The organism is Azoarcus sp. Soil_N_20, assembly GCF_057656155.1.
In genome coordinates this window covers 55,179-516,551 of record NZ_JBDGKX010000001.1, presented here as the reverse complement: position 1 = coordinate 516,551, position 461,373 = coordinate 55,179, and the positions used below count along the sequence as shown (strand labels likewise).

Annotated in this window: 421 protein-coding genes, 5 tRNA genes, 1 other RNA gene, 3 pseudogenes and 4 riboswitches (2 of these 434 running past the window's edge); of the genes and pseudogenes, 232 read left to right on the top strand and 198 right to left on the bottom strand. The window is 65.5% G+C overall.

Annotated elements, in window-relative coordinates; all coding sequences use genetic code 11:
• The 6 genes from AC3A35_RS02455 to AC3A35_RS02430 all read left to right on the top strand — a co-directional run.
• Positions 1–20 carry the 3' end of a glutamate-5-semialdehyde dehydrogenase gene (locus AC3A35_RS02455; protein WP_487434285.1) on the top strand. It extends 1,258 nt beyond the left edge of the window, so only the last 20 of its 1,278 coding nucleotides appear in the window; its start codon lies beyond the left edge, outside the window; the stop codon is at positions 18–20.
• A 119-nt stretch (positions 21–139) separates the two neighbouring features.
• Positions 140–727 carry a chalcone isomerase family protein gene (locus AC3A35_RS02450; RefSeq protein WP_487434284.1) on the top strand — a complete coding sequence of 196 codons (588 nt, stop codon included), beginning with the start codon at positions 140–142 and terminating at the stop codon, positions 725–727.
• A gap of 8 nt (positions 728–735) precedes the next feature.
• Positions 736–1,218, top strand: a complete 483-nt coding sequence (locus tag AC3A35_RS02445) for a methylated-DNA--[protein]-cysteine S-methyltransferase (protein WP_487434283.1) — start codon at positions 736–738, stop codon at positions 1,216–1,218.
• Positions 1,215–2,132 carry a site-specific tyrosine recombinase XerD gene (xerD, locus tag AC3A35_RS02440; RefSeq protein ID WP_487434282.1) on the top strand — a complete coding sequence of 306 codons (918 nt, stop codon included), beginning with the start codon at positions 1,215–1,217 and terminating at the stop codon, positions 2,130–2,132. The genes AC3A35_RS02445 and xerD overlap by 4 nt, the downstream gene beginning before the upstream one ends.
• Positions 2,133–2,218: 86 nt before the next feature.
• Entirely contained in the window at positions 2,219–2,707 is a 489-nt protein-coding gene (gene ybaK, locus AC3A35_RS02435; RefSeq protein ID WP_487434281.1) for a Cys-tRNA(Pro) deacylase, read from the top strand.
• A 168-nt stretch (positions 2,708–2,875) separates the two neighbouring features.
• Complete coding sequence (locus AC3A35_RS02430; RefSeq protein WP_487434280.1) at positions 2,876–3,253, top strand: H-NS histone family protein; 378 nt, start codon at positions 2,876–2,878, stop codon at positions 3,251–3,253.
• 48 nt (positions 3,254–3,301) lie between these two features.
• Here the strand turns inward: AC3A35_RS02430 and AC3A35_RS02425 are convergent, their stop codons facing one another.
• Positions 3,302–3,679, bottom strand: coding sequence for a dihydroneopterin aldolase (locus AC3A35_RS02425; RefSeq protein WP_487434279.1), 378 nt, complete (start codon positions 3,677–3,679; stop codon positions 3,302–3,304).
• 115 nt (positions 3,680–3,794) lie between these two features.
• On the opposite strand from AC3A35_RS02425, the gene plsY reads away from it, so the two are divergent.
• A complete protein-coding gene (gene plsY, locus AC3A35_RS02420) occupies positions 3,795–4,388 on the top strand; it encodes a glycerol-3-phosphate 1-O-acyltransferase PlsY (protein WP_487434277.1) in 594 nt (197 codons plus the stop codon).
• Between the two features lie 11 nt (positions 4,389–4,399).
• Here the strand turns inward: plsY and tsaD are convergent, their stop codons facing one another.
• Entirely contained in the window at positions 4,400–5,428 is a 1,029-nt protein-coding gene (tsaD, locus tag AC3A35_RS02415; RefSeq protein WP_487434275.1) for a tRNA (adenosine(37)-N6)-threonylcarbamoyltransferase complex transferase subunit TsaD, read from the bottom strand.
• Positions 5,429–5,575: 147 nt separating this feature from the next.
• Here tsaD and rpsU point away from each other — a divergent pair, with 147 nt between their 5' ends.
• The 4 genes from rpsU (at position 5,576) to AC3A35_RS02395 (ending at position 9,824) form a co-directional block, all read left to right on the top strand.
• The gene (rpsU, locus tag AC3A35_RS02410) at positions 5,576–5,788 is read left to right on the top strand and encodes a 30S ribosomal protein S21 (RefSeq protein ID WP_487434705.1); all 213 of its coding nucleotides are present in this window, start codon (positions 5,576–5,578) and stop codon (positions 5,786–5,788) included.
• Between the two features lie 83 nt (positions 5,789–5,871).
• Positions 5,872–7,683: a DNA primase gene (gene dnaG / locus AC3A35_RS02405; protein WP_487434274.1), complete on the top strand. Its 1,812-nt coding sequence runs from the start codon at positions 5,872–5,874 to the stop codon at positions 7,681–7,683.
• A gap of 50 nt (positions 7,684–7,733) precedes the next feature.
• Complete coding sequence (rpoD, locus tag AC3A35_RS02400; RefSeq protein WP_487434272.1) at positions 7,734–9,710, top strand: RNA polymerase sigma factor RpoD; 1,977 nt, start codon at positions 7,734–7,736, stop codon at positions 9,708–9,710.
• 38 nt (positions 9,711–9,748) lie between these two features.
• Positions 9,749–9,824, top strand: a tRNA-Ile gene (locus tag AC3A35_RS02395).
• Positions 9,825–9,948: 124 nt separating this feature from the next.
• On the opposite strand, the gene AC3A35_RS02390 is transcribed toward AC3A35_RS02395, so the two are convergent.
• Together AC3A35_RS02390 and AC3A35_RS02385 are read right to left on the bottom strand one after the other, a co-directional pair.
• The gene (locus AC3A35_RS02390) at positions 9,949–10,740 is read right to left on the bottom strand and encodes a hypothetical protein (RefSeq protein ID WP_487434270.1); all 792 of its coding nucleotides are present in this window, start codon (positions 10,738–10,740) and stop codon (positions 9,949–9,951) included.
• A gap of 174 nt (positions 10,741–10,914) precedes the next feature.
• The gene (locus tag AC3A35_RS02385; RefSeq protein ID WP_487434269.1) at positions 10,915–14,136 is read right to left on the bottom strand and encodes a bifunctional diguanylate cyclase/phosphodiesterase; all 3,222 of its coding nucleotides are present in this window, start codon (positions 14,134–14,136) and stop codon (positions 10,915–10,917) included.
• 187 nt (positions 14,137–14,323) lie between these two features.
• Between AC3A35_RS02385 and thiL the strand changes: the two genes are divergently transcribed.
• The 13 genes from thiL (at position 14,324) to AC3A35_RS02320 (ending at position 26,806) form a co-directional block, all read left to right on the top strand.
• Positions 14,324–15,283, top strand: coding sequence for a thiamine-phosphate kinase (gene thiL, locus AC3A35_RS02380; protein WP_487434268.1), 960 nt, complete (start codon positions 14,324–14,326; stop codon positions 15,281–15,283).
• Complete coding sequence (locus AC3A35_RS02375; RefSeq protein WP_487434266.1) at positions 15,267–15,767, top strand: phosphatidylglycerophosphatase A family protein; 501 nt, start codon at positions 15,267–15,269, stop codon at positions 15,765–15,767. Before thiL ends, AC3A35_RS02375 begins: the two co-directional genes overlap by 17 nt.
• 2 nt (positions 15,768–15,769) lie before the next feature.
• Positions 15,770–16,288 carry a CinA family protein gene (locus AC3A35_RS02370; protein WP_487434264.1) on the top strand — a complete coding sequence of 173 codons (519 nt, stop codon included), beginning with the start codon at positions 15,770–15,772 and terminating at the stop codon, positions 16,286–16,288.
• Between the two features lie 28 nt (positions 16,289–16,316).
• Positions 16,317–17,351, top strand: a complete 1,035-nt coding sequence (gene recA, locus AC3A35_RS02365) for a recombinase RecA (RefSeq protein WP_487434263.1) — start codon at positions 16,317–16,319, stop codon at positions 17,349–17,351.
• A 29-nt stretch (positions 17,352–17,380) separates the two neighbouring features.
• Positions 17,381–17,830 (top strand): recombination regulator RecX, encoded by a 450-nt coding sequence (recX, locus tag AC3A35_RS02360; protein ID WP_487434262.1) that lies wholly within the window; start codon positions 17,381–17,383, stop codon positions 17,828–17,830.
• Positions 17,817–18,539: an LPS export ABC transporter ATP-binding protein gene (gene lptB / locus AC3A35_RS02355; RefSeq protein ID WP_487434260.1), complete on the top strand. Its 723-nt coding sequence runs from the start codon at positions 17,817–17,819 to the stop codon at positions 18,537–18,539. Before recX ends, lptB begins: the two co-directional genes overlap by 14 nt.
• A 26-nt stretch (positions 18,540–18,565) precedes the next feature.
• Positions 18,566–20,020, top strand: a complete 1,455-nt coding sequence (locus AC3A35_RS02350) for an RNA polymerase factor sigma-54 (protein ID WP_487434259.1) — start codon at positions 18,566–18,568, stop codon at positions 20,018–20,020.
• Positions 20,021–20,037: 17 nt separating this feature from the next.
• Positions 20,038–20,361, top strand: coding sequence for a ribosome hibernation-promoting factor, HPF/YfiA family (gene hpf / locus AC3A35_RS02345; protein ID WP_487434258.1), 324 nt, complete (start codon positions 20,038–20,040; stop codon positions 20,359–20,361).
• Between the two features lie 136 nt (positions 20,362–20,497).
• The gene (gene ptsN / locus AC3A35_RS02340) at positions 20,498–20,983 is read left to right on the top strand and encodes a PTS IIA-like nitrogen regulatory protein PtsN (protein ID WP_487434256.1); all 486 of its coding nucleotides are present in this window, start codon (positions 20,498–20,500) and stop codon (positions 20,981–20,983) included.
• Positions 20,952–21,899, top strand: a complete 948-nt coding sequence (gene hprK, locus AC3A35_RS02335) for an HPr(Ser) kinase/phosphatase (protein WP_487434255.1) — start codon at positions 20,952–20,954, stop codon at positions 21,897–21,899. The genes ptsN and hprK overlap by 32 nt, the downstream gene beginning before the upstream one ends.
• A 124-nt stretch (positions 21,900–22,023) precedes the next feature.
• Positions 22,024–23,550, top strand: a complete 1,527-nt coding sequence (gene ilvA, locus AC3A35_RS02330) for a threonine ammonia-lyase, biosynthetic (RefSeq protein WP_487434253.1) — start codon at positions 22,024–22,026, stop codon at positions 23,548–23,550.
• Between the two features lie 134 nt (positions 23,551–23,684).
• The gene (locus AC3A35_RS02325) at positions 23,685–24,506 is read left to right on the top strand and encodes an ABC transporter substrate-binding protein (RefSeq protein WP_487434252.1); all 822 of its coding nucleotides are present in this window, start codon (positions 23,685–23,687) and stop codon (positions 24,504–24,506) included.
• A gap of 11 nt (positions 24,507–24,517) precedes the next feature.
• A complete protein-coding gene (locus AC3A35_RS02320) occupies positions 24,518–26,806 on the top strand; it encodes a sensor domain-containing diguanylate cyclase (protein WP_487434251.1) in 2,289 nt (762 codons plus the stop codon).
• 46 nt (positions 26,807–26,852) lie between these two features.
• Here AC3A35_RS02320 and AC3A35_RS02315 read toward each other — a convergent pair whose 3' ends face one another.
• Positions 26,853–27,452 carry a 5-formyltetrahydrofolate cyclo-ligase gene (locus AC3A35_RS02315; protein WP_487434249.1) on the bottom strand — a complete coding sequence of 200 codons (600 nt, stop codon included), beginning with the start codon at positions 27,450–27,452 and terminating at the stop codon, positions 26,853–26,855.
• A gap of 40 nt (positions 27,453–27,492) precedes the next feature.
• Between AC3A35_RS02315 and AC3A35_RS02310 the strand changes: the two genes are divergently transcribed.
• The 4 genes from AC3A35_RS02310 to AC3A35_RS02295 are packed head-to-tail and all read left to right on the top strand — an operon-like array spanning position 27,493 to position 32,332.
• The gene (locus AC3A35_RS02310) at positions 27,493–29,415 is read left to right on the top strand and encodes a lytic transglycosylase domain-containing protein (protein WP_487434247.1); all 1,923 of its coding nucleotides are present in this window, start codon (positions 27,493–27,495) and stop codon (positions 29,413–29,415) included.
• Between the two features lie 58 nt (positions 29,416–29,473).
• Positions 29,474–30,430 carry a complex I NDUFA9 subunit family protein gene (locus AC3A35_RS02305; RefSeq protein ID WP_487434245.1) on the top strand — a complete coding sequence of 319 codons (957 nt, stop codon included), beginning with the start codon at positions 29,474–29,476 and terminating at the stop codon, positions 30,428–30,430.
• A gap of 25 nt (positions 30,431–30,455) precedes the next feature.
• Entirely contained in the window at positions 30,456–31,100 is a 645-nt protein-coding gene (locus AC3A35_RS02300; protein WP_487434244.1) for a glutathione S-transferase family protein, read from the top strand.
• Complete coding sequence (locus AC3A35_RS02295; RefSeq protein WP_487434243.1) at positions 31,100–32,332, top strand: multifunctional CCA addition/repair protein; 1,233 nt, start codon at positions 31,100–31,102, stop codon at positions 32,330–32,332. The genes AC3A35_RS02300 and AC3A35_RS02295 overlap by 1 nt, the downstream gene beginning before the upstream one ends.
• 18 nt (positions 32,333–32,350) lie before the next feature.
• Here AC3A35_RS02295 and AC3A35_RS02290 read toward each other — a convergent pair whose 3' ends face one another.
• Positions 32,351–32,548 carry a DUF2905 domain-containing protein gene (locus AC3A35_RS02290; RefSeq protein ID WP_487434242.1) on the bottom strand — a complete coding sequence of 66 codons (198 nt, stop codon included), beginning with the start codon at positions 32,546–32,548 and terminating at the stop codon, positions 32,351–32,353.
• Positions 32,549–32,621: 73 nt separating this feature from the next.
• On the opposite strand from AC3A35_RS02290, the gene AC3A35_RS02285 reads away from it, so the two are divergent.
• The 3 genes from AC3A35_RS02285 (at position 32,622) to AC3A35_RS02275 (ending at position 34,472) form a co-directional block, all read left to right on the top strand.
• Positions 32,622–33,242: a glutathione S-transferase family protein gene (locus tag AC3A35_RS02285; RefSeq protein ID WP_487434241.1), complete on the top strand. Its 621-nt coding sequence runs from the start codon at positions 32,622–32,624 to the stop codon at positions 33,240–33,242.
• Entirely contained in the window at positions 33,239–34,045 is an 807-nt protein-coding gene (locus tag AC3A35_RS02280; RefSeq protein WP_487434240.1) for an alpha/beta hydrolase, read from the top strand. Before AC3A35_RS02285 ends, AC3A35_RS02280 begins: the two co-directional genes overlap by 4 nt.
• Before the next feature lie 220 nt (positions 34,046–34,265).
• Positions 34,266–34,472 carry a hypothetical protein gene (locus AC3A35_RS02275; RefSeq protein WP_487434238.1) on the top strand — a complete coding sequence of 69 codons (207 nt, stop codon included), beginning with the start codon at positions 34,266–34,268 and terminating at the stop codon, positions 34,470–34,472.
• Positions 34,473–34,514: 42 nt separating this feature from the next.
• On the opposite strand, the gene AC3A35_RS02270 is transcribed toward AC3A35_RS02275, so the two are convergent.
• On the bottom strand, positions 34,515–35,693 hold the full coding sequence (locus AC3A35_RS02270) for a class I SAM-dependent methyltransferase (protein ID WP_487434237.1): 1,179 nt from the start codon (positions 35,691–35,693) through the stop codon (positions 34,515–34,517).
• 114 nt (positions 35,694–35,807) lie between these two features.
• Here AC3A35_RS02270 and AC3A35_RS02265 point away from each other — a divergent pair, with 114 nt between their 5' ends.
• The 3 genes from AC3A35_RS02265 (at position 35,808) to AC3A35_RS02255 (ending at position 38,505) form a co-directional block, all read left to right on the top strand.
• Entirely contained in the window at positions 35,808–36,557 is a 750-nt protein-coding gene (locus tag AC3A35_RS02265) for a pteridine reductase (protein ID WP_487434235.1), read from the top strand.
• A 66-nt stretch (positions 36,558–36,623) separates the two neighbouring features.
• The gene (ttcA, locus tag AC3A35_RS02260) at positions 36,624–37,532 is read left to right on the top strand and encodes a tRNA 2-thiocytidine(32) synthetase TtcA (protein WP_487434234.1); all 909 of its coding nucleotides are present in this window, start codon (positions 36,624–36,626) and stop codon (positions 37,530–37,532) included.
• Positions 37,533–37,596: 64 nt separating this feature from the next.
• A complete protein-coding gene (locus AC3A35_RS02255) occupies positions 37,597–38,505 on the top strand; it encodes an FHA domain-containing protein (RefSeq protein WP_487434233.1) in 909 nt (302 codons plus the stop codon).
• A 150-nt stretch (positions 38,506–38,655) separates the two neighbouring features.
• Here the strand turns inward: AC3A35_RS02255 and AC3A35_RS02250 are convergent, their stop codons facing one another.
• On the bottom strand, positions 38,656–39,039 hold the full coding sequence (locus AC3A35_RS02250) for a PsiF family protein (RefSeq protein WP_487434231.1): 384 nt from the start codon (positions 39,037–39,039) through the stop codon (positions 38,656–38,658).
• Positions 39,040–39,175: 136 nt separating this feature from the next.
• On the opposite strand from AC3A35_RS02250, the gene AC3A35_RS02245 reads away from it, so the two are divergent.
• From AC3A35_RS02245 to AC3A35_RS02235, 3 genes are all read left to right on the top strand, one after another.
• Positions 39,176–39,577, top strand: a complete 402-nt coding sequence (locus tag AC3A35_RS02245) for a YqaA family protein (protein WP_487434230.1) — start codon at positions 39,176–39,178, stop codon at positions 39,575–39,577.
• 48 nt (positions 39,578–39,625) lie between these two features.
• Positions 39,626–39,979, top strand: a complete 354-nt coding sequence (locus AC3A35_RS02240) for a RidA family protein (protein WP_487434704.1) — start codon at positions 39,626–39,628, stop codon at positions 39,977–39,979.
• 166 nt (positions 39,980–40,145) lie between these two features.
• Positions 40,146–44,015, top strand: coding sequence for a DUF3683 domain-containing protein (locus AC3A35_RS02235; protein ID WP_487434229.1), 3,870 nt, complete (start codon positions 40,146–40,148; stop codon positions 44,013–44,015).
• Between the two features lie 31 nt (positions 44,016–44,046).
• Here AC3A35_RS02235 and AC3A35_RS02230 read toward each other — a convergent pair whose 3' ends face one another.
• From AC3A35_RS02230 to pyrE, 4 genes are read right to left on the bottom strand one after another with little or no spacing between them, the layout of a single operon-like run.
• Positions 44,047–44,829, bottom strand: a complete 783-nt coding sequence (locus AC3A35_RS02230) for an NAD-dependent deacylase (protein WP_487434228.1) — start codon at positions 44,827–44,829, stop codon at positions 44,047–44,049.
• A complete protein-coding gene (locus AC3A35_RS02225; protein WP_487434227.1) occupies positions 44,826–46,901 on the bottom strand; it encodes a molybdopterin-containing oxidoreductase family protein in 2,076 nt (691 codons plus the stop codon). The genes AC3A35_RS02230 and AC3A35_RS02225 overlap by 4 nt, the downstream gene beginning before the upstream one ends.
• A 37-nt stretch (positions 46,902–46,938) precedes the next feature.
• A complete protein-coding gene (locus AC3A35_RS02220) occupies positions 46,939–47,526 on the bottom strand; it encodes a hypothetical protein (RefSeq protein ID WP_487434226.1) in 588 nt (195 codons plus the stop codon).
• Between the two features lie 25 nt (positions 47,527–47,551).
• Positions 47,552–48,199, bottom strand: a complete 648-nt coding sequence (gene pyrE, locus AC3A35_RS02215) for an orotate phosphoribosyltransferase (protein WP_487434224.1) — start codon at positions 48,197–48,199, stop codon at positions 47,552–47,554.
• Positions 48,200–48,241: 42 nt separating this feature from the next.
• Between pyrE and AC3A35_RS02210 the strand changes: the two genes are divergently transcribed.
• On the top strand, positions 48,242–49,024 hold the full coding sequence (locus AC3A35_RS02210) for an exodeoxyribonuclease III (RefSeq protein ID WP_487434223.1): 783 nt from the start codon (positions 48,242–48,244) through the stop codon (positions 49,022–49,024).
• 33 nt (positions 49,025–49,057) lie between these two features.
• Here the strand turns inward: AC3A35_RS02210 and rquA are convergent, their stop codons facing one another.
• A complete protein-coding gene (gene rquA, locus AC3A35_RS02205; protein ID WP_487434221.1) occupies positions 49,058–49,750 on the bottom strand; it encodes a rhodoquinone biosynthesis methyltransferase RquA in 693 nt (230 codons plus the stop codon).
• A 339-nt stretch (positions 49,751–50,089) separates the two neighbouring features.
• Here rquA and AC3A35_RS02200 point away from each other — a divergent pair, with 339 nt between their 5' ends.
• Genes AC3A35_RS02200 through AC3A35_RS02190 form a run of 3 tightly spaced genes read left to right on the top strand, consistent with a single transcriptional unit; the run spans position 50,090 to position 51,162 of the window.
• Entirely contained in the window at positions 50,090–50,401 is a 312-nt protein-coding gene (locus tag AC3A35_RS02200; protein WP_487434219.1) for an ElaB/YgaM/YqjD family protein, read from the top strand.
• A gap of 9 nt (positions 50,402–50,410) precedes the next feature.
• Entirely contained in the window at positions 50,411–50,794 is a 384-nt protein-coding gene (locus AC3A35_RS02195) for a phage holin family protein (RefSeq protein ID WP_487434218.1), read from the top strand.
• Entirely contained in the window at positions 50,791–51,162 is a 372-nt protein-coding gene (locus tag AC3A35_RS02190) for a YqjK-like family protein (protein WP_487434217.1), read from the top strand. The genes AC3A35_RS02195 and AC3A35_RS02190 overlap by 4 nt, the downstream gene beginning before the upstream one ends.
• 18 nt (positions 51,163–51,180) lie before the next feature.
• Here the strand turns inward: AC3A35_RS02190 and AC3A35_RS02185 are convergent, their stop codons facing one another.
• Together AC3A35_RS02185 and upp are read right to left on the bottom strand one after the other, a co-directional pair.
• Positions 51,181–52,428 carry a uracil-xanthine permease family protein gene (locus AC3A35_RS02185; protein ID WP_487434215.1) on the bottom strand — a complete coding sequence of 416 codons (1,248 nt, stop codon included), beginning with the start codon at positions 52,426–52,428 and terminating at the stop codon, positions 51,181–51,183.
• Between the two features lie 109 nt (positions 52,429–52,537).
• The gene (gene upp / locus AC3A35_RS02180) at positions 52,538–53,170 is read right to left on the bottom strand and encodes a uracil phosphoribosyltransferase (protein ID WP_487434213.1); all 633 of its coding nucleotides are present in this window, start codon (positions 53,168–53,170) and stop codon (positions 52,538–52,540) included.
• 135 nt (positions 53,171–53,305) lie between these two features.
• Between upp and AC3A35_RS02175 the strand changes: the two genes are divergently transcribed.
• Positions 53,306–53,857, top strand: coding sequence for a hypoxanthine-guanine phosphoribosyltransferase (locus AC3A35_RS02175; protein ID WP_487434212.1), 552 nt, complete (start codon positions 53,306–53,308; stop codon positions 53,855–53,857).
• Positions 53,858–53,868: 11 nt separating this feature from the next.
• Positions 53,869–54,204 (top strand): DUF1840 domain-containing protein, encoded by a 336-nt coding sequence (locus tag AC3A35_RS02170; protein ID WP_487434210.1) that lies wholly within the window; start codon positions 53,869–53,871, stop codon positions 54,202–54,204.
• Between the two features lie 37 nt (positions 54,205–54,241).
• Here AC3A35_RS02170 and AC3A35_RS02165 read toward each other — a convergent pair whose 3' ends face one another.
• From AC3A35_RS02165 to polA, 16 genes are all read right to left on the bottom strand, one after another.
• Positions 54,242–55,978: a carbamoyltransferase family protein gene (locus tag AC3A35_RS02165; protein ID WP_487434209.1), complete on the bottom strand. Its 1,737-nt coding sequence runs from the start codon at positions 55,976–55,978 to the stop codon at positions 54,242–54,244.
• A 160-nt stretch (positions 55,979–56,138) separates the two neighbouring features.
• Positions 56,139–57,974 carry a polysaccharide biosynthesis protein gene (locus AC3A35_RS02160; protein WP_487434207.1) on the bottom strand — a complete coding sequence of 612 codons (1,836 nt, stop codon included), beginning with the start codon at positions 57,972–57,974 and terminating at the stop codon, positions 56,139–56,141.
• A 10-nt stretch (positions 57,975–57,984) separates the two neighbouring features.
• Positions 57,985–59,160 carry a DegT/DnrJ/EryC1/StrS family aminotransferase gene (locus AC3A35_RS02155; protein ID WP_487434205.1) on the bottom strand — a complete coding sequence of 392 codons (1,176 nt, stop codon included), beginning with the start codon at positions 59,158–59,160 and terminating at the stop codon, positions 57,985–57,987.
• Between the two features lie 3 nt (positions 59,161–59,163).
• Positions 59,164–59,823, bottom strand: a complete 660-nt coding sequence (locus AC3A35_RS02150) for an acetyltransferase (protein ID WP_487434204.1) — start codon at positions 59,821–59,823, stop codon at positions 59,164–59,166.
• On the bottom strand, positions 59,820–60,428 hold the full coding sequence (locus AC3A35_RS02145) for a sugar transferase (protein ID WP_487434203.1): 609 nt from the start codon (positions 60,426–60,428) through the stop codon (positions 59,820–59,822). Before AC3A35_RS02145 ends, AC3A35_RS02150 begins: the two co-directional genes overlap by 4 nt.
• Positions 60,425–61,540 (bottom strand): glycosyltransferase family 4 protein, encoded by a 1,116-nt coding sequence (locus AC3A35_RS02140; protein WP_487434202.1) that lies wholly within the window; start codon positions 61,538–61,540, stop codon positions 60,425–60,427. The genes AC3A35_RS02145 and AC3A35_RS02140 overlap by 4 nt, the downstream gene beginning before the upstream one ends.
• A gap of 113 nt (positions 61,541–61,653) precedes the next feature.
• Positions 61,654–62,784: a non-hydrolyzing UDP-N-acetylglucosamine 2-epimerase gene (wecB, locus tag AC3A35_RS02135; protein WP_487434201.1), complete on the bottom strand. Its 1,131-nt coding sequence runs from the start codon at positions 62,782–62,784 to the stop codon at positions 61,654–61,656.
• On the bottom strand, positions 62,777–63,787 hold the full coding sequence (locus tag AC3A35_RS02130; protein ID WP_487434200.1) for a polysaccharide biosynthesis protein: 1,011 nt from the start codon (positions 63,785–63,787) through the stop codon (positions 62,777–62,779). Before AC3A35_RS02130 ends, wecB begins: the two co-directional genes overlap by 8 nt.
• A gap of 109 nt (positions 63,788–63,896) precedes the next feature.
• Positions 63,897–64,772 carry a dTDP-4-dehydrorhamnose reductase family protein gene (locus AC3A35_RS02125; protein WP_487434199.1) on the bottom strand — a complete coding sequence of 292 codons (876 nt, stop codon included), beginning with the start codon at positions 64,770–64,772 and terminating at the stop codon, positions 63,897–63,899.
• Between the two features lie 166 nt (positions 64,773–64,938).
• Positions 64,939–66,438: a murein biosynthesis integral membrane protein MurJ gene (murJ, locus tag AC3A35_RS02120; protein WP_487434197.1), complete on the bottom strand. Its 1,500-nt coding sequence runs from the start codon at positions 66,436–66,438 to the stop codon at positions 64,939–64,941.
• Entirely contained in the window at positions 66,435–67,778 is a 1,344-nt protein-coding gene (locus AC3A35_RS02115; protein WP_487434195.1) for a hypothetical protein, read from the bottom strand. Before AC3A35_RS02115 ends, murJ begins: the two co-directional genes overlap by 4 nt.
• Positions 67,775–68,296 carry an acyltransferase gene (locus tag AC3A35_RS02110; protein WP_487434193.1) on the bottom strand — a complete coding sequence of 174 codons (522 nt, stop codon included), beginning with the start codon at positions 68,294–68,296 and terminating at the stop codon, positions 67,775–67,777. The genes AC3A35_RS02115 and AC3A35_RS02110 overlap by 4 nt, the downstream gene beginning before the upstream one ends.
• 16 nt (positions 68,297–68,312) lie before the next feature.
• On the bottom strand, positions 68,313–69,506 hold the full coding sequence (locus tag AC3A35_RS02105; RefSeq protein WP_487434192.1) for a glycosyltransferase: 1,194 nt from the start codon (positions 69,504–69,506) through the stop codon (positions 68,313–68,315).
• A gap of 106 nt (positions 69,507–69,612) precedes the next feature.
• Positions 69,613–70,635 carry an NAD-dependent epimerase/dehydratase family protein gene (locus tag AC3A35_RS02100; RefSeq protein ID WP_487434190.1) on the bottom strand — a complete coding sequence of 341 codons (1,023 nt, stop codon included), beginning with the start codon at positions 70,633–70,635 and terminating at the stop codon, positions 69,613–69,615.
• Positions 70,636–70,962: 327 nt separating this feature from the next.
• Positions 70,963–71,793, bottom strand: a complete 831-nt coding sequence (locus AC3A35_RS02095) for a Wzz/FepE/Etk N-terminal domain-containing protein (RefSeq protein ID WP_487434188.1) — start codon at positions 71,791–71,793, stop codon at positions 70,963–70,965.
• Between the two features lie 181 nt (positions 71,794–71,974).
• Positions 71,975–74,713, bottom strand: a complete 2,739-nt coding sequence (gene polA, locus AC3A35_RS02090; protein WP_487434187.1) for a DNA polymerase I — start codon at positions 74,711–74,713, stop codon at positions 71,975–71,977.
• A 92-nt stretch (positions 74,714–74,805) separates the two neighbouring features.
• Between polA and AC3A35_RS02085 the strand changes: the two genes are divergently transcribed.
• The 15 genes from AC3A35_RS02085 (at position 74,806) to AC3A35_RS02015 (ending at position 86,110) form a co-directional block, all read left to right on the top strand.
• A complete protein-coding gene (locus AC3A35_RS02085) occupies positions 74,806–75,531 on the top strand; it encodes an LOG family protein (RefSeq protein ID WP_487434186.1) in 726 nt (241 codons plus the stop codon).
• Between the two features lie 236 nt (positions 75,532–75,767).
• Positions 75,768–76,091 (top strand): DUF2782 domain-containing protein, encoded by a 324-nt coding sequence (locus AC3A35_RS02080; RefSeq protein ID WP_487434185.1) that lies wholly within the window; start codon positions 75,768–75,770, stop codon positions 76,089–76,091.
• The gene (locus AC3A35_RS02075; protein ID WP_487434183.1) at positions 76,070–76,654 is read left to right on the top strand and encodes a DNA-deoxyinosine glycosylase; all 585 of its coding nucleotides are present in this window, start codon (positions 76,070–76,072) and stop codon (positions 76,652–76,654) included. The genes AC3A35_RS02080 and AC3A35_RS02075 overlap by 22 nt, the downstream gene beginning before the upstream one ends.
• A gap of 25 nt (positions 76,655–76,679) precedes the next feature.
• A complete protein-coding gene (locus tag AC3A35_RS02070) occupies positions 76,680–77,624 on the top strand; it encodes a homoserine kinase (protein ID WP_487434182.1) in 945 nt (314 codons plus the stop codon).
• A 75-nt stretch (positions 77,625–77,699) separates the two neighbouring features.
• On the top strand, positions 77,700–78,476 hold the full coding sequence (locus AC3A35_RS02065; RefSeq protein ID WP_487434181.1) for a BPSS1780 family membrane protein: 777 nt from the start codon (positions 77,700–77,702) through the stop codon (positions 78,474–78,476).
• A 7-nt stretch (positions 78,477–78,483) separates the two neighbouring features.
• Positions 78,484–79,254 (top strand): BPSS1780 family membrane protein, encoded by a 771-nt coding sequence (locus AC3A35_RS02060; RefSeq protein ID WP_487434180.1) that lies wholly within the window; start codon positions 78,484–78,486, stop codon positions 79,252–79,254.
• Positions 79,235–79,930, top strand: coding sequence for a nicotinate-nucleotide adenylyltransferase (gene nadD / locus AC3A35_RS02055; protein WP_487434178.1), 696 nt, complete (start codon positions 79,235–79,237; stop codon positions 79,928–79,930). The genes AC3A35_RS02060 and nadD overlap by 20 nt, the downstream gene beginning before the upstream one ends.
• Positions 79,927–80,298 carry a ribosome silencing factor gene (rsfS, locus tag AC3A35_RS02050; protein WP_487434176.1) on the top strand — a complete coding sequence of 124 codons (372 nt, stop codon included), beginning with the start codon at positions 79,927–79,929 and terminating at the stop codon, positions 80,296–80,298. The genes nadD and rsfS overlap by 4 nt, the downstream gene beginning before the upstream one ends.
• Before the next feature lies 1 nt (position 80,299).
• Positions 80,300–80,770, top strand: coding sequence for a 23S rRNA (pseudouridine(1915)-N(3))-methyltransferase RlmH (gene rlmH / locus AC3A35_RS02045; protein ID WP_487434174.1), 471 nt, complete (start codon positions 80,300–80,302; stop codon positions 80,768–80,770).
• Positions 80,771–80,792: 22 nt separating this feature from the next.
• Positions 80,793–81,413 carry a Maf family protein gene (locus tag AC3A35_RS02040; protein ID WP_487434172.1) on the top strand — a complete coding sequence of 207 codons (621 nt, stop codon included), beginning with the start codon at positions 80,793–80,795 and terminating at the stop codon, positions 81,411–81,413.
• A 135-nt stretch (positions 81,414–81,548) separates the two neighbouring features.
• On the top strand, positions 81,549–83,003 hold the full coding sequence (gene rng, locus AC3A35_RS02035) for a ribonuclease G (RefSeq protein WP_487434171.1): 1,455 nt from the start codon (positions 81,549–81,551) through the stop codon (positions 83,001–83,003).
• Positions 83,004–83,031: 28 nt separating this feature from the next.
• A complete protein-coding gene (locus tag AC3A35_RS02030; RefSeq protein WP_487434703.1) occupies positions 83,032–83,976 on the top strand; it encodes a UbiA family prenyltransferase in 945 nt (314 codons plus the stop codon).
• 55 nt (positions 83,977–84,031) lie between these two features.
• On the top strand, positions 84,032–84,631 hold the full coding sequence (ruvA, locus tag AC3A35_RS02025; protein WP_487434170.1) for a Holliday junction branch migration protein RuvA: 600 nt from the start codon (positions 84,032–84,034) through the stop codon (positions 84,629–84,631).
• A 44-nt stretch (positions 84,632–84,675) separates the two neighbouring features.
• Entirely contained in the window at positions 84,676–85,734 is a 1,059-nt protein-coding gene (ruvB, locus tag AC3A35_RS02020) for a Holliday junction branch migration DNA helicase RuvB (RefSeq protein ID WP_487434168.1), read from the top strand.
• A 22-nt stretch (positions 85,735–85,756) separates the two neighbouring features.
• Positions 85,757–86,110 carry a hypothetical protein gene (locus tag AC3A35_RS02015; protein WP_487434167.1) on the top strand — a complete coding sequence of 118 codons (354 nt, stop codon included), beginning with the start codon at positions 85,757–85,759 and terminating at the stop codon, positions 86,108–86,110.
• 24 nt (positions 86,111–86,134) lie between these two features.
• Here AC3A35_RS02015 and AC3A35_RS02010 read toward each other — a convergent pair whose 3' ends face one another.
• The 5 genes from AC3A35_RS02010 to dapF all read right to left on the bottom strand — a co-directional run bounded on the left by AC3A35_RS02010 (position 86,135) and on the right by dapF (position 90,491).
• Positions 86,135–87,325: a class I SAM-dependent rRNA methyltransferase gene (locus AC3A35_RS02010; protein WP_487434166.1), complete on the bottom strand. Its 1,191-nt coding sequence runs from the start codon at positions 87,323–87,325 to the stop codon at positions 86,135–86,137.
• Positions 87,326–87,396: 71 nt separating this feature from the next.
• Positions 87,397–87,876 (bottom strand): hypothetical protein, encoded by a 480-nt coding sequence (locus AC3A35_RS02005; protein ID WP_487434164.1) that lies wholly within the window; start codon positions 87,874–87,876, stop codon positions 87,397–87,399.
• Positions 87,877–88,041: 165 nt separating this feature from the next.
• Positions 88,042–88,950, bottom strand: a complete 909-nt coding sequence (locus AC3A35_RS02000) for a tyrosine recombinase XerC (RefSeq protein WP_487434163.1) — start codon at positions 88,948–88,950, stop codon at positions 88,042–88,044.
• A gap of 5 nt (positions 88,951–88,955) precedes the next feature.
• On the bottom strand, positions 88,956–89,609 hold the full coding sequence (locus AC3A35_RS01995; RefSeq protein ID WP_487434162.1) for a DUF484 family protein: 654 nt from the start codon (positions 89,607–89,609) through the stop codon (positions 88,956–88,958).
• Positions 89,610–89,657: 48 nt separating this feature from the next.
• Entirely contained in the window at positions 89,658–90,491 is an 834-nt protein-coding gene (gene dapF / locus AC3A35_RS01990; protein ID WP_487434161.1) for a diaminopimelate epimerase, read from the bottom strand.
• A 91-nt stretch (positions 90,492–90,582) separates the two neighbouring features.
• Between dapF and AC3A35_RS01985 the strand changes: the two genes are divergently transcribed.
• Entirely contained in the window at positions 90,583–90,843 is a 261-nt protein-coding gene (locus AC3A35_RS01985) for a hypothetical protein (RefSeq protein ID WP_487434160.1), read from the top strand.
• Here AC3A35_RS01985 and AC3A35_RS01980 read toward each other — a convergent pair.
• Both AC3A35_RS01980 and AC3A35_RS01975 read right to left on the bottom strand, forming a co-directional pair.
• Positions 90,837–91,715: a lysophospholipid acyltransferase family protein gene (locus tag AC3A35_RS01980; RefSeq protein ID WP_487434159.1), complete on the bottom strand. Its 879-nt coding sequence runs from the start codon at positions 91,713–91,715 to the stop codon at positions 90,837–90,839. The two genes, AC3A35_RS01985 and AC3A35_RS01980, sit on opposite strands and share 7 nt — an antisense overlap.
• Positions 91,712–92,578, bottom strand: a complete 867-nt coding sequence (locus tag AC3A35_RS01975; RefSeq protein WP_487434157.1) for a lysophospholipid acyltransferase family protein — start codon at positions 92,576–92,578, stop codon at positions 91,712–91,714. The genes AC3A35_RS01980 and AC3A35_RS01975 overlap by 4 nt, the downstream gene beginning before the upstream one ends.
• Positions 92,579–92,798: 220 nt before the next feature.
• Here AC3A35_RS01975 and metK point away from each other — a divergent pair, with 220 nt between their 5' ends.
• Both metK and AC3A35_RS01965 read left to right on the top strand, forming a co-directional pair.
• Positions 92,799–93,965, top strand: a complete 1,167-nt coding sequence (metK, locus tag AC3A35_RS01970; protein WP_487434156.1) for a methionine adenosyltransferase — start codon at positions 92,799–92,801, stop codon at positions 93,963–93,965.
• Positions 93,966–94,100: 135 nt separating this feature from the next.
• Complete coding sequence (locus tag AC3A35_RS01965; RefSeq protein ID WP_487434154.1) at positions 94,101–95,186, top strand: calcium/sodium antiporter; 1,086 nt, start codon at positions 94,101–94,103, stop codon at positions 95,184–95,186.
• Between the two features lie 4 nt (positions 95,187–95,190).
• Here the strand turns inward: AC3A35_RS01965 and AC3A35_RS01960 are convergent, their stop codons facing one another.
• Positions 95,191–95,760, bottom strand: coding sequence for a hypothetical protein (locus AC3A35_RS01960; protein WP_487434153.1), 570 nt, complete (start codon positions 95,758–95,760; stop codon positions 95,191–95,193).
• A gap of 147 nt (positions 95,761–95,907) precedes the next feature.
• A riboswitch (S-adenosyl-L-homocysteine riboswitch) is annotated at positions 95,908–95,972 on the top strand.
• 75 nt (positions 95,973–96,047) lie between these two features.
• On the opposite strand from AC3A35_RS01960, the gene ahcY reads away from it, so the two are divergent.
• The 3 genes from ahcY to metF all read left to right on the top strand — a co-directional run bounded on the left by ahcY (position 96,048) and on the right by metF (position 99,240).
• Complete coding sequence (ahcY, locus tag AC3A35_RS01955; protein ID WP_487434152.1) at positions 96,048–97,475, top strand: adenosylhomocysteinase; 1,428 nt, start codon at positions 96,048–96,050, stop codon at positions 97,473–97,475.
• 117 nt (positions 97,476–97,592) lie between these two features.
• Positions 97,593–98,420: a TlyA family RNA methyltransferase gene (locus AC3A35_RS01950; RefSeq protein WP_487434151.1), complete on the top strand. Its 828-nt coding sequence runs from the start codon at positions 97,593–97,595 to the stop codon at positions 98,418–98,420.
• The gene (gene metF, locus AC3A35_RS01945; protein WP_487434149.1) at positions 98,407–99,240 is read left to right on the top strand and encodes a methylenetetrahydrofolate reductase [NAD(P)H]; all 834 of its coding nucleotides are present in this window, start codon (positions 98,407–98,409) and stop codon (positions 99,238–99,240) included. The genes AC3A35_RS01950 and metF overlap by 14 nt, the downstream gene beginning before the upstream one ends.
• A gap of 52 nt (positions 99,241–99,292) precedes the next feature.
• Here the strand turns inward: metF and AC3A35_RS01940 are convergent, their stop codons facing one another.
• The gene (locus AC3A35_RS01940; protein WP_487434148.1) at positions 99,293–100,204 is read right to left on the bottom strand and encodes a DMT family transporter; all 912 of its coding nucleotides are present in this window, start codon (positions 100,202–100,204) and stop codon (positions 99,293–99,295) included.
• 169 nt (positions 100,205–100,373) lie between these two features.
• Between AC3A35_RS01940 and AC3A35_RS01935 the strand changes: the two genes are divergently transcribed.
• Positions 100,374–102,308: a DUF1631 family protein gene (locus AC3A35_RS01935; RefSeq protein WP_487434147.1), complete on the top strand. Its 1,935-nt coding sequence runs from the start codon at positions 100,374–100,376 to the stop codon at positions 102,306–102,308.
• A 26-nt stretch (positions 102,309–102,334) separates the two neighbouring features.
• On the opposite strand, the gene AC3A35_RS01930 is transcribed toward AC3A35_RS01935, so the two are convergent.
• Complete coding sequence (locus AC3A35_RS01930) at positions 102,335–103,849, bottom strand: helicase HerA-like domain-containing protein (RefSeq protein ID WP_487434146.1); 1,515 nt, start codon at positions 103,847–103,849, stop codon at positions 102,335–102,337.
• 150 nt (positions 103,850–103,999) lie between these two features.
• On the opposite strand from AC3A35_RS01930, the gene AC3A35_RS01925 reads away from it, so the two are divergent.
• The 5 genes from AC3A35_RS01925 (at position 104,000) to AC3A35_RS01905 (ending at position 106,796) form a co-directional block, all read left to right on the top strand.
• Complete coding sequence (locus tag AC3A35_RS01925; protein ID WP_487434145.1) at positions 104,000–104,725, top strand: YebC/PmpR family DNA-binding transcriptional regulator; 726 nt, start codon at positions 104,000–104,002, stop codon at positions 104,723–104,725.
• Between the two features lie 77 nt (positions 104,726–104,802).
• Positions 104,803–105,684 carry a DMT family transporter gene (locus AC3A35_RS01920; RefSeq protein ID WP_487434143.1) on the top strand — a complete coding sequence of 294 codons (882 nt, stop codon included), beginning with the start codon at positions 104,803–104,805 and terminating at the stop codon, positions 105,682–105,684.
• Between the two features lie 37 nt (positions 105,685–105,721).
• Positions 105,722–106,039 carry a heavy metal-binding domain-containing protein gene (locus tag AC3A35_RS01915; RefSeq protein WP_487434141.1) on the top strand — a complete coding sequence of 106 codons (318 nt, stop codon included), beginning with the start codon at positions 105,722–105,724 and terminating at the stop codon, positions 106,037–106,039.
• Positions 106,036–106,638 carry a crossover junction endodeoxyribonuclease RuvC gene (gene ruvC / locus AC3A35_RS01910; protein WP_487434140.1) on the top strand — a complete coding sequence of 201 codons (603 nt, stop codon included), beginning with the start codon at positions 106,036–106,038 and terminating at the stop codon, positions 106,636–106,638. The genes AC3A35_RS01915 and ruvC overlap by 4 nt, the downstream gene beginning before the upstream one ends.
• 82 nt (positions 106,639–106,720) lie before the next feature.
• Positions 106,721–106,796: transfer RNA gene (locus AC3A35_RS01905), tRNA-Lys, on the top strand.
• Positions 106,797–107,003: 207 nt separating this feature from the next.
• Here the strand turns inward: AC3A35_RS01905 and AC3A35_RS01900 are convergent.
• Entirely contained in the window at positions 107,004–107,195 is a 192-nt protein-coding gene (locus AC3A35_RS01900; RefSeq protein ID WP_487434139.1) for a hypothetical protein, read from the bottom strand.
• A gap of 600 nt (positions 107,196–107,795) precedes the next feature.
• Between AC3A35_RS01900 and AC3A35_RS01895 the strand changes: the two genes are divergently transcribed.
• Complete coding sequence (locus AC3A35_RS01895) at positions 107,796–108,071, top strand: hypothetical protein (protein ID WP_487434138.1); 276 nt, start codon at positions 107,796–107,798, stop codon at positions 108,069–108,071.
• Here AC3A35_RS01895 and AC3A35_RS01890 read toward each other — a convergent pair.
• From AC3A35_RS01890 to AC3A35_RS01875, 4 genes and pseudogenes are all read right to left on the bottom strand, one after another.
• A complete protein-coding gene (locus AC3A35_RS01890) occupies positions 108,032–108,424 on the bottom strand; it encodes a hypothetical protein (RefSeq protein ID WP_487434137.1) in 393 nt (130 codons plus the stop codon). The genes AC3A35_RS01895 and AC3A35_RS01890 overlap by 40 nt on opposite strands.
• Entirely contained in the window at positions 108,370–109,425 is a 1,056-nt protein-coding gene (locus tag AC3A35_RS01885; protein WP_487434135.1) for a hypothetical protein, read from the bottom strand. Before AC3A35_RS01885 ends, AC3A35_RS01890 begins: the two co-directional genes overlap by 55 nt.
• 807 nt (positions 109,426–110,232) lie before the next feature.
• Entirely contained in the window at positions 110,233–111,102 is an 870-nt protein-coding gene (locus AC3A35_RS01880; RefSeq protein ID WP_487434134.1) for an AraC family transcriptional regulator, read from the bottom strand.
• Positions 111,103–111,202: 100 nt separating this feature from the next.
• Positions 111,203–112,099, bottom strand: a pseudogene (locus AC3A35_RS01875) (IS3 family transposase); the annotation flags it as partial.
• A gap of 278 nt (positions 112,100–112,377) precedes the next feature.
• Between AC3A35_RS01875 and AC3A35_RS01870 the strand changes: the two are divergent.
• The 8 genes from AC3A35_RS01870 to AC3A35_RS01835 all read left to right on the top strand — a co-directional run bounded on the left by AC3A35_RS01870 (position 112,378) and on the right by AC3A35_RS01835 (position 118,866).
• Complete coding sequence (locus AC3A35_RS01870) at positions 112,378–112,749, top strand: tautomerase family protein (RefSeq protein WP_487434133.1); 372 nt, start codon at positions 112,378–112,380, stop codon at positions 112,747–112,749.
• A 137-nt stretch (positions 112,750–112,886) separates the two neighbouring features.
• Positions 112,887–114,269: an MFS transporter gene (locus AC3A35_RS01865; RefSeq protein WP_487434132.1), complete on the top strand. Its 1,383-nt coding sequence runs from the start codon at positions 112,887–112,889 to the stop codon at positions 114,267–114,269.
• A gap of 130 nt (positions 114,270–114,399) precedes the next feature.
• Positions 114,400–115,152 carry an SDR family oxidoreductase gene (locus AC3A35_RS01860; RefSeq protein ID WP_487434131.1) on the top strand — a complete coding sequence of 251 codons (753 nt, stop codon included), beginning with the start codon at positions 114,400–114,402 and terminating at the stop codon, positions 115,150–115,152.
• Between the two features lie 11 nt (positions 115,153–115,163).
• The gene (locus AC3A35_RS01855; RefSeq protein WP_487434129.1) at positions 115,164–115,292 is read left to right on the top strand and encodes a hypothetical protein; all 129 of its coding nucleotides are present in this window, start codon (positions 115,164–115,166) and stop codon (positions 115,290–115,292) included.
• A 503-nt stretch (positions 115,293–115,795) separates the two neighbouring features.
• Positions 115,796–116,167, top strand: coding sequence for a tautomerase family protein (locus tag AC3A35_RS01850; protein WP_487434128.1), 372 nt, complete (start codon positions 115,796–115,798; stop codon positions 116,165–116,167).
• Positions 116,168–116,350: 183 nt separating this feature from the next.
• On the top strand, positions 116,351–117,304 hold the full coding sequence (gene kce, locus AC3A35_RS01845) for a 3,5-dioxohexanoate:acetyl-CoA acetone transferase (RefSeq protein WP_487434126.1): 954 nt from the start codon (positions 116,351–116,353) through the stop codon (positions 117,302–117,304).
• Between the two features lie 253 nt (positions 117,305–117,557).
• Complete coding sequence (locus AC3A35_RS01840; protein WP_487434124.1) at positions 117,558–118,220, top strand: CoA transferase subunit A; 663 nt, start codon at positions 117,558–117,560, stop codon at positions 118,218–118,220.
• Positions 118,213–118,866 carry a 3-oxoacid CoA-transferase subunit B gene (locus tag AC3A35_RS01835; RefSeq protein WP_487434122.1) on the top strand — a complete coding sequence of 218 codons (654 nt, stop codon included), beginning with the start codon at positions 118,213–118,215 and terminating at the stop codon, positions 118,864–118,866. Before AC3A35_RS01840 ends, AC3A35_RS01835 begins: the two co-directional genes overlap by 8 nt.
• A gap of 1,010 nt (positions 118,867–119,876) precedes the next feature.
• Here the strand turns inward: AC3A35_RS01835 and AC3A35_RS01830 are convergent.
• Genes AC3A35_RS01830 through AC3A35_RS01815 form a run of 4 tightly spaced genes read right to left on the bottom strand, consistent with a single transcriptional unit; the run spans position 119,877 to position 124,655 of the window.
• Positions 119,877–121,247, bottom strand: coding sequence for an FAD-dependent oxidoreductase (locus AC3A35_RS01830; RefSeq protein WP_487434121.1), 1,371 nt, complete (start codon positions 121,245–121,247; stop codon positions 119,877–119,879).
• Position 121,248: 1 nt separating this feature from the next.
• A complete protein-coding gene (locus AC3A35_RS01825; RefSeq protein ID WP_487434120.1) occupies positions 121,249–121,554 on the bottom strand; it encodes a 4Fe-4S dicluster domain-containing protein in 306 nt (101 codons plus the stop codon).
• Positions 121,555–121,590: 36 nt separating this feature from the next.
• Complete coding sequence (locus tag AC3A35_RS01820; protein ID WP_487434119.1) at positions 121,591–123,732, bottom strand: molybdopterin-containing oxidoreductase family protein; 2,142 nt, start codon at positions 123,730–123,732, stop codon at positions 121,591–121,593.
• Between the two features lie 32 nt (positions 123,733–123,764).
• The gene (locus tag AC3A35_RS01815; RefSeq protein WP_487434118.1) at positions 123,765–124,655 is read right to left on the bottom strand and encodes a transporter; all 891 of its coding nucleotides are present in this window, start codon (positions 124,653–124,655) and stop codon (positions 123,765–123,767) included.
• A gap of 291 nt (positions 124,656–124,946) precedes the next feature.
• On the opposite strand from AC3A35_RS01815, the gene AC3A35_RS01810 reads away from it, so the two are divergent.
• On the top strand, positions 124,947–126,005 hold the full coding sequence (locus AC3A35_RS01810) for an AraC-like ligand-binding domain-containing protein (protein ID WP_487434116.1): 1,059 nt from the start codon (positions 124,947–124,949) through the stop codon (positions 126,003–126,005).
• 134 nt (positions 126,006–126,139) lie between these two features.
• On the opposite strand, the gene AC3A35_RS01805 is transcribed toward AC3A35_RS01810, so the two are convergent.
• From AC3A35_RS01805 to AC3A35_RS01780, 6 genes are all read right to left on the bottom strand, one after another.
• On the bottom strand, positions 126,140–127,831 hold the full coding sequence (locus AC3A35_RS01805) for an AMP-binding protein (RefSeq protein ID WP_487434115.1): 1,692 nt from the start codon (positions 127,829–127,831) through the stop codon (positions 126,140–126,142).
• A gap of 104 nt (positions 127,832–127,935) precedes the next feature.
• Complete coding sequence (locus AC3A35_RS01800) at positions 127,936–129,444, bottom strand: aldehyde dehydrogenase family protein (protein ID WP_487434113.1); 1,509 nt, start codon at positions 129,442–129,444, stop codon at positions 127,936–127,938.
• A 40-nt stretch (positions 129,445–129,484) separates the two neighbouring features.
• On the bottom strand, positions 129,485–131,335 hold the full coding sequence (locus AC3A35_RS01795; protein WP_487434112.1) for a DUF1302 family protein: 1,851 nt from the start codon (positions 131,333–131,335) through the stop codon (positions 129,485–129,487).
• 23 nt (positions 131,336–131,358) lie between these two features.
• A complete protein-coding gene (locus tag AC3A35_RS01790; RefSeq protein ID WP_487434111.1) occupies positions 131,359–132,306 on the bottom strand; it encodes a WD40/YVTN/BNR-like repeat-containing protein in 948 nt (315 codons plus the stop codon).
• A 98-nt stretch (positions 132,307–132,404) separates the two neighbouring features.
• Positions 132,405–133,775 (bottom strand): DUF1329 domain-containing protein, encoded by a 1,371-nt coding sequence (locus AC3A35_RS01785; protein WP_487434110.1) that lies wholly within the window; start codon positions 133,773–133,775, stop codon positions 132,405–132,407.
• Positions 133,776–133,833: 58 nt separating this feature from the next.
• Complete coding sequence (locus AC3A35_RS01780; protein WP_487434109.1) at positions 133,834–136,296, bottom strand: efflux RND transporter permease subunit; 2,463 nt, start codon at positions 136,294–136,296, stop codon at positions 133,834–133,836.
• Between the two features lie 676 nt (positions 136,297–136,972).
• On the opposite strand from AC3A35_RS01780, the gene pdxR reads away from it, so the two are divergent.
• Complete coding sequence (gene pdxR, locus AC3A35_RS01775; RefSeq protein WP_487434108.1) at positions 136,973–138,469, top strand: MocR-like pyridoxine biosynthesis transcription factor PdxR; 1,497 nt, start codon at positions 136,973–136,975, stop codon at positions 138,467–138,469.
• Positions 138,470–138,562: 93 nt separating this feature from the next.
• Here the strand turns inward: pdxR and AC3A35_RS01770 are convergent, their stop codons facing one another.
• From AC3A35_RS01770 to AC3A35_RS01755, 4 genes and pseudogenes are all read right to left on the bottom strand, one after another.
• On the bottom strand, positions 138,563–139,429 hold the full coding sequence (locus AC3A35_RS01770) for a cupin domain-containing protein (protein ID WP_487434107.1): 867 nt from the start codon (positions 139,427–139,429) through the stop codon (positions 138,563–138,565).
• A gap of 22 nt (positions 139,430–139,451) precedes the next feature.
• Positions 139,452–140,234, bottom strand: coding sequence for a type II toxin-antitoxin system PemK/MazF family toxin (locus AC3A35_RS01765; RefSeq protein WP_487434106.1), 783 nt, complete (start codon positions 140,232–140,234; stop codon positions 139,452–139,454).
• Between the two features lie 209 nt (positions 140,235–140,443).
• Positions 140,444–141,082, bottom strand: a complete 639-nt coding sequence (locus AC3A35_RS01760) for a 3-oxoacid CoA-transferase subunit B (RefSeq protein WP_487434702.1) — start codon at positions 141,080–141,082, stop codon at positions 140,444–140,446.
• A gap of 161 nt (positions 141,083–141,243) precedes the next feature.
• Positions 141,244–141,495: pseudogene (locus AC3A35_RS01755) on the bottom strand (CoA-transferase); the annotation flags it as partial.
• Here AC3A35_RS01755 and AC3A35_RS01750 point away from each other — a divergent pair.
• Positions 141,437–141,877, top strand: coding sequence for a hypothetical protein (locus tag AC3A35_RS01750; RefSeq protein WP_487434727.1), 441 nt, complete (start codon positions 141,437–141,439; stop codon positions 141,875–141,877). The pseudogene AC3A35_RS01755 and the gene AC3A35_RS01750 sit on opposite strands and share 59 nt — an antisense overlap.
• Here AC3A35_RS01750 and AC3A35_RS01745 read toward each other — a convergent pair.
• From AC3A35_RS01745 to AC3A35_RS01675, 15 genes are all read right to left on the bottom strand, one after another.
• On the bottom strand, positions 141,848–142,420 hold the full coding sequence (locus AC3A35_RS01745) for a hypothetical protein (protein WP_487434105.1): 573 nt from the start codon (positions 142,418–142,420) through the stop codon (positions 141,848–141,850). The two genes, AC3A35_RS01750 and AC3A35_RS01745, sit on opposite strands and share 30 nt — an antisense overlap.
• A 50-nt stretch (positions 142,421–142,470) precedes the next feature.
• Entirely contained in the window at positions 142,471–142,707 is a 237-nt protein-coding gene (locus tag AC3A35_RS01740) for a hypothetical protein (RefSeq protein ID WP_487434103.1), read from the bottom strand.
• 1 nt (position 142,708) lies between these two features.
• Positions 142,709–143,152 carry a DUF5681 domain-containing protein gene (locus AC3A35_RS01735; RefSeq protein ID WP_487434102.1) on the bottom strand — a complete coding sequence of 148 codons (444 nt, stop codon included), beginning with the start codon at positions 143,150–143,152 and terminating at the stop codon, positions 142,709–142,711.
• A 119-nt stretch (positions 143,153–143,271) separates the two neighbouring features.
• The gene (locus AC3A35_RS01730) at positions 143,272–143,598 is read right to left on the bottom strand and encodes a hypothetical protein (RefSeq protein ID WP_487434101.1); all 327 of its coding nucleotides are present in this window, start codon (positions 143,596–143,598) and stop codon (positions 143,272–143,274) included.
• Entirely contained in the window at positions 143,595–145,082 is a 1,488-nt protein-coding gene (locus AC3A35_RS01725) for a DUF3631 domain-containing protein (protein WP_487434099.1), read from the bottom strand. The genes AC3A35_RS01730 and AC3A35_RS01725 overlap by 4 nt, the downstream gene beginning before the upstream one ends.
• Complete coding sequence (locus AC3A35_RS01720) at positions 145,066–145,674, bottom strand: hypothetical protein (RefSeq protein WP_487434098.1); 609 nt, start codon at positions 145,672–145,674, stop codon at positions 145,066–145,068. The genes AC3A35_RS01725 and AC3A35_RS01720 overlap by 17 nt, the downstream gene beginning before the upstream one ends.
• The gene (locus tag AC3A35_RS01715; protein ID WP_487434097.1) at positions 145,671–145,907 is read right to left on the bottom strand and encodes a hypothetical protein; all 237 of its coding nucleotides are present in this window, start codon (positions 145,905–145,907) and stop codon (positions 145,671–145,673) included. The genes AC3A35_RS01720 and AC3A35_RS01715 overlap by 4 nt, the downstream gene beginning before the upstream one ends.
• 223 nt (positions 145,908–146,130) lie before the next feature.
• Entirely contained in the window at positions 146,131–146,949 is an 819-nt protein-coding gene (locus AC3A35_RS01710; RefSeq protein ID WP_487434096.1) for a hypothetical protein, read from the bottom strand.
• 89 nt (positions 146,950–147,038) lie between these two features.
• Positions 147,039–147,317 (bottom strand): helix-turn-helix domain-containing protein, encoded by a 279-nt coding sequence (locus tag AC3A35_RS01705; protein WP_487434095.1) that lies wholly within the window; start codon positions 147,315–147,317, stop codon positions 147,039–147,041.
• Complete coding sequence (locus AC3A35_RS01700) at positions 147,314–147,439, bottom strand: hypothetical protein (protein ID WP_487434093.1); 126 nt, start codon at positions 147,437–147,439, stop codon at positions 147,314–147,316. The genes AC3A35_RS01705 and AC3A35_RS01700 overlap by 4 nt, the downstream gene beginning before the upstream one ends.
• Before the next feature lie 239 nt (positions 147,440–147,678).
• Complete coding sequence (locus AC3A35_RS01695) at positions 147,679–149,055, bottom strand: tyrosine-type recombinase/integrase (RefSeq protein ID WP_487434092.1); 1,377 nt, start codon at positions 149,053–149,055, stop codon at positions 147,679–147,681.
• A 264-nt stretch (positions 149,056–149,319) separates the two neighbouring features.
• A complete protein-coding gene (locus AC3A35_RS01690; protein WP_487434090.1) occupies positions 149,320–149,982 on the bottom strand; it encodes a hypothetical protein in 663 nt (220 codons plus the stop codon).
• Positions 149,979–151,247, bottom strand: a complete 1,269-nt coding sequence (locus tag AC3A35_RS01685) for a sialidase family protein (RefSeq protein ID WP_487434088.1) — start codon at positions 151,245–151,247, stop codon at positions 149,979–149,981. Before AC3A35_RS01685 ends, AC3A35_RS01690 begins: the two co-directional genes overlap by 4 nt.
• The gene (locus AC3A35_RS01680; RefSeq protein ID WP_487434087.1) at positions 151,244–152,869 is read right to left on the bottom strand and encodes an ArnT family glycosyltransferase; all 1,626 of its coding nucleotides are present in this window, start codon (positions 152,867–152,869) and stop codon (positions 151,244–151,246) included. The genes AC3A35_RS01685 and AC3A35_RS01680 overlap by 4 nt, the downstream gene beginning before the upstream one ends.
• A 2-nt stretch (positions 152,870–152,871) precedes the next feature.
• The gene (locus tag AC3A35_RS01675) at positions 152,872–153,879 is read right to left on the bottom strand and encodes an NAD-dependent epimerase (protein WP_487434086.1); all 1,008 of its coding nucleotides are present in this window, start codon (positions 153,877–153,879) and stop codon (positions 152,872–152,874) included.
• A 117-nt stretch (positions 153,880–153,996) separates the two neighbouring features.
• On the opposite strand from AC3A35_RS01675, the gene waaA reads away from it, so the two are divergent.
• On the top strand, positions 153,997–155,256 hold the full coding sequence (gene waaA / locus AC3A35_RS01670; RefSeq protein WP_487434701.1) for a lipid IV(A) 3-deoxy-D-manno-octulosonic acid transferase: 1,260 nt from the start codon (positions 153,997–153,999) through the stop codon (positions 155,254–155,256).
• A 28-nt stretch (positions 155,257–155,284) separates the two neighbouring features.
• Here the strand turns inward: waaA and AC3A35_RS01665 are convergent, their stop codons facing one another.
• The 4 genes from AC3A35_RS01665 to AC3A35_RS01650 all read right to left on the bottom strand — a co-directional run bounded on the left by AC3A35_RS01665 (position 155,285) and on the right by AC3A35_RS01650 (position 159,729).
• Positions 155,285–156,652, bottom strand: coding sequence for a sigma-54-dependent transcriptional regulator (locus AC3A35_RS01665; protein ID WP_487434085.1), 1,368 nt, complete (start codon positions 156,650–156,652; stop codon positions 155,285–155,287).
• Positions 156,649–158,205: a sensor histidine kinase gene (locus tag AC3A35_RS01660; RefSeq protein WP_487434084.1), complete on the bottom strand. Its 1,557-nt coding sequence runs from the start codon at positions 158,203–158,205 to the stop codon at positions 156,649–156,651. The genes AC3A35_RS01665 and AC3A35_RS01660 overlap by 4 nt, the downstream gene beginning before the upstream one ends.
• 2 nt (positions 158,206–158,207) lie before the next feature.
• Positions 158,208–158,444, bottom strand: a complete 237-nt coding sequence (locus AC3A35_RS01655) for a PP0621 family protein (protein WP_487434083.1) — start codon at positions 158,442–158,444, stop codon at positions 158,208–158,210.
• A gap of 121 nt (positions 158,445–158,565) precedes the next feature.
• Positions 158,566–159,729: a pyridoxal phosphate-dependent aminotransferase gene (locus AC3A35_RS01650; RefSeq protein ID WP_487434082.1), complete on the bottom strand. Its 1,164-nt coding sequence runs from the start codon at positions 159,727–159,729 to the stop codon at positions 158,566–158,568.
• Positions 159,730–160,077: 348 nt separating this feature from the next.
• Here AC3A35_RS01650 and mtnA point away from each other — a divergent pair, with 348 nt between their 5' ends.
• From mtnA to AC3A35_RS01635, 3 genes are read left to right on the top strand one after another with little or no spacing between them, the layout of a single operon-like run.
• Entirely contained in the window at positions 160,078–161,148 is a 1,071-nt protein-coding gene (mtnA, locus tag AC3A35_RS01645; RefSeq protein WP_487434700.1) for an S-methyl-5-thioribose-1-phosphate isomerase, read from the top strand.
• Positions 161,145–161,804 carry a class II aldolase/adducin family protein gene (locus AC3A35_RS01640; RefSeq protein ID WP_487434080.1) on the top strand — a complete coding sequence of 220 codons (660 nt, stop codon included), beginning with the start codon at positions 161,145–161,147 and terminating at the stop codon, positions 161,802–161,804. The genes mtnA and AC3A35_RS01640 overlap by 4 nt, the downstream gene beginning before the upstream one ends.
• 7 nt (positions 161,805–161,811) lie before the next feature.
• Positions 161,812–164,241, top strand: a complete 2,430-nt coding sequence (locus tag AC3A35_RS01635) for a putative bifunctional diguanylate cyclase/phosphodiesterase (protein ID WP_487434079.1) — start codon at positions 161,812–161,814, stop codon at positions 164,239–164,241.
• An 18-nt stretch (positions 164,242–164,259) separates the two neighbouring features.
• Here AC3A35_RS01635 and AC3A35_RS01630 read toward each other — a convergent pair whose 3' ends face one another.
• Both AC3A35_RS01630 and AC3A35_RS01625 read right to left on the bottom strand, forming a co-directional pair.
• Entirely contained in the window at positions 164,260–165,141 is an 882-nt protein-coding gene (locus AC3A35_RS01630) for an NAD(P)-dependent oxidoreductase (protein WP_487434078.1), read from the bottom strand.
• Positions 165,138–166,019: an NAD(P)-dependent oxidoreductase gene (locus tag AC3A35_RS01625; RefSeq protein WP_487434077.1), complete on the bottom strand. Its 882-nt coding sequence runs from the start codon at positions 166,017–166,019 to the stop codon at positions 165,138–165,140. The genes AC3A35_RS01630 and AC3A35_RS01625 overlap by 4 nt, the downstream gene beginning before the upstream one ends.
• A gap of 107 nt (positions 166,020–166,126) precedes the next feature.
• Here AC3A35_RS01625 and ybiB point away from each other — a divergent pair, with 107 nt between their 5' ends.
• From ybiB to thiC, 3 genes are all read left to right on the top strand, one after another.
• The gene (gene ybiB, locus AC3A35_RS01620) at positions 166,127–167,044 is read left to right on the top strand and encodes a DNA-binding protein YbiB (RefSeq protein ID WP_487434076.1); all 918 of its coding nucleotides are present in this window, start codon (positions 166,127–166,129) and stop codon (positions 167,042–167,044) included.
• 87 nt (positions 167,045–167,131) lie between these two features.
• A riboswitch (TPP riboswitch) is annotated at positions 167,132–167,231 on the top strand.
• Entirely contained in the window at positions 167,224–168,078 is an 855-nt protein-coding gene (thiD, locus tag AC3A35_RS01615; protein ID WP_487434075.1) for a bifunctional hydroxymethylpyrimidine kinase/phosphomethylpyrimidine kinase, read from the top strand. Its footprint overlaps the riboswitch before it by 8 nt.
• A 110-nt stretch (positions 168,079–168,188) precedes the next feature.
• A complete protein-coding gene (thiC, locus tag AC3A35_RS01610; protein WP_487434073.1) occupies positions 168,189–170,105 on the top strand; it encodes a phosphomethylpyrimidine synthase ThiC in 1,917 nt (638 codons plus the stop codon).
• A gap of 181 nt (positions 170,106–170,286) precedes the next feature.
• Here the strand turns inward: thiC and AC3A35_RS01605 are convergent, their stop codons facing one another.
• From AC3A35_RS01605 to AC3A35_RS01555, 11 genes are all read right to left on the bottom strand, one after another.
• Complete coding sequence (locus tag AC3A35_RS01605; RefSeq protein WP_487434072.1) at positions 170,287–172,317, bottom strand: sigma-54-dependent Fis family transcriptional regulator; 2,031 nt, start codon at positions 172,315–172,317, stop codon at positions 170,287–170,289.
• Between the two features lie 447 nt (positions 172,318–172,764).
• On the bottom strand, positions 172,765–173,412 hold the full coding sequence (locus AC3A35_RS01600; RefSeq protein WP_487434070.1) for a CoA transferase subunit B: 648 nt from the start codon (positions 173,410–173,412) through the stop codon (positions 172,765–172,767).
• A gap of 2 nt (positions 173,413–173,414) precedes the next feature.
• Positions 173,415–174,113, bottom strand: a complete 699-nt coding sequence (locus tag AC3A35_RS01595) for a CoA transferase subunit A (protein ID WP_487434069.1) — start codon at positions 174,111–174,113, stop codon at positions 173,415–173,417.
• 35 nt (positions 174,114–174,148) lie between these two features.
• The gene (locus tag AC3A35_RS01590; RefSeq protein ID WP_487434068.1) at positions 174,149–176,137 is read right to left on the bottom strand and encodes an AMP-binding protein; all 1,989 of its coding nucleotides are present in this window, start codon (positions 176,135–176,137) and stop codon (positions 174,149–174,151) included.
• A 320-nt stretch (positions 176,138–176,457) separates the two neighbouring features.
• A complete protein-coding gene (locus tag AC3A35_RS01585) occupies positions 176,458–177,783 on the bottom strand; it encodes a DUF1329 domain-containing protein (protein WP_487434067.1) in 1,326 nt (441 codons plus the stop codon).
• A gap of 17 nt (positions 177,784–177,800) precedes the next feature.
• Positions 177,801–179,369, bottom strand: a complete 1,569-nt coding sequence (locus tag AC3A35_RS01580; RefSeq protein WP_487434066.1) for a DUF1302 family protein — start codon at positions 179,367–179,369, stop codon at positions 177,801–177,803.
• Positions 179,370–179,463: 94 nt separating this feature from the next.
• Entirely contained in the window at positions 179,464–181,836 is a 2,373-nt protein-coding gene (locus AC3A35_RS01575; protein ID WP_487434065.1) for an efflux RND transporter permease subunit, read from the bottom strand.
• Positions 181,837–181,846: 10 nt separating this feature from the next.
• A complete protein-coding gene (locus tag AC3A35_RS01570) occupies positions 181,847–182,815 on the bottom strand; it encodes a WD40/YVTN/BNR-like repeat-containing protein (RefSeq protein ID WP_487434064.1) in 969 nt (322 codons plus the stop codon).
• A 251-nt stretch (positions 182,816–183,066) separates the two neighbouring features.
• On the bottom strand, positions 183,067–183,573 hold the full coding sequence (locus AC3A35_RS01565; protein ID WP_487434063.1) for an acetone carboxylase subunit gamma: 507 nt from the start codon (positions 183,571–183,573) through the stop codon (positions 183,067–183,069).
• A 38-nt stretch (positions 183,574–183,611) separates the two neighbouring features.
• Positions 183,612–185,936 (bottom strand): hydantoinase B/oxoprolinase family protein, encoded by a 2,325-nt coding sequence (locus AC3A35_RS01560; protein WP_487434062.1) that lies wholly within the window; start codon positions 185,934–185,936, stop codon positions 183,612–183,614.
• An 11-nt stretch (positions 185,937–185,947) separates the two neighbouring features.
• Positions 185,948–188,095 carry a hydantoinase/oxoprolinase family protein gene (locus tag AC3A35_RS01555; protein ID WP_487434061.1) on the bottom strand — a complete coding sequence of 716 codons (2,148 nt, stop codon included), beginning with the start codon at positions 188,093–188,095 and terminating at the stop codon, positions 185,948–185,950.
• Between the two features lie 459 nt (positions 188,096–188,554).
• Between AC3A35_RS01555 and AC3A35_RS01550 the strand changes: the two genes are divergently transcribed.
• Complete coding sequence (locus tag AC3A35_RS01550) at positions 188,555–191,827, top strand: DEAD/DEAH box helicase (protein ID WP_487434060.1); 3,273 nt, start codon at positions 188,555–188,557, stop codon at positions 191,825–191,827.
• A 63-nt stretch (positions 191,828–191,890) separates the two neighbouring features.
• Here the strand turns inward: AC3A35_RS01550 and AC3A35_RS01545 are convergent, their stop codons facing one another.
• Together AC3A35_RS01545 and AC3A35_RS01540 are read right to left on the bottom strand one after the other, a co-directional pair.
• Entirely contained in the window at positions 191,891–192,556 is a 666-nt protein-coding gene (locus tag AC3A35_RS01545; protein ID WP_487434059.1) for a YiaD family glycine zipper/OmpA-like lipoprotein, read from the bottom strand.
• 198 nt (positions 192,557–192,754) lie between these two features.
• On the bottom strand, positions 192,755–194,077 hold the full coding sequence (locus tag AC3A35_RS01540) for a mechanosensitive ion channel family protein (RefSeq protein ID WP_487434058.1): 1,323 nt from the start codon (positions 194,075–194,077) through the stop codon (positions 192,755–192,757).
• A gap of 271 nt (positions 194,078–194,348) precedes the next feature.
• Here AC3A35_RS01540 and AC3A35_RS01535 point away from each other — a divergent pair, with 271 nt between their 5' ends.
• From AC3A35_RS01535 to AC3A35_RS01510, 6 genes are all read left to right on the top strand, one after another.
• Positions 194,349–196,079, top strand: a complete 1,731-nt coding sequence (locus AC3A35_RS01535; protein ID WP_487434057.1) for a glutamine--tRNA ligase/YqeY domain fusion protein — start codon at positions 194,349–194,351, stop codon at positions 196,077–196,079.
• Positions 196,080–196,379: 300 nt separating this feature from the next.
• Positions 196,380–197,528: an efflux RND transporter periplasmic adaptor subunit gene (locus AC3A35_RS01530; protein WP_487434055.1), complete on the top strand. Its 1,149-nt coding sequence runs from the start codon at positions 196,380–196,382 to the stop codon at positions 197,526–197,528.
• Between the two features lie 11 nt (positions 197,529–197,539).
• On the top strand, positions 197,540–198,235 hold the full coding sequence (locus tag AC3A35_RS01525; RefSeq protein WP_487434054.1) for an ABC transporter ATP-binding protein: 696 nt from the start codon (positions 197,540–197,542) through the stop codon (positions 198,233–198,235).
• Positions 198,232–199,440, top strand: coding sequence for an ABC transporter permease (locus AC3A35_RS01520; protein ID WP_487434052.1), 1,209 nt, complete (start codon positions 198,232–198,234; stop codon positions 199,438–199,440). The genes AC3A35_RS01525 and AC3A35_RS01520 overlap by 4 nt, the downstream gene beginning before the upstream one ends.
• Positions 199,441–199,446: 6 nt before the next feature.
• Positions 199,447–200,646, top strand: coding sequence for an ABC transporter permease (locus AC3A35_RS01515; RefSeq protein WP_487434051.1), 1,200 nt, complete (start codon positions 199,447–199,449; stop codon positions 200,644–200,646).
• 342 nt (positions 200,647–200,988) lie between these two features.
• Positions 200,989–201,204 (top strand): hypothetical protein, encoded by a 216-nt coding sequence (locus tag AC3A35_RS01510; protein WP_487434050.1) that lies wholly within the window; start codon positions 200,989–200,991, stop codon positions 201,202–201,204.
• A gap of 27 nt (positions 201,205–201,231) precedes the next feature.
• Here AC3A35_RS01510 and AC3A35_RS01505 read toward each other — a convergent pair whose 3' ends face one another.
• Positions 201,232–202,194, bottom strand: coding sequence for a TerC family protein (locus AC3A35_RS01505; protein ID WP_487434049.1), 963 nt, complete (start codon positions 202,192–202,194; stop codon positions 201,232–201,234).
• Positions 202,195–202,806: 612 nt separating this feature from the next.
• Here AC3A35_RS01505 and AC3A35_RS01500 point away from each other — a divergent pair.
• Together AC3A35_RS01500 and AC3A35_RS01495 are read left to right on the top strand one after the other, a co-directional pair.
• On the top strand, positions 202,807–204,171 hold the full coding sequence (locus AC3A35_RS01500; protein ID WP_487434048.1) for a hemolysin family protein: 1,365 nt from the start codon (positions 202,807–202,809) through the stop codon (positions 204,169–204,171).
• Positions 204,172–204,179: 8 nt separating this feature from the next.
• A complete protein-coding gene (locus tag AC3A35_RS01495) occupies positions 204,180–205,307 on the top strand; it encodes an AI-2E family transporter (RefSeq protein ID WP_487434047.1) in 1,128 nt (375 codons plus the stop codon).
• A gap of 102 nt (positions 205,308–205,409) precedes the next feature.
• Here AC3A35_RS01495 and AC3A35_RS01490 read toward each other — a convergent pair whose 3' ends face one another.
• From AC3A35_RS01490 to AC3A35_RS01475, 4 genes are all read right to left on the bottom strand, one after another.
• A complete protein-coding gene (locus tag AC3A35_RS01490; protein WP_487434046.1) occupies positions 205,410–206,591 on the bottom strand; it encodes a pseudouridine synthase in 1,182 nt (393 codons plus the stop codon).
• 362 nt (positions 206,592–206,953) lie between these two features.
• On the bottom strand, positions 206,954–208,240 hold the full coding sequence (locus AC3A35_RS01485) for a TRAP transporter large permease (protein ID WP_487434045.1): 1,287 nt from the start codon (positions 208,238–208,240) through the stop codon (positions 206,954–206,956).
• A gap of 15 nt (positions 208,241–208,255) precedes the next feature.
• Complete coding sequence (locus AC3A35_RS01480) at positions 208,256–208,960, bottom strand: TRAP transporter small permease (protein ID WP_487434044.1); 705 nt, start codon at positions 208,958–208,960, stop codon at positions 208,256–208,258.
• Positions 208,961–209,027: 67 nt separating this feature from the next.
• Positions 209,028–210,032 (bottom strand): TRAP transporter substrate-binding protein, encoded by a 1,005-nt coding sequence (locus AC3A35_RS01475; RefSeq protein WP_487434042.1) that lies wholly within the window; start codon positions 210,030–210,032, stop codon positions 209,028–209,030.
• 237 nt (positions 210,033–210,269) lie between these two features.
• Here AC3A35_RS01475 and AC3A35_RS01470 point away from each other — a divergent pair, with 237 nt between their 5' ends.
• Positions 210,270–212,258 carry a sensor histidine kinase gene (locus tag AC3A35_RS01470; protein WP_487434041.1) on the top strand — a complete coding sequence of 663 codons (1,989 nt, stop codon included), beginning with the start codon at positions 210,270–210,272 and terminating at the stop codon, positions 212,256–212,258.
• Complete coding sequence (locus AC3A35_RS01465) at positions 212,255–212,860, top strand: response regulator transcription factor (protein ID WP_487434039.1); 606 nt, start codon at positions 212,255–212,257, stop codon at positions 212,858–212,860. The genes AC3A35_RS01470 and AC3A35_RS01465 overlap by 4 nt, the downstream gene beginning before the upstream one ends.
• Here the strand turns inward: AC3A35_RS01465 and tilS are convergent.
• The 4 genes from tilS to AC3A35_RS01445 form a co-directional block, all read right to left on the bottom strand.
• Positions 212,850–214,187: a tRNA lysidine(34) synthetase TilS gene (tilS, locus tag AC3A35_RS01460; protein ID WP_487434038.1), complete on the bottom strand. Its 1,338-nt coding sequence runs from the start codon at positions 214,185–214,187 to the stop codon at positions 212,850–212,852. The two genes, AC3A35_RS01465 and tilS, sit on opposite strands and share 11 nt — an antisense overlap.
• Before the next feature lie 13 nt (positions 214,188–214,200).
• Positions 214,201–215,166, bottom strand: a complete 966-nt coding sequence (locus tag AC3A35_RS01455) for an acetyl-CoA carboxylase carboxyltransferase subunit alpha (RefSeq protein WP_487434037.1) — start codon at positions 215,164–215,166, stop codon at positions 214,201–214,203.
• A 134-nt stretch (positions 215,167–215,300) separates the two neighbouring features.
• The gene (locus AC3A35_RS01450; RefSeq protein WP_487434036.1) at positions 215,301–215,966 is read right to left on the bottom strand and encodes a Bax inhibitor-1/YccA family protein; all 666 of its coding nucleotides are present in this window, start codon (positions 215,964–215,966) and stop codon (positions 215,301–215,303) included.
• Positions 215,967–216,032: 66 nt separating this feature from the next.
• Entirely contained in the window at positions 216,033–216,386 is a 354-nt protein-coding gene (locus AC3A35_RS01445; protein ID WP_487434035.1) for an HPF/RaiA family ribosome-associated protein, read from the bottom strand.
• A 129-nt stretch (positions 216,387–216,515) separates the two neighbouring features.
• Between AC3A35_RS01445 and nhaR the strand changes: the two genes are divergently transcribed.
• Entirely contained in the window at positions 216,516–217,421 is a 906-nt protein-coding gene (nhaR, locus tag AC3A35_RS01440; protein WP_487434034.1) for a transcriptional activator NhaR, read from the top strand.
• 134 nt (positions 217,422–217,555) lie between these two features.
• On the opposite strand, the gene AC3A35_RS01435 is transcribed toward nhaR, so the two are convergent.
• Positions 217,556–217,642 (bottom strand) — tRNA-Leu (locus AC3A35_RS01435).
• Between the two features lie 60 nt (positions 217,643–217,702).
• Between AC3A35_RS01435 and queA the strand changes: the two genes are divergently transcribed.
• From queA to secF, 5 genes are all read left to right on the top strand, one after another.
• The gene (gene queA, locus AC3A35_RS01430; protein ID WP_487434033.1) at positions 217,703–218,737 is read left to right on the top strand and encodes a tRNA preQ1(34) S-adenosylmethionine ribosyltransferase-isomerase QueA; all 1,035 of its coding nucleotides are present in this window, start codon (positions 217,703–217,705) and stop codon (positions 218,735–218,737) included.
• Positions 218,727–219,851: a tRNA guanosine(34) transglycosylase Tgt gene (gene tgt / locus AC3A35_RS01425; RefSeq protein WP_487434032.1), complete on the top strand. Its 1,125-nt coding sequence runs from the start codon at positions 218,727–218,729 to the stop codon at positions 219,849–219,851. Before queA ends, tgt begins: the two co-directional genes overlap by 11 nt.
• A 65-nt stretch (positions 219,852–219,916) precedes the next feature.
• Complete coding sequence (gene yajC / locus AC3A35_RS01420; protein WP_487434031.1) at positions 219,917–220,243, top strand: preprotein translocase subunit YajC; 327 nt, start codon at positions 219,917–219,919, stop codon at positions 220,241–220,243.
• A gap of 154 nt (positions 220,244–220,397) precedes the next feature.
• Complete coding sequence (secD, locus tag AC3A35_RS01415; protein WP_487434029.1) at positions 220,398–222,263, top strand: protein translocase subunit SecD; 1,866 nt, start codon at positions 220,398–220,400, stop codon at positions 222,261–222,263.
• Between the two features lie 23 nt (positions 222,264–222,286).
• Positions 222,287–223,219 (top strand): protein translocase subunit SecF, encoded by a 933-nt coding sequence (gene secF / locus AC3A35_RS01410; protein WP_487434028.1) that lies wholly within the window; start codon positions 222,287–222,289, stop codon positions 223,217–223,219.
• A gap of 83 nt (positions 223,220–223,302) precedes the next feature.
• Here the strand turns inward: secF and AC3A35_RS01405 are convergent, their stop codons facing one another.
• Positions 223,303–223,620, bottom strand: a complete 318-nt coding sequence (locus tag AC3A35_RS01405; protein WP_487434026.1) for a DUF2322 family protein — start codon at positions 223,618–223,620, stop codon at positions 223,303–223,305.
• 150 nt (positions 223,621–223,770) lie between these two features.
• The gene (gene purB, locus AC3A35_RS01400) at positions 223,771–225,138 is read right to left on the bottom strand and encodes an adenylosuccinate lyase (protein WP_487434025.1); all 1,368 of its coding nucleotides are present in this window, start codon (positions 225,136–225,138) and stop codon (positions 223,771–223,773) included.
• A gap of 144 nt (positions 225,139–225,282) precedes the next feature.
• Here purB and apaG point away from each other — a divergent pair, with 144 nt between their 5' ends.
• Both apaG and AC3A35_RS01390 read left to right on the top strand, forming a co-directional pair.
• Complete coding sequence (apaG, locus tag AC3A35_RS01395) at positions 225,283–225,666, top strand: Co2+/Mg2+ efflux protein ApaG (protein ID WP_487434024.1); 384 nt, start codon at positions 225,283–225,285, stop codon at positions 225,664–225,666.
• Positions 225,667–225,819: 153 nt separating this feature from the next.
• Positions 225,820–227,982, top strand: a complete 2,163-nt coding sequence (locus AC3A35_RS01390) for a DUF1631 family protein (protein WP_487434023.1) — start codon at positions 225,820–225,822, stop codon at positions 227,980–227,982.
• Positions 227,983–228,270: 288 nt separating this feature from the next.
• Here the strand turns inward: AC3A35_RS01390 and argJ are convergent, their stop codons facing one another.
• Positions 228,271–229,509: a bifunctional glutamate N-acetyltransferase/amino-acid acetyltransferase ArgJ gene (gene argJ, locus AC3A35_RS01385; RefSeq protein ID WP_487434022.1), complete on the bottom strand. Its 1,239-nt coding sequence runs from the start codon at positions 229,507–229,509 to the stop codon at positions 228,271–228,273.
• A 20-nt stretch (positions 229,510–229,529) separates the two neighbouring features.
• Positions 229,530–232,259 (bottom strand): preprotein translocase subunit SecA, encoded by a 2,730-nt coding sequence (gene secA, locus AC3A35_RS01380; RefSeq protein ID WP_487434020.1) that lies wholly within the window; start codon positions 232,257–232,259, stop codon positions 229,530–229,532.
• A 93-nt stretch (positions 232,260–232,352) separates the two neighbouring features.
• On the opposite strand from secA, the gene AC3A35_RS01375 reads away from it, so the two are divergent.
• Entirely contained in the window at positions 232,353–232,787 is a 435-nt protein-coding gene (locus AC3A35_RS01375; protein WP_487434019.1) for a DciA family protein, read from the top strand.
• 27 nt (positions 232,788–232,814) lie between these two features.
• On the opposite strand, the gene AC3A35_RS01370 is transcribed toward AC3A35_RS01375, so the two are convergent.
• The 21 genes from AC3A35_RS01370 to rsmI form a co-directional block, all read right to left on the bottom strand.
• The gene (locus AC3A35_RS01370; protein WP_487434018.1) at positions 232,815–233,003 is read right to left on the bottom strand and encodes a hypothetical protein; all 189 of its coding nucleotides are present in this window, start codon (positions 233,001–233,003) and stop codon (positions 232,815–232,817) included.
• A gap of 9 nt (positions 233,004–233,012) precedes the next feature.
• Entirely contained in the window at positions 233,013–233,936 is a 924-nt protein-coding gene (lpxC, locus tag AC3A35_RS01365) for a UDP-3-O-acyl-N-acetylglucosamine deacetylase (RefSeq protein WP_487434017.1), read from the bottom strand.
• A gap of 146 nt (positions 233,937–234,082) precedes the next feature.
• Positions 234,083–235,222: a cell division protein FtsZ gene (gene ftsZ / locus AC3A35_RS01360; protein WP_487434015.1), complete on the bottom strand. Its 1,140-nt coding sequence runs from the start codon at positions 235,220–235,222 to the stop codon at positions 234,083–234,085.
• Positions 235,223–235,363: 141 nt separating this feature from the next.
• On the bottom strand, positions 235,364–236,593 hold the full coding sequence (gene ftsA, locus AC3A35_RS01355; protein ID WP_487434014.1) for a cell division protein FtsA: 1,230 nt from the start codon (positions 236,591–236,593) through the stop codon (positions 235,364–235,366).
• Complete coding sequence (locus tag AC3A35_RS01350; protein ID WP_487434013.1) at positions 236,590–237,438, bottom strand: cell division protein FtsQ/DivIB; 849 nt, start codon at positions 237,436–237,438, stop codon at positions 236,590–236,592. The genes ftsA and AC3A35_RS01350 overlap by 4 nt, the downstream gene beginning before the upstream one ends.
• Complete coding sequence (locus AC3A35_RS01345; protein ID WP_487434011.1) at positions 237,431–238,345, bottom strand: D-alanine--D-alanine ligase; 915 nt, start codon at positions 238,343–238,345, stop codon at positions 237,431–237,433. The genes AC3A35_RS01350 and AC3A35_RS01345 overlap by 8 nt, the downstream gene beginning before the upstream one ends.
• Positions 238,342–239,742 carry a UDP-N-acetylmuramate--L-alanine ligase gene (murC, locus tag AC3A35_RS01340; protein WP_487434010.1) on the bottom strand — a complete coding sequence of 467 codons (1,401 nt, stop codon included), beginning with the start codon at positions 239,740–239,742 and terminating at the stop codon, positions 238,342–238,344. Before murC ends, AC3A35_RS01345 begins: the two co-directional genes overlap by 4 nt.
• Positions 239,739–240,809: an undecaprenyldiphospho-muramoylpentapeptide beta-N-acetylglucosaminyltransferase gene (gene murG / locus AC3A35_RS01335; protein WP_487434009.1), complete on the bottom strand. Its 1,071-nt coding sequence runs from the start codon at positions 240,807–240,809 to the stop codon at positions 239,739–239,741. Before murG ends, murC begins: the two co-directional genes overlap by 4 nt.
• Positions 240,806–242,038, bottom strand: coding sequence for a putative lipid II flippase FtsW (ftsW, locus tag AC3A35_RS01330; protein WP_487434007.1), 1,233 nt, complete (start codon positions 242,036–242,038; stop codon positions 240,806–240,808). The genes murG and ftsW overlap by 4 nt, the downstream gene beginning before the upstream one ends.
• Positions 242,035–243,435 carry a UDP-N-acetylmuramoyl-L-alanine--D-glutamate ligase gene (gene murD, locus AC3A35_RS01325; protein WP_487434699.1) on the bottom strand — a complete coding sequence of 467 codons (1,401 nt, stop codon included), beginning with the start codon at positions 243,433–243,435 and terminating at the stop codon, positions 242,035–242,037. The genes ftsW and murD overlap by 4 nt, the downstream gene beginning before the upstream one ends.
• Positions 243,435–244,523 (bottom strand): phospho-N-acetylmuramoyl-pentapeptide-transferase, encoded by a 1,089-nt coding sequence (gene mraY, locus AC3A35_RS01320; RefSeq protein WP_487434006.1) that lies wholly within the window; start codon positions 244,521–244,523, stop codon positions 243,435–243,437. The genes murD and mraY overlap by 1 nt, the downstream gene beginning before the upstream one ends.
• Before the next feature lies 1 nt (position 244,524).
• A complete protein-coding gene (locus AC3A35_RS01315; protein ID WP_487434005.1) occupies positions 244,525–245,937 on the bottom strand; it encodes a UDP-N-acetylmuramoyl-tripeptide--D-alanyl-D-alanine ligase in 1,413 nt (470 codons plus the stop codon).
• Positions 245,934–247,382: a UDP-N-acetylmuramoyl-L-alanyl-D-glutamate--2,6-diaminopimelate ligase gene (locus AC3A35_RS01310; RefSeq protein ID WP_487434698.1), complete on the bottom strand. Its 1,449-nt coding sequence runs from the start codon at positions 247,380–247,382 to the stop codon at positions 245,934–245,936. Before AC3A35_RS01310 ends, AC3A35_RS01315 begins: the two co-directional genes overlap by 4 nt.
• Positions 247,383–247,429: 47 nt before the next feature.
• Positions 247,430–249,193, bottom strand: a complete 1,764-nt coding sequence (locus tag AC3A35_RS01305) for a peptidoglycan D,D-transpeptidase FtsI family protein (protein WP_487434004.1) — start codon at positions 249,191–249,193, stop codon at positions 247,430–247,432.
• Positions 249,190–249,456, bottom strand: a complete 267-nt coding sequence (gene ftsL, locus AC3A35_RS01300; protein ID WP_487434003.1) for a cell division protein FtsL — start codon at positions 249,454–249,456, stop codon at positions 249,190–249,192. The genes AC3A35_RS01305 and ftsL overlap by 4 nt, the downstream gene beginning before the upstream one ends.
• Positions 249,453–250,391: a 16S rRNA (cytosine(1402)-N(4))-methyltransferase RsmH gene (gene rsmH, locus AC3A35_RS01295; RefSeq protein WP_487434001.1), complete on the bottom strand. Its 939-nt coding sequence runs from the start codon at positions 250,389–250,391 to the stop codon at positions 249,453–249,455. Before rsmH ends, ftsL begins: the two co-directional genes overlap by 4 nt.
• Positions 250,388–250,831, bottom strand: coding sequence for a division/cell wall cluster transcriptional repressor MraZ (mraZ, locus tag AC3A35_RS01290; RefSeq protein ID WP_487434000.1), 444 nt, complete (start codon positions 250,829–250,831; stop codon positions 250,388–250,390). Before mraZ ends, rsmH begins: the two co-directional genes overlap by 4 nt.
• Before the next feature lie 340 nt (positions 250,832–251,171).
• Positions 251,172–251,599: RNase P RNA component class A (rnpB, locus tag AC3A35_RS01285), an RNA gene on the bottom strand.
• Between the two features lie 26 nt (positions 251,600–251,625).
• The gene (locus tag AC3A35_RS01280) at positions 251,626–252,063 is read right to left on the bottom strand and encodes a hypothetical protein (RefSeq protein ID WP_487433999.1); all 438 of its coding nucleotides are present in this window, start codon (positions 252,061–252,063) and stop codon (positions 251,626–251,628) included.
• Positions 252,063–253,100, bottom strand: a complete 1,038-nt coding sequence (pyrC, locus tag AC3A35_RS01275; protein WP_487433998.1) for a dihydroorotase — start codon at positions 253,098–253,100, stop codon at positions 252,063–252,065. Before pyrC ends, AC3A35_RS01280 begins: the two co-directional genes overlap by 1 nt.
• Positions 253,101–253,160: 60 nt before the next feature.
• On the bottom strand, positions 253,161–254,027 hold the full coding sequence (gene rsmI / locus AC3A35_RS01270; RefSeq protein ID WP_487433997.1) for a 16S rRNA (cytidine(1402)-2'-O)-methyltransferase: 867 nt from the start codon (positions 254,025–254,027) through the stop codon (positions 253,161–253,163).
• Here rsmI and AC3A35_RS01265 point away from each other — a divergent pair.
• The 3 genes from AC3A35_RS01265 to AC3A35_RS01255 all read left to right on the top strand — a co-directional run bounded on the left by AC3A35_RS01265 (position 254,026) and on the right by AC3A35_RS01255 (position 255,810).
• On the top strand, positions 254,026–254,439 hold the full coding sequence (locus tag AC3A35_RS01265; RefSeq protein WP_487433996.1) for a YraN family protein: 414 nt from the start codon (positions 254,026–254,028) through the stop codon (positions 254,437–254,439). The two genes, rsmI and AC3A35_RS01265, sit on opposite strands and share 2 nt — an antisense overlap.
• A gap of 130 nt (positions 254,440–254,569) precedes the next feature.
• The gene (locus tag AC3A35_RS01260; protein ID WP_487433995.1) at positions 254,570–255,163 is read left to right on the top strand and encodes a phosphoheptose isomerase; all 594 of its coding nucleotides are present in this window, start codon (positions 254,570–254,572) and stop codon (positions 255,161–255,163) included.
• Entirely contained in the window at positions 255,163–255,810 is a 648-nt protein-coding gene (locus tag AC3A35_RS01255; protein WP_487433994.1) for a BON domain-containing protein, read from the top strand. The genes AC3A35_RS01260 and AC3A35_RS01255 overlap by 1 nt, the downstream gene beginning before the upstream one ends.
• A gap of 35 nt (positions 255,811–255,845) precedes the next feature.
• On the opposite strand, the gene mpl is transcribed toward AC3A35_RS01255, so the two are convergent.
• On the bottom strand, positions 255,846–257,195 hold the full coding sequence (gene mpl / locus AC3A35_RS01250; RefSeq protein ID WP_487433992.1) for a UDP-N-acetylmuramate:L-alanyl-gamma-D-glutamyl-meso-diaminopimelate ligase: 1,350 nt from the start codon (positions 257,193–257,195) through the stop codon (positions 255,846–255,848).
• Between the two features lie 88 nt (positions 257,196–257,283).
• On the opposite strand from mpl, the gene AC3A35_RS01245 reads away from it, so the two are divergent.
• The 8 genes from AC3A35_RS01245 (at position 257,284) to AC3A35_RS01210 (ending at position 263,704) form a co-directional block, all read left to right on the top strand.
• Positions 257,284–257,886, top strand: coding sequence for a hypothetical protein (locus AC3A35_RS01245; protein WP_487433991.1), 603 nt, complete (start codon positions 257,284–257,286; stop codon positions 257,884–257,886).
• Positions 257,887–257,890: 4 nt separating this feature from the next.
• A complete protein-coding gene (locus AC3A35_RS01240; RefSeq protein WP_487433990.1) occupies positions 257,891–258,442 on the top strand; it encodes a TlpA family protein disulfide reductase in 552 nt (183 codons plus the stop codon).
• A 54-nt stretch (positions 258,443–258,496) separates the two neighbouring features.
• Positions 258,497–258,994, top strand: coding sequence for a type II 3-dehydroquinate dehydratase (aroQ, locus tag AC3A35_RS01235; RefSeq protein WP_487433989.1), 498 nt, complete (start codon positions 258,497–258,499; stop codon positions 258,992–258,994).
• A gap of 51 nt (positions 258,995–259,045) precedes the next feature.
• Entirely contained in the window at positions 259,046–259,495 is a 450-nt protein-coding gene (gene accB, locus AC3A35_RS01230; RefSeq protein WP_487433988.1) for an acetyl-CoA carboxylase biotin carboxyl carrier protein, read from the top strand.
• A 5-nt stretch (positions 259,496–259,500) separates the two neighbouring features.
• The gene (accC, locus tag AC3A35_RS01225) at positions 259,501–260,862 is read left to right on the top strand and encodes an acetyl-CoA carboxylase biotin carboxylase subunit (RefSeq protein ID WP_487433987.1); all 1,362 of its coding nucleotides are present in this window, start codon (positions 259,501–259,503) and stop codon (positions 260,860–260,862) included.
• Positions 260,863–260,872: 10 nt separating this feature from the next.
• Positions 260,873–261,757 (top strand): 50S ribosomal protein L11 methyltransferase, encoded by an 885-nt coding sequence (gene prmA / locus AC3A35_RS01220; protein WP_487433986.1) that lies wholly within the window; start codon positions 260,873–260,875, stop codon positions 261,755–261,757.
• 10 nt (positions 261,758–261,767) lie between these two features.
• The gene (locus AC3A35_RS01215; RefSeq protein ID WP_487433985.1) at positions 261,768–263,219 is read left to right on the top strand and encodes a DUF3426 domain-containing protein; all 1,452 of its coding nucleotides are present in this window, start codon (positions 261,768–261,770) and stop codon (positions 263,217–263,219) included.
• An 89-nt stretch (positions 263,220–263,308) separates the two neighbouring features.
• On the top strand, positions 263,309–263,704 hold the full coding sequence (locus AC3A35_RS01210) for a diacylglycerol kinase (protein WP_487433984.1): 396 nt from the start codon (positions 263,309–263,311) through the stop codon (positions 263,702–263,704).
• A 1-nt stretch (position 263,705) separates the two neighbouring features.
• On the opposite strand, the pseudogene AC3A35_RS01205 reads toward AC3A35_RS01210, so the two are convergent.
• From AC3A35_RS01205 to AC3A35_RS01195, 3 genes and pseudogenes are all read right to left on the bottom strand, one after another.
• Positions 263,706–263,897, bottom strand: a pseudogene (locus AC3A35_RS01205) (outer membrane lipoprotein); the annotation flags it as partial.
• Between the two features lie 44 nt (positions 263,898–263,941).
• Positions 263,942–264,880: a carbohydrate kinase family protein gene (locus AC3A35_RS01200; protein ID WP_487433983.1), complete on the bottom strand. Its 939-nt coding sequence runs from the start codon at positions 264,878–264,880 to the stop codon at positions 263,942–263,944.
• A 135-nt stretch (positions 264,881–265,015) separates the two neighbouring features.
• Positions 265,016–266,242, bottom strand: a complete 1,227-nt coding sequence (locus AC3A35_RS01195) for a glycosyltransferase family 4 protein (RefSeq protein WP_487433982.1) — start codon at positions 266,240–266,242, stop codon at positions 265,016–265,018.
• A gap of 227 nt (positions 266,243–266,469) precedes the next feature.
• Here AC3A35_RS01195 and AC3A35_RS01190 point away from each other — a divergent pair, with 227 nt between their 5' ends.
• The 12 genes from AC3A35_RS01190 (at position 266,470) to AC3A35_RS01135 (ending at position 276,894) form a co-directional block, all read left to right on the top strand.
• Entirely contained in the window at positions 266,470–267,153 is a 684-nt protein-coding gene (locus AC3A35_RS01190) for a YceH family protein (RefSeq protein ID WP_487433981.1), read from the top strand.
• Positions 267,154–267,164: 11 nt separating this feature from the next.
• Positions 267,165–267,965, top strand: a complete 801-nt coding sequence (lgt, locus tag AC3A35_RS01185; RefSeq protein WP_487433980.1) for a prolipoprotein diacylglyceryl transferase — start codon at positions 267,165–267,167, stop codon at positions 267,963–267,965.
• Between the two features lie 90 nt (positions 267,966–268,055).
• Positions 268,056–269,438, top strand: a complete 1,383-nt coding sequence (locus AC3A35_RS01180; RefSeq protein WP_487434697.1) for a malonyl-CoA decarboxylase — start codon at positions 268,056–268,058, stop codon at positions 269,436–269,438.
• A 22-nt stretch (positions 269,439–269,460) separates the two neighbouring features.
• Positions 269,461–271,908, top strand: coding sequence for an EAL domain-containing protein (locus AC3A35_RS01175; protein WP_487433979.1), 2,448 nt, complete (start codon positions 269,461–269,463; stop codon positions 271,906–271,908).
• Complete coding sequence (locus AC3A35_RS01170) at positions 271,905–273,092, top strand: hypothetical protein (protein ID WP_487433978.1); 1,188 nt, start codon at positions 271,905–271,907, stop codon at positions 273,090–273,092. Before AC3A35_RS01175 ends, AC3A35_RS01170 begins: the two co-directional genes overlap by 4 nt.
• Positions 273,079–273,531 (top strand): hypothetical protein, encoded by a 453-nt coding sequence (locus AC3A35_RS01165; protein ID WP_487433977.1) that lies wholly within the window; start codon positions 273,079–273,081, stop codon positions 273,529–273,531. The genes AC3A35_RS01170 and AC3A35_RS01165 overlap by 14 nt, the downstream gene beginning before the upstream one ends.
• Positions 273,532–273,719: 188 nt before the next feature.
• A complete protein-coding gene (gene hemP / locus AC3A35_RS01160) occupies positions 273,720–273,833 on the top strand; it encodes a hemin uptake protein HemP (RefSeq protein ID WP_487433976.1) in 114 nt (37 codons plus the stop codon).
• Between the two features lie 40 nt (positions 273,834–273,873).
• Positions 273,874–274,113 (top strand): (2Fe-2S)-binding protein, encoded by a 240-nt coding sequence (locus AC3A35_RS01155; RefSeq protein WP_487433975.1) that lies wholly within the window; start codon positions 273,874–273,876, stop codon positions 274,111–274,113.
• Complete coding sequence (gene bfr, locus AC3A35_RS01150) at positions 274,110–274,589, top strand: bacterioferritin (RefSeq protein WP_487433974.1); 480 nt, start codon at positions 274,110–274,112, stop codon at positions 274,587–274,589. The genes AC3A35_RS01155 and bfr overlap by 4 nt, the downstream gene beginning before the upstream one ends.
• Positions 274,590–275,006: 417 nt before the next feature.
• A complete protein-coding gene (locus AC3A35_RS01145; protein ID WP_487433973.1) occupies positions 275,007–275,726 on the top strand; it encodes an energy transducer TonB in 720 nt (239 codons plus the stop codon).
• A 2-nt stretch (positions 275,727–275,728) separates the two neighbouring features.
• Positions 275,729–276,478 (top strand): MotA/TolQ/ExbB proton channel family protein, encoded by a 750-nt coding sequence (locus AC3A35_RS01140; RefSeq protein WP_487433972.1) that lies wholly within the window; start codon positions 275,729–275,731, stop codon positions 276,476–276,478.
• Positions 276,478–276,894: an ExbD/TolR family protein gene (locus AC3A35_RS01135; RefSeq protein WP_487434696.1), complete on the top strand. Its 417-nt coding sequence runs from the start codon at positions 276,478–276,480 to the stop codon at positions 276,892–276,894. Before AC3A35_RS01140 ends, AC3A35_RS01135 begins: the two co-directional genes overlap by 1 nt.
• A gap of 85 nt (positions 276,895–276,979) precedes the next feature.
• Here AC3A35_RS01135 and AC3A35_RS01130 read toward each other — a convergent pair whose 3' ends face one another.
• Positions 276,980–277,978 (bottom strand): cytochrome-c peroxidase, encoded by a 999-nt coding sequence (locus AC3A35_RS01130; protein WP_487433971.1) that lies wholly within the window; start codon positions 277,976–277,978, stop codon positions 276,980–276,982.
• A 297-nt stretch (positions 277,979–278,275) separates the two neighbouring features.
• On the opposite strand from AC3A35_RS01130, the gene AC3A35_RS01125 reads away from it, so the two are divergent.
• From AC3A35_RS01125 to AC3A35_RS01060, 14 genes are all read left to right on the top strand, one after another.
• Positions 278,276–279,439, top strand: a complete 1,164-nt coding sequence (locus tag AC3A35_RS01125; protein ID WP_487433970.1) for an imelysin family protein — start codon at positions 278,276–278,278, stop codon at positions 279,437–279,439.
• A 74-nt stretch (positions 279,440–279,513) separates the two neighbouring features.
• Positions 279,514–280,932: a di-heme oxidoreductase family protein gene (locus AC3A35_RS01120; protein ID WP_487433969.1), complete on the top strand. Its 1,419-nt coding sequence runs from the start codon at positions 279,514–279,516 to the stop codon at positions 280,930–280,932.
• Positions 280,929–281,987 (top strand): imelysin family protein, encoded by a 1,059-nt coding sequence (locus AC3A35_RS01115; RefSeq protein ID WP_487433968.1) that lies wholly within the window; start codon positions 280,929–280,931, stop codon positions 281,985–281,987. The genes AC3A35_RS01120 and AC3A35_RS01115 overlap by 4 nt, the downstream gene beginning before the upstream one ends.
• A gap of 5 nt (positions 281,988–281,992) precedes the next feature.
• Entirely contained in the window at positions 281,993–283,060 is a 1,068-nt protein-coding gene (locus AC3A35_RS01110) for a DUF1513 domain-containing protein (RefSeq protein WP_487433967.1), read from the top strand.
• Between the two features lie 131 nt (positions 283,061–283,191).
• The gene (locus AC3A35_RS01105; protein WP_487433966.1) at positions 283,192–284,484 is read left to right on the top strand and encodes an efflux RND transporter periplasmic adaptor subunit; all 1,293 of its coding nucleotides are present in this window, start codon (positions 283,192–283,194) and stop codon (positions 284,482–284,484) included.
• Positions 284,481–286,451 carry a MacB family efflux pump subunit gene (locus tag AC3A35_RS01100; protein WP_487433965.1) on the top strand — a complete coding sequence of 657 codons (1,971 nt, stop codon included), beginning with the start codon at positions 284,481–284,483 and terminating at the stop codon, positions 286,449–286,451. The genes AC3A35_RS01105 and AC3A35_RS01100 overlap by 4 nt, the downstream gene beginning before the upstream one ends.
• A 4-nt stretch (positions 286,452–286,455) precedes the next feature.
• Positions 286,456–287,889 (top strand): efflux transporter outer membrane subunit, encoded by a 1,434-nt coding sequence (locus AC3A35_RS01095; RefSeq protein WP_487433964.1) that lies wholly within the window; start codon positions 286,456–286,458, stop codon positions 287,887–287,889.
• Positions 287,890–287,900: 11 nt separating this feature from the next.
• Positions 287,901–289,004 (top strand): alpha-hydroxy acid oxidase, encoded by a 1,104-nt coding sequence (locus AC3A35_RS01090; RefSeq protein ID WP_487433963.1) that lies wholly within the window; start codon positions 287,901–287,903, stop codon positions 289,002–289,004.
• Positions 289,005–289,234: 230 nt separating this feature from the next.
• The gene (locus AC3A35_RS01085; protein WP_487433962.1) at positions 289,235–289,927 is read left to right on the top strand and encodes a PepSY-associated TM helix domain-containing protein; all 693 of its coding nucleotides are present in this window, start codon (positions 289,235–289,237) and stop codon (positions 289,925–289,927) included.
• Positions 289,928–289,957: 30 nt separating this feature from the next.
• Positions 289,958–290,470, top strand: coding sequence for a DUF2271 domain-containing protein (locus tag AC3A35_RS01080; RefSeq protein WP_487433961.1), 513 nt, complete (start codon positions 289,958–289,960; stop codon positions 290,468–290,470).
• A gap of 27 nt (positions 290,471–290,497) precedes the next feature.
• Positions 290,498–291,301, top strand: a complete 804-nt coding sequence (locus AC3A35_RS01075; protein WP_487433960.1) for a DUF4198 domain-containing protein — start codon at positions 290,498–290,500, stop codon at positions 291,299–291,301.
• 26 nt (positions 291,302–291,327) lie between these two features.
• Positions 291,328–292,707 carry a sulfite reductase subunit alpha gene (locus AC3A35_RS01070; protein WP_487433959.1) on the top strand — a complete coding sequence of 460 codons (1,380 nt, stop codon included), beginning with the start codon at positions 291,328–291,330 and terminating at the stop codon, positions 292,705–292,707.
• A 312-nt stretch (positions 292,708–293,019) separates the two neighbouring features.
• Positions 293,020–295,311, top strand: coding sequence for a catecholate siderophore receptor Fiu (locus AC3A35_RS01065; protein WP_487433958.1), 2,292 nt, complete (start codon positions 293,020–293,022; stop codon positions 295,309–295,311).
• Between the two features lie 68 nt (positions 295,312–295,379).
• Positions 295,380–296,060: a Fe2+-dependent dioxygenase gene (locus tag AC3A35_RS01060; protein ID WP_487433957.1), complete on the top strand. Its 681-nt coding sequence runs from the start codon at positions 295,380–295,382 to the stop codon at positions 296,058–296,060.
• Positions 296,061–296,117: 57 nt separating this feature from the next.
• On the opposite strand, the gene AC3A35_RS01055 is transcribed toward AC3A35_RS01060, so the two are convergent.
• From AC3A35_RS01055 to AC3A35_RS01045, 3 genes are all read right to left on the bottom strand, one after another.
• Complete coding sequence (locus tag AC3A35_RS01055) at positions 296,118–296,417, bottom strand: hypothetical protein (RefSeq protein WP_487433956.1); 300 nt, start codon at positions 296,415–296,417, stop codon at positions 296,118–296,120.
• Positions 296,414–297,025 (bottom strand): 30S ribosomal protein S4, encoded by a 612-nt coding sequence (gene rpsD / locus AC3A35_RS01050; protein ID WP_487433955.1) that lies wholly within the window; start codon positions 297,023–297,025, stop codon positions 296,414–296,416. The genes AC3A35_RS01055 and rpsD overlap by 4 nt, the downstream gene beginning before the upstream one ends.
• 126 nt (positions 297,026–297,151) lie before the next feature.
• Positions 297,152–297,361 (bottom strand): hypothetical protein, encoded by a 210-nt coding sequence (locus AC3A35_RS01045; protein ID WP_487433954.1) that lies wholly within the window; start codon positions 297,359–297,361, stop codon positions 297,152–297,154.
• Positions 297,362–297,600: 239 nt separating this feature from the next.
• On the opposite strand from AC3A35_RS01045, the gene AC3A35_RS01040 reads away from it, so the two are divergent.
• The 6 genes from AC3A35_RS01040 to AC3A35_RS01015 all read left to right on the top strand — a co-directional run bounded on the left by AC3A35_RS01040 (position 297,601) and on the right by AC3A35_RS01015 (position 306,264).
• Complete coding sequence (locus AC3A35_RS01040) at positions 297,601–298,122, top strand: sigma-70 family RNA polymerase sigma factor (protein WP_487433953.1); 522 nt, start codon at positions 297,601–297,603, stop codon at positions 298,120–298,122.
• Between the two features lie 67 nt (positions 298,123–298,189).
• A complete protein-coding gene (locus tag AC3A35_RS01035) occupies positions 298,190–299,356 on the top strand; it encodes a FecR family protein (RefSeq protein WP_487433952.1) in 1,167 nt (388 codons plus the stop codon).
• Positions 299,357–299,486: 130 nt separating this feature from the next.
• Positions 299,487–301,856: a TonB-dependent receptor gene (locus tag AC3A35_RS01030; protein ID WP_487433951.1), complete on the top strand. Its 2,370-nt coding sequence runs from the start codon at positions 299,487–299,489 to the stop codon at positions 301,854–301,856.
• Between the two features lie 188 nt (positions 301,857–302,044).
• Positions 302,045–302,557 carry a sigma-70 family RNA polymerase sigma factor gene (locus AC3A35_RS01025; RefSeq protein ID WP_487433950.1) on the top strand — a complete coding sequence of 171 codons (513 nt, stop codon included), beginning with the start codon at positions 302,045–302,047 and terminating at the stop codon, positions 302,555–302,557.
• Between the two features lie 103 nt (positions 302,558–302,660).
• Positions 302,661–303,638, top strand: coding sequence for a FecR domain-containing protein (locus tag AC3A35_RS01020; RefSeq protein WP_487433949.1), 978 nt, complete (start codon positions 302,661–302,663; stop codon positions 303,636–303,638).
• Positions 303,639–303,900: 262 nt separating this feature from the next.
• Entirely contained in the window at positions 303,901–306,264 is a 2,364-nt protein-coding gene (locus AC3A35_RS01015; RefSeq protein ID WP_487433948.1) for a TonB-dependent receptor, read from the top strand.
• A 239-nt stretch (positions 306,265–306,503) separates the two neighbouring features.
• Here the strand turns inward: AC3A35_RS01015 and AC3A35_RS01010 are convergent, their stop codons facing one another.
• From AC3A35_RS01010 to AC3A35_RS00985, 6 genes are all read right to left on the bottom strand, one after another.
• A complete protein-coding gene (locus AC3A35_RS01010; RefSeq protein ID WP_487433947.1) occupies positions 306,504–306,818 on the bottom strand; it encodes a type II toxin-antitoxin system RelE/ParE family toxin in 315 nt (104 codons plus the stop codon).
• Positions 306,815–307,081, bottom strand: a complete 267-nt coding sequence (locus AC3A35_RS01005; protein WP_487433946.1) for a ribbon-helix-helix domain-containing protein — start codon at positions 307,079–307,081, stop codon at positions 306,815–306,817. Before AC3A35_RS01005 ends, AC3A35_RS01010 begins: the two co-directional genes overlap by 4 nt.
• Before the next feature lie 287 nt (positions 307,082–307,368).
• Complete coding sequence (locus AC3A35_RS01000) at positions 307,369–307,539, bottom strand: hypothetical protein (RefSeq protein WP_487433945.1); 171 nt, start codon at positions 307,537–307,539, stop codon at positions 307,369–307,371.
• Positions 307,540–307,598: 59 nt separating this feature from the next.
• Positions 307,599–308,522, bottom strand: a complete 924-nt coding sequence (locus AC3A35_RS00995) for a diguanylate cyclase (protein WP_487433943.1) — start codon at positions 308,520–308,522, stop codon at positions 307,599–307,601.
• Positions 308,519–315,358 (bottom strand): response regulator, encoded by a 6,840-nt coding sequence (locus AC3A35_RS00990; protein WP_487433942.1) that lies wholly within the window; start codon positions 315,356–315,358, stop codon positions 308,519–308,521. Before AC3A35_RS00990 ends, AC3A35_RS00995 begins: the two co-directional genes overlap by 4 nt.
• Before the next feature lie 49 nt (positions 315,359–315,407).
• A complete protein-coding gene (locus tag AC3A35_RS00985) occupies positions 315,408–317,657 on the bottom strand; it encodes an NHL repeat-containing protein (protein WP_487433941.1) in 2,250 nt (749 codons plus the stop codon).
• 256 nt (positions 317,658–317,913) lie between these two features.
• On the opposite strand from AC3A35_RS00985, the gene AC3A35_RS00980 reads away from it, so the two are divergent.
• From AC3A35_RS00980 to AC3A35_RS00970, 3 genes are all read left to right on the top strand, one after another.
• The gene (locus AC3A35_RS00980; protein WP_487433940.1) at positions 317,914–319,320 is read left to right on the top strand and encodes an exonuclease domain-containing protein; all 1,407 of its coding nucleotides are present in this window, start codon (positions 317,914–317,916) and stop codon (positions 319,318–319,320) included.
• A gap of 229 nt (positions 319,321–319,549) precedes the next feature.
• Positions 319,550–323,428 carry a DUF3427 domain-containing protein gene (locus AC3A35_RS00975; RefSeq protein WP_487433939.1) on the top strand — a complete coding sequence of 1,293 codons (3,879 nt, stop codon included), beginning with the start codon at positions 319,550–319,552 and terminating at the stop codon, positions 323,426–323,428.
• Between the two features lie 475 nt (positions 323,429–323,903).
• On the top strand, positions 323,904–325,049 hold the full coding sequence (locus AC3A35_RS00970) for a DNA cytosine methyltransferase (protein ID WP_487433938.1): 1,146 nt from the start codon (positions 323,904–323,906) through the stop codon (positions 325,047–325,049).
• On the opposite strand, the gene AC3A35_RS00965 is transcribed toward AC3A35_RS00970, so the two are convergent.
• The 4 genes from AC3A35_RS00965 to AC3A35_RS00950 form a co-directional block, all read right to left on the bottom strand.
• On the bottom strand, positions 325,020–325,454 hold the full coding sequence (locus AC3A35_RS00965) for a very short patch repair endonuclease (protein WP_487433936.1): 435 nt from the start codon (positions 325,452–325,454) through the stop codon (positions 325,020–325,022). The two genes, AC3A35_RS00970 and AC3A35_RS00965, sit on opposite strands and share 30 nt — an antisense overlap.
• A gap of 48 nt (positions 325,455–325,502) precedes the next feature.
• Positions 325,503–326,513 carry an O-methyltransferase gene (locus AC3A35_RS00960; protein WP_487433935.1) on the bottom strand — a complete coding sequence of 337 codons (1,011 nt, stop codon included), beginning with the start codon at positions 326,511–326,513 and terminating at the stop codon, positions 325,503–325,505.
• A complete protein-coding gene (locus AC3A35_RS00955; RefSeq protein ID WP_487433933.1) occupies positions 326,510–327,916 on the bottom strand; it encodes an ATP-binding protein in 1,407 nt (468 codons plus the stop codon). Before AC3A35_RS00955 ends, AC3A35_RS00960 begins: the two co-directional genes overlap by 4 nt.
• Positions 327,917–328,196: 280 nt before the next feature.
• The gene (locus tag AC3A35_RS00950; protein WP_487433932.1) at positions 328,197–329,117 is read right to left on the bottom strand and encodes a restriction endonuclease; all 921 of its coding nucleotides are present in this window, start codon (positions 329,115–329,117) and stop codon (positions 328,197–328,199) included.
• A gap of 454 nt (positions 329,118–329,571) precedes the next feature.
• Between AC3A35_RS00950 and AC3A35_RS00945 the strand changes: the two genes are divergently transcribed.
• Together AC3A35_RS00945 and AC3A35_RS00940 are read left to right on the top strand one after the other, a co-directional pair.
• Entirely contained in the window at positions 329,572–331,752 is a 2,181-nt protein-coding gene (locus AC3A35_RS00945; protein WP_487433931.1) for a nickel-binding protein, read from the top strand.
• 266 nt (positions 331,753–332,018) lie between these two features.
• Positions 332,019–332,525, top strand: coding sequence for an aspartyl protease family protein (locus AC3A35_RS00940; protein WP_487433930.1), 507 nt, complete (start codon positions 332,019–332,021; stop codon positions 332,523–332,525).
• Positions 332,526–332,622: 97 nt separating this feature from the next.
• On the opposite strand, the gene AC3A35_RS00935 is transcribed toward AC3A35_RS00940, so the two are convergent.
• Complete coding sequence (locus tag AC3A35_RS00935; protein ID WP_487433929.1) at positions 332,623–333,324, bottom strand: PRC-barrel domain-containing protein; 702 nt, start codon at positions 333,322–333,324, stop codon at positions 332,623–332,625.
• A gap of 272 nt (positions 333,325–333,596) precedes the next feature.
• Here AC3A35_RS00935 and AC3A35_RS00930 point away from each other — a divergent pair, with 272 nt between their 5' ends.
• The 4 genes from AC3A35_RS00930 (at position 333,597) to AC3A35_RS00915 (ending at position 336,434) form a co-directional block, all read left to right on the top strand.
• Positions 333,597–333,902, top strand: coding sequence for a hypothetical protein (locus AC3A35_RS00930; protein WP_487433928.1), 306 nt, complete (start codon positions 333,597–333,599; stop codon positions 333,900–333,902).
• Between the two features lie 10 nt (positions 333,903–333,912).
• Positions 333,913–335,499: a PepSY-associated TM helix domain-containing protein gene (locus AC3A35_RS00925; RefSeq protein ID WP_487433927.1), complete on the top strand. Its 1,587-nt coding sequence runs from the start codon at positions 333,913–333,915 to the stop codon at positions 335,497–335,499.
• Positions 335,496–335,849 carry a hypothetical protein gene (locus tag AC3A35_RS00920; protein WP_487433926.1) on the top strand — a complete coding sequence of 118 codons (354 nt, stop codon included), beginning with the start codon at positions 335,496–335,498 and terminating at the stop codon, positions 335,847–335,849. Before AC3A35_RS00925 ends, AC3A35_RS00920 begins: the two co-directional genes overlap by 4 nt.
• Positions 335,850–335,936: 87 nt before the next feature.
• On the top strand, positions 335,937–336,434 hold the full coding sequence (locus tag AC3A35_RS00915) for a DUF3016 domain-containing protein (RefSeq protein WP_487433924.1): 498 nt from the start codon (positions 335,937–335,939) through the stop codon (positions 336,432–336,434).
• 78 nt (positions 336,435–336,512) lie between these two features.
• Here the strand turns inward: AC3A35_RS00915 and AC3A35_RS00910 are convergent, their stop codons facing one another.
• Positions 336,513–336,839: an AzlD domain-containing protein gene (locus AC3A35_RS00910; RefSeq protein WP_487433923.1), complete on the bottom strand. Its 327-nt coding sequence runs from the start codon at positions 336,837–336,839 to the stop codon at positions 336,513–336,515.
• Entirely contained in the window at positions 336,836–337,540 is a 705-nt protein-coding gene (locus AC3A35_RS00905; protein WP_487433922.1) for an AzlC family ABC transporter permease, read from the bottom strand. The genes AC3A35_RS00910 and AC3A35_RS00905 overlap by 4 nt, the downstream gene beginning before the upstream one ends.
• Positions 337,541–337,730: 190 nt before the next feature.
• Between AC3A35_RS00905 and AC3A35_RS00900 the strand changes: the two genes are divergently transcribed.
• Positions 337,731–338,132, top strand: coding sequence for an RNA-binding S4 domain-containing protein (locus AC3A35_RS00900; RefSeq protein ID WP_487434695.1), 402 nt, complete (start codon positions 337,731–337,733; stop codon positions 338,130–338,132).
• A 51-nt stretch (positions 338,133–338,183) separates the two neighbouring features.
• Positions 338,184–340,118: a sensor domain-containing diguanylate cyclase gene (locus AC3A35_RS00895; RefSeq protein ID WP_487433921.1), complete on the top strand. Its 1,935-nt coding sequence runs from the start codon at positions 338,184–338,186 to the stop codon at positions 340,116–340,118.
• Between the two features lie 6 nt (positions 340,119–340,124).
• On the opposite strand, the gene AC3A35_RS00890 is transcribed toward AC3A35_RS00895, so the two are convergent.
• The 4 genes from AC3A35_RS00890 to AC3A35_RS00875 all read right to left on the bottom strand — a co-directional run bounded on the left by AC3A35_RS00890 (position 340,125) and on the right by AC3A35_RS00875 (position 344,175).
• Positions 340,125–341,000 carry an AEC family transporter gene (locus AC3A35_RS00890; RefSeq protein WP_487434694.1) on the bottom strand — a complete coding sequence of 292 codons (876 nt, stop codon included), beginning with the start codon at positions 340,998–341,000 and terminating at the stop codon, positions 340,125–340,127.
• 14 nt (positions 341,001–341,014) lie between these two features.
• Positions 341,015–342,346: an ATP-dependent protease ATPase subunit HslU gene (gene hslU / locus AC3A35_RS00885; protein ID WP_487433920.1), complete on the bottom strand. Its 1,332-nt coding sequence runs from the start codon at positions 342,344–342,346 to the stop codon at positions 341,015–341,017.
• Positions 342,347–342,367: 21 nt separating this feature from the next.
• Positions 342,368–342,904 (bottom strand): ATP-dependent protease subunit HslV, encoded by a 537-nt coding sequence (gene hslV / locus AC3A35_RS00880; RefSeq protein WP_487433919.1) that lies wholly within the window; start codon positions 342,902–342,904, stop codon positions 342,368–342,370.
• Between the two features lie 95 nt (positions 342,905–342,999).
• A complete protein-coding gene (locus AC3A35_RS00875; RefSeq protein ID WP_487433918.1) occupies positions 343,000–344,175 on the bottom strand; it encodes an STAS domain-containing protein in 1,176 nt (391 codons plus the stop codon).
• A 213-nt stretch (positions 344,176–344,388) separates the two neighbouring features.
• Here AC3A35_RS00875 and ybgC point away from each other — a divergent pair, with 213 nt between their 5' ends.
• From ybgC to AC3A35_RS00825, 10 genes are all read left to right on the top strand, one after another.
• Positions 344,389–344,835, top strand: a complete 447-nt coding sequence (gene ybgC, locus AC3A35_RS00870; protein WP_487433917.1) for a tol-pal system-associated acyl-CoA thioesterase — start codon at positions 344,389–344,391, stop codon at positions 344,833–344,835.
• Entirely contained in the window at positions 344,832–345,506 is a 675-nt protein-coding gene (tolQ, locus tag AC3A35_RS00865; RefSeq protein ID WP_487433916.1) for a protein TolQ, read from the top strand. The genes ybgC and tolQ overlap by 4 nt, the downstream gene beginning before the upstream one ends.
• Before the next feature lie 18 nt (positions 345,507–345,524).
• Positions 345,525–345,938, top strand: a complete 414-nt coding sequence (locus AC3A35_RS00860) for an ExbD/TolR family protein (RefSeq protein ID WP_487433915.1) — start codon at positions 345,525–345,527, stop codon at positions 345,936–345,938.
• A complete protein-coding gene (locus AC3A35_RS00855; protein ID WP_487433913.1) occupies positions 345,935–346,813 on the top strand; it encodes an energy transducer TonB in 879 nt (292 codons plus the stop codon). The genes AC3A35_RS00860 and AC3A35_RS00855 overlap by 4 nt, the downstream gene beginning before the upstream one ends.
• A 45-nt stretch (positions 346,814–346,858) precedes the next feature.
• The gene (tolB, locus tag AC3A35_RS00850; RefSeq protein WP_487434693.1) at positions 346,859–348,139 is read left to right on the top strand and encodes a Tol-Pal system beta propeller repeat protein TolB; all 1,281 of its coding nucleotides are present in this window, start codon (positions 346,859–346,861) and stop codon (positions 348,137–348,139) included.
• A 48-nt stretch (positions 348,140–348,187) separates the two neighbouring features.
• The gene (gene pal / locus AC3A35_RS00845) at positions 348,188–348,709 is read left to right on the top strand and encodes a peptidoglycan-associated lipoprotein Pal (RefSeq protein ID WP_487433912.1); all 522 of its coding nucleotides are present in this window, start codon (positions 348,188–348,190) and stop codon (positions 348,707–348,709) included.
• Complete coding sequence (ybgF, locus tag AC3A35_RS00840; protein WP_487433910.1) at positions 348,709–349,422, top strand: tol-pal system protein YbgF; 714 nt, start codon at positions 348,709–348,711, stop codon at positions 349,420–349,422. The genes pal and ybgF overlap by 1 nt, the downstream gene beginning before the upstream one ends.
• A gap of 3 nt (positions 349,423–349,425) precedes the next feature.
• A complete protein-coding gene (gene queE / locus AC3A35_RS00835; protein WP_487433909.1) occupies positions 349,426–350,094 on the top strand; it encodes a 7-carboxy-7-deazaguanine synthase QueE in 669 nt (222 codons plus the stop codon).
• A 63-nt stretch (positions 350,095–350,157) separates the two neighbouring features.
• The gene (gene queC, locus AC3A35_RS00830; protein ID WP_487433908.1) at positions 350,158–350,850 is read left to right on the top strand and encodes a 7-cyano-7-deazaguanine synthase QueC; all 693 of its coding nucleotides are present in this window, start codon (positions 350,158–350,160) and stop codon (positions 350,848–350,850) included.
• Between the two features lie 43 nt (positions 350,851–350,893).
• Positions 350,894–352,000, top strand: coding sequence for a YeeE/YedE family protein (locus AC3A35_RS00825; protein ID WP_487433907.1), 1,107 nt, complete (start codon positions 350,894–350,896; stop codon positions 351,998–352,000).
• A gap of 83 nt (positions 352,001–352,083) precedes the next feature.
• On the opposite strand, the gene AC3A35_RS00820 is transcribed toward AC3A35_RS00825, so the two are convergent.
• Positions 352,084–354,123, bottom strand: coding sequence for a thioredoxin domain-containing protein (locus tag AC3A35_RS00820; RefSeq protein ID WP_487433906.1), 2,040 nt, complete (start codon positions 354,121–354,123; stop codon positions 352,084–352,086).
• 290 nt (positions 354,124–354,413) lie between these two features.
• Positions 354,414–354,624: riboswitch (cobalamin riboswitch) on the top strand.
• Between the two features lie 140 nt (positions 354,625–354,764).
• Here AC3A35_RS00820 and AC3A35_RS00815 point away from each other — a divergent pair.
• From AC3A35_RS00815 to AC3A35_RS00775, 9 genes are all read left to right on the top strand, one after another.
• Positions 354,765–357,635 (top strand): ribonucleoside-diphosphate reductase subunit alpha, encoded by a 2,871-nt coding sequence (locus AC3A35_RS00815; protein WP_487433905.1) that lies wholly within the window; start codon positions 354,765–354,767, stop codon positions 357,633–357,635.
• Positions 357,632–358,807 (top strand): ribonucleotide-diphosphate reductase subunit beta, encoded by a 1,176-nt coding sequence (locus AC3A35_RS00810; protein ID WP_487433904.1) that lies wholly within the window; start codon positions 357,632–357,634, stop codon positions 358,805–358,807. The genes AC3A35_RS00815 and AC3A35_RS00810 overlap by 4 nt, the downstream gene beginning before the upstream one ends.
• 248 nt (positions 358,808–359,055) lie before the next feature.
• Positions 359,056–359,994 (top strand): MBL fold metallo-hydrolase, encoded by a 939-nt coding sequence (locus tag AC3A35_RS00805; protein ID WP_487433903.1) that lies wholly within the window; start codon positions 359,056–359,058, stop codon positions 359,992–359,994.
• A gap of 132 nt (positions 359,995–360,126) precedes the next feature.
• Positions 360,127–360,202 (top strand) — tRNA-Lys (locus tag AC3A35_RS00800).
• 414 nt (positions 360,203–360,616) lie between these two features.
• Entirely contained in the window at positions 360,617–360,871 is a 255-nt protein-coding gene (infA, locus tag AC3A35_RS00795; RefSeq protein WP_487433902.1) for a translation initiation factor IF-1, read from the top strand.
• A 65-nt stretch (positions 360,872–360,936) separates the two neighbouring features.
• Positions 360,937–361,380, top strand: coding sequence for a YaiI/YqxD family protein (locus AC3A35_RS00790; protein WP_487433901.1), 444 nt, complete (start codon positions 360,937–360,939; stop codon positions 361,378–361,380).
• 138 nt (positions 361,381–361,518) lie between these two features.
• The gene (locus AC3A35_RS00785) at positions 361,519–362,568 is read left to right on the top strand and encodes an ABC transporter substrate-binding protein (protein WP_487433899.1); all 1,050 of its coding nucleotides are present in this window, start codon (positions 361,519–361,521) and stop codon (positions 362,566–362,568) included.
• Positions 362,565–364,271 (top strand): diguanylate cyclase domain-containing protein, encoded by a 1,707-nt coding sequence (locus AC3A35_RS00780; RefSeq protein WP_487433897.1) that lies wholly within the window; start codon positions 362,565–362,567, stop codon positions 364,269–364,271. The genes AC3A35_RS00785 and AC3A35_RS00780 overlap by 4 nt, the downstream gene beginning before the upstream one ends.
• A gap of 271 nt (positions 364,272–364,542) precedes the next feature.
• A complete protein-coding gene (locus AC3A35_RS00775; protein WP_487433896.1) occupies positions 364,543–368,124 on the top strand; it encodes an EAL domain-containing protein in 3,582 nt (1,193 codons plus the stop codon).
• A 15-nt stretch (positions 368,125–368,139) separates the two neighbouring features.
• Here the strand turns inward: AC3A35_RS00775 and AC3A35_RS00770 are convergent, their stop codons facing one another.
• Positions 368,140–368,637, bottom strand: coding sequence for an OmpA family protein (locus AC3A35_RS00770; protein WP_487433895.1), 498 nt, complete (start codon positions 368,635–368,637; stop codon positions 368,140–368,142).
• A 205-nt stretch (positions 368,638–368,842) separates the two neighbouring features.
• Between AC3A35_RS00770 and lysM the strand changes: the two genes are divergently transcribed.
• The 7 genes from lysM to AC3A35_RS00735 all read left to right on the top strand — a co-directional run bounded on the left by lysM (position 368,843) and on the right by AC3A35_RS00735 (position 373,576).
• Positions 368,843–369,346 (top strand): peptidoglycan-binding protein LysM, encoded by a 504-nt coding sequence (gene lysM, locus AC3A35_RS00765; RefSeq protein WP_487433894.1) that lies wholly within the window; start codon positions 368,843–368,845, stop codon positions 369,344–369,346.
• A gap of 148 nt (positions 369,347–369,494) precedes the next feature.
• Positions 369,495–369,932 (top strand): acyl-CoA thioesterase, encoded by a 438-nt coding sequence (locus AC3A35_RS00760; protein ID WP_487433893.1) that lies wholly within the window; start codon positions 369,495–369,497, stop codon positions 369,930–369,932.
• A 1-nt stretch (position 369,933) separates the two neighbouring features.
• On the top strand, positions 369,934–371,226 hold the full coding sequence (locus AC3A35_RS00755) for a TIGR03862 family flavoprotein (RefSeq protein ID WP_487433892.1): 1,293 nt from the start codon (positions 369,934–369,936) through the stop codon (positions 371,224–371,226).
• Positions 371,227–371,298: 72 nt separating this feature from the next.
• Positions 371,299–371,556 (top strand): nitrate/nitrite transporter NrtS, encoded by a 258-nt coding sequence (gene nrtS, locus AC3A35_RS00750; RefSeq protein ID WP_487433891.1) that lies wholly within the window; start codon positions 371,299–371,301, stop codon positions 371,554–371,556.
• A gap of 2 nt (positions 371,557–371,558) precedes the next feature.
• Positions 371,559–372,194, top strand: coding sequence for a sigma-70 family RNA polymerase sigma factor (locus AC3A35_RS00745; RefSeq protein ID WP_487433890.1), 636 nt, complete (start codon positions 371,559–371,561; stop codon positions 372,192–372,194).
• A complete protein-coding gene (locus AC3A35_RS00740) occupies positions 372,188–372,430 on the top strand; it encodes a zf-HC2 domain-containing protein (RefSeq protein WP_487433888.1) in 243 nt (80 codons plus the stop codon). Before AC3A35_RS00745 ends, AC3A35_RS00740 begins: the two co-directional genes overlap by 7 nt.
• Positions 372,431–372,526: 96 nt before the next feature.
• Positions 372,527–373,576 (top strand): methyltransferase domain-containing protein, encoded by a 1,050-nt coding sequence (locus AC3A35_RS00735; RefSeq protein WP_487433887.1) that lies wholly within the window; start codon positions 372,527–372,529, stop codon positions 373,574–373,576.
• 34 nt (positions 373,577–373,610) lie between these two features.
• Here AC3A35_RS00735 and AC3A35_RS00730 read toward each other — a convergent pair whose 3' ends face one another.
• From AC3A35_RS00730 to AC3A35_RS00715, 4 genes are all read right to left on the bottom strand, one after another.
• Positions 373,611–374,303 carry a haloacid dehalogenase type II gene (locus tag AC3A35_RS00730; protein WP_487433886.1) on the bottom strand — a complete coding sequence of 231 codons (693 nt, stop codon included), beginning with the start codon at positions 374,301–374,303 and terminating at the stop codon, positions 373,611–373,613.
• Positions 374,304–374,546: 243 nt separating this feature from the next.
• Positions 374,547–375,458 (bottom strand): HD domain-containing phosphohydrolase, encoded by a 912-nt coding sequence (locus AC3A35_RS00725; RefSeq protein WP_487433885.1) that lies wholly within the window; start codon positions 375,456–375,458, stop codon positions 374,547–374,549.
• 28 nt (positions 375,459–375,486) lie between these two features.
• Positions 375,487–376,143, bottom strand: coding sequence for a glycosyltransferase (locus tag AC3A35_RS00720; RefSeq protein WP_487433884.1), 657 nt, complete (start codon positions 376,141–376,143; stop codon positions 375,487–375,489).
• A gap of 12 nt (positions 376,144–376,155) precedes the next feature.
• On the bottom strand, positions 376,156–376,533 hold the full coding sequence (locus tag AC3A35_RS00715; RefSeq protein ID WP_487433883.1) for a hypothetical protein: 378 nt from the start codon (positions 376,531–376,533) through the stop codon (positions 376,156–376,158).
• A 303-nt stretch (positions 376,534–376,836) separates the two neighbouring features.
• On the opposite strand from AC3A35_RS00715, the gene AC3A35_RS00710 reads away from it, so the two are divergent.
• Entirely contained in the window at positions 376,837–377,709 is an 873-nt protein-coding gene (locus AC3A35_RS00710; protein ID WP_487433882.1) for a sterol desaturase family protein, read from the top strand.
• A 60-nt stretch (positions 377,710–377,769) separates the two neighbouring features.
• Here AC3A35_RS00710 and AC3A35_RS00705 read toward each other — a convergent pair whose 3' ends face one another.
• Positions 377,770–378,972 carry an ammonium transporter gene (locus AC3A35_RS00705; RefSeq protein WP_487433881.1) on the bottom strand — a complete coding sequence of 401 codons (1,203 nt, stop codon included), beginning with the start codon at positions 378,970–378,972 and terminating at the stop codon, positions 377,770–377,772.
• A 314-nt stretch (positions 378,973–379,286) separates the two neighbouring features.
• Here AC3A35_RS00705 and trhP point away from each other — a divergent pair, with 314 nt between their 5' ends.
• On the top strand, positions 379,287–380,663 hold the full coding sequence (trhP, locus tag AC3A35_RS00700; protein WP_487433880.1) for a prephenate-dependent tRNA uridine(34) hydroxylase TrhP: 1,377 nt from the start codon (positions 379,287–379,289) through the stop codon (positions 380,661–380,663).
• Positions 380,664–380,686: 23 nt separating this feature from the next.
• Here the strand turns inward: trhP and AC3A35_RS00695 are convergent, their stop codons facing one another.
• Positions 380,687–381,241: a DUF3592 domain-containing protein gene (locus AC3A35_RS00695; RefSeq protein ID WP_487433879.1), complete on the bottom strand. Its 555-nt coding sequence runs from the start codon at positions 381,239–381,241 to the stop codon at positions 380,687–380,689.
• A gap of 159 nt (positions 381,242–381,400) precedes the next feature.
• On the opposite strand from AC3A35_RS00695, the gene AC3A35_RS00690 reads away from it, so the two are divergent.
• Positions 381,401–381,916, top strand: a complete 516-nt coding sequence (locus tag AC3A35_RS00690) for an N-acetyltransferase family protein (RefSeq protein ID WP_487433878.1) — start codon at positions 381,401–381,403, stop codon at positions 381,914–381,916.
• A 127-nt stretch (positions 381,917–382,043) separates the two neighbouring features.
• On the top strand, positions 382,044–383,669 hold the full coding sequence (locus AC3A35_RS00685) for an ABC-F family ATPase (RefSeq protein ID WP_487433877.1): 1,626 nt from the start codon (positions 382,044–382,046) through the stop codon (positions 383,667–383,669).
• A 22-nt stretch (positions 383,670–383,691) separates the two neighbouring features.
• Here the strand turns inward: AC3A35_RS00685 and AC3A35_RS00680 are convergent, their stop codons facing one another.
• Both AC3A35_RS00680 and AC3A35_RS00675 read right to left on the bottom strand, forming a co-directional pair.
• A complete protein-coding gene (locus tag AC3A35_RS00680; RefSeq protein ID WP_487433876.1) occupies positions 383,692–384,090 on the bottom strand; it encodes a response regulator in 399 nt (132 codons plus the stop codon).
• 148 nt (positions 384,091–384,238) lie between these two features.
• Positions 384,239–384,385 carry a hypothetical protein gene (locus AC3A35_RS00675; RefSeq protein ID WP_487433875.1) on the bottom strand — a complete coding sequence of 49 codons (147 nt, stop codon included), beginning with the start codon at positions 384,383–384,385 and terminating at the stop codon, positions 384,239–384,241.
• Between the two features lie 379 nt (positions 384,386–384,764).
• On the opposite strand from AC3A35_RS00675, the gene AC3A35_RS00670 reads away from it, so the two are divergent.
• Positions 384,765–385,076, top strand: coding sequence for a BON domain-containing protein (locus AC3A35_RS00670; RefSeq protein WP_487433873.1), 312 nt, complete (start codon positions 384,765–384,767; stop codon positions 385,074–385,076).
• A 268-nt stretch (positions 385,077–385,344) separates the two neighbouring features.
• Positions 385,345–386,712 carry a CHASE3 domain-containing protein gene (locus AC3A35_RS00665; RefSeq protein WP_487433872.1) on the top strand — a complete coding sequence of 456 codons (1,368 nt, stop codon included), beginning with the start codon at positions 385,345–385,347 and terminating at the stop codon, positions 386,710–386,712.
• A gap of 57 nt (positions 386,713–386,769) precedes the next feature.
• Here AC3A35_RS00665 and AC3A35_RS00660 read toward each other — a convergent pair whose 3' ends face one another.
• The 3 genes from AC3A35_RS00660 to AC3A35_RS00650 all read right to left on the bottom strand — a co-directional run bounded on the left by AC3A35_RS00660 (position 386,770) and on the right by AC3A35_RS00650 (position 388,146).
• Complete coding sequence (locus AC3A35_RS00660) at positions 386,770–387,405, bottom strand: response regulator (protein ID WP_487433871.1); 636 nt, start codon at positions 387,403–387,405, stop codon at positions 386,770–386,772.
• Positions 387,406–387,520: 115 nt separating this feature from the next.
• Entirely contained in the window at positions 387,521–387,685 is a 165-nt protein-coding gene (locus AC3A35_RS00655; RefSeq protein ID WP_487433870.1) for a DUF1328 domain-containing protein, read from the bottom strand.
• A gap of 107 nt (positions 387,686–387,792) precedes the next feature.
• Positions 387,793–388,146, bottom strand: a complete 354-nt coding sequence (locus AC3A35_RS00650; protein WP_487433869.1) for a response regulator — start codon at positions 388,144–388,146, stop codon at positions 387,793–387,795.
• A gap of 417 nt (positions 388,147–388,563) precedes the next feature.
• Here AC3A35_RS00650 and AC3A35_RS00645 point away from each other — a divergent pair, with 417 nt between their 5' ends.
• Positions 388,564–389,298, top strand: coding sequence for a Crp/Fnr family transcriptional regulator (locus AC3A35_RS00645; protein WP_487433868.1), 735 nt, complete (start codon positions 388,564–388,566; stop codon positions 389,296–389,298).
• 129 nt (positions 389,299–389,427) lie between these two features.
• On the opposite strand, the gene AC3A35_RS00640 is transcribed toward AC3A35_RS00645, so the two are convergent.
• Positions 389,428–391,980 carry a sensor domain-containing protein gene (locus tag AC3A35_RS00640; RefSeq protein WP_487433867.1) on the bottom strand — a complete coding sequence of 851 codons (2,553 nt, stop codon included), beginning with the start codon at positions 391,978–391,980 and terminating at the stop codon, positions 389,428–389,430.
• A 4-nt stretch (positions 391,981–391,984) separates the two neighbouring features.
• The gene (locus AC3A35_RS00635; RefSeq protein WP_487433866.1) at positions 391,985–393,022 is read right to left on the bottom strand and encodes a PAS domain-containing protein; all 1,038 of its coding nucleotides are present in this window, start codon (positions 393,020–393,022) and stop codon (positions 391,985–391,987) included.
• A 357-nt stretch (positions 393,023–393,379) separates the two neighbouring features.
• On the opposite strand from AC3A35_RS00635, the gene AC3A35_RS00630 reads away from it, so the two are divergent.
• From AC3A35_RS00630 to AC3A35_RS00605, 6 genes are read left to right on the top strand one after another with little or no spacing between them, the layout of a single operon-like run.
• Positions 393,380–393,763: a PTS sugar transporter subunit IIA gene (locus AC3A35_RS00630; RefSeq protein ID WP_487433864.1), complete on the top strand. Its 384-nt coding sequence runs from the start codon at positions 393,380–393,382 to the stop codon at positions 393,761–393,763.
• Between the two features lie 45 nt (positions 393,764–393,808).
• A complete protein-coding gene (locus AC3A35_RS00625; protein ID WP_487433863.1) occupies positions 393,809–394,078 on the top strand; it encodes an HPr family phosphocarrier protein in 270 nt (89 codons plus the stop codon).
• A 4-nt stretch (positions 394,079–394,082) separates the two neighbouring features.
• Positions 394,083–395,807, top strand: a complete 1,725-nt coding sequence (gene ptsP, locus AC3A35_RS00620) for a phosphoenolpyruvate--protein phosphotransferase (RefSeq protein ID WP_487433862.1) — start codon at positions 394,083–394,085, stop codon at positions 395,805–395,807.
• Between the two features lie 5 nt (positions 395,808–395,812).
• Positions 395,813–397,114: a cobyrinic acid a,c-diamide synthase CobB gene (locus AC3A35_RS00615; RefSeq protein ID WP_487434692.1), complete on the top strand. Its 1,302-nt coding sequence runs from the start codon at positions 395,813–395,815 to the stop codon at positions 397,112–397,114.
• Positions 397,111–397,344, top strand: a complete 234-nt coding sequence (locus AC3A35_RS00610) for a hypothetical protein (protein WP_487433861.1) — start codon at positions 397,111–397,113, stop codon at positions 397,342–397,344. The genes AC3A35_RS00615 and AC3A35_RS00610 overlap by 4 nt, the downstream gene beginning before the upstream one ends.
• A 23-nt stretch (positions 397,345–397,367) precedes the next feature.
• Entirely contained in the window at positions 397,368–398,597 is a 1,230-nt protein-coding gene (locus AC3A35_RS00605) for an MFS transporter (protein WP_487433860.1), read from the top strand.
• Positions 398,598–398,604: 7 nt separating this feature from the next.
• Here AC3A35_RS00605 and AC3A35_RS00600 read toward each other — a convergent pair whose 3' ends face one another.
• From AC3A35_RS00600 to AC3A35_RS00590, 3 genes are read right to left on the bottom strand one after another with little or no spacing between them, the layout of a single operon-like run.
• Complete coding sequence (locus tag AC3A35_RS00600) at positions 398,605–399,339, bottom strand: substrate-binding periplasmic protein (protein ID WP_487433859.1); 735 nt, start codon at positions 399,337–399,339, stop codon at positions 398,605–398,607.
• Positions 399,340–399,358: 19 nt separating this feature from the next.
• Complete coding sequence (locus AC3A35_RS00595; protein ID WP_487433858.1) at positions 399,359–400,708, bottom strand: GGDEF domain-containing protein; 1,350 nt, start codon at positions 400,706–400,708, stop codon at positions 399,359–399,361.
• A gap of 1 nt (position 400,709) precedes the next feature.
• Positions 400,710–401,480, bottom strand: a complete 771-nt coding sequence (locus AC3A35_RS00590; RefSeq protein WP_487433856.1) for a substrate-binding periplasmic protein — start codon at positions 401,478–401,480, stop codon at positions 400,710–400,712.
• Between the two features lie 452 nt (positions 401,481–401,932).
• On the opposite strand from AC3A35_RS00590, the gene AC3A35_RS00585 reads away from it, so the two are divergent.
• Positions 401,933–404,074, top strand: coding sequence for a carboxy terminal-processing peptidase (locus AC3A35_RS00585; protein ID WP_487433855.1), 2,142 nt, complete (start codon positions 401,933–401,935; stop codon positions 404,072–404,074).
• 73 nt (positions 404,075–404,147) lie between these two features.
• Here the strand turns inward: AC3A35_RS00585 and AC3A35_RS00580 are convergent.
• From AC3A35_RS00580 to AC3A35_RS00545, 8 genes are all read right to left on the bottom strand, one after another.
• Positions 404,148–404,221: transfer RNA gene (locus AC3A35_RS00580), tRNA-Gly, on the bottom strand.
• Between the two features lie 170 nt (positions 404,222–404,391).
• A complete protein-coding gene (gene cobA, locus AC3A35_RS00575; RefSeq protein ID WP_487433854.1) occupies positions 404,392–405,237 on the bottom strand; it encodes a uroporphyrinogen-III C-methyltransferase in 846 nt (281 codons plus the stop codon).
• A 1-nt stretch (position 405,238) separates the two neighbouring features.
• Positions 405,239–405,847 (bottom strand): cob(I)yrinic acid a,c-diamide adenosyltransferase, encoded by a 609-nt coding sequence (cobO, locus tag AC3A35_RS00570; RefSeq protein ID WP_487433853.1) that lies wholly within the window; start codon positions 405,845–405,847, stop codon positions 405,239–405,241.
• Between the two features lie 81 nt (positions 405,848–405,928).
• The gene (locus tag AC3A35_RS00565; protein WP_487433852.1) at positions 405,929–406,732 is read right to left on the bottom strand and encodes an ABC transporter substrate-binding protein; all 804 of its coding nucleotides are present in this window, start codon (positions 406,730–406,732) and stop codon (positions 405,929–405,931) included.
• A gap of 4 nt (positions 406,733–406,736) precedes the next feature.
• Positions 406,737–407,537: an ABC transporter ATP-binding protein gene (locus AC3A35_RS00560; protein WP_487433851.1), complete on the bottom strand. Its 801-nt coding sequence runs from the start codon at positions 407,535–407,537 to the stop codon at positions 406,737–406,739.
• A gap of 1 nt (position 407,538) precedes the next feature.
• Complete coding sequence (locus AC3A35_RS00555; protein WP_487433850.1) at positions 407,539–408,519, bottom strand: FecCD family ABC transporter permease; 981 nt, start codon at positions 408,517–408,519, stop codon at positions 407,539–407,541.
• Between the two features lie 30 nt (positions 408,520–408,549).
• A complete protein-coding gene (locus AC3A35_RS00550) occupies positions 408,550–410,433 on the bottom strand; it encodes a TonB-dependent receptor domain-containing protein (protein WP_487433849.1) in 1,884 nt (627 codons plus the stop codon).
• Positions 410,434–410,443: 10 nt separating this feature from the next.
• Positions 410,444–412,252 carry a TonB-dependent receptor domain-containing protein gene (locus AC3A35_RS00545; protein ID WP_487433848.1) on the bottom strand — a complete coding sequence of 603 codons (1,809 nt, stop codon included), beginning with the start codon at positions 412,250–412,252 and terminating at the stop codon, positions 410,444–410,446.
• 128 nt (positions 412,253–412,380) lie between these two features.
• Positions 412,381–412,617: riboswitch (cobalamin riboswitch) on the bottom strand.
• 66 nt (positions 412,618–412,683) lie between these two features.
• Here AC3A35_RS00545 and cobU point away from each other — a divergent pair.
• From cobU to AC3A35_RS00460, 17 genes are all read left to right on the top strand, one after another.
• Positions 412,684–413,232, top strand: coding sequence for a bifunctional adenosylcobinamide kinase/adenosylcobinamide-phosphate guanylyltransferase (gene cobU, locus AC3A35_RS00540; protein ID WP_487433847.1), 549 nt, complete (start codon positions 412,684–412,686; stop codon positions 413,230–413,232).
• Positions 413,233–413,286: 54 nt separating this feature from the next.
• The gene (gene cobT, locus AC3A35_RS00535) at positions 413,287–414,333 is read left to right on the top strand and encodes a nicotinate-nucleotide--dimethylbenzimidazole phosphoribosyltransferase (RefSeq protein ID WP_487433845.1); all 1,047 of its coding nucleotides are present in this window, start codon (positions 413,287–413,289) and stop codon (positions 414,331–414,333) included.
• A 7-nt stretch (positions 414,334–414,340) separates the two neighbouring features.
• Positions 414,341–415,111, top strand: a complete 771-nt coding sequence (locus AC3A35_RS00530) for an adenosylcobinamide-GDP ribazoletransferase (RefSeq protein WP_487433844.1) — start codon at positions 414,341–414,343, stop codon at positions 415,109–415,111.
• Positions 415,096–415,647: an alpha-ribazole phosphatase gene (gene cobC, locus AC3A35_RS00525; RefSeq protein WP_487433842.1), complete on the top strand. Its 552-nt coding sequence runs from the start codon at positions 415,096–415,098 to the stop codon at positions 415,645–415,647. Before AC3A35_RS00530 ends, cobC begins: the two co-directional genes overlap by 16 nt.
• 168 nt (positions 415,648–415,815) lie before the next feature.
• Positions 415,816–416,766 carry a D-glycero-beta-D-manno-heptose-7-phosphate kinase gene (rfaE1, locus tag AC3A35_RS00520; protein ID WP_487433841.1) on the top strand — a complete coding sequence of 317 codons (951 nt, stop codon included), beginning with the start codon at positions 415,816–415,818 and terminating at the stop codon, positions 416,764–416,766.
• Positions 416,767–416,783: 17 nt separating this feature from the next.
• A complete protein-coding gene (gene rfaD, locus AC3A35_RS00515) occupies positions 416,784–417,746 on the top strand; it encodes an ADP-glyceromanno-heptose 6-epimerase (protein ID WP_487433840.1) in 963 nt (320 codons plus the stop codon).
• A 19-nt stretch (positions 417,747–417,765) separates the two neighbouring features.
• Positions 417,766–418,803: a lipopolysaccharide heptosyltransferase II gene (gene waaF, locus AC3A35_RS00510; RefSeq protein ID WP_487433839.1), complete on the top strand. Its 1,038-nt coding sequence runs from the start codon at positions 417,766–417,768 to the stop codon at positions 418,801–418,803.
• Between the two features lie 7 nt (positions 418,804–418,810).
• Complete coding sequence (gene waaC, locus AC3A35_RS00505; protein ID WP_487433838.1) at positions 418,811–419,938, top strand: lipopolysaccharide heptosyltransferase I; 1,128 nt, start codon at positions 418,811–418,813, stop codon at positions 419,936–419,938.
• A complete protein-coding gene (locus AC3A35_RS00500) occupies positions 419,938–421,071 on the top strand; it encodes a glycosyltransferase family 4 protein (protein WP_487433837.1) in 1,134 nt (377 codons plus the stop codon). The genes waaC and AC3A35_RS00500 overlap by 1 nt, the downstream gene beginning before the upstream one ends.
• Positions 421,068–421,907: a lipopolysaccharide core heptose(I) kinase RfaP gene (gene rfaP, locus AC3A35_RS00495; protein ID WP_487433836.1), complete on the top strand. Its 840-nt coding sequence runs from the start codon at positions 421,068–421,070 to the stop codon at positions 421,905–421,907. Before AC3A35_RS00500 ends, rfaP begins: the two co-directional genes overlap by 4 nt.
• Entirely contained in the window at positions 421,904–422,653 is a 750-nt protein-coding gene (locus AC3A35_RS00490; RefSeq protein WP_487433835.1) for a lipopolysaccharide kinase InaA family protein, read from the top strand. Before rfaP ends, AC3A35_RS00490 begins: the two co-directional genes overlap by 4 nt.
• A gap of 7 nt (positions 422,654–422,660) precedes the next feature.
• A complete protein-coding gene (locus tag AC3A35_RS00485; protein WP_487433833.1) occupies positions 422,661–423,440 on the top strand; it encodes a lipopolysaccharide kinase InaA family protein in 780 nt (259 codons plus the stop codon).
• 50 nt (positions 423,441–423,490) lie between these two features.
• Positions 423,491–424,909, top strand: coding sequence for a lipopolysaccharide kinase InaA family protein (locus AC3A35_RS00480; RefSeq protein ID WP_487433832.1), 1,419 nt, complete (start codon positions 423,491–423,493; stop codon positions 424,907–424,909).
• 207 nt (positions 424,910–425,116) lie between these two features.
• Positions 425,117–427,186, top strand: coding sequence for an LTA synthase family protein (locus tag AC3A35_RS00475; protein ID WP_487433831.1), 2,070 nt, complete (start codon positions 425,117–425,119; stop codon positions 427,184–427,186).
• A gap of 80 nt (positions 427,187–427,266) precedes the next feature.
• On the top strand, positions 427,267–427,809 hold the full coding sequence (locus tag AC3A35_RS00470) for a toluene tolerance protein (protein WP_487433830.1): 543 nt from the start codon (positions 427,267–427,269) through the stop codon (positions 427,807–427,809).
• On the top strand, positions 427,806–429,032 hold the full coding sequence (locus tag AC3A35_RS00465) for an O-antigen ligase family protein (RefSeq protein ID WP_487433829.1): 1,227 nt from the start codon (positions 427,806–427,808) through the stop codon (positions 429,030–429,032). Before AC3A35_RS00470 ends, AC3A35_RS00465 begins: the two co-directional genes overlap by 4 nt.
• A complete protein-coding gene (locus tag AC3A35_RS00460) occupies positions 429,022–429,690 on the top strand; it encodes a CatB-related O-acetyltransferase (protein ID WP_487433828.1) in 669 nt (222 codons plus the stop codon). The genes AC3A35_RS00465 and AC3A35_RS00460 overlap by 11 nt, the downstream gene beginning before the upstream one ends.
• A gap of 30 nt (positions 429,691–429,720) precedes the next feature.
• On the opposite strand, the gene AC3A35_RS00455 is transcribed toward AC3A35_RS00460, so the two are convergent.
• Genes AC3A35_RS00455 through AC3A35_RS00440 form a run of 4 tightly spaced genes read right to left on the bottom strand, consistent with a single transcriptional unit; the run spans position 429,721 to position 433,773 of the window.
• Positions 429,721–430,608 carry a glycosyltransferase gene (locus AC3A35_RS00455; RefSeq protein WP_487433827.1) on the bottom strand — a complete coding sequence of 296 codons (888 nt, stop codon included), beginning with the start codon at positions 430,606–430,608 and terminating at the stop codon, positions 429,721–429,723.
• Entirely contained in the window at positions 430,605–431,762 is a 1,158-nt protein-coding gene (locus AC3A35_RS00450; protein ID WP_487433826.1) for a glycosyltransferase, read from the bottom strand. Before AC3A35_RS00450 ends, AC3A35_RS00455 begins: the two co-directional genes overlap by 4 nt.
• Positions 431,759–432,649 (bottom strand): DUF6625 family protein, encoded by an 891-nt coding sequence (locus tag AC3A35_RS00445; protein WP_487433825.1) that lies wholly within the window; start codon positions 432,647–432,649, stop codon positions 431,759–431,761. Before AC3A35_RS00445 ends, AC3A35_RS00450 begins: the two co-directional genes overlap by 4 nt.
• Positions 432,646–433,773: a glycosyltransferase gene (locus AC3A35_RS00440; RefSeq protein WP_487433824.1), complete on the bottom strand. Its 1,128-nt coding sequence runs from the start codon at positions 433,771–433,773 to the stop codon at positions 432,646–432,648. Before AC3A35_RS00440 ends, AC3A35_RS00445 begins: the two co-directional genes overlap by 4 nt.
• Before the next feature lie 224 nt (positions 433,774–433,997).
• Here AC3A35_RS00440 and AC3A35_RS00435 point away from each other — a divergent pair, with 224 nt between their 5' ends.
• A complete protein-coding gene (locus tag AC3A35_RS00435) occupies positions 433,998–434,669 on the top strand; it encodes a glycosyltransferase family 25 protein (RefSeq protein WP_487433823.1) in 672 nt (223 codons plus the stop codon).
• Positions 434,670–434,678: 9 nt separating this feature from the next.
• On the opposite strand, the gene msbA is transcribed toward AC3A35_RS00435, so the two are convergent.
• Entirely contained in the window at positions 434,679–436,466 is a 1,788-nt protein-coding gene (msbA, locus tag AC3A35_RS00430) for a lipid A export permease/ATP-binding protein MsbA (protein WP_487433822.1), read from the bottom strand.
• 242 nt (positions 436,467–436,708) lie between these two features.
• Complete coding sequence (locus AC3A35_RS00425; RefSeq protein WP_487433820.1) at positions 436,709–437,752, bottom strand: porin; 1,044 nt, start codon at positions 437,750–437,752, stop codon at positions 436,709–436,711.
• A 655-nt stretch (positions 437,753–438,407) separates the two neighbouring features.
• Here AC3A35_RS00425 and AC3A35_RS00420 point away from each other — a divergent pair.
• Both AC3A35_RS00420 and hypF read left to right on the top strand, forming a co-directional pair.
• Positions 438,408–439,574, top strand: a complete 1,167-nt coding sequence (locus AC3A35_RS00420) for a hypothetical protein (RefSeq protein WP_487433819.1) — start codon at positions 438,408–438,410, stop codon at positions 439,572–439,574.
• Positions 439,571–441,949 carry a carbamoyltransferase HypF gene (gene hypF, locus AC3A35_RS00415; RefSeq protein WP_487433818.1) on the top strand — a complete coding sequence of 793 codons (2,379 nt, stop codon included), beginning with the start codon at positions 439,571–439,573 and terminating at the stop codon, positions 441,947–441,949. Before AC3A35_RS00420 ends, hypF begins: the two co-directional genes overlap by 4 nt.
• Before the next feature lie 31 nt (positions 441,950–441,980).
• Here the strand turns inward: hypF and AC3A35_RS00410 are convergent, their stop codons facing one another.
• Positions 441,981–442,478, bottom strand: a complete 498-nt coding sequence (locus AC3A35_RS00410) for a flavin reductase family protein (protein ID WP_487433817.1) — start codon at positions 442,476–442,478, stop codon at positions 441,981–441,983.
• Positions 442,479–442,622: 144 nt separating this feature from the next.
• Here AC3A35_RS00410 and mutY point away from each other — a divergent pair, with 144 nt between their 5' ends.
• A complete protein-coding gene (mutY, locus tag AC3A35_RS00405; RefSeq protein ID WP_487433816.1) occupies positions 442,623–443,675 on the top strand; it encodes an A/G-specific adenine glycosylase in 1,053 nt (350 codons plus the stop codon).
• Positions 443,676–443,749: 74 nt separating this feature from the next.
• Positions 443,750–444,190 carry a thioredoxin TrxC gene (gene trxC, locus AC3A35_RS00400; RefSeq protein ID WP_487433815.1) on the top strand — a complete coding sequence of 147 codons (441 nt, stop codon included), beginning with the start codon at positions 443,750–443,752 and terminating at the stop codon, positions 444,188–444,190.
• Positions 444,191–444,219: 29 nt separating this feature from the next.
• Here trxC and AC3A35_RS00395 read toward each other — a convergent pair whose 3' ends face one another.
• The 7 genes from AC3A35_RS00395 to AC3A35_RS00365 all read right to left on the bottom strand — a co-directional run bounded on the left by AC3A35_RS00395 (position 444,220) and on the right by AC3A35_RS00365 (position 450,535).
• Positions 444,220–444,807 (bottom strand): NADPH-dependent FMN reductase, encoded by a 588-nt coding sequence (locus tag AC3A35_RS00395; protein ID WP_487433814.1) that lies wholly within the window; start codon positions 444,805–444,807, stop codon positions 444,220–444,222.
• A gap of 91 nt (positions 444,808–444,898) precedes the next feature.
• Positions 444,899–445,495, bottom strand: coding sequence for an LON peptidase substrate-binding domain-containing protein (locus AC3A35_RS00390; RefSeq protein WP_487433813.1), 597 nt, complete (start codon positions 445,493–445,495; stop codon positions 444,899–444,901).
• Positions 445,492–446,118, bottom strand: coding sequence for a flavin prenyltransferase UbiX (locus tag AC3A35_RS00385; RefSeq protein ID WP_487433812.1), 627 nt, complete (start codon positions 446,116–446,118; stop codon positions 445,492–445,494). The genes AC3A35_RS00390 and AC3A35_RS00385 overlap by 4 nt, the downstream gene beginning before the upstream one ends.
• A gap of 40 nt (positions 446,119–446,158) precedes the next feature.
• Positions 446,159–447,319: an ABC transporter substrate-binding protein gene (locus tag AC3A35_RS00380; protein ID WP_487433811.1), complete on the bottom strand. Its 1,161-nt coding sequence runs from the start codon at positions 447,317–447,319 to the stop codon at positions 446,159–446,161.
• Positions 447,320–447,467: 148 nt separating this feature from the next.
• Positions 447,468–448,400: a branched-chain amino acid ABC transporter permease gene (locus AC3A35_RS00375; protein WP_487433810.1), complete on the bottom strand. Its 933-nt coding sequence runs from the start codon at positions 448,398–448,400 to the stop codon at positions 447,468–447,470.
• Complete coding sequence (locus AC3A35_RS00370; protein WP_487434691.1) at positions 448,397–449,266, bottom strand: branched-chain amino acid ABC transporter permease; 870 nt, start codon at positions 449,264–449,266, stop codon at positions 448,397–448,399. Before AC3A35_RS00370 ends, AC3A35_RS00375 begins: the two co-directional genes overlap by 4 nt.
• A gap of 294 nt (positions 449,267–449,560) precedes the next feature.
• Positions 449,561–450,535 (bottom strand): NAD(P)H-dependent flavin oxidoreductase, encoded by a 975-nt coding sequence (locus AC3A35_RS00365; protein ID WP_487433808.1) that lies wholly within the window; start codon positions 450,533–450,535, stop codon positions 449,561–449,563.
• A 149-nt stretch (positions 450,536–450,684) separates the two neighbouring features.
• Here AC3A35_RS00365 and AC3A35_RS00360 point away from each other — a divergent pair, with 149 nt between their 5' ends.
• Together AC3A35_RS00360 and mscL are read left to right on the top strand one after the other, a co-directional pair.
• Complete coding sequence (locus AC3A35_RS00360; RefSeq protein WP_487433807.1) at positions 450,685–451,305, top strand: trimeric intracellular cation channel family protein; 621 nt, start codon at positions 450,685–450,687, stop codon at positions 451,303–451,305.
• 110 nt (positions 451,306–451,415) lie between these two features.
• Positions 451,416–451,841: a large conductance mechanosensitive channel protein MscL gene (gene mscL / locus AC3A35_RS00355; RefSeq protein ID WP_487433806.1), complete on the top strand. Its 426-nt coding sequence runs from the start codon at positions 451,416–451,418 to the stop codon at positions 451,839–451,841.
• Positions 451,842–451,905: 64 nt separating this feature from the next.
• On the opposite strand, the gene AC3A35_RS00350 is transcribed toward mscL, so the two are convergent.
• Together AC3A35_RS00350 and AC3A35_RS00345 are read right to left on the bottom strand one after the other, a co-directional pair.
• Positions 451,906–452,550: an MBL fold metallo-hydrolase gene (locus AC3A35_RS00350; protein WP_487433805.1), complete on the bottom strand. Its 645-nt coding sequence runs from the start codon at positions 452,548–452,550 to the stop codon at positions 451,906–451,908.
• Between the two features lie 97 nt (positions 452,551–452,647).
• The gene (locus AC3A35_RS00345) at positions 452,648–453,472 is read right to left on the bottom strand and encodes an ABC transporter substrate-binding protein (protein WP_487433803.1); all 825 of its coding nucleotides are present in this window, start codon (positions 453,470–453,472) and stop codon (positions 452,648–452,650) included.
• A gap of 99 nt (positions 453,473–453,571) precedes the next feature.
• On the opposite strand from AC3A35_RS00345, the gene AC3A35_RS00340 reads away from it, so the two are divergent.
• Complete coding sequence (locus tag AC3A35_RS00340; RefSeq protein WP_487433802.1) at positions 453,572–454,669, top strand: substrate-binding domain-containing protein; 1,098 nt, start codon at positions 453,572–453,574, stop codon at positions 454,667–454,669.
• Between the two features lie 7 nt (positions 454,670–454,676).
• Here AC3A35_RS00340 and AC3A35_RS00335 read toward each other — a convergent pair whose 3' ends face one another.
• Positions 454,677–455,483: a sulfite exporter TauE/SafE family protein gene (locus AC3A35_RS00335; RefSeq protein WP_487433801.1), complete on the bottom strand. Its 807-nt coding sequence runs from the start codon at positions 455,481–455,483 to the stop codon at positions 454,677–454,679.
• A gap of 280 nt (positions 455,484–455,763) precedes the next feature.
• Between AC3A35_RS00335 and AC3A35_RS00330 the strand changes: the two genes are divergently transcribed.
• Positions 455,764–456,960, top strand: a complete 1,197-nt coding sequence (locus AC3A35_RS00330; RefSeq protein WP_487433800.1) for a DUF4118 domain-containing protein — start codon at positions 455,764–455,766, stop codon at positions 456,958–456,960.
• Positions 456,957–457,655: a response regulator gene (locus AC3A35_RS00325; protein ID WP_487433799.1), complete on the top strand. Its 699-nt coding sequence runs from the start codon at positions 456,957–456,959 to the stop codon at positions 457,653–457,655. Before AC3A35_RS00330 ends, AC3A35_RS00325 begins: the two co-directional genes overlap by 4 nt.
• A gap of 8 nt (positions 457,656–457,663) precedes the next feature.
• On the opposite strand, the gene AC3A35_RS00320 is transcribed toward AC3A35_RS00325, so the two are convergent.
• A complete protein-coding gene (locus AC3A35_RS00320; protein WP_487433798.1) occupies positions 457,664–459,121 on the bottom strand; it encodes a TrkH family potassium uptake protein in 1,458 nt (485 codons plus the stop codon).
• A gap of 250 nt (positions 459,122–459,371) precedes the next feature.
• On the opposite strand from AC3A35_RS00320, the gene AC3A35_RS00315 reads away from it, so the two are divergent.
• Positions 459,372–460,328: a TAXI family TRAP transporter solute-binding subunit gene (locus tag AC3A35_RS00315; protein WP_487433796.1), complete on the top strand. Its 957-nt coding sequence runs from the start codon at positions 459,372–459,374 to the stop codon at positions 460,326–460,328.
• 76 nt (positions 460,329–460,404) lie between these two features.
• On the top strand, positions 460,405–461,373 hold the 5' portion of the coding sequence (locus AC3A35_RS00310; RefSeq protein ID WP_487433795.1) for a TRAP transporter permease. It continues 1,077 nt past the right edge of the window; only the first 969 of its 2,046 coding nucleotides appear in the window; it begins with the start codon at positions 460,405–460,407; the stop codon falls past the right edge of the window.

The following is a 461,373-nucleotide window of genomic DNA, read 5'->3' as shown; positions in this document are numbered from 1 at the left end:
ATGGCGAGGTCCGTCGCTAGACAAGGCAGCACGCCGTCGGACTCCTGGCCGGTTTTCCGACCCCTCAGCATTGAAACGCCCGTCACCGAACGGGCGTTTCAGACGATGGGCACCAAATGGGTGCCTCAAAGGAGACAGCATGCAGCGCCAGCTTCGCCACTTCACCCTCGCAATACTGTTCGCCCTCTGCACGCTGAATGCGCATGCGGGCACCGAAGTCGCCGGTGTCCGCTTCGAAGACCACAGCTCGGTCGCAGGTGAGGCGCTTGTGCTCAATGGCGCCGGGGTGCGCACCCGCCTCATGTTCAAGGTGTATGCAATGGGCCTCTACCTGCCCGCAGCGTCGAGCAGCGATGAAACTGTCATCGCCAGGGGTGGCCCGAAGCAGATTCGCATCGTCCTTCTCCGCGACCTTGAAGCAAAGCAGTTCGCCGACGCGCTCGGCGAAGGGCTTGAGAAGAACCACACGACCGAACAGCTGACGGCGTTGAGGCCCTCGATCGACACCTTGCGCGCCGCACTCCTGCAAACACGGGACGCACCTTCAGGCACCCGGGTCCTGCTCGAATCGCTACCGAATGGGCGGACACGCCTGACCATCAACGAGCAGCAGCGCGGCGAGGAGATTTCGGATTCGGCCTTCTTTCCGGCCCTGCTGCGGGTCTGGCTCGGCAAAAACCCTGTCGATGCAGACCTGAAGAAGCGCCTGCTCGGTGCGCCGACCTAGGCGGCTCGATGAAGAACATCCATGTCGCCCCCTCGTTCGATGTCGTACTCGATCTGCCGTTTGGAAAGTTCGGTATTCTGATCGTGGGACAGAGGGTCAGCGAGTTGGCCTTCCTGCCGTCCGAAACACCGGCGCGACCGCCCGCAACCGCATTGGCCGCAGCGATATCCAGCCGTGTCGTCGAATGGATTGCCGCCCCCTACCAGATCCTCGAGTTACCCCTCGCCGAGCGCGGCACCCCCTTCCAGCGCCGCGTATGGCAAGCACTCTGTGCGATTCCGGCGGGCGAAGTACGGACCTACGGCCAACTCGCCAACGCGCTCGATACCGCCCCGCGTGCGCTTGGTCAGGCTTGCGGCGCCAATCCGTTTCCGCTCGCGGTACCCTGCCATCGTGCGGTGGGCGCAACGGGAATCGGCGGATTTGCCCACGCTTCGGACGGCTACCAGATCGCGGCCAAACGCTGGCTGCTGGCCAACGAGGCTCGATGAGCGGCGTCGCCACCGCGCTGCCGGAATCCCTGCGCAGCGAACTGGATGGCTTTACCGATACGCTGTGGCTCGAGCACGGGCTCGCGCGCAACACCCTGTCGGGCTACCGCAGCGACCTCGCGCTGTTCGGGCTATGGCTGATCGAACGGGGGCTAGCCTTGCGTAGCGCCGACGGCGCCGACCTGGCGGCCTATCTCGCCGAATTCAGCAAACGCGCCCGCCCGGCCAGCCAGCGTCGCCTGCTGTCGGCCTGGCGGCGCTACTACCGTCATCTGCTCGCCAACGGCGGAATCAATTCGGACCCGACCCTGCAGCTCGACCCCCCGCTGCCGACCCACCGCTTCCCGAAGACCCTATCCGAGGCCGAAGTCGAGGCGCTACTCGCCGTCCCCGACGTCGATACTCCGCTCGGCTTGCGGGACCGATGCATGCTCGAAGTGCTCTACGCCAGCGGGCTGCGGGCCTCCGAACTGACCGAGCTCAAACTGTTCGCGGTCAGCCTCAATGAAGGCGTGGTGAGAATAATGGGCAAAGGCAGCAAGGAGAGACTCGTACCGCTGGGCGAGATCGCTGCCGACTGGATCACGCGCTACCTTGGTGAAGCGCGACCTGCATTGCTGGCGGGCCGGACGAGCGACGCAATTTTCGTGACCCGTCGGGGCACCGGCATGACAAGACAGATGTTCTGGCGGATCATCAAGCAATATGCGGTCGGCGCCGGCATTCCAGCCGCCCGGATATCGCCTCATACCGTGCGACATGCATTTGCCACCCATCTTCTGAATCATGGTGCAGACCTGCGCGTGGTCCAGATGCTGCTCGGACACGCCGATATATCGACGACCCAGATCTATACCCATGTCGCCCGCGAACGCCTCCGGAAGCTTCATCAGACCCATCATCCGCGCGGCTGAAAATTGACCGCTGCGGGCAACCATCCCATGCCCGCGCCGATCCAGCTGGCAGTTGCGGAATCACTTTCTCATCGGGAATACGGATCATGAACAAGACCGGAAGAAATGCGCCGGAAACACCTGCAACCCGATTCTTGCGCCAACACGGCGTTGCCCACTCCAATCACGTGTACGACTACGAAGAACATGGCGGAACCGAAGTCTCGGCGCGCGAATTGAATGTGGACGAACACGCGGTGATCAAGACCCTGATCATGGAGGATGAAAACGCTCAACCGATGATTGTGCTGATGCATGGCAACCACAAGGTTTCTACCAAGGAACTGGCGCGGCAAACCGGTCGCAAGCGGATCGAGCCATGCCGGCCCGACGTCGCCAATCGCCATTCCGGTTACCTGGTGGGCGGCACATCGCCATTCGGAACCAGAAAGAAAATGCCGATATTCCTTGAAAGAACCGTGCTCGACCTCCCGCTGATTTATATCAATGGCGGCCGAAGGGGCTATCTGGTCGGACTTCACCCGCACGATCTGTTGCGCGTGTTGCAGCCGACCCTGGTTCAGGTCGCCAACTGAAAATCCGGAGCATGCCCGGGAAACCCTGCCCCCGTCACCCGGCACAATGAGCCGACAAAAAAACGTTTTATATCAAGACCCGTTTGCTGTCAGAATACGCAGTGCGAAATAGAACCGTCGCAATAACGGACATCTCCACACACAAATTCGTTTAAACACGGAGCAAGCATGGAACTGGGTACGCTGACACTGACTGAATTACGCCGACTGCAAACCAAAGTCGAAACCGAAATCAAACGCCGCAGCGACACGGCTCGCCGCGACCTGATCAAGCGCATGCAAAAGATGGCGGCCGAGCAGGGCTTGTCGCTGGACGAGGTGCTGGGAAGCAGATCGACCGCCAGTGAGAAATCCGGTGCCAAGCCGCCCAGGGCGGCAAAGGCAAAGAAGCCGGCCAAGCCCGCCAAGGTCAGTGTGATCAAATACCGTAATCCGGCAAACTCGGATCAGGGCTGGAGCGGCCGCGGACGCAAACCGCAATGGGCGCTCGACTGGCTTGCCCAGGGAAAATCGCTCGATGAACTCGCGGCATCGGCGAACCCCTGAAAAAAAGCCCGGCAGTGCCGGGCTTTGTACTTCTGCTCCATATCCGTTTCAGCCGGTGACGTCCGGAGGGTGTACACCTTCCTTTCCGCGTTGAATGAACACACCGACCCGCCGCACCCCTTTCATCACCCCGATCTTGGCAATGCGTATCTTCACCCAGGGCGCACCGAACTCCTCAACCAGCAGATTCACGACAAACTCGCCCAGGGTCTCGATCAGGTTGAAATGACGCTCGGACAACTCCTTCCGGATGCGCTCGATCACCTCGGCGTAATTGATCGTGTCGGCAATCTGGTCACGCTCCGCAGCCGAATCCGGCACGCCGAAGGTAAGGTTAAGTTCGACCGTCTGCGGCGCAATCTGTTCGCGTGGGTAGATACCGACCCACGCCTGAACCCGCAACTCTTCGATGAAGATGAAATCCATGTCGGTTCCCGATTAGAATCGCCGCAATTCTAGCCGTATGCTACGGCTACTTGCGCACAATGTGTGGCGCGAACGAACCACAAGGCCATCTGGTATCAGAGGCCGCGGAGAAATGATGTCGGTACTGCTTCTGCTGGCCGCGGCCTACCTGCTCGGGTCGATTCCGTTTGCCGTAGTCTCCAGCCGTCTGTTCGGGCTGCAGGACCCGCGTACTTACGGGTCGGGCAATCCGGGCGCAACCAATGTGCTGCGCAGCGGCAGCAAGGGCGCTGCAGTGGTGACGCTGCTCGGCGACTGCCTCAAGGGCTGGCTCGCGGTGTGGGCCGCCACCCGACTCGGATTTGGTGCCGCCGAAGCTGCGCTGGCAGGACTCGCCGCATTTCTTGGCCACGTGTTTACCATCTTCCTTCGTTTCAACGGCGGCAAGGGTGTCGCCACCGCACTCGGCGTACTTGCGGGGATTGACTGGCGCATCGCAGTGGCCAGCCTCGGCGTGTGGCTGCTGGTCGCCGTCGTCAGCCGCTATTCGTCTGCGGCCGCACTGGCCGCCGCGCTCGCTGCTCCGGTGGCGGGCTTCATGTTTCTGGGCGGGGATCCGGTCATCGCCGTACTGCTGGTCATAAGTGCGGTATTGATCTGGCGCCATGCGGCCAACATCCAGCGCCTGCTGGCCGGCACCGAAGGCCGGATCGGCGGCAAGAAGAGCTGACCGGCCGGCACTCAGGACCCGGCCGGCGGACGCAACTCGGCGAGCGGCCAGCGCGGACGAATCCGGATGCCCGACGCGCGCGGAGGACGTTCTCCCGCCGCCAGACGCAAGGCGCCGGCAAAGGCAATCATCGCCCCATTGTCCGTGCACAGCGCGGGCTCGGGATAGAACACGCGCGCGCCCCTGCGCCGCGTCACCTCATCGAGCCTGACCCGCAGCAGCCGATTGGCGCCCACCCCCCCGGCAACGACCAGGGCCTTGAGCCCAGTCTGCTTCAGCGCCGCAATCGACTTCGCACACAGCACCTCGACCACGGCCTCCTGGAAGTCCGCTGCCAGGTCGGCAGCCCGCGCCGGCTGCCAGCCCGGAGCAGACACCACATTGAGCACCGCGGTCTTGAGTCCGCTGAAACTGAAATCGAGGTCGCCGGAATGCAACATGGGCCGCGGCAGCTTGAAGCTTCCTGCCACCCCCTGGCCGGCCAGCGCGGCCAGTTGCGGCCCACCGGGGTAGCCCAGTCCAAGCAGCTTCGCGGTCTTGTCGAATGCTTCGCCGGCGGCGTCGTCAAGCGACTCGCCGAGCAAGATATAGGCGCCGACCCCGGTCACTGCCATCAGCTGCGTATGTCCACCCGAGACCAGCAAGGCGACAAACGGAAAGACGGGAGGCTCGGCAGCAAGCAGCGGCGAAAGCAGATGCCCTTCCAGGTGATGCACCGGCAGTGCGGGAATGCCGGCCGCCATCGCCATCGATTCGGCCACGCTCGCGCCGACCAGCAGGGCACCGGCCAGCCCGGGACCGGCCGTGTAGGCGATCGCGTCGAGCGCCTCGACGCCCAGGCCCGCATCGTTCAGGGTCTGCCGTACCAGCAGCGGCAGCCGGCGGATGTGGTCGCGCGAGGCCAGTTCGGGGACCACGCCGCCGTACACCGCGTGCAGATCGATCTGCGAGTGCAGGCTCTGCGCCCGCAAGCCCGCGTCGGTGTCGTAGATTGCCACTCCCGTTTCGTCACAGGATGTCTCGATGCCAAGTACCTTCATGCGCTGCTTCCCCGCTCTTTGAGGAGCGCATTTTACCTGCTGGCCGGGGGTTTCCAGGCGATGGCATGGTTCGCAATGCTTGCCATGGTCTGTCGACTCGGCTATATTCGCGATCTTTCTGCCCCCAGACACACAAGGAAGTACGCAATGCCGGGTATTCGCGTCAAGGAAAACGAGCCGTTTGAAGTTGCCATCCGCCGCTTCAAGCGCACTATCGAAAAGACCGGTGTGCTGACCGAGCTGCGCTCGCGCGAGTTTTACGAGAAGCCCACCGCCGAGCGCAAGCGCAAGCTGGCCGCCGCGGTGAAGCGCAATCACAAGCGCCTGCGCAGCCAGACGCTGCCGCCGAAGATGTACTGATTACGCACCGGTCTTTCCGGCTGCCTGCACGCCGGGCGGAGATCCGTTGGATCTCCGCCCGGCGTGACATTTTTTGAAGCTCGATGATCCCACAGTCTTTCGTTCAGGATCTGCTTGCGCGCGTCGACATCATCGACGTCATCGAGCGCCATCTGCCGCTCAAGAAGAGCGGCGCGAACTATTTCGCCTGCTGCCCCTTCCACGGCGAAAAATCCGCATCGTTTTCGGTCAGCCCGACCAAGCAGTTCTATCACTGCTTCGGCTGCGGCGTACACGGCAGCGCCATCGGCTTCCTGATGGAGTACAGCGGCCTGAGCTTCGTCGAGGCCGTCAAGGAACTCGCCGGACATGCCGGCATGCAGGTCCCCGACGATGGCAAACCGGGCCGCGCAGCGCATGACGACACCACCGAAAAACTGGTCGAAGCGATGTCTTCGGCCGCGCGCTTCTACCGCGACCAACTCAAGCACGCCCCCGATGCCGTCGATTATCTGAAGCGTCGCGGACTGTCGGGCGAGATCGCCGCACGCTTCGGGATCGGCTTCGCTCCGGACGAATGGCAGGCCCTGCAGCGCATCTTCCCAGACTACCAGAGCAAGCACCTCGCCGAAGCCGGCCTGGTCATCGACAACGACCAGGGGCGCCGCTACGACCGCTTCCGACACCGGATCATGTTCCCCATCCACGACCGGCGCGGACGCATCATTGCGTTCGGCGGGCGTGTGCTCGACGGCGGCGAACCCAAGTATCTGAACTCACCCGAGACCCCGCTGTTCGAGAAGGGCCGCGAACTCTACGGTCTCTTCCTGGCGCAGAAGGCCATCCGCGATGCCAGCTACGCACTCGTGGTCGAAGGCTACATGGATGTGGTGGCACTCGCCCAGTTCGGCGTGGAAAACACCGTTGCCACGCTGGGTACGGCAACCACGCCCCATCACATCAACACCCTGCTGCGCCACACCGAACGCATCGTTTTCTGTTTCGACGGTGATAGCGCAGGCCGACGGGCAGCCTGGCGCGCGCTCGAGAACGCCCTCGAGGCCCTGCGTGACGACACCACGCTGGCCTTCCTGTTTCTTCCCGCCGAGCACGACCCCGACTCCTTCGTCCGCAGCGAGGGCGCCGACGCCTTTCGCAAGGCAGCAGGCAATGCCATGCCCTTGGCCAGCGTACTGCTTCAGGAACTCAAGGAGCGCTGCGAGCTCGACACCGCTGAAGGACGCGCCCGCCTGATTCACGAAGCACGGCCGCTGGTAATCCGCATTGCCGCCCCCATGCTGCGCCTGCAGGTGATCAAGGCAATCGCCGAGGCCAGCGAGATGACCCAGACCGAGGTCGAGCAGGCCTTCGGCATCAAGCCGGCCAGCCCCCCTCGCCCCGCCTTCAACAATCAGGACTTCAAACGCGCCCCGCGCACCGCGCCACCGGCACGCTCCCAGGGCCGGCGCAAGCCGCCGTCGGCGATCAGCACGCTGCTGCGCCTGGTGCTGCAGCATCCAGCCTGGGCCGCCCGTCTGCCGGTCGACCTGATCCCCGCCGAAAGTGCCGAAGGCCGCGCCATGATCGCCATCGTCGACCTCGTCAGCCTTGGCGAACCGATCCCGGCAGGCGGGCTTGGCGCCCTCATCGAGCGCTTCCGCGACACCCCGCACGGCGAAACATTGTCTCGCCTTGGCGCCGAACTGGTCGACACCGAGTTCGACGAGGCCATCGTGGAGACCTTGTTCGAGGACACATTGCGCAAGCTGCAAGGGGACGCGGTCAGCCGTGAGATCACCGAACTGCTCGACCAATCGAGGCTCGGCTCGCTGTCGCCAGCCGACCGACACCGGCTCGGAGAATTGCTGGTGGAGAAGCGGAACTTGGCCGCTTCGAGCAAAGTCTCAGATTTATAGTATAATTTTTGGTTTACCCATTCATTTTCCGCCCCGATTCGAGGAGTGCCATGGCACGCGAAAAAGCCAAGGATGCGCGCAAGGACGGCCCAAAAGGTCGAGCCTCAAAGGCCAGCAAGGCCGCACTGGTCGTCGAAAGCCCGGAAATTGCTCCGCTCGACGCCGAGGTGCGCCGCACCCGGCTGAAGACCCTGATCACGCTCGGCAAGGAGCGCGGCTATCTCACCTACGCCGAGATCAGCGACCACCTTCCTGACGACGTCGCCGATGCCGAGCAGATCGAAGGCATCATCGCCACCTTCAACAACATGGGCATCCAGGTCTACGACGCGGCCCCCGCCGCCGAAGACCTCCTGATGTCCGACAGCGTCGCCACCACGGTGGATGAGGATGTCGCCGAAGAAGAGGCCGAGCAAGCCCTGTCCACGGTCGACTCCGAATTCGGACGCACGACCGACCCGGTGCGCATGTACATGCGGGAAATGGGCACGGTCGAACTGCTCACCCGCGAAGGCGAAATCGAGATCGCCAAGCGTATCGAGGACGGACTCAAGCACATGGTGCAGGCCATCTCCGCCTGCCCGACCACGATCGCGGAGATGCTCGGCATCGCCGACAAGGTCACGCGCGACGAGATGCGTGTCGACGAGATCGTGGACGCCGTGATCGACCCGAACGCCGAGGCTGACGAGGCCGCGCTTGCCGCCGCAGCCGAAGAAACCGTTGAGGCGGAAGTCGAGACCGAGTCCGACGACGAGGATGCCGAGGACGACGCCGACAGCGAGGGCGCCGCCAACGCGGCCTCGCTGCTGCAGCTCAAGACCGACGCGCTGGCCCGCTTCGCCGTGATCCGCGATCACTACGAAAGGATGATGGACGCGCTGGCGAAGAAGGGCTCGCAGGACAAGGCCTACCTCAAGTTCCAGCAGCAGATTTCCGAAGAACTGCTCAACATCCGCTTCACCGCCAAGTCGATCGAACGCCTGTGCGACACCGTCCGTCACATGGTCGAGCAGGTCCGCGGCCACGAGCGCCACATCCTGCAGTTGTGTGTCGACCGTGCCGGCATGCCGCGCCAGCACTTCATCAAGATCTTCCCCGGCCACGAAACCGACATCGACTGGCTCAAGAACGAGATCTCCTCGGGCAAGGGGTATGTCGACGGCCTGATGCGCGTCCATCCCGCCGTGCTCGAAGAACAGCAAAAGCTGCTCGACCTGCAGGCCCGGATCGGCATTCCGCTCAAGGAGCTCAAGGACATCAATCGCCAGATGTCCACCGGCGAAGCCAAGATGCGCCGCGCCAAGCGCGAGATGACCGAGGCCAACCTGCGCCTGGTGATCTCGATCGCCAAGAAGTACACCAACCGCGGACTGCAGTTCCTCGACCTCATACAGGAAGGCAACATCGGCCTGATGAAGGCCGTCGACAAGTTCGAATACCGTCGCGGCTACAAATTCTCCACCTACGCCACCTGGTGGATCCGGCAGGCCATCACGCGTTCGATCGCCGACCAGGCGCGCACCATCCGCATCCCGGTGCACATGATCGAGACGATCAACAAGATGAACCGCATCAGCCGCCAGATCCTGCAGGAAACCGGCTCCGAGCCCGATCCCGCAACGCTGGCCGAGAAAATGGAGATGCCCGAGGAGAAGATCCGCAAGATCATGAAGATCTCCAAGGAGCCGATCTCGATGGAAACGCCGATTGGCGACGACGACGACTCACACCTCGGCGACTTCATCGAGGACACCGCCACCCTAGCCCCGGCCGAGGCGGCGATGTACTCCGGCCTGCGCGATGCAACCGGTGAAGTACTCGACTCGCTCACCCCGCGTGAAGCCAAGGTCTTGCGCATGCGGTTCGGCATCGAGATGAACACCGACCACACGCTGGAAGAGGTCGGCAAGCAGTTCGACGTCACCCGCGAGCGCATCCGCCAGATCGAAGCCAAGGCCCTGCGCAAGCTGCGCCACCCGAGCCGCTCCGAGAAGCTGCGCAGCTTCCTCGACAGCGACGCATAAGGTCCCTGCCCGGGCAACGTCCGTTGCCGGGCCACGGCGGGCCTTTAGCTCAATGGTTAGAGCAGAGGACTCATAATCCTTTGGTTGCGGGTTCGAGTCCCGCAGGGCCCACCACCTGCTTCATACAAAGCGCCAACTCTTCGGGGTTGGCGTTTTTCTTCGGTCGGTAGGTATCCCTGCCGCACCGCCCAAGGCCCCCATCCGGCTCGAATGGAAGCCTCCCGGCCTGCTTCGGCCATCATCCCCGACCAGCGGCAACCCCGTCACTTTGCGCCGAAGCGTGCCCCGACCGCCCTCGCAGCACCCGGAGCATCGGCACCACCCCGGCGGCGGCGATCACGTGCTTCAGGGCATGTCCGGCCACTTGGCCACCGGACGAGACCCACACCCCGGCGTCAAAGACCTCGAACCCCTTTGCTGCCGCGTACGCCACCAGCAACCACCCCCAGGGCAATCGGATCATCCCCGGAACGGACGCACGCCGGACCCAGAGCAGCAGGACCGCAAGGCCGCCGAACTGGGCGAGGACATACATCCGCAGGTCGTGGGTCAGTACCCACACGAGCACCGATCCGGTTGCAAGGGCGAACCACCCCAGCAACCACCTGATGCCGGCCGAAGCGCCCAAGCGCTCGCAGGCGGCGGCACCCACCGCGCCGGCGAACGCCACCGCCATGGGAAGACGGTCGGCCACCAAGGTCTCGTCGGACGGAGACAAGTGGTACCAGACACTGCCGAATCCGGTCAGAATCAGCCCGCCAAAGAACACCGCGAGCGGCACACGCTGCGGGAACGGGGCGGCCGGACAGAGCGCAACGCCGGCCAGACCGGCCAGCGTGAACAGCAGGCTCGTCAGCACGTCGGCCGCATTCGGCACCATCAATGGTCCAAGCGACAGCCCGCGCGTGTCGGCGAGCGCGTGGTACGCCTGCGGTTGCGCAATCGGGGGCACGAGCAGGAGGAGTCCGGCGCACACGGCCAGCAGGATGAGCGCGCGCCGCTCCGCGCTCCCCCGGTTCAGTTTGGGCATGAACGGGGCCTGCAGCACTTCGATCGCCCTCGCAGACGATCGCGACCACCGGGTCCCTTGCTGCTGTCCATCGGACCGGACATGACTTTGATCCTCGCGTAGCCTGCTAGGAAGTGTAGCCACAACGACCGGATTTTCACGACGGCAACGGAACCCGCCGCGCGAGGAAAGCCGTCAGGCCGGCGATGACGCCAGCCGGAAGTCCTCCGCTGCGACCGGGCGCCCGAGCAGGTAGCCCTGCAACTCGTCGCAGCCGAGTTCGGCGAGCTGGCGCTGCTGCGACGGCAGTTCGACCCCCTCGGCGATCACCCGCATACCGAGGCTGTGCGCCATCGCCACGATCGCACTCACGATCGACACCGCACGACTGCCGGCCAGCATGGCACGTACGAAGGATTGATCCACCTTGAGGGTATCGATCGGAAAGCGTTGAAGGTAGGCAAAGCTCGAGTAACCGGTGCCGAAATCATCCAGTGCAACGGCAACGCCGAGTTGCTTGAGTCCATTGAGGATCTCTTCAGCCTGTTCCACATTCCCCATCAGCATGCTTTCGGTGATCTCGAGTTCGAGCATCGAGGGCGCGAGGCCGGTCTCTTCAAGGATGGCGGCAACCCGTGCGGGAAAATCGACTGAACGGAACTGGCGGACCGACACATTCACCGCGACCCGCAGCGACGCGCCGGTCGATTGCCAGGCCAGCGCCTGGCGACAGGCCGCGCCCAGCACCCACTCGCCGATCGCCTCGATCAAGCCGAGCTCCTCGGCCAGCGGAATGAAGCGATCGGGGGCGATCTGTCCGAGTTCCGGGTGCGTCCAGCGCAACAGCGCTTCGGCCCCGATGACCCGGCCGGTCGCGGACACTACCTGCGGCTGATACGCCACATGAAACTCGTTGCGCGCCAGCGCCTGGCGCAATGCGTGCTCGAGCATCAGCCGGTCCTGCACCCGCTCGTTCATCTCCGGCGTGAAGAAGCGGATAGTGTCGCGGCCGGCTTCCTTCGCCTGATACATGGCGATGTCGGCATGTTTGAGCAGGGTTTCGTCATCTTCGCCGTCCTGGGGGTACAGGCTGACGCCCATGCTGGCGGTAACGAAGAACTGGCGCGCGTCGATGGCGATCGGCGCCAGCAGGGCTTGCTGCACGCGCTGGAGCACGGCAAACGCCTGATCCTGGCCCTCGAGATCGGGTAGCAGAATGACGAACTCGTCTCCACCCTGACGCGCGGCGGTATCGCCATCGCGCAGCACACTTTGCAGTCGGCGGGCGACCTCGCACAGCAAGCGGTCGCCGGTGCGGTGCCCGAGGTTGTCATTGATGCGCTTGAAGTGATCGAGATCGAGGTAGGCGACCGCCAGGACTCGTCGATGACGGTGTGCGCCGATGATCGCCTGATCGAGGCGGTCGTCAAGCAGCGAACGGTTCGGCAGACCAGTGAGCAGATCGAAGCGCGCCTGGTGCTCGATCTGGCGCAGGTAGAGGGTCCGCTCGGTGACATCCTTGATCACCAGCACCACGCATTCGGCCCCATCGTCCATTACGGGCGCAACCTCGCACTCGGACCAGAAGGCCTCGCCATCGGGGCGCAATCCCTTGAGCTCCAGCACCGACACCCGACGCGCGGCGAACGCACGCTCGAGCGCATTGACCAGCTCGGCATCGAGCACCCCGAACGCGTCGGACGATCTGCCGAGCAAAGCCGCCACCGAGACCCCAAGTATCGTTGCAGCGGCCGGATTCGCATCGCGAATCCGGTAGCGCCCGTCTTCCGCGCGCAGGATCAGCACCCCGTCGCGGGTTGCCTCGATCGCCCGCTGTCGCAGCCGCAGGGCAGCTTCCGCAACGTCGCGCGCATGAGCCGTACGCAGGCTCATCATCCCGTAGCCGAGGTCCTCGGCCAACTCCCGGAGCAGGGCCACGCCCGCCTGATCGAGGTCCGCCACGCGGGCGCCACCGATGGTCAGCACCCCCAACGCCCGCCCGCCATCGACCAGCGGAAACGCGATCAAGGCCTGACAACCGGCCTGCAGCGCCGCGCCACGCAGGGCGGGCGGGCAATCGCCGGTCGAGGTGAAATGAATCGTACGGCGCGTTTCAAGGGCGAGCCGACCCGGCGCCAGCGCAGCGTCACCCGTGGCCGCGAGCAAGCCCAGCAGCCGGTCTGCCGCACCGGCGGCGGCAACCCTGACCAGCCTGCCGTTGTCATCGAGCGCGTCGATGAATGCCAGTCTGAATCCGCCGTCCCGCACCAGCACATCACACACGCCGTCGACCAGCACCGGTTCGTTGCCGGAATGCACCAGGGTTTCGTTGCCCCGGCTCAAGGTACGCAGGGTTCGCTGCAGGCGTAACATCGGCCGCATGACCATCCGCCCGATCACGAAGTTCAGGCCAAGCATCAACAACAACGCCATCAGCGCGGCCGACACCCCCACGGCATAGCGCAACTGCGCCGCGCTGCGGCCGAACTCGTCCTTGTAGCCACTGGCGCCGATCACCCAACCCAACGCGGCACTGTGCGTGACCGCCACGATCTTGGCGCGTGGCTCGGCCTCCCCGGACGTGGCATCTTGCCAGTCATAATCCAGGATACCCTCGCGACGGGCGAGCATGCCGGTAACGAGGTCGCGTGCGGAAGCATCCGGCGGAACGAAAGGCACATCGCCCTGCTGCCGGGGATGCGCGATGAAATGGCCGTAGTCCGGCCCCGGATTGGTGTCGATCACGTACAGATAGCCGCTCTCGCCGATCACGAACTCGCGTAAACGCGTGCGCAGGGGTTGCAGTGCGCGCGTCAGATCCATCCCGACCATCATCAGCCCGAGCAGCGACCCGAATGCATCGCGCGCCGGCAGGAGTTCGACGAGATAGGAGCGCTCACCGATCGCCATCGGTCCCTGCCAGCGCTGTCCCGCCTCAAGCACACTCAAGGTGCTGTGGTTCAGCAACAGCACCGGCGCCGACTCGTCGTCTTCCGGGCGGGTGGACGCCAGGAGGCGGAAGCGCGGGCCGTCGCGGACAAGCAGCGCCGCCAGCGTACCCTGACCGTCGTTACCAAAGTGCGCCAGCGCGGCACTGCGCGCACTCACCGGCGCCCCGTTGACCTCCAGCCCGGGAAGCCCGTCGCGCGACGGCGCCGAAGAGTAGGCGCCGGCAAACTGCAGCGCCATGGCGTCGGCCAGCAGGGAGAGGCCCGTTCCGAGCGCTGCATATTGGGTCTCGGCGAGATCGCGGGCGAGTCTGCTCACGCTGCGCAAATGTCCTTCGGCCTCGGCACGGGTCTGCCGCTCAAGATAGACATCTCCGAGCAGCAACGCGGGCAGCATGACCAGCGCGACGATCACGATCACGATCGTCAGCAGGCGGGTCCTGAGGCCCTCCCCAGAGCTGTTGGCCAACTCGACTCCTTCACTGACATTTTTTTCGCCATATTACCCACTTTGGGCTGCCATTACCCGCAAGCATCAAGGCGACTTCCGCTTCGGCGTGCGCGGCACCGCGGACATGGGCCGGCCGACGCACCATCCGGCCGTCGAGTACGGTAAGCTCCAGCGCCCGTTCATACCTTCGATCACGCCACCACGCATGCCTTCCGAGTTCGAGCTGATTCGTCGTCACTTCACCCGCCCCGCCGCCCATACCGACCTGGCGGTGGGCGACGACGCCGCGCTGATGCGCCTGCAGCCGGGCATGCAGCTCGTCGTGTCGACCGACCTGCTGGTGGCCGGCACCCATTTCTTCGTCGACACCGACCCGGCCGATCTCGGCTGGAAGACGCTCGCGGTCAACCTCTCCGACCTTGCCGCGATGGGCGCCGTGCCGCGCTGGGCACTGCTCGGCCTCGCGCTCCCGGAGGTCGAGGACAATTGGCTCGCCGCCTTTGCCGACGGGCTGTTCGAATGCGCCTCACGCCATGGGGTCGATCTGGTCGGCGGCGACACCACCCGCGGGCCGCTGACCGTGAGCGTCACCATCCTCGGTGAAGTCCCGTCGGGACAGGCGATTACCCGCACCGGTGGGCAGGCGGGAGAGGACCTGTGGATTTCCGGGCAACCCGGTCTGGCCGCCCTCGGCCTCGCGGCGCTGCGTCATAAGTGCACCCTGAATCCGCCCGGGTTGGCGCGTTCCATCCACGCCCTGCAACACCCCACGCCGCGCGTCGAGCTCGGCTTAGCCCTGCGCGGCATTGTCAGCGCAATGCTCGACGTATCGGATGGCCTCGTCGGCGACCTCGGCCACCTTGTCGAGCGCTCCGGTTGCGGCGCGACGATCGAACTCGCGGCCCTGCCGCTGACCGAACTGCTCGCCACCGGAGCGGACGAGGCGCTTGCGCGGCGCAGCCTGCTTGGCGGTGGCGATGACTACGAACTGCTGTTTTCCGCCCGCCTCGACCAGCGCGACAAACTGCATCAACTGTCGCGCACTCTGAACCTGCCGCTGACCCGCATCGGCCACCTCACTGCCGATCACCGCCAAGTGATGCTGCGCGAGACCGACGGTCGCCTCCTGTCCCCGCTCGTTTCCGGATATGACCACTTTGCCTGAGCTTCGCCCGACCACCCGGCTGCTCCTGAGCCATCCAGCCCACTTCATTTCGCTCGGTTTCGGTTCGGGCCTGTCACCCAAGGCACCGGGGACGGCAGGCACCTTGCTCGCCTGGCTGCTCTACCCCCTGATCCGGACGCCCCTGTCCGAGGGCGTCTTTCTCGCCCTGCTCGTGGCCCTGTTCATCGCTGGCGTGCTCGCTGCCGAGCGCACCGGGCGCGCACTGGGCGCCTCCGACCATGGCGCGATCGTGTGGGACGAGATGGTGGCGATGTGGCTGGTGCTGGCCTTCACCCCTGCCACCCTCGCCTGGCAGGCGGTGGCGGTCGCTTTGTTCCGCCTGTTCGACATTACCAAGCCAGCACCGATCCGCTGGGCCGACAGCCACGTCAAGGGCGGGTTCGGAGTGATGCTCGACGACCTCCTTGCCGCGGCCTACAGTCTGCTGGCCCTGGCCGTACTGGTCAGCGTTTTCGGAGCCTGAGCATGGACGTCGAACTCGAACAACTGTCGCGTCGGGTAGGCGGCGCGCTCGCGCAGCGGGGCTGGATGTTGGGCACCGCAGAATCCTGCACCGGCGGCTGGATTGCCGAGGTGGTGACCGCAACCGCGGGTAGCTCGGCCTGGTTCGACCGCGGCTTCGTCACCTACTCCAACGCGGCCAAGGTCGACATGCTGGGGGTCAGCGAGCGGACCCTCGCCAGCTGCGGCGCCGTGAGCGAGGACACCGTGGCGGAGATGGTGCGTGGGGCGCTGGCCCGCAGCACCGCGCAGGTTGCAGTCGCAGTGTCCGGCGTCGCCGGGCCCGGCGGCGGCAGCGCGGCCAGACCGGTCGGGATGGTCTGTTTCGGCTGGAGCCTGCGCGACCACGCGGCATCGACCGCCACGCGTCATTTCAGTGGCGACCGCGAGTCCGTGCGCAGGCAAACGGTGATCGCGGCACTCGAGGAAGTGATCCGCCTCACCGAGGGCGGTGGCAGCATCTCAGCAATCTCTGTGCCATAATTCGCATCTCACTCAGGAAGGACGACTCATGGACGACAACAAGGCCAAGGCGCTTGCCGCCGCGCTCTCGCAAATCGAGAAGCAGTTCGGCAAGGGCTCGATCATGCGGATGGGCGACGGCAGCATCGAACGCGACATCCAGACCGTTTCCACCGGCTCGCTCGGGCTGGACATCGCGCTCGGCCTCGGTGGCCTGCCGCGCGGCCGGGTGGTAGAAATCTACGGCCCGGAGTCGTCCGGCAAGACCACGCTGACCCTGCAGGTCATCGCCGAAATGCAGAAGCTCGGTGGCACCGCCGCATTCATCGACGCCGAACACGCACTCGACGTCGGTTACGCCGAAAAGCTCGGGGTCAACATCGAAGACCTGCTGATCTCCCAGCCCGATACCGGCGAACAGGCCCTCGAGATCTCCGACATGCTGGTGCGTTCGGGTGGGGTCGATATCGTGGTCATCGACTCGGTCGCCGCGCTCACCCCCAAGGCCGAAATCGAAGGCGAGATGGGCGACCAGCTACCCGGCCTGCAGGCTCGCCTGATGTCGCAGGCGCTGCGCAAGCTCACCGCCAACATCAAGCGCACCAACACCCTGGTGATCTTCATCAACCAGATCCGGATGAAGATCGGGGTGATGTTCGGCAGCCCCGAAACCACCACCGGCGGCAATGCGCTCAAGTTCTACGCTTCGGTGCGCCTCGACATCCGCCGTACCGGCGCGATCAAGAAGGGCGACGAGGTGGTCGGCTCCGAAACCCGGGTCAAGGTGGTCAAGAACAAGGTCGCACCGCCGTTCAAGGAAGCGCACTTCGACATCCTTTACGGAGAAGGTATCTCGCGTGAGGGCGAAATCATCGACCTGGGCGTGACCCACAAGATCGTCGACAAGTCCGGTGCGTGGTACGCCTACAACGGGGACAAGATCGGCCAGGGCAAGGACAACTCGCGCGAATTCCTGCGGGCCAATCCGGCGCTCGCCCGCGAGATCGAGAACAAGGTCCGTGCGGCAGTCGGGCTCGGCGACATGGCGGCGATCGCCGCTGCGCCGATCGCGTCCGAAGCCTGAGGCAAGGCAGCGCGCTGCGGGCGGACAGGATGGGCGAGCCGACTCTGCGCGAGCGCGCACTGCGCCATCTTGCCCGCCGCGATCACTCGCGCGCCGAACTTGCGCGCAAACTGTCGGCATACGGCAGCGCAGAAGAGATCGAGGCCGTGCTGGCACGCATCAGTGAGCTTGAGCTACAGTCCGACGCCCGCTTCGCCGAGGCTTGGGTACGCAGCAAGGCCGCCCGCTTTGGCGGCACCCGGCTGCGCAGCGAGCTGATCCGGCGCGGCGTCGACAAGGCCTTGATCGACGAAACCATCGCGACCGAATGTGTGGAATCCGAACTCGACCGCGCGCGCGCGGTGTGGCAGTCTAGGTTCCATACTTCACCTGCCGACAGCCGCGAATGGGCGCGGCAGGCGCGCTTCCTGCAAACCCGTGGCTTTGCCACTGACGTGATCTGCAAACTGCTGAAAGAAAACCCTGATGAGTCTGCTTAAGGTCACTGGCCTGCAAAAGCGCTACAAGACACGCACCGTGGTGCACGACGTGTCCTTCGAGGTCGGCTCGGGCGAGGTCGTCGGCCTGCTCGGCCCGAACGGCGCGGGCAAGACCACCTGTTTCTACATGATCGTCGGCCTGGTACGGGCCGATGGTGGCGAGATCGCGCTCGACAGCACGGTCCTCACCCATCTTCCGATTCACGCCCGCGCCCGCCTCGGTCTGTCCTATCTGCCCCAGGAGATGAGCGTTTTCCGCAAGCTCACGGTTGCCGAGAACATTCGCGCCGTGCTCGAACTGCAGGGATTCGATGACATCAAGATCGACACCCGGCTCGAGGAGTTGCTCGACGAACTCGGCATCAGCCACCTGCGCGACAACACCGCGATCTCGCTCTCCGGCGGCGAGCGCAGACGCTGCGAGATCGCTCGTGCGCTGGCCACCGACCCGCGCCTGATCCTGCTCGACGAACCCTTTGCCGGGGTCGACCCGATCGCCGTCATCGACATCCAGAAGATCATCCGCTTTCTCAAGGAACGCAACATCGGCGTGCTGATCACCGACCACAACGTGCGCGAAACCCTGGGCATCTGCGACCGCGCCACCATCATTACCGAAGGCAGGGTGCTTGCCAGTGGTCAGCCGCGTGACATCATCGCCAACGAGCAGGTCCGCCGGGTGTACCTCGGCGAGCATTTCCGGCTCTAGGCCCGGCCTTCGATCGATTCTGCACAATGAAACCCACACTTCAGCTCAAGCTCTCACAGCACCTGACGCTCACCCCCCAGTTGCAGCAATCGATCAAGTTGCTGCAACTGTCGACGCTCGAACTGAACCAGGAGATCGAACGCTTTTTGCTGGAAAACCCGATGCTCGAGCGCGAGGACGGTGACGGCAGCGACTTTGCGCCCGCCGCGCTGGGCACCACCCCGTCATCGACCGCCGCCGACACGCCTGCAGAAAGCGGCGAGAAGACTGCCGAAAGTGAGCCCCGGACCGAAAACGAGACGGCAGACTTCGACGAAGGCATGGATTGGTCCGGTACCGGCAGCGGCGCGAGCAGCAAGAGCGACGATGACGAGGACACCGATTTCCAGGAGTTCCAGGCCGCGGGGACCTCGCTGCGCGACTACCTCGACCAGCAGGTCGCACTGTCGCCGCTGTCGGACCGCGACCGCCTGTTGGTGCGCTTCATCATCGAAGCCCTGGACGCCGACGGCTACCTGCACCAGGAACTCGAGGAGCTGCTCGAACTGCTGCCGCCCGAACTCGATATCGATCTCGACGACCTCGCCATCGCCCTGCGCCATGTCCAGCAGCTCGAACCGGCCGGCATCGGCGCGCGCACGCCGCAGGAATGCCTCGGCCTGCAGGTTCGGGCGATGCCGCCATCGCCGTGCAGGGACCTCGCACTGGTGATCGTCGAGCAGCATCTCGAGCTGCTCGCCGAACGCAATTTCGCCAAGCTCAAACGCCTCACCGACTGCGACGACGATGCCCTGCGTGCGGCCCACGCCCTGATCTGCCGGCTCGACCCCCATCCGGGTTCGCAGCACTCCAGCGAAGAGACCCGCTACGTGCTGCCGGACGTCGTGGTACGCAAGATCCGCAACCGGTGGACGGTGTCGCTCAATGCCGAGGCCATGCCACGCCTGCGGATCAACCAGCTCTACGCCAGCCTGCTGCAACAGAACCGCGGCCAGGGCGGCGGCCTTACCGGACAGCTGCAGGAAGCACGCTGGCTGATCAAGAACGTCCAGCAGCGTTTCGACACCATCCTGCGGGTCTCTCAAGCCATCGTTGACCAGCAACGGCAGTTCTTCGATCATGGAGAGGTGGCCATGCGGCCACTGACGCTTCGGGAGATCGCCGACCAACTCGAGCTACACGAATCCACCGTATCTCGTGTGACCACCCAGAAGTACATGGCCACCCCGCGCGGCGTATTCGAACTCAAGTATTTTTTTGGCAGTCACGTCGCCACCGATACCGGTGGAGCGGCTTCCTCAACGGCGATTCGCGCGCTGATTCGCCAGTTGATCGATGCCGAAGACAGGAAGAGACCCCTGTCCGACGCCAAGATTGCCGATCTGTTGGGCCAGCAGGGTATCGTGGTCGCGCGGCGCACTATCGCCAAATACCGCGAATCGCTCAATATCCCGCCGGTCAGCCTGCGCAAATCGATTTGATAACAAGAGGAGTTGCCATGAATCTCAACATCACCGGACACCACGTCGAAGTGACCCCGGCCATCCGCGAGTACGTTTCTGGAAAGCTCGACCGGGTCATCCGTCACTTCGACAACGTTACCAGCGTGAGCGTGATTCTTTCTGTCGAGAAGCTGGACCAGAAGGCCGAAGTCACCGTCCACGTGCGCGGCAAGGACATCCACGTCGAGACCACCGACGCCGACCTTTATGCTGCCATCGACGCGATGACCGACAAGCTCGACCGCCAGGTCATCAAGTACAAGCAGAAGAGCAACGACCATCATCACGACTCGCACAAGCACCAGATTCCCGAAGCGTGACATTTTCACTAGGCCTTTCGGTCTAGGGTGCAGTTATAATCCGCGCGGTTGCACAACGCGGTCCGGCTGCACCCGGACCAAACCAGCCCTTCCTGCGTTGTCGCTGCTCCGGCGGCACAGCGCGAGTCCCTAGCGCATGAGCCTCATTGCCCAACTCCTGCCACTTTCGAACGTGGTTGCCGACCTCGACGCCAGCAGCAAGAAGCGCGTTTTCGAGCAGGCCGGCCTGCTGTTCGAGAACAATCAGGGCGTCGCCCGCAGCATGGTGTTCGACAGCCTGTTTGCCCGTGAACGCCTCGGGTCCACCGGTCTCGGGCAGGGCATCGCCATTCCGCATGGCCGCATCAAGGGGTTGAAGGAGGCCGCCGGCGCCTTCATGCGCCTGTCGACCCCGGTCCAGTTCGATGCGCCCGACGGTCGTCCGGTCAACCTGCTGTTCGTGCTGCTGGTGCCGGAACAGGCCAATGAAACGCACCTGCAGTTGTTGTCGGAGCTGGCGCAGATGTTCAGCGACCGCAGCTTCCGCGAGCAACTGCTCGACGCACCGGACGCCGCCGCACTGCACGCCCTGTTTACCCATTGGGGAACCGATGCGGCAAACGACCGTCGCGCAACTGTATAAAGACCACCGGATACGCCTGGCGCTGACCCACGTCAGCGGCAGTCTGGACGGCGTGCTCTCGGTCGCGGAAGAGCGGATCTGGCCAGCCGACCTCATCGGCCACCTCAATTTGATACACCCGACCCGGCTCCAGGTTCTTGGCGCGGCTGAACTTGCCTGGGCGCAGCGTCAGTCGCGCGACAAGGTCGCCCACCATCTGAATGGCATCCTGTCGGCGCGACCACCCGCGATCATCGTGGCCGATGGCTGCGACGCGCCCAACATCGTGCTCGGGGTGTGCGAGGCACACAATGTCGCGCTCTTTACCACGCCCCAGCCCTCGGCCGGTGTCATCGACCAGTTGCGGCTGTACCTGTCTCGCCAGCTGGCCGAGAAAGTGTCGCTGCACGGCGTATTCATGGATGTGCTCGGCCTCGGCGTGTTCATCACCGGCAATTCCGGCGCTGGCAAATCCGAGCTCGCACTGGAGCTGATCTCTCGCGGCCACGGGCTGGTTGCCGACGATATCACCGAGTTTTCGCGGATCGCGCCGACCGTGCTCGAAGGGCGTTGCCCGGAACTGCTGCAGGACTTCATCGAGGTTCGCGGGCTGGGCATTCTCAACATCCGCACGATTTTCGGCGAGACCGCCTGCCGGCGAAAAATGCGTTTGCGCCTGATCTGCCATCTCGAACGTCGCCAACCTGGCCAGGACGACCCGACGCGCTTGCCCGCGCAACGGGAACAGCAGGACATCCTCGGCGTCGGCGTCCCCCGGGTGACGCTGCCGGTTGCAGCCGGCCGCAACCTCGCCGTCTTGCTCGAGGCGGCCGTTCGCTCGACCATCCTGCAATTGCGCGGGGTGGACTCGATGCAGGAATTCATCGAGCGCCAGAGCCTGCTGATGCAGGCCGGCGAGCGCAACCGCGCACCCTAGTTCCGATCCCGCGCGCGTTCCACCCGCGCTGCGGGCCTCCATTCCCGCGCCGCCCTTGCCGCAGCGCCGCATCGACTGCTACGCTCGCGGTCTTTCCCGCCGTCTTACTCGCAAAGCAAACGCCATGACCGCCCCCAGCACGGATTACCTGGAACGCATCCTCAACGCCCAGGTGTACGACGTCGCCGTCGAAACTCCGCTCGACCTCGCAAGCAATCTCTCGGCCCGCATTCACAACCAGGTCTACTTCAAGCGCGAGGACATGCAGCCGGTGTTCAGCTTCAAACTGCGCGGGGCCTACAACAAGATGGTCAGACTGTCGCCACAGGCGCTCAAGCGCGGGGTCATCTGCGCCTCGGCCGGCAACCACGCCCAGGGCGTGGCGCTGTCGGCAGAGAAGCTCGGCGTGCGCGCGGTGATCGTGATGCCGAGCACCACCCCACAGATCAAGATCGAAGCGGTCAAAGCGCGCGGCGGCGAAGTGGTGCTCGCAGGAGAATCCTATTCCGACGCCTACGCCCACGCACTCGAGCTGGAGAAGACCGAGAAGCTCACCTTCGTCCACCCCTTCGACGATCCGGACGTGATCGCCGGCCAGGGCACCATCGGCATGGAGATCCTGCGCGCTCACGCCAAGCCCATCCATGCAATCTTCTGCGCGGTGGGCGGTGGCGGCCTGATCGCCGGCATCGCCGCCTACGTCAAGCGTGTGCGCCCGGAAACCCTCATCATTGGTGTCGAATCCGAAGGCGCCGACGCGATGACACAATCGCTCGCGTGCGGCGAGCGCGTCGTGCTCGAGCAGGTGGGGCTGTTCGCCGACGGCACCGCGGTCAAGCAGGTCGGCAGCGAAACCTTCCGCCTGTGCCAGCAATACGTCGACGAAATGATCGTCGTCGACAACGATGCAATCTGCGCGGCGATCAAGGACGTCTTCGAGGACACCCGCTCCATCCTCGAACCGTCGGGCGCGCTGGCCCTGGCCGGCGCCAAGGAGTACGCGCGTCGGCACAAACTGCGCGACAAGCACCTGGTGGCGATCGCCTCGGGCGCCAACATGAACTTCGACCGCCTGCGCTTCGTCGCCGAGCGCGCCGAACTGGGCGAACAGCGCGAAGCCGTGCTCGCGGTGACCATTCCCGAAAAGCCGGGCTCGTTCCGCAAGTTCTGCGGCCTGCTCGGCAACCGCAACATCACCGAGTTCAACTACCGCTACGCCGATGCCGACAAGGCGCACATCTTCGTCGGCGTCTCCGTGCACAATCGCAACGAAGCCATCCGTCTGGTCGAACTGCTCGAGCGCCATGACCTGCCCGCCGTCGACCTGACCGACGACGAACTGGCCAAAACCCACGTTCGCTATATGGTCGGCGGCCACGCGCCGCAGGCCGAGAACGAAGTGGTGTATCGCTTTACCTTTCCCGAGCGCCCGGGCGCGCTGATGAATTTCCTGTCCAACCTGCGCTCGGACTGGAACATCAGCCTGTTCCACTACCGCAACCATGGCGCCGACTATGGTCGCGTGCTGGTCGGCATGCAGGTCCCCGACGGAGACAAGGCGGCTTTCGGCGAGTTCCTGCAGCGGCTCGGCTACGAATTCGTCGACGAAACCGCCAACCCCGCGTATCGGATGTTCCTTGGCCGGACGTGACGTACGCGCTTGAGCCGCTATTTCTTTTGTAATATAAGCAGGACATCCCGCAGAGCCGCAGACCTGCCATGGACCAGCGATCGCGGCCGCATCCCCAAAAGTCATTCGCCCGACCTTTCTTGAGGAACGCTTCCATGCGCCCCGTCTTCCGTTTCAGCAGACTGTCACTGGGGGTGCTCCTGGGTGCCATGCTGGCAGGGGGCGTCCCCACTGAAGTCGGGGCCGAACCGGTGAGCCGTATCGATCGCATCGTCGCCAGCCAGCACCTGCGGGTCTGCGTCTGGCCGGATTATTACGGTATCTCGCTGCGCGACCCGAGGACCCTCGAGTTGCGCGGCATCGATGTCGATCTGGCGCAGGAACTGGGGAAGGACCTGGGTGCAAGGGTCGAGTTCGTCGACAGCAGCTTCGCCCGCCTGTTCGACGACGTCCTCGGCAACCGTTGCGACGTGGCGATGTTCGCGATCGGGATCACCGCGGCGCGCGCCGAAAAACTGCGCTTCACCTCGCCGCACCTGGCCAGCGACATCTACGCGATCACCACCCGCAGCAACCGCCGGATCAAGCAGTGGGACGACATCGACCAGCCGGGGATCGTGGTCGCGGTCGCCAAGGGCACGCTGCACGAGCCGGTCATGCGGGACAAACTGCGCCATGCCAAACTGTCGATCCTGGCCTCCCCGCATGCGCGCGAGCAGGAAGTTGAATCGGGGCGGGCCGACGTATTCATGACCGACTTTCCCTACAGTCGCCGCATGCTGGACAACGTGGACTGGGCGCGTCTGATCTCGCCCGGCTCCACCTATCACGTCACGCCCTATGCCTGGGCGATCGCCCCCGGCGACGAGCGCTGGCACCAGCGTCTCGAAACCTTCGTCAGGGCGATCAAGCAGGACGGCCGTCTGCTCGAGGCGGCCCGGCGCCATGGACTGGAACGGATCGTCGTTTCCCGCTGAGCACCGTGGCCATGAACCCACGACGCCGTCGACGGCTAGCCGATGTCGGATTCTTCGCCCTGCTCTGCCTGATCGTAGTGCTGACCTGGGCCGGGCTGTCCTATCATTCGAGCCGGCTGCAGGAGCAGGTACGCGAGACCAGACAACAGATCGCGCAACGCGACGTCAGGCACCTCAATGCCTACCTCGGCCAGCTCCTGCACAACATCGATCTGGGCCTCAAATCCCTGCTCGATACCGATCATGACAGCGTTTCGACGGCGACCTGGACAGTCCAGCTCGACCGTGCCCTGCACAACGCTCCGTATCTGCGTTCGATCTCGGTTGTGGACGAACACGGCAGGATCATTGCCAGCACCACGGCCGACAACATCGGCATTTCACCCGACCTGACCGACTACCTGCCCCACACCCGCAGCATCACCGAAATCTTGCGTATCGGCTCGGCCCATGCCGGTCGCGACCTCGCTACCGGGACGCCGCTTACCGATCCACGCACGCTGACTCCCGAGCTCGGTTTCATCCCGGTCATTCGCGGCCTCACGCGCGACGAAGGCGGCTCGCTGATGCTGCTGGCAACGCTGAACATGGATTATCTGCTGCGCATCCTCGGCGATTTTCACACCAGCCCATCGGACCGCATCAGCCTCATCCGCCAGGACGGATCACGTCTGCTCGACACCGCAACCATCGACGAAGCCCAGCTACGCGTCGAGCAGGCACTGGTCAGCCGCTGGCGGGCCGGCGAATACAGCACCATCGACACCGCCGAAGATGCCGGCGAGCCCCGGCTACTTGCAAGTTCGATGCTCAACACGCGCCTGCCGATTGCAGTGGCAAGCTTCGCCGACCTCGACCAGGCGCTCGCCGACGCCAGGGCCGAGAGCCACCGCCAGGCCGTTATCGTTCTGCCGCTGATGGCGCTCGGCATCGGCGGCGTGCTGACCGGCTATATCCTGTTCCGCCGTGCCGGGTTGCACGAGCGGGCCTTGCGCCGCCAGACCGAGGCCCGCCAGCGGCTCCTCGAGAGCGCGCTCAACGCCAGTGCCACCGCGGTCGTCATCACCCGCACGGATGCGAGCATCGAGTGGGTCAATCCCGCCTTTGGAGCATTGACCGGTTTCAGCATTGCCGACGCGCTCGGCCGCAAACCGAAGGATCTGGTGAACTCCGGGCAGCAGACGCCGGCCTATTACGAGGCCTTGTGGCGGACCATTCTGCAGGGCGACGTGTGGAGAGGCGAACTGGTCAACCGGCGCAAGGACGGCAGTCTCTACGACGAGGCCCTTACGATCACCCCCATTCGCGACCTGGACGGGCATATCACCCACTTCGTCGCGGTCAAGGAGGAGATCACCGCGCGCAAGGCCGCCCAGGCAGAGCTCGAGGGCGCGCACGCACGCCTGCAGACGGTGGTCGACAGCTTCCCGGGTGCCGTGGTCATGGAGGATACCGAGGGCAGCATCACCCTGCTCAACCACCGTGTATTCGAGCTGCTCGGCATTCCCCGCGGCGACCGCTACGGGGTCGGCGAACCGATGGAAGAACTCACCTTCGCGGCGAGCGCCCAGACCGCCGATGACAGCGGTTTCATCGCCCGTCTCGCCGCGCTCAGGGCGCAGGGCACGCCGACTTTCGGCGAGGAGATCCAGCTCAAGGATGGGCGCTGGCTCGAGCGTGATTTCCTGCCCATCCGCAGCGGCGACCGCCTATTGGGCTATCTGCGCATCTATCGCGACGTCACACCGCGCAAGGAGCATGAGCAGGAGCTGCACCATCTGGCCACCACCGACCCGCTGACCGGCGCCCACAACCGTCGCGCCTTCGTCGATGCGCTTGCGCTGGAGCTGGCGCGGACGCAGCGCTACGCCACCCGTTCCGCGGTCCTGATGTTCGATCTCGATCACTTCAAGCGCATCAACGACCAGCATGGCCACGCTGCGGGGGATCTCGTGCTCATGCATGTCGTGGAGCTGGTCAACGCCGGACTCCGTGACACCGACTCGCTCGGCCGGCTGGGAGGCGAGGAGTTCGGCATCCTCCTCCCGGAAACCGATATGGCGAGTGCGCTGGAAATCGGAGAACGCCTGCGTGCCCTCATTGAAGCCAGCACGTCCGCGATCGACGGCAAGCTGCTTCGGGTCACGGTGAGCATTGGCGTCGCGGCACTCGACAGCGCAGATCCGGACACCGACAGCGTACTGGCCAAGGCCGACCACGCCATGTACCTGGCCAAGAACGGTGGTCGCAACCGGGTGGAGAGTGTCTGCACCTCATCGCCAGCGGTGACCGCCGACTGACCCTCCGCCCGCTGCGGGGCGGCCTGCATGGTATCGCGTCGGGCAATCAGTCTTCGGTGCGCGCAGCACATCCCGCTTCGGTCACCAGCCAGTCCATCGGCCGATCATGCGCCTGCGGCAACACGGTCGGAACGCGGCCGATCTCGAAGCCGACCCCGACCGCGACCATTGGCAGCGCGGCCAGGGTGCGGTCGAAATACCCACCGCCATAGCCGAGACGAAAGCCCGCCGCATCGAACGCGTTGAGCGGCACCAGCACCAGCTCCGGAACCACGGCGGCACCGGACGCAGGGTGGGGAATGCCGAACCGGTCGGTCTCCATCGCGTGGCCGGGCGCCCACTCGCGGAAGCTCATCGGCTGATCCCTCGCCACCACCACCGGCAAGGCCGCACGCCGGCCAGGCGCGGCAGTCAGCCAGCGCCCCACCCACGCGCGCAAATCCGGCTCGGCGCGGTAGGGCCAGCAGAACGCGATCGAGTCCGGCGCCAGACGGCCGAGCAGGGACTCCAGATGGCGCTCGATCTGGCGGGTGAGTGCGTCGCGCACCGGCTCGGGCATGGTCTGTCTTGCGGCCAGGGCACGCTCGCGGATCACGCGACGGTGGGCTTGTATTTCGGCGGAAAGGGCGGGGAAACTGGCGGTCACTGTGATATGGTGAATCGATCTGAAAGGGGGATGGTAAGGGATGTACAAGGCTTCATGGGGCTTGCTCCTGGTGGCATGCCTGGCATGCGTTACGAGTGCATTCGCACAATCGGACGATTCACGTTTTCTTGCGGCGCGCGACGCGATTCGTAGCGGCGACCGCATTACCCTCGAACGACTCGCCCTCCAGCCCGACGATCACCCGCTCGACCCGTACGTGCGCTACTGGCTGTTGTTCAACAAGCTGGCACGGCCGGAGGCACCGCCCAGTGTCGAACTGGCCGATTTTCTCGTCCAGGAAGCCGGGTCCATGCTTGCCGAGCGTCTGCGTGCCGATTGGCTCCGCCGACTGGCAAAGGATGGTGACTGGGCCGGATTCCGCCAACTTTACCCCGATCTGCAGACCCCCGACAGCGAGTTGCGCTGCCTGGACTGGACCGCCCGCCTGATGAGTGGCGACCGCGAACCCCTGGCCGAAGTTGCCGCTCGGTGGGCCAGCTTGAGCGACGCCCATGGCGCGTGCGACATCGTGCTGGGCGCCGCGGTGGGCAGCGGTGCGGTCGGCACCGAGGAGGTGTGGTGGCGCTTCCGCCGACAGGTCGATAGCCGCAATCCCAGTAGCGCCCGCAACACGCTCGAGTGGCTGAACGAGGCAAACCCCGCCGCCTTCGACCAGGCCATTCGCAGCCCCGCCCAGTATATCGATCGCCTGCCGTCCAATTTCGCCGTCAGCCGCGCCGGCCGTGAGCTCGCGGTGGCGGCCCTCGTGCGCCTCGCCCGCGACGACCAGGCAGGCGCCCATACCCGCCTGATCCGACTCCAGGATCGCCTGGAGAACGCCGAGCGGGCACACGTGTTCGCCGCCCTTGCGCACCGCGCGGCGCAGGCCCAGAGCACTGACGCCAACGCCTTGTTCCGTGCCGCCGGGGACACCGCGATGAGTGCGGAGCAACGCGCCTGGCGCATCCGTGCCGCCCTCCGCAGCAGCGACTGGAAAGCCGTGCTCGCGGCGATCGAAAGCCTGCCCGACAATGAACAGCACCTACCCGAATGGATCTACTGGCGTGCCCGCGCGCTGACCATGAGCGGCGATCGCGGTGCCGAGGCTGCGACCCTGTACGCCCGGATCGCGGGCGAACCCCATTTCTACGGCATCCTTGCGGGAGAGGAGCTGGGCCGTCCGTTCGCGCCTCCCGCACCGGCGCCGGCGCCCACTGCCACGCAAGTCCTCGCCGCCGCCGAAGACCCTGGCCTGCGTCGCGCCCTGGCGCTGTTCCGCCTCGACATGCGGATCGAGGGCGTGCGCGAGTGGAACTGGTCGCTGCGCGGCCAGGACGAAGGCTTCCGCCTCGCCGCGGCCCGGCTGGCGCTGAAGCACGACATCTACGACCGCGCGATCAACACCGCCGAGCTGGCGAGTCCGAATGGCGCCTTCGACCTGCGCTTCCTCACCCCCTACCGCGAGCTGATCGAGCCCCAAGTGCGCAATCAGCAGCTCGACATGAGCTGGGTCTATGGCCTGATGCGCCAAGAGAGCCGCTTCGTCGTGCCGGCGCGCTCGAGCTCCGGTGCGCAGGGCCTGATGCAGGTCATGCCGGCGACCGGCAAGTGGGTGGCGGGCAAGATCGGCATGAGCGGCTACCATCGGGGCCTGCTTGCGGAACCCGACACCAACGTCCGCCTCGGCACCGGCTACATGCGTCTGATTCTGGAGGACCTCGACAATCATCCGGTACTGGCCAGCGCCGGTTATAACGCCGGCCCCGGTCGGGCGAAACGCTGGCGCGACGCGCGCCCGCTCGAAGGTGCAATCTATGCCGAAACCATCCCCTTCGACGAAACCCGCGACTATGTAAAGAAGGTCATGGCCAATACCGTAATCTACGCGACGCTCCTCGACCAGCAGCCGCAGTCACTCAAAACCCGACTCGGAACCATCGCGGCGCGCCCGGACGGGCGATAATCCGCATGCACCGGGTCCATACCCATCAAGCATTTGCCGTAAAGGAGCAAGCTCAACAATGAATCCGCAACGTGTCGTCCTGATCGGCGGCTCCGGCTTTGTCGGCAGCGCCATCGCCAACCGTCTCGCCGAGGCGGGCGTCGGCGTCGTGATTCCCACCCGCCGCCGCAGCCGCGCCGGCGCGGTGCTGCTATTGCCCAACGCCGAGGTGGTCGAAGCCGATTGCCACGACGAAGCCACCCTTGCCCGCCTGCTCGCCGGCGCCGATGCCGTGGTCAATCTGGTCGGTGTGCTCCATTCCCGCACCGGCGCGCCCTTCGGTCCGGATTTCGCCCGTGCCCATGTCGAACTGCCGACCCGGATCGTCGCCGCCTGCAAGGGCGCCGGCGTACCGCGCCTGATCCACATCAGTGCGCTCGGCGCCGATGCCGACGGCCCCTCCGAATACCAGCGTTCGAAGGCGGCAGGCGAGACAGCCGTCCGGGCCGCAGCGCCCGAAGTCGCATGGACCATCCTGCGGCCGTCGGTCGTGTTCGGGCGCAACGACCGCTTCCTGAACCTTTTTGCGAAACTGGCCGGCGTCTTCCCCGTCCTGCCCCTGGGCGGCGCCGGTGCCCGCTTTCAGCCCGTCTATGTCGAAGACGTGGCCGAAGTGGTGTGGCGTTGCCTGACCGACCCTGCCACCGGCGGTCAGACCCTGGAAGTGGCCGGCCCCACGGTCTACACCCTGCGTCAGCTGGTGGAATACGTGTCGGCCCTGGTCGGCCATCCGCGCCCGATCGTTGCACTTCCCGAGGGCTTGGCCATGCTCCAGGCCCGGCTGATGGAACTCGCCCCTCAGCCCCTGATGAGCCGCGACAACGTACGCTCGATGCGTGCCGACAACGTCGCCAGCGGCGCGCCACTGCCTTTCGGCATGACCCCGACCGCGATCGAGGCGGTGGTGCCGCAATGGCTGGGCGACACTGCGCAGCGCGCCAACTACAATCCCTTCCGCCGCCACGCGCGGCGCTAACCTCCTCCTACTGACGGAGTCTGCGATGAAACTGATCATCGGCAACAAGAATTACTCGTCCTGGTCTTTGCGCGCATGGTTGTCCGCCCGCGCCGGCGGCTTCACCTTCGAGGAGATCCGCATCCCGCTGTTCATCCCGGGTAGCCGCGAGAAAATCCTGTCGCACTCGCCCTCGGGCAAGGTGCCCTGCCTCATCGATCATGGCCTCGTGGTCTGGGATTCGCTGGCGATTGGCGAGTACCTGGCCGAAAAGGCGCCCCAATTGCTTCCTGCGGATGTCGCGGCGCGTGCCGTCGCCCGCGCGGTGACCGCCGAGATGCACTCGGGCTTCGCCAACCTGCGTCAGCACATGAGCATGAACATCCGCAAGGACTACGCCGGCCATGGTCACACGCCGGAAGTAGACGCGGAGATCGCCCGCATCATCGCAATCTGGAACGATTGCCGCACCCGCTTCGGTGCCGGCGGTCCCTACCTGTTCGGCACGTTCACCACCGCGGACGCCGCCTTCGCGCCGGTCTGTTTCCGCTTCCGGACCTACGGCGTGAAGCCGGATGGCGCCGCGGGTGACTACCTTGCGGCCATGCTTGCCAATCCGCATATGCAGGAGTGGGAAACCACCGCCCGCGCCGAGACCGAGTCGATCCGCTCAGAGGATCTCTACGACTGATGCGCGCGTTTGTAGTCGGCGGCGCGGTACGCGACGCGCTGCTCGGCCTGCCGGTCAAGGATCGCGACTGGGTGGTGGTCGGTGAAACCCCGGAGGCCATGGTCGCCCGGGGGTTTCGACCGGTGGGCAGGGACTTTCCAGTGTTCCTCCATCCGCAGACGCAGGAGGAATACGCCCTCGCCCGCACCGAGCGCAAGAGCGGCCATGGCTACACCGGCTTCGTGTGCCACGCCTCACCCGAGGTCACGCTCGAGGAGGATCTGCAGCGTCGTGACCTGACCATCAACGCCATCGCCCGCGCGGCCGATGGCCAGTTGATCGACCCCTATGGCGGCGTGGCCGATCTCGAGGCACGCGTCTTTCGCCACGTCAGCCCGGCCTTTGCCGAAGATCCGGTACGCATCCTGCGCGTGGCACGCTTTGCCGCGCGCTTCGATGCGTTCGGGGTGGCACCGGAAACCCTAGCCCTGATGCGCGCCATGGTCGACAACGGCGAAGTCGACCACCTGGTGCCCGAGCGGGTGTGGCAGGAGCTTGCGCGCGGTCTGATGGAGACGACGCCGTCGCGCATGATCCGTGTGCTGCGCGACTGTGGCGCCCTGCAGCGCATCCTGCCCGAGATCGATCGCCTGTTCGGCATCCCGCAACCGGAAAAACACCATCCCGAGATCGACACCGGCGAGCATGTGCTGATGGTGATCGACCACGCCGCCCGTACCGGCCAGCCCTTGGCGGTGCGCTGGGCCTGTTTGCTGCACGATCTCGGCAAGGGCACCACCCGGGCCGAGATCCTGCCCCACCATTACGGCCACGAAGCACGCAGCGAGCGCATGGCCCGCAAGCTGTCCGAGCGACTCAAGGCGCCCACCGAGTGCCGTGAACTGGCGGAGATGGTTGCGCGCGAACACGGCATCCTAGGGCAGATCGGCATCCTGCGCCCGGAAACCGTGGTCAAGGTGCTGGAACGCTGCGACGTGCTGCGCCGTCCGGAACGCTTCGGCCTGATGCTCGATGCCGCCGCCTGCGATTACCACGGCCGCGGCGGAACACGCCCGAGTGCATGGGCACCGGGCGAGCAGTGGCGCGCTGCGCAGGATGCGATCCGCCGGATCGACGCCGGCGCCATCGCTCGCGCCTGTGCCGACAAGGGCCGGATCCCGGCGCAACTACACGCCGCGCGCGTGGCCGCCGTCAAGTCGCTGCGCGCCGCGGCGGATCGGTCTGGCGTGTGAGCCCCCGAACAGGCACCATCAGAGCAGGCGGAAAATCAGCCAGGCAAACAGGGAGAGCAGCACGGTGGTGGTAAAGGGGAAGTGATAAGCTCTGCCACGAAAGCGAAGCAATACGTCGCCGGGCAATCGCCCCAGGCGCATCTTCTGGATGATGCCGGGCCGCATCAGGCCGGTGATCAGCACAACCAGCACGATCACCACGATCCACTTCAGCATAGCCACTCCGCACCTAGAGTCCGGGATTAGACCCTTCAGGGGCGAACACCGCAACCAACAGAGCGAACAGGACATGATCACCCTCTACACCTGGAGCACGCCGAACGGTCGCAAGGCCTCGATCACGCTCGAGGAACTCGGCCTGGCATACGAGGTAAAGCCGATCGATATCACCCGCAAGGCCCAGTTTGCCCCCGAGTTCCTGGCGCTGAACCCGAACCACAAGATTCCGGTCATTGTCGACAGCGACGGGCCGGACGGCAAGCCGATCACCATCATCGAATCCGGCGCGATCCTGCTCTATCTTGCCGACAAGACCGGCCGCCTGCTTTCCGCCGACCCGCGCGAGCGCTGCGAGACCCACCAGTGGCTGATGTTCCAGATGGGCAGCGTCGGCCCGATGCTCGGTCAGGCCCACCACTTCCTGCGCTTTGCGCCGGAAGTCATTCCCTACGCGATCGATCGCTACTCGAAAGAGGCGGCGCGCATCTACGGCGTGCTCAACACCCGGCTCAGCGGCCGCGACTGGCTGGCCGGCAGCGCGTACTCGATCGCCGACATCGCAACCTACCCCTGGCTTGCCCGCCACGAGTGGCAAGGCATCGATCTTGCCCGCTACCCGGAGGTGAAGCGCTGGTTCGACGCCATTGCCGCCCGTCCGGCGGTGCAGCGCGGCATGGAGATTCCCCGGTGAACAAATCCCGCTTCGGCGACCTTGAAGTTCTCTGCCACGCCCCGACCCACCGCGCTCCCCGCCCGGCGCCCCTGTTGTTCATTCACGGTGCCTACACCGGCGCCTGGTGCTGGGAAGAGCACTTTCTGCCCTGGTTCGCCGAGCAAGGCTGGATGGCCTATGCCGTATCCCTGTCCGGCCATGGCAAGAGTCGCAACCATGACCACCTCGACGCGTTGTCGATCGACGACTACGTCCGCGACATCACCGAAGTCATCGCCCGCCTGCCCGCGGCGCCGGTGCTGATCGGGCATTCGATGGGCGGCATGGTGGTGCAGAAATATCTGGAACGCGTCAGCGCACCCGCCGCCGTCCTGCTGTCGTCGGTACCACCGCAGGGGCTGATGGGTTCGGCGATCGGGCTGATGTTCAAGAAGCCTCACCTGCTCGCCGACCTGAACCGGATCATGGGCGGCGGCGAGGCGGAGCTCGACAGTCTGCGCGAAGCGCTGTTTCATCAGCCGCTCGACGATGACCAGCTGCGCCGCTACTACAAGCTCAGCCAACCCGAATCGCATCGCGCGATCTGGGACATGACGCTGTTCAACCTCCCGCAACCAGGCCGCATGCACGACGTACCGATGCTGATTCTCGGCACCAGTCATGACCAGCTCATTCCACCGGACCAGGTGCACATGACCGCCACGACCTACGGACTGCGCGCAGAGATTTTCGATGGCCTCGGCCACGGCATGATGCTCGAGAACGGCTGGAAGCGGGTCGCGACCCGGATCGCCGGGTGGTTGCGGGAACATGACCTGTGATCGGCGGCGCGGCCCGGGCCTGCCTTGGTGCAAAAAAACCACATAGCGTGCGATTTTTCCTCGTCAGTCACCGCGCGTCTTGTCATGATCAAAACAAAGGTGTGATCCGCACACCTTGAACGCAGCACCGTCGGTCCCCATCTTGCATTCAAGTCCGGTCGACAGCGGCCGTTAATGAAACAGGAAGCCGGGATTTCCGGCACATGTTGCGGAGGCCATCATGGTGATCGTCATGGATATGCAATCCGGCAGAGAACTCCGGGAACCCGAGGCGTACGACGAGGAAGTGCTCAACGCCAGCTGGCTGCCCCGGCCCGAAGTCGCGCTGCAGCTGCAGCAGATCGACTTGCATCGCGAGTCCGAACACATGCCGCCACCGGAAGACGTCGACGCCTTCCTGAAAGCCGTGTATCGCAATCAGGAGTAAGCCCTCGGCACATGATGGGCGCGCAGCGCTCCGGGGTACGCCTTACAGGGTGTGCAGGCGGTCGCCGCGCGTGAAGCCCAGCAGCGGCTCTTCGATGCCGCGTCCGATCGCCAGCACCTTGAACAACTCTCCCATCTCCTGCGGTGTTGTCAGACGCTGTGCAGCGCGCGCCGCACGCACGTAATCGGCACCGGTCTCCGGTCCGCGCCGCGCAAGGCATTCGAGCACCCCGCAGTTGAACAGAAAGTGTGCCTGGCTGGTGTAGCCGAGGACGTCCAGTCCGGCGTCGAACGCCGCCTCGGCCATCGCGGTGAAATCGACGAATTCGGTAATGTCATTGAGCCCCGGCCACAGGAACGGATCGGCGTGCGCATGGTGGCGGTAGTAGCACAGCAGCGTGCCGCTGGAACGCGAGGGCAAATAGAATTCTGCACGCGGGTAACCATAGTCGATCAACAGCATGGCACCATGGCGCAGGCGATCGGCCCACGACGCAATCCACGCCCGGCCCGCCAGGTTGATCTCGGTCACATACTCGCCTTCGTCCGGCGCGGGCAGGGCCAGCTCCCGAGCAGCTTCCAGCACCGCGCCTTGCGCTGGCACATCGCCCCAACGGAAGACCGCAGTACTCGGGTCCTCCGCGCCGGCGAGTACCACACCACGCTCGAACAAGCCCTCCGCACGCGATACGATCAGATGCACCGGCATCACGTCCACCACCTCGTTGGCAATGACCGCGCCGGAATAGGTCTCCGGCAGGGTGTCCAGCCAGTCCACCCGTGCCGCCAGATGCGGCACCTGCCGGGCCAGCGTGTCGAACTGGCGCTCGCGCAGCTCGGCAGAAAGTTCGAGAATGCCGTAACGCTGCGGCACGCTGCCACGACGTTCGAGTTCGAGCAGCAAGTCGGCGGCGAGCAGGCCGGTGCCCGCGCCGACCTCGATGACCTGGTGGGCGCTGAGCCGCATGACCTGCTCGACCTGACTCGCCAGGGCCTGGCCGAACAAGGGCGTCAGTTCCGGCGCGGTGATGAAATCACCGCCGGGGCCGAACTTTCTGGCGCCTCCGCTGTAATACCCCAGCCCGGGCGCGTACAGTGCGAGCTCCATGTAGCGCGAGAATGGCACCCACCCCCCGGCCGCCCTGATTTCGGTACCAATCAGGGCGACGAGGCGGGCGCATTGTTCGAGCGCATCGGCAGACGGCTGGGGCAAGGAGGGCATGTTGGGTGCACAAGACTGGAGGACGCGGCATTGTAGCCGAGCCATCCCGGCCTGCCCGCAGACTCGTCCGCAACCGTCCATAACCCAGTGATCCAACCGACCATACACCGCATCATGACCGATCCCGTATCCGCACCCGTCATCCTGGTCACCGGCGCAGCTCGCCGGGTGGGCGCCGCGATTTCGCTCGAGCTCCACGCCTGCGGCGCACGCGTTGCGCTGCACTACCGACACAGCCGCACCGAGGCCGAGGCCCTGACCGCCCGGCTCAATGCCACCCGACCCGGCTCGGCCTTTGCCGTCGGCGGCGATCTGGGTGTCGACGGCGTTCCCGAGGCAATTGCCGACACCACCCTCGCCCACTTCGGCAGGATCGACGGTCTGGTCAATAACGCGTCGAGCTTCTTTCCGACCCCGCTCGGCACCATCGACGCGGCGGCCTGGGCCGACCTCACCGGCTCCAACCTCAAGGGCCCGCTGTTTCTGACCCAGGCCCTGGCACCGGCCCTCAGGGAGTCGCGCGGCGCCGTGGTCAACATCGTCGACATCCACGGCGAACGCCCCCTGCGCCACTACGCGCTGTACTGTGCAGCGAAGGCCGGACTTGCCGGGCTGACGCGGGCACTTGCACTGGAGATGGCGCCCGAGGTCAGGGTAAACGGCGTTGCTCCCGGTCCGATCGAGTGGCCCGAGGACGGCCAGTTCGCGCGCGCCGAGCGCGAGCAGATCATCCGCCACACCCTGCTGCAGCGCGAAGGCAGTCCGACCGATGTCGCACGCACGGTGCGCTTCCTGTTGTTCGACGCCCCCTATATCACCGGTCAGATCCTGGCCGTGGACGGTGGCCGCAGTTCGCACCTCTGAGCGCCGCCGGGCACTCGGGTGGGGCCACGGGTATAATCGGCCAAGACTTTACCGCCGAGCTCCACCGTGAACACTGCAACCGAACCTGCCGCCGAACCCGGCGAGCATCGCCATTCCAATACTTTCCTGCGCCTCAAGAAGAAGCTGGAACGCAGTGTCGGTGAGGCGATCGGCGATTACAACATGATCAGCGACGGTGACACGGTCATGGTCTGTGTTTCCGGCGGAAAAGACTCCTACACACTGCTGTCCTGCCTGCTGGCACTACGTGAGCGGGCACCGGTCGATTTCCGCATCGTTGCGATGAACCTCGACCAGAAGCAACCCGGCTTTCCCGATCATGTCCTGCCCGCGTACTTCGAGTCGGTTGGGGTCGAATACCGTATCGTCACCGAAGATACCTACTCCATCGTCAAAGACAAGATCCCCGAAGGCAAGACAACCTGCTCGCTGTGTTCGCGCCTGCGCCGGGGCATCATCTACCGCACCGCGAAGGAGATCGGTGCCACCCGAATCGCACTCGGCCACCACCGAGACGACATGCTGGAAACACTGTTCCTGAACATGTTCTTCGGCGGCAAGATCAAGGCCATGCCCCCCAAACTGGTCAGCGACGACGGCAATCACGTCGTTATCCGCCCGCTGGCCTACTGCACGGAGAGCGACATCGTCCGCTTTGCCCGCACGATGGATTTTCCGATCATTCCGTGTAACCTCTGCGGCTCGCAGGAAAATGCCCAGCGCAAACAGATAAAGGGCATGCTCCAGAACTGGGCACGCGACTTCCCCGGCCGTATCGAGTCATTGGCCACGTCGCTCAAGAACGTGGTGCCATCGCATCTGGCAGACCAGAAACTGTTCGACTTCGTCGGCGTAGACCGCAACACGATACTGGACGAAGGTGATATCGCGTTCGACCGTCAACCGCTTTCCGGGCCTGCCGCCGGCATTATCAGGTTGTTTCCCGGCCAGTAAATTATCCCCGAGTCATTGGACAACAACACTTGCATCGGCTGATGTGTTTGATCATCATTGCAGCGTGATCAGCGATCTGCCGCCGGTCCGCCACTGCTTGCGCCCCACTATGTCCGATCGTAAAAATCTCTGCGTGCTCGTGGCCGACGTCATCGGTGGTGAGCGACTGGTTTCGCCTCTCGGCGCGACCGAAGCCGCGCATGCCGTCGAGCGCTGCATGAATCGCATCGACCGTGCGGTCGGCGGCAACAGCGGCAACATCATCGCGCGGACACCGGACTCCATTGTGGCGACATTCGAGCGCTGCGACTCCGGCATCGTCGCCTCTTGCGAAATGCTCGACCGGATACTGAGCCTCCCACCGCTCGGTGGCACCCAGCTCAGGGTGCGGATCGGCATCCATTACGGCCTCGTCGAATCGGGTACGGATGGCGACGGGGTGGAAGGTGCCCGGCGTCTGCTGCAAACCTGCAAACCCGGTCAAGCCTTGGCCAGCGGGACGGCCGTCATGCTGCTCACGCCGTCCGCAAGGCACTTTGCCGGCGCAGAGGCGTTTCAGTCGGACGCCCAGCGTGGACTGGACTGGCCGGCGTTCGCGATCGGCCACCGGGTCGGACAGGTGACCTCACTTCCGCCTACGGCCAGAATCTCACAGCGCCTGCGCCTGCGTCATCAGCAGGAAGTGATGTTTGTCGAGGAGCATCGTCCCATCGTGCTGATCGGTCGCGAGCTGGGTAACGACGTCGTCATCATCGACCCGCGCGCCTCTCGTCAGCACGCCCGTATCGAGCGCCGCCGGGAAGGCTTCGTGCTGATCGATCAAAGTACCAACGGCTGCTATGTCTCGCTTGACGGCGACGACGAGCGCTGCATCAAGGCCGAAGAACTGCCCCTGACCGGATCGGGGCGACTGGGCTGCGGCTTCTCGTCCGGCGAAATCGAACGCGACCTGGTTTTCTTCGATATCGTCTGACCCCCTTGCCAGCCGGTACGGCCTCCCGCGGAGGCCATCCGGGGCGCCCGGACCAGGGTCTGTCCGTCATTCCCGCGCAGGCGCGGATTGCTCGCCCGGATTGGGCGTCCACCTGCACGGGAACAACGAAGCGAAGGGCCGGCAGGCCGATCAGCCTTTCAGGCACTCGCTGATGAAGCTCTTGCGCTCCGCCCCCTTTAGGGCCTTTTCGGTTGCCGCGCGATTGCACTCCTTCATCCGATCCTGCGGAGCCGGACTGAGCGCGCCAGAGTCGGCTACCGGCGCCACCTGAGTCGGGGTATCGCCTTTTGCCTTCTCCCCGGCCGATGCCGTGGTCGCCGCGGGCGACGGCGTGTGCTTGCCTTTCAGGCAGGTGCTCATGAACTGTTTGCGCTCCTCACCCTTCAGCATCTTCTCCTTCGCCTCCTGACTGCAGCGCTTCATCCGCTCATGCTGGGGGTTCGCCCATGCGTCGGCGGGAGCAAGCGCGCCCAGCAGGAGTGCAGCAGCAAGTGACAACATCATGTTTTTCATCACACATCCCCTATTTAAAATGACAAATGGAAAAGCGTAACAATTCTGCATTTGTCATATTCGAACGTCAACTGCCAACCACCCGAAAGTGCAAAAATGCACTCGACTCAGACAGTCGAGCAGGTAGCATGGAGGCGTGATCGACGTCGCCGGCGCCACCATGGGGGCGCTCTTCCTCTCCGCCTTTCTGTCTGCGACGCTGCTGCCCGGTGGTTCGGAGCTGGTGCTCGCCAGCACGCTTGCGCTCCAGCCCGACCGTGCCGTGCTTGCGCTGGTACTGGCGACGCTGGGCAACACCCTCGGCGGCATGACCACCTATGCAATCGCCCGCCTGCTGCCGCGCAAGGAGTTGCCGCCCCGACTCGACCTGGTGCGCCGCTACGGCAGTGTCAGCCTGTTGTTGTCGTGGGTTCCGCTGATCGGCGATGCGCTGTGTGCCGCAGCAGGCGCACTGCGCCTGCCATGGACGACCTGCCTGTGGTGGATGGCGACCGGGAAGGGTGCGCGTTATCTTGCAATCGTATGGGCGATGCAGTGAGCCGGGGCGCTATACTTGTGCGCCCGTGATTTCATCTCAGCCATGCCCATGCAAGCAATCCAGCGCAACGGCACCACAGCACGTTATTCCGACTCCGTGGTCCATAACGGCGTGGTCTATCTCGTCGACGTACCCGCCTCCACCGACGGCGACATTACGACCCAGACCCGCGAGGTCCTTGCCAGCCTCGCACATCAGCTGCAGGCAGTCGGAAGCAGCACCGGCCGCATCCTGATGACCACCATCTACCTCACCGACCTTGCCGACTACGACGGCATGAATGCAGTCTGGGACGCGTGGTTGCCTGCTGGCACGGCGCCTGCGCGGGCCTGCGTGCAGATTGCCGGACTGGCCAAGCCCGGGTGGCGAGTCGAGATTGCCCTGACCGCTGCGCTCGGCTGAACGACGTCCGCACCCGACCAGGAACCCTCTGGCGCGCGTCCGCGTCCACTCCCTGAGGCGAAGCCGGATAGCCCACACTTCGCGTAAGGTATTGATTTTTTCTGCATGTTGCACTGCGGTTCGTTAAAATCGCAGGTTCCCCTGCAGCAGCCAACCCGGTGCACCGATGACCCAACGCCTGCGAGAAATTCCGTATAACTACACCTCGTTCTCCGACCGCGAGATCGTAATCCGCTTGCTCGGCGAGGAGGCCTGGTCGGTGCTCGACGAGTTGCGCGCCGAACGGGTGACCGGGCGCTCGGCGCGGATGCTGTACGAGGTGCTCGGCGACATCTGGGTGGTCCGGCGCAACCCCTATCTGGAAGACGACCTGCTCACCAGCCGCGAACGCCGCGAAGCGCTGATCAACGCACTCAACCACCGCGTCAACGAGGTCGAGAAGCGACGCCAGGGCAATGACCGCGTCGCCCTGCTGATCGGCCGCGCACGGGAGGCCGTCGCCGACTTCGAGCGCTGGTTCGACGACAGCGCGCGCAAGCGCAAGGCCGTGCTCAAAACGCTGTCGCGCCACACCCGCCGCGACAATATCTGCTTCGACGGCCACGCCCGGGTGTCGCACGTCACCGACGCCACCGACTGGCGCGTCGAGTACCCCTTCGTCGTGCTCTACCCCGACACCGAAGAGGAAATGGCGCCGCTGGTGCGTGCCTGCATCGAGCTCGGCATGACCATCATCCCGCGTGGCGGCGGCACCGGTTATACCGGCGGCGCGGTGCCGCTGGACGCCAATTCGGTGGTGATCAACACCGAGAAGCTGATCAGCATCGGCGCGGTCGAGGACATGGTCCTGCCCGACGCCGACGGCAAGCCGATGGCCTCACCCTACGCCACCATCCGCACCGGCGCCGGTGTGGTGACCGAGCGCGTATCGGAAGCCGCGAGCGCGGCCGGGCGTGTGTTCGCGGTTGACCCCACCTCCGCCAGCGCCTCCTGTGTCGGCGGCAACATCGCGATGAACGCCGGCGGCAAGAAGGCCGTGCTGTGGGGCACCGCGCTCGACAATCTGGCGTGGTGGAAGATGGTCACCCCCGATGGCAACTGGCTCGAGGTCGAGCGCCTCGACCACAATTTCGGCAAGATCCACGAGCAGCACATCGCGCGCTTCCGCCTGCGCCGCTTCGACGGCATCAACTACAGGCCGCTGGGCGAGGAGATCCTGTCCATGCCGGGAGCCCATTGCCGCAAGGACGGGCTGGGCAAGGACGTCACCGACAAGTTCCTCGGCGGCATCCCCGGCGTGCAGAAGGAAGGCACTGACGGCCTGATCGTGGCATCGCGCTGGGTACTGCACAAGATGCCGCCGGTCACCCGTACCGTCTGTCTCGAGTTCTTCGGCCAGGTGCGCGAGGCCGTGCCGGCGATCGTCGAGATCACCGACTATTTCAAGCCGGGGGGGGCGGGCAGCACCGCCGGCGTGTTGCTGGCCGGTCTCGAGCATCTCGACGAACGCTACGTCAAGGCAGTCGGCTATACCACCAAGGCCAAGCGTCATGGCCGCCCGAAAATGGTGTTGATCGGCGACATCGTCGGCTTTGACGAGAACGCGGTCATGGCGGCCGCCTCGGACGTGGTGCGGATGACCAACACCCGCGGCGCCGAGGGTTTCATCGCGGTCTCGGCGGAACAGCGCAAGCGTTTCTGGCTGGAGCGTTCGCGCACCGCCGCGATCTCGCGCCACACCAATGCGTTCAAGGTGAACGAGGACGTGGTCATCCCATTGCCGCGGATGGGCGACTACTGCGACGGCATCGAGCGTCTGAACATCGAGCTGTCGACGCGCAACAAGCTCGATCTGTGCGCCGCGCTCACCGAGTGTCTCGACAGCGAACTTCCGCTGGACCAGGGCGATGCCGGCATCGACACGGACGAGCTGATCGGTGACCGCCGTCAGGCTGCGCTCGACTACGTCGCGGCGGTTCGCAGGCGTTGGCAATGGCTGCTGGACAATCTCGATCTGCCGCTGGCCGAGGCCGAAACGCAGTTTGCCGAGTACGGTATCCAGGCCGGCGAACTGAGTAACCGCGCCGCCGACCCGCGTCTCTTCCACCGCCTGCAGGATTACTCCATCCGCATTTCGTGGAAGGCCGAGCTGAAGCCGCGACTGGACAAGATCTTCGACGGCGTGGTGTTCCAGCCGGTGCGGGAAAAGCTCGCCGCCCTGCACAAGCAGGTGTTGCGCGGGCGGGTGTTCATTGCCCTGCACATGCATGCCGGCGACGGCAATGTGCACACCAACATCCCGGTCAACTCCGACAACTACGAGATGCTGCAGACCGCCAACCGCGCGGTCGACCGCATCATGGCGCTCGCGCGCTCGCTCGACGGCGTGATCTCCGGCGAGCACGGCATCGGCATCACCAAGCTCGATTACCTCACCGACGCCGAGATGGCGAGCTTCTGGGACTACAAGGCGAGGATCGACCCCGAGGGCCGCTTCAACCGCGGCAAGCTGATGAAGGGCGGCAATCTCGACAACGCCTATACCCCCAGTTTCAACCTGATGGGCCATGAATCCCTGATCATGGAGCAGACCGAGATCGGCGACATCGCGCACGACATCAAGGACTGTCTGCGCTGCGGCAAATGCAAGCCGGTATGCTCGACCCACGTGCCGCGCGCCAACCTGTTGTACAGCCCGCGCAACAAGATCCTCAGCACCTCGCTGCTGATCGAGGCCATGCTCTACGAGGAGCAGACCCGGCGCGGGGTGTCGCTCGCGCACTGGGCGGAGTTCGAGGACGTCGCCGATCACTGCACCATCTGCCACAAGTGCGAGAAGCCGTGCCCGGTGGACATCGACTTCGGCGACGTGTCGATCAAGATGCGCAACCTGCTTCGCAAGCAGGGCAAGAAGTCGTTCAATCCGGGCAAGGCGGCGGCGATGGCCTTCCTGACCATCAAGGACCCGGCCACGATCAAGCTGATGCGTACCGGGATGATCGAGTGGGGCTACAAGGCCCAGCGCCTGGCTCACGACCTCGGCAAGAAGCTCGGCCTGGTGCAGGCGCAGGTGAAGGCGCCGCCGGCCACGCTGGGCAAGGCGCCGCTCAAGGCCCAGGTGATCCACTTCATCAACAAGCCGATGCCCGGCAACCTGCCGAAGAAGACCAGCCGCGCGCTGCTCGACATCGAGGACGACAAGGTCATTCCGGTCATCCGCGATCCGCGCAAGGCCAATGGCGAATCTGAGGCAGTGTTCTACTTCCCGGGCTGCGGGTCGGAGCGGCTGTTCAGCCAGGTCGGCCTGGCGACCCAGGCAATGCTCTACCACGTCGGCGCCCAGACCGTGCTGCCACCCGGCTATCTGTGCTGCGGCTACCCGCAGACCGCCGCCGGCGAAGAGGACAAGGGCCAGAAGATCACCACCGACAACCGGGTGCTGTTCCACCGCGTGGCCAACACGCTGAACTACCTCGACATCAAGACCGTGATCGTGTCCTGTGGCACCTGCATGGATCAGCTGCAGAAGTACGAGTTCGACCGGATCTTCCCGGGCTGCCGCCTGCTCGACATCCACGAGTACCTGATGGAGAAGGGGGTGAAGCTCGAAGGCGTGCACGGCGTGAACTACATGTATCACGAGCCCTGTCACACCCCGATGAAGGTGCATTCCGGGATCAAGGTGGCCAACGCGCTGATGGGGACGCGGGTGGACCTGTCCGACCGCTGCTGCGGCGAATCGGGCACGCTCGCGGTGGCACGCCCGGACATCTCGACCCAGGTCCGCTTCCGCAAACAGGAGGAGATCGAGAAAGGGGTGGCGAAGATGCAGGAAGCATTGCCCGACGCACCTACCAAGATCCTCACCTCGTGCCCGAGCTGTCTGCAGGGCCTGTCGCGCTATGCCAACGACGCCGGCGGGGTGGAGCCGGACTACATCGTGGTCGAACTCGCCAAGCACCTGCTGGGCGAGAACTGGCTCCCGGACTATGTCGGCAAGGCCAACAATGGCGGGATCGAGCGCGTCTTGCTGTGAACACTCGCCGGTGTGGGTGCCGACCGCACCCTCAGCCCGGCGGGTGCAGCCTTCCCCACAGGCGCTTCATCGCCTCGGCCGCCCCCACGCGCAAGCGATAGTCGACGAGCCGGCTCACCTCGGTTTCGCCGGGATTGATCTCGACTGCCGGAATTCCGTTCTGCTGTGCCCACCACACCGGCCCGGCGATATACGGAAAGGCGCTGGTGGTGCCGATCGAGACCACCACATCGACGCCGGTTTCGAGCACGTGCGCGAGCCGGTCGATGCCCTTCTGCGGCAGCATCTCGCCGAACAGCACCACATCCGGGCGCAGCACGCCGCCACACACCGGGCACGCCGGCGGGAGCGACAGGCCGGCGAAGTCCTGCACACTGCGCTGGTGGGGGCATTCGGTGCAGCGCAGATGGTGCACGGTGCCGTGAATCTGGATCACCTTCTGCGAGCCTGCCATGCGGTGCAGGCCGTCAACGTTCTGGGTCAGCACCCAGACGCCCGGCTTCTCGCGCTCCAGTTCGGCGATCAGCCGGTGCGCGGCGTTGGGCTCCGCACCTCGGCAATTGGATTCGATCTCCGCGAGGTAGCGCCAGGCGATGTCGGGACGGCGCTCCATCATCGCGCCCGACAATGCCTCCTCGATGGTCAGCCCCTCGGTCGTCAATCGCTCATGGTACAGCCCGCCGATGCCGCGATAGGTGGGGAGCCCCGAGTCGGCCGAAATCCCCGCTCCGGTAATGAACAGAATCCGTTCGGCACCGGCAAGGAGGGTGGCAACCGCGTCGAAATCGGATTCCATGGCCGAAGCGGTGCTCATAGCGGTGAGACCTCGACCAGGCAATCGTAGAAAATCGGCCCGCCGCCCATGTCGGTGAGGGCAGAGGACGTCACTGCGTTGGCGTTCTCGCCATCGCCGGAGAGCTTTTGCCACCACACCGACGGGCTCACCACCACGCCGCAACGTATCCCGTCGGTGACCACGGCACGGCCATGAAAGGCGCCGCGATCGTTGTGGATGCGGACCCGGTCACCGTCTGCAATCCCGCGCTTGGCCGCATCCTGCGGATGGATCTCGAGCTTCGGCTCCCCCTCCTGCGCGACGAAGCGCGGCAGGTGGCTGAAACTGGTGTTGAGGAAGTTGCGCGCCGGCGGCGTGATCAGTGCCAGCGGGTAACGCGCGGCGAGCGCGGGATTGCTCGACACCGACTCCGCGGGCGCATGCCAGGCCGGCAGCGGATCGAGTCCGCGCCGCGCCAGCATCTCGGAATGAAACTCGCACCTGCCCGACGGCGTGCGAAAGCCGCCGCTGGCAAAGGGCACATACGGACGCGGCAGGTTGAGCCGGACCCAGCCTTGCGCCGCCAGTTTTTCCGGTGTCACCCCGCGTGCACGTTCATCGGTGCGCTTGAATGCAGCCGCGGCCAGCACCTCGTCCGAATCGGCGAACGCGGAATCGGTGAAGCCCATCCGGGCCGCGAGCAGGCGGAACACCTCGGTGTTCGCCTTGGCCTCCCCCAACGGGGCGATCGCGGGTTGATTGTTCACCACGTAGAAGTGGCCGTAGGTGCCGTGCACATCACGATGTTCGAGCTGGCTGGTCGCCGGCAGCACGATGTCGGCGTAGTCGGCGGTATCGGTCTGGAACAGTTCGTGCACCACGCAGAACAGGTCCTCGCGCGCGAACCCGGCGCGAACCTCGTTGCTGTTGGGCGCAACCGCCACCGGGTTCGCGTTGTACACGTAGATCGCGCGGATCGGCGGATCGGCGGCGTTGAGCAGCGCATCGCCGATGGTCGACATGTTGATCGTGCGTGGCGGGAAACGCTGGGGATCGGGATAGAGATCGGGCCGCGACAACGCCTGTGCATCGGTGGGGAAGTTCCCCGATGCGGACAGCAAGGCGCCACCGGCCGCATGGCGCCAGGCGCCGGTCAGGGCCGGCAGGCAGGCGATGTTGCGCACCGCCATGCCGCCACCCGCACAGCGGTTCAGGCCGTAGTTGAGACGGATCAACGAGGGGCTGGCCGCACCATATTCGCGCGCCAGCAGGCGGATGCTCTCCGCCGTCAGCCCGGTCAGCGGCGCGGCCCATTCAGGGGTAAATGCACGGACCCGCTCGACCAGCGCGTCGAAACCCAGGGTGTATTGAGCGATATAGTCGTGATCGAGCAGATCCTCGGCGATCAGAACCTGCATCATCGCCAACGCCAGTGCGCCATCGGTACCGGGCAAGGGGGCGATGTGGTGATGGCACTTCGCCGCGGTTTCGGTGCGGCGCGGATCGATGCAGATGAGCCGCGCGCCGCGCCGCTTGGCCTCCTGCAGATAGCGCCAGCCGTGCAGGTTGGACACCACCGGATTGGCGCCCCAGATCAGGATGAGCTTTGCATCCACGACCGCCTCGGGATCGGTGCCGATCGACGCACCAACCGTCGCCTTCCAGCCCATGGCGCCGGCCGACGCGCAGATCGTGCGGTCGAGCAACGACGCCCCGAGGCGATGGAAAAAGCGCCGGTCCATGCTCTCGCCCTGCACCAGACCCATCGTGCCGGCATAGCTGTAGGGCAGGATCGCACGCGGATCGTCGTTCGCGATCGCGCCGAATCGTGCCGCGATGATGTCCAGCGCTTCGTCCCAGCTGATGCGTTCGAAGCGCCCCTCGCCCTTCCGGCCAACCCGTTTCATCGGGTGCAGCAGGCGCTGCTCCGAGTACACCCGTTCGAGGTAATGCGACACCTTGGTGCACAACGCACCGTTGGTGAACGGCATCGCGTCCGCTCCGCGGACGCGCACCGCCCTGCCCTGCTCGACGGTGATCTCCATCGCACAGGTATCGGGGCAATCGTGTGGACAGGCAGCCTTGACCACCTGCGATTCGATGGGCGTCATCCGGCTCTCCGCGCAAACAGGCGGCCCGCTGGAGCGCTCAGCGCCGGCGGGCCGCCGGAACCGTCAGTTCCAGGTAACGACGGTGGTCTTCGTCAAAGCGCAGCCGAACGGCCTCGCGCTCGCGCTTCTTCACATCGATGATCGAGCGCTGCGCCGTGATCTCGCCATCGATGTTGCGAAGGTCGTCAGCAAGATCGGGAGGCAGCGGCTGCCCGCGATGCGCTTCGGCCTCCTGCGCGAGCTTCTCCCTGCGCGCCAGCAACTCGGTCTCACGCACGCGAAGATCGTCTATCGTGCGGTCCGCCTCGGCGAGCGCGCGCTCGCGGCGAACTTCGATTTCTGCCGCACTGGGATAGGTCTCGAGCAGGGCCTGGTCGAGACGCTTCTTCTTGAGCACGGCAGCCTCCGCCGCCTTGCGCTGGCGAATCGCCTCGTCGCGTCGTTCGATCTCCTCGGCCGTCAGCGGTGCCGGCACGTGCCGTCGTACGATGCCGAGCGGACTGATCTCGCGGTACGCGCGCCCGTAGCATTCGGTCGGAAAAATATCTCCGCACATCTGCTGGCCGTTCGCATCGCAACAATAGATCGTTCGGCCGTTGGTCTGTGCAGCGGCACCGAGCGGCATCGCCAACGCGAGCAGCAGTGCAAGTTCAGCGAGACGAGCTGATGCCATAGGTTTCCCGGTAAGCCTTGACTGCATCGAGGTTGGCGGCAAGCTCGGGGCTGTCGGCCAGATAGCCGATCAAGTCCTCGAGCGTGGCGACGGCAATCACGGGGATGCCGAAACTCTCACGCACTTCCTGAACCGCCGACAGCGCACCCTTGCCACGCTCCATACGATCGAGCGCAATCACCACGCCGGCCGGTGTTGCCCCGGCGGAGCGGATGATCTCGACCGATTCGCGCACCGATGTCCCGGCCGAAATCACGTCATCGAGGATCAGCACCCTGCCGGCCAGCGGCGCGCCGATCAGGGTACCACCCTCACCGTGGTCCTTGGCCTCCTTGCGATTGAAGGCAAACGGCAGGCCGATCCCGTCTTCGGCCAGCCGGATCGCGGTGCCGGCAACCAGCGGAATCCCCTTGTAGGCGGGGCCGAACAACATGTCGAACCCGACCCCGGCGTTGCGGATGGCGTGCGCGTAGTAGCCGCACAGGGCGCGGAACGACACCCCGTCATCGAACAGACCGGCATTAAAGAAATAGGGCGAGTTACGACCTGCCTTGGTGATGAACGACCCGAACCGCAGTACACCCTTGTCGCAGGCGAGCGCGATGAATTCCCGGCTAAAATCCACGATTACTTTTCCCTGCACCGCAATAGGACTGGAACCCCGCCCATGTTACGCATCATCTCCGCCAACCTCAACGGCATCCGCTCGGCCACCACAAAAGGTTTCCTCGACTGGCTCGGACAACAGCATGCCGACGTCGTCTGCGTGCAGGAACTCAAGGCTCAGGCCACCGATCTGAGCGATGCCATGCGCAACCCCGCCGGACTCCAGGGCTGGTTCCATCACGCGGAGAAAAAGGGATACAGCGGCGTCGGCATCTACAGCCGTCGCGCCCCCGATCGGGTCGTGGTGGGCCTGGGCATTCCCGACATCGACGCCGAAGGCCGCTACCTCGAACTCGACTTCGGCAAGCTGTCGGTCATCTCGCTCTACCTGCCGTCCGGTTCCAGTTCGGACGAACGTCAGCAGGCCAAGTTCAGCTTCATGGAACGCTTCTTCTCCCATCTTGCCGCATTGCGCGCCTGCGGCCGCGAGGTGGTGATCTGTGGCGACTGGAACATCGCCCACAAGGAGATCGATCTCAAGAACTGGCGAAGCAACCAGAAAAACTCCGGTTTCCTCCCCGAAGAGCGGACCTGGCTCACCCGCGTGTTCGACGAACAGGGTTGGATCGATGTCTATCGCCGCCTGCATCCCGAGGCCACCGGTGACTGCTACACGTGGTGGTCCAACCGTGGCCAGGCGTGGGCGAAGAACGTAGGCTGGCGGATCGACTACCAGCTCGCGACCCCCGGCATCGCCGCAACGGCGCAGACCGCCGCGATCTACAAGGAGCAGCGCTTCAGCGACCACGCACCGCTGATGATCGACTACGCGTGGGATGTTTGAATCGCCATGAAACCCCGCTTTCCCGCACGCGGGTCAGCGCCGCCGGGTCGCAACCAGAAGCTGGTACAGCCCGCCAAAGCGGGTTTCCTTACGCCACTCGAATGATGCGGCCTCGTCGGCGAGACTCTCGATCGGGGTATCGAGCAGCGACGACGCATAAGGCTCGAGCCAGCGGAACACCAGCGTCATCACCGGCGCAAGCGGATGCAGGCGCTGCGACCGATGGTAGTCGACGAACACTGCACGCCCGCCGGGTCGAACCGCCGCGAGCAGATTGGCAACGATCCGCCGGCGCTCGGCGTCGGGGACTTCGTGCAGCAAGAAAAAGCAGCACACGCCGTCGTACTGCGTATCGAGCGGCTTCACGAGGTCGGCGACGCGCGCGCCGCCCTGCGGCAGGTCGGCAAACTTGCGCCGCACGTTGGCCACCTGGATCGGGGCAACATCAACCACTTCGAGTTGCCCGTGCACACCCACCCGGCGCGCCAGCATCGCCGAAAAATCGCCATAAACGCACGCCGCCTGCAGCACCCGCTCTCCGGCCACGAACTGCGCAACCGCCCAACGCATCAGACGTCCGGCATTGCCCCAAAGAATTGCCGACACCACGGGCGCCCGATCAAGCCACGGCAATGTGCGCGGGTTGAGGTAGGCCCAGGTGTAGGTGCGACGGAGATAATCGGGCAGGGTATTGGGACGTAGGGCAGCGTCGGTGGATTTGCTCATCGCGGGCATCCCGAAGTCATCATGTGGCGTTGCCCGACTATACGCCACCTGCGGCACCGCACGGCTTGAAGTTCGACCATGGCGTGGTATCCGAGCCGCGCTCGTGCCCGTAGCCACGGCGCGTGCCGATGGCGGCTGCGCGCCCCCCTTCATCGATGGCGTTGATTCCGACCCGGTTGAAAATGGTTCGCCGACAGCGAATTTCTGCCGCGCATGTAAGGAAAAATCCGCCCTCGAAGTCGCAATTGCGGGTGGATTTGCCATCGCTTCCGAATGAGATTAGCGTAAACACATACAAACGCACTGGCGCCACCGTCATCACACGCAAGGAGACAGCAAATGTTCGACACCACCACCCACTCGACGGACAAACTTGTGTCCGACCTCAAGGTCGTTGTTTCCGATGCCGAGGAATTGCTCAAGCTCACCGCTGGCCAGGCTGGCGACAAACTGGCCGACGTGCGCGTTCGCCTCACCGACCGCCTTGCCGTCGCCAAGGACCGGATCGCCGACGCCGAAGCGGCGGTCCTTGAAAAAACCAAGAAGGCTGCGCACGCCACCGATGACTATGTACACGCTCACCCCTGGGAGTCGGTCGGCGTGGCCGCCGGTGTCGCCTTCCTGCTCGGCCTGCTGGCCGGTCGTCGGTAAGCGCGCGCAGTGAGCGAAGCGCGAAGGCCGCGCCTGGCCGACAGCCTGCGCGGTTTTCTGGACCATGGCTTGCAGACCGCGCAGACGCGGCTGGAGTTGCTCGCGGTCGAGGTGCAGGAAGAGAAACTGCGCCTCACCGGACTGCTCTTCAACCTGCTGATGTGCGCCCTGCTGCTTGCATTCGGCCTTGTGTTCCTGCTGGTGTTCCTGACCGTGCTGTTCTGGGAAGAACACCGTCTGCTGGCACTGGGCATCGCCACTGCAATCTGTATCGGCGGCGCCGTGCTGACCGGGAGTAACGCGGCCCGCGAATTCAAACGCGGATCGCGCCTGTTCGCCGCCAGTCTCGCCGAACTCGCCCGCGACCGCGCCGCATTGCGGAAAGAGGAATGAATCCCCGGCTGGTCGAATTCGCACTGCGGAAACAGCGCCTGCAGATCGACGCGGCGCGCCAGCGCGACGACACGATGCATCGGCTCGCAGGTTTCGAGTCGGCGCTCGACACCGTCGACCGGATTCGTGATGGCTTCGCCTGGGCGCGGGAACACGCCCCATTGCTGTCGGTCGCCGCGCTGGTACTGGTCGCCAGCCGGCCTCGACTCGCACTGCGCCTGGCCAACCGGGCGTGGATCGGCTGGCTGGTCTTTCGTCGCTTTCGCGGCAGTTCCGGGGCAAAGGCCGGCCTGCTTGCCCTGCCCTTGGCGCGCCGGCTTGCCGAACGCATCGTCGGGCGTGTCGCCGGGCGCTTTGCCCGCCGGTAGCACCCGGCAGCGTGGACCTCAGTCCACCGGCCTTTGCTTCGGCAGCAACAGATTCAGCAGAATCGCCGCCACCCCGCACAGACTCACCCCCTGCAGGCTGAAGCCGTCGAGGTTCAGCGCCAGGCCGCCGATACCGAACACCAGCACGGCCGACACGATCACCAGATTGCGCGGATCGTCGAGGTTGGTACGGTCGGCAATCAGCGTCTTGAGGCCGATGCTGGCCACCGAACCGAACAGCAGCATCATGATGCCGCCCATCACCGGCACCGGAACCGACTGCAGCAAGGCATTGAACTTGCCGAAAAAGGCCATCACGATGGCAAAGACCGCCGCCCAGGTCATGACTTTCGGGTTGTAGCTCCTGGTCAGGATCACCGCGCCGGTCACTTCGGAATACGTCGTCACCGGCGGCCCGCCTATCAGGCCGGCAAACAGCACACCGAGTCCATCACCGGCCAGGGTGCGATGCAGACCCGGCTTGTCGGTGTAATCCTTGCCGGTCACCCCGCCGATTGCGACCACGTCGCCCACATGCTCGATCGCCGGCGCCAGCGCCACCGGCAGCATGAACAGGATCGCCGCCCACTCGATAGTCGGGGCGACGAATTCCGGTACGGCAATCCACGGGGCGGCCGCGATCCGGCTGAAATCGACCAGACCGAGCAAGGCAGCGACCGCGTAACCGACGCCCACCCCGATCAGGATTGGCACCAGCTTCAGGAAACCCCGCGCAAAAACGGCCGCCACCACCGTTGCGCCGAACGACACCGCAGCCACGACCATCGCCGTACCATAAGGCACCAACTCGATCTTGCCGTCCCCGCTGCGTCCCATCGCCATATTGACCGCCACCGCCGCCAGCGACAGGCCGATGATCATGATGATCGGCCCGATCACCACCGGCGGCATGAAGCGATGCACGATCTCCGCGCCGTGGCGCCACACCAGCGCCGAGAACAGGAAATACACCAGTGACACGCAGGCCAGCGCGCCCATCGTCGCCGACAACCCCCAGGTCTGCATGCTGAAGATGATCGGGGCGATGAAGGCAAAGCTGGAACCGAGGAAGATCGGCACCTGCCGACCGGTCACCAGCTGGAACAGCAATGTCCCGACCCCGGCACCGAGCAGGGCCATGCTCGGATTGAGGCCGGTGAGCAGGGGCACCAGCACCAACGCACCGAACGCCACGAACAGGATCTGGGCACCGGAAACCGCCTGCCGCCAAAGCGGGTCGGCAGATTCGATCGGGAGTTCACGCATCGCTATTCTCCTGTCGCCACCGGCATCCCGGCGGCCAGCATTGTCAAAATCCCGGCCCGGCGCGCGGGGTCGGCTCCGCGGCCGGAAGCCCGTACCCGCCCGACCGTGCTCAGTTGTGCTTGGTCCCGAAAATCTTGTCGCCCGCGTCACCCAACCCGGGAATGATGTAGCCGTGCGCGTTGAGGTGGCTATCGATGCTCGCGGTGTAGATATCGACCTCCGGATGACGCTCGGCCATCAACGCGATGCCCTCGGGCGCGGCCACCAGCACCAGCGCCCGCACCTGTCCGCAGCCGTTGCGCTTGAGCATGTCGACCGTCGCCGCCAGCGAGCCCCCGGTGGCCAGCATCGGATCGATGATCAGCGCCATGCGTTCACCGAGATGACCGACGAACTTCTCGAAATAAGGCGCGGGCAGCAGGGTCTCCTCGTCGCGGGCGATGCCCACCACGCTCACCTTGGCGCTCGGGATCATGTCCAGCACGCCGTCCAGCATGCCCAGCCCGGCGCGCAGGATCGGCACCACGGTAACCTTCTTGCCCTTGATCTGATCGATCTCCACCGGCCCGGCCCAGCCTTCGATGGTGACGGTTTCGAGCGGAAAGTCCTTGCACGCCTCGTAGGCCAGCAGGCGTGCGAGTTCGGCAGTGAGTTCGCGGAACTTCTTGGTACTGATATTGGCTTCACGCATCAACCCGATCTTGTGACGGACAAGCGGGTGGTCGATCTGATGTATGGGCATGGACGCTCCTCGGCACGGGGTTCGGCGCAGTTTACCGTTTCGACGTGACGCGCGTTCAGGCCGAGTGCCGTTAGTGCGATAAAATCCCGTCATAGGCGCTCCCTGCCACGACCATTCCGGGAAATCCACATCGCCATGAACATCGATGAAATTCGACGCGCACGGGAAGAGGCCGATTGCCTCGCCGACGAAACGGCCGTGGAGGCAGCGCTCGAGCACATGGCTACGGCAATCACCGCCCGCCTCGCCGACAGCAATCCGCTGGTCTATACCGTGATGAACGGCGGGCTGATCCTCGCCGGGCGGATTCTGCCGCGGCTGCCGTTCCCGCTCGAAGTCGCGTACCTGCACGCCACCCGCTACGGGCATGCCATCCACGGTTCGCTGCTCGACTGGCGCGTGCGGCCCACCCAGGATCTGCGCAACCGGACGGTGCTGGTGCTCGACGACATCCTCGACGAAGGCCACACGCTCAAGGCCATCATCGACTACCTCAAGACCGAAGGCGCAAAGGAAGTGCTCTCCGCGGTGCTGGTGCACAAGCAGCACGACCGCAAGGCCTATCCCGGCATGCGCGCAGACTTCACCGGCCTCGATATCGCCGACCGCTTTCTTTTCGGCTGCGGAATGGATTATCAGGGGTACTGGCGCAACGCGCCAGGCATCTACGCGGTCAAAGGCCTTTAAGGAGGGACACCATGCTGATCACTTTCAAATCCGACACCAGTGCCGACGTCATCATGCTGGGCGATGCCGGCAAACAGCTCATCGCCGCACTCGGCAAGGATCCGCAGGACGCCACCGGCATCGTCACCGTGGCCCAGCTCCCCGACGCCATCGCCCGCCTGCGTGCCGCGATCGAGGAAGACCGCGCGCGCCAGGCGCAGCCGACTGAAGAAGACGAAGCGGCGGAGCGCGAAGCCGGCCGCAGCGGCATGGCCGCCCCGGTCAGCCTCGCCCAGCGCGCCTGGCCCCTGCTCGACATGCTCGAGCGCGCGCAGCGCGAGGCGGTACCGGTGACGTGGGGCGTGTAGCCCGGCCGACACGACGGCAGCGGCCCGGGCGGGCCGATCAGACGCGCGGCTTTACCACCAGCACATCCTCCATCACCAGATACTCGAGATCGGAGCCGAAGAACATGTTCAGCGCGTCGGTCGGCGAGCAGATCATCGGCTCGCCGCGTCGGTTGAGCGAGGTGTTGAGCGCCACCCCGTTGCCGGTCAGCTTCTCGAGTTCGACCATCAGATCGTAGTAGCGCGGGTTGTACTCGCGCTTCAACACCTGCGCGCGCGCGGTGCCGTCCTCGTGCACCACTTCGGGCACACGCGTCTTCCACTCCTCCGCCACCTCGAAGGTGAAGGTCATGAACGGCGACGGATGATCGGTCTGCAGCATCTGCGGCCCGACGGTATCGAGCATGCTCGGGCAGAACGGCCGCCAGCGCTCGCGGAACTTGATCTGCTCATTGATGCGGTCGGCCACTCCCGGCGCACTCGGGCAGCCGAGGATCGAGCGTCCGCCCAGTGCACGCGGACCGAACTCCATCCGCCCCTGGAACCACGCCACCGGATTACCGTCGGCCAGCAGTTGCGCAACGTGTTGCGGCACGTTGTCGATTCGCTGTCCGGTCGGCTTGGCCGGATGGCGCGCGCACGCCGCGATCACGTCCTCGTTGCTGTAACACGGCCCGAGATACACATGCTCCATCTTCTCGACCGGCACGCCGCGCTGCACCGACACGTAGGACGCCGCTCCCACCGCCGTCCCGGAGTCGCCCGAAGCCGGCTGCACGAAGAGCTCCTTCACCTCCGACCGCGCGATGATTTTCTGGTTGAGCTTGACGTTGAGCGCCCCGCCACCGGCAAAAGCGAGCCGGCCGGTTTCGCGCAGGATGTCGCCGAGGTAGAAATCCATCATCTGCAGCGCCAGATCCTCGAACAGCTTCTGCATGCTCGCGGCGTAATGGATGTAGGGCTCGTCGGCAACGTCGCCGGCGCGCATCGGCCCGAGCCAGTCGATGAGCTTGGGCGAGAAGTAATAGCCCTTGCCGTTTTCCTTGTAACGCCGGAACCCGATCACGTTGGCGTACTCGGTATCGACCACCAGCTCGCCGTTCTCGAACTTCGCCAGGCGCGAAAAATCGTACTTCAGGGCATCGCCATAGGGCGCCATGCCCATCACCTTGTACTCGCCATCGAGCATCTCGAAGCCGAGGTATTCGGTGATCGCGCCGTACAGCCCACCGAGCGAATCGGGATCGTAGAACTCCTTGATCTTGTGGATCCTGCCGTTCTCGCCCCAGCCGAAGAAGGTGGTCGCGTACTCGCCCTTGCCGTCGATGCCCATGATCGCGGTCTTCTCGGTGAAGCCCGAGCAGTGATACGCACTCGAAGCATGCGCCAGGTGATGCTCGACCGGCACGATCTCGACCTTCTTCAGATCGAACCCGAGCTGCAGCAGACACCACTCGATGCGGCGCTTGTAGCGGTAGTAGCGCCGATTGCCCAGCAGAATCGCATCCAGCGCGCGATCGGGTGCGTACCAGTAGCGCTTGGCGTATTGCCAGCGCGCCGTCTCCAGGATGCTGATCGGCGCGAACGGAATCGCCACCACCTGCACATCCTTCGGCTTCAGGCCCGCGAATTCGAGACAGAACTTGGCAGCCTCGTAGGGCATGCGGTTCTTGGCGTGCTTGTCGCGGACAAAGCGCTCTTCTTCGGCCGCGGCGACGAGCTTGCCGTCGACATAGAGAGCGGCGGAGGGGTCGTGGGTCAGTGCGCCGGAAAGGCCGAGTATGGTCAATGCCACTATGAAACCTCAAGGGGAAAGCCAGGCCGGCAGGGGCCGGACCAATCAGGATCGCGAATTATACCCGCAGCCCTCACGACGCCTGATCATCAGGTCGATCCGGACCGCCCGCCGCATTTCAGTCGAGCCGAAGTCGAGCACGCGCCGGGCCGCGGATCCGTCAATGTCTCGCCGGCTCATACTCCGGCACCCAGCGCTGCAGCCCGGCACGCACCTGCTCATCCGACACCGGACCGGGCTGCGACAACCACTGGCGCAGCTCCTCCAGGAAGCAGCCATTCACCGGGCGCGACCGCGCAATGCGCAGTTTGGGATGCGGGGTCTTGCAGGTCGCCTCGGAATCGGCCAACAGCTCCTCATAAAGCTTCTCGCCGGGTCGCAGCCCGCTGAAGTCGATGCGGATCTCATCCTCGCTGTAGCCCGACAGGCGGATCATGTTGCGCGCCAGATCGACGATCTTCACCGGTTCGCCCATGTCGAGCACGAACACTTCGCCGCCATGCCCCATCGCAGCAGCCTGCAACACCAGTTGCGCGGCTTCCGGAATGGACATGAAGTAGCGGTTGATGTCCGGATGAGTCACCGTCACCGGGCCACCGCGGGCAATCTGCTCGGCAAATTTCGGAATCACGCTGCCGGTACTGCCCAGCACATTGCCAAATCGCACCATCTCGAACTGCGTGTGGCGGCCATCCGGGTCGCCCAGGGCCTCGCACACCATCTCGGCCAGGCGCTTGGTGGCGCCCATTACGTTGGTGGGGTTGACCGCCTTGTCGGTGGAAATCAGCACGAAGCGCTCGGCGCCGTGACGCTGCGCATGCACAGCCACCTGCAAGGTGCCCAGCACATTGTTGCGTACGGCCTGCCACGCATTGCCCACTTCCATCAATGGCACATGTTTGTAGGCCGCGGCATGGAACACCAGTTGCGGCGCACAGGCGGCGAAGACTTCGTCCAACCGCTGCGCATCCTTCACATCGCCGGCGAGAGGCACGACCTGCACTTCCGGACGATGTTGCGCGAACCACTGCTCGATGTTGTAAAGCGCAAACTCGCTGGACTCGAACAGCACCAGGCGCGCCGGGGAAAAGCGTGCCAACTGGCGGCAGAGCTCGCTGCCAATCGACCCGCCCGCCCCGGTAATCAGTACCGTCTTGCCGGTGATCATTGCATGCACATGCTCGGTATCGATACGTACCGGCTCACGGCCGAGCAGGTCTTCGATGGCCACCGGACGCATCGCGTTGATCGCCACCCGGCCGCTCATCAGTTCATCCAGTGCCGGCACGGTGAAAGCGTGCGCACCTGCACGCACCGCCATATCGGCCGCACGCCGCAGCGAATCGGCCGCGGCCGAGGGCATGGCGAGAATCACATGTTGTGCCTTGTAGTCGCTCAACACCTGAGGCAGCAGATCGATGGAGCCGATCACCGGCTTGCCGAAGAGCTCCAGACCCCATTTTGCGGGGTTGTCATCCACCAGTGCCACCACGCGCCAGTCCGGGCTGCGCTCGAGTTCGCGCACCAACATCGCACCACCGGTGCCGGCGCCCACCACAACCACCGGCTTGCCGGTGGCCATCAGCCCACCATAAAGCCGGTGCTCCTTCCACATCCGCCAGGCGGCACGGCCGCCGCCCATCACCATCAGCAGCAACAGCGGATACAGCACCAGCATCGAACGGGGAATCGCAGGACCATTTGTTCTGTCCAACGCAAGGATTGCGACCAACCCAAGCGACGATACGCCTACCGCCTTCAACACCCGCTTGAGATCCGGCAGGCTGGCGAAAATCCACATTCCTCGGTAGAGACCCGCCCATCGGCAGGCAAGGGCGTGGACCACCACCAGCAAGCCCAGGCCGAGGAACACCTTGTCGTTGTAGCCGGAAGGCCAGGTGAAGTTGAAGCGAATGAAAAACCCGCCGACCCAAGCGACCATAACGGCGGTAAGGTCAAACAGAAAAACAAGAGCGGTACGGGCAGTTGTCGTCATGAGAAAAGCATTATCCAGCCGCACGCTGCATGACCTGGCTCAGCGCTTCGCAAGTTCTGCGGATATCCCTGTCGGTCAGACCAGGGTGCACGAGGAACATCAGGCTTGTTTCACCAAGCTCCCTGGCGACGGTCAAACCGGGCTCAGGCCGCCAGCCGGTCCCATCGAAGGCTTTCTCGCGATAGACCTCCGAACACGACCCCGCATAGCACGGGACGCCGAGCGCATTGATCTCCTGCAGAATGCGGTCGCGACTCCAGCCCGAATTCAGCGCTGTCGGCTCGACGAACACGTAGCATTTGTAAGCGGCGTGCTCGATCTCGGCAGGAATCACCGGTACTCTCAACGCAGGCAATGCCCGTGCGACGTTCCAGAGCGCGTTTGCATGCACGCTACGCTCCGCGTGCCATGCCGGCATCCGCCGCAGCTGGATGCGGCCGATCACCCCTTGTGTTTCCATCATCCTCCAGTTGGTGCCGAAGCTTTCGTGCAGCCAACGGAATCCTGGCGGATGATCGCGCTCGTACACGGCATCCCAACTCTTGCCATGGTCCTTGAACGACCACATCTTCGACCACAGCTCACGGTCGTTGGTAGTGACCATGCCACCCTCGCCGCCGGTACTCATGATCTTGTCCTGACAGAAAGACCATGCCCCCGCATGCCCGATCGAACCCACTGGCCGGCCCTTGTAGCGTGCACCGTGTGCCTGGGCACAGTCCTCGACCACGAACAGACCTTCTTCCTCGGCCAACGCCATGATCGGGTCCATGTCGCACGGCCAGCCCGCCAGATGCACACAGATCACCGCCTTGGTACGCGGGGTAAGCACTGCCCGAACGGTATCGGCCGTGATGTTCTGCGAGTCACGGTCGACATCGGCGAACACTGGCGCCGCACCGGCATTGACGATGCAGGACACCGAGGCGAGAAAGGTGCGAGGTGTCACAATGACCTCATCACCCGGCCCGACGCCAAGCGCCTTCAGCGCGACGTCCAGCGCCACCGTACCATTCGCCACTGCGACTGCGTATTCAGTGCTCGCCCAGACTGCAAATTCCTTCTCGAACTGGCGGCACTCCTGGCCAGTCCAGTAGTTGACCCGGTTGGAAAGGATCACGTCACGAACAGCGTTCGCTTCCTCTTCCGTGAAACTCGGCCAGGGGGCAAAAGGTGTATTAAGCACAGGTTATTCCTTGTTCATCCGCTTCGCCGGGTTACCAACCACGGTAACGCCCGGCGGCACATCCTTCGTCACTACGGCGCCCATACCGACCACCGCACCGCGGCCGATCACCAGCGGCTGCCCTGGCCGGCCCTGCTTGATGATTGCCCCGGTTCCGATGTAGGCATGGTCCTCAATCACAATATTTCCGTTGCACTTTACGCCCGGCGCAAAGGTCACGTAATCACCGATCGCGCAATCATGCTCGACATAGCTGTAGAGATTGGCATGGAAGTGGCGCCCGATGCGGCTATTGGAGGCAAGCGTCACAAATGGGCAAAGAATGGCACCTTCGCCCAATTGCACCTCGTCCATCACCACCACGTTGGTGGCACTCACCGTCCACGGCTGCACGCCATCGGCCCGGCAATGGGCAGCAAGTCTTTCACGAATGACGCTGTTTGCGATGGCGAGTACCGCATAGCGTTCAGTGGCCTCGGCTGCAAGGAAAGCCGCATAGCGCATTACACGCTGGCCGTTCACAATGGCCGTTTCAACCTTGTCATCCACGAATACCAGTCGGTCGGCGGGAATACCCTGGTCACGCAACTGCTCACGCGCCAGCGGCATTACCCCGCGGCCACAGCCGCTTGCACCATACACGGCATATAAGGCCGAACTCACGGCTTCCCCCTCTCGGTGGACCCCGTAAACTTCGGCATCGTCGCCTCGCCCTCCGCACTGATCCCTTCGCGCACCAGCACCCGCTTCACCGTCATGAACAAGATTCTCAGGTCCAACCAGAACGACTGGTTATCGACATACCACACGTCCAGGCGGAATCTTTCCTCCCAGCTCAGCGCATTGCGGCCATTCACCTGCGCCCAGCCCGTCACACCGGGGCGCAGCTCGTGGCGGCGAGACTGTTCGGGGCTATAGAGCGGCAGATATTCCATCAACAACGGCCGTGGCCCGACCAGGCTCATGTCACCCTTGAGCACGTTCCACAGTTCCGGCAGCTCATCCAGGCTCGACGCTCGCAGGAAGCTGCCGAATCCTGTCATACGTTCCGAGTCCGGGAGCGGATTGCCCTTGGCATCGGTGGCGTCGCGCATCGTGCGAAACTTGATCATCTGGAAGGGCTTAGCGTTCAGACCAGGACGGGTCTGGCAGAACAGGACAGGCGAACCGAGTTTGCGGTAGACCCTCCAGGCAACAATGGCGATCACCGGCAAAAGAACGACCAGCGCTGCAGCCGAGGCCAGAATATCGAAAAAGCGTTTTATCATTCAAGACCCATTTCGCGCAACATGACTGCGTTAACTTTATGTACATCGTATTTTTCCTCGGCGACCGCGCGTGCGCGTCGCCCCATCCGGCTCATGAGTGCAGGTTCGTCGATGAAACGCTGCATGGCAGCCTCCAGTCCATCCACCGATTTGACTGGCACCAAGAACCCGTTGTCGCCGTCCACTACCGTCTCTCGGCAACCAGGCGCGTCGGTAGTAATTATCGCCCGGCCCATCGCCATCGCCTCAAGCACGGTACGCGGCGTACCTTCACGGTAACTTGGGAGGACGTATACATTGCATTCAGCAATTGCCGGTCGGACGTCCGTGAGCCGTCCGTAAAACTGCACCGTTCTATCCTTCACCCAGGCATCGAGCTCATCCTGCCGAATCGAATCAGGATTGCCGTCGATCCATCCGACCAGCCCAAACGTAACCTCCGGGTTCCGACGCCTGACTCGGCGAGCTGCCTCGATATACTCACGGATCCCCTTGTCTCCCAGAAGTCTCGCCACAAGCAGGAACCGTGTCCCCGGCGGCAACGGCGCAGGCGCATAAGCGGCAAGCTCCACACCCGAACCATTTACCACACAGGAGGGCACACTCGTGGGCAATAGCCCCCGACGGCGAAACACCGCCTCATCGTCAGGGTTCTGAAAAAACGCCTTGTGCGTATGGCGCAGCGCCGTCGCGTATAGCCACTGGACAACAGAACGCAAGCTGCCACGCTCGTTATTCCCTTGAAATGCATACCCCAAACCGGTGATCAATGCATAGCGGCACGGCACACCCGCCAGCCAGGCGGCCAACGAGCCATAGATGACCGGCTTGATCGTATAGCCCAATACCCGCTGAGGGCGAATACGTCGCATGAGCTGTACCAAATGCAGAATCAGTCGCAAATCGGACACCGGGTTTGTGCCTGTGCGGCGCAACGGGATCTCGTGCACCGTGACCCCTTGCTGCTCGAGGCGGTGCCGCAAAGGACTCGACGAAGGAAGGTCAGGGGCGGCAACATGCACCGCCAGTCGCTTCGCAAGCAAAGCGTCGATGAGTGCGCCGCGGAATTGCAGAATCGAGTCGGGAAAACCTGCGATGAGAAGAAAGGTCATTGTTGTTCTTGGTGGGCAATGCCGGTGCAAGTGCGCCGACGAATTCGGGCCCAATTCCGGCCCATACATTCCGTCATCTGGAACTTTGTTCACAGCAAACACCCGACTGTAGCCTACCCCATCTTTCTCCATACCGTGCGATTCACATAGTCCACATAGCTCAAGACCACGCGCACAACCTGAATCGACACCGGACCGCCCATGTAGTCCGCTACGATTGGAACCACCTGACGGGTGCGATCATGCTGACTCGTGACGACTTTGACTGCCTCAAGCACGCGGTCGGCCTTCAGCCCGCTCATGATCAACGTGCCTTCGTCCATGCCCTCGGGCCGCTCATGTGCATTGCGAATCGTGATAGCAGGCAAGTTAAGCAGAGACGCCTCCTCCGTGATTGTTCCGCTATCTGACAAGACGCAAAAGGCGGACATCTGCAGCTTGATATAGTCCAGAAGACCAAAGGGTTTCATGAACTCGATCAGCGGATGGTCCAACGGGACGCCGAGGGCCTCAAGCCGCTTCCGAGTACGCGGATGGGTCGAAACGATGATCCGGTACTTATAGCGGTCTGCCAGGGCATTCAAGGTATCGAGCAGATCCTTGAGATTCTCGGGGCTATCCACGTTCTCCTCGCGGTGAGCGCTGACAACAAAGAACCTCCCCTCATCCAACGACATACGCGCCACGACATCGGACTCCCGAATCTTCGGCAAGTAATGGTTCAGCACTTCCCCCATATGGGAACCGGTCTTGATGATTGTCTCCGGACGAATTCCCTCTGCGATCAGGTACCGACGCGCGTGTTCGGTCAATACCATATTGATGTCACTGAGATGATCGAGCACTTTGCGGTTGAGCTCTTCGGGAACGCGCTGATCGAAACAACGGTTACCAGCCTCCATATGGAAGACCGGGATCTTCCGCCGTTTCGCAGCAATTACCGCGAGACAGGTGTTCGTATCGCCGTAAAGAAGAACGGCATCGGGCTTTTCCATCTCGAACACCGTATCGGACTTGCTGATGACCTCGGCAATTGTCTGCGCGGCAGTTTCACCGGCGGCACCCAGGAAGTGATCCGGCTTACGAATCTCCAGGTCCTCGAAGAAGACCTGGTTGAGCTCGTAATCGTAATTCTGACCGGAATGAACGAGGACGTGGTCAACCTGTCTATCCAGCTCGGCAATGACTCGACTCATTTTGATCAGCTCGGGGCGAGTACCTACCAGCGTCATTACCTTAAGCATTGAGAACCTCACGAATATAGTCCAACTTCAGGAGCACCTCCTTCACGCCCTCGACGTCGAGGCGCTCCGTATTGTGCGAGGTGTAATCATCGAGTTCCGAAATATGTTGCTCACCCTCGACGAAGAACTTCTTGTAGTTGAGGTCTCGATTATCCGCAGGAATTCGGTAATAACGGTCCATGTCTTCCGCCTTGGCCATTTCCTCTCGGGAAATCAGCGATTCATACAGTTTCTCGCCGTGCCGTGTACCAATGATCTTTACGGGGTTGTCGCGGGCAAGCAACTCCCTGAGTGCTTGAGCAAGATCTGCCACCGTCGAAGCGGGCGCCTTCTGTACGAAAATGTCGCCCTGCTCTGCATGCTCGAACGCATGTAACACCAGGTCAACAGAATCCTCAAGCGACATAAGAAAACGGGTCATGTTCGGATCAGTGACGGTCAGCGGCTCCCCGCCCTTGAGCTGGTTTATAAAAAGCGGAATCACCGAACCACGTGAAGCCATGACATTGCCGTATCTCGTCGCACAGATAACCGGGCCTCCCTCTGGAATCATCCGTGATTTGGCGACCATTAACTTCTCCGCCATCGCCTTGGATATTCCCATGGCATTGATCGGGTATACGGCCTTATCCGTACTGAGCACGACAACACGTTTGACGCCCGTGGCAATTGCTGCATTCAATACATTCTCCGTGCCGATGACATTGGTGCGTACTGCCTCCATCGGGTAGAACTCACACGAAGGCACCTGCTTCAGAGCTGCAGCATGAAAAATGTAGTCAACACCGACCATGGCCTGGGAGATGCTGCTGTAGTCCCGTACATCACCGATATAGAACTTGACCTTGTCGTTAGCGAGCGCTATCCGCATATCCTCCTGCTTCTTCTCATCGCGGCTGAAGATGCGTATTTCGCGTACTCCCGTGTCCAGAAAGCGCTTGAGCACGGTATTTCCAAAAGAGCCCGTGCCCCCGGTAATCATCAAGATCTTATTGTCAAACATACAGAATTCCTCAAATAATCATCCAATGCCGGAGAACAGCTTTCGCACCCACGCTGGTGGCGTCTGCCGGACGAGCGAAAGATCTTCACGACCAGCGGCGGCACTTCGACTACCGGGCCGCTCTCCCGATCCGTCCGTCAAACATTTTCTCGATCAACTTCGGCCAAGCCGGTGCAACATAACCGGTCGCCTGACCGAAACGCGTGCAATCAAGGGAGCGATCGATTACAACGCGCTCGTCCGGCACAATGGTGATTGCCTTTCCATACTGGTCGGCGATCAAGCGCAACAACTCCAGCTTGGCAATGGGGGCTGCGCCCACGTGATACAGCCCATGGAGTTCCGGACGCGTGAGCACGCGGTCCCGGATGACAGAAGCCAGCTCGACCGTTGGCAGCCCTGAAAATATCGCTTTGGTATAACCTTTCACTTCACCAGTCTGTGAAAGAAACCAATCCACCAGTGCAACGTTTGAATTGAGCTCATGCCCGATGATCGACGTTCTAAGGGTGACCGCATGATCCAGATCATGAAGCTCACCGATGAACTTCGACTTGCCGTACAGGTCCCCGGCATCGGAAGGATCGCGTTCGGTGTACAACCCCTTCCGTCCCGAAAAAACACAATCCGTACTGACGTGTATCATTCGGATACCGGCCAGCCCGCAGAGTCTGCCAAGGCGGTGCGGGAACATCGCATTTACAGGCAGTGTGGAAAGTGGATCCTGAGCATCGGCCAGTTGTTTGATCAGCCCGATGCAGTTAATGACCACATCGGGGCGCACTGTATCCAGCACCCGTACCAGCGCGTCCAGATCCAACGCATCGACGCCCACCAGCAAGCGGGGGCGTTGCTCGTCACTGAAATACTGAAGAGCGGAGGGGCTGCGAAGCGTCCCCCAGACCTCGTTAGCCGCCTCCTGGGCGAGAACATCAATCATCGCATTGCCCAACATCCCGGAGGCCCCAAGGACTAATACACGCATTACGCTACCCCTCAAGTTTCGTAAACTGATACAAGCATCAAGATATAGCCACCAGGCTGTGCCAAAGGGAGAACCCCGACGGCCGGACCAAAACGAATTCCATTCGTAATCCTCTTAAGCCACGCCTTGAAAACGCCCCAACCGAGGCACCAGGAGGCCACCATATTCACGCTGTTCGTCTACGCAGCAGGGCGGCAACCACCTGCACCTCCTTCATTCGAAACACCGAAAGACAAACGACGTAGACGAGAGCAAAAGGAGGGAATAGAAGCAACCAGTACTCGGGAAAGACGCCATGAAGCCAACCAAGTACCAGGTAGGCGACGAATCCACCAATGCAGCACAAGGCCATTACTTTCAAACCGGGCACAAGCAAGTTAAAGCCAATTCTGCGCTGAACCAACAAGGTCATAACAACGCCGTTCAGCGCACTGGAAACCACTACAGAAGCGGCCAAACCAACCAGACCATGCTCTTGATAGAGCAGATAACTCAGCGCGAAGTTGATGGCTAACGCCGCCAGGGACAACAGCACGGGCATCAACGTATTACCGTGCGAGAAGAACACCCGATTCATGATATCTCGAACCAAGCAGAAAGGAAGCGCGAGCAATGCCACGGAAAAAACAGAGGCAACCTTTACAACATCGTCGCCTGAAAACTTTCCGCGCTGAAACAGAATCGATACAATCTCCGCAGAATAGAAGCTCATATAGATTACAGCCGGGACCGAACATATGACGACCAACCGAACGCAATCGTTCAGATATCTGAACAACTCGGTCTGATCGGTCCGCACCGCGACGACAGCGATACGCGGAAAAAGCGAAGCGGTCAGAAAAACCAGAAACACCGAAAGGAATATCATACTCAATTTACTTGAGTACCCAAATACTGAAATTGCTCCGATACCAAGCTTCGTCGCAAAATAGATTCCCACAAATCCGTTCAGCTGCTCGACATAGAAGGAGACGGCGGCCGGGAGAAACAGAAGAATGAACTTCTTATCGGCGAAGAACAGAAAGGCGGCTCTGGTTTTGAACGAGAAGGTCTTTCTAGAAATAGAATAGTTGACGAGCAGCAATCCAAACCACGCCAGAACCCCAAGCAACAAGACCTTGTCGAAATCGGCGGCCAAACTGAACGAGAACAGGCCCAGACAAAAAACAACATTATTGACGATAGGTACGGCATAAGAAGGAACGACAACCTTGTTGACGGTCTGGATAGCATTGAAGAAGGAAACCAGACTCGAGAGTGCAAAGGTCAAAGCCATGATGGACAGATAGTTGACGGCAAGCTCCTTGACTCGTCCATCAACCGCCCCCGAGAACAGGTCCACCAACCACGGTGCCGCACTAAAAACACCAATGGCCACGCAAACGGACACGGAGAAGAAGAAGAACATTGCGGCCGAAAGATCCCTGTCGACCCGCTGAGGTGTGTCATTCACTATCAGTCGCGAGTAGAGGGGAATCACGAGCACGGGAATCGCCGAGTGAATGGCCATGTACAACACGGAAGAAATCGAGTTCGAAAGGAAATAGGCGTCGGTGATGGTCGAGACGCCATGGTAGAACGTGATCAGGACATCCTTGATGAATCCGCTCAGCTTGCCCAGTAGAATGAGCGTGAAGATGAGAATCAGACTCCAGTGTCTGCTCATTCCGTTTCCTCGGGGCAACCGGAATCCGGACGCCCGGGCAAGCGCTGGTGCAACAGGTTAGGCGATAAGACCCAGCCGGCGAACAGCACCGCCAGCACAATCACGCCCGCCAAACTGTGCATGAGCTGGTTGTTGGCGTAGCTGAATATCAACCCCAAAGACAAGTAGATGAACAAAGGGCCAGCAAACGGATTGCTGGCCTTGATCGCTTGCAACCAGAGTCTTGCGTACGCGAACGACAGCAGGGGCGCAAGAAACAGGACACCGACGAAGGAAATATCCGAGGCCAGCCAAGCAAACAGCGAATGCCACTTATCGAACCCCCATCCGTACACCAGTCCCACCCGATACGGATAAGTGTGCTCGAGAATGGAACCATCCGCGGAGAGTGCTATTTCCACGATTCGGCCCAACGAGTACGAGTTACCGACAAAATAAGTCCATTCAAACGGCAGCGTCAAACTTAGATACAGTCCATACAGTCCATTGGTAAAATATCCAAGGAAGACGCCCAGCGCCAGTGCGTAGTCGGAACTCACCAGACTCACCACCAGGGAGCTGTCGTCCCAGCTAATCAACGGGTGGCTCTTCTCGTATATATTATCGAGCCCGATACCGGCTGCCATGTACCTTTGGCGAAGAATCTCCACAAACATCAAGAACACGGAAGCCACGACCACTGAAGCAATACCCAACGTCCGCATCCTGATCTTCCGCCCGCGAGCTGCGAAGTTGATCGCCATGCAGAAGAAGGCGAATATCACCACATCGCCCAGATATTTCTGCTTACCCGCACCGACGACATTGACCACGAGATACGTTGTTACCACGAACAGGAAGGCATACCTGGCAAACTTTCCCATTACTTTGAAGTAGTAGAACGAGAATAGAAGGACGAGAGCGACCAGCGCCTGGTCAAATATATTAAGGATGTAGAAGAAATCGATATGTGCCTGTCCACGCTCGTATCCCTCATACCCTTTGACGTAGTTGTCACCAATAGTGTCAAGACCAATTTCGCCACCCGAGGCAAGAAAAGAATACCCCTGCCCTACGGAACTGATCACACCAAGAATTAGAACCACGCTGACAAACCACCGAACCTTCCGAAAGGATGCGGCACGTTCTTCAAAATCAGTCGCGTGCTGTCGATAGTTTCCACGTGCACCCGCGATGTAACCCAGCGCGAACAGAGAGACCCATGCCGTAATGAACGACATCAGGACGATGTAATCGAGATTGCTGTACTCGATGGGCCCAACGAACAGACTTGTCAGAACAAAGAAAGAGTATCCGACATATACATTCAGCGGGAGGTATCGATAACTCAGAATTCTCATCTTCTATTGAAGATCTTCTTGTACGCCAGGACCTTTTCCCGACCGGTCAAATGGCCAATCCTCAAAGACCTTTTCTCTGCGCGTCGCAGGAAGTCTTCCGTCGTGCTCACGATCCTTGCCGGATTGCCGGCGACGATGGAACCGTCAGGCACACTTCTGGTGACAACTGAGTGGGCACCGACAATGCAGTTGTTTCCAATAACCACGTTCGGAAGAATCACGACTCCTTTACCTATGAATACATTGTCGCCCACTCGAATCTCTCCCGCCAATTCAAGATCGGGAATATCCTTTCGGAAAGGCAGCGTCGAGCCATCATGGCAAACGAAACTCGCACCAACGCTGATATAGACATTGTCACCCAAAGTGACCAGGTAGGGCTCGGCACTGAACATGGCATAACTTGAGCCGTATATCGTCACGCGACCCTGCAATTCAACGCCAATCCTTCTTGCATAAGAAACCGGGTATAGCGCGGCATGCAGCATATTGAGAGGAGCCGTGAAGACCTTCAGCAATCGTCGAACCTTCACTTCACACCCCCACGTCAGCCAGAAAAACGGAAACCTTGGCCGTGTAGTTTCTATAGTCGAATGTCCGCGAGCGGTAGGTCCGCTGCTTGAGAGCATCGATCTCGGATCGTGAAATGGCCATCACCTTCCTGACCAGATCAAGTTCGTCGCCCCGCGCGGCAAGAAATAGCCCTTCGCTCGGGGCATGATTCTCAAGACTTGGCATCTTGTTTGAAACCACCGGGGTTCCACAACTGATCGACTCGGCCAACTTCGACGGGAATCCAGCCAACGTCACCCGGGTTTCGTCACGAAAGAATATGCTGAAATCACATTCTGAGATGCGCTTCAACACCACTTCGTTGGGCTGTCTACCCCGAAAGACCATGTGCTGAGCCAACTCCTGGAGCATTCCTGCATGTTCGGGAAAGACATGCAGATAGTCTGCAGACTCGATTCCATAAATTTCGAAGCGGAAATCTTGTCCTGCCGTGTAGAGTTGATGGAAAACCTCGATACAGACATCGAGACGCTCTTTGAGATTGCTACGCGTCCTGTTTATCCGACCAGCGTCAAAAGGTGACCCAACATAGATAAAGCGTTTCGGCAATGCGTTATCCCTGGGCAAAGGTGGTTGAAATCGATCGGCATCGAATAGGGTCGGAAGCTCGACTGTTACCTTGCCCATACGGCTATAGAAGTCTGTCAGATACTTGCTGGTGGTAATGACCCCATCGGAGAGTCGATGAACGACATACATGCGCAGCGCGGTATCGATCGATTTAACGACGCGGTAGACTGGACTTCCACCACTTGCGTCATACCATTCAGTGGCATCCGACATCACCTTTATGCCGAAGCGATGGCACAGGAGTTTCATGCGCCACTGAGCCACGGCCGGATAGTTGTAGCAAATCACGCCGACGACCTTGGCGAGACGGTTCATCTGACAGAAATCGAGGATCGTGGTCAGGCCCAAAATATACTTCAACCATGCGCGACCTCCTACCGGGTAGGACACACTCCAACATTCGAAGCCGAGAAAATCGCGCCGCACGAGATCCGTGCCAGAGGATCGAGCACTGTCGACTCCGACGAACACGACCTCGTAGCCGAGCTCCCGCATGATCTTTCCATTCGCCAGAACACGGTGGGCGGCAGCGTTTCTGTCCGGCAGTTCGAAACCGCCGATGTAGATTATCGTCCCTTTGCTCATGTTCAGCCGACAGCTTTCATACTAGACGGCGGCCGACCGGTATGAGCGGCGGATTCTTGCGCGAAAATCGGCTTCAATGGCGCTTGGTTCGAATCTGCCTGAAAACTCATTTGAAGAATCCGATGTACCAAGGCATCGCACAGCGAATGCCGTCCTGAATGGCAAAGCCCGGGGCGTAACCAAGATGTTGTTCAGCTTTGCTGATATCTGCCTGAGAGTGGCGAACATCGCCGCCACGGAAGTCGCGGTAGATTGCCTTCTTTTGGTAGACGATACCATTCGCCGCAAGCGTCTCTTTAAGGCAGGAGAACAGCTTGTTCAGGCTGGTTCTATCGCCCACTGCCACGTTATAGACCTGATTCTTCGCGTCGGAAGTGGCAGTCGCAGCAAGCAGGTTGGCTTGAACGGCATTGTCGACAAAGCAGAAGTCGCGACTGGTTTCTCCATCCCCGTTGATGAACAGGTCTTCTTCATTGATCATGGCTGCGGTCCACTTCGGAATCACCGCAGCGTAGGCGCCACCGGGGTCCTGCCGCTTGCCAAAGACGTTGAAGTAACGGAGCCCAATAGTGTTGAAGTCGTAACATCTGGCGAACACTTCCGCGTACAACTCGTTGACATACTTGGTCACCGCATAGGGAGATAACGGCTTGCCGATCACATCCTCCACCTTGGGTAGCCCCGGGTGATCGCCATAGGTGGAGCTGCTGGCGGCGTAGGTGAAACTTTGAACCTTGGCATCACGTGCAGCGACCAACATGTTGAGGAAGCCGTCGATGTTTGTACCATTGGTCAGGATCGGATCGTTGATAGAGCGTGGAACCGATCCGAGTGCGGCCTGGTGAAGGACATGATCGATACCGTTGCAGGCCTTGCGACAGTCGTCAAGATTACGGATGTCACCCGGATTGAAGGTGAAGCGTGTCCATTGTTCGGGCGTAACCAGTGCCTGTACCTCGTCGAGGTTGCGTTGGTGGCCGGTGGCGAAGTTGTCGAGACCAACAACTCGTTGATCGAGCCTGAGCAGGGTCTCAAGCAGATTGGAGCCGATGAATCCCGCCACTCCGGTGATGAGCCAGGTGCGAGGTTCGATACGGAGAGTATCCCGCAGGGATTTATATGCAGTCATTGATACAGGCGAAAGTTGGAAACATGACGTCGTGCGATGCCGTGATGGCGCCGCGCTCGAAACGGAGGAGATCGAAACCCGGTAGGTGCTCTGCGCTCACGCGCCAGTGGATGACGCCCTGCCAGTGCAGATGGGTCAAACTTCGCATGGACGAAGTGCGCTACTTGTTGCCGGACGCCCTCCAAGCCGCCGGCGCACATCTTTGAGCGGCGGGCAACGGGTGCGGAACACTCGTTGAACATGGGCGAGCAGTCGCTTAACAAGGCCTGCGCACGCGCACGTCGTCGCTGCGATGGATGGTGGCGCCGACGATGCCGCTCATGGGAATCAGCTCGCCGTAGCAGGACGGTTTTTGCGCGCGTTGGAGACGAACTCCACGATGAAAGCGAGGATCGCGCCCCCCATCAGTCCGAGAATGACGGACAGGGTGAGGATCATCGCTTTCTTCGGCTTGGCCGCCTCGGTCGGCGCGGCAATTTCGCCTATCAGCTCGGTGGGCTGGGTAAGCGGCGGTGTAAGCCTCTGCATCAGTCCAGGTTTCTCGGCGTCGAGTTCGTTCATCGCCGTCGAAATGCGACCGCGCTCCAGCATGATCAGAGACGCCTGCACCGGATCACGCGGCGCGAGTTGTGCCAGCATGGCGGTCGCGTCGTCGTACTGCTGCTGAAACGCTTGGCGCTGCTTATCGAGATTCTGCAGGCGCTCGGACAGAAACTGAACATTCTGTCTGTAGTTCTCGGCGTGCGTTTTCTGAATATCCTCGAATACCCGACTCAGCAAGTCGGCTGCATCCTGGGGATGATCGCCCTCCGTCGTCAGCTCAATCGTTGCGGAGGTTCCTTTCTGCGCCGTTGCTCTGACCAGAAAGGGACGTTCGCGTTTCACGCCATCCGCAACGTTTTCGCCAAATTGTGCGAGCAGGCGCGACGACAGTACCTCCGGGGGCTCGAAAAGACCGGTGCCCGCGACCTGTCCGATACGAACCTTCACGCTCGCGGTGAAGACCGGGGACTTGAGGAAGGCGAACGCCAAACCGGCGCATACGCACAGCACCACACTGAAGAAAATCCATGTCTTGCGCCGCACTAGGATGTCCCATAGCTCGATCAGACTGATCTCGTCGTCCGGGGATACTCGTTGCGGCTGGCTGTGCGGCATGGTTGGCGTCGGATGCGTGGCAAACGCGCATTATCGCACTACTAGGGCATAGATTAATGCTCTCAGAACATCCTGCAACGCAATATCCGGATCGGCGCTGAACCCGATGCACTCGTCGACGTATCGCAAAATGCCTGCACGCGCACCGCACACGCCTTGAACCGTAGACCGCCAAGGACGATCAGTGCGCTTCGTCCCAGTTGTCCCCCGCCCCCACCTCCACCAGCAGCGGCACTGCCAGTTCGGCCACGCCGCCCATCAGTTTCGGCAGCTCCGCGCGGATGGTGTCGAGCTCGCCGTTCGGCACCTCCAGCACCAGTTCGTCATGGACCTGAAGCACCAAGCGCGAGTTCAGGCCCGAGCCCGCCAGCCAGCCATGCACCGCGATCATCGATTTCTTGATCAGGTCGGCCGCGGTGCCCTGCATCGGCGCGTTGATCGCCGCCCGCTCTGCAGCCTGGCGGCGACCCACCTGCTGGGCGCGGATGTCGGGCAGGTGCAGGCGGCGGCCGAAGATGGTCTCGACGTAGCCCTTGTCCTTGGCCTCGGCCTTGGTGCGCTCCATGTAGTCGGCCACGCCCGGGTAGCGGGCGAAGTAACGGTCGATCCAGGCTTGCGCTGCACCGCGTTCGATGCCCAGGTTCTTGGCCAGGCCATGGGCGCTCATGCCGTAGATGAGACCGAAATTAATCACCTTGGCGTAGCGGCGCTGCTCGCTGCTGACTTCGGCCGGACTGACCCCGAACACCTCGGCGGCAGTGGCGCGATGCACGTCCTCGCCCTGGGCGAAAGCTTCGAGCAGACGGGCGTCGCCTGACAGGTGGGCCATGATCCGCAGCTCGATCTGCGAGTAGTCGGCGGAGACAATGAGGTGAGCACGCGGGGCGATGAAGGCGGCGCGGATGCGGCGGCCTTCGGCGGTACGGATCGGGATGTTCTGCAGGTTGGGCTCGGAGCTGGCCAGCCGGCCGGTGACCGCGGTGGCCTGCGAGAAGCTGGTGTGCACCCGGCCGGTGTGCGGATTGACCATGCGCGGCAGCTTGTCGGCGTAGGTGCTCTTGAGCTTGGCCAGGCCGCGGTGTTCGAGCAGCAGCTTGGGGAGCGGGTAGTCCTCGGCGAGCTGCTGCAGCACCTCTTCGTCGGTGGAAGGCTGGCCGGTGGCGGTCTTCTTGACCGCCGGCAGGCCGAGCTTGCCGAACAGGATCTCGCCGAGCTGCTTGGGCGAACCGAGATTGAAGGGTTGGCCCGCCAGTTCGTGGGCCTCACGCTCGAGCCCCACCAGCCGGCGGCCGAGTTCCTCGCCGTGCTGCGCGAGCAGGAAGGGGTCGATGAGGACGCCGGTACGCTCCATGTCGAGCAGCACCGACAGCGTCGGCAACTCGATCTCGCGATAGAGCGCTTCGAGCCGTGGCGCGGCCTCGACCTGCGGCCACAGCTTGCGATGCAGGCGCAGGGTGATGTCGGCATCTTCTGCCGCATACTCGGTGGCACGGTCGATCGCGACCTCGTCGAAACAGATCTGCTTGGCACCCTTGCCGCAGACCTCGGTGTACGGAATGGTGGTGAGGCCGAGGTGGCGCTTGGCGAGCGAATCCATGTCGTGGCTGCGGTCGCTTTCCAGCACGTAGGACTGGAGCAGGGTGTCGTGGGCGATCCCGCCCAGGTCGATGCCATGGTTGAGCAGCACGTGGGCGTCGTACTTGAGGTTCTGGCCGACCTTGGCGTGGGCCGCGGACTCCAGCCAGGGCTTGAGCTTTGCCAGCACATCCTGCAACGGCAACTGCTCGGGCGCATCGGCGCCGCGGTGGGCGAGCGGCAGATAGGCAGCCTCGCCTTGCACCGTCGAGAACGACATCCCGACCAGCTTCGCCGCCATCGGGTCGAGGCTGGTGGTTTCGGTGTCGAAGGCGCTGAGTTCGGCGGCATTGAGCTTCGCCAGCCAGCGCTCGAACGCCGCCCAGTCGAGGATGGCCTCGTAGTCGGTGCGGTGCGCGCCCGGAGCGGTCGGTTCATCGTCGCCTGCGACTGCGATCGGGCCAGGCTGGCCCGCGCCGGAGGACGCTCCTCCGGCCGCCCCATCCGCGAGATCCTTCAGCCAGCCGCGGAACTCGAAACGCTCGTACAGCGCCTTCAGCGCCACCTTGTCGTCGTCGCGCGCGGGAAGGTCTTCGAGTTCCAGCGGCAGCTCGAGATCGGTCATCACCGTCACCAGGCGCTTGCCCAGAGGAAGGAAGTCCAGATGCTTGCGCAGATTCTCGCCCACCTTGCCGCCCACCTTGTCGGCATTGGCCACCAGATTGTCGAGGGTACCGTACTCGGCGAGCCACTTCACCGCGGTCTTGGGGCCGCACTTTTCGACCCCGGGCACGTTGTCCACCGTGTCGCCAACGAGCGCAAGGTAGTCGACGATACGCTCCGGCGGCACGCCGAATTTGGCCGTGACGCCGGCCTCGTCGAGCACTTCCTCGCTCATCGTGTTGACCCAGCGCACGCCGGCACGCACCAGCTGGGTGAGATCCTTGTCGCCGGTCGAGATCACCACCTCCCAGCCACGCTCGGCGGCCTGCCGGGTAAGGGTGCCGATGACATCGTCGGCCTCCACCCCGTCGACCAACAGCAGCGGCCAGCCCTCTGCCTTCACCGCCTCATGCAGCGGTTCGATCTGCACGCGAAGATCGTCGGGCATCGGCGGCCGGTGCGATTTGTAGTCGGGATACCAGTCGTCGCGAAACGTCTTGCCCTTGGCATCGAACACGCACGCACGGTATTCCGCCTTGTAGTCGCTCTCGAGCCGACGTAGCATCGACAGCACCCCCCGGATCGCGCCCGTCGGCTCGCCCTTCGTGGTACGGAGATCGGGAAGCGCATGAAAGGCGCGGTAGAGATAGCTGGAACCATCGACGAGCAACAGGGTGGGCATCCGGGGAGATCCTTGCGGGAAACCTTGGCACAGCGCCACGCTCGAACACGTGTGGGCGCGCCAAATAGACGAACAAGATAAGAAGAGACATCATGACCGCGAAAGACAAGCTCTCCCGCAGCGTGCCCGACATCACCGCGCCACGGTTCAATGCGCGTGAGTCATGGCGTGTCTTCGGAATTATGGCAGAGTTCGTCGAGGCGACCGAACGGCTCAAGGCCATCCGCCCGGCGGTGTCGATTTTCGGCAGCGCCCGGATTCCACCCGACCACAGCTATTACGTGCTTGCCGAGAAGATCGCGCGCCTGCTGTCGGACGCCGGCTTCTCGGTCATCTCGGGCGGCGGCCCGGGGATCATGGAAGCCGCCAACAAGGGGGCCTATTTCGGCAAGAGTCCGTCGATCGGGCTCAACATCCAGCTGCCGATGGAGCAGCAGGCCAACCCCTACCAGGACATTTCGCAGACCTTCCAGCATTTTTTTGCACGCAAGTTCATGTTCGTGCGATTTGCCACCGCCTACGTGGTGATGCCCGGCGGATTCGGCACGCTCGACGAGTTGCTCGAGGCCATGACCCTGATCCAGACTCACAAGAGCCGCAAGATTCCGATCATCCTGGTTCATGCACCGTTCTGGAAAGGCTTGCTCGACTGGTTCCGCGACCAGCTGGTCGCCGAACGCATGATCAACCCCGAAGACCTCGACCTGATCCAGATCATCGAGCGGCCGGAGGACGTGGTCGAAGCGATCTTCAAGCACTACGAGACCCGGGGCTTCATGCCCCTGCCGGAAGAACACGAGCTGATGCTCAATCTTTGAGCGGTCGGATGCATTCCGGCCACGCGGGGCGCGCGCCCCCCAATGGCGGACGAGTGCACTCGTAAGACGGCTTCAGGCCGTCGTCTCTTACCGACGTGAGCACCGGCGGCCGACGGGAGTCCGCCCTGTGGCGGCGATCCGGCGATCGCCCCGCGCGACCCCGAACCCGGCCCGCCTCCTTTCCCCGTCGGCATGCAGGCCGGGTGATAGAATCGATGCAACTGAAGGAGAACATCATGCGCCGTACCCTGATCGCCCTGCTGCTGGCCGTTTCGATGCCGGTGCTGGCCCAGCAGCCACCCGGCCTCGAGCCGATTCCCGAGCCGCCCCCGCCCCCGCCCGGCATGACCGACGTCGAGGAACCGGAGGTCACCATCGTCAAGCGCGGCGAGGACACGGTCACCGAGTACCGCATCCGCGGCAAGCTCTACATGGTCAAGGTCACGCCGCCGCATGGGGTGCCCTACTATCTGATCGACAAGGAAGGCAGCGGCCAGATGGTGCGCGACGACACCGCACCGACCCTGGCGGTACCGATGTGGGTGATCAAGTCCTGGTGAGCGCCGGCCCGGCGGTCTGCAGCTTCAAACCCGTGTACCGCGAGGATGCACGGGTTCTTGTTCTCGGCAGCATGCCCGGCGCCGCCTCGCTCGCGGCCGCGCAGTATTACGCTCACCCGCGCAACGCATTCTGGCCGATCATGGGCGCGCTGTTCGATGCCGGCCCGGAGCACCCCTATCCGGTGCGTCTCGGTCGCCTGCTCGACGTGGGCATCGCGCTATGGGACGTGATTGGCCGTTGCCGGCGAACCGGTAGCCTGGACAGCGCCATCGACGCCGATAGCGTCGAGCCCAACGATCTGTCCGGCCTGTTCGCCGCCTGCCCCCGACTGACCCATGTGTTTTTCAACGGCGGCGCGGCCGAGACGGCGTTCCGGCGGCATGTCCGCATTGCAGGGGCCGCCGCCGGGGCGGCTGGCCCCACGGGCCACGGACATGCGCTGACCCTCGTGCGCCTTCCGTCCACCAGCCCCGCGCACGCCGCGCGCAGTTTTGCCGACAAGCTCGCCGCCTGGCAGGCCGTGCGCACCGCGGTGCGCGCAACGACCACCGCAGCGGTCTGAACGTTTTCCGTCTCCTGGAGTTTTCATGTCCGTCTTCACCCCCGTCCCCGAGTCCGTACTGTCAAACTGGCTGAAGAATTACGCCATTGGACGGTTGGTCGAGCTCAAGGGCATCTCTGCCGGGGTGCAGAACAGCAACTTTTTTGTCACCACCACACTCGGCCGCTACGTACTGACCCTGTTCGAAGGCATCGCCCGCGCCGAACTGCCCTACTACCTCCATCTCATGGCCCATCTGGCCCGCCACGGCCTGCCGGTCCCGGCACCGATCGCCGACTGCGACAACGAATACCTCGGCACCCTGGAAGGCAAACCGGCAGTGCTGGTAATGCGGCTGCAGGGCACGTCGATCATGGCCCCGGCCGAGGCCCACTGCGCCCGCGTCGGCGCCATGCTCGCCGGCCTGCATCTGGCCGGCCGGTCCTATGGCCGTCGCCAGCCCAACCCGCGTGGTCCGCAGTGGCGCGAGCAGGCTGCGACGCGTGTGCGCGCCCACCTGCCGGCCGACGAGTGCGCGCTGCTCGACGCGGAAATGTCCTTCCAGGCCGGTATCGCGACCGACTCCCTGCCCGCAGGCGCGGTGCATGCCGATCTGTTCCGCGACAACGTGCTGTGGGATGGCGAGCATATCGGCGGGGTGATCGACTTCTACTTCGCCGGATACGATGCCCTGCTGTTCGATGTTGCCGTCACCGTCAACGACTGGTGCGCGCTCCCCGGCGGCGAACTCGACCCGGCACGCACCGCCGCCCTGCTCACCGCTTACCATGCCGAACGCGCCTTCAGCGCGGCCGAGCGCACCGCCTGGCCGGCAATGCTGCGTGCGGCAGCGTTGCGCTTCTGGCTGTCGCGGGCGGTCGATTTTTACCTGCCGCGCGAAGGCGAGTTGGTGTCGGTAAAGAACCCCGACGAATACCGTGACATCCTGCAGCAACGTATCGCGTATTCTCCCGGCTTGCCCGTGGTTTGAACTCGCCTCCCCGATCGGCTAGCATCGGACCGCCCAACCTGATGCCGCTGCAATGCGGCATGCCCTGCCCGCTCAATGCCCGCTACTCCGCCCCCTGCCCATCACTACCATCCACTGCCCACGCCCGGAACGGTCACGCCCGCGCACGCGTTGCAGTGGCTGGCCGCGGGGTGGCGCCTGTTCATAGGCAACCCGGGGGTGTGGCTGGCGCAGACCCTGATCTTCATCGTCGTCCTGTCCGCCCTCGGCTTCGTCCCTTTCATCGGCTGGGCCGCTGCACCGGTCGCGCTGCCGGTGCTGGTCGGCGGCATGGTGGCCGGGGCCAATGCGCAGGCCGCGGGCGAACGCCTGCGGGTGGACCACCTGTTCGACGGCCTCCGCCTGCACGCCGCCAACCTGCTGCTGGTGGGCGGATTCCATTTGTTCGGCGCACTGATCGCCGCCATGATTGCGGCGGCAATCGGCGGCAGCGCGGTACTCACCGGCATGCTGGTGGGCGCTTTCGCCGGCATGGGTCTGGCCGCCGGCGGGGTGATGTTCGGCGTACTGGTGTTCACCGTGCTGTGGGGCCTGCTGATGATGGCACTCTGGTTCGCCCCGGCGCTGGTCATGCTCCAGGACGTGGCGCCGCTCGACGCCATGAAGCTCTCTGCCCGCGCCTGTTTCCACAACCTGCTCACCTTCATCGTGTTCGCCGCCATGCTCTATGTGCTGGTATGGGTGGCGATGCTGCCGGCCGGGCTCGGGGTGTTCGTGCTCGTGCCGGTGCTGGCCGGCGCGCTGCAGGCAGCCTGGCGTGATACCTTCTCGCCCCAACTGGCACTTCCGCCCCCGGTCGACCTTACCGAATAGACACTTCATGCAAGCCAATCAACTACCCATGCAACGCGGCTGGGGCTGGCTGCGCGACGGCCTGACGCTGTGGTGGCGCAGCCCTGCGCTGCTCAGCTTTCTGGCCTTCGGCTATCTGCTGGTGTTGCTGGTGATCAGTATCTTCCCCTTGATCGGGCAGCCGATCGCATCGCTGCTGATGCCGGTCCTGTCGGTCGGCGTGCTCAATGGCTGCCGTGCCATCGACGACGGCCGCAAAGTCGGGCCGGAGGTGCTGTTTTCCGGCTTCAAGAGCAATGTCCAGAGTCTGGTTACGATCGGCGGCATTTACCTCATCGCCAGCCTGCTGGTACTGGTGCTCACTTCGCTCGTCGATGGCGGCGGCCTGCTCACGGCGATGACCGGCGGCAAGATCGACGAGGACACCGCGATCGATCCGTCCTTCACCGCGGCGCTGCTGCTCGCCATCGTCCTGTCCACCCCGGTGGTGATGGCTTACTGGTTTGCCCCGCTGCTCGCCGGCTGGTGGAAAATCACTGCACCGAAGGCCATGTTCTTCAGCTTCTTCGCCTGCCTGCGCAACTGGCGTCCGTTTCTTGCCTACGTGATCGGGTTGATCATTTTCGGTGCCATCCTGCCCGGGATCGTCATCGGCGTGGTCGGACTGATCTCGCCCACCCTTGCGACCGTCCTGTCGGTGCCGCTGCCATTGATCCTGATCCCGATCGTGTTTGCGAGCTTCTACACCACCGCGCGCGATGTGTTCGGCTTACCCGAAGATGCCGTCAGCATCCTGTAATCCGGCCACAAACGGGCCGCTCGGTGTGCTCGGCGGCACCTTCGACCCGATCCACCTCGGCCATCTTCGCCTGGCGGAGGAGGCGTGCGCTGCGCTCGGCCTCGCGCGCGTCAGGTTGATTCCGGCCGGCCAGCCCCCCCATCGGGGCGAACCGGGCTCGACCGCGGAAGACCGCCTGGCGATGGCGCGGCTTGCCATTGCCGGCAACCCGCATCTCGAGGTCGACGATGGCGAGGTGCGCGCGCAGCAGAAGAGCTACACCGTCCTCACCCTCGAACGCCTGCGTGGGGAAATCGGCGCCCACCGTCCGCTCGTGCTGATCCTCGGCGCCGACGCCTTTGAGGGCCTGCCAGGCTGGCACCGCTGGCAGGAGCTGCTCGGGCTCGCACACATCGCGGTGGCCAACCGCCCCGGTCACGCCCCCCACGGCCGTCGCTGGACAAGCACCCTGTCGCCCGCACTCGACGACGCCTGCCGCGACCGCCAGATCACCGATCCGGCCCTGTTGCGCGGCCGCAGCGCCGGCTTCGTGATTCCGTTCGACATGACGCCACTGGCCATCTCGGCTTCACTCATCCGCGATCTGGTCCGTACCGGCACCAGTCCGCGCTATTTGCTGCCCGATTCCGTTCTCGACTATATTGGGTTGCATCACCTCTACGAAAACCACGAATGAACACATCCAAGCTGGAAAAAATCGTCGTCGCCGCACTGGAAGACATCAAGGCGCGCGACATCGAAGTGATCAACACCACCAAGCTCACCGCCCAGTTCGAACGCATCGTCGTCGCCAGCGGCGAATCCAACCGGCAGACCCGGGCGCTGGCGCGCCATGTGCAGGACAAGGTCAAGGAGGCCGGCGGCGCGGTGATCGGGATCGAAGGCGAGGACACCGGCGAATGGGTGCTGGTCGATCTGGGCGACGTCGTCGTCCACATCATGCAGCCCGCCATCCGCAGCCACTACAACCTCGAGGAACTGTGGACCACCACCCCCGCATCCCGGCGCAAGGCGGCCGAAGCCGCACGCGGCGCCGGAGAGTGAATTGAAGCTGTTCGTCGTTGCCGTCGGTCACCGCATGCCCGCCTGGGTGGAAGCCGGTTTCGACGAGTTCGCCCGACGCATGCCGCGCGAACTGCCGCTGCAACTGCTCGAGGTCAAGGCCGAGCCACGGACCTCGGGCAAAACGGTCGAGGCGATGATGGCGGCCGAAGCCGGTCGCATCGAAGCCGTACTGCCGCCGCGCTGCCGCCGCGTCATCCTCGACGAGCGCGGTACCGACCTGAGCAGCGTGGCCCTCGCCCGCCGCCTGGAAGAGTGGCAGGCCGAGGGGCAGGATGTCGCCCTGATCGTCGGCGGGCCGGACGGGTTGTCGCCCGGGTTCAAGGCCGGCGCCAGCGAGGCGGTGCGCCTGTCCAGCCTGACCCTGCCCCACGCCCTCGTTCGCCCCCTGCTCGCGGAGGCAATCTATCGGGCCTGGAGCATTACCAAAAACCACCCCTACCACCGCGAATGAGCGGTCTCCCCGGAACAGCGCAATGTCTGCCATTCAGCCCCGCATCTACCTCGCCTCCAAGAGCCCGCGTCGCCGCGACCTGTTGCGCCAGATCGGCGTGCAGTTCGACGTGCTGACCTTTCGTGGCGGCGAGCGTGGCGAGGACGCCGACGTGGACGAAACCCCGGTGGACGGGGAGGACGTCGCGCGCTATGTCGAACGCCTCGCACTGACCAAGGCCGAAGCCGGCGTACGCCGGATCCTGTGGCGCAAGCTGCCGCGCCAGCCGGTGCTGGCCGCCGACACCACGCTCGAGGTCGACGGCGAGATCGTCGGCAAGCCGCGCGATGCCGACGACGCCCGCACCATCCTGCAGCGCCTGTCGGGGCGCAAACACCGGGTACTGACCGCGGTCGCAATCAGTGACGGCACGCGCACCCGCTGTCGCGTATCGAGCAGCGAAGTCAGCTTTCGCGCGCTCACCGAGGACGACATCCGGCGCTACATCGTTTCCGGCGAGCCGATGGACAAGGCCGGGGCCTACGGCATCCAGGGCCGGGCAGCGATGTTCGTCGACGAGATCCGCGGCAGCTACTCCGGAATCATGGGCCTGCCCTTGTTCGAAACTGCGCAACTACTGGAGGTCTTCGGCTACTCTCTGTAGCGCGGGAGGCGGGCTCCGCACCCGCCTGCGCGCCGTCCGCGGCCGACTCCGCAAACCGGTTCCTGGCCGATGAGCCATGCGCAATGACAGCGGTCCGCGCTGTCATTGCGCATTTCCCATTGCGTTGGATCCATCATGAGCATCGAATTCCTGATCAACTTCACCCCGCAGGAGACGCGGGTTGCGATCGTCGAACAGGGTGTCGTGCAGGAACTGCACGTCGAGCGCACCTCCAGCCGCGGCATCGTCGGCAATGTCTACCTGGGCAAGGTCGTCCGTGTGCTGCCCGGGATGCAGTCGGCCTTCATCGAAATCGGTCTCGAGCGTACCGCCTTCCTCCATGTGGCCGATATCTGGAGCGATCGCCAGCACGGCGAGGTGGCGAAGCCGATCGAGAAGATTCTGGCCGAGGGCCAGAACCTGTTGGTGCAGGTCCTGAAGGACCCGCTCGGCACCAAGGGCGCCCGGCTGTCCACCCAGGTCAGTCTGGCGGGGCGCCTGCTCGTCTATCTGCCGCAGGAAAAGCACATCGGCATCTCGCAGCGTATCGAGGACGAATCCGAGCGCGAACTGCTGCGCGAGCGCCTGACCCGGCTGGTGCCCGACGACGAGCCCGGCGGCTTCATCGTCCGCACCATGGCCGAATCCGCCACCGACGAGGAACTCGCCGCCGACATCGCCTACCTGCGCAAGCTGTGGCGCGAGATCGGCAACACCACCGTCGGCGCCTTTCCGCCGCGCCTGCTGCACGAGGATCTCGGCCTCGGCCAGCGTACCCTGCGCGACCTGGCCAACGACGAGACCACGCGTATCCGCGTCGATTCGCGGGAGAACTTCCAGAAGCTCACCGCCTTCGCCGCCGAATACACCCCCAAGGTATTGCCACTGCTCGAGCACTACACCGGCGAGCGGCCACTGTTCGACCTGTTCAACGTCGAAGAGGAGATCCAGAAGGCGCTCGCCCGCCGCGTCGATCTCAAGTCGGGCGGCTACCTGATCATCGACCAGACCGAGGCGATGACCACGGTGGATGTGAACACCGGCGGCTTCGTCGGCGCACGCAATTTCGACGACACCATTTTCAAGACCAACCTCGAAGCGACCCAGACCATCGCCCGCCAGCTGCGCCTGCGCAACCTCGGCGGTATCATCATCATCGACTTTATCGACATGGAAAACACCGAACACCGCGAGATGGTGCTCGACGAATTCCGCAAGGCGCTGGCCCGCGATCACACCAAGATGAGCATCAACGGCTTCACCGCGCTGGGGCTGGTGGAGATGACCCGCAAGCGCACCCGCGAATCGCTCGCCCACCTGCTGTGCGAAACCTGCCCCACCTGCGGTGGCCGCGGCGAGGTCAAGACCGCGCGCACGGTGTGCTACGAGATCCTGCGCGAGCTGCTGCGCGAGGCCCGCCAGTTCAATGCCCGGGAATTCCGCGTGCTCGCCGCCCCGAACGTGATCGATCTGTTCCTCGACGAGGAGAGCCAGTCGCTGGCGATGCTCTCCGACTTCATCGGCAAGAAGGTCTCGCTCCACCCGGAAGCGAGCTACAACCAGGAACAATTCGATATCGTGCTGCTTTGACTCCGTGAACCGCGACGCCCCGACCACGATGGCTCCGGCAGAACCCGGCCCCGGCCGCCACCGCAATCCGCTGGCGTGCTATTTTGCCGCCACCCGCCCCGCCTTCCTGTCAGTGACGCTGGTGGCCTGCCTGATCGGGCTCGCGACCGCGCATGGCAGCGGGGTGGCGGTCGACGTCCTCACCGCGGCGGTCACCGTGCTGTTCGCCCTGGTCGCGCACGCCGGCGGCAACGTGATCAACGATTACCACGATGCCGTCAGCGGTGCCGACGCCGCCAACACGCAGCGGATCTTCCCGTTTACCGGCGGCAGCCGCTTCATCCAGAACGGCGTGCTGAGCAAGCGTCAGACCGCTGTGTTCGGCTATGCCATGCTCGCGGCGGTCATCCCCGCCGGCCTGTGGCTGAGCTGGCACAGCGGCCCCGGGCTGCTCGCGATCGGCCTCGCCGGATTGTTTGCCGGCTGGGCCTACTCCGCGCCGCCGCTGGCCCTGGTCAGCCGCGGTCTGGGCGAGGCGGTCATCGCCGTCGGCTGGCTGCTGGTGGTGGTCGGGACCGATTATGTACAACGCGGCAGCTTCAGCGTGGTGCCGCTTGCAGCCGGCGGGTCGTACGCGCTGCTGGTGGCCAACCTGCTGTTCATCAACCAGTTCCCCGACCACCGCGGCGATGCTGCCGCGGGAAAACGGACGCTGGTGGTACGGCTCGGCCCCGAGGTGGCGAAATGGGGTTACCTGCTGATCGCCATCGTCGCGTATGGATGGCTGGTCTCGATGGTGACCCTCTACCTGCTCCCGCAACATGCAGCAGCCGCCGCCATCACCTTGGTGTTGTCCTTCCCCGCCGCACGCGAGCTGATCGCGGACGCGAGCGCACCGGCCGAACTGGCCACGCCGATCAAGCGCACCATTCTCGCCGCCAACTTGCACGGCCTGCTCCTCGCCGCCGGCCTCGCTTTCGGGCGCTGGCCGTGAACAAGACCGACCGACCGCCTTCTCCCGTCACTTCCCACTTGCAGGCACCCCTCTCATGATCGGACGCATCACCGGCATCCTGCTGGAAAAGAATCCGCCCCAGATCCTGATCGATGCCAACGGCGTCGGTTACGAGCTCGACGTGCCGATGAGCACCTTCTACAACCTGCCCGCCACCGGCGAGCGGCTCAGCCTGCACACCCATTTTGCGGTGCGCGAGGACGGCCACTTCCTGTACGGCTTTGCCACCAACGAAGAGCGCACCGCGTTCCGCCAGTTGCTCAAGGTCTCCGGCATCGGCGCGCGAATGGCGCTCGCCGTGCTGTCGGGGCTGTCGGTCAGCGATCTCGCCCAGGCCATCGCGCTGCAGGAAGCCGGCCGTCTGGTGAAGATTCCCGGCATCGGCAAAAAGACGGCCGAACGTCTGCTGCTCGAACTGCGCGACAAACTGGGCAAGGCCCTGCCCCAGACCAGCGGCATCCGTCTCGCCACCGCCGCCGGCATCGTGCCGGACGCGAAGAGCGACATCCTCAATGCATTGCTGGCGCTCGGCTACAACGAGCGCGAGGCCCTCGGTGCGATGAAGGGCCTGGCCGAGGAGGTCGGGGTTTCCGACGGCATCCGCGCGGCCCTCAAGCTGCTGTCGAAGGCCTGAGCATTGCCCCGGACAGTCTGTCGCCAAGCCGCTAAACTCACGCCATGATCGAAACCGACAAGCTCCATGCCGCCGGCCCCGACCGGCTGATCTCCGCACACCCGACCGACCGTCAGGAGGACGCGGTCGAGCGCGCCCTGCGCCCCAAGCGGCTGGCGGAATATGTAGGCCAGGTGAAGATCCGCGAGCAGCTCGAGATCTTCATCGAGGCCGCCCGCAACCGCAAGGAGGCCCTCGACCACGTCCTGCTGTTCGGTCCGCCCGGGCTGGGCAAGACCACGCTGGCGCACATCGTGGCCGCCGAAATGGGGGTCAATCTGCGCCAGACCTCGGGGCCGGTGCTCGAACGTGCCGGCGATCTCGCCGCGCTGCTGACCAACCTCGAGCCGCACGACGTGCTGTTCATCGACGAGATCCACCGCCTGTCACCGGTGGTGGAGGAGATCCTCTACCCCGCGCTGGAGGATTTCCAGATCGACATCATGATCGGTGAGGGGCCGGCCGCGCGTTCGGTCAAGCTCGATCTGCCACCCTTCACCCTGGTCGGCGCGACCACCCGGGCGGGCATGCTGACCAATCCGCTGCGCGACCGCTTCGGTATCGTGTCGCGACTCGAGTTCTATACCGCGGACGAGCTGGCCTATATCGTCGGGCGCTCGGCACGCTTGCTCAACGTCAGCATCGACGATGCCGGCGCGCTCGAGATCGCCCGCCGCGCGCGCGGCACGCCGCGCATCGCCAACCGCCTGCTGCGCCGGGTGCGCGACTACGCCGAGGTGAAGGCGGGCGGCAAGATCACCAACGCGGTCGCCGATGCGGCGCTGGTCATGCTCGACGTCGACGTGCTCGGGCTCGACCTGATGGACCGCAAGCTGCTGTCTGCAATGCTGGAGAAGTTCGGTGGCGGCCCGGTGGGGCTGGACAACATCGCCGCGGCCATCGGCGAATCCTCGGACACCATCGAGGACGTGATCGAGCCCTATCTGATCCAGCAGGGCTACCTGCAGCGCACCCCGCGCGGACGCATGGCCTCGCACTCGATCTGGCAGCATTTCGGACTGGCCTCGCCAAGGGCGGGGGCGAGCGACCTGTTCGGACAATAGGCGCCGATCGCGGCGGCGACCGATGCGCACCTTTCAGGTTCTGATGCTCACCCTGTGCCTCGTTGGGGGCCTGCACCTGGTGCTGCAGGCGCCCGAGTTCTTCATGCCCGCCCGCGGCGATCCCGCGCTCGGTCGCCAGTTCGATGCCCTCGCCTCGCGCATGCTCGGCGGCGGTTTGCTCGCCACCGCCGCGCTGGCGCTGATCTTCCTGCGCCATCACTACTATTCGCTCGAACGCCATCTGCCAGCGCCGCGCGTGCAGCGCCTTTATTTCGCCCTGGTCGTGGTGGCGCTCGGACTGATCACGCTGGCATTCAATCTGGCCGAACCCGGCCCCAATCCCGAGCACGCCCCGGCGCGACAACGCGCGCAGTAAACGTCGCCCCGGGCGTCGGCCGACTCAGCCGATCTGCACCGCCAGCCCCTTCAGGTACTCGCCTTCGGGCACCGCCAGCCCCACCGGATGGTCCGGCGCAGCGGACAAGCGGTGCAGGATGCGCGCATCCACTCCGGCATCGCTCGCCGCGCTGGCAACGATCTTCTGGAACATCTCGAGGCCGATGCCGCCCGAGCACGAGTAGGTCATCAGGATTCCGCCCGGAGCGAGCAGGCGGAAGCCGAACAGATTGATGTCCTTGTAGGCCCGCGATGCGCGCTCGGCATGGGCGGCAGACGGCGCGAACTTGGGCGGATCGAGAATGATCAGATCGAAGCTGCGCTCTTCGGCACGCAGCGCACGCAGCGCTTCGAACACGTCGTCCTCGCGCCACTCGGCACGGGCGGCATCGAGTTGCGGATTGTGGTCGAGATTGCGCGCCGCGGCCGCCAGCGCCGGCCCCGAGGAATCGATCGACAACACGCTGGTCGCGCCGCCCGCCAATGCCTGCAGCGAGAACCCGCCGGTGTAGCAGAAGCAGTTGAGCACCCGACGCCCACGGGCAAGCTCGCCGGTGAGCCTGCGATTGTCGCGCTGGTCGAGATAGAAGCCGGTCTTGTGACCGCCCACCACGTCGACCTCCATGCGCACCCCGTTTTCGCTGATCAGCAGCGTCCCGTCGGGCAACTCGCCGAAGGCGCAACCGGTGCGTGGCTCCAGCCCCTCGAGGCGGCGCACATCGGAGTCGGAGCGCTCATACACCGCGGCGCATCCGGTCGCCTGCACCAGGCCGGCCACGATCGCGTCGCGCCACTTCTCGGCACCGGCACTGGTGAGCTGAAGCACCACCACCGCGCCGTAACGGTCGGCGATCACCCCCGGCAACCCGTCCGACTCGCCATGGATGAGGCGCTGGCCGTCCTGCGCGGCGAGCATCGGATGGGTGGCGCGTCGGGCAACCGACTCGCCGACCCGGCGCTTGAAGAAGGCATGGTCGATCGCGGTATCGCCGTCGAAACACCACACCCGGGCCCGGATCTGCGACTCGGGCGACCAGGCCGCACGCGCCAGCACCTCACCGTTGGCCGCGACCACGTCGACGGTGTCCCCCGGACGCGCCCTGCCCTCGAGGCGCTCGACCGAACCGGCAAAGATCCACGGGTGACGGCGCAGAACGGTACGTTCCCTACCGGGAGTCAGGTGCAGGCGAGCCATGAGGAGAGAGTCCGGCAAAAGGGCGCCAAGTTTAGCCGCTCCTTGCGCCTGTGTGCCAGAACCGGGCGCAATCAGCCCTCGAGCACCCGCCGGGCACGGTCGGCGGTTTCGATCAGGTCGACGAGTTCACGCGAACTGAGCAATCCGCCGAAGTGGCGAAGCGCATCCGAAGACACATAGAGATGGCCATTGCTGCGCCGCGACACCCAGCCCAGTTCGACCAGCCGCACGATCTTGCGCCGCACCGTCTCCCGCGGCAGGCCGGTGGCCGCCGCAATCGAATAGGCATTGCAGGGCTTGAGCAGGCATTTCTCGTCATCGTCGACGCTGTCCACCGCGCCGATGTTATGCAGCGCAATCTCGCCCAACAGGATGGGCAGAAGGATGTCGCGGTCGAACTCCTCGAACCAGCGCCGCAAATGCCGGATTTCATGCCTCGCGAGCAACAGCGCAACATCCCTGAGGATGCGCTTGCGCTCGGCTGACAACACCGCGGCCTGCTCTGCATCGGCGGCAGAGGTGTTATTGGTGGAGTTGTACTCTGCTGACATTGATGCCCTGCCTCGGCGGCCCCGGCTCACGCAGGACACACGACAGACAAATGATTGTTGTGGAGGCGCGCAGCATAGCCGAAACCCACGGTATTTCAGTATTTCGCGATACCCATAATGGGGAGTGGCGCGCGCCGCCGATTCACCGCCTCGCCGGGCAATTGCTCACTTCTTCGCCCGCGGATGCGCCGCATCGTAGACCTTCGCGAGATGCTGGAAGTCAAGGTGAGTATAGACCTGTGTGCTGCGGATGCTGGCATGCCCCAGCAGCTCCTGCACTGCCCGCAGATCGCCGCTCGACTGCAGGACATGGCTGGCAAAGCTGTGACGCAGCATGTGCGGATGTACATGGAGGCCCAGTCCGGTCGCCCGGGCACGCACCGCAAGCCGGCTGCGCACCGCACCCTGGCTCATCGGATTACCGACACGGGTCACGAACAGGGCCGTGCTCATGGCCGCCCCGGGAACCTGTGCGCGCACGGCCAGCCACGCCCGAATCGCCTCCAGCGCCTTGCTGCCGACCGGTACCGTGCGCGTCTTGCCGCGCTTGCCGCGTACCGTGACCATTCCCTCGACCAGATCCAGCCCGCCCCCGACTTCGAGGGCGGTGAGTTCCGCCAGCCGCAGTCCGGAGGAGTAGAACAGCTCGAACATCGCGAGGTCGCGCACCTCGAGCAAGCTCTCCGTCGCGCCGTCGAGCAGCAGTCCGGCCTGATCCGGGGACAATACCCGCGGCAGGTTGGCGGGCGATTTCGGCGCGCGTATGCCATCGACCGGATTGTGCCGCAGGCCGTGGTGACGGATCAGCCACCGATAAAGACCGCGCCAGGCCGACAGGCAGCGCGCGATCGAGCGTCCGCCCAGGCCCTCTCCATGCATACGGCCGACGAAACGGCGGAGCTCGGTCGCCGTCAGCGTGGCCGGATCGCGCCCATCGGCGAGCCGCTGCAGTCGTTGCAGATCGCGGCGGTAGTTCTCCAGCGTCAGCGCCGCCGCGCGGCGCTGGGTCGCCAGCCAGTCGAGATAGCCATCCATCCAGACCGGCACGCTGTCTGCTGCGGGCACGGCGGGCATGAGCCTCAACCGATTTCGCCGAGCAATGCCGCCGCGGCCAAGTCGCCGATACGGCCGAGGTAAAGGGTGCCCATCTCCGGATAGAAGCGTTCGGGTTCCTCGCTGCCCAGGGCCAACAGGCCGATCACCTGGGCCTGGCGGCGCAGCGGCATCAGCGCCACCGAGCGCACGTGCGGCGCCGACTCGCCGAACCAGCCGAGCACCTCGATATTGCCCGGCGCGCCGCAGTACGGATGGCGCAGGTCGCCGGCAAACAGCCGCACGCCCTCGCCGACCGGCGCAAAGTCCTCCTCGCTGCGCGCCAGCACGCTGTTCCAGATCCGCAGCGCCACGTGAGGCACGGAAAAATCCTCCTGCATGCTGGAGAACAGTGCGTGGCGCACGCCCTCATAGCCGTGGGCTTCGAGCAGCGCGAGCGCGAAACGGTGCACCTTCTCGCTGATCTCGTCGTTCTCCTCACCGAAGCGAATCAGCTCGGCGAGCTTGAGTTCGAGCTGGCGGATCTTGTCGCGCAGCGCATGGAGCTGACGCTCGGCGAGCGAGATCGCCTGTCCGCCATGCTGAGGGTGCGGGACGGTGAGTTCGGTAAACAGTTCGCCGTGATCGGACAGAAAACTGGGGTGGTCGCGCAGATAGCGGGCGACATCATCGGCATTCATCGGCTATGGCTCCTGGCGGGCGTGGGCCCGGTTGAATGGCATTCAGTATCAGGCGAGATCGATCTCGCCCTCGAACACGGTGACCGCCGGACCGGTCATCAGCACCGGCGCTCCCGGACCGGCCCAGGCGATCTCGAGCTCGCCGCCGCGGGTTTCCACCCGTACCGGCGAGGCGACCAGCTCGCGCAGGATGGAGGCCACCACCGCGGCGCAGGCGCCGGTACCGCAGGCCAGCGTCTCGCCGGTGCCGCGCTCGAACACCCGCAGGCGGATGCGATGCGCGTCCATCACCTGTACGAAGCCGGCATTGACCCGTGCCGGGAAACGCGGATGACGCTCGATCAGCGCACCCTGCCGTTCGACCGGCGCGGCATCGACATCGGCCACGATCTGCACCGCATGCGGATTGCCCATCGACACCGCGGTAATCGCCAGCGTTTCGCCGGCCACATCGAGCGGCTGGACGACGGCCGCGGAATCCGACACGAACGGCACGTCCGCCGGGGCCAGCACCGGCACGCCCATGTCGACCGTCACCAGGCCGTCGTCGCGCAGGCGTGGCGCGATGATGCCGGAGCGGGTCTCGACCCGGATATCGGCCTTGGCGGTGAGCTGCTTGTCGTGCACGAAGCGCACGAAGCAGCGCGCGCCATTGCCGCACTGCTCGACCTCGCCGCCATCGGCATTGAAGATCCGGTAGCGGAAGTCGACGCCGGGCTGGGTGGGCGGCTCGACCACCAGCAACTGGTCGCAACCGATCCCGAAGTGGCGGTCGGCGACCGCGCGCACGCGCGCCGGAGTCAGGTCCACCGGTTCGCGGGTGGCGTCGATCACGACGAAATCGTTGCCGAGGCCGTGCATCTTGGTAAAGCGCAGTTTCATGGGAGCTCGCTGCAATGCGGAAAACGTGCCCGGATTCTCCCCCAGCGCCCGGGTATCGTCCAGCACGCTGCATCGTGCGAGAATCCGGGCCATGAACACGACCAACGCTGCCGCCCGCCGCGGACTGCCGCTTGCCACCTGGCTGCTCGGCATCCCCGGCATCGCCTGCCTGGTCGCCGGCCTGATCCTGATCGTCGGCGATCCGGGTAACCTGCATCCGATCCTGGCGGAAGCCGGCACCGGCATCGTGCTTGTCGTATCGGCCATTGCGCTGCTCGGCAGCGCCGCGTTTGCGCTGGTGTTGCAGCGCCTCGCCGCGGCCGACCCCGACCCCGACCGCCACGGTCAATAGGGCCGCGCCTCGCCCTCGGGTCTGGTCTTGAAGCGGCGGTGCACCCAGTAGTACTGCTCCGGCATGGTACGCACGATCGACTCGATCCATGCATTCATGCGCCGGGTGTCGGCCTCGACATCGGCGGTCGGGAAGTCCGCCCACGGCTCGCCGATGTCGACCACGTAACCCGCGCCACCGGGCAACATTCTCGTCACGCACGGCAGCACCGCCGCCCCCGCCACCCTCGCCAGCCGCGACAGTCCGGTGATGGTGGCCGCCGGCACGCCGAAGAAAGGCACGAAGATCGCATCCTTGCGCCCGTAATCCATGTCCGGCAGGTAATAGAAAGGGCGTCCGGACTTCATCGCCTTCACCGTTCCACGCACCCCGTCCTGGCGGGCCAGCAACAACTGATCGCCGAAACGGCTGCGACCGTGAAACAGCCAGCGGTCGAGCACCGGGTTCTTCTTCTGCTTCGCGTAGATGCTGACCACATCGAAGCTCATCGTCACCCGCGTGCCGCCCATATCGAGCCCGACAAAATGGGGCGCCAGCAGGATCACCGGCGTACCCGCGGCCTGCAGGGCGTGCACCCGGTCCGCACCGTCGATGCGCACCAGGCGCTCGAGCCGTTCGCGGCTTCCCCACCATAGCAGGCCGCGCTCCAGCAGGCTGCGGCCCACGCAGCGGAAATGCCGACGGGCCAGCCGTCGCCATTGCGCCACCGTCAGCTCCGGAAAGCACAGCCGCAGATTGGTCATCACCACCCGGCGGCGCGGCAGCGCGAACACGTACAGCACCATCCCGAGCGCCTGTCCGAGCGGAGCGAGCACGGTCAGCGGCAGCCAGTGCAGCAGCCAGAATACGGCCACGCCGATACGACTGGTCACGCCTCACGCTCCACACCCGCCAGCCGCACGGCGCGCGGCTTCTTGTATCGGTTGTAGCCCCACATGTACTGCCCCGGACACTGCAGGATCATGCGCTCGAGCTCGCGGTTCATGGTTGCACAACGGGCCTCGATATCGCCGACCAGCGGCTCGCTCGGCGCAAACAGCCGGAACACGAATCCTCGTCCGTGCGGCAGGCGCTCGGCCCAGCAATAGATCACATGCACGTTCCTGACCTCCGCCAGCCGCGCCGCCAGCGTCATCGTCCATGCCGGGCGGCCGAAGAAGTCGATCCACGCCCCCTCGCCCGCCCCCGGAACCTGATCGGGCAACATGCCGATGGCCTCACGATTGCGCAGGGTCTTGACCAGGGTGCGCACCCCCGCCAGGTCGGCCGGCGCGGTTCGCATCCGACCGCGCACCCGCCCCGCCTGCATCAGCGGTTCGAGCGCGGCGTTTCGCGGTGGGCGATAGAGCACGGTGATGGGCGCATGGGACGCATAGTACTGTGCGGTGATCTCGAAACACCCCAGATGGGGGGTCATGAACAGGATGCCCGCACCTTCCCGGTGTGCGGCCTCGGCGAGCTCCCAGCCCTCGACCCGAACCACCTTCGCCACCACCTCGTCCGCCGGTCTCAGCCACAGCCATGGCAACTCCAGGGCCTGCTTGCCGGCTTCCTCGATGGCCATGCGCAACAATGCCCGGTCGGCCCCGCCCACGGCCTGGGCCAGATGACGGCGCAGGCGGCGGCGATAGCCCGGCGACAGGCCATAAACGAACCAGCCCGCCCAGCCCCCCAGGCGATGCAGCCAGGAAAGCGGGAAGCGGGCAAGCAGCCTGAACAGAAATTTGAGGAACACGGTCAACTTTGATCGGTCTTGCCCCCCGGAGGGGTTTGACCTGAAAGAATCGAAGCCTATAATTGTGCCTCAGCCGCCGAGTTAACTCGACAACTTGCAGGGCGGCCTTCACCGCACACGTGATCCATAAATACTGCTAAAGCGTCGGCTGCTCGATGAAATCCCCGGAGCTGGCCGCAACGCCAAAGCAACGGGGATTTTTGTTTTTCTGGAGCAGAACATGACCAAAGAATTTCTCTTCACCTCGGAATCCGTTTCCGAAGGCCATCCCGACAAGGTCGCCGACCAGGTTTCCGACGGCGTGCTCGACGATATCCTGGCGGCAGACCCGCATGCACGGGTTGCCTGCGAGACCCTGGTGTCCACCGGTCTCATTGTGATCTCGGGCGAAATCACCACCAGTGCCCACCCCAATTACCGCCAGATTGCGCAGGATGTGGTGCGCCGTATCGGCTACGACAGCTCCGACATCGGTTTCGACTACAAGTCGTGCGCCATTCTTACCGCGATCAACCGTCAGTCACCCGATATTGCGCAGGGCGTGAATGAAGGCGAAGGACTCGACCTCGACCAGGGCGCCGGCGACCAGGGACTGATGTTCGGCTACGCCTGCAACGAAACCCCCAGCCTGATGCCGCTGCCGATCTACTACGCCCACCGCATCATGCAGCGCCAGGCCGAAGTGCGTAAGGACGGCCGCCTGCCATGGCTGCGCCCGGACGCCAAGAGCCAGCTCACGGTGAAGTATGTCGACGGCAAGCCGGTGGCGATCGACACCGTGGTGGTGTCCACCCAGCACAGCCCCGACGTGTCCCACGCGCAGCTTTCCGAAGCGGTGATCGAAGAGGTGATCAAGCCGGTATTGCCGAAGGAACTGCTGCAGGGCGAGGTGCGCTATCTGATCAATCCGACCGGCCGCTTCGTCATCGGCGGCCCGCACGGCGACTGCGGCCTGACCGGACGCAAGATCATCGTCGACACCTATGGCGGTGCCGCCCACCACGGCGGCGGTGCGTTTTCGGGCAAGGATCCGTCCAAGGTCGACCGCTCGGCCGCCTATGCCGGTCGTTATGTGGCCAAGAACATCGTCGCCGCGGGACTTGCCGACCGCTGCGAAGTGCAGGTCGCCTATGCGATCGGGGTCGCCAAGCCGGTGTCACTGATGGTGAGCACCTTCGGCACCGGCCGGATCAGCGACGACCGGATCGTGGATCTGATCCGTGCCCACTTCGACCTGCGCCCCAAGGCCATCATCCAGACCCTGAACCTGCTCCGCCCGATCTACTCCAAGACCGCAGCCTACGGTCACTTCGGCCGCGACGAACCGGAGTTCACCTGGGAACAGACCGACAAGGCCGCCGCGCTGCGCGCCGACGCCGGACTCTGACCCCGTACGGGCGTCGGCAAGGGCCCGGCGCCCGGCGTATCGACCGGCTTCCCCGCGTGCAGCGGGGAACCAGCGCGGCTCATCGAACTCATAGCACGCTGAATCCGCATTCCACTTTCTTGTGCCGTTCTCCCCATGCTCCAGCAAGCCCTGTTGTTCGCCCTCGGTCTGATCACCCTCGTCATCGGCGCCGAAGGACTGGTCCGCGGCGCATCCCGCCTCGCGGTCTCGTTCGGAATCGCGCCGCTGGTGGTCGGCCTCACCGTGGTCGCATTCGGCACCAGCGCGCCGGAAATGGCGGTATCGGTCGGCTCCGCGCTCAATGGCAACCCGGACATTGCGATCGGCAACGTCGTCGGCAGCAATATCGCCAACGTCCTGCTGATTCTCGGCATTGCAGCCATCATTGCACCGTTGCTGGTCGCCGAACAGATCATCCGCCAGGAGATTCCGATCATGATCGGCGCCTCGGTGCTGCTCGTGGTGATGGCGCTCGACGGCTCGATCGGCCGGCTGGAGGCCTTCGCGCTGGTCATGCTGGTGATCGCCTACACCGTCTTCCTGATACGGCAATCGCGCACCGCATCGAAGGCGATCGAGGATGAGTTCGCCAGCGAGATCCCCACCTCGACCTGGGACCGCCACTGGGCCACACAGACGCTGTTGGTGATCGCGGGATTGGGGATGCTGGTGCTCGGTGCCGACTGGCTGGTCAGTGCGGCAGTCTCGTTTGCGCGCGCGTTCGGCGTCAGCGATCTGGTGATCGGCCTGACCGTGGTGGCAATCGGCACCTCGATGCCGGAGATCGCGACCTCCATCGTCGCCGCATTGCGCGGTCAGCGCGACATTGCGGTCGGCAATGTGGTGGGCAGCAACGTGTTCAACATCTGCGCGGTGCTCGGCGTGACCGGCCTGATCGCGCCGGGCGGCTTGCCGGTCTCGGAGGCCGCACGCAATTTCGATCTGTGGGTGATGCTTGCAGTGGCCTTCGCCTGCCTGCCGATCCTGATCACCGGCCGCGAGATTGCACGCTGGGAAGGCGGCATTTTCCTTGCCTACTACGCGGCCTATACCGCCTGGCTGGTACTGGCCGCGCAGCAACACGCCGGCCTGCAGGCATACTCGGGCGTGATGCTCGGGTATGTGATGCCGCTGACCGTGATCACCCTGGTGGTCAGCATCGTCCGCCACAACGGCAAGGTGGCCGGCAAGCCCGAGTAGACGCCTACTGGAAGCTGGACGCCTTCTCTCCGACCCCCTGCAGGGGGCCGAGCGGGTTGCGGTTGACGCTGACCTCCCTGATTTCCGGCTGCCCCGACCACTGCTTGAACACGACCTTGTCGTCGACCAGTACCAGCAGCGCCTTGAAGCGCCAACCGGTCATCGACGTCTCCCGGCGAAAATTGAGGAAATCGGCCCAGAATCCGCCCACCCGGTTCCGCTTGATCCGCGTCTCCTCGAGCTGATACCCCACGCAGCGGTCCTGGGCCATCATGCAGGCACGGATCCCGGCCGGCAACTCGACACCCGGGACCATGCTGTCCTTGGGCAGCGCGGAGTTCACGATCTCCGAGTAGTTCAGAATCTGGACATTGGGGGTCGATGCCGGGTCGAACCCCAGGCGATGAACGGCGTCACGGTCCGATTCCCCGGGACGGACCGCGTCATAGGCGGATTTCACCTCCTTGAAGTCGCGCCACGGCGAGACGGTTTTCTGATCAGCCTTCGGCAGCAGGCTGGAGCAAGACCCAAGCAGGAGAGCCAGGAGTGCGATCGCGCCGATGCTCTTTTTCATATTCCCCCCTCGTGTTGATGCACCACCAAAAGATTTGATTATTGATTCGATTATTCGACCATTTTGACCGTCGTCACCGTGACGCCGTTCGCAGCCTTCCCCCTTTACTTACGGCTGACGGCATCCGCAAGTAAAGATATAATTCCGATTACCGAGGAGCGCTGCAAGATTCTGTCCCAGGCTCGGTCACTTTGGAACTGCGCTCACCTTTACCCGTGCCGGGCACGGGGTGATCAGGTGAGCCCACCGCACCACCCCTTCCCGGCCACTCGTTCAAGGAAACCGACATGAACTCTGTGGCTGACAGTACCTTTACCGACTACGTGATTGCCGACCTGGCGCTGGCCGCCTGGGGACGCAAGGAAATCCGCATCGCCGAAACCGAGATGCCCGGCCTGATGGCGATCCGCGAGGAATACGCCGCCAGCCAGCCCCTGAAAGGCGCACGCATCACCGGTTCGCTGCATATGACGATCCAGACCGCGGTGCTGATCGAGACCCTCACCGCGCTCGGCGCCGAAGTGCGCTGGGCCTCGTGCAACATCTTCTCGACCCAGGACCACGCCGCCGCCGCGATCGCCGCACAGAGCATCCCGGTGTTCGCGGTCAAGGGCGAGTCGCTGACCGACTACTGGGATTACACCCACCGCATTTTCGAATGGCCGTCCACGGGAAGCGGGGACGTCTACTCGAACATGATCCTCGACGACGGCGGCGACGCGACCCTGCTGCTGCACCTGGGTGCCCGTGCCGAGAACGACATCTCGGTGCTGGCCAAGCCGGGCTCCGAAGAGGAAACCATCCTGTTCGCCGCGATCAAGGCCAAGCTCGCCGTCGATCCGGCCTGGTACTCCACCCGGCTCGCACAGATCAGGGGCGTGACCGAGGAGACCACCACCGGCGTGCATCGCCTGTATCAGATGCACCAGCGCGGCGAGCTCAAGTTCCCGGCGATCAACGTCAACGACTCGGTCACCAAGTCCAAGTTCGACAACCTCTACGGCTGCCGCGAATCGCTGGTCGATGGCATCAAGCGCGCCACAGACGTGATGATCGCCGGCAAGGTCGCGGTGGTGGCCGGCTACGGCGACGTGGGCAAGGGCTCCGCCCAGGCCCTGCGCGCACTGTCGGCCCAGGTCTGGATCACCGAGATCGACCCGATCTGCGCGCTGCAGGCGGCGATGGAAGGTTATCGCGTGGTGACCATGGAATATGCCGCCGACAAGGCCGACATCTTCGTCACCACCACCGGCAACTTCCACGTCATCACCCACGATCACATGGCGGCAATGAAGGACCAGGCCATCGTGTGCAACATCGGCCACTTCGACAACGAGATCGACGTCGCCTCGCTCGAACGGTACGAGTGGGACGAGATCAAGCCGCAGGTCGACCACGTCATCTTCCCCGATGGCAAGCGCATCATCCTGCTGGCCAAGGGTCGGCTGGTGAACCTCGGGTGTGGCACCGGCCATCCGTCCTACGTGATGAGCTCGTCCTTCGCCAACCAGACCATCGCCCAGATCGAGCTGTACTCGCGTACCGCCGACTATCCGGTGGGCGTGTACACGCTGCCCAAGCACCTGGACGAGAAGGTCGCCCGCCTGCAGCTGAAGAAGCTCAACGCCCAGCTCTCCGTGCTGCGCCCCGAGCAGGCAGCCTATATCGGCGTCCCGGTCGAAGGCCCGTACAAGGCCGAGCACTATCGCTATTGATCGAAGGCTCGGGGTGGACTTCCGCGGCAATCCGGTTCAGACCGTGCAGCGGAAGCCCAGTGGCGGACTGGTGGATATCACGTTCGCCGGCCGCCTTCCCGAGCCGACCCGCCACCGATGAAATCCTTCCATCGCCGCAGCAGTCGTCCAGCCCCCGAGCGTCCGGCCACACCGCCGATGGCGCATCGGGTCATGCCGCGTGCCGACCAGTTGCTGGTGCAGCAGGGCCTTGCACCGTCGCGCACCGCTGCGCGCGTGCTGATCGAGGCCGGGCGGGTCAGCTCGGACAGTGGCCCGGTCACCAAACCGGCGCAGGAGCTGCCCGAATCGGCGGTGCTTGCGGTCGTCCCCGACGAAGCCGACCGCTTCGTGTCGCGTGGCGGCCTCAAGCTCGCCGGGGCATTGCGTGTCAGCGGCCTGCAGGTGAATGGGCGGATCTGCCTCGACGTCGGCCAATCCACCGGCGGCTTTTCCGATTGCCTGCTCCAGGCCGGAGCGGCCGGGGTCGTCGGAGTGGAAGTCGGCCACGGCCAGATTCATCCGCGCCTGGCCTCCGATCCGCGTTGCATCACCCTCGAAGGCATCAACGCACGCCATCTGCTTGCGAGCGATCTGGGCACGCACTATCCGCCTGCCGGATTCGATCTGATCGTGTGCGACGCGAGCTTCATCTCGCTGACCCTGCTCCTGCCGCAGTGGCCCGCCCTGTTGGCCGCGAACGGCGACATCCTGGCGCTGGTCAAGCCCCAGTTCGAGGTCGGCGCCAAGGGGCTGGCGAAAGGCGGTATCGTGCGCGACACCTCGCTTTACGCCGATGTGGAAGCCAAACTCAGGGCCGCCGCCGCAGCCTGCGGACTGAAGGTGCACGACTGGTTCGACTCGCCGATCACCGGCACCGACGGCAACCGCGAATTCTTTACCTGGATGCGACATGCACAACACTGAACTCTCGATTGAATTCTTTCCGCCGCAAACCGCGGAAGGCGCCGAAAAACTGCGCACGGTGCGCGCCAAACTGGCCGAACTGAAACCGGCGTTCTTCTCCGTCACCTTTGGCGCGGGCGGCTCGACGCGCGAGCGCACCTTCGCCACGGTCAAGGAGATCGCCGCCAGCGGCAGCGAAGCGGCACCGCACCTGTCCTGCATCGGCTCGACCCGTGAAGGCATCCGCGCGATCCTGCAGGAGTACGCCGACGCCGGCATCCGCCGCATCGTCGCGCTGCGCGGCGATCTGCCGTCCGGGGTGGGCGATGCGGGCGAATTCCGCTACGCCAACGAGCTGGTCGAGTTCATCCGCGCCGAAACCGGCCACCGCTTCCGCCTCGAAGTGGCCGCCTATCCGGAATGGCACCCGCAGGCACGCAGCCCGCAGGACGACCTCATCGCCTTCAAGCGCAAGGCGGATGCCGGCGCCGACTCGGCGATCACCCAGTATTTCTACAATCTCGATGCCTATCTGCACTTCGTCGACTCGGTGCGGGCGATGGGCATCACGATCCCGATCGTGCCGGGCATCATGCCGATTGTGAGCTTCTCCAAGCTCGCCCGCTTCTCCGACGCCTGCGGGGCCGAGATCCCGCGCTGGATGCGCAGGAAACTCGAGGCCTACGGCGACGACGCCGAGTCGATTCGTGCGTTCGGGCTGGATGTGGTCACCGCCATGTGCGACAAGCTCCTGGCCGTCGGCGTGCCCGGACTGCACTTCTACAGCATGAACCAGGCCGGGCTCACGACCGAGATCTGCAAGCGCCTCAAGCTGGCGTGAACGACCGCGGGCGTCCATGCCTCGTGCATCAGGCACGGACGCCCGGACGCCATCAGCGACGACTTACCGTCCCCTTGGGACCTGCCATCACCAGCACACCGGCGATCACCATCGCGGTTCCGGCCATCTGCGCCAGCCCGATCGCCTCGCCCAGCATCACCCAGCCGAGGAAGAGCGTGATCACCGGCCCGAGCGTACCGGTCAGCGACACCGTACCGGCACCGAGCCGGCGGATCGCCTCCGACACCAGCCACACCGGCGCCACGGTGCTGAACACGGCCATCGCGAGCGACAGCCCATAGACCGGCCACGGCTGTATCAGCGCCTCGAGCGGGCGCATCAGGCCGAACTGCGCGAGGCTGAAGGCGCACGCAAACGACGACGCGAAGGCCGTCACCCGCGCCGAGCCGAGGCGACCGACGACCTGTCCGTTGCCCATCAGGTAGAGCGCATAGCTCACCGCACTGCCGAACACCAGCAGACAGCCGGTCAGCACGTCGACCGCTTCGCCGGCGACCTTCAGGTCATGCCCCACCGCCAGTCCGATCCCGAGATAGGACAGGGCGAGCGCTCCCAGCATGCGGCGCGAGATCGGCTTGCCGAGGAACAGGGCGGACACGACGATGACGATGGTCGGATAAAGGAACAGGATCAGCCGCTCGAGTGCGGCGGAAATGTAGGCGAGACCGAGGAAGTCGAGATAACTCGCAAGGTAGTAGCCGAACAGTCCCAGCCCCGCCATCCACCACCAATCGCGGCCCGACAGCGGGGTGGCGGCCAAGCGCGAGGCCAGCCCCCCCATCGCCAGGAAGAACGGCAGCGACAGGGCCATGCGCAGCGCGAGCAGCGTTTCCGCATCGACCCCGTGACGGTAGGCCAGCTTCACCAGGATCGCCTTGAACGAAAAACCCACCGCGCCGCACACCGCAAACACCAACCCGACGCCAGCCGACGGCTGCTTCATCACCAGCACTCCTCTATGCGAGGCGGAATTAAGCCAGTTCAATGTCCGCTACACAATCCGCAGTTTCCAGCGCAATCCAGACCCTGTGGAGGCGCCGGTCGGACCACGTCCCATGACGGGCCGTCGCGCCTGGCCTACACTGCAACGAGTTCAACCGTTCACGACCGTCATGACCGCTTCACCGGAGACCAAGGACGCAAGCCTGATCCAGGTGCTCAGGGAAGCGTTCCTGAACGAGTTTGAAGCCGTCATCGCCCCGGCGCAGCCCGCGCTGCTCCAAGCGGTGCGCGACGCTGCCGGCAAGCATCACGACGTCCTCGCCGGCCTCGAGAACCGCATGGGGTTCGAGCAGGCCAGTGGGCTCACCGCGTCGCGGATCAGTCTCGTACACGAGGACGACCTCGTCTTCACGCTCGAACTCATCGATCTCGCGCGCAAGCTGCGGGAGCGCTGTGGCGCAGAGCTTGCGGCCTTGCATGGGGGCTATGCGATCCTGCTCGTCCGCAGCGACCTCGCGCCGGACATGGTGCCGATCGGCCCGGAGACCGTGTGCCAGGCGCTGCGCGTGCTGGCCGAAGCTCAAGACCTGTCCTCCGCGCAGCGGAGCCAGATGATCGACGATCTTGCCTCGCCACTGGCCGACGGACTCGCGCACTGCTATGCGCAACTGAATTCAAAGCTGGTTGAAGCCGGCGTGCAACCTCATCAACCCGCACGCCCACGACGCGCCCAGCCGCTTGCCCCCGTTGCCGCCGCGGCGCCGGCTCCGGCCGAAGATCCCGCAGCGGCCTTGCAACAGCAGTTGTCGATGCGACGGCCCGACCACGGAACCACACCGACGACGCTCGACCCGACCTTGGCGGCAGCCATTGTCGGCCAGATCAGGGAGTGGCTGGTGCGCCGCCAGGGGATCGACGGCGCAGACGTCCCCCTGTCGGGAAGCGACCTGGCGCATCTGCTGCCCGCCGAGCTTGCCGGCGCCGTGGACACGGTGGAGCAGGTATTCACCCTGATCGCGACCCACCCCGACCTCCCGGCCCGGATCAAGCCCGTGCTGGCCGGGCTGAAAGGCCCGCTGTTGCTGCAGGTGCTGGACCAGCCGCAAACAATCGGCGATCCAGCCCAGCCGGCCCGCCAATTGATCGATGGCATCGCTACCCTCGGCATGCGCCTGCCCGCTGACCGCCGTGGCGACGGGGCCTATGAAGCGCTCGTTGCCATCGTCTCCGGCGTGCAGCACGATCCGCCTCCGGACGAAAAGCGGTTCGCCCGTGCGCTGCACCAGCTGCAGGGACTTGCCACCTCGCACGCTGCGAACAGTGAGCAGAAAACGTCACCGTTCATCGACGACGCGATCCGCCTCGACCGGCGCGAACATGCCCTGGATGTCGCCTCGCGTGCGCTCGCCCGCATGATCGAACCCGGGACGCCGGCGCCCATTCACGACTTTCTGTGGACCTGGTGGGTGCAGGTGCTCGCCCGCACCCTTTATCGGCTCGGCGACAAGCACCCGCGCTGGCGCGAACAGCTCACTGCCACCCACCAGCTCGTCCTCAGCGGCCGGCGCATCCACGCGCCCCAGGAAAGAACCCGACGGATGGAGATGCTGCCGCCCTTGATCGAGCAGTTGCGCACGGGTCTTGCCGGGGTGGGCATGGATACGCAGGCCTGCGAACGTGCGCTGGCTGCCTGCATGGACCTGCACGCAGCCATCCTGGGCGGCAAGCCCACACCGGAACCTGCCCGGCCCGGCGCCGATCCGCTTCCCGGCCGCAGTGTCGATCCGGCAACCGGACTGGGCCTGCTCGGCATCGGCCTGGTCTTGCGCGAAGCAGGCAGGACAGCCACCGAGCCACTGCCCCTGACGACCGACTCCCTGCTCGAGATCAGCCTGCCCGGCAACGAGGCGATCCGGGCGGGCGTGAGCTGGATCGGACCGCAACACCAGGTCGCGCTGCTCTACTGCCACACCGATGACCAGGTGCTCGCCGCCAGCCTCAAGGCGCTTGGCCGCCTGGTCGCGGCGAAACAGGCACGCCTGCTACACGACCGGAACATCGTCGGGCAGGCAGCGACCCAGCTGTTACGCCACGCCGGCGCCTGATCGGCCCCACGCCCCGGCCGGGCGACTCAGCGTTTGCCGCGACCCAGCAGCGACCCCAGCAGGCCGCGCACGATCTGCCGCCCGATGCCGCTGCCGATCGTTCGCGTCACCGTCTTGGCCGCGATCTGCACCAGGCCGTCGCGCCGCCCGCCGCGCGGACCGGTCGAACCGAACAGGATGTCGTTGAGCCCGCCCCCGGCGGAGTCCGGCGCCGCGGTGCCGGACGCCCCCGCCGCACGCTCGCCGGCCAACTCGGCGCGAGCCGCCGCCTGGGCACGCAGCAGTTCGTAAGCCGACTCGCGATCGACCGCCTTTTCGTAGTGCCCGAACAGCACCGAAGCGCGGATCGCCGCATCGCGTTCCTGCGCGCTCATCGGCCCGAGGCGTGAAACCGGCGCCACCACGAAGGCGCGCTCGACCACTTCGGGCCGCCCCTTGTCGTCGAGGAAGGACACCAGCGCCTCACCCACCCCCAGCTCGGTGATTGCGGTCGCCGCGTTGAAGGCCGGGTTCGCACGCATGGTGTCGGCCGCCGTCTTCACTGCCTTCTGGTCGCGCGGGGTGAAGGCGCGCAGCGCATGCTGGACCCGGTTGCCGAGCTGGCCGAGCACGGTTTCGGGCACGTCGAGCGGGTTCTGGGTCACGAAATATACCCCCACCCCCTTGGAGCGGATCAGCCGCACCACCTGTTCGACCTTCTCGATCAGTGCCTTGGGCGCATCGGCAAACAGCAGGTGGGCCTCGTCGAAGAAGAACACCAGCTTGGGCTTGTCCATGTCGCCGACCTCCGGCAGCTGTTCGAACAGCTCGGCCAGCATCCATAGCAGGAAGGTCGAATAGAGTTTGGGCGAGTGGTAGAGCTTGTCGGCCGCGAGCACGTTGATCACGCCTCGACCGGCGGCATCGGTCTGCATCAGGTCGTTGATGTCGAGCATCGGCTCACCGAAGAACACATCGCCGCCCTGCTCTTCCAGCGCCAGCAGGTTGCGCTGGATGGCGCCGATGGAGGCCGCCGACACATTGCCGTATTCGGTGGTGAAGGTCTTCGCGTTTTCGCCCACGTGCTGCACCATGGTGCGCAGGTCTTTGAGGTCGAGCAGCAGCAGACCGTTATCGTCGGCAACCTTGAACACCAGTTGCAGCACGCCGGCCTGGGTGTCATTGAGATTGAGCAGACGCGAGAGCAGCAAGGGCCCCATATCGGAGATCGTGGCCCGTACCGGGTGTCCGCCGCTACCGAACACGTCCCAGAATACGGTGGTATTGGCCCGTGGCTCGAAATCCTCGATGCCGATCGCCGCCAGGCGCTGCATCAGCTTTTCGGATTTGACGCCGGCCGCGCCGATCCCGGACAGGTCGCCCTTCACGTCGGCCATGAATACCGGCACGCCGATGGCGGCAAACGCCTCCGCCATCTTCTGCAGGGTGACCGTCTTTCCGGTGCCGGTGGCACCGGTGATCAGCCCGTGCCGGTTGGCCAGGCGCGGCAGCAGGTTGATGTCCTTGTCTTGGGTGCGGGCGATCAGAAGTGGCTCTGCCATGCGAGTCTCCGGCAAGGTTGCGAATTGGAATATGCGACCCCGATCTTAACCCGAGCACCCGCTCGTGCGCGCCTGCGGGCAGCAGTCGCGGGCGCCGCGGCTGTATAATGCGCGCACTTTTCAATCGCACACGCTGCGCCAGGGGTTCGTATGGCTGGTCACTCGAAATGGGCCAATATCCAGCATCGCAAGGGTCGTCAGGACGCCAAGCGAGGCAAGGTTTTCACCAAACTGATCAAGGAAATCACCGTCGCCGCCCGCATGGGCGGAGGTGACGTCGGCGCCAACCCGCGCCTGCGCCTCGCCATCGACAAGGCCAAGGGCGAATCGATGCCCAAGGACAACATCGACAATGCGATCAAGCGCGGCACCGGCCAGCTCGAAGGCGTGACCTACGAGGAAGCCCGCTACGAGGGCTATGGCATCGGCGGCGCGGCGGTCATCGTCGACTGCCTGACGGACAACAAGATCCGCACCGTGGCCGACGTGCGCCATGCCTTCTCCAAGTACGGTGGCAACATGGGCACCGACGGCTGTGTGGCCTTCCAGTTCAAGCACTGCGGGCAGCTGATGTTCGCCCCCGGCACCGACGAGGACGCGCTGATGGAAGCCGCGCTCGAGGCCGGCGCCGAAGACGTGATCACCAATGACGACGGCTCGATCGAAGTCATAACCGGGCCGTGGGAATTCACCGCGGTGAAGGAAACGCTCGAGAGCGCCGGGTTCACCGCCGAGTTCGGTGAAGTGACCATGAAAGCCCAGAACGAAACCGAGCTTTCCGGTGACGACGCGGCACGCATGCAGAAGCTGCTCGATGCACTCGAATCGCTCGATGACGTGCAGGACGTCTATACGTCCGCGATGCTGGACGAATAGACGCCGCCTCCGGCACCACCCCATTCCGGGCGGCGCGCTGCGTCGCCCGTTTCTTTTTGGCGGACTCGCCCACGCTCATGACCACCCCGTCGCTTGCCCAACGCATCATGCCCTTGCTGTTCGTCGTACTGTGGAGCACCGGCTTCATCGGCGCCAAGTTCGGCCTTCCCTATGCCGAGCCGCTGAGCTTTCTGGCCACCCGCTATGTGCTGGTGATCATGCTGATGGTGATGCTTGCCCTGGCCATGCGCGCGCCGTGGCCGAACAGCCCGAGCGCGGCAATGCACATCGCCGTCACCGGCGTGCTGGTCCAGGCGCTATACCTCGGCGGCGTGTTCGTGGCGATACATCGCGGTCTGCCGGCGGGGGTCACGGCCCTGGTGGTCGGCATGCAGCCGCTGCTCACCGCTCTCGGCGCCGGAATGCTGCTCGGCGAACGGGTCAGCATCCAGCAGTGGGGCGGGCTCGCACTCGGTTTCTTCGGCGTCACCCTGGTGGTGAGCAACAAGATCGCGGTCGAGGGCGTCGCGCCGGACGACCTCGGCACCATGCTGGCTCCGGCCCTGGTCGCGCTGATCGGCATCACCGCCGGCACGCTTTACCAGAAACGCTTCTGCCCGCGCTTCGACCTGCGCACAGGATCGGTCATCCAGTTCGTCCCCACCCTGATCCTCACCGCGCTGATGGCAAGCCGGACGGAGACCATGGAGATCACCTGGAGCGGAGAATTCATCTTTGCGCTGCTGTGGCTGGTGGTGGTGCTGTCGCTCGGCGCGATCAGCCTGCTCAACCTGCTGATCCGCAGCGGCAGTGCGGTCAACGTCGCCAGCCTGTTCTACCTGACCCCGCCCACCACCGCACTGATTGCGTGGGCGATGTTCGGCGAGACCCTCACCGGCCTGGCACTGGCGGGCATGATCGTTGCCGTCGCCGGCGTATGGCTGGCGCGCAAGGCCTGATAGCATCCGCATACGACACAACCAGCGGAGTAGCTCCATGCAGATGTCCACCACCCCCACCCTCGAAGGCCACCCGATCCAGCGTTACTTCGGTGTCGTCACCGGCGAGGCGATCATCGGCGCCAACATCTTCAAGGACCTGTTCGCCTCGATCCGCAACATCGTCGGCGGCCGCGCCGGCGCCTACGAGCGTGCGCTGGCCGATGCGCGCGAGCTGGCGATGGAAGAGATGGCCGAACAGGCCGCCAAGCTCGGTGCCAACGCCGTGGTCGGCATCGACATCGACTATGAAGTGCTGGGCAAGGACAACGGTATGCTGATGGTCTGCGTCAGCGGAACGGCGGTCGTCGTTTGAGCGAGCTGCGCCTGACCGGCATCGCCTCGCGCACCGTCGTCACCCGGGTCCTCGGCCTCGACCCCGGGCTGAGGATCACCGGCTTCGGCCTCATCGACGTGCTCGGCAACCAGTTGCGCTACGTCGCCAGCGGCTGCATCAAGACCCGCGACGGAGAACTCCCCGGCCGTCTCAAGACGCTGCTCGACGGCGTGCGCGAAGTCATCGGGACCTATGCGCCGGACATGGTCGCGGTGGAAAAGGTGTTCGTCAATGTCAATCCCCAGTCCACGCTGCTGCTGGGCCAGGCCCGCGGTGCGGTGATCTGCGGCGCGGTTTCGTGCGACTTGCCGGTGGCCGAATACACCGCGCTGCAGGTCAAGCAAGCGGTCGTCGGTCACGGCAAGGCGGCCAAGGAACAGGTCCAGCACATGGTCCAGCGCCTGCTCGCGCTCGACGCCCCGCCTGGCGCCGACGCCGCCGACGCGCTCGCCTGCGCGATTTGCCATGCACACGGCAGCCAGGGCATCGGCGCGATCACAGGCATTGGCACCCGTCGCCGCGGTGGCCGCATGCAGGCCCCCGATCTGAATACATCCGGCAAGAAACCTGCCCCATAAAAACTTGCACTTCCCGCCTTGATTGGCTATTATGCGCGCCTCTCGACGGAATACATCTCCGGCGACAGTAGCACAACGGCATGGGGGTATAGCTCAGTTGGTAGAGCAGCTGACTCTTAATCAGTAGGTCGTAGGTTCGAATCCTACTGCCCCCACCAAGAATTCAAGCACTTAGGCCAACTCTTCGGGGTTGGCTTTTTGCTTTTTGGTCGTTGGGTAGGAATTGGGTAGGAATAGAAAAAAGTCCAGCGGTCCCGTCAGCAGGTACGGCGACAATCCGTTGCGTTCGGCAGACACAAGAACGGCGTGCGGCCGGGCTGTCCTGAGTTGTTCACGTCATTGCGCAATGGACGCCTCGCTGCCGTCTATCGCTGGCGACGCGCTTCCGGGCCATGCAGTACCGCGCGGCACTGCTCGCTCAGGTCGGCACCGACTTGCGCATTGCTTTCGTTCATCGGTACACGGTCATGCACATGACCTCCACGGGCGTAGTCGGCCAGGTTGAACGGGCGCTGGGCCATCGGCTCCGAGCCGTTGAAGTTCAACAGCTCGTGCAATACACTTTAAATGCCTCCTTGGTGCGACGAGCCAGACCGCCCGGGCGCTTCGGCGCCAGCACTGGATACTCGGGTGCCGAGGAGGTTTTCTTTTGTCGCGACGCTGTATAGACGTTGCGTCACGGGTACGGCGTCCTTCTTCCAGTTGACCGCGTCGGCGCACACTATAAGAGCCTCGTGCGGGTGAACCAGCGTTGGGCAATTCCCGCCCACTGTCTCGTACCCCATCGGGCCTTGCATCAGTGCCCCCTTGGCGCGAGATGCCTTTGCCGCTACAGTCATGCATCCCCGCCATCGTTCTTGGACGTAGGCTCAAGGGTCTCGGCCATCGAGATTGCATTGCGCGTGGCGGGGTGCCTCCCTCACTAAGGCGAGCGCTTGTCGTGCCATTCCCAACCTTCCACCTCGCCTTCGGCGCATTGCCCAAGGCCACGCTCGGCGACCGATTCTCGTTCGTCGCCTTCGCGCTCTCCCAGGTGCTGATGGACATCGAGCCGGCCTGAAGCTCTACGGGGTGCTCGACTGGCCGCTGCACGGGCCCACGCACACCTGGCCGGGGTCGTTCGTCATTGCGGCCGCCGCGATTCTTCTCTACCTCGCGTGGCGGCGCTCGTCGAGCGCATCGGGCGCGCCTCGACGAAGGTGGTGGTCGGCTCGGTGCACTTCGGCACCCTCAGCCACATCGCGCTCGACGCGATGATGCACGCCGACATGGCGGTCGCGCTGATCGCGCTCTATCCGCACGGGATCGGCAGCAATCCGGGCACCTTCTCGGAGCACCTCAGCACGCTCGCCTTGATGCTCTCACCCTTTGTCTGGCTGCTTCGCCGGAAGCTTCACCAGCTCATCCGCGAAGAGCGCCTTCCACGCTTCTGAAAACGTCGCGGGGTCGGCGCCCGCCTGCGCCTCCTCGCGCAACCGGGCCTCGAGCGCGGCTCGTCCTCAAGCTTGCGCAGCGCCATCTCGATCGCCTCGCGGGCGAACTCGGACACGCTGCGCACACCGTCCTTGAGTTCGGGCACGTAGCGCTTCACGGTCTGCCACGCGAGCCCGGCCGCCGCTTCCTGCAGCGACGCTTCGATCGCCGCGCGCGCCTGCTCGTAGAGCTTGATCCCGATGTCGTCGAGGCCGAAGCAGGTGCGCAGTTCGGGCTTCGACCAGATGCGCCCGGTGGTCACGTCGCTCCCGGCGAGGGTGCCCGCGACGAGTGCGTCGGCGACCTTGCGCAAGGCTTTGGCGTTGCGGTTGCCGTGCACCACGCGGTTGAACGCCTTGCCCAACTGATAGAAGCTCGGCAGCAGGTCGGGCGCACCGCCATCCGGGCGAGATCGTTTTCGTACTCGGTCGCCATCTGGAAGATGCGCCGGAAGTCCGCGTCGGTGCTCGCCTTGTGGAGCTGGGTCGAGATCGTCTTGTGGAGCCAGTTGAACTTGGTGGCCGAAGGCGACTTGACCGCGTCGAACAGCGACTGCACGACGCTCTTCGCCTGCTCGCCCCGCGGCGCCGTGTAGTCGGCCAGGTTGAACGGGCGCTGGGTCATCGGATTGTTGTCGCGGCGGCCAGCCGGTATATTGGTGTCGTCTCCGTTGTCTGCCGGGCTGCCACCCTTGCGGTGTCCCGTATGCGCGGAGGCCAAGAACCCGGCTCCCATGTCGCTCCGGGACAGTGTAGGGGCGTCGTGTGTAGGGGCGTGCGCATCATTGCCGGCCGCGCTCGCACCCGGGTTCACCTTCCATCCGTCCGGCCCGGCGGCCTGATCCTGGCGCTGGGCCATCGGTCCGTACTCCGACCCGCGGCGAATCTCGTGTGCAGTGAGTTGCGTCTTGCGCCCTGTCGCGACTTCCAATACGGTAAAAAGCGCCCCGGAGTCGCTTCGGACGTTAGGGCCTAGGGTATCTGCCACAGAAATTGCATTGCGCCCGCCGGGGTATTTCCGCATCGAGTCCAGCGCTACCTGCCGCTGCCCGCCCGGCTCGCCCCACATGACGCGCGCCAGGCTGCCCGCCACCAGATTCGCGAGTTCGATCTTGTTGATCTGGCGCCCGAGCTCCATCTTCAAGAGGAAGCGATTGACCGCCGCCAGCGGATCGCGCCACAGGCTCGACTTGTGGCCGGCGGCGGCCTCGCCCACCTTGGCGATGACCTCGTGCATGAAGCGGTCGTCGCCGATCGCGGCGGCGTGGTCGGTGTCGTAGCCCTGGCCGGCGAACTCTGGGTAGTTGTCGATCACCCCCCGCCCACGCCGCGGCGATGTCGTTCTTGCCGTCGCGGGCCAGCGCGGCCACCCGTGTTCCTTGCAATTGAAGTCGAAAACTCCGCTCCAGCGTCCATGCGGGCTCACCGCCCGCCTTGATCGACGCCTTACAAAATTAAAGTCGAAAACGAGACCGAGCAAGCCCCCCATGCTGTCAAGTGGCTGCGAAATATAGTCGAAAACGCATACATTCCGCGACCGCAGCACCTAGCCGATCGACCCGCCACACCTACGACGGCCGACCGAAGCACACGCAGACTTCCGCTTACGACCCTCAAGAGTCGTTCAGGTTTTGTCAGCCAACGACAGCAATGCAGCGGATCCTGCCGGTCGACCTCGATCTTTGTACTCGCGGTTTCGGCTGCATTCCGGTCATCGCCGCGCAGTGAAGTCGACGCCGGCCCTAAGGTGGAAACGGCTCCTCCGTTGATGTCCCGCGAAGTGGTGTAAGTCGTGTGCCGCTCGCTGCGCAGCAAAGCGTGTAGGGCGTAGCCCGAGCGGCTTTCCGCGCAGCGGCGACTCCGTTCTGGGTGGCGATCGTGAAGTCCGGCGTGGACAGCGCCTCCATTCCTGCGGCCGGTGCTTGTGTCGAGAATCAAGGTCACGCGCCACCTGTTTGCATGGCGAGCAGCACTTGGGCCGTCTCATCGTGGGGGACCGTCCTCCTCCCCGCCAAGCATCGAAGCATCGCTCGTCAGGCGCGCCGGCTCCCGAACTGGTCACCTGATCCGGATTTCCAGGAACGACATCAAGCTAGCAATTAATAGCTAGGCCGCGTGACCATCAGCGCATCGCAGCCCTGCGGAAATCGGACGGCGTCACGCCGGTCGCCTTCTTGAATGCGGTGCTGAAGTGTTGAGCGTGGCTGAAGCCGCAATCCAGCGCGACTTCAGTTGCGGTGCGACGGGGATCCAAGAGGAACTCCTTGGCCCGCTCGAGACGCAGACCGTACACAAAGCGCAGGGGTGTCAGTCCGGCACTTTCCCGAAAAGCCCGGATGAAATGCCGGGGACTGACACCGGCAACTTGGGCCAAGCCCGCGATCGTGAACGGCCTCGACAAGTCGGCCTCGATGTAGTCGATAACGCGCCGCAAGCTGCCAGGTGCGAGACCACCGCACGGGCGAACGGTGGCTGCTTGGCTGCCGTCGACGCGCGCCAGTAGGGCGAGTGCCTGCATTGCCCAGCCCTCGGCGAACAACCCGTAAAGGCTGTCTGCATTGCCCGCCTCACGGCAAAGCACCGAAAGGCCACGTTGCAGATCTTCGTTGCCGAAGGCAATCAGCGGCCGATCGAAGTGGCAGCCGGCGTCGGACGCAACGGTCGGGTCGAGGAAAACCACTGTGTAGTCGAAGGACGGGGCGACGTCGAACTCGCCTTCGACTGAAGTCGAGGCTGGGAACAGCGCAAGGCTTGTTCCTTGTCTTATTCCCGAGTGGATGCGGCGGCCGTCGACGTCCAGATGCAACTCTTTGAGGCCGTTCCGAAACCAAAACAGCGCGAGCCGCGGTTGACGAAAACGCCAAGAGATGGGCCCGGCCGATCGGCGCACGAGGACTTCAAGATGTGTGGTGCGTGAGTCGACAATGGTGCCGGAGACGAGTTCGCCCCCAACCTCGCGATATTCCGCTTGTGAGTCTAGCTGATCATGCATCGCTTACTCCGCTTCGACCTTGCGTCCGGCTCGCTCATTGTGCGCCTTGGAATGTGTATGCGGCCCACAGAATATAGACAAGCTGAATCGCCCCGGGTTTCGACGGCTCGATGCCCGGGTCTGCCAGTCGCTCGCTGTAGCGGATCGAGACGTACTGCGAGCCACGATCACTATGATGGATCAAGGCGTTGCGTTCCGGCTGCCGAGCCCATAAGGCTTGCTCTAGCGCGTCGAAGACGAATTCAGCATGCACGGACCGACTGACGCGCCAACCCGCGATGCAGCGGGCGAAGATGTCGATGACGAAGGCCACGTACACGAAGCCCTGCCAGGTCGAGACATCGGTGAAGCCGGAGACCCAGAGCTGGTTCGGACGCTGCGCGGCGAACTGCCGATTGACGCGATCGAGGGGACAAGGTGCAGCACAGTCCGGCCGGGTGGTCCGTACGGCCTTGCCACGCATGACGCCACGCAGCCCTTTGGCCCGCATCAGCCGTTCGACGGTGCGGCGGGCGACCTCGATGTCCTCGCGTTGCAGCTGCCGCCACACCTTGCGCGCCCCATACACCCGCAGGTTGGCCTGCCAGGCCCGCTCGATGTGCCCCTCCAGCACCTCGTCACGGCGGGATCGCGCACAGCGCAAGGCCGAATTACGCCGGTGCGCCACCGTGCGTCGATAGGCCGACGGGGCGAGCTACGCCTGCGCGAAATACGCGCAGGCTAGGCGCAGGATCGCGTTGGCCCTCATCAACTCGCGCACCTCGCGCTCGAGCTCCCTGATGCGTTGCTGTTCGGCGCTCGTGAGCTCCTCGCGCTGGCCCGTGTCGCGCTCATGCTGGCGAACCCATCGGCGCAGTGTTTCCGCCGTGCAGCCAATCTTTGCCGCGATCGAGACGATCGCCGCCCACCGGGATTCGTACTGGTCCTTGGCCTCGAACACCATGCGCACAGAGCGCTCGACGACCTCGGGGGAGAATTTCACTGATTTCTTCTTTATGGCTCCATCTTCTCAAGAGTTGGAGCCTCCGCGAAACCCGGGGCGATTCAAGCCGCTCACTGGCCCTCGAATCATGTCGTCGAGCACCCGATCGGCTTCGATATGTGCCTTGCGCTCCATCTCAAATCCGTCGGCAAAGTCTTTGACGCACACGCAAGCCGTCTCGGCCAGAAATTCATGTCATGGCACTTTCAAGCAAGGGTGGCGCCGCGTTGCAATCACCAACGCCGACGTTCCGAGAGACTAGGGCCTCGGTAACCCATCTCACGGAGACACACATGCCCGTCATTGTTTGCGAATGCAAGGTCGGAATCGCATCCGGCGTCAAGGCCAGGATCGCCACCGAGATCACGAGCGCGATCAGGGAGGTCATCCTTTCGCCGCTCGACCTGATCAGCGTCGTATTCCATGAAGCCACGCCCGAGAACACCTACCGTTCGGGAGAGCCTACTTCCGAAACGCTGATCTTCTGCCACATACGTGATGGGCGCAGCGACGGCGCCGTGCTGTCGCTGGCCAAGAAGGTGAGCTCGATTTGGAGCGCGTGCACGGGGGCATCCGAGGACGAAGTCGAGGTTCTCGTCGCACTGTACCCCGCCAAATACGTCGTGCGCGGCGGCGAACGCCTGCCCGAGGCTCCTCGCGTGTGAGGTGGTGCGGCCTCCCCGGACCACGGGGAGCGCCTTTGCCCATGCAAGGGGGCGTTGACCGTCAGGTCTCGACCCCTGATGTGGTTACGTGCGCCCGCTTGCTGGACCTCAGACCGAAGACAAAAGGAGACAAGTCAATGAAGTCAACCCGCCCTGAGCTGGCGACAGCACATTCAAGCGCGCACCGGATAGATGTTCACAAACTGGCCGACGAGGCCAAGTTCAACAGCTTTCACGGGTCCGTGCTGATCTGGTGTTTCGTGATTCTGGTGCTCGACGGCTACGACCTCGCGGTCGCCGGCATCGCGCTTCCGTCGATCATGAAGGCGATGAATGTCGAGGCCGCGACTGCGGGCTTCATGGCCAGTTCGGCGCTGTTCGGCATGATGTTCGGTGCGATCGCGCTCGGCGCGCTGGCCGACAAGATCGGCCGCCGCTGGGCGATCGCGATCTGCGTGTTCCTGTTCAGCGTCTTCACCGCGGCCGCCGGGTTCACCAACGACCCGATCACCTTCAGCGTGATGCGCTTCGTCGCCGGGCTCGGCATCGGCGGCGCGATCCCGACTGCGGCCGCGCAGATGACCGAATACTCACCGAAGAAGGTGCGCAGCGTGATGGTCACGCTGATGTGCTGCGGCTACGCGGCCGGCAGCATCCTCGCCGCGCTGCTCGGCAAGCAGTTCATCGAGACCTACGGCTGGCAATCGGTGTTCATCGCCGCGGGCGCCCCAGTGGTGCTGATCCCGTTCATCCTGAAGTACATGCCTGAGTCGCTGCCGTTCCTGATCAAGCAGCACGACGACACTCATCTGCGCGAAGTGGTCCGGAAGATCCGGCCGGACATGCGGCTCGAGCCGCACGAGGAGTTCCTCGTTCCGGCCGAGGACAAGGCCGATGGTCCGACCGTAAGCAGGCTGTTCCTGGACGGCCGCGGCTTCAGCTCGGTGATGTTCTGGGTCGCCTTCATGACCTGCCTGTTCATGCTCTATGCGCTCAGTTCGTGGCTGGTCAAGCTGATGGGCATGGCCGGCTACAGCCTCGGTTCCGCACTGAACTTCCTGCTCGCCTACAACGCCGGTGCAGTCGTCGGCGCCGTCGGTGGCGGATGGCTCGCCGACAAGCTGAACATCAAATGGGTGACGAGCGCATTCTTCGCGGTCGCCGCGGTCTCGCTGACGCTGCTCGGCTACGGCGCGCAGCCACTGTTCCTGATCGTTGCCGTTGTCGGCGCGTCGACGCTGGGCACGCAGATCCTGCTGTACGCGTATGCCGGGCAGTTCTACCCGACGTCGATCCGTTCGACGGGACTCGGCTTTGCCTCGGGGGTCGGGCGCATCGGCGCGATCGCGGCGCCGATCGTGATCGGGCTGCTGGTCTCGATGAAGCTGCCGCTGGTGCAGAACTTCCTCACCATTGCAATGGCGGCGGTGATCGGCGGTGTCGCGGTCGCTTTGATCAAACACAAGTCGTCGGCCCCTTCGCAAGGCCACGACGCGAGCGCGGTTGGGCAGCGGCCTTGATGCTCGACCAGTTGCGAGCGTACGAGTTGATCGAGAGCCCTACTCGCCGACCTGCCCTATGGGAGCGGCACGGCAGCGGGCCGGCGCTGATGACTCGCGTTTCATCTGACAACCAACCAGGGAGACTTCCATGTCACGCAAACTTGAAGGCAAGATCGCAATTGTTACCGGTGGATCCACCGGAATCGGGCTCGCTACGGCTAAGCGGTTCGCTAGCGAAGGAGCGCATGTCATCGTCACCGGTCGCCGACAGGCCGAACTCGACGCCGCGGTGTCCGAGATCGGTAGCGCTACCAGCATCCGGGTCGACTCATCGAACATGGCCGACCTGGACACGCTGTTCGATCGGGTGAGATCGGAAATGGGGCGGATCGACGTATTGTTCGTCAACGCCGGCGGCGGCTCGCTGCTGCCGCTCGGGAAAATCACTGAGGAGCAGTATGACGACACCTTTGGCTGTAACGTCAAGGGCGTACTGTTTACCGTACAGAAGGCTTTGCCATTGCTGGCGGACGGCGCATCAGTGATCTTGACTGGCTCCACCGCCGCCAGCGGCGGCACCGAGGCATTTAGTGTCTACGCCGCCTCAAAGGCCGCCGTACGCTCTTTCGCCCGCAACTGGATTCTCGATCTCAAGGGTCGCGGCATCCGGGTCAACACGCTCAGCCCCGGACCCACCAAGACGCCAGGCTTCTTTGGTCTGGCCGGCCCCGACGCCGCACGGCAGCAGGGAATGCTCGATGCCCTGGCCTCGCGGATCCCAATGGGCCGCGTCGGCGATCCGGACGAAATTGCCAAGGCGGCAGTCTTTCTGGCCTCCGACGATTCGAGCTTTGTCAACGGTATCGAACTGTTCGTCGACGGCGGTAAGGCCCAGATCTGAGCATCGCAGCATTGGAAGAGGAAGACTGGCTGAAAGCCAGACTGCACTTGGCAATCGCGGGTCTGGCGCCGACGACGGGGCACTTGGTGCGTCTGGACGACGACGAGTTTGCCCATCTGCTGGCTTTCCGCTCCACCTGAACAGGCATGCTGAGATCGTCACCTATGTTCGTGTTGGCGTGTTGACGCGATCAGACTTATCGAGCGGGATCGGCGGATCGGCTCGCCGAAGTTGAGCGGCTATCGCCGCACCGCCGGACGCGTGTCCATGCGCAGGCAGAAAAACGCCGTCGACAGCGCGGTCCCGCGCACAGGTAAGCGAGAGACCCCCGGCCGCATACAGCGGCCCACCGGCCACGAGCAGCGAGCGTTGGCCGATGCGCGGCGCCCAAACGTCCCGCGCGATGGCCACCAGCACCCTGTGAACGCGCGATCTCGCACGTGCCAAAACGCGTGAGCTCTGTTTGGGGCACTACATAAGTCGCACGGGTTGGGCCGGCCCACCAATAGCGAGCTTGGCCTGGACCGGCGGCACGACGCCATGTCGTGGCACTTCCAAGCAAGTGGTGGCGCCGCGTTGCAATCACCAACGCCGACGTTCCGAGAGACTAGGGCCTCGGTAACCCATCTCACGGAGACACAACATGCCCATCATTGTTTGCGAATGCAAGGTCGGAATCGAAGCGAGCGTCAAGGCCAAGATCGCCAGCGAGCTCACGAGCGCGATCAGGGAGGTCATCCTCTCGCCGCTCGACTTGATCAGCGTCGTATTCCATGAATCGACGCCCGAGAACACCTACCGTTCAGGAGAGCCCACTTCTGAAACGCTGATCTTCTGCCACATACGTGATGGGCGCAGCGATGGCGCCGTGCTGTCGCTGGCCAAAAAGGTGAGCTCGATCTGGAGCGCGTGCACCGGGGCACCGGAGGACGAAATCGAGGTTCTCGTCGCACTGTATCCGGCCAAATACGTCGTGCGCGGCGGCGAACGCCTGCCCGAGGCTCCTCGCGTGTGAGGGTGGTGCAGCCATCGCGATCGCACTGAAGGTGTCTAGCCGGGTGTGCGTCATGGGCCACGGCAGCGTGGTCTTCGAGGGCACCCTTCAGCAAGTGGCAGCCGATGAAAAGCTGCTCTCCGAATGGCTGGCAGTCTGAGCGCCGGCAACTGCCGTCCCACCCCTTCAATTTCGAGAGTCACCATGGACAAGACCCAGGACAAAGTCATCATTACCTGCGCCGTGACCGGCGCCATCCACACGCCGACCATGTCGTCGTACCTGCCGCTGACGCCGGACCAGATCGCCGAGCAGTCGATCGAAGCCGCCCAAGCCGGCGCAGCCATCCTGCACCTGCATGCACGTAACCCGTCGGACGGGCAACCGACGCCGGACCCGGCGATCTTCGAGCAGTTCGTGCCTCGCATCGCCGCCGCGACCGATGCGGTGATCAACATCACGACCGGCGGAAGCACCCGGATGACGATGCAAGAGCGCCTCGCCTATCCGCTGCAGGCCAAGCCGGAGATGTGCTCGCTGAACATGGGGTCGATGAACTTCTCGATCCACCAGGCGGCGCGCAAGATCAAGGACTGGCGCTACGACTGGGAGAAGCCCTACGTCGAGGGGATGGAAGACCTCATCTTCCGCAACACGTTCAAGGACATCAAGTACATCCTGCAAACGCTGGGCGAAGGATGCGGCACGCGCTTCGAGTTCGAGTGCTACGACGTCGGTCATCTCTACAACCTTGCCTACTTCCTTGACGAAGGTCTGGTCAAGGGGCCGCTGTTCATCCAGAGCATCTACGGCATCCTGGGCGGCATGGGGCCGGACCCCGAGAACCTGGTGATGATGCGCACCACCGCGGATCGTCTTTTCGGGCGCGAAAACTATCGGTTCTCGGTGCTGGGCGCCGGCCGGCACCAGATGTCGCTGCTGACGATGGGCGCCGTGATGGGCGGCAATGTCCGCGTCGGGCTCGAGGACAGCCTCTATCTCGGCAAAGGCCAGGTGGCCAGGTCCAGTGCAGAGCAGGTCCGCAAGATCAAGCGAATCCTGGAGGAACTGTCTCTGGAAGTGGCCAGCCCCGCCGAAGCTCGCGCGATGCTCGGCCTGAAGGGCAAGGACGCCGTCGGCTTCGGGACGGCGTCATGACCCAACTCAAGGGCTACGCCGTGGAGGACCTTCGCGTCGGAATGAGCGCATCGTTCTCCCTGGACCGGCGGCGCGTCACAGCCGGCCATTCGGTCGTGATCACTGGACCGGCTCATCGACGAACGTCACACCGGCATAAGGGCGGGACAGGGCTCGCGGAATGGACACCGGCACAAGCTGAAACCGTCCACAACGAGCTCGCGTCAAATCTGATCAAGATGACGGCTCGCTGCGAGCGCCAAGGAGGTCGATCGTGGCCAAGACATTCAAGGTGAGCGACGCCATAGAAAGCATTCCGGACGGAGCGACCCTGATGATCGGCGGCTTCATGGCCGTCGGCTCCCCCAGGCGCCTGATCGATGAACTGGTGCGGCAAGGCAAGAAGGGTCTGACGGTGATCGCCAACGACACCGCACGTCCTGGGTTTGGCATCGGCAAGCTGATTTCGGCGCGGCTGGTGCGGCGCGTCGTGACGAGTCACATCGGTACCAACCCCGAGACGCAGCGGCAGATGCTGGACGGGCAACTCGATGTCCAACTGGCGCCCCAAGGAACGCTCGCCGAACGGATTCGCGCCGGAGGCTACGGGCTGGGTGGTGTGTTGACACCCACAGGCGTCGGGACACTGGTGGAGCGAGGCAAGCGCACTTTGGAGATCGACGGTCGCTTGTTCCTCCTCGAGATGCCGTTGCGAGCAGACTTCGCGCTCATCAATGCCCGACGTGCGGATCACATCGGTAACCTCACGTACGCCATGACGGCGCGCAATTTCAACCCGCTCATGGCAATGGCGGCGGACACGGTCATCGCGGAGTCGCAGGAGATCGTGCCGGTCGGCGTCATCGCGCCGGACGATGTCATGACGCCCGCAGTGCTGGTGGATCGTCTCGTGGCGAAGGAGCGCGTGCATGGATGACAAGACACTGATCGCGAAGCGCGTGGCCAGGGAGCTACGCCCCGGTTATCTGGTGAACCTGGGGATCGGGCTTCCGACCCTGGTAGCCTCATTGGTGCCGCGGGACGCCAACATCTTCTTCCAGTCCGAGAACGGCATCGTCGGTATGCAGGCGACTCCTGAAGAGGGACTCGAAGCGGAGGACCTGACCGATGCCGGCGGGAGTCCGATCAGCGCACTGCCTGGGGCGGCAACATTCGACAGCGCCATGTCATTCGGGCTGATACGCGGCGGGCACCTCGACGTGACCGTGCTCGGAGGGCTGCAGGTCGACCGCAAGGGCCGCCTTGCGAACTGGATGGTGCCGGGCAGCATGGTGCCGGGCATGGGCGGCGCGATGGATCTTGTCACCGGCGCGCGTCGCGTGATCGTGGCAATGACGCACACCGCCAAGGGGCGGCCGAAAATCGTAGACGTCTGCACGTTGCCTTTGACTTCGGAGCGTCGCGTGGACCTGATCGTGACGGAACTCGCCGTGATCGAGCCGTCCGCCGGCGGTCTCATCCTGAGGGAGCTGGCTCCTGGCGTCGACATCGACACCGTGCAACGAGCGACCGATACTCGGCTGCTGGTTCCCGAGCATGTGCCTTGCATGGCGTTTCACTGAACTTCTAATCCGGTCAGACTTTGGTGCAGGCCTTCAGCACCGCGCCGAACGGTGGAGGGGTGCCAACGGTCGACAAGACGAGGATTCAGATAGCGCTTTGGATGAGGGCGTCCTCCACGGCAGCGGGCCGTCGAGAGACCCCGTGCTGTCCCCTGACCACCGCGAACGACGACCCCACACGGAAAGACTTCTTCGCGACAGTGAGACTGGGGGGGCTGGACGGCGGCTGCGCGTCGGGACTTCCAGTTCACCGCCTACCAGAACAGCCGCGGGCCGGTTCCAGGTCGCGGGGCCATGGACAGTGGTCCCCCTGACCTTTGCTGAAGGACCGGTTCGCGAGGTGCAGCGGACAGCCGTCCCAAGGAACGGTCAAAGTCCGGTGTCGGCAATTGCTGTCATTCGGCGGCGAGCCTTGACCGGCGGCACTCAGTCTGTTCCTGACGTTCAGTCGGCAAAGTCGAACGGCGGCTGTTGGCCGGTGGCCGACCGGCGCCATCCTACCCTCACTGACCGCTCCGCCCGCAAAGCTGCCGCTCAGGCGCCCACATCGCGTTGGCGCAACGAACGGCAGCTTCCACTGCGTCGGGTGTTGCGGCGAATGGCCGGACTGAAAAAGGCACTGAAAGCGATGGGAACCTCGTGGGCTCTTTCTGTCGAGACAAGGCAACAGATCCTGGCCCTGTCCATGGGCGATCACTCTGCGGTCAGCATCGCCGAGACTCGTCTTGCCGACTATCTGGAAGCGACAGGAGCCATCTTGCTTAGGGCTCAGGACCGCGTATCGGTTGCTGAACTCGTCAGACGGTACTTCGACCATCTTGCGCCGTTTGCAGATAAGGAAACAAAAAAACATGAGTTTCCGGCCGGCACCCGCTCAGCGCCCGGACGCGAGCCTCCGGACCGCGGCACTCCCGGACCGCTCCAGGAAGGCGCGCGTTGCCGCGCTGGCCTGAGGTGTGGTCTGCAGCTTCGTGGGTTGTCGTCTCCTGTGGTGCTGTGGGCGGGTGTTTCTAGGCCGCATGCGTGGCGCACTCACCTTCGAGGTGGGCGAGCATTTCCGTCACGGTGCACAGCTTGTCGCGCGGCCGCCCTGCGGGCCGACCCCGCTCGCGCTCGATCGCGTCGAGCCGATCCCAATCGGCCAGCGACACGTAACGCAGGCCGCGGCCGAACAGGCGCTCGGGCAGCTCCGCACGCGCCGCTTTCGGCGGCCCCAGCGCGGCAAGCAAGCTGTCGACGGTTTCCGTGGCATCGGCACGGTTGGTGCCGATCACCCCGCTCGGTCCGCGCCGGTACCAGCCGGTCACGAACATGCCCGCCATTGGCGTTCCGTCGCTCGCGACGACCTGACCGGCACGATTGGGGACGCTTGCGCTGCGCGGGTCGAAGGGCACGCCGGGGATCGCGGTGCCCCTGAAACCGATCGCGGAAACCAGCAGGCCGCAGGGGAGCGCGACGGTTTCGCCGGTCGCTACCGCCCGCTGCGCGAACGGCTCGCCTTCCAGGCGGTTACGCATCAGTTCCAGGCGCTCGCAATTGTGCGATCCGCGCACCCGGGTGGGGTTCAGCAGAAAACGGATCTCGATGGAAGCCCGCGCCGCGCGTCGTTCGCCCTCCGTCAGCCCACGCAACATGCGCAGGTTCCTGTCGGGTGCCGGATTGGCCCCGGCGTCGAGTTCCGCGCGGCACGCCGCGCCGATTTCCAGTTCGGCCGGCACCACCTCGACCGCGATGTCGGCGAGTCCGGTCAGCTCGCGCAACTCCTTCGGCGTGAAGCTTGCCTGCACCGGGCCCCGCCTGCCGATCAGCCGGACCCGGCGGATGCGGCTGTCGGCGAGCGCGTCGAGCGCATGCGCCGCGATGTCGGTGCGCGCGAGCGCGTCCACCGGCAGCGCCAGGATCCGGCAGATGTCGAGCGCGACGTTGCCGTGGCCGAAGACCACCGCCTCCTCGCACGACAGATCCGGCTGCAGCGCCGTGAAGTCGGGATGGCCGTTGTACCAGCCGACGAAGGCCCGCGCGCCGAAGCAGTTGCCCAGTTCCGCGCCCGGGATGTCCAGCGGCCGCTCGCCCTGGGCGCCGCAGGCGAGCACCACCGCATCGTAGGCGGCGCGCAGCTCGGGCACCTGCACGTCGTGCCCGATGGTGACGTTGCCGAAGAAGCGCAGCCCGGGCAACGCGGCAATGCCGGCGAGCACCTCGGCGGTCGACTTGAGCTTCGGATGATCGAGTGCGACGCCGTAGCGGACCAGCCCGAAGGGCGCCGGCAGCCGTTCAAAAACATCGATCCGGCAGGCCGGCAGCGCACGCTTGAGCGCCTCGGCGGCGAACAGTCCGCTCGGCCCGCTGCCGACGATCGCGAAGCGGTGGATCGTATCCATCTCACACCCCCAGCGCCTGGCGGCGGGTGTCGGCGCCCGGCAGCGGTGCCTGGCGCTCGCCGATCACCGGCAGCCGGCCGGCGGCCTCCCGGTTGCGGGCGATCCACGCATCGCCCTCGGCGTCGAGGTCGAACGCGTCGGCAATCGCGTGGACCGGGCAGGCGGACACGCAGGCGCCACAGTCGATGCACACCTCCGGGTCGATGTAGAGCCGCTCACTGTCGGCGTGAAAGCAGCGCACCGGACACACGGTGACGCATTCGGTGAATCGGCACAGATGGCAGTTGTCGGTAACGACGTGCGGCATGATGGCCTCCTGATTTGAAGGACGCTCGCGGCAGCATCAGGTCGGATCGACCGGACGGACCTCGACGCGGGTGTTGGAAAAGGCGGGTGCGCGGCCGAGGTCGGTGAAGGCGGCGGGATTGGCTGCGTTGACGCCCGCACCGCCGGCGCTTTGCGGCCAATACCCCATCGGCGCGCGGACGACGCCGGGCGGCACGTCCTCACCGACCTCGGCGAGCGCATCGAAGCTGCCGCTGGCGCTTGCCACGCGCACCGCCATACCGTCGGCGATGCCGCGCGCGGCGGCGTCGGCGGGATGAATCGCAACGCGTTGCGGGCCGGAATGGCGCAATTGGCGATCGAAGTTGGCGTAGCCCGAGTTGAGAAAGGCGTGGCTCTTGGGCGACAGCAGCACCAGCGGATGCGCGGCATCGGGCTCGAGCCATTCCGGTCGCCAGCACGGCAGCGGATCGACCGGGCTCCCGTCCTGGAACTCATTGGAGCCCTGGCGGAACACCGGCAGCACGAAATTGCCCCCCGCTGCCATCGATGCCTTCAGCTCGACCTTCCCTGATGGGGTCGGGAATCCGCCCTCGGCGTGCGGCGCATAGGCCTCGGCCGGTGGCAGCGACAGCCGCGCATAGCCGTCGCGGCGCAGACGCTCCAGGGTGACGCCGGCCATCGCCGGATGCGACCAGTCGTAGGCCAGATCGACGAGTTGCTCGTCCGACAGGCGGAAGCAGTCATCATCGAAGCCCATGGCCCGGGCAAGCCGGCGAAAGAGCTCGGTATTGGACACCGCCTCGCCCAGCGGCGGGATCCACGGCTGGTTGTAGCTCAGATACAGATGGCCCCACGAGAACATGATGTCGAGCTGTTCGGCCTGGGTCGTGGCCGGCAGCACGATGTCGGCGTAGCGGGCGGTGTCGGTGATGAACTGCTCGCTGACAACGGTGAACAGGTCCTCGCGGGCGAGCCCCTCGCGGATGCGCTGCTGCTCGCCCGCGACGACCATCGGGTTTGCGTTGTAGACGAACAGCGAGCGGATCGGCGGATCGAGTTCGAGCGCCCCGGTCAGTGCCCGGCCCAACAGCCACTGATTGAGCACCCGCGTCCCCGGTCGGATCAGGTCGGGCCGCGACAGCGCGTCCCACTGCACCGGAAAGGCCCACAACGGCAGCTGCAGGATGCCGCCGCCGGGCCGCCGCCACGCCCCCACCAGGGCCGGCAGACAGGATAGCGCGCGCACCGCCTGGCCGCCGCCGCGATGGCGCTCCAGCGCCACGCCGATGCGGATCGCCGAGGGCTGGCTGCGCGCGTACTCTCGTGCGAGCAGGCGAATGTCCTCGGCCGCGATGCCGGTCCATTCGGCGACGCGCTCGGGTGGGTATTCCTTCGCCCGCTCGGCCAGTTCGGCGAAGCCGGTGGTGAAGCGCTCCACGTAATCCGCGTCGATCAGGCCTTCGGCGACGATGACGTGGATCAGGCCGAGGGCGAGCGCCGCGTCGGTGCCGGGCCGCATCCGGACGTGCCAGTCGGCCGCGCGCGCGGTGCGCGAAACCGCCGGATCCACCACCACGATTCTCGCCCCGCGCTGCTGCGCGTCGGCGATGATCGGCCACAGGTGCACGTTGGTGCTCATCGGGTTGGTCGCCCACAGGATGATGAAGCGGGCGTGGCGCAGGCTCTCCGGGTCCATCCCGGCGGTCGGGCCCAGGGTCATGATGTAGCCGGTGCACGCGCCGGAGTCGCAGAAGGTGCGCTCGGAAATCGTCGCGCCCAGACGGTTGAAGAACGGGTCGCCGACCGAGAGCCCGTTGAGCGTGCCCTGGGTCCCGAGGTAGCTGTAGGGCAGGATCGCCTGCGGTCCGGACTCGGCGATGATCCCGTCCCAGCGCCGGCGAATCTCGTCCAGCGCCTCGGACCAGCTGATCCGGACGAAACGTCCTTCGCCTTTCGCCCCCACCCGGCGCAGCGGGTGGAGCACCCGGTTGGCGCTGTGCACGCGCTCCTCATAGTGGTTCACCTTCACGCACAGCCGCCCCGCCGTATATGGGTGGTCCGGATTGCCCGCCACCGAGAGCACCCGCCCGTCGCGCACCTTGGCCACGATCGAGCAGGTGTCCGGACAGTCCTGTGGGCAGGCGCCGAGCACGGTCCGGGTTTCGGCGGAGCTCGTTTCGTTGCGATCTTCGTTCATCGTCTTTCTCCTTGATCGGGCCGGCCTGGGTGTCAGAAGACGTAGGCCAGGCGCAGGTTCAGCCGCAGCTTTTCGGCGGGTCCGTTGTGCACGTCGAGGTCGCGCCCGAGCTGCACCTGTACCTGTGTGCTGGGGGTCACGAAGCTGGTGAAACTCAGGCGCATGTATCGGGTGCGCAGCGCGTCGTCGGACGACACGCCGTCCACCCTGGTCTCGCCGCCCCTGACCATGCCCAGCGAAAGCCCGACATGGGTGGCCGGTGAAAAGTGGTAGCGCAGATGGGCCTGACCCTCGTAACGCACCGCCTGCTCGAGCCGCGCACTGGTCGGGCCGAAGTCGTCGTTGTCGCCGTGGAAGGTTGCGTCGCCGACCAGGTCCACCGCCCAGCGCGTGCCGAAGTGCTTCACGTAGGCCATTTGCAGGATCGCCCGGTAGCGGTTTTCGCCCAGGTTCAACGCGTCGTCGCGGTCGTAACGGCCGGTGGGCAGGATCAGATAGGGCGACACCGCGAACACGTCCCGGGCCTCGTTGAGCGCGATCTTGAGCGGCGCAGTGAGGATGAGGTCGCCGACGCCCGAGGCGCTGCCGAGGGCGTCCGCCGTACCGTGCCCCTCGACCCGGCCGAAGGGCAGCAGGAACTGCGGATCGACATAGGCGTTCTCGGACAGTTGCACGACGTGCAGCAGACGGAAGATGCCGACCGTCGGGCGCAGCTCGAAATCGTCGGCAACGCGCCGACCGTCGCGATACAGCTTGTCGGTCTCGGCAAACTGCAGATACTGGACCGCGATCGTCGCGCCGGCAGGATAGGCCTCGTAATCCCCCGGTGCGACCTCCAGGGCCGACGCGGACGAAGTGGCCAGGACGAGCGCCGCGCTGAGCCCGCAGCGCAGCTTCTTCAGGGGTCGTTCGAACTTTTCCATCACGGTTCCTCGTTTGGGTTTGGAAGTCGGGGTGGGCCGAAGCGCTGCCACCATGGCCGACGTCGAGGCGTTCGGCGCCTTGTCTCCGGCTTGCGAATCCAGTTTCCGACCAGGACGCATCGACTGCTTTGCCGAAACGGACCGATTGCTTGCCTGCGACGGCAGGAAGGCGGAGGCGGCGTGCGACTTGATCGCAACGGCCCTGCGCTTGTCTCAGGCGGCCCGGTTGACGTCAGGGAACATCAATCCGAAGATGAGCGCACGCGATCCCCCAACCGCCCAAGATGTGCGATGGATCTACGACTCTTGCTGCCACCCGATACGCCGGCCGAAAGGCCCCCGGCCAAGTCCCTCGTCCGGGTCGTGCAGGAGGAAGTCGGCGGCTTCGACGCCGATCCGCTGGATTACTGGCGCGAAGTCATCCTGCGCAATTTCGCCGACGTCGAGGTGCGCGCCGCCGACCGCAGCGAATTCCACGGCCGGGTACAGGCCTGCCATTCCGACGCCGGCCGGCTGTCGCTGATCGTTGCCGCAGAGCAGAGCGTGCAACGCCGCTACCGCGAACCGCGGACCGCGTACGAGGACGTGTTCTTCGTGGTGCTGATGAACCAGGGCACGCAGGCGATGGAGCAGGGCGGCCGCGCGGTGCTGCTCGAGCCGGGCGACATCGCGATGTACGACGCTACGCGACCCCATCGGCTGGCATTCGGCGAAAACTGGTCCGAGGTGGTACTGAGCGTTCCGCGCGCACTGCTGCAGGCCCAGATCGCCCGGACCGAGCTCTGCACCGCACGCAAACTCACTTCGACCTCACCGCTGGGCTGCATGCTGGCCGACGCAATCCGGAGCTGGGTGAGCCAGCTCACCCGGGTTCAGGACGACACGATGCCGGTGCTGATGCGCCACGCCTCGGCGCTGCTCGGCCTCGCGTTCGCCGCCGAGGGCTTCGTTCCACCCGAAACGAAATCCCGCCTGGCCGCGCTCGAGCGGATCAAGTCCTTCGTCGGGCACCACCTGTCGAATCCTTCCCTCGGCAGCCAGTTCGTCGCCGAGGGCACCGGGCTGTCCCCACGCTATATCAACCGCCTGTTCGAGAGCGAATGCACCTCGCTGATGCGCTACGTGCTCGACGCCCGCCTGGCCCGTTGCCGCCTCGAGCTGGAAGATCCCCGCTTCGCTGCGCTCGGCATCACCGAGGTGGCGATGCGCTGGGGCTTCAACAATCTCTCCCACTTCAGCCGGACCTTCCACGAACGCTACGGGATGTCGCCGAGCGCCTGGAAATCCTGCGGCGAAGGCGCTTGCAGAAGCGGGCACGTCCCCCGATCCGGAACCATGGCGCTCGGATGACGCTCGACGTCGGCAGCAGCGTTGGAACTGACCCCATCGACTGCTCCGGCAAATCCACGCCCTCGGGTACGCGGCCTTGATCGGCTGCATCGGCCGGCACAAACTGCTCGCCGAAACGGCGCTGGAACTTCAGCTTAACCCTTCAGTTCGGGGAAGTCCTCCTCGAAGAACTCCAGCTCGCCGCGGGCCGACGGGCTGCGCCCCTCCTCGGCCTTGCGCAGCTCCACGCGGCGGATTTTGCCCGAAATGGTCTTGGGCAGATCGGCAAAGGCCAGGCGGCGAATGCGTTTGTACGGTGCCAGGCGCTCGCGGGTGAAGGCGAAGATGTCCCTGGCCAGCTCCTTGCTCGGCGCGTGGCCTGCGACCAGGATAACGAAGGCCTTGGGCACTGCCAGACGCACCGGGTCCGGACTCGGCACCACCGCGGCTTCGGCCACCGCCGGGTGCTCGATCAGCACGCTCTCGAGTTCGAACGGGCTGATGCGGTAGTCGGAGGCCTTGAACACGTCGTCGGCGCGGCCCACGTAGGTGATGTAGCCATCCTCGTCGATGCTGACGACGTCGCCGGTGCGGTAGTGCCCGTCCCGCATGACCTGGGCGGTCTTCTCCGGGTCACCGGCGTAGCCCACCATCAGGCCGATCGGGCGGTGCTCGCCAAGCACCAGCGAGGCCTCACCCTCGGTGCTCGCGTTGCTGTCGGCATCGAGCAGGGCGACCTTGTAGCCGGGCAGCGGTCGGCCCATGGAGCCGGGCTTGAGTGGCTGATCGGGTGTGTTGCCGATCTGCGCGGTGGTCTCGGTCTGGCCGAAACCGTCGCGGATGGTGATGCCCCAGGCCTTCCTCACCTGGTCGATGACCTCGGGATTCAACGGTTCGCCGGCGCTGATCAATTCGCGCAGCTTGGTCCTCACCACCGCAAGATCCTGCTGGATCAGCATGCGCCACACGGTGGGGGGCGCGCACAGCGTGGTGACCTCGTACCTCACCAGCACTTCGAGCAGCGCCTTCGCATCGAAGCGGCTGTAGTTGTACAGGAACACGCAGGCGCCGGCATTCCATGGCGCGAAGAAGCAGCTCCACGCGTGCTTGGCCCAGCCCGGCGACGAGATGTTCATGTGGCGATCGTCGGGCTTGAGGCCGATCCAGTACATCGTCGACAGGTGGCCGATGGGGTAGGACTGGTGGGTGTGCAGCACCAGCTTGGGCCTGGAAGTAGTGCCCGAGGTGAAGTAGAGCAGCAGCGGGTCGTCGACGCGGGTCACGCCGTCCGGGGTAAACTGGTCGGGTTCGGCCGTGGCCTCCTCGAAGGCCTTCCAGCCCGCCGGCGCGCCGCCCACGGCGATGCGGTCACAGCTGCCGGACAGGCTCTCAAACTTGTCGGTGTGGGCCGTGCCGCACACCACATGCTTGACCTGGCCGCGCTCGACACGGTCGACCAGATCGTCGGGCGTGAGCAAGGTGGTCGCAGGGATTACCACTGCGCCGAGCTTGATCGCGGCAAGCATGGTTTCCCACAGCGGCACTTCGTTGCCGAGCATGATCAGGATGCGCTCGCCGCGCCTGACGCCCTGCTTGCGCAGCCAGTTGGCAACACGGTTCGAACGTGCCGACATCTCGGCGAAGGACAGCTTCGACTCGCTGCCGCCCTCGTCGATGATCCACAGCGCGGGGTTGTCGTTACCCTTTGCCATCGCGTCGAAGTAGTCCAGCGCCCAGTTGAATTCCTTGAGCTTCGGCCACTTGAATCCGGCGTAGGCGGTGGCGTAGTTGCTGCGGTACTGAAGCAGGAAGTCGCGTGCGGTGATGAATTCAGATACGTCGGTCATGAATTCCTCCTCAGTGCTTGGCGATACCAGTCGAATAACGGAAAATGGAGCATCGCACCGTGTCGGCCATGCTCGCCAGCCTTGTGTCCCTGCAGGAGATCGCCTCAGACGGCAATATAGACCGATTTCTGCTCGAGATAGCCGTCAAGCGCGGCCCGGCCCATCTCCTTGCCGAATCCCGATTGCTTGTAGCCGCCGAATGGCATCGCCGGATCGAGCAGATTGTGGGAATTGACCCAGACGGTGCCGGCCTTGATCCTCGGGATCAAGCGGTGAACGCGGGACAAATCGTTCGACCAGATACTGGCGCCGAGGCCATACGGGGTGTCGTTCGCCCAACGGACAACCTGGTCGAGATCGTCGTAGGGCATCGCAACGATCACCGGCCCGAAAATCTCTTCCTGAACGACGCGCGACTTCTGGTCCACCTTGCTCAACACGGTCGGCTTCACGAAGTAGCCGACGTCTGTAGCCCTCCCACCGCCCGCCACCACCTCGGCACCCTCCTGCCGGCCGATATCGATATAGCCGCACACCCGATCCATCTGCTCGCGTGAAACCAGCGGCCCGATCTGGTTGGCGGCATCGAGCCCGTGGCCGATCTTCAGCGCATTGGCCTGATCGGCGAGATCGGCGACGACGCGATCGAAGACCTTTTTGTGCGCATACAGGCGCGATCCCGCGCAACAGACCTGCCCCTGATTGAAGTAGATCGCCTGCGCCGCGCCCGCCGCCGCGAGTTGTGGATCGCAGTCCTCGAGAACGATCACCGGCGACTTCCCGCCCAGTTCCAGCGTCACGCGGGCCATGTTGTCCATCGCCGCCTTGCCGATCAACTTGCCCACTTCGGTCGAGCCGGTGAAGGTGATCTTGTTGACCTCCGGATGCTGGATCAGCGCAGCTCCGGCACCAGGCCCATCCCCGGTGACGATATTCACCACCCCCTCGGGAAAACCGGCTTGCTGGATCAGTTCGCCGAGAAACAGTACAGACAGTGGCGTCTGCTCGGCCGGCTTGAGGACGACCGTGCAACCGGTGGCCAGCGCCGGGGCAAGCTTCCAGACCGCGAGCAGCAAGGGAAAATTCCACGCAACGATCGCGGCCACCACCCCCACCGGCTCGCGTCGCGTGTAGCTGACGAGTTCATTGTTCGGAAGGAAGGGGATGGAGACATCGACGGTGCTGCCCTCGATCTTGGTTGCCCAGCCGGCCATGTAACGCATGTAGTTGACTGCCAGCCCCACGTCCACCGCGTGGGCAATCGCTGCGGACTTGCCGTTGTCGATCGACTCGATTTCAGCCAGGGCCTGTCCGTTCTGCTCCATCAGATCTGCCAGCCGGAGCATCAGGCGTTCACGCTCGACCGGCTTGGCCCGGCTCCACGGGCCGCTTTCAAAAGCCCGCTGTGCGGCCTTGACCGCCGCCTCGATGTCTTCACGGCCGGCTGCCGGCACGCTGGCGATCGGCTGCTCGGTCGCGGGGTTGACGACGTCCAGTGTTCCGCCTGCACGTGCCTCGACCCAGCGCCCGTCGATCAGCATGGCGTGGCTACTGCGCGACAGGAACTCCTGGGTACGCGCCTGCAGTGTTTGAGCGAACTCGGCTCGATTCATGGTGCTTCCTTGTTGTTCAGGTTGAATGGCTAGAACGCGTTCAGAACTGATAGGTCAGGCGCGCAAAGAACTCGTTGTTGTGCTGCATCCCGTCGACAAAGTCGCGGTACTTGCCCTTGTGCTGCGAGTACACGGCGTTGTAGTAGAGGTCGGCAAGGATCGACTTCGAAGGCTTCCACTTCACGCCCGGCTGCAGGTACCAGCCCCCCTTCAGGTCGGTGAGCACTGCAAGGTCGAAGCGGAATTCAAGCGTCGGCGAAGGCTGCTGGATTGCAAGTGCCACTGCATTGAAACCGCCCGACTGGCCGCGCGGTGCCGCGCCCGGCGCATTGTCCACACCGCCCAGGTAGCGCCCGAACAGATCGCTCTGCGACTTGTGCAGCCACTGCGTGACGAAGTAGGTCGCCGGGAAGGCGCTGCTGAACTTGTGATACTTCTCGAATATCAGTGCAAACTGATATTCATCCTTGCGGATGTAGTCGCCCAGCGTCGGGTTGGTGAAATACTTGTTCGGCGTGTAGGAGAACTCGAAACGGCCAATCAGCTGGTCGAGCAGCGAGTCGGGCTCGCCCTCGAAGACGTGGTTGATGCCGCCGCCCACCACCGTCTCGCGCTTGTACTCGCGCTGAAGCCAGCCACGCAGCGGGCCCGCCACGCCAGGTGTGAAGAAGGTGTCGAGAACGCACTGGGCCGCGGCCTTGCTGCCGACACGGAAATTGCCATATTCCGCGCGCGACGCACCACAGGCCGTCGCGAGCCCCACGAGGCCATAGGGATCGCCGGCGGTGGTGATGAAGTTCATCGAGGTCGCGACGGCCTCGATGCCGTCGAGCCGCGAGTTCGACGCGCCGTGGAACCACTCCGCGGAGCTGTAGACGCCGGTCGGATTGACTGCGAAGGCCGAGCCGGGCAGCGCACCGTCCCCCTTGGCCGCGCTCCACTTGTACACACCATCCGGGTTGATCCGGCTGATGAGGAAGCCTTGGTAGCCGAAGCCGCCGACCTCTCCTTTGACGCGAAAGCCCGCATTCAGCTTGTTCTTGACGTCGTCGTAGCCAGGCTTCTGGTCGACCGTAAACTGGCTTTGGATCAGGTTGTACGAAGTGTTTGGATTCGGTACCAGGGTCGGAGCGAAGCGCTGCACGAAGGCGTCGATCTCCATCTTCTCGCTGACGCGATAGTTGCCGCGCACACCGAGCGCCGAGCGCCGCGTGTCCGAGTACTCCTCGGCGGCCACGCCGAACAGGTGGCCGCGCAGATCCAGGCCGTTGGGTTGGTCGGCCACGCGGAAAAACAGCGCCTCGCCCCAGGCGATCTGCTGGTTGCCCGCACGGATCCATAGCGGCCCGTCGTTGTAGTCGAGATAGGCTGCCGGCAGATCCACCAGTGCGCGTTTGCCGGCCCAGGCAAGCGGTCCGCCTGCGCCACCGCCGAACTGTTGACGGAAGCTCTCGCCGGAGCGGAAATTGCCCGAGCCGGTCCCGGTGCCGCCGACGCTGCGGTTCCCGTAGGCATCGTCCACATGCGCGGTCTCGTCGAGGATGCCGCGCAGCTTGATCGTCGCTTTCCACGACTCGCTGAGTTGGCCGTCGAGATTGAGCTCCAGCCGTGTCGCCAACCAGTTGATGTGCTCCTTTTTGGCGTAGGCTGCTGGGCGCGTCAGGGTGGGCGACAGCGCGGCCGCGACGCCATGGTTGGTATAGCTCACGCCGTTGTCGGACATGCCATTCTGGTTGTTGAGATTCTGGTCGCGAGTGGTCTTGACCGCCAGTTCCTGCCGGACCAGGCCGGAGACGGACCACTCGGCAGCCTGCGCCGCACCGGAGAGCGCCACCACTGTCGCTGCAGCGACCACCTGCCGCGGCGAGATCTTCGTCTGAGTTTTCTTCATTGTGTCGTTTCCGAATCTTGGGTTCATAGATCAAGCTCCAGGATCGATCCGCCCGCACCTACCGCGATCAGCCGCTGCGGACCGTTCTCCCCGCCACGCGATACCAGCGCTTGGTAGGATGCATTGCGCACGAACCTGGAATTCACGGCATTCCACGACGCTCCACCGTCGCGACTCACCGTCAAGACGTTGATGCCACTGGCCAGCACGTCCCCCTCGGGGGTGGCGAATACACTGGTCAGGATCGCCTGCGTTCCGGTCGTGTGCGCCTTCCAGGTCGCACCATCGTCACGGCTGCTCAGCAGCGCGCCGCTCTGCCCGACGGCATAGAGCCGGCCGCCGTCAACTACCGCAAGGCCGAACAAGGAGCGCTCGCCCTTGTGCAGGGCCTTCCATTGCCTGCCGTCCGAGCTGCGCAGCACCAATTCGAACTCGCCGACCGCGGTCACGACACCGCCATCGGACACATGGACGCTGTACAGATGCGGCTCCATGCCATCCTCGGTGAAACCGGTCCAATCGACAGCCTGTGTCGTCCAGGTCCGGCCCCAGTCAGATGAGCGCAGCAGCGTGCCGAACGCCCCGACGGCATAGGCGACGCCATGGCGGTTCATCGCCACCAACAACAGGCGGGTCTGGACAGGTGAGGGCGTGGCCTGCCAGCCTTTGCAGTCCTCGGATACGTAGATCAGTCCGGTTTGTCCGACCGCGACGCAATGTCCCTCGCGCATCGCTACCGACAACAGTGCAAGGTGGTTCATCGGGAAGGCCTGAGGCTCCCAGCTTGCGCCACCGTCGGCGGTGGCGAGCACGCTGCCGAAGGCGCCGACCGCGATACCGTGCCGCCCCTCGAAGGCGACGTCGTACAGCGCATCGTGCGGCGTACCCGCCCGGACCTGACGCACGCTTACGGCATCGGTGCCCGCAAGCACATCGGCCGCCCCGGCAGGCACCGGCAGCAGCCAAGCCAAGGCCGCCAGCATCGCCGCCGACGCAGCACCCTTGAGCGCACGGCGCGGCCGGCCCCTCCGGACGGCACACCGCCCTTTTTTGCAGGAGGCAGGCATGATCAGGCCCCCAGGCGCTGCAGCGCCTGCTCGGTCATGAACTTCTCGATCATGCCCGGGTTGTCGTAACTCGACTGGTAGCCCCCGGCGATGCTCTTGGCCTGGACAAAGCGCGTCATGCGGCCGTCCTGCAGGTTGTGCACCGTCACGGCGGTCCAGGACCAGTTGGTCTTTCCGCTCGCATCCAGGATTTTCTTGTTGCCCTTCTCGTACATGCCGTAATGCATCTCGCAGGCCTTGTAGAGCTCGCCGCGCCGGTCGTAGCTCACGAACGCCACGAACATGTGGTTGCGCACGTCGATCCACACGCGCTTCTTGCCGACCGGCGCCCGTGGGTAGCCGGTGGGCTCCGCTTCGAAAACCACGACGTCGGGGCACAGCTCCATATTGGTCTCGAGGAAAGTTTCACCCTTCGGACCGCCGTGTACCGGATGCTCCCAGTTCGGATGGTCGCCGTTCCAGTTCTCCGACACAGCGGCGAGAAACGGGCCGCGACCGACGACCTTGTAGTTGCCCCAGGTCAACATCGGATCGCCGGCACCCCAAGCGTCAGTCAGGAACAGATTCATCCCGGCTACCAGCGGCTCGAAGCGTTGGTTGGTCGGGAACTTGCGCACGCGTTTGAAGGCCGGCAGGTAGCCCACCAGTTCAGGGAACTTGCGCTGGTCGTAGTGCCAGGTGCTCAGGTAGCCGGTGCCCTTGACGTCCACCGGCGAGGTGAAGAACACCGACTGCAGGCGCAGCTTGTCCTCCAGGCCCGGAAAGGTCTTGCCGTCGGCACGCGCCAGCGTGTTTTCTTCCACCCAGACAAAGTCGTACTGGTAGCTCAGCGACCCGTCTGGCGAAATCTCATGGTCACGGATGGCATAGAACGAATTGTCGTGGCGTCCCCAACACAAGGTAATGTTGGCCGCCAGTTCCAAACCCGTCTTCGCGTCCGGAAACGGAGTGCCACCGATCCACGGCTTGCCGTCGAGGGTCACGACATTGCCATCCTGATCCAGGCGCGCCTTGCCTTGATTCCTCAGCGTTGCCTCGAAATACCGGTGTGGATGCATCCGTGTGACATCGCGTGTCGTCGGCACGATACGGATCCTGCGACCCATGGTCTTGACCTGCAGGTAGGCACCCGGATCGAGAAGTTCCTTCACGATGTCGACGTTGTCGGCGGTGATCACGTCACCGGTCTTGATCTTGCCCTTCGTATAGGCATCGATCGACATCAGCTCATCGGGATAGGCCTTGGAAATGTCGGCCGAGCGGGCGAGCAGCGGCCAGAGCGGCCCGAGCACGCCGGCGGCGACAATGCCCTTGGCTGCCTGCTCCAGGAAGAAGCGGCGGCTGTAATCGTGGTCATACTTTCTAATGTGCATGGTTGTCTCCTCCTTCGTTGGCGGGTGCGATGCAGACCTCGCGGGTCTTCGATAGGGTTCAGGCGGGCACGGCCACTGGAGCCTCCTTCTCCAGCGTCTCCATCGCCGGGGACTGCTTCTCCGGGCGCTTCGTCTCCAGGGATTCGGACAGGGCCGACATGTCGCTGCGCAGGAACCTGGGCTTGACGAGGTAAACCAGCAGTGGCAGCAGCACCAGCGCGAGCAGCATGTTGATGAGCATCAGCGCAACCAGCAGCAGCCCGGTGTCGGACAGGAACTTCAGTTCCGACAGGAAGTACCAGGGCACCAGGCCGATGGTCATCAGCGACGCAGTGAAGAAGATCGCCTTGCCGCAGGTGAGCAGCGCGGTGCTGATCGCCTCGCCGAGGTCACGGTTCGCGGCCTGGTACTCCTCGCAGATGCGGGTCAGCAGATAGATGCCGTAGTCGATGCCCACGCCGATGCCGATTGCCAGGATGGGAAGCGAATTGACGTCAAGACCGACGCCGGCGAGCGACATCGCGGCCGTGAGCATCGCGTTTGCGAGATTCACCGGGATCAGCAGCAGGATGCCCGCAACGATGGAACGGTAGGCCAGCGAACAGCCGATCAGAATCACCAGGTTGAGCGCCAGCAAGATGCGGCTCTCGTAGTGCACCACCGTGTCGTTGATCGATTGTTGCAGCGCAATCGCGCCCGAGGCGAGCCGAATCTGGAAGTTCGGGTGCTCGGCCCTGACCTGGGCAACACAGGCGCGGGCCTGGGCCAGCGCGCTGTCGACCGTCGCCTGCCTGTTGTCCGCGTACCAGAGCGAGACCGTGGCATTCCTCTGCTCGAAGTCGGTCACGTGCAGGAAGACCTTGGCGTTGGTGCCCGCCATCAGCCCAGTCAGGGCGGCCACGGCCGAGGCGTCGTCGTTGTCCAGCGGTGCCCACTTCGGATTGCCACCGCTGAAGACGCGGTTGGCCTCCGGCGCCATGTCGGCGAAGGAGAGCGTGGCGGTTGGCTGATTCGGGCCGCTTTCCAGACAGTGCTGGAGGTCGCGCATCGTCACCAGCGTGTCGCTCTGGCCGATGATGCGCGCGCCGTCCTTGCCCTCGAAGATCACCTCCATGGTCATGGACCCCGGGAAATGCTGGTTGATCTCACGCACCGCGAGATTGAACTTCGAGTCATGGTGCAGCAGGTTCGTCCCCTCGACCGGATTGCCAACCTGCACGCGCAGCATCAGGAAGATCGACGCGACCCCGAGCGCAAGGAACACAAACGCCGTATAGGAGGCATTGCGGCCATGCGACAACGCCGCAAAGCCGCCGAGCGCACGCCGGATGCCGCGCTGCAGCGGGCCGCTGTGCTGGTCGGTGCCGAGCAGGTTCTCGACGTTGCCCGGCCGCGGCATCAGGCTCAGCAGAATGGGCGTGAGGAAGACGCTGCATGGGACGAGATTCAGCGCCCACAGGCCGGTGAAGAGCGCGAAGCGCTCCATGGCGGGAATCGGTGCCAGCGCCACCAACAGCAGCCCGGCCACGTCGGTGAAAATGCCCAGCGTGCCCGGATAGACCAGCGACACCAGCGACAGCTCGGCCGCCGCGTCCTTCGGGTGGCCGTCGTGCAGCAGCTCGAAATAGCGCTCGGTGGCCTGGACGCAGTGGCTGAAGCAGCGCGCGATCAGCAGCAGCGGCACCACCATCAGCAACGGCTCGACCGGCAACCCCATCCAGCCGACCAGGCCGAACCCCCAGATCGCCGACACCGCACTGACCAGCACCGGCACCAGGATGCCAGAGACATTTCGCATGTGAAAAGCCAGCACGCCGAACATCAGCACCAGCGTGATCGCGAAGATCGCCAGCGTATTTTCGCCGAAGGCATAGATCCATCCGGTCATCATCGGGAAGCCGGCGGCGTGAATCTCGTGACTGCCGTCAGTCTCCTTCTCAACGATGGCCTGCACCGCCTCGAAAACCCTGCCGTAGTCGATCGACCGCTCGATGAAGGTCGCGTTGACGATCGTCGCCCTGCCGTCCGGGGACACCAGAAAGGTGTTGGCGCCGGGCGATTCGTCGACGCGGCGGCGGATCTCGGCGAGTTGTTCCGGCGTGGTCGGCAGTTCGTCGTCCATGATCGGATTCGAGAAGATCCCGTCGGGCGTCACCACCGTATAGCGCGCCTTCGGGGTCGCAATCGACAGGATCTGGTCGTGGTCAACGCCGGGCGCCAGGTCGATGTCGCGCGAGATCCGCCAGATCTTTTCGAGCGTATCGGCCTGGAACACGTCCTTCCCGTCCGTGCGCTTGATCATCAGCGTCACTGTCAGCGGATTGCCGAAATTCGGGTGATCCTTATAGACCTGGACGAAGGGATGATCCTTCGGGAAGAGGTCCGAGAAAACCGTCTTCACTTCTACACGAGTCAAGCCGACCGCGAAGAACGCGGTGATCACGCCCATCGCGAGCAGGATCGCCCAGCGGTTACCGAGCGCGAATCTCGCGAGCTTGCGCCGGAGGTCAGTCTTTTCCATCAGTCACCTGGAGAGTTTTGTTCAATGATCGATACGGAAGATGCACGAGGGTCTAATTGAAATCCTCGAACCGGGGCGAACTCAGTCCGCCCAACACTTCAGCTTGGTCGGCCCACAGACGCAGCAACAGCTCACGGGCCGGCATGAATCCGGGAATACCATCGGGGGGGCGACGCACGTCGCTAAAGACGCACTCGCTCTTCCCGCAGTCATTCGAATCTGATGATCGAACGTCCTGCCTGCTCGAAAAAATTGCCATCGCCGCCTCCTTATTCAATTCACGAACATTCTAGGATCGCGTTCCTTTGAAATATGGAGCCAAAGATTGCCGCTCTGAGAGAACCAAAGTTGGCTGCGAACGGAACGAGGACGCGCCTCACGGTCCGCGGGGAAGCTCCGAAGAACCGTAGCGAGCAGTCGATGGAAAGGCGCAACGAGTGTATAACTGTCGCCATATCAGATAGATAGACGCCATCATTGCAACGCCGTAGTTGCCAGACAAGGTGGTCTTACGGCAGTGCAGCAGGCTATTCAGAGCTTCCCCTGAGGCAGGGACAGCAAAGCCTATAATCTATTCAGACCAACAAGGTCCCACGGTTTTCCGGCAACCGTCCGGATGGTTGCAAGATCCAGAAGTCGATCACTCGCCCGGAGCGAGTCTATTTCGAGCACGTTTATGCACTTGCCAATTTCGGTTGATTCAAAGCGCGAGAAGGACCTGGTGACACAAATCTGTGAGGAGATCGCTCTTCTCGTAAAACACCGGAAACTGAGCATTGGAGATACGATTCCGCCGTCGCGAGAATTGAGCCAACAACTCGGGGTCTCCAGGAATACCGTTATTGCCGCCTATGAAAAGCTCGCCATGGACGGCTATGTCCGCGCTGATGGCCGCCACGGCACGAAGATCTGCGACCAGCCGGAGCGACGCCTGGAAGGCGCGCGCGACAAACTGTTCTCCTCCGACCCGGGAAACGTTCAGGCGCTCGCATCCGGGGCTCAGATGGCCTTGCGAGCTCATTCCTCGCTCTTCGATCCGATTCGCAGTCGATTGCAGTATGATTTTCGAGTTGGATTGCCGGATGCCTCGCTATTTCCACATGAAATTTGGATGCGCAGTATCAAAGCCAGGTTGGGGAGTGCAGGCAAAGGATTTGTTTCCTACCCGGATCCGTCCGGTCACCCGGAACTTCGCCACCAGATCGTCGACCTAGTCCGATTGACTCGCGGAATCAACTGCTCTGCCGATCAGGTCATCGTCACGGCAGGGATTCAGGAAGGCCTGAATGTCGCCGCCAGATTGCTGGTGGAAGCGGGCGACACCGTTGCAATGGAGGATCCCACTTATTCCAGTGCAGCTGCGATCTTCAAGGCACACGGTGCTCAACTGCTGCCTCTACCGGTGAACGAGGATGTCGATTGGCCGCCCGCACACACCGGGCTCGACGCCGCTCCAAAGGCCATCTATGTCACGCCGTCGCACCAGTTCCCGATGGGGGCGACGATGCCGCTGAAGAATCGGCTGGCATTATTGTCCTGGGCGAAAGCGTCGGCCGCATACATTCTGGAAGATGACTACGACAGCGATTTTCGCTACCGCGGCTCGCCTCTTCTTGCGCTCGCAAGTTTGGATGACAGCGAACGAGTTATGTATTTTGGAACTTTCAGCAAATCGATGGGAGCGGGGATCCGTCTGGCCTATATGGTGGTCCCTCCGACCTTGGTAACTGCAGCCAGAGCGGTCAAGGGGTTGTTGAATCACGGGAGATCCTGGCTGGAGCAAGCCGCCATGGCTGATTTCATTGCAGGCGGCCACTTCGACAAGCATATCCGGCAGGTTCGCCAGATATACGGAAAGCGATGCGCCCTTCTCGCCGCGCTTCTGAATGAAGCCGTTCCGGATGGCACCATCCGCGGCGAAGACGGAGGGATGCACTTATCCTGGATTCTTCCCCCGGGCATGAATTTCGCGACGGCCTTGCAGCGGAGTCTGCTGGCAGAAGATGTCGGAATATATACTCTTCCAGATGGTCCGGCCTACCTGGCCAACCCCAATGATCTCGCCGAACGCGTCATCCTGCTCGGCTATGCCTGCCTTGACGAACGATCCATTCGGGCCGGAGTGGGACGAATCAGACAATGTATAAACAACTTGCGCATACAAGGAAAATAGCGCTTGGCCATAGCCGCGTTCGGCAAAAAAACACCGGCTGCGCAGGCGGCCGGTGCCAAGGGAGACATGCGATCAGGGACTTCCGCGAACTTGTCAGTTCGGCAGTTGATCCCGCGTGATGACCCATAGCTTCTTGCTGAAAGGACCTTTCGATGTCCAGGTTACATGCATCCCGGAAGACAAGCCGATCACATCCCCTGCCCTGAATGAATGCTTCGTGCCGGTCTCCGTTTCGACCACCTCGACTTCCCCCTCCAAGAGGAGAATCGTCTCGTCGCCCAAGGTTCCCGTATAGGGCGTGATCAGAGTGCCATCCTTGTCTACATTACTTCCCGGAATACCTTTTCCGGAGCGCCAGATGCCGCTCATCATCGTCCCGGTTGAGCCACCTTCCCGAATGAAGAACAGTTCGCCCGCGACCAGAGGCCCCTCCTTCGGCTCGATGAAATGGTAAGCGGCCCAGTCCGGGGGGTTGTCGTTGATATTGGTAATGAGCAAATCGGTCGGCGGATTCGGCGTCGCCTCGGAGCCGTTGAAGATGCACCAGTACTTTTTGAAGTATGGTCGATCGATATCCCATGTAACTTCCAACCCTTTCGGAGTACTGATGACCGACCCGGGCGAAACGCGATAGCTTCGTCCGGTTGAGTTCACGGTCAGCGTCGCGGTCCCCTCGATAACCACAGCCGTCTCATCGCCAAGCGGCGCCGAATAGAACACGCGATGCGACCCGTCGCTCGCAGCGCCCGGAGACGTAGTCCCGGTGCGCCAGAACCCCGCCATCAAAGTACCGGACACACCGTGGGCCCGGATAACCGCTATCTCACCGTGGACCTGCGGCCCCATGCTCGGCTCGACCCACTCGAACGGCACCCATTGATCCGGCGATAAATCCGGGCTTCCTCCGTGCACTTTGCGCACGGCGAAAACTGCGTTTGCATAGCCATCATTGCTACCCATCTCACTTCTCCTAGTGAATACGTTAGAGCTCGACATCCTTATACAGGGCCATGCTGGAAGGGGTCTCCGCGGTGACCGGAAAATGGAATCCGCATTCACCGCAGGCCTGGGCAAGCCTTTCCTGCTCACGCGCCAGATCGTATTGCCCGTCCTCTGCCGTCCCGCAGCATGGGCAAACCCGAATGAGCCTGGTGTTCTTGAGTTCGAAATTGGTGATGATGTCCTCCATGATGGCGCCGGTTCGCACCGCCCACTGCTTTGCATGTTTGTGGTACGTATTCATGTGCCAGTCTTTCAAGGCCTCAAAGCTGGTCCAGAAACTGACTTCGTTGAACCATTGCGGATCCTCGGCGTGAACCCACCACGTCAAATGCATGAATCCGGGAACATCCTTCAGATGCTGACGCACTTCGCTGAATACAAGCTTGAACTTCTCGTAGCCATCCGGACTCGAGAATCGAACTCTCTGCATGCTTAGATAAATCGCCATGGCCGCCTCCTTGGTAAGGTCACGGTTAATTCTAGGACGTCGGTCCTTTGAAGCATGGAACCAAAGACAGCTGCTCTGACAGAGCCAAAGTTGGAACAGGCACTCACGCCGGGGAGGGCCCACAAGTGCCGCGGTGTCAATCATCGGCAGGCCAATGACCAGCGAGGTGCGTTCGTTGAAGGCGCCGGGCGACAGCACCAGAACGTGATGTCGGTCGCGCATCTCCCGTCCGGCCTGTGGATTGCAGTCGATCCAGAACCGGTGCAATGGGCGCGGACGCAATGCGGTGCGCTGCTTCCGGCTGCCCCTCTTCATCTCGGCCTGAGCCTACTCCTTCCCGCTGGCGGCGGTGACGATCGCGACCTTCGAGATGGGCGTGCGGACCGGGGCTGTCTTCTACGCGGTGCTGGCGTGGCTGCTGCTCAGCGCGGTGGTGGCCGTGCTCGCATACAAGACCCTGCTCACGGCCCGCGCGCCGGAGCGTGAGGCCACATCCGGCAGCGAGTGCGGCACACGGCCAGGCCTCAGCCGTCGCAGGACCGCATCTCCGGCGCCAGCCGCCATGCCGCCGTGTCGCGCAGCGCGAACGCGCACCCGGTCTTCGCCCGCACCTCGTCCACGGTGACGCCCGGCTGCAGTTCGACCAGGGTGAGGCCGCCGCCCTTGTTCACCAGGAACACGCACAGCTCGGTGATGATCATGTCGACCACGCCCTTGCCGGTCAGCGGCAGCCGGCACTGCGGCAGGATCTTGGGCGAACCGTCGCGGGCGGTGTGCTCCATCAGCACGATCACGCGGCCGACGCCGGAGACCAGGTCCATCGCGCCGCCGGGGCCCTTGACCATCTTGCCCGGCATCATCCAGTTGGCCAGGTCGCCGTCCTGCGACACCTCCAGGCCACCGAGGATGGAGAGGTCGACGTGCCCGCCGCGGATCATCGCGAACGAGTCCGCGCTGGAGAAGAAGCTGCTCCCGGGCAGGCTGGTGATGGTCTGCTTGCCGGCGTTGATCAGGTCGGCATCCAGCGCCTCGGGCGGCGGGAAGGGGCCGATGCCGAGCAGGCCGTTCTCCGATTGCAGCGTGACCTGCATGCCGTCGGGGATGTAGTTGGCGACCAGGGTCGGGATGCCGATGCCCAGGTTGACGTAGTAGCCGTCGCGCAGCTCCTGCGCCGCGCCATGCGCCCGCGCAGCGGGTCGTGCTTGCCCGCGGCGGGACCGCCCGCGGTGGTGCGGAACTCGATCCGCTTCTGGTAGCGCGCCCCCTGGATGATCCGGTCCACATAGATGCCCGGGGTATGGATCTGGTCGGGGTCGAGCTCGCCCGGCTCGACCAGCTCCTCGACTTCGGCCACCGTCACCCGGCCGCAGGTGGCGATCATCGGGTTGAAGTTGCGCGCGGTCTTGCGAAACACCAGGTTGCCCGCACGATCGCCTTTCCATGCCTTGACGATGGCCAGGTCGGCACGGATGGCCGGCTCGAGCACGTAGCCGCGGCCATCGAAACTGCGCGTCTCCTTGACCGAGTTCACGGGGCCTGAGCAGCTCAGCGAGGAGACGGCCGAGACGCTGGACATCGTCGTGCACGCCTTGGGCGCACTTGAGCTTCACGAGGTAACGTCGCGCATGGCGCGGCTCATCAGTCACGGGCCGCCTCAGGTGTGGATTCCGGCCGCGAAACTGATGTTCGCATGGCTTGCGCGACGGCACGCCATGGCCGGCTACGACGGCACCGCGCTCGCGATGCACCTGGCGCTGTTCGAGGCCTTTGCCGAGGAGGTCGGGGGCGGCGCTGGCAGTGGCGGCCGCTTGGCCGCCACTGCCCGCCGCTTAGCGCGTTGGCGGCTCACGGCAAGGTACGTCCTGGTCTTCATGCTGCTCGCCACCTTCGATGCCACCAGGAAGGCGTCGGTACCACGATCAGCGGCTTCAGGCTCGCCCGCCGACGTCTCCACGTAGCTCTCCTGCCGCGTGTGGGTCAGCCAAGCCTGGCCTCATCCGGCCCGAATGCAAGATCCTTCGAGCCGGCCAGCGCCCGGTCAGACCGCGCGCTTCGGCCAGACGCTGTAGGCCGGTGCGCCCGCCCACCTGCACGAACAGCCGGTTCAGCGCCTGGGTGATGTCGGCGCCGTAGAAGCGGCGGGCCGCCATATGGCCCTTGACCTCGTGCAGAATGGTCGCCTCGAGATCCGCGGGCGACTCATGAGCATCGGCGACCAGATATACCACCTTGTCACTCAACACGCCTTTGGGGCGCTCGTCGGCGCCGTAGTCGCGGGCTACCTGATCGCGCACCGCTTGCGGCAGCGCCGCATGCGTCGACACGAGGCCCAGATCCACATTCCAGACTTTCTCCGCGGTCGGTCGCACCGGGGCGACGACCCCGGCCGCGTCGTCCAGACGGATTGGCTCGAAATCCACCCCCTGCCCCGGCGCTTGCCGAAGGACTGAGGGGTCGTCGGTCGCACCGGTGTCGGCCTTCGGATCGATCAGATCCACCACCGGCTTGCTCGTTCGCGAACCCGGCACGGCATGGCCCGCGGATTCCGTGTTCACCGGCGCAACATGGTGAGGTACGCCGCGAACAGATCCCCCTCGGGTCGAGTGTAGTTCGGATCCGGGCGGATCATCATGGCATAGCAGAACTTCGGAAAGGATCCGAACTCGGCGACTGCCTGCTCGAGCGTGTAGCCGACGGAGGCGCAGGTCTTCTCCGGCGTACAGGTCGGTTCGGGACGCTGGTCGGTCCTGGCCGCCTCAAGGCGGGCCACGCGCGAATGGAGTCTCATGTCATTGATCCTTCGATTGGTCAGGGTTTTCAAGCGCAGCGATACGTGCGGCCAGCTGCTCGGTCTCGAGCGCGCGGCGGCGCGTCTCGAGCATGCTTGCCAAGGTTGAACCCTCGCTCGGCATGAGAGCACCTGTCGCGACGGCCTGAATGACCCGCTGCTGCGCTTGGGATACGCCCGCTGCGGTGGCGGTGTCAGGCAACCACGGAAGATGCACGGGCCGCTCCTTCGCCACCGGTACGAGTCGGTCCAGAATCAAGCGGACCGCGGTCATATCGCCCGCTTTCGCAGCATCGATCGCAATGCGCGTAATGTTTTCGGCATCGCCTTCCATCAGCGCGAGCACTGCGCGGGTCGTCCTGTTGAGTGCCCCCTTCGGCCTGCCCTTCGGGTTGCCGCTCTGGCCGGGCTTCCAGGCGGCCGGCGGCGTCTTTTGCGTACTCATACCCGTTGTTCTCCTTGTGTTGTTTCACTGTGGTCGGTGCGCGGAGCCTGTTTCGGTGGATACGAAGGTGAATACCGCCGCTGTCTATGCCGGCCCCCTGCGCGTCGGGTTGCGGGTGCTTACCGCATCGCTTCCCATGTGCGACACGACTCACCTTTGTCATCGGGTAGTTGTCGGAGTGGGTGGCCTGCGCCGTAAGCGTACGGCAGATCGTCGCGGCCGCTGCAGTATCCCTCAGCCATGCCAGGGCGAGCCAAGTGCCGGCATGTGGCGCAGCCCTGCAGCGGTTTCGCGAACAACGCCAGAATCACCAATTTGTGCTCAGCGATTACCGGCGCCCACTCCCGAACAGTTGCGGCATCACCGCGCAGCAATATTGCGCCGACCTCCGCAATGATCGTCAGGCCGGCACGGCTCGCTTGGGTCACGATGTCCTGCGCACTCATATCCGCATCTCCACTTCGCCCGGAACATGCGCTTCTCCCGCAACACCGCCACAACCCTCTGCCGGCGCGGGTATTGCCGTTGCGGCAGTGCTGTGCGTGACGGCTGGTGGCGCCACGTCCACAACGGTTGATCCCTGTCCTGGCGGGGTTTGTGGCGGTGTTGCGGGAGACATGGGGTCTACGGTCAAGTACCGGGCAAAGGCGTCGTCGAAGTCTCCACGCTCGTATCCCCTCAGCGTTGTTCCACCGATCCGGACGGTCTTGGGGGTGATCTTGAATTCCTTCAGCAGCTTGGCAATATGCTTCGATGTGATCGGCTTGTCACGGTAGTAGGTCGCCCAGGATTTCTCATCATCGCTGCACAGTGCCTCGATCAACCGCTCGGTCCCGATACGGTCGACGTGCATCTCGTCGAAGATGTCGCGGATGTCCTCAAGCAATTCCTGGCTGGCGGATTTCGCATCGTCTGCAGCGCCAGACAGGGCAACTGCCGACTTACGCGCAAGTTCGGGCCACCGGCCACCAGCGACATTGGCAATGGCTAGAAGGGGCTCCCAGTTGTCTGCGGCGCGGTCGTTAAGTATTTCGGGAAGCGCGGGACGCTGACCGCGGATCGCTCCGAGGTTGTCCCTGACAAAGCGGACAATTCGCTGTGACAGGCGTTCAAAGTCACACGGGTCTGCATGCCGCAATTTCTCTGCGCTCTCGCCGGGTAGTTTGCGGCGCAGCTCGATGATGATGGATCGATCATGCAAGGTTGTAGATTGACGGCCAATGGTGGCGATGGCTTTCGCGCCCCATGTCGAGAATCTTCTCGGGTCGAAACCCTCGCCCACCGTACGGATTACATACGCCGTCGCGCGGGTGTGCCCACTGTTAATGATGCCGTTCAGCTCGGGCGAAGCCTTCAAGAAAGTATCGCCCTCGTCAATCAACAAGGTGGGCCCCCATGCCTCGATGCTGCGAAACAGTGCAGCTGCGGTGATGTTCGCCGCCGGCAGTGTGCGATACGACAAACGATGGATGAGCTCCAGTGCGGTCGTTTTTCCGCATCGCTTCTCGGGAGACTTCAGCAGCAGGATGGGCGCTACCTGTGCTGCCTCGATGCCGTGCGTGAAGATGATCCACAGAGCCATCGCAGTGGCGGCGTGCTTCGGCAGAACGAGGAATCGACGGATGATTGCAACCATGTCGTCGAGCAGTTCCTCACCGCTCACCTTTTCAGCCCAGGGCGTGACGTCCGGAAACAGCACTGCATTGCCTGCTGCGTCGTCGGCGGCCGGCCGCCGACCCTTCACCAACTCGTCGAGGATCGACGTTCTGACGCCGATCTGTTTCGCAGCATCGGTGCGTCGTTTCTCATACTCCATAAGCGGCAGCGCGGCTAGTTCGGCCAGCAGCTCGTCATTGTCCTGTGGTGCCTTTTCGAGCTGCTTCTCGGCCTCCTCGTCGAGAAAGGATGCGCCTCTATCGAACTCGGCCATAACGCCCCCCCGCCATATCGACCGCCGATTGGATCCGCACCATCGCCCGCATCAGGCGATCATGGTCGGCCTCACTCAAGGGCGTGCCACGACGCAAGGCGCCTGCAGCGGCCGCAACGACGAGCGCCTCGAAAGCGATTGCGCGCAACACATCGGCCGCGGGAAACGGATGCCGCTCGGGTCTGGCGTAATCGGCCGCTCGTTCGGGGAACAGTGCCGTCCAGTCCATGTTCAAGGCGTCGAGAATTTCCTCAGTACTCGATCCGCCAAAGTCATGCATCAGGATGCGGCCATCATCGAGTTGGCGGATGGTCATGCTCGGGTTTTTGTCGCGGCGGGTCGGGCAGCTTGCGACCCAGCGTCCGGGGCCGGTCTGCTTGACGCGCTCCAGGCCGGACAGCAGAGCGTCAAGCTTGGCGGGGGCGCTATAATTGTTGTTCGTGGTGCAATTCCGACGGGCCGATTCCTTGGCGCGGGCGGCCCGTTTGTTTTGCGCTGCATAGATCGGTGCAGGAAGCTCGTCGGCTGCGGTAAAATCTGCATGGTCTTCTTCGCTCTCGATGGTCTTACGGATGGGTGCGAAGTTTTTCATGCTGCCACCTGCTCGCCACGCGCAAGTGCATCGATCTCGTCGGCGGGCCACAAAAGGAATCGGTTACGGGCTTTGACGGGAATCACCGAAAAGTAATGCCCGTCACGGCACAGTGCGGCGCGCAGCGTTTGCGGACGGACATGCAGGGCAGATGCCGCCTGCTCGGTTGAGAGGGTGCAGGCGGCAGCGGGAGCGTCATTGCGCCATGCGGTAGGGATGGTTGCTGCGTGCATTCGCGGGTTTCCTTTTCAGAAAACCACCGTCGAAGCCATGCTTAATTGCTTGGTTATTCAACGTTGGCGAAAGCCATTTAACTCATGGGAAAAGCGGGAAACATGTGATGGCGCCAAAACTCAAAAAGGCCTGAAACCTAGCAATAACGCTGGTTTCAGGCCTTTTCAGCCTTGCAATGTGAAAGAAGATTAGTGGGATTCCCAGTTTTCCCACTTTTCCCGGCTATCTCTTTCGCCGCCATCTGTTGCCTTGCAGTGCTTCCCGAAGCACAGTGTTCCCCGACACCGGACCACGCGAGCCCTTAATATCCCTTTTGCGCATTTCCGTCGATACGCGGTTTGCGATATCTTTCAGGCCGCCCCAGGCGCCGGCCTTCGCGTCATTCGAATCGAGTTCGTCTGCAATGGCGCGGGCTATCTCTTGCCACGTGATTGGCGTGGCAGAGCCCTCGGTTTGTTCTTCCTTCTCCGTACTCGACCTTTGTGCGGAACTTTGAGTGGTTGGCATCAGCAACGCTTCAAGCTCGTGTCTGCGTTGCCGTGCTCGCTCACGGAAATTGCCTTGGTCGGGATCGTCTCCGCCCTCAGTCTCGATGCGATCCAATATCGGTCCCACTCTGCTCAACAGGTGGAGTAGGGCGGCTTGGAACTGCGGAGACTCTTCGAGGGCGGAAAGCGCCTGCCGGTCGTCCTTCAACCATTGGCGAACATCCCGCTCCCTTTCGGCGGAAATCTGGCTCTGCAGCTCGGCATCCAGTCGAGCCACTTTACGTCGCCACGAATCATGTGTTCTCCACAGCGCTGCATGCGGGCCTACCAGATCAGCTTGTTGACCAACCAGCAACTGCCGCAGCCACGCAAACGGGTCGCTGATCTCGGCCGAGATTTCATGAGCACGAATCGGCGGTAGCCCGTCATCCTGAATGCCGTCGAGCCAATCCGTATCGGACGGTATCGCCTCGTACATGTCGGCCAACTGTTCGGTTTCTTCGTCCAAGTCCTCCTGCCACTCGGCGGGCGGTTGCTTCTTTGGCAGAATCATTCTGTGCGCTCCATCAGATAAAGGGGCCGCGCCACCGGGTGATGGTGTCCCGGTATTCTCCCCGTCGGGATAGGCGCGACATTGCTCGCTCAGCCGGTCAGTGCTTCGATGACGGCAGCCGGATTGCGCTCGATGACGTTCAGCAGCACCAAGGCGGGGCCGTGTGGCGTGCGGTCGCCTCGCTTCCAGTGGCGAAGCGTTGCGGTCGAGAAACCGAAGCGGGCGGCGAACTGCTCCTGCGTCATGCCGCGGAGGGCCTTCACATCCACCGGGCGCAGCCGGTGAATACGGGGTTCCGGCGGGCGCCATTCGGCGCGCTCGATGGCTTCCAGTAGTCCGCGCTTGATGCTCTCGAATGCAGTGCTCATGTCCGCTTTCCTCTCCACGCTTTGACGAGTAGCACGACTAAGCCCGCCAGTTCGTTACGTTCGGCCTTGCTCAGATTGGCGGGGTCGCCCTTGGCAAACAGCGTCAGCAGATACAGCGGCATTGCCGCGTCGTGAAAGTAGTGATGACCCGCACGCCACCGCGCTAACCTGCCTCCTGCGCCGCCAGCGCAGATTGCGCACGCCTCCCGTGCCTTCCATGAAGCGGCCGTCCTTCGGGTGCTACCTCAAGGTAGCGGATAATGTCCTTCTGCCTCGGTCAGCAGCTTGTCGGCGGTTCAGGTGTACTCGGCGAGTTTCGGCGACGGTCAGGACGGTTCGGAGTGTAATCCGCTGGAAAAGTTCAGGCATTACGCAGAGCCACCACGTTCGCGGCCTGCTGCTCGTTCTTCTCGATAGCGGCAATCTTGGCCTCCCATGCCACCAGCGCGGCGCGCTTCTCGTCGGTGTAGGCGTACCGGTCGTAATGGACTGCCTGCACTCCACTGATGCCGTGACTCAACAGTTGGGCGCGGGTGTCCTTGCTGATACCCATGCTGGCAATCATCGTTTCGCAAGTGCGGCGGATATCTCGCAGGCAGAAGGGTTCGCCCTTCATGCTGGTGCTTATCTCCGTAGTGCGCTTGCCCGGCGTCGTTTCGGTCATCGCCACCGTGCCATGCTTAGAGAATAACCACTTGCTGCCCACGTCACCCGGCATCTCGCCAACGTCGGCGGCGCGCTTCTGCTCGCGCTCTTTGACGCGGGCCACTAGACCGGCGACAAGCGCGGCGGCTCTCGGTGCAAGTGGCAACAAGTGTTCGCGGGGGGTTTTACGCTTGCCCTTGCCATCCCACAGTCGAAGGATTGCGGTATCCGGGTTGTAATCGCTCACCTTGGCGCGAAGCAGTTGGGCCATGCGCTGCCCACCGGCGAGCAGAGCGAGGCGCAACGCCTTGTCGGGCAGTTCGCCGCCGAGGGCAAGCACGTAAGCGCGCAGCTCGTTGGCGCTCAGGGTTCGATTGCGGGCCCGCACGGCGATTGCCGGGATGGCATCCACAGGATTGTGATCGATGCCGAAGGGAATCAGGTCGGCCGGCATGGCCGAGTCGAACGGCGCGCGCTTGGCGCAGTTGAACGCGGCGGACAGGTACGAGCGCAGCACGCCGGCCATGCGTTCCTTTCCGGCCTCACGCACCTTGCGCACGATTGCGGCGACTTCACGCGGCGTGACGTCGCGGGCCGGCTTGTCGGCGAGCTCGGCCTGCGTCTCGAACACATGGCACTTGAACGCGGAACGGGCCTCCGCGGCGCTCTTGGCCTTACCTTGGGCCTCCATGTGGGCCACGTAAGCGTTGCACAGCGCCCGCAGGGTGTAACGCTGTCGGCGCTCCTCCTCGGCCTTGGAGGCCTCGCGTGCGGCCACCCTGGCAGCCTCCCCGGCGGCGCGCGCCTCCTCTTGCTGGCGCAGCACTTCGCGAGGATCTTTGCCTTCATCAACCCATGCTTGATACACGCGCGCCGTGCGTTTGGCGGCCTGCAGCCCTTCGGCATTCGCCTCGCCGAGCGCTATCCGGATCTCGCGATAGTTCAACGTCGAGACGAACATGAACACCTTGGAGACGCCACCGCGGGCCGGGCGTGCCCTGACGGCAAGGTGCGTTTCTGTGTCGCGCAGCCACTCCTCGCGAGCGGGCTTGTAGTTCGTCACGCGGTTCTCTGTCAGGCGTTCCCGCGGCATGGCCGACTCATTTGGGTAGGAATTGGGTAGGAATAAACTGCATTCTACCGCATTCATCGACATGCATGTAATTTAGCTAACGTAAGTTTTTCAACAGCTTACTTAAATATATGCATACCGATCAACGCCGAAAGCCGGGGTGACTATTGACTCTTAATCAGTAGGTCGTAGGTTCGAATCCTACTGCCCCCACCAAGGAATAAATGCAAAAGGCCAATCCTTCGGGATTGGCCTTTTGCATTTATTCCTGCCCACTTTACCGGGCTATCTCCCGTTTCCGGTGCGATGGTCGGTGGGCGGATTCGCCGGCACGGATGAATTCGCCGTCGACCTCGCCGCTGTCGGCCTGCGTCTGGCGCGATTCGCCGACTTCAGCGCGGTCACGATCAAGGCCACCAGCGCACCGAGCGCCAGCAGCGGATCGATCAGATAGTCCCACAGATTGGGCGAGGCCAGCAGGTGCAGACGCCACGCCGGCAGGGCGAGCACGACGGCGAGCGCGAGCACGCGCTTACCGGCCAGCCAGGCCATCAGCGCGGCAACGCCGGCGAGCACGGGCAGGGTGGCGCCGCCATAGCCCCATGCATAGGGGTCGACCGGCCCCAAGCCGAGTGCCGGCGGATAGAACAGCACACCGACCACGCACGCCAGGGCAGCGATCGACACCCGCTCGCCGCGCGCGAACAGCCCGCGTTGCGCTGCTCGCGCGATGAACAGCACGGCCACCACCACCAGGGTCGCCACCGACAGCCCGGCGAACAACCCCCGCAGCACACCGATCAGACTGATGCCGGCCACCGGAATACTGATCGCGACGACAACCGCAGCCAGCACCGCAGCCGCACGTCGCGGGCGGCCACCGAGCCCCGGCACGCACAGCGCCAGAGCCAGTGCCCAGGCCAGCGTATCCGCCACGAGCGCGATCACAGCCGCGCCTCCAGCCAGGCACGGTTAAAGCTCAGGTGGCGCACGAAGGAGCGGTTCCAGGTGTAGACCAGATGAAAGTCGCCATTGCCCGCACGAATCAGGTGCGGATAGTCGTATTGCCAGCTGCACAGGTCGCCCCCACCACACAGGTTGCGCTCGGCATTGGCCGCAATCGCAGTGCGTGCCGGTCCCGGCCCGAGCGCATCGAGATCGCCCGCCAGCAGCGGACGAAAGCCGTCGATCTCGAGTTCGTGGCCGAGCAGCACCTGACGGTCCTCGAAGCGATGGATCACCCGCCAGTGGCGGCCCTCGTCCGCGCTGACCAGTAGCGACAGGCGCAGGCGCTGGTCCTCGGTATCGTTGGCCACCGCGATCAGGCGACCGTCTTCCAGGCGTACCGCGGCCAGTGCCGAATTCGGATTGGGCAGGTCGGTGGATTGCGGAGTGCTCCAGCTACGGCCACCGTCCTGCGTTGCGCTGCGCCAGGCACGCGGCGGGCTTTCGGTGGCGTCGCGCATCAATGCCACTGCGCGCTGCGCATCCTGTACCAGCACCACCGGCTGCAGCGTGCGGTGACCGTGATCCATGCGGACCTTGCGTCGCACCTCGCCGGTCTCCGACAGCACCAGCAACTCGGCAAACTTGCCCGCCAACTCGTGATAGACCGGCATTCCGATCTCGCCGTTGTCGAAGAACACCGGTGCGCCCTTGACCAGCGTACTGAGATTGATGAAGGGCGAGGTCACCAGGCGGGTGGCCGGCAACCAGCTACGGCCCAGATCGGGCGAACGCAGCAGGTTGAGATGGCTCGTGGCCCAGCCGCCCATGGTCACGCTGACGTAGATCACCCACAGCTCGCCACGCGGGGTGACGAAGGCCACCGGATTGCCCATCTTGCGCACCAGCAGGCCGAGGTCGCGCGAGCTTTGCGCGGGCGAGGCGATCGCCTGCTGTGCGCCCCATGCCGCCGCACCGGGGTCGCGAAACGCGGCATAGATCTGCACCTCGGTGCCACCTTCGCGCTCACCACCGAACCAGGTGGCGAACAGCCGTCCGTCGGGCAGCGCGGCAATCGATGCCGCGTGCACCCGCGGCGGTTCGGCGGCATTCACGATCGCACTGCTCAGTACGGCTGTGGCACTGCCGGCCGAGGGGGACGGCGGCAGCGCGAAACCCGCCGCCGGAGCCGGGCCCAGGTCCGGCCACACGGTCCAGGCGGTGGCGAGGACAATCAGGCTGCCCCCGAGCCAGCGTAGTGCGTTCATTGTCCGACCTTGAGCAGGAAATACGACGTCAGCGTTTCAGGGCGGTGCGCCGGATCGAGGAAACGGCCATTCAACCGGGTAACGCGAAAATCCGGATTGCTCGCCAGTACCTCGGCGTGCAGCCCGGCGGCCTCGACCGCCTCGCGCCCGCGCGCCGACGTGTAGACCACCACCGGGGATGCCATGGAGCGAAGCTCGGCCACGCTCAGGGTCGGGGTCAGCCGCGCGGTGGTGAAATCGAAGCTGCCCGCGCGCCCAAGACCTTCGAGATAGAACACGGTAGCGGGCTCGACGCCAAGGTGCTTGACCGCATCGCCCAGCATGTTGCCGGCCTGATAGCGCAGCAACTGCGGATAGAAGTTGAAATTGAGCAGAAAGTTGAACACCGCGGCCACCGCCAGTGAGGCCATCACGACGCGCGCACCGCCTTGCCGCCGGCTCGCCAGCGCCACGCCGGCCAGCGCGAGCACCACGGCACCGCCCGCCACCCCGACACTGCTCAGCGGAAACGCCCAGCCGTTGATCGCCACCGCCAGCACCACCAGGAGCGCGATGGCGGCGCCCTGCACGATCCACAGCGCCCGCGTGGCCGGGCGCTCGATGCGCGGCGCCAGCCAGCCAGCGAGCAGGATGGAGAACAGCGGCAGCAGGATGTTGAGATAGTGCGGGAGCTTGAACTGCGAACTGGAGATGATTGCGAACAGGACCACGATGGTACCGAAGGTCAACACCTCTTCGCCGGCCTGCAACCGCAGCCCGCCACCGATCACGCGACCACCATGGACCGCCAGCGCCCACAGGGTCAGCAGCGACCACGGCAGGAAGGCCCACAGGAAGGTATGGAAGAAGAACAGCGGATCCTCGGCCCCGGCATTACCGAAACGCTCGCCGGCGAGCCGCTCGAAATTCTGCGACCACAGGATGAACTTCACCCCGTCGGCGCCGAACTGGTGGTGGTAGGCAAACAGCACCGGCGCGGCAAAGGCCAGCACGATCGGGGGCAATGCCAGCCAGCGTGGATCGAACAGGCGCGCCCAGTCGCGGCGGTACAGCAGATGGACGAAGATCGCGATCGCCGGCATCGCCACCCCGATCATGCCCTTGGTCGAAAAACCCAGCGCCAGACCGAGTCCGGCCAGCACCAGGTTGCGCCAGCGCCCGGCGGCGACGAACGCGGCCAGCTGCCAGATCGAGAAGATGATCGCCCCGGTGAGCAGCGCATCCATCCGCACGTCGTTGTTGGCGATCACGAAGGCGAGCGCGCTGGCGAGGATCAGCCCGGCCAGACGGCCGACCTCGGCCGAGTGCAGCAGGCGACCGAGTTGCGCCGTGGAATACACCGCCAACACCGAGAACAGCAGCGAGGGCAGCTTGTAGGCGAAGGGGGTGACGCCGAACAACTTGAACGCGGCCGCCGTCAGCCAGAACAGCAGATGCGGCTTGTCGAGGTAGTCCTGCCCCTGGGTGACCAGTTGCAGCCAGTCACCCGACAGGTACATGTGCAGCGCGATGCCGGCGTGATGCGCGGAATCGTTGTTCATCAGCGGCACCAGCGCCCCGCCGACATACCCCACCAGCAACAGCAGATAGCAGGTCAGCGTGCTGCGCGCGTCCAGCCGCACGCTCAGGCTCCGTAGTAGGCGCGATACCAGGCGACGAAACGACCCACTCCGTCGGCAACGCTGGTGGCCGGCGCGAAGCCGGTCCACGCGTTGAGCTCGTCGGTGTCGGCATAGGTGGCAGGCACGTCGCCATCCTGCAGCGGCATGAAGTTCTTCTCCGCGGTCTTGCCCAGCGCGGCTTCGATCGCCTCGACGAAACCCATCAGCTCCACCGGATTGTTGTTGCCGATGTTGAACACCCTGAACGGCGCCTTGCTGCGACCGGGATCGGGCCGGTCGGCATTGAAGGCGGGATCGGACTCGGCCACGTGATCGAGGGTGCGGATCACGCCCTCGACGATGTCGTCCACATAGGTGAAGTCGCGCTTCATCCTGCCGTGGTTGAACACGTTGATCGGCTTGCCTTCGAGGATGGCCTTGGTGAACAGGAACAGCGCCATGTCCGGCCGGCCCCAGGGTCCATACACGGTGAAGAAGCGCAGACCGGTGGTGGGCAGCTCGTAAAGGTGGCTGTAGGTATGCGCCATCAGTTCGTTGGCTTTCTTGGTGGCAGCGTAGATGCTCACCGGATGATCCACGCTGTCGTGTTCGGAGAACGGCATCTTGGTGTTGCCACCGTACACGCTGGAACTCGACGCATAGACCAGGTGCTCCACCCGGGAATGGCGGCAGCCCTCGAGGATGTTCATGAAGCCGACCACGTTACTGTCGATGTAGGCGTGCGGATTCTCCAGCGAGTAGCGCACCCCGGCCTGGGCGGCGAGGTGGATCACACGGTCGAACCTCTCCTCGGCGAACAGGCGCTCGATGCCGGCGCGGTCGGCCACGTCCATCTTCACGAAACGGAAGGCCGGATGCGGCGTGAGCCGGGCCAGACGGCTGTCCTTCAGGCGCGGATCGTAGTAGTCGTTGAGGTTGTCGAGGCCGACCACTTCATCGCCCCGGGCGAGCAGGCGTTCGGAAGTGTGCATGCCGATGAAGCCGGCGGCGCCGGTGACGAGGATTTTCATGGGGAACAGGATGCCGGAGTCGAAAAGTGACGCGGATTATCTCACGAGCCTCATGACGGTTGCCCGCCGATCATGTCACGCCCTTATACTTTCGCGGTTCCGTTTCCGTCGGCCCCGATGCTTCATCGCCTGCCTTACTCCCTGCTCTGGTTGTTCGCACTGCCTTTCGTCCTGCTGCGCCTGCTGTGGCGGGCGCGCCATCAGCCGGCCTATCTGCGGAATGTGCGCGAACGCTTCGGCAGCTACGCGATCCGCGCCCCCGGGCCGGTGCTCTGGGTTCATGCGGTGTCGGTGGGTGAAACCCGTGCGGCCGAGCCGCTGATCCGCGCCTTGCTGGAGCGCTGGCCCGAGCATACCGTGGTGCTGACCCACATGACCCCGACCGGACGGGCCACGTCGAAAGCCCTGTTCGGCGACGAGTCGCGCGTGTTGCGGGTGTATCTGCCGTATGACTTCGGTTTCCTCGCCGGCCGTTTCCTGCGCCACTTCCACCCCTCCTTCGGGGTCATCATGGAAACCGAACTGTGGCCCAATCTGCTCGCCCGGTGTCGCCGACACCGGATCCCGGTGCTGCTGGCCAATGCCCGCTTGTCGGAGCGTTCGGCCCGCCGCTACGCCCGGGTGCCGGCATTGACCGGGCTGACCCTCGGCGCATTGAGCGCCATCGGCGCGCAGACCGCCGCGGACGCCGCCCGCCTGTCCGCCCTCGGTGCGCGGCGGGTCAGTATCACCGGCAACATCAAGTTCGACATTGCCCCGCCCGAGAACGCCGTGGTGCTGGGCGCGAGCTTTCGTGCACTTTGTGGCGCCCGCCCGGTGATTCTTGCCGCCAGCACCCGCGAGGGCGAAGAGGCACTGCTGATCGCGGCGTTCGGCCGGCGGGCACCGGACGACGTGCTGCTGGTGCTGGTGCCACGTCACCCGCAACGCTTCGATGAGGTCGCCGCCCTCGTCGAGCGCGCCGGCCTCAAACTGCAGCGGCGCAGCGACAATCGGCCGGTCGCCGCCGACACCCGGGTCTGGCTCGGCGACTCGATGGGTGAGATGTTCGCCTACTATGCCGCTGCCGATGTGGCCCTGATCGGCGGCAGCTGGCTGCCGTTCGGCGGCCAGAACCTGATCGAGGCCTGCGCCGTAGGCACCCCGGTGCTGGTCGGGCCGCACACTTACAACTTCCAGCTGGTGGTGGAGCAGGCGATCGCAAGCGGTGCCGCGCACGGACAGGAAACCGTCGACCAGGGCATGCGTTGCGCGCTCGCCCTGCTCGACGACCGGCCCCGCCGCGAAACGATGGCACAGGCCGGGCTCGACTTTGCCGCCACCAACCGCGGCGCCACCGAACGCACGATCGGCCTGCTCGCGGAACTGTCCCCCTGAAAATCCGCGGGATCGGCTGCCACGAGGGTCAGTCCATCCCCCACTTCTGCAGCCGATAGCGCAGCTGACGCAGGGTCATGCCGAGATTGCGCGCCGCCGCCGAGCGGTTCCAGCGGGTCTCGTCGAGGGCGCGCAGCACGCGGATGCGCTCGTCGTCCGAATCCGCCTCCGGGTCGTCGTCGGCCGCCAGCAGTGCCAGCTGGGAATGGGTGAGCCCTTCGGAAGGATGAAGGTCGATGTCGCCCGCGGTGATCTCGTCCCCGTCGCAAAGCGCACATGCGCGCTCGAGCAGGTTCTCCAGCTCGCGTACATTGCCGGGGAAAGCATGCTGCTGCAGGGCCGCGACTGCCGCCGAAGACAGGCGACGCAGCGGTCCGCCCTCGCGCTCGGCCAGTTTCGCCAGCACATGGGTCGCAAGCTCCGGAATGTCCTCCGGGCGCTCGCGCAGCGGCGGCACCCGCAGGGTGATGACGTTGATGCGGAAATACAGGTCCTGGCGAAAACGATTTTCGGTGACCAGCTGGGCAAGATCGCGATGCGATGCCGACAGGATGCGGACATCGACCGCCTCCTCGGCCTGTGCGCCCACCGGCCGTACCGCGCGCTCCTGAATCGCGCGCAGCAACTTCACCTGCATCGCCAGCGGCAGTTCGCCGACCTCATCGAGAAACAGCGTTCCGCCGTTCGCCGCCTGGAACAGCCCCTCCTTGTCGGCCGAGGCCCCGGTGAAGCTCCCCTTGCGATGACCGAAGAACTCGCTCTCCATCAGATCGGGCGAGATCGCGCCGCAGTTCACCGGCACGAACGGCCCGCCGGCGCGTGCACCGAGCCCGTGGATCAGGCGGGCGATGACTTCCTTGCCGGTGCCCGATTCACCGTGGATGAAGACCGGCGCCTGGTTGCGCGCCAGTTTCTCGATCTGGACCCGCAACTGGGCCAGCGCCGGGGAACTGCCGATCAGCTGACGGTCCCCGGGGCTGGCTGCCTGGGCAGCCGAGGGACTCAGCAGCTTGAGCGCATGGGTGACGAGCTCGCGCAAGGCCTGCAACTCGACCGGTTTGGTGACGAAGTCGAAGGCGCCGAGCTTGAGGGCCCGGATCGCCGTTTCGATGCTGCCGAACGCGGTGATCATCGCCACCGGCAGGCCGGGCTGATGGCGCTGGATGTGTTCGATGAGTTCCAGCCCGTCGCCGTCGGGCAGACGCATGTCGGTCAGGCACAGCCGATAGCGGCGGCTGTCGAGCATGGTCCGCGCCTCGGCCACCGAGCCGGCCGCGTCGCAGGCCAGCCCCATGCGCAGCAGCGACAGTTCGAGCAACTCGCGGATGTCCTCCTCATCATCCACCACCAGCACATCGGCACGGGTAGCTCGGGTGCGACGATCAGTACCATTCATGGGCGACTCCGTCCGGTCAGCACGAAATGGGCGCCAGGCCCGTCGGGCAGCAGTTCGAGGGTGGCGTCGTTGGCCTCGGCCAGTTCCCGGGCAATATACAGGCCGAGCCCGGTGCCTCTGGCGTGCGTGGTGAAGAAGGGCTCAAACAGATGCGCGCGGACGTTGTCGTCGACACCGGGGCCGTCGTCCTTGACATGCATCCGCACGCGCTCGCCGGCAACGGCGTCGGCAGTGATGCTGACCGATCCCGGGCGGCCGCTGCCGTGAAGGCGCGCGTTGGACACCAGGTTGTCGAGAATCTGGTGCAGATGGGCGCGGTCGATCGCCAGCGTCAGCGCGGGGTCGATATCGACCACATAGATCGCGCGCTCGGCACCGTTGCGCAGGCCCTGCGCGTCCACCACTTCGGTGACGAACCTGGCCAGCGGCAGGGCCTCGGGCAACGCATGCTCGCGCCGTCCGAGTGCCAGCACATCGCGGATCATGCGCTCGATCCGCTGCGCATTGTCGTGGATGATGCGGGCCAGCCGCGCCTGCATGTCGCCGCGCTTTTCCTCCTTGAGCAGTTCGGCGGCCTGGGTGACCGCCGACAGGGGATTGCGGATCTCATGGGCCATGCTCGCCGTGAGCCGGCCGAGCGCGGCGAGCTTGTGCTGCTGCATCTGGCGCTGGATGTCCTCGAAGTCGGTCAGGTAGATCAGCACATCGCCCACCGCGACACTGTCGCCGTCGGCCCCCACCACCCTGCATCGCAGCAGGCGACGGGCCGGCCCCAGGCGCATCAGCCGGCCATCGGCCCCGCCGCACTGCTCCCGGCAGTCGGCGAACGCCGGATCGATGTCGGCCAGCGCCAGTCCTTCCATCCCCTGCAGACCGAGCAATGCAAGGGCCTGCGGATTGGCATGACGCACGCTGCCCTCCGGCCCGAGCACGATCACGCCATCGCGCATGTCGCGGATGATGCGCTCGTTGACGGCCTGCTGCTTGACCAGCGCCTCCCCCCGTTCCTCGGCCAGCGACGCATTGGTCTTCGCGCGCAGTGCCAGCAGGCGGGCGACCAGCGCAATGCCGAAGAACGCCATGCAGGTGATGCCGACCTGCAGAAAGTCCCCCGGTGTGCCATCGACGATGTAGCGCCAGCCGTTCTCCGCCAACACCGCGACCGTGGTGAATGCGGCGAGGAACAGCACCATCCGCCCTTCCGCGACCAGGCCCGCCCCGGCCAGCACGATCATCATCAGCACCGGCATGCCGCTGCGGTAACCGCCGCTGGCCCACATGATCGCGGTCAGCATGAGGATGTCGATGACAACCTGGAGCGACACCAGCCGATCGAAGCCGAGACGCCGTGTCGCGTCCGGAAAGCCAAGGGCAAGAATGGCCGCGAGGTAGGCGAAGGAGGCGGCGACAAAGACGCCCGGGTGTTCGCTACCGAGATTGAGCTCGCGCCCGGCAACCACGAAAAGGCCGGCCACGACGAGGCGGAACAGATTGAAGTAGCGCAGCGACTCGCTGCGCGAAGGGTCCACGCCGGCGTGCACGGACGAGTGCAAGATCAGTCTCCCTTGCCGGCGTCACCCAGGCTGCGATGCGCCGCGCAGCAGAAGAAATGACGGTCGTCGCGCACGCCCTCGCTTTCGGGAACGTGCACGCCGCAGTGGGCACAGGCGAGCATGCGCTCCGGCCCGGCCACCGGTTTCGGTCTGCGACCGCCGCCGCGGGCCTTTTTCAGGGCGCGGCGCAGCCACCAGATGCCACCCAGTACCAGCAGAAAGATCAGCAGATTGCGCACGATGAGGAGGACATGAAGAAGGGGACAAGGCCGGAGTCTACCACGTGCGATTGCTCGCTCCGGCCCGATGCCGGCAGCGCCCGACCCGAGGCCTCCGTTCGCACCTGTACCGCCGGGGCGCTCAGCGCTGCAGCCGGATCAGGCGTTCGCAGGCGGCGTCCAGCGTGTCCTCGTTCTTGGCGAAACAGAAACGGATCACGCCGTCGTCGCGGCCATCGGCAAGAAAGGCCGAGACCGGAATCGCCGCGACCCCGACCGTACGCGTCAGCCACTCGCAGAACGTGACGTCGGGCAGCGCCGAGATCGACCGATAGCGGGCAAGCTGAAAATAGGTACCCCGTGACGGCAGCAACTCGAAGCGCGAGCCCGCAAGTGCCGCGCGAAAATGGTCGCGCTTGCCCTGGTAGAAGGCGGCCAGCTGCAGATGGCGCCCGGCATCGGCCATGTAGTCGGCGAGTGCGAGCTGCACCGGCGTATTCACCGTGAACACGTTGAACTGATGCACCTTGCGGAACTCGGTCATCAATTCGCGCGGCGCCACCACATAACCGACCTTCCAGCCGGTGATGTGGTAGGTCTTGCCGAAACTCGACACCACGACGCTGCGCGCAGCCAGCTCCGGGTGCGCCGCGCAGCTCTGATGGCTCGCGCCGTCGAACACGATGTGCTCATAGACTTCGTCCGACACCACGATGATGCCGGTGTCGCGGGTGAGCGCCGCGAGGCGCGCCAGATCGTCCGCCGACCACACCGTCGCCGTCGGGTTGTGCGGCGAGTTGATCATGATCATGCGCGTGCGCGGTCCGATCGCCGCCGCCACGGCTGCCCAGTCGGGACGATACCCGGGGGCCGCAAGTTGCATCCGGACCACGGTGCCGCCGGCCAGCTCGATCGCCGGACCGTAGGCGTCATAGACCGGCTCGAACACGATCACCTCGTCTCCGGCACGGACGAAGGCGGTCACCGCGGTGAACAGGGCCTGGGTCGCCCCCGCGGTGATCGTGACCTCATGTTCGACGTCATAGGCGGTCCCATACAGGGCCTCGACCTTGCCCACCACCGCCTCGCGCAGCGGCAGGCATCCCGCCATCGGTGCGTACTGGTTGAACCCGGCGCGCATCCAGTGCGTCACGCGCTCGAACAGGATGTCCTCCGCATTGAAGTCGGGAAAGCCCTGGGACAGGTTGATTGCGTCGCACTCGTGGGCGAGCCGCGACATCACGGTGAAGATGGTCGTGCCGACGGCAGGCAGGCGGGACTCGATCGGAGCAGGGAAACGGGGCATGGCGGCAGCAAGACGGGAGGGGAAGCCGCATTCTCGCAGAGCCCGGCGCAATGGCAAGGGGCGCCGGCGGAGCACCCGCGCAGCATGGACGATGCGGGCAGCCGGACACCCCCCGTCGCAGGCACCCCACCACGGCCCCGACTATCACTTTGGCAACATCCGGGCAAATCCGGAAAACCGCGCCGCCGCGTCATCAGAGCACACGTCGCCACGGCCCGACAGACTTGCGGACAAAGCCAAGGACTGGCACATTCCGAGCTTCAACTTGCCGAAGAGAGCAGGAGACGGGGACAGGACGGCACGCGGGCAGAAATCACCGCGCTCCGGATCATGACCCCCATCCACACCATGTTTGTACAACCCGTTCCGACGCTGTGCCGTGATGGCGACAGCGTGTTGATCCTCGACCAGACCGCCCTCCCCTGGCGCCGGGAACAGCGCCGCCTGTACACGCTCGACGACGTGGCGCATGCCATTCGCTCGATGCAGGTGCGCGGCGCACCGCTGATCGGCGCGACCGCGGCCTATGGCGTGGCGCTTGCCCTGACCCGGGATGGTGGTGGCGATCCCGGCCTCGACCACGCCCTCGCGACCCTGGCGGCGACCCGCCCCACGGCGGTCAATCTGCACTGGGCACTGGACCGCATGGCCGCCGTGCTGCGTCCGCTGGCCGCCGCCGAGCGCAGCACCGCCGCATGGCGGGAGGCGGCGGCGATCTGCGCCGACGATGCGGCCACCTGCGATGCCATCGGCCGCCACGGCCTCGAACTGCTGCATAGCCTGCGTGCGGACGACCGGCGCCCGATCCGGATCATGACCCACTGCAATGCCGGCTGGCTGGCCACCCTCGGCGCCGGCACCGCGCTCGCACCGGTCTATGCGGCGCAGGCGGCCGGCGTGGCGGTTGAAATCCTGGTCAGCGAAACCCGTCCGCGCAACCAGGGCCTGCTGACCGCCTGGGAACTGCGCGAAGCCGGCATCCCCCACACCCTGATCGCCGACAACGCGGCCGGCCTGCTGCTGGCGCGCGGAGAGGTGGATGTGGTGATTACCGGCGCCGACCGGATTGCCGCAAACGGCGACACCGCAAACAAGATCGGGACTTATCTCAAGGCGCTCGCCGCACGCGAGGCCGGGGTGCCGTTCTATGTCGCCGCGCCGCGCTCCACGCTGGATTTCGCCTGCCCGGACGGCCATTCGATTCCGATCGAGGACCGCGGCGCGGACGAGGTGTGCACGGCGTCCGGAGTGGACGCGGCGGGCACGCTCATCCGGGTCCGGCTCTGCCCGCCCGATGCGCGCGCCGCCAATCCGGCATTCGACGTCACCCCTTCCCGGCTGATCGCGGCCATCATCACCGAGCGCGGGGTGTTTGCACCGGGCGAACTGGGCCGGGCCTACCGCGGAGCGGACACATGAGCATTACCGAAACCACCCTGCGCGAGGACCTGTTCGCCACCGCCCGCGATATGAGCCGGGTCGGGCTCAACGTCGGTACCTCGGGCAATGCCAGCGTGCGTCACGGCGACGGTTTTCTGATCACCCCCAGCGGCCTGGCCGCGGACACCTGCTCCGCGGCCGATATGGTCCTCGTGGACCGCGACGGCGGCTATCGCAGTGCATTGGCACCCTCCTCCGAATGGCAGCTGCATCGCGACATCTATGCCGCCCGCCCGGACGCCGGAGCCATTCTCCACGCCCATTCGCCCTTTGCCGTCGCACTTGCCTGCCAGCGCATCGCCATCCCGCCTTTCCATTACATGATCGCCCGCTTCGGCGGCACCAGCGTGCGTTGCGCACCCTATGCGACCTTCGGCACCCAGGCGCTGTCCGACGCGGCGGTGGGCGCACTGAGCGGACGCAGCGCCTGTCTGCTGGCCAATCACGGCATGGTGGTGTTCGGTCGTGATCTGGCCCATGCGCTGGCGCAGGCCATCGAGCTCGAAACCCTGTGCGAGCAGTACTGGCGCACCCGTCAGCTCGGCGAACCGGTGCTGCTGTCCGATGCCGAGATGGCCGAGGTCATCGAACGCTTCCGCTGGTACGGCCGGCCGCGCGACCCCGGGCACGAATGACGAAGCCATGTCCACCACTCCCCTGCCCTGCGCACTGGTGGCGCCGGGCATGAAGCGTCCTCCCCTGGGCTCGCTGCTCGGCATGCTCGCGCCGGTCGCGCTGCCGCTCGCGGTTTTTGTCGCGCTGTGGTCCGGGATCGCCCTGCTGGAGCGCGATGCACGCGAGGCCGAGCAGAGCAGGAACGTGGCGCGCTTCCAGCAGACCGCCGCACTGCAGGTCGAGCGTATCCGGCGCGAGCTGGAGACGCTCGATACCGCCGATCCCGACCCGCGTCGGCTGGCCGCCCGTCTGCTCGGCAAACGACGCGACGCACGGGACGTCAGCATCGAGATCCTCGATCTCGGCGGCGCCCACCCGCAGCCGGTCTACCGCGACCCCGACCTGCGTCCCGCCACCCTGATGTATGTCGAGCGGATTGCGTTCGACGAGCAGCGCTGGCTGGTCGAAGTCTCTCCCTTGCCCGGCCACTACCTGCCGTCGCCCGGCGCCCAGGTCGAGATGCTGACCTGGGCCGGTCCGTTGATCGGGCTCCTCGGTGCGCTGCTCGTGATATTGCTGCAATCGCGCAGCCGCAGCGTACGGCGCCAGGTGCTGCTGCAGACCGCCGCGCTCGAACGGATGAATCATCAGCTCGAACGCGGCAACCTCGCACTGCAGGAAGAGATCGAACGACGTGCCGGGTCAGAGCGCACCCTGCGTCAGGCCGCCGCCCTGCAACGGGCGATTCTGGAGGGCTCGGAATATGCGATCGTGGCCACCGACATCGATGGCCTGATCGAGCTGTTCAATCCGGCGGCGGAACGGATCTTCGGCTGGTCCTCCGCCGAGATGATCGGCCGCGCCACGCCGATGCTGCTCTATCCGGACGAAGAACTCGCGCGGCTCGCCAGCCGCAACGGTCCCGGTTTTCCTGGGCTGGTCGGTGAGGCTCGCCACGGACAGGCGGTCGGTCCGTACGAGTTCACCCTGCGCCGCAAGGACGGAAGCCAGTTTCCCGCCAGCCTGTCGATCTCGCCGCTGAGCGGCGAGGATGGCGTGATCCGCGGCTACCTCGGCATCGCCACCGATATCGGTCAGCAGAAGGCGGCCGAGTCCCGCATCCGCTTTCTCGCCCACTACGACGCCCTCACCGAACTGCCCAACCGCAGTCACCTGCTGCTGAAACTGAGCGAGGCACAGGAGCGCTGCCAGCGGCTCGGCGAGCGGCTCGCGGTGCTGTTCCTCGACCTCGACCGCTTCAAGTACGTCAATGATTCGCTCGGCCATCACGCCGGCGACCAGCTGTTGCAAGCCGTGTCCAAGCGTTTCATGAGCTGCGTGCGGATCGAGGATACGGTGGCCCGTACCGGGGGTGACGAGTTCGTCATCCTGCTGCCCTCGCTGCCCGACCGCGACCGCGTCGTCGAACTGGCGGAAAGAGTGCTGGCGGCCCTGCGCGAGCCCTTCGACATCCGCGGCCAGCGCCTGACGATCTCGCCCAGCATCGGCATCGCGCTCTACCCCGAGGATGGCATCGATGGCGAAGCCCTGATCAAGCACGCCGATGCGGCGATGTATCAGGCAAAGGAAGAAGGACGCAATGCCTACCGCTTCTACGACAGCCAGCTGTCGCACCACGTCTCGGAGCGGCTGGTGATCGAGAACGAACTGCGCCTCGCGCTCGAGCATGCCGAGTTCGTCCTCCACTACCAGCCCCAGCTCGATGTCGCCAGTGGCGAGATCACCGGCATGGAGGCCCTGCTGCGCTGGCAGCATCCGGAGCGAGGCCTGGTGCCGCCCGACCGCTTCATTCCGATTGCCGAGGACAGCGGCCTGATCGTGCCGCTCGGGGCCTGGGTGCTGCGCGCGGCCTGTGCACAGGCACGGGCGTGGCGCGATGCCGGGCTGATCGATGTGGTGATGGCGGTCAATCTTTCGGCCCGCCAGTTCGACCAGCACGATCTGCCGCAACTGATCGCCAGCGTGCTCGACGGCAGCGGGCTGCCGCCGGACCGCCTCGAGCTGGAACTGACCGAGAGTCTGGTGATGCGCGACCCCGAACGCAGTTCCGAGGCGCTGGCCCGGTGCAAGGCACTCGGATTGAAGATCGCGGTGGACGATTTCGGCACCGGTTACTCCAGCCTTGCCTATCTGCGCCGCTTCCCGATCGATCGCCTGAAGATCGACCGCTCCTTCATCAAGGACATCGTCGACGAACCCGACGACGCCGCGATTGCCCAGACCATCATCGCCATGGCCCACAGCCTGCGCCTCAGCGTCGTCGCCGAGGGCGTCGAGGACGAAGCCCAGCTGCGCCTGCTGCGCAGCTGGAAGTGCGACATGTTCCAGGGCTTCCTGTCGAGCCGACCGCTCCCCGGCGAGCAGATCACCGCCCTGCTGCAGGGCATGAAGGCCGCACGCCTGACCGAATTGCTGCCCCCCACCGGAATCTTCTGAACGGACGGCGGCAACCACTCACTCCGCCGCGGCCTTCGACCCGGTCTCCAGCACCCGCAGCAGGCTGCTCGTATCGTCCGCCCCCCATCCGCACGCAATCAGCGCATTGAGCTGCTGTCCGACCTGGGCGGCGATCGGCAGGGGCACGCCGAGGCGACAGGCCTCGTGCATCAGGATGCCGAAGTCCTTGTGATGCAGGCGGGCCTCGATGCCGGCGGCAAAGTCGCGCGCCACCATGCGCGCGCCGAACAGCTCCAGCACCCGTGATGCGGCGGAGCCACCCATCAGCGCGTCGCGTACGGCGGCGAGGTCCACGCCATGGGCGCGGGCGAGATGCATGGCCTCGGCGCAGGCCTGGATCGCGGACACCATGATCATCTGGTTGCACGCCTTGGCCACCTGCCCCGCTCCCGCGGGACCGACGTGCACGATGCGCTTGCCCAGCACTTCGAGCAGCGGCCGGACCCGTGCCAGCACGTCGGCCTCGCCACCGGTCATGATCGCCAGCGTGGCATCACGCGCGGCCTGTTCGCCCCCGGACACCGGCGCATCGAGCCAGCCGACGCCCCGTTCGGCGTGATGCGCCGCCACGCTGCGCGCGGTATCCGGCGCGATCGTGCTCATATCGACATGAATCGCGCCGGGGGCAAAACCTGCGGCCAGGCCCTGTGGTCCGCGCACCAGCGCATCGACATCGGCGCTGGTGGTGATGATGCTGATCACCACCTCGCTGCGCGCCGCCAGTTCGGCCGGGGTGGCACACACCACGGCTCCCGCCGCGGCGAGCGGGGCCGCGCTCGGCGCACGGCGTGCCCACACCGCCAGATCGTGGCCGGCGCTGAGCAGATGGCGGGCCATCGGTGCACCCATCGCGCCGAGGCCGACGAAGCCGACCCTCATTCGCCGTCTCCCCCGCTCATGCGCTCGAGCAGCTTGAGCATCGCAACCGAGTCGTCCTCGCCCAACCCGCTGCCGACCATGGCATTGAACATCTGCGCAGTGGCGGCCGACGACGGCAGCGCGAGGCCGAGCCGATGCGCCTCTTCCATCACGATGCGCATGTCCTTCTGGTGCATCCAGGCCTTGAAGCCGGGCCGGAAGTTGCGGTCGAGCATGCGCTGGCCATGGTTCTCGAGGATGCGCGAATAGGCGAATCCGCCGAGCAGCGCCTCGCGCACCTTGCCCGCATCGACCCCGCTGCGGGTGGCGAAGTTGAGCGCCTCGGCCACCGCGGCCACGCCGACCCCGGTCAGGATCTGGTTGCAGGCCTTGGCCACCTGGCCGGCACCGGAATCGCCGATGCGGGTGACCGACTTGCCCATGGCCTCGAGCATGGGCTTCACCTGCTCGAAGGCCGCCGCATCGCCGCCGGTCATGATGGTCAGCGAACCGGCGATCGCGCCCACCTCGCCGCCGGACACCGGCGCATCGAGCAGGGTCACGCCGCGCGCCTGCAGGTCGAGCGCGATGCGCTGCGCAGCGGCCGGCGCAATCGTGCTCATATCCACATGGATGTGCCCCGCAGCCGCACCGGCGGCCACGCCATCGGCACCGAGTGTCACTTGTTCGACGTCCGGGGCATCGGCGACCATGCTGATCGTGATCCGCGCCCGGGCCGCAAGTTCGGCCGCCGAGGCGCAGTCTCCGGCACCCGCCGCCATCAGGGGCTGCATCGATTCGCGGCGCCGGCTCCAGACGTGCACGGTGTGCCCCGCCTTGATCAGGTTCAGCGCCATGGGGCGGCCCATCAGGCCAAGTCCGATGAATCCGACTTCCATTGGGTTCTAGCTCCGTCAGTAATGGGTTCGGGAAAAGGGATTGGGGAAAAACGGGAAGGAACATCACCGTGCTACCGCAAACCCATCGGGCAGCGGATAATTCGGCAATGAACTACGCCCCCATCATCAAGGAAATCGGCCGCGGCGCCAAGGGCGCCCGCTCCCTCGACCGCACTCAGGCGACCGCCGCGTTCGCCGCCATGCTCGACGGCACGGCGCCCGATCTCGAACTCGGCGCGATCCTGATCGCACTGCGGATCAAGAGCGAATCGCTCGACGAGCTGCTCGGCTTCAAGCAGGCGATGGACACCCTGGGCGCCCGGGTGCAGGCCCCTGCCGGCCCGCGCACCGTGGTGCTGCCGACCTACAATGGCGCCCGTCGCCAGCCCAATCTGATGCCGCTGGTCGCCATGCTGCTGGCGCGCGAAGGGGTGCCGGTGCTGATCCAGGGCCGGCACGATTTCGAGACCCGGGTGAGCCCGTTCGAACTGCTCGCCGCGCTCGACCTCCATCCCGCCGCGACGGCGGACGAAGCGGCCGCACAGCTGGCCGGACGCAGACTGGCCTGCATCGCGGTGTCGGCCTTGCTGCCCGGCCTCGACCGCCTGCTTGCCTTGCGCCTGCGCATGGGGGTGCGCAGCAGCGCCCATACCCTGGCCAAGCTGCTCGACCCCTGCCCCGGGCGCAGTGTGCGCGTGGTGGCGGTCACCCATCCGGAGTATCTCGAGCGCATGGACGAGTTCCTGCGCGCCGATGGCGGCCGGGCGATGCTGCTGCGCGGCACCGAAGGCGAGATCTACGCCAACCCGCGCCGCTGTCCGGAGATGAAGGTCTATGCCGAGGGCGAATGCCATGTCGCCGTGCCCGGCGAGGAAGGCGGCGCGCCACCGCTGGCGGGTCTGCCCGACAGTTCGTCGATCGCCGAGAACGTCGCCGTGATCCATGCAATGCTCGCCGGCGGGCAGCCGATCCCGGCGCCGATCCGGGCCCAGGTCGACGCGCTCGCCGCACTCGCCCGCTCCTGAGGCGCCCCGCCACGGACACCGACCGGGCGCGCCAATACCCCTACCATCAGCGTGCTTGTCACGCTCGCCGGCATCCAGTATCGTCCATCCTGCCGTTGGGGGTGCCCGCGCATTTGGTGCGGGCTGAGAGAGACCCTTCGAACCTGACCCGGCTCATACCGGCGTAGGGAAACGCGATCATGCTGCCATCTTCCGTCCGTACCAGTTCCATTCCCAATGTGGTCACCATCGCCGGCGTCGATCCGTCGGGCGGTGCCGGCGTCCTTGCCGACCTCAAGACCTTCTCCGCACTCGGGGCCTACGGTTGCGGCGTGATCGCCGCACTCACCGCGCAGAACACGCAGGGCGTGGCCGGCGTACATGTCCCGCCCACCGACTTTCTGCGCCTGCAGATCGACACCCTGTTCGCCGACGTCAAGCTCCATGCGACCAAGATCGGCATGCTCGGCAGCGCCGACGTCACCACTGCCGTGGCCGAGCGCCTCGCCCACTGGAAGGCGGAAAATGTGGTCCTCGACCCGGTCATGGTGGCCAAGAGCGGCGACACCCTGCTGGCGAAGAGCGCCATTTCGATGATGCGTGAGGCGCTGTTTCCGCAGGCCTTCATGATCACCCCCAACCTGCCCGAGGCCGGCGTCCTGCTCGGGCAGCGCGGCCCCGACACGGTGAAGGAGATGTACCGCGCCGCCGAGCGTCTGCGCGAACTGCTGCCGCTGTCGAGCGAGCGCTGGGTGCTGCTCAAGGGCGGCCACCTGCCGGGCAACGAGTTGATCGACCTGCTGTTCGACGGCGACCGCATGATCGAACTGCCCGCGCCCCGCATCGAAACCAAGAACACCCACGGCACCGGGTGCACGCTGTCCTCGGCCGTCGCCGCCCTGCTGCCGCAACACGCCGGCGGCTTTCGTCCGGTGGAAGCAGCGGTGCGTCAGGCGCGCCAGTGGCTGCTCGGCGCAATCGCCCATTCCAATGCGCTCGCGGTCGGCCACGGCCATGGGCCGGTGCACCATTTTCACGCGCTGTGGCCGAAATGAAGGCGACACCGCATTTCCCGCAGAGCGGGCTTCAGCCCGCCGTTTGTGCCGATTCGGACCGCCTTTGATTGGCCGGTACAGACTCAACCCGACCCCCCCGGAGACAACCCATGAACGCCACCGAGAAATTCATCGCCGCGACCGCCCATGTCGACGCGGCCGCGATTGCCCCCCTGCCCAATTCACGCAAGGTCTACGTCGAGGGCTCGCGCCCCGACATCCGCGTGCCGATGCGCGAGATCAGCCAGAGCGACACCCCGGCCTCGTTCGGGGCCGAGCCCAATCCGCCGATCACGGTGTATGACTGTTCCGGCCCCTACAGCGACCCGGCGGCGAAGATCGACATCCGCTCCGGCCTGACCGCGCTGCGCCAGCGCTGGATCGAGGAGCGCGGCGACACCGAAGTGCTGCCCGACCTGTCCTCCGAATTCGGCCGCAACCGCGCCGCCGACCCGAAACTCGACGAACTGCGCTTCCCCGGCCTGCACCGCAAGCCGCGCCGTGCCATCGCCGGGGCCAATGTCAGCCAGATGCACTACGCCCGCCGCGGCATCGTCACCCCCGAGATGGAGTTCGTCGCCATCCGCGAGAACCTGCGGCGCAAGGAATACCTCGAATCGCTCAAGGCTGCCGGCCCCACCGGCGAGAAGATGGCGGCGATGATGCTGCGCCAGCACCCGGGGCAGAACTTCGGCGCCAGCATCCCGGCCGAGATCACCCCCGAGTTCGTGCGCGACGAAGTGGCCCGCGGCCGCGCCATCATCCCCAACAACATCAACCACCCCGAATCCGAGCCGATGATCATCGGCCGCAACTTCCTGGTGAAGATCAACGCCAACATCGGCAACTCGGCGCTCGGCTCCTCGATCAGCGAGGAAGTCGACAAGATGACCTGGTCGATCCGCTGGGGCGGCGACACGGTGATGGATTTGTCCACCGGCAAGAACATCCACGAAACCCGCGAGTGGATCATCCGCAACAGCCCGGTGCCGATCGGCACGGTGCCGATCTACCAGGCGCTGGAGAAGGTCGACGGCAAGGCCGAGGACCTGACCTGGGAGATCTTCCGCGACACCCTGATCGAACAGGCCGAACAGGGCGTGGACTACTTCACCATCCACGCCGGCGTGCTGCTGCGCTACGTGCCGCTGACCGCCAATCGCATGACCGGCATCGTCTCGCGCGGCGGCTCGATCATGGCCAAGTGGTGCCTCGCGCATCACAAGGAGAGCTTCCTCTACACCCACTTCGAAGAGATCTGCGAAATCATGAAGGCCTACGACGTGGCCTTCAGCCTCGGCGACGGCCTGCGTCCGGGCTCGATCTACGACGCCAACGACGAAGCCCAGCTCGGCGAACTGAAGACCCTGGGCGAGCTCACCAGCATCGCGTGGAAGCACGACGTGCAGGTGATGATCGAGGGCCCCGGCCATGTGCCGCTGCACATGATCAAGGAGAACATGGACCTGCAGCTCGAGCAGTGCCACGAGGCGCCGTTCTACACCCTCGGGCCGCTGACCACCGATATCGCGCCGGGCTACGACCACATCACCAGCGGCATCGGCGCCGCCACCATCGGCTGGTACGGCACCGCGATGCTGTGCTACGTGACCCCCAAGGAGCACCTCGGCCTGCCCAACAAGCAGGACGTCAAGGAAGGGATCATCACCTACAAGCTCGCCGCCCACGCCGCCGACCTCGCCAAGGGCCACCCGGGCGCGCAAATCCGCGACAACGCCTTGAGCAAGGCACGCTTCGAGTTCCGCTGGGAAGACCAGTTCAACCTCGGGCTGGACCCGGACAAGGCCAAGGAATTCCACGACGAGACCCTGCCCAAGGACTCGGCCAAGGTCGCCCACTTCTGCTCGATGTGCGGCCCGCACTTCTGCTCGATGAAGATCACCCAGGACGTGCGCGACTACGCTGCAGCACAGGGCCTGAGCGAGATCGACGCACTGAAGAAGGGCATGGAGGTGAAGGCGGTGGAGTTCGTCAAGGGCGGTGCCGAGGTCTATCGGAACGTGTAAGCGCCCTTGACTGCCATGTTGGTACAACGGGCCGCTGTCGCGGCCCGTTGTGTTTTCGCCTGCCGGAACAGCTTGCGCAAGCCTGCTCCGTCCCAGCGCCAATTCGGTGATTCGCGGCGACGCGACGGACCACGGCACCGCCGTACGTGGTCTCACTCACGCGCGCAGCCACCTCAGGCCATCAGGCCGATATCGTCGGCGTCGCCTCGCGTACCCGCGCGATGTCGCGCTCCAGCCCGTACTGCCTGACCTTCTGGTACAGCGTGCTCTTGGCGATGTCGAGCTCGCGCGCGGCCTGGGTGAGATTGCCGCGGGTGGCGGCGATTGCGCGCCGGATCAGCTCGGCTTCGCCTTTCGCCATGCTGTGCACATCCAGCGCCGCAGAGGGGAGCCGCGGCTCGGCGTCCAATTCACCGGCGAGTTCGGGCGGCAACGCTTCGGGGCCGAGGACCTCGCCTTCGCTCATCAACAGCATGCTCTCGATGACGTTGCGCAGTTCGCGCACATTACCCGGCCACGCGTAGCCTTCCAGTGCGGCAAGCAAGTCATCCTCCAGCCGGCGCGGGCCGATGCCGTGGCGCTCGCGGAAGTGGTCGACGAAGTGGCGGGCGAGCACGCGCACATCGCCGGGGCGGTCGCGCAAGGCCGGAATGCGGATCGAGGTGACCGCCACCCGGTAGTAGAAGTCCATGCGGAAGCGGCCGTCGGCGACCTCCTTGCGCAGATCGCGGTGGGTGGCGGCGACGAGGCGGAAGTCGACCTTGCGCGCCACGTTCTCGCCCAGGCGGTAGATCTCGCCCTGCTCCAGCACCCGCAGCAGGTGGGGTTGAAGATCGAGCGGCATCTCGCCGATTTCGTCGAGGAACAGGGTGCCGCCGTTGGCCGCCTCGATCTTGCCGACCAGGCCGCCGCGACGCGCCCCGGTGAAGGCACCGTCGACATAGCCGAACAGTTCGCTCGCCAGCAGTTCGCGCGACAGGCCGCCGCAGTTGAGCGCGACATACGGGCCGTCGCGGAAGGGACTGGCCTGGTGGATGCCCTGCGCGAATTCCTCCTTGCCGACGCCGGTTTCGCCCAGCAACAGCACCGGCACCCGCGAGCGTGCGAGTTGGTCGGCCTTGCGCACGGCCTCGCGCAGGCCGGTATCGGCGGTGACGATGGAGGCGAAGCCCGCAGGCAGGCTCGCCCGCGCTTCGGCACCGGCGGCTGCGTCGCGCGCCAGCGCTCGCTCCGGCTCGCCCACGCTGGCGCGCCCGAGGCGGGGCAGCGGCATGATCAACAGGGTGCCGAGACGCTCGCCCCGGCTCGACACCGGCACCAGCCATTCGGGCCGCAGCCAGGCCGGCAGTCGCGGCGGTTCGACGTCGACCGCGAGCCCCGGAATGCGCCGCGGCGCGGTGAGATCGAGTTCGGCACCGAAGGCGGCGATCGCCGCCTGCGCATTCTCGTTGGCCTTGATCGGGTAACCGCGGCGATCGAACAGGACCACCCCGTCGGTGCCCCCCGACCACTGCGGCAACGCGGCCTCGAGCAGCCGGTAGCGCCACTCCATTTCACGTATGGTCAGGCGGTTCTCGATCCGGCTGGCGGTGGTGACGACCAGCGCCAGACTCTGCCGGTTGTAGGTCTCGGACAAACCGGACACATCGACCACACCCAGGATCTCACCGTCGTGCGGATGGCGGATCACCGTGGCCGAACAGGTCCAGCGCTTGATTCCGGCGCAGTAGTGTTCGGCGGAGTGGATCTGCACCGGCTGGCCGACGGCGAGCGCGGTGCCGATCGCGTTGGTACCGCAGATCCGCTCGCTCCACGCCACCCCCGGCACCAGGTGGATCGATTCGGCCGAGCCCAGCGTCGGATTGTCGCCTTCCATGGTGAGGATGGTGGAACTGGTGTCGGCAAGCGCCATCACGGTGCCGGTCTCGGCCAGGAAATCGCGCGCGCAGGCCATGATCGGGGCACCGGCCTCGAGCAGTTCGCCATGACGGCTCTTGAGCGACATCAGCGTGGTTTCGCCCACCGGCTCGGGGGCGCTGCGCTTGTCCGGGTCGACGTTGTGCTGCTGGCAGCGCTGCCACGAGCCGTCGACCAGGCTGCGCAAGGCATCCGACGGTCGTCCGCTGCCATCCAGAAAACGCTCCCAGGCCGCCATCACCGCCGCGTCGTTGCCGGGATCGGAAAACATCTGCCCATCGGGCATCCGTGTCATCGTGTCTCCTCGTCGGGTGCACTTCGCGGCGGACCGCTATTGGCGCGGCCGGTTGAACGAGGTTCTGTGGATTCTGCCCGCGAAGGCCCTGGCTAAATGTCTTGTAGGTGATCGGCTCTCCGGCCAATGGGGAAACCGCGAAATCGAAAGCCCTTGCGGTCGTCTAAAATATAGCAAATCCAATGCCACGACGGCCAGGAGAATACCGAGGGGAACGCGCAGTGCCGGTCGCCCGACGCATGACGGCCTGACACTGGACGTGGCAATCGTACGACCGTCCGGTTTCCGTACGTTCGCCACCGGACGGCGACCGGAAATCGAACGTTCACCTACCCGCGCAGCCGTCCGCCGTGAAGCGTCGGGGACGGATGCTCGCTGGCGCACGATCGGAAAAGCGCGGCCGACAAGGCCCGCTCGACGGCTACCCCCGTTCCGTGCGCGACGGTCTCAGCCGAGCGCAGCCTCCTCGACTTCGACCCGGGCGGCGGTTCGCGCCACGACCTCGTCGATACTGACCCCCGGCGCGGTTTCGCGCAGGCGCAGGCCGTGCGCGGTGACGTCCAGCACGCACAGATCGGTGATCACGCGGTTCACCACCCCCGCACCGGTCAGCGGCAACTCACAGCGAGGCAGGATCTTGGCCTCGCCGCTCTTGCTGCAATGCTCCATCAGCACCACGACACGACGCACGCCGGCCACCAGGTCCATGGCCCCGCCCATGCCCTTCACGAGCTTGCCCGGAATCATCCAGTTCGCCAGATCGCCGTGCTCGCTCACCTGCATCGCGCCGAGGATCGCCAGATCGATGTGCCCGCCGCGGATCATCGCGAACGAGTCTGCGCTACTGAAGATGCTGCTGCCGGCGAGCGTGGTCACGGTCTGCTTGCCGGCGTTGATCAGGTCGGAGTCGACCTCGGCCTCGGTCGGAAACGGGCCGATGCCGAGCAGGCCGTTTTCCGACTGCAGCCAGACGTCCATGCCAGCCGGGATGTGGTTCGCGACCAGCGTCGGCATGCCGATGCCGAGGTTCACGTAGTATCCGTCGCGCAGCTCCTGCGCCGCGCGCCGAGCCATTTCATTGCGTGTCCAAGCCATGTTTATCCCTGCCTCACGGTGCGTTGTTCGATATGTCGGGTCGGGTGCGGATTGACGACGATGCGCTGAACGAAGACCCCGGGGGTGTGGATGTGATCGGGATCGAGAACGCCATTGTCGACCAGCTCTTCGACCTCGGCGACGGTGATGCGCCCGGCCGTCGCGACCACCGGATTGAAGTTGCGCGCGGTCTTGCGATAGACGAGGTTACCGGCCCGATCCGCCTTCCATGCCTTGACGAGCGCAAGGTCGGCAGTCAGCGCATGTTCGAGCAGGTAGCGGCAGCCGTCGATGTCGCGCTCTTCCTTGCCCTCGGCCACCAGCGTCCCGACCCCGGTCCGGGTATAGAAGGCCGGGATGCCGGCGCCACCGGCACGCAGCTTCTCGGCCAGCGTGCCCTGCGGGGTCAGCTCGACTTCGAGCTCGCCCGCCAGCAGCTGGCGCTCGAATTCCGCGTTCTCGCCCACATACGACGAAATCATTTTTCGGATCTGCCGGGTCTCGAGGAGGAGCCCGAGACCGACGCCATCGACACCGGCGTTATTGCTGATCACGGTGAGATCGTTCACCCGCGCATCGCGCAGACCGTGGATCAGCATCTCCGGAATGCCGCACAGCCCGAAGCCGCCGACGGCAACCGTGTGTCCATCCCGCACGATGTCGCCCAGCGCGGCACGGGCGTCCGGATATATCTTCCTCATAGCGTTTCTCTCCATGTTGATGTCATCACCCTGTTTCACGTCACCACCCCGCTCGCCGAGTCTTCCGCGGCCGTCCGCAGCGTACGCAGCGCATCGATCGCGACCGGATTCTCGATCGCGGACAGATCCCCGAGGCCAGTACCGAGATAGGCGCTGCGCATTACCCTCCGCACCGTCTTGCCGTTGCGCGTTTTCGGGATTGCAGTTACGCGGTGCACGCGCGCCGGGCGCAAGGGCTTGCCGAGCTGGCGGCCGACGTGGTCGACGAGCTCCGCTTCCCACGCCTGCCACGCCTGCTGCGCGAGCGCCGCGCGATCGCTGACGGTGACGAAGCACACCACCGTCTCGCCCTTGAGCGCGTCGGGGACGCCCACCGCCACTGCCTCGACCACCAGAGGGTGCGACACCAGCGCCGACTCGAAGTCGGCAAGACCGACGCGCTTGCCGGCGATCTTGATCGTGTCGTCGCTGCGTCCGTGTACGAACCAGTAGCCTTCCGCATCCACGCACGCCCAGTCGCCGTGCACCCACACATCCGGCCACACCGACCAGTAGGCCTCGCGATAGCGCTCCGCATCACGCCAGAAGCCGTGCGTCATGCCCGGCCACGGCTGACGGATCGCGAGCTCGCCTACGCTGCCGCGCACCGGCTGTCCATCGCTGTCGAGCACCGCCACCGCCATGCCGGGAATCGGCCCGGAGAAGGCGCACGCCTTTTGCGGCAGGCCGGGAAAGCACGCGAGAATGCCCCCGCCGATCTCGGTCCCCCCCGAATAGTTGATGATGGGGCGGCGCGATTGGCCGACCTGCTCGAACAGCCACAGCCACGGCGCCTCGTTCCACGCCTCCCCGGTGGAGCCGAACACACGCAAGGTGTCGAGCGCGCCCGACGCGGGCAGGCTCGCCTCGTTCGCCATCAGCAGCCGCACCAGGGTCGGCGACAGACCGAAATGCGTGACCCCGTGACGCTCGACCACCTGCCACAGCCGCCCCGCATCGGGGTAGTCCGGCGTGCCCTCGTACAACACCAGCGTCGCCCCCAGCATCAGCCCGCCGTAGACCATCCACGGCCCCATCAGCCAGCCCATGTCGGTGATCCACATCAGCGTATCGTCCGCGTGCAGGTCGAAGGCCATCTGCAGATCCTGCGCCGCCTTCACCGGAAAGCCGGCGTGGGTGTGAACGACGCCCTTCGGCTTGCCGGTGGTGCCAGACGTGTAGATCAGCATCAGCGTCTGGTCAGCCGGAAAGGCCACGCGGGGGCAAGCGGATGAGGGCTCGGGCAGCTTACGGTAGTCGACCTCGACGCAAGTCGCGTCCGCCGCGTCATCCGCGGAACATGGGCCCACGCCCAGGTGGTCTACCACCACGAGCTGGCGCAGCGAAGGACAGACCCTCGCGGCGGCACGGGCGTCGTCGAGCATGCGCACGCGCTTGCCGCGGCGGTAGTAACCGTTGGCGCACACCAGCACGCGTGCTTCGCAGTCGGCCACGCGCTGCGCCACCGCGTCGGCGCCATAGCCGGAGAAGAACGGGATGAAGATGGCGCCGATGCGCGTGGCCGCGAGCATCGTCACCGCAGCTTCGGGGACCATCGGCAGGTACAGCGCGATCCGGTCGCCCTCGCCCACACCGAGCGCACGCAAGCCGCCGGCGACACGCTCCACCTCCACGGCAAGCTCGGCGTAGCTGAGGGTGCGCAGCTCACCCCGGTCGCCCTCCCAGCGGATGGCGATCCTGGTCGGCGTGGCGCGGGCGTGTTTGCCGACGAGGTTATCGACCAGGTCGACGCGGCCCCCGACAAACCACTTCGGCCACATCACGCCATCGGCGAGATCGAGGGTCTGGTGGTAGGGCGTCACCCACTCGAAACCGATCGCGTCGAGCACCTGGTCCCAGAAGCGTGCGGGTTCGCGCGCCGCGCACTCCCTCAGGTCGTCGAGACCACGGTAGTCATGGCGCGCGATGAAGCGCGCCAACTGTGTGTTGCGCCATTCACAGTCACTGGGCGTATGGATGTTCATGTCGGAGTTGCCCCCTGTCGTCGTTGTCGATACCGCGCACAGTGCAGCGCCCCGGACCCGGCCCGCTCGCCGGAAAAGTGTCCGCCCCGAACGAACCAGGGCGGACCAAGCCGTGGAGAGCGGTGGGTCCGGTAGCTAACGCGGCGAGGTGGAGGCCTAGGAGCTGTCGGACTTGAGGCTGATCGACTGCGCCAGTGGGAGAAACGGTCCATATCCGCCCGTTTTCTCGTTGCATAGAATGACTAAGCACCTCAAAAACGGCGGAATCTGTCCTCGTTTTCCCACTCGGCTCGCTACGATCGCTCAAGTCCGACACCCTCCTAGCGCCCCGCCCCGGTGGCGACTTCCTCGAGGATGTTCAGCGAGACGTCCGACTCCTTCACCCCTTTCGGGTTGGATTTCATGTTGGACGACCAGTTGGTGGCGTGGCCGCGCTTGACGTCGATGATGTGGCCCACCACCGGCATCACCGCCTTGTAGCCGTCGTCGCCGGTGTCCGGACGGTTCTGGAAGATGAACATCTTCCAGAACTCACCCTTGCGGTCGAGCGCGTACCCCAGGTAGGGACGGGGGAAGTCGACCTCGATGTAGGCCACCTTCTTGCTGTACGGATGCTGCGGCGGCGGCGTGCCCTCGACGACGTACACCTCGCGCGGCTCCCACTCGATGTCCTTGGCCGGATTGAAGTACGGCGGCTCGCTCATGCCGATGCGCGGATACTCCTTCTCGATCGACTTGCCGGTCTGGCTGTTGTCGACGCTCATCTCGGGACTGTGGGCAATGGCGAGGATCCAGCGCTTCTCGATCAGCTTGTTCTCGGTGTACTTCGTCGGCCAGGCATCCCAGATATCCCAATCGTCATAGAGCTGGTCGGTACCGCCGATCGGGTCCATCCACGCCCCGCCCGACAGGCGCCGGGTGCGCCGTACCGACTTGAGATAGGCGTAGGCGTCGTCCGGCTTCGCCGAGTCGGCCTGGTTGTAGCGCACCGAGAAGGTGCCCACGCCGCGGATCTCCTGTGGACTGGTGGCGACGAAGTAGGTCTTCTGCGCGATGTCGCCGTCGCCGACCGAGATCGGCCCACCATCGAGGCGCCCTTCCATGTAATAACGGCGCGACTGGAAACGCTGCACGCGCTCGAAGCCTGTCTTCGCGTCGAGAAACACCCAGGCGATGTCGCGCAGATCCATGGTTGCGCCATAGGTCGCCGCGCGCAGGTTCCAGATCACCTTGTCGCCGGCGTGCGGGTCATCGAGCTTGATCGACTCGGGCGGGAACAGCATGCCGGCCTTCCACCCGCTCACGGTGCGGTCGGCGGGATTGAACTTGACGTCCTTCGACCAGTTCCGCGTCGCCTCGACGTACTTCGGGTCCATCTCGATCTTCTTCGAGTGGGCAATCTTGATCGTCAGATCGTAATTATTGATCATCCACTCGAGCTTTTCCGGGACCATGCTCGCGATGGTCTTGCCCTCGAAGGTGTCGTCCTTGACGCTCGCGTAGTTGTCTTTGGTGATGATGAAACCGGCGTCGAGCTCCTTGGCCTGCGCGCCTTGCACTGCCAGCAGCAGCATCAGGCCGAGGGCGCCGCCGGCACCGAAGCGCCGCGCCGGGGGGCGGGCAGGGGTTTGGGAATGCACTTGCATGATGGTCTCCTCCTTGTTTAGAACTGCCGGGTCAAGCGAAAAACGAGCTGGCTGGCGTTATCGAAATAGCCGAACAGCTGCGAGGACTGCCCGCTGAACGCCTGCTTGCTGGACTTGTTGCCGGTCCAGAAAATGTCGGCCTCGATCTTCGCCAGCCACTGGTCCGGAAGCGTCAAGGACACGCTGGGAATCGCGAAGCCGCCGCCGTGGGTGAGGTCGAAACCGATCGCGAACCCGGGATTGATGGTGTCGTTGCTGTAGTTCAGCGTCGTGAATGCGGTCAGGATGGTGTTGTGCTCGGTAAGCCGCGTTCCGTACGCAAACAGGCGCACGAGGTCGTCCGACTCCTTGAAGTTGAGCACCTGGGTGTTGAACAGCTGAATCGACGAGAACGACGGCCGCGAGGTGCCCAGCAGCCCTTCGAAGCTGAGGTTCTTGTCGATGCGCAGCATCGTCGTCAGCGTGTCCTTCTTCTTCACCCCGCCCAGACCGATCCCGACATTGCCCGGAACGTTCGGTGCAAGGAACGCACCGGTGCCGATGTTGTACGGCTGGTCCTCGGTGTAGGCCACCTCCGCGCTGAGCACGGCGTCGAGCGTTGCGCTGTAGCCGCTCACGGTCATGCCGTAGACGTCGATTCGGGGATGAATGAGATCGAACACCGAGCCGCTCGGCGCCTTCTTGAAGGGCTTGAACGCGGAGTTCGCCACCGGGTCGGCCGAAAAGGTCGTCAGCCAGGCAAACGAATAGCTCAGGCCGTAGGCCTCGCCCGACCAGCGCACACCGCCGGTGACGTCGCGGTAGTCGCCGTCCGGATGGTCACAGTCCTTGTCGGTCACCGCGGTGAGGTCGAAGCCGCGATAGGGCTGGAAGAACCAGCGTCCGCCCTGGATATCGTAGGTGTTGCCGATATCCTCGCAGCGATCGACGCCCGGGCGCACGTAGGCCGCCAGCATGCCGTCGAGCTCGGGGACGCGGATCTTGGTGGAGATCAGGGTCAACGGTTTGCGCCACTCCTCGTTCTCGCCCTCGAAGAACAGACGCCAGGACAGGTCGTAGCCATGCACCAGGTCCATGGCGTGGAAGAAGTCGGATTCGCCCCACACCAGTTGCTGCTTGCCCGCCTTCACCGTCACCCGCTCGCCGAGCGGCAACTCGGCCCAGAATTCGCGGATTTCGCCATTGTTGTAATTGTCGAGAATGCTGCTGGCATCGCCCCCGGTGGTGCCGTTGGTCCTGCGCAGGCGCTCGAGATCGTTCAGGTAGCTGGTCTTGTACTCGCGATCGACGCGACCGATCGCCTTCCACTTCACCGGCCCGGTGCGCGCATCGGCATCGAGCAGCAGCGAGCCGCGCACCATCGACAGTTTCCCCTTGCTCTTCTCGTCGATCGCCTTGAGTTCAGGCTGGTTCTCGAGGTTCATCGACACCCAGCCGCGCGCATAGCCGGACAGGTTGAAGCTGAAATCGTCGGCCCACGAGCCCTCGTCCCCGGCGGCCTGCGCCGGACTCCACGCGGCCCCCGAGATCGCGGCCGCCAGCGCGACAGCGGTCGCCCTGATTCTTGAAACTCCCTTGCACTTCATCTCCTCACTCCTTTGTGGTTTTTGACTGCACTTCTCACTGCACGGAAGGGTTCGGTGGCGCGCGCTTGTGCTGCGCTACGCACGCAGATCGGCTTCAGCCGACCATCACCGGCTCGGCCTGTTCGATTGGACGGCGCTTGCTGCCGACGATGAATTCCGGCCGGAACACATAGACCAGGGCGGGCATGATGAAGAGCGCGCTGAAGGCCGAGATGAACAGCCACAGGGCGATCAGCACCCCCATGTCGGCCTGCAGCCGCAGCGATGAGAAGTGCCACAGCACGACGCTGGTGATCAGCGTCGTCGCCGTGATCAGCACGCCCTTGCCCGGCCCCATCAGCGCATTGACGATGGCGCGCTCGACGTTGGGCGAGCGGTGCAGGTTCTCGCGGATGCCATCGACGATATAGAAGGTGTAATCGACGCCGAGGCCGATACCCAAGGCCACCACCGGCAAGGTGTTGATGTTCATGCCGATGCCCTGCCACGCCATATAGCTGAAGGTGATGGTGTTGGAGAGCAGCACCGGGATCATGAAGAACACACCGGCGACCGTGGACCGGTAGGTCACCGTGCAGCACACCACCAGCACCAGCAGCGCGAGCGCGATGGCCTCGATCTGGCCGGCCAGGATCACCTCATTGACCGCGGCGAGCACGCCCACGAGACCGCCGGCGAGCAGGTATTCGGCGTCCGCGATCGGGTGCTGGGCAACGTAGTCACGCACCCGTGCGATCGCGGTGCGGATGGTCTCGCCCTGGTGGTCGCGGAAGAACAGCGTCACCGCGCCATTGCTCGCGTCGGCATCGGCGTAGCGGTCCATGTCGCCCGGGTCGGAGCCGGAGACGAACATGTACATCAACTCGGCGTTCTCGTCGCCGCTTTGCCCCAGCTCCTGGTACATCGGGTTGCCTTCGCGCAGCACGCGCTTGACCTGCGGCAGGATGTCGGCGAGCGAAATGCTGCCGCCGACCTCCGGCTGGGCCTCCATGTATTTCTGGAAGCGCGTCATGCTCGACAGCACCTCGGGTTCGCGCAGCGCCCCCGGCTTCCCGGCGACGACGACGAACATGCGGTCCGAGCCCTGGAACTGGCGGTTGATCTCTTCGGCATCGCGGTTGTAGCTCGAATCCGGCCACAGGATCGGCGAGCCCGGGTTGGCGTCGCCGACCTTGAGGTTGAACGCGTACAGGCCGGACGCGACGAAGGCCGCGGCCGCAGCGCCGAGCACCGCATAACGCCAGCGCGTGGTGACGATCGCCGAGCACACACCGAGGATGCGCATCAGCACCGGGTTGATGTTGATCGGATGAATGTAGCGCTGGCGTGCGCCGAACCAGGACAGCATCACGGGGGTGAGGACGAGCGCACTGACCAGGATCGTCAGCACCCACACGGTGCCGATGAGGGAAATCTTCTGCAGCAGAGGGATCGGCGTGAGCGCGACCACCAGCACGCAGCCGGCATCGGCGACGATCGCCAGCATGCTGGGCTTGAACAGGTTTCGTGCGCTTGCCCGCGCGGCGGCTTCGGCGCTCGCCACGCCGTGGCCGGTCTCGTCATCGAAACGGGCGATGAGCTGTACCGAGTTCGAGATCGCCTGCGCGGTGATCAGGAAGGCCACCACGACCACCAGCGGGTCGAGGTGAAAGCCCATCAGCCGCGCCGCGCCGAGCGCCCAGATCGCGCTCACCGTGCCCGCGAGCAGCGGCAGGATGGTGCCGTGCCAGGTACGGGTAATGAGGCACAGCAGCACGACCAGCGCAGCCACCGCGGCAAAGAAGATGGTGAGGGTCTCGTGCAGGTAGTGATTGACCCAGCCATAGAGCACCGGCTCGCCGACGATGCGCACCTGCACGCCATCGCCGCTGGCCGCTTCCACCAACGCCATCAGCTGATTGAAGGCGCGCGTGTAGTCCATGCTGCCGTCGTTGAAGTCGACGGTGACCAGCGTCGCCTTCAGATCGGCCGACACATAGGGGCCGTACACCAGCGGATTATTGAGCACCGACGCCTTCAGCGCGGCGAGCTCGGCGTTGTCGCGCGGCAGCTCGGGCCACATCAGCGGACGCGACTCGACCCCCTCGGTCGAGGCACGCACCTCCTTGATCTTCTTCGATGCCAAGGAAATGATCTGGTAGGTATCGACGCCTTCGACCTGCTGCAGGTCGACGGTCAGCTTCTGCACCTTCGCCAGCACCGCCTGGTTAAAGATGTCACCGTGCTCGACCTCGAGCATGACGCTGACCATGTTCGAGCCACCGAAGGTCTGCTTGAAGCGCTGGTTCACCGCAACGTAGGGATGGTCGCGCGGCAACAGGTCGCTGAAGATCGTCTTCACTTCGATCTGGCTCGCCTGATAGCCCATCGCCAGCGTGACCAGCGCTACCGCGGCAACCACCAGCGCGCGGAAACGGATGAGGAAGGCAAAGGTGCGATCGACCTTGCCGAATGTCGTGTTTTTCATCCTCGTCCCCTTACATCCGCTGGCGGCCGGCGACGCTCAGCGCGCCGTTGTCGTCGAGCACCGCGAGATTGCTGCCGGCAAGGAAGTAGCGCGTACCGGCGCGCGCAATCTGGGTGCGCCACGAGACGTCGCCTGCGGCAACCCGGCCGAGCTCCCATTGTTCCGCCGCTGCGTCGGTCGTGGCCATGACGCCCTTGTCGCCGACGACAAGCCAGCGGTGGTCATCCCAGGTCACGGTGTAGAGGTGCTCGCGGGTAAAGACCGGCACCTGCCGCCACGAAACGCCACCGTCGGCAGTGACCAGCAAGGTGCCGGCAAGACCCACGGCAACGCCGTGCTCGGCGTCGCGGAAGGCGACGCTCATCAGGCTCACCGTGTTCGGCGTCGCCACCGTCTGCCAGGTCGCGCCGCCGTCGGTGGTCCGCATCAGCGTACCGAATTCACCCACCAGCCAACCCGCGTTGCCGACGAAGGTGATGTCGTTCCACGCGCGATCTTCCTCGGGAAGTACGCGCGACCAGGTCGCGCCGCGGTCGGTCGAGCGCAGCACGGCGCCGAACTCCCCCACGGCCCACGCCGTCTCGCCGGCGATGCGGACGCGAAACAGCTTGTTCGGGTTGTCGGTGGCGGGAATCTCGGCGCGCGTCCAGCTGCGGCCGGCGTCATTGGTCACGATCACCACATCGTCATTGCCGACGGCCATCGCGTGGTCACTGTCCCACGCCGCGATGCCCTGCAGATTGACTTCGGTGTTCGAGGCCTGGCGTACCCAGGAGTCGCCACCGTCCTCGCTGCGGACGATCTTGCCGCCGGCGCCCACAGCCCACACCACATGCGTGTCAGGCGCGGCGACTCCGTAAAATGTGTCACGGCGCTCGATCGCCGGCGGTTCGACCTTCTGCACCACGGCTTCGGCCTTGACGAACAGGCCGGCGTAAAGGAGCCCGCCAACGATCATCAAGGGGGCAGACGAAGTCATCAAAGTCACGACGCCACGGGCGCCGCCTCCATACTTTCTCAACCGACGCAGCATCACGATCTCCTTCACGCCCCGGAACGGCGCAAGTCTCATTTTTTGGATAGCCGAAGCCCTGCAGGGCATTCGCCTTGCATGGCTCATTGCGGTAACAGGGGGAGAGCCAGGCGGAAGCACAGCGCGGCCCCGGCCGGCGCTTCCCAAGCGGAAGCGCCGGCTCGCAGCCGCCGGGCGCTCCGCCCGGCCAGGGCGACTCAGTCCGCGCGCTCGGGAACCGGCAGGCCGACCCACTCGGTGTAGAAGGCCTCGATGTCCGGCTCGAAGTCGTGGATCACCGGGTACCATGGCGTCGGCGCCTCGACGTCGTGCATCGTGCCGCAGCTCGGGCAGTAGTACTCGCGATACACCTGCCACTGGGTATCCGGCGCCATCAGCTTCGGATACACCTCGGTCATCGCCTCTTCGGTGTCGCGCACATAGATGGCTGCGTGCAGCTTCCAGTTCTCGCGGTAGTCGCAGAACTCGTGGCCGCAGTCGCACTTGATGAGCCACTTCTTGCTGGTGGCCGACTGCACGATGTACATGTGCGGACCGAGCGGCAGGACGATGCGGTCCTTGAACGTCACTTTCTTCTGCAGGGCTGCGACGTACTGCTCGAAGCGGCTGTTGTCCTTGGGCATCGACAGCATGCGGAAGGTGGTTTCCCAATCCAGCGAGCCCTCGACCAGGTGGGAAACCTGCTCATTCGTGTATTTCGACATTGTTTGCTCCTTGATTCAGCGATTCGTTTGAACGGGTTTCACTCTTCGACCTGAACCACGGTCCTGACGTCGGGCATGAGCGAGAGGTCCATGCGGTGCTTCGAACCGTAGGTCGGCACCCCCAGCTCTTCCTCCAGCAGCTGCCATTCCGCCGGCAGGCTCCAGAAATCCTTGAACTGACGGGTGAACTTCTCCGACAGCGCGAAGCTGGTGGCGAACATGTGCTGTACCTGCACCGACGCGTGCTTGTTGAGGATGCGCTGGCGCTCCTCCTTCATCCACTCAGCGGTCGGCAAGGCACGGGCCAGCCGTTCCTTGCGCATCTCTGCGCGCCGCGCCGCGGTCTTCGCCGCATCGACGGCGAACACCCCCTTGGCATCCTGCGTGAACACCGCGCCATAGACCTTCTGCGCATACTCCGGCAGCAGGAACTTCTGGTTGAGGTCGTTCTCGATCGCCTTGGGTTCGCGATCGATCGGATCGCCGAACCCGGGGCCGCCGCGCAGGTAGTTCAGGTACAGGTCGTGGTTGTCGTAGCAGTCCTCGGTGGTCATGCACTGCTTGTCCCGCTTGACCACCGCGGTCGCATCGATGTGGCGCTCGTAGTCGGGCCGCGACGGATCGAGGTCACCGCCCAGGGGCAGGGAATCGCCGACGACAATGCGCTGTTCCAGGCCGGTCTTGTGCGCCTCGAAGCGGTAGCCGGTGGCCGAGGGATAGCCGCCCATCATGCCCCAGTCGCTGTTCATGAAGCCGTTGCCCATGAAGAACATGGTCCAGTCCTGGGCGTTCCATACCATGCGCAGGGTCTCGAAACCGCAGCCGCCGCGATACTTGCCGTAGCCCCCCGAGTTGGCCTTGACGTTGCGCCCGAGGTACAGCAGGGGCTCGGCCATCTCCCAGATCTCGATGTCGCCCATGTCGCCTTCCGGGTTCCAGATCGCGGCGGCGTGGTTCAGACCATCCTTGACCGCGCACGCGCCGGTGCCGCAGCTCGAGGCTTCGAAACTATTCACCGCGTGGATCTCGCCATCCTGGTTGATGCCGCCTCCCTGCAGCCAGTTGGAGGTGTTGGCGTTGCCGGCGTTGACCTCTTCGAGATAGCCGCGGCTGAAGTAGGACTGGCTCAGCCCGCGCCACAGCGCCGCCCAGCCGGAGACCAGGAAGTGCCAGGCATAGGCGTGCCCGGTGCGGCGGTCGTCCGGGTTGCACCAGGTGCCCTTGGGCAGGCGGAACTCGGTGGCGTAGTACGCGCCGTCGTTGATGCGCTGGGTCGGCACCAGGGTCTGGCACATCATCACCCAGATGCCCGAGGTGAAGGCCACCTGGTGGGCGTTGAAGGTATGCCAGCCCCACCGGCTCGCGCCTTCGAAGTCCAGCCGCCATTTTCCGTCGGGCCGGATCGTCATCTCGCACGGCGAGTGCATAATCGAGTCGAGCTTGGCGAAGGCGTTGGAGACCTGAACGTCCTCGTGCTTGAACGGCACATCGACGAAGGACACCTTGCGGTAGGTACCCGGCAGGGTCATCGCCTTGATCCGGCTCATCAGGCCACGGCGCCCTTCCTCGATGACCTCGAAGGCGAACTTCTCGTAGGCCTCGATGCCGTCGGCGCGGATCACCTCCTCGACCAGCTCGCGGATCATGTGGCAGCCGGCGATGCGGGTCTTCTCGTCTAGGATCCAGTACTTGGGCGTGCGCACCGAGCGCTGCGACTCATGCAGCCAGTCGCGCAGCGGCTCGTCGTTGATGCCGGTCTTGCGGCAGGTGATCATGTAGCCGTCGCCGAAGCGCTGGGTCTGACCGGTGGACATCGAGCCCGGCGTGACCGCGCCGGTGTCGATCACGTGGGTCACGCCGCCGACCCAGCCGATCAGCCGGCCTTCCCAGAAGATCGGGACGATGGTGGCGATGTCGCACGGGTGCACGTTACCGATGGCGCAGTCGTTGGTCGTGAACATGTCACCGGGATTGATGCCGGGATTGCCTTCCCAGTTGTTCTCGATCATGTACTTGATCGCCGCGCCCATGGTGCCGACGTGGATGATGATGCCGGTGGAGGTCAGCACGCAGTCGCCGGCGGCGTTGTACAGGGTGAAGCAGAGTTCGCCCTCCTGCTCGACGATGGGACTGGCGGCGATCTTCTTGGCGGTTTCGCGGGCATGCACCAGGCCGCCGCGCAGCTTGGAGAACAGCTTCTCGTAGCCGATCGGATCGCTGTCGCGCAGTTCCAGCTTCTCCAGTCCGTTGTAGTGGCCGGAGGCCTGGGTGCGCTCGATGATGCCGTCGCGGAACTGCTTCAGCGTCTGACCGTTCTTGAGCAGATCGGCAAACCCGATTTCCTTGTCACTCATCATATTCATGGTGTGTCTCCTTATTTCACTTCTTTCAGGTGGAACAGGCGGTGCTTGTCGATCGTGGTTTCGAAGCCGTCGGGCACGACGAAGGTTGTGGCGTCGGACTCGATGATCGCGGGCCCGACGATGTGGTTGCCGGCCTTGAGCGACTCCATCCTCCACAGCGAGGCCTGCACCCAGCGCTTGTGGCGATAGAAGGGGCGCGTGCCGAGGTAGGCTTCCTTCGGCGGCGTGGGACCGGCATCCGCGTCTTCCGGCAGCACCGGCTTCTGGGTCACGACCATGCCGCGCAGAATCGCGCCAGTGACCGAGAAGCCCAGTTCCGGCGAACGCGCGGAGTTGGCATAGACGCGGCCGTAAGTGGTCTCGAAGGCATCGATGATCCGGTTCCAGTCGACCGCGGTGGCCGCGGTCGACACCGGCGAGACGATCTCGAGGTCGTTGAGCTGGCCCATGTACTGCATCTTGTAGCCGGGGATCAGCAACACGTCCTCGGGCTTGTAGCCGTTGATCACGAACTCGTCGATGACCTTGACCGCCAGTTCGCTCCATGCTTCCTGCAGGCTGACGCAGGCCGCCGCCTTCTGCGCGTCGCTGGCGAACTGCGCCACCCCCAGGTCCACCGACTTGTCGTAGCGATACTCGAAGTCGGCGCAGGCGCAGCCGAAGGCCGAGAAGCCGGCCGCCCAGGCGGGCACCACGACGTCCTTGAAGCCGACGCCCTCGGTGTAGCCATAGGTGTGCACCGGGCCGGCGCCGCCATAGGAGAAGCAGGTGAACTCGGCCGGGTTGTAGCCCTTGGCGCTGATGTTGGCGCGCAGGTACTCGGACAGGGTGAGATCGAGCAGCTCGATCACCCCGGCCGCGGCATCTTCCACCGACAGGCCCAGCGGGTCGGCGATCTGCACCTTGATGTGATCGCGCGCGCGCTGCACGTCGAGCTTGATCGCGCCGCCGAGGAAGTTGTCCGGGTTGAGGTAGCCGAGCACCACGTGGCAGTCGGACACCGACACCGTATCCAGCCCGCTTTCCGGCCAGCAGGTGCCGACACGGTAGCCGGCGCTGTCGGGACCGAGCTTGATCGACTTGCTGTACGGGTCGAGGCGCACGAAGCTGCCCGCGCCCGCGCCCACCGAATCCATCGCCACCAGCGGCAGCGACAGCACCAGACGGGCCATGTCTGGATCCGACTTGATCGCGAAACTGCCCTTGGTGATCAGCGCCACGTCGAAGCTGGTGCCACCGATGTCGGAGCAGGCGATGTTCTCGTCGCCCAGGTACTCGCCGAGCAGCTTGGAGCCGATGACGCCGCCGATCGGGCCGGAGACGATGGTGCGCGCCAGCTCCTTGGCCTTCCAGCTGATGGTGCCGCCGTGGGTGGCCATCACCCGCAGGTCGAACTTGGCGCCATGCTTCTTGAACCGGTCGCTGACCTTCTTCAGCGTCTGGCGCGAGGGCTCGGCGCCGTAGGCCTCGAGGATGGTGGTGTTCATCCGGTGGCTTTCCTTGCGCGACGGGTAGTAGTCCACCGAGGCAAAGACGGGGATGTCCACCTTCAGCTTCTGCAGCTCCTCCCTGGCGATGTCGCGCGCGCGCTGCTCGCTGACTTCGTTCTTGTGCGACTGCAGCAGGCAGATGACGATGGCCTGGGAGCCGGCCTCCACCAGCTCGCGCGTGGCCTGGCGCACCTCGTCCTCGCGCAGCGGGATGACGACCTTGCCCTGGACGTCGGTGCGCTCGGTCACGCCGCGGGTGCGCGACACCGGCACCAGCGGCTCGTCGTAGCGGTGGGTGTTGAGGTGGATGCGGTCTTCCAGGGCATAGCCGAGGTAGCTCTGCAGCGCCCGGCCCATCGAGTGGATCTGCTCGAAGCCGCGGTTGCAGATCAGGCCGACGTCGAGCCCCTTGCGCATCAGGATGCGGTTGAGCATCGCGGTGCCGGAGTAGACGCAGGTCGCCAGCTCCGGATAGACGTCGTCCACGGTCCGGTTCCAGTGCGCCAGCGCATCTTCGGACGAGTTGAAGATGGCCAGGGATTCATCCCCCGGGTTGCTCTGGGCCTTGCCCACCACGAAACGTCCGTCGGCACGGACGAAGAAAGTGTCGGTCATCGTGCCACCGGCATCGATGCCCATCACCTGTACGGTTGAGTCCTGAACTTCCATGTTTATCTCCGTTCCTTCTGGTTGGATGAGTGCCGTATGGCGGCCCCATCCAATCCAATGCAGCGCGTGTGCCCACTCCGGCCTGGCGCGGCGCAGCACCCGCACGAAGCCTGTAAACCGCGACCTCGGCACGTTTCATCGCTGCATCGCAACATCGGGAACGAAAACAGGAAGCGGCCGGAAACGGGATGACCGTGCGGAAATCGAACGTTCGCGCCGGTTCGCGGCCCTGCCGCCGCCGGCGGGTCGCGCGCGGCAGGGAACGGCCTGCGCACGTTGCCTGTCGGCGCTCGCCACCAAAGGGTCGAATCGGACGTTCAGAGGAGCCGCCCTGCCATTTGCAGCCGCGCCCTCACGGGGCTTTGCCATTTCCGGGTACACTTCCGCTCTTTGCCGCATCCTCACGCGCCCCTTGCCCAACGTCTCCGTCCTTTCGCCCTGTCCAGTGAAAACTGCCGCATGAACGTGTTCGATACCTGTTCGGAATCCGACATCCGTACCTGGCTCGGCCAGCACGAGCTGGAGAAAGGCCGGCACTATGTCCGGGCGACCAGCGAGCTGCTGCTCGAGGGCGACACGCTGTCGGCCAAGGTGCAGGGCACTGCCCGCCATCCGTACAAGGTCACCATCCGGATCAATGCCCATCCATGGGCGGGTCGGGCACTGCTGTCGACGTGCAGTTGTCCGGTCGGCGCAAACTGCAAACATGCGGCGGCCACCCTGCTGGCATGGATGGAGCGACGGCAGGACCCCAACCGTCCGCGGGATCAGGTGCTGGCCTGGGTGGAGGCGTTCCGCGAAGCGGTGGCACAGCCGGCGGTCAAGCCGGCGCGGGTGCCCTCCGCCACCCATGCCCTGCACTACCTGATCCGCTTCCATGCCGAGAGCCGCCAGTACGCGGTGAGCTGCTTCAAGGTCCGGATCGACCGCCAGGGCCAGGTCAGGGGTTCGGAAGCATGGAGTAATTTCGAGCGTGCGCTCGACGCGCCGCCGTCTTTCATCGACGACCTCGACCTCGATATCCTGCGCCTGCTGTGGGCACACCGTCCGCGCGGGCTGTATTACGAAACCGCCCTGCCGCTGGCAGGACGCAATTCGCAGACCCTGCTCGAACATCTGCTGACGAGCGGCCGGACCCACTTCGACGATCTGATGAGTCCGGCGCTCGAAGCCGGCGACGCCCGCCCCGGCCGGCTGGAGTGGCTGACCACCACCGACGGCCGCCGCGCCCCCGCCCTGCGCATCACCCCGCCGGCCGACCTGGTGATGCCGCTGGTACCGCCGTGGTATGTCGACCGCAAGAGCCATCACGCCGGCCCGATTACGCTCGACGCCCCGCCGGAACAGGTCGTCCGCCTGCTGTGGCTACCGCCGCTCACCCCGGCCGAGGCGGCACTGGTCGCCGACACGCTGCAGGAAGTGGCGCCCGCGCTCCCCGGCCCCACCACCAGCGACGCACCGGCGGTGAAGGTCGGCGGACCGGCCATCCCCGTGCTGCGGGTCGGTTCGCTGGCCGTATTCGGGGTGAATTTCCGCAACTACCCGCGTTATGGGGTGGAGGTGTTCGACTACGCCACGCTCGCCTTCCGTTACGGCAGCCTGACCATCGACGCCAACGACACCGCGCTCTTCCATGCACTCGAGGATGGCCGCACTGCACGGCTGGAGCGCGACGCCCAGGCCGAGGCCGCCGCCGCCCGCCGCCTCACCCGCGCGGGCCTGGCCAAGGTGCCGCAAGGCAGGATACAGGCCGGCTACGACACCCTCCCGGGCCATATCCTGGGCCTGTCCGCCGAGGACGACTGGGCGCACTTCACCGTGACCGAGGTCCCCGCCCTGCGCGAAGAGGGCTGGGTGGTGGAGATGCCCGCCGACTTCCGCCATCACGCAATCGATGTCGATACGCTGGTGCTCGACGTGGACGAGACTGACAACGGCTGGCTCGACATCTCGCCCGGCATCGAGGTCGATGGCCGGCCGATCGCACTGGCGCCGCTGCTCACCGAGTTGTTCGCGCAGGACGGGCGCTGGCTGTCCGGCGGTCTGGATCTGATCGGCGACAACGAATCCATCTTCCTGCACCACGAACAACTCGGCCGCCTGCGCATTCCCGCGCGCCGCCTGAAGCCGTTGGTGCGGGCACTGGTCGACCTGTTCGACAATCCCGACCAGCACCTGCGGGTGTCGCGCCTCGACGCCACCCGGCTCGCCGACCTCGAACTGCCCGGCCGCGGCGCATCCGCGCTCGCCGCGCTGGCGGTGAAAATGCGCAACGCCGAAGGCATCCGGAGCGTGAAGCCGCCGCGCGGCTTCAAGGTCGAACTGCGTCCCTATCAGCTCGAGGGCCTGGCGTGGCTGCAGCATCTGGTGCGCCACGATCTGGCGGGCATCCTGGCCGACGACATGGGACTGGGCAAGACCGCACAGGCACTCGCCCACCTGCTGACCGAGAAGCAGGCCGGCCGTCTCGACAAACCTGCCCTGGTGATCCTGCCCACCTCGCTGGTGTTCAACTGGCAGGCCGAGGCCGAGCGCTTTGCGCCCCGCCTCAAGGTCATGAATCTGCACGGTACCGACCGTCACGCCCGCTTCGACGAACTCGATGGCGTGGACGTCGCACTGACCACCTACCCCTTGCTGTGGCGCGACGCCGAGGCGCTGCAGGCGCGTGAGTGGAGCCTGCTGATCCTGGACGAGGCGCAGACGGTCAAGAACGTGGCCAGCAAGGGCGCACAGGTCATCCGCCAGATCAAGGCCCGCCATCGGCTCGGGCTGACCGGAACGCCGCTGGAGAACCACCTCGGCGAACTGTGGGCACAGTTCGACTTTCTGTTGCCGGGCTTTCTCGGCGACCAGAAGCAATTCACCCGGACCTGGCGCACCCCGATCGAGAAGCACGGCGACACCGTGCGCCGCGACCTGCTTGCCGCCCGCCTCAAGCCCTTCATCCTGCGCCGGCGCAAGGAAGACGTGGCCACCGAGCTGCCCCCGAAAACCATCATCGTGCGCAGCGTCGCGCTCGAAGGCGGCCAGCGCGACCTGTACGAGACCGTGCGCGCCGCGATGGACGAGAAGATCCGCGCCGAGGTCGCCAGCCGGGGCTTTGCGCGCAGCCAGATCGTGATTCTCGACGCGCTGCTCAAACTCCGTCAGGTGTGCTGCGACCCGCGCCTGCTCAAGTCGCCCGCTGCATTGCGGGTGAAAGAGCGCGCCAAGCTCGACATGCTGATGGACATGCTGCCGGAACTGATCGACGAAGGGCGGCGGATCCTGGTGTTCTCGCAGTTCACCCAGATGCTGGCGCTGATCGCCGCCGAACTGGACGCGATGCAGATCGGCTGGGTCAGCCTGACCGGCGACACCCGCGACCGCCGCATTCCGGTGGAGGACTTCCAGAAGGGCCGCGCGCCGGTGTTCCTGATCAGCCTCAAGGCGGGCGGCGTGGGGCTCAACCTGACCGCCGCCGACACCGTGATCCACTATGATCCGTGGTGGAACCCCGCAGCCGAGAACCAGGCCACTGACCGCGCCCACCGCATCGGCCAGGACAAGCCGGTATTCGTGTTCAAGCTGATCTGCGCCGGCAGTATCGAGGAGCGCATCCTGTCGCTGCAGGACAAGAAGGCGGCACTGGCGGCCGGGGTATTGTCGGAAGACGCCAATGCGCTGGCCAAGTTCGGCGAGTCGGACATCGCGGCGCTGCTGGCGCCGCTGCCGAAGGTCAAGGGATAGGCAAGCGGCCGGGCGTCCTCGCCCGCACGGAAGGGCCAGCGGCCCTCCCGGCGGGTGCGGGGCTCAACGTGCCGCGGCGGGTTCGGCGATGAAGATTTCCACCCGCCGGTTCATCGCACGTCCGCTCGCGCTGCCGTTGTCGGCAACGGGTTCGCGCGCACCGCGGCCATCGATGCTGATGCGGCCGCCGGACACCCCACGGGCGACCAGGTAGTCGCGCGTCGCCGCGGCCCGGTTCACCGAAAGCGGATTGTTGACCGCATCGGAGCCGGTGCTGTCGGTATGACCGATGATACTCACGGTGGTCACCGTGTGCTGGTTCAGGCTGCCCGCCAGGCGATCGAGCACCGGGCGCATGTTGGGCTTGATGTCGTAACGACCGGTATCGAACGAGATGTCGCTGGGAATATCGAGCTTGAGCTGGTTATCGGCGGTCTGGCTCACGCCGACACCGGTGCCCTGGGTCGCCTGCTCCATCGCCGCACGCTGCTCCTGCATGCGTTGCGACCACAGATAGCCGCCGCCGGCGCCGAGCGCGGCGCCCGCTGCGGCGCCGATCGCAGTCGCCTCGCCGCGATTGCTCTTGCCCGACGTGGCCGCCCCCAGCACGGCCCCGGCCACCGCACCGATGGCCGCACCCGTTCCGGTATCGCGCTGAGTTTCATTCATGTTCGCGCAGCCGCCGAGTGCAAGCGTGATGGCACTCAGGGACACAATTATTCTTTTCATGGCAAAACCCTCCGTTTATCTTGAGATACAGCAAAACCATTGTCCCGCGGAGCAGACAGTCGTTTCCAGTTTCGAGTGCAACAATGCGTATCGGTTCGCGGACCCGACAAAAGCGCACGGCGCGCGGCGGCACTCGAGGCGCGCAACGCATTGAAGGCGGGGAAGCCCGGTCAGGTCGCCGCGCTCGAACCGTGGCCCTCAATCGTCCAGCGGGGCGCCGGCGAGTTGCTGCCCAGGGTTTCGGCGGCGCTCGTCCGCGTTCGTCGGCAGCGCAACGGGGACCGCCAGGCTCGTCCCCAGCGCCCGCATGTCGGCGCCGCTCGGATGCTGGAACACGCGCAGTCCGAACTCGGGCAGGATCGCCAGCAGATGGTCGAGGATGTCCGACTGGATGCTCTCGTAGGCCAGCCATGCGGTGGTGTTGGTGAAACAGTACAGCTCCAGCGGCAGGCCGTCCGAGGTGGGCGCGAGCTGCCGGACCATCAGCGTCATCTGCTGGTGGATCCCCGGATGCCGGCGCAGGTAGCGCTCGACGTAGGCGCGAAAGGTGCCGATGTTGGTGACCCGGCGGCGATTGACGATATCGCGCTCGCCGCCGCGCAGGCTCGCATTCCAGGCGTCGAGCTCCGCCTCCTTGGCCGCAAGGTAGCCATCGAGCAGGGCAAAGCGGTCGAGCCGGTGGCGCTCGTCGTCGCTCAGGAAACGGATGCTGTGCTGGTCGATATAAAGACTGCGCTTGATGCGGCGACCGCCGGACTCCTGCATTCCACGCCAGTTGCGAAAGGGATCGGAGATCATCCGCTTGGTCGGGATGGTGGTGATGGTCTTGTCCCAGTTCTGCACCTTGACCGTGTGCAACGCAATATCGATGACGTCGCCATCGGCATTGAGCTGCGGCATCTCGATCCAGTCACCGACCCTGACCATGTCGTTCGAGCTGAGCTGGACGCTGGCGACCAGCGACAGCAGCGTGTCCTGAAAGATCAGCAGCAGCACTGCAGCCATGGCCCCGAGGCCGGAGAGCAGAATCAGCGGCGAGCGGTCGATCAGACTGGCGACGACCAGAATGGTGGCGACCACGTAGATCACGATCTTGACCACCTGCACATAGCCCTTGATCGGCCGCAGATGGGCATTGGGTCGGCGCAGGTAGAGCGCATTGGCCAGATTGAGCGCATCGCCCAGCGCCAGGGCCACGGTCAGCACGATGAAGGCGGTGCTCACATTCTCGACCACCACCACCACCGCCGCAGGCAGATCGGGGACGGCCTTGATGCCGAGCGTGATCACCAGTGCAGGAATCACGTTGGCGAGCCGGGAAACCATGGCCAGCGGGGTGAGTTCCCGGTTCGCTTCGAGCACGGTGGCGCGGACCAGCCGGCGCAAGCCGCGCAACAGGACGTGGCGCGTCACCCAGTTCGACAACCACGCCAGCACGACGAGTACCAACAGGGCGGTCACGGTGTAACTGAGCGGATGCCGTTCCAGCCAGCCGACAATCAGGGCAAGTTGTTCATTCATGCAGTGTTCCTTGACGCGCCGAGATCATCGCCGCACGGTCGTTGTCGAGAACATCTTAACCCGATGCGTCGCACCGACCGACCGTGCCGCACTCCACGGCGCTCGCGGCGTGGGTCCGGATCGCCGATCCCGGTAGGGCGGGCGCGGGCGGGTGCGCCGCTCCGCCACCCACAAGGTGAGCCGGTGGACGCAGGGCATCGGCTACAATTTGCCCCAAACCTGAACCCAACCCGGCGCACACTGCGCCGCAAACCCGGATCCGCCCTACCTGATGAAGCCGAACGACACCAAGTCCGCCCCCGCTGCAGCAAGCAGTTTCGTCCGTAACCTGATCGACGAGGACAACCGCAACGGCAAATGGGCCGGCCGCGTGGAAACCCGCTTCCCGCCGGAGCCCAATGGCTACCTGCACTATGGTCACGCCAAGTCGATCTGCCTGAATTTCGGCCTGGCCGAAGCCTACGACGGCGTCTGCCACTTGCGTTTCGACGACACCAACCCGGAGAAGGAAGAACAGGAGTACGTCGATTCGATCATCGAGGCGGTGCAGTGGCTCGGTTTCGACTGGGGCGAGCACCTGTACTTCGCCTCCGACTACTTCGACATCATGTATGCGTGCGCAGTCTCACTGATCAAGGCCGGCAAGGCCTATGTGGACTCGCTGTCCGCCGACGAGATGCGTGCGCTGCGCGGCACCCTGACCGAGCCGGGCAAGGACAGCCCGTATCGCACCCGCAGCACCGTCGAGAACCTGGAGTTGTTCACCCGCATGCGTGCCGGTGAGTTTGCCGAAGGCAGCCATATCCTGCGCGCCAAGGTCGACATGGCGAGCCCCAACATCAACCTGCGCGACCCGGCGATCTACCGCATCCGCCACGCCACCCACCACCGCACCGGCGACAACTGGTGCATTTACCCGATGTACACGTTCGCCCATCCGATCGAGGACGCGATCGAGAGCATCACCCATTCGATCTGCACGCTCGAGTTCGAGGATCAGCGCCCGTTCTACGACTGGCTGCTGGACGCACTCGCCAGCGCCGGCCATTTTCCGCGCCCGCTGCCGCAGCAGATCGAATTCGCCCGTCTCAACCTCACCTACGTGGTCCTGTCCAAGCGCAAGCTGGTGCAACTGGTCGACGAGGGCCATGTCGAGGGCTGGGACGATCCGCGCCTGCCGACGCTGATCGGAGCACGCCGGCGCGGCTTCACCGCCGCCGGCTTCCGCCGCTTTGCCGACCGCATCGGGGTCTCCAAGTCCGACGGCTGGATCGACATGAGCGTGCTCGAGGAGTGCATGCGCGACGACCTCAACGAAGCCGCCGAGCGCCGGGTCGCCGTGCTCGACCCGCTCAAGCTCGTGCTCACCAACTACGCCGTCGGCCACGCCGAGCTGTGCCATGCCCCGAACCACCCGCTCAAACCCGAGCTGGGCAAGCGCGAGATGCCCTTCGGACGCGAATTGTGGATCGAGCGCGAGGATTTCATGGAAGAACCGGTCAAGGGCTTCCACCGCCTCTATCCCGGCAACACCGTGCGCCTGCGCTACGGCTACGTGGTCAAATGCACCGGCTGCGAGAAAGATGCCGACGGCAAGGTGGTCGCGGTACTGGCCGAGTACATGCCCGATTCGCGCTCTGGCACCCCCGGCGCCGACAACTACAAGGTCAAGGGCAACCTGCACTGGGTTTCGGCGACCCACGGCTACAAGGCCGAAGTGCGCCTCTACGACCGGCTGTTCGCCCATCCGCACCCTGGCCAGCGCCGCGAGGGGGACGTCGAAGGGGTCGAGCGCAATTTCCTCGACGACATCAACCCGGACTCCCGGCGCGTCGTCACCGCCTGGCTGGAGCCCGCACTGCGCAGCGCCAGGGCCGAAGACCGCTTCCAGTTCGAGCGCCACGGCTATTTCGTCGCCGACCGTCGCGACTCGATCGACGGTGCGCCGGTGTTCAACCGCACCGTCACCTTGAAGGACTCGTGGACGAAGAGCGGCAAGTAGCTAGGAGGCTGTCGGGCTTGAGCGATCGTCACGACCCGAGTGGGAAAGCGAGGACAGACTCGGCCGTTCTTGAGGCGCATAGTCATTCCATGCAACGAAAAAACGGGCGGATATGGACCGCTTCTCCCACTGGCGCAGTAGATCAGCCTCAAGTCCGACAGCCTCCTAGGGCCCGCCCGGGGGGCCCGGCGCGGCGGGCGTCCCGAGGGCGCCCGAAAGCCCGGGCCGTTCTCCGGCGGATCTGCGCCATGGCGGCGGTCGGGGGCGGCGCCATCAGCCAACACTGATAAACTTGTCGCCATGACACTTGCCCGCCGCCTGCTTCCTGTTGTCATCGTCCTTGCGCTGCTGGCTGCAGCCGGCTGGTGGTTCACCCGACCCACGCCGATTGCGGTGGCAATGCATGAAGTCGGCCGGGGCAGAGTGGAAGCGAGTATCGCCAACACCCGCGCCGGCGAAGTCGAGGCGTGTCAGCGCACCAGGATGTCCACCATCGTCGGCGGTCGAATCGACGACCTGCTGGTGAAGGAAGGCGACCGGGTGGTGGCCGGACAGGTGCTGATGCGGCTGTGGAATCAGGATCTCGAGGCGCGCCTCGCGGTAAACCGCGCCCAGCTCGTCACCGCCGGCCGTCGCGTGCAGGAAGCCTGCACCGTCGCTGCCAACGCCGAGCGCGCGGCCGAACGTCAGGCCGCGCTGGTCAAACGCGGCTTCGTTTCGGCCAACACCGAAGAACAGGCCCGTACCGAAGCCCGTGCGCGCCGCGCGAGCTGTGAATCCGCGCGCGCCGACGTGGCCACGGCAGAGGCGCAGATCGCCGCCACCGCCACCGACCGCCAGCGCACCGTGCTGGTTGCCCCCTTCGCCGGTACCGTGGCGAAGATCACCGGCGAGCTCGGCGAGTACTCCACGCCGTCGCCGCCGGGCGTGCCGACACCGCCGGCAATCGACCTGATCGACGACTCCTGCCTCTACGTCAAGGCCCCGATGGACGAGATCGACACGCCTCGAATCCGGCCTGGCCTGCCGGTGCGGATCAGTCTCGAGGCCCTACCGGGGAAGATCTTCGCGGGCACGGTCAAACGCATCGCGCCCTACATCACGGTGGTGGAAAAACAGGCGCGCACGGTCGAGGTCGAGGTCGAGTTCGACCACCCGGACGAGGCGCGCGGCCTGCTCGTGGGCTACAGCGCCGACGTGGAGATCGTGCTCGATACCCGCGACGACACCCTGCGCATTCCGACCGCAGCGATCCGCGAAGGCAACCGGGTGCTGGTGCCGGATGTCGACGGCGTGCTCACCGAACGCACGCTCAAGACTGGGCTCGCCAACTGGGAGCAGACCGAGGTGCTCGAGGGCCTTGTCGCCGGCGAGCGCATCGTGACCTCGCTCGAGCGCGAAGGGGTGAAGGTGGGTGCGCGGGTCGTCGCCGACGGCGCGGCGCGCTGAGCGGGGCGGCGATGGCGCAGATCGAACTGGACGGGATCGAGCGCATCTTCACCCTCGGCGACAGCCAGGTGCATGCGCTGAATGCGGTATCGCTCACCATCGAGGCCGGCGAATACGTGGCGGTGATGGGGCCCTCGGGCTCGGGCAAATCCACGCTGCTCAACCTGCTCGGCCTGCTCGACCGTCCGAATGCCGGCCACTACCGGCTCGAGGGCCGCGACGTCACCACGCTGTCGGCCGACGAGCAGGCTGCGGTGCGGCGCAGCCGGATCGGGTTCGTGTTCCAGAGCTTTCATCTGGTGCCACGCCTGACCGCGGCCGAGAACATTGCCCTGCCGCTGATGCTGGCGGGCATGCCGGTGGCCGAACGAACCGACCGGGTCGATCGCGCGCTGAAGGATTTCGGCCTCGTGGAGCGAGCCACTCACCGTCCGGACGAGTTGTCGGGCGGCCAGCGTCAGCGGGTGGCGATTGCACGTGCCACGATCATGCAGCCGGCGATGCTGCTGGCCGACGAGCCGACTGGCAACCTCGACCGCCATACCGGACAGGAAGTCACTTCGCTGCTCGAAGCCCTCAATGCGGGGGGCATGACGCTGATCGTGGTCACCCACGACCCGGTGATGGGGGGACGGGCGCGGCGCCGCCTGATGATGGAGGACGGCGCGCTCAGCCAGGATGTGCGGGGTGAGGCGGCGCTGCAATGACACCGGCCGACACCCTTCGCTTTGCCGCTCGCGCCGCGCTCGGCTATCCGTTGCGCACCGGCTTGATGGTGCTGGCCATGGCGATCGGGGTGGCGGCGGTGGTGGTGCTGACCGCGCTCGGTGACGGTGCGCGGCGCTACGTGGTGGGGGAGTTCGCCTCGCTCGGCGCCAACCTGATCATCGTGCTGCCGGGACGCAACGAGACCGGTGGCGTCACCGCCGGCAGTTTCATCACCAGCACGCCGCGCGACCTCACGGTGGACGATGCCGCGGCGCTGTTGCGCGCGCCCCTGGTGAGCCGCATGGCGCCACTGTCGGTGGGCAACTCGGAGATTGCGGTCGGCGGCAAGCTGCGCGAGGTGATGGTGCTCGGCACCAGCGCCGACTATGTCGACATCCGCCACTTCAGTATTGCCCAGGGCCGCTTCCTGCCGCGCGAGGATCTCGGCCGCGCGGGCGCGGTGGCGGTGATCGGCGACAAGCTCCGCCGCGAGCTGTTCGGCGGCGAGGCCGCGGTCGGGCGCATGGTGCGGGTCGGCGACACCCGGCTGCGGGTGATCGGCGTGATGGCCCCGGCCGGTCAGGGACTGGGGATGAGCAACGACGAACTGGTCATCGTGCCGGTGGCCACCGCGCAGAACATGTTCAACACCAACACCCTGTTCCGGATCATGGTCGAGGTCCGTAGTCGCGAGGCCCTCGGCCCGGCGCAGCAGGAGCTCGAGGAGCTGCTGCGCGCACGCCGCGAAGGCGAACTCGACGTGACCCTGATCACCCAGGATGCGGTCCTCGGCACCTTCGACCGCATCCTCGGCGCGCTCACCCTGGGGGTGGCCGGCATTGCCGCGATCAGCCTCGCTGTCGCCGGTATCCTGGTGATGAACGTGATGCTGGTGGCAGTGACCCAGCGTACCGGCGAGATCGGCCTGCTCAAGGCGCTCGGCGCCACCGGCCGCGACATCCGCCTGGCCTTCCTGACCGAAGCCGCGCTGCTGTCGATCGGCGGTGCGCTGGTCGGCTACGGGCTTGGTCACGTGGGCGCCTGGGGCATCCGGCTGGCCTATCCGGTGTTGCCGGCGTGGCCGCCGGATTGGGCGGTGGCGGCAGGACTGGGCACCGCCCTCGTCACCGGCCTGCTGTTCGGCGTGCTCCCGGCACGGCGGGCCGCGCAGCTCGACCCGGTTCAGGCGCTGGCAAAGCGCTAGGCCATCATGCTCTGGCGCGACTTCCTCCAGCTCTCCCTGCGCGCGCTCACCGCCCACCGCCTGCGCAGTTTCCTGACGCTGCTCGGGATCGGGGTCGGGATCGCCGCGGTGATCCTGCTGACCTCGATCGGCGAAGGCCTGCACCAGTTCGTGCTGAAGGAGTTCACCCAGTTCGGCACCAACATCATCAAGGTCACCCCGGGCCTGCAGGGCACGCGTGGCGGCCCGCCCGGCCTGCCCTCGACCACCCGCGAACTCACCCTGGAGGACGCCGCGGCGCTCGAGCGCGCGCCCTTCGTCACCGGCATCACCCCTGCGGTGTCGGGCAACTCGGAAGTCCGTGCCAACGGGCGCGTGCGCCGCACCTTCATCCTCGGCGTGGGCGCCGACATGCAACGCGTGTTCTCGATGACGGTCAGGGTCGGCCAGTTCCTGCCGCCCGACGACGCCGCCAACGCGCGCGCGTTCGTGGTGCTCGGGGCCACCCTCAAGCGCGAACTGTTCGGCAACGGCAATCCGCTCGGTGAACGGCTGCAGATCGGTGGCGAACGTTATCGCGTGATCGGCGTCATGGAGAGCAAGGGCCAGTTCCTCGGCATCGACCTCGACGACACGGCCTATATCCCGACCGCGCGTGCGCTCTCGCTCTACAACCGCGACGGACTGATGGAGATCAACGTCACCTATGGCGAACAGGTGCCCGCGGCACGCGTCGCCGCCGAGGTGAAGAAGCTTCTCGTGGCGCGCCACGGCCGCGAGGACTTCACCCTGACCACGCAGGAAGACATGCTCGCCAGCCTGTCCAACATCCTCGACATCCTCACCGCCGCGGTCGGCGCACTCGGCGGCATCTCGCTGCTGGTGGGCGGAGTGGGCATCGTCACCATCATGACCATCGCGGTGTCAGAACGGACCAACGAGATCGGCCTGCTGGTTGCGCTCGGCGCGCGCCGTCGCACCATACTCGGCCTGTTCCTCGGCGAAGCGGTGGCACTCGCCGCCGTCGGCGGCTTGTTCGGTCTGGTCATCGGTGCCGGGCTGGCACAAGTGGTCGGCGTCTTCGTTCCCGCGCTCCCGGTCACCACGCCGTGGCATTTCGTCTTTGTCGCCGAGGCGGTCGCGGTGCTGATCGGCCTCGTTGCCGGCGTGCTTCCGGCACGCCGCGCCGCCGGGCTGGATGCGGTGGATGCATTGCGCGCGGAATAGGCCATGTACGCTCGTTCACGCCGGCACGCCCTCCTCCTGATCACCGCGACCGCCATGTCCGGAGCGCTGGCGGCGCCCGCGCCCTGGTACTGGTGGCAGAGCCGGGTCGACGGCCGGCGTCATTGCGCCCAGGCCTCACCCGGCGCCGGCTGGCAACGGGACCAGGGCCCGTATCTCGACCTGCGGTGCACGCAGCCGGTCCCGGCGCGGATGCGCGACGGCAGGATTGAGCCAGGTCAACCGGAGACCAGATCACCCGGCGAGACGCGCATAGACCGCCTAAAGTCGAAGTAAAGGGGCGGCTTGCCGCTACCGTGACAATCAGCACAGACGGAGACGATCATGAGCTTCTTTGACTCCCCCCTCGGCCGCTGCGAAGCCGTGAAAGAGATGGTCCTGCTCGATGAAACCCAGACGGAATGCGCTCGCGAACACGAGTGCCCGCCAGGCAGGGAATGTCCGCTCGAGGGCTGCTTTACCCCGGTGAGCGGCTTGTCCGCAGAGCACGCGGCGCTCCTCGCAAAGCAGCCGGCGAGACGAAGGGCCCCGGCAGGCTGAAAACCACGGAGGGCGGGTGCGGCGCGCTCATCCGGTACGCGCCTGTTCGCGCGCGGAATGCCACAGACTCGCGCTGACCGACAACGCGAGCAGTAAGGCGACGACGCCCAGCGATACCAGCACCGGGATCTTCACCCACTCCACGATCAGCATCTTGGTGCCGATGAACACCAGGATCGCGGCGAGGCCGTACTTGAGCAGCGAAAAGCGGTCGCCCAGGTCGGCAAGGAGGAAGTACATCGCGCGCAAGCCCAGGATGGCGAACAGGTTGGAGGTCAGCACGATGAACGGGTCGGTGGTGATTGCGAAGATCGCCGGAATGCTATCGACCGCGAAGATCACATCGGAGATTTCCACCAACACCAGCGCGAGCAGCAAGGGCGTCGCCATCCTCACACCGTCACGCATGACGAAGAAACGCTCGCCTTCAAGCCGGTCGGTAACCGGGTAGTGATTGCGGATCCAGCGAATGAACGGGTTGTTTGACAGATCGGGATCGTGCTCGGCGAACCACACCATCCTGATGCCGGTGACCACCAGGAAGGCACCGAACACGTAGAGCAACCAGTGGAACTCCGTGATCAGCCAGCTGCCGGCGAAGATCATGACCGTGCGCAGTGCGATCGCACCGACGATGCCGTAGAGCAGCACCCGCCGCTGCAACTCCAGCGGCACGGCAAAGAAGCTGAAGATCATCATCCAGACGAAGACGTTGTCGACCGCCAGTGACTTCTCGACCAGGTAGCCGGTCAGGAAGGCCAGCGCCTTGTCGTTGGCGACAAGGCGCCCGAAGCTGTCGTCCAGATGCCACCACAGCCCGGCGGCGAACAGCAGCGCAACCGACACCCAGGCCACCGACCAGGCAGCCGCCTCCTTCAGCGATACCCGATGCTGCTGGCCGCCCTTGAACACGAGCAGATCCAGCGCCAGCATCGCCATCACGATGGCGGCAAACGCTGCCCACATCCACCACGTACCGATTGATTCCATGAAGCGCTCCGATCAGAAAGCAAAAAAGGCCTGTTCCCGAAGGACACAGACCCTGATGACGCTCTCTGCGCACAGACCTTGCCCTTGGGCAAGGTCTCGCTTGCAACGACTGGTCGTTGCCCGCAGCACCGGGAGGTCGTCGTTGAACGAACCTGCCGTGTTGACGACGCTGCGGCGTGAAAAGCTACTCCCCTTGATCCGCGCCAGTCTATGCTGCGCCACGGCAAAGTCAAGCCGCGCCACGTGGTCGGACGGTGACAAGGACAGCGACTTGCGGCATGATCGCCCTTGTTTCAACCGATCAAGGTTCGCGCGGGGTTTCAGCACCCCGCACTATGAGTTGCTCCCGCCTATCACCGGATCTCGAATCCGAGCCGTCGGACGAGGGCGAATCCATCGCCTCGGACCCCGACGCCTGCGGCCGATGTTGCCCGCGACCATTGCCCGCGATGGCCTGCAGCCGCATCGCGTCGTCCGCGCGTGAAACCCCGTCACCACCGGCTCGCAGCACGCCGCCGGCCCGGCACGGACCACCCCGCCGCCTCTCCTTTTTTCGGACATGCCTGCAGGCAGGTTCGCGCACGTCCCCACTTCATTCGCTGAAAGCGCCTCATGGAAATATTCCTGCTCATCGCCCTCATCATCCTTAACGGCGCATTCGCCATGTCGGAGATCGCGCTCGTCACCGCGCGCCGGGCCCGACTCGCCAGACTCGCCGAGGATGGCGACAGCGCAGCGGCCATCGCCATGAAGCTCGGCGAGGAGCCGACCCGCTTCCTGTCCACAATCCAGATCGGCATCACCTCGATCGGCATCCTCAACGGCATCGTCGGCGAGGCGGCGCTGGCCGGCCCGCTGTCGGACTGGCTGCAAACGCTCGGCATGGAGCAACGAACGAGCGAGATCGGCTCGACCGTGCTCGTCGTGGTGGTGATCACCTACGTCTCCATCGTCATCGGTGAGCTGGTGCCCAAGCGCATCGGCCAGATCAACCCGGAGGGCATCGCCCGCCTGGTCGCGCGGCCGATGTACCTGCTGTCGATTGCGTCACGCCCCTTCGCCCACCTGCTGGTCGGCTCCACCGCCCTGGTGCTGCGGCTGATGGGCCAGCGCGAAGTCAGCGGCCCGAGCGTCACCGAGGAGGAGATCCACGCCATGCTCGACGAAGGCTCGGAAGCCGGCGTGATCGAGAAGAACGAACACGAGATGGTGCGCAACGTCTTTCGCCTGGACGATCGCCAGATCGGCTCGCTGATGGTGCCACGCTCGGACATCGTCTGGCTGGACGTGAATCGCCCGCTGGACGCGAACCTCGCCCTCATGGCCGAGTCGGATCATTCTCGTTTCCCGGTATGTCGCGGGGGCCTGGACGACATCCTCGGAATCATCGGTTCGAAGCAGCTGTTCAACCAGACCCTGCGCGGCGCAAAGGCCGATCTCACCCAGGAACTGCAGGCCCCGGTTTATGTGCCCGAATCGCTCACCGGAATGGAGTTGCTGGATCAGTTTCGTACTTCAGGAACCCACATGGTGTTTGTGATCGACGAATACGGCGAGGTGCAAGGCATGGTCACGGTGCATGACGTGATCGAATCGGTCACCGGCGAATTCATGCCCCAGAACAAGGAGGAGGCATGGGCGATGCAGCGCGAGGATGGCTCCTGGCTGCTCGACGGGCTGATTCCGATTCTCGAGCTGAAGGATCGGCTGGGATTCAAGACCGTCCCCGAGGAGGAAAAAGGCCGCTACCACACACTGTCCGGCATGGTGATGTGGCTGCTCGGTCGCCTGCCGAACACCGGCGATATCGCGACCTGGGAAGGCTGGCGTCTTGAAGTCGTCGACCTCGACGGCAAACGGATCGACAAGGTTCTGGCAAGTCCGCTGCCGGAAACCTCCGCCGGCGAAGCGGCCGAATCGCAGCCCCCGAACCTGGCTGCAGAGCGGGTGACCGGCGCCCCCGCAGCGCCGCACTGAGTCACGGCATGATCGACCAGGTTGCCGAGAAGGTCGTCCGCCGAGTCATCCTCGGCTTTCTGCTGGGCGGCTTGCTGCTGCTCAGCTATGGCGTGCTGCACCTGTTCATCGTGCCGGTGGCGTGGGCGATCATCATCGCCTTTGCCACCTGGCCGCTCTATCATCCACTGCGCGCCCGGCTGGTCCGCCATCCGACCCTGAGCGCGCTGCTCATGACCCTGCTGCTGAGCGCCGCCTTTGTGCTGCCTGCACTGTGGATGGCAGTCCTGTTGCGCAGCGAGGTTGGCATGGCAATCGCGAACGTTACCGCCCACGTCCGGCAGAACACCCTCGCACTGCCGGAGTTCGTCCGGACCCTGCCCTGGGTGGGTGATTTGCTCCAGAGCCTGATCGACGGCATCACCGGCGACCCGGAGGCCTTCCGCGCGCAGGTGACGGAATGGGCGGGACAAGGGGCCGATCACGTACTCGCGCTGATCGGCGACGTGGGGCGCAACGCGGCCAAGCTCGGCTTTGCGTTGATCACCGTGTTCTTTGTGTATCGCGATGGCGAGCACGTGCTGAGCCAGGTGCACGTCGTCCTGCATCGTTTTCTAGGCGGGCGGGTCGACGACTACCTCGCCGCAGTCGGCGGCATGACCAAGGCGGTCGTGTGGGGACTGGTGGCGACCGCGCTCGCCCAGGGCGTGGTCGCCGGCCTCGGCTACTGGTGGGTCGGCGTGTCGGCGCCGGTGCTCCTCGGTGCGGTGACGGCGCTGATCGCGATGATCCCCTTCGGCACGCCGTTCGCCTGGGGCTCGATCGCGATCTGGCTGCTCGTGAGCGGCGACACCGCCGGCGGCATCACGCTGCTGCTGTGGGGCATCCTGGTCGTGAGCTGGGTGGACAACCTCGTCCGCCCGCTGGTCATCAGCAACGCCACCCGGATCCCCTTCCTGCTGGTCATGTTCGGCGTACTCGGAGGGCTGGCGGCGTTCGGCCTGGTAGGACTGTTCCTCGGCCCGGTCGTCCTCGCGGTGCTGATGGCGGTGTGGCGCGAGTGGCTCGAGGACGCAGACCTGCGCCCTGCGAAACAAGCGGGTACGAAGTCAACGGCCGGGCCGCCCATCCCGGACGATACCGACCATGCCGGATGAGCGAGCGCTTGCAGACGGACCGCATCTCCCACGGGTGAAGCGGAAAACTAGGGCTCTGGCGTCGGCAATCCGCCGACGGCAGGGCCGGTCGTCTCACCCTGCTCAGGCAAAAACTTCGCCTTCGGCCAGATAGCGCCACTGCCCCATAGGCAGATCGCGCAGCGTGACCTTGCCGATCCGCACCCGCTTGAGGCCCACCACGTTCAGGCCGACGAGTTCGCACATGCGCCGGATCTGACGCTTGCGGCCTTCGCGCAGCACGAAGCGCAACTGATCGTCATTGATCCACTCCACCGTTGCCTCGCGCAAAGGGCGGTCGTCCAGCCACAAACCGTGATTGAGCAGGGCCAGACCGTTCTCGGCCAGTTGCCCCTCGACCCGCACCAGATACTCTTTCTCGACCTTGGAGTCGTCACCGATCAGTTGCCGCGCAATCCGACCGTCCTGGGTGAACACCAGCAGGCCGGTGGAATCGATGTCGAGCCGGCCGGCAGGGGCCAGCCCCTTGAACTGCGAAGGATGGAAGCGCTGCGCGGTATCGCGGTCGTACTGGGTGTCGCTGCCGATCAGCGCCATCGCCGGCTGATAGCCCGGTTCCGGCTGACCGGACACATAGCCCACCGGCTTGTGCAGCAGGATGGTGACCCGTTGCGCCTGCTCCTGTTTCGCCTCCGGCGCCAGCGCAATGCGCGCATCCGGGTCGATCCGGGTTCCCAGTTCGGACACCCGTTTGCCATCGACAAACACCCAGCCGCGCTCGATCAGCTCGTCGGCCTCGCGCCGCGAGCAGATACCGCGATCGGCCATCACCTTGGACAGGCGCAAACCCTCGACGGTCGAGGTGCGCGGGGTAAGCGGCGGTCCGGGCGGGCGCAGCGCTTCGGCCTGCGCGCGCGGACGCTGCCCCGCACCACGTTGATCGCGCCGGGCTCCGTTGCGGCCTTCGGCAGGGGGATCCCGCCGCCCCTCCGCACGCCCATCGGTTCGGTCCGGATTGCGCGGAACGGGCTTGCCGCCACGCGGGTCGCTCCGTCCGGATGCTGGCTTGTTGCCCCGCGGAGGAGCCTTGGCATCCTTGTCGCGACCATCGGCCGGCCGCGCATCGTGGCCGCGCCGTTCGCCGCGCTGCTCCCGTCGATCGCTTTGTTCGCCCTCGCTCTTCGGCTTGCGCCGGGTATCGCGCGCTTCAGGTGGAGGCGCCTCGGCCTCGGGGCGGCGTACCTTGAGCGTGCCGGCGATGCGGGATGGGGCCGGTTGCGGCGGATTCTTGCGGACGGTGTTCAAGGCAGACCTCGGGCGTCGGACGACGTTTTCGGGAAAAACAGGCGCAATTATGCGCCCAATGAGGAAGTAAAGCGCGGGGAAGGCGCCCTTCCCGGAAAGGCGGGTGGGGGTGGCCGGCGCGGGCAGACGTCGCGGCCTTCGGCTTCCCGGCTGGCAAGACGCCATCGGGGCGGCGATGCAAACTCGCCCTTCGGGCTCAAACATGCATCCCCTTTTTTCCCCGCTGCCGCCTCGCCAGCCGGCGCTCTCGACAGCCCGCGCCGGCCCCCCCACCCGACCTGCTGCGACGTACGATTCCCGCTTCCGGAAAAACAAAACCCGGCACACGGCCGGGTTCTGCAGCTTGCGACAACAGGGATTGCTTACATCATACCCATCGCCCTGGGCAGGAAGGTGGAGATGCTCGGGATGTAGGTGATCAACATCAGGAACACCAGCATCGTGTACAACCACGGCAGCACGGCCCTGCTCATCTCGGTCATACCCGAATTGGTGATGCCGCCCGCCACGAACAGGTTCAGCCCGAGCGGCGGCGTGATCATGCCGATCTCCATGTTCACCGTGATCATGACGCCGAAGTGGATCGGGTCGATGCCCAGCGCCACCGCCACCGGGAACAGGATCGGCGCCAGGATCAGGATGATCGAGGACGGCTCCATGATCATGCCCGCCACCAGCAGCAGCAGGTTCACCACCACCAGGAAGCCGATCGCGCCCATGCCGCTGGCCACGATCGCATCGGCCATGCGCTGCGGAATCTGTTCCGAGGTCAGGATGAAGGAGAACAGGATCGCGCTGGCGATGATGAACAGCAGCATCGAGCTCATGTTCGCCGAGTCGAGCAGCACGCGCGGGATCTGCTTGAGGTTCAGATCCTTGTACACGAAAACCGCAATGAAGAAGGCGTACACCGCGCTCATCGCCGCCGCTTCGGTCGGGGTGAACATGCCGGAGTAGATCCCGCCCATCACCACGACAATCAGCATCAATCCCCAGAATGCATCCTTGAAGTACCGCGCCTTCAACTTCCATGGTGCGCGCGGCAGGGTCGGATAGTTGTTCTTCTTGGCCACATACCAGGTGCACACCCCCAGCATGAAGGCCAGCAACAGGCCAGGAATCACGCCGGCCATGAACAATGCGCCAACCGAGGAGTTGGTCGTTACCGCGTACATCACCATGACGATCGACGGCGGGATCAGGATGCCCAGACCGCCCGCCGAGGCCACCACGCCGGCGCCGAAGCTCAACGGGTACCCCTGCTTGATCATCGCCGGGATCAGGATCGAGCCGATCGCGACCACCGTCGCCGGGCTGGAGCCCGACACCGCGGCGAACAGGGCGCACGCCAGCACCGCCGACATGCCCAGACCGCCGCGCAGGTGACCGACCATCGCCGTGGCGAAGTTGATCATGCGGCGGGCGACGCCGCCATGGGTCAGGAAGTTGCCGGCAAGGATGAAGAACGGGATCGCCATGATCTCGAACTTCTCGATCCCGGTGAACATCTTCAGCGCCACCGCCTCGAGCGGCACGTCGGTGAAGATGAACATGAAGCTCAGCACGGTCAGGCCGAGCGCCACGCCTACCGGCATGCCGATCGCCATCAGCACGACGAGCAGGCCGAAAATGGCAATTGTATTGGTCATTTCTGCGTGCTCCTGTTAGCGCTTGCCGGTAAGGTCGTCAGACCGCGGTTGAGTCTTGCCGGCCTGGCCATGCTCGATGTCCTCGGAGATCGAGATCGCCTCGCCTTCGAGCAGGACGTTCGGATCCTGCTCTTCGTCCAGACCTTCGACGTGGCCGTGGTCGTGGCGCGGCAGCTCGCCGGTGCGGGCGAAGCTGACCATCACCTGCAGGAAGCGGAAGCACATCAGGAAGGACCCGAGCGGCACCGCGGAATACACGATCCAGGTCGGCCATTCGAGGTCGGGGGTGGTCGGGCCTTCATAGAAGTTGCCGGCGTCGAGTCCGAACAGGGTCAGCGTCTCGTAGGCCATGCCGTTTTCCCAGATGAAGAGCGCGCCGAAAAAGCCGATCAAACCGGTGAATATGGCCCCGCAGATGAGTCCGATCTGGATCAGTACGGCACGGGGTTTGTCCGTCAACTTGTTGATGAGGACGTCCACCCCGACGTGGATGCCGGTACGCACGCCATAGGCGGCACCGAACTTGGCCATCCACACGAAAAGAATGATGCAGAACTCCTGCGCCCAGCCGAAGTTCATGTCCAGCAGCCAGTCCTGCACCACCGGAATCGGAAACCCGGAACCGTAGCGATGCACCACCGAAATGAAGATGACGACCGTGGCCACCGCCATCAGGGTGCCAATGATGAACTCTTCGAGCCGATCGAGAATCTTGGTCATGAGATATCTCCCTGCAAAAAACGCCCGTCAGGAGCGGACCTGACGGGCGTTCTGGGGTACTGACAAATTACAGCTTCGACGGATCGAAACCGGTTTCCTTGTAGATGGACTGGATCAGCTCGGCACCGATCCGCGATTCCATCTTCTTGTGCACCGGCACCAGCGCCTTCTTGAATGCGGCCTTGTCGGCATCGGTCGGCTGATAGATCTCGGTCTTGCCCGAAGCCTTCACCGCCGCCAGCGCCTTGTCGTTCTCTTCCTTGGCGATCTGGTTGGCGTAGACGGTGGATTCCTTCATCGCCTTGTCGAGCTGGGTGCGCACATCGGCCGGCAGGCCGTCCCAGAACTTCTTGTTGGTGATCACTGCATAGCCCAGGTAGCCGTGATCGGTCAGGCTCATGTGCTTCTGCACCTCATGCATCTTCTGGGTGTAGAGGTTGGAGTGCGGGTTCTCGGTACCGTCGACCACGCCGGTCTGCAGCGCCTGGTAGACCTCGGAGAAGGCCATCACCTGCGGCAGCGCCTTCAGCTCGCGCATCTGCTCTTCGAGCACCTTGGACGACTGGATGCGCATCTTCTTGCCGCGCAGATCTTCCGGCTTCATGATCGGCGTGTTGGCGGAGAAGGACTTGAAGCCGTTGTCCCAGAATGCCAGACCCTTGATGCCTTTGGGCTCGAGCTTGGACAGCAGCTGCGCGCCGACGGGGCCGGTGGTGATCTTGTGCAGATCCTTGTAGCCGTCGAAGATGTAGGGCAGATCGAACACTTCGAATTCGCGCACGCCGAGCGGACCGAACTTGGCCAGCGACGGCGCGAGCAGTTGCACGGCGCCCAGCTGCAGCGCCTCCATTTCTTCCTTGTCCTTGTACAGCGTGCTGTTGGCGTAGACTTCGACCTTGACCGCACCGTTGGTGTACTGCTCGGCGAGTTCCTTGAACTTTACGGCGGCCTTGCCCTTGGGGGTGTCGGTGGAAACGACGTGGCTGAACTTGATCACGATCGGATCGGCGGCGGCGGCGGTGGCGGTCAGGCCGGCGGCAACAAGACCCAGCAGGATTGCACGAATTTTCATTACTTATCTCCTCCAATTGAAGAACATACGCACTGAGTGCGTCTTCGACCCTGTAACAATAGCACCCGAGGTGCATGGAACAAGGACCTCCGGGACGGGCACATCCGCCAGAAAGTGTCGCAGTATTGTTCCGCGCACCCAATCGACGCTATTGTGGAATACCGCATAATGGCCAATGGCCCCATAAGACGATTCGATGCACTACCCGATGCGCAACCACGAGGCGGTAGTTTCCCCATGGCCCTGATGCAGGCGGCCGCCCCCCAGGAAAACCCGAGCGGCCGCCGCGGCCGCTGGATCGGCCAGTTGCCCTATTTCATCCTCGCGCTGTTCCTTGCCGCCATCGCGCTGCTGGTATGGATGACGCGCGAGTATGACGCCGAGGAACAGCAGACCACCCTCATTACCGACGTACTGTGGATGGAGCAGAACCTGCGCTTCCAGCTCGATCGCAACGAAGCGCTGCTGCAGCAGGTGGGTCTCGAACTACTGCGTGCCGAGCGCCCGTCCACCCAGACCGAAGCCCAGCTGCGCCAGCTGATGAGTCAGGACCGTGGCATCGTGCGGGTGCTGTGGCTCGATCAGAACGGCGTGCGGAAGGGCGCATTGCCCCCCTTTACCGACAGCGGCCTGATTGGCGAGACCGACGGCACCATGCCTGCCGAGTCGGTGATGAAGCTGGCGCGGGCAGTCGGGCGCCCGGTTTATGGTCCGGCCTATCCGGTGGTCGGCGGCAAGTTCAACTTCGAAGTCCATGTGCCGACCTGGTCGGACGAGGCCTTTCTCGGCGTGGTGGTCGCCGTGTACTCGTTGTCCGACCTGGTGATCCGCGAACTGCCGTGGTGGTTCTCGGAGCGCTACCGGGTGGCGGTGCTCGACCCCGACGGGAACGAGATCGCAGCCAAGTCCAAGATCGCGCCGCTGGCCACCAATCGCAGCTACACCACACCGTTCGAGCCGCCGGGCCATGGCCTCACCCTGCAGATCACCGCCTACAAGGGCGAAACGCGCTGGATGCCGGTGCTGCTGATCGCGTCGATCACGCTGTTCGGTGCCATCATCGTGTGGAGCGTCTGGCAGCTGCGGCGTCAGCTCGCGCGGCGGCAGGCGGCAGAACAGGCCTTGCGCAACGAGTCGGCGTTCCGCAAGGCGATGGAAGATTCGGTGATCACCGGCCTGCGCGCCCGTGATCGCGACGGCCGCATTACCCACGTCAATCCGGCGTTCTGCCGCATGACCGGGTTCAGCGCCGAAGAACTGGTCGGCGCCATGCCGCCGATGCCCTACTGGGATCCGGACCACCTCGAACACACCCTGGAAGTTCACGACATGGTGATGACCGGCGGCACACCGGTCGACGGGCTCGAGGTCTCGTTGCAGCGCAAGAACGGCGAGCGCTTCGACGCGCTGATCTTCGAGGCGCCGCTGATCGACGCCGAGGGTCGTCACAGCGGCTGGATGGGTTCGGTGCTGGACATCACCGAGCAAAAGCGTGCCCGCGAACTTGCCCGTCAGCAGGACGAACGCCTGCAGGCCACGTCCCGCCTGGTGACCATGGGCGAAATGGCCTCGACCCTGGCCCACGAACTCAACCAGCCGCTGGCCGCGATTGCGAGCTATAACAGCGGCTGCATCAACCGCCTCGACGCAGGCCAGGTCGACACTGCCGAACTGAGCGGGATCCACGAGAAGATCGGCCGCCAAGCGCGCCGTGCGGGCGAAATCATCCGTCGTGTGCATGATTTCGTACGCCGCTCCGAGCCCAAACGCGAGGCGCTCGACCTCAACCATGTCATCCGTGACGCAGTGGGCCTGATCGAGGCCGATGCCCGCAAACGCCAGATGCGCATCGTCACCAGCCTGACCCCTGCGCTGCCTGCGGTGACCGCCGATCCGATCATGATCGAGCAGATCCTGGTAAATCTGGTACGCAACGGCATGGATGCGATGCGCAACACGGCGCCCGCCCGCCGCGAGGTCACGCTCAGCACCCACCTGCGCGGCACCACCCTCGAGATCAGGGTCGGCGACCATGGCAGCGGGATCGATCCAGCCACCGCCGAGCGCCTGTTCGAACCCTTCTTCACCACCAAATCGGAAGGCATGGGGATGGGCCTGAACATCTGCCGCTCGATTGCCGAACTCCATCACGGACGCCTGACTTTCGAACCGAACCCGGCAGGCGGTACCATCTTCATCCTCACGCTACCGACGGAACGCCCATGAGCCTCGCCTGCGCCCACATCATCGATGACGACGAAGCCATTCGCGACGCCCTGCAATGGCAGTTCCGCACGCGCGGCGTCGAATGCCGGCTGTGGGCTGGGGCGGAGGATTTTCTCGCCGCCTGGCAAGCGGACTGGCGCGGTTGCATCGTGCTCGACATCCGCATGGAAGGCATGAGCGGGCTGGAATGCTTCGACGCGCTCATCGAACGTCATTGCGCCTTGCCGGTGATCTTCATCACTGGCCACGGCGACGTCCCGATGGCGGTCAACGCCCTCAAGAAGGGCGCCTTCGACTTCATCGAGAAGCCATTCAACGACAATGAATTGATCGAACGCGTGCAGCGCGCGATCGCTCATGACGCCGACCACCGCCGCGCCGAAGCCGACCGTGGCACGGTCGAAAGCCGGCTGGCAACGTTGAGCGCGCGCGAACGCGAGGTCATGGAGCTGATCCTCGAAGGCAAGTACAACAAGGTGATCGCGGACAAACTCTCGATCTCGATGCGTACCGTCGAGGCCCATCGGTCCAAGGTGTTCGACAAGATGCAGGTGCGCTCGGCGGTCGAACTCGCACAGATGCTGACCACGCTCAGGAACTGAAAGGCAGCCACTCCGGCAGGATGCCGGCCTCCCCGGGAGGGCAGGCAAAAGCGGCATCGACCCCGATGCCACCGATCCAGGCGACAGCCCCGTCGATCTCGAGCACCGGAAGACGATTGCGCATCCACACCGGAATCCCCGCCTCCTGGCACAGATTCTTGAACGTGCGGCTCGGTCGCGCCGGCCCGGGGCGCAGACGCAGGCCCGGTGCGCGTGGCACCAGTCGACAGCGGTTTGTCTGGCCGAGGATGACCCGGCCGACGCCTGCGCCCCGCACCTCATGAAACACGACCTGACCACCCGCCCAGGGCAGCGTCTGCGCGCCCAATGCCCCGCCCTCCAGCGCGCATGGCGCGGGGACCTGCGCCACCACCGGCTCCAGCCAGATCCGGTCGTGATAAACGCAGCACGCGAGCGCGCCGAAGGGCAGGTGCAGGGGACGCGCCGCGGGCGTGGCACGCAACTGGCGCAGCCCCTCCCGCAAGCGCGCACTGCCCGGAGCAGGCACACCACGTCGGCGCGCCTGCCAGCGCAGCAGATTCACGATCCGCGCATCGGACAGTGCCAACAAGGCATCGCGCTCGAGCACGGGCCCGCCGCAGGCCAGTTCGTCGATCGCAGCCAGGTCGTCGAGCAGATCGCTCGCCTCGCGGAAGTGGGCCGCGGCGCGCGCAAGCGCCGTCCTTGCCGCCGGAAAGGCACCCTCGATTGCCGGCAGGATACGGTGACGAATATCATTGCGGGCAAAGCGACGGTCGCTGTTGCTGTCGTCCTCGATCCAGTCGAGCGCGCGCTCGCGCGCCCACTGGACAAGTGTTGCGCGGCCATGGGCGAGCATCGGCCGCAGCCGTCCCGGCCGGTCGCCGGCACCGTGCTCGATCGCCGCCATCGCCCCCGCACCGCGCAGACCGGTGCCGCGAAAAAGGCGGAACAACAGGGTTTCCGCCTGATCGTCGCGGTGGTGGCCAAAGACCAGCCAGTCGCAGTCGATACCGTTCAGCACCGCATGACGGACCTCTCGTGCGGCAGCCTCGAGCCCCGCGGGATGGTCCCGGGAGACCGTAACCTCAAAGGCGGAGAACGGTACATCGAGCCGACGGCAGTAGTCCGCACAGAATTCGCGCCAGGCATCGGCTGCGGGGCTCAAGCCATGATGCACATGGGCCGCCGCCAGGGTATAACCGAAGCGCCCCCGGAGTCCGCTCAGCAGGTCGAGGAGTACCACCGAATCGACTCCGCCCGACAGCGCACAGCACAGCCGGCTGTGCGCCCCGACCCCGGCAGCAGCGAGCACGGTCGCCGCTGCATCGATCAGGGCCACGCTCATTGCGGACGCAGGCTCAGGCCGCCTGCTCCTTGAAACGGCCATAACCCATGAGTTTTTCGATCCGCTGCGCCACCAGCTCGGCCGGCGACATCGAATCGACCTGACGCAGTGCGTCGGCCAGGGCCCGCTTCAGGCTCTGTGCCATCGCGCGATGGTCGCGATGCGCACCGCCCACCGGCTCGGAGACGATCTTGTCGATCAGGCCCAGCGACTTCAGGCGCGCGGCGGTGATGCCCATGGTCTCGGCCGCCTCGGGGGCCTTGTCCGCGCTCTTCCACAGGATGGAGGCGCAGCCTTCGGGCGAGATCACCGAATAGGTCGAGTACTGCAGCATCATGACCTGGTCGCCGACCGCGATCGCCAGCGCACCGCCTGATCCGCCCTCGCCGATGATGGTGCAGATCAGCGGCACCTTCAGTTCGGCCATGACATAGAGGTTGTGGCCGATCGCTTCGGACTGGCCGCGCTCTTCGGCACCGATTCCCGGATAGGCTCCCGGCGTGTCGACAAAGGTGAACACCGGCAGGCCGAACTTCTCCGCCAGCTTCATCAGCCGCATCGCCTTGCGATAGCCTTCGGGCCGCGGCATGCCGAAATTCCGGGCGATCTTTTCCTTGGTGTCGCGCCCCTTCTGGTGGCCGATGACGACGCAGCTCTGCCCGTTGAAACGCGCCAGACCACCCACGATCGCCTTGTCGTCGGCAAACGAGCGATCACCATGCAGCTCTTCGAAATCGGTGAAGATGTGGCGGGTGTAGTCCAGCGTGTAGGGGCGTTGCGGATGGCGTGCGACCTGGGCGATCTGCCACGGCGTGAGCTTGGCGTAGAGATCCTTGGTCATGGTCTGACTCTTGGTCTCGAGGCGGGCAATCTCCTCGGAGATATCCACCGCCGAGTCGTCCTGCACGAAGCGCAATTGCTCGATCTTGCCGTCGAGCTCGGCAATTGGCTGTTCGAAATCCAGAAAGGTAGTCTTCATCGGACCTTTCCCGTTGAAAAAAGTCAGCCATTGTAACCGTATGTGCGGACGTCGACCCCTCTACCCGCGTCAACGACGAAGGGGCGGCCCCATACGGTGGCCGCCCCTTCGGCTGACAACGTGAAACTGACGGATCAGTCGCTGTTCATGAAGCCGAGCAGGTGCAGCAGGCTGGTGAAGAGATTGTAGATCGACACGTACAGGGTGACGGTCGCCATCACATAGTTGGTTTCACCACCATGGATGATGTTGCTGGTTTCGTACAGGATCAGGCCGGACATCAGCAGTACGAACATCGCCGACACTGCCAGCGACAACGCAGGCATCTGGAAGAAGATCGCGCCCAGGCCGGCCAGGAAGGCGACCAGGATGCCGACCATCAGGAAGCCGCCCATGAAGGAGAAATCCTTGCGCGAAGTCAGCGCATAGGCCGACAGCCCGAGGAAGATCGCCGCCGTGCCGCCCATCGCCTGCATCACCACCTGGCCGCCGTTGGGCATCGCCAGGTAATGCGACAGGATCGGCCCCAGGGTGTAGCCCATGAAGCCGGTCAGCGCAAACACGAACAGGATACCCAGCCCGCTGTTCCGGAACTTGGTGGTCAGGAACAACAGACCGAAGTAGCCGACCAGGGTCAGGATGATGCCGGGGTGCGGCAAGCCGAGTGCAAGCGAGGTTCCGGCGGTCAGCGCCGAGAACGCCAGCGTCGCCGACAGCAGCATGTAAGTGTTACGGATAACCTTGTTGGTCGAGAGTACCGAGGCCTCCGACCTGTTCATGGTCGCAATGCGGTTTTCCATCTGTTGGCTCCTTGTTTCTGTCGGCGATGCCGCAGTCTAGATCTAATTTGAATTTGCAGGAAGAATTCAGGCCGGCGCGGCGATGGACTGCGTGACCTGATAGCGGACGCGGTCGATGTGCCGGTTGCGGCGCAAGCGCTGGGCCAGCACGCGCGCCACCCGGTCAGCGGCCTCATCGACCGCAGCACGGACATCGAGCTGGGTGATCGCAAACACCACATCGGGAAGATTGCGCAACTTCAGCTGCACCACGCAGCGCTTGTCTGCTCCCCCACGCGGACCATTCACGTCGGCCACCTTGATCCGCGCCCACTGAATGTGATCACGGAACCGACCAATGGCGAAGCGCATCCGCCGTGCGACATAGTCTTTCAAGGCGGGGGCTGCTTCCACACCATCACAATGCAGATCGATACGCATGTCTGAGTCTCCTTGGTTCGTTGCACTTGCCGTCCTGCACAAACACAGTCCAGATGCTAAGGCTCAGACTGTTCGATAAACTCCGGGTTCCACGGAATGTTTATCCGGTTTTAGCGAACTGTTATCACCATGCTCAATTTCAAGCAGCTTCACCACTTCTGGAGCGTGGCCCGGGCAGGCGGCGTGGTCCGCGCAGCCGAACGTTCGGGTCTCGCGCCACAAACCCTGTCGGGACAGATCGCCGCGCTCGAAACCACGCTCGGGGTCAGCCTCTTTCGTCGTCAGGGACGACGGCTGGTCCTGACCGAAACCGGCACCATGGCGCTCGACTACGCCGAAGAAATCTTCCGCCTCGGCAACGAACTCGAAGATGCGCTCAACAGCCGTGCCGCTGGTCGCACCCTGCCGTTCCGGGTCGGGGTCTCCGACGTGGTGCCCAAGGCGATCGCATATGTGTTGCTGGCGCCGTCGATGGCGCTCCCGGAACCGATCCGCATCATCTGCCGCGAGAACAAGCTCGATCAGTTGCTCGGCGAACTCGCGATCCACAAACTCGACGTGGTGCTGGCTGACAGTCCGCTGCCGGCCAACATGGACGTGCGCGGTTACAGCCACAAGCTCGGCGACTCGGCGGTCAGTTTCTTTGCCACGCCTGCGCTGGCAGCCGGGCTCAAAGGTGAATTTCCCGCCTGCCTGGACGGTGCCCCCCTGCTGCTGCCGGGGGCGGAAGCCTCGGTGCGACGGCCCATGCTGCGCTGGCTCGAGGAGCACCGGATCCGTCCCCGCATTGTCGGTGAATTCGACGACAGCGCGCTGATGAAAGCCTTCGGTGAAGCCGGCGTGGGGATCTTTCCCACCCCGGCCTTGATTGCCGACGATGTGTGTCGTCAGCACGGCGTGCGCTGCCTCGGCACGGCGGAGAGCGTCAGGGAATCGTTCTATGCGATCTCGGTCGAACGTCGCCTGACCCATCCGGCAGTCCGGGCGATCAGCGGCGCCGCTCTGATGTACAAGGCGTCCGGTCCGCAGGCCTGAAAGGCATCTGCATCGCGAAGCCCCGTCGCATGGACGCGCCGAGAGCGGGGCAGGCAACAATGGGCTGAGACCGAGCGCGAAGAGGAAAGCTGCTAGAATCCGCCGCTTTCGATGCGCAGAGTCTTGTCAGAGCCTGGTGCCGGGAGAGGGACTCGAACCCTCACAGTGTCACCACCGGCGGATTTTGAGTCCGCTGCGTCTACCGATTCCGCCATCCCGGCAGGGAGGGCACGCATTATCACTGAACAATGCCGCTTGCGGCAAGCTGCCTGACCAGATTGATGCCCTTTTCCTTAAGCGATTTCGATTACGTACTCCCGGCCGAGCTGATCGCCCAGGCGCCGCTGGCCGAACGCAGCGCGAGCCGGCTGCTGGTGGTCGGCGACGCCCTCGCCGATCGCCACATCTCCGACCTGCCGGCGTTCATCCGTGCGGGCGATCTGCTCGTGTTCAACGACACCCGCGTGCTGCACGCCCGCCTGCACGGCAGCAAGACCTCCGGCGGCCAGATCGAGGTGCTGATCGAGCGCCCGATCGGACCGCACGAGGCACTCGCCCAGGTGCGCGCGTCCAAGTCGCCCAAGCCGGGCAGCACGCTGCGCCTGGCCGACGCGATCGACGTGACCGTACTCGGACGGGTCGGGGAGTTCTTCCATCTGCGTTTCCCCGACAGCGAAGATCTGGTGGTGCTGCTCGAGCGCCACGGCAAACTGCCGCTGCCTCCCTATATCCAGCGTGCAGCCGGTGACGCCGACGAGAGCCGCTACCAGACCGTGTTCGCGCGCAGCCCCGGCTCAGTGGCCGCACCCACCGCCGGGCTGCACTTCGACGACGCCCTGCTCGCGCGCGTGCGCGAACGTGGCGCCAACTGCGCCTGGCTGACCCTGCACGTGGGTGCCGGCACCTTCCAGCCGGTGCGGGTGGATGACCTCGGCGAACACCGAATGCACCGCGAACGCTACGTGATCCCGCAGGAGACGGTGGACGCGATCGCTGCCACCCGCGCCGCGGGCGGCCGCGTGATCGCAGTCGGCACCACCAGCATGCGCGCGCTCGAGGCGGCCGCGCAGGATGGCCCGCTCACCGCCGGCAGCGGAGAAACCGAGATCTTCATCCTGCCCGGCTTCCGCTTCCAGGTCGTCGATGCGCTGCTCACCAACTTCCATCTGCCCAGATCCACGCTGCTGATGCTGGTCTCCGCCTTCGCCGGCATGGACACCATCCGCCGCGCCTACCGCCATGCAATTGCCGCTGGCTACCGCTTTTTCAGTTATGGCGACGCCATGCTCCTGACCCGGAACGACGATGCAGTTTGAACTCCTCACCACCAGTGGCGGCGCCCGCCGCGGCCGCATGACGCTGGCCCACGGCGCGGTCGACACCCCGGCCTTCATGCCGGTCGGCACCTACGGCACGGTCAAGGCGATGACCCCCGACATGCTCGCCGGCATCGGCGCGCAGATCTGCCTCGGCAACACCTTTCACCTGTGGTTGCGCCCGGGACTCGAGGTGATCGCGGCGCACGGCGGCTTGCACCGCTTCATGGGCTGGGACAAGCCCATCCTGACCGATTCGGGGGGCTTCCAGGTGTTCAGCCTGGGGGCGCTGCGCAAGATCAGCGAGGAGGGCGTCAAATTCGCCAGCCCGATCGACGGCGCCAGGCTGTTCCTGACCCCCGAGATTTCGATGCAGATCCAGCACACGCTGAACGCCGACATCGTGATGATCTTCGACGAGTGCACGCCCTACCCCGCCACCGTAGACGAGGCCGCGAAGTCGATGCGCCTGTCGCAGCGCTGGGCGCAACGTTCGCGCGACGAATTTGACCGCCTGAGCGACCGTCAGGAGAACCCGAATGCGCTGTTCGGCATCGTGCAGGGTGGCATGCACGAGGCGCTGCGCGACGAGTCGCTCGCCGCGCTCGAGGACATCGGCTTTCACGGCTTCGCCATCGGCGGCCTGTCGGTGGGCGAACCGAAGGAAGACATGCGCCGCATCCTCGCCCACACCGCGCCGCGCCTGCCCACGCACAAGCCGCGCTACCTGATGGGGGTGGGCACGCCCGAGGACATCGTCGAGGGCGTCGCCAACGGCATCGACATGTTCGACTGCGTGATGCCGACGCGCAACGCACGCAACGGCTGGCTGTTCACCCGCTACGGCGACATCAAGATCAAGAACGCGATCCACAAGGCCGACACCCGCCCACTCGACCCGAGCTGCGACTGCTACACCTGCCGCAGCTTCAGTCGCGCCTACCTGCACCACCTGCACCGCACCGGCGAGATCCTCAGCAGCATGCTCAACACCATCCACAACCTGCGCTATTACCAGACCCTGACCGCCGAACTCCGCGCCGCGATCGAGGTCGATGGCTTCGCCGCCTACGTGGCGCAATTCCGCAGCGAACGTGGCACCGGCATCGCCTGATCGTCGGGGACTGCCATACTGTGCTGCTATAATTCACCGTTTTTTGCAAACTCTGGAGTTACAACGTGCTGATTTCCAACGCATACGCCCAGGCTGCCGCCGGGTCCGATCCGACCGGCGGGCTGATGGGCATGCTGCCTCTGATCCTGATGTTCGTGGTGCTGTGGTTCCTGATGATCCGTCCGCAGATGAAGCGGGCCAAGGAACACAAGGCCATGGTCGAGGCCCTGAGCAAGGGAGACGAAGTCGTGATCGGCGGCGGCATCGCCGGACGCGTCACCGAAGTCGGCGACAGCTTCGTTCAGGTCGAGATTGCCACCAACACCGTGGTCGCGGTGCAGAAGCCGGCCGTCGCCACCGTGCTGCCCAAGGGCACGCTGAAGGCGATCTGAGCCTGACCGGCCCGAGCGGGGCGGCCTCGGCCGTCCCGGCCCGGGCACGCCCTGCGTCTCCATCCCGGACGACCTTCCGTTTCGCCAGCGCTGCGGACAGCCACCCGTCGGACACGCCTTTGCTTCATCCCCTCCTCGCCGCACTGCCCCCACAATGAATCGCTATCCTCTCTGGAAGAACATCCTCATCGGGCTCATCCTGCTGTGGGGCCTGATCTACACCCTGCCGAACTTCTACGGCGAGGTGCCCGCAGTCCAGGTCTCGAGCGGCAAGGTGACGGTCAAGCTCGACCCGGCAACGGTGACCGACCGCGTTGCCGAAACCTTGCGCAGCGCCGGCATCGAACACAACGGAATCTTCTCCGACGCCACCAGCGTCCGCGCCCGTTTCGCCACCACGGACATCCAGCTCCAGGCCAAGGACGCCATCGAGCGCGCCTTCAACCCCGACCCGCAGGACCCGTCCTACGTCGTCGCACTCAACCTGCTGTCGGCTTCGCCGGCCTGGCTGACGTCGATCAACGCGCTGCCGATGTACCTCGGTCTCGACCTGCGCGGCGGCGTGCACTTCCTGCTCGAGGTCGACATGCCGGGCGCGCTGACCAAGCGTCTCGACGCCACCACCGGCGACCTGCGCACGCTGATGCGGGACAAGAGCGTGCGCCACGCCGGGATCACGCGCGAAGGCAACACGGTGCACATCCGCTTCCGCGACGCCGCCCAGCGTGACGCCGGGCGCACCGCGATCCAGGCCTCGAGTGCCGACCTCGCGCTTTCCGACCGCGACGACGGCGCCGACGACCTGAAGCTGATCGGCTCGCTGACCCCGCAGGCGCAGCAGACCATGCGCGACTTTGCGATCAAGCAGAACATCACCACCCTGCACAACCGGATCAACGAACTCGGCGTGGCCGAGCCGGTGATCCAGCAGCAGGGCGCCGAGCGCATCGTGGTGCAGCTGCCCGGAGTGCAGGACGTGGCCAAGGCGAAGGACATCCTCGGCCGCACCGCCACCCTCGAAGTGCGCATGGTCGATGACACGCCGGGCGCGCTCGAGGCGGCGATCGCCGGCAGCGTGCCCTTCGGCACCGAGCTGTACACCGAGCGTGGCGGCCCGCCGCTGCTGGTCAAGAAGCAGGTGGTGCTGACCGGCGACCGCCTCACCGATGCCCAGCCCGGGTTCGATGGCCAGACCAACGAGCCGGCGGTCCACCTCACGCTGGACGCGGCCGGTGCACGCATCTTCCGTGACGTCACCCGCGAGAGCATCGGCAAGCGCATGGCGATCCTGTTGATCGAGAAGGGCAAGGGGGAAGTCGTAACCGCCCCGGTTATCCGCAGCGAGATCGGCGGCGGCCGGGTGCAGATCTCGGGCCGCATGACCACCACCGAGGCCAACGACGTGGCCCTGCTGCTGCGCGCCGGCTCGCTCGCCGCGCCGATGGAGATCATCGAGGAACGCACGGTCGGCCCCAGCCTCGGCGCCGACAACATCGCCAAGGGTTTCAACTCGACGTTGTGGGGTTTTATCGCGATCGCGATATTCATGTGCGGCTACTACGCCCTGTTCGGCGTGGTGTCGACAATCGCGCTGGCAACCAACCTGCTGCTGCTGGTGGCGCTGCTGTCGCTGCTGCAGGCCACCCTCACCCTGCCCGGCATCGCGGCGATGGCGCTGACTCTGGGCATGGCGATCGATTCCAACGTGCTGATCAACGAGCGCATCCGCGAGGAGCTGCGCAACGGATCGAGCCCGCAGGCGGCCATTTCGGCCGGCTATGACCGCGCCTTCGGCACCATTCTGGACTCCAACATCACCACCCTGATCGCGGGCGTGGCGTTGCTGGTATTCGGCTCCGGACCGGTACGCGGCTTTGCCGTGGTCCATTGCCTCGGCATACTCACGTCGATGTTCAGCGCCGTGCTGGTGTCGCGGATGATGATCAACCTGATCTACGGCCGCCGGCGCAAGATCGACGCGCTGTCGATCGGTCAGGTGTGGAAGCCGGGCAATAACTGAGCGGAAGACAAGGACAAGCAATCATGGAATTTTTCCGCATCAAGAAGGACATCCCGTTCATGCGCCATGCGCTGGTGTTCAACGTGATCTCGTTGCTCACCTTCATCGTGGCGGTGTTCTTCCTCGCCACCCGCGGCCTGCACCTTTCGGTGGAGTTCACCGGCGGCACACTGATCGAAGTCAGCTACGCCGAGGCAGCGCAACTGGAACCCATACGCCAGGCGCTGGCGGCCGACGGCTACCCGGACGCCCAGGTGCAGAACTTCGGCAGCGCGCGCGACGTGCTGATCCGCCTGCCGAATCGCGAGGACCTGGATACCAGCCGGGTGTCCGAGCGGGTGATGAACACGCTGGGCGCGGTCGCCGGGCCCAGGGCGGAACTGCGCCGGGTGGAATTCGTCGGCCCACAGGTGGGCAAGGAGCTTGCCACCGACGGCGCGATGGCCCTGCTGCTGGTCATCATCGGCATCATGCTTTACCTCGCGGCCCGCTTCGAATGGCGCTTCTCGGTATCGGCCATCGTCGCCAACCTGCACGACGTGATCATCATCCTGGGCTTTTTCGCCTTCTTCCAGTGGGAGTTCTCGCTGGCGGTGCTGGCCGCGGTACTGGCGGTGCTGGGCTATTCGGTCAACGAATCGGTAGTCGTGTTCGATCGCGTACGCGAGACCTTCAAGAAGAAGCGCAACATGAGCACGCCCGACGTGCTCAATCACGCCATCACCAGCACCATCTCGCGCACCGTGATCACTCACGGCAGTACCCAGATGATGGTGCTCGCAATGCTCATGTTCGGCGGCGAGACGCTGCATTATTTCGCGCTCGCGCTGACCATCGGCATCCTGTTCGGCATCTATTCCTCGGTGCTGGTCGCCAGCCCGCTGGTGATGTGGCTCGGCGTGTCGCGCGAACAGTTCGTGAAGCCGAAGAAGGAAAAGGAAGAGGCGGTGGTGTGACGCTCACCGGGTAAGGATGAACGAAGGGCGCCGTCGGCGCCCTTCTTTTTGTCCGTTCATGCCGCGACCCGAGGCCGCATGCTTCAGATCGCGAAGACCTGCTTCACTCGCAGGGTTTCACTGCGTTCGACCAGGCCGATCAGGCGATCGATGTTCGGATGCTTGCCGGGGTTCCCCCGCGCATCCTCGGTGTGCTCGGCATAGAGCTCCAGCCCCTTCTTTGCCGCATCCGGCGAGATCGCGCCGTAGAGCTGCGCCAGATGGTTGTACAGCGCGAGCGAGCCGGCCTGACCGGGCTTGTTCTCGATCGTTGCCACGACCGCGTCGCCCGCATCGAGCAGATTGATCGCCGCCAGATGAGAAACGCCCGGCAACTGCTTGAGGTTATCGGAAAACGCCATGCTGTCCTCTTGTTGAACTTCAATCGATGGGGGGCCGCAGCGCGCTTTCGATCCCACCCTTAGATGCCACTTGACTCGGATAACAGAATCTACGGCGCCGCTACTGGAAATGGGCACTTGACCCGGATAACAGTATCTACGGCGCCCGCCTCAGATCCCACGCGCCAGCTCCGCCGCCTTGCCGACATAGCTCGCCGGCGTCATCGCCAGCAGGCGGTCGCGCTCCGACTGGGGAATCGCCAGGGTGGCGACAAACTCCTGCAACGCCTCGCGGGTGATGCCCTTGCCGCGGGTCATGGCCTTGAGCTGCTCGTAGGGGTTCTCGATCGCGAATCGGCGCATCACCGTCTGCACCGGCTCGGCGAGCACTTCCCAGCAGTCGTCGAGATCGGCGGCAAGGCGAGCGGGTTCGGCTTCGAGCTTGGACAGGCCGCGCAGCGCGCTGTCGAGCGCTAGCACGGTATGACCGAAGCCGACACCCATGTTGCGCAGCACGGTGGAGTCGGTGAGGTCGCGCTGCATGCGCGATACCGGCAGTTTCTCGGAGAAATGGCGCAACACTGCGTTGGCGATACCGAGATTGCCCTCGGCATTCTCGAAGTCGATCGGATTGACCTTGTGCGGCATGGTCGAAGAACCGACTTCGCCCTCCTTGAGCTTCTGCTTGAAATATCCCAGCGAGATGTACATCCATAGGTCGCGGCAGGCGTCGATCAGGATGGTGTTCATGCGCGCGGTGGCGTCGAACAGCTCGGCCATGGCGTCGTGCGGTTCGATCTGGATGGTGTAGTGGTTGAACTCCAGCCCCAGCGACTCGATGAATCGGCAGTTGAAGCCTTCCCAATCGAACTCCGGCCAGGCCGACAGGTGGGCGTTGTAGTTGCCCACGGCACCGTTGAACTTGGCGGTCAGCGACACGGCGGCGATCTGCGCGCGGGCACGGATCAGGCGCGCGGCGATGTTGGCCATCTCCTTGCCCAGCGTGGTCGGGCTGGCCGGCTGGCCGTGGGTACGCGACAGCATGGGCAAGTCGGCCAGTTGATGGGCGAGTTCGCGGAAACGGGCAATCACCTTGTCGACCGAGGGCAGCAGCACCTGGTCGCGGCCGGCTTTGAGCATCAGCGCATGCGAGGTGTTGTTGATGTCCTCGGAGGTACACGCGAAGTGGATGAACTCCGACACCTTCATCACTTCGGCATTGTGGCCGAGACGATCCTTGAGCCAGTATTCCATGGCCTTCACATCGTGGTTGGTGGTCGCCTCGATCGCTTTCACCGCCTCGCCATCGGCCGGCGCAAACCCCTCCACCACGGCATCGAGCTCGGCCACGGTGGCGGCGGAGAAGGGGGCGATCTCGGCCAGTGCCGGTTCCGCGGCAAGCGCCTTGAGCCACTCCACCTCCACCTTCACCCGATTGCGGATCAGACCGTGCTCGGAAAAGTGGTCGCGCAAGCCGGCAACCTTGCCGTGATAACGGCCATCGAGCGGGGAAAGGGCGGTAAGAGCAGAAACGGACATGACAGATTTTCCGGACAAAATGTTATTTTACCGCTCTGACTCCAGCCGTGCCCTCCTTTCGAGGCCGGCAACAGATCACATTCCTGCCGGACGATACCGACATCATCGTCGCCGCCGGTGAACACTACAGGGAGATCCACCCGCGTGAGCCCTTCAGAAACCTACCGCATCGCCGTCGAAGCGGTCGCAGAATTCATTCCGGCACAGTCCAATCCGGATGAGGATCACTTTGTCTTCGCCTATCACATCACCATCCGCAACACCGGCACCGTGCCGGCGCGCCTGGTCAGCCGGCACTGGGTCATCACCGATGGTACCGGCAAGGTCCAGGAGGTTCACGGACAGGGTGTGATCGGCGAGCAGCCGCTGCTCGCTCCTGGCGAAGCCTTCCGCTATTCGAGCGGCTCGGTGCTCGAAACCGCGGTGGGAACGATGCACGGCAGCTATCAGATGGAAGCGAGCGACGGCCACCGCTTCGAAGCGGAGATTCCGCCCTTCATGCTGGCGATGCCGCGCGTGTTGCACTGAGTCCCCACCCCGTTCCCGCGGAAAAGTGGAACTCGGCGTTCTGGCCCGACCCACCTCAGCCGCAGCATGTCTGCACGGCAACGCGCTCCATCCGCGTTAAACTGCGCACAATGCCTTTTTGGCCGCAATTTCAATAGTTAAGCGGAGCTCACCGTGACCGGTGCCACAGGTACCAAACCGCAATCCGACGCAGGAACGGCGCGGCCTTATGGAGGCATTCTCAGCGAATGCCGCGAGTTGATTCGCAATCGTGCCTGTGCTGCCCTTGCGAGCGTACGCGACGCGCTGAGCGCAGATCTCGAGGAGCGCAAGTTCGGCGCCCTGGACCCCGAAGAAGAGCAAATGCTCGCCGACCTCCAGGCGCAACTCCGTGCTCAGGGGGAGGCGCTCGAGCAGGGTTTCGCTATTGCCTTCGATCGCGTATTCAGTGAGCTCTCGCGAAAGCCATCGGACGCCGACAATCTTTATCAGCACAACCAATACGGGGAGTTCGCGCTGTCTCTCATCGATGACCAGGTGTTTTCCGAAGCGCTGACGGTCAAGGGGCAGGCCAACGTCCTGCACGGCGCCTGCGAGAGTGAACTCAAGGACTTGCTGCCACGCTTCGCACTGATGCTCGGCAGCGCCGCCGAGCTGGAGGCATCGGACAACCCGGCCGGGCCGGAAACGGTATCCGAGGCGCTCAAGGAGGCGTGCTGGTCTTTCGATTGCGCGCGCCCGGCCAAGGAACTGCTGTTCGAGATGATGACGCGAAAACTCGCGCCGCAACTCAACGCCATTTACCACGAGGTGAATCAACATCTGGTGGTGCGCAGAGTCCTTCCCCGCATTCGTACCGGCCCGAAGCGCGGCGGAGTCGACCGAAAACGAGGAGCGCAGCGCCAAAGCACGCCCGAAGCCGAAGGCGGGATCGCCGACATTCTCAAGCAACTCCTGGCACCGAAGACTGCGGGCGAGGGGCCCGGATTCCCCACGGGCGCTGGCTTGGACGCCACCGGCGGCGCGGCAAATCCTCATCCCGGCGTGATGCAAATGCTGAATCGCCTGCAGCAGGGTGATGCCCAGGTCGAACTCGGTGACAGTCAGTTCAATATCGACATGGCGGCCGCGGCCACCATGAACGTTGTCCAGGGCTTGCTCGATGCCGGTGTCGGCAGACACCTCGGCCCGGTGGACAACATCGTCATCGATGTGGTGGCCACCCTGTTCGACTTCATCTTCGACGATGAGCGCGTCCCTGATGCCATGAAAGGCCTGATCGGACGAATGCAGTTGCCGGTGCTGAAGCTCGCGCTCGCCGACCATAGCTTCTTCTCCAGCCGCAGCCATCCGGCGCGCAAGCTGATCAACGCGATGGCCCAGTCGGCGTCGACCTGGGATGGCGAGCTGACGCTGGACTCGTCGCTGTATCGTGCAGCCGAACCACTGGTGCTGCGGATACAGAACGAGGCCTGTGACGACAGCAGCATTTTCACCTCCTGCCTGGAAACCTTCGAGACCTTCCTCCACGAACAGGAGGAACAAGCCGACCAGAAGGCCGCCACCCTGACCAGTCGGCTCACCGTCCGCGAACAACTCGAAATCGCGCGCACGGTCGCCGAAGGGGCGATCGTGCACTATACCGGCGACGACAACGTTCCGGAGACCGTGCGGCAATTCCTCGCCACCCACTGGCTAGGCGTGTTGACCGACGCTGCACGCGCGAACGGAGACCAAGGGGCTGAGTGGGGGAGATACGTCGCCACCATGGACGACCTGGTGTGGAGCGTACGGCCCAAACAGGGCACCGATGAACGCCAACGTCTGGTGAAGCTGCTGCCCGGCCTGCTCGGGGGATTGCGGACCGGTCTGGAAGGATCCAAAGTCGATACCGCCGTGCGGGAAGCCTTCTTCACCGATCTGGTCAAGCTGCATGCCGTGGCAATCCGCTCCGCCATGGCTGCGCCGAAATCAGATTCAGATCCGCTCCCGGATCCAACGACGTCCGCTGCCGCCCCCCAGGCGACCGCCATGGCAGCCAAGCCCCCTGCCCCCGACGCCGAACCCGAACCGGAAGAACTGGACGAACTCCGGCGCGGCACCTGGATCGAGTTGCGGCTCGAGTCCGGGGAGCGCCGGGCGGTGCGACTGACCTGGATCAGTCCGGCGCGCACCATGTATCTGTTCGCAAACCGCCAGGGGCAACGCGCGCTTGTGTTGACGCGCACCGAACTGGCAAGCAAGTTTTCCACTGGCGAAGCGCTTCTGGCCGATAGCGAGCCGCTGATGGACCGGCTCGTCGCGGATGTGCTGGAAGATTATCAACCCGTCGGATAAGGTCGGCCGCGATGAGCGGAACCGCAAATCACTGATCGTTCAGGCGGACCATATCGACGCTATCCGCGGGTTCCTGCCTGGCGCCGAAGGAATCTGACCGCTAAGCGGATGTTGTAACCGGCGCCTGGGAGGCTGTCGGACTTGAGACTGATCTACTGCGCCAAGGGGGAAGCGATCCAAATCCGCCCGTTTTTTCGTTGCATAGAATAACTATGCGCCTCAAAAACGGCCGAATCTGCCCTCGCTTTCCCGCTCGGCTCGAAACGATCGCACAAGTCCGACAGCCTCCTAGCTGCGATAGTCAGCGTTGATCTTCACGTAATCGTAGGAAAGATCGCAGGTCCACACCGTGGCCGCCGCACTGCCACGGGCCAGATCGATGCGCACCGTGAGCTCGGCATCCTTCATGATCCGCGCCCCGGCTTCTTCGACATACGTCGCAGCCCGGCCGCCATGCTCGGCAACCAGCACGGATTCCGCCGGGCTCCCGAGCCACACCCGCAGACGGCTGACCTCGAGATCATCGATCCCTGCATAGCCGATGGCGGCGAGAATGCGCCCGAGGTTGGGGTCGGAGGCGAAGAAGGCGGTCTTGACCAGCGGCGAATGCGCCACGGCATAGGCGACCTTGCGGCATTCGTCACGACTGGCACCGCCCTCGACCGCGATGGTCATGAACTTGGTGGCGCCCTCGCCATCACGCACGATGGACTGCGCAAGGCGGACGGATACGGCTACGACCGCATCGCGTAGCGCCCGGTAATCGGCCGACGCGGGATCGGCGATCTCGGTATTGCCGGCCTGACCGGTGGCAATCACGATGAAGGAATCGTTGGTCGAGGTGTCGCCATCGACGGTGATGCTGTTGAACGACAGGTCGGCGGCCTCTCTGGTCAGCGCATCGAGCAAAGGCTGACTGATCGCCGCATCGCATGCGAGGAAGCCCAGCATGGTCGCCATATTGGGCTTGATCATGCCGGCGCCCTTGCTGACCCCGGTCAGGGTCACCGTCCGCCCGCCCACCTCGACCTGCTGCGATACTGCCTTGGCCAGGGTATCGGTGGTCATGATTGCGTGCGCGACATCGAACCAGCCATCGACGCGCAGGTCGGCGACCGCCTGCGGCAGGCCGGCAATCAGTCGGTCGACCGGCAGCGGCTCGAGAATCACGCCGGTGGAGAACGGCAGTACCTGCTCGGCGCGAACGCCAAGCTGCCCGGCGAGCGCTTCACAGGTGGCGCGCGCATTGGCGAGGCCCGGCTCGCCGGTTCCGGCATTCGCCACCCCGGTGTTGATCACCAGCGCGCGGATGTCTCCGTGCACCAAGTGAGCCTTGCACAACTGCACCGGCGCCGCACAGAAGCGATTGAGGGTGAACACCCCGGCAACCCGGCTGCCCGGCGCCAGTTCGATCACGCTCAGATCGCGCCGATTCGCCTTGCGGATACCGGCTTCGGCAATGCCGAGACGAACACCGGCAACGGGGTGCAGCTCGGCAGGATTCGGGGTCGTCAGATTGACAGCCATCGGGATCTCCGGAAAACGGTTCAGCTCAGCTTGCCGTGGCAATGCTTGTACTTCTTGCCCGAACCGCACGGGCACGGATCGTTGCGGCCGACCTTGGGCCCGGCCTGAACCGGCAGCGTTGCGACATCGGCCAGTTCATCGCCGGCGACGCCGAGCGCTTCGTCATAGGCGGCATGTTGATACTGCACGTTCTCCATCTCGGGCGGCGTCTCGGCGGTCTCGAGTTGCGATTCGGTGCGGATCTGTACCGTCATTAGCAGCTTGGTGACATCGGTTCGCACCGTATCGAGCAGCCCTTCGAACAGTTCGAAGGACTCGCGCTTGTACTCCTGCTTCGGGTTCTTCTGTGCGTAGCCGCGCAGATGGATACCCTGGCGCAGATGATCGAGCGCAGCAAGATGCTCGCGCCAGTGCGTGTCGAGGCTTTGCAGCATGACGTTGCGTTCGAACTGCTGCCACGCCACCGGATCCACGTTGGCGATCTTGGACGCATAGCTTTCTTCGGCTGCATCGAGAATGCGCTTGAGAATCGCCTCGTCGTCGAGGCTGGGCTCGGCCTTGATCCACTCGGCAACCGGCAGCCTGAGCTGAAAATCGGCCGCCAGTGCCTGTTCGAGCCCGGCGATTTCCCACTGTTCTTCGACACTGTCCACCGGCACGTAGATGCGGAAAGTGTCATGCACCACGCCCTGACGCATCGCGCGGATGGTGTCGACGATTTCGGCACTCTCGAGCAGCTCGTTGCGTTGCTGATAGATCACCTTGCGCTGGTCGTTGGCGACATCGTCGTATTCGAGCAGCTGCTTGCGGATGTCGAAGTTGCGCTGCTCGACCTTGCGCTGCGCCGATTCCAGCGAGCGGGTGACCATCGCGTGCTCGATCGCCTCGCCCTCGGGCATCTTCAACCGCACCATGATCGCGTTGAGGCGGTCGCCGGCAAAGATCTTCATCAGCGGATCTTCGAGCGACAGGTAGAAACGGCTCGAGCCCGGATCGCCCTGGCGGCCGGAACGGCCGCGCAACTGGTTGTCGATGCGGCGAGATTCGTGGCGCTCGGTGCCGATGATGTGCAGGCCGCCCGCGGCCACCACCTGCTCATGGACCTTCTGCCATTCGGCACGCAGCGCGGTGATCCTTGCCTCCTTCTCGTCCGCAGGAATCCCCTCGTCCGCGCGCATGCGGGTGACCGGGCTTTCGATGTTGCCGCCGAGCACGATGTCGGTACCGCGACCGGCCATGTTGGTCGCAATCGTGACTACCCCGGGACGCCCGGCCTGAGCGACGATCTGCGCCTCGCTGTCGTGCTGCTTGGCGTTGAGCAACTGATGGTCCACCCCGGCCTTGTGCAGCAGGCCCGACAGATACTCGTTGGTCTCGATCGAGGTCGTCCCGACCAGCACCGGCTGACCACGGGTCACGCAGCCCTGGATGTCGGCAATGACTGCTTCCCACTTCTCCTTGGCGGTACGGTAGACCTTGTCGTTTTCGTCGCGGCGCACGGTCGGGCGATTGGTCGGCACGACGACGGTCTCGAGACCATAGATCGAGTGGAACTCGAAGGCTTCGGTATCGGCCGTACCGGTCATGCCGGCGAGCTTGCCGTACATGCGGAAGTAGTTCTGGAAAGTGATCGAGGCAAGGGTCTGGTTCTCGGCCTGGATGCGTGCGCCTTCCTTGGCCTCGACTGCCTGATGCAGACCGTCGGACCAGCGCCGGCCTGCCATCAGGCGGCCGGTGAATTCGTCGACGATGACCACCTCGCCGTTCTGCACCACGTAGTGCTGGTCCTTGTGATACAGCGCATGCGCACGCAGCGCGGCGTACAGGTGATGCACCAGCAGGATGTTGCCCGGCTCGTACAGCCCGCCGCCCTCGGTGAGCATGCCCATGCGCACCAGCAACTGTTCGGCGGTCTCGTGGCCCTGCTCGGTGAGCAGCACCTGATGCGCCTTGAGATCGACCGTGTAATCGCCCGGATCGGTAACATCGTCGCCTTCGCCCTCCTGCTTCTTGAGCAGCGGCGCGACCTGGTTCATCTTCAGATAGAGCTCGGTGTGATCCTCGGCCTGACCCGAAATGATCAGCGGCGTGCGCGCCTCGTCGATCAGGATCGAGTCCACCTCGTCGACGATGGCGAAGTTCAGCTTGCGCTGCACGCGTTCGCCGGTCGCATAGACCATGTTGTCACGCAGGTAGTCGAAGCCGAACTCGTTGTTGGTGCCGTAGGTGATGTCCGAGGAATAGGCGGCCTGCTTTTCGTCATGCGTCATGCGCGACAGGTTGCAACCGGTGGTCAGCCCGAGAAAACTGTAGATCCGCCCCATCCACTCCGCATCGCGACTGGCCAGATAGTCGTTCACCGTGATCACGTGCACGCCCTGGCCGGTCAAGGCATTGAGGTATGCCGGCAGGGTCGCGACCAGGGTCTTGCCCTCGCCGGTGCGCATCTCGGCAATCTTGCCGTTGTGCAGGACCATGCCGCCGATCAGCTGGGTGTCGAAGTGGCGCATGCCATGGACACGCTTGCCGGCCTCGCGGACCACTGCAAATGCCTCCGGCAGCAGCGCCTCGAGGGCTTCGCCATTGACGACGCGTTGCTTGAACTCGGCCGTTTTCGCCTTGAGCGCCTCGTCCGACAATGCCGAAATCTCGGGTTCCAGGGCATTGATCCGATGAACGGTCTGGGAGTACTGGCGGATCAGGCGATCGTTACGCGTACCGAAGATTTTCTTGATAAGGCCGGAGAGCATGAGATGGGGTCGACGTCGATTCGGCAAAGCGGCGAGTTTATCATGTCGTACTGCCCACCCGTATTTCTACCTGCCCCAGAACCCCGGACTTCCATGAGCAAGCTGCTGCAACGCTACCTCGGCGGCGGTGACGCCCTCGCCCGCCTGCACGATCACGTGGCCCGTCTGCGACGCCTGCAGGGCATCCTCGAAGCGGGATTGCCGCCCCAGTTTGCGAGCGCGTGCCGCGTCGCCAACATGAAGGACGACACACTCGTGATCGCCGCCCAGGGCAGCGCGATTGCCGTGCGCCTGAAGCAGATGGTACCGTCGTTGGTGGATCATTTCGTCCGCGCCGGGTATCCGCTCACGACGATCAGGATCAAGGTGTCGACGCCGGAACAGACCGTCGAGCGACGTCCACCGGTCGTCCGCGCCATGTCGGCCTCGGCCAGGAACAGCCTCACCGGCTTTGCCGCCACGCTGCCGGCCGACTCGCCGCTGCGCGAAGCGCTGGAGCGGCTTGCACGCCGCAGCGCGGAGAACTGAAAAGCAGCCGGCTGGATGCGCGGCGGTTCAGACCATCGGCGCGAGCACGCGCTCGAGCGCAAACAGGGACAGGACCACGAACAGGAACACCAGCCCGATGCGGGCGATCTTCCACGCCCAGGCGCGATAGCGCCGATTGCCGGTCAGCAGCCACAGCAGAATGGAAGCACCGATTCCGAGCACCATCAGCACGCCCACGACACGCAGGATCAGCATCGCAAGAACTCAGCCTGCCAGGGCCGGGTCGGCAAACTGATGAACGACGGCCGCCGGGGTGTTCGCGGCCTTGTCGAAGGTCACGATCTCCCACGCCGCCGCATCCTCCAGCAGCACGCGCAGCACCTGGTTGTTGAGCGCGTGGCCGGACTTGTGGGCCGAATAGGCCGCAAGCAGCGGATGGCCGCACAGGTAGAGATCGCCGATCGCGTCGAGCACCTTGTGCTTGACGAATTCGTCGGCATAACGCAGACCGTCGGCATTGAGCACACGGTACTCGTCCATCACGATCGCATTGTCCAGGCTGCCGCCCAGCGCCAGCCCGTTGTCGCGCATGTACTCGACCTCCTGCATGAAGCCGAAGGTGCGCGCGCGCGCCACATCGCGAATGTAGGAGTGTTCGGCAAAATCCACCGTGACCGAGGTCGAGGTGCTGTCGATCGCGGGATGATTGAACACGATGGAGAACTGCAGTTTGAAGCCGTCATAGGGGTCGAGCCTGACCCATTTGTCGCCCTCGCGGTATTCGACCGCCTTCTTCACCCGCAGGAACTTCTTCGGCGCGGATTGCTCCTCGATGCCGGCAGACTGGAGCAGGAACACGAAGGGACCCGAACTGCCGTCGAGGATGGGGATCTCCGGCGCATCGACATCGACGTGCAGGTTGTCGATCCCGAGTCCCGCGAGCGCGGACATCAGGTGCTCCACGGTACCGACCTTCTCACCCCCCTTCTCCAGCCCGGAACACATCCGGGTGTCGCACACCGCATAGGGGTCGGCCGGCAGATCGAGCGGCGGATCCAGGTCGACGCGGTGGAACACGATGCCGGTATCGGGCGCCGCCGGGCGCAGCACCAGGTTGACCTTGCGCCCGCCGTGGAGGCCGACGCCGGTTGCCTTGACGAGAGATTTGAGGGTTCGCTGCTTGATCATGGGTTTCGTTCCCGTTTCAGCTCTGAAGTTTAGCATGCGGGAAAGCGCCCTCTGCAGTGCACAAAAGGCCGACGGGCACCCGCACACGTGCCGGAGGCGGCGGCGCGTGTGCCTGGGTGCCCGTCACGGGCCCGGGGCGAACCGGGTCAGTCGGCCTGGCGGCGCAGGAAGGCCGGGATGTCGTAGGTGCCGACACCGTTGTTGCTCATCGCATCGACGGTGGTGCGCCGACCGCTGCGCATGACTGCCGGCACGTCGAGGTTGTTCATGTCGACGCCACCCATCGGACCGTAGGTGCCGGTGCCCTGCACCACCTGCATCACCGGCTGGCGGGCGGCGGCGCGCGGCGAGCCGAGACCGGTCGCGACCACGGTGATGCGAATGCGGTCTTCCATGCTGTCTTCGAACACGGTGCCATACTTGACGAAGGCTTCCGCCGCGGCGAAGGCCTGCACCGTCTTCACCGCGTCGCGCACTTCGGACATCTTCAGCGACTTGCTGGCGGTGATATTGATCAGCACGCAGCGCGCGCCGGACAGCTCGGTGCCTTCGAGCAGCGGCGACACCGCGGCCTGTTCGGCTGCGATGCGCGCACGGTCCATGCCGGAGGCTTCGGCGGAGCCCATCATCGCACGACCCATTTCGGCCATTGCGGTGCGCACGTCCTGGAAGTCCACGTTGACCAGCCCGGGCACGTTGATGATCTCGGCGATGCCACCGACCGCGGAACGCAGCACGTTGTCGGCAGAGCGGAAGCACTCCTCGAAGCCGGCATCATCACCGAACACGTCGAGCAACTTGTCATTGAGCACCACGATCAGCGAATCGACGTGACGAGTCAGTTCCTCGACGCCGCTTTCGGCCACCCGGATGCGGTTCTCGAAGTCGAAGGGCTTGGTCACCACCGCGACGCAGAGAATGCCCATCTCCTTGGCGATCTCGGCCACCACCGGTGCGGCGCCGGTACCGGTACCGCCACCCATGCCGCCGGTGATGAAACACATATGTGCGCCTTCGAGCGCGGCCGCAATCGCCTCGCGCGACTCCTGCGCTGCGGCACGGCCCGCTTCCGGCTTCGACCCGGCGCCGAGCCCGGTCACGCCGAGCTGGATCTTGGTCGATGCCAGGCAGCGCGCCAGCGCCTGCGCGTCGGTGTTGGCAGCGATGAACTGCACCCCCTGCACGCCCTCGCGGATCATGTGATCGACCGCGTTGCCCCCTGCGCCACCGACGCCAACCACTTTGATCACGGTTCCGGTCGGTTCCTTCTCAATGATTTCAAACATTTGCCTCGCCTCCTAAATTAACGGCCCTGCTGCGTCAGAACGCCCGACCGACCTGCATCTAGTATTAACCGTGGAGTGTAATACTAAATGTGGGTGCGTGACGGACCCTCATTCAAATTGACTGGCTACCCGTGCAACCGGTCAGAAATTCCGTTCGAACCACGACTTCATGCGTCCAAAAAACTGTTTCACACTGCGTGTATCACGCGCCTGCAGACCGCGTCTGCGCTGCGCCGCACCCTCGATTACCAAGCCCATTGCAGCCGCATAACGCGGTTGGCAGACCACGTCCGCCAGTCCGCCGTCGTACTGCGGCGCGCCGACGCGCACCGGCATGTGGAACACATCCTCGCCCAGCTCCTCCATGCCCTGCATGACCGCCGAGCCGCCGGTGAGCACGATGCCGGACGACAACAATTCCTCGTAGCCACTGCGGCGCAGCTCGGCCTGGACCAGCTCGAACAGCTCCGACACCCGCGGCTCGATCACATCGGCCAGGCGCTGGCGCGACAGCGGACGCGGCGGACGGTCACCCACCCCGGGTACTTCGATCATTTCTTCCGGGTCGGCCAGGGTGTGCATCGCGACTCCGTGCCGGATCTTGATCTCCTCGGCCTCGGCGGTCGGCGTGCGCAGCGCCATCGCAATGTCGTTGGTGATCTGGTCACCGGCGACCGGGATCACCGCGGTATGGCGAATCGCGCCCTGGGTGAACACGGCGATATCGGTGGTGCCGCCGCCGATATCGACCATGCACACGCCAAGTTCCTTCTCGTCCTCGGTCAGCACCGCGTAGCTCGATGCCAGCGGCTGCAGGATCAGGTCCATCACCTCGAGCCCGCAGCGACGTACGCACTTGATCACGTTCTGCGCCGCCGACACCGCGCCGGTGACGATGTGCACCTTGACCTCGAGCTTGACCCCGCTCATGCCGATCGGCTCGCGCACGCCGCCCTGGCCGTCGATGATGAATTCCTGGGTCAGGATATGCAGGATCTGCTGTTCGGCCGGGATCGGCATCGCACGGGCGACCTCGATCACCCGTTCGACATCCATCGGGGTGACCTCCTTGTCCTTGATCGCCACCATGCCGTTGGAGTTGAAGCTCTTGATGTGACTGCCGGCGATCCCGGTGTAGAGATCGTGGATCTTGCACTCGGCCATCAGCTCGACCTCCTGGATCACCCGGGAGATCGCATCGACGGTGGCCTCGATATTCACCACCACCCCGCGCTTGAGGCCGTTGGTGGGCTGGGTTCCCAGGCCGACCACGTTGAGCCGCCCGTCCGGTCGCACTTCGGCCACCATGCAGGTGATTTTCGAGGTACCGATATCCAGACCGACGATCAATTCCTTGTATTCCTTGCTCATTTCTTGCCTTTCGCTGTCTGGTTCCGGTCAACCGGCACTGCGTCCACTGGTGTCAATGCAAATCCGCCCGGATAGCGCAGGTCCGCGACCGCGACCTGCAATCCGATGTTCTTTTCGACCGCGGGCCATGCGCTGACGAAGCGCGTCAGCCTGGCCTCGAGCGGCGCCCGCTCCTGCTCGCGGCCGAGCACGATGAGCAGACCGTTGTCGAGCTTGAGCTGCCAGGCTTCGCGCGCCGACAGCATCAGCCCGACCAGGGTCACACCCATCGGCTGCAGCAGCTTCGAGTAGGCCTGGTGGCGGGCAAGCAGCAGCGCTGCCGAGCCCTGCGGCCCGGCGAAGGCCGGCATGCTGGCGTCGCTCGATGCGGTGAATACCTCGCCCTGACGATTGACCAGTCGGGTATCGCCGCTGTCGTTGGTCGTCCAGTAAGCCACCGCCTGATGCTCTTCGAGGCGCAACTCGATGCCATCGGGCCAGCGCCGGCGGACTTCGGCCCGCCGCACCCAGGGCAGCTTCTCGAAATGCGCACGAACGCGGTCGAGTTCGATGGTGAAGAAATTGCCCCGGATCGCGGTTCGTGCGACATATTCGAGCTGGGCTTCGGTCACCTGGGCGGGCGGGGTCAGTACCACCAGTTCGCGCAGGGGGAACAGCGGACGGGAGAGGAACCAGGTCACCAGCGCCCAACCGAGTCCGATCGCGGCGAACAGCATCAGCAGATCGGAGATCAGGTCGAGCAGCGCCGGCCGGTTCCACAGCCCCTGCCGCTCACGTGCGCGCGCACTCCCGCCGCCGCTCTGGCGGGGGGGAGCGGATCCGGCGCGCACGCGGGCATCAGCCAAGACGGGCTCCTTCGAGCAGTTTCAGGCACAGCGCCTCGAACGACAGGCCGGCGACGCGGGCCGACATCGGCACCAGCGAGTGCCCGGTCATCCCCGGCGAGGTGTTCATTTCGAGCAGGTAGGGCCGACCGTCATCGGTCAGGATCAGGTCTGCCCGGCCCCAGCCGCGGCAGCCGAGCACACGGGCGCTCTTCAGCACCAGCGCCTGCAAGGCCTGCTCCTCGGCTGCGGGCAGACCGCAGGGGCAGTCGTAGCGGGTATCGTCGGTAAAGTACTTGTTCTGGTAGTCGTAGTTGCCATCGGGCGCGACGATCCGGATCAGCGGCAGCACCTGGTCTTCGAGGAAGGGCGCGGTCAGCTCCTGCCCGACCACGAACTCCTCCGCGATCACCAGGTCGTCGTAGCGCGCAGCGAGCTCCCACGCCGCCTGCAACTGATCGGCCGCAGTCACCTTGGTGGCGCCCATGCTCGAACCTTCGTGCACCGGCTTGACGAAGATCGGCAGCCCGAGGTCGGCGGCCACCGCCTGCCAGTCGGTATCGGCGTCGAGAATCGCGTAGCGCGGGGTCGGCAGCCCGCAGGCCAGCCACACCATCTTGGTCCGCCATTTGTCCATCGACAGCGCCGAGGCCATCACCCCGCTCCCGGTATAGGGAATGCCCATCAGTTCGAGCGCGCCCTGCACCGTACCGTCTTCGCCGCCACGGCCGTGGAGCGCGATGAAGACACGGTCGAAGCCCTCTTCCTTCAGCGTGTGCAGATCGCGCTCGGCCGGATCGAAGGCATGCGCGTCGACCCCGGCGCCCTGCAGGGCGGCGAGTACCGCTGCCCCCGACATCAGCGAGACTTCGCGCTCGGCGGACGAACCGCCGAACAGCACCGCAACTTTTCCGAACCGCTGCCTCACGCCTGCTCCTCGCTATTGGCGAGCTTGCCCGGCACCGCGCCGATGCTGCCCGCACCCATGGTGATCACCACATCGCCGTCGCACGCCGAATCCAGAATGGCCTGCGACATCTGGCCGATGTCCTCGACAAATATCGGTTCCACCTTGCCGGCTACCCGCAGCGCCCGCGCCAGCGCACGACCGTCGGCGGCGACGACCGGGGCTTCACCGGCGGCATAGACCTCGGCCAGCAGCAGGACGTCGACGGTCGCCAGGACCTTGACGAAATCTTCGAAACAGTCGCGCGTGCGGGTGTATCGATGCGGCTGGAAGGCCAGCACCAGACGTCGTCCGGGGAAGGCGCCGCGCGCCGCAGCAAGGGTGGCTGCCATCTCCACCGGGTGATGGCCGTAGTCGTCGACCAGGGTGTAGCTGCCGCCGCCGGCAAGTGCCACTTCGCCATAGCGCTGGAAGCGACGGCCGACGCCGTGGAACTCCGCCAGCGCCTTGATGATTGCCTGGTCGCCGACCTGCACTTCGGTCGCCACCGCGATCGCGGCCAGCGCGTTGAGTACGTTGTGCATGCCCGGCAGGTTGAGTTCGATCGGCAGCCGCGAGGTGCTGCCATTGACCCGCACCGCATCGAACAGCATCCGTCCGCCCTCGGCGCGGACGTTCTCGGCGCGAATGTTGGCCGTCTCCGACAGGCCGTAGCGCACCACCTGTTTCGACACCAGCGGCATGATCGAGCGCACGTGCGGGTCGTCCTCGCACAGCACGGCCACGCCGTAGAAGGGCAGACGCTGCAGGAAATCGACGAAGGCCTGCTTGAGCCGGGCAAAATCGTGACCATAGGTGTCCATATGGTCGGCGTCGATATTGGTCACCACCGAGATCACCGGACTGAGCATCAGGAAGGAGGCATCGGACTCATCGGCCTCGGCCACCAGGAAGTCGCCCTTGCCCAGGCGGGCATTGGCGCCGGCCGCATTGAGGCGGCCGCCGATGACGAAGGTCGGATCCATCGCCCCTTCGGCAAGGATGCTGGCGACCAGCGAGGTGGTCGTGGTCTTGCCGTGGGTGCCGGCGATGGCGATGCCGCTCTTGAGCCGCATCAGTTCGGCAAGCATCTGCGCCCGCGGCACGACCGGGATGTGGCGCGCGCGTGCGGCGATCACTTCCGGATTGTCGTTCTTCACCGCAGTGGAGGTCACCACTACGTCGGCGGCCTCGACATTGGCGGCGTCGTGACCGCGCACCACGCGCGCGCCCATTGCCTTGAGCCGGCGGGTGGCAGCGCTGTCGCCGAGGTCGGAGCCGCTGACGCAGAAGCCGAGGTTCACGAGGACCTCGGCAATGCCGCTCATCCCCGACCCGCCGATGCCGACGAAATGGACGTTCTTGACCTTGTGTTTCATGCCTTTTCTCCGCCCGCGAGTTCCTCGCAGATACGAACCACGGCCTCGGTCGCGTGCGGCTTGGCCAGCGCCCGGGCGTGATCGGCCATCTGCAGCAGTCGGGTCCGATCGAGACTGGCAAGAATGCCGGCCAGTCGTTCGGCGTCGAGTTCGGTTTGCGGCAGCAGCCAGGCTGCACCCCGTTCGGCAAGGAAGCGGGCGTTGCCGGTCTGGTGGTCATCGACTGCATGCGGAAGCGGAACCAACAGGCTCGCCACGCCGACGGCGGCCAACTCGGCCACGCTCAGCGCGCCGGCACGGCAGATCACCAGATCGGCCGCCGCGTACTCGGCCGCCATGTCATCGATGAAGGCGCGCAGATCGCCCTCGACTCCCGCCTGCGCATAGGCTGCACGCAGGGCCTCGATCTGTTTCTCGCCGGCCTGATGCACGACCTGCGGGCGGAACTCGAGCGGGATCTGCGCCAGCGCCCGGGGCACGGTGTCGTTGAGGATGGCCGCCCCCAGGCTGCCGCCCACCACCAGCACGCGCAAGGGGCCGCTACGGCCGCCAAAACGCTCGGCCGGGGGCGCGACCGCGCTGATCTCCGCACGTACCGGATTGCCGACCCAGCCGGCCTTCTTCAGCACATGAGGAAAACCGGACACGACCTTGTCGGCCACCGCTGCGAGCACCCGATTGGCGAGGCCGGCGACCGAGTTCTGCTCATGCAGCAGCAGCGGCCGCCCGAGCAGCACCGCCATCATGCCGCCGGGAAAAGTGATATAGCCACCCATGCCGACCACCACATCCGGCCGAATCCGGCGCAAGGCGCGCAGCGATTGCCAGAATCCGGACAGCAGATTGAGCGGCAGCAACACCTTGCGCAGCAGACCCTTGCCACGCAACGCGCCGAAACGCACCCAGGCGGTTTCGTAACCGCGCGCGGGGACGATGCGCGCCTCCATGCCTTCCGGATTGCCCATCCACACGATCCGCCAGCCCTTGGCGCGCAGCGCCTCGGCCACCGCAATGCCGGGAAAGATGTGACCGCCGGTACCGCCGGCCATCATCAGCAGGGTCTTCATGAGCCTGCCCCCCGCTTCATCTGTCGTACTTCCCAGTCCACCCGCAGGAGGATTGCCAGCGCGAGGCAATTGGCGACGATGCCGGAACCGCCGAAACTCATGAGCGGCAGGGTCAGACCCTTGGTCGGCAGCAACCCCATGTTTACGCCCATGTTGATGAAGGACTGCACGCCGATCCACAGCCCGATACCCTGCGCCACCAGCCCGGAGAAGTAGCGCTCGAGCTTGATCGCCTCGCGACCGATGACAAAGGCGCGCTGGACGAGCACCGCAAACAGCGCAACCACCACCATGACGCCAACAAAGCCGAGTTCCTCGGCGATCACCGCAAGCAGAAAGTCGGTGTGGGCCTCGGGTAGATAGAACAGCTTCTCCACGCTTGCGCCCAGCCCCACCCCGAACCACTCGCCACGGCCGAAGGCAATCAGCGCATGCGACAACTGGTAGCCCTTGCCGAAGGCGTCCTGCCACGGATCCATGAAACCGAAGATGCGCTCGCGCCGGTAGGGCGAAGTCCAGATCAGGATCATGAATCCGATCAGCGCAAAGACCCCGAGCAGCGCAAACACGCGGATGTTGACCCCGCCGAGAAAGAGCACGCCGAAGGCGATCGAGGTGATCACGACGAACGCACCGAAGTCCGGTTCGCGCAGCAGCAGGAAGCCGACGAACAGGATCACCACCATCATCGGCAGGAAGCCGCGTTTGAAGCTGCCCATCGCGTCGAGCTTGCGCACGGTGTAGTCGGCGGCATAGACCGCGGCGAAAATCTTCATCAGTTCGGAGGGCTGCAGATTGACCGGTCCGAGCGACAGCCAGCGTTGGGCGCCATTGACCTCGCGCCCCACGCCCGGGATCAGCACCACGATCAGCAGCACCACCCCGGCGACGAACAGCGCCGGCGCAAGACGCTGCCACTGGGTCATCGGCAGCTGGAACGCGAGCAGCCCGAGGCCGATTCCGACCGCAAGGAAAACGGCATGACGCATCAGGAAGTAGTGCGATTGGTTGCCGGTAAAGCGACTGCCCTCGGCGATCGCGATCGACGACGAATACACCATGACCAGGCCGATCAGCAGCAGCCCCACCGCCGACCAGATCAGCAGCAGATCGAGTTCACGCGCCGGCGCCGACGGGCGCACGAGGCGCCCCACCGCCCGCACGCTGGCGCCGTTGGCGGTACCGGTGCGCGATCCTGACAGGCGGGGAAGGAGCGCATCGAGCTTCATCGCGGGCTCACTCCTGGCAGGCGCCGGACCGCGGCGACAAACACCTCGGCGCGATGGGCATAGTTGCGGAACATGTCGAGGCTGGCGCAGGCGGGCGACAGCAGCACGGCATCGCCGGCGAGTGCCAGCCGGTCGGCGCGTTCGACCGCAGCATCGAGGTCTGCAGCATGTTCGAGCCGCACGTCGCTGGTGGCGACCGCGGCTTCGATCCGAGCAGCATCGCGGCCGATCAGCACCACCGCGCGCGCATGCCGCGCGAGCGGCTCCGCGAGCGGGGAGAAATCCTGGCCCTTGCCGTCGCCGCCGGCAATCAGCACCACCCTGCCGCCCAGGCCGTCCAGCGCGGCAACGGTGGCCCCGACATTGGTGCCCTTGGAGTCATCATAGTAGCGCACCCCATCGTCGCGCTCGGCCACCAGCTCGACCCGGTGCGGCAGACCGCGGAAGGCGGTCAGCGCAGGCAGCATGGTTTCGGCCGCGAGCCCCAGACCCGCCTCGCACAAGGCCAGCGCGGCCAGCGCGTTGGCGGCATTGTGACGACCGGGGAGCGGCAGGGCGGACAGCGGCAGCAGCGGCGATGCGCCGCGCGCGAGCCAGCACTCCCCGGCATGCTCGATCAGCCCGTAATCCCCGGCACGCTGGGGCGCGCCGGTCGAGAAACAGACCACGCGTCGGCCGGGCACGGCCATCGTCCGCACGCGGGCATCGTCGCGATTGAGAATCTGCGCGCCCTGTCCCTGGAAAACATTCGCCTTGGTCGCCGCGTATGCGGCCAGATCGGCATAGCGGTCGAGGTGATCGTCGGTGATGTTGAGCACCGCTGCCGCCTCGGGGTCGAGCCCGTGCATGGTCTCGAGCTGGAAGCTCGACAACTCCAGCACCCAGCACGCAGGCAGATCCTCGCCGCGCTCTAGACGCTCCATCAGCACGTCGAGCGGTGCCGGGCTGATGTTGCCGGCGGCCACCACGTCCACTCCGGCCGCAGCGGCGAGCGCTGCAGTCAGTGCGGTCGTGGTGGTCTTGCCGTTGGTGCCGGTGATGGCCAGGATCCGGGTCCGGGCGCGCACGCCGAGGTCGTTCAAGGCCGACGCAAGCAGGCTCATCTCGCCGGTGACCGGCAGGGGGCGACGGGTCGCCTCGGCAATCACCCCGATTCGCGGATCGAGCCCCGGGCTGACCGCCACCAGATCGATGCCGTCGAGCACCTCGTCGCCGAAGCCGCCGGTGACGATCTCGGCCAGCGGCGCGTCCTCGCGCAGCGCGTCGACACCGGGCGGCCGTTCGCGGCTGTCGGCGACGCGCAGGCGCGCGCCCTGGCATGCACACCAGCGCGCCATCGCGAGGCCGGATTCACCGAGCCCGAGGACCAGAACGTGTTTGCCCGCGAACGTAGTCATCATCTGAGCTTCAGGGTCGACAGACCGAACAGCACGAGCATGATGGTGATGATCCAGAACCGGACCACCACCTGCGTTTCCTTCCAGCCCCCGAGTTCGTAGTGGTGGTGCAGCGGCGCCATGCGAAAGATGCGCTTGCCCCCGGAGGCCTTGAAGTACAGCACCTGGATCATCACCGACAGGGTTTCGGCCACGAACAGCCCGCCCATGATGAAAAGGACGATCTCCTGACGCACGACCACCGCGATCGTGCCGAGCGCGGCACCGAGTGCAAGCGCGCCCACATCGCCCATGAAGACTTCGGCCGGATAGGCGTTGAACCACAGGAAGCCGAGTCCGGCCCCGCAGATCGCACCGCAGAAGATGGCGAGCTCGCCCGCGCCGGCCACATAGGGCACGCCGAGATACTTGGAGAAGCCGGCATGCCCGGCCACATACGCGAAAATCGCCAGCGCGCCGGCGACCATGACCGTGGGCATGATCGCCAGGCCGTCGAGGCCGTCGGTCAGGTTCACCGCATGGCTGGTACCGTTGATCACGAAATAGGTCAGCGCGATGAAGCCGAAGATCCCGAGCGGGTAGGTCACCGCCTTGAAGAAGGGCACGATCAGTTCGGTCTCGGCCGGGGTGCTGGCGCCGACCCCGAGAAAGATCGCCGCGATCAGCGCGATGAGCGACGTCCACAAGTACTTCCAGCGGCTCGCCAGCCCCTTCGGGTCACGACGCACGACCTTGCGCCAGTCATCCACCCAGCCCACCGCGCCGAAACCGAGGGTGACGAACAGCGTGATCCACACGTAGCTGTTGGACAGGTCGCCCCACAGCATCACCGTGATCCCGATCGAGATCAGGATCAGCGCGCCGCCCATGGTCGGCGTGCCGGTCTTGGTCAGGTGCGACTTCGGCCCATCGTCCCGCACCGCCTGGCCGATCTTCTTTGCGGTCAGCCAGCGAATGACGCGCGGTCCGGCAAGCAGCGAGATCACCAGCGCGGTAAGGGCAGCCAGCACCGTGCGCAGCGTGATGTAGCCGAGGACGTTGAAACTGCGGATGTCCTGACCGAGCCATAGGGCGAGTTCGAGAAGCATGTTACGAGCCTGTATCCGTGCGAGGGGCGCTATTGTGCAGTGCGGCAAGAGCATCCGCCACCCGTTCCATGCGCATGAAGCGCGAACCCTTCACCAGCACCACCGCGCCGGCGTCGAGGTGGGGAACGAGTGCCGCGAGCAGCGCTTCGACGGAGTCGAAATGCTGCCCGCCGTCGCCGAAGTTGCGCGCCGCCACCGCGCTCGTTTCGCCGAGCGCGAACAGGCCGTCGATGCCCTTGCTCTTGGCGTAGCCACCAATCTCGTCGTGCACCTGGGCACTGGTTTCGCCAACCTCACCCATGTCGCCCAACACCAGGAAGGTGTGTCCCGGCGTCAGCGCCAGCACGTCGATACCGGCGCGTACCGAATCGGGATTGGCGTTGTAGCTGTCGTCGAGAATCACCGACCCGTTCGGACCGCTGCGGCGCTGCAGGCGGCCACGGGTTCCGGCAAACTCGCCGAGACCGATTGCCACCGCCTCGAGCGAAGCGCCGGCCCCGAGACAGGCGGCCGCTGCGCCGACCGCATTGCGTGCGTTGTGAAGCCCGGGGACCTGCAGCACGACGCCGACCCGCCCCAGCGGAGTGTCGAGATCGAGCTGTGATCCGAGGCCGTGCAGGGTACACCGGCCGCGAACGTCTGCCGCCTGATCGATACCGAATGTCACAATCCGGTGTCCGGCGTTATGCTCGCGCCAGTAGGCCGCATGAGTATCGTCGGCATTGATCACCGCCACGCCCTCGGCGCGCAGCCCTTCATAGATCGCGCCCTTCTCGCGCGCGACCTCGGTCAGGGTTCCCATGCCCTGCAGATGGGCGCGCTGGGCATTGTTTACGATCGCCACCGTCGGCCGCGCGAGACGGGTCAGATAGGCGATCTCACCCGGATGGTTCATGCCCATCTCGATCACTGCCGCACGGTGATGGTCACGCAGTTCGAGCAGGGTCAGCGGCAAGCCGATGTCGTTGTTCAGATTCCCGCGCGTTGCCAGCACGACATCGCCTCCAGCGCCATTCAGACCGGCCTGGGCACGCAGGATCGCGGCACACATCTCCTTCACGGTCGTCTTGCCGTTGCTGCCGGTGACCCCGATCAACGGCAGATCGAAGCCCGCACGCCAGGCCGCGGCCAGGGCGCCGAGCGCAAGGCGGGTGTCGTCGACCACGATCAGCGGTAGCGACACGCCCGGATGCAATTGTGCCCAGCGCGAATCGACCAGTGCGGCCGCCGCGCCCGCCGTAGCAGCAGTGTCGACGAAGTCATGACCATCGAAACGCTCGCCGCGCAGGGCGATGAACAGCTGACCGGGCTGGATTGCGCGGCTGTCGGTACCGACCGACTCGAACCGGGCGGCGGCGGTCGCACGGGCGCCCTGTGCGGCAAGCGCGCGCACGGCATCGAGCAATGTCATCATCCGCCGGCCCTCCTGTTCCATGCGAGCAACGCGGCACGAGCCTGCTCCAGATCCGAGAACGGCAGGCGCTGGCCGAGCACCTCCTGGTAAGGCTCGTGGCCCTTGCCGGCAAGCACGATCACATCGTCGGCCGCCGCCTCGCCGATCGCGATCCCAATGGCCTGGGCCCGGTCGACGATGCACTCGGCGACCGGTCCGGCGCCTGCGGCCACCGCTTCGATGATCTTGAGCGGATCCTCGCTGCGCGGGTTATCGCTGGTCACCACCACGCGATCGGCCAGCTCACGCACCACTTCGCCCATCAACGGCCGCTTGCCCGGATCGCGATCGCCACCGCAGCCAAAGACACAGATCAGCCGTCCGCCGCGCATCCGGACCGTAGCCCGTACGGCGTCGAGCACCTTGGCCAGCGCATCGGGAGTGTGCGCGTAGTCGATCACCACCAGCGGTTCGCCCACCCCGCCGACCAGTTGCATGCGCCCCTCCGGCGGGGTCAGCCGCGACGCCACGTGCAGCGCCTCGTCGAGAGCGACGCCACGGGCCAGCAGTGCGGCAATGACCGCGAGCAGATTCGATACATTGAACGGTGCGACCATGCGGACCTGCAGCTCCGCCTGCTGCCGCCCCCAGATCACCGTGAATTGCAGGCCCGATGCCGCTGTGTGCAGGTTGTCGGCGATCAGCACCCGGGCCCCCGGCACCGCAGGCGCGTTCGACGCGATCCGGGTGTAGGCGATGACCGGCATGCCTTGGCCGACCAGCAGGCGCGCCTGGCTCAGACCAAACGCGTCGTCCAGATTGAGCACAGTCTCGCGCAGGCCGGGGAACATGAAGAGGCGCGACTTCGCCGCCGCGTAGGCCTCCATGGTGCCGTGGTAATCGAGATGGTCGCGGGTCAGATTGGTAAAGATCGCGATGTCCATGCACGCGCCATTCAGCCGCCCCTGATCGAGTCCGATCGACGACACCTCCATGGCTGCCGCACCGGCACCGGCGGCATGGAATCCAGCCAGCGTGCGATGCAGCTCCAGTGCATCCGGCGTGGTGTTGATACTCGCCGTGAGCTGATCCGGAAAGCCACTGCCGAGCGTGCCGACAATGCCGCACGGGCAACCGAGATCCTCGAGCGTGCGCGCCAGCCATTGCGACACCGTGGTCTTGCCGTTGGTGCCGGTCACCCCGGCGAGCCACAGCTTCTCGGACGGCCGCCGGTAGATCTCGTGAGCAAGATGTCCAGCCAGATCACGCAGCTTGTCCACTGCGATCGCGGGGCACGCCAGACCCTCCGCGCGATGGCCGTCACCGCCCTCGTAAAGAACCGCTGCGGCACCCTGCGCCACCGCGGCGGCGATGTAACGCCGACCGTCGGTCGCATGACCGGGCCACGCGGCGAAGACATCACCTTGGCCGATCTTGCGCGAATCGGCGGTAATGCCCGTCGGCATCACGCCCACCTCACGCAATTGTTCGAGGATGGCAGGGACGATGTTGCTCACATGCTCTCCTCGACGGCGGCGACGACGGCCCCGTCAACCGGCTTGCGCGCGAACTGCAGCGGCGTAAGCGGCGCGTCGGGGGCAACCCCGAGCGCCCGCAGCGACCCCTCTACGATTTTGGCGAACACCGGCGCGGCAACCGCGCCGCCGTAGTGCTGACCCGCCGAGGGTTCGTCGATCATCACGGCCACCACCAGACGCGGATTGGAGACCGGCGCGAAGCCGACGAAGGACGATACATATTTGTTGGCATAGCGCCCGCCTTCGAGCTTGTGCGCGGTTCCGGTCTTGCCCGCGACCCGATAGCCGGGCACCTGCGCCTTCGGTGCGGTCCCGCCGGGGCCGGCAGCCATCTCCAGCATGGCCCGCAACTCGCGCGCGACCTGCGGCGAGAACACCCGGCGCCCGGACGCCGGCGGCGCATCGAGCCGGGTCAGCGACAGGGCCGGCAGATCACCGTCACGGGCGAAGGCGAGATAGGCGCGCGCCATCTGGATCAGACTGACCGAGATACCGTGACCGTATGACATTGTCGCCTGCTCGATCGGACGCCAGCTCTTGGCCGGGCGCAGGCGACCGCCGGCCTCACCGGGGAAACCGAGATTGAGCGGCGAACCGAAGCCGAGCTGATCGAACAGGCGCCACATTTCATCCGGGCTGAACTGCAACGCCATTTTCACGGTACCGACGTTCGACGATTTCTGGATGATCTCGGCGACGGTCAGCACGCCATGACGATGGGCATCACCGATCGACGCATTGCCGATCGTCATGCGCCCGGGGCTGGTATCGATGGTCGAGCTCGCCTTGACCTTGCCACGTTCCAGCGCAAGACCGGCGATGAACGGCTTCATCACCGAACCCGGCTCGAAGGTGTCGGTGAATACCCGATTGCGCAGTTGTGCACCGGTGAGGTTGGCGCGGTTGTTCGGGTTGAAGGTCGGCGCATTGGCCAAGGCCAGCACCTCGCCGGTGCGCACGTCGAGCACCACCACCGCCCCGGCCTTGGCGCGGTGGGCCTGCATCGCCTCGCGCAATGCCGAATAGGCCAGATACTGTACCTTGCCGTCCATCGCCAGCACGACATCCTGCCCGTCACGCGGCGGACGGATGGACTCGACATCTTCCACCACCTGACCCCGACGGTCCTTGATCACCCGCCTCGAGCCCGGCTGTCCGGCGAGCAGTTTCTCGAAGGCGAGCTCGATCCCTTCCTGCCCGCGATCTTCCAGACTGGTGAACCCCAGCACATGCGACATGACCTCGCCGCCCGGATAGAAACGGCGGTACTCGCGCTGCTGATGGATGCCGGGAAGCTTGAGCGCACTGACCCGCTCCGCCACGTCCGGCGAGAGCTGACGCTTCAGATAGACAAAATCACGCCCGCCGGCCAACTTGGCATCGAGCTCGACGGCATCCATTTCGAGCAGCTTGGCCAGGCGGCGGGCGTCACCCGGCTCCAGCCGCGCATCGCCGGGAATCGCCCAGATCGAGCGCACCGGCGTACTCACCGCCAGCATGTCGCCATGACGATCGGTAATCCGGCCACGGGTCGCGGGCACCTCGAGCACGCGGGCATAGCGCGACTCGCCCTTGGCCTGCAGGAACTCGTTGTGGATGCCCTGCAGATAGAGTGCGCGCCCCATCAGCGCAGCCGAGCAGCCGAGCAGCGCCATCAGCACGACACGCGAACGCCATGCAGGCAATTCGCGTCTGAGCAGGGGATTGTGATTGAAGGTTACGGTGCGCTGCTTCTTCATGGCTGCGGCTCCAGCACCACCATTTGTCCCTGGGCAGGTGGCCGCAAGCCGAGTTTGTCGCGGGCCAGTTTTTCGACCCGGCCATGTGCCGCCCAAGTGCTTTGCTCGAGTTGCAATTGCCCCCATTCGACTTCGAGTCCATGCGCACGCGTCTGCTCGCGCTCGAGCGCCGAGAACAGCTTGCGCGCCTGATGCTGGGCGGCAACCACGCCAAGGGCACTGGCCACCGCAAGCGCAACCAGCAGGGCGTCGAGGCGCATCATGTCGAACCCTCTGCGCGCTCGGCGACACGCATGACCGCGCTCCGTGCGCGCGGATTGGCGGCCACCTCTGCACCAGTTGGACGCACCGCCTTGCCGATCAGTTGCAAACGTGGCGAGGGCAGATCCGCGGCGCGGACCGGCAAGCGCGCCGGCAACTGTGGCGGACGCGACTCGTCGCGCATGAAGCGCTTGACGATGCGGTCTTCGAGCGAATGAAAGCTGATCACCACCAGGCGTCCGCCGGCCCGAAGCCGCGACACACACACGGGCAAAACCTGGGTCAGCTCTTCAAGCTCCTGATTGATGAAAATCCGTAGAGCCTGGAAACTGCGCGTCGCCGGGTGCTGCCCCGGCTCGCGTGTGCGGACCGCTTTTTCCACGATCGCGGCAAGTTGTCCAGTGGTAGCGACAACCCCCCCTGTCCGAGCAGCTGCAATCGCCTTTGCAATCGCATAAGCAAACCGTTCTTCTCCATAATCCCTGAGTACCTCCGTGATTTGGCCGACGGATGCATCCGCCAGCCAGGCTGCTACGGTCTGCCCGCGGCTGGTATCCATGCGCATGTCGAGCGGCGCATCGAAACGAAAACTCATGCCGCGCGCGCCATCGTCGAGCTGCGGCGACGACACCCCGAGGTCAAGCAGGACGCCGTCGAGCCGATCGACGCCGAGATGCTCGAGTTCATGCTCGAGTTCGCTGAATGGTGCATGGACCAGGGTCAGGCGCGCATCGTCGATAGCCTCGCCGGCTGTAATCGCTGCCGGATCGCGGTCGAATGCGATCAATCGTCCGTGCGCCCCCAGGCGGGCGAGAATTGCGCGGCTGTGGCCTCCGCGCCCGAAGGTGCCATCCACATAGACGCCGTCCGCACGAAGCGCCAACGCGTCCACTGCTTCCTGCAGCAGCACGGTGATGTGCGGCACGCTTGCGCTCACAGGGCCAGGCTCTCAAAACCTGCAGGCAGGTCGGTACCGACCAGTGCCAGCATCGCCTCCTGCTGCTTCTGCCAGCCGGCATCGGACCACAGCTCGAAATGACTACCCTGCCCCACGAGCCATACCTGCTTCTCCAGCCTTGCGAACTGACGCAAGGAGGGGGCGATCAGTACCCGACCGGCACTGTCGAGCGCTTCATCCTGAGCGAAGCCGACGAGCAGGCGCTTGAGCTGGGCGGCCACCGGATCGAGGCTGGGCGCGCCGAGCACCTTGTCGCGAATCGGAGTCCAGGCGGGAACGGGATAGACGAGCAGACAGCCGTGGGGATGGGCGGTGATGACCACCTGCCCATTGTCGATGGCCAGCGCGTCACGATGCCGAGCAGGGATCGCAAGACGACCCTTTGCATCAAGACTGAGCGCAGCGGCTCCCTGGAACATCGACCCCCCTGATCGGTTCGGGCGAGTATCGAAATGACACTTCACCCCACTTTTCTCCACTTATTCCCACTGTAGAGTAAAGACTATCCTCGGTCAAGCCGATCAAAAGGGGAAACTCTTTGTGACACAATGACTTAAGTCACAGCGGACAAGCGCGAAGAAACCCTGAAAAATCAAGGCAAGTAGCGCAGACTCATGCACATCCGGATGAACTCCGGACGGAGTTGGGGAGCAAGTGGGAGAAAGTGGGAAACATCGGTGCCAAGTGGGGCGAAATGCACCCGATACCCACTTGGGCCGCATTGCGCGGGACCCTCGACTGCGGTGCGAAACATCGGGATTGGGAAGTTCGCCGATAAGCCGGGTTCTGTCGAACGACCCGGCGCAAACCGGATCATCGGGCAGTCATTCCTCTGGGCGACACGTTGCCGTGAAGCTCTAGCAGCCTACCCGGGAGCGACGCGAGCCACGCCATTACTCCCCTATTTGGCCTTGCCCCGGATGGGGTTTGCCGTGCCAGTCCTGTTGCCAGTCCTGCGGTGGGCTCTTACCCACCGGGGCTTGCGCCCCGGCCACCGTCACGCTTGCACGTGACGCCGCACCGTTTCACCCTTGCCTGATCCTTCTTGCGAAAGCCATCGGCGGTCTGCTCTCTGTTGCACTTTCCGTCGTCTCACGACGCCCGGCCGTTAGCCGGCATCCTGCTCTGCGGGGCCCGGACTTTCCTCCACACACCCGAGGGTGCGCAGCGACTGCCTGGCGAACTTCCCGGGCGGATTATACGTCACGCGCCCTCATTCCCCGCCTGCAGCCGAAAATACCGCGACGCCATCCTTCAAATGGAAGCGCCCCACCGCCGGACCCGGTGGCGCATCGCCGGGATGATCCCAGTCCTGCACCCGACACTCTTCGGTACTGGCAAGGTACCAGCGCGCGCCCTGACGCAGGGCCCACAGCCGATCGCCCGCTTCGAACACCTCGAGGTCGGTCATCGCGGTACGTCCGGGATGAAGGCTCACCTTGCGCTGGCAATGCGGCAGGCGCGCCACGACCACGAACTGCTTGACTTCGTCGTCCCAGAACAAGGACTGCTCGCGAATCAGGGTGATCGCATGGTCCTTGCCTTCGACCGAATAGGCGACCGCGCTGTTCTCGCATGCCGCAAGCAGCGGCACCAGACCAGCCAGCACGAGGCAACGCAGCACCGGCGGCGACATCGGAACGGATCTCATCAGGGCAGCAGCTTCCACGCGACCGATTCGCCGGCCCGCAGCGGCACCAGCGGATCCGCGCCGAGGTAATCGTAAGCGTCCGGCACCTGCCAGGTCTCGCGCTGCAGGGTGACTCGATCCGGATTCGGCAATAGCCCGTAGAACGCCGGTCCGTTGAGACTGGCGAAGGCCTCGAGCCGGTCGAGTGCGCCGGCGGCATCGAAGACCTCGGCATAGAGTTCGATCCCGGCATGCGCGGTGTAGCACCCGGCGCAGCCGCATGCGGACTCCTTGGCGCTGCGCGAATGGGGTGCCGAGTCGGTACCGAGAAAGAACCGCGGATTGCCCGAAGTCACGGCGTGGACCAGGGCCTGGCGATGGCTCTCGCGCTTGAGCACCGGCAGGCAGTAATGGTGGGGGCGAATTCCGCCGGCAAAGATGGCATTGCGGTTGAACAGCAAATGATGGGCGGTGACCGTGGCCGCAACGTTTGCACCCGCCGCCCTCACGAACTGCGCGGCCTCGGCGGTGGTGATATGTTCGAACACCACTTTCAGCCCCGGGAATCGTCTCACCACCGGAGACAGCACGCGCTCGATGAACACCTGCTCGCGGTCGAACACATCGACCTCACCCGCGGTCACCTCGCCGTGCACGCACAGCACCATGCCGCACGCTTCCATCCGTTCGAGCACCGGGTACACCTTGTCGATCGAAGTCACCCCGGCATCGGAGTTGGTCGTGGCGCCGGCCGGATACAACTTGGCCGCCACGATGACCCCGCTCGCCTTGGCCCGCTCGATCTCGTCGGGTGCCATGTTGTCGGTGAGGTAGAGCGTCATCAACGGCTCGAAGCGAACTCCGGCCGGGACCGCGGCCAGTATGCGCTCGCGATAGGCCAGCGCCTGTACCGTGGTCGATACCGGCGGTCGCAGGTTGGGCATGATCAGGGCGCGACCGAACCGCCGCGCGGTGTGGGGCACCACCTTCGCCAGCGCCTCGCCATCGCGCACATGCAGGTGCCAGTCGTCGGGGCGAATCAGGGTAATCGTGTGCATCGGCTTGCTCGGTGGTCGTTTGTCCCGATTATAAGCGGGCATCCCGCCCGCGCGCGCGGATCACGCGTCGCCCTTGAGCGCCAGCGCCCGCGCATAGAGGGCATTCCGGGGCGCGCCGGTGATGTCGGCAGCGAGCCGGGCGGCGGTCTTGACCGGCAACTCGGCGAGCAGCAGGCCAAGCACCCGCTCGACATCGACACCGATCGCCTCCGGTTCGGGAGCCCCCTCGACGACCAGCACGAACTCACCCCGCGCGCGATTGCTGTCCGCTGCAAACCAGGCTGTGGTCGCACCCAGCGGCATGCGCGCGATCTCCTCGTGCATCTTGGTCATCTCGCGCGCAACCACGATCTCGCGCGCCGGACCGAACACCGCAAGCATGTCCGCCACGCTCTCGAGCACCCGGTGCGGTGCCTCGTAGAACACCAGTGCGTCACGCTCACCTGCCAGCGCGGTGAGCGCCGCGCGTCGGGCGCCGGTCTTGGGCGACAGGAAACCGACGAAACGGAAACCGCCTTCGGCGAAGCCGGACACCGACAGCGCCGCCACCGCCGCACAGGCGCCGGGCAACGGCACCACCGGATAGCCCGCCAGCCGGACCCTGGCCACCGCTTTCGCCCCCGGATCGGATACCGCGGGGGTGCCGGCGTCACTGATCAGCGCCACATGCTTCCCGGCTGCGAGCCACTCCACCAGTTGCTCCGTCGCCCGCTGCTCGTTGTGCTGGTGCAGTGCGACCAGCCGGGTGCGAATGCCATACGCATCGAGCAGACGCTGGCTGTGCCGAGTATCCTCGGCCGCGATCACATCGACCACGCGCAGCAGGTCCTTCGCACGCAAGGAGATGTCGCGCAGATTTCCCAGCGGGGTCGCCACCACATACAATGACGCCGTCCTCGAGAGCGGTGAAGCGGAAGGGTCGGTCATGAAAAGGTCAAAAGTGGAGGCCGGGACAGCGATTGTCGGCGCGCAGGCCACCCCGGCGCAAGCTCGGGGACGCATTGCCGAGGATCTCGCCGTCGATCACCTCGCCCGCCACGGGATGCGCATCCTCGCGCGCAACGTGCACTGCCGCGGCGGTGAGGTCGACATCGTGTGCCTCGAACGCGACACGGTCATTTTCGTCGAGGTCCGCCTCCGCCGCAGCCAGCGCTTCGGCGGCGCTGCGGCCAGCATCACGGCAGAAAAACGGCGTCGGGTCATACTCGCCGCGCAATGGTGGCTGGCCGGCAGCGGGCGGCGCTATGCGGCACATCCCTGCCGCTTCGATGCAATCCTGTTCGACACTCCGAACCCGGAGCACCTCGACTGGATCAGGGCCGCCTTCGACGCCGGGTGAAGCTCCGCCGGCCGGCACGCCCTGGCGATACCGCCCGCAGGCCGATTCGACGGCCCCTGCGCCTGCACGAAGACAGAGCGAACCTGCATGCTAGACTTCAGCTCCTCATGCATGACAGCCCGATCGAGACATGGACCTGATTGACCGAATATCACGCCAGTTCGAAGACAGCGCGCAAACCAAGCTCGCGTCGATCGAATGGATGGCGGCACCGATCGCGCAAGCGGTCGAAGCCATGACCGGCAGCCTGATCAACAACGGCAAGATTCTCGCCTGCGGCAACGGTGGCTCGGCCGCGGACGCCCAGCACTTTGCCGCCGAACTGGTCAACCGGTTCGAGATGGAACGCCCGCCGCTGGCCGCCGTCGCCCTCACCACCGACAGCTCGATCCTGACCTCGATCGGCAACGACTACGACTTCGTGCAGATCTTCTCCAAGCAGGTTCGCGCCCTCGGGCAACCGGGCGACATCCTGCTGGCGATCTCGACCAGCGGCAATTCGCCCAACGTGATCGAGGCCATCGCCGCCGCGCGCGAACGCGAGATGCGCGTCATTGCCCTGACCGGCAAGGGCGGCGGCAAGATCGCGGAACTGCTCGGCCCGGAAGACATCCATCTGTGCGTGCCGGCCGACCGCACGGCACGCATCCAGGAAGTTCACCTGCTCGTCCTGCACTGCCTGTGCGACGGCATCGATTGTCTGTTATTAGGAGTGGAAGACTGATGAACACACCGCACACCAAGCGCCGTCGCATGCTGGTTCTCGGCCTGCTCGCGGCCGGCACCGTGCCGCTGCTGCAAGGCTGCTTCCCGGTGGTCGCCACCGGGGTCGGCGCCGGCGCGATGATGATCTCCGACCGCCGCAGCTCGGGCACCTATGTCGAGGACGAGGCCATCGAGTGGAAGGGGTCCAACCGACTGAGCGAGCATTTCGGCACACTCAACCACATCAACGTCACTTCGTACAACCGCAACGTCCTGCTCACCGGCGAAGTCCAGAACGATACCGTGCGTGCCGAAGCGGAGCGCCTGCTGGCCGGCGTCGAGAATGTGCGCGGCATCATCAACGAGCTTGCCGTCGGCCCCGCCTCGGCAATGACGGCGCGCGCCAACGACGGGCTGATCACATCCAATATCAAGGCACGTTTCGTCGATGGACAGAGCTTCGCCGCCAATCACGTCAAAGTGGTGACCGAAGCCAACGTGGTCTTCCTGATGGGCCTGGTGACCCGTGCCGAGGCCGATGCCGCGAGCGAGATTGCACGCACCAGTCAGGGCGTACGCAAGGTCGTCCGCGTGTTCGAGTACATCAGTGAAGAGGACGCACGGCGGATGGACGCACGGATCGGCAGCAACTCGAGCAGCCGATAATCCCGTCGCCGCGGGGCCGGGCCCCGCGCCGCAGCTCAGCCGTCCGCAAGCGCGTCGAGCAGCTTCTGATGCACGCCGCCGAAGCTGCCATTGCTCATCACCAGCACATGGTCACCCGGCTGCGCCTGCGTCGCCACCTCGGCCACCAGCGCGGCCAGGTCGTCATGACAGGCAGCCCGTGCGCCCAGCGGTGCGAGTGCACCGTCCACATCCCAGCCCAAGCCGCGGGTATAACAGTACACCCGGTCGGCGATGGCCAGGCTTGCCGGCAACTGCGCCTTCATCACGCCGAGTTTCATCGTATTCGAACGCGGCTCGAGCACCGCAAGAATCCGGCCTTCAGGCTCGCGCCTGCGCAACCCCTCGACCGTCAGTGCGATCGCGGTCGGGTGATGGGCGAAATCGTCATACACCGTCACTCCGCGCACGACCCCCCGCACCTCCAGACGACGCTTGATACCGGCAAAACGCGTCAGACTGGCGATCGCCTGCGCCGGCGTGACCCCGACGTGCCGTGCCGCCGCGATCGCCGCCAGCACGTTCGCGCGATTGTGCTGTCCGGCCAGCGGCAATTCGACCCTTCCGAGTTCGCGACCGTCAAGCGCGAACACCGCTTCCGCGTCGGACACCCCCACGCTCACCGACCAGCCCGACGCCGCATTGAACCACTCGAGCTCCGACCAGCAGCCGCGCTCGATCACCCGCTCGAGGGCCGGTTCGGCAGCATTGGCGATAATTCGCCCAGTGCGCGGCAAAATCCGCACCAGATGGTGAAATTGAGTTTCGATCGCCTCCAGATCGGCGAAGATGTCGGCGTGATCGAACTCGAGATTGTTCAGGATCAGGGTCCGCGGACGGTAATGCACGAACTTGGACCGCTTGTCGCAGAATGCGGTGTCGTATTCGTCCGCCTCGATGACGAAGAACGGGGAGTCGGTGAGCCGCGCCGACAGACCGAAGTTTTGCGGCACGCCGCCCACCAGGAAGCCGGGATTGAGCCCAGCGTCCTCGAGGATCCAGGCCAGCAGCGATGTGGTGGTGGTCTTGCCGTGGGTTCCGGCCACACCCAGCACCCAACGCCCGGCCAGCACATGCTCGGCCAGCCACTGCGGCCCCGACACATAAGCCAGGCCGCGATCGAGGATCTCTTCGAGCAAGGGGTTGCCGCGCGAGATCGCGTTGCCGATCACGAACACGTCGGGCGCCAGCGCGACCTGGCCCGGATCGAACCCCTCGGTAAGCACGATACCCTGCTCCTCGAGCTGGGTGCTCATCGGCGGATAGACGTTCGCATCGCACCCGGTCACGACATGGCCGGCGGCGCGCGCGAGCAGCGCAACCCCGCCCATGAAGGTGCCGCAGATGCCGAGGATATGGATATGCATGAAGGCTCCGGAAGACCACGAACCGGATGAAACCTGCCCGTGTAGAATGGCCGGCATTCTACCTGATGGCACAGAAGCCACCGCATCCATGCCGACTCACGCAAACAACCCGAGAAGCGGAACGCTGCGCCGGGAAATTGCCGCGCTGGCTGCCCGCATGATGGCCGAGGACGGCATCAGCGACTTCGGCTTTGCCAAGCGCAAGGCGGCAAGGCAACTCGGCGCCAGCGACTCCGAATCCCTGCCGACCAATGCCGAGATCGAAGCGGAACTGCGCGCATGGCAGGCGCTCTATCAGGATGATGAACAGGCCGAGCGTCTGCTCGAGATGCGTTCGGCCGCGGTCGAAATCATGCGCCTGCTGGCCGAATTCCGCCCCTACCTCACCGGGGGCGCGCTCGACGGCACGGCTGGTCGTTACTCGGAACTCGAGATCGAGCTCTACCCGGAAAGCACCAAGGAGGTCGAAATCTTCTTTCTCAACGAAGACCTCGCCTATGAGCACCGCGAACCGCGCAAGCCGGCACCGGGCGCTCCCGAGGCAGTACTCAGTCTCGACTGGGACGAAGTCCCGGTACGCCTGTCGATCTATCCTTCCGGCGCCGAACGCAGCGGCCGCCGGCCCCATCAGGAACGCGCCCGACTGGCCCAGGTCGAGGCGCTCCTGAGGCACGCCGCGGCGACCGAGTAAGTCGATGAACCGATATGTTCAGTACGCCCTGATTGCGGTCGTGGCCGGCATCGCCGCCGCCGCCGGTTTCGCGATCAACCGCAGCGCCACCCGCGCCCCGGTCGACACGGCCGCATCCGCCAGTGCCGCCACAGCCCTGTTTGCGCTCGAGCTGCCCGACACCGCGGGAAACATGCAGGCCATCGGGCAGTGGCGCGGCAAGGTCCTCGTGGCCAATTTCTGGGCGACCTGGTGCCCGCCGTGCCGCAAGGAAATCCCCGACTTTGCCGCGGCCAGCCGCAGTTTTGCCGGCGCCCCGGTGCAGTTTGTGGGTCTGAGCATCGACTCGGCGGAAAAGGTGAAGGCGTTCCAGGCCGAGTTTGAGGTACCTTACCCGCTGCTGATCGGCACCCCGCAGGTGCTTGGCCTCGCCGCCGGTTTCGGCAACGCCGCACAAGGGCTCCCGTTCACGGTCATCATCGACCGTGAAGGCGTTGTTCGCCATATCAAGCTCGGCACCTTGAAACAGGACGAACTCGAGGGCAAAATCCGCGCACTGCTCGCCGGGCAGAGCTGACCGATCGCAGGCCGGACTGGACAAGTTGTCGCCAATTGCGGCAAACTTGCTGCCATGACGCGCTCAAAACGCAGCCAAAAATCCGAAACGCCTCCCCCACCGCAGCCCCGGATCCTGGCCCTCCACGGCCCGAATCTCAATCTGCTGGGTAGCCGGGAACCCGAAATCTACGGCCGGACCACACTCGCCGACATCCATGCAGCCATGGAGTCGCGCGCACGTGCCGAGGGCGTGTTGCTCGAGTCCTTCCAGAGCAATCACGAAGGCCAGCTGATCGATCGGGTCCAGGCGGCGGCCGTCGAAGGCATTGCCTTCATCATCATCAACCCGGCTGCCTACACCCACACCAGCGTTGCCCTGCGTGACGCACTGGCCGCAGTGCAGATTCCCTTTGTGGAAGTGCACCTGTCCAATGTGCATGCCCGCGAACCGTTCCGTCAGCACTCTTATTTCTCGGATCTCGCCGTCGGCGTGGTCTGCGGCCTTGGCGCCCACGGCTACCTCGCCGCACTCGAATTCGCACTGACCCGCCTGCGGGAACACAACAACTAGCCATCACGACGGCGACCGCCCGCGGCGGCGTCGTTTTGTCCGGAGAACAGCATGGATCTGCGCAAGCTCAAGAAACTGATCGACCTCGTCCAGGAATCGGGGATTTCCGAACTCGAAGTGACCGAGGGCGAAGAGAAAGTCCGTATCGCCAAACATCCCGCTGCGACCACCCAGCTTGCCTACATGCAACATGCTCCCCAGCCTGCTGCAGCGGCGCCTGCCGCCATTGCCGTTGCCGCCGAACCGGCTGCCGATGCGCTACCGGAAGGACATGTGGTCAAGTCGCCGATGGTCGGCACCTTCTATCGCGCATCCGCCCCCGGTGCCAAACCGCTGGTCGAAGTCGGTCAGAGCATCAGCGAAGGCGAGCGCCTGTGCATCATCGAGGCGATGAAGCTGATGAACGAGATCGAATCCGACGCCACCGGCACGGTCAAGGCCGTTCTGGTCGAGAACGGCCAACCGGTCGAATACGGCCAGCCGCTCTTCATCATCGGCTGATCGCGATGTTCGAGAAGATCCTGATCGCCAACCGCGGCGAAATCGCGCTCCGCGTGTTACGCGCCTGCCGCGAGCTCGGCGTCAAGACGGTTGCCGTGCACTCCGAGGCCGACACCGAGGCCAAGTACGTCAAACTTGCCGACGAATCGGTGTGCATCGGGCCCGCATCGTCGAGCCTGAGCTATCTGAACGTTCCGGCCATCATCTCCGCGGCGGAAGTCACCGACTCCGAGGCCATACATCCTGGCTACGGCTTCCTGTCCGAGAATGCCGACTTCGCAGAGCGGGTCGAGCAGTCCGGTTTCGTCTTCATCGGCCCGCGCTCGGACACCATCCGCCTGATGGGCGACAAGGTATCGGCCAAGGATGCGATGAAGGCTGCCGGCGTGCCTTGCGTGCCGGGCTCCGAAGGCTCGTTGCCGGAAGACCCCAAGGAAATCGTCAAGATTGCCCGCGCGGTCGGCTATCCGGTGATCATCAAGGCCGCCGGCGGCGGCGGCGGTCGCGGCATGCGCGTGGTCCATACCGAAGCGGCGCTGCTCAACGCCGTTACCACGACCCGCGCCGAGGCCCAGGCGGCCTTCAGCAATCCGGTGGTCTACATGGAGAAGTTCCTCGAGAACCCGCGCCATGTGGAAATCCAGATCATGGCCGACCAGCATGGCAACGCGGTCTATCTCGGCGAGCGCGACTGCTCGATGCAGCGTCGTCACCAGAAGGTCATCGAAGAGGCACCGGCACCGGGAATCGATCGCAAGCTGATCGCCAAGATCGGCGAACGCTGCGCCGAAGCCTGCCGCAAGATCGGCTACCGCGGCGCGGGCACCTTCGAGTTCCTGTACGAGAACGGCGAGTTCTTTTTCATCGAGATGAACACCCGCGTCCAGGTCGAACATCCGGTCACCGAGATGATCACCGGCGTGGACATCGTGCAGGCGCAGATCCGGGTCGCAGCCGGCGAAAAGCTCTGGTTCCGCCAGCGTGACATCGAGTTCCGCGGCCACTCGATCGAGTGCCGGATCAATGCCGAGGATCCGTTCAAGTTCACCCCGTCGCCGGGCAAGATCACCAACTGGCACACGCCGGGCGGTCCCGGCATCCGGGTCGATTCGCACGTCTACAATGGTTACACGGTGCCGTCGCACTACGACTCGATGATCGGCAAGCTGATCGCCTTCGGCGACACCCGCGAACAGGCCATCCGCCGGATGCGCATCGCGCTGTCGGAAATGGCGGTGGGCGGAATCAAGACCAACATCGCGCTGCACCAGGAACTGATGCTCGACGCCCGCTTCATCGAGGGCGGCACCAGCATCCACTACCTCGAACACAAGCTCGCGGAACGCGGCGAACTCAAGATCGTCTGAGAAGCCTCCAATGTGGATTTCGGTCACCCTGCAGGCAGACGCAGACAAGGCGGAAGCGCTGTCCGACGCCCTGATGGCGGCCGGCGCGCTGTCGGTTTCGATCGAGGATGCGGATGCCGGCACCGAGGCCGAGACCCCGCAGTTCGGCGAACCGGGTCATCTGCCGACCAGCCTGTGGGATCACAGCCGGGTCATTGCCTTGTTCGATCGCGATGCCGCATTCCAGGCGGCGCTGGCCGAGGCCGCCGCCGCCGCCGGCTTCGACGCGGTTCCGCCGTACTCCACCGCGGAGGTGGCCGAGCAGAACTGGGTGCAGCTCACCCAGAGCCAGTTCGACCCGATCCGCGTCACCGACCGGCTGTGGATCGTGCCGTCGTGGCATGAGGCGCCGGATGCCGGTGCGATCAACATCGAACTCGATCCCGGCATGGCGTTCGGCACCGGCTCGCATCCCACCACCCGCTTGTGCCTCGAGTGGCTGTGCGCGACCGTCAAGGCGGGACAGTCGGTGCTCGACTACGGTTGCGGCTCGGGAATTCTCGGCATCGCGGCCGCCCGCCTCGGCGCCGGCGACGTGCTCGGCGTCGACATCGACGACAAGGCGGTGGACGCGGCGCGCGACAACGCCCAGCGCAACGCCGTCCGCATGCGGCTGCAGCATTCGGGGGTGCCGCTTGCCGAAACCTTCGACATCGTCGTCGCCAACATCCTGACCAATCCGCTGTGCGTGCTGGCCCCTGCCATTGCCGCGCGCGTCGCCGATGGCGGCCGGATCGCGCTGTCGGGCGTACTCGAACAACAGTCCGCACAGGTGATCGAAGCCTGGGCACCATGGATTGCACTCCGGGTCGGTGCCACGCTGGACGGCTGGGTCAGGCTGGAAGGCCGGCGCTAGGCTGCCGATCATGATGCTGACTCGCTGCCCCGCGTGCCAGACCGTGTTCCGGCTGCGTGCGGAGCAACTGCGCGCCCGTCACGGCGAGGTGCGCTGTGGGCACTGCTTCAACCCGTTCAACGCCCTCGATCACCTCATTGCGGACGAGTCCCCAGCCGTCCCCGCCCTCACCCCGGCCTCGCCCTCCACCGCCACGCCTCCTCCCGTTCCGGCGAGCGTGGCACCGGCGACGACCGACCCCGTGCCCGCAGCAGCATTGTCGGCTCAGGCATGGACGCCGACCGACGCGCACGATCCGCGCATCGCCCCCCCCGCAATCGACGCCGCCCCGCCGGCCCCGCCCCCGGTGGCGCCACCGGTCGCGCCACCGAGCGAACAGCCAGGACTGCTGAGCGAACTCGATTTCGACATTCCCGATGACATCATGGACCGGTCCGGCCAGCAGCTCGCAGGCCGCACCGCAGCAAGCCCGACCTCGCACGCCGAGCGCCGCGAGCCGTCACTCGACGAGATCGATTTCACCACCTTCTTCGAGCCCGATATCAACGCCCTGCAGCCCGAAGCGGAGGCGGCGCCCGAGCGCCCGCGATCCGGCTCAGGCCTGGCCGCCTTTCCGCTGCTCGAGCCGCTTGCAGACGACACCCCGGCAACCGGCGCAGTGATGCCCGGAACGCCGGACCGCACCGCCCCCGAAGCCCCGTCATGGCTTGACGATGATCCCGAGCGCCGCGGGGGCGCTGTGTTTCCCGAAGTGATCCGGGCAGAGCGCAGGGGCACGCCGGATGCAGGCCCTGAATCGCAGTCGGGCGGAACTGAGCCTTACCTGGCGGCACCCGATCGCGAGGCGGCGCGGCCCGCACCGGGCCTGCACGGCGCGGACAACGAGGTCGACACCGACTTCGAAATGGACCTGGCCCCGATCACAGCGCCTGAAGTGGATACCGAATACCTCGATGCCACCTATGGCAAGCTCCCGCAGGCGAGCGCATTGAAACGCACCCTGCAGGGACTCGCGCTCGGCGTGCTGGCGGGCACTCTGGCAATGCAGGCGACCTATCTGTTCCGTCAGGATATCGCCCGCACCCTGCCCGGTCTGCGCCCGCTCCTGGTGTCCGCCTGCGCGCGTCTCGGTTGCGACCTGCCCCTGCCCCGTGAAGCCGCCCTGATTGCGATCGAGACCTCCGACCTGCAGTCCGAACCCGGTCGCAGCAATCGCTTCATCCTCCACGCCACCGTCCGCAATCGTGCCGATTTCCTGCAGGCCTGGCCCCATCTCGAACTCACCCTGACCGACGGCGCGGATACCCCGATCGCACGTCGGGTGCTTGCTCCGGCAGAATGGGTAGCTGCCGGCCGTCTCGATGCCGGGTTCGCTGCGCGCGGCGACGCCGTCGTCCGCCAGGTGTTCGAGGTCACCGACCTGGCACCGACCGGTTACCGGGTCTATGTGTTTTATCCCTGACCCTGTGCCCGGCGCGCCATGGCGTCACGGCGAAGTCACGCCGCCATGCAATACTGCGCGGGCCATTCCCTGTCTTCCGAAGCGAGATCATGAACGCCCCTGACAACACGCCGCACACCGAGAGCCCGTTCAAGGGCAGGACCGGTCTGGCCAGAATATGGAACGCCCTGCGCTACTCGCTGGAGGGCCTGCGTGCGGCATTTCGCCACGAAGACGCGTTTCGCCAGGAGTGCCTGCTGGCGGCGATCCTGATTCCCGCGGCGTTCTTCGTGCCGACCGACGGTGCCGGCAAGGCCCTGCTGATCGCCAGCACCTTGCTGGTCCTGGTGGTGGAACTGCTCAACTCGGCCATCGAGGCCACCGTCGACCGGGTGTCGCTCGAGCGCCACCTGCTCGCCAAACGGGCGAAGGACATCGGCAGCGCCGCGGTGCTGATCTCGCTGATCAATCTCGCCCTGGTATGGGCGCTGGTGGTGTTGGGCTGAGTCAGCGCGTCACCCGGGTGGTCCCGCCATCGCGCAGCACCCGCACCCGCTCACCAGGCATGAACTGCTCACCCTCGTCGGCCTGCACCACCGCAAGATACTGTCCGTTCTCGAGCTGTACGGTCACCTCGACGCCCTGGGTGCGGGTGACGCCTTCTTCGATCGCCGAACCGGCCAGCCCGCCTGCCACGGCCGCCGCAAGTGCTCCGCACAGCGCGCGACCGTCGATTCGACGCTTCAATTCCACAAGGTCTCTCCAAACGCCGCACGATAGATCGCAGCAATGTCGTCCCGCCCCGGGCGATGGTTCTGCCCGCCGCGGTGGCCGATCTTGATCGCCCCCATGACGGCAGCCAGGCGGCCGCTACGCTGCCAGTCCCAGTCATTGACCAGGCCATAGAGCAGGCCGGCGCGGTAGGCATCGCCACAACCGGTGGGATCGACGACGTCATCCACGCCGACCACGGGGACATGGATGCAGTCGCCGGTGGTATGGATCTGCGAACCCTCCGCGCCCAGCGTGACCACCAGCGCATCGACCTCGGCGGCAAGCTGCCCGATCGAGCGCCCGGTCTTGTCACACATCAGCCGCGCCTCGTAATCATTGACCGTGCAGTAGCGTGCCAGTTTCAGGCAATGCAGAAGCTCCTCGCCGGACAGGATGGGAAGCGCCTGGCCGGGATCGAAAACGAAGGGCACGCCCGCGTCGGCAAAGCCCTGCGCATGACGCAACATCCCATCGCGCCCGTCCGGCGCAACGATCCCGAGTTTCACCCCGACCGCATCCTGCACCCGATTGAGGTGGGAGTGCATCATCGCCCCGGGATGAAAAGCGGTGATCTGGTTGTCATCGACATCGGTGGTGATGAAGGCCTGGGCGGTGTAGGTGCCCGGCACGTGCCGGACGTGATCCTGGCGCAGGCCGAGCTCGTCCAGGCGCTGGCGGTAGGCGACCGCATCGTCGCCCACGGTGGCCATGATCAGCGGGTCGGCGCCGAGCAGGCGCAGGTTGTAGGCGATATTGCCGGCGCAGCCACCGAACTCGCGGCGCAGGTCCGGCACCAGGAAGGAAACATTCAGGATATGGATCTGCTCGGGCAGGATATGGTTCTTGAACCGGTCGTGAAACACCATGATGGTGTCGTAGGCCATCGAACCGCAGACGAGAATGGACATGGGAAACCCTGCAATCGGATAGAGCGCGGAATTATAGGCTGCGCCGGCGGCAACCGGGCGATGCTCCGCCAGCCGGGCGGGCGGGAATGAAGCCCGCCGGCCCTGGCCGGCGACGGCCCGGCGCGCGCCGTCCGTTCAGCCGGCTGCGCGCGCAACCGACGCCGTCGGGGCGAGACGGCTCTCGTGCGCCTGAACCACGTTCTCGACCACAGCGGCAAGCTCGCGGGCGATCACGCCCCAGTCCGCATCCACCACGCTGTCGCGCGCGTTGAGCGCAAGCGTTTGCCGCAGCCCGGCATCGCTGCCGACGCGCACCGCGGCATCGATGAAGCCGACGTCGTCGCCCAGCGCCGCCAGCCAACCGTTGTACCCCACCCTCACCCGCTCGGCCGCGGCCGCGTAGTCGAAGCCGATCACCGGCAAACCGCTGGCCAGAGCTTCGGTGGTCACGTTGCCGAAAGTCTCGGTCGTACTCGGAAACAGGAACAGGTCGGCAGACGCATAATGCGCGGCGAGGTCCTCTCCCCGCCGCATGCCGGCAAAAAGGTAGTCGGGATGAGCCGCCTGCAAGGCAGCGCGCGCCGGCCCATCGCCGACACACAGCAGGCGCGCATCCGGCACCCGACGCCGCAAGGCCTCGAAGGCCCGGACCGCGAGGCCCAGGTTTTTCTCCGGTGCCACCCGGCCGATCACGGCAACGACCAGCGTGCCCTCACCCGCACCCCACGCTGCGCGCAATCCGGCAGAGCGTCGCGTTGGCGCGAACAAGCGGGTATCGACGCCGCGCGCGACGACCTCGACCCGACGGATACCACGATTCATCAACTGGGCGGCCAGTTCGGCGGTCGGCGCCAGGCACAGCTCGCCCTTGTTGTGGAAGCGTCGCAGGTAGGCCTCCACCGGCTGCTTGAGCCAGCCCATGCCGTAGTAGCCGCTGTAGCTATGGAAGTTGGTGTGAAACTCGGTGATCACCGGCAGTCTGAGTCTGCGCGCCGCCGCCACGGCCGACCAGCCGAGCGGTCCCTCGGTGACCACCTGCACCACGTCCGGCCGGCGCAGCGACCACATCCGCTGCAGTGCGCTGCGCGCCGGCAACCCCATCTTCAGGTGGTTGTACTTCGGGATCGGCAAGCCGCGCGACAACACCTCCTCGAACCCGTCGGAACTTGCCGCTCGGTCATCTGCCCCCTGACGCGGACGGATGAGCTGTACGCAATGACCGAGGCCGAGCAGGCCCTCGACCACCCGCCCGGTCGTCATCGCCACCCCATTGACTTCGGGCGGATAGGTTTCGGTGACGACCGCGATGCGCAACTGGCGGGCAGCCCGGGCAAGATGCTGGAGGGAAAGTGGCACGTCCATGGACCCACATGCTGCGCCCCGCGCGCGACAGACCGATGACAGCAGAATGACGGATCGATGACGCAGGGCGGCTCGCCGGCGCCGCAGGATTCACGCCCCGACATCCGTACCCGGTGACCGCGCAGCGACCGATCGGGCCCGCCCGGCGCGTTCCATCGGACACGGCGAGCGCGCACTGCGGCGCCGGGTCCTTTATCATCGCGCCTCCAGCCCTATCCGGAGCACGCATGGACAACACGCCGACAGCAGCCGATGCCGCCTTCGATCTCGACCCGATCGAGGTTCGCGTTCTGGGAGTCCTGATCGAAAAAGCCTTCGTCACCCCCGACGCCTACCCGATGTCGCTCAACACCCTGCTCAATGGATGCAATCAGCTCACCGCACGTGAGCCGGTGATGTCGCTGGACGAGGCCGCCGTGCAGGACGCGATCGACAGCCTGATGGCACGCCGGCTGGTCTCCCGCCGCGACCAGGCCAGCGCCCGGGTGGCAAAGTACGAGCACCAGATCCGGCTCCGCCACTCGCTGCCGCCTCCTGAGCAGGCTGTGCTCGCCACTCTGCTGCTGCGCGGCGCACAGACCGCGGGCGAGATCCGCAACCGCTGCGAGCGCCTGCACCGGTTCGACGACATCGCCACCATCGAGTCCACGCTGGAGCACCTGGCGGAGAAATATCCGCCGATGGTCGCCAGCCTGCCGCGCGCGCCGGGCACCAAGGAGACCCGCTACATGCACCTGCTCGGTGGCGACGAACCGCTGCAGGCAGCGATCGAAGCCCAGGCGGCCGGGATACCGACGCCAGGCTACGGTCGCGGACGCAGTGCGGAACTCGAGGAAGAAGTGCGGCGCCTGCGCGAAGAGCTCGACGCCCTGAAGGCCGAGTTCGCCGACTTCCGCCGCCAGTTCGAGTAGGCGCGACCACGATGCTGATCCACCCTCAATTCGACCCGGTCGCGCTGTCACTCGGTCCGCTCAGCGTACGCTGGTACGGGCTGATGTATCTCGTCGCCTTCGTGCTGTTCGTCGTACTCGGCCGTGCCCACGCCCGACGCCGTCCCGAACTGGGCTGGAACGGCCAGGCGATCGATGACCTGCTGTTCTATGGCGTACTCGGGGTGATCATCGGTGGCCGCCTGGGCGAAGTGCTGTTCTTCCAGCCCGGCTATTACCTCGCTCACCCCGGCGAGATCCTTGCCATCTGGAAGGGAGGCATGAGTTTTCACGGCGGCTTCCTCGGCGTGCTGGCAGCGATGTGGTTATACGGGCGCAAGCATGGCAAGGGCTTCTGGCAGGTCACCGATTTCATCGCGCCGCTGGTACCCACCGGGCTCGCGGCCGGACGCATCGGCAACTTCATCAACGGCGAGCTGTGGGGCCGTCCGGTCGACGGCGAGCTGCCATGGGCAATGGTCTTCCCGTGGGTGGACGCGCTCCCCCGTCACCCCTCGCAGCTTTACCAGGCCGCCGGCGAAGGCGCGCTGCTGTTCCTGATCCTGTGGTTCTACGCCGCCAGCCCTCGCCCCTTGCGTGCGGTCTCGGCAGTATTTCTGATCGGCTACGGCACGTTGCGTTTCATTGCCGAATTTTTCCGCACGCCGGACCCGGGCATTTTCGGCACCCTGACCCTGGGCATCTCCACCGCGCAGTGGTTATGCATACCGATGATCGTGTTCGGTGCCGGCCTGCTGTTTCGCATCCGGGCGACCCGAGACAGGGCTTTGTAAGCCAAGAGGGGCTCACGCATCACCCGAACGCGATATGATCGGGGCAAACAGGAATCCAATCTGGAAGAAGTGAGTGAGTGAGTGAGCGTGATGTCAGCGACCGGCCTGGTGTCGAGAAGTCTGTCGAGAATGCGCGAGATCGTGGCCCAGGCGACCGGCAAGGCGCATGAGCCCTCGGAGAAGGTTCTCGAACGCATCCGCCGACAACTGGACGAATGTGCAGCTGGACTGGGTGGCGAAATATCCACCCGGCAACGTGCCGCGCGCCTTGCCGATACCTATCTGAAGCTGGACGACAGCGGTCGCCGGGCCATGCTGCGGATGATCGCGCTCGATTTCGGCCCCGACCCCGAAGCGATCGCGGCGGCACACAAGGCCTATCAGACAGCGGTCGGGACCGACCGTCAATGGGATGCCGAAGCCCGCCTGCGGGCCGCAATGCGTTCGCGCCGCATCCGCATCCTGACCCAGTTCAACGCCATCCCGCAGGGGGTCAAGTTTCTTGTTGACCTGCGGGCCGATCTGCTTCGTTTTCTGGCCGACGACCCGCTCCTGAAGCCACTCGACCGCGAACTCGAGGCCCGCCTCGGCGCCTGGTTCGACGTCGGCTTTCTCGAACTGGCGAGGATCACGTGGAATTCCCCCGCAGCCCTGCTCGAGCGGCTGGTCGAGTACGAAGCCGTGCATGAGATCCAGTCGTGGCAGGATCTGAAGAACCGGCTCGACTCGGACCGCCGCTGTTATGGCTTCTTCCACCCGCGCATGCCGCTCGAACCGCTGATCTTCGTCCAGGTGGCGCTCACCGAGGAACTGGCCGGCGACGTCCAGTTGCTGCTCGACGTCAACGCGCCGCTCGCCGACGCGAGCAAGGCCAACACCGCGATCTTCTATTCGATCAGCGCCACCCAGACCGGGCTGCGCGGGGTGTCGTTCGGCAACTTCCTGCTCAAACGGGTGGTGGACGACCTCCAGCGCGACTTCCCCAGGGTGCAGACCTTTGCCACCCTGTCGCCGATTCCCGGACTGGTACGGTGGGTCGGTCGCAATCCCGAAGCGCTTGCCGAGGCCATCACTGCCGCGGACTGGAAGCGATTCGCCGCCGCCGGCATCGACGGCCCCGAGTCACCGCTGCTGCTCGCCCTGCTCGAAGGCGGGGCGGACTGGGTGGATGACGACGCGATCTGCCAGGCGCTGCATGATCCGTTGCAGCGGCTTGCCGCACGTTACCTGACCGAGGCCCGACGCGATGACCAGCCGGTCGATCCGGTCGCGCGCTTTCACCTCGGCAATGGTGCCCGCATCGAGCGACTGAACTGGCTTGCCGACAAATCGACGAAGGGTTTCAAGCAGTCCTGGGGACTGATGGTCAATTACCTCTACGACCCCCACCGCATCGAGGCCAATCTTGAAGCGTTCGCCCGCGAGGGTCGGGTGGATACTTCGGCAGCGGTCAGGCGGCTGGCCCGACGCTGACCCCACGACCCGAGCACACTTCATGCGCATGCCTTTCCGGAACAGTTCGATACGGGCACGCCTGCTGCTCGCCAGCACGGCGGTCCAGGTCGTACTGTTGAGTCTGCTGCTGGCCAACAGCGTGCGCCTGATGAACGACGCCTCCACCGCCAGCCTTAGCACCCTGATCAACCAGAATGCAAGCATGCTGCATGCGATGGCCACCGCATACGGCGAACTGCAGAACTACGGCACCTTGCAGGACACCCTGGGAGAACTGCTGACCGACTCCAGCGAAGGACTGGTTTATGTCCGCATCGGCAGCGCCGACGGCGTACTGCTGCTGAGTGCCGGCCAGCCCGCCATGAAAACGCTTCCGCCCGCAACGGCGGAACTCGGCAAGGGACTCGGGCCCCTCCTCGACCACGCGGTCATCCATGTCCGACGACCGCTGCTGCTCCCGCGCAACGAAGTCGGTTTCCTCCAGTTCGGGGTGTCGGTCTCGGTACTGGCGGCCGCACGGCGTGCGATCATCGAACAGGGCGTGCTGATTGCGCTCATCGAGATCGTCATCACCTTCGTGCTCCTCTCCGGTATCGGCTACCTCCTCAGCAACAAGCTCGCCAGCCTGCTCGCGGGCAGCAAGGCGATTACCGAAGGGTTCCTCAGCCACCGGCTGCCCGACGAGGGCGAGGATGAGCTCGCGCGTCTCGCCCACCATTTCAACATCATGGCTTCGACCCTGCAGCAGCGGGTCTCCGAACTGCAGCAGACCGCCGATCGCCTGGAGGCGAGCGAGGAGCGCTACGCCCTTGCGATTCGGGGTGCCAACGATGGCCTGTGGGACTGGGACATCACCAACAACCGGACCTACTTCTCCCCCCGCTTCTGCGAACTGGTCGGGCTGCCACCCGGCACCACCGACACCGACGCCACGCCGTTCACCGAGCGGCTGCACCCGGACGATGCGCCCGGCTATCGGGCACGCATGGTGGAGCACCTCAAGGGCGACAAGCCGCAGTTCATGCTCGAACACCGCATCCGTCAGCCCGACGACAGCTACCGCTGGATCATGACCCGCGGCGTGGCGCAACGCGACGCCAGGGGACGGGCCACGCGGATGGCAGGCTCGATCAGCGACGTCCATCTGCGCAAACGCGCCGAACAGCAGTTGCTGCACGACGCCCTCCACGACGGCCTCACCGGACTCCCCAACCGGGCGCTGTTCATCGAGCACGTGCGTCTGGCGCTTGGCCAACAACGGCGGGACGACGCCTATCGCTTTGCGGTGCTCGCCGTCAACCTCGAACGTTTCCATCTGGTCAATGACAGCTATGGGCACGCCGCTGGCGACCATCTGCTGCGCAGCGTGGCCAACCACATCGTCGCCTCGCTCCGCGCCGGCGATCTCGCGGCGCGCGTCGGCGGCGACCAGTTTGCGGTGCTGCTCAACGGCATCGCGGACACGACCGAGGCCTTGCGCACGGCCGAGACGCTGCTGGAATTGCCCGCTTTCGACAGCGTGGGCGCGGGCCGAACCCTTCATCCGAAGTGCCGCATCGGCCTGGCAATGAGCGACAACGAACGCAACGACGCCGAAGCCCTGCTGCGCGATGCCGACAACGCGCTGCAGATGGCGCGCCAGTCGGAAAGCGGATCGGTCGAAGTCTTTCACGCGTCGATGCACACCCTCGCGCTCAACACGCTGCAGCTTGAGATCGACCTGCGCAGCGCCCTCACCACCGGCGCCCTGAGCGTGCACTATCAGCCGATCGTGGGCCTCGTCGGCCGCGCGATTGTCAGCTTCGAGGCGTTGGTACGCTGGCAGCATCCGGTGCACGGCATGCTGCCGCCGTCCCAGTTCATTCCGCTGGCGGAAACGCTCGACCTGATCCACGAACTCGGCCTCGTCGTGCTGCGCCGAACCTGCGAGGACATCCGCCGCTGGCAGCAGCGCGGGAACGGTGCTCCGACCCCGCCGGTCAGCGTCAATCTCTCGGCTCGACAGCTTTCCCGTCCCGGCCTCGCCGATGAACTGATTGCCACCGTTCACGCCCATGGCCTGGAACCGGGCCAGCTTCGTTTCGAGGTCACCGAGAGCGTGCTCGCGCGCCCCGACGGCCCCGCAATCGCCACCCTGCAGCGGCTGCGCAATGCCGGGATCAAGGTCCTGATCGACGACTTCGGCACCGGATACTCGGCGCTCAGTTACCTGCACACGATCCCGTGCGATGTCCTCAAACTGGACGGCAGCTTCGTCGGGGCCATCACCCACGACCTGCGCCTGCGCGCCATCGTCCGCCGCAGCATCGAACTGGCCCACGACCTTGGCATGTCGGTGGTCGCCGAGTGTATTGAAACCGAGGAGCAGGCAGCGACACTTGCCACCATGGGATGCGACTTCGGACAGGGCTACCTGTTCTCGCGACCGGTGTCGGCCGAAGCCGCCGCGCTACTCCTCACTCCCAGCCCCAAGGAAAAATCTTCATGACCAGACGCATGCTGGCACTCGGTGCCGCATTCCTGCTGATGGGTGCATCGACGCTCCGGGCGGAGCAGCCGAGCCTGCAAATCTCCGGGTTCGGCACAGTGGGAATGGTCGCGGTCAGCCAGTCGGACATCCGCTTCATCCGCGTCGGACTCGACCATCCCGGTGCGGAAACCCCCGACTTCGGCCCGGACACGGTCGTGGGCATCCAGGGCAATCTGGTGTTTTCACCCCGGACTGCGCTGGTCGCCCAAGTATTGAGCAGGGAAAGCCCCTTGGGCGACTACAACCCGCGCGCGAGCCTCGCCTTTCTCAGCCATAGTCTCGCGCCGGAGCTGACCGTCCGGGCCGGGCGCCTGCGTATTCCGTTCTTCATGCTGTCGGATTCGCTCGACATCAACTACGCCAACCCATGGATCCGTCCGCCAGTCGAGGTCTATGGCCTGAATCCGTTCTCCGATCTCGACGGTATCGACTTCCTGTTCCGCACCCGGATCGGCTCCGCAGACCTCGAGGTCCACCCTTACTTCGGCCGTAGCCGCATCCCCATCCACCGCGATGGGCGGGGACGGCTCGACCGGCTGATCGGGGTCAACCTGACCGTGACCACCGAGCACCTGACCCTCTTCGCCGGACACGGCGAATCGGACCTGGACCTGCGCTGGGGCGATCCCAACTTCACGCTGATGACGAGCGTGATGCCGCCCGAAGTCAACCGGGAACTGTCCGGCGATGACAGCTACGCGGCCTTCAGCGCGGTGGGCTTCCAGTGGGACGACGGCGACTGGCTCGTGATCGGCGAGTATGCGCGGCGCGAGGTCCGGCGTTACGTCAACAGCGCACATGGCTGGCACTTTACCGTCGGCCGCCATTTCGACAACCTGATGCCCTATCTGACCCTCGCTCGTCACACCGAGGACCGCCCGGTCGCCAAGGCGACGCTTCCACCGCCACTCGATGCCTTCCTCGATGGCTTCCTCGTGTCGCGCAATTCGGCCCAGCGCAGCATCACCCTCGGCACGCGCTGGGACTTTCGCCGCGACGCCGCGCTGAAGGTCGAACTCAGTCACATTCAGACCACGAGTCACAGCTGGGGCAGTTTCTTCCCGCGGGGCGATCCGGCCACCACCGACCTGCGCAACCGTTCAGTGAACATGCTGGGTGTTTCGCTCGATGTCACCTTCTAAACGACGGCGTCAGTTCCTTCTCCTCGTCTGGCCCTTCCTGTTTGCAGGGCCAGGATTCGTCGCGCACGCCGACGACATCGCGGAGGTCCACCTTGTCGGTGCGCGGGGCGGCCCGATCGCCGCGCTTACCCGTGACGAGGCCGAACAACTCTACCTCGGGCGCAAGACGACACTGGCCGATGGCACGCCGGTGGCCTTGATCGACCTGCCCGCAGGCCATACGCGCGACCGGATGTATTTTCTGCTCACCGGCAAGAATCCGATCCAGACTCGCGCCTACTGGTCGCGGCAGGTATTCACCGGCAGGGCAAAGCCGCCGCGCGAAGCCGTAAGCGCGGAACAGGCCATCAACTGGATCGCCACCACGCCGGGAACGATCGGCTACCTGCCCGCGAACCTCCTCGACAACCGCGTCCAGTCCCTCATCCGGCTGCCCTGACCCGGCGCTGCACACACGCGGAAAAACCATTGACGCAGCTTTGACCCTCTGGTTTAATGCAAATCATTCTTATTCGTGCAAGTATCCCGATGAGCGAGCCGATCTCCGAAAGCACCAGCCCTCCTCCTGCCGCCATGCGGACGGAGGAGCAAGGCTCGGTTCTTGCATGTGACGCAGAGCGCGGACACGTGATTGTGAGCAGCCAGTTGCTCGGGGGCAAACCCAGCGTCACCATCGACCACGACGGCGTGAACTACATCCTGCGCGCCACCCGCGCCGGCAAGCTGATCCTGACCAAATAGACCGCCATGAAGCGGAAAAATTGAGCGACGAGGCTAAACTATGTATGTCTGTGTCTGCAACGCAGTGACCGAGCGCCACATCGACGAAGCAGTCCGCAACGGCCTCTCCACCCTGCGCCACCTGCGCGAGGAACTCGGAGTCACGGCCGAATGCGGCCGCTGCGCGGTGTGCGCGCGCGATTGTCTGCGCGCCGCGCTCGGCGAGTCGGCAACGGACTGCACCGCGACGCCCCCCAGGGGTCCGCGCACCTCGTTCCCAATCGCTGTGGAGGCCATATGAAAGGCGACAAGAAAGTCATCCAGCTTTTGAACAAGCAGCTGACGATCGAGCTGACCGCGATCAACCAGTATTTCCTGCATGCGCGCATGTACAAGAACTGGGGCCTGGGCAAGCTGGGCAAGCACGAATACGAAGAGTCGATCGAGGAAATGAAGCACGCGGACAAGCTGATCGAACGCGTACTGTTCCTGGAAGGCCTGCCGAACCTGCAGAATCTGGACAAGCTGCTGATCGGCGAGAACGTGCCCGAATGCCTGCAGGGCGACCTCAAGCTCGAGCTCGGCGGACGCACCGCGCTGATCGAAGCCGTTGCCTACTGTGAGTCCTGTAAGGACTACGTGTCGCGCGAGTTGTTCGAACACATCCTCGAAGACACGGAAGAACACATCGACTATCTCGAAACACAGCTCGAACTGGTCGACAAGGTGGGTCTGCAGAACTACCTGCAATCCCAGATGGATCACTCCGCATCGTGAACGGCGCCGGGGGCAGGCCGCGCGTCATGTGACAAGGACTATCGATCATGCGCTTCGTTCCACCTCCACAGTATTCCGACTCTGCACTCCACACCCCTCAGCGTCCGGCGCGCCAGACCGGGCGCTTTGTCGTCTATGTCACAATCGCAGCGTTATTGATGTATGCAGCCATCGGCCCGACGACGGGTTAGCACGGCGTAGCGCGGCTGCACCAGCAAGTTGCACCGAGATCCTGACAACCCGACTGGCACTGGTTCCGACTTCCCCCTCACAATGCACGCTGCATCCAACGCACTCCCGCTGCCAAGCTCCACGTTCATGGACAGCCCTTCCCCGACAGCCCCACTTCGAGCTGACGCGCAAACCGTCGTCGACGCTACCGGCCAGACGCCTGCGCGGGGCTGGGAGCGGCGTGGCGTGGCGGTCCTGGTCGTGGCACTGCACGCAGCCGGACTGCTGGCGATGATTCATTTCGGTCCCCGGGTCACGATCGAGCCGGAGATCCGTCCGATCGAGATCTCGTTCATCCCGCTCGAGGCACCGCCCCAGCCGGAAGCGCCGCCGCCGCCTGCGCCGAAGCCACCGGAGCAAGTGCAGAAGCCCACGCCGCCGAAGCCGCCGGAGCAAGTCCAGAAGCCTCCGCCGCCGAAACCGCGGCCGGTGCGCAAGCCCCCGCCGCCCAAGGCCGCCCCGGCCAAGCCGGCGGAGCCGGTGCTTACCCCGTCCGCCACCGCCCTCGCCAGCAGCGAGCCCGAGCCGGCCCCCGCCATCGCCGAGCCGCCGCCGGCTGCACCCGCACCGGCGCCCGCTGCGGCTCCCCCCGCCCCGGCGGCACCGGCACCAGCAGCGGTCGTCGCCGCCCGTTTCGACGCCGACTACCTCAACAATCCCGCCCCGGCCTATCCGCCGCTGTCGCGAAGGATGCGCGAGGAAGGCAAGGTCATGCTACGTGTGCTGGTCACGACGGACGGACTGCCGGGCAGCATCGAGGTCGCGCGCAGTTCGGGCTCCGAACGCCTCGATGATGCCGCGCGCAATGCCGTCCGGCGCTGGCGCTTCGTTCCCGCGCGCCAGGGCGAGCGCGCGATCGAAGCCTCCGTGCTGGTCCCGATCATATTCAAACTCGAAGGAAACTGAGCATGGAAACCCAAGCCTTCGGTCTTGCCCACTTGTGGACGCAGTCCGATTTCGTCATCCGGGCGGTCGCCGCCATCCTGCTGCTGATGTCGATCACCAGCTGGTACCTGATCCTGGTTCGCACGCTGCGTCAGGTGCGCGCACGCCGCAGCGAGGATGCGGTGGATGCCTTCTGGGCCGCGCCAAACCTGAACGCAGGCCTGCAGCGCCTGCGCGAACGAGCGCCGGACACCCCCTTCGAGCAACTCGCCCGCCAGGGCGCGGCGGCAACCGACCATCTGCGCCAGCACGGCAATCGCGAAACGCTGGGCGGCACACTCGACGCCGACGAGTTCGTGACCCGCGCGCTGCGCAAGTCGATCGCGATGTCGACTTCCAGGCTTGAATCGGGCCTCACCATGCTGGCCTCGATCGGCTCCACCGCGCCCTTCGTCGGGCTGTTCGGGACCGTGTGGGGTATCTACCATGCGCTGGTGAACATCTCGGTTTCCGGCCAGGCCACACTGGACAAGGTCGCCGGCCCGGTGGGCGAAGCCCTGATCATGACCGCCTTCGGCCTGTTCGTCGCCATTCCGGCAGTACTGGCCTACAACGCCTTCACCCGCGCAAACCGGGTGGAGCTGTCCGAGCTGGACGCGTTCGCCCATGACCTCCACGCCTGGTTCTCGACCGGCGCCCGCATTGCCCCGCTCGAAGCACACGGCAATGGTGGGCAGGCCGCGGTACGCCTGGCTTCGCCGGAGACTGCGTGATGGCCTTCGGCGGCTTCAGTCAGGGCAACGAACGCATGCCGACCAGCGAGATCAACATGGTTCCGCTGATCGACGTGATGCTGGTGCTGTTGATCGTGTTCATGATCACCGCCCCGCTGCTGACCCACTCGGTCAAGATCGACCTCCCCAAGGCGGCCAGTCAGCCCAACGTCGAGAAGCCGGAAACGGTCGCACTCGCACTCGATGCGGACGGGAGAATGTACTGGAACAACGAGGCCCTGGCGGAGGACGTGTTGAGATCCCGCCTGCGCGAGGCCGCCGCACGGACCCCGCAGCCCGAACTCCATCTGCGCGCCGACCACAACACCCGTTACCAGAAACTGGCCGAGGTGATGTCTGCCGCGCGGGAAGCGGGAATCGAGAAGATGGGGTTCATCACCGTCCCCACCGAGTAGCTCCGGACGCCACGCGGCGGCCCGACCGCCTCGGTTCCAGCCCGCTGCCGGATCACGCGCGGTAGCAGCCGGCGCGTCGGCCTGCTTACTTGTCGAACGGCGTCGGCGGCGGGGTCGTGTTCGACGAGGGCGGCAGCAGCGGCATCGTGAACGAGGGCTGGTCGCCGGTCAGCGTCTTCAGGAAGGCAACGATGTCGCCGATTTCTTCCTGCGAGTACTTGCGCCCGAGTTGCAGCCTGCCCATAACATCCACCGCCTGTTCCAGCGTCTGCGCCTGACCGTCGTGGAAGTACGGATAGGTGAGCTCGACATTGCGCAGGGTCGGCACCTTGAAGTTGAAACGGTCCTCGTCCTTGCCGGTCACGCCCGCACGGCCTTCGGCACCGCTCGCCGTCTTGTACGGCTCGACCACGCCCATTTTCTGGAATGAGGTCCCACCCACTGCCGGTCCGTTGTGGCAGGCGACACAGCCGCTGTCCTTGAACAGCTTGTAGCCGGCCAGTTCGCGCGTGTTGAGCGCCTTGTCGTCACCCTCGAGCCATTGGTCGAACGCAGCGTTCGGGGTAACCAGCGTCTCCTCGAAGGCGGCAATCGCCGATGTCACCTTGTCGATGTCGACCCGGCTCGAACCGTACACCGACTTGAACTCCGCCACATAGCCCGGGATCGACTGCAACACGTCGATCGCAAGATCGTGGGTGAACGCCATTTCGCCCGGGTTGGCGATCGGACCGCCGGCCTGCTCCTTGAGGGTCGCCGCGCGGCCGTCCCAGAACTGTGCCACCGCAAGACTGGAGTTCAGCACCGTCGGCGAGTTGATCGGACCTTCCTGCCAGTGGTGGCCGATCGAAGTCTTGAGATTGTCGGAACCGCCCATCGACAGGTTGTGACAGGAGTTGCACGAGATGAACCCGGAGCGTGACAGGCGCGGATCGAAGAACAGCTTCTTGCCCAGTTCGACCTTGCCCGGGTTGGTGACCCTGGCCGCCTGCAAGGGCTGGATGGGTTCGTCCCGCACCGTTGCCGCCCAGGAACTGCCGGCCACAGCCAATGCCATCGTGATGCCGATCGCCTTCATGTTCATGTCGCTCTCCTTGCCTTACGTAAAATTCGACTCGATCGCCGCTGCCACTAGACCGACGTAGACGGCGTCCAAGCTTGAAGCAGGATTGAGCGCCCGATGCGGAATCAATTTTTTGATCTGGATCATGAAAAGGACAAACGCACATGCCGTTGTCAACTCCATCGCCGCGTACCTGCGGCCCGAACCGGGGGAACGGATACGGGTTTCGGATGACAGCCTGCTCGCACTGCCCCTCGAAATCGTTGACATACAAACGCAAATCATTAGCATTTGCACACCCAATACTCCAGTGCCCCCATGCTTAACACCCTGATTGCCTCAGCCCGCGTCGCGACACTCGCATGCATGGCGCTCCTTGCCACCCCGACCCAGGCCGCCGCCCCCACCAACCGGGCGGTCCTCGAGAACTATGCCGAACTGGTCGGGACGGCCTATGCCGACACGGTGTCGAGCGTCCGCGAGCTGAGAGACGCCGTTCGGGCCTTCGTCGCGGCCCCCTCCGCCGACGGCCTCGAGCAAGCACGCAGGGCCTGGCTGGAAGCGCGCGAGTGGTATGGCCAGACCGAGGCCTTCCGCTTCTATGGCGGGCCGATCGACGGCGATAATGGCCCCGAGGGGCTGATCAACGCCTGGCCACTGGACGAGGCCTATATCGACCGTGTCGACGGCAATCCCACTGCCGGCATCATCAACGACCGCAAGGACAAGATCACGGCCAAGCGTCTTGCCGTGCTCAACGAACGTGGCGGCGAGGAGAATGTCGCCACCGGCTGGCATGCGATCGAGTTTCTGCTGTGGGGCCAGGACCGGTCGGACACCGGTCCGGGCGCGCGCGAATACGCCGACTACGTCGACGGCCAGGCGCCGAACGCGGACCGGCGCCGGATCTACCTCGTTACCACCACCGACATGCTGGTCAATGAACTCGAAGGCGTGGCCAGGGCCTGGGCCCCGAAGGGCAAGAACTATCGTGCGCGCTTCGTCGCCAGCGGTGAACAAGGCATCCAGCGCATCCTCACCGGCCTCGGCACCCTGTCGCGCGGCGAGCTCGCCGGCGAGCGGATGGAGGTTGCGATGGACACCCAGGACCAGGAAGACGAACACTCCTGCTTCTCCGACAACACCCATCGCGACATCGTCGCCAATGCCCGTGGCATTCTTAACGTATGGGAAGGCCGCTACCGGGCGCGTGATGGCCGCACGGTCGAAGGCGCCAGCCTGAAAGAGCTGGTCGCGGCAAAGAATCCGGGGGTCGCAAGCACCGTGAGCACCGACATCGCCGCAAGCGTGGGCCTGGCCGAGTCGATCCAGGCGCCCTTCGACCGCGAGATCGTCGGCAACGACGATAGCCCGGGCCGCAAGCGCGTCCAGGCGGTGATCGACGCCCTCAAGAAGCAGACCGACGGTCTGGTCGAGGCCGCCCGCGCACTGGGCATCACCCGTCTCAACACCAGCGTCTGATCGCCGTCCGGCACCGTCCTACCGCTCCAGCCAGACCCGGAGCCCTCGGCGCCGGGTCGCGCCAGGAATCCCGAATGACCTTCCCCTCCCTGCCTTGCACCCGGCGTCCCCCCGTCCGCCTGCTGAGCCTGATCGCCCTGCTGGCCGTGTCCACCGCGGCCGAACCGACAGCGTCCGGCCACCTGCCCGGCGGCCACGTCGCCATGATCGACGACCACGGCAGGAACGCATTCTCGCTGCCGGCCCCCGGCCTCAGTGACGCGCAGAAGACCACCTTCGTCATCGGCAACTCCTTTTTCAAGAAGGCCTGGGTGGCGGCGCCCGCGTCCACCACCGCCCGCGACGGCCTCGGCCCCCACTTCATCGCCCGCTCCTGCGGAGCCTGTCATGCGCTCGACGGCCGCGGCGCGCCCCCGGAGATCGCGGATGGGCGCAACGTCGAGCAACCGATGGCGCTGCTGATGCGGCTGTCGATCCCCGGCCGGGATGCGCGCGGCGGCCCGCGCCCGGAACCGACCTACGGCGGCCAGTTCAACAACGACGCCACTCCCGGTGTCACCCCCGAAGGCCGGGTCGACATCCGCTACCAGGAGATCGCGGGCAGTTATGCCGACGGCGAAACCTACTCGCTGCGCAAGCCGACCTATACGCTGACCGGACTCGGCTATGGTGACCTCCATCCGGCAACCCTGATCTCGCCCCGCATCGCGCCCCAGGTCATCGGCCTCGGCTTGCTCGAAGCGATCCCCGAGGCGGACATCCTCGCCCATGCCGAGCGCCAGAAGGCCGAGGGCAGGGGCATCGCCGGCCGGCCCAACCGGGTCTGGGATGCCGCCGCCGGGCGCATGCTCGTCGGCCGCTTCGGATGGAAGGCCAATGTCGCCAGCGTGGCCCACCAGAGTGCGGGGGCCTTCCATGGCGACATCGGCATCACCTCGCGCCTTTTTCCCGAGCAGGACTGCACGCCGACGCAAGCCGACTGTCTTGCGGCCATTGCCGGCGGCACACCCGAAATCGACGACCGCCGTCTCGGTCAGGTCATCTTCTACACCCAGACCCTTGCCGTGCCCACGCGGCGCCAACCCGATGCACCGCAGGTCCTGCGCGGCGAGGCCCTGTTCCACGCCGGCCAGTGCGCGAGCTGCCATGTACCGGGACACACAACGGGGCCCCATCCGGATGTTCCTCAGTTTGCCGGCCAGACAATCTGGCCGTACACCGACCTGCTGGTGCACGACATGGGTGAAGGCCTGGCCGACGGTCGCCCCGACTTCGATGCCGATGGCCGCCAGTGGCGCACACCTCCGCTGTGGGGGCTCGGTCTGGTTCCCACCGTCAACGGTCACGGCACCCTGCTGCACGACGGCCGTGCGCGCAACTTCGCCGAAGCGGTCCTGTGGCACGGCGGAGAGGCGGAGGCCAGCCGCGAGTTCTTCCGCACCCTGCCCCGATCGGATCGCACTGCGCTGATCCGCTTCCTCGAGTCCCTGTGAGTCCGCCCGCCGTGCCTGCGACCCCGAACGTCCTGCTCGCCCTGCTGTTCGCGCCGCTGATGGCAGCCGCCGCGGCTGCCGCGGAGGCGCCCGCTCCGATCGTCCCCGACCGTGCGTTCGCACGGGCATGGACCGAGCACGGCTACGTCGATCGCCATCGGCGCCTGGTCCGCGCGGCCGAGGACCTCGAAGCGGCCACCACCCGCTTCTGTGCCGCCCCGGACGCGGCAGGTCTGGACGCAGTGCAAGGCCGTTGGGCGACCGTCTTTCTCGCCTGGCGCCGGGTGGACGGCGCCGGTGCCGCGCCGACCGTGATCGCACGCACCGGCCGCATGATCGACTTCCGCCCCGCCCGCGTGCGCGACGTGGAGACCCGCATCGCCCGCGGCGACGGCCCCGGCCCGAACAACGTGGCGGTCCGCGGCCTCGGCACCCTCGAATACCTCCTGTTCGGCGACGCCGCGCCGGATCCTCTCGAACGCCTGCGCCAGCCCGTCCGCTGTGCCTACGCCAGCGCCACTGCAGCCCTGCTCGCAGCCGACGTGCGTGCCGTCGACACCGGCTGGCAGCAACAGCTCGAGCGGCTCGGTGGCGAGACCGATCTGCCGCGCCGCAACCTGCTCGCGGAGAACATCGGCCTGATGATCTCCGGCCTGGACGGTGCGCTGAGCCGCTTCCCCAAGGTCCGCGACGCCCGGCGCGAAGCCTGGCCGGACTGGCGCTCGGGCGCGACCCGTGCCGCGATCGGCGCCCAGCTCGAAGGCTTTGCCCAGGCGTGGTCGGGCACCATCGACGCCAGCCCCCGGGCAGACGCGAGCCTGGCGGCGTGGATGGCACGTCAGGGTCATCACGACGCGGTGGACCGGGTCGACGCCGCGCTCGACCGCGCCCGCAAGGCATGGCAAGCCCTGCCCGCACGAGTGGACGCCCCTGCCGCCGATGCTGCCCGCCAGCGTTTCAGCGCGGCCGTGGCCGCACTCAAGGCCGCGATGGAGCGCGATGTCGCCGCGCCCCTCGGCGTGGTGCTGGGCTTCAACGACAACGACGGCGACTGAGCCCCATGCGGCGCCGCCAATTCCTCGCCGGGCTCGGCTGCCTCGCCCTGCCGCGGCCGGCCATGCCACGCGTGCCGGCACAGCGCGGGACCGAGATCCTTCTGGCCGCAGCCGCGGATGCCAACGGGCCCTTCTTCACCGCCGTCGATGGCACCGCCCTGCGCACCCCCGGTCGCGGCCACGGCATGCTTCCGCTGCCATCGCCGGCGGGGCATCAGCTCATCCTCGTCGCGCGCCGCCCCGGGTACTGGATGTGGCGGGTGGACTGGCGCAGCGGACGCGTGCTCGCCGCCACCGCGGCGGCCCCGGATCGCCACTTCTTCGGTCACGCGGTGCTGTCGCCGGATGGCCGCAGCCTGTTTGCGACCGAGAATGACATTACCACCGGGCAGGGCCTGATCGGGATCTACGACAGCGCGAGCCTGACCCGGCTCGGCGAACTCCCGACCCACGGCATCGGCCCCCATGAGCTCCTGTGGCTCGACCCCGGCAAGGTCCTGGCGGTCGCCAACGGCGGCATCCTGACCTTGCCCGAAACCGGTCGTCTGAAGCTCAACCTCGAACACATGGAGCCCGCGGTCGTCCTCCTCGGGATGCCCTCCGGCCGCCTGCTGCAGGAACACATCCTCGACGACCGCAGCTTGTCGCTGCGCCACCTCGCCCGTTGCGCCGACGGCACGCTGGGGATCGCGATCCAGGCCGAGTCGCCCGACGGCCGCGAGATCGACGATGCGCCCCTGCTCGCCATCCTGCGCGACGGCAAATTGCGTCTGGCCGAGGCCCCGCCCGGACTCGGCGGGTACGGGGCGAGCATCGCTGCGCTCGGCAACCGCCTGCTGGTCACCGCACTTCACGGCGATACGATCGCGCAGTGGAACAGCCAGGGCGAACTGCTGCGCGAAACCGGCCTGCGTCGCCCGGCCGGACTTGCCACGGTGGACCGCCAGGTCCTGGTCAGCAACGAGCTCGGCACCATCGCCCGCCTCGACCCCGACAACGGCCGGCTCACGCCCGTGACCGAAGCGCCCGGCGTGCGCTGGGACAACCACCTGGCAATTGTCCGCCGCGGCTGAGCGTTCCCCGTCCCGGCGTTTGCTTCCGCTGCGCGCATGTCGCGCTGCAATACGATACACAGGTGGCGCACCGGCTCGATTATGCTTGCGCTCCATAACCTGTTCCCGTTCAACGCTTACCGAGCCACCCGATGCCCCCCATTCCCGCGCCCCGCCGCCCGCAACACGGCTGGAAACGTTCCGTTCTGATCGTGGCCGGCGTGGCCGTGCTCGCCGCGGGCAGCTGGCTGGTCTGGCCGACGCTGTTCGGCAACGGCGACCCGGCTGCCGGGCTCCAGTTCGCCGCCGTGCAGCGCGGCGACATCGAGGATGTGGTCACCGCCACCGGCACCTTGCAGCCGCGCGACTACGTGGATGTCGGCGCTCAGGTGTCGGGGCAGTTGAAGAAGATCCATGTCGAGGTGGGAACGGTGGTGAAGGCCGGTGACCTGCTCGCCGAGATCGACCCCACCGTCTATCTGTCCCGGGTCGATGCCGCACGCGCGCAACTGCGCAACCTGCGTGCCCAGCTCAAGGACCGCGAGAGCCAGCTGCTGCTGGCGCAGATCCAGCTGCGGCGCCAGACCGCGCTGATGGCCGAGGACGCCACCACCACCGAAACCTTGCAGATCGCCGAAGCCTCGCTCAAGTCCGCCGAAGCCTCGCTCGAAGCGCTGCGTGCCCAAATCGAGCAGAACGAATCCTCGTTGCGTGCCGACGAAGCCAACCTGCAGTACGCCCGCATCCTGTCGCCGATGGCCGGCACCGTGGTTTCGATCACCGCGCGTCAGGGCCAGACCCTGAACACCAACCAGTCCGCCCCGGTCATCCTGCGCGTGGCCGACCTGTCCGTGATGACGGTGCAGACCCAGGTCTCGGAAGCCGACGTCAGCCGCCTGAAACTCGGCATGGAGGCCTACTTCACCACCCTGGGCGGCCAGGGCAAGCGCTGGTATGGCAAGCTCGACAAGGTCGAGCCCACCCCCACCGTGACCAACAACGTGGTGCTCTACAACGCGCTGTTCGACGTGCCGAATACCGACGCCCGCCTGATGACGCAGATGACTGCGCAGGTGTACTTCATCATCGCCCAGGCCCGGGACGTGCTGCAGATCCCGATGGGCGCGCTGACGGTCGCCAGCCGCCCCCGCACCCAGCCCGCAGCCGGCGCGGGTGACACCGCCGGAGCCCGCCCGCGCGAGGGCCGTCGCCCGCGCGCCGACGGAGGCCAGCCTGGCGAGCAGCGCGCGCACGAGGCCACGGTGAAAGTGCTCACCGCCGCCAACACGCTGCAAGAGCGCACGATCACGATCGGGGTCAGCAACCGTGTTCAGGCGCAGGTGCTGTCCGGCCTCGAAGAAGGCGACATGGTCGCTTCCGGGCTGGCGGTCGGCAACGGAGCCGTGCGCGCGTCCGGACCCACGCCCCCCCGCCCCCGCCTATGAAACGCGAAGCATTCTCCGCTGCCGTCGCCGGCAAGGCGATCGTCGAGCCCCTGATCGAGCTCAGCGGCATCACCCGCAGCTTCGTCAATGGCGAGATCGAGACCCGGGTGCTGCACGGCATCGACCTCGAGATCTACCCGGGGGAATTCGTCGCCATCATGGGGGCATCCGGCTCGGGCAAGTCCACGCTGATGAACATTCTCGGCTGCCTCGACCGGCCGAGTTCCGGCACCTATCGCTTCATGGGCGAGGACGTGGCCGGCCTCGACCGCGACGAACTCGCCCGTCTGCGGCGCGAAGCCTTCGGCTTCGTGTTCCAGAGCTACAACCTGATCGGCAGCGCCACTGCGCGCGAAAACGTCGAAGTACCCGCGGTCTATTCCGGCATGCCGCCAGCCGAGCGCCATGCCCGCGCCGAAGCGCTGCTCGCCACCCTCGGGCTCGCCGAACGCGGCCATCACCGGCCCAACCAGCTGTCCGGCGGCCAACAGCAGCGGGTGTCGATCGCCCGTGCGCTGATGAACGGCGGCCGCATCATCCTCGCCGACGAACCGACCGGCGCGCTCGACAGCAAGAGCGGCGAGGATGTCATGAAGCTGCTGCGCCAGCTCTCCGCTGAAGGTCACACCATCGTCCTCATCACCCATGCCCGGGAAGTGGCCGAACTGGCGCACCGCGTGATCGAGATCCGCGACGGCCGCATCGTGTCCGACCCCGGTCCGCATCGGCCCGAGGGCCCGGAACCCGACTTCGCCCCGCATCTGGATCGAACCTCTTCGATGTCGGACGTCATCGAGGCCACCCGCACCGCGTTGCGCGCCTTGCGCAGCAACCTGTTCCGCTCGGTGCTGACGCTGCTGGGCATCGTGATCGGGGTCGCCTCGGTGATCGCGATGCTGGCAATCGGCGATGGAGCGAAGCAGAAGGTGGTGGACCAGATCAGCGCAATGGGCACCGACCTGCTCACCATCCGACCGGGCGCCCCCAACCAGCGCGGACGCGGCACGGTGGCGACCCTGATACCGGACGACGTGAGCGCGATCCGCGAACTGCCGAACATCCGTGCAGCCGTTCCCGAGCAATCGAGCACCATCACCGCGCGCGTCGGCGGCAGCGACCACCGCACCGAGATCAATGCCACCTCGGACGCGTACATCGTGGCCCGCACCTGGGACGTGGCCAGCGGCACCTTCTTCAGCGCCGAGGATGTCAGTCGCTACGCCACCGTGGCCGTGCTGGGGCAGACGGTGGCGCGGGCGCTCTTCGCCGGTGCCGATCCGATCGGCCAATACGTGCTGGTCAACAACATCCCGTTCCAGGTGATCGGAGTCATGGCCGGCAAGGGCGCCACCTCGTGGGGCCAGGACCGGGACGACGTGATCTTCGTTCCGTTCACCACCGGCAGCCTGCGCATCACCGGCCAGCGCCACTTGCGCAACGTCACCGTGGCGGTGGCGGACGTGACCGTCATCGACGACACCCAGGAGGCGGTGCGGACCCTGCTGGCCGCCCGCCACGGCACCGAGGACTTCCAGATCCGCAACATGGCCTCGATCATCGACACCGTGTCGGCCACCCAGAACACGCTCACCGTCCTGCTCGGCACGGTGGCGGCGATCTCGCTGCTGGTCGGCGGCATCGGGGTGATGAACATCATGCTGGTGTCGGTCACCGAGCGCACCCGCGAGATCGGCATCCGCATGGCGACCGGTGCGCGGATGAAGAACATCCTGCAGCAGTTCCTGATCGAAGCCCTGGTGGTGTCCGCCCTCGGCGGCGCGATCGGGGTCGCGGTCGGGCTCGGCTCGGCGGCCATCATCGCCACCTTCGACACCCCGATCAAATACTCGCTCGCCCCGGTCGTGCTCGCCTTCGGCTGCGCCTTCGCCACCGGGCTGATCTTTGGCTACCTGCCGGCACGCAAGGCCGCGCGCCTCGACCCGGTGGTCGCGCTGGCCTCGGAATGAACGCATGAGCACCCATTTTTCCCTCCGACCGCTGCTTCCCGCGCTGCTTGCGCTCGGCCTCGCCGCCTGCGCCATCACCGAGCCGGTCGCCCGCCCGGACATGACCCTGCCCGCAAGCTGGGCGGAAGCCCAGGCAGCGACGACCGTCGGCCCGGCGATCTCGTCCGACCCATGGTGGCAGCAGTTCAACTCGCCCCGCCTCGATGCGCTGGTGACCGAAGCCATGAGCGCGAGCCCGGACCTGCGGATCCAGGCCGAACGCGTGATCCAGGCCGAACTTGCATTGCGCACCACCAGCGCCTCGCTGTTTCCCGGCCTCAGCCTCGGCGGCAACAGCGGCTGGAGTCGCAGCGACAACGGCGAGGGCGGCAGCAGCGCGGTGAGCGAACGCAAGTCGTCGGCGCTGAACCTCACCGCCAGCTACGAACTCGACCTGTGGGGACGGGTGGCGGCCACTGTCGACAGCGCCAGCGCCAGTCTTGCCGCGACCCGCTTCGATCATGACGCCGCCCGGCTGTCGATGGCAGCCAGCGTGGCCACCACCTATTTCCTGCTGCTCACGGTGCAGGAACGGCTCGACATCGCGCGCCAGAATCTGGCAATCGCCGAACGCGTGCTGCGCGTGGTCGAGATCCGCTTTCGCAACGGCGTGGCCTCGGCGCTCGACGTCAGCCGGCAGCTGACCACGGTGCTGTCGCAACGCGCCGCAATCGAACCGCTCGAAGTGCAGGCCCGCCAGACGCGCTCGGCACTGGCGATCCTGCTCGGGCGCAATCCGCAGGATCTGCCGTTCGAGCGCGAGCGCATCGATGCCCTGGCGATTCCCGCTGTCAGCCCCGGCCTGCCGGCCGAACTGCTGCTACGCCGGCCCGATCTCGCCAGCGCCGAAGCCGGCCTCAGCGCCGCGTCGGCCGACATTGCCGCGGCCCGCGCCGAACTGTTGCCCCGCTTCAGCCTGTCCGCCGCCGGGGGCGTTGCCAGCGACGTCCTGCTGTCGCTCGCCGACCCGTCGACCAGCCTGTCGCTGTCGGCGTCGATCGTGCAGAGCATCTTCGACGGCGGCCGCCTGCGCGCCCAGGTCGACATCTCGCGCTCGCGCCAGCGCGAACTGGTGGAGAGCTACCGCAAGGCCATCCTCACCGCGCTCAAGGAAGTCGAAGACGCGCTCGGCAACACCACCCGCGACGCCAACCAGGAAGCCGCCCAGCGCCAGATCCTGGCGCAGGCCGAACGCACGCTGCGCCTGGCCGAACTGCGCTACCGCGAGGGTGCCGACGACCTGCTCAGCGTGCTCGACGCCCAGCGCACGCTGTTCTCCACCCAGGACCAGCTCGCCCAGTTGCGCCAGGCACGACTGGGCGACGCGGTCGGCCTGTACCGGGCACTGGGCGGCGGCTGGCAGATGCCCGGCGCCGCGGCACCGGCAACCACGAACTGAACACGCCATAGATGAGCACCCTGGCCCCACGCCTGACTGCGATTCCGCGCGAGATCGCCGCGGTAGCCGACTACGAGGCCTACGCCCGCGCCCGTGTCGACGCCAACGCTTGGGCCTATATTGCCAGCGGCGCCGCGGACGAACTCAGCTGGCGCGACAACCGCGCCGCCTTCGACCGCCTGCGCCTCGAAGGACGGGTGCTGGCCGACGTGCGCGGCGCCCATACCCGGCTCGAACTGTTCGGCCAGGCGTTCGCACATCCCATCCTGCTCGCGCCGGTGGCCTACCAGAAGCTCGCCCATCCGGACGGCGAACTCGCCACCGTCCAGGCCGCGGCAGCGATGGAGGCCGGCATGGTGGTCAGCACCCTGGCCAGCGTCCGCCTGGAAGACATTGCGCGCTACGCGCAGGCGCCGCTGTGGTTCCAGCTCTACGTCCAGCCCGACCGCGGCTTTACCATGGAATTGGTGCGGCGCGCCGAAGCCGCTGGCTACCAGGCCCTGGTGGTGACGGTCGACGCGCCCGTGGCGGGCATCCGCAACCGCGAGCAGCGCGCCGGATTCCATCTCCCCTCCGGGATCGAAGCGGTCAACCTGCACGGCATGCCACCCGCGCCGCCGATCAGGCTGGCAGCAGGCCAGAGCGCAGTATTCGACGGCTTGATGGCGCATGCCCCGAGCTGGGGCGACATCGAGGCCCTACGCGCGGCCACCCGCCTGCCGCTGATCCTGAAGGGCATCACCAGCGCCCGCGACGCGACCCGGGCGCTGGCCGCCGGTGTCGACGGCATCATCGTGTCCAATCATGGTGGCCGCACCCTCGACACCCTGCCCGCAGCGCTGGACGCGCTGCCACCGATCGCCGATGCGCTGGGCGGCAGACTCACCGTGCTGGTCGACGGCGGCATCTGCCGCGGCACCGACATCGTCAAGGCGATTGCCCTTGGCGCCCAGGCCGTGCTGATCGGTCGCGCCTGGGTATACGGCCTCGCCGCCGCGGGGCCGCTCGGCGTCGCCCATGTCATCCGCCTGCTGCGCGACGAACTCGAGGTAGCGATGGCGCTGACCGGCTGCCGCACGCTGGCGGACATCAATCCGGGCGTGATCCTGCGCTGAGCACTGCCGGGAACCTGAGCTCCGCGGCACGAAGACAACGGTTGTCATCCTTGCTTGACAGCGCTTGTTGCGAATAGTTATCATTTTTAGTTGATTCTCCGGAATCCGCAGCCAGCCACCTGCAGTGTAGCCACCACCGGCTACTCCTCCTGCTGCCAGGAAGCCAGCCATACCGACTTCTTGACTTCCAGGACCCGAGTCCCGATGGCAAACACTGTCGCGCGCTGACCATGCCCGCCTACCCCGATCCGCAGCGCCGCACGGCCGCCGCGCCCGCCCCTCCCATCCCGCGCCCGTCCGCCGCCCAGCAGCACGCGCGCCGCGCCGGCTGGCTGAAGACCCTGCATCAGTGGCACTGGATCAGCTCCGCGCTGTCCCTGCTCGGCATGCTGCTGTTCGCGTTCACCGGCATCACCCTGAACCATGCCGGCGAGATCGAGGCAAGACCGGTGATCACGGTGGTCGAAGGCCGCCTGCCGCCCGCACTGCTCGCCAACCTGATCGAGACTGCGGGCACTGACGCCGCGGCGCCGCTGCCCGCGGAGACGCGGAGCTGGCTGGGTGCCGAACTCGCAATCCCGGCCACTGCCGGCGAGGTCGAATGGTCGGCGCAGCAAGCCTATCTCGCCATGCCCCGTCCCGGTGGTGACGCCTGGCTGCGCATCGACCTCGCGGATGGCGCCATCGAGTACGAACATACCGATCGCGGCTGGATCTCCTACCTCAACGACCTGCACAAGGGTCGCCACGCCGGCACCGCATGGCGCTGGTTCATCGACCTGTTCTCGGTCGCCTGTGTGGTGTTCGCCCTCACCGGGCTGTTCATCCTGCAGGTGCATGCCGCAAACCGTCCCCTGGTATGGCCGATGGTCGGCCTCGGCGCGGTGATCCCGGTGCTGCTGGCCATCCTCTTCATCCATTGAAAGCACATCAACCGTTCCCGAGAGATCCCCATGCGACGTCTCCTTCCCCTCGCCCTCGGCGCCCTGCTCACCGCACCGGCAGCGGCCGCCGGGCTCAAGCTCGACATCGAAGTCCCGCGCCTTCCGGTGGCGGAGTATCACCGTCCCTACCTCGCGGTATGGATCGAACGCGCGGACAGCACGGTCGCCGCCAACCTCGCCGTCTGGTACGACGACAAGAAGCGCAACAGCGAAGGCACCAAGTGGCTCAAGGACATGCGCCAGTGGTGGCGGCGCAGCGGACGCGAACTGGAGGTGCCGATCGACGGCGTCACCAGTGCCACCCGCGCCCCGGGCATGCACAGCCTGAGTCTGGTCGAAGGCAGCTCGCCGCTCGGCAAGCTGGCCGCCGGCAACTACCGCCTGCAGGTGGAAGCCGCACGCGAAGCCGGTGGTCGCGAGCTGCTGTCGATTCCCTTCCAGTGGCCGCCGCAGCAAGCCGCCACGCTCAAGTCCCTGGGCCAGCATGAACTGGGCGCCCTGAGCCTCGAACTGAAACCCTGAGCCCTTCCCCCGATCGAGGAGTTTTCGATGAAATACACCCTGAAGCTTGCCGCCCTCGCCCTGAGCCTGCAGTTCCCGACCGCCCACGCCCACGACGTATGGCTCGAACCCTCATCCACGGTGCTGTCCAAGGCGGCCTACATCACCGTCGCCGGCGCGGTGGGCAACGACAAGTTCCACTACAACCATGCGCCCCTGCGCGGACTGGCCGACAATTTCAGCGCCACCGCCCCGGACGGCACCGCGGTGGCGCCGGAGAACCTGATGAACGGCAAGCTGCGCACGGTGTTCGACCTCAACCTGGCGCAGACCGGCACCTACCGCCTGGCGGTGGTCAACAGCGGCATCATGGCGAGCTGGAAGGAAGGCGACCAGAACAAGCGCTTCCGCGGCAATGCCGAGGCGTTTGCCAGGGAAGTCCCGGCCGCGGCTGCGGAGCTGCGCGTCAATGAGTCCGTCAGCCGTCTGGAGACCTTCGTCACCGTCGGCAAACCGACGCCGATCAAGCCCACCGGCCAGGGGCTGGAACTGGTGCCGGTCACCCACCCGAACGACCTCTTCGCCGGCGAAGCGGCCACCTTCCGCTTCGATATCGACGGCAAACCGGCGCCCGGGGTCGAGGTCAAGGTCGTACGCGGCGGTTCGCGCTACCGCAACCAGATCGAGGAGATCTCGCTCACCACCGACGCCGAGGGCAAGTTCGCGGTGGCGTGGCCACAGGCCGGCATGTACTGGCTCGACGCCGACGCCAGGGACGACAAGACCACGGTCAGGCACGCCACGGAACGGCGCCTGGGCTACGTCGCCACCTTCGAAGTGCTGCCGCAGTAAGCACCGCAGCGGCACGCACCAGGATCATGCCCATCATCGCCGAACTTCCCCGCCTGCTGGCCGCGACGGCGGTCGTCGGCGCCTATGCCGGCTTGTGTTCGGCGGTCCTGTTGCACCAACGTCGGCGTCAGCAACGCGCCCGCCACGCGGCCGCGCTGCTGGCGCCAGGCGGCACCGGTGCAGGCGCGATCCTGCTTGCCTACGCGAGTCAGACCGGCTTCGCCGAGCAGCTCGCGGCGGACAGCGCCCATGCTCTGCGCAGCGCCGGTGTGGCCGTGGACCTGTGCGAGCTCGGGCGGCTCGACGCCGCCCGCCTCGCCGCCGCCGAACGCGCCCTGTTCATCGTCTCCACCTGTGGCGAGGGCGATCCGCCCGACAACGGCGCGCTGTTCGCGCGCCGGGTGATCACCTCGACCGTCGCCCTCGATGGCCTGCACTTCGGCCTGCTGGCGCTGGGCGACCGCAGCTACACCCGCTTCTGCGGCTTCGGCCGCATGCTCGACGACTGGCTGCTCGGCAATGGCGCGCAGCGCATGTTCGACCGCATCGAGGTCGACCGCGCGAGCGACGATGGCCTCCATCAGTGGCAGCACGCCCTCGGTCACATCGCCGGCACCGCGGACCTGCCGGACTGGCGCGCGCCCGGGTTCGACCCATGGTGCATCCGCACCCGCACCTGCCTGAATCCGGGCAGCGCCGGCGCCCCGACCTTCCACCTCGAACTCGAACCCGCCGATGGCGCCGGGCTGCCGTCCTGGGAGGCGGGCGACCTGGTCCAGGTCCGCGCCCCGGGCGATCCGCAGCGCCCCCGCGAATACTCGATCGCGTCGATCCCCGCCGACGACCGGATACACCTGCTGGTCCGCCAGCAACGCCAGCCCGACGGCCGCCCCGGCATCGCCTCCGGCTGGCTCACCGTGGGCGCGGCGCTCGACCAGCCGATTGCGCTGCGGCTGCGCCCGCACCGCAACTTCCGCCTCGGCGACAATCGCACGCGCCCGCTCATCCTGATCGGCAACGGCACCGGGCTCGCCGGCCTGCGCGCCCATCTGCGCGCGCGTGCCGCAGCCGGTGACAGGCGCAACTGGCTGATCTTCGGCGAGCGCAACGCCGCCCACGACCGCTATTACCGGCACGAAATCGACGACTGGCTCGCCCGCGACCTGATCGTGCGCGCCGATTTCGCGTTCTCGCGCGACCAGCCCGAACGCCAGTACGTGCAGCACCGCCTCGTCGCCGCCGCCGCCACCGTGCGCGACTGGATCACCGGCGGCGCCGCAATCTACGTCTGCGGCAACGCGGTCGGCATGGCCACCGCAGTCGATGCGGCACTCGGCCAGATCCTCGGGGATGAGCTACGCGACCGGCTGCTGGGCGAAGGGCGCTACCGGCGCGACGTGTACTGAGCGCGCCGTCGGCGCAGTCTGGCGCCGCACTCGTCGCCCGCGCGCAACGCCGCGCTCCTGCCCGCGACCGGACGCATCCCGTCGGCGACAACCCTCGCCGGTCGATCTCCAGATCCGCTCGCGCCGGGCCTATCCCTCCTGTCGCCTCCCCGCAACATTGTGGTGCGGGAAGCGAAATATTACTTGATACATTAAAATACGAATTGTTATCATTTGCACGAACAACCCTATAGCCAGCCACCCACCCGGTTTCATCCCGGCCAGGAAGCCAGCGAGCCCCCCTTCCTGAACCCCTGCCGGAGATGCACCCCGATGGCCCATATCGAGAGCCGCAAGCACGCCGCTGCCCAGCAGCCCCGCCTCAACCAGACCGCCGCCCTGACCTTGCTCGCGCTCGCCCTGCCCGGGGTGGCCGCCGCACAGCAGACGCAGACCACCACCCTGCCCGAAGTCAAGGTCACCGCGACCGGCGACGAAAGCTACAAGGCCGAAACGGTGTCGTCGCCGAAGTTCACCCAGCCGCTGGTCGACACGCCGCAGACGATCACCGTGATCAAGAAGGAGATCCTGCAGGAACAGAAGGCAACGTCGCTGGTCGAGGCCCTGCGCAACACCCCGGGCATCACCCTGCTGCTCGGCGAAGGCGGCAACAGCAACACCAAGGACAACATCTTCATGCGCGGCTTCGACACCTCGGGCAGCGTCTTCGTCGACGGCGTGCGCGACCTCGGCAACTTCACCCGCGACACCTTCAACATCGAGCAGATCGAGATCTCGAAGGGCCCGGTCGGTGCCGATAACGGCCGCGGCGCCCCCTCCGGCTATATCAACCTGGTGTCGAAAGCGCCGTTCGCCGACGACGCGGTCGGCGGCAGTATCGGCTACAGCGATGCCGACAACCTGCGCCTGACCGCCGACCTCAACCGCAAGCTGAGCGAGACCGCCGCTTTCCGCCTCAACGTGATGAAGCAGGACGGCGGTGTCGCCGGTCGCGACGAGCTCGAGAGCAATCGCTGGGGCATCGCGCCCTCGCTCGCCCTCGGCCTCAACACCCCGACCCGCACTACCCTGTCCTACCTGCACATCGAGCAGGACAACGTGCCCGACGGCGGCATTCCCACCGTTGGTCTCAAGGGCTCCTACAACGCCTCGCTGGCCGCCGCCGGCATTGGCGCGCGCAAGGTCGACACCGAAAACTTCTACGGCTCGGACGACGACTTCGAGGACGTCACCGCCGACATGTTCACGGTCAAGGTCGAACATGACCTCGCCCCCGGCACCACCGTCCGCAACACCTCGCGCTGGGGCAAGGTACGTCACGAATTGATGCTGACCGCGCCGCACAGCCCCGCCTTCAATGCGACCAACAACCCGGACGGCATCGACGCCGCGACCGATCCCTCCACGTGGACCGTGCGGCGCACGCGCCACGCGAAGTGGCAGGAAAACGAGCTGCTGACCAACCAGACCAACCTCACCACCGCGTTCGACACCGGACCGCTCAAGCACGCGCTGACGACCGGCATCGAGTTCATCCACGAACGGCAGCTCAACAAGACGCTGGCCCTCCCCACCGGCGCCGTCATCACCCCGGCCAACCTCTACGATCCGAACCGCCACGACCCGCTCGCGACCCCGGTCGAGAACGGCGTGCGTGCCGACGGCGAGACCATGACCATCGGCGCCTATCTGTTCGACACGGTCAAGCTCGGCGAGCAGTGGCAATTCACCGGCGGCGTGCGCGTCGACCGCTACGATACCGAAGCGACGAACGTCGCACTGTCCACCGCGACCAGCCATCCGGCACTGCCGGTCGGCACCCTGGTGCCGCAGAACCTGGATGCCGAAGACACCCTGGTGAGCTGGAAGGTCGGCGCGCTCTACAAACCGGCGCCCAACGGCAGCATCTACGCCGCCTTCGCCAACTCCAAGCAACCGCCGGGCGGCTCCAACTTCACGCTGAGCAGCACCGCCACCAACATCAACAACCCGAACCTCGATCCGCAGGAAGCCGAAACCGTCGAGCTCGGCACCAAGTGGGACGTGCTCGACAACCGCCTGGCGCTGACCGCGGCGATCTACCAAAGCAAGAACAAGAACGACCTGACCCAGACCGACGCCGTCACCGGCGACATCACCCAGTGGGGCGAGAAGACGGTGCGCGGCATCGAACTCGGCGTGGTCGGGGCGATCACCCGCGCCTGGCAGGTCTCGGCCGGCCTGGCCAGGATGAAGACCGAGGTGGATGAAGGCACTGACGCCCAGCAGGGCAACGCGCTGCAGTGGTCGCCCGAGCTGACCTTCACCGCGTGGACCAGCTACCGCTTCCCCTTCGGCCTGACCATCGGCGGCGGCGCGCGCTATGTCGATTCGATGCTGCGCTCGTCGAACAACGCCACTGCCACCACGGTGATGCCCAAGATCGAGGACTACTGGGTGTACGACGCCATGGCCGCCTACGAACTCAGCAAGAACGTGAGCATCCAGCTCAACATCTACAACCTGACCGACGAGAAATATGTCGCCTCGATGAACAACAACGGCTACCGCTACATCCCGGGCGCCCCGCGCTCGGCGCTGTTGTCGGCCAACTTCCAGTTCTGATTTTCGTCGCCGTCCACTTCGGCCCCTCCCCACGGAGGGGCCTTTTCATTGAACGAGGAGATCGCATCATGATGCTGCACATTCCCGCCGTGATCAGCCGCGAACAGGTCGCGGAGTGTCGCCGGCTGCTCGACCACGCGCGCTGGGTCGACGGCCTGGCGACGTCGGGAGAACAGGCCGCGCTATGCAAGCACAACCTGCAGCTGGAGGAGGATTCGGCGCTCGCCCGCCAACTGGGCGGCATTGTGCTCGCTGCACTCGGGCGCAATGCGCTGTTCGTCTCGGCGGCACTGCCGGCGCGCATCCTGCCGCCCTACTTCAACCGCTACGAGGGCGGCGGACAGTTCGGCAACCATGTCGATAATGCGATCCGGATCGACCCCGGCAACGGCCAGCGCCTGCGCACCGACGTGTCGACCACGCTGTTCCTGTGCGATCCGGAAGAGTACGACGGCGGCGAACTGGTGGTGGAAGACAGCTACGGCACCCACCAGGTCAAGCTGCCGGCGGGCGACATGATCGTCTACCCGTCGACCAGCCTGCACCGGGTCGAACCGGTCACCCGCGGCGCGCGGGTGTGCTCGTTCTTCTGGACCCAGAGCATGGTCCGCGACGACTGGAAGCGGCAGATGCTGTTCGACCTCGACATGAACATCCAGAAGCTGCGGCTGCAGGTAGGCGACAGCGCGGAGACGGTGGCGCTGACCAGCCATTACCACAATCTGCTCCGGCTCTGGGCCGAGCTGTGAGTAGCGGGCCGCGAACGGCCGGCACCCGGCACCGGACTCGCCGGCGCCGGGAAGGGATCAGCACAGCCGCCCTTCGGCGCGCTCGCACCGGTCCGTACTAAGCACGGCGTAGGCCTCCCACTCGGCAATCAGGCGCCCGGCACATTCGCGGACGCACTGCGCGATATGCGGATCTCCGCCCACCAGCCGCAGGTGATCCACGATGGCCTGCGCGATCGCCGGCGAACGCCGGGCGGGGAAGCGCGACAACAGGTGGAGCAAGGCGCTGATCGCCAGTTCCGGCTCCTGGCCGTAGCGCGCCGGTGCGATATGGACCGCCCCGGCACGACGGCCGCAACGTTCGCCCGGGGTGCTCATAGCCGCACCGCGTAGTACTCGACCACGTGCTGGATCTCGACCGGGAACGGCACCTCGCTCGCATCCGGCACCCGGGTCACGGTGGCGGCGCAGGCGGTCTCGTTGAAACTGAGCCATTCCGGCCGCGACAGCGCAGGTTCGGCCAGCGCCCCGATCGCAACCGGAATCGTGCGCCCCTTCTCGGTCAGGGTGATGGTGTCGCCCGGGCGCACGCGCAGCGACGGGACGTTCACCTTGCGGCCGTTGAGCAGCACATGCTTGTGCAGCACCAACTGGCGCGCAGCGATCGCGGTCGGCGCGAAGCCGGCACGAAACACGAAGTTGTCCAGGCGCCGTTCAAGGAGCTCGAGCAGCTTCTCGCCGGTCGGCGCCTTCGCCCGCTTGGCCTCGCGGAACAGACGCTGGATCTGGCCCTCGGTCAGGCCGTAGTTGAAGCGCAGCTTCTGCTTCTCGATCAGCTTCACGCCGAAATCCGATTTCCGCTTCGGACGCTGGCCGTGCTGGCCGGGCGGGTAATTGCGTTCGCCGAGCGCCTTGCGCGACAAACCGGGCAATTCCGTGCCCAAGGCACGCATGATCTTCAGTCGGGGACCGGTGTAACGAGACACTGCTTTCTCCTTTGGTGGGGGTCGATGATGAATGCGGCATAGCGACGAAGCTCGCCCTGAGGCGCGCGAACAGGGCCACCGACGCCAGCTCGAAATCCCGCAGCGGGCGGAGCGTACGGTAGGGTTTCATTGCCGGCGCGGGGTCGAGATGGCCTGATCGATCAGCTCGCACGACAGCGCCAGCTCGGGCCCCAGCTCGCTGCCATCGAGCTGGTGGAGCAGCACCTGCGCCTGATGGGCGGCGCGCGGACAACCGGTGTGCAGGAAGCGCGACAAGTGGGTCAGCGCACCAACCAGCAATGCCGTCTGTTCGGATGCGGATGCGATCGAAGCCATGGCGCCACCCCGTTCGGTTATTTGATAACGATTCTCACTATCTCCTAGATTCGCATAACCGTCAAGCTCCGGAATGTATCGCGCTGTCCCTGGCGAGGACCGTAGGCGCAGCTTGCAAAATCCCCTCCATCTGAGAGAATGCGAATCGTTCCTACCTGCTGAACCCGCCCGCCAAGCCGCCGCCAGGATGCCGAATCAGCCAACCGGAAACGCATCCCTTTCCGATTCCTGGCCGCGCCGTGTTCGACCACTATTACCGCGAACTGTTGAACTTCCTCGCCCGCAAGGTACAAGACCGCGATGCCGCGGCCGACCTCGCACAGGAAAGTTACGTCCGTGTGCTTGCGATCCAACGCTCGGGCGAGTTGATCGCCGATCCGCGCGCCCTGCTCTACCGCATCGCCCGCAACCTGATCGTCGACCGCCACCGTCGGGCCAGGGTGCGCGACCACGAAGACATCGACGCGCTCGCCGAATCCGATCAACCCCATGCCCCCGCCCATCTACAGCCCGAAGAGGCAGTGGCCGCGGGCCAGGTCGTCGACGCCTACCGCGCCGCGATCGAATCGCTGCCGCCACGCAGCCGCGAAGCCTTCATCCTGCACCTGTTCGACGACCTGCCCCAGGCGCAGGTCGCCGAGCGCATGGGCATCTCGCGCAGCATGGTTGAAAAGCACATCGCGCGCGCCATGCTGGCGTGCAGGCAATGCGAACGCCGGCTCAAGGGCGTCCCGGCGAACGGGGCGAGCGCCGGAACATAGCGCGCTTTCGATATCCGCGGGATGAGGATTCCGCCGGCCGTCACGTCTACACCGGTAAGAGACCGTCATGAACCCCGCCCCGTCCACTTCATCCCGCCTCGCATCGACTGCCCAGGACGAGGCCGACGCACGCGAGTTCGACGCCTACACCCGGACCCTGGATCCGCTCGACGTGGAGGCCGCCACCCGGGTCACCCGTTGGCGCGGCGGCCTGGATGCCGAGGGCGAGGCCGAGCTCCGGGAATGGCTCGCCGCCGACCCCGCCCATGCCGACGCCTTCGATGACATGCGGGCCATCGTGGCCGAGATCGGACAGCTAGCGGGCGACGATGTCGTTGCACTCAAGGCCGGACTGGCGGTGGAGCTGGCTGCCACCGCCGCGCGCCAGGGTCCGCGCCAGGCGCCCCGGCCCCGGCACCCTGTCGGACGCGTCCGACCTGCCTGGCTGCCGGATGGCCTGCGCCGCTTTTTGCAACCCGCGGCGGCGGCCACCGCGCTGGCGGTGCTCGCTGGCGGCTGGCTGGGCTGGGACCATCTGGCGCACCAGCCCACCTTCACTCAGCGCTATGCCAGCGCGCGCGGCCAGCAGCTGAACGTTGTGCTTCCGGACGGCAGCCAACTGCATCTCGACACCGCCACGCGAGCGGACGTCCGGCTCTACCGCGACCGGCGCGAAGTGCGTCTGGCCGACGGCCAGATCATGTTCGCCGTGCGCGCAGATCCGGCACAGCCCTTCCATGTCTTTGCCGGCGACACGCGCGTCACCGTGATGGGCACCCGTTTTTCGGTGCGTCATACCGGCACCGGACTCGATGCCGGCGCCATCCGGGTGATGGTGGAGGAAGGCCGCGTGCGCGTGTTGCGGACGGCTGCGAGCGGCAGCGGGCGCTCGATCGACGAGCGCAACGCGGTGGAACTGGGCGCCGGGCAGACCGTCGTCGCCGATGCCGCGGGCTATCCCGGTGCGGTCGTCAGCATGCAGGCGGGCAGCGTTGCGCCGTGGCGCAGCGGACGGGTCAGCTTCGACAACACCCCACTGGCCGATGCGCTGGCCGAGCTCGAACGCTATGGCCACACCGGCCTCGTCGTCCGCGACCCGGCGGTGGCCGCGCTGCGCGTCGGCGGCAGCTTCAGCCTGCAGCAGCTCGGCGCCTTCGCCCGGGCCCTGCCGCAGATCCTGCCGGTGCGGCTGACCCGGCGTGCGGGCATGCACGAGATCGTTCGCGCCCGCTGAGCCTCGTTAGCGGTTTCGCCGCTTTCTGAAGAAAACGGAAAACTTCTCATTCTCGACATGAGGATTCGTCGTGCGCGATCCGTCTCCAACGGTAGGACCGTTTTTCAGCTACCTACCCAGGAATCCTTCGATGTTGCACACCCGTTCCCGATTCGCGCCGCTGGCCGTATCCATCATGCTTGCCATCGGCGCGCCCACCGCCGCCCACGCCCAGAGCGACACGGCCGCCGTCAAGCTCACCATCGCCGCCCAGCCCCTCGGCCAGGCCCTCAACGAACTCGCCCGTCAGGCCAGGCTGGAGCTGATGTTCCCGCCCGAGCTGGTGGCGGGGAAGACGGCACCGGCGCTATCGGGCACGCTGACCGCGCGCCAGGCGCTGGATCGTTTGCTGGCGGGGAGCGGCCTGGTGGCGCGTGTCGACGGGGCGGCGGTGATCATCCGCGCGGCCCCCACCGAAGCCGCGACCGAACTCAAGCCGGTCACGGTCAGCGCGACCCGCGCCGGTGGCGTGGCGGGCGAGACCCCGCAGAAGATCACCATCATCAGCCGCGAAGACATCGATCGCCAGCTTGCGATCAGCACCGATCAGGCCCAGGTGCTGAGCAATCTGCTGCCCTCGTATTCGCCGAGCCGACAAAAGCTGTCCAACGCCGGCGAGAGCTTCCGCGGGCGCAATCCGCTGTTCCTCATCGACGGGGTGCCGCAGTCCAACCCCCTGCGCGACGGTTCGCGCGACGGCTATACCATCGACCTCGCCATGGTCGAGCGCATCGAGATCATCCATGGCGCCAGCGCCGAGCACGGCCTGGGGGCCACCGGCGGCATCATCAACTTCGTCACCCGCCGCCCGCGTGCCGGCGCCATCAGGCAACACGCCGGCGTCAGTTTTTCCGCGCCGACCGAGGAGGTCTCCGACGGCGCCGGCTACAAGCTCGACTACCGCGTCGAGGGCAGCAACGGCAACTGGGACTTCCTCGCCGCGGCCACCTACCAGACGCGCGGCCTGTTCTACGACGCCACCGGAACGCCGATCGGCGTGGACAACACCCAGGGCGACATCATGGACTCGACCAGTCACGACATCATGCTCAAGCTCGGCTACTGGCTCGACGACAATCAGAACCTGGCGTTCACCGTGAATCGCTTCCAGCTCAAGGGCAACAACGACTACCTGAACGTGCCGGGCGACGCCGACGCCGACATTCCCGCGATCTCGGTCAAAGGCAAGCCGCAGGGCGATGCGCCGCACAACGAGGTGACCACCACCAGCCTTGCCTACAAGCATGCCAATCTGGCCGACAGCGAACTGGGCATCCAGCTCTACAGCCAGCACTTTCGCGCGCGCTTCGGCGGCAGCACCGCCGCCTCGTTCCAGGATCCGCGAATCGCCCCGGTGGGGACGCTGTTCGACCAGTCGCAGAACGAGTCCGAAAAGCTGGGCGCCAAACTGACCGTGAAGCGCGATGGGCTGCTCGACAATCGCCTGATGCTCACCGGCGGCTTCGACGTGCTCCAGGACACGACCCGGCAGATGCTCATCGGCACCGACCGCGAGTGGGTGCCGGAAACGCGTTTCCGCAATTTCGCCCCCTTCCTGCAGGCCGAAATCCGTCCGCACAAGCGCCTGAAACTGCAGGCCGGGGTGCGCTACGAATACGCCACGCTCGATGTCGACACCTTCCAGACCGTCTGGTCGACCAACAAGGCCAACGGGGTGACGGTCGAGGGTGGCAAGCCCAGCTTCGAGGAAACCCTGTTCAATACCGGGGCCGTGTTCCAGGCCACCGACTGGGCGCAGCTCTTCGCCAACTATTCACAGGGCTTCGGCATGCCCGACGTCGGTCGCGTGTTGCGCGGGATCAAGCAGCCCAATCTGTCGGTGGCGGATTTCCTCGATCTGCAGCCCATCGTCACCGACAACCGGGAGATCGGCGCACGCCTCAAGCACGGGCCGGTCGACTTCGATCTGAGCTATTTCGAGTCCGACTCCGACCTCGGCTCGCGCCTGGTCAACGTCGGCGGGGTGTACCAGGTCAGCCGCGAAAGAACCGAAATCAAGGGCGTCGAAGCCAGCGCGGGCTGGAACGTGAACGCCGTCCACCGCCTGCAGCTCGCCTACGCCACGATCGAGGGCCGCTCCGATACCGATGACGACGGCAAGGTCGACACCGACCTCGACGGCGCCAACATCTCGCCCGACCGGCTTACCCTGAGCTGGCTGGCGCGGTGGACCGACCGCCTCGACACCCAGGTCCAGGCCAACCACTTCTTCGACCGCAGCTTTCCCAAGCCGGAACTGAATTTCAGCGGCTACAGCCTGGTCGATGCCTCGGTGAGCTACCGTCTGGCGGTGGGCCGGCTCTCGGCCGGCGTGGAGAACCTGTTCGACCGGGACTATGTGAGCTACTACTCGCAGAGCGCCGATTCGACCACCCGTGATGACCGCTATTTCAAGGGCCGTGGCCGCACCTTCACGGTCGGATACCAGGTGGATTTCTGAACGACCCGCGCGATGAGGGCCGGGTCGGCCACCCCGACCCGGTCCGGAACATCGCGGACGGATCCCCCGACTCCGGGCTTGACGCATCGCCACAATAACTTCAGAATGCGACCCATTCTCAATTAAACGCAAGCCACGCCGGAGCCGGCCAGCCAGCCTCTTGAGCCACTCGCCCTGCTGAGCCTGCCATGCCCGCTGCCAACGCGCTCCACGACGTTGCTGACCTGTACCAGAACCATCATGGCTGGCTGCACGCGTGGTTGCGGCGCAAACTCGGCTGCACGCACAACGCGGCCGATCTGGCGCAGGACACCTTCGTGCGCGTCCTTGCCCGCGCCGATCTGCCCGACCTCCGCGAGCCGCGGGCCTACCTCGCCACCATCGCCGGGGGTCTGGTCGCCAACCACTGGCGGCGACGCGAACTCGAACAGGCCTATCTCGAAGCCCTCGCCACCCAGCCCGAGCCGCTCGCGCCGTCGCCCGAAACACGCCGGCTGATTGTCGAAACCCTCGAAGAAGTCGCGCGCCTGCTCGACGGCCTGCCACCGCGCGTGCGCGAGATCTTTCTGCTGTCGCAGCTCGACGGCCTCACCTACCCGCGCATCGCCGGGCAGCTCGGCATCACCGTGAACGTGGTGCAGAAGGCGATGACCCGCGCGGTGGCACACTGCTACCGCGCGCTGTACCCAGCACCGGCCTGAGCACCGCACCATCGCTGGGCGGCCCTCCCCCTCCCCCCGTTCCGACGCCCCGCCAGCGGTCGCCGGCAATGACGCGCTCCCGGCCGCGACCGTCGATCAGGCGGTGGCCTGGTACGTGCGCCTGTCCTCCGGGACCCAGTCGGCTGACGAGATGGCTGCGTTCGCGGCCTGGCATGCCGCCGATCACGACCATGCGCGCGCTTGGTCGCGGCTGCAGGGGATGGGCGCGCGGCTGCAGCACTGCAGCGAACGGGTGGAAGCACCGGTCGCACGCGCCACCCTGACCCGTTTGCCCGACCTCGCCCGCCGCCGCACGATCCGCGCCCTGTGCTGGGTCGGGGGCGGAAGCGCGGCGCTGTATCTCGCCCTCCCCCCGCTCATCGAACAGATCCCGCTGGCCACGGCGCTTGCCGACCATCGCACCGCCACCGGCGACCGGCGCGATCTGACGCTCGCCGATGGCACCCGGGTGATGCTCAATACCGCCACCGCCATCGACGTCCGTTTCAATGCCCGAGAGCGGCGCATCGAACTCCTCGCCGGCGAAATCCTGGTGACCACCGCCCGCACCGCCGACCCCCGACCGTTGCGTATTGCCACCCGCGACGGCACCCTGACCCCGGTCGGCACCCGCTTCGCAGTGCGGAAAATCGACGACCGCCATGCGGCGGGCAGCACCTGGCTCGCGGTCAGCGCGGGCGCGGTCGACGTGCGCACGGCAAGCGCCGTGGCATACGACGGCGAGCACGCCGCCGCTGTCCGGATCGAAGCCGGGCAGATGGTGGATCTGCACCGCAGGCAGGTCGGCACGCCCACCGCGCTCGACGACGCGCGGCTGTCGTGGACCGACGGCATGCTCAGCGCCGAAGGCAAACGCCTGACCGACTTCGTCGCCGAACTCGGCCGCTACCGCGCCGGAATGCTGCGCTGCGATCCGGCGGTGGCCGAACTGCGCATCACCGGCACCTGGCCGCTGGACGGCGCCGAGCCCACCGACCGCATCCTCGACTCGCTGGCGCGGCGCCTGCCGGTGCGCATCCATCGCCGCACGCGCTACTGGGTGGTGATCGGACCGGCCTGATTTCCCTCGTCTTTGTGCCACGCCGGATCCGGCCGTGGTCGCACGCAAAAAAATCGGCAGTTTTTTTCATCTCGCGGGGCCTACCCATCAGAAGCCCTGCGTACCGAAGCGTTCCGGTCCGTCGCGGGCTTGCGCCCATTCCCAACCCGAACAAGGAACCCCGCTCATGACGGCCGTCCACACCCCGACTTCACCGCCTTCCCTCGCGCCAGCGCACGCAGCGGGCCAACCCCGGCGTGCAACGGCGGCGACCCGATTCACCGTGAAGCCGGTCGTCCATGCCGTGCTGGTGGCCACGCTGTGCGCCATCGGTCACGCCACCTTGCCGCAGGCCCATGCCCAGTCCACCCCGAGCGCGGCCGAAGCACGCAGCTTCGACATCCCACCCGGCCCACTCGACCAGGCCCTGAGCCGTTTCGGCCGCCAGGCCGGCGTGCAGCTGGCGGTCAATGCGCAGCTGACCGCAGGGCTCGCCAGCCCCGGCGTCAGCGGTCGCCACGCCGCCGCCGAGGCACTGCGTCTGCTGCTGTCCGGAACGGGGCTGGAGGCGGTACGCGATGCCGGAGGCGAATACACCTTGCGCAGGATCGCGCCCGCGGCCGGAAAGGAGGCGACGCTGCCCGCGGTAAAGGTCACCGCGGGAGTTGAGGCAAGCGCATACCAGGCTGCGGCGGCCACCAGCGCCACCCGCATCAACGCCCCGCTGCGCGACATCCCGCAGACGGTGAATGTCGTCACCAAGACCCTGATCGACGACCAGGGCGCACGCTCGCTGCAGGACACTTTGCAGAACGTGCCCGGGGTCTCCTTCCACATCGGCGACGGTCAGCGCGACCAGGCCTACATCCGCGGCTTCGACGCGATCGGCGACCAGTATGTGGACGGGCTGCGCGACGACGGCCTGTACTACCGCGACCTGTCCAACATCGAGCGGGTCGAGGTGGTGAAGGGCCCGGCGGCGGTGCTCTACGGCCGCGGCTCCTCGGGCGGGATCATCAACCGCATCACCAAGAAGCCGGGGCCGGATGCGGTGCGCGAAGTGGAGCTGATCGTCGGCTCCGACGACCAGAAGCGCGCCACCTTCGACCTCGGTGCCGCGATGAGTGACGCGGCGGACTTCCGCGTCGCCGGGGCGATCGAGCGCTCCGGCAGCTTCCGCGAGGAGGGCTTCGTCGAGCGCGAGAATCTCGCCCCCTCGCTCGCCCTGCGCCTGTCGCCCGACACCCGCCTGCTGATCCAGGCCGAGAAGCTGCGCGACCGGCGCATCACCGACATGGGCATCCCGGCCTTCCAGGGGCGGCCGGCCGACGTGTCGAGCGACACCTACTACGGCACCGCCAATGCCGAGCGCGACGACTATTCGGAGGCGAACGTCACCGCCGGCCGCATCACCCTCGACCACCGCATCGACGACAGCCTGTCCTTGCGCAACCACTTCGGCACCTACAGCTATACGCTGAATCGGCAGAACACCTTCGCCGCCACGGTGAACGAGGCCGCGCGCACCGGGAGCCTGTTCCACGGCGCGACCGACCGCGACGACGAGGGCTGGTTCAACCAGCTCGAACTGAGCCAGGATCTGAGCGCCGGCAGCATGCGCCATCAACTGCTCTACGGGCTGGAGATCGGTCGCCAGCGCAAGGACTTCCAGTCGTGGAACTGGAACGTGCGGCCCACGGTGGACCTGTTCGACCCCGTCCTGCCCGAGTTCTCCGCCTTCGGTAGCGCGGTGCTGGCCAACGACAACCTCACCACCATGGAGGTCACCAGCCTCTACGTCCAGGACCTGGTGACCCTGTCGCCGCAATGGAAGGCATTGGTCGGCCTGCGCCATGACGAATTCCGCCAGGAAGTGAAGGAGCGGATCGCCGCTCAGCCCGATCGCGAGCGCACCGACAGCGAGTGGAGCCCGCGCGCCGGGGTGGTGTTCCAGCCCACCGACTGGCAGTCCTGGTACCTGTCCTACAGCCGCTCGTTCCAGCCTTCGGGCGAGACCCTGGCGTTCTCCTCGGCCCAGGCCGAGATGGCGCCCGAGGAGACGACCAACCTCGAAATCGGCACCAAGCTGGATCTCCTCGACGGCCGGGTGTCGGCAACCGCGGCGGTGTTCGAACTCGAGCGCACCAACATCAAGAACACCGACCCGGTGACCCGGGCGCTGGTCGCGGTCGGCACCCAGCGCACCCGCGGTGTCGAGCTCACGGTAGCCGGCGAAATCGCCGCGGGCTGGCAACTCTCCGCCGGCTACGCCTACCTGGACGCCCGCGTCACCCGTTCGGTCGCGGTGCAGAACGGGGTCGCGCTCGAGGGCACGCGCGCCGCGCTGACCCCGGAGCACAGTGCCAACCTGTGGCTGGTACGCGACCTCGGCCACGGCTTCAGTGTCGGCGGGGGCCTGCGCTATGTCGGCGACCGCTATGCGTCCCCGGACAACCTGGTGACGCTGGAGGAGTACGTCACCGCCGACGCGGTGCTGATGTACAAGACCCGGGCCTACGATCTGGCGCTCAACGTCAAGAACCTGACCGACGAGGAGTACTTCGTCTCCGGCCATGGCGCGAGCAACAACCTCAACGCCCCGGGCGCGCCACGCAGCGTCGAGCTCACCGCACGGCTCCGGTTCTGATCGTTGCAGTTTGATCGCATTTCAGTTTTGCCAAGCCAGCCAGGGATGACCATCGTACCCAGCCAGCCAGGCCCTCCTGCGGCAAGCCTGCCAGCGCTCACGGCTTTCGTCTCAGGAGCCTACTCGCCACGCGCAGCGTGACCCGTTACCGGATCAACGTGGAACCACGGCCATAGCACGGCCGATGGGTAGCGGAAACCCGACCGGCTGCGCTTTCGCCCTTCCCGACAAGGCTCCTCTCATTGCCCGAAATCGTCCCGAAAGCGGTCGATCTGATGCATCCGCTCGTGCAGGACGGTCACGATACCGATGTCGCCGCTGCCCAGCGTCTTCCAGTAGACGTAGTGCTTCCCGTATCGGAAGAAGTAGCCCTCCACGCCGAATTCGGCCGGGATCGGACGCGAGGGCACGCCGTGCGTGGCGATCTTGCCGAACGCCTCGAACAGCCCGGTCACATACCGGTCAGCCTGCTCGATTCCCCAACGATCCCGGGTATAGCGGTAGATTTCGTCGATGCGATGCGAGGCCGCTTGCTGAACCAGGAACCCGGTCATTCGACGCGCTTTGGCTGATTTCGGGCAATGACGTCGGCGGCCGAGAGCGGCCGGTAGGCGGCATCCGGCACCGCGAACGCGTGTGCCAGTTCTGCCTTGAGGCGGTCGAAGGCCTGCTGCTCGGCCCGCTCCTTGTCGCGCCGGATGAGGTCGCGGATGTACTCGCTGACGTTTTCGTAGGCACCGGCTTCACCGACATTGCTCGCGACGAAGTCGCTGAGCGCGCCGCTGAGCCGGACGGTCATCGTGGTCGTGCGGGGCATGCTGGGGGCCTCCTCTGGCAGACTGTGTATTCAACCTAACCAATAATGCACACACTTTCAAGCGCTCCTGTCGGACAGGAACCCGCGAGTGCCCAGCGCAATTGCTGGGCGGTTGGGCAACGAAGGGCTGCAGTCACCCATTCGGAATCGTTCGCTCCTGCACGCAGCCACCAGCTTCGCCCGTGTCTGGGTCGGGCGGGGCGCCACGGCGGTCGAGGGCACTGTGGCACCTCCGCGAAACGGACTCATTCCGCCTCAAACCGGGCGGACGGGGCGGCGGTGCGTATTCAGGCCAGTTGCATGATCTGGTTGAGGACCGCCAATGCTTCGGCGAAGCGGGCATCGGGGATGCGTTTCATCGGATGCTGCGCGCCGCCGTGCAGACGCCAGTCGAAGGATTTGGGCTGGTGGCAGAGGACAGAACTGGTTTGCCCGGCCTTGCGCCCACCGGTACCCACGGCGACGTCTGGACATGGCCGAAGTCGACGCGCTCCCCGAAGTTTGCGTGGGCCCCGCCTCAGGCCTCGACCAGCGCGTCCAGCCAGGCAATCCGGTTGCGGCCGAGGCGTTTCGCTTCGTAGAGCTGCTGGTCCGCTGCCGCGATCAGATCGTTCGGAAGACGGTCGCCATCGGCAATGGTGATGCCGCCGACGGAGATGGTCAGGTGCTCGCCGACGGTCGAGTCCTCGTGGCGGATGCCCAGGCTTTCGATCGCACGGCGTATCGTCTCGGCAACCTCCATTCCGCCGTGCATGTCGGCATCCGGCAGGATCAGGGCAAACTCTTCGCCACCGTAGCGCGCGACCAGGTCCGCCGGGCGGCGTAGCGCCAGGGTCAGCGTGCGGGCGACGGTCTTCAGCACTTCGTCGCCGCGCGCATGGCCATAACGGTCGTTGTACTGCTTGAAATAGTCGATATCGATCAGGGCCAGCGAGAACGCCTGACCGCTGCGCTTGCAGCGGCCGGCTTCCTGAGCGAGCGCATGGTCGAAGGTGCGCCGGTTGGGAATCTCGGTCAGGCCGTCGCGCCCGGCCAGCGTTTCCAGCAGCTTGCGTTGGCGGACGAAACGCAGCAGGTTGGACACCCTCGCGCGGACGATGGCAGGGCTGAATGGCTTGCCGATATAGTCGACGGCGCCGAGGGTGAGCCCGTGCTCCTCATCGACGACCGAACTCAGCGCGGTGATGAACATGACGGGAATGTCCTTGGCCGCATCGTTGGCCTTGATCCGGCGCAGGACTTCGTAGCCGTCCATGTCCGGCATCATCACGTCGAGCAGGATGAGGTCGATCTCGGCGTCGATACTGAGGCGCTCGAGCGCCTGTTCGCCGCTCTTGGCCAGAATGACCTGATTTTCGTCCTTGAGTACGGCGGCGAGTACCGTGCGGTTGACCCGTTCGTCGTCGACGATGAGGACGCGCTGCCTGTTGGCGTTCGTCATGCCATTGCCTTCCTTTCCAGTCTGTCGAGAATATCCTGCACCAGGGTGCCGGCGATCTTGAATTCAACGTCTTCGATGTGCGTGGCAATTAGGTCGAGCTCATCCTGCCAGCCTGCGTACAACGGGGTGTTCTGCAGGGTCGCGACGAAATCCTCGGCTTCCGAGTCACCCGTCTCCAGCAGGCGTTGCAGCTGCCGCAGCCGATCAGCAAGGACGGCACCACCGGCTTCCTTGCCGGCAGCATTGCCCGGCGCCTTGGGTGATCGCTCCGGAGCGCCTGCAAAATAAGCCTGCAAGGGCCGGCAGAAGGCGTCGAGCTCGCCTTCGAATTCGTCCAGGCAGGTATCGATATCCTGGCTTTCCGAGCGCAGCGCCCCTTCCAGATCGCTTGCCGCGCTGGCCAGCGACCCGGCACCCAGCGTCGACGCCGCGCCCTTGATCGAGTGGGCCGTCAGTTCGGCGGTCCTCTGCTGATGTTCGGCCAGGGCATTGCGGATCGTGCGCGCGGCGCCGGCGCCGTCGAAGCAGAATTCGCACAGCAGCTTGAGGAACAGTCTTTCATCGCCCCCCGCGCGTTGCAGTCCGAAACGCCGGTCGAAGCCGGGAATTTCCGGCAGCGCCCAGTCCTCGCCGGTGCCCGTGGTGGTGGTGCACTGGCGCAAGCCCACGGTCGAGCGCTTGCCCGGCTTGATCCAGCGGAGCAGGACATCGCGCAGGCGATTGAGGTCGATCGGTTTGGTCAGGTGGTCGAACATCCCGGCTTCGAGACTCTTCTCGTAATCGCCAGCCATCGCGTGAGCGGTCATGGCAACGATGGGCAGGCGCGCAAAAGCGGCCTCGGCGCGAATGCGCCGGGTCGCCTCGAAACCGTCCATCTCGGGCATCTGGATGTCCATCAGCACCAGGTCGTAGCGGCCGGTGCAGGCCATGGCGGCCCCTTCGCGGCCATTGCCGGCGACCTCGACCCGCATGCCGAGCTGTTCCAGGAACTCGGTGGCGACCTGCTGATTGATCGAGTTGTCCTCGACCAGCAGGATCTGCGCCCCGCGAATTTCCGCCAGCGATCTGCCGGCCTGGGCCAGGTCGTCGCTGTCGCCGCCGCTGCGCGCCTGGGGTGCGTAGCCGAAGGTGTCGAGGATGGTGTCGTAGAGCAGCGACTCGCCGACCGGCTTGACCAGAAAGCCGTCGAGCCCGGCATTGGCCGCTTCCTGCATCACCTCTTCACGGCCGAAGGCGGTGACCATCAGGATGGCCGGGATGAAGTCGAGCTGCAGGTTGTTCTTGATCCGGCGGGTCGTCTCGATCCCGTCGAGGCCCGGCATCTTCCAGTCCATCAGCACCAGCCCGTACGGCTCGGCCTTGCTGCGCCGGCGTGCTTCGATCATCTCCAGCGCCGCCTCGCCGGAGTCGGCCGTATCGACGAGGAAGGCTTTTCTGATCAGCATGTGACGCAGGATCTCCCGCGACGTGGCGTTGTCGTCCACGACCAGGACCCGCTTGCCCACGAGTGCTTCGGGGGCGCTCGACGATTCATCGACGCTCGCCATGGTGCGCCCGAAGCCGACATCGAACCAGAAGGTGGTGCCGACGCCGGGGCGGCTTTCGACGTCGAGCTTGCCGCCCATCAGTTCGACCAGCTGGCGGGCGATCACCAGCCCCAGGCCGGTACCCCCGAAGCGCCGGGTGATCGAGCCGTCGGCCTGCTGGAATGGGCGGAACAGGCGATTGAGCTGTTCGGCGCTCATGCCGATGCCGGTGTCGCTGATCGAGAAGCGCAGGCGCGTCTGCCTGTCGTCGCCGGCCAGCACCTTGATGCCGACGACGACATCGCCGCGCTCGGTGAATTTGACCGCGTTGCCCGCCAGGTTGATGAGCACCTGGCCAAGTCGCAAGGCGTCGCCGATCAGCCGGTCGGGAACATCGTCATCCTTGGCGAACAGGACCTCCAGGCCCTTCTCGTCGGCGTCCCCGACAATGACGTTGGACAGGTTGTCCATCACCTCGCGCAGGTCGAACGGCGCCTGTTCGATGGTCATCCGGCCGGCCTCGATCTTGGAGAAGTCGAGGATGTCGTTGATGACGCCGAGCAGGGCGTTGGCCGAGCTGGCGACCTTCTTGGCGTAATCGCGCTGCTTGGGCGAGAGCTGCGTACTCAGCATGAGCTGGTTGAGGCCGATGATGGCATTCATCGGGGTGCGGATTTCGTGGCTCATCCGCGCCAGGAAATCGCTTTTTGCCTGCGTGGCCGCTTCGGCTTCCTCGCGGGCCAGCTTGAGTGCCATGGCGATCTCGATGCGCTCGTCGATTTCCTGTTGCAGGCTCCGGTTGGCCGATTCGAGCTGGGCGGTGCGGGTCTGCACCAGCTGATCGAGGCGACCGTGGATGCGGGCATTCTCCACCGCGATCGCCATCTGCGACGAAAGCATCTCGAGCACGCGGAGATGGTCGGTCGTGAAGGCGCCGTTGGCCAGGTTGTTCTCGAGGTAGAGCAGGCCCGAGAGCACCCCCTGGTGGACCAGGGGGATGCACAGGATCGAACGTGGGCGCCGGGTCATGACATGAGCGTCATGGGCAAAGCGCTCATCCTCGACCGCATTTTCAATGACCACCGCCCTGCCGGAGCGGGCCGCGAAGTTCACCACCGATCGGGCGATCGGTATCGTGGTCGATGCCTCGTCGCCATTGAGCGGGACCGACCGCAGGTCGCTGAAGTCGCCGGTTTCGGCCGATGCACGGGCGGCGACGACCAGCGTGCCCTCCTCGTCGAGAATCAGGAAACCGCTGTCCGCGCCGGCGTGGGAGATGGCCAGATGCATCATCTTGCGCTTCAGTTCGCCGAGCTGGATTTCTCCGGCGAGCAGATGCGAGGCCTCGATGACCGAATCGATGTCGAAGACGCTGGTCGTCGTGTGGCTCGACGAGGACGAATGGACGACGGTATGGCGGGTGGTATAGGAGTGGGTTGCCGAAGGGTGGGATGGTGCCTCGAGCAGCGCGCCATGCTGCTTGACCAGCTCCTCCAGCTTGCGCCGGGCACCCCATCGCTGATACGCGCGGAAGGCACGGCGCAGATGGACGACGGCGAATTCCTCCTTGCCGAGCCCGAGCCAGAAGCGCCCCGCCAGTTCGTTGGCCAGCGCTTCATCCTGGACGAAGGCACCACGTACCGCGCCCTCGATCGCCTTGTCGTAGGCGCTGATGGCATCGCCCGTGCGCTGGTCGAGGCGCGCCAGTTCGGCTTCGACCAGATCGAACTTGTGGCGGAAGTTGTCCGGGGCGGATCGCGCCCAGCGTTCGAGCTGCACCTGCTTGTCGAGCACCGCCTGGCGGTTGTGCGGCGCGCCGCTTTGCTCGTCGAGCGCGAGCAGGACCAGCGAATGGTAGAAGGCGAGATCGGCTTCGGTGATGTAGGAGCTGATGAACTGCGCAAGCGCGCTGGCCTTGCCGAGGCTGTCGTGGGCGGCGGCGTAGTCGCCGTACAGATACAGGGCCTGGGCGCGGATCGTGTAATAGAAGCCGAGCGAGGAATTGCTGCTGTGTTCGGCGCAGCCGGCAAGAAACGCGGCCTCGCTCAGCTCATCGACGTCGAAATTCGTGGCCGCGGCCGTCTGCCCGGCCAGATTGGCAAAGACGGCACGGCCGCCAAGAATCGAATCGGTGGCCAGCACATTGTTGACCTTGCGCGTGAACTCGAGCGATTCGCCCGCCACGGTCAATTGCTGCAACAGGTTTGCGCCACGATGAAAGCCGTTGATGATGCGGCCCCACATCAGCAAATAGCTGACGAACTGGTGTTCGCCGGCCTCCATGCCGGCCTGGATGCCGAAGTCGAGGTAGAGATCGGTCTCGCCGACGTGTCGTGCCCAATGATTGACGAAGGACACCATGATCAGGCTGGCGCGGCACTTCAGGCCGTGGTCGTGGTAGCGGTCGGTGAGCGCGATGGCCAGTTTTGCGAACTCGTAACCGTCGTGGAACTCGTCGAAATCGGCGCACAGCACGCCGCCGAAGCTGGCGTAGCCTTTCAGCGATTCGGGTACGTGACCATGGCTCAGCGACAGATTGGTCATCTTGGCGAGCAACCAGCCGTAGAGCTCCCGCATGCCGGCAAAATAGGCCGCGGTATGCACCGGCATCAACACCTTCATCGCCATTTTGAAGGTCGGATCCTGCATGTCCGGCAGGTCCACCAGCGAGGCGATGCTGCGCACCGCAAGGGCGGCCTTGATCGGCGCGATCTCGTCTTCGAGCGCCTGGCGCAGGTCGGCGACCGGGACCGTGATGCCCAACAGCGCAAGGGCTTCGCGACCGGTCTCCACCGCCTCGACATTGCGCCCGAGCACGGTGTATTCGGTGATCAGCAGCGCGCAGATCGCGGCCTGCTCGAGCGCGGAGCGGGCATTCCGGCGGACGTCGGCGATGTCGGCCATCGAGCCCTCGTATTCGCCGTTGAGGTAACGCACGTTGGCGCGTGTCCTGAACAACGCCAGGCTCAGCGCGTAATGGCTTTCCCAGGCCTGTTCCGGCAGGCAGCCGGCCGCGATGTCGAGATAATCGAGGGCGGCCTGGTAGGCATTGGCCAGCTGGGCGCGCTGCCCGGCCTGCAGGTTGAGTTCGGCCAGACGAATGATTTCCCCGGTATCGGTGATCTGGTCGCGGCCGATATCCAGGTGGTCGACCACCTCGAACAGTCGTTCCTGGCACTCCCGCTCGCTCAGGTTCTCCAGCAGCAGGCGGCCGATGTTCAGATGCACCGCCTTGCGCTCGTCCTCGTCGATCAGCGAGTAGGCCGCCTGTTGCACGCGGTCGTGCAGGAAACGGAAGCGATCGTGCTGAAGCCCGTCGGTCAGCCCGACGAGCAATTCGGCCCGCAGTGCCGGCATCAGGTCGCCGAGCAGGCGCTCGCTGTCCAGCTGGCCGATGATGGCCAGCGTCTCGAAGTCGAAGCTGTTGCCGATGCAGGCCGCCAGCTTGAGTACCCGCTGGGTGCGCTCGGGCAGTTCGCGCAAGCGGTCGACGAGCAATTCGACCACGTTGTCGGTGATATCGACGGCGACGATCCGCTCGACATCCCAGTGCCAGCCCGGGCGCAGGCTGCCGGACCCGGCGGGGCGGAATTCGATCAGCCGTTCCTTGTACAGGGTTTGCAGGAACTGGCTGACGAAAAACGGGTTGCCCAGCGTCTTGTGCAGAATCAGCTCGGCGAGCGGTCTCACCGCGTCGGGCTCGCCGTGCAGCGTATCGGCGATCAGCTGGGTGACGTCGTCCACCGACAGCGGAGCCAGCGTCAGCGCGGTGATCGGCGCGTCGTTGTCGCGCAGCGTGCCGAGCGAGATCATCAGCGGATGGTTCGGGCCCACCTCGTTGTCGCGGAAGGCGCCGATCAGCACCAGATCCTTCATCTCCGGGCTGCCGATCAGCTTCTCGATCAGTTTGAGCGTCGCGAGGTCGGCCCATTGCAGATCGTCGAGAAAGATCACCAGCGGCTTCCCGGGTTCGCAGAAGACCTGGACGAAGCGCTGAAAGACCTGATTGAAACGGCGCTGCGCTTCGCTGGCCGGCAATTCGCTGACCGCCGCCTGCTTGCCGATGATCAGCTCGACCTCGGGAATGACGTGGGTGATCACCGCGCCGTTCTCGCCGACGGCGGCCATCAGTCGGCGCCGGTAGCCGGCCAGCACCTCTTCGCTGAGCGCCAGCGTGTGCTGGATCAATTCGCGGAAAGCAACGACCAGCGCGCTGTAAGGGGTGTTCTTCTGGAACTGGTCGAATTTTCCGCAGATGAAGTTGCCGCCGATCCGGGCCATCGGCTTGTGGATTTCGCGCACCAGCGAAGTCTTGCCGATCCCGGAATAGCCGCCGATCAGCAGCATCTGCCGTTCGCCCTGGCGGGCACCGAAGGCCTGCAGGAGCCGATCGATCATGTCCTGCCGGCCATACAGATGCTGCGAAACCTGGAAGCGGTGGGGGACGTCGCTGCGGGCCAGTTCGAAGGCCGCGATCGCGCCGTTTTCCCCGAGCTGGCGCCGGCATTCCTCGAGATCGGCCTGGATGCCCCAGGCGCTCTGGTAGCGGTCTTCGGCGTTCTTCTCCAGCAGCTTGTGGACGATCTCAGAAATGGGCGCCGGAATGGCCGCATCGATGTCGCTCAACAGCGGGGGACGCCGGGCAATGTGGCAATGCACGAGCTCTGCCGGACTGCTCCCGGAAAACGGCGGCTGGCCGGCAAGCATTTCATGGAAGGTGGCGCCGAGCGAGTAGAAGTCGGCACGGTAGTCCAGCCTGCGATTCATGCGCCCGGTCTGCTCCGGGGCGATATAGGGCAGCGTGCCTTCCAGCGATTCCGGGGGAAGCAATGCCGGATTGAGTCGCGGCAGCCGCGTGGAGATGCCGAAGTCGATGATCTTCAGCTCCCCGCTTGCCGCGTTCTGGACCAGGTTGGCGGGGTTGATGTCCTTGTGGATGATATCGGCCAGATGCACCTGGCCCAGCGCGCTGCAGATCCGGATCGCGGTATCGAGAAACTCGCCGACCGCGAAACGCCGACGGGCGATCCGCGCCTTCAGGGCCTCGCCACCGAAATCCTCGAGCACCAGAAAGAGGCTGTTGTGCTCGCGCCCGAAGCCGTAGGCGCGGATCACCGGGGCGAGCTCCACGGATTTCAGCAGATCGTGTTCGTGAACATAGCGCTCCTGGCGCTCACAGGTCAGCGCTTCTTCCTTGAGCATCTTGATGATGACGGGTTTCCGGTCGGCCTTGCGGTGGCCGCGATAGACAATACTGCTGTCGCTCTCGTAGAGCTTTTCCCGGATCCCGTAGTCACTGAACTGATGCATCCCTGTCTCCACGTTGCCGTCCCGTGCGGCCGGCAGTCTCAGTACTCGTTCAGTACTCGAATACCTGGACGATGTTGTAGGTCGAATCGGCGATCGACACCTGTCCATCCTGTGCGTGCATGAAGTACGGCATCCATACACCGCCCTTGTCCTGCGACAGCTTGAACAGCGAGATGCCGCCTTCGAACTGCAGCGCATCCGGGCCGATGCGGAAGATCTTCAGGGCCCGGTTCACCAGGTCGTTGAGGATCAGGTGCTCGCCATCGATCGACAGGCTGGTCGGCAGCATGAACTTCCCGCCGTCGGCCTCGCCCTCTTCCCAGTAGCCTTGCCGGCCGTAACACCAGAGCGAATTGCCGTAACGGTCGAAGACGCAGATCCGGTTGTTGAACTGGTCGGTGACGAACAGGCGGTTGTGCGCGTCGAGTGCAACGTCGGTCGGCGTGAAGATCGCCTTCTCGCCCTTGCCGTCGCCCTTGCCCTGCCACACGAAGTTGCGGATGAAGACGACCTGACCGGTTTGCAGGAACTGCCACTTCGACATGCGGTTGTTGAGCGCATCGACGATGAAGACCTCCCCATCGTCGCTGACCACCATGCCCTGTGGTCCGCTCAGACACCCGTCGGCCGCCCCCTGGATCCCGAAGGGCAGGCCGTAGTTGATCAGTCTGCCGAGCGGATCGAGCTGATACATGCTCACCATGCCGAGGTTGAAATTGCCGACCAGCACGATCGGGGTCCCGGGGCAGATCTGACCGAGCAGCGGCGCACGCGGATGGTAGACCGCCATCGCCAGATTGCCGGGCAGGAAGTAGCCGCTGGCGGGGGAATGGACGGCCTTGAACCGGCGGTCGTTTTCCCGGTAGCCCTTGAACTGCCAGTTGCCGGCATCGACGTTCAGGCGGAAGCTGCCTGCGGCGTCGGTTGCGCGGGCGGCGCTCAGCAGGCGTCGCGTCCAGTCGCCGAACCAGAAGTCGTACTGCGCGGCGAGCGCCTTCCCCAGGCTCATGTAGCCGAGCTGGAAAGGGTTGTATCTCAGATAGTCGGGCAACTCGGCGGTGCTGTCGGCGGCCGGTGCCGCACCGTTGGGCGTCCTGCGCTGCAGGCCGAGCACCGAGGTCACGCAGTTGAACTGGGGATCACGACCTCTTGTGCCCGGCTCGTCGCGCCGACCGCCGACGGCCATGATCAGGCTTGCCTGGCTGTCGGGCTGCCCGAGCCTGTCGATGCGCAGCTTGATGATGCGTGAGGTGAAGGGTTCGCTGACCAGGAAGGTGTCGGCGGTTTCGCCCTGACAGATGACATAGGGGCTGACCAGGGCTTCGTCTTCGAGCGTGTAATAGAGCGGGTCGGTCAGCGAATGGACGGGTTCCGCGCCATGGTTCCAGGCCGGCCGGACACCCTCGATCGGGCTCAGCTCCCGCCCGTCCAGCGTATAGACGGAGATCGTGTTGGCCACGTGATCGGGCACGAAGACATGATCGCCGATGACATTCACGTCGCGCATGATGTTGAGCATGCCGATGCCGGTCGGCTGCGCGAACTGGTGCGAGATCAGCGGGGCCTTCGCGGTGACGCTGTAGTCCGGCCCGATCGGCTCGCCCGCCGCGCACTTGAGGATCTCGTAGCTGCCGGTGTTGGCGATGTAGAGATTGCCTTTCGCGTCCGAACTCAGTCCCTGCGGCCAGTACAGATCATGGCGCGAACCGTCGGGGTCGATCAGGGTCCGGAAGTCCTCCACATAATCGCCTTTTTCGTCGAAGCGCACGCAGCGGTTGCGGATCGGCTCGGTGGGCGTGTGGAAGAACTCGTCATTGACGTAAATGCTGTAACCGCCACCGCTCCCGTTGGCGACGACGGTAAGGCCGTTCGGGTCCTGCAGCGGCTCGAAGCCGGCGCCCTTCTGGTTGCCGAAGGCAAAGGCAAACGTGAAGCGGCCGGCCGCATAGTCCATTGCCACGATGCGGGCGTTGCCCATGTCGCTGATATAGACACGGTCCATCTCGGGATGCCGGCAGACATGAAACGGCATCCTGAAATCAAGGGCGGCCTGTCCGGCGCCGCCTGGATCCGGACAATGCAGGATGCGCAGGATGTGGGTCAGGCTGCGGTCGAGCACGACCACCCGGTTGTTGCCCGTATCGCAGACCCAGACCTGCTGATGGCGGTCCATGCACAGGCCGACCGGTGAATTGAACGTGAAACTGGCGGGAACGCGCCCCGTGAATTCGTGGCTTTCGAGGCTCGTCTGTCCGTAATGGGCAACGTGCTGAAATCGCCGCTCCAACCTGGCGTTCATCCTTCCTCCTGGTGTTTTTGGTGTGCCGAACGCCGGTACTTGTTTTGATGTCCGTGGCGTGGCGCACAAGTATATCGTCGTCAACGAGATATCTGGCGTCGGCCCGCCACAAGCGCCGGCCGCAAGCGCCCGGGAGTGGCCGCCCACCATTTCTGAGAACTATAATTACGTACAGTTCCTGGAGCGGAATCCCGACCACGCCGCGCTTGCCGCGCACACAGCTGCACGGCCGCGCCATTGACCTCAGCCACCACCGATGAATCCTCACGCCTACGCATGCCTGGGTGACGGCTTTGCCTTCGTGGACATCGAAACCACCGGCGGCCCTGCGCAGTGCGAATCGATCACCGAGATCGCCGTCATCGAAGTCGATGCGTCGGGCGTGCGGGAGTGGGTGAGCCTCATCCGGCCTGCGATGCGCATCCCGGAATACATCGAGCGCCTGACCGGGATCAGCAACGAGATGGTGGCCACCGCCCCGCGCTTCGAGGAGGTGGCCGACGAACTGTTCGACCGCCTCGAGGGTCGCGTCTTCGTCGCGCACAACGCGCGCTTCGATCACGGCTACATCAAGGCGGCGTTTCGTCGCATGGGGGTGGACATCCGTCCGCGCGTGCTGTGCACGGTCAAGCTCTCGCGCCGCCTGTTCCCGCACGAGCGCCGCCACAGCCTCGATCACCTGATCGCGCGCCACGGCCTTCAGGTCGACGCCCGCCACCGCGCACTGAGCGACGCGCAGGCCTTGTGGCAGTTCTGGCAGCACGTGCACGACGTATTTCCGCCGCAGCAGATCGAGGAAGTCACCCGCGAGCTGATCGCCCGGCCGGCCCTGCCGCCCTATCTGGATATGGCCGAAGTGGACGCCCTCCCCGAAGCGCCCGGCGTGTACCTTTTCTACGGCGAAAACGACATCCCGCTCTACATCGGCAAGAGCACCCGACTGCGCAGCCGCGTGCTGTCGCACTTCAACGCCGATCATCAGAGCGAGCGCGAACTGAGCCTCAGCCAGCAGGTGCGGCGCATCGCCCACCTCCGCACCGCAGGCGAGTTCGGCGCCCTGCTCGAAGAGGCGCGCCTGATCAGGTCCCTGCAGCCCATCCTCAACCGCCAGCTACGGCGCAACCGCGACCTGTGCGCCTGGCGTCTGGACAGCGACCTGGCCGGCGACGCCGGCGTAAGCCTGGTGCGCGCCGGTGACGTGGATTTCAGTAAACCGGGCCGGCTCTACGGCTTCTTTCGCAGCCGGCGCGCCGCCGTCGAGCGCCTCCGCGCGCTCGGCGCCGAGCACGCGCTTTGCCCACCTTTGCTCGGTCTGGAAAAGCGCACCCCGGGGCGCTGCTTCAACCACCAACTCCACCGCTGCCGCGGCGCCTGCATGGGACTGGAGCCGTATGCCGAGCACTATGCCCGCATCGAATCCGCGCTCTCGAACCTGAAGATCGAGTCGTGGCCTTACCGTGGCGCGGTGGGACTGCGCGAGGGCGGCGTGCTGCATGTGGTCGAGAACTGGTGCTACTACGGGAGCATTTCGAGCGAAGAAGAAGCGGCGCCACTGATCGCCCGTGGCAAGCCGGCTTTCGATTTCGATATTTACAAGCTGCTGGTGCGGCAGATGGCGAGGCAGGCTGTTGTGGAGGTCGCGCGAGGGGAGCAAACGGCATAGGGCGATGCTGATGTCGAGTGGGAGAGCGACGCCTCTGCTCCCTCCTCTTCAAGGGGGTGAGGACGGGGTTTCGGCGAGCATTGCTCGCCGCCGGCCGAACGACGGCGCCTCCCGGCGCCGGCTACCGGGCTGGGGTGGGGATGGGTTTTAGCAGGGGTCGCAGAAACTCACCCCCCTCCTAACCAGTAGTCTCGCCAGCGGTGCGTCATATGGGATACTCCCGCCACCCATGACGACGCAATTACCCGACTCCCTCGCTTGGTATGCCGCCAACGCCGCGCGCTTCTTCGCCGATACGGCCGACGTCGACCTAAGCGCGCTGCACGACAGCTTCCTTGCCCACGTCCCCGACGGTGGCCTGATCCTCGACGCCGGCTGCGGCGCCGGCCGCGACGCGAAAGCCTTTCTCGCACGTGGCTATCGCGTCGCCGCCTTCGACGCCTCGCCCGAACTCGCGCACCTTGCCACCGAGCATCTCGGCCAGCCCGTCGCCGCGCGCCACTTCGGCGAAGTAAACGAACTCGCCTGCTACGACGGCATTTGGGCCTGTGCGAGCCTGCTGCACCTGCCAGCCGCCGACATCCCCGATGCGCTTTGCCGGTTGTGGGCAGCGCTCAAGCCAGGCGGCGTCATCTACATCAGCTTCAAGCTCGGCGAAGGCGAGCGCGTACACGAAGGGCGCCACTTCACCGACGCCACCGAACCGCGGCTGCGCGAGTGGCTCGGTGAGCTCCCCGTCCTCGACACGGTCGAGTGCTGGACCACACCCGACCAGCGCGCCAGCCGTAAAAGCGAACATTGGCTCAACGCCCTCGCTCGCCGCGGCTCAGCCGCACACGAAAAACTCGTCATCGGCGGCGAACACCCTTTCCTGCCCCACTTGTGCGACGCCATCGCCCAGGCCGACGAGATCGACCTTGCGGTCGCCTTCATCAAGACCACCGGCCTGCGCCTACTGCTGCCCGATCTCCATGCGGCGCTTCTCGCCGACGGCGAACGGCCGCGGCCACCCGCGCGCGTGCGCGTGCTCACCAGCGATTACCTCGACGTCACCGACCCCGAGGCGCTGCGCCTGCTCATGCTGCTGCAAGAGCAAGGCGCACAGGTCCGCATCTTCGAAGCGGCCGGCACGAGCTTTCACATGAAGGCCTACCTCTTCGCCCACTTCAAGGACACCGGCGCGCAAGCTGCCCAGCTCCATGGCACCGCCTTCATCGGTTCGAGCAACATCAGTCGTAAGGCACTGAAGGACGGTCTGGAGTGGAACTACCGCGTCGACTATCCGGGCGACGACGGATTTCTCGAAACCCGCGCCCGCTTCGAGTCGCTCTTTGCCCACCCGCGCACCTTGCCGCTCACCGACGCGTGGATCGACCGTTACGAAGCGCGGCGCATCGTACCCGCACTCCCGGTCGCCCCCGGCACCGAAGAAACGGAAACGCCGCCCACCCCCTCGTCGGTGCAGCTCGAAGCCCTCTCGGAACTCGATGCCACCCGCCGCGAGGGCTACCGGCGTGGTCTCGTCATACTCGCCACCGGCTTAGGCAAAACCTGGCTCGCCGCCTTCGACGCCGAACAGATGGGCGCGCGGCGCGTGCTCTTCGTCGCCCACCGCGAGGAGATCCTCACCCAAGCTGCCCAGACCTTCCTGCGCATCCGTCCCCGCTCACGCGTCGGCTACTGGATGGGCCAGACGCGCGACAGCCAAGTCGACGTGCTGTGCGCCTCGGTGCAGACGCTGAGCCGCGCCGAGCACTTGGAGCGCTTCGCGCCGCAGCACTTCGATTACGTCGTCATCGACGAATTTCACCACGCTGCAGCTGCTACCTACCGGCGGCTGCTCGGTCACTTCGCCCCGCAATTCCTGCTTGGGCTCACGGCCACGCCCGACCGCAGCGATCAGTCGGACATCCTCTCGCTGTGCGACGACAACGTCGTCTTCACCTGTAACCTGTTCGCCGGAATCGAGGCCAAGTTGCTCGCGCCTTTCCATTACTACGGAATCTTCGACGACTCGGTCGACTACCGCGAAATCCCCTGGCGCAATGGCCGCTTCGACCCCGAGCAGCTCACCAACAAGCTCGCCACGCTGGCCCGGGCCCGTCACGCGTTGAAGCTTTGGCGCGAGCGTGCCCAGCAACGCACGCTTGCCTTCTGCGTATCGATTCGCCACGCCGAATACATGGCCGACCAGTTCGCCAGCCAGGGTGTGGCCGCAGCAGCGGTTTATGCCGGCTCGCCGCTGTCCCGCGGCGACGCGCTCGAGCGGCTCACAGACCGCCGGCTGCAGGTCGTCTTTTCCGTCGATCTTTTCAACGAAGGCGTCGACCTCCCCGCCATCGACACGGTGATGATGCTGCGCCCCACCGAGTCCAAAATCCTTTTCCTGCAGCAACTCGGTCGCGGCCTGCGCAAGGCCGCCGGCAAAGACAAGCTGGTGGTGCTCGACTTCATCGGCAACCACGTGAGTTTCTTGCACAAGCCACAGGCACTCGCCGGCGTGGGCACGAGCTACCGCCAGCTCGCCGACTTCGCGCGCAAGGCCGAACAGCAGCGACTGGAACTGCCCGACGGTTGCTTCATCAACTACGACCTCCAGTTGATCGAGTTCCTCAAATCGCTCGACACCGACGGCGTCGCCAAGGAATACGAGGCGCTGAAGAACGGCCTCGGCCGTCGCCCCGCACTCGCCGAGTTCTACCGCGCCGGCGCCAACATCGGGCGCATGCGCCAGCAATACGGAAGCTGGTTCGAGCTGGTCGCCGAGATGGGCGACCTCGCCAAGGACGAAACCACTGCAGCCACCACGCTCCGCTCCTTCCTGCGCGAGGTGGAAACCACCGCGATGATGAAGAGCTTCAAGATGGTGCTCCTCGAAGCGCTGCAGGAACTCGACGGCTGGACCACTGCGCCTACCCTGCCTGCGCTGGCCGAACGCTCCTGGCAGGTGCTGCAGCGTCGCCGTCCGCTACTCGCGGACCTGTCCGACGCTGTGCGCGACACCACCGAGGGCACCACCGCCGTATGGCAACGCTACTGGTGCGACAACCCGGTCAATGCCTGGATCGGCGGCAATCAGCCCGCCGCCGCGGCGAAGTTCTTCCGCGTCGCAGAGCAGCGCCTCCAACCCACCTTCGAAGTACCGCTCGCCCAGCGCGAAGCCTTCGCCGCTCTGGTCCAGGAACTCGTCGACTATCGCCTCGCAGCCTACGAAGTCCGCCGCGCCGCCACCGTCGGCCCGGACAACGTCGTCCCCTTCAAGCGCTCCGCCCCCGAGCGCACCGAACTGCCCTACTTCCCCAACCTCAAGATCGCCTGCGGCCACTTCCGCACCGGCCGCACCGACGCCGAAGAACACCGCAGCCTCCGCCCCGGCCACGGGCGCCTCGACCCCGCCCGCCACTTCATCGCCCGCGCCTCAGGTAATTCCATGGACGGCGGCAAGAGCCCGATCCGCGACGGCGACTACCTGCTCCTTGAACTCGTAAGCCCCGCCAACGCAGGCTCGATCACCGGCAGCGTGATGGCGATCGAACGTCAGGACGAAGCCGGGGACAACCAATACCTTCTACGTGTCGTCACCAAGGCACGCGACGGTAGCTACACCCTCAAGGCGAACAATCCGGACTACGAGGATCTACTCGCCACCGACGACATGCGCACGCTCGCGCGGCTGAAGTCGGTTATCGACCCACTTGAACTTGCCATCGGCGAAGCCTTCATGCGCGAGGACATCCCCGCACTGTTCGGTGAGACCTTCAATCCCGGCAGTTGGAACAGTGGCCACGTCACGCTCAACGACCAGAAGGCCCACGTGCTTCTGGTGACACTCAACAAGCAGGGCAAGGACAAAGAACACCGCTATCTAGACCACTGGATTAACGAACACACTTTTCACTGGCAGAGTCAGAACACCACGACACCGGCGAGCAAGCGCGGACAGGAAATCATCGAGCACCACAAGCTAGGCATCGCGTTGCACCTGTTCGTGCGGGAAACCAAGCTGGAAGCCGGTAAGGCGGCGCCCTTTGTCTATCACGGGTCGGTGCATTACCGCAGCCATACAGGAAGCCGACCCATGACCGTGACCTTTATAGTTGTTCAATGAAAGTAGAATCTGTAACTTCGCGTCGTAGCGGACGAAGCTGCCTTACGCCCGAAATCTGCCATTCATCCTGGCAGGAGCACAAGATCGACACGGTGGCCTGTCAATCTCGGGCAAGCTCCGGCCTCTGCCGTCGCCCTGGATCCTTCTGGTCCCAATGGCTGTTTGCTGTATCGCTGCCCTTTGCACGCCCGCACCGTTTTTCAAGCAGGTGCGCTCGATAGTCGTCACGTATCCCAACGAAAGGTGCTCGTTTCCGTTGCCTCCGCGCTGCCTGCCGCCCTGCCAGATCGCTTGACTACCGCATCACTTGACAATATTTTTTTCTTCCACGAATTGCCAAGCGATCTCGACCAACCACGTGGTTTTCCTAGGTCTCAAGCCCATTCACACGACCAACAACGGTATGCACGGATCCCCATAACGACGCATCCGTGTCGATCGACAAACTCGAACAAACAACGTAAACTCAGGCACCATGAAAACGATCACCCTCACTCAAAACGCACCCAAAATAATAGACCTATTTGCTGGAGCCGGCGGACTCAGTCTCGGCGCGGCTCGGGCAGGGTTTCAAGTTTGCGCTGCAGTAGAGCTTGATCGCCACGCATTGGAGACTCATACAAACAATTTTCCGAATTGCGAACACCTTAACGCGGATGTTTCTCAGCTGTCCGGTGCTGACCTGCTTCGCCGGGCGGGCCTACAGCCGGGGGAGTTGGACGGATTGATTGGCGGGCCTCCCTGTCAGGGTTTTAGCTCGATAGGGAGGCGGAGCATTGAAGACGCACGCAATACGTTGTTCGGACATTTCTTCCGACTTATTTCGGAAACTCGGCCGGCATTTTTTATCGCAGAGAATGTCCCGGGAATACTGGATGAACGCTACGACGATATTCGCAACGAGGCATTTGCCTCGCTTCCCGACGGGTATGTGGTGCTGCCACCAATCGAAGCTCAAGCAAATTTGCACGGCGCACCCACAACCAGAACGCGATATTTCTTCGTTGGTTACAAAGATTCTCGATTCAAGCCAGGCTTGAGCGTCGAGGATTTTGCGCCAAGCAAGAATCCTCGTCTTGTTAGAGTAAAGCACGCGCTTGCCGGTCTACCCACCAGCATTGACCCCAGCTGGCAAACAGAGAAAAGCGGTTGGCGAAAGGTCTCACCGCTCGACAATCGAGATCCATTCTATGAGCGCGTCACGAACGCTATACCTTACGGCATTGGAAACTCAAAGTTAATTGAACGCTACCAAGAGACGTCGCGCGTCTCAGGCTGCATGGGAACCCGCCATACAGAAGAAGTAATCTCGCGCTTTAGAGATTTGGAGCATGGGAAATCCGACCCCATATCGAAGGCGCCAAGGTTGGACCCGAACGGGTTTTGCCCGACTTTGCGCGCAGGCACCGGAAGTGACAAGGGAAGTTATCAAGCCGTACGTCCGGTTCACTATTCTGCGCCCCGGGTCATCACTCCTCGTGAAGCAGCTCGACTGCAAGGATTTCCGGATTGGTTCATATTTCATCGGACAAAATGGCATAGCTTTAGACAAATTGGGAATAGTGTCAGCCCATTGGTGTCCGAGGCAATACTATCGACAATATTCAAGTCGCTCAGGTAACCCGAAGGCTTTTCCAATCACTATCATTGCCCGCTCGACCGTACCAGCCTCGCACTGCCAGATGATAACAACCCGCCACCCCAATTCTTGGAGCTTGCGGTAGTTCGAGGCGTCTCGGCGCACATTCTCGCTGAATTTTCTCTGCCAAAAATCAACATTCGTTTTGGGCGTGGTGGTCTTTTTGCATCCCTCATGCCGGTGCCAAAAACATCCATTCACGAAGACAACCGTTCGCCACCGTGGAAACACCAAATCGGGCGTACCTGGAAGTCCCTTCGCATGGAGTCTAAATCGCAGACCAAGACGATGCGCAGCTTGCCTAACGATCATTTCGGGCTTTGAGTTCTTTGCCGACACAGCGCGCATAATTTCACGGCGGCGCCCCGAGGAAACGTGATCGACCATACTAGGGCGCAGTCACTCGAAATCCCCCTGCTTCAATTCGTCGCTTGCCTAGAGAAATACGCGCTGAAAATTCGGATAGTGTCTATAGAACATCTTATAGCTTTCTATAATGCTCACCGATCTCTCGCGGTCGCGATCAAACATAAACTTCAGCCGTCCTTGAATTTGCCTGCTGGACATCCTTGGAAGGCACTGATCTATGAACAACTTCTCCCTGGCGGAAAGTGCAGGGACCATAATGCGCTTGACCTCACCCCACTTTGTCGAAGCAAGCTTCCACCTGCCAATTCCAGTTTCCCGCAAGAACGAATTTCTGGCTGAACGCGGCAATACGATGCCCGTCAAGGTTAGCATTTGATGCTCGGAGTCAGCATAAACAAAGGAAAGAAGAGGTTGAAATATTTCTCCGGTAAGCCTTCGCGAGGACATTATCGAGTTCGCGGCGTGTTCAAGGGCTCTTGATAGCACTTCGGGAAGTCGGTCTCTACTCATGTCTGCAGCTGTCACACCTGAGTCCAAATGTTCGCCAAGGCGCTGCCGAAGTTTCGCCAGCCGCTTGTTCTGACAGACTTCTTTCGTTTCGCGCCTATTGTCTTCAACCAGCCCCTCAGCCCTCAAGGCGCTTGGATTTGCATTGAGCGTTATCTTCAATACGTCATAAGACATCAGTTTTGAAAGGAGCGCCTGAAACTCACCGAACTGCTCTGCTGTCTTCTTTGGATCTGCATAGTCCAGCCAAATTATCGCGTTCTGCTGCGCATCGTACGCATCGACGAACGCAGAACTGTCAATTTCCCTGCACTCGATGCAGCTCAACGGGCGATTGAATAACTGACGACCGATCGCCACCGGGTCATTTTCTACCGAGACAAGATCGCTATTCCCGAAGTTCGCGTGCATCAGCTTAAAGTCCTCCAAGTATGGACCACCAAAGCTAACGTATCTGTAATCGGAAACAGGACGGATACGATTTATTCTAGTCAGCAAGTCGATAAAGACCAATCTATCAACTGCTTTGTTCTGCCTTTGATGATATGGTACAAATGCGCCACTCATCATTTCACCTTGCTCAGCACTTCATCGAAACACGCCTCACCAACTTCCGCCGGCGTTATGGCCGCATCTCCGAACAGATACTCGGACACTTGTTCTATCTCCGACAATGGTTTTGCAAACCGAATTTGACGCCTTGGATTGGATTCTTTCGGCTTGGCAAGGGGCACGTTAAGTTTGAACTCGTCGTTCTTATTCCTAACCTTCGACCACGATACCTCGGATTTGTCGTCAAAAACTTTTTCAAGCGGCACTGATCTTGTTCTTTTGGATATTTCCCTCTCTTTTTCCGGATCCTGCTTCCATACATTCGTATAGCTGGTAAACTTCTTCAGACCTTCGCGCATGAACTCTTTCACATAAAGATAGATTAGTGAAGAAGTGTCAACTCCTCTTTTCGTAGTAGTAACCGGTAACTTCCAAGCATCATTCGAGGAGAACATTACGGTGCCGGATATGCCTACGAACTGGCTGTGATAAGCCGGAACTCCAGCCTCCCCCCACCCAGTCAGTCGCGTTTTATCGTTGTATAGCACGACTCGGTCGTTACAAATTACCGTCCAACCCGCATCCTCCTTACTTCGTCTTGTCACTTGTTCTTCATCGAGCTCATCCTCAGAAAGCATCGAGGTGTAGAAGCCGACAACCAGACGCACATTCAACCCGTCGAAATCAGCTTTATAGAGATACGGCAGTATTCTTTCATCGTCAGGGGAATTTTCTGTGGACCATAGAATACTAAACTGCTTCGGTGTAACTTCAGTTGTGTTAACGAAGACCCTAAAACCCTTCGATATGATGAAGCCGTAGTGATGCCCGATAATTTCCTTAAGATCTTTCTCAAATGGCGACGTCCCGTCCGTCGCTAGAACGGAGGAAATCCCGTCTCTAAGGTTCTCCACAAGGATCGACGTCCCGTTCTCAGTCGGCGCCTGGTTAAGATACCTTACGGGAAGCTCCCAATCCAGATCATCCTGCATCCATTTCGGTGAAATGGTGACCTCAAAGCAGTCATCATCCGTTTTTGATACCACCCGACTGGAGGATCCCATTTTGAACATCGCCCTCTTCATTCCGATTCCATACATTCCAACAGTTGGGATGTCAGAATCGTCCTCGTCCTTTGGGCGCCCCATCATGAAGGCGTATTTTTTGGCGAGATCAAGGGGTATCCCGCCGCAGTTATCCACGATTTTAAATTTCTTGCTATCAAAGGTAATTTTCGCCCAAAAGCCGTCGTAAGGCATTTCCTCGCTTTTGTTTGCCTTTCGTGATCGCAGTATCCCGTCGACGCAGTTGTCTAGCAGATCGAGTATCGCGTCATGCAACTCAATGTCGCGCGTAAGCATATCAACGAAGAATCTCTTGGTCGGAGTTGCATGAACAGTATCTTTCGGCGCTGCGTGCATATGTATATTCCCTTAAAGAAGGCGACGTATCGGTAAACTAGGCTTCAGGGTCTTGTAATACGCCGTGCGGCGTTAATGATTGCCCTTGGATAGCGTGTCTGCGGCCGCTTCGTCTAGTAATTATTCAGAAGACTCTTGCTCCAGCGCTGTTCATTTCTCGATCTGGCGGCCGTCGTGCTACCGCGTAGGCAGACTGTTCGGCTATTCGTGGAACAGTCCGCCGAAATGGTGTTCGGAAATTTGGCCATGGTTCGGCTTTGGATTCTTGGAACGGTACTGGTCAGATTATGGCGGCTGCTCGCGTCGCGCGCATGCCCAAGTTCCCTTGGCATTTCGGGTAGAGCACACACCCCCAGAACGGCCCCCGCTTACTGTCCCGCGCCATCATCTTCCCCCCGCAGCTCGGACACGTCGGCGTCGTCCAGTCCCCCGCCGTCGCAAACTCCAGCAGCCGCTTGCTCGCGTCCTCCGGCAGCCGTAGCAGCATCGCCAGGAAGAGCCTGCCGTCGAGCAGCGTGATGCGGTTTGCGGTGGCGAAGGCGTGGGCGTCGTCGGTGTAACCGTTCGAGGCCATGAAGAAGGCCTTGTCGACCTTCTCGTGGGCCATCACGCCGCGCAGCTCGCGGATTTCCTTGACGCCGACCGGCTTGTTCCACGCCTTGCACTGTACGATGGAGGTGGCACGGGTGGGGTCGGTGTCGTCCTGGAAGAGGTGGATGTCGATGCCGCCGTCGGCGCCGAGCCGGGTGGTTTCGGCGCGGATGCCCTTTTCGCGGTAGAAGGTGCAGCACAGGTCTTCGAAGCGCTTCCATTCGACCCGGTCGAGGACGTCGAGCGACCAGCTTTCGGGGCGTTGCGGCGAAGCGGGCGCGTTGGGCTTTGTCGCTGCGGCGGGCCCGGGCGTGCTGGGTGCGGGCGCCCACACCGGCTTCGGTGCGGCGGGCTCGCTGCGGTTGCCCGCCCAGCCGCGGTTGCGGCCATCCCGGCGCGTGCCGGCTACCTCGCGGTGAAGTGGGTTTGGCGCGGGCTGGGCCGACGCCTGCTTGAGATAGCGGATGAGTGCAATGCAGGCAAAACCGAAAGCGAAGATCCAGGCGACCTGGGTGAAGGCCGCACCGATGGGGCGAAGCACCGGGCTGCCGGCGAAGAACACCGGAACGAGCACTACGCCCACGAAGAGGCTTCCCGCGGCGAGCCCCACGGAGACTTTCCAATCGGAACGAAGCGCGATTGCGAAGAGGCCCTCTTCCCGCTTCCTGTAACGCCGCCGAGCCATTCTTGTGCGCACCTTCGGCAGGCCATCGGGATGAACGATTCACCTCTTCGACATGCTCATTTGATCAAACGGGATGAATAGTACATATCCGCGCCCGAGTATGGCCGGGAGAAAGTCACATGCGGGGGCACTAAGCCGGGCGCGCTGTGGCGGGCGGAGCAGCGCTGACCGCCCGAAAGACTCGCACCGGCCACCCAAGAGCCGACGGCCTGCTTGCGCGATGGGTTATTTCGAGTCTAGGTCCGACCCGATTTCTTCGCTTGTCGGCTGAACTATAGTCATAGGGTGTTGGCCCCTGTCTTTGTGGCAGCTCAGGATGAGTGACTATTTCGCGGTACTTCCGTTGAGCCCCCCGCTCGATCGTGACGGCCTGCGGCGAATGGCGCGGCTTGCCTGTCTGGAGTTGCATCGCGTGCAGTGGGTGCGGGCCTATCTGGCGACGGATGGTGCGCGGATGCTGTGCTGGTACCGCGCACCTGACGCCGAATCGGTCCGCCTGGTGCTTCGACAGCAGGGCACGGCCAGCGCCGTGGTCTGGCCCGCCGAGGTGAGCGACGCTGCCGACCCCGAACCGGCTGAGGGCGGTCTGGACTGCATCGCAGTTGAGCTCGGTTTCGACACCCCACCCGGGCGCGATGGTCCGCGATCGATGCAGGCCTCGGTCGTCGCTGCGCTGGAGGCCGCCGATCACACCGTTTCCCGTGTATTTGCATCCAAGTCCGGGGCACAGCTGTTTCTGCTGGTGGAAGGACGGGATTTGGAGTCCGTGGCCAGCTGCGTGCGATCGACCTCGATAACGCCGACCGACCTGTGGCAATGCGTAGAACTCGATCCTCGACCACCCATGCATTTTCAGTCCAGCGCGCCTGTGCGGCCGCCCCTGAGTACCAGCGCAGACGGTGGCGCCGACCGCGACTTGCCGGAAGTGCGCACGGTGCCCGGCGATGGCGCGGCCGTCCCGGGCGACGGCGGTACGCTGGACGCGGTGATCATCGGTGCCGGCATGTCGGGCATCTGCATGCTGGAACGGCTTCTGCGGCTGGGGCTGCGCGTCCGGGTATTCGAGGGCGGTAGCGACGTCGGAGGGGTGTGGCACTGGAACCGCTATCCCGGTGCCCGGGTCGATTCCGAGTCCTACACCTACGGATTCTCGTTCTCGGAGGAACTCCTCGATGAGTGGGAGTGGCGCGAGCTCTTCGCCTCCCAGTCGGAGGTCTCGGGTTATCTGCACTACGTGGTCGAACGGTTCGATCTGCGCCGGCATATGCGCTTCGACACCCGCGTGACCGCGGCAAAATACGACGAGCAGAGCGGCCTGTGGCAGGTCGAGACCGGGACCGGCGAGCGGGTCACGGCCCGGTACCTGATCGCCGCCTCGGGTTCATTGACCGTGCCGCAGTGGCCGGACTACCCGGGCATGGACGATTTCACCGGCGTGAGCTGCCATACGGCACGCTGGCCGGCGGCGGGCGTCGAGTTGGCGGGCAAGCGGGTCGGCGTGATCGGCACGGGCGCCACCGGCGTTCAGGTCATTCAGAGCATCGCCGGGCAGGTGCAGCAGCTTGTCGTTTTCCAGCGCACACCCACCTACTGCGTCCCCCAGCGCAACCGGCTCCTGACCGACGACGAACGACGCCGGATCCGGCGCGATTGGGCCGACATCCTGGCCGCCTGCCGGGAGTCCTATAGCGGGTTCATGCACACCTTCGATCCCAGGTCCGGCCTGTCGGTCTCCGCCGCGGCGCGCGAGGCGAAATTCGAGGCGCTGTGGCAACAGCCGGGGTTCGCATTCTGGTTCGGCAATTTCGGCGACCTGATGATGAACGCGGAAGTGAACGCGCACGCCAGCGATTTCGTCCGCAGCAAGATCCGCGCGCGGGTGCGAGACCCGGAGGTGGCGCGCAAACTCTTGCCCAACCACCCCTTCGGCTCCAAGCGCGTTCCGCTGGAGAACGGCTACTACGAGGTCTACAACCGCAGCAACGTGCGGCTCGTCGACCTGCGCGAAACACCGATCGAGCGGATCACGCCACAAGGCATCAGAACGGCGCGCGACGCGTATCCGCTCGACGTCATCATCTACGCGACCGGTTTCGATGCCGGCACCGGGGCGCTGACCCGAATCGATCTTCGCGGCACTGGCGGTCTGGCGCTCGTCGACAAGTGGCGCCAGGGACCGGAAACCTTCCTCGGATTGCTCGTCAGTGGATTTCCGAACCTGTTCATTGTCAATGGTCCGCACAACGCGGCTGCACTTTGCAACGCAGGACGCTGTATCGAGCAGAACGTCGACTGGATCGCGCGCTGCATCGGTTATATGCGCATGCGCAAGCTGACGCGTGTGCAGCCCACCGCCGCAGCAGAGAAAGAATGGACCGAGCATGTCTACGAAGCCGCCGATGCCACCTTGCTGAGGGACATGACGGACTCGTGGTTCTTCGGTGCGAACACGCCCGGCAAACCACGGCGGGCGACCATCTATGCGGCGGGCGCGCGCGAGTACCGGGAACATTGCGAGGACGTCGCGCGCGAGGGATATCCGGGCCTCGAGATGGCCTGATCGACAAAGTCCAGCATGGCCGAAACCAGCGTGCAAGCGCGGTGGTGACAAGACGAATACACCTCCCCGCCTGCGCGCCCTCGGGGAAGACGCGCGCTCATGAGCGGCTCCGGGGGCTAAAGATTTGCGTGCTCCGGCCGTAAAGCATGTACCGGTGCGGAAGTTCTCGAGCCTCACTGGAATGGGTTGAGCACGTAATTGCTTGATCGCAGTCGCGCTGTCGTGCCTTTCCTGCCATTTCACCGTCGCATTGCGAAGGACTCTTCATGCGCAGATTCGCCTGCCTCCTGTTTTTGCTTCTTGTCGGCGCGACGCCATCGGCATTCGCCGGGCAGTTCGGCACCACGATCGAGATGCAGGCGAAGAACGGGACCACCTACTACGTGTCGGGACTCATTACCGGACTCGGGGCCATCGACTGGATGGTCGATACCGGCTCCGGCTATATGACCATCAACGAAGAAATCCTCGCGTCGTTGAAGGGAAAAGGTCAGGCACGCTTCGTGAAGCACCTGCGCGGCCGACTGGCGAATGGCAGCGAGCTGGAGGTTCCGGTGTATTCGATCGACGCCATCAGCATCGGCGATGCGTGCTGGTTGCGCGACGTCGAGGTCGCCGTATTCCCGGGCAATACCCGGCCGATTCTCGGACTCAACGTCCTGCAACGAACCGCGCCGTTCATTTTTTCGTTCGAGCCGCCCCAGCTCATGCTGAGCCATTGCGACAACGCGATCGATGCCGTTGCGATCGGTCCGGCCACGCCAACAGAATGAACCCCGGCGTCGGGGCTTGACCGCCGGGGTTGCACTGCGCCGTCGTCCGGTGCGTTGCCGCGACTAGTCGCGGCGCATGGTCATTGGCGCACAAGCTTCATTGGGACATTTTCGGTGTTCCGGGAGCCGTCGCAGGATCCTCGGTTTCCGTTTTCGGCGTCATCGGTGATGCACCCGGCTTGACGACCTCCTTGTCCTGCTCGAATGCCGAGAATTCGGTGATCGACCCGCTGATCGGGGTGTCGCCTTTCACTTCGACGTATTTGTCGGTGTCCGGTGCCTGATCCTTCCGCGCCGCGATTTCTTCCTTGGTGGCTCTCAGCTGCAACTTGTCGCCCATCGGCCTGAGCTCATCGAGCGATACCAGGACGTCGCTCGCTCCCAAGCCGAGGACGCCGCCCACAGAGATCACTGCATGGGCGCTCTTGCGGTCCGGGGCGAGTACGATCTGCTTGATTTCTCCGACCTTGTCGCCGGTGCTATCGACCACGTCCACGCCGTCCAGGTCAGCGGCGGACCGCGTGTACAGCGGATTGTCGGCGCTCGGTCCGGCGGTGGCGCCAGCATTGGCTGCTGCGCCCGATCGCGGTGTTTCACTCATCGGTTGTGCGGCTTTCGGCTGATCGCGCTCGGGTTGCCCCATCTCGGACTTGGTCGGGGCTGGGGTTTGCGCACCCTCTTTCGGGGTGTCGCCGGCGGCCCATGTGGGCCCGGCAAGCAGCGCAGCGATTGCGCCGGCGATCAACGTGGTACGAATATTCGTTTTCATGCTGTCCTCCTGTGGGTGTATCGGCGCCAAATGGTGTCTGTATCCCGACCCATCGGACCTGCATCAGGCCATCGCCTACTGCAAGAGAAGCTTGAGCGCATTCGAGTCTCTCGTATGTACGCTGACCCACCGACCCGGCGTGCTCGGCCGTCGGACGCTTAACCGGCGCTCAATGCCACCCACACCGGGCGCGCGCATGCATTGCGGAAGACGCGCTCCTCGGCGACAATGATGCGAATAGTTCCCATTAAAGCAATTTCGCGGTCCCGCCCGGCGGTGTTCCGCCTCGTTCCGGAGTCCCTATGAGTCGCTATCGCACCACCCGCAGTGCGGCGCTCGGCCGCGCCGTGGTCGCGCTGATCGGCGGGTACGCGCTTGCGTTCGCATTCAGCCTCGGCAGCACGGCCGTGCTCGCGCGGGGGGCCGGCCTCGCCCGTGCCGACGCCTTTGTCGTGTCGGCGATGCTCGCCTTCGTGGTGTGGACCTTCGCCGTGCTCGTCGCCTACGCCGCGGCAAGCGCCCGCCGAGCGGCGGCGTGGGTGCTCGGCAGCGCGGCGGCGCTCGCCGGCATCGGCTGGGTGCTGAGCCCGTTGCCGGCAAGCGTATAACGGTGCGGCCATGAACCGACCCGATGCATCCGCCGCCGAGATCCGTCCGCCGCTGCGCCACGCGATGGACTATCTCCACACCTGGGCCGGGCTGGTGTTCTCGGCGCTGCTGTTCCTCGTGTTCTTCATGGGAACCCTGTCCGTGTTCGACGACGAAATCGACCGCTGGATGATGCCGGCGACCCGGCTTGCGCCGCCCGCCGCCGGTGCGTTCTCGTTCGACCGCGATGTGCGCCCGCATCTCGAGCACCTCGCGCCCGATGCCGCGCAATGGTCGGTCGCCTTTCCGTCGCCGCGGGTGCCGGTCGCGCTGATCCGCTGGCGCGAGAACGGTGAGTTCGTGTCGCGCCTGATCGACCCGGGAAGCGGCGAGCTGCTGCCCGACGTCGGCACCTGGGGCGGCACCGGGTTCTTCTTCCCTTTCCACTTCAGCTTCCACCTGCGCTGGGCGGATCTCGGCTACTGGCTGCTCGCGCTGGTGTCGATCGGCATGCTCGCCCTGCTGGTATCGGGCGTCATCATCCACAAGAAGATCTTCGCCGACTTCTTCACCTTCCGTCCCGGCAAGTCGACGCACCGCACCGCGCTCGACCTGCACAACCTCAGCGGCGTGATGCTGCTGCCCTTCCACTTCGTCATCGCGCTGTCCGGGCTGGTCATCTTCCTGTTCATCTACTTCAAGCCCGCGGTGCCGTTGCTGTACGGCGGCGCGGCGGCGAAGGCGCAGCAGGAGGCGGTCGGTCAGGTCGTGCGCGCGCCGGCACGCGCGCCGGTGGTGCTCGCGGCGGTCGACCCGATGGTCGCGGCCGCGCGGGCGCGCTGGGGCGACGGCGAGGTGCGCAACGTCAGCGTCGCCAATCCGGCCGACCGCAACGCCGTGGTGCAGGTCTTGCGCCGCGTCGACGACCGCGTCACCAACGAGACCTTCAACGTGTATTTCGACGGTGCGAACGGCGCGGTGCTCGGCACCCAGACGCTGTCGGCGACCCTGCGCGTGCAGCGCTTCCTGTCCGGCCTGCACATGATTCCGTTCCAGCACTGGGGACTGCGCTGGCTGTATTTTGCGATGGGACTCGGCGGCTGCGTGATGATCGCGACCGGCCTGCTGCTGTGGGTCGAGCGCCGGCGGCTGCGCCATGCGCGCGAAGGGCATGTCGGCTACCGCATTGTCGACGGACTCGCCTGCGCGAGTTCGCTCGGCGTCGTGGTCGCCACGCTCGCAATGCTGGTCGCGAATCGCGTGGTCCCGCTCGAGCTCGCCGGGCGCGCGCGTTGGGAAGCGGGCGTGTTCTTCGCCGCGTGGATCGCCACGGCAGCGCACGCGGCGTGGCGCGGGCGGCCGGCGTACTCGCGCCGTGCGTGGGCGGAACAGGCCTGGGCGACGGCGGTGTTCGCGCTCGCGGCGCTTGTGCTCAATGCGCTCACGACCGGCGACCATCCGCTCGCGGCGGTGAGCCGCGGGCAATGGGCGGTGGCCGGCGTCGACGCCGTATTGCTGCTGACTGCGGTGCTCGGCGCGTGGACCGCCCGCCGCCTCGCGGCGCGCACAGCGGTGCCCGGGCGCGGCGCGGCCGGCGCCACGGCGGTGACTTCATGAGCGCGTGGAGCGCGTATGCCGGCGCCGTGTTTGCGGCGTGGACCGGGCTCGGCCTGCTGTGCCTGCGAACCCGCGCGGTGCGCACCCGCTTCGGCTGGCCCCCGCTCGGCCGCGCGGCGCACGCGCTGCTCGGTGGCGGCGGCACGCTGTGCTGTGCGCTGTCGCTCGCGTTCGCGCTGCAGGCGGACCCGGCATCGTTCGCGCTGGTGCTGTGGCTCACCCAACTGGGAATGCTCGGCTTGGCGATGGCACTGCTGTTGCCGCGGCGTGCGCACGTGCTCGGCGCGTCGCTGCGGCTCGTCGCCGCTGCGACCGTGCTCACCGCAGTCGTTCCGCTGCTCGCGCGATGAAGGTCGTCCGCAAGACGACACGCTGTCCGACCGCACCTTTGCATTGGCCGCCAGTCCACACAGTGTGTCCTGAACGAGGAGAACACCATGCGCCCGCGACCGCTTGCTGCAGCCCTCGGCCTGCTCGTGTGCCTCGCGCCCGTCCCGCCCGCGCTGGCCGGGGTGACGGTGGAATTCATCGACCCTGAGCGCTACACCGACCCGGGCGCCTACGGACACGACAGCGAACGCAATCTCGAGGCACTCGAACATCATCTGAAGACCCAGGGCGAACGCTGCCTGCAGCAGGGGCAGACGCTCGAACTGCAGGTCTTCGACGTCGACCTTGCCGGACGCAATGAATGGTGGCACCGCGCCGCTTACGACGTGCGGGTGATGCGCGACATCACCTGGCCGCGGCTGGACCTGCACTACGTGTGGCGCGACGCAGCCGGCACCGTGATCGACCAGGGCCGCGAGCGGGTGAGCGACATGAGCTATTTGTGGCGCAGCGCCTACGTGCGCGCCGACCGCGATGCGCTGCCCTACGAAAAGGCCATGCTGCGCGACTGGTTCGAGCGTCGGCTGTGCCGCGATCGCAGCTGAGATCCCGGGAGGGCTCGACCTAGGAGGCTGTCGGACCAGGAACGCGTCGCCTGCCTCTTGTCGCGGACGGCAACGCCCCTACCAGCCCAACCCCTTGCGCAGCAAGACCAACACCCCCATGCCGAGGATGAACGGCAGCCAGGGATTGCGCGAGCGCAGCGCAACGACCAGCACCACCACCGCGGCAGCGAGCTTGGGATTGAAGGGTTGCAGCTCGCCGCCGTCGAGCAGGATGTCGGGCACCACCAGTGCCGCCAGCGCCGCCGCCGGCGCATAGCGCAGGGCACGATGCAGGGCCGGCGGCAGACGTGCCTTTTCGGCCAGCAGAATGAAGCTGCCGCGGGTCAGGATCGTGGTCGAGCCGATCGCGGCGATGGTGATCCACAGCCAGAGGCCCTCGCTCATGCGATCGCCCTCCGTTGCTGCCAGTGTTCGGCGGCGAACCCCGCGGCGATGCCGATGGCGATCCCGGCAAAGAGGCCGAGGCGCAGCGGCAGATCGCGCAACAACACCGCCCCCAGCCCACCCGCCAGCGCGGCGACCAGCATCGGCCGGGTGCGCGTCATCGGGATCATCATCAGCATCAGGGCGATGGTCGCCATGAACTCCAGCGACCAGTCGCGCGGGATCACCGCGGTGCCGAGCACGCCGACCAGCACGAACAACTGCCACAGACACCAGGCCCAGATTGAGGGCGCGATGAAATAGCCCCAGCGCCACTCCGCATCGTCCGCCTTCAGCATCTTGTCCGCACCGATGGCGAACACCCCGTCGACCAGCAGATAGCTGGCGCTCGCACGGCGCGCCCAGGCATGGCCGTGAAAGGCCGGCGCAATCGCCGCGCTGAAGATCACGAAACGCAGGTTGAGCACCAGTGCGGTGACGAAAATCAGCCACAACGGCGCCCCGGTGGCGATCAGCGGCAGGGTGCCGAGCTGGGCGGTGCCGGCAAAGACGAGCACGTTCATGCCCATCGCCTCGACCGGGCTCAGGCCGATCGAGCGCATGGCGATGCCGGTCACCACGGCCCATGGCACCAGCCCGACCGACAACGGCAGGAAATCGCGCCAGCCTTCGCGGGCGCCGAGGCGGAAAGCGGTGTTCATGGTTACATCCGGGAGCAAGGCAGCCTAGCCTACCAGCCCGGTGCGCATGCGCCATGGACGCTTGTGCTGCAATCGGCCGTCACACCTCGCATCGCCCCGGTCCGCCTTTCCGCCGGCTCCGCCCGATTGCCCTTTTTATGGCGTGCGGTTGATGGCATGATCCGCAGGATGATTCTTGTCCCCTATCGTCATGTCCAAGCCTGCTCCACCCGACACCGAAAGCACGCGCCTCGACAAGTGGTTGTGGGCTGCACGTTTCTACAAGCATCGCAGCGGCGCCACCGAAGCCGTGGAGGGCGGCAAGGTGAAGTTGAACGGGCTCTCGGTCAAGCCCGCACGCGGCGTCAAACCGGGCGACCGGGTCGAGATCACCCAGGCCGACACCAGCATCTCGGTCGTGGTGCGCGCCATCGCCGACAAGCGCGGACCGGCGAACGTGGCCCGACAGCTGTACGAGGAGTCCGCAGAGAGCATTGCCCGCCGCGAAGCCGCGCAGGAGATGCGACGCGTTGCGGCGCCCCCGGGGGCCGACCTGCATGGACGTCCGACCAAGCGTGACCGCAGACTGATCCAGCGACTGAAGCACGACTAGACCGTAGCGCCCCAGTTCGCGGACAGCCTGGCCACAAAGGAGCACGGCAGCATGGACACTCGTCCGCCCCCCTCAGCATCGCCCGGCGCCGCACCACAGCTAACGGCCCGACGCCGCTCCGCGCTCGTCACCGCAACGGTCGTGCTCGCCGTGATCGGCGTCCAGTGGCTCGCCTTGCGCCAGTATCGGGCGATCGAACTCGAACAGGCCGGCGAGGCCTTCGAACGCATCATCGATCAATCGACGGTATCGCTGACCCAGCAGACCGCGCAGTATCAGAATGCCCTGCTCGGCCTGCGTGCCTTCTACTTCGCCAGCGACAAGGTGAGCGCAGCGGCATTCGACCGCTATGCACGCGCGCTCGATATCGAACACGCCTTGCCGGGCTTGCGCGCATTCGCGTTCAATCGGGACATCCGCGGCGAAGAGCAAAAGGACTATCTGCGCTGGGTTCGTACCCAGTTGAGCCGCCACGACCCGATCTACACCAACTTCGAGATCTACCCTACCGTCTCAGGATATCGGCACCATGTCGTGGAAAGCATCCACCCCCCACTCGGCAACCTGCGCTCGCTCGGCTACGACCTGCTGAGCAACGATATCCGCAGTCTCACCATCGAGCATGCGCGCAACCGCGGCTTCGCCGCGACGCCGCCGATCCGCCTGCAGCAGGCGCCGAATGCAATTGCAGTGCTGATGATCGCCCCGGTTTCGACCTCGAACTGGGACGGCACCCACTCCACCCGACATACGGTGGCGGCCTCCTTTCTGGTCAGCGAACTGGTCAAAACCGCCATCGCGCCCACGCTGCGCCGGCACTTCCATCTGCAGATCACCGACCTGGGGCCCGACCACGAGCCCGGCACCCAACCGGCGCTGCTGTTCGAAGACGAGCGGCCACTCAGCGACACCCATCCGGCGCTGGCGCCACTGATGCGCACCCATGTTTTCGGGGGACGGCTCTGGGAGATGCGTTTCACCCCGCGCGACGCCGACATCGGCCTCATCCCCATCCCCATCGTGGTCGTATTCCTGGTCGGCGGGGCCTTGATGGCGGGCATGATCAGCCATCTCGCCCAGCAGCGCGCGCGCCGCGCGGCTCGCCATCAGGCGCTCGCGCGCCAGGCTTCGGACTGTGTGCTCGAACTCGACGCCACCGGGGTCGTGCGCACGGCGGACGAGTCGGCCAACCGCATCACCGGCCTGTCTGCGGCCAAATGGCAAGGCCGGACGCTATGGGACGCGGTCGCCGCGGACGATGCCGAGGCGGTCGAGAACGGCTTCCGCAACGTCGTCGCACGCGGAAAACCGTTCGCACTGGAATGCAGGGTGGTCGGCGCCGACGCAACGCCGCACTGGGTGGAGATCCGCCTCGGCAACCAGCTGCGGCGGCGCGAGATCGGTGCCGTGCTGGCGCAGATCTCGGACATCGAAACGCGCAAACAGGCCGAAGCCGAGATCGAACGGCTGGCATTCTTCGATCCGCTGACCCAACTCCCCAACCGGCGCCTGCTGGAACAGCGCGCCGAAATGACCTTCAGCGCCGCACGCCGTCACTGCGGACGCGCGGCCGTGCTGGTGCTCGATCTGGACGGGTTCAAGCAGATCAACGACCAGGCCGGCCATGCGACCGGCGATGCGGTGCTCGCCACCATTGCGCAGCGCTTGCTGGCGGCGGTGCGCGACAGCGACACGGTTGCGCGCCTCGGCGGCGACGAGTTCGTGATCCTGCTCGGCGAACCCGCCAACGAAACCGACGTGCTTGCCGCCGCCGCCCGGCTCGCGCGCGACATGGCCCTGCCGCTCAATGTAGAGGGCCGAAACTGGTTCGTGAGCGCCAGCATCGGCATGGCGCTGTATCCCGACCACGGACTGCACTTCGCCGAGCTGCTGAGCCTGGCCGACATCGCCATGTACCGCAGCAAACGCAGTGGAAGCGGGCTGAGCACGATGGCCGACCCGCCTGCCGTGGCAGGCATGGCCTGAGCCCGTTCAGGCGAGCACCATGGCCAGCGCGATCGGCAGGAACAGAATGCCGGCCAGGTTACCGATCAGCACCATCGAGGCCACCTTTTCCGGTTCCTGATGGTAGCGCTCGGCAAAAATGTAGTTCAGCACCGCCGGCGGCAGCGCACCGAACACCAGCAGCAAGGCCTGCTCGCGCGGCGGCAGGTCGATCAGCAGCATCACCGCCCACGCCAGCAGCATGCCGACCACCGGCCGTGTCACCGCGGCCAACACGCCGAGTCCGACCGAGGTGATCTTCGAATCGGTCAGCCGCACCCCGAGGGCGAACAGCATCAGGGGAACCGCAATGTCGCCAAGCATCTTGATTGCCAGCATCAACGGCGACCACACCTCGAAGCCGGCGATACCGACGACGAGCCCGACGAGCGTTGCCATCACCGACGGGATCCGCCAGATCGTGCTCAACCGGACGCGGTGGTCGAGCAGCCACGCGCCAAACGAGAAGTGCAGCAGGTTGGAGACCATGAACATCACCACCGCCGGCGCCAGCGCCACCTCGCCGAAAGCGAGCACCGCCAGAGGCAGGCCGAGATTGCCACAGTTGTTGAACATCTGCGGCGGCACGAAGGTCTTGACGTCGATCCCGGCGATACGGGCGATCACCCAGCCGACCGCGCCCGAGCCGAGCACCACCACCAGGGTGGCCCCGAGCAGGGGCAGATATTCGGTGACCCGGAACTCCTTGCCCGCGAGCGCGGCAAACACCAGCGCCGGCACGAACACATCCATGTTGAGCTTGTTGGCATGCGACAGGTCGGGCTTCATCCGCCTGCCGACGAAGAAACCGAGCGCGGCGATTGCAAACAGCGGAAACAGGATCGAGACGATGCGCACCATCAACGGTGCCGCATCGCTCACAGCACGTACCGGGCCAGATCTTCACGCTCGGCAAGCATCTCGAGCCGGCTATCGACATAGTCGGCATCCACCTTCAGCGTCTGGATGCCCGCGCGGCCGGCATCGAAAGACACCTCTTCGAGCAGCTTCTCCATCACCGTGTACAGCCGCCGAGCGCCGATGTTCTCGGTCTTTTCGTTGACCTGAAAGGCGATCTCGGCAAGCCGGCGGATCCCCTCGGGGGCAAACTCGAGGGTCACCCCCTCGGTCGCGAGCAGCGCCTCGTACTGGCGCGTGAGGCAGGCGTCGGTACTGGTGAGGATGCATTCGAAGTCGCCCACCGACAGCGATTCGAGCTCGACCCGGATCGGGAAACGTCCCTGCAACTCGGGGATCAGATCGCTGGGCTTGGACAGGTGGAAGGCACCGCTGGCGATGAACAGGATGTGATCGGTCTTGATCATGCCGTACTTGGTCGACACCGTCGTCCCTTCGACCAGCGGCAACAGGTCACGCTGGACGCCCTGGCGCGACACGTCGGCACCCTGCATCTCGGAGCGCGCCGCGATCTTGTCGATCTCGTCGAGAAACACGATCCCGTTCTGCTCCACCGCCCGTACCGCTTCGGCCTTCACCTCGTCATCGTTGACCAGGCGCGCGGCCTCCTCGTCGGCCAGCAACTTGAGCGCCTCGCTGATCTTGAGCTTGCGCACCTTCCTCTTGCCGCCGCCCAGATTCTGGAACATGCCCTGGATCTGCTGGGTGAGCTCCTCCATACCCGGGGGCGCGAAGATCTCGGCCTGCATGCCGGGCGCGGCCACTTCGACCTCGATCTCCTTGTCGTCGAGTTCGCCCTCGCGCAGCTTCTTGCGAAATTTCTGCCGGGTGGTGGAATCCTGCGGCTCGGCTTCGGCATTCATGCCGACCGCGCGCGCGGGCGGCAGCAGCGCATCGAGCACGCGGTCTTCGGCGGCATCGAGCGCGCGGTCGCGCACCAGGCGCATCCCGCGCTCGCGCCCGTCCTTGATCGCGATCTCCATCAGATCGCGGATGATGGTCTCCACGTCGCGGCCGACATAGCCGACCTCGGTGAATTTGGTGGCCTCGATCTTGATGAAGGGCGAATTGGCCAGGCGTGCAAGACGGCGCGCGATCTCGGTCTTGCCGACCCCGGTCGGGCCGATCATCAGGATGTTCTTGGGCGTGATCTCGCTGCGCAGCGGCTCGGCGACCTGGGCACGGCGCCAGCGGTTGCGCAAGGCGATCGCCACCGCCTTCTTGGCCCGGTCCTGGCCGACGATGTGCTTGTCAAGTTCGGAAACGATTTCCGGTGGGGTCATCTGGGTCATGGCGGCACTCGAAAATGGGGTTCAGTCCAGCACTTCGATGGTGTGGCATTGATTGGTATAGATGCAGATGTCGCCGGCGATGGCGAGCGACTTCGCCACTACTTCCTGCGCCGTCAGTTCGGTGTTCTCGATCAGTGCGCAGGCCGCGGCCTGCGCGTAGGCGCCGCCACTGCCGATGGCGACGATGCCCTTCTCCGGCTCGAGCACGTCCCCGTTGCCGGTGATCACCAGCGAGTGCTCGCGGTCGACCACGGCGAGCATCGCCTCGAGGCGGCGCAGCATGCGGTCGGTGCGCCAGTCCTTGGCCAGTTCGACCGCACTGCGCAGCAGGTTGCCCTGGTGCTTTTCGAGCTTGCCTTCGAAGCGCTCGAACAGCGTGAAGGCATCGGCCGTGCCACCGGCAAAGCCGGCCAGGATGTGCCCCTGGTAAAGCGTGCGGATCTTGCGTGCCGAGGCCTTGATGACGATGTTGCCGAGCGTGACCTGACCGTCGCCGCCGAGCGCGACCCGATTGCCGCGACGGACCGAGAGAATGGTTGTGCCGTGATACTGTTCCATAGTGTTTCCTTGGCGGAATAAGTGCCCTTGTTCGTGGCCGTTGCCGGAGGCCGTGCCGGGGTCGGTACGCCGCGTCGACCGCGCCCCGATCCCGCTCAGGGACGCAGCGTCACCTGGGCGACCTGATCGACGCTCATGACCCGCAACAGTGCGCCGACCATCGCATTCACGTTCTGAAGGTCGACCAGCTTACCCTGCGACTGGAGTGTGGCGAGGACGTTGAACAGGGTGCCTGCGCCCACGAAATCGATTCGCCGCAAACGGCTGCAGTCGACCGTCACGACCTGACGCTGCGAGGCGAAAGCCGCCAGTTTGCGAATGGTGTCGTGCGACGACCCGGTCAATTCGCCCTCGAAACGGAAACCTTCGTCCTGGCTCCGATCGGCCTCAAGTGCAGACGCCGTCGCCACGGCCTGCTGTTGCACCTTGAATTCCCACGACGGCGGCGACTCCTCGAAGGTGATCGCATAGTCGACCGCAAGCTCCTCGAAGCGCTCGTGCTCCCCGGTGTACTGCAGCAGATCCAGCATCAACAGCCAGGCGTCGCGCCCCTCGGGCCTTCCCGGTGCGACCTGACCGGCCAGCATGTTGACCAGTTGCGCGGCATTGAGCATCGACACCTTGACCCGATCCGCGGCCAATTGGACCAGCGCATTGCGCAACAGCGTGCATCCGGTGTCGTCGACCGAGCGCAGCCGTCCGAGATCGATCCGGATCGATCCGCTCTTGCGGCCGATCACACAGACCTGCTGGAACTGGGAAGCGGCCTGACCGGACAGGCTGCCCGCCAGGTTGATCAGCGGCGCCGTGTCGGCCCGGCGCCGTTCGGGCTGGGACGACAGATCCTCCCATGGCGGCGGCGAGCGCTCGAAGCGGGTCGCATAATCGAGCACCCGCGACTCGAAGCGCTCGCGCTGACCGGTCAGCCGGTACAGGTCGAGCAGCATCATCCACAAGCCCTCGCCCGCGGTGTTGGTCACGTCGTCCAGCACCGAATTCAGCACGCGCTCGGCCTCGACCATGTTGTCGTTGGCGTAAAGCACCGCTGCCTCCTCGAAGACCGCCCCGATGCCGGCACCGACCTCCTGGACCTCGACCATGCCCGCGCACTGGGCCAGCGCGCGATTCGCGTCGCCCCCGGTGAAGTCGAGCGTCGACAATTCGGTCCGGGGCGAGATCGAGGGGCGGCCAGCACCCGCGCCCGGCGCAGCCGGTGAAGGCTGTCCGGCAGGAGTGGAAGGAGGTTTCTTGCCGAAAAAGGGGAGCGCCACGCCTGAATCAACCGGAAATAGGGCAGGAATGCGGGATGCGATCGAGTTGAAAGGATAGCACTTCAACCCGGGGACTTGCGCATCAGGATGTGACCGCGACATCATCACGCGGCCCTGCCAGCGGCCCATCAGGGAAACGAATGCTTACCTTTTGCGGACATCTTGCTCCCAATGAACCACTATCCTGCCTGGCTGCTCGGCTAGAATGCCGCGATGCAAACGATCCCCATGCCCGACGATCCGGTCATCTCGTCCCGTTTCGTCCTGCCCGTTCGCGTGTATTACGAGGACACCGACGCTGCGGGCGTCGTCTACTATGCCAACTACCTGCGCTTTTGCGAACGGGCACGCACCGAATGGCTGCGTGCGATCGGCTTCGGGCAGCAACGAATGCTGGCCGAAGACGGGCTCGCCTTCGTCGTGCGCTCGGTCAGGGCCGATTATCTGTCACCCGCACGACTCGATGATGCGTTGACCGTGGTCAGCACGATCGATTTGCTGCGACGTGCCAGTATCACCTTTGGCCAGAAGGTCCAGCGCGGGGGCGAGCTTCTGTTCGAGGCGGCCGTCCAGATCGCCTGTGTCGACTGGAACCGCGGCAAACCGGCACCGATTCCGGCTGCAGTCCGTACCCAACTTGAAAGACTCCAATCAACATGAATGTCACTCACGACCTCTCCATCCTCAGCCTGATCAGCCAGGCCAGCGTCCTCGTCCAGCTGGTCATGGCGCTGCTCCTCACTCTGTCGCTGATGTCGTGGTACTGGATTTTCCGCAAGTCGTTCCGGATCCGCGCCGAACGCAGCAAGACGAGCGAATTCGAACGCGACTTCTGGAGCGGCGGCGACCTCAACGCCCTGTTTCAGGTCGCGAGCGCCGGCCGCCACAAGAGCGGCGGCATGGAACGCATCTTCGAGTCCGGCTATCGCGAGTTCACCAAGCTTCGCGCCAAGAGCCACGATCAGGGCGCAACCATCGACGGCGCCCGGCGCGCGATGCGGGCCACCTATCAGCGCGAGATCGACGACCTCGAGGCCCATCTCGCCTTTCTTGCCTCGGTCGGCTCGGTGTCGCCCTATATCGGCCTGCTCGGCACCGTGTGGGGGATCATGAATTCGTTCCGCGGCCTGTCCAATGTCGGTGCGGCGACGCTTGCCCAGGTCGCCCCCGGGATCGCCGAGGCCCTGATCGCCACCGCGATCGGCCTGTTCGCGGCGATCCCTGCGGTGGTGGCCTACAACCGCTTCGCCCATGACATCGACCGCGTCGGGATTCGTTTCGAGAGCTTCATCGAAGAGTTCTCCAACATCCTGCAGCGCCACCTGCGCTGAGCGGAAGGGAAGCCAGTCATGCGCCAGCGCCGCCTGATGAACCAGATCAACGTCGTGCCCTACATCGACGTGATGCTGGTGCTGCTCGTCATCTTCATGGTCACCGCACCGATGGTCCAGCCGGGCAACATCGACGTCCCGTCGGCCGGCCCCCTGTCGTCCCCGCCCGCCGAGGCAATGGTGATCGAAGTCCGCAAGGACGGCACCCTCGCGCTGCGGGCAAGCAACAGTGCCAGCGCGAAGACGCTGTCGAACCTCGAATTCCAGCGTGAAATGAAACGCGCCGTCGAGCGCAATCCAGACCAACCCTTTCTGGTGGCGGCCAGCAGCGAACTGCCCTACCAGAAGGTGATCGACATCCTCGAGTCTGCCCGCGAACTCGGGGTCAGGAAGATCAGCCTGCAGACCAGATCGGGCAGCCGGGGCCAATGAACGAACGCGCACGCCCGCAGGAGTCGCCGGGAAAGTTCGCCTCGCTGGCCCTGACCGTCGCGGTCCATCTGGGTCTGGCGCTGTTCCTGTTCTTCGGCGTCAACTGGCAGAGCCAGCCGCCGGCCTCGCTCGAGGTCGAACTGGTCGCGGCGCCGGCGAGTCGGCCGACCCCGACACCGCAGCCCGAGCCGAAAAAGCCGGAACCGCCGAAGCCGGAACCGAAGCCCGAACCGCCGAAACCGGAACCGCCGAAACCGGAACCGAAGCCCGAGCCGCCGAAACCGGTGGAAAAACCCGAAATCGCCACCAAGGCCCCGGAGAAAAAACCCGAACCGCCGAAGCCGGAGCCGCCGAAACCGGAACCGAAGAAGCCCGAACCGCCGAAGCCCGAACCCAAGAAACCCGAGCCGCCGAAACCCGAACCGAAGAAACCCGAACCCCCCAAGCCGGAACCGAAGAAGCCCGAACCTCCCAAGCCCGTCGTCCCGCCCCGTGATGACTACATGACGAAACTGCTCGAGCAGGAACAGGAACGCGCCAAGATCGAAGGCATGATGCGCGACGATGCCGCACGCGCCGCAAGCGCGCGCAACAAGGGCGCGATCGACGCCTATCAGAACGCAATCCGGACCAAGGTGCGGGGCAATCTGCTCAGTCCGCCGGGGCTGAGCGGCAACCCGGAAGCGGTGTTCGAGGTGGACCAGTTGCCGACGGGCGAGGTCCTGGTGATCAGGCTCAAGCGTTCGTCGGGTATCCCGGCGCTCGACGATGCGATCGAGCGCGCAATCCGCCGTTCCAGTCCGCTGCCGCTGCCCACTCAACGGGAACTTTTTCAGCGTACGCTGGAACTGAAATTTCGTCCGCTGGAAGAATAAGGACATCCTATGGCTATAATCGATACCATTGTTGTGCACCACACCATGACCACGATCCTTGCCCGTTTCCGCCTGCTGCTCGCCACCGCCCTCGCCTTCGTCGCGCTCGGCGCCCAGGCACAGCTATCGATCGAAATCACCGGGGCCGGGGCCACACGCTTCCCGGTGATCATTCCGGTGTTCGAGAACGAGAGCAGCCTGTCGCGCGGTGTCTCCGACATCGTGCGTGCCGACCTCGAGCGCAGCGGCCTGTTCAATCTGGTCGATATCGGCCCGGTCACGGTACCCGAATCGCGCGTCCCCGACCTTGCAGCCATGCGTGATCGGGGCGCCGACGCCATACTGGCCGCCTCGATCCTGCCGCAGCCCGACGGCCGCTACGACGTCCGTTTCCGCCTGTTCGACACCCAGAAGCAGACCGAGCTCGGCGCGATGTCGCTGCGCATGGCACCGGCGCAGAACCGCCTCACGGCGCACCGCATTGCCGATTTCGTCTACGAGAAGCTGACCGGCCTGCCCGGCTATTTCTCCACCCGTATTGCCTATGTGGTGAAGAGCGGCACGCGCTACGAGTTGCAGATTGCCGACGCGGACGGCATGAACGCGCAGGCTGCGCTGGTCTCGCGCGAACCGATCATCTCACCGTCATGGTCGCCGGACGGGCAGCGCCTGGCCTATGTGTCGTTCGAAGCCAAGAAGCCGATCGTGTACGTCCACACCCTGGCCACCGGACAGCGCCAGGTGGTCGCCAATTTCAAGGGCTCCAACTCGGCGCCGACCTGGTCGCCCGACGGCGGGCAGATCGCCGTGGTGCTGACCAAGGACGGTCAATCCCAGATGTACGTGCTCAATGCCGACGGCTCGGGTGTGCGCCGCCTCGCGAGTTCGTCCGGAATCGACACCGAGCCGGCCTGGTCGCCCGACGGGCAGTGGATCTATTTCACCTCCGATCGCGGCGGCAGTCCGCAGATCTATCGCATTCCGACCGGCGGCGGCAACGCCCAGCGGGTCACCTTCGAAGGCAATTACAATGTCACCCCGCGCCTGTCGCCGGATGGCAAGTTGCTCGCCTTCATCACCCGCAACAACGGTCGCTTCCAGGTGGCAGTGCAGGACATCGCCAGCCGCCAGACCACGATCCTCACCGATTCGGCACGTGACGAATCCCCAAGCTTCGCGCCCAACGGCCGCATGATCCTCTACGCCACCGAAAGCGGTGGCCGCGGGGTGCTGGCGGCCGTGTCATCCGATGGCCGGGTGAAGCAACGCCTTTCGGTGCAGGCCGCTGATGTCCGGGAACCCGCCTGGGGCCCGATACAGAAGTGATTCCGCTGCTGTCCGATTCACAATCAAACTCAAATTGGAGATACATCCATGAATAAATTGCTGTTGCCCGCTCTTCTGTCTGCCCTGCTTGCTGCCTGCTCGAGCACCGGTACCGATGCCACCGGAGCCAAGGTCGAAGACCGCGCCGGCGCTGGCGCCGGTGTCGCCACCGTGACGGCGCCTGCCGTGTCCGGCACCGGCATTGCCGCCCTGACCGACCCGAACAACATCCTGTCCAAGCGCAGTGTGTTCTTCGATTACGACAGCTTCGTCATCAAGGCCGAAGCCAAGCCGCTGATCGAAGCCCACGCCCGCTTCCTGGTGCAGAATCCGCAGATGAAGGTGCTCGTCCAGGGCAACACCGATGAACGCGGCAGCCGCGAGTACAACCTGGCCCTCGGCCAGAAGCGTGCCGACTCCGTGCGTCAGGCCCTGAGCCTGCTGGGCGCCAAGGAAATGCAGATCGAGTCGGTCAGCCTCGGCGAAGAAAAGCCCCGTTGCACCGACGCCTCCGAAGAGTGCTACGCGCAGAATCGTCGCAGCGACATCCTGTATTCGGGTGAGTACTGATGAAACGACTCCTGCCACTGGCGGCGTTTGCCGCATTGTCACTGGTCGGGCCCGCGCAGGCGGGTCTGTTCGATGATACGGAGGCCCGTCAACAGGTCAACAGCCTGAGGCAGGAGCTGGAAGGCCGGCTCGAGACGTCCAACCGCGGACAGCTCGAGCTGGCCAACCAGAACGAGCAACTGCGCACCGAAGTCGCCCGTCTGCGCGGTCAGCTCGAAGTACTGCTGAACGAGGTCGAAACCCTCAAGCAGCGCCAGCAAGATTTCTATGTCGATCTCGACACCCGCATGCGCCAGCTCGAGACCGCCGCCACCGCCGCGCCGCAGGCGAGCGCCGATCCGGCCGCCGAGACCGCCGAATACGAAGCGGCATTGAATCTGCTCAAGGACGGCAAGGCACGCGAAGCCCTGACCGCGTTCGAGAATTTCGTCGCCCAGCATCCTGCCAGCGGCAGCGCTCCCGGCGCCCACTTCTGGGCCGGCAATGCCGCGCTTCAGGCCAAGGAAGTCGCCGCCGCCGGTCGCCATTTCAATACCGTCCTCGGCAAGTGGCCCAACGACGTGGTGGCGCCCGATGCCATGCTCGGCCTGGCGAACAGTCAGCAGGCGATGGGTGACGCGAAGACGGCCCAACGCACGCTGCAGACCCTGATCGAACGCTATCCGACCTCCAATGCGGCCCAGGCCGCGAAGCAACGCCTGTCCACGCGCTGAACGATGGCCGGAGCGGAGACCCTGGATCGGGCCGTGACCCTGCGGCTCACCGAAATTTTTGCCTCGCTGCAGGGCGAGTCCACCCGTGTCGGCCTGCCCACTGTGTTCGTCCGCCTGACCGGCTGCCCGCTGCGCTGCACCTGGTGCGACACCGCCTATGCCTTCCAGGGCGGCGAAACCGTCACCGTGCAGGCGGTCCTCGACGAAGTTGCCCGCCATGGCCTGCCCAACGTGTGCGTGACCGGCGGCGAACCGCTGGCGCAGAAGGCCTGCCTGGCGCTGCTGAGCGCGCTGTGCGATGCAGGCTATTCGGTATCGCTCGAAACCAGCGGCGCGCTGGATATTGCCGCGGTCGACCCGAGGGTGTCGCGGATCATGGATCTGAAGGCGCCCGGCTCGGGTGAGGTGGCGAAGAACCGCTACCAGAACATCGCCCTGCTCAACGCCGGCGACGAGGTCAAGATCGTGCTCGCCGACGAGGCCGATTATGTCTGGGCGTGCCAGCAGATCGCCGATCATGACCTCGCCCGCCGCTGCACCGTGCTGCTGTCGCCGGTGGCGGGCGCACTCGATCCGGCACGACTGGCGGAGTGGATCGTACGCGACCGCCTGCCGGTCCGCTTCCAGCTGCAATTGCACAAGATCCTCTGGCACGACGCGCGCGGCCGCTGATCCGGCCGTACCATTCGTTTTTTGCCATTGAGTGTCTCACTCGTCCTGCCCGGAACCCTGCCCATGACCACCACGCCCCGTGCCGTCGTCCTGCTCTCGGGCGGCCTCGACTCCGCCACCTGCCTCGCCATTGCGCGCGACGCAGGCTTCGAAACCTATGCGCTGTCGGTCGCCTATGGCCAGCGCCATGCCGCCGAGCTGACCGCATCGAAGCGGGTCGCCGAGGCGCTGGGGGCGCGCGAACATCGGCTGGCGCGGGTCGAACTGGGCCAGTTCGGTGGCTCGGCCCTCACCGACCCCGGCATTGCGGTACCCGAAGGCGGCGACACCGAAGGCATCCCGGTCACCTATGTTCCCGCCCGCAATACCGTGATGTTGTCGATCGCAATGGCGTGGGCCGAGGTGCTGGACGCGCGCGACGTGTTCGTCGGCGTCAATGCGGTGGACTATTCCGGCTACCCGGACTGCCGCCCGGCCTTCATCGAGGCCTTCCAGACCATGGCCAATCTGGCCACCAAGGCCGGGGTCGAAGGCCACGGCCTGCGCATCCATGCCCCGCTGATCGAGCTTTCCAAGGCCGACATCATCCGCCGCGGCACCGCGCTCGGCGTCGATTACGGGATGACGGTGTCGTGCTACCAGGCCGATGACAATGGCCGGGCCTGTGGCCGCTGCGACGCCTGCCGCCTGCGCCGGGCCGGCTTCGAAGCGGCCGGCATTGCCGATCCAACCCCTTATCAGCACCGGCCCAGCTGATTTCAAATAGAATCGCGGGTCGCCCTGTTCCGGATCCTGCATCATGGAAGAACCCCTGGTCGCCGCCTCCACCATCACCGCGCTCGCCTTCGTGCTCGGCGCAGTGTTCGGCTTTGTCGGCAACAAGACCAATTTCTGCACCCTCGGCGCAGTTTCCGACGTCGTCAACATGGGCGACTGGAACCGCATGCGGATGTGGATGCTGGCGATCGCGGTGGCAGTGCTCGGCACCGCCGCGCTGGGCCTGGCGGGGCTGTTCGACGTATCCAAGTCGATCTACACCGGCAGCAGGCTGATCTGGCTGTCGAGCCTTGTCGGCGGCGCCTGCTTCGGCATCGGCATGACGCTCGCGTCGGGCTGCGGCAGCAAGACCTTGATCCGCATCGGCGGCGGCAACCTGAAATCGCTGGTGGTGTTCTTCTTCCTCGGCATCGGCGCCTACATGACGATGCGCGGCCTGTTCGCAGTCTGGCGGGTGCGCTTTCTCGACGCGGTGGCCATCGAACTGCCGCACGGCCAGGACATCCCCTCCTTCCTCGCCGGTGCCGGAATGGCGCCGGATACCGCGGTCCTGACTGCCGCCGCAGTGATCGGTGGCGGCCTGCTGCTCGCGGCGCTGGCCAGTCGCGAAGCGTGGCGCCGCGACGTGCTGGTTGGCGGCATCGTCATCGGCAGTCTCACCCTGGCCGGATGGTATGTGTCCGGCCATCTCGGCTTCGTCGCCGAACACCCGGACACCCTCGAGGAGGCCTTCATCGCCACCAACAGCGGCCGCGCCGAGTCCCTGAGCTTCGTCGCACCGGCGGCCTACACGCTGGAACTGCTGATGCTGTGGAGCGACAGCAGCCGGGTGCTCACCTTCGGCATTGCCAGCGCACTCGGCGTGATCGCCGGCTCGGCACTGTACGCGCTGACCAGCAAGGGCTTTCGGCTCGAGGGCTTCCGCGCCCCCGACGACCTCATCCGCCATATCGTCGGCGCGCTGCTGATGGGCTTCGGCGGCGTCACCGCACTCGGCTGCACCATCGGCCAGGGCATCACCGGTTTCTCCACGCTGGCCGTCGGCTCCATCCTCACCACCGTGGCGATCATCGCCGGCGCCGCGACAACGATGAAGGTCCAGTATTGGCTGATGATGCGCGAGGCCTGAACCATCCGCCAGCGCGGGGACGGCGCCGCGCTGCCCCCACGACGGCCCGCCCCGCGTCCTGACACCGCGTTCCCCCGACTGCGCTAGCGCGCGAGCAGGCGCGACAACTCGTCGATCGAATGCAGCGGCTCGAGGCAGGTGGTGCCGCTGCACACCCAGGCACTCACCTGATCCGTGCATGGCTTGTCCAGCACCGGCGGCAGTTGCGGCGTGCCCGCGGGAATGGCGAACCGCATCGCGTCGGGCAGATGCTGCCGGGCCAGTTCCCGCTGCCAGGCCTCAAGCGCAGATGCAGGGCCGCGCAACACGATCAGGGTAGGCGGCACCAGTTGCTCTTCGAGCGCCAACGCCAGGCTGGCGCACCCTGCCGGGCTGTCGCTCAGGACCCCATAGAAGGCCTGCATGCAGCGTTCCGCCGCGGCCAGATAACGCGTTTCACCGGTCATGTGGCCAAGGCGGGTGAGCACCCGTGCCGCCACGCCGTTGCCCGATGCGGTGGGGCTGTCGTGGATCGGCTTGGGACGCTGGATCAAGGCCTCGTGGTCGTGCCGGGTGAAGAAGAATCCGCCTGCGGCGCGGTCCTCGAAGCTGTCGAGCAGGGCGTCGGCGAGATCCTCCGCAAAGTCCAGATCCTCGGCCTGGTAGCGGGTCTGCAGGCTCTCGATCAGGGCCTCGATCAGGAAGGCATGATCGTCCAGATAGGCGTTGAGCCGCCCGGGTCCGCCTGCACTGGTCGCCAGCAGGCGGCCGTCCCGCCACAGCCGGGTCCGGATGAATTCCAGCGCCCGCCGCGCCGAGTCGCGCCAGTCGTCGCGGCCGAACACGCGCGCCGCGCGCATCATGCCGGCGATCATCAGTGCGTTCCAGCTGGTCAGGATCTTGTGGTCGAGGCCGGGGCGAACGCGCTCGCCACGCAGGGCGAGCAGGCAAGCCCGTGCCTCGGCCAGGCGGCGGGCGGCGTCTTCGGGCGCCATGCACAGTTCGCGGGCGACGATCTCCAGCGGCCGGCAGACCGCGAGATGCCAGTATCGGCCCTCGAAGTTGGGCGGCGCGTCGAGGCCGTAGTGACGCTCGACAACGGCATAGACATCGGGGCGCAGGCCAGCGCTGATCTGGTCGCGATCCCACACGTAGAAGCGCCCCTCCTCGCCCTCCGAATCGGCATCGAGCGCGCTGTGATAGCCCCCCTCGGGGGCCTGCATCTCGCGCATGACCCACCCCGCGGTATCCTCCGCCACCGTCCGGAACAGCGGATCTTCACCGAGCTGCCAGGCTTCGGCGTACAGCCCCAGCAGGGGGCCGTTGTCGTAGAGCATCTTCTCGAAATGCGGGATCAGCCAACGCGCATCGGTGCTGTAACGGCAGAAACCCCCGCCGAGCTGATCGTAGATCCCGCCCAAAGCCATCCTTTGCAGGGTGAACAGTGCCATGTCGCGGGCCTTGTCGTCCCCGGTGCTGCGGTGGCGCCGGAGCAGGAACGCGAGATTGGAAGGATGCGGAAATTTCGGTGCGGGTTCGAAGCCCCCGTATTGCGCATCGAAGGACGCGCTCAGCAGGTCGCGAAGCGCCCCGAGCGGCTGCGGCCCGAAATCGGAATGGTGACTGCCGCCGCCCGCAGCGCCGACGCGGGCGAGCGCGGCCCGCACGGTGGCGTTCTGTTCTTCGATCGCCGTGCGGTTGACGGCAAAGGCCTGGGCAACGCGCTCCAGGATGTCGGCGAAGGCCGGCAGGCGGTAGCGCGCCATTTTCGGAAAGTAGGTGCCACCGAAAAAGGGCGTCCCGTCGGGCGTGAGAAACATCGTCAACGGCCAGCCGCCGCTGCGCTGGGCGAGCATCTGGTGGGCACTCTGGTAGATCTGATCGAGGTCCGGACGCTCCTCGCGATCGACCTTGATGTTGACGAACAGCCGGTTCATCAGCACCGCGGTCTGCGCGTCCTCGAACGACTCGTGGGCCATCACGTGACACCAGTGGCAGGCGGAGTAGCCGATCGACAGCAGGATCGGGCGATCGAGGCGGCGTGCGAGCGCGAGCGCCTCCTCACACCACGGCCACCATTCGACCGGATTCTCCGCATGCTGCTGAAGATAGGGCGAGGTTTCGGCGGCGAGTCGATTGGGCATCGGGAAGCACCTGCACGTGAATGCGGCGGTCGGACCACAATCGAGCCGCATCGTGGCCGGCTTGCACGTATCCGGCCGTTCAATTGCATACCGCGTATAGGTGACCCGGACATCCGGACAAAGGTTCCGTCGCCAGCAGCGACAATCACCTGGTCGCGCCGCGCCAAGGCCATGCCGCCGCAGCCACCGCCTGCGGTCGGCACGGGTCGCGCGCCCGCCATTTAGTAGATGAACACAAGAAGATTGGTTCCGGTAGTAGTCCGCGCTTGTGTCTTCACCGCTCGTGCCACTACACTGGCGCCTGCGCTGGTTTCCCGCGAAGGGAACGCAAAAGGGAATCCGGTAAGGATGGATGCATATCCATCCGAAGCCGGAGCTGCCCCCGCAACTGTCGTCGGCGAGTCCTGCACAGCACGATGCCACTGGGAGATCGATCCCGGGAAGGCGTGTACAGGACCTTGACCCGCGAGCCAGGAGACCTGCCAGCGCATATTTTCCTTCAACCGGGGCGGGGTGTCCCAGTGGAGCGCTCCTGCCCGTGGTCACCGGTCCGGCGGCACTTTGCCGCCGCTTCGGCACGTTTCCGGGTCGTGGGTGTTCACTGCCGGCTCATCCGCCCCTCGACTCGACGGGGACGTTCGATGAGATTCGACGCAGGCACGACCGCAATCCACTCCACACTGGCTTCCGCCAGCCATCCGGCAGCGACCGCCACCATCGATTTCGCTGCGATGCAGGTCATCCGCCGCAACGGAATCGTGGTCGGATTCGACCCACGCAAGATCACGACCGCAATGAGCAAGGCCTTCCTCGCGGTCGAAGGCCGTCAGGGCGCCGAGTCAGCCCGCAGCCGCGACCTCGTCGCCCACCTCACCGACACCGTGGTCCAGGCTCTGACCCGCCGCCTGCCCGACGGCGGCATGCTCCACATCGAGGACATCCAGGATCAGGTCGAACTCGCGCTGATGCGCGAAGGCTGCCACGACGTCGCCCGCGCCTATGTGCTCTACCGCGAACGCCGGGGCGCCGAGCGCGCGGCGCAGCAGGCCGCACAAGTCGCTGCCGAAGGCCAGCCGGTGCTGCACGTCACCGACGGCGATCTGCGCCGGCCGCTCGACCGCGCCGCCCTGCTCGCGACCTGCCGCGACGCCTGCGCCGGACTCGCCGACGTCAGTCCCGACACCGTGTTCGAGCATACCCTCGCCAACCTCTACGACGGCGTGCCGCTGGCGGCGGTGCGCCAGTCGCTGGTGCTCGCCGCGCGCACCCTGATCGAGCGTGAGCCGGACTACGGCCGCGTCGCCGCCCGTCTGCTGCTGGCGGCGATCCGGATCGAGACCCTGGGCCGCGAGTGCCACCAGAACGACATGGTCGCCGGCTATGCCGGGTACTTCCCGCTGGCGATCGCGCGCGGCATCGAGGCCGAGCTGCTCGACCCGCGCCTGGCCGAGTTCGACCTCGCGCGCCTGGCGGCCGCGCTCGACGCCGAGGCCGACCTGCGCATCGACTACCTCGGCCTGCAGACCCTGTACGACCGCTACTTCCTGCACATCGACGAGACCCGCATCGAGCTGCCGCAGACCTTCTTCATGCGGGTGGCGATGGGCCTCGCGGTGAACGAGATCGACCGCGAGACCCGCGCGATCGAGTTCTACCGCCTGCTGTCGCCCTTCGACTTCATGAGCAGCACGCCGACCCTGTTCAACAGCGGCACCCGCCATGCGCAGCTGTCGTCGTGCTACCTGACCACGGTGGCCGACGAACTCGAAGGCATCTACCAGTCGATCAAGGAAAACGCGCTGCTGCAGAAGTACGCCGGCGGGCTGGGCAACGACTGGACCCCGGTGCGCGCGCTCGGCAGCCGGATCAGGGGCACCAATGGCAAGAGCCAGGGCGTGATCCCCTTCCTCAAGGTGGTCAACGACACCGCGGTGGCGGTCAACCAGGGCGGCAAGCGCAAGGGGGCGGTGTGCGCCTACCTCGAGACCTGGCACCTCGACATCGAGGAATTCCTCGAACTGCGCAAGAACACCGGCGATGAACGCCGCCGCACCCACGACATGAACACCGCCCACTGGATTCCCGACCTGTTCATGAAGCGGGTGATGGAGAACGCCGAGTGGACGCTGTTCTCGCCGGTGGAGGTGCCCGACCTGCACGACCGATTCGGCAGCGACTTCGAGGCCGCCTACATTGCCCACGAAGGGCGTGCCGCGCGCGGCGAGATCCGCCTGTTCAAGACCCTGCCCGCAGTGCAGCTCTGGCGCAGGATGCTGACCATGCTGTTCGAGACCGGCCACCCGTGGATCACGTTCAAGGACGCCTGCAACCTGCGCTCGCCGCAGCAGCATGCCGGCGTGGTGCACAGCTCCAACCTGTGCACCGAGATCACGCTCAACACCTCCGACGCCGAGACCGCGGTGTGCAACCTCGGCTCAGTCAGTTTGCCCGCCCATCTGAAGCAGGACATCGACGGCAGCTGGACGCTGGACCACGACAAGCTGATGCGCACCGTGCGCGGCGCGATGCGCATGCTCGACAACGTGATCGACATCAACTTCTACGCCACCCCCAAGGCGCGCACCGCCAACGTCCGCCACCGCCCGGTGGGGCTGGGCATCATGGGCTTCTCCGACGCACTGCACATGATGGGGCTGGCCTACGCCTCGGATGCGGCGGTCGAGTTCGCCGACCGCTCGATGGAAGCGGTGTGCCATGCCGCCTACTGGGCCTCGACCGAACTTGCCGAGGAGCGCGGGCGCTATTCCACCTACCGCGGCAGCCTGTGGGACCGCGGCATCCTGCCGCAGGACAGCCTCGCGCTGCTCGCCGAGGGCCGCGGCCGCCTGCGCGCGGACGACGAGGCGGGCCGTGGTGCGCTGGTCGAGGTCGAGCGCTCGTCCGCGCTCGACTGGGGTCCGCTGCGCGAACGCATCGCCCGTCACGGCATGCGCAACTCCAACTGCGTGGCGATCGCACCGACCGCGACCATCTCCAACATCATCGGCGTGTCGGCCTCGATCGAGCCCGACTACCAGAACCTGTACGTCAAATCCAACCTGTCGGGCGAGTTCACCGTGGTCAACGCCTACCTCGCACGCGAACTCAAGGGGCTCGGCCTGTGGGACGAGGTCATGGTTGCCGACCTCAAGTACTTCGACGGCATGCTCGGCCCGATCGACCGCATCCCGGCCGAACTGAAGGCGCGCTACGCCACCGCGTTCGAGATCGACCCGACGTGGCTGATCGAGGCCGCCTCGCGGCGGCAGAAATGGATCGACCAGGCGCAGTCGCTCAACCTCTATGTGGCCACCCCGTCCGGGCGCAAGCTCGACGAGATCTACCGCCTGGCCTGGCTGCGCGGACTCAAGACCACCTACTACCTGCGCACCCTCGGCGCCACCGCGATGGAGAAGACCACCGCCCACGGCAGCGCCGCCACCGCCATTGCCGCCGAGGCCGCGCCCCGGGCGTGCTCGATACTCGATCCCGAATGCGAGGCCTGCCAATGAACGCCTTCTTCAACGACTGGGACCTGCCTGCGCCACCGCGCGCAGCCACCTTGCCGGCCGATCCCCTCGCCCGCCCGCCCTCACCGGGCGTGGGCCCCGCCGCAGCGTCAATCACGGCGAGGCCCGCTGCGCGCGCGATCGACACACAGCCCCCTTCCGCGCTCGCGCTGGCCCCGGTGCGCGCCGCCGACAAGCGCATCGTCAATGGCAAGGCCGACATCAACCAGCTCGCCCCGTTCAAGTACCCGTGGGCGTGGGAGTTCTTCCTCAACGCCAACAAGAACCACTGGACCCCGCTCGAGATCCCGATGGCGCAGGACGTGCACGACTACCACCACACGCTCACCGCCCCCGAGCGCCATGTGTTCGAGAACGTGCTGTCCTATCTCACCACCTCGGACATCCTGGCGATGCGCAACATCGGGCTGGCGGTGATGGAGAAGATGAGCGCGCCCGAACTGCAGATCTACCAGGCCCGCCAGGTGTACGAGGAAGCGCTGCACACCTGGACCTACCAGCACTGCATCGAGAGCCTAGGCCTCGACCAGCAGGAGATCTACAACCGCTACCGCGTGGTGCCGGCGATCCACGCCAAGATCGCGCTCGCCAACCGCCGCCTGGAGCGGGTGATGCGGTCCGACTTCGATCTGACCAACCGTGACAACCTGCACGAGTTCGCCCTGTCCTACCTGTTCTTCGCCGGCATCTTCGAGGGCTGCTGGTTCTACAACGGCTTCTCGCCGATCTTCGCCCTGCAGCGGCGCGGGCTGATGAAGGGCACCGCCGAGCAGCTGCAGTACATCATGCGCGACGAGGTCCTGCACTGCGCCTTCGGCATCCGCGTGGTGCGCACGCTGATCGCCGAGGAGAACCTGAAGCTCGACCCGGACGCCCTCGCCCGCCTGTGGCAGGAGGCCGCGGCCGCCGAACAGGCCTACGCCGGCTACCTGCTGGCCGAGCCCATCCTCGGCTATTCGGCGGCGCAGCACATGGGCCAGTTCCGTTTCGTCGCCAACCGCCGCGCCCGCCAGCTCGGCATCGCCGAACCCTTCCCCGGCGCCGACAACGTGCTGCCGTGGCTGGACGAGCAGGCCAACATGCGCAAGGAGAAGAATTTCTTCGAGACCCGCGTCACCGAGTACCAGACCGGCGGCGCACTGGCCTGGGACTGAATCGTCCGCGCCACCGGCCCACCGCCATCAACCGGTGGCGCGCGGAATGCCCCTCCGGCAAGGGCCGCGGTGCGGCCGCCGCGGCCAGAGTCCGCCGCCCGATCCGTGGGGCGTTGCCCCCGATGGTCGTGCCCCGGTTCGGTCCGCACGGGATGCAACGACGACCGCAACAGTCGTGTTGCAGCGCAGATCGACGCCACGCGGGCAATCCGTTAGCGTATGCATATATTCGGATACAAGGAACACTGATGAGACAGCTCCTCGCGCTGCTGGTCGGAGCGTGCTGTGTGCTCGCCGTGTCGTCGGCCCGAGCCGTGGACATGACGCCGCTCAAGGTCGGGCCGCACAGCTGGTACGTGATGGGGACGGCCGGCATGGCGAGCGCGGCCAACGAAGGCTTCATGTCCAACGCCGGCTTCGTGATCACCGGCGAAGGCGTGGTGGTGTTCGACGCCCTCGGCACCCCGGTGCTCGGCGAACAGTTGATCGCCGAGATCCGCAAACTGACCGACCAGCCGATCCGCCGCGTGGTGGTGAGCCACATGCACGCCGATCACTACTACGGTCTGCAGGCCTTCAAGGCCGTCGGCGCCGAGGTGTGGGCCCACCATCGCGGACGCGAGGCAATCGAATCCGAAGGCGCGCAGGCGCGGCTGGCGCAACGGCGCACCGACCTGTTCCCCTTTGTGGACGACAACACGCGCCTGATCGCCGCCGACCGCTGGCTGGACGGCGACGCCGAGTTCCGCCTCGGCGGCCTTACCTTCCGCCTCAGCTATGTCGGCCCCGCCCATGCCCCCGACGACCTCGCGATGGAGGTGATCGAGGACAAGGTGATGTTCGCCGGCGACATGCTGTTCCGCGGCCGCATCCCCTTTGTCGGCGACGCCGACACCGCGCAGTGGCTGCGGGCACTCGAGCGCCTGATCGCGGCAAACCCGGCGGTGCTGGTCCCCGGCCATGGCCCCGCCACCACTACCCCGCAGGCCGACCTTGCGCTGACCCGCGACTACCTGCGTTTTCTGCGCGACGCCATGGGCCGTGCGGTCACCGAACTGAAATCCTTCGACGAGGCCTACCGGGACACCGACTGGAGCCGCTGGGCCACGCTGCCGGCCTTCCGCGAAGCCAACCGCGCCAACGCTTACAGCGTGTTCCTGCAGATGGAGAAAGGCTCGCTGAAGTAGTCGGCGGGCGACGCCGCGCCTGCCTGACGGCCGCCCTCACCGCCGGGACCGTCGCCATGTCGACCTATGCATCGGACGCGGATACAGTCTTGACGTCCGCGACCAGTACCACTAGACTGTTGGGCTCTTTCGGGGTCGTTAGCTCAGTTGGTAGAGCAGCGGACTTTTAATCCGTTGGTCGCGTGTTCGAGCCACGCACGGCCTACCAAGAAAATCAGGGAGATAGCCGGACCTTGGTCCGGCTATTTTTCTATCGAATCCGTTGTTTGCTCCGGTTTTTGGTCCATTCCCGGCGCCCAAACCTGCCCGGACCCACCGCTTGCGCGTCTGTATCGATCCGGCAAGCGACACCACCGCGGTCTTGCCACATCGGCCGCCAGTAGCGCGACGCGTGTACGCCTCACCCCCCGCGTCGCCCTCCCCCTGCCGCCCTGCGTGCCGGGGTTGCCATCGAAACACCAGACGCTCGGCCCGCCGAACACCGCGCCGATTCAACCAGATCCCGCCCGCGCCCTCCGCGCCGGCAGAAAGCTGGAGCAAGCTTGCCAGGGCGGTGGCGAGCATGGGCGACCGACACCCACTACCATGGGACACGGTTCGCCGCACCAAACAAGGAGCCAACATGGCCAAGGAAGAACTGATTGAAATGCAGGGCACCGTTGACGAGGTCCTGCCCGATGCACGCTACCGTGTCACCCTGGAAAACGGTCACAAGCTGATCGCCTACTCCGGCGGCAAGCTGCGCAAGCACCACATCCGCATCATCGCCGGCGACAAGGTCTCGCTCGAGATGTCGCCCTACGACCTGAGCAAGGGCCGGATCACCTTCCGTCACATGCCCGGTCGTCAGCCGATGGCCTCTGCAGGGGCGCGATAAGCCCCGAGCCCCTGCCCGACAGGACAGGGGCTGCAGTACCCGAACAGACACCCACCGCAACGACAATGCAGATCTGGGTCGACGCCGACGCCTGTCCGGCCGTGATCAAGGACATCCTGTTCCGCGCTGCCGCGCGCGCAGGCTTGCAACTCACCCTGGTCGCCAACCAGTTCCTGCGCACCCCGCCGTCGCCGCTCGTCCGCATGGTGCAGGTCGCTGCCGGCTTCGACGAGGCCGACAAGTACATCGCCAGCCATGTCGTGGCGGGCGATCTCGTCATCACCGCCGATATCCCGCTCGCCGCCGACATCGTCGCCAGGGATGCACACGCCCTCAGCCCGCGCGGCGAACTCTACGGCAAGGAAAACATCCGCGAGCTGCTCGATCTGCGCAACTTCATGGACACCCTGCGCGCCACCGGCGTGGATACCGGCGGACCGACCGCATTCAGCCACGCCGACCGCCAGACCTTCGCCAACCGGCTCGACCGCTTCCTGCGTCGCCCCTGAGCAAGGGCATGGCGCCGCGGCCGGGTCGGGCCCGGAGCGCCGGCCCGCGTCGGGGTCGCGAGCTGCGTCGCTCTGCCGCACGTATCGCGCCTGCGCTACACTCGACGCACCTCGTTCCCGATCGACCAGACCCGGCCCATGCCCCGGCTCCGCCACTACATCCATCTGGTATGCGTGCTGCTGACGGCGGTCGCGCCCGCTCCCGCATCCGCCGGCGAGACCTTGCGCGTGCTGGCCTGGCCGGGCTACGCCGATGCCGACGTGGTCAGGGTTTTCGAACAGCGTACCGGGAGCCGGGTCGAGGTGACCGTGATCGACTCGGACGAAGCGCTGTGGCGTAAGGTCAGTCACCACGACGCAGCCGAGTTCGACGTGTTTGCAGTCAACACCGCCGAACTTCAGCGCTACATCGCGCGTGCCCTGGTGGTCCCGATCGACCCGGCCGCGATACCCAATCGCGCATTGCAGCTGCCGCAGTTCCGCGATCCGGACGCGGTGCCCGGAGTGATCCATGACGGCAGGCTCTTTGCGATTCCCTACACCTATGCCGAGATGGGCCTGATCTACGATCGCAAACAGATCAGTGAAGCGCCCGACTCGATTGCCGCGCTGTGGGATCCGCGCCATCGCGGGAAAGTGCTCATCTACAACAGCGGCTCACATTCCTTCTCGCTTGCGGCGCAGGCCCTCGGCTATCCGTCGCCGTTCAGACTCGCCGAGGCGGACTGGCCGGTCGCGGTGGACAAACTGATCGCCTTGCGTCGCAACGCCCTCACCTTCTATACCCAGCCCGAGGAGTCGGCCGAGCTGTTTCTGAGCCGGCACGCGGCGCTGCTGTTTGCCAACTATGGCTCACAGCAGCTCCAGCTGCTGAGGGCCGCGGGCGCGGATGTGGGCTATGCCATTCCCAAGGAAGGAGCGCTGGCCTGGCTGGACTGCTGGGTGATCACCCGTGGCGTGCGCAACAAGGCGCTGGCCGAGGCGTGGATCAACTACCTGCTGGAACCGGAGCCCGGTGCGGTGCTGGCCACTCGCCAGGGGCTCGCCAGCACGACGTCCAGACCGCCCTACCAAGAGCGCAACGGGCGGCTGGTGTGGCTGGAGCCGGTGGAAGATATCGAACGCAGAACGCGGCTATGGGAGCGAATTCTGTCGGGCGACCGCGCAGCAAGGGTGCTGGCCCCATGAAGGTCGGCATCGCGGTGAAGCTGGGTCTGTTGCTGGCGCTCGTGGGCATGCTTGCGGCGGGCGTCACCGGATTCTATGCCTACAACGCGAGCAGGGACCTGTTGGTGGATTCGGCAAAGAACGAGCTGCTGACCTCGACCCATGTCCTTGCCCGCCGCATCACGCTTGCCCGCGAAGAGCTCTCGCGCAATCTGCAGACCCTCGCCGGACATCCCGCAGCCCTACTGTCGCTGCAAGGACACGGTGAGGCGCCGGAAGATGAGCTGGCGACCCTGTTCCGACTGCTGATGGAGGCGAACCCCGAATACTTTCAGATCCGTCTGATCTCCGCCGCCGACGGCGGCCTGGAACGGATCCGGATCGACCGCGATGGCAACGCGCTGGTTCGGGTCAGCGGCGACGAACTCCAGGAGAAAGGGCATTACCCGTACGTTTTCGACACCCTGAGCCTGCACGCCGGCCAGACTTACCTGTCGCGTGTCGTCATCAATCACGAGCACGGTTCGCACTCGGCGCTCGGACGGCCGTCGGTGCAGTTGGCGATGCCGGTGGCGGATCAACATCAGGTCGCCCTCGGCGTCGTGGTCATCAACGTCGATCTGAATGGCCTGTTCACCCTGCTGGCGACCGATCTGCCACAGGAGTTCCAGTTGTTCTTCGCCAATCGTCAAGGCGACTTCCTGATCCACCCGGACAGCACACGCAGCTTTGGTTTCGACAAGGGCAGGCGGGTCCTGATACAGGACGAGTTCCCCGCCACCGCGGAGCTGGTCGAGGGCAGAACTGATGCGGTCTTGATCGAAGCGCGCGCCGGAAGCTATGCAAGCACGCCGGTGGTGGCTGCCTTCATCGGCCGCCGCACCACGGGCCCGTCGAACGAGACCGGCTTCATACTCGGTCTGGCCCAACCCCTCGCTTCGGTGGTGAAACAGGCCGACGCACTCGGAACGGTCACCCTGCAGATCGTGCTGGGGCTCTGCCTGGCGAGCATCCTGGTCGCCGTGCCGGTGGCCCGCGCGGTCACCCGCCCGATCAATTCGATGAGCGCGGCAGTGCAAGGCTTTACCGACAACCAATGGGCGACGGAGCTGCCGCTACGACGCCAGGACGAGATCGGCGTGCTCGCCCGCAGCTTCTGCCAGCTGCGCAGCCAGATCAGGCAGCAACTGGCCGAATTGCAACAGCGCCGGGTGGAGCTGGAGCACCTGGCACAGCACGATACGCTGACCGGTCTGCCGAATCGCGCGCTGTTTGCCGACCGGATGGAGCTCGCCCTGTCCACCGCGCGTCGCGACAATGCCCGCCTTGCCCTGCTGTTCATCGATCTCGATCGCTTCAAACCGATCAACGACCGCCTCGGACATGCCACTGGCGACCTGATCCTGAAGGGCATGGCCGATCGCATCCGGGGCGTCATTCGCGAGTCCGACACCGCAGCCCGAATCGGTGGCGACGAGTTCATCGTGCTGTTGCGCAACATCCAGCACCGGGAAGATGCAGAGAACGTGGCGGACAAGATTCGCGAAGCGGCGGCCCGGCCGTTCGCCTGCGATGGCCAGACCGTCGCGCTTTCGGTCAGCATCGGCTTTGCCCTGTACCCGGACGACGGCGCCGACCTGCTGTCCCTGTCAAAGCACGCCGACAAGGCCATGTATTGCGAAAAGAGCCGGCATCGCGGGCCGGAGATGGCCGACCGCGGCTGAACAGCGCGCGTCGACCTCGCCAAACGACGTGGTCGCAACTGCGTGGCAGCCGCCGCACACGCGTGATGAAATGGTGGGCGACCGTCGGGCAGATCGTGATCCTTGTCTCGCTATCCGGCACTTACCGGCATCGGCGCGACATTCTGCGCCCGCCGCAGCGTCGATTTCGGGGAAAATGGCGGATAGCTGATCAAACATGAGTACCACCGTGTCGTGACCTGCCATGTCACGCCCGAACTGTGGGGGACGGCGTGAACAGGAAATACTTTTGATGATGCGATGGATCGCCTATGCCTGTCGCCTGGTGGGATTCCGGCCGGGTAGGCTGGCCGTTGTCGCGCTCCTGGCGCTCGCCGGCCAGGCCGACGGAGCGGCCGCGCGCGAGGTGCGCGTCGGCATCTACGAGAACCCGCCGAAGATCTTCTCCGATGCACAAGGCATGCCGACCGGCCTGCTGATCGAACTGCTGCAGGAGATCGCGGTACGCGAGAACTGGCAACCCGTTTTCGTACGCTGCGACTGGAACACCTGCCTCGAGCAACTCGAGCGCGGCGGTCTCGATCTGCTCCCCGACGTCGCCTACACTTCCGAGCGCAGCAAGCGCTTCGACTTCCACCGGACTGCCGCGCTGCACAGCTGGTCGCAGATCTACCGTCGTGACGACACGGTGATCGAGTCGATACTCGATCTGAAGGGCAAGCGCATCGCCATGCTCGCCGGCAGCATCCAGGAGCAGGCCTTGCGTTCGATGCTGATCGGTTTCGAGGTCCAGTTCGAGATCGTCCCCACTTCCTCGCCGGCCGAAGCGTTCCGGCTCGCCGCCTCGGGCGGGGCAGACGCCGCCGTTGCCAGCCATCAGTTCGGCGCGTACAAGGCGGTCGATCACGGTCTCGTCGACACGCCGATCGTCTTTCTGCCCTCGAGCCTGTTCTACGCCACGAGCAAAGGACGCAATGGCGATCTGCTGGCGCACATCGATGCCCATCTCAAACCGTGGCAACACGACCCCGCTTCTCCGTACTTCCGCATTCTCCACCGCTGGAGCGACCGCACGCCCGACGTCCTGGTGCCGCCGGCAGTCCGCAATGCCTTGCTGATTCTGGTCGGACTCGGCATTGCGCTGTCGGCCGGGATCGTGCTTCTGCGCCGCAAGGTCAAGGCCAGCACCCGCGAACTGGCCGAAGTCAACCGCCAGCTCGCCGCCACGCTCGACGCGATTCCCGACCTGCTGTTCGAGGTCGACCTGGACGGGCGTTATCACGACGTGCGCGCAGCGCGTACCGAGCACCTCGCCGCGCCCCCGGACATGATCATCGGCAAGACCATCGCCGAATTGCTGCCCCCCGAGGCCGCGGCCGCCTGCTTGGACGCGCTGCGCGAAGCCAACGCCAACGGCTGGTCCAGCGGCAGACAGATCGCGTTGCCGCTGGCGAGCGGGACGATGTGGTTCGAGCTCTCGGTCGCCAGAAAGCAGCCGGCCCCCGGCCGACCACCGCACTTCATCGTGCTGTCGCGCGATGTCACCGATCGCCACCTGGCCGAAGCCGGCGTCCGCCGGCTCACCCGCCTCTACGCGACACTGAGCCAGTGCAATCAGGCGATCGTGCGCTGCGCCGACCAGGCCGAACTGCTGCATCAGATCTGCCACGATGCGGTGATTTTCGGCGAGATGAAGATGGCCTGGATCGGTCTGATCGACGAGCACGACGGTATGCTGAAGCCGGTCGCCGCCTTCGGTGACGGTACCGCATATCTCGACGACATCGCGATCTCGACTCACGCCGACGACCCGCACGGTTGTGGCCCGACCGGAACCGCAATCCGCGAGGATCGTCCATTCTGGTGCCAGGATTTTGCCCGGGATCCGGCCACGGCACCCTGGCATCAACGCGGCAGCCGCTTCGGCTGGGCCGCCTCGGCGTCCTTGCCGCTTCACCGCGATGGCATCGTGATCGGCACGATGGCGCTGTATGCCGGCGAGGTCAACGCATTCGACAGCGCGGCGCAGAAGCTGCTCGTCGAGATGGCGATGGACATCGATTTCGCCCTCGATCGCTTCCGCAAGGATGCCGAACGCGCGCGCATGGCCGAGGAACTGATCGAGCGCGAGGAGAAATACCGGGAACTCACCGAGAGCATCAACGACGTGATCTGGACCCTCGATCCCGCGTCGTCACGCTTTCTCTATGTCAGCCCGTCGGTCCTTCGGCTGAGCGGCTACACCGCCGACGAAGTCATGGCCGCGCCGCTCGAGGCTGCATTCACCGCGAACAGTGCCGCCCGCGTGCACCAGGTCATCCGTACCCTGCTGGCGGAATTTCACGCCGGCACACGCAGCAGCAACGACTTCACCATCGAGGAGGTCGAGCAGCCATGCAAGGACGGCGCCACGGTGTGGACCGAAGTCGTCATCAATGTGGTGCGAAACCTGAAGACCGGAAACGTGGAACTCCGCGGCGTGACCCGCAACATCACCGAACGCAAACGTGCCGAGGCGCAGATCCAGTATCTGGCCCATTTCGACCAGCTGACCGGCCTGCCCAACCGGACCCTGCTCAAGGACCGCTTCGCCACCGCCTTGAGCCTGGCACAACGCAGTGGCGGGCGGCTGGCGGTGATGTTCCTCGACCTCGATCATTTCAAGGACATCAACGATACCCTTGGGCACGAAGTCGGCGATCAGCTGTTGGTCGAAGTCGGGCGCCGGCTCGAAGGCTCGATGCGGGCCGGCGATACCGTCTCCCGCCTCGGCGGCGACGAGTTCATCTTCATCCTGCCCAACACCGACGCCGACGGCGCCGCCCATGTCGCCGCCAAGCTGCTCGACGCGATCTCGAAACCCTACCTCGTTGATCAGCACGAACTGGGCGCCACGCCTTCGATCGGAATTGCAATGTATCCCGACGACGGTGCAGACATGGATACGCTGTCGAGAAACGCAGACGCGGCGATGTATCAGGTCAAACGCGAAAACCGCAACGCCTACCGCTTCTTCACCCGCGAGATGCAGGCGCATTCGGTGCGCGCCCTGATGCTGGCCAACGCGCTTCGGCATGCGCTCGATCGGGACCAGTTGTCGCTGCATTACCAGCCCCAGATCTCGCTACACGATGGTCGGGTGATCGGGGCGGAAGCCCTGCTGCGCTGGCAGCACCCGGAACTCGGTGCGATCTCGCCGGCCGAGTTCATCCCGATCGCGGAGAGCAACGGTCTGATCATACGGATCGGCGAGTGGGTGCTGCGCCAGGCCGTCGCCCAGGCGCAACGGTGGACGGAGCACGGCTTGTCGGCCTTGGTCATCGCGGTGAATATTTCGGCGGCGCAGTTCCGCCACCCCAATCTTCCCGAACTGGTCACCCGGATCGTGGACGAGGCCGGCTTCCCCGCCGAACGACTCGAACTGGAACTCACCGAAGCGGTGGCGATGAACGATCCGCAGACTGCCATCGCGGTGATGGACAGGCTGTTCGAGCGCGGCGTCAACATGTCGATCGACGACTTCGGCACCGGCTACTCGTCGCTCAGCTATCTGAAACGATTCAAGGTCACCAAGCTGAAAATCGACCAGTCCTTCGTTCGCGACATTGCCGTCGATGCCGACGACAAGGCGATCGTCATCGCCATCATCAACCTCGCCCGCAGCCTGGGCATGCGCACCATCGCCGAGGGCGTCGAGACCGCGGAACAGCTCGACTTCCTGCGCCAGCATGGCTGCGAGCAGGTCCAGGGTTACCACTTCAGCAAACCCCTCGCCGCCGACGCATTCGAAACCTGGGTGCGGGCGCGGGCACTGCCGGCACCAGGCACCACCGACAAAAAAAGAGCGCCCCGGTTTCAGGCGCCCACGTGTTGATGCCGATCGGCCGTCTTACTGCACCCGGATCTCCACCCGCCGCGCTTCAGCAGCATCGGCACCGCCCAGGGTGACGGCCGGGCGGCGCATCATCACGCGCTCGGCCGGCACGCCCGCCGCGATCAGGGCTTCACGCACGCCGAGCGCCCGATTCTTCGCGACTTCGGCATTCACGTCGGCGGTGCCGGTTTCGTCATGGAAGCCCGACAGCAGCGCCCTGGCATCGGCACGGGCGGCCAGCGCTGCGACCACACGTCCGAGCGCGTCGCCGGCATCGGCGGGAAGCGCGGTTTCGCCCGGCGCGAAGTAGAGCTTGGCCAGCGGCTCGCCCACTTCGGCGACGTCGACGAAGATCCCGTCGGCACCCTGAGCGGCCGGCATCGCCTGCGCTGCTGCATTGTTGCGGCCCATCGAATGCACACCCAGACCGATGACAAAAGCGATCACCAGCGCGATGATGCCGAACAGAACCCCCATGACGACGTTCAGTTCGCCGTCTTCCTGATCAAACATGCATTTCTCCCGCTCAAGTCATTGTGTTGTTTGGCAAACAGCTCGTGAGTCTAACCGAAGCGGGCGCCGCCTTCATGCATTTTGCGCAACGCAACAGGGGGGCCGGGCACGGCGTGCAGAATGCTTTTGTGAGAATATTTACCCGCTTGATATGAAGCACGGCTACATTGACCAGCGTAGCACCCAAGTACACAAGGAGATTGCCATGGGTTTGTTCAGTTTCATCAAGGACGCAGGGGAAAAACTCTTCGGCAGCGGCGAAGCCAAGGCCGCGCAGGACGCGGCAGCCAAAGCACCGAGCCCGGAATCCAAAGCACTGGCCAATGCCAAGGCCGCCGAGGCCATCCGCCACTACATCGATACCCTCAAACTCGCCACCCCGGATCTGAGCATCGGTTTCGACGGCGCGACGTCCACGGTAACGGTCAGTGGCAGCGCCCCCGACCAGGCCACCAAGGAGCGCATCCTGCTGGCTGCGGGCAACGTCCAGGGCGTGAGCAGTGTCGAAGACAAGCTCGTCGTGCTCAATCCTGAACCCGAAGCCCGTTTCCACACCGTCGTCAGCGGCGATACCCTGTCGGCGATCGCCAAGACCTACTACGGCAATGCCAACAAGTACCCGGCGATTTTCGAGGCCAACAAGCCGATGCTGAGTCATCCGGACAAGATCTATCCGGGGCAGATGCTGCGCATTCCGCCGCAGGCCTGAGGCGTCCGGGGCGCACGCAACGCGGGGCGGCGTGGATTCCGCCCCGCGGATCGCGACCGCCACCGGTGACCGACTTGAACTGCAGCGCCGGCGGCGCTAACGTCGACGGCCGCGTGCTCCGCACACCTCCCCCGCGCAATTCGCCGACATGTCCCGCATCCACATCGACCTCCCCGCCGGCCTGCCCTTTTCGACCGAGATCCCGCTCTACCTGAGCCACATGAATGCCGCCGGGCATCTCGACAACGCCCTGCTGCTGACCGTCGTGTCCGAGGCCCGCGCGCGCTATATCGAGTCCATGGGCTATACGGAACTCGACGTCGATGGCGCCGGCGTCATCGTGGCCGACGCGGCCCTTCAGTACAAGTCGGAAGCCTTCCGTGGCGAGACCATGGCGGTGGCGATGGGAGCATCCGCCTTCAGCAAGTACGGTTGCGACCTGCTGTGGCGCATGACCGACCTCGCCTCCGGACGCGAAGTGGCGCGCGGCAAGACCGGCATCGTGTTCTTCGATTATGTCGCACGCAAGATCACGGCCGTACCCGAGAGCTTCCGCCGGCGTTTTGCCGCGGAAGCCGCAACCTGACGTGGCCGCAGCACCCCGGGTGGTCGCCGTCATCGGTGGAGGCCCCGCGGGCCTGATGGCTGCGGAGGTACTCGCGGCAGGCGGCGCGGCGGTCACCGTGTACGACGCCATGCCCACGGCTGGACGAAAATTTCTGCTCGCCGGTCGCGGCGGGCTCAACCTCACCCACAGCGAACCCGACGACGTGTTCCTGTCGCGCTACGGCGAGCGGACGCACGAACTCGCACCGATGATCGCGGCGTTCGGCCCCGGAGCATTGCGCGACTGGGCCGCCGCATTGGGCGTCGCAACCTTCGTCGGCACGTCCGGACGCGTATTCCCGCATGAGATGAAGGCTGCGCCGCTGCTGCGGGCATGGCTCGCACGCCTGCGTGCGGCCGGCGTACGTTTCGCAATGCGCCATCGCTGGCAGGGCTGGGCCCTGCCAGCAACCAGCGACGGCCGCCAGCTGCTGCGGTTCTCGACGCCGGACGGCCCGCAGGAGGTGTGTGCGGACGCCGTCGTCCTCGCGCTCGGCGGAGGCAGCTGGGCCAAACTGGGTTCGGATGGTGCCTGGGTGGCGATCCTGCGCGAGCGCGGGGTGGACGTGTCCGACCTGCTGGCCGCCAACTGCGGCTTCGACGTGGCCGCCGGCGGCGAGGGCGGCCACGGCTGGAGCACGCATTTTGGCGAGCGACACACCGGCGAACCGGTGAAATCCGTGCGCGCCCGCTGCACCGACCTGCACGGCTGCGTGCATGAGCGCAGCGGCGAATGCATGATCAGCGCCACCGGCGTCGAGGGCGGCCTGATCTATGCCCTTTCCGCCCCCCTGCGCGACACCCTCGCCGCCACCGGATCGGCCTGTATCGAGCTGGACCTCAGCCCCGGGCGCAGCCTCGAGCGCCTCACCAGCGAACTCTCCCGCCCTCGCGGCAGCCGCTCGATGGGCAGCCACCTGCAGGGACAAGCCGGAATCAAGGGGGTCAAGGCCGGTCTGCTGCGCGAATGTCTGCCCGCCGCCGACTTTGCCGACCCGGCGCGGCTCGCGGCCGGCATCAAGGCCCTGCCCGTGCGTCTGAGCGCGGCACGACCGCTGGATGAGGCGATCAGCAGCGCGGGCGGCGTGCGCTTTGCGGCACTCGATCTGCAGCTGATGGTGCGCGCCCTGCCCGGTGTGTTCTGTGCCGGCGAGATGCTCGACTGGGAAGCCCCGACCGGCGGCTACCTGCTCACCGCCTGCCTTGCCAGCGGCCGGTCGGCCGGACACGGCGTGCTGCACTGGCTTTCGGAGCACCTGCGCAGTGCATTGTAAGAATCCTTGGGGTAGCAACGACCAATGACAGCGCAGGCAACCGCCTGCCCGAACTCACGACATGCAACGAAAATGACACGCCCGGAATCCGGCATCGCCCGCAAGGTCGCCCTGCACGCGTTGCTCGAAGCTGCTTGCAAGGGCCCTATCATCAAGGCGGCGGCCAGGGTCGCGCTGGTGGTCGGAACGGCATTGAACCTGATCAATCAGAGTCCCCAGATCCTAGCCGGCGACTCAATCAACCTCTGGCACCTGACGCTCAATTATCTGGTGCCCTACTGTGTGTCCAGCTACAGTGCGGCGAGCAACGAACTTCGGCGCAGGACATGACCATGGATCAAGCCAGCTCCCTCGGCGCAGGCGGCAGTGCCGCCAGCCAACTGACCGACCCGAAGATACTCGCGGGTTTGCACCACGACATGCTGCGCTTCGCCCGGCTCCAGCTGCGGGACAAGGCCATGGCCGAAGATGCGGTCCAGGAAGCGATCGAGGCGGCACTGATCGGCGTCGCCCGCTACGCCGGCGACGCCACGCTCAAGACCTGGGTCTTCGGCATCCTGCGCAACAAGATCGTCGACATCCTGCGCCGCGGTCAGAAGACCGTTTCGCTGAGCAGCGTACTCGGCAATGACGGCGACGATGACCCCGACGCCGCACTCGATGCGCTGTTCCGTGAAAACGGCCACTGGCAGACGAACTCGCGCCCGGCCGCGTGGGCCGCGCCGGAGCAGTCGTTCGAGAACAAACAGTTCTGGGCCGTCTTCGAAGCCTGCCTGGATCGCCTGCCGGAGAACATCGCGCGCGTGTTCATGATGCGCGAGATGCTCGGTCTCGAAACCGCAGAAATCTGCGCGGAGGTCAGCATCACCACCAACAACTGTCATGTCATTCTGCACCGCGCGCGCACCAGTCTGCGCAGCTGCCTGGAGTCGACCTGGTTCGTGAAAGGGGAGTGCCGAACATGTTGAGCTGCAAGGAAGCCACCCGTTTGTGCTCGGAGTCGCTTGATCGGACGCTCGACCTGCGCGAACGCCTCACGCTGCGCATGCACCTGATGATGTGCTCGGCCTGTACCAACTATCGCGAGCACATGGCCTGGCTGCGCCAGATATCGTCGCGGTATGCGGACGGTGCATTCGTGGAATCCACAGCCGAGCCCACCACCGACAAGGCCGACGACACCGGGAGCGCGCGCGAGCCCTGAGCTGCGGGGCCCGGAGCACGATTACCGATCGGTGTAAGAATCCGCGCCCGGCGCCGACCAACACCGATAAGGACCCAACCGCCAAGGAACCCCACCATGCATGACCTCGTCCAGGACTACTACGGCCGCCAGCTCGCCACCTCCGCCGACCTGAAGACAACCGCCTGCTGCGACCTCTCGCAGATGCCCGCCTGGCTCAAGCCGCTGCTCGCACGCATCCACCCCGAGGTCCTGAGCCGCTACTATGGCTGCGGCCTGGTGTGCCCGACCCTGCTCGAGGGATGCCGGGTGCTCGACCTCGGCTGCGGATCCGGTCGGGACGTCTATGCCCTGGCCCAGCTCGTGGGGGAAAGTGGCGAAGTGGTCGGTGTGGACATGACCGAAGAGCAGCTCGCGGTCGCCATGCGCCACCAGGCCCATCATCGTGAAGCCTTCGGCCACACCAGCAGCAATGTGCGCTTCGTGCACGGCTATATCGAACGTCTGGATGAACTCGGACTCGAGCCAGGCAGCTTCGATGTCATCGTCTCCAACTGTGTGATCAACCTCTCGCCCGACAAGGACGCGGTGCTGAGCGGTGTGTCGCGTTTGCTCAAGCCGGGTGGCGAATTCTATTTTTCCGACGTCTATGCCGACCGCCGGGTGCCTGCCACGGTACGCAACGACCCGGTGCTATATGGCGAATGCCTCGGCGGCGCCCTGTACTGGAACGACTTCCTGAGCCTGGCGCGGCGCAGCGGCTTTGCCGATCCACGTCTGGTCGAGGATCGTCCGCTCGAGATCACCGATCCGCTGCTTGCAGCCAAGGTCGGCAACATCCGTTTCTTCTCCGCCACCTACCGCCTGTTCAAGCTCGACACCCTCGAGAGCGCCTGCGAGGACTACGGCCAGGCGGTCATCTACCGCGGCGGCATTGCGCACCAGCCGGAGCGCTTCATCCTCGACAAGCATCACGAGATCGAGGCCGGCCGCATCTTCCCGGTATGTGGCAACACCTGGCGCATGCTGCGGGAAACCCGCTTTTCCGGGCACTTCGATTTCGTCGGCAGTTTCGACCGTCACTACGGCATCTTCCAGGGCTGCGGCACCAGTTCCCCCTTTGGCCGCCAGACCGCGGACGACAGCGAGGATTGCGGCTGTTGCTGAGCCGGAGCCGGCTCGCGGCGTCCGGGGCGCGGGGCTAGCCTGCGGCCCTGACTGCATTGGGCAGTGCGCTCAGGTCGGCGATCTGACCGTCCGGCGTGGCCGGAATCCGCTCCGGCTGAAAGCCGTAACGGTTGCACCACAGCACGCGAAAACCGAATGCCTTTGCCGAGTAGGCGTCCCAGCCGTTCGAGGACAGGAAGCAGATCCGCTCCGCGGCAACGCCGAGGCGGTCGCAGGCCAGTTGGTAGACCGACGGGTGCGGTTTGAACACCCCGACCTCCTCGACCGACAACACGGCATCGAACACCGCGTCGAGACCGTTATGGCGCACGGCCGCATCGAGCATCGGGCCGGTCCCGTTCGACAGAATCGCCAGCCTGACGCCCTGCGCCTTCAGGCGGCGCAGCGCGTCCGGAACCTCGGGAAAGGTGTCGAGGTGAAGATATAGCTCCATGAGGCGGGCTTTCAGGTCCGGGCGATTCAGTTCGAACGTGGCGAGGGCGAAATCGAGCGCGTCGCCGGTGACCTGCCAGAAGTCGGCATGATGATTGGCGAGCCCGCGCAACCAGGTGTATTGAAGCTGCTTGTCGCGCCACAGCAATGACAGGCGCTGCCAGTCGGCCCCCAGTTCGTCGCGCGCGGCGGCCGCCGCGCTGTTGAAATCGAATAGCGTCCCATAGGCGTCGAAGACGCATGCGTCGATTCCGGGAAGTGGTGCTGTCTTCATTCAAGTCTCCTCGTCAATGCCGTGGGCTCTCCGACCGCCTCCGAAGAACAAAGGATGACACCTCTACCGGAGCCGGTCCAGAAGGCACACCCGGGACGCTGGACGCAGCGCCCTGGCACATCTACCCGCCTCAGTCTTGTCCGCTCCAGCGCCGTCCCTCAACCTTTGGATCCCGGGGCGTGTGGAAAAGGTGAAGCGCGGGGGGCGACGCGGGCCGCGCCACCAATGGAGAACGAAGTCGAATCAGGCGACGGTCGCGAGCAACTCGGCGATCGGCACCCTGGCTGCTGCGCCATGCACGACGCGCGAGATCAGATCGGTATCCGGGTCGGGCTCAAGGTCGGCGGGCATGCCGATCCGCCCCGTCGGCACCGCGTGCCGGAGCGCCCCGCCATCGCCTTGCAGCTGATACTCGCCACCGCAGGAACGACAGTAGACGTTGTCACCCGTCTGCGCTTCGCGCCTCACCGCCAGGGTCGGGCCGCACATCATGCAGCTCTGCAGGGGAATGCCGTGGTCGCTGTGCCCGGCGATGTGGGTGAGCGCGCCGGCGCGACCAAGCTCGATAAAGCGCTCGCCAAGGCTGCGGTCGAACTGGGTTCCAAGATGCTCCTGAATGATCACTAGCGCCTGCTCGATCGGCATCCCCTTGCGATATGGACGGGTGCTGGTCATCGCATCGAACGCGTCGGCAATACCGACGATGCGCGCATCGAGCGGCACGGCTTCGCCTGCGAGCCCGTGCGGGTAGCCCCTGCCGTCCGGCGTCTCGTGATGGTGCAATACCGCCGCACGAACCAGACGGGCCAGCGGATGCGCGGCAAGCATGCGCGCACCGACCTCGGGATGGGTCCTGATCACCGCATATTCATCGTCGGTCAGGCGGCTGTTCTTTCTGAGGATCGCATCGGGAATGCCGATCTTGCCGAGATCGTGCAGGAAGCCGCCGATCTCGATCCGCGCCAACTCCCCCCCGCGGTGCCCCGCGTCCTCGGCGAGTACGGCCGAATAGCGCGAGACCCGCCACAGATGCCCGCCAGTATAAGGATCACGTGCCTCGACCACCCAGGCCATCACCAGCAGACTGACCAGCAGCTGCTCCGCGGCATCGTCCCGCGGCCTGGCCCAATTCGTCAGATGATTGAACAGCTTCATGCTCCCTCCGCAGTAATGGGCGACCGAATCATCGTTCCGTGCCCCCTCGCCCATGCGGCGCGCGACCGACGAGCGCAGGACGACGGATATGCACCGACCTCAGCCCGGCCGCCCGATACTGCCCGGACAGCGCCGACGGCGCGCATCGCGCACCCTCCGGAACGCCGCCGGTCGCAAGAAAGACCGACCGGCTGACAAACAGGGGATGCTGATCCGTCAGTTGCCAGGGCGAACGCCAGCTCAACCAGACGGACTGCAGGCGACGCAGCAGTCCACCGCTAAGGCGCACGTCAAGCCAACCCCACTCGGCTCCCGAATCGTACATCGCCTGCTCGATCAACTGGTCTGCAAGAGCGGGCAGCACCACCCCGTGGTCCATGATCAGCAACACCTCTCCGCAGGCAAAGGCGGCCGCCACATTGATCTGCCGGGCTCGCAAGTCCGGCACCCGGATGACCCGACTGGCAAAGCGCCGCGCGATCGCGGCGGTGTCGTCAACGCTGCCGCCATCGACCGCAATCACCTCCACCCCGCAGCGCCGCAGCGGTGCCATCAGACGCAGCTGCGCATAGGCCAGCGCCGCCTCGTCGAGCACCGGCACGATGATGGAGAGGCGAACGCCCGGCTCCCCGCAAACGGCCTGAATCAGCGGTTCCTGTACGCGCAGACGACGTCCGTCACTCACCGCAGGCCGGCTTCAACGGCGATCTTCCCGCTCGTAGGCGCTGTGTTGTGTTTCGAGGACAACCCGCTTGTCGGGCCTGCCCCCGATCGCCACCGGTCCGGCCCTGCCCGCCTGACCGACCGGCGCAGCGGCAGTTTCCCGGATGAATTCATAAGCGCTGTTGCGCGTTTCGAGCGGCGTCCAGTCGGATGCAGCCCCCGTCCGCCCCGGAATCTCGCTCGGGCCCGCCGGACCGGCCTGCCCCGCCTGCATCGCTGTCGCGCTCAGCTGCGCAGCCAGTTGATAAGCACTGTGTTGTGTTTCGACGACTTCGGCCATTGCGATCCCCGAAGTCCCTGCGAAGAGGCTGACGGCGATGACAGCGGCGAGATTGTGAACTTGCTTTTTCATGATGCTTCTCCTTTTACTGCGGTTTGTGGTTTCACCGAGCAGCGTCAACGTTGCCGGTTAGGAGTTAGTCAAACCACGCAGCCAGTTCATTACAGGTTTTCTTCAGCTTTTCTGCCATCGGCTCGCACCGCGGATCCTCGATCGCACGTCCATCCATCCGAACCCTCTAATAAGTGGAATGCCGGGAGACGCGAGGTGCCCAGGCTGTCTCGCGACCAAGGCCCGCCATCGCAGCTCACCGCATAGACAACAACATTCCAACGAGTGTTAGACTGTATGCAGGCAACGTCGGATTCGCCCCCAATGAACTTCGAGCCATCCCTCCTCGCAAACGAACCGGTGATCCGGCTGGCTTCCTTTGTGGCCGTTTTCGCCGTTGTCGCGTTATGGGAAGTGCTCGCGCCGCGGCGGGCGCTGACGCTGTCCAGGGGGTTGCGCTGGGCCAGCAACCTGGGGCTGGTCGTCCTCAACACGATCGTGCTGCGGCTGCTCTTTCCGCTCGCGGCCGTAGGGATGGCGGCCTTCTGCACGGAAAACGGGTGGGGCCTGTTCAATCATTTCGCCCTGCCCTACTGGCTGGCCGTGGTCCTGTCGGTGATCGCGATGGATTGCGTCATCTGGCTCCAGCACGTGATGGTGCACGCGGTCCCGGCCCTGTGGCGGCTGCATCGCGTGCACCACGCCGATCCGGACTACGATCTGACCACCGGCGCCCGTTTCCATCCCCTCGAGATCATCCTGTCGATGCTGATCAAGTTCGCCACCATCATGGTGCTGGGCGCACCGCTGCTGGCGGTGGTGATCTTCGAGGTGCTGCTCAATGCCACTTCGATGTTCAACCACGGCAACATCCGCCTGCCCCACCGACTCGATCGCGTATTGCGCTGGTTCGTGGTCACCCCGGACATGCACCGCGTGCACCACTCGATCGAGGACGACGAGACGAACTCCAATTTCGGCTTCAACCTGCCATGGTGGGATCGCCTGTTCGGGACCTACCGCGATCAGCCACGCGCCGGTCACCTGGCGATGACCATCGGCATCCGCGATCACACCGACCCCCGCGAGGTCGCGCGCCTCGACGGCATGCTGATGCTGCCCTTCCGCGGCGAGATCACGGACTACGCGATCAATCGTCGCAGTTGGCCCGGCGACACGCGCGACCGCCGGAAATGACCCGCCACGTGACTGACAAGGAGCCCGAAAGGACGCCCTTCATCCCCTTCATCACACGCCTCACCAGTTCGACTCCCGCTCCGGCGTAGACGTGATGCGGTGAATGGACAGATCGGCCCCGATGTACTCCTCCTCCTGGCCCAGCCGCAGGCCGACGCTGAGCTTGAGTACACCGTAGATGAGGAATCCGCCGCCGAGCGCAACGCCGATACCGAGCGTGGTCATCACCAGTTGCGACATGAAGGACACACCGCCGAGACCGCCCAGGGCGGTGGTGCCGAAAATACCGGCGGCGAGTCCGCCCCACGCCCCGCAAATACCATGCAGCGGCCACACCCCGAGCACATCGTCGATCTTCCAGCGGTTCTGGGTCAGGGTGAACATCATCACGAACAGTCCTCCCGCCACACCGCCCACCGCCAGCGCACCGAGCGGATGCATGATGTCCGAGCCGGCACATACCGCTACCAGCCCCGCCAGCGGTCCGTTATGCACAAAGCCGGGGTCGTTGCGGCCCACGACCAATGCCATCAGGGTTCCGCCCACCATGGCCATCAGCGAGTTGATCGCCACCAGACCGGTGATCTTCTCCAGGGTCTGGGCCGACATCACATTGAAGCCGAACCAGCCCACGATCAGGATCCATGCACCCAGTGCGAGAAAGGGGATCGATGACGGCGGATGTGCGGAAATCGCGCCCGTGCCCAAATAGCGCCCATGGCGCGCCCCCAGTAGCAGCACCGCCGGCAACGCAATCCAGCCCCCCATCGCGTGAACGACCACCGATCCGGCGAAGTCGTGAAACTCTGCCCCGAAACGCGCGGCAAGCCAGGCCTGAATGCCGAAGGCCTGATTCCAGGCGATGCCCTCGAACAACGGATAGACGAAGGCGACGATGAAAAAGGTGGCCACCAGTTGCGGATAGAATCGGGCACGCTCGGCAATCCCGCCCGAGATGATCGCCGGGATTGCCGCGGCAAACGTGAGCAGGAAGAAGAAGCGGGTGAGCTCGAACCCGCTCTTGTCGAGCAGCGTGTCTGCGCCGGTAAAGAAGTGCACACCATAGGCAATGCCGTAGCCAACCAGGAAATAGGCCAGCGTCGATACCGCGAAGTCGGTCAGGATCTTGACCAGGGCGTTGACCTGGTTCTTCTTGCGCACTGTCCCGACCTCGAGAAAGGCAAACCCCGCGTGCATTGCGAGCACCATGATGGCGCCCATCAGGATGAACAGGACATCGCTGCTTGACTTGAATGCTTCCATATAAGCCTCCGAACGGAATGGAAGCCTCTAGCAAGCACCGTTCCAGTGCATATTTCATTGATAAGTCGGGATATTCGCCCCAAGCAAGGGCGATAGAAGGCACTATAACGGTGCATCAACGACTTTCAATGCACATATCCGGTGCATTGACCTGTCCTTGGGGGCTGGATGCACCATAACCGTGGCCCGCACATCGGGGCGGCTCCCACGCTGCACCATGATGGCGAGTGCTGACGATCTACGCGCCACCCCGGTGCATGATCGCAGTGCCGACGCAGACGCGTAGAATGCCCTTTTTCCCGCCTGCCGCAGCCATGACTTACGCTTCTCGCCGCCCCGAACTCCTCGCCCCTGCCGGCTCCCTCGACATGATGCGTACCGCCTTCGCCTACGGCGCCGATGCAGTCTACGCCGGTCAGCCACGCTATTCGCTGCGCGTGCGCAACAACAGCTTCGGCAAGCTCGACGTTCTCGCCGCCGGCATCGCCGAAGCCCGTGCCGCGGGCAAGGCCTTCTACCTGGTGGCCAACATCTACCCGCACAACGCCAAGATCCGCACCTTCGAGGAGGACATGGCGCCGATCATCGAGCTGAAGCCCGACGCGCTGATCATGGCCGACCCCGGCCTGATGATGATGGTGCGCGAACGCTGGCCCGAGGTCGACATCCACCTCTCGGTCCAGGCCAACACCACCAACTACGCCACCGTGCGCTTCTGGCAGTCGATGGGGGTGAAACGCATCATCCTGTCGCGCGAGCTGTCGCTCGACGAGGTGGCGGAGATCCGCCAGGAATGCCCGGACATGGAGCTCGAGGTTTTCGTCCACGGTGCGCTGTGCATCGCCTACTCCGGGCGCTGTCTGCTGTCGGGCTACTTCAACCACCGCGATCCCAACCAGGGCACTTGCACCAACTCGTGTCGCTGGGATTACAAGATGCATGAGACCATCGAGAGCCCGTCCGGCGATATCGAGGCCCGCGACCACGTTCCGGCGCTGGGCAATCCGCGCGACTTCGGCACCGTCGGCACCGCACTCGGTGGCGGACCACGCCACGCCAAGGCCGACAAGGTGTGGCTGCTCGAGGAAGGCACGCGCTCCGGCGAACTGATGCCGATCGAGGAGGACGAGCACGGCACCTACATCCTCAATTCGCGCGACCTGCGCGCGATCGAACACGTAAACCGGCTGGTGGAAATCGGTATCGATTCGTTGAAGATCGAGGGCCGCACCAAGAGCCCGTACTACGTCGCGCGAACCAGCCAGGGCTATCGTCGGGCGATCGACGACGCCATGGCCGGCCGGCCCTTCAACCTGCAATTGCTCGGCGAACTCGAGGGCCTGGCCAGCCGCGGCTACACCGACGGCTTCTACCAGCGCCACAGCACACCGGAACACCAGAACTACCTGCGCGGCCATTCCGAGTCGGGCCGCAGCCTGTTGGTGGGCGAGATGGTCGGCTACGACCGTACCCGCGCGCTGGCGGAAATCGAAGTGAAGAACCGCTTCGGGGTGGGTGATCGGCTGGAGTTCATTCAGCCCGGCGGGAACTTCACCGGCGAGATCCTGCGTATCGAAGCTGCCGACGGCGCATCGATCGCCTTGGTACCCGGCAGTGGTCGCCGGGTCTGGCTTGCGCTGCCCGAGGGTGCCGATCCGGCACACCCCTGCTTCATTGCCCGCTTCGTCTGACGGATGACGCCCCGGCGCCCCGCTCAGTCGCGAGGCCGAGCGGCCACGTCCTTGCGCAGCAGCGACCGGGAATCGTTCCAGGCGACCATGCCGCCGAGCAGGAACAAGCCCCCGATCAGCCCGATTGCGCCGAACGGTAACACCAGCCCCAGCAGCGGCCAGTTGAGCGAACGTTGCAGCATGGCCTGATCCGGCGAGTTCGGATTCACCCAGGCGGTAAGCTCCGTACCGACCGGCAATCGGGCGATATGTGCCTTCACTGCACCGCGATGATCGACGCCATTGTGCAGATCGAACCGTGTGCCGACGAAGTCCGCACCGTCGAACTGATAGCGGTAGCGCACCTCGAACGCCGGCAGGGGCCGATTGCGCAGCAGCTGCGCAGGCGCGAGGCGCACCGCTTCGAGGGTAGCGGGAACCGGCGTCCATTGCCGACTGCGCATCGCATCGACCAAAGGCAAAACGCCAAACGAGACGACCCCGAACAATCCCGATACCAACAACGCCACCCCGAGCAGCGGAAAGACCACGCGGATGGTGCCCTCCAGAAGGAACAGCTTTAGCGAGACTCGAGACATGGTGGCGTCGGCAATACAGGAACCCCTATTCTATAAGGGGTATGTCCGATCGTGAGAACTTATGGGTGGCGCGCCGTGACGGACATCCTGCTGCCGACAAAATTTTCCTCCCGACCACGACTGCGGTGTTCGACCCGTCCCAATGGAAAGCCCCATCTCATGAAATCCACCCCTCCCGGAGCGGCAGTCGCCGCCGGCCTCCGCATCACTCCGCTCAGGCTCGCACAGCCCGCCCATGCCGAAGCCTTCCTCATGCTGCTCGACCACTACGCGCGCGACCCGATGGGGGGAGCCAAGCCACTCGACGACACGGTCCGTGCGACACTGGTCGGACATCTGCGGCAACGCCGCGATTTCGTCGCCTTTCTTGCGTTCAGTGGCGACATCGCATGCGGACTGATCAATTGTTTCGAGGGATTCTCCACGTTTGCCGCCCGTCCCTTGCTGAACGTGCACGACCTCGTGGTGCACGCCGACTACCGCGGCCAGGCGATCGGCCGGGCGCTGCTGACCGCCGCAGAGCAAGCAGCGCACGCGCGCGGCTGTTGCAAGCTCACCCTGGAAGTGCTGTCCAATAATCACGCCGCGCTGTCGGCCTATGAGCGCGCCGGCTTTCGCCCCTATGTGCTCGACCCCGCAGCCGGCCAGGCACTGTTCCTGCAGAAATGGCTGTAGGCGGGCGTTTCAGCCGCGGCCGGCGGCGTAAATGCGGCGGCCCGCGGGAAGCGCCAAGTGCACTGCAGCAATACACGTCTTGCGCTATAATGCAAGGCTTTGTTTTATCTGAATAACAGGATTTCAAGTGCTCGTCGCCGCCAATATCACCATGCAGTTCGGGGCCAAGCCCCTGTTCGAAAATGTCTCCGTCAAGTTCGGCGACGGCAACCGCTACGGTCTGATCGGGGCCAACGGCGCGGGCAAATCCACGTTCATGAAGATCCTGTGCGGCGAACTCGAATCGTCCGCCGGCAATGTTTCCAAGGATCCGCACGAGCGCATGACCTACCTGCGCCAGGACCAGTTCGGCTACGAAGAGATGCGCGTGCTCGACGTGGTGCTGATGGGGCATGAGGAAATGTGGGCGTGCATGGCGGAAAAAGACGCGATCTACGCCAACCCGGACGCGACCGAAGACGACTACATGCACGCCGCCGAACTCGAAGGCAAGTTCGGCGAATACGACGGCTACACCGCCGAAGCGCGCGCCGGTGAGTTGCTGCTCGGCGTGGGCATCGCGACCGAACTACACAACGGCCCGATGAAGAACGTCGCGCCCGGCTGGAAGCTGCGCGTGCTGCTGTGCCAGGCCCTGTTCGCCAACCCCGACATCCTGCTGCTCGACGAGCCGACCAACAACCTCGACATCAACACCATCCGCTGGCTCGAGGATGTGCTCAACAACCGTGACTGCACGATGGTGATCATCTCCCACGACCGTCACTTCCTGAACCAGGTCTGCACCCACATGGCCGACCTGGACTACGGCACCATCACGGTGTACGCCGGCAACTACGACGACTACATGGAAGCGGCGACCATCGCCCGCGAACGCCAGTCGGCGGCCAACTCCCGGGCCAAGGACAAGATCTCCGAGCTGCAGGAGTTCGTGCGCCGCTTCTCGGCCAACAAGTCCAAGGCCAAGCAGGCCACCAGCCGGATGAAGCTGATCGACAAGCTGAAGCCGGAAGACGTCAAGCCTTCCAGCCGCCAGTACCCGTGGATCCGCTTCGACTATGACGAAAAGGACAAGCTCCACCGCCTGGCGTGCGAGGTGGACACCCTCTCCTTCGCTTACGAGGGCATGGAGCAACCCTTGATCAAGCGACTGTCGCTGGCGATCGACGCCGGCGACAAGGTGGCGATCATCGGCGAGAACGGGGTCGGCAAGACCACGCTGATGAAGCTGCTGGTGGGCGAACTGACACCGCAGAAGGGCGCGGTGAAGTGGGCCGAGAAGGCCAAGCCGGGCTACTACGCGCAGGATCACTCGTCCGACTTCGCCACCGACATGAGCCTCACCGAGTGGATCGCCGACTACGCCCGGGTGACCGCGGACGCCGTCGGCGGCGACGTCGAGACCCTGATCCGTGGCACCCTGGGCCGCCTGCTGTTCTCCGGCGACGAGGTCAAGAAATCGGTCAAGGTGATCTCCGGCGGCGAACAGGGGCGCATGCTGTTCGGCAAGCTGATGCTGTCGCGACCCAACGTGCTGCTGATGGACGAACCGACCAACCACCTCGACATGGAGTCGATCGAGTCGCTCAACAACGGGCTGGAAAAGTTCAACGGTACGCTGATCTTCATCTCGCACGACCGCGAGTTCGTCAGTTCGCTGGCGACCCGCATCATCGAGATCAAGCTCGACGGCACCATCATCGACTACCGCGGGACCTACGAGGAGTACCTCTCCAGCCAGGGCGTCGAGTAAGTGAGCGGCCGCCCGCGGACAATCAGCGCTCGCGGACGGCGTCCTGGATGAAGTCGATCAGTTCGTCCATCTGGAATGACTTGTCGAAAAAGTGCTCCACGCCCAATGCGGCGCAACGGGCACGGACCGTGCTGTGACCATGATTGGAAAACACCACTGCACGCGGCCGACCGAAGCGCTCCGGTTCGGCACTGAGCCGGCTCAGGACGCCCAGTCCGCTACCTGCACGCAATTCCAGATCCACGATCGCCACGTCGGCGCGCTGGCCTTCCAGTTCGGCAAGGGCACCTGACTCGTCATCGGCATCGCCAACCACCAGGACGCCCTCGATCTCGTCCAGCATGTCTCTGAGCATCGCGCACAGAATGGGCGAATCCTCGATCAGGAATACACGGAGCGGAGCAGATGCGTTCTCGTTCATTGCCGGACTTCGATCCACAACGGGTTCGTGCCATCGGAGACGGTTGAGCGGTCGGTGCGCCCTTCCGGCTACTGTAAAGCCGCGCCACGCCGGAAGCGCGGTACGACATCACGCCCACGCGCTGTCCTAATGCCGCCGCGATGATAGCTCAACCGTCCGGGGCGACGTCGAGCTGCATGCTCCGGGTGGCGCGATGCAGCCAGGTCGGGGCTACCCCCGCCACCTGAATCGGTTCGCCCTGCTGAGCGATGCTTCGCGATCGCCCACGTCCGACCGCGACGATGTCGATGTTCATGACGTTACCTCCTTGGGTCGGAAACGCGGTCTCGCAGGACAAGCGCTGTCTGGCGTGCGTGGCCCGGGCGGCCCATGGCTCCACTGTACGCAAGTCCGCAATGCCCCCCCATCGGCGGCATCCTAGAGCCGCGTCAGACGATTCCCACAACCCGTCGGCGGAGAGCGCCCCTTGGTGATCGGTTCGGGCGCTCCGGCGGCTTCGGACTGGCTTGGCCCCACCGGGACGAAGCGCGCACCGTGCAGGCAAACGCCTACACGACGATCCGAATCGACGGACAGACCGCCGCCATTCGCAGGCCTAGAGTCGAACTGCATCGTGCAGCCAGCCGACTGGCCCGCACCGATCACCGACAATACCAACACGAAGGAGCACGATCATGAAACATGTTGCCGCCACGCTTGCACTTTCCGGCTTGCTCGGTTTTACCGCCGTCGGTTGCGCGGTCACGCGCGATCAATCGACGGTGGGCGAGTTCGTCGATGACGCCGCCATCACCACCCGGGTGAAAGCCAAGTTTGCCGAAGATCCGACGGTGAGCATGATGTCGATCAATGTGGAAACGCTCAAGGGCACGGTACAGCTGTCCGGGTTCGCGAAGAGCACCGCGGAACGCAGTCGCGCCGGTGAAATCGCGCGCGCGACGCCAGGCGTGAGTTCGGTGAAGAACGACATCGTGGTCCGGCAGTAGGCCGTCGTTGCGAGCCGACGTGCGCCAACGGGCATCGTCCCTGTCCGTTGCGCGTACCCCTGCTCGTTCGCCGGGATGGCGGGGGCGGAAACATGCCGAACGGAACGCGCGGATGACAGGCGTCGGCCCCCGCAACCCAGCGGTGAACGAGCACGATGTGGAAGGTGGCCGCTTCCGTGGGCACATTCCGGCCTGCGGGGGGCATAATTCACTACGATCCGGTTTGCGCCGGAATGGGATCGGGACCTTGCACTGACCACCAGACGCCATGGCACTCTCGTCCGCGCCCGTCGCCCGCTTTCGCCCGGGCAAACTGCTCACCCCGCTGCTGCTGCTCGGATTCGTGCTCGGTGCGGCGTGGCTTGCCGCCAGCCAGTGGCAATCCACCTCCAGCAGGGAAGCGCTGGAGAAGCTGCGTGCCCAATCGAGCCGGCTCTACCATGTCGAAGCGCTGCTGCGGCATGTGCTCGACGCCGAGTCGGGCGTCCGCGGCTACATGCTGACGCAGAATCCGGTCTATCTCACCCCTTATCAGGACGGTCGCGCCGAAGTCGAACGGACGCTTGCACAGCTGCGTCAGGGCGACTGGGCGGATGAGGATCAGCGCAAGATGCTCGACCTCCTGAGCACGCTGTTCGACGATCGGTGGTCGCTGATGAAGCTTGGCATCGAACACGGCGTGGGCGACAACGCGGACTCGGCTTCCGGTGGCACCGACAAACAACTCACCGACCAGATCCGCCGCATCGTAGGCACATTGCGCACCCAAGTGCTGCGCGACATCGACCGGACCCTGGATGCCTCCCTGTCACGCTTTGCGGATGTTCGCGCCACCAATCGACTGCTCGGCCTGTCCATTCTGGCGCTGCTGCTTGCGCTGGCGGTCGTGCTTTACCGTCAGGACGCGCTGCGGAGGCGAATCGCCGACATCCTGCACTCCGAGAACGAACGCCTGCAGACCGAGGTCGAGGTGCGCACCACCGAGCTCACCAGTCTCGCCACCTATCTGACCCGAACCCGAGAGCTCGAGCAGGCCCGGCTGGCCCGCGAACTCCACGACGAACTGGGCGCCCTGATGACGGCGGCCAAGCTCGATGCCGCGTGGATCGGCCGCAAGCTCCCGGCCGAGGTGATGGCGCCGCTGCGCAGCCGTTTCGACCGCCTGATCGACACCCTGAACCAGGTCATCTCGATCAAGCGCCGGGTCGTCGCCGACCTTCGTCCGCCGCTGCTGTCCGATCTCGGGCTGGTCGAGGCCTTGCGCTCGCTGGCCCAGTCGGGCGGCGTCGGCGACCACGACGGGCGGGTCGATCTCGAACTGTCGGACGACCTGCCGAGCCTGCCGGAAGACCTGTCGCTGGCCTTGTTTCGCATCGCCCAGGAGGCCCTGACCAACGTTCGCCGCCACGCCCACGCCACCCGTGTCCGCCTGGCACTGGAGGTCGGCGACGATACCATCTCGCTCCGGATCGAGGACGACGGCGTTGGCTTCGATCCGGAGCGGTCGCGCCACAATCGTCACGGTCTCGCAGGCATGGAGCACCGGGTGCAGATGCTCGCAGGAAAACTCGAGGTGCTCAGCACGCCGGGCAAGGGAACCCTGGTCACCGCGCGGGTACCGCGCCCCCGAAGCTGACCGCGCGGACGGCACCCACCTCTTGCGCAGGGCGAGCGGAGGCGATCCGCCGCCGCGTCAATCCACCATCAGCCCGTGCCGAATGGCATAGGCGGCAAGCTCGGCGTTGCTCGACACCTCCAGCTTCTCGAGCAGGCGGGCGCGGTAGGTACTGATGGTCTTGACACTCAGGTGCAGGGCTTCGCCGATATCCGACACCGATTCCCCGCGGGCGAGCCGCAGGAAGACCTGCAGCTCGCGGTCGGAAAGCTTTTCGTGGGGCGCAATCGCGCCGCCTCCGGTGAGCTCTTCGGCCAGCAGTTGAGCGGTACGCGGCGACAGATAGCGCCGTCCCTGCGCCACCGTATGAATGGCAGAGAGCAACTCGTCGCGCGAACAGTCCTTGCACAGGTAACCGTCGGCACCATTTCGGATCATGGCCAGCGCATAACGATCCTCGGGAAACCCGCTCAGCACCAGGATGCGCAGCTTGTCGTAACGCTGACGTGCCGCCCTCAGGACATCCACGCCACTCTGTCCAGGCAGCGACAGATCGAGCAGCAGGACGTCGGTTTCGATCTCACGCAGCTGCTGCATCGCTTCTTCACCGGTAGCCGCCTCGAATGCGACGGTGAATCCGATCTCTTCGGAGAGCAGCTCCCGGAAACCGGCTCTGACGATCTGATGATCATCGACAATGGCAATACGGAGCATGTCAGCCCTTCTGTGAAAACATTGCTGATGTGTCGATGATAGTCCACGCGAACGAAGGGCCGGCAGACTGCGGTCCCGGTAAACATGCAACGGAGTGAAAAAGGCAACGGTGTGCTCAGCGTTTGCGCGCTAGGCCGATTACAAAGCTTGCAATCGCCATCACCAGGAAGACCACGAACAGGATCTGGGCAATGCCTGCTGCACCGGCGGCACTCCCGCCGGAACCGAAAACGGCTGCGATCAACGCGATGACCAGAAAGACAATGGCATTGTTCGGCATGGCTTTTCCCTCGACGAAGATTGGCGGCGGCAAGCCCTGCGAAGGAGACGGGATCCACTATAGGCAGGCCGTCAATGCCACCCCATCGGCATCATCCGAAACGCGCGTCAGACGAATCCCACACCCCCAACTCCGAGCGCCGACTGTAAACCATCGAGATCGAGCGGCTTGGTCAACACCAGATCAAACTCCCCGCCGCAGGTGACATCGCGAATGTCCGCCGCCGAATGGCCGGTGAGCGCGATCAGGCGAATCTGCTCCCCGCCCTCCTGGCACCGCACCCAGCGGGCAAGTTCGTCGCCCCCGATGCCGGGCATCGAGATGTCGAGCATCGCGAGCTCAGGCCGCAGGGCACTGATGACCGAACGCGCCTGGATGCCGTCATAGCAGGTATGCACCTCCAGTCCGAACGAGGCGGCGACCTCGGACAACAGATCGGCGATGTCGCGATTGTCGTCCACGATCACGATCCTTCGCGGTGGGCTCATCTTCTCCACACTCCTTGCTCCTTCCTCGTCCACCGACAGAACTTCCGATCCGCCTCGCGGACCGATGACATGCACCGGGCATGGGCACAATGGCTTCGTCCGTCCCGAATGCAGTACACGCAGCTCTTTTACCGTATTGCGGCCGCGTGCATTACGTCATTTGACATAGGCCGGGCGCGCCCTTGCACCGGATCCCCGGGGCAGCACCAACACCGGCGTCGTCCTACAGCACGATCGGGAAGCGCCGACAGTCGTGCCGGCACCCTCGTTCGTACAATGAAACCGGTTCCTGTGCTCCGGTGCGCCGGCTACCCGGGCAGCCGGAAAACATCACGGGCAGCGGGGAAGCCGGCCCCGACCGACGCTGTCCGCCCATGTGAGGCGCAAATCATGGAAACCGCCTGTGTCGACTGCTTGCTGCGAAAGCTGCCGTGTTTCGAGCGTTACACGGACGACAAGGTCGCCTTCATTCAGGCCATGAAGCTCGGCGAGCTTCATGTCGGCAGCGGTGGCACCATCATTCACGAAGGCGCCTCGGGCGGACATCTTTACTCTCTGCTACGGGGATGGGCATTCCGCTTCAAGACCCTCAGCGATGGCCGGCGCCAGATTCTGAATTTCCTGCTCCCGGGCGATTTCCTCGGGCTCCAGCAGAAGATGAGCACCGAATCGCCCCACGGCATCGAAGCATTGACCGAGGTTGCCCTGTGTGTATTTTCCCGCGATGCGGTATGGAAGATCCATCGCCACCATCCCGAAGTCGGCTACGACATCACCTGGCTCGCTGCGCATGAAGAGGCGCTGGTCGATGAGACCCTGCTGTCGGTCGGTCGCCGCAGCGCCGCGGAGCGCATTGCGATGCTGCTGCTCCTGCTGCACAAGCGCGCCCGCGCGCTGGGTCTCGGCGCGGCCGACGGCTCGGTGCCGTTTCCCCTGACCCAGCAACACCTGGCCGATGCCCTCGGCCTGTCGCTGGTCCATACCAACAAGACCTTGCGCCGGCTGCAGGCCCTCGGCCTGCATTCGATCGCCAATGAGCGCCTGACACTGCATCGCCCGGATGCGCTCGCCTCCCTCGCCGACTTCTACGCCACCACGGCCAACGCCCCTCGCCCGCTGCTGTGATCCTTGCTGCGCCACCCGCGCCCGTCGTCAGGCGGCACGATCGATCGCATTGAACTCCGCGCCGCAGGCGTGCACCGCGATTCGGGCCCGAATCGACCTCGTGCCGGGGCCACGTAGCCTTCGGCAAACTCAGTCGCAGTCGCGGTCGTGCCAGGCGGCAAACAGCTCCGCCGCCGGCAACGGTCGGTCGTAGAGATAGCCCTGTCCCACATCGCAGCCTTCGGCCCGCAGGAAGTCCGCCTGCTGCGGAAGTTCGATCCCCTCGGCGACGGTCTTCAGACCCAGGCTGCGCGCGAGCGCAATCACCGCGCGGATGATGGCCTCGCCGTTGGGATCGCGCCCGATATCGCGCACGAACGACTGATCGATCTTGAGCCGGTCCAGCGGCAGGCGCTTGAGGTAGGCAAGGCTCGAATAGCCGGTGCCGAAGTCGTCGATCGCGAGCGTCACGCCCAGATTGCGCAAGCCGCCGAGCGCTTCCAGCGCCTGCTCCGGCTGACGCATGATCATCGACTCGGTCACTTCGAGTTCGAGCCGGGCAGGCGACAATCCAATCTCGATCAGGACGCCGGCGGTCAGCGCGATCAGCTTGTCGCGATCGATCTGCTGTGCCGAAAGATTGACCGCCACCTGCGGCACCACCAGCCCGTCCGCCTGCCACGCCACCATCTGACGGCAAGCCTCGCGCAGCACCCAGGCACCGATCTCGCCAATGATGCCGATCTCCTCGGCCAGCGGAATGAAGCGGGCCGGCGACACCAGGCCCAGCTCGGGATGCTGCCAGCGCACCAGCGCCTCGACCCCGGCCAGCCCGCCACCGCCGAGACCGATCTGCGGCTGGTAATGGAGCACCAGTTCGTTGCGCGTGACCGCCCCGCGCAGGGCGTTTTCCATCAGCAGACGTTCGAACGCACCCGCGGTCAGCGTGGGGGCGAAGAACTGGTAGTTGTTGCGCCCCTGCGATTTGGCCTCGTACATCGCGAGGTCGGCGTGCTTGAGCAAGGTGTCGGCGTCGTCCCCATCCTCCGGATAGAGGGCAACGCCGATACTGGCGGTGACGGTCAGATCGCGTCCGCCAATGTGCTGCGGCAAGGAGAAAACCTCGAGCAACTTGCGCGCGACGATCGCCGCCTGGTGCGCCTCCGCGTCGTCCTCGAGCAGGAGCACGAACTCGTCGCCTCCCAGCCGGGCGAGGGTGTCGCTGGCACGGATCGCCGCCCCGATACGCCGTCCGACCTCCACCAGCAACTCGTCACCGACCGGATGACCGAGGGTATCGTTGACGCTCTTGAAACGGTCGAGATCGAAGTACAGCAAGGCCAGCGGCGCCTTGTCGCGCGCGGCGCGCTGGAGCGCATGGCCGAGGCGGTCGCGGAACAATACCCGGTTCGGCAACTCGGTGAGCGGATCGTGATAGGCGAGAAAATCGATCTTCTCCTGTGCGCTCTTGACCGTGGTGATATCGCTGAACACGGCGACATAATGCGTTACCCGACCGTCCGCATCCTTCACCGCGCTGATGGTGAGCCACTCGGGATACAGTTCGCCGTTCTTGCGCCGGTTCCACAATTCGCCCTGCCATTGCCCGGCCAGCTTCACCTTGAGCCACAAGTCGCGATAGAACTCGGGGCCGTGGCGCCCCGACTGCAGGATGCGGGGATTCTTGCCGATCACTTCCGCCTTGCTGTATCCGGTGATGGTCTCGAACGCCGGGTTAACGGTCAGGATGTTGCCGTCTGCATCGGTAACCGCCACCCCTTCGAGGGTGCAGTGGAATACCCGGTCGGCAAAGCGCAGCTCCTCCTCGGTCTTCCGGTGTTCCGTGATGTCGCGCGCGAACCCCACCGTTCCCTGCAGCAGCCCGTCCTCACCGGCGACTGCCGCCTTGAAGGTGGAAAACCAGCGCCGCACGCCGCCGACCGCAACGTACTCCTCGATCGACTTGCTGGCACCGCTCGCCATCACCTCGCGGTCGTCGGCCCGATACTGCTCGGCCAGATCCTGCGGCCACACATCGAAATCGGTCTTGCCCTTGAGCACCTCGGTCGATTGGCCACAGGCGGTGGCAAACACCTGGTTTACCGCCAGATAGCGGGAGTCCTTGTCCTTGAGCCAGACCATGAACGGAAAATTGTCGAGCAGCGCCTGCTGGTAGCGCAGGCGCTGTTCCAGGCTGGTGTTGAGTTCGCGAATCCGCGCTTCGGCCTCGCGCTGGTCCTCGAGCACGCTGAGCAGCACCCGGCGGGCGTGCTCGGCCTCGGCCAGCAGCCGCGCCATGTCGTCCTTCGCCCGGCGCGCAACGAACTCGGCCTCGCGGCGCTCGCTCACGTCCAGACATGTACCGACGACTGCCGGCCGCCCCTGGTAGTACGCGTTGCGGCCATGAATCTCGACTTGCACACGGCTGCCATCGCGCCGCACCCCGGTGAAGACGTAGCGGAGATCGGGCACGTCATCCCCGATGCGACACCGGATGTTCTCGGCGACCCGCCGGCGATCCTCGGGGCTGACCAAATCCCTCACCGCAACCTGATCGATCAGGGCCGCCGGGGAGCGGTAGCCAAACATTTCGGCGAAGCCGGAATTCACATACCGGAAGCGGTCGTCCTGGATGACGTAGATGCCCACCATCGACTGCTCGACCACGGCACCGAACAGCAACGCCCGTTCATCCATATTCATCGTGTCAGTCCCCGTGGTCCGGTTCGGGCGGTGAAGCGCAGGCGTACCGCGCCGGCTCGCCCAGTCTGGCAAGCAGGGCGTTGACCTCCTCCTTCAGTTCCAGCACCCGGGTCTCGCGCCCCAGCGTAGCCTCGTACCAGCGACGCAGTTCGGCGACCCCGGTCGAGCGTCGGGCCGCTTCCTGATGGCGCTCGATCGCAATCGCCATCAGGTGGCTGACACTCGCGATCTGACTGCGCTCCAACTCGGAAGCCGAACGTGGGGTCCGGTAATAGGCGGCAAAGGTTCCGAGGACGCCGCCGTCGGAGGCGAACAGCGGTGTCGACCAGCATGCGCGCAGCTCATGGGCAAGCGCCACCGCAGCGAAGTCTGCCCATAAGGGGTGGCTGGCGATGTCACTGACGAAAACCGCCTGGCGGGAATACGCCGCGGTGCCGCAGGAGCCCACCCGCGGGCCGATGGCAACGCCTTCGATCGCCCGGCAATAGGCCTCCGGCAGACTCGGCGCCACGCAATGGTGCAGATGCGCCCCCGCGTCGTCGAGCAGCAGGATGGAGCACAGCATCTCCGGATGCTGCAACTCGAGTTCGGCGACCACATGCCGGAGCGTCTGCTCCAGTGGTGCCCCGCGCGCGATCAGATCGAGGGCTCCATTGGCCAGTTCGAGCATCACCTGCGCGCGCTTGGTTTCGGTGATATCGCGTGCCACGCCGAGCACGCCGATCAGTGTACCGTCGGCATCGAACATCGGCGCCTTGTGGGTCTCCAGCAGCTCGCGATGGCCGTCGGCAAATGTCACCCAGTCGGCGTGGCGCCGGGGCTGGCCGGCTTCGAGAACCTGGCGATCCTGGGTGCGGATGGATTCGGCCAGATCCGCGGGCAACAGCTCGTAGTCGCTGCGGTCGATGATGTCCCCGGGCGGAAGACCGAACACGGCTTCGAATCGCGGGTTGCACGCAAGGATCAAACCCTCGGGACTTTTGAGGAACACCAGATCCGGTATGCTGCGCAGCAGCGCCGCCAGCAGAACTTCGTTGGTCATCTTGGTCGGTCCGTGGAATACCCAGTCTTCAGCATGCTCCGCCCATACGGCAATCCCGCAGGCGGAAAAGGGCCGCCCGATAAAATGATGGCGGCAACCCGTGGCGGCCCGTGACTCCGCCCGCTCCCATCCGGATATCATGCAGGATGCCGGCACAGGGCACCGTGCAATGTGCCGCACTCTGCAGCCACCGACGGCTCTCGCGGCGCCTGAACATGGTGCGGCAATCGTTGTCGCGAAACAAGGCGGACAAGGCCTTGCGATATCGCTGCTCCACAGTGCACCCGAACCTGCACCTGCAGTATGAGCGCGGCGGGTACCATCGGCTACAATCGCCCGAAACCTGCGGAACCTACAATGATCGGAATCTTCCTCATTACCCATGGCACCCTGGGCGAAGCACTCATCCAGTGCGCATGCCATGTGCTCAACAAGCGCCCGTCGCAGATCGTGCAACTGGGCGTATCCGCGCAGGACGATCCGCTCGACCTGCAGCCAACGGCGCGGCAGATGCTGGCGTGGGCCGACGACGGTCACGGCGTGCTGGTGCTGACCGACATCTACGGCGCCACCCCCTCCAACATCGCCACCAAGCTGCTCCAGCCCGGCCATGTCGAAGGCATCTCCGGCGTCAACCTGCCGATGCTCCTGCGAGTCCTGACCTACCGCGAAAAGGACATGCCCACGCTGATCCAGCGCGCCATCTCGGGCGGCTGCGACGGCGTGATGCAGATGAAATGAACACCCTGCGAAAACACATCACAGACAAGGCGAGCGAGACGTAACATGCCCAGAGCGGACGTGGAAATCATCAACAAACTCGGCCTGCATGCACGGGCCTCGGCCAAGCTCACCCAGTTGGCCAGCAGTTTCGGCGCTGAGGTCTGGCTCGAACGCAACGGCCGCCGAGTCAATGCAAAGAGCATAATGGGAGTCATGATGCTGGCTGCCGCCCGCGGCACCACGATCACGGTGGAAACCGAGGGCGTCGACGCCGACAACGCGCTCGCACGCATTATCGAACTGATCGTCGACCGCTTCGGCGAAGAGGAATAGCTCCATGGCCTTTACCCTGCACGGCCTGCCGGTATCCCAGGGGATTGCGATCGGCCACGTGCATCTGGTGTCGCACGCACTGCTCGAAGTCAACCACTACCACGTCCCGCCCAAACACCTCACCGACGAACTCGGGCGGCTCGGTGACGCGGTGGCCACCGTGCAGGGCGAACTGGTCGGCCTCAAGGCCGCCTCCGGCACCGGGCAGACGCACAGCGAGGTGGGTGCCTTCGTCGACCTGCAGCTGATGATGCTGGCCGATCCGATGCTGATCGACGCCGCCCGCGGCCTGATCGAATCGCGCCGCTGCAACGCCGAGTGGGCGCTGGTGCAGCAGATGGAACTGCTGGTCGAGCAGTTCCGCCAGATCGAGGATCCCTATCTGCGCGAGCGTCAGGCCGACGTGGTGCAGGTCGTCGAACGTCTGGTCAAGGTCCTGCTCGGCCACCCCGGTCATCTGCCGCCCAAGCGTCGCGACGGACTGGGCACCATCGTCGTCGCCCACGATCTGTCGCCGGCCGACACCATCGGCTTCCGCGACCACAACATCGCCGGCTTCGTCACCGACGTCGGCGGCCCCACCAGCCACACCGCGATCGTTGCGCGCAGCCTGTCGATTCCGGCCGTGGTCGGCCTGCACCACATCCGCGATCTGGTCGAAGACAACGAGCTGATCATCATCGACGGCACCCGCGGCGTGGCCATCGTCGGCCCCGACGAGACCGTCGTCCAGGAATACCGCCTGCGCCGCTCCGAGCTCGAACTCGAACGCTCCAAGCTCAACCGGCTCAAGGACACCCGGGCGACCACGCTCGACGGCGAAGACGTCAACCTGCTGGTCAATATCGAAGGCCCCAAGGACATCGGCCAGGCCAGGGCGGTCAACGCCGACGGCGTGGGCCTTTACCGCACCGAATTCCTCTTTCTCGGCCGCGACACCCTGCCCGACGAAGACGAGCAGTACGAGGCCTACCGTGCCGTGCTCAAGGCCATGCCGAGCAAGCCGGTCACCATCCGCACCTTCGACGTCGGCGCCGACAAGGCACTCAACGGCCGCCCCGGCCGGATCGAGGCCAACCCGGCCCTCGGCCTGCGCGCCGTCCGCTATTCGCTCGCCGAGCCGCAGATGTTCATGACCCAGCTGCGCGCCCTGCTCCGCGCCTCGGTGCATGGCAAGCTGCAGATCATGGTGCCGATGCTGGCCCACGCCCACGAGATCGACCAGAGTCTGGCGTTGATCGAGAAGGCGAAGGTCGAGCTGCGCGCGGAGAAGGTCAAGTTCAACGAAAACGTGCCGGTCGGCGGCATGATCGAGGTTCCCGCCGCCGCGCTGGCGCTCGGCATGTTCATCCGCCGCCTGTCCTTCCTGTCGATCGGCACCAACGACCTGATCCAGTACACGCTGGCGATCGACCGTTCCGACGAAGCCGTGGTGCACCTCTACGACCCGCTCCATCCCGCAGTGCTCAAGCTCATCGGCGGCACCATCCAGACCGGTGCGCGCTACGGCCTGCCGGTGTCGGTATGCGGCGAAATGGCCGGCGACCCCGCCTATACCCAGCTCTTCCTCGGCATGGGCCTGCGCAATTTCTCGATGCATCCGGCCCACATCCTCGAGATCAAGCAGCAGGTGTTGCGCTCGGACGTCGGCGAGCTGGCCCCCAAGGTGCAGCGCATCCTCAAGATGGACGAGCAGGCGCGCGTACGCGATGCGGTGGAGCGCCTGTGAGTCCGCTGCCCGCCGTCCGCCACTGCCCCGCCCTGTTCATTGCCGCACCGGCCTCCGGACAAGGCAAGACCACCGTCACCGCAGCGCTTGCCCGACTCCACACCCGGCTCGGCCGCCGGGTCCGCGTATTCAAGTCGGGCCCCGACTTCCTCGATCCGCAGATCCATGCAGTGGCCAGCGGTGCGCCGGTGTACAACGCCGATCTCGGGATGTGCGGCGAGGCCGACATCGCCCACCGCCTGTACGAGGCCGCGGGCGCAGCCGATCTCATCCTGGTCGAAGGCGTCATGGGCCTGTACGACGGCACGCCTTCCGGCGCCGACATTGCCTGCCGCTTCGGTCTGCCGGTGATGGCCGTGATCGATGCGCGCGCCATGGCACAAACCTTCGGCGCCATCGCCCACGGCCTCGCCACCTTCCGCGCCGGACTGCCGTTCGCCGGCGTGCTCGCCAACCATGTCGGCAGCGAGCGCCATGCGGAAATGCTACAGGCCGCACTGCCGGCCGCCATGCACTGGTTCGGCGCGGTGATGCGCGATGCCGATGCGGCCCTGCCCGAGCGTCACCTCGGCCTGATGCAGGCGGTCGAGATCGACGACCTCGACGCCCGCCTCGATCGACTCGCCGACAGCCTGGCACTGACCGGTGCCGCCGATCTTCCCGCGGCGGTGCCGTTTGCGGCGATCGCGGCACCCGCGCTGCCGCCGCTGCTCGCCGGAACCGCAATCGCGATCGCCCGCGATGCCGCCTATGGCTTCATCTATCCGGCCAACGTGGACACGCTGCGCGCGCTCGGCGCCACGCTGACCTTCTTCTCGCCGTTGGCCGGTGATGCGCTCCCCGAGTGCGATGCGCTGTGGCTGCCGGGCGGCTATCCCGAACTGCACGGCGAACGCCTCGCCGCCAACCGCGGCTTCTGGCATGCCCTGCGCGCGCATGTCGATGCGGGCAAGCCGGCACTGGCCGAGTGTGGGGGGATGATGAGCCTGCTCGACACCGTGGTGGACAAAACCGGCGCCGCACACCCCTTCGGTGGCCTGCTGCCCGGTTGCGCAGTGATGCAGCGGCGCCTGGCCGCGCTCGGCATGCAGGTGGCCGAACTGCCCGAAGGCCGACTCACCGGCCACACCTTCCACTACTCGAAAACCGACACCCCCCTCGTCCCCCTGGTCCACGCGCAGACCCCGGACGGCCGCACGGGCGAAGCGATCTATCGCCGGCAGCGGCTCACCGCCTCGTATGTGCATTTTTACTTTCCGTCGGACCCGGTGGCGGTCGGCCGTCTGTTCGGGAGCGTTGCCGCATGAAGCTGGCGCGACTCTATCAGCCACGCAACCCCGCGTTCTGGCTGATGATCGTGCTCAACCTGCTGTCCACGGTGCTGGCCTGGATCGCGCGCAGCTACGAGTTGCTGCCGCTGGCCGCCGTGGCCGTGACCGGGCTGGCAGTGGCCAACGCGGTGATCGGTATCCGGCTCGCGCTGCAGCTGATGCGCGCGGCGCCTCCCGATACCGCACACGGGGCCGGGCGGCGTTGAGCGCCAGCCCCCCGGGCCGATCCATGTCCGCAGCCCTTCCCTCTGCCGACGCCGATGCCGCCGCCCGCCCCGACCGGGTCGCGGGCTGGCTTCCGCTGCTCCTGCTGTTCTGCCTGATGCTGCCGGTGACCGCGATGGTGCCGGTGCTGCCGGCGCTCACCAGCGGGCGCTTTGCCGGGCTCGGACAGTTCGAGAGCCACCTGTTCATGTCGATCAACATGTTCGGCGCGCTGCTCGGTGCCCCGGTGGCCGGGCTGCTGTCGGACCGCATCGGTCGCCGCAAGGCGCTCGCCGTCGGCGCGCTTGCCGCCAACGGGCTGTTCCTGCTCGCGCTCGGCTTGGTGGACTCCTACCCGCTGGCGCTCGGCTTGCGCATGCTCGAAGGCTTTGCCCACATGTCCGCACTGTCGCTGCTGATGACGCTGGGCGCAGAACATGCCGCCGAAGGCCGGCTCGGTGCCCGGATGGGTGCGGTCGGCGCCGCGATCAGCTTGGGGGTGGCTGCCGGGGCGCCCCTCGGTGGCTGGCTGGGCGGGCACGATGCGCTGTGGGTGCCGCTCGGCGGCGGCGCGCTGTCCCTGTGCCTGGCGCTGTTGGCCCTGGTGGGCGTGCGCGAATCCACCCTGGTGCGCCGGCGCCTGCCTGCGGTCGAGGTCCTGCGTGCCTTGCGCGGTCACCGCGAACTGCTGGTGCCGATGGCATTTTCCTTCGTCGACCGCCTGACCGTCGGCTTCATCGTGTCCACGGTGGTGCTCTATCTCGGCGCCGTGCTCGGCTTCGATGCGCCGGCCATCGGCGCGGCGATGGCGGCTTTCCTGATTCCGTTCTCGCTGTTGACCTGGCCGGCCGGCCATCTCTGCCACCGCTTCGATCCGCTGCGCATGATGATCGCCGGCAGCGTGCTCTACGGGGTCTTTCTCGGTGCGCTCGGCTTCGTACCCGAACGCTGGATCATCGCTGCGATGGCCGCGGGCGGCGTCATCGCCGCGCTGATGTATGCGCCCTCTCTGGTGCTGGTCGCCAGGTACGCCGGCGCCGACTGTCGCGCGAGTGCGGTGGCGGCGTTCAATATGGCCGGTTCGCTGGGCTTCGCCTGCGGACCACTGCTCAGCAGCGCGTTGCTCGCGCTCTACCAGTCGTTCCTGGATGCACCCTATGCGGCCGTGTTCGTCTCCGTGGGTGCGATCGAGGTCGGACTCGCGCTCGGCGTCTACGTGCTGCTGCACGGCAAACCGGCCGTGGCCAGGGGCTGAGCGCTTCCTATGGCTTGCGTTGCATCAGGCGCCCGACGACGCCCTCGGCCTCGAGACTGTCGAGCGCTGCGCGGGTACGGGCCACGACGACGTCCGCCGTCGACCGGCTGTAGGCCATGAACAGGCCGGCGGACAGCGCATCCAGGGTCAGGACCCGCTCCAGCACCGCGAAATCGATCCCGGCCTCGGCACAGAACAGCACCGCGTCGCGCTCCGGCATCGGCACGAGCTGGACCTGTTGATTCAGCAGCTTGCTGAAGTTGTCGGCGTTCTGCGCGGACACCACCAGCTTGGTGAATCCCTGCGCCATCAGATACTGCTGGCGTACATCGTCGCGCAGCACACCGACGCTATAGCGCTTGGCGGCCTGCAGGTCGCGCACCACGATGTCCTCGCGTGCGCGCAGCTTGTAGAGGTGGTATTCGTTACGGGTGAGCTCGCCGACCCATTTGAACAGCGCCTCGCGCTCCGGCGTGCGAGCGATCAGGTAGATCAGCACGTTCGGTTGCTGCAGCGCCATGTCGTACGCCCGCGCCCACGGATACACGGCGATCCGGAAATCGGTCAGGCCGGCACGGTGGAGGGTCGCCTCGACGACCTCGCTCGCCGGCCCGATCACCTTGCCGTCCTGCTGGTAACTGTACGACGTGCTTTCGGTCACCACCGTGATGGTCTGCGACTGGCTGCCGCTGCAGACCAGGGCCAGCACCAGGGCGATCCAGGCGGGCGGGCGTGGCGTCATCGCGATCTCCGTGGGGTCATCAGTCGGCGACCCGGTTGCGGCCCTGCTCTTTTGCGCGGTACAGGGCCTGATCCGCGCGCTGCAGCAGTTGGTCGAAACGATCCATCGAGGCCGGCTCGAACTGGGCCACGCCGATGCTCAGCGTGACATGGGGCGCCACCGATGAGGCGGCGTGCTCGATCGCGCGGGTGACCAGCGCCACCCGCAGCCGTTCGGCCGCATCGCATGCACGCGCGCCGGAAAGGCCGGGCAGGAGGACGACAAACTCTTCACCGCCAACACGCGCCACCAGCTCGCCCGCGCGGCAGAAGGTATTGCGTAGCGTCTCGGCAACCATTTGCAGGCAGCGGTCGCCGAGCGCGTGGCCATAGGTGTCGTTGTAGAGCTTGAAGAAATCGACGTCGCACATCAGCACCGACAGCGGCTGCCCCATACGCAGTGCGCGCCGCAATTCGACATCTTTCAGCTCATCGAAGTGGCGCCGGTTCGCCAGTCCGGTAAGGGGGTCGATGCGTGACAGCTCTTCCAGCCGGGTATTGGCCGCGCGCAGTTCGGAGGTGCGCTCATCGACCAGACCGGCCAGCCGGTCGCGGTGCGCAGCCAGATCGCGCTCGTACTGCCGCTGCCTTTCGAGATAGGCCGACAGCTTGCCTTGCAGGTCGTTCACCCCGGCCTCGAGCAGGCTCAGTTCATCGCGACGCGATGCCGGCCGGTCGATGCGCAAGGTCTGATGGAGGTTATCGGGCGACAGGTCGCCCAGATGGCGCGCGATATGGCGCACGTGCACCGTCACCGAACGGTTGAACATCCACATGATCAGCCCGGCAAGCAGCAGCGACTGGATGATCTGGGTGACGACGATGCTCAGCACCTCGCGCTGCAGCCGCTGCCACAGCAGCCGCTCGTCGCCCTCGAGAGCGAGTTCGCCGACGGTTTCGCTCGCCCCGGCATAGGGTTCGTAGGTGAGAATCCGCTGCAGCGACGGCGCCAGTTGCGAGGTCACATGAGCCGCGCGGCGGTGCTCCAGCACTTCGGCCGCGCGCCCGGGGCGCAGGATACGCAGTTCCACCCGCCCCACCGGGGCCACCTTGGCAACGCTGTCGAGCTGGGTTTGCAGCGTCTCACGATCCATCTCCCAGATCGCCTTGGACAGGGTCCGCTGGAACACCTGGTCGATCAGCTTCAACTCGGCGGTCATCGTCTCCAGATTGCCTTCCCACGCCGACCAGGTGCGGACCGCGACCGTCACCACGGTGAATACGACGCAGAATGCCAAGGTCGCCAGCACCAGCCGGCGTCCGAGCGAGCCGGCCGGCCCGCCCGGAGGCGATATGGCATCTGCGGGGGCGCTCAGCGGGGACGCCGACACGCTATAGCCACTTCTTGGCGATGGCGTCGTAGACACCATTGCCGCGGATCGTCTCCAGCCCCGTGCGGAAGCGCTCGACGACGGCGTCCGGCGTGGTCCGGCTGAACGCCATGTGCAGCCCGTGCTCGCCGTCCAGTTCGGTCAGGCTCAACGCACGCACCACGGCGTCGGCCGGATTGTCACCGGCCTGACGAATCAGGTGCAGGGCATTGAGTTCGATGGAGATCCACAGGTCTACCCGGCCGAGCTTGAATTTCTCGTAGTTGTATTCGTATTTGTTGCTCGACTGCAGGTTCTTGCCGATGGCAAAACCCTTGGACAGCAGGAACTGCTCACCTGCGTCCTCCTTGACGGTCGCAATCTGGTACTGGCGCGCGTCGTCCAGGCTATCGAGCCGGATCTGGCTGCCGGGCCTCGAGAACAGGTACCAGTGCACGGGCGCGATGACGCCCACCCATTTGAACAGGTTCTCACGCTGCGCCGTGCGGGTAATCGAGTAGATCAGCACGTTCTCCGAATTCAGGGCGATGTCGTAGGCACGCGCCCAGGGCAGCGACTGAATGCGCGCCGCCACCCCGACTTCCTTGAACACGGCTTGCACGACCTCGGTGCTCATGCCGGTGATGCGCCCGTCACGGGTCATGTTGTAGGGCGGCAACTCCTCGGTGACGACGCGGATGTCGTCGCTTGCGATCGCCTGCGCCGGCAGGACGGCGAGCATCGCGAGCACCAGGACATGGGCAATCGTGCAGGCAACGCGGAGCGGCTTCATCGGCTTGGCGACCTTCTGGAGTGTAAATATCTGTTACAGCAGCGGTGCACGACGAACATCGCCGCGGTCACCGGTAAAGAGACTACACCGTCCGTTTCGGGACCGATCGGAACAACATCACGCCACCGACTCCGCACCTGGCCGAGGACGCCGGCCACCCGCCCGTCCCTTCCACCACGACGCTTCGCGTCCATCCCCGGGAACCGGACCGGGTCCGCAATACTCCGAAACACGATCGGCCAAACTCCCCCGCCACGCGTGCCAGGCGCAAGAAATCGGTTGCGCCTGGTGACGGCTGTACGGAAGATGACCGATCCAGCCAGGACTTTCGGCGTCGGACCCGACTGGTAGACTGCGTGCAGCCGCCTTCCTAAACTTGGCGCTACCGCCGTCCCCCGGGGCCAGGCCGAACCTGACCGGCATTCCTCGACTATCGTGCTGGAGCATGCTTCATGAACCGTAATCTGCTGTGGGTCCTGCTGACGTTGACAACGACGGTACAGGCCGCGAATCTTTCATCGCCCTCGGTACCGCTGCAACCTCTCATGGCCCACGCGGAGACCGCCGGCGTCAGCGCCAACCTGCTGTCGCGCTTCCACTATCAGGCAGCGTCGCTCGACGACGCCCTGTCGGCAAAGATCTTCGATCGCTACCTCAAGGCGCTCGACCCCGAACGGGTGTTCTTCGCGCAGAGCGATATCGACCAGTTCGGCGCCGCGCGCACGACCCTCGACGACGCCATCCTGAAACAGAACCTCGAGCTTCCGTTCGCGATCTTCGGCCGCTACGAACAGCGTGTCCGCGAGCGCCTTGCGGCGGCGCGCGCTCTGCTCCTCGGCGGCTTCGATTTCGGCCGCACGGAAAGCTATCGTTATCTGCGCACCGACGAGCCCTGGGCCGCATCGGACAAGGAGCTCGACGAACTGTGGCGCAAGCGGGTCAAGAACGACTGGCTGCGGCTGAAGCTTGCCGGCAAGGACGACAAGGCCATCCGCGAGACCCTCGACAAGCGCTACGAGAACATGCAGTCACGTGCGCTGCGCAGCAAGAGCGAAGACGTCTTCCAGCTGTTCATGAACGCCTATGCAAGCTCGATCGAACCGCACACCAACTATCTCGGACCACGTGCCTCGGCAGACTTCGCGATCTCGATGAAGCTGTCCCTGGTGGGCATCGGCGCGGTGCTGCAGGAGCGCGAGGACTATGTCACCATCCGCGAACTAGTGGTCGGTGGCCCGGCGGCCAGATCGGAGCAGCTCGCCATTGGCGACCGCATCGTCGCGGTGGCGCAGGGCGAGGACGAGCAGCCGGCGGACGTGCTGGGCTGGCGGGTGGACGACGTGGTCGGCCTGATTCGCGGCACCAAGGGCAGCACCGTCGTGCTCGATGTTCTTCCGGCAGATGTCGGGCCGGACGGCAAGCACAAGCGCATCAGCCTGGTGCGCGACACGATCAACCTCGAAAAGCAGGCAGCCAGCAAGTCGATCATCCACACCGGCGCCGGACAGGCCGCGCAACGGGTCGGCGTGATCACCCTGCCGACCTTCTATCAGGACGCCGGCGCGCGCAACAAGAGCGATGGCAGTTTCCGCAGCGCCACGCGCGACGTGGCCAGGCTGTTGGGCGAGTTGAACGCAGAAAAGGTCGATGCGGTGCTGATCGACCTGCGCAACAACGGCGGCGGCTCGCTCGACGAGGCCATCAAGCTTACCGGGCTGTTCATCGACACCGGCCCCGTGGTCCAGCAGCGCAACGCGCAAGGCCAGATCCGCATCGAGCACGACGTCGACGCCGGAGTGGCGTGGGACGGCCCGCTCGGCGTCCTGATCAACCGCGCGTCGGCTTCGGCCTCCGAGATCTTCGCAGGCGCGATTCAGGACTACGGCCGCGGCGTGATCATCGGCGATCAGAGTTTCGGCAAGGGCACCGTGCAGACCCTGCTCAACCTCGACCAGATCGTAAAAAGCGAGAAACCGGAGTACGGCGAACTGAAGATGACGATCGCACAGTTCTATCGCGTCACCGGCGACAGCACGCAGCTGCGCGGCGTCGCGCCCGATATCGCGCTGCCCTCGCCGATGGATGCCGAGCGTTTCGGTGAGTCCGGCTTCGACAACGCGCTGCCGTGGACGCAAGTCGCCCCGGCCCCGTTCAGAGCGGCCGGAAGCACATCCGAACTGCTGCCGATACTGCAGTTGCGCCACGCGTCCCGGGTTGCCGACGATGCCGAGTACCGCTATCTGGTGGAGGACATTGCCGAACTGAACGTGATGCGCCAGCGGCGCGAGATTTCGCTGAACGAAGCCGAACGACGCCAAGAACGCGCCACCCAGGAGGCGCGACTCAAGGCACGCGCACTGGCGCGCAGCGGCGAAGCCCTCGCCCCCCCGATCGCGGAACTGCGCGACGACGGCCTGCTGGCCGGGGAGCGCAGCCTGCAGGCCGAGCTCGCCGCCGAACAGTCGCGCAAAGCGGCCAGGGACGTCCTGCTCGACGAAGCCGCACACATCGTGAGCGACATGGCCGATCTGCTGAAGACGGACAGCGGCCTCGCGGCGCGGGTGCTGCCGCGGCCGGGGATGCCCGTCAACTAGGGTCGGGGGCGCCGATCGGGCGTGCTCCGGTGGAGGACGGCCCGCGCCAATGAATGGTGACACGGAGGTGGGGTGGAGCGGGCGAAGGGAGTCGAACCCTCGTCATGAGCTTGGGAAGCTCAGGTAATGCCGTTATACGACGCCCGCTCGATGGCAGCAGCCGAAGAGCTCTGCAGGACAGGGCGCCATTCTAATGGCGGAGCGCGCCGGGTGCAATGACGGCAATGGACATCCGACGCGGATCGAAACGCGCAGGCGCGAGCAAGGCAACCCTGCCCCGCGCTGCAGCCCGGCACGCGCGTCATCGCCGCGAACGCTCAACGCTCCGGCTGATGGACTACGGTACAGCCCGCGTGCGGCGGGTGGGGAGCTTCGCTGTCTGTCTTCGGCTCGAACCATGCCAGCCGCGGATACAGTCCGACCACGCCGCCGACGATGGTCAGGGCCGGCGGACGGACGCCGGCTTCATGGACACGATCGGTCAGGGTCGCCAGATCGGCGGTGACCACGCGCTGCGCATCGGTCGTGCCGCGCTCGATCACGCCGGCGGGGGTCGTCGGCGCCAGGCCGTGGGCGACCAGCTGGCCGCAGATCTCCGCCAGCCGTGAGATCCCCATGTAGATCACCAGCGTCTGTCGCGGCCGCGCGAGCATTGCCCAGTCGAGGTCGAGTGCACCGTCCTTGAGAAAACCGGTGGTGAAGATCACCGACTGCGCATGATCGCGATGCGTCAGCGGAATGCCCGCGTAGGCGGCGATGCCCGCTGCCGCGGTGACTCCGGGTACCACCTCGACGGTGACGCCGGCAGCCACCAGCACCTCCATCTCCTCGCCACCACGGCCGAAGATGAACGGATCTCCGCCCTTCAGACGTACGACCCGCTTGCCCTCGCGTGCCAGGCGCACGAGCAGATGGTTGATCCGGTCCTGCGGCAAGGTGTGATCGGCCGCCTTCTTGCCGACGTAGATGCGTTCGGCGGCGACCGGCGCGAGGCCGACGATCGCCGGACTGACGAGGTTGTCATAGACCACCACATCGGCGCCCTCCACCAGACGGGCCCCGCGCAGGGTCAGCAGTTCCGGGTCACCCGGCCCGGCACCGACGAGGTAGACATGGCCGGGCTGCGGCCCCGGACGGACGCCGGGCAGAACGGGCACACTCATCTCACCACTCCATGCCGGCCATCGCCTTGATGCCGGCGGCAAACGCGTGCTTGACCGACGTCATGTCGGTCACGGTATCGGCGGCTGCGACCAGTTCGGGCGGTGCCGCACGGCCGGTGACGACCACATGCTGCGCCTGCGGACGCGCCAGCAGGTCGGCCACCACCTGGTTAACGTCAAGATAGCGGTACTTGAGCGCAATGTTGAGTTCATCGAGCACGACCAGGCCGATCGCGGGGTCGCCCAGGAATTTGCAGGCCTGTGCCCAGGCGGCCTCGGCGGTGGCCACATCGCGCGCGCGGTCCTGGGTTTCCCAGGTGAAGCCCTCGCCCATCACATGCCAGCTCACCGCCGGCTGGCGGCGGAAGAAGGCCTCCTCGCCGGTGTCGGAACGGCCCTTGATGAACTGCACCACCCCCACCTTCATGCCATGCCCCAGCGCCCGCGCGACCAGGCCGAAGCCGGCGCTGGACTTGCCCTTGCCGTTGCCGGTGTTGACCAGCAGGACGCCGCGCTCGGTCTGCGCGGCGGCAACCTTGTGGTCGATCACCTCCTTCTTGCGCGCCATGCGGGCATTGTGGCGTTCGTCTTTTTCGCTGTTCTCAGTCATTTTTGCTTTCTCTGTCAGTAAGGGATCGAATCTGCAGCGCGCATGGCGGCACCCGCAAGACGTTGCGCGCCGGGGTCGAACTCAGGGTTTCATCTGCTCCGCGAGCTCGGCCAGCCCCTTCAGCATGTCCGGCCCGGGCTGGAAGAAATGTTCACCGGTCACCATCACCAGCCGCACCGGCAGCATCCCGAGTTGCGCATTGCAGTGCTCGGCGGTGACACGGTGGAGCGAGATGACCACGTCCGGCTTGAGACGCTCGACCGCGGAGAGGAGGTCGGGGATTTCCTCTCCCTCACGCAGGTGACGGATGCGCGGCGCGGTTTCGACCACGTCGAAGCCGGCATGCGCGAACAGGTCCCCCACCACATGCCCGCGGCCGAACGAATAGGGCGAGGCGGAACACGCCGACAGCACCAGCGCGCGGCGGCCACCACCACCGACCGCCGCGGCGGCGGCACGCCAGTCGCGGGCGAAGGCATCGACCCTGGCCGCGCCGCCGGGCGCCGCCGACGTCCGCGCCAGTTCGCGCAACATGGCCTCGGCACCGGCCATCGACTCGAAGCCGTCGACCTGGACCACCCGCGCCGGCGGGCTCAGGTCTGCACCCAGGACCGCCGCGTCGGTGGCGCGCGAAACGAGCACCAGGTCGGGATCGAGCAGGTCGATCGCCAGCGCGTCGGGATCCTTCACCCCACCGGTACGCGGCAGTTCCGCACGCGTGAGGTCGTAGCGCGATACACCGACGATGCACTCGCCGCGCCCCAGCCATTCGAGTGCCGCGGTCAGATACGGCGACTGGGTGACGATGCGCGGGCAAGCCGCCGCAGCCGGCAAGGCGAGAGTCAGCAACAGGCAGCCGAGCAGGCTGCGGATCTTGGTGTTCATGGGATCAGTCCGGCAAGAAGGTGACGCGGCCATCGAGCACGTAACGCCGCAGGGGATGGCCGAAGGCGTCGCTGAGGCGGTCGGCCTGCAGCACGGTGTCGCGGTCGCCGGCCAGCACCCCGCCGCGGCCGTCGAGCAGGATGACGTGATCGGCGTAGCGCGCGGCCAGGTTGATGTCGTGCAATACCATGACCACACCGCGGCGCCGGGTGGTCAGGCTGCGGAAGAGGTCGAGCACCGCGATCTGGTAGCGCAGATCGAGATGATTGAGCGGCTCGTCGAGCAGGAACAGCTGCGGCGCCTGCGCCAGCAGCGCCGCCACTGCCACCCGCTGGCGCTCCCCGCCGGACAGGGTGAGGATGTCGCGGTGTTCGAGGCCGGTCAGCCCCACGTCGGCGAGCGCGGCGCGGGCGGCTTGCTCGTCGTCCTCGCCCTCCCAGCCCCAGCGCCCGAGGTGCGGGTGACGGCCGATGAGCACGGTTTCGAGCACCGAGGCGGCAAAGTGATCCGGTTGCTGCTGCGGCAGCACGCCGCGAAAGCGCGCGGCGTCGAGCGCCGACCACGCCGCATAGGGCATGCCGCCGATCCGCACCGCGCCCACGCTCGGTTCGCGCAGCCCGCCCAGCGTGTGCAGCAGCGTGGTCTTGCCTGCGCCGTTGGGGCCGAGCAGCACCAGACACTCGCCGGCCGCCAGGCTCAGGCTGAACTCGCAGCACAGCCAGCGCTCGCCGACCTGTAGCGCCAGGCGCTCGGCCTCGAGCAGTGGTACATCGACATCGACCGGTAGCATTGCGGCGGCATCCATGTCAGCGGGGGTGACGCGCAAGCAGGAACAGGAACACCGGCACTCCGATCAGCGCGGTAAGCACCCCCACCGGCAGTTGCTGCGGAGCCATCACCGTGCGCGCCAGGGTATCGGCCACGGTGAGCAGGATGCCACCGGCCAGCGCCGCCACCGGCAGCAGGATGCGCTGGTCGTTGCCGAGCGCGAGCCGCACCAGGTGCGGCACGATCAGCCCGACGAAGCCCACCGAGCCGACCAGCGTCACCGCCACCGCGGTGAGCAGCGAAGCCAGTACATACAGCACCCGGCGCAGGCGGTGCACGCTGACGCCGAGCGCGCGCGCGGTCATTTCGCCGCGCGCGAGCACGTTGAGATCGCGCGCGAAGGGCAGGATCGCCACCAGTCCGGCCAGCAGCACGACGAGCGCCGGCCACGGGCGGGCTGCGCCGCTGGCATCGCCCATCAGCCAGAACAGCATCGACTGCACCCGGGTGTCCGGCGCCAGCGCCAGCATCAGCATCACTGTCGCGCCGCAGCCGGCGGCGACGATGACCCCGGTCAGCAGCAGCCGGGTCTGGGTCCAGCTGCCGTCGCCGTGCGCCAGCCCGAACACCAGCGCCATCGCACCCAACGCGCCCGCAAAGGCCCCCGCATCGACCCAGAAGGTCGCAACCCCGAGCGAGATCGCCGACAGCGCGCCGACCGCCGCGCCGCCCGAGATTCCGAGGATGTAGGGGTCGGCGAGCGGATTGCGCAACAGCACCTGCATCAGCGCGCCGGCGGTCGCCAGCAGTCCGCCGCAGACCAGGGTCGCCACCGCGCGCGGCAGGCGCAGCTCACGCACCACATTGGCGGCCATGCCGACCTCGTTGCCGAACAGGGCGCCGGCGACCTCGGCAGGCGAGATCGGCAGATTGCCGGCGGACAGCGCCCAGGCAAAGACCGCCACGCCGGTCACGACCAGCGCAGCGATCACGGCCGCGGCCCGCCCGCCGCGCGTCATGCGTCGCCGGTCCGCCGCTTGCAGCCGGGATCAGCGCGGCGCAAAGCGGACACCGACAAACAGGTTGGCGCCGGGCGTGCGATAGCCGCGCGCAAGTTCGTAGTCCTGATCGAGGAGGTTGTTGGCGCGCAGCTCAAGCCGCCAATCCGGGGCAAAACGATAGTGTGCATAGGCATTGAGCAGACCGTAGCCGTGAAGCTCCACGGCATTCGCGGCATCGTCGTAGCGGCGGCTGGAGGCATTCACCTCCACCCCCCAGTTCAGCTTGTCGGCAGCATGGTCGAGCCGCACAAAACCAGCCGTCCGGGCCCGTCGGGGCAGGCGCCGCCGGTTGATCTCGTCCTTGGCATCGAGGTAGTCGAGTCCGGCCGCCAGATTGAACGCGCCAAGCGCCAGGAAATAACCGATCTCCACTCCCTCGAGACGGGCTTCGCCAACGTTGACCTGCTGCCCCCTGAGCGCGGAGACCGGGTTGCTCGAAATGAGATCCTTCACCCGGTTGTTGAAGTAGGTCAGTTCGAGCATTTGCGCACCCTGATTCCACCGGACTCCAAGCTCACGGTTGAGTGCCTGCTCCGGTTTGAGATCGGGGTTGCCATGGTAGCTGGTCAGCGAGGTCAGGGGCCAGTACAGCTGATTGAAAGTCGGCGCATTGAACGCCGTGGCCACGCTGCCGTGCACACGCCATGCGCCGCTCAGGTCGTAGCCGTAGGCAAGCAGACCGGTGGTCTTGCCTCCGAACTGGGAGTTGTCGTCGTGGCGGGCATTGAGCTGCAGGTGATGGGCATCGATCCGCGCGGACCAGCCGAGCACGGCGGAATTCACCCTGCGGCTGTCCTTGCGGTAGGTCGTCGTACTGTTCAACTTGCTCTCGACGTACTCGTAGGCCAGCATCAGGCTGCCGACCGGCAGGCCGATGTCATGCTGCCATACCAGCTGATCCTGCCGGGTATCGAAGCGGCCCGGTTCGGCGCTGCTCGCCTTGTTGAGCGACCTGTCCTCGCTCTGGCCGAGACGAAGGGTGCTGGTCCAGCCCGCGAACAGGACATTGCGCATGTATGCGTTTGCCGAATTCGACTTCTTGTCGAGATAGGAGTCGAAGTAGCTCAGTGCGGAAGCGTCGTAGCGGTTGCGACCGTCCGATTGCAGAAAGCTGACGCCGACTTCATCCTGGTCCCGGAAGCCGAGCGCCAGCGAACCACTCATGTAGTCGTTGCGGAAGCCGTCATCATCGTCCCAGTACGATGTCCGATTGGGGTTGCTGGGGCTGACCCAATAGGCCGGATCCCGCTTCGAGTTGAAGCCGTCGGTGCGCTCCCTGCCCGCGCTCAGGCTGTAACGCAAACGCTCGATGCCGCCCGCCAGGTTGATCGAGCCCTGGAAGCTGTCGTCCGTCCCGTAGCCGGCGAAGACCTCGGGGTGGAAGCCCGCCTCGCCCTTGCGGGTGAACACCTGGATCACGCCGCCGATGGCCTCCGAGCCGTACAAGGCGCTGGCCGGCCCGCGCAGGATCTCGATCCGGTCGATCATCCCGAGTGGAATGCTCTCGAGGGTCGGCGCGCCCGAGCTTGCCGAACCGATCCGGAGCCCGTCGATCAGTAGCAGGGTGTGACGTGCCTCCGCGCCGCGAATGAAGACATTCGAATTGGAGCCCGGCCCCCCGTTGGCGCTGACCTGCACGCCGGGCAGCGCCCGCAGCACCTCGATCAGGGAAGAGTGCCCGGCGCGCTGAATGTCCTCGCGCTCCAGCACCTGGACGCTCGCAAGACTGTCTTCTGCGCGCTGACGCTGACGGGTGGCGGTGACCACGACCGACTCGAGGGCCGGCTCGTCAGACGCGGAAGCAGCGGAAATGGACAGGGGCACGGCCGCCGCAAAGCTCGCGCAGAGCATCGAATAGCGAATAGGGATCATGAGTGAACACCTAGCGCGGCGCGTAACGAACGGCGATGAAAGCGCTGGCCCCCGCCGTGGAGAACCCGCGGGCAAGCTGATACTCCTTGTCGAACACGTTGTTCGCCCGCAACTCGAGCCGCAGTTCGGGCGTCAAGGCGTGATGGAGCCAGGCGTTGACGATGCCGTACCCGCTCAGACGCTGCCCGTCTTCGCGTGCGCTCTGCCCGCGCCACTCCACACCCCAGGTCCATTTTCCGATGTTGCGGTCGATCCCCAGCGATGCGCTGCGTTTCGCCCGCCGGATGAGTCGTTCACCGGTGTCCTCGTCTTTCGCATCGAGCAGATCGATCGTCGCCCGCACTCGGTAATCGAACACCATGGCGCTCGCGCCCCACTCCACCCCCTTCAGCCTGGCCTTGCCGACGTTCTCTGGCGTGTTGCCCCACTGGATGAGGTTCTCCACCCTGTTGTCGTAGTAGGTCGCATGCGTGCTGAACCGGTCGTGCTCCCAGACCACGCCAAGCTCGCGATTGAGAGACTCCTCGGGCTTCAGGTCCGGATTGCCGCCGAAACAGCCGAACGGAGGGAAACAGGCGAGCGGGAAATACAGGTCGTTGAAGGTCGGCGCCTTGAATGCGGTCCCGACGCTGCCACGTACCTTCCACTGTGGCAGAAACTGGTAGCCGTAGGCGATCAGACCCGTCGTCTTGCCGCCGAACTGCGAGTTGTCATCGTGACGGGCGTTGATTTGCAGGTGATGCTTGTCGAACTGTCCGCCCCATCCGATCAAGGCCGAATTCACCAGGCGCCGGTCGCGCTCGAAGGTGCCCGTGGTATCGATGCGCTGCTCGAGGTGCTCATAAGCTGCGAGCAGCGAACCGCCCCCCACGGCGATGTCGTTCTGCCACATGAACTGGGTCTGCACCGTGTCGAACCGGTCGGCCGGCGCCGACGTGGACCGGGTGTGCGAGCGGTCTTCGCTAGTGCCGAGGCGCAGCGTACTGATCCACGCGTCCGCGAGCTTGTTGCGCAGGTAGACACCCGCGCTGTCCAGGCCCTTGTCCACATAGGAGTTGAACGGCTGATCGGCGTCGAACCAGTTGCGCCCCTCGGAATGAAACAGCGTGAGCCCGAGCTCGTCGTCCTCGCGCAGGCCCAGCGCAGCCGAAGCGCTCAGGTAGTCGTTGTGGAAACCGTCGCGATCGAGGTCCGCTGCGGTAGAGACCTGCGGACGAGCATTGAAGCCATCGGTCCGGTCGCGTCCCGCCGACAGGCTGTAGCGCAAGCGCTCTTCCCCTCCGGCGAGGGACGCGCCGAGCGTATAGGTGCGCTCGGTGCCGGCACCGACACGGACACTCGGATGGAAGCCCGCTTCGCCCTTGCGCGTGAAGATCTGGATCACGCCGCCGATCGCGTCCGAACCATAAAGCGCGCTCGCCGGTCCGCGCAGGATCTCGATGCGCTCGATGAGGGCGGTCGGAATCACCTCCAGCGAGGGTTGTCCGGTGGTGGCGGAACCGACCCGCATGCCATCGATGAGCACCAGCGTATGCCCGGAATTGGCGCCACGGATGAATACACCCGTGTTTGCACCCGGGCCACCCGTACTGCTTACCTGGATACCGGCCTGCGAGGCCAGGAGTTCGATGAGCGTGCTGTGCCCGGCGCGCTCGATCTGCTCGCGCCCGATCACGTCGATACTGAAAAGGGCCTCATCGGCACGCTGTTGCTGACGGCTGGCGGTAACGACGACATTGTCCAGTTCGGTTTCGGCCGCTGCCTGCAGGGGCACGACCATCGCTGCCGCGAGTGCGGCACAAGAAACACGGATTCTCACTGATTTTCTCCCGGCCCCACGGTTTGCGTCCCCGCACCGCGTGAAGCGATTGCCAAGGACATGCCAGGGAGAGAACCGAAGAGAGCCGCAAGCCGCCTGCACCCGTCGTCGCCACCCCGCGACACATCCGCCATTTCGCATTTGGGCCGGTATCCGGGCTCATGAGCGGTGCCGGTCAGAATCGACCGGACCCGACGCATCGCCTTCCCGGGCAAACGACACCCAGTGGCTTTTCGATGCGCCTTACGCTCACTTACCGTTGCGGGGGCAGCACAGGCATTGCGCGCCAGAAGCGACGCTCACCTGTTTCCCGTTTAACCCTCGGGCGAGAACCGCCTCCGGGCACCACAAACGCGCTACCCCTTTCGGGGCAGTGGGGGCGGATGATACCGTGTCCGGCCTTGTCGTGCACTGCAAAATCGATACCACCAATGACCTGCGAACTCATCCTCGGCGGCGCCCGCTCCGGCAAGAGCCGCCATGCCGAACAGCGCGCACGTGAATCGGGCCTCGCCGTCACCGTGATCGCCACCGCGGAAGCCGGTGACGAGGAGATGGCCAGCCGCATCCGTCGCCACCAGGCGGACCGTCCGCGGCAGTGGCGCACCGTCGAGACCCCGGTCGCACTGGCCGCGGCGCTGCGCCGCGAGGCCGCAGCCGATCGCTGCGTGATCGTGGACTGCCTCACATTGTGGTTGTGCAACCTTCTCACCGGCGCCGAGAAGCTGCCCCCCGCCGCCACCGCCGATGCCTTGCCGCTGTTCGGCCGCGAACGCGACGCCCTGCTCGCTGCCCTGCCGACCTTGCCCGGCAGAATCCTGTTGGTCGCCAATGAAGTCGGCCTCGGACTGGTGCCAGACAGTGCGCTCGGCCGCCTGTTCCGCGACGAGGCCGGACGCCTCAACCAGGCGATCGCGGCCGCATGCCCACGGGTGGTTTTCGTTGCCGCCGGCCTGCCGCTGATGCTGAAGGGCGGCTGACCCGCCGTGCTACCATCCGCCGCGCCCGCCTCTCACCGCCCTCGCAGGACAGCCATGCACTTCCGGATCAGCGCTCCCGACCACGCCCTTGCCAGCTCGCTGCAACACAAGATCGACCAGAAGACCAAACCGCCTGGCGCCCTCGGACGCCTCGAGGCGCTGGCGCTGCAGATCGGCCTGATCCAGCACACCCTCGCCCCCGAACTGCGCCAGCCGCACATCATGGTGTTTGCCGGCGACCATGGCGCGGCCCGCGCCGGGGTGTCGGCCTTCCCGCAGGACGTGACCTGGCAGATGGTGGAGAACTTTCTTGCCGGCGGCGCCGCGATCAACGTGTTCAGCCGCCAGCTCGGACTCGGACTCACCGTGATCGACGCCGGCGTCAATCACGATTTCGGCCAGCGCCCCGGGTTGATCGGCGCCAAGATGGGCCCCGGCACCGCCAACTACCTGGAGCAGCCGGCGATGGCGGCCGAAGTGCGCGACGCCGCGCTCGCCCGCGGCCGCGAACTGGCTTATGCGCTCGCCGCCAACGGCTGCAACTGCGTCGGCTTCGGCGAGATGGGCATCGGCAACACCGCCGCCGCCTCGCTGCTGACCCACTGCCTGATCGGCACCACCGGCGGCGCCGACCTCGCCATCGTCACCGGCCGCGGCACCGGTCTGGACGATGCCGGGCTCGCGCGCAAGCTGGCCTTGCTGGAGCAGGCGCTGACCCGCGGCGGCCGCCCGGCCGACCCGCTCGCCGCACTTGCCGAATACGGCGGTTTCGAAATCGCGATGATGGCCGGCGCCATGCTCGGCGCCGCGGAAAAGCGCATGGTGCTGCTGATCGACGGCTTCATCGTCACCGCCGCGCTGCTTGTAGCCCAGCGCATCGCGCCGGACATCCTGCCCTATTGCGTGTTCGCCCACCGCTCGAAGGAGCCCGGCCACACCCTGCAACTCGCCCACCTCGGAGTCGAGCCGCTGATGGAACTCGACCTGCGCCTGGGCGAAGGCACCGGCGCCGCGCTCGCCTTCCCGCTGGTACAGGCCGCAGTCAACTTCCTCGGCGAGATGGCGAGCTTCGAATCGGCGGGGGTCAGCGGCAAGGCCTGAGCTCCCGATGCGCTACCAGCTCGAACTCTTCTTCACCGCGCTCGGCTTCTTCACCCGCTTGCCGGTGCCGGCCTGGGTGCCGTGGTCGCCGGAACGGCTCAATCACGCCGCGCGCTATTTCCCGCTGGTGGGCTGGGTGGTGGGCGCGATCGGCGCGCTCAGCTATCTTGCGCTCGCGCTGCTGCTGCCCGCCGCACTGGCGGTGATCCTGTCGATGGCGGTCACCATCCGTGCCACCGGCGCCTTTCACGAGGATGGCTGGGCCGACAGCTGCGACGGCCTCGGCGGCGGCTGGAGCAGGGCGCAGGTGCTGACGATCATGAAGGATTCGCGGATCGGCAGCTACGGCACGGTCGGCATGGTGCTGATGCTGGCGGCCAAGATGGTGGCGCTGATCGAGCTGGGCGCTCACGGCGACCCCGCGGTGGCGGTGGCATTGCTCGTGGCGCATCCGCTGTCGCGCCTGGCCTCGACCAGCCTGATCCACCTGCTGCCCTATGTGCGCGACGACGAGAGCTCCAAGTCGAAGCCGCTCGCCCGCCGCCTGAGCGCCCCGGAGCTCGCCATCGCCGGCGCCTTCGGGCTCTTGCCGCTGGCGCTGCTCGCACCGCTGGAGGCGCTGTGCGCCACGGGAGCGACGATCGCGGTCACCGCATGGGCCGCGCGCGTGTTCCTGCGCCGGCTCGGCGGCTACACCGGCGACCTCCTCGGCGCCACCCAGCAGGTCACCGAACTCGCCTGCTATCTCGGCATCCTGGTCGCATGGAACTCCATCTGATTCGTCATCCCCGGCCGGATGTGCCGCCCGGCGTGTGTTACGGTCAGTCCGATGTCGGCCTCGCGGAATCCGCAGCGGCGGTCGCCGACCGCCTGCGCCCGCTGCTGCCGGCGCGCTTCGCCTTGCATGCCAGCCCGCTTGCCCGCGCCCGCCTGCTCGCCGAAGCGCTCGGCACCCCGCAGCTCGATCCGCGATTGCAGGAAATCAGCTTCGGCGACTGGGAAGGTCGCCGCTTCGACGACATCGGCGCGGCGATCGACGAGTGGGCCCGCGATCCCGTTGGATTCCGGGCCCCGGGCGGCGAGTCCGCGCGCGACATGTCGGCACGGGTGTTGCAGTGGCTGGACGAACTGCGCACCGCCGACCCCGTCGACCCGGTGGTGATCGTCGCCCACGGCGGCCCGCTGCGCGCGCTCGCCGGCCACCTTCTCGGCCTGCCGGCCGAGCGCTGGCTGGGACTGGACTTCGCCTGCGGCCAGGTCACACGGCTCGATGTCGAGGCCTGGGGCGTGACCCTCAGGTGGTTCAATCGCTAGCCGCCCGGCCGGGGCCCGAACCGCCCTGGACCCGAAGTGCAACGCCCGCCCTCGTCACCGACCGCGCCCGCCGCCACCGGCCGCGTGTCGACGACAACGCGGTCGCTGTCCTCGCCTCGCGCCCTTCGTGGGATAATCGCCGCCTTTCCAACGCTTTGCCGCGCCTACATGCCCATCTCCCTGCCCGACTTCTCTGCCGGCCGCCTCGTCATCGTCGGCGATGTCATGCTCGATCGCTACTGGCACGGCTCGACCACGCGCATCTCGCCGGAAGCGCCGGTGCCGGTGGTCAAGGTGGAGAACGACGAATACCGCGCCGGCGGGGCGGGCAACGTCGCGCTCAACGCCGCCTCGCTGGGGGCGAGCGTCGAGCTGGTCGGGCTGGTCGGACGTGACGAACAGGCGCGCCTGCTGCGCGAGCAACTCGAGAGCGGGCGCGTGAACTGCCGGTTGCTCGAAGCCCCACAGCACCCGACCATCACCAAACTGCGCATCATCAGCCGTCATCAGCAATTGATCCGGCTCGACTTCGAGGACAACTTTGCCATGCTCGAATCGGCCGGGATCGAGCAGGCCTTCGAACTGGCACTGCCGGGAACGGGCGCGGTGGTCCTGTCGGATTACGGCAAGGGCACGCTGTCGCAGGTCGGCAGCCTGATCCGCGTCGCCCGCGAACGCGCGCTGCCGATCGTGGTCGACCCGAAAGGAACCGATTTCGGACGCTATTGCGGTGCCACCGTGATCACCCCGAACATGACCGAATTCGAGGCCGTGGTCGGCCACTGCGGCGACGAAGCCATGGTACGGGAGCGCGGCGAGGCGCTGCGTGAGGCGCTCGACCTCGACGCGCTGTTGATCACCCGCTCGGAACGCGGCATGACCCTGCTGCAACAGGGCCATCCGGCGCTCGACCTGCCGACCCGCGCCCGCGACGTGTTCGACGTCACCGGCGCCGGCGACACCGTGGTCGCGGTACTCGGCGCCGGACTCGCGTGCGGACTGTCGCTGGCCGACGCCACCGCACTGGCCAACCTGGCTGCCGGTATCGTGGTCGGCAAGCTCGGCACCGCCGCGGTCAGCCTCGCGGAACTCGCGACGGCACTGGCTGCCACTCATTGATTGAACAAGGAGTTCGCATGATCATCGTCACCGGCGGCGCCGGCTTCATCGGCAGCAACATCGTGCATGGGCTCAACGCCCGCGGCTTCACCGACATCCTGGTGGTGGACGATCTCACCGACGGACGCAAGTGCCTCAACCTCGCGGACGTCGACATCCGCGACTACATGGACAAGGACGACTTCCTCGGCCGGCTCCAGGCTGGCGAGGATTTCGGCACCGTCGAGGCCGTGTTCCACGAGGGCGCCTGCTCCTCCACCACCGAGTGGGACGGCCGCTTCGTGATGAAGGTGAACTACGAGTACACCAAGACCCTGCTGGCCTGGTGCGTGGAACGCCGGATTCCGCTGATCTACGCGTCGTCGGCCTCGGTCTACGGCATGGGTCCGAACTTTCGCGAAGAGCGCCGGTTCGAGAAGCCGCTCAACATGTACGCCTACTCCAAGTTCCTGTTCGACTGCCATCTGCGCCCGCAACTGGCCGCTCTGCCCAGCCAGGTGGTCGGCCTGCGCTACTTCAACGTCTATGGTCCGCGCGAGCAGCACAAGGGCAGCATGGCGAGCGTCGCCTTCCACTTCAACCGGCAGCTCGACGAGGCCGGCCGGGTGCGGCTGTTCGAAGGCTCCGACGGCTATGGTCCGGGCGAGCAGCGGCGCGATTTCATCCATGTCGACGACATCGTCGCGGTCAACCTGTGGCTGCTCGACAATCCGCAGGTCCGTGGCATCTACAACCTCGGCACCGGCCGGGCGCAGAGCTTCAACGAGGTCGCCCGCGCCGCGATCAAGTGGTACCGCGCCCGCGGCGAGGAGGGCGGCGGCATCGACTACATCCCCTTCCCCGATCACCTGAAGGGCCGCTACCAGAGCTTTACCGAGGCCGACATGAGCGCGCTGCGCAGCGCCGGCTACGACCGCCCGTTCATGGACGTCGAGGCCGGCGTGCCGCGCTACCTCGACTGGCTCGCCAGCCGCGACTGAATCCGTGGACGCCAATTCGATGCGCAAGATCCTGGTGGTCGGTCCGTCGTGGGTGGGTGACATGGTCATGGCCCAGAGCCTGTTCATGACTCTCAAGCGCGGCGGAGAGTGCGCGATCGACGTGCTTGCGCCGGGCTGGTCGCTGCCCATCCTCGCCCGCATGCCCGAGGTCCGGCGCGGGGTGGCGATGCCGCTCGGCCACGGCGAGTTCGGTCTGGGGGCGCGCTGGCGCCTGGGGCGGACGCTCGCAGCCGAAGGCTATGACCAAGCCATCGTGTTGCCCGGCTCGCTGAAGTCCGCGCTCGCCCCCCTCTTCGCCGGCATTCCGCGCCGCACCGGCTTTCGCGGTGAGATGCGCTATGGCCTGCTCAACGATCTGCGCGTGCTCGACAAGCGCGCGCTGCCGATGACGGTGCAGCGCTTCGTCGCCCTCGGACGTCCGGCCGGCGCCCCGCTGCCCGAGCCCTTCCCCTATCCGCGCCTGCTCGCCGACCCCGACAACCAGGCCGGCCTGCGCCAGCGCCTCGGCCTCGCCACCGACCGCGCGGCGGTGGCTTTCATGCCCGGCGCGGAATATGGTCCGGCCAAGCAGTGGCCGCTGCCGCACTTCGCCGCGCTTGGCCGCGAACTGGTGGATCGCGGTTACCAGGTGTGGGTGATGGGTGGCCCCAAGGATCATGACGCAGCCGAGACGATCGCCGCCGGCAATCCCGGGGTGCATAACCTCGCCGGTCGGACCGAGCTGGGCGACGCGGTGGACCTGCTCGCGCTCGCCGCTGCGGCGGTGACCAACGATTCCGGCCTGATGCACGTCGCCGCCGCGCTCGACGTCCCGCTGGTGGCGATCTACGGATCATCCAGCCCCGAACACACGCCGCCGCTGTCGTCGAGGGTGTCGATCCGCGACCTGCGCCTCGAGTGCTCGCCGTGCTTCGAGCGCACCTGCCCGCTCGGTCATACCCGCTGCCTGGTCGATATCACCCCGGCGAGCGTGGTGCACGCCCTCGCCACCCTCGGCGTCGGCACCCCGCATATCACCGCCGGCACCGGAACCTGAGCCGGCGATGCGGGTACTGATCATCAAGACCTCGTCGCTGGGCGATGTCATTCACACCCTCCCGGCACTGACCGATGCAACCCGGGTGTTCCCCGGCATCCGCTTCGACTGGGTGGTGGAAGAAGCCTTCTCCGAGATTCCATCGTGGCATCCGGCGGTCGAGCGGGTGATCCCGGTCGCCGTGCGGCGCTGGCGCAAGCACCCGCTCAAGGCGCGCAAGAGCGGCGAATGGCGGGCTTTCCGGCAGGTGGTGTCGACCACCGACTACGATCTGGTGATCGATGCCCAGGGCCTGCTCAAGAGTGCCTGGCTCGGCCGCCATGCATGCTGCCCGATCCATGGGCTGGACTGGCAGTCCGCGCGCGAGCCGCTCGCCAGCCTGTTCTATCACCATCGCCATGCCGTGCCCTGGGGCCGTCACGCGGTGTTGCGGGTGCGCGAGCTGTTCGCCCTCTCGCTCGGCTATGCCCTGCCCGCCGAGGCCAGCGGCGAACGCGACGGGGCTGCGGAGGCCGGCGCCGCCGCCTACGGCCTCGACCATGCGCGGGTCCTCGCCACCGCGGCGCACCAACCGGACACCAGTGCGCCCTACCTCGTGTTCCTGCACGGCACCACCTGGGCCACCAAACACTGGCCCGCGATCTACTGGCGCCAGCTCGCCGAACGGGCGAGCGCGCATGGCTGGCAGGTCAGAGTGCCATGGGGCAGCCTGACCGAGCGCGAGCGCGCGGAGCGCATCGTCGCCGGCATTCCCGGCGCCAGCATCCTGCCCCGGCTGACCCTCACCGACCTCGCCGCCGAACTCGCCGAAGCCAGCGCCTGCGTGGCGGTCGACACCGGCCTGGGCCACCTCGCGGCCGCCCTCGATGTGCCCACGCTGTCGCTGTTCGGCCCCACCAACCCCGGCTTCACCGGCGCCTGGGGACGCAGGCAGGTCCACCTCGCAGCGGATTTCGGCTGCGCGCCGTGCCTGAAGAAGGTCTGCAGCCACACACCGACCGCTGAAGAGCGCAGCCGCTTCGACCTCGCCACCGAACAGCCGCTGTGCTTCACCCGGCTCGCCCCGCCCAGGGTGTGGGCCGAACTCGAAGCCTTGCTCACCCAGCACGCCACTCCTCCGAGGACGCCCGTCTGATGCAACTTGCATTCTGCCTGTACAAGTACTTCCCGTTCGGCGGCCTGCAGCGGGACTTCCTGCGCATCGCGCTCGCCTGTCAGGCGCGCGGTCATGCAATCCGGGTCTATGCGCTCGAATGGGAGGGCGAGATTCCGGCGGGATTCGAGCTGATCAAGGTGCCGGTGCAGTCGGTCTTCAACCATCGCCGCTATGCGAAGTTTACCGCCTGGGTCCGGGCCGACCTCGCCCACCGCCCGGCCGACCGCCTGATCGGCTTCAACAAGATGCCGGGGCTCGATGTCTATTACGCCGCCGATCCGTGCTTCGAGGAAAAAGCGCGCACCCTGCGCAAGCCGCTGTACCGTTACAGCCCGCGCTATCGCCACTTTGCGGCCTACGAACAGGCCGTGTTCGGGCCCGAAAACCACACCGAGATCCTGATGATCTCGACCACCCAGCAACCCCTGTTCAAGCGTCACTACGGCACCCCCGCACGGCGCTTTCACCTGTTGCCGCCCGGGATCGCTCCCGACCGCAGGGCGCCGGCCAATGCCGCCGAACTGCGCACCGCGGCGCGCACCCGCTTTGCGACCGAATTCGATCTGCATAGTGGCGACCTGCTGCTGGTGCAGATCGGCTCTGATTTCCAGCGCAAGGGGCTGGATCGCAGCATCGAGGCGATGGCCGCCCTGCCCGAGCCGCTCAAACGCCGTACCCGCCTGGTTGCAATCGGCGCCGACGATCCGGCGCCGTTCATCGCCCAGGCCGGCCGGCTGGGAATCGGCGAGCGGGTGTTCTTTCCGGGTGGGCGCAAGGATGTTCCCGATTTCCTGCTTGCCGCCGACCTCCTGCTGCACCCGGCCCGCCACGAGAATACCGGCACGGTGCTGCTCGAGGCGCTGGTGGCCGGCCTGCCCGTGCTGGCCACGGCCGCCTGCGGTTACGCCCATTACATCACCGATGCCGACGCCGGCGATATCGTGGCCGAACCGTTCAAGCAGGCGGCACTGAACGATGCCCTCGCGGCCATGCTCGCCAACCCGGAGGCACGCAGCTGCTGGCAACACAACGCCCTCGTGTTTGCCGACAGCGCCGACCTCTACAGCCTGCCCGAACATGCTGCCGATGTGATCGTGGGGCAGCACGGATGAACCGGCTCGAGCTCGAACCGCCACTGGCAGCGATGTGGGCCGGGCGCGACCCGTTCGCCGCGGCGGCCGAGCTCGCGGACCGGGCCGCCAACGGCGACCTGGTGCGCGACCTCGAAGGACGGCGCACGCTGCGCTTCGAGGTCGACGGCCGCGGCTATTACCTCAAGCTGCAGAGCGGGGTCGGCTGGGGACGGATTGCCGAGGAATTGATCCACCTGCGCGTGCCGGTACTGGGCGCCGGCAACGAGTGGCGCGCAATCCGGGCCTGCCACGCGATCGGCGTGCCGACGATGACCGCGGTCGCCTACGGCGAGCGCGGCGCGGGGCCGGCCCGACGCCTATCCTTTCTCGTCACCGAGGCGATCGAGCCCGCCGTCGACCTCGACGTGTTCACCCGCGACTGGCGCGAGCGGCCACCGTCGCCCGCGCTCAAGCGCGCACTGATCGCGGAAGTCGCCTCGATCGCCCGCCGCATGCACGCAGGCGGCATCAACCACCGCGACTTCTATCTGTGCCATTTTCTGCTGCACCAGACGCCGGGACCGGCGCCGGACGTGCCCCGGCTGGCGCTGATCGACCTGCATCGCGCCCAGCTGCGGACAAGCACGCCGCGACGCTGGCGCGACAAGGACCTTGCCGCACTGTATTTTTCGGCGCTCGACATCGGCCTCACCCGCCGCGACCGATTGCGCTTCCTGCGCGCCTATTTCCCCGCCCCCCTGCGTGACACGCTGCGTCGCGAGGCGCGCCTGCTGGAACACCTGGAGCGCGAGGCCGCACGGCTCAAGCGTCGCTTCGAGCGCAAGTTCGCCCACCGTCCGGCCCTGCAACGATGACCGACTGGACGCTCGACGAAGCGGCACTCGACGACGCCGCACGGCGCAGCTTCGCGTCGCTCGAAGCGGTCTTTGCGCTCGACGGCGAGTCGATCGCGAGCGCCCCGCTCAGCCAGGTGCTGCGGGTGACGGTCGGCGGCCGTCGCTACTACGTCAAGCGCTATCACGGTGCGGGCAAGAATCCGCTGCGCCGCTGGCTGGGGCGGCCGCGGGTACAGGCCGAATGGGAGAACCTGCAGCATTTCGCGGCATGGGGGATTCCCACCGCGACGCTGGTCGGCTGGGGCCTGCAGCGCAAGGCCGGCGAGTTCTGGCGCGGCGCCATGATCACCGCCGAACTGAGCGATACCACCGACCTCAACCAGCTCGCCATGCACAAGGACCCGCGCCTTTCCGACCCGCGCTGGGTGTCCGTGGTGTCGCACCAGCTTGCCCGGATCACGCGCACGATGCATGCGCACCACTTCACCCACAACGACCTGAAGTGGCGCAACCTGCTGGTGGACAACGGACCGACCCCGACCCTCTATCTGATCGACTGTCCGTCGGGCGAATTCTGGTGGGGCCCCTTCCTGCGCTACCGCATCGTCAAGGATCTGGCCTGCCTGGACAAGGTCGCCAAATACCATCTCAGCCGCACCCGGCGCCTGCGCTTCTACCTCGACTACGCGCAGAAGCCGCGCCTCGGCGCGCTGGACAAGCAGCGCATCGGCAGCATCGTCGGGTTTTTCGAAGGACGCGAGTGAGGTCGGTGTGAAAGACTATATTGCCGACGATTTCCGCGCCCTGCTCACCCGTCACCGACTGGCCGAGTTCAGCACCCTGTGGGCGCTGGAACTCGCCTCGGTCGACCTGCCCAACACCGGTCGCGGCGGCTGGAGCAGCGTCAGCCGGATCGAACTGGCGGACGAACAGGGGCAGGTCCACGCCTTCTATCTCAAACGCCAGGTCGACCATCTCAGCCGCAGCCTGCGCCATCCGCTCGGCGAAGCCACCTTTGCGCGCGAGTTCCGCAACATCCGCCAGTACGAAAGGAACGGCGTGCCCGCCCTGGAGGCGGCCTACTTCAGTCAGCGCCGGATCGGGGGCAAGGCCTGCGCCATCCTTGTCACCCGCGCGCTCGACGACTACCGCCCGCTCGACGCCTGGCTGCGCGACTGGCCCGTCCTCCCGCGCGCGACCCGGCGTTATCTTATCGACCAGACCGCGGCCCTGATCCGCAGCCTGCACGGTGCCGGCATACTGCACAACTGTCTGTACCCGAAGCACATCTTCGTCCGTCCGCCGGATTCGTCCGCCACCGGGCCTGCCGCCCGCCTGATCGATCTCGAGAAGACGCGGCGGTTCGGCCTTGGCACCGGCGATCGCGTACGTGACCTCGACACCCTCAACCGCCACAGTCACGGCCCCCGTGCCGGCGAGCGCCTGCGCTTCCTCCTCGGCTATGCCGCCGTGCACAAAATGGACGGCCCGACCAGGCAACTGGCGCACGCGGTGATCAAGCGCGAAATCCGCAAGACAGCACGCCGATGAGCGCCCACCCCTCCCCCCCGCCCGCGGAGGCGACCCAAGGGCACAGCCCCATGGTCGACGCCGCCGCCCTCCGTGCCGCCGGACGCACCCCGCCGGCGCCGTTCCGCATCCGTCTCGAGGGCGGGCGCGAGCTCCTCGTACTGCGTGTGCTGCGGGTGCTTCCGGGCAAGCGTGTGGTCGGCGAGGCTCGCCTCGACGGGATCGCGATGCTGGCCAAGCTGTTCATCGACCGCAGCAGCGCCCGCCACTGGGCGCGCGAACATCGCGGCATCGTGGCGCTCGAACGGGCCGGGGTGAACACGCCGCCGCTGGTCCTTGCCGCCCCCCTGCCTGCGGGCGGGCATGTCCTGCTGACCCGCTTCCTCGACCGCGCGACGACGCTGCTCGAAGACTGGCGCACCCTGGCCCACCCGGCGCGGCCCGGCGATGCGGCCGCGGTCGCCCTGCTCGCCCCGGCATTCGCCCTGCTCGGCCGGGTTCATGCCGCCGGCCTCAGCCACGACGACCTGCACCTGGGCAACTTCCTGCGTCATGGCGACAGCTTGCTGCTGATCGATGGCGACGCCGTACGCGACCACGGGCCAAGGCCATTGACGCAAGTGCCCGCCGCGCGCGACCTCGCCATGCTGATCGCGCAGCTCCCGCTCACCTGGGACGGACACCTCGAACCGTTGCTCGATGCCTATCGCGCGACCAATCCGGGGCTGCCCGCAACACCGACCCTGAGCGCAGCCCTGAAAGCCGAGCGGAGCTGGCGCCTGCGCGACTTCCTGGACAAGACCGGCCGCGACTGCTCGCTGTTCAGGGTATCGACGCGCTTTCATCGTTTTGAAGCGGTGGTCCGCACCGAAACCGCCGCCCTCGGACCACTGCTCGACGACCCTGACCGCTGGATGGAAGCCGGCACCACGCTCAAGCGCGGCAACACGTGCACGGTGGCACGGGCCGAAGTCGGCGGCCGCAGCGTGGTGCTCAAACGCTACAACCTGAAGAGTCTGCGCCACGGCCTGTCCCGGCTGTGGCGCCCCAGCCGCGGCTGGCATTCGTGGCGCGAAGCCCACCGCCTGCGCCTGTTCGGCATTGCCACCCCGGCGCCGCTGGCCCTGATCGAGGAACGCTGGGGCCCGCTCCGCGGCCGGGCGTGGCTGATCACGGAATACTGCCCGGGCCAGGATCTGCTCGCGCACCTCGACCCCGAGCGGGAACCGCCGCTAGCCGTGGCGGCCGCGCTGCAGACCCTGTTCGCCACCCTGCATCGCCAACGGATCAGCCACGGCGACCTGAAGGCGACCAACCTGCTCTGGGATAACGGCGAGATCACGGTGATCGATCTGGACGCCATGCGTCAGCACCGCAGCGCGGCCGCGCACAGGCGCGCATGGCAACGCGATCGTAAGCGTCTGTTACGCAACTGGCCGGCGGGAAGCGCGCTGCATCGCTGGCTGGACGAACACCTGCCTGCGGTCTGAGCACCCCCGGCCGCCGTTCGACGACGCCGGTGCAGGCCGCGCGCCGGAGTCGATGCCGGCCGCGGACAACAACAACGGCATCGGGCTTCGCGCCCCCCGGCCGCACCCCGTGCGCCGCATACTATTGCGCGCTCGCGACACTCGGTTAACTCGGCCTTCGATTCCGGTTATTCTCATGCGCCTACATTCTGCACACAGGGTTATTGCATGTCCTTTCTGCACTCGCGCCGGATCCGCTTTCTCGGCGCCGGCGTGGCACTCTTTTTCGCCCTCTTTGCAGCCCTGCGCGTCGCCTTCCTGATTGGCTTCGCCGATCATGCGGCGGTAGCCGCCGAACGTACGGGTGTTGTCCTGCAGACACTGTCGATCGGCTTGCGCTTCGATCTGCGCCTTGCGCTGCTGCTGATGCTGCCGGTCGCGATCGCGGCCGCCCTGCCACGGGTCAACCTGCTGCGCAGCAAGGTGACGCGGACGCTGACCGGCCTCTATCTCGCGCTGGTCACCCTCGCCGTGCTGCTGGTCTACGTCCTCGACTTCGGGCACTACTCCTATCTGGGCCAGCGCCTGAGCGCCACGGTGTTCCGTTTCATCGGCAACACCGACATCTCGGCGCGGATGATGTGGGAGAGCTATCCCGTGGTGTGGATCACGCTGGGCTGGCTGGCCCTGTCGGCAGCATTCATCGTGCTGTTGTCGAGGGCGGCGAAGGCGACCCTGGACCGTCCGCCGGCGCGGGCGATTGGCCTGCCTGCAGCGATCGCCGGCGTCACCGCGATCGTCGTTGTGGGCCTCCTCGGCATGCTCGGGCGAGTCGATCACATCAACGTCGAAAACCCGGTCCCCCTGCGCTGGAGCGATGCGTTCTTCTCCGGCAACACGGCGGTCGGCGCGCTCGGGCTCAACCCGGTGGTGTTCGTCTACGACACCCACCGCATCCCGGTGGAACAATACGACCTTGCCGAACTGCGCCGTCACTACGACACCCTCGTCAGCTACCTGTCGGTGGCGCAGCCGGACCCGGCAACGCTGTCGATGGCGCGCACGGTGGGGCCGCAGCCCCATCGCCTGAACACCACGCGTCCGCCCAACGTCATCTTCATCATGCTGGAATCGCTGGGCGCGAGCCGCTCGGCCCTGTACGGCAACCCGCTCGACCCCACCCCGAGGCTCGACGCACTGGCACGCGAAGGCTGGCTGTTCCGCAACCTCCACGTCCCGGTGTCGGGCACCGCCAAGACGGTGTGGGCAAGCATCACCGGCATCCCGGATGCCGCACGCAGCGAAAGTGCCACCCGCAACCCGTTCATCAGCAACCAGCGCACGGTGATCAACGCCCTCGAGGGCTACGAGAAGATCTACGCGATCGGTGGCAGCGCCGGCTGGGCGAACATGAATGCGCTGATCCTGGGCAGCATCGACAACGTCAAGCTCTACCAGGAAGACCACTGGACCGCGCCCAACGATGACGTGTGGGGCATCTCCGACCTCAACCTGTTCCGCGAAACCGACGCCATTCTGCGCGAACAGGCAAAGAAGGGGCCGTTCTTCGCCTACATACAGACAGCGGGCAACCACCGTCCATACACCATCCCGGAAGACAACGACGGCTTCGTCACCAGCACGATTCCGGAAGCCGAGGCCGAAGCCGCCGGATTCCAGAGCACCGCGCAGTTCAACGCAGTCCGCCTGCTCGACCACAATGTCGGGCGTTTCATTGAAATGGCACGCAAGAGCGGCTACTACGACAACACCATTTTCGTGCTCTTCGGCGACCATAACGGCCGCATCTCGACCCTGCCCTTCATGCCGCCGGCGTTCGAGCAGCTCAATCTCGAGAGCACCCACGTGCACGCCCTGATCCACGCACCGAAACTGCTCCAGCCCAGGGAAATCGACGAAGCGGCCAGCCTGGTGGACCTGATGCCGACCGTGGCCGGCATGCTCGGCCTGAGCTACGAGACCTCCGCCATGGGGCGCGACCTGCAACTGCCCGCCCCCGAGGGCGAACGTGCCGTACCTGTGATCATGCGCGAAGGTCCGTTCCCGCTGATCGGCGCAGTCACCCGCACCCACTTTGTGCGGATGAACGCGGACGGCAGCCAGGCAACGATGCACGATCTGGCGGCAAGCGACCCGCTCAACGACGTCGCCGGCGCCAACCCGGACGAATTCGCGCGCCTGTCGAGGCTCGCCCGCGGCCTGCATGAGGCCGCCCGTTTCATGATGCACGACAACATCAGGAAGGAACGCGGAGCGGCCGCCATTGATCCGGGTTAACATCTCGCCCCATGAAAAACCGGACGCCACCTTGCATACTGGAACATTCCAGATACCTGGAACTGCGTGCGGGCGCCCGCGTGATCGAAGCGGACGAACATGGCGACAAAGTCCTGCTGCTGACCGACGGGACCTATCTCAAGCTGTTTCGCCGCAAACGCCTGCTGACCTCCGCGGCGTGGAAACCGTACGCCCGCCGTTTTGTGGACAACGCCGCGGCATTGGCCAGAATCGGCATCCCGTGCCCGACCGTGATCACGCACTATCGCATTCCGTCGATCGGCCGTGATGCCGTGCACTATCATCCGCTCGAAGGCCACACGATCAGACAAGTGATCGCAGCCGGCATGCCCGATGTCCGGGCGACACAGCTTCGGGCGAGACTGCTCGGCTTCATCCACCTGCTGCATTCGCTGGGGGTCTTCTTTCGCTCGGCCCATCTGGGCAACATCGTGCTCACCCCGGACGATCGACTCGGGCTGATCGACATCTCCGATCTGACGATCACCTGGCTGCGACTCGGCCCCTTTCGCCGGCGCCGAAACATGAAACATGTGCTGCGCTATCGCGAGGATCGCGAATGGCTGATGCAGAGCCCTGACTGGACCAGCTTCGATACATGAAAACCGACCCGCTTCCCGTCGCAAGCACGGTCTGCGAACGCGAGTCCTGTTCGCTTGCCCTCGCCGACTGGCCCACCCGGACGGTCGACCAGCTCACCGACAAGATCCTGCCGCTCGGCATGCTGTGCCTGTTTACCGGCATGATGTGGGCCGGTGACCGGCAGTTTTTCCACCAATTGTTCTACGGTCTGGTCGCGCTGCCGGCCTTCGTCCTGGCACTGATTTCCCCGCAACTTCGAGCGGCGTTGATCCATAACCCGATCTTCATCGCCGTCCTGTGCTTTGCCGCCTACGTCGCGGTCAGCGTCGCCTGGACGGGAGCAGAAGACAGCGCGCTGTCCTTGCTCAAACGTCCGCTCTATGTGCTGCTGCTGTTCGTGGCCATGACCGGGGTGGCGCGCTATCGCCCGGACCGGTTCGCACAGGTGCTGCGCCTGTCCGCGGTCCTCGCGGTATTTGCCGCCAGCGTCGTCCTCGTCCTGTTCTATCTGTCCAATACCACGGGACGTCTGACCGGCTATGGCGCGCTCTACAACCCCTTGCTGACCTCGCATGTGTTCGGCTTCTTCCTGGTGCTGTGGATCGCGTACTGGATCCAGCAGAAGCGGCTCCTGCTGCCGCAGGCCATCGTGGCGGTGACGATACTTGGCGCCCTGATTCTCGCCACCGGCTCGCGTACGCCCCTGCTTGCCCTGTCCGCAGCCACCATCTGGATGGGCGTGCTGCTGGGCAACCGCCGCGGCGCCATTGCATGCGGGCTGTTCATTCTTGTCGCCGCGGTGATCGTCGCGGTCTGGCCCGAGGCAGTGGCACAGCGCGGGCTATCCTACCGACCCGAGATCTGGGCCGAGGCGTTCAGACAGGTGCGCGAACTCCCGTTCTTCGGCCACGGTTACAACCACCCGCTGCGCGTGCATGTGGAAGGGATCAACTACGCCTTCTGGGACCCGCACAACATGACGCTGTCGGTGCTCTATCAGGGCGGCGTGGCCGGACTGTCGCTGTGGGCGGCGCTCTATGTCACCGCATTGCTCGCGTGCTGGAAGCGCCGCAGGAATCCGCTCGTGTTCGCCCTCTCCGCCACCATCGTCTATGGTTTCGCCGCCAGCATGACCGAAGGCGGATCCTTCCTCTCGCGCCCGAAGGAGCACTGGTTCCTGATCTGGATCCCGATGGCACTGGCTGCGGCCGCCACTTTGAGGACGACCACGGATGGGCGCTGAGGGTGGCATCCTGGCGGCGCTGAAGCGGCGTTTCCGGAAGAAGAAAGTCCCCCGGTTCTACCGCGGTCAGGTCAGGTTCCGCGAGCGCTATCCCGGCTTCGAGATCGGGGTCGGAACCTACGGCATGCCCGAGGTACATGATTGGGCGCAGGGAACCACGCTGTCGATCGGCGCCTATGCCTCGATCGCGGACGACGTACACGTGTTTCTCGGCGGCAACCACCGCACCGACTGGGTGAGCACCTACCCTTTCCCCGCCTACCTCGAGGAAGCCCGCGACGTCGGCGGACACGTCACCACCCGGGGATCGGTCCGCATCGGCAACGATGTCTGGCTCGGGTCCGGCTGCCTGATCCTGTCCGGGGTCACGATCGGGGACGGCGCCGTGGTCGCAGCGCGCGCGGTCGTCACCCGTGACATCGCCCCCTACGCGATCGTCGCCGGCAACCCTGCCCGCATCATCGGCTGGCGCTTCGACGAACCGACCCGGATCGCAATGCAGGCCACGGCGTGGTGGACATGGCCCGAGACCGAGATCCGGCAGATCGTCCACCTGCTGTGCTCCGCGGAGGTGGGGCGCTTTCTCGACTATGCCCGCAACCGGACGCCGGACGATCCCCCCGGCGGGCTCGAACGCACGCGGCAAAGCGGGGGCTGAGGCGGGAGCAGGATCCGGCCGAAGCGGCGTTCAGCGCCCGCGCATCAGCGACACGTAGCGCAGCAGGCCGCGCGCCGTCTTGCCGTTCCACGCCCGCAGCGGGATCTGCCGGAGCAGCTCGAGCGCCAGCCGGCGATCGCGATTCGAACTCTTGAGGAACATCGAGTTGAGAAAACGGATACGCACCTCCTCGTACTGCGGGTGGTCGGCATACTCGCGGTAGATCTTCAGGATGCTCTCGCTCATGAAGCGGATATTCTTGTAGCTGTTGGTCTGATGCTTGCGGTAACGGGCGAGCGGAACCCCGAGCGCATCGATGAAGTATCCGGCCCGGGTGATCTTCAGTTCGATATAGAGGTCCTCGAGTCGGATCTCGGGATTGAAGCCGCCCGCCGCCTGCAGGGCCTCCTTGCGGAACAGCAGCGTCGGCGCCGGCGGATAGGGCTTGCGTTCGAGGAACATGTCGTCGAAATCGAGACGGCGGAACGGAATATCCACGCGCTGGCGCGGCTCGGCATACGGCGTGCCGTCGGCGTGCATGAGTTCGATATTGCCGGCACAGATCCCGACCTCGGGCTTGCCCGCCATGTATTCGACCTGCAGAGCGAGCCGCTCCGGCAGCATGATGTCGTCGGAGCCGAAGGGGGCGATCAGGCTGCCGCGCGCGCGCGCGATCGCGTCGTTCAGGGTGCGGGTCAGGCCCTGGTTCGGCTGTACCCTGAAATCGAAGTCGTGTTCGGCCTGGAGCGCCCGGATGCGCGCCACGCTGTCGTCGGTAGACCCATCGTCGATCACCAGCAGTTCGACGAAGGGATAGGTCTGCGCCAGTACGCTCCGGATCGAGGCCTCGACGTAGGGCCCGTGGTTGTACGAGGCGATGATGACTGTCACCAGCGGCTTGTTCGTATCCCTGATCAATTTCCGTCCTTTCGGTTTGCCCGCAGTGCGTCCTCGATCAGGCCGCGGTAGGCGGCCCGATACTCGGCCACGCCATGATGGGCCCGCACATAGGCATGGCAGGCGCGGCCCCGGCGCTCGAGTTCATCGGCAGGCAAGGTCAGATAATCATCCATGGCAGCAGCGAGCGCATCGACATCGCCCGGCGGCACCAGTACACCTCCGGCGCCGGCGACCAGGTCGTGCATCGAAGGAATATCCGATGCGATGACGGGAAGGCCACCACTCATGCCCTCGAGCAGGGCCAGCGGAAAGCCCTCCTCGAGCGAAGGCATGACCCAGATGTCGAACGCGCGCACATACTTCATCGCATACGGGCGTGCCCCGGGCAGATGCACCCGCCCGGCGAGCCCGAGACGCTCGACCGCCGCCCTGAGCCCGGCATGCTCGCGACCGTCGCCGATCAGAATCAGTTCGGCATCGGGGTGCTTCTCGGCGATCTTCGCGAACGCGTGGACCAGGCACGGATAGGCCTTGACCGGCACCTGGCGGCCGATCGTGCCGATCACCCGCGCCTGTGCACCGAGCCCCAGCGCCTGCCGCGCATCCGCGCGCGTCAGCTGCAAGGACTCGGCCTGATCGACATCGATCGCGTTGGTGATGGCAACCGTGTTCCGCGTCGTGAACCCGCAGCCATAGCCGAGCAGCTCGTCGCGGACCGCGGCGGAAACGCCGACGAAGCGCCAGCGCCCATCCGCGCTGCGTCCGACCTGCCGACGACGATAGACGCGCGCATAGTCGCCGAGGTTGTGCGCAATGCCGATACACACCGGTACCCGCAGCCAGCGGTTCAACACCAGCATCATGTTGACCGGTTTGAAGCGATTACAGATCACCACGTCGAAGCGCTCCTCGCGGCAGAAGCGGTACAGACGCCACAACGCCCCGAGTCGTGCGCCCTTGAGTTGCGCATCGGAGAACTCGAAGTACACTGAACGCCCGGCACGGCTGACGGGCTCGCCGTCGGCCGGCCGCCCTTTCAGGAACGCGGACACGACCTCGTAGCGGTCGCTCGGCAGACTCAACACGATCTGCTCGGCCAGATCGGCAAAGCTGTGCGCCTTGACGTTGTAGTCGGGCTGCAGTTGCAGCACCTTGATGCGTCGTTTGGTCATCGGATCGGGTGAAATCCCGTTGCGTTGATCTCCCAGCTGCCCGCGGCCGCGAGTTCGCTCAGCGCTGCAGCGCCGGGCAGCGCCAGCGCCGACCATTCGTTCTTCTTCCACACCGGAAAATGGAAATAGGGAAACGTCCGTTCACCGTCACGATCGTTGGTCAAAACGCCGTCACGCCAGAACCAGCGTCGGGGAAAATCATGGCTGCCATCGATCCACGCCACCTTGGCGCCCGGCGTGCTGTAGGCCTCCACGAACCGGGCGCGGCGATACCAGGGATTGCAGCGTGCGCCGAGGCGGAACAGCCAGCCCGGCCAGTTCTTGTGGCGAATGAAGATCCGGCTGAAGGCGCCCTCGTCGAGCGCATGATGCGCCTGGTCGGCGAACAGACTTTGCCAGCGCGGTATCCGCAGGAACGCCTCCCGCATCCGCTGGTTATTGCGGAGCAGGCAGCAATGCCCCGATACCCGACGGGCGTGGGTGGACAGCAGCTCCTTTCCTTCGAGCTGCTCCGCGGTGAAATAGGCGCGCAGATCGCCAAACACCAGGTCCAGATCGCCGAAGGCCCAGAAATCGTACGCGCGCAGCTCCGCTTCGTGGATGTAGCCGAGGGCCGGCTTCAGATCGCAGAGCTTGTACGGATTCGCAGGGGCGAACGCGATCCCCAGCGCCGCCGACACGCGCGCGCAATAGTCGGCATAAGCGGTGTCGACGATGCGGACGTTGGGCGGACACTCCGCCAGCGGCCCGCAATCCGAGAACAGCAGCCAGTCGATATCCGGATTGGCCCGGCAACTGGCGAGGAAGAACGGCATCCAGAACGGCCACTTGCCGAAGTAAGGAATGACGAAGCACAACCGGGGATGCGCGCCAGCGCTCGCCATCATCCGGCCCCCGACCCGAGCACCGCGCGCACCATGGGCAGGGCGAAGAAGCGACGGCGGGCGGCCTCGTCGGAAAAGGCGTCGTACAGCCTGGCCCGGCCGCGCTCCGCACATGCCGTTCGTTCGGCTGCCGACCATCCGGCATGGGTCACCAGCAGACGCGCCAGCGCGTCCGCATCGCCGAGCGGAAACAAGGCGCCGACATCGCCCACGACCTCGGGCGCACCGCCACAGTCGGTCGCGATTACCGGCACGCCGGCCGCCATCGCCTCCAGCAGCACCATGCCGAACGGCTCATGATCGGAACTCAGCGCGAACACGTCGAAGGCGGCAAACGCCCGCCAGGCCTCGGGCACCTGCCCGAGGAAGCGCACCCGGGCGGTGATGCCGAGTTCGTCGGCGAGGGCACGCAGGCGCTGCTCCAGCCGCCCCTTGCCCAGAATCGCCAGCACCGCGCCGACAGGCAATTGCCCGAGGGCCAACGCGAAGGCACGCAACAACGTGGCCTGATCCTTGTCTGGATGCAGGCGCCCGACGTTGCCGACCACGAACGCGTCCGCCGGCAGGTCCAGGCGTTCGCGCGCCGCCGCGCGCGCTAGCAGGCCGGTGCGCACGACATCGACATCGATGCGGTTGTGCAGGGTTTCGATGCGTTCCGCCGGCCACGACGGCACGCCGCGGCGGATGTCGTCGCGGATCGCGTCCGACACCCCGAGCAGCCCCAGACGCTTGCCGAACCAGCGTGCAAACAGCCGGTGCGAGAGGCGTTCGTAATCGCCGAAGGCGTGATGCACGCCGATTACCGGCAGCTTCGTCGCCCAGCACGAAATGTAGATCGGCTTGAACCGGTGGGCGACGATGAGACGGATGTCGCGCTCGGCCACAATCTGCCCTAGCCGGCGCATGGCGTCGAGCTTGAGGCCGCGCACATCCCTGCCGTCATAGTCGAGAAAGATCACCTCGTCGGAGGCGGACCCCTGCACGACGCTCTCGCTCGGCGGGTCGGTCAGGTAGACCGTCGTGACCTTGTAGGGCGTATCGCGGAACAGGGTCGCGTACTGGCGGGCGACGTCCAGAAACGGTCCATAGTGGCAATGGCAGAATTGCAGGATTCGGGGGTCGGACAAAAAAGACTCCTGCCTGGAGTTTGGGGCACCCGCCACGGCGGCGTGCCCTTTACGAAATGAAACCGCGCCGACTAGGAGCCCGGCCCGGCCGCGGATTATACTCCGACACCTCCGGGATGCAGGGATGGCACCCGGACGCCCGACGCCGCCAGCGGAAGACAAGACCTGCCCTTGCGCGCACACGCTTAACCAGGGACGCGCGCCCGCAAGACCGGAAACGACACATGCCCTCACTTGCGACTCGATCACCCCTACACGTCGATGCGGTGCTGTGCATCAGTCTCGAATCGCGCGCGGACCGTCGCGCGCTGATTCTCGAACAGTTCGCCGGGAGCGGACTGGATATCGAGTTCGTACTGGTCGGCAAGGACACCGACGACCCCCAGCGTGGCTGCTTCACCTCGCATCAGGTCTGTGCGCGACACGTCCTCGAACGCGGTTATCGCAACGCACTCATCCTCGAGGACGATGCCACCCTCGAACGCTACGACCCGCGGACGATCCGCAGAATCAACCGCTTCCTCGACAAGGCCAAACCGGAACTGCTTCACCTCGGCGTCATTCTCGGCAAGATGTGGCTGACCCGAGCCCCGGGCATTGCCCGCTGCAGGGCGGCGGGCGCCCACGCCTATATCATTTCGCGGCGGGCGTGCGAGATCCTGGTGACCCACGCATACAGCGGCCTCGGAATCGATACGCTGTATCGGCGGATGTTCAGGCAGTACTGCGTGTTCCCGATGATCTCCGACCAGCAGCCCGAACGCATCGTGGCGAGCGATATTGCCGACGTGCGACAGCGTTACGCCAAGGTCGGAACATGGCGCTGGAACACCCGGAAGCAGTACCTGCAGGTGGTCGGCAACCTGTGGAGGACAGTGCTGGGGGTCGACCTCTGAGCACCCGGGTCAGGTCCCGTCCCTGAACTGCATCGAGTGCAGCCGCGCATAATGGCCGGCTGCCGCGAGCAGCTCGGCATGGGTTCCGCGCTCCACGATCCGCCCCTGGTCCATCACCAGAATCATGTCGGCCCGTTCGATCGTGGACAGCCGGTGCGCGATCACCAGCGTGGTGCGCCCATGGGTGGCGCGGTCGAGGGCGGCCTGGATATGGCGCTCGGACTCGGTGTCGAGCGCGGAGGTCGCCTCGTCGAGAATCAGGATCGGCGCATCCTTGAGCAGGGCGCGGGCAATGGCCAGACGCTGGCGCTGACCGCCCGACAGGGTCACGCCGTTCTCGCCGATTCCGGTATCCAGACCCTGCGGCAGGCGGTCGATGAACTCCTTCGCGTACGCCGCCTCTGCCGCCAGCTCCACTGCGGCCCGCGGTGCGCCGGCAAGATCGCCATAGGCGATGTTGTTGGCCACGGTATCGTTGAACAGGGTCACCTGCTGCGTCACCAGGGCGATGTGCCGGCGCAGATTGCGCAACGCGTAGTCTTCCACATCCACACCGTCGATCAGGATCTGACCGCTCTCGTGATGGTAGAAGCGCGGGATCAGGTTGGCGAGGGTCGACTTCCCGCTACCGGAGCGCCCCACCAGTGCCACCATCTGCCCGGGCTCGACTTCGAAGCTAATGTTCTCGAGCACATTGCGCTCACTGCCCGGATAGCTGAAGCTCAGGTCGCGCACCACCAGCCGGCCGTCGACGCGCTCGCGCTCGACGGTGCCGGTGTCGCGCTCCGGCGCCTCGTCGAGTTGCTCGAAAATGCTCTCGGCACCGGCCACCCCTTTCTGGATCGTGGAACTGACCTCCGACAGCTGGCGGATCGGCTTGGGCAGCAATCCGGCCGCGGTGATATAGGCCACCAGGTCGCCCGCGGTGGCATCGCCGCGCAGCCACAGCACCAGGAACAGCACCACCGCCATTGCCGAATAGGTCACCAGTTGCAGCGTCGGGGTATAGGTGGCGCCGGTCTTGACCATGCGCAGCTGCTTGCGGGTGTTGTCCTCGCTCGCCGCGCGGAAGCGGGCGGACTCGTAGATCTCGCCGCCGAAGCTGCGCACCACGCGGTAGCCCTGGATGGTCTCCGAGGCCACATGAGTGACGTCGCCCATCGCGACCTGGATTTTCTTCGCCTGCTTGCGGAATTTCTTGCTCGTACTGCCCACCAGCACCGCGATCACCGGCAGGATCGCTACCATCACCAGGGTCAGCTTCCAGTTCATCCACAGCAGGTAGGCGAACAGGAACACGATCGTCAGGCCCTCGCGGATCACCACCTTGATCGCATCGGTCGCCGCACCGGTGACCATGGTCACGTTGAAGGTGATGCGCGAGATCAGGTGGCCGGAGTTGTGGGTATCGAAGTAGCGATTGGGCAGGCGCAACAGGCTGTCGAACAGCGCCAAGCGCAGGTCATGCACCAGCCCGAGCGAGACCTTGGCCAGAAAATAGTTGCCGAGGTAGGAACCCAGGCCCTGCCATGCCGCGATCGCCACGATCAGCAGCGGCACCGCCTGCATCAGCGCCAGGTCGCCAAGCAGCGGCACCCCGGAAAATACGGCCAGCGACGGATCGGTCAGACCGTCGACGAAGTACTTCAGCACCCCGGCCAGCATCGGTTGTGACGAGGCGAAGATGACAAAACCGACGATGCTGACCGCAAACAGGCCGATGTAGGGCCGTACATAGGTCAACAGGCGAAAGTAGATCTTGAGGCTGGAGCTTGCAGTCGAGTCGGGGTGCGACATTCGTTACCTGTAATGACGGGGTGGCCGATGGTAGCACGGCCCCCAGCGCCTCAAATCACGCCGATCGAGGGATGGCGAAGCAGAAGACGACAGCTTTTATTGGCCTCACCAACCGGGACCGCGACTCCCCGCCCGTGCGGGCCACCGGGGACGTCCGATGCGGTCGCGCCGACAAACGGCGCCGTGCACGAAAAAACGGGCGCCGAGGCGCCCGTTCTAGCCAAACTCGCTTGAAGGCGAGATCAGAAGGTGTGACGAATACCCAGGTTGAAGCCACGCTGGTAACCGGCGTTGGCGTTGGTCGCATCGCCAACCGACGCGGTGATGTCGGCATCGTTGTCGTTGTCGATCTTCGAGAACGCGGTGTAGAGCACGGTGCGCTTCGACAGACCATGCTCGTAGCCGACGGCCCACTGGCTGGCCTCGTCGTCGTTCAGCTCATGCCGGGCACGGCTGTACGAAGCCAGCACCTTGCCGGCCGGGCCGACCGGAACGGTCACGCCCAGCATGGCCTTCTTGGTCTTGTCGCCAGCATCAGGGTCGTCGAGACCGATAGCGGCAGCCAGCTTGACCACGCCGAAGTCGTAGCTACCGGCCAGGTCCCAGACGTTGACGGTCGTGTCCGACGCGCCGGTGATGCGGGCTTTGTGGAAGTTCAGACCGACGTGGATCGGGCCGTTCTTGTAGTTCGGGTTGATGGCCCAAACGCGGACGTCGCCTTCATTGCCATTGTTTTCTTGGCCGGCCGCGTTCCAGGTCCAGCCGGCGACCACGTTGAAACCGCCGAAGGACGGGGAGATGTAGGCAGCCAGGTTATCCAGGCGGGTCGGGTAGGTGGCGAAGGGAGTGCCCATACCCCAGATATTGACGATCTCGCCGGCCGTGCCATTGCCGAACGGATCAATCGCCGACATCAGCGAATGCTGCGGGGTGTATTGACGGCCCATGGCGAAGGTACCGAAACCGCCCGACAGGCCGACGAAGGCCTGACGGCCGAACGTGCGGCCGCCTTGAGCCGAGGTGCCGACGTCGGCGTTGATGCCTTGCTCGAGCACGAACAAAGCCTTCAGGCCATTGCCCAGATCTTCGGTGCCCTTGAAGCCCAGGCGGGAACCCGAGTACTGACCGGAGTCAAATGCATTCTTGTTGTCAACGCCGTCGGTGACGTGGTCACCCAGGTTCTTGTAACCCATGTCGACGATACCGTAGATCGTGACGTTCGACTGAGCGAAGACCGGGGCCGACATCAGGCCAGCAACAGCCAGCGCGATCAGTTTCTTTTGCATGTGTTTCTCCTCTAGTTGAAGTTGAGACCACAGCCTTGGCTGGGGCCCGACTTACCTCTCATGCGAGAAGTTGAAGCGATTCTGGGCACCGGGCCATGACTCACGCAAGCGTCAACACAAAAAACCAACGCTTTCGGGTCAAACCTGTTGCGCGTGTGCAACAAGCCGACACAGTCCCCGCCTTTCTCAGCCGCACGCAGCCTTGACCGGCATGTGGCCGGACCGGCACCGGCGCCCTACAGCATCGCGCGGGGCTGTGCGCAGCGCCAACACGCGCTATGCTGGTAGTACCTTCGTATCAACACGGATGTGCTCCCATGATTGAAGGCGACAGGCCGGGCAACGGCGCCCGCACCGACTCCGACACGCGCCCCGGGAATGGTTGTCCCGGGAGGCGGTCAGACTTGAGACTGATCTATTGCGCCAGTGGGAATGGACGCAACCGAGGCGGTCCAAATCCACCCGTTTTTTCGTCGTATGGGATGACCATGCGTCTCGCAAACGGTCGAATCGGTCCTCGCTTTCCCACCCGGCTGATGACGATCGTCCAGGTTCGACGCGCTCCGCGGGCGGGGTGCGCGTCGCCCCGCAGACGTGGGTCTGTCGAGTCGGCCCGCCCCCCCGGCTGCCCCGCCTCGTCCTGCAGGATGCGGGCATGAGCCGCTCCGGCACGGCGGAAGCCCTGCTGCTGCGGGCCACCTATGCCGACGGTAAGGTAAGCGCTGCCCTGGTGCATCAGCCGCCGTCGCAGGCCGCCATCCGCATGCATGGCCTCACGCCGGCCGCAGCGGCGACCACGGCGCCGCGGCTGTTTGCGTCGAGCGGTCAGGCGCACGGCATCGCCGCCAGACTGGCGTGTTCGGCAGCTGCCGGCGAGCACGCACCGGATGCGGCCGCGGCGATCGACGTCGAGCGCGAGCTTGCCGCCGAAGCGATGCAGGAGCACCTGTGGCGCCTGCTGCTCGACTGGCCGCCGCTGTTCGGTATCGAGGCCCGACGCAACCGCTACGCCGAACTGCATCGCCGGCTCGCCCGCCCGCAGGAGCCCGAAGCGGCCTTCGCACTGGGTGGAGACGTCCTCGACCTGGTCGCACGCGAGCTGCTGGCGGGGTTTTTCCGCCACACCCGCGAGCCGCGCAGCCTCGCCGAATTCGTCGATTGCGCAGGGGCCGGCGGCAACCTCGGCTCGGTGCTGACCGGACTGATCGGTATTGGCGCAGCCGAGGTGCCGGCCACCGGCGTGCCGGTACAGACCCTGCCCCCTCTCGACGCGGCCGAATGGGCTGCCGTGCTCGGCGGCATGCCCGGCGCGGATTTCTGCGCGGCCCCGGTGTTCGGTGGCGAGCCCGCCGAAACCGGGCCATTTGCTCGCCACCGGGACTCCCCCCTGGTGCGCATGCTGCTGGAGCACGGTCATCGCATCGCCGCGCGCCTGCTCGCCAAGGTGATCGATCTCGCCGACTGCGCCACCCGATTGCGGCGTCCGTTGGCCCCCGAAGTCCCCGCGCTGGCCGATGCCGCCCCCTGCGGGCCCGGCATCGGCCTTGCCTGCGTGGAAACGGCGCGCGGTCTGCTGCTGCATGCGGCACGGATCGACAATGGACTGATCGCCGACTACGCGGTCTGCACCCCCACCGAATGGAATTTCCATCCCTCCGGTAGCTTCGTGCGTGAAGGTACGGGCTGGACTGCGGCCTCGCAGGACGCGGCGACGCTGCGCCTGAACGCCCTGATCCTTGCCCTCGATCCCGGCATGGGCTACCAGCTGGAGATCGCGCGCCCCGGCGCGCGCCGTAAACCTTCTATCGGGAGCACGCGATGAACGACGACCTGGGAATCTCACCTCGCCCCCTGCCCCGACCCGTACCCCACATCGAGCGCCGCCGCCTGCGGGTGCATGGCGTGGTACAGGGTGTCGGTTTTCGGCCTTTCGTCTATCGTCTGGCACAGGAACTCGACCTGTGTGGCTGGGTGCGCAGCGATGGTTGCGGCGTCGAGCTCGAGGCCCAGGGCACGCCCGGCAACCTGTCGGCACTGATCGCGCGGCTGCATGGCGAAGCCCCGCCGATGGCGCGGATCGATCGTCTGGAGGGCGAACTGTGTCTGCCCGACCCCGCCGACCGCGGCTTCACCATCACCGCCTCGCAGGGCGGTGGGGCAACCACTGCGATCGGTCACGACAGCTCGGTTTGTTCCGACTGCCTCGCCGAACTCTTCGACCCGAGCAACCGGCGCTGGCGCTATCCGCTGATCAACTGCACCCACTGCGGGCCGCGCTACACCATCACTCGCGGCCTACCCTATAACCGCGTCAGCACCAGCATGGCGGCATTTGCGTTGTGCCCGGATTGCGCCGACGAATACGGCCGTGGAGCCGACCGCCGCTTTCACTCCGAGCCCAGCGCGTGCCCGGCCTGCGGGCCGAAGCTGAGCCTGGTCGAGGCCTACGGCGTGACCGTCGCCACCCGCGACCCGGTGGCCGACGCCCTGCTGCGCCTGTTGTGCGGCGAGATCCTGGCGGTGAAAGGGCTCGGCGGCTTTCACCTGATGTGCGATGCGCGCAACCCGGAGGCGGTCGCGCGGCTGCGCGAGCGCAAGTCGCGCGACGACAAGCCGTTCGCGATCATGGTGGCAAATGCGGCCTCGGCGCGCCTGTGGGCGAAGCTGTGCGAAGCCGACGAAACCCTGTTGACCAGCGCCGAGCGTCCAGTGGTGCTGTGCGACAAGCGTGACCGTGTCGATACCGAACTGTGCGGGATTGCCCCGGAACTGGCCTGGGTCGGGCTGATGCTGCCCTACACCCCGCTGCACTACCTGCTGTTCCACGATTTTGCCGGCCGCCCGGCGGGTACTGCCTGGCTTGCCGCGGCCCAGGAGCTGACGCTGGTATGCACCTCGGCCAACCCCGGGGGCGAGCCGCTGGTGACCGGCAACCGCGAAGCCACCCGCCGCCTGATGGGGATCGCCGATGCCTATCTGATGCACGAGCGCGAAATCGTGGTGCGCTGCGACGACTCGGTGGTGCGCAGCCTGCCCGCGGTGCGCGCGGGCGATAGCGGCATCCAGTTCATCCGCCGCTCGCGCGGCTACACGCCGCGCGCGCTCAAACTGGCGGATCGGGGCGCAGCAGTGCTCGCCTTCGGCGGCCTGCTCAAGAACACACTGTGCCTCACCCGTGGCGACGAGGCCTTCCTGTCGCAGCACGTCGGCGACCTGTATTCGGCCAGCGCCTGTCAGGCCCTCGACGAGGTAGCCGAGCACCTGCGGCGCATCCTTTCATTGGCGCCCGCCGCGGTCGCGCACGACCTGCACCCCGACTTCCCGTCCACCCAGGCCGCCGAGGCGCTGGCGGAAAGAATGGGCATTCCCGCCTTTCCGGTGCAGCATCATCACGCCCATATCGCTGCAGTGCAGGCCGAGCACCAGCATCGCGGCGCAATTATCGGACTGGCCCTCGACGGCACCGGCCTTGGCACCGACGGCAAGGCCTGGGGCGGCGAGTTGTTGCAGGTATACGGGGCGCACTTCAGCCGCATCGGCCACCTGGCGCCCTTGCCGCAGCCGGGCGGCGACAAGGCGGCACGCGAACCGTGGCGGATGGCCTCGGCGGTGCTGCACCTGCTGGGCCGCGGCGCCGAGATCACCAGCCGCTTCCATGCCGAAGCGGCCGCCTGGCGCATGGCCGAATTGCTCGCCGCCGGCACCCGCTGCCCCACCACGACCAGCCTGGGGCGATGGTTCGATGCGGCCGCCGGCCTGCTCGGGGTGTGCAACCGGATGGGCTACGAAGGCGAGGCGGCCATGCAGCTCGAGAGTATCGCCACCCGCTATGGCGCAGTGCTGCCGGTGCATGGTGGCTGGCGCATCGACGAGCACGGCAGCCTGGACCTGTTGCCGCTGATGGCCCTCCTTGCCGACGAGCGCAACCGCAACCGCGGCGCGGCCCTGTTTCATGCGACCCTGGCGACCGCGCTCGAGGCCTGGGTGCTGCGTGCGGTCGATATGCAGGGCATCCGCGCCGTGGCGCTGTCCGGCGGCTGTTTCGTCAATCGCCTGCTGTCGCGCGACCTTGCCCGCCGGCTCGCCGCCCGCGGTCTGGATGTACTCGAAGCGCGTCAGGTTCCGCCCAACGACGGGGGCCTGGCGCTGGGTCAGGCGCATGTCGCGCGTCACATCCTGAACCAGGGACCAGACTGAAAGTGGCTGCCCCCCGCAGTGGGCGGGACGATCAGACGACGAGGTAGCGGTAGGCCCCGCCGAAATAGATCAGCGGATCGGCGGGGGTGCGATCAAAGCGCACCACCTCGCTGATGAAGACGGTGTGGTCGCCGCCTTCATGACGTGTGGTATTGCGGCACTCGAAGCGCGCACAGCAACCATGCAGCAGCGGCGCGCCGCCCAGCCCATGGTCGAACCCCAGCCCGGCAAAGCGATCGCCGAGGCGGCTGGCGAAACGTTGCGAAACGGCTTCCTGATCGGCCGCAAGCACGTTGATCGCGTAATATTCGCAGGCTTCGAACAGCGCCCGACTGGGGAGGTCGTTCGCCAGGCTCCATACGATCAGCGGCGGATCGAGCGACACCGAATTGAACGAATTCACCGTCAGTCCGATCGGCTCGCCGGCGGGCGTGCGCATCGTGACCACGGTGATGCCGGTAGCGAACATGCCGAGGGCGTTGCGAAAACTGCGCGCTGCATCTTCGGCGGCGGTGGGCTGCTGGGACATGGAGAGGACTCTGGTGCGGCGCAGGCTACGCCCGGAAGAATTTGATCAGGCGGCGAATTATGGCCGCGCACGGGGGGGACGTCGAGTGCCGTGCGGCACACGGGCACCCCAACTGCTACACGAATACCGGAAACAGGCACCACGATGAGCAATTTTGCCCGCCGCCTGATCGAGTGGCAAGGCCATCACGGCCGCCACGACCTGCCCTGGCAGGGCAGCCGCGACCCCTACCGGGTCTGGCTGTCGGAGATCATGCTGCAACAGACCCAGGTCACCACCGTGATTCCATACTACCAGCGCTTTGTCGGCCGCTTCCCGGACGTGGCCGCGCTCGCCGCGGCTCCGGTGGAAGACGTGATGGCCTTGTGGAGCGGCCTCGGTTACTACGCCCGCGCACGCAACCTGCACCGCGCCGCGCAGCAAGTCATGAGCGACCATGGCGGACGTTTCCCGCGCCACTCGGCGCAGATCGTCACCCTGCCCGGCATAGGTCGCTCCACCGCTGCCGCCATTGCCGCCTTCTGCAGCGACGAGCGCGCGGCCATCCTCGACGGCAATGTCAAACGGGTGCTGTGCCGGGTGTTCGGCGTGGACGGATTTCCGGGCGAGAAGGCGGTCGAGAACCGGCTCTGGGCGCTGGCCGAATCGCTTCTGCCCGACACCGGTGTCGGCTCCTATATCCAGGCCCAGATGGACCTCGGCGCCACCGTGTGCACCCGTGGCAAGCCGGCTTGCGCACGCTGCCCGCTGGCCGCCGAATGCATCGCCCGCATCACCGGCCGCGTCGCCGAGCTGCCGGCCCCGCGACCGCGCAAGGCCGTCCCGCGGCGCAGCGTGCAGGTCGCGGTCATCGTCAGCCGCGGCGCGGTTCTCCTCGAACGCCGCCCGCCGAACGGCATCTGGGGCGGCCTGCTGGCCCTGCCCGAGGTGCCCGCGCAGGCGCAGGACGTGGCGGCCTGGGCCGCCACGCTGGGCATGGTCGGCGGACCGGCAAGCCGGCTTGCGCCCCTGACCCACACCTTCACCCACTTCATCCTCGACATGCAGCCATGGCGCATGGAACTCACGGCACCGCCGAGCGGCGTCGAAGAAAGAGGCAGGGTATGGCTCGACCTGACCCGCACCGACGACGCCGCCCTGCCGACGCCCGTCCGCCGCATCCTGGAGCGGATGGCAGGGCCGGATCAATCCGGTTGAACGCGCGGCCGGTCTTGAAGTTCGCCCCCGCCGACACCACCTGAGCGCCATCGCATCCAACACGGCCACCCCAAATGAGCGACGCCCTGCACCTTGTCTGCCCCCACTGCAACGCGGTCAACCGCGTGCCCGACACCCGCCTCACCGAACAACCGAACTGCGGCCAGTGCCATCGCCCGTTGTTCGCCGGCCATCCGCTGGAGCTGACGACTGCCAGCTTTGCCCGTCACATCGGGCGCAATGATATCCCGGTGCTGGTCGACTTCTGGGCGCCCTGGTGCGGACCCTGCCGGACAATGGCGCCGGCCTTTGTCCAGGCCGCGGGCATGCTGGAACCTCATGTTCGGCTGGCAAAGGTCGACACCGAAGCCGAGCAGGCGCTCGGCGCACAATACGGCATCCGCAGCATCCCCACCCTGGCGCTGTTCCGCCAGGGACACGAGATCGCACGGCAGGCGGGCGCGATGGGCGCGGCCGATATCGTGCGCTGGACACGAACCCAGCTCGGCCGCTAGGAGGCGCCGGGCGTACGACGGACGCCCGGCTAAGCGCGCAGCCGGCGCGCGGTCTCGACCAGCGCCGCGGCCACGCCCTCGAGCGCGGCCTGCTGCTGCGGATCGACCAGTCTGCCGTCGGACCCGACCGCGGCCCCCGCCCGCCCGACCGCGAGCTGCTGCGGAATCACCTGCATACCGAGATAACCGAGGATGTCGCGCACATGGAACAGTGCCCGCATGCCGCCCAGCGCGCCCGGCGAACTGCCGACCAGCGCGGCGGCACGACCGGCATAGACCGCTCCGCCGGAGCGCGCAGGATCGGCGGGGTTGGGGCGTGAGCACCAATCCAGCGTGTTCTTGAGCAAGGGCGTGATCGAGCCGTTGTACTCGGGACTCACCACCAGCAGGCCATCGCACGCCGCTAGCTGCCGCTGCAGGCGGACGATCGCGGGCGGCAGGCCGGATTCGGCTTCGAGATCGCCGTGGTACAGCGGTGCCGGATAGTCGGCGAGTTCCACCAGCGTGACCTCGGCGCCCGCCGCCTGCAGCGGTGCAACGCACACCAGGGCGAGGTGTCGCGCCAACGATGCGCTGCGTGCGCTGCCGGCCATGAGCAGGATGTTAGGGGTAGGCATGGGATGTGGCTCCGGTTGCGTGGTGAGCGAGTGACGGTAATCCGGTTTTCGGCCAGAACGCTGGTGACGCCGGCCATTCTGAATGGCAGCCTCAGCCGATATCGAGCAATCCGTGCTGGCGCAGGTACTGCTGCATGATTTCGAGCCGGCTGATCACGTCGTCGAGTTCGAGCAGACGCTGACGTGCGATCGCCGGGATCGGCAACATCTCGGCGTAGCGGGCGCCTACCCAGGCGGCATCATCGAAACGGTGCGGCAGCGGCATGCGGTCTCCGGCTTCGATTGCCAGTACCTGCAGCAGCGGCAGGATGTCGGCCTGCGCCGCCGGCACCGACTGCACCGCGGGCTCGGGCAGCCAGACCACCTCGCCGGTGAGCAGGCCATCGCGCTCGACCTCGTGGTCGACGATGCGAAAACGCCGTACCCCCCGCACAACGAGGCCCAGCACGCCCGGCTCGTCCATGTCCCAATGTTCGATGCGGGCCTCGGTACCGACCGGATGCGGCAGCGCCGCCTCGCCGACTTCGGGTCCTGCGGCGATCAGGCAGATGCCGAAACCGCTGCCGTCGCGCATGCAGCGCGTCACCATGTCCATATAGCGCGCCTCGAACACCCGCAACGGCAGCAGACCATCGGGAAACAGCACGGTGTTGAGCGGAAACAGCGGCAGGCGGACGGATGCGCTCATGCTGCGCCCCCTTCGTCCTCGCCCCAGCGCGCCATCAGTGCATGCTGCACGCCGAGCTGGTCGAGCACACGGGCAACGACAAAATCGACCAGATCCTGGACCGATTGCGGATGGTGGTAGAAACCGGGGTTGGGCGGCAGGATGCACACCCCGAGGCGCGCGAGCTTGAGCATGTTCTCGAGATGGATCGCCGAGTACGGCGTCTCGCGCGGCACCAGCACCAGCTTGCGCTGCTCCTTGATCACCACGTCGGCGGCACGCTCGATCAGGCTCTGCGACAGGCCGGCGGCGATCGCGGCCAGCGTCGCCATGGTGCACGGACAGACCACCATTGCGTCGGGCGGATTGGAGCCGGAGGCCGGTGGCGCGAACCACTCCTCGCGCCCGAACACCCGCAACTGGCCGGGCGCCGTATTGAAGCGGGCGCCGAGTTCGGCCTCCACCTCGGCCGGCCGGCCGGGCAGGTTCCAGTTCATTTCCTGGCGGGCGACGATCTGCGCCACCTGCGAATACAGCAGCCACACCCGGCAACCGGCGTGCAGCAGGCATTCGACCAGACGCAGCCCGTAGGGCATGCCGGAGGCCCCGGTGAAGGCCACGGTGATGGTGCGCGGAGTACTCATATCGGGTCGCGTCCTGTTGTCCGGTTGTCAGCGTACCCGATCACTTGAGGTAGTCGGTAAGGATTTCCCAGCGCCCGTCGCGAATCTGCGCCAGCCGGCCATGGCGGTTGCCGAGGTGGTCGGTGGCGCTGAAGCGGTATGGCGGGCTGTCGAAGAAATCGCGCGTGGCTTCGAGCCGCTCCAGAGCAGAGACGAAGCCGGGAACGGTGAGTTCCCGCCCGGCTGCATCGACCGCCCGGACGAACAGGTCGGCGACGCTGTAACCCATTGCGCTCCATACGTTGGGAGCGACCCCATAGCGCTCGCGATAGCGCGCGATCCAGCCGGCCAGCGCGCGGTCGGCCCCATCGGCATAAGGATGCGGCAGTACGCTCACCCCGAACAGCCCCTCGACCGCGGCACCGCCGAGCTCGTGGGTCTGGGCGGAATAGCCCGAAGCGGTCACCAGCATGTCCACCACCCAGCCGACCTTGCGCGCCTCGCTCATCGCCGCGATGGTTTCGCGCACCACGGTGGCGAGCACCACGAAATCGCAGCTCGCCGCGCGCAGGCGGGCGATCTGGCTGGAAAATTCGCTCGCCCCGCGCTTGTAGCTGGTCTTCTCCACCAGTTGCTGGCCGATCCGCACCAACCCGGCCTCGACCCCCTTCATCACTTCCAGGCCGTAGTCGTCGTCCTGGTACAGCAGACAGGTGCGCTTGTAGCCACGACTCTGCACCATGTGACGGGTGGCCGCCTCCATGTAGTCCTGGTAGGGCGCGAACAGCTGGAACTTGAGCGGGTGCAGCGGTGCGTAAGTGGATTCGTGTGGCGAGAACGGGAACAGGTGCAAGCGCCCGGCGTCGACGATCAAGGGCATGGTCGCCATCACCACCGGGGTGCCGAAATTGGCCAGAAAGGCAAACGCCTGGTCGCGCTGGATCAGCTTGCGCGTGGCCAGCACCCCGCGCTTGGGATCGTAGCCGGTGTCCTCCACCACCAGTCGCAAGCTGCGCCCGTGGACACCGCCAGCCGCATTGACTTCCTCGATCCGCATCAGCATGCCGTCGCGCACCGGCGTCCCGACCAGCGCGGCAGGACCGGACAGGTCCTGGATGCTGCCGAGCACGATCTCGTCGTCGCTCACGCCGGGAGTGGTGGCGCTCACCAGCAGCGCGTGGGCGGCGAGGGCGAGACCCAGGGCGAGGTGACGGACGAACATGACGGTAGTTCCGGACGACAGAGTCGGAATTATCCGACATTCCGGGCCCGAACCGGCACCCATCAGTGCGCAGCCAATCGCACCGGGCGGCGCTGCGGCGCCACCATGCCGGGAGATTGCGGGAACCTGGCCACACCTCATCTGCGGGTCACCGCGGAGCCAGCCCCTGCGGCCGCAACACCACCACCGCAACGATGACCGCGCCGAACAGCACCGCTTCGACCCCGGCGCCGCGCGCCCACTCGCCGGGCAGGGCGTCTCGCAGCAGGGCGATGGCCTGCGGCAGGCTGACGATCACCAACGCGCCCCACAGCGCACCGGACAAGCGACGCGCACCGCCGATGAAGACCAGCATCAGCAGCTCGAAGGAGAACATCAGGCCGAACTGGTCCGGACTGACAAAGCCGATCCAGTGCGCGTAGAGCGCTCCGGCAAGGCCGGCCAGTCCGCCGCCGATGACAAAGGCCGACAGCTTGGCGGCCGCAGGATCGATGCCGCAAGCTTCGGCGGCAGCGACCTCGTCCTCGCGCAACGCACGCCAGGCGCGCCCGCTGCGTCCCGCCAACCAGCGCCGGCACGCCGCCAGCGCCAGCGCCAAAGCAACGACGCTGACCGCAAGCTGCGCGGCCGGCCCACTCGCGGCGAGCCCGCTCCAGCCCAGCGCGGGAACGCTCAGCCCGGCACTGCCGCGGGTAAGCGATTCCCAACGGACCAGGCCTTCCTCCACGATCAATGCAAAGGCCAGTGTGCTCATGGCGAAGTAGAGACCTCCGAGGCGTCGCGCCGGCAGGCTGGCGAGCGCACCGCCCAGCGCAGCAGCCGCCACCGCCGCCGGCATCGACAGCACCGGCGGGACCCCGCGCAGCGCGAGCACGGCTTCGACATAGGCCCCGAGTGCAACCAGCGCACCCTGACCGAGGGTGATCTGCCCGGCCTGACCGACAATGATCACCAGCCCGAGCCCGGCAATGGCGTAGGTGGCGACCAGTGTGGCCTGGCCGAGCGCATAATCTGCACCCAGCACCACAACCGCCAGCGCAAGGATCGACGCCGCCAGCAACGCCCCCCGGGCGCCCCTCACCGTCGTCTCCGCCAGCCGCCCGCCAGGCCGTCGGGAAACAGCAGCAGAGCCGCGATCAGCAGCACATAAGGCACCACATCCTTGACCCCTTCGGGCAACACCAGCCCCGCCAACGCCTCGGCCACGCCCAGGAACACGCCGCCGGCGAGCGCGCCCGGCAGGCTGAACAGTCCGCCCAGCACCGCGGCGGGAAAGGCCTTCAGTGCGATCAGCCCCATATTGAGATGGACGAAGGTGATCGGCGCGAGCAGCAGTCCGGCCACGGCCGCGAGCGCGGCACCGAGCGCCCACGCCAGCGTGTGCATCGACGCCACCGGCACCCCCATCAGGGTGGCGATGCGTGCATCCTCCGAGCAGGCCCGCAGCGCCAGGCCGGCGCGGGTATGGCGAAAGAACAGCGTCAGCAGGACGGCGAGCACCACCGTCGCGACGATCACCAGCACATGGCTGAGCGACAGCACCAGGGGCCCGAGCCGCAGCACCGCATCGGCGAACGGCAGGCGGTACATGTCATGACTCGCCGCCGGCACGGCGGTAACCGTGCCGCGCAGCATCAGCCCGAGGCCGAAGGTGAGCAGCACCGCCACCAGATGCGGCTGACCGATCGCCCGGCGCAATACCGCGCGCTCGAGCAGCGCACCGAGCGCGGCCAGCGCCACCACCGCGGCCACTGCTGCCAGCCACAGCGGCCAGCCCGCACCCACATGCAGGGCGACGGCGGCAAAGGCGCCGACCATCAGCAACTCGCCCTGCATGAAACTGACGGTCTCGGTGGCCTTGTAGATGAGCACGAAAGACAGCGCCACCAGCCCGTAGACGCAACCGATGGCGATACCGCTGGTGACAACCTGGATCAGGGCGAGCATGGGCGCGAAGGATAGACCATCCGATCTCGCCATGCTCGGCCGGTAGCCGGGGCCGGCCACCTCGACGGCGGGCTCACCGCCCGCCACCCCTCGACAAGGACCCTTTCCGGGCCGGCCTCCCTGGCGGGGCAGACGTTCGCGGCCTTCGGCTTCCCGGCGGAAAAGGCGCCATCGGGGCGGCGACGCAAACTCGCCCTTCGGGCTCAGACATGCGTCGCCTTCTTCCCCGCTGACGCCTCTTCCGCCGGCGCTCTCGACAGCCCCGCCAGGGACACCGGCCCGGAAAGGGGTGGCTCAGCGCCCCCGCAGCCCCGGACTGACCGGCAGCGCGCAAGCCGCCAGATACTCCGCCTCCAGCCGATCGACCAGTTCCGCCACCGTCGGCACGTCGTGGATGGTCGCCACCCCCTGCCCCGCGCTCCACACATCGCGCCAGGCGCGCGCCTCGTCGGCCAGGTCGTGCAGCTTGCCCTTGGTATGGCCGGCCAGCAGCTGGCTACGCTCGAAACCGGCCTGCTCCAGGCTGGGCCAAAGGAAATTCGCATTGGTGCCGGAGATCGCGTCGGTATAGACGATCTCCGACGCCCCGCAATCGACGATCATCTGCTTGTAGCCGTCCTGCGCCATGGCCTCGCGGGTGGCGATGAAGCGCGTGCCCATATAAGCGAAATCCGCCCCCAGCACCTCGACCGCGCGGATTGCGGCACCATCGGAAATGCTGCCCGAGGCGATCAGCACGCCGTCCCAGAACTCGCGGATCTCGCGGATCAGACTGATCACGCTCTGGGTACCCGCATGCCCGCCCGCACCGCTGGCCACCGCGATGATTCCGTCCACGCCGGCCGCAGCCGCCTTTTTCGCATGGTAGGCATGCACGATGTCGGAGAACACCAAGCCGCCATAGGCATGCACCGCCTTCACCACTTCGCCCGGGTGACCGAGACTGGTGATCACGAAGGGCACGCGGTGGCGGACGATGGTGGCAAGGTCTTCCTCCAGGCGATTGTTGGACGGATGCAGGATGAGGTTCACGCCATGAGGGGCGCATGCCGCAGCCAGGTCCGCCTCGCGACGTCCGGCCAGTGCGCGATCGATGCGGGTCAACCATTCGTCGAGTTGCGCCGCCGGGCGGGCGTTGAGTGCCGGAAAACTGCCGGCGACCCCGGCCTTGCAACTGGCGATGACGAGCTCGGGGCCGGACACGAGGAACATCGGCGCGGCGATCGCCGGCACCCGCATGGTGCCGCGAAAGGATGCGGGAATGGACATGCTGTCTCCTGTTGGTTCTGGGCCGCGCGGGGTGAGGCGTGCGGCGCGAGCACGCACTCTAGCATGGCCGCGCGGCAATTCAAACGATCGTTTGAATTGCCGCGCACATGCTCCCGACCATCTCCTGCGTGATGCTATGCTGCGGCCCCATGAATGGAATCGATACCCTCATCTACGGCATCGGCATCGGTGGTGTGGCGGCCCAGGCGGCCGCCGGCGTGCTCGACGCCGGGCGCAAGCCCTTCGACCTGTTCGGCATGGTGGTGGTGGCGCTGGCCGCCTCGCTCGGTGGCGGATCGCTGCGCGACCTGCTGCTCGATCGCACCGTGTTCTGGATCGCCGACCAGAGCTATCTGATCGCCGCCGTCGTCGCCGGCCTCGCCACCTTCGCCTTGGTCCGCTTCGTGCGGCTGCCCGCGCGCCTGTTCCTGCTGCCAGACGCGATCGGGCTCGCCCTGTTCACCGTATCCGGCACCCAGGCCGCGCTCGCGCTCGGCACACCGTGGCTGGTGGCCAGCCTGATGGGCGTGATCACCGGCGTGTTCGGCGGCATCGTCCGCGATGTGCTGTGCAACGAGGTGCCGCTGGTGTTTACCGCCGAGCTCTACGCCACCGCGTCATGGGCCGGCGCAGTGCTGCTGATCGGCTTGATCGACGCCGGCGTCAGCCCCGGCTGGGCGGCGCTGGCGGCGGGCTCGCTGGTGCTTGCGATCCGGCTCGGCGCAATCCGTTACAAGTGGCGACTTCCGGTATTCGTGGCCCGAAGCTGAAGCGGGCGTAACCCATGGTGGATAGGATCGCCCGATCCGGATAACATCCCGGCGTCACCGCGGGCACGGCCGTCAGGGACCAGCCCGCTCAACCCGTCAGGAGAACCGTCATGAGCATCATCAAGGAATTCAAGGAATTCGCGATGCGCGGCAACGTCATCGATCTCGCTGTCGGCGTGATCATCGGCGGCGCCTTCGGCAAGATCGTCGATTCGCTGGTCAAGGACATCGTGATGCCGATCGTCGGGCGCATCGTCGGCGGCGTGGACTTCCGCCATCTCTATCTGAACCTGGGCAGCGACACCTACGACACGATGGAAGCGGCAGAGAAGGCCGGTGCCCCGCTGGTGAAGTACGGAGCCTTCATCAATACCTCGATCGATTTCATCATCATCGCGTTTGCGATCTTCGTGGCGATCAAGGCGATCAACAAGCTCAAGCGCGCCGAGCCGCCGGCGCCGGCCGAACCCCCGCCCGAACCCGACGAAGTGAAGCTGCTGCGCGAGATCCGCGACACGCTCAAGCAGCGCGCCTGAACGGCCTCATCCGCCACCCGCGGCTTGCGCCTGCGTCCGAGTGCCGGGCGCGGGTGTCGCGTCTTCAGCCGTAGGGGCCGCCGACGAAGGGATTGCTCACGCGCTCCTCGCCGAAGGTCGAGGTCGGTCCGTGTCCGGGGAGGAAGGTGATGTCGTCGCCGAGCGGGAAGAGCTTGTTGCGGATGGAGCTGATCAGCGTCTTGTGATCGCCGCGCGGGAAATCGGTGCGCCCGATGGAACCGGCGAACAGCACGTCGCCGACGATGGCCAGGCGCGCACCGGGATGAAAGAACACGACGTGGCCCGGGGTATGACCCGGGGTGTGGATCACCTGCAGCGTCTCCTCGCCCACCGTGACCGTGTCGCCGTCGTGCAGCCAGCGGTCCGGGGTGAACGACTCCACCTCGGGGAAACCGAACATCTTGCTCTGCTGCGGCATGCCGTCGATCCAGAACCGGTCTTCCTCCTGCGGTCCCTCGATCGGCACCCCGAGCTCGCGCGCCAGCTTCGCGGTTCCACCGGCGTGATCGATATGGCCGTGGGTCAGCAGGATCTTCTCGATCGTGACCCCGAGCTTTTCCGCCGCGGCCAGGATGCGGTCGAGATCGCCGCCCGGGTCCACCACCGCCGCCTTGCGGGTCTTGTCGCACCAGATGAGGCTGCAGTTCTGTTCAAACGGGGTGACGGGGACGATACGGACGTCGATCATGATGGCGAACACAATTCGGGGAAACGGACCCCGATGATAACGCGCCCGAGCCGCTCAGGCTCGGGGTGCGGAACGGTTCGCCGGCACCGGCCCGCGATTACTTGTCGGCGTTGGGAAAGAACAATTGCTCGCCGCCGATCGTGTAACCGGCGATGGTCTGCTGACCGGCCGGCGAGATCACCCAATCGACGAACTTCTGCGCGTCAGCGGCCTTCACGTGAGGGTGTCGCGCCGGATTCACCACCATCACCCCGTACTGGTTGAACAGACGTTTGTCCCCTTCGACCAGCACCTTGAGGTCGGCCCGGTTCCTGAAGTTGAGCCAGGTGCCGCGATCGGCCAGCACATAGGCACCGGACGAGGCTGCCATGTTGAGCGCCGGCCCCATGCCACAGCCGCATTCCTTGTAGCCGGAACCCTTGTCCGTTTCTCCCCCGGCGGCCTTCCAGTAACGCAGCTCGGCTGCATGGGTGCCACTCTTGTCGCCGCGGGAGATGAAGCTCGCGTTGGCTGCGGCGAGCTTCTTCAGGGCGCCGACCACATCGGTGCCGCGCAACCCGACCGGATCCGCCTCCGGCCCGATCAGCACGAAATCGTTGTACATCACCGGATAGCGCCTGACCCCGTAGCCTTCGGCGACGAAGCGCTCCTCGGCCGCCGCATCATGGACGAACAGCACATCGGCATCGCCGCGTCGTCCGCTGTCGAGTGCCTGCCCGGTGCCGAGCGCGACCACCTTGACCTCGACGCCGCTGGCCGCGGTGAACGCAGGCAGCAGATGGGCGAACAGCCCCGACTGCTCGGTGGACGTGGTCGATGCCATCACGATGGATTGGGCCGATGCAATCGACGCCGCCGACAGCAGTACGGCGAGCACACAGAGCCTGGGGAAAGGAGCGGAAATGATGTCGGACAGTTTCATGCGACCTCCACGGGTTGGGCGATGATTACCGCCAGCGGCGGTTTCTCTCGATTTCCGGTAACGTAAGTGCCCGCGGGACTTCCATCAATATGAATGGCCATGCATAGGATCCACTTTCACTACACCCTCGGTGACGACGCCAGCCCGGCGAGCATCCGCAACCCGCTGATCGACCTGCTGCAGGCGGTGGCCGAGAACGGCTCGATATCGGGTGCGGCCAAGAAGCTGCAGTTCTCCTATCGCCACGTCTGGGGTGAGCTCAAACGCTGGGACGCGATCCTCGGTCAAAGCCTCGTCGTGTGGGAAAAGGGCCAGGCCGCCCGCCTGACCGAATTCGGCACCAAACTGATGTGGGCCGAACGTCAGGCCCAGGCGCGGCTGCTGCCGCAGATCGAGGCGCTGCGCGCCGACCTCGAACGCGCGTATGCCGTGGTGTTCGACGACCGCGTGCATGTGCTGACCATGCACGCCAGCCATGACGAGGCCCTGGCCGCGCTGCAGGAACACGCCCGCCAGCCGGCGCATCGCCTGCACCTGGATATCCGCTACAGCGGCAGCGTCGACGCGATACGCGCGCTCAACGAGGGGCGCTGCCTGATGGCCGGTTTCCACACCCTGCACGGTGCGGGCAACGGCAGCCTGACCCAGCGTACCTACAAGCCGCTGCTGCGTCCGGGCAAGCACAAACTCATCGGTTTCGCGCGCCGCACCCAGGGCCTGATCGTGGCGCCGGGGAATCCGCGCGGACTCCATGCCCTGGCCGATGTGAGCCGGAGCGGTGCCCGCTTTGCCAACCGCGCACTGGGCACAGGAACCCGGGTATTGCTCGATGAACTGCTGGCGCGGGCCGGCGTCGCGCCGGAATCCATCCGCGGCTACCAGCACGCCGAACCCTCGCACGCGGCCGTCGCGCAGGCAGTCGCCTCGGGCGCAGCGGACGCCGGGCTCGGAATCAAGGCCACCGCACTGGCCCGCGGGCTGAGCTTCGTGCCGCTCGCGGAAGAACGCTATCACCTTGCCTGCCTGAAGTCGGCACTGGACGAGCCAGCAGTCGGGGCTCTGCTGCAGTTGCTGCGCGATGGCGCCTGGCAGCGCCAGCTGGGAAGCCTGCCCGGCTACCAGCCGGCACAATCGGGCGACGTCCTGTCCATGCGGCAGGTGCTGCCGTGGTGGAGTTTCCGCGGCCCGAAGCCATGAGGCCGGATCAACCGAACAGACTGTAGAGCATCTTCAAGGACAGCAGCACCAGCACCCCGGCGAACACCTTCTTGAGCATGGCCACCGGCAGGCGATGTGCCAGGACGGCGCCATAGGGCGCGACGAAGATGCTGACCACGCCGACCAGCACCAATGCGGGCAGGTAGATGTAGCCCAGGGTCTGTGGCGGCGTGCCCGGCGCGCCCCAGCCGTTGATCAGGTAGCCCACCGTTCCTGCCACCGCGATCGGCAAGCCGATCGCGGCCGAGGTGCCGATCGCGTGCTGCACCTTGACGTTGCACCAGGTCATGAACGGCACCGACAACGACCCCCCGCCGATCGCCACCAGTGCGGACACCCCCCCGATCCCCAGCCCGGTCGCGGTCATGCCGCCCGTGCCGGGCAGCTCGCGCGAGGGCTTGGGTTTGACGTTGAGCAGCATCTGGAACGCCACGTAGGCCATGAAGCAGGCGAAGAAGATCGCCAGCGGCACGGTATCCACCCGCGATGCAATGAAGGTGCCGCCGAAGGTGCCGAGCAGGATGCCCGGCGTGAGTCCCCGCACGATGTCCCAGCGCACCGCGCCGCGCGCGTGATGGGCGCGCAGGCTCGCCACCGAGGTCAGCACGATGGTGGCCATCGAGGTGCCGAGCGCCAGATGCACCACCTGCTCGTGGGCAAAGCCCTGGGCGAGGAAAAAGGTGGTCAGCATCGGCACCATGATGCCGCCGCCGCCCACCCCGAGGAGCCCGGCAAAGAAGCCGACCACGCCGCCGAGCGCCACATAGGCCAACCACCATAGATCGAATTCCATTGTTCCCGACATCCCGGCGCACCGTGGCGACCGCCGCCACGGCAAAGGCGGAATGGTGGCCAGTTCGGCGAGCCAACGCAAGGCCGGGGCGCAGGATCACCGGACGGGGGAACTCTGCCGCCCATCCCGCCCAACGCCGTAACCCCACCGCCGTAACATGGAGCGACTGCGATCCGCAGCCCGCCCCGGACCCGAACGGTACTGCGCGCGGTAAAGTCCACCCATGAACACGCAGCCGCCCCCCGCCCCGTCCAGCCCCCCGCGACCGTGGCGCAGTTACGTGCTGGCAGCCGCCGCGGTCGGCGCGGTGGCGGGCGTCGGCGCACCGCTGCTGGGTCAGTTCGATCTGGCCAATATCGCCATGCTGTTCCCGCTGGTGGTGATGCTCGCCGCTGTCCGGCTGGGGCGCGGTCCGGCGGTACTGGCCGCCTTCCTGTCGGTGGCCCTGTTCGATTTTTTCTTCGTGCACCCCCATTTCACCTTTGCGGTTGGCGATATCCAGTACCTGCTGACCTTGACCGTACTGCTCGCGGTCGCACTCACCACCGCCGAACTGGCCGCACGTCTGCGACGCCAGCGCGACGTCGCCGAAGCGCGCGAACGCGAAGCGCGCCAGCTCTACCACACGGCACAAGCCTTGTCGGCGGCGGTCAGTGCCGAGCACATCGAGGCCATCCGTACGCGCACCCTGCCGCCGCAGCCGGGCACGGCGGCGTCCGAATCCCTGCGTGAAACCTACGCCACCCTGTTCGCCACCGCGCTCGAACGGGTACAGTACCTTGCCGAGGCCGAACGCAGCCGGATCGAGATCGAGGCCGAACGCATGCGCAGTGCCCTGCTTGCCACCCTGTCGCACGACCTGCGCACTCCCTTGACCGCCCTCGCCGGGCTGGCCGAATCGCTGCCCTTGGCCGGTCCGCCGTTGCCGCCGGCACAAGCCGAAGTGGCCGAGGCGATACGCGCAGAGGCCTTGCGCACCCACGCGCTCGCACGCGACCTGCTCGATCTGGTCCGCCTCCAGTCCGGCGCCATCACCCTGCGCCGGACATGGCTGCCGCTCGAAGAAGTGGTCGGTGCGGCACTGCAGGCGCGAGCCAGCCTGCTGACCATGCATCGCGTACGTATCGAGCTGCCCGACACCCTGCCCCTGGTCGAGCTCGACCCGGTCCTGATGGAACGCGTGCTGTGCAACCTGCTGGAAAATGCCGCGCGCCATACGCCGGCCGGCGGCTGCATCGGGATCGGCGCAAGCGCGCACGCCGACACGCTGGAGCTCAGCGTGAGCGACAACGGCCCCGGCCTGTCGCAGGGCGACGCGCAGCCGGCGGGCACCGGCCTGGGGCTGGCGATCGTGCGTGCGATCGCCGAAGCACATGGCGGCCAGCTCCAGACCGGCAGGCCGGAGGGCGGCGGGGCCCGGTTCACCCTCCGCTTGCCGCTCACGCCACCGCCACAGTTCCCGGAGCACGAATCATGAGAGAACCCAACACACCGGCTCCGATCGTGGTGATCGTCGAGGATGAGCCCGGCATCCGCCGCTTCGTGCGCACCGCGCTCGAAGCGGCGGGCTGTTCGGTGATCGAGGCCGGCACCGCCGAGCGGGCCGGCATCGAGATGGCCGCGCGCAAGCCCGACCTGCTCATCCTCGATCTCGGCCTGCCCGATGACGACGGATTGACCGTACTCAGCGCGCTGCGCACATGGTCGAGCATTCCGGTGTTGATCCTGTCCGCGCGCAGCGACGAGCACGACAAGGTCGCCGCACTCGATGGCGGCGCCGACGACTACCTCACCAAGCCCTTCGGCATCGCCGAATTGCAAGCCAGGGTGCGCGCCCTGCTGCGGCGCACGCTGCGTCCGGCAGAGGGATCCGCGCGCATCAGCTTCGGCGACATCGAGGTGGATCTCGCCCGCCGCAGTGTCACCCGGGGGGGTGCGCCGGTGCACCTGACCCCGATCGAATTCAAACTCCTCGCTCATCTGCTTACCCACGCCGGTCGCGTCCTCACCCACCGCCAGTTGCTCACCACGGTATGGGGACCGAACCACGTCGAGCACAATCATTACCTGCGGGTCTATATGAGTGGGCTGAGACGCAAGCTGGAAGCCAATCCCGGCTTTCCCGTCCACATCCTGACCGAGTCCGGGGTGGGATACCGGCTGGAGCTGTAGCGGTGCGCTCAGCGGCGCCAGAAGGCCGGGGTCATCACCACCAGCAGGGTGAAGATCTCGAGCCGGCCGAGGATCATGCCGAAGCTCAGGACCCAGGTCTGGAAATCGCTCAATCCCTGGTAATTGTCGGCCGGCCCCACCGCGCCCAGCCCGGGGCCGGTGTTGTTGACGCAGGCCACCACCGCCGAGAACGCGGTGAGCAGATCGAGCCCGGTGGCCGACAGGATCAGGGTCAGCGCAACCAGACACACCATGTACATGAAGCTGAACGTCAGCACCGCCAGCAAAACGCTCTCCGACACGGGCTGGCGCCCGAGCCTGACCGGCAGCACCGCATTGGGGTGCAGGGAGCGCAACACCTCGCGATACACCTGCTTGTACAGGATGATCGCGCGCATCATCTTGATCCCGCCTCCAGTGGAGCCCGAGCACGCGGCAAAGCTGCCCAGGAACAGGATCCAGACCTGCGCGAACAGCGGCCACAGGGTGTAGTCGTAGGTGGCAAGACCGAGCGAGGTTGCCAGCGAAACCGCATGGAACGAGACGTAGCGCAGGGTGGTAAGTCCGTCCTCGTGCGCGTTGAAACGCATCAGATACAAGGTCAGAAAGGCGATGGTCGCGATCAGCACCACCAGGAGCCAGGGAATCTCGGGGTCTTCGGCATAGGCCCGAAAGCTGCGGCGGGCAAACGCGAGATAGTGGGTCGCGTAGTTGAACCCTGCCAGCAGCGCGAATCCCATGGTGACCACTTCGACCGGGACGCTGTTGAAATACCCGAGACTGGCATCCTTGGTCGAGAACCCGCCCAGTCCCATCACCGTGAAGGAGTGGATCACCGCCTCCCACGGATCGAGCCCGGCCCACCACAACGAGAACCCACAGGCGATGGTCAGCAGTACGTAGACCGTCCACAGCCCCTTCGCAGTCTCGGTAATCCGCGGCGTCAGGCTGGACTCCTTCATCGGCCCCGGGGCCTCGGCCTTGAACACCTGGCGGCCGCCGATGCCGAGCAAGGGCAGCACCGCGACCATCAGCACGATGACGCCCATGCCGCCGATCCAGTGCATGAAGGTACGCCACAGGTTGATCGAGATCGGCATCGCGTCGAGGCCGGTGAGCACGGTCGCACCGGTGGTGGTAAGGCCTGATGCCGCCTCGAAGTAGGCATCGGTGAATGACAGCTCGGGCATGAAGAACAGCAGCGGCAAGGCGCCGAACACGGGGACCACGACCCAGGTCGCGGCCACCAGCAGAAAGCCGTCGTGCACGCGCAGGTCGCGTCGGTGGTGGTGGGTGAGCAACCAGGACAGCAGGCCGGCGGCGACGGTGACCACGATGGCCAGGTCGTAGGCCTCGGTCGCTCCGTCGTCGAGAAAGAGGGACACCAGCAGCGGAAAACCCATCACCAGGCCGAATAGCATCAGCACCAGGCCGAACGCACTGATAACAGGAAAGTAACTGCGCATCCGATCGGACCGGTGTGCACGCATGCCCACCGGCAAACAGAGGAAAGGCTGCGGATGCTAGGGGGGCGGATGTAAAGATGGTGTAAAGATCCTGCACCGCAACATCCGGATCACATGTTCGGGCAAACACGGATAGGCAGAACGCAGGGGAGGAGGCACATTGCAGGGGTCGCAAACAGCGGGACCGCAGATCGGATGGCCTCGACTGCAGGTCCCGGATGAATCCACAAGCAAAGGCAGGAGACCCTCGATGAGACTGATCCGCACTCTCGGCCTGACGGCCGGCATGATGCTTGCCGCCACGGTCGGCACGGCCCAGGCGCAGCAGCAGTTCATCAACGTACTGACCGGCGGCACCAGCGGCGTGTACTACCCCCTCGGCGTCGCACTGTCGCAGGTCTTTGGCAAGGCCTTGCCCGCTGCCAAGGTCAGCGTGCAGGCCACCAAGGCCAGTGCGGAAAACCTGAATCTGCTGCAGGCCGGGCGCGGCGAGATCGCGTTCTCGCTCGGCGACGCGGTGTCCGATGCCTGGAAGGGGGTCGAGGACGCCGGCTTCAAGACCAAGCTCGGCAAGCTGCGCGGGGTGGCGGCGATCTACCCCAACTATATCCAGATCGTGGCGGCGGCCGATTCCGGGATTCGAACCCTGGCCGACCTGAAGGGCAAGCGGGTATCGGTGGGTGCGGCGCGCTCGGGCACCGAACTCAACGCGCGCGCAATCTTCAAGGGCGCCGGCATGGGCTACGCCGATCTCGGCAAGGTGGAGTACCTGCCCTTCGGCGAATCGGTCGAGCTGATCAAGAACCGCCAGCTCGATGCCACCCTGCAATCGGCCGGTCTCGGCGTGGCTTCGCTGCGCGACCTGGCGAACGCGCTCAACATCGTGGTCGTCCCGGTGCCCGCCGACGTGGTGACCAAAGTCGGCGATCCAGCGTATGAGGCCGGCGTGATTCCGGCCAACACCTACCAGGGCCAGACCGCGGATGTCCCCACGGCACGGATCCGCAACATGCTGATCACCCATTCGGGCGTGTCGGACGACACCGTATACGCGATGACCAAATCGATGTTCGATAACCTCGACCAGCTCGTCTCCGCCCATGCCGCAGCCAAGGGGATCGTGCCCAAAGAGGCGATTGCCGGCATGCCGATACCGCTGCATCCGGGTGCGGAAAAGTACTACCGCGAAGCCGGCATCCTCAAGTAAGCGCAACGCGGCCGATCTGATCCCCCCGCCCATTCCCGCCGGCAGGGCGGGAATGGGCACTCTGCCCGGAGTCTACATGGCCGAACCCACGCCACTCACCCCTTTCGGCTGGGAACGCGACAAGGGCCTGCAGGGCCGTGCGCTGTTCCTGATCGCGGTTGCCTTTTCGGCCTATCAGATCGTCGTTGCCGCCTACCACCCGTTCTCCTCCCAGGTGGTGCGGGCGGTCCATGTCGGCTTCCTGCTGCTGATGACCTTCGCCTCGTTCCCGGTGTGGCTGCCACGCGGGCGCAGCGTGCCGGCGCTGGCCTGGCTGGTCGGCATTACCGGGTTTGCACTGGCCTTCTACCACCCGCTGTTCGAGGCCGAGCTGATTCAACGCGCGGGAGACCCGACCACCGCCGACCTCGTGGTCGGCACCATCACCCTGGCCCTGGTGTTCGAGGCGGCGCGGCGCATGATGGGGCCCGCGCTGCCGCTCATCTGCCTGGGCTTCTTCGCCTATGCCGCCTTCGGCCAGCACCTGCCGGGGGACCTCGGCCACCGCGGATACGACTTCTCGCAACTGATCGAACACCTGAGCTTCGGCACCGAGGGCATCTACGGGGTGCCGACCTACGTGAGCTCGACCTACATCTTCCTGTTCATTCTGTTCGGCGCCTTCCTCGAGCAGGCCGGCATGATCCGGCTGTTCACCGATTTCGCGCTCGGCACTGTCGGCCATACCCGCGGCGGCCCGGCCAAGGTCTCGGTGATCTCGTCGGGGCTGATGGGCACGATCAATGGCTCGGGCGTGGCCAATGTGGTTACCACCGGTCAGTTCACCATTCCGCTGATGAAGCGTTTCGGCTACCGCCCCGAATTCGCCGGCGGCGTCGAGGCGACGTCCAGCATGGGCGGGCAGATCATGCCGCCGGTGATGGGTGCGGTGGCGTTCATCATGGCCGAAACCATCGGCGTCGCCTACGTGGAAATCGTCACCGCAGCGATCATCCCGGCCCTGCTCTACTTCGTCACCGCGTTCTGGATGGTCCATCTCGAGGCC

Coding starts and splice junctions, on each gene's coding strand:
- AC3A35_RS02450 (WP_487434284.1), top strand. CDS start 140: ATGCAGCGCCAGCTTCGCCACTTCACCCTCGCAATACTGTTCGCCCTC.
- AC3A35_RS02445 (WP_487434283.1), top strand. CDS start 736: ATGAAGAACATCCATGTCGCCCCCTCGTTCGATGTCGTACTCGATCTG.
- xerD (WP_487434282.1), top strand. CDS start 1,215: ATGAGCGGCGTCGCCACCGCGCTGCCGGAATCCCTGCGCAGCGAACTG.
- ybaK (WP_487434281.1), top strand. CDS start 2,219: ATGAACAAGACCGGAAGAAATGCGCCGGAAACACCTGCAACCCGATTC.
- AC3A35_RS02430 (WP_487434280.1), top strand. CDS start 2,876: ATGGAACTGGGTACGCTGACACTGACTGAATTACGCCGACTGCAAACC.
- AC3A35_RS02425 (WP_487434279.1), bottom strand. CDS start 3,679: ATGGATTTCATCTTCATCGAAGAGTTGCGGGTTCAGGCGTGGGTCGGT.
- plsY (WP_487434277.1), top strand. CDS start 3,795: ATGTCGGTACTGCTTCTGCTGGCCGCGGCCTACCTGCTCGGGTCGATT.
- tsaD (WP_487434275.1), bottom strand. CDS start 5,428: ATGAAGGTACTTGGCATCGAGACATCCTGTGACGAAACGGGAGTGGCA.
- rpsU (WP_487434705.1), top strand. CDS start 5,576: ATGCCGGGTATTCGCGTCAAGGAAAACGAGCCGTTTGAAGTTGCCATC.
- dnaG (WP_487434274.1), top strand. CDS start 5,872: ATGATCCCACAGTCTTTCGTTCAGGATCTGCTTGCGCGCGTCGACATC.
- rpoD (WP_487434272.1), top strand. CDS start 7,734: ATGGCACGCGAAAAAGCCAAGGATGCGCGCAAGGACGGCCCAAAAGGT.
- AC3A35_RS02390 (WP_487434270.1), bottom strand. CDS start 10,740: ATGCCCAAACTGAACCGGGGGAGCGCGGAGCGGCGCGCGCTCATCCTG.
- thiL (WP_487434268.1), top strand. CDS start 14,324: ATGCCTTCCGAGTTCGAGCTGATTCGTCGTCACTTCACCCGCCCCGCC.
- AC3A35_RS02375 (WP_487434266.1), top strand. CDS start 15,267: ATGACCACTTTGCCTGAGCTTCGCCCGACCACCCGGCTGCTCCTGAGC.
- AC3A35_RS02370 (WP_487434264.1), top strand. CDS start 15,770: ATGGACGTCGAACTCGAACAACTGTCGCGTCGGGTAGGCGGCGCGCTC.
- recA (WP_487434263.1), top strand. CDS start 16,317: ATGGACGACAACAAGGCCAAGGCGCTTGCCGCCGCGCTCTCGCAAATC.
- recX (WP_487434262.1), top strand. CDS start 17,381: ATGGGCGAGCCGACTCTGCGCGAGCGCGCACTGCGCCATCTTGCCCGC.
- lptB (WP_487434260.1), top strand. CDS start 17,817: ATGAGTCTGCTTAAGGTCACTGGCCTGCAAAAGCGCTACAAGACACGC.
- AC3A35_RS02350 (WP_487434259.1), top strand. CDS start 18,566: ATGAAACCCACACTTCAGCTCAAGCTCTCACAGCACCTGACGCTCACC.
- hpf (WP_487434258.1), top strand. CDS start 20,038: ATGAATCTCAACATCACCGGACACCACGTCGAAGTGACCCCGGCCATC.
- ptsN (WP_487434256.1), top strand. CDS start 20,498: ATGAGCCTCATTGCCCAACTCCTGCCACTTTCGAACGTGGTTGCCGAC.
- hprK (WP_487434255.1), top strand. CDS start 20,952: ATGCGGCAAACGACCGTCGCGCAACTGTATAAAGACCACCGGATACGC.
- ilvA (WP_487434253.1), top strand. CDS start 22,024: ATGACCGCCCCCAGCACGGATTACCTGGAACGCATCCTCAACGCCCAG.
- AC3A35_RS02325 (WP_487434252.1), top strand. CDS start 23,685: ATGCGCCCCGTCTTCCGTTTCAGCAGACTGTCACTGGGGGTGCTCCTG.
- AC3A35_RS02320 (WP_487434251.1), top strand. CDS start 24,518: ATGAACCCACGACGCCGTCGACGGCTAGCCGATGTCGGATTCTTCGCC.
- AC3A35_RS02310 (WP_487434247.1), top strand. CDS start 27,493: ATGTACAAGGCTTCATGGGGCTTGCTCCTGGTGGCATGCCTGGCATGC.
- AC3A35_RS02305 (WP_487434245.1), top strand. CDS start 29,474: ATGAATCCGCAACGTGTCGTCCTGATCGGCGGCTCCGGCTTTGTCGGC.
- AC3A35_RS02300 (WP_487434244.1), top strand. CDS start 30,456: ATGAAACTGATCATCGGCAACAAGAATTACTCGTCCTGGTCTTTGCGC.
- AC3A35_RS02295 (WP_487434243.1), top strand. CDS start 31,100: ATGCGCGCGTTTGTAGTCGGCGGCGCGGTACGCGACGCGCTGCTCGGC.
- AC3A35_RS02290 (WP_487434242.1), bottom strand. CDS start 32,548: ATGCTGAAGTGGATCGTGGTGATCGTGCTGGTTGTGCTGATCACCGGC.
- AC3A35_RS02285 (WP_487434241.1), top strand. CDS start 32,622: ATGATCACCCTCTACACCTGGAGCACGCCGAACGGTCGCAAGGCCTCG.
- AC3A35_RS02275 (WP_487434238.1), top strand. CDS start 34,266: ATGGTGATCGTCATGGATATGCAATCCGGCAGAGAACTCCGGGAACCC.
- AC3A35_RS02270 (WP_487434237.1), bottom strand. CDS start 35,693: ATGCCCTCCTTGCCCCAGCCGTCTGCCGATGCGCTCGAACAATGCGCC.
- AC3A35_RS02265 (WP_487434235.1), top strand. CDS start 35,808: ATGACCGATCCCGTATCCGCACCCGTCATCCTGGTCACCGGCGCAGCT.
- AC3A35_RS02250 (WP_487434231.1), bottom strand. CDS start 39,039: ATGAAAAACATGATGTTGTCACTTGCTGCTGCACTCCTGCTGGGCGCG.
- AC3A35_RS02240 (WP_487434704.1), top strand. CDS start 39,626: ATGCAAGCAATCCAGCGCAACGGCACCACAGCACGTTATTCCGACTCC.
- AC3A35_RS02235 (WP_487434229.1), top strand. CDS start 40,146: ATGACCCAACGCCTGCGAGAAATTCCGTATAACTACACCTCGTTCTCC.
- AC3A35_RS02230 (WP_487434228.1), bottom strand. CDS start 44,829: ATGAGCACCGCTTCGGCCATGGAATCCGATTTCGACGCGGTTGCCACC.
- AC3A35_RS02225 (WP_487434227.1), bottom strand. CDS start 46,901: ATGACGCCCATCGAATCGCAGGTGGTCAAGGCTGCCTGTCCACACGAT.
- AC3A35_RS02220 (WP_487434226.1), bottom strand. CDS start 47,526: ATGCCGCTCGGTGCCGCTGCACAGACCAACGGCCGAACGATCTATTGT.
- AC3A35_RS02210 (WP_487434223.1), top strand. CDS start 48,242: ATGTTACGCATCATCTCCGCCAACCTCAACGGCATCCGCTCGGCCACC.
- rquA (WP_487434221.1), bottom strand. CDS start 49,750: ATGAGCAAATCCACCGACGCTGCCCTACGTCCCAATACCCTGCCCGAT.
- AC3A35_RS02200 (WP_487434219.1), top strand. CDS start 50,090: ATGTTCGACACCACCACCCACTCGACGGACAAACTTGTGTCCGACCTC.
- AC3A35_RS02190 (WP_487434217.1), top strand. CDS start 50,791: ATGAATCCCCGGCTGGTCGAATTCGCACTGCGGAAACAGCGCCTGCAG.
- AC3A35_RS02185 (WP_487434215.1), bottom strand. CDS start 52,428: ATGCGTGAACTCCCGATCGAATCTGCCGACCCGCTTTGGCGGCAGGCG.
- upp (WP_487434213.1), bottom strand. CDS start 53,170: ATGCCCATACATCAGATCGACCACCCGCTTGTCCGTCACAAGATCGGG.
- AC3A35_RS02175 (WP_487434212.1), top strand. CDS start 53,306: ATGAACATCGATGAAATTCGACGCGCACGGGAAGAGGCCGATTGCCTC.
- AC3A35_RS02170 (WP_487434210.1), top strand. CDS start 53,869: ATGCTGATCACTTTCAAATCCGACACCAGTGCCGACGTCATCATGCTG.
- AC3A35_RS02160 (WP_487434207.1), bottom strand. CDS start 57,974: ATGACGACAACTGCCCGTACCGCTCTTGTTTTTCTGTTTGACCTTACC.
- AC3A35_RS02145 (WP_487434203.1), bottom strand. CDS start 60,428: ATGATAAAACGCTTTTTCGATATTCTGGCCTCGGCTGCAGCGCTGGTC.
- AC3A35_RS02140 (WP_487434202.1), bottom strand. CDS start 61,540: ATGACCTTTCTTCTCATCGCAGGTTTTCCCGACTCGATTCTGCAATTC.
- wecB (WP_487434201.1), bottom strand. CDS start 62,784: ATGCTTAAGGTAATGACGCTGGTAGGTACTCGCCCCGAGCTGATCAAA.
- AC3A35_RS02130 (WP_487434200.1), bottom strand. CDS start 63,787: ATGTTTGACAATAAGATCTTGATGATTACCGGGGGCACGGGCTCTTTT.
- AC3A35_RS02125 (WP_487434199.1), bottom strand. CDS start 64,772: ATGCGTGTATTAGTCCTTGGGGCCTCCGGGATGTTGGGCAATGCGATG.
- murJ (WP_487434197.1), bottom strand. CDS start 66,438: ATGAGCAGACACTGGAGTCTGATTCTCATCTTCACGCTCATTCTACTG.
- AC3A35_RS02115 (WP_487434195.1), bottom strand. CDS start 67,778: ATGAGAATTCTGAGTTATCGATACCTCCCGCTGAATGTATATGTCGGA.
- AC3A35_RS02105 (WP_487434192.1), bottom strand. CDS start 69,506: ATGAGCAAAGGGACGATAATCTACATCGGCGGTTTCGAACTGCCGGAC.
- AC3A35_RS02100 (WP_487434190.1), bottom strand. CDS start 70,635: ATGACTGCATATAAATCCCTGCGGGATACTCTCCGTATCGAACCTCGC.
- AC3A35_RS02095 (WP_487434188.1), bottom strand. CDS start 71,793: ATGCCGCACAGCCAGCCGCAACGAGTATCCCCGGACGACGAGATCAGT.
- polA (WP_487434187.1), bottom strand. CDS start 74,713: ATGCCCACCCTGTTGCTCGTCGATGGTTCCAGCTATCTCTACCGCGCC.
- AC3A35_RS02085 (WP_487434186.1), top strand. CDS start 74,806: ATGACCGCGAAAGACAAGCTCTCCCGCAGCGTGCCCGACATCACCGCG.
- AC3A35_RS02080 (WP_487434185.1), top strand. CDS start 75,768: ATGCGCCGTACCCTGATCGCCCTGCTGCTGGCCGTTTCGATGCCGGTG.
- AC3A35_RS02070 (WP_487434182.1), top strand. CDS start 76,680: ATGTCCGTCTTCACCCCCGTCCCCGAGTCCGTACTGTCAAACTGGCTG.
- AC3A35_RS02065 (WP_487434181.1), top strand. CDS start 77,700: ATGCCCGCTACTCCGCCCCCTGCCCATCACTACCATCCACTGCCCACG.
- AC3A35_RS02060 (WP_487434180.1), top strand. CDS start 78,484: ATGCAAGCCAATCAACTACCCATGCAACGCGGCTGGGGCTGGCTGCGC.
- nadD (WP_487434178.1), top strand. CDS start 79,235: ATGCCGTCAGCATCCTGTAATCCGGCCACAAACGGGCCGCTCGGTGTG.
- rsfS (WP_487434176.1), top strand. CDS start 79,927: ATGAACACATCCAAGCTGGAAAAAATCGTCGTCGCCGCACTGGAAGAC.
- AC3A35_RS02040 (WP_487434172.1), top strand. CDS start 80,793: ATGTCTGCCATTCAGCCCCGCATCTACCTCGCCTCCAAGAGCCCGCGT.
- rng (WP_487434171.1), top strand. CDS start 81,549: ATGAGCATCGAATTCCTGATCAACTTCACCCCGCAGGAGACGCGGGTT.
- AC3A35_RS02030 (WP_487434703.1), top strand. CDS start 83,032: ATGGCTCCGGCAGAACCCGGCCCCGGCCGCCACCGCAATCCGCTGGCG.
- ruvA (WP_487434170.1), top strand. CDS start 84,032: ATGATCGGACGCATCACCGGCATCCTGCTGGAAAAGAATCCGCCCCAG.
- ruvB (WP_487434168.1), top strand. CDS start 84,676: ATGATCGAAACCGACAAGCTCCATGCCGCCGGCCCCGACCGGCTGATC.
- AC3A35_RS02015 (WP_487434167.1), top strand. CDS start 85,757: ATGCGCACCTTTCAGGTTCTGATGCTCACCCTGTGCCTCGTTGGGGGC.
- AC3A35_RS02010 (WP_487434166.1), bottom strand. CDS start 87,325: ATGGCTCGCCTGCACCTGACTCCCGGTAGGGAACGTACCGTTCTGCGC.
- AC3A35_RS02005 (WP_487434164.1), bottom strand. CDS start 87,876: ATGTCAGCAGAGTACAACTCCACCAATAACACCTCTGCCGCCGATGCA.
- AC3A35_RS02000 (WP_487434163.1), bottom strand. CDS start 88,950: ATGCCCGCCGTGCCCGCAGCAGACAGCGTGCCGGTCTGGATGGATGGC.
- AC3A35_RS01995 (WP_487434162.1), bottom strand. CDS start 89,609: ATGAATGCCGATGATGTCGCCCGCTATCTGCGCGACCACCCCAGTTTT.
- dapF (WP_487434161.1), bottom strand. CDS start 90,491: ATGAAACTGCGCTTTACCAAGATGCACGGCCTCGGCAACGATTTCGTC.
- AC3A35_RS01985 (WP_487434160.1), top strand. CDS start 90,583: ATGAACACGACCAACGCTGCCGCCCGCCGCGGACTGCCGCTTGCCACC.
- metK (WP_487434156.1), top strand. CDS start 92,799: ATGACCAAAGAATTTCTCTTCACCTCGGAATCCGTTTCCGAAGGCCAT.
- AC3A35_RS01965 (WP_487434154.1), top strand. CDS start 94,101: ATGCTCCAGCAAGCCCTGTTGTTCGCCCTCGGTCTGATCACCCTCGTC.
- AC3A35_RS01960 (WP_487434153.1), bottom strand. CDS start 95,760: ATGAAAAAGAGCATCGGCGCGATCGCACTCCTGGCTCTCCTGCTTGGG.
- ahcY (WP_487434152.1), top strand. CDS start 96,048: ATGAACTCTGTGGCTGACAGTACCTTTACCGACTACGTGATTGCCGAC.
- AC3A35_RS01950 (WP_487434151.1), top strand. CDS start 97,593: ATGAAATCCTTCCATCGCCGCAGCAGTCGTCCAGCCCCCGAGCGTCCG.
- metF (WP_487434149.1), top strand. CDS start 98,407: ATGCACAACACTGAACTCTCGATTGAATTCTTTCCGCCGCAAACCGCG.
- AC3A35_RS01940 (WP_487434148.1), bottom strand. CDS start 100,204: ATGAAGCAGCCGTCGGCTGGCGTCGGGTTGGTGTTTGCGGTGTGCGGC.
- AC3A35_RS01935 (WP_487434147.1), top strand. CDS start 100,374: ATGACCGCTTCACCGGAGACCAAGGACGCAAGCCTGATCCAGGTGCTC.
- AC3A35_RS01930 (WP_487434146.1), bottom strand. CDS start 103,849: ATGGCAGAGCCACTTCTGATCGCCCGCACCCAAGACAAGGACATCAAC.
- AC3A35_RS01925 (WP_487434145.1), top strand. CDS start 104,000: ATGGCTGGTCACTCGAAATGGGCCAATATCCAGCATCGCAAGGGTCGT.
- AC3A35_RS01920 (WP_487434143.1), top strand. CDS start 104,803: ATGACCACCCCGTCGCTTGCCCAACGCATCATGCCCTTGCTGTTCGTC.
- AC3A35_RS01915 (WP_487434141.1), top strand. CDS start 105,722: ATGCAGATGTCCACCACCCCCACCCTCGAAGGCCACCCGATCCAGCGT.
- AC3A35_RS01880 (WP_487434134.1), bottom strand. CDS start 111,102: ATGCATGATCAGCTAGACTCACAAGCGGAATATCGCGAGGTTGGGGGC.
- AC3A35_RS01870 (WP_487434133.1), top strand. CDS start 112,378: ATGCCCGTCATTGTTTGCGAATGCAAGGTCGGAATCGCATCCGGCGTC.
- AC3A35_RS01865 (WP_487434132.1), top strand. CDS start 112,887: ATGAAGTCAACCCGCCCTGAGCTGGCGACAGCACATTCAAGCGCGCAC.
- AC3A35_RS01860 (WP_487434131.1), top strand. CDS start 114,400: ATGTCACGCAAACTTGAAGGCAAGATCGCAATTGTTACCGGTGGATCC.
- AC3A35_RS01850 (WP_487434128.1), top strand. CDS start 115,796: ATGCCCATCATTGTTTGCGAATGCAAGGTCGGAATCGAAGCGAGCGTC.
- kce (WP_487434126.1), top strand. CDS start 116,351: ATGGACAAGACCCAGGACAAAGTCATCATTACCTGCGCCGTGACCGGC.
- AC3A35_RS01835 (WP_487434122.1), top strand. CDS start 118,213: ATGGATGACAAGACACTGATCGCGAAGCGCGTGGCCAGGGAGCTACGC.
- AC3A35_RS01830 (WP_487434121.1), bottom strand. CDS start 121,247: ATGGATACGATCCACCGCTTCGCGATCGTCGGCAGCGGGCCGAGCGGA.
- AC3A35_RS01825 (WP_487434120.1), bottom strand. CDS start 121,554: ATGCCGCACGTCGTTACCGACAACTGCCATCTGTGCCGATTCACCGAA.
- AC3A35_RS01820 (WP_487434119.1), bottom strand. CDS start 123,732: ATGAACGAAGATCGCAACGAAACGAGCTCCGCCGAAACCCGGACCGTG.
- AC3A35_RS01815 (WP_487434118.1), bottom strand. CDS start 124,655: ATGGAAAAGTTCGAACGACCCCTGAAGAAGCTGCGCTGCGGGCTCAGC.
- AC3A35_RS01810 (WP_487434116.1), top strand. CDS start 124,947: ATGGATCTACGACTCTTGCTGCCACCCGATACGCCGGCCGAAAGGCCC.
- AC3A35_RS01805 (WP_487434115.1), bottom strand. CDS start 127,831: ATGACCGACGTATCTGAATTCATCACCGCACGCGACTTCCTGCTTCAG.
- AC3A35_RS01800 (WP_487434113.1), bottom strand. CDS start 129,444: ATGAATCGAGCCGAGTTCGCTCAAACACTGCAGGCGCGTACCCAGGAG.
- AC3A35_RS01795 (WP_487434112.1), bottom strand. CDS start 131,335: ATGAAGAAAACTCAGACGAAGATCTCGCCGCGGCAGGTGGTCGCTGCA.
- AC3A35_RS01785 (WP_487434110.1), bottom strand. CDS start 133,775: ATGCACATTAGAAAGTATGACCACGATTACAGCCGCCGCTTCTTCCTG.
- AC3A35_RS01780 (WP_487434109.1), bottom strand. CDS start 136,296: ATGGAAAAGACTGACCTCCGGCGCAAGCTCGCGAGATTCGCGCTCGGT.
- pdxR (WP_487434108.1), top strand. CDS start 136,973: ATGCACTTGCCAATTTCGGTTGATTCAAAGCGCGAGAAGGACCTGGTG.
- AC3A35_RS01770 (WP_487434107.1), bottom strand. CDS start 139,429: ATGGGTAGCAATGATGGCTATGCAAACGCAGTTTTCGCCGTGCGCAAA.
- AC3A35_RS01765 (WP_487434106.1), bottom strand. CDS start 140,234: ATGAAGAGGGGCAGCCGGAAGCAGCGCACCGCATTGCGTCCGCGCCCA.
- AC3A35_RS01740 (WP_487434103.1), bottom strand. CDS start 142,707: ATGAGACTCCATTCGCGCGTGGCCCGCCTTGAGGCGGCCAGGACCGAC.
- AC3A35_RS01735 (WP_487434102.1), bottom strand. CDS start 143,152: ATGAGTACGCAAAAGACGCCGCCGGCCGCCTGGAAGCCCGGCCAGAGC.
- AC3A35_RS01730 (WP_487434101.1), bottom strand. CDS start 143,598: ATGAGTGCGCAGGACATCGTGACCCAAGCGAGCCGTGCCGGCCTGACG.
- AC3A35_RS01725 (WP_487434099.1), bottom strand. CDS start 145,082: ATGGCCGAGTTCGATAGAGGCGCATCCTTTCTCGACGAGGAGGCCGAG.
- AC3A35_RS01720 (WP_487434098.1), bottom strand. CDS start 145,674: ATGAAAAACTTCGCACCCATCCGTAAGACCATCGAGAGCGAAGAAGAC.
- AC3A35_RS01715 (WP_487434097.1), bottom strand. CDS start 145,907: ATGCACGCAGCAACCATCCCTACCGCATGGCGCAATGACGCTCCCGCT.
- AC3A35_RS01710 (WP_487434096.1), bottom strand. CDS start 146,949: ATGATTCTGCCAAAGAAGCAACCGCCCGCCGAGTGGCAGGAGGACTTG.
- AC3A35_RS01705 (WP_487434095.1), bottom strand. CDS start 147,317: ATGAGCACTGCATTCGAGAGCATCAAGCGCGGACTACTGGAAGCCATC.
- AC3A35_RS01700 (WP_487434093.1), bottom strand. CDS start 147,439: ATGCCGCTGTATCTGCTGACGCTGTTTGCCAAGGGCGACCCCGCCAAT.
- AC3A35_RS01695 (WP_487434092.1), bottom strand. CDS start 149,055: ATGCCGCGGGAACGCCTGACAGAGAACCGCGTGACGAACTACAAGCCC.
- AC3A35_RS01685 (WP_487434088.1), bottom strand. CDS start 151,247: ATGAACGCACTACGCTGGCTCGGGGGCAGCCTGATTGTCCTCGCCACC.
- AC3A35_RS01675 (WP_487434086.1), bottom strand. CDS start 153,879: ATGAAAATCCTCGTCACCGGCGCCGCCGGCTTCATCGGCATGCACACT.
- waaA (WP_487434701.1), top strand. CDS start 153,997: ATGCTTCATCGCCTGCCTTACTCCCTGCTCTGGTTGTTCGCACTGCCT.
- AC3A35_RS01665 (WP_487434085.1), bottom strand. CDS start 156,652: ATGAATGGTACTGATCGTCGCACCCGAGCTACCCGTGCCGATGTGCTG.
- AC3A35_RS01650 (WP_487434082.1), bottom strand. CDS start 159,729: ATGCCCCGTTTCCCTGCTCCGATCGAGTCCCGCCTGCCTGCCGTCGGC.
- mtnA (WP_487434700.1), top strand. CDS start 160,078: ATGTTTGTACAACCCGTTCCGACGCTGTGCCGTGATGGCGACAGCGTG.
- AC3A35_RS01640 (WP_487434080.1), top strand. CDS start 161,145: ATGAGCATTACCGAAACCACCCTGCGCGAGGACCTGTTCGCCACCGCC.
- AC3A35_RS01635 (WP_487434079.1), top strand. CDS start 161,812: ATGTCCACCACTCCCCTGCCCTGCGCACTGGTGGCGCCGGGCATGAAG.
- AC3A35_RS01630 (WP_487434078.1), bottom strand. CDS start 165,141: ATGAGGGTCGGCTTCGTCGGCCTCGGCGCGATGGGTGCACCGATGGCC.
- AC3A35_RS01625 (WP_487434077.1), bottom strand. CDS start 166,019: ATGGAAGTCGGATTCATCGGACTTGGCCTGATGGGCCGCCCCATGGCG.
- ybiB (WP_487434076.1), top strand. CDS start 166,127: ATGAACTACGCCCCCATCATCAAGGAAATCGGCCGCGGCGCCAAGGGC.
- thiD (WP_487434075.1), top strand. CDS start 167,224: ATGCTGCCATCTTCCGTCCGTACCAGTTCCATTCCCAATGTGGTCACC.
- thiC (WP_487434073.1), top strand. CDS start 168,189: ATGAACGCCACCGAGAAATTCATCGCCGCGACCGCCCATGTCGACGCG.
- AC3A35_RS01605 (WP_487434072.1), bottom strand. CDS start 172,317: ATGACACGGATGCCCGATGGGCAGATGTTTTCCGATCCCGGCAACGAC.
- AC3A35_RS01600 (WP_487434070.1), bottom strand. CDS start 173,412: ATGGCTTGGACACGCAATGAAATGGCTCGGCGCGCGGCGCAGGAGCTG.
- AC3A35_RS01595 (WP_487434069.1), bottom strand. CDS start 174,113: ATGAGGAAGATATATCCGGACGCCCGTGCCGCGCTGGGCGACATCGTG.
- AC3A35_RS01590 (WP_487434068.1), bottom strand. CDS start 176,137: ATGAACATCCATACGCCCAGTGACTGTGAATGGCGCAACACACAGTTG.
- AC3A35_RS01585 (WP_487434067.1), bottom strand. CDS start 177,783: ATGCAAGTGCATTCCCAAACCCCTGCCCGCCCCCCGGCGCGGCGCTTC.
- AC3A35_RS01580 (WP_487434066.1), bottom strand. CDS start 179,369: ATGAAGTGCAAGGGAGTTTCAAGAATCAGGGCGACCGCTGTCGCGCTG.
- AC3A35_RS01575 (WP_487434065.1), bottom strand. CDS start 181,836: ATGAAAAACACGACATTCGGCAAGGTCGATCGCACCTTTGCCTTCCTC.
- AC3A35_RS01570 (WP_487434064.1), bottom strand. CDS start 182,815: ATGACTTCGTCTGCCCCCTTGATGATCGTTGGCGGGCTCCTTTACGCC.
- AC3A35_RS01565 (WP_487434063.1), bottom strand. CDS start 183,573: ATGTCGAAATACACGAATGAGCAGGTTTCCCACCTGGTCGAGGGCTCG.
- AC3A35_RS01560 (WP_487434062.1), bottom strand. CDS start 185,936: ATGAATATGATGAGTGACAAGGAAATCGGGTTTGCCGATCTGCTCAAG.
- AC3A35_RS01555 (WP_487434061.1), bottom strand. CDS start 188,095: ATGGAAGTTCAGGACTCAACCGTACAGGTGATGGGCATCGATGCCGGT.
- AC3A35_RS01550 (WP_487434060.1), top strand. CDS start 188,555: ATGAACGTGTTCGATACCTGTTCGGAATCCGACATCCGTACCTGGCTC.
- AC3A35_RS01545 (WP_487434059.1), bottom strand. CDS start 192,556: ATGAAAAGAATAATTGTGTCCCTGAGTGCCATCACGCTTGCACTCGGC.
- AC3A35_RS01540 (WP_487434058.1), bottom strand. CDS start 194,077: ATGAATGAACAACTTGCCCTGATTGTCGGCTGGCTGGAACGGCATCCG.
- AC3A35_RS01535 (WP_487434057.1), top strand. CDS start 194,349: ATGAAGCCGAACGACACCAAGTCCGCCCCCGCTGCAGCAAGCAGTTTC.
- AC3A35_RS01530 (WP_487434055.1), top strand. CDS start 196,380: ATGACACTTGCCCGCCGCCTGCTTCCTGTTGTCATCGTCCTTGCGCTG.
- AC3A35_RS01525 (WP_487434054.1), top strand. CDS start 197,540: ATGGCGCAGATCGAACTGGACGGGATCGAGCGCATCTTCACCCTCGGC.
- AC3A35_RS01520 (WP_487434052.1), top strand. CDS start 198,232: ATGACACCGGCCGACACCCTTCGCTTTGCCGCTCGCGCCGCGCTCGGC.
- AC3A35_RS01515 (WP_487434051.1), top strand. CDS start 199,447: ATGCTCTGGCGCGACTTCCTCCAGCTCTCCCTGCGCGCGCTCACCGCC.
- AC3A35_RS01510 (WP_487434050.1), top strand. CDS start 200,989: ATGAGCTTCTTTGACTCCCCCCTCGGCCGCTGCGAAGCCGTGAAAGAG.
- AC3A35_RS01505 (WP_487434049.1), bottom strand. CDS start 202,194: ATGGAATCAATCGGTACGTGGTGGATGTGGGCAGCGTTTGCCGCCATC.
- AC3A35_RS01500 (WP_487434048.1), top strand. CDS start 202,807: ATGGAAATATTCCTGCTCATCGCCCTCATCATCCTTAACGGCGCATTC.
- AC3A35_RS01495 (WP_487434047.1), top strand. CDS start 204,180: ATGATCGACCAGGTTGCCGAGAAGGTCGTCCGCCGAGTCATCCTCGGC.
- AC3A35_RS01485 (WP_487434045.1), bottom strand. CDS start 208,240: ATGACCAATACAATTGCCATTTTCGGCCTGCTCGTCGTGCTGATGGCG.
- AC3A35_RS01480 (WP_487434044.1), bottom strand. CDS start 208,960: ATGACCAAGATTCTCGATCGGCTCGAAGAGTTCATCATTGGCACCCTG.
- AC3A35_RS01475 (WP_487434042.1), bottom strand. CDS start 210,032: ATGAAAATTCGTGCAATCCTGCTGGGTCTTGTTGCCGCCGGCCTGACC.
- AC3A35_RS01470 (WP_487434041.1), top strand. CDS start 210,270: ATGGCCCTGATGCAGGCGGCCGCCCCCCAGGAAAACCCGAGCGGCCGC.
- AC3A35_RS01465 (WP_487434039.1), top strand. CDS start 212,255: ATGAGCCTCGCCTGCGCCCACATCATCGATGACGACGAAGCCATTCGC.
- tilS (WP_487434038.1), bottom strand. CDS start 214,187: ATGAGCGTGGCCCTGATCGATGCAGCGGCGACCGTGCTCGCTGCTGCC.
- AC3A35_RS01455 (WP_487434037.1), bottom strand. CDS start 215,166: ATGAAGACTACCTTTCTGGATTTCGAACAGCCAATTGCCGAGCTCGAC.
- AC3A35_RS01450 (WP_487434036.1), bottom strand. CDS start 215,966: ATGGAAAACCGCATTGCGACCATGAACAGGTCGGAGGCCTCGGTACTC.
- AC3A35_RS01445 (WP_487434035.1), bottom strand. CDS start 216,386: ATGCGTATCGATCTGCATTGTGATGGTGTGGAAGCAGCCCCCGCCTTG.
- nhaR (WP_487434034.1), top strand. CDS start 216,516: ATGCTCAATTTCAAGCAGCTTCACCACTTCTGGAGCGTGGCCCGGGCA.
- queA (WP_487434033.1), top strand. CDS start 217,703: ATGCCCTTTTCCTTAAGCGATTTCGATTACGTACTCCCGGCCGAGCTG.
- tgt (WP_487434032.1), top strand. CDS start 218,727: ATGCAGTTTGAACTCCTCACCACCAGTGGCGGCGCCCGCCGCGGCCGC.
- secD (WP_487434029.1), top strand. CDS start 220,398: ATGAATCGCTATCCTCTCTGGAAGAACATCCTCATCGGGCTCATCCTG.
- secF (WP_487434028.1), top strand. CDS start 222,287: ATGGAATTTTTCCGCATCAAGAAGGACATCCCGTTCATGCGCCATGCG.
- AC3A35_RS01405 (WP_487434026.1), bottom strand. CDS start 223,620: ATGGCGTTTTCCGATAACCTCAAGCAGTTGCCGGGCGTTTCTCATCTG.
- purB (WP_487434025.1), bottom strand. CDS start 225,138: ATGTCCGTTTCTGCTCTTACCGCCCTTTCCCCGCTCGATGGCCGTTAT.
- argJ (WP_487434022.1), bottom strand. CDS start 229,509: ATGGCTGTCAATCTGACGACCCCGAATCCTGCCGAGCTGCACCCCGTT.
- secA (WP_487434020.1), bottom strand. CDS start 232,259: ATGCTCTCCGGCCTTATCAAGAAAATCTTCGGTACGCGTAACGATCGC.
- AC3A35_RS01375 (WP_487434019.1), top strand. CDS start 232,353: ATGAGCAAGCTGCTGCAACGCTACCTCGGCGGCGGTGACGCCCTCGCC.
- AC3A35_RS01370 (WP_487434018.1), bottom strand. CDS start 233,003: ATGCTGATCCTGCGTGTCGTGGGCGTGCTGATGGTGCTCGGAATCGGT.
- lpxC (WP_487434017.1), bottom strand. CDS start 233,936: ATGATCAAGCAGCGAACCCTCAAATCTCTCGTCAAGGCAACCGGCGTC.
- ftsZ (WP_487434015.1), bottom strand. CDS start 235,222: ATGTTTGAAATCATTGAGAAGGAACCGACCGGAACCGTGATCAAAGTG.
- ftsA (WP_487434014.1), bottom strand. CDS start 236,593: ATGAGCAAGGAATACAAGGAATTGATCGTCGGTCTGGATATCGGTACC.
- murC (WP_487434010.1), bottom strand. CDS start 239,742: ATGAAACACAAGGTCAAGAACGTCCATTTCGTCGGCATCGGCGGGTCG.
- murG (WP_487434009.1), bottom strand. CDS start 240,809: ATGAAGACCCTGCTGATGATGGCCGGCGGTACCGGCGGTCACATCTTT.
- ftsW (WP_487434007.1), bottom strand. CDS start 242,038: ATGAAGCTCGATGCGCTCCTTCCCCGCCTGTCAGGATCGCGCACCGGT.
- murD (WP_487434699.1), bottom strand. CDS start 243,435: ATGACTACGTTCGCGGGCAAACACGTTCTGGTCCTCGGGCTCGGTGAA.
- mraY (WP_487434006.1), bottom strand. CDS start 244,523: ATGCTTCTCGAACTCGCCCTATGGCTCGGTCAGGACATCCGCAGTTTC.
- AC3A35_RS01315 (WP_487434005.1), bottom strand. CDS start 245,937: ATGATGACATTGCTCGATGCCGTGCGCGCGCTTGCCGCACAGGGCGCC.
- AC3A35_RS01310 (WP_487434698.1), bottom strand. CDS start 247,382: ATGCCGACGGGCATTACCGCCGATTCGCGCAAGATCGGCCAAGGTGAT.
- AC3A35_RS01305 (WP_487434004.1), bottom strand. CDS start 249,193: ATGAAGAAGCAGCGCACCGTAACCTTCAATCACAATCCCCTGCTCAGA.
- ftsL (WP_487434003.1), bottom strand. CDS start 249,456: ATGATGCGCCTCGACGCCCTGCTGGTTGCGCTTGCGGTGGCCAGTGCC.
- mraZ (WP_487434000.1), bottom strand. CDS start 250,831: ATGTTCCAGGGAGCCGCTGCGCTCAGTCTTGATGCAAAGGGTCGTCTT.
- AC3A35_RS01280 (WP_487433999.1), bottom strand. CDS start 252,063: ATGAGATCCGTTCCGATGTCGCCGCCGGTGCTGCGTTGCCTCGTGCTG.
- pyrC (WP_487433998.1), bottom strand. CDS start 253,100: ATGCACACGATTACCCTGATTCGCCCCGACGACTGGCACCTGCATGTG.
- AC3A35_RS01265 (WP_487433996.1), top strand. CDS start 254,026: ATGAAAAGGTCAAAAGTGGAGGCCGGGACAGCGATTGTCGGCGCGCAG.
- rsmI (WP_487433997.1), bottom strand. CDS start 254,027: ATGACCGACCCTTCCGCTTCACCGCTCTCGAGGACGGCGTCATTGTAT.
- AC3A35_RS01260 (WP_487433995.1), top strand. CDS start 254,570: ATGGACCTGATTGACCGAATATCACGCCAGTTCGAAGACAGCGCGCAA.
- AC3A35_RS01255 (WP_487433994.1), top strand. CDS start 255,163: ATGAACACACCGCACACCAAGCGCCGTCGCATGCTGGTTCTCGGCCTG.
- mpl (WP_487433992.1), bottom strand. CDS start 257,195: ATGCATATCCATATCCTCGGCATCTGCGGCACCTTCATGGGCGGGGTT.
- AC3A35_RS01245 (WP_487433991.1), top strand. CDS start 257,284: ATGCCGACTCACGCAAACAACCCGAGAAGCGGAACGCTGCGCCGGGAA.
- AC3A35_RS01240 (WP_487433990.1), top strand. CDS start 257,891: ATGAACCGATATGTTCAGTACGCCCTGATTGCGGTCGTGGCCGGCATC.
- aroQ (WP_487433989.1), top strand. CDS start 258,497: ATGACGCGCTCAAAACGCAGCCAAAAATCCGAAACGCCTCCCCCACCG.
- accB (WP_487433988.1), top strand. CDS start 259,046: ATGGATCTGCGCAAGCTCAAGAAACTGATCGACCTCGTCCAGGAATCG.
- accC (WP_487433987.1), top strand. CDS start 259,501: ATGTTCGAGAAGATCCTGATCGCCAACCGCGGCGAAATCGCGCTCCGC.
- prmA (WP_487433986.1), top strand. CDS start 260,873: ATGTGGATTTCGGTCACCCTGCAGGCAGACGCAGACAAGGCGGAAGCG.
- AC3A35_RS01215 (WP_487433985.1), top strand. CDS start 261,768: ATGATGCTGACTCGCTGCCCCGCGTGCCAGACCGTGTTCCGGCTGCGT.
- AC3A35_RS01210 (WP_487433984.1), top strand. CDS start 263,309: ATGAACGCCCCTGACAACACGCCGCACACCGAGAGCCCGTTCAAGGGC.
- AC3A35_RS01200 (WP_487433983.1), bottom strand. CDS start 264,880: ATGTCCATTCTCGTCTGCGGTTCGATGGCCTACGACACCATCATGGTG.
- AC3A35_RS01195 (WP_487433982.1), bottom strand. CDS start 266,242: ATGGACGTGCCACTTTCCCTCCAGCATCTTGCCCGGGCTGCCCGCCAG.
- AC3A35_RS01190 (WP_487433981.1), top strand. CDS start 266,470: ATGGACAACACGCCGACAGCAGCCGATGCCGCCTTCGATCTCGACCCG.
- lgt (WP_487433980.1), top strand. CDS start 267,165: ATGCTGATCCACCCTCAATTCGACCCGGTCGCGCTGTCACTCGGTCCG.
- AC3A35_RS01180 (WP_487434697.1), top strand. CDS start 268,056: ATGTCAGCGACCGGCCTGGTGTCGAGAAGTCTGTCGAGAATGCGCGAG.
- AC3A35_RS01175 (WP_487433979.1), top strand. CDS start 269,461: ATGCGCATGCCTTTCCGGAACAGTTCGATACGGGCACGCCTGCTGCTC.
- AC3A35_RS01170 (WP_487433978.1), top strand. CDS start 271,905: ATGACCAGACGCATGCTGGCACTCGGTGCCGCATTCCTGCTGATGGGT.
- AC3A35_RS01165 (WP_487433977.1), top strand. CDS start 273,079: ATGTCACCTTCTAAACGACGGCGTCAGTTCCTTCTCCTCGTCTGGCCC.
- AC3A35_RS01155 (WP_487433975.1), top strand. CDS start 273,874: ATGTATGTCTGTGTCTGCAACGCAGTGACCGAGCGCCACATCGACGAA.
- bfr (WP_487433974.1), top strand. CDS start 274,110: ATGAAAGGCGACAAGAAAGTCATCCAGCTTTTGAACAAGCAGCTGACG.
- AC3A35_RS01140 (WP_487433972.1), top strand. CDS start 275,729: ATGGAAACCCAAGCCTTCGGTCTTGCCCACTTGTGGACGCAGTCCGAT.
- AC3A35_RS01135 (WP_487434696.1), top strand. CDS start 276,478: ATGGCCTTCGGCGGCTTCAGTCAGGGCAACGAACGCATGCCGACCAGC.
- AC3A35_RS01130 (WP_487433971.1), bottom strand. CDS start 277,978: ATGAACATGAAGGCGATCGGCATCACGATGGCATTGGCTGTGGCCGGC.
- AC3A35_RS01125 (WP_487433970.1), top strand. CDS start 278,276: ATGCTTAACACCCTGATTGCCTCAGCCCGCGTCGCGACACTCGCATGC.
- AC3A35_RS01120 (WP_487433969.1), top strand. CDS start 279,514: ATGACCTTCCCCTCCCTGCCTTGCACCCGGCGTCCCCCCGTCCGCCTG.
- AC3A35_RS01110 (WP_487433967.1), top strand. CDS start 281,993: ATGCGGCGCCGCCAATTCCTCGCCGGGCTCGGCTGCCTCGCCCTGCCG.
- AC3A35_RS01105 (WP_487433966.1), top strand. CDS start 283,192: ATGCCCCCCATTCCCGCGCCCCGCCGCCCGCAACACGGCTGGAAACGT.
- AC3A35_RS01100 (WP_487433965.1), top strand. CDS start 284,481: ATGAAACGCGAAGCATTCTCCGCTGCCGTCGCCGGCAAGGCGATCGTC.
- AC3A35_RS01095 (WP_487433964.1), top strand. CDS start 286,456: ATGAGCACCCATTTTTCCCTCCGACCGCTGCTTCCCGCGCTGCTTGCG.
- AC3A35_RS01090 (WP_487433963.1), top strand. CDS start 287,901: ATGAGCACCCTGGCCCCACGCCTGACTGCGATTCCGCGCGAGATCGCC.
- AC3A35_RS01085 (WP_487433962.1), top strand. CDS start 289,235: ATGCCCGCCTACCCCGATCCGCAGCGCCGCACGGCCGCCGCGCCCGCC.
- AC3A35_RS01080 (WP_487433961.1), top strand. CDS start 289,958: ATGCGACGTCTCCTTCCCCTCGCCCTCGGCGCCCTGCTCACCGCACCG.
- AC3A35_RS01075 (WP_487433960.1), top strand. CDS start 290,498: ATGAAATACACCCTGAAGCTTGCCGCCCTCGCCCTGAGCCTGCAGTTC.
- AC3A35_RS01070 (WP_487433959.1), top strand. CDS start 291,328: ATGCCCATCATCGCCGAACTTCCCCGCCTGCTGGCCGCGACGGCGGTC.
- AC3A35_RS01065 (WP_487433958.1), top strand. CDS start 293,020: ATGGCCCATATCGAGAGCCGCAAGCACGCCGCTGCCCAGCAGCCCCGC.
- AC3A35_RS01060 (WP_487433957.1), top strand. CDS start 295,380: ATGATGCTGCACATTCCCGCCGTGATCAGCCGCGAACAGGTCGCGGAG.
- AC3A35_RS01055 (WP_487433956.1), bottom strand. CDS start 296,417: ATGAGCACCCCGGGCGAACGTTGCGGCCGTCGTGCCGGGGCGGTCCAT.
- AC3A35_RS01045 (WP_487433954.1), bottom strand. CDS start 297,361: ATGGCTTCGATCGCATCCGCATCCGAACAGACGGCATTGCTGGTTGGT.
- AC3A35_RS01035 (WP_487433952.1), top strand. CDS start 298,190: ATGAACCCCGCCCCGTCCACTTCATCCCGCCTCGCATCGACTGCCCAG.
- AC3A35_RS01030 (WP_487433951.1), top strand. CDS start 299,487: ATGTTGCACACCCGTTCCCGATTCGCGCCGCTGGCCGTATCCATCATG.
- AC3A35_RS01025 (WP_487433950.1), top strand. CDS start 302,045: ATGCCCGCTGCCAACGCGCTCCACGACGTTGCTGACCTGTACCAGAAC.
- AC3A35_RS01010 (WP_487433947.1), bottom strand. CDS start 306,818: ATGACCGGGTTCCTGGTTCAGCAAGCGGCCTCGCATCGCATCGACGAA.
- AC3A35_RS01005 (WP_487433946.1), bottom strand. CDS start 307,081: ATGCCCCGCACGACCACGATGACCGTCCGGCTCAGCGGCGCGCTCAGC.
- AC3A35_RS00995 (WP_487433943.1), bottom strand. CDS start 308,522: ATGACGAACGCCAACAGGCAGCGCGTCCTCATCGTCGACGACGAACGG.
- AC3A35_RS00990 (WP_487433942.1), bottom strand. CDS start 315,358: ATGCATCAGTTCAGTGACTACGGGATCCGGGAAAAGCTCTACGAGAGC.
- AC3A35_RS00985 (WP_487433941.1), bottom strand. CDS start 317,657: ATGAACGCCAGGTTGGAGCGGCGATTTCAGCACGTTGCCCATTACGGA.
- AC3A35_RS00980 (WP_487433940.1), top strand. CDS start 317,914: ATGAATCCTCACGCCTACGCATGCCTGGGTGACGGCTTTGCCTTCGTG.
- AC3A35_RS00975 (WP_487433939.1), top strand. CDS start 319,550: ATGACGACGCAATTACCCGACTCCCTCGCTTGGTATGCCGCCAACGCC.
- AC3A35_RS00970 (WP_487433938.1), top strand. CDS start 323,904: ATGAAAACGATCACCCTCACTCAAAACGCACCCAAAATAATAGACCTA.
- AC3A35_RS00965 (WP_487433936.1), bottom strand. CDS start 325,454: ATGGTCGATCACGTTTCCTCGGGGCGCCGCCGTGAAATTATGCGCGCT.
- AC3A35_RS00960 (WP_487433935.1), bottom strand. CDS start 326,513: ATGATGAGTGGCGCATTTGTACCATATCATCAAAGGCAGAACAAAGCA.
- AC3A35_RS00955 (WP_487433933.1), bottom strand. CDS start 327,916: ATGCACGCAGCGCCGAAAGATACTGTTCATGCAACTCCGACCAAGAGA.
- AC3A35_RS00945 (WP_487433931.1), top strand. CDS start 329,572: ATGGCGCGGCTTGCCTGTCTGGAGTTGCATCGCGTGCAGTGGGTGCGG.
- AC3A35_RS00940 (WP_487433930.1), top strand. CDS start 332,019: ATGCGCAGATTCGCCTGCCTCCTGTTTTTGCTTCTTGTCGGCGCGACG.
- AC3A35_RS00930 (WP_487433928.1), top strand. CDS start 333,597: ATGAGTCGCTATCGCACCACCCGCAGTGCGGCGCTCGGCCGCGCCGTG.
- AC3A35_RS00925 (WP_487433927.1), top strand. CDS start 333,913: ATGAACCGACCCGATGCATCCGCCGCCGAGATCCGTCCGCCGCTGCGC.
- AC3A35_RS00920 (WP_487433926.1), top strand. CDS start 335,496: ATGAGCGCGTGGAGCGCGTATGCCGGCGCCGTGTTTGCGGCGTGGACC.
- AC3A35_RS00915 (WP_487433924.1), top strand. CDS start 335,937: ATGCGCCCGCGACCGCTTGCTGCAGCCCTCGGCCTGCTCGTGTGCCTC.
- AC3A35_RS00910 (WP_487433923.1), bottom strand. CDS start 336,839: ATGAGCGAGGGCCTCTGGCTGTGGATCACCATCGCCGCGATCGGCTCG.
- AC3A35_RS00905 (WP_487433922.1), bottom strand. CDS start 337,540: ATGAACACCGCTTTCCGCCTCGGCGCCCGCGAAGGCTGGCGCGATTTC.
- AC3A35_RS00900 (WP_487434695.1), top strand. CDS start 337,731: ATGTCCAAGCCTGCTCCACCCGACACCGAAAGCACGCGCCTCGACAAG.
- AC3A35_RS00895 (WP_487433921.1), top strand. CDS start 338,184: ATGGACACTCGTCCGCCCCCCTCAGCATCGCCCGGCGCCGCACCACAG.
- hslU (WP_487433920.1), bottom strand. CDS start 342,346: ATGACCCAGATGACCCCACCGGAAATCGTTTCCGAACTTGACAAGCAC.
- hslV (WP_487433919.1), bottom strand. CDS start 342,904: ATGGAACAGTATCACGGCACAACCATTCTCTCGGTCCGTCGCGGCAAT.
- ybgC (WP_487433917.1), top strand. CDS start 344,389: ATGCAAACGATCCCCATGCCCGACGATCCGGTCATCTCGTCCCGTTTC.
- tolQ (WP_487433916.1), top strand. CDS start 344,832: ATGAATGTCACTCACGACCTCTCCATCCTCAGCCTGATCAGCCAGGCC.
- AC3A35_RS00860 (WP_487433915.1), top strand. CDS start 345,525: ATGCGCCAGCGCCGCCTGATGAACCAGATCAACGTCGTGCCCTACATC.
- AC3A35_RS00855 (WP_487433913.1), top strand. CDS start 345,935: ATGAACGAACGCGCACGCCCGCAGGAGTCGCCGGGAAAGTTCGCCTCG.
- tolB (WP_487434693.1), top strand. CDS start 346,859: ATGACCACGATCCTTGCCCGTTTCCGCCTGCTGCTCGCCACCGCCCTC.
- pal (WP_487433912.1), top strand. CDS start 348,188: ATGAATAAATTGCTGTTGCCCGCTCTTCTGTCTGCCCTGCTTGCTGCC.
- ybgF (WP_487433910.1), top strand. CDS start 348,709: ATGAAACGACTCCTGCCACTGGCGGCGTTTGCCGCATTGTCACTGGTC.
- queE (WP_487433909.1), top strand. CDS start 349,426: ATGGCCGGAGCGGAGACCCTGGATCGGGCCGTGACCCTGCGGCTCACC.
- queC (WP_487433908.1), top strand. CDS start 350,158: ATGACCACCACGCCCCGTGCCGTCGTCCTGCTCTCGGGCGGCCTCGAC.
- AC3A35_RS00825 (WP_487433907.1), top strand. CDS start 350,894: ATGGAAGAACCCCTGGTCGCCGCCTCCACCATCACCGCGCTCGCCTTC.
- AC3A35_RS00820 (WP_487433906.1), bottom strand. CDS start 354,123: ATGCCCAATCGACTCGCCGCCGAAACCTCGCCCTATCTTCAGCAGCAT.
- AC3A35_RS00815 (WP_487433905.1), top strand. CDS start 354,765: ATGAGATTCGACGCAGGCACGACCGCAATCCACTCCACACTGGCTTCC.
- AC3A35_RS00810 (WP_487433904.1), top strand. CDS start 357,632: ATGAACGCCTTCTTCAACGACTGGGACCTGCCTGCGCCACCGCGCGCA.
- AC3A35_RS00805 (WP_487433903.1), top strand. CDS start 359,056: ATGAGACAGCTCCTCGCGCTGCTGGTCGGAGCGTGCTGTGTGCTCGCC.
- infA (WP_487433902.1), top strand. CDS start 360,617: ATGGCCAAGGAAGAACTGATTGAAATGCAGGGCACCGTTGACGAGGTC.
- AC3A35_RS00790 (WP_487433901.1), top strand. CDS start 360,937: ATGCAGATCTGGGTCGACGCCGACGCCTGTCCGGCCGTGATCAAGGAC.
- AC3A35_RS00785 (WP_487433899.1), top strand. CDS start 361,519: ATGCCCCGGCTCCGCCACTACATCCATCTGGTATGCGTGCTGCTGACG.
- AC3A35_RS00780 (WP_487433897.1), top strand. CDS start 362,565: ATGAAGGTCGGCATCGCGGTGAAGCTGGGTCTGTTGCTGGCGCTCGTG.
- AC3A35_RS00775 (WP_487433896.1), top strand. CDS start 364,543: ATGATGCGATGGATCGCCTATGCCTGTCGCCTGGTGGGATTCCGGCCG.
- AC3A35_RS00770 (WP_487433895.1), bottom strand. CDS start 368,637: ATGTTTGATCAGGAAGACGGCGAACTGAACGTCGTCATGGGGGTTCTG.
- lysM (WP_487433894.1), top strand. CDS start 368,843: ATGGGTTTGTTCAGTTTCATCAAGGACGCAGGGGAAAAACTCTTCGGC.
- AC3A35_RS00760 (WP_487433893.1), top strand. CDS start 369,495: ATGTCCCGCATCCACATCGACCTCCCCGCCGGCCTGCCCTTTTCGACC.
- nrtS (WP_487433891.1), top strand. CDS start 371,299: ATGACACGCCCGGAATCCGGCATCGCCCGCAAGGTCGCCCTGCACGCG.
- AC3A35_RS00745 (WP_487433890.1), top strand. CDS start 371,559: ATGGATCAAGCCAGCTCCCTCGGCGCAGGCGGCAGTGCCGCCAGCCAA.
- AC3A35_RS00740 (WP_487433888.1), top strand. CDS start 372,188: ATGTTGAGCTGCAAGGAAGCCACCCGTTTGTGCTCGGAGTCGCTTGAT.
- AC3A35_RS00735 (WP_487433887.1), top strand. CDS start 372,527: ATGCATGACCTCGTCCAGGACTACTACGGCCGCCAGCTCGCCACCTCC.
- AC3A35_RS00730 (WP_487433886.1), bottom strand. CDS start 374,303: ATGAAGACAGCACCACTTCCCGGAATCGACGCATGCGTCTTCGACGCC.
- AC3A35_RS00725 (WP_487433885.1), bottom strand. CDS start 375,458: ATGAAGCTGTTCAATCATCTGACGAATTGGGCCAGGCCGCGGGACGAT.
- AC3A35_RS00715 (WP_487433883.1), bottom strand. CDS start 376,533: ATGAAAAAGCAAGTTCACAATCTCGCCGCTGTCATCGCCGTCAGCCTC.
- AC3A35_RS00710 (WP_487433882.1), top strand. CDS start 376,837: ATGAACTTCGAGCCATCCCTCCTCGCAAACGAACCGGTGATCCGGCTG.
- AC3A35_RS00705 (WP_487433881.1), bottom strand. CDS start 378,972: ATGGAAGCATTCAAGTCAAGCAGCGATGTCCTGTTCATCCTGATGGGC.
- trhP (WP_487433880.1), top strand. CDS start 379,287: ATGACTTACGCTTCTCGCCGCCCCGAACTCCTCGCCCCTGCCGGCTCC.
- AC3A35_RS00695 (WP_487433879.1), bottom strand. CDS start 381,241: ATGTCTCGAGTCTCGCTAAAGCTGTTCCTTCTGGAGGGCACCATCCGC.
- AC3A35_RS00690 (WP_487433878.1), top strand. CDS start 381,401: ATGAAATCCACCCCTCCCGGAGCGGCAGTCGCCGCCGGCCTCCGCATC.
- AC3A35_RS00680 (WP_487433876.1), bottom strand. CDS start 384,090: ATGAACGAGAACGCATCTGCTCCGCTCCGTGTATTCCTGATCGAGGAT.
- AC3A35_RS00675 (WP_487433875.1), bottom strand. CDS start 384,385: ATGAACATCGACATCGTCGCGGTCGGACGTGGGCGATCGCGAAGCATC.
- AC3A35_RS00670 (WP_487433873.1), top strand. CDS start 384,765: ATGAAACATGTTGCCGCCACGCTTGCACTTTCCGGCTTGCTCGGTTTT.
- AC3A35_RS00665 (WP_487433872.1), top strand. CDS start 385,345: ATGGCACTCTCGTCCGCGCCCGTCGCCCGCTTTCGCCCGGGCAAACTG.
- AC3A35_RS00660 (WP_487433871.1), bottom strand. CDS start 387,405: ATGCTCCGTATTGCCATTGTCGATGATCATCAGATCGTCAGAGCCGGT.
- AC3A35_RS00655 (WP_487433870.1), bottom strand. CDS start 387,685: ATGCCGAACAATGCCATTGTCTTTCTGGTCATCGCGTTGATCGCAGCC.
- AC3A35_RS00645 (WP_487433868.1), top strand. CDS start 388,564: ATGGAAACCGCCTGTGTCGACTGCTTGCTGCGAAAGCTGCCGTGTTTC.
- AC3A35_RS00640 (WP_487433867.1), bottom strand. CDS start 391,980: ATGAATATGGATGAACGGGCGTTGCTGTTCGGTGCCGTGGTCGAGCAG.
- AC3A35_RS00635 (WP_487433866.1), bottom strand. CDS start 393,022: ATGACCAACGAAGTTCTGCTGGCGGCGCTGCTGCGCAGCATACCGGAT.
- AC3A35_RS00630 (WP_487433864.1), top strand. CDS start 393,380: ATGATCGGAATCTTCCTCATTACCCATGGCACCCTGGGCGAAGCACTC.
- AC3A35_RS00625 (WP_487433863.1), top strand. CDS start 393,809: ATGCCCAGAGCGGACGTGGAAATCATCAACAAACTCGGCCTGCATGCA.
- ptsP (WP_487433862.1), top strand. CDS start 394,083: ATGGCCTTTACCCTGCACGGCCTGCCGGTATCCCAGGGGATTGCGATC.
- AC3A35_RS00610 (WP_487433861.1), top strand. CDS start 397,111: ATGAAGCTGGCGCGACTCTATCAGCCACGCAACCCCGCGTTCTGGCTG.
- AC3A35_RS00605 (WP_487433860.1), top strand. CDS start 397,368: ATGTCCGCAGCCCTTCCCTCTGCCGACGCCGATGCCGCCGCCCGCCCC.
- AC3A35_RS00600 (WP_487433859.1), bottom strand. CDS start 399,339: ATGACGCCACGCCCGCCCGCCTGGATCGCCCTGGTGCTGGCCCTGGTC.
- AC3A35_RS00590 (WP_487433856.1), bottom strand. CDS start 401,480: ATGAAGCCGCTCCGCGTTGCCTGCACGATTGCCCATGTCCTGGTGCTC.
- AC3A35_RS00585 (WP_487433855.1), top strand. CDS start 401,933: ATGAACCGTAATCTGCTGTGGGTCCTGCTGACGTTGACAACGACGGTA.
- cobA (WP_487433854.1), bottom strand. CDS start 405,237: ATGAGTGTGCCCGTTCTGCCCGGCGTCCGTCCGGGGCCGCAGCCCGGC.
- cobO (WP_487433853.1), bottom strand. CDS start 405,847: ATGACTGAGAACAGCGAAAAAGACGAACGCCACAATGCCCGCATGGCG.
- AC3A35_RS00565 (WP_487433852.1), bottom strand. CDS start 406,732: ATGAACACCAAGATCCGCAGCCTGCTCGGCTGCCTGTTGCTGACTCTC.
- AC3A35_RS00560 (WP_487433851.1), bottom strand. CDS start 407,537: ATGGATGCCGCCGCAATGCTACCGGTCGATGTCGATGTACCACTGCTC.
- AC3A35_RS00555 (WP_487433850.1), bottom strand. CDS start 408,519: ATGACGCGCGGCGGGCGGGCCGCGGCCGTGATCGCTGCGCTGGTCGTG.
- AC3A35_RS00550 (WP_487433849.1), bottom strand. CDS start 410,433: ATGATCCCTATTCGCTATTCGATGCTCTGCGCGAGCTTTGCGGCGGCC.
- cobU (WP_487433847.1), top strand. CDS start 412,684: ATGACCTGCGAACTCATCCTCGGCGGCGCCCGCTCCGGCAAGAGCCGC.
- cobT (WP_487433845.1), top strand. CDS start 413,287: ATGCACTTCCGGATCAGCGCTCCCGACCACGCCCTTGCCAGCTCGCTG.
- AC3A35_RS00530 (WP_487433844.1), top strand. CDS start 414,341: ATGCGCTACCAGCTCGAACTCTTCTTCACCGCGCTCGGCTTCTTCACC.
- cobC (WP_487433842.1), top strand. CDS start 415,096: ATGGAACTCCATCTGATTCGTCATCCCCGGCCGGATGTGCCGCCCGGC.
- rfaE1 (WP_487433841.1), top strand. CDS start 415,816: ATGCCCATCTCCCTGCCCGACTTCTCTGCCGGCCGCCTCGTCATCGTC.
- rfaD (WP_487433840.1), top strand. CDS start 416,784: ATGATCATCGTCACCGGCGGCGCCGGCTTCATCGGCAGCAACATCGTG.
- waaF (WP_487433839.1), top strand. CDS start 417,766: ATGCGCAAGATCCTGGTGGTCGGTCCGTCGTGGGTGGGTGACATGGTC.
- waaC (WP_487433838.1), top strand. CDS start 418,811: ATGCGGGTACTGATCATCAAGACCTCGTCGCTGGGCGATGTCATTCAC.
- AC3A35_RS00500 (WP_487433837.1), top strand. CDS start 419,938: ATGCAACTTGCATTCTGCCTGTACAAGTACTTCCCGTTCGGCGGCCTG.
- rfaP (WP_487433836.1), top strand. CDS start 421,068: ATGAACCGGCTCGAGCTCGAACCGCCACTGGCAGCGATGTGGGCCGGG.
- AC3A35_RS00490 (WP_487433835.1), top strand. CDS start 421,904: ATGACCGACTGGACGCTCGACGAAGCGGCACTCGACGACGCCGCACGG.
- AC3A35_RS00480 (WP_487433832.1), top strand. CDS start 423,491: ATGGTCGACGCCGCCGCCCTCCGTGCCGCCGGACGCACCCCGCCGGCG.
- AC3A35_RS00475 (WP_487433831.1), top strand. CDS start 425,117: ATGTCCTTTCTGCACTCGCGCCGGATCCGCTTTCTCGGCGCCGGCGTG.
- AC3A35_RS00465 (WP_487433829.1), top strand. CDS start 427,806: ATGAAAACCGACCCGCTTCCCGTCGCAAGCACGGTCTGCGAACGCGAG.
- AC3A35_RS00460 (WP_487433828.1), top strand. CDS start 429,022: ATGGGCGCTGAGGGTGGCATCCTGGCGGCGCTGAAGCGGCGTTTCCGG.
- AC3A35_RS00450 (WP_487433826.1), bottom strand. CDS start 431,762: ATGACCAAACGACGCATCAAGGTGCTGCAACTGCAGCCCGACTACAAC.
- AC3A35_RS00445 (WP_487433825.1), bottom strand. CDS start 432,649: ATGATGGCGAGCGCTGGCGCGCATCCCCGGTTGTGCTTCGTCATTCCT.
- AC3A35_RS00435 (WP_487433823.1), top strand. CDS start 433,998: ATGCCCTCACTTGCGACTCGATCACCCCTACACGTCGATGCGGTGCTG.
- msbA (WP_487433822.1), bottom strand. CDS start 436,466: ATGTCGCACCCCGACTCGACTGCAAGCTCCAGCCTCAAGATCTACTTT.
- AC3A35_RS00425 (WP_487433820.1), bottom strand. CDS start 437,752: ATGCAAAAGAAACTGATCGCGCTGGCTGTTGCTGGCCTGATGTCGGCC.
- AC3A35_RS00420 (WP_487433819.1), top strand. CDS start 438,408: ATGAGCCGCTCCGGCACGGCGGAAGCCCTGCTGCTGCGGGCCACCTAT.
- hypF (WP_487433818.1), top strand. CDS start 439,571: ATGAACGACGACCTGGGAATCTCACCTCGCCCCCTGCCCCGACCCGTA.
- AC3A35_RS00410 (WP_487433817.1), bottom strand. CDS start 442,478: ATGTCCCAGCAGCCCACCGCCGCCGAAGATGCAGCGCGCAGTTTTCGC.
- mutY (WP_487433816.1), top strand. CDS start 442,623: ATGAGCAATTTTGCCCGCCGCCTGATCGAGTGGCAAGGCCATCACGGC.
- trxC (WP_487433815.1), top strand. CDS start 443,750: ATGAGCGACGCCCTGCACCTTGTCTGCCCCCACTGCAACGCGGTCAAC.
- AC3A35_RS00395 (WP_487433814.1), bottom strand. CDS start 444,807: ATGCCTACCCCTAACATCCTGCTCATGGCCGGCAGCGCACGCAGCGCA.
- AC3A35_RS00390 (WP_487433813.1), bottom strand. CDS start 445,495: ATGAGCGCATCCGTCCGCCTGCCGCTGTTTCCGCTCAACACCGTGCTG.
- AC3A35_RS00385 (WP_487433812.1), bottom strand. CDS start 446,118: ATGAGTACTCCGCGCACCATCACCGTGGCCTTCACCGGGGCCTCCGGC.
- AC3A35_RS00380 (WP_487433811.1), bottom strand. CDS start 447,319: ATGTTCGTCCGTCACCTCGCCCTGGGTCTCGCCCTCGCCGCCCACGCG.
- AC3A35_RS00370 (WP_487434691.1), bottom strand. CDS start 449,266: ATGCTCGCCCTGATCCAGGTTGTCACCAGCGGTATCGCCATCGGTTGC.
- AC3A35_RS00365 (WP_487433808.1), bottom strand. CDS start 450,535: ATGTCCATTCCCGCATCCTTTCGCGGCACCATGCGGGTGCCGGCGATC.
- AC3A35_RS00360 (WP_487433807.1), top strand. CDS start 450,685: ATGAATGGAATCGATACCCTCATCTACGGCATCGGCATCGGTGGTGTG.
- mscL (WP_487433806.1), top strand. CDS start 451,416: ATGAGCATCATCAAGGAATTCAAGGAATTCGCGATGCGCGGCAACGTC.
- AC3A35_RS00350 (WP_487433805.1), bottom strand. CDS start 452,550: ATGATCGACGTCCGTATCGTCCCCGTCACCCCGTTTGAACAGAACTGC.
- AC3A35_RS00345 (WP_487433803.1), bottom strand. CDS start 453,472: ATGAAACTGTCCGACATCATTTCCGCTCCTTTCCCCAGGCTCTGTGTG.
- AC3A35_RS00340 (WP_487433802.1), top strand. CDS start 453,572: ATGCATAGGATCCACTTTCACTACACCCTCGGTGACGACGCCAGCCCG.
- AC3A35_RS00335 (WP_487433801.1), bottom strand. CDS start 455,483: ATGGAATTCGATCTATGGTGGTTGGCCTATGTGGCGCTCGGCGGCGTG.
- AC3A35_RS00325 (WP_487433799.1), top strand. CDS start 456,957: ATGAGAGAACCCAACACACCGGCTCCGATCGTGGTGATCGTCGAGGAT.
- AC3A35_RS00320 (WP_487433798.1), bottom strand. CDS start 459,121: ATGCGCAGTTACTTTCCTGTTATCAGTGCGTTCGGCCTGGTGCTGATG.
- AC3A35_RS00315 (WP_487433796.1), top strand. CDS start 459,372: ATGAGACTGATCCGCACTCTCGGCCTGACGGCCGGCATGATGCTTGCC.